The 444,815-nt window shown below is 68.9% G+C and carries 438 protein-coding genes, 3 tRNA genes and 6 pseudogenes (2 of these 447 cut by a window edge); 245 read left to right on the top strand and 202 right to left on the bottom strand.

Annotated elements, in window-relative coordinates; genetic code table 11:
* Positions 1-677 carry the 5' portion of a DUF475 domain-containing protein gene (locus tag CK951_RS11970; protein ID WP_096787247.1) on the bottom strand. 412 nt of this gene lie to the left of the window's left edge, so only the first 677 of its 1,089 coding nucleotides appear in the window; it begins with the start codon at positions 675-677; its stop codon lies beyond the left edge, outside the window.
* A 282-nt stretch (positions 678-959) separates the two neighbouring features.
* Between CK951_RS11970 and CK951_RS11965 the strand changes: the two genes are divergently transcribed.
* Both CK951_RS11965 and CK951_RS11960 read left to right on the top strand, forming a co-directional pair.
* Complete coding sequence (locus CK951_RS11965) at positions 960-1,376, top strand: MbcA/ParS/Xre antitoxin family protein (protein ID WP_096786364.1); 417 nt, start codon at positions 960-962, stop codon at positions 1,374-1,376.
* 1 nt (position 1,377) lies between these two features.
* Complete coding sequence (locus CK951_RS11960) at positions 1,378-2,061, top strand: RES family NAD+ phosphorylase (protein ID WP_096786363.1); 684 nt, start codon at positions 1,378-1,380, stop codon at positions 2,059-2,061.
* Here the strand turns inward: CK951_RS11960 and CK951_RS11955 are convergent.
* The gene (locus tag CK951_RS11955; protein WP_096786362.1) at positions 2,058-2,819 is read right to left on the bottom strand and encodes a DeoR/GlpR family DNA-binding transcription regulator; all 762 of its coding nucleotides are present in this window, start codon (positions 2,817-2,819) and stop codon (positions 2,058-2,060) included. The genes CK951_RS11960 and CK951_RS11955 overlap by 4 nt on opposite strands.
* Before the next feature lie 118 nt (positions 2,820-2,937).
* Between CK951_RS11955 and CK951_RS11950 the strand changes: the two genes are divergently transcribed.
* Both CK951_RS11950 and CK951_RS11945 read left to right on the top strand, forming a co-directional pair.
* On the top strand, positions 2,938-4,101 hold the full coding sequence (locus CK951_RS11950; RefSeq protein ID WP_096787246.1) for an RsmB/NOP family class I SAM-dependent RNA methyltransferase: 1,164 nt from the start codon (positions 2,938-2,940) through the stop codon (positions 4,099-4,101).
* A gap of 100 nt (positions 4,102-4,201) precedes the next feature.
* Positions 4,202-6,502: an ATP-binding protein gene (locus CK951_RS11945; RefSeq protein ID WP_096786361.1), complete on the top strand. Its 2,301-nt coding sequence runs from the start codon at positions 4,202-4,204 to the stop codon at positions 6,500-6,502.
* A 6-nt stretch (positions 6,503-6,508) separates the two neighbouring features.
* Here CK951_RS11945 and CK951_RS11940 read toward each other — a convergent pair whose 3' ends face one another.
* Positions 6,509-7,099: a hypothetical protein gene (locus CK951_RS11940; RefSeq protein WP_096786360.1), complete on the bottom strand. Its 591-nt coding sequence runs from the start codon at positions 7,097-7,099 to the stop codon at positions 6,509-6,511.
* 195 nt (positions 7,100-7,294) lie between these two features.
* Here CK951_RS11940 and recA point away from each other — a divergent pair, with 195 nt between their 5' ends.
* From recA to CK951_RS11920, 4 genes are all read left to right on the top strand, one after another.
* Positions 7,295-8,368 carry a recombinase RecA gene (gene recA / locus CK951_RS11935; RefSeq protein WP_096786359.1) on the top strand — a complete coding sequence of 358 codons (1,074 nt, stop codon included), beginning with the start codon at positions 7,295-7,297 and terminating at the stop codon, positions 8,366-8,368.
* Between the two features lie 85 nt (positions 8,369-8,453).
* Positions 8,454-11,105 carry an alanine--tRNA ligase gene (gene alaS, locus CK951_RS11930; RefSeq protein ID WP_096786358.1) on the top strand — a complete coding sequence of 884 codons (2,652 nt, stop codon included), beginning with the start codon at positions 8,454-8,456 and terminating at the stop codon, positions 11,103-11,105.
* A 1-nt stretch (position 11,106) separates the two neighbouring features.
* Complete coding sequence (locus tag CK951_RS11925; RefSeq protein ID WP_096786357.1) at positions 11,107-11,397, top strand: DUF1330 domain-containing protein; 291 nt, start codon at positions 11,107-11,109, stop codon at positions 11,395-11,397.
* Positions 11,398-11,541: 144 nt separating this feature from the next.
* Positions 11,542-12,336 carry a class II glutamine amidotransferase gene (locus CK951_RS11920; RefSeq protein WP_096786356.1) on the top strand — a complete coding sequence of 265 codons (795 nt, stop codon included), beginning with the start codon at positions 11,542-11,544 and terminating at the stop codon, positions 12,334-12,336.
* A gap of 66 nt (positions 12,337-12,402) precedes the next feature.
* Here the strand turns inward: CK951_RS11920 and typA are convergent, their stop codons facing one another.
* The 5 genes from typA to CK951_RS11895 all read right to left on the bottom strand — a co-directional run bounded on the left by typA (position 12,403) and on the right by CK951_RS11895 (position 17,517).
* On the bottom strand, positions 12,403-14,223 hold the full coding sequence (gene typA, locus CK951_RS11915; protein WP_096786355.1) for a translational GTPase TypA: 1,821 nt from the start codon (positions 14,221-14,223) through the stop codon (positions 12,403-12,405).
* 79 nt (positions 14,224-14,302) lie between these two features.
* The gene (locus tag CK951_RS11910; RefSeq protein WP_096786354.1) at positions 14,303-14,896 is read right to left on the bottom strand and encodes a YitT family protein; all 594 of its coding nucleotides are present in this window, start codon (positions 14,894-14,896) and stop codon (positions 14,303-14,305) included.
* 78 nt (positions 14,897-14,974) lie between these two features.
* Positions 14,975-16,189, bottom strand: coding sequence for an NADP-dependent isocitrate dehydrogenase (locus tag CK951_RS11905; protein WP_096786353.1), 1,215 nt, complete (start codon positions 16,187-16,189; stop codon positions 14,975-14,977).
* Between the two features lie 87 nt (positions 16,190-16,276).
* Positions 16,277-16,861 carry an HD family hydrolase gene (locus CK951_RS11900; protein ID WP_096786352.1) on the bottom strand — a complete coding sequence of 195 codons (585 nt, stop codon included), beginning with the start codon at positions 16,859-16,861 and terminating at the stop codon, positions 16,277-16,279.
* The gene (locus CK951_RS11895) at positions 16,858-17,517 is read right to left on the bottom strand and encodes an alpha/beta hydrolase (protein ID WP_096786351.1); all 660 of its coding nucleotides are present in this window, start codon (positions 17,515-17,517) and stop codon (positions 16,858-16,860) included. The genes CK951_RS11900 and CK951_RS11895 overlap by 4 nt, the downstream gene beginning before the upstream one ends.
* Before the next feature lie 150 nt (positions 17,518-17,667).
* Here CK951_RS11895 and CK951_RS11890 point away from each other — a divergent pair, with 150 nt between their 5' ends.
* The 10 genes from CK951_RS11890 to CK951_RS11845 all read left to right on the top strand — a co-directional run bounded on the left by CK951_RS11890 (position 17,668) and on the right by CK951_RS11845 (position 25,683).
* Positions 17,668-18,135 (top strand): Rrf2 family transcriptional regulator, encoded by a 468-nt coding sequence (locus tag CK951_RS11890; RefSeq protein ID WP_096786350.1) that lies wholly within the window; start codon positions 17,668-17,670, stop codon positions 18,133-18,135.
* 84 nt (positions 18,136-18,219) lie between these two features.
* A complete protein-coding gene (locus tag CK951_RS11885) occupies positions 18,220-19,266 on the top strand; it encodes a cysteine desulfurase family protein (RefSeq protein ID WP_096786349.1) in 1,047 nt (348 codons plus the stop codon).
* A gap of 43 nt (positions 19,267-19,309) precedes the next feature.
* On the top strand, positions 19,310-20,839 hold the full coding sequence (sufB, locus tag CK951_RS11880; protein WP_096786348.1) for a Fe-S cluster assembly protein SufB: 1,530 nt from the start codon (positions 19,310-19,312) through the stop codon (positions 20,837-20,839).
* A 6-nt stretch (positions 20,840-20,845) separates the two neighbouring features.
* Positions 20,846-21,025: a hypothetical protein gene (locus CK951_RS11875; RefSeq protein ID WP_096786347.1), complete on the top strand. Its 180-nt coding sequence runs from the start codon at positions 20,846-20,848 to the stop codon at positions 21,023-21,025.
* 10 nt (positions 21,026-21,035) lie between these two features.
* Positions 21,036-21,347 carry a heavy metal-binding domain-containing protein gene (locus CK951_RS11870; protein WP_096786346.1) on the top strand — a complete coding sequence of 104 codons (312 nt, stop codon included), beginning with the start codon at positions 21,036-21,038 and terminating at the stop codon, positions 21,345-21,347.
* Between the two features lie 9 nt (positions 21,348-21,356).
* Positions 21,357-22,115, top strand: coding sequence for a Fe-S cluster assembly ATPase SufC (gene sufC, locus CK951_RS11865; RefSeq protein ID WP_096786345.1), 759 nt, complete (start codon positions 21,357-21,359; stop codon positions 22,113-22,115).
* Positions 22,115-23,398: a SufD family Fe-S cluster assembly protein gene (locus CK951_RS11860; RefSeq protein ID WP_096786344.1), complete on the top strand. Its 1,284-nt coding sequence runs from the start codon at positions 22,115-22,117 to the stop codon at positions 23,396-23,398. The genes sufC and CK951_RS11860 overlap by 1 nt, the downstream gene beginning before the upstream one ends.
* A complete protein-coding gene (locus CK951_RS11855) occupies positions 23,399-23,878 on the top strand; it encodes a YIP1 family protein (protein WP_096786343.1) in 480 nt (159 codons plus the stop codon). It abuts the gene before it with no gap.
* Positions 23,875-24,453, top strand: a complete 579-nt coding sequence (locus CK951_RS11850; RefSeq protein ID WP_096786342.1) for a YIP1 family protein — start codon at positions 23,875-23,877, stop codon at positions 24,451-24,453. Before CK951_RS11855 ends, CK951_RS11850 begins: the two co-directional genes overlap by 4 nt.
* Positions 24,454-24,462: 9 nt before the next feature.
* The gene (locus tag CK951_RS11845) at positions 24,463-25,683 is read left to right on the top strand and encodes a cysteine desulfurase (protein ID WP_096786341.1); all 1,221 of its coding nucleotides are present in this window, start codon (positions 24,463-24,465) and stop codon (positions 25,681-25,683) included.
* Between the two features lie 33 nt (positions 25,684-25,716).
* Here the strand turns inward: CK951_RS11845 and cbiB are convergent, their stop codons facing one another.
* A complete protein-coding gene (cbiB, locus tag CK951_RS11840) occupies positions 25,717-26,652 on the bottom strand; it encodes an adenosylcobinamide-phosphate synthase CbiB (RefSeq protein WP_096786340.1) in 936 nt (311 codons plus the stop codon).
* Between the two features lie 183 nt (positions 26,653-26,835).
* Here cbiB and CK951_RS11835 point away from each other — a divergent pair, with 183 nt between their 5' ends.
* Positions 26,836-27,045, top strand: coding sequence for a helix-turn-helix domain-containing protein (locus CK951_RS11835; protein ID WP_096786339.1), 210 nt, complete (start codon positions 26,836-26,838; stop codon positions 27,043-27,045).
* A 4-nt stretch (positions 27,046-27,049) separates the two neighbouring features.
* On the opposite strand, the gene CK951_RS11830 is transcribed toward CK951_RS11835, so the two are convergent.
* Positions 27,050-28,909 (bottom strand): ABC transporter ATP-binding protein, encoded by a 1,860-nt coding sequence (locus CK951_RS11830; protein ID WP_096786338.1) that lies wholly within the window; start codon positions 28,907-28,909, stop codon positions 27,050-27,052.
* A 108-nt stretch (positions 28,910-29,017) separates the two neighbouring features.
* Between CK951_RS11830 and CK951_RS11825 the strand changes: the two genes are divergently transcribed.
* From CK951_RS11825 to CK951_RS11815, 3 genes are all read left to right on the top strand, one after another.
* A complete protein-coding gene (locus CK951_RS11825; RefSeq protein ID WP_096786337.1) occupies positions 29,018-30,349 on the top strand; it encodes a 4Fe-4S binding protein in 1,332 nt (443 codons plus the stop codon).
* 344 nt (positions 30,350-30,693) lie between these two features.
* Complete coding sequence (locus CK951_RS11820) at positions 30,694-31,011, top strand: hypothetical protein (protein WP_232520617.1); 318 nt, start codon at positions 30,694-30,696, stop codon at positions 31,009-31,011.
* Positions 31,012-31,086: 75 nt separating this feature from the next.
* Positions 31,087-33,585, top strand: coding sequence for a cation:proton antiporter (locus CK951_RS11815; RefSeq protein WP_096786335.1), 2,499 nt, complete (start codon positions 31,087-31,089; stop codon positions 33,583-33,585).
* A gap of 198 nt (positions 33,586-33,783) precedes the next feature.
* Here the strand turns inward: CK951_RS11815 and metG are convergent, their stop codons facing one another.
* Together metG and CK951_RS11805 are read right to left on the bottom strand one after the other, a co-directional pair.
* Positions 33,784-35,502 carry a methionine--tRNA ligase gene (metG, locus tag CK951_RS11810; RefSeq protein ID WP_096786334.1) on the bottom strand — a complete coding sequence of 573 codons (1,719 nt, stop codon included), beginning with the start codon at positions 35,500-35,502 and terminating at the stop codon, positions 33,784-33,786.
* A gap of 76 nt (positions 35,503-35,578) precedes the next feature.
* Positions 35,579-36,190 carry a hypothetical protein gene (locus CK951_RS11805; RefSeq protein WP_096786333.1) on the bottom strand — a complete coding sequence of 204 codons (612 nt, stop codon included), beginning with the start codon at positions 36,188-36,190 and terminating at the stop codon, positions 35,579-35,581.
* A 150-nt stretch (positions 36,191-36,340) separates the two neighbouring features.
* On the opposite strand from CK951_RS11805, the gene CK951_RS11800 reads away from it, so the two are divergent.
* The 3 genes from CK951_RS11800 (at position 36,341) to CK951_RS11790 (ending at position 38,567) form a co-directional block, all read left to right on the top strand.
* Entirely contained in the window at positions 36,341-37,381 is a 1,041-nt protein-coding gene (locus tag CK951_RS11800) for an aldo/keto reductase (RefSeq protein WP_096786332.1), read from the top strand.
* Positions 37,382-37,557: 176 nt separating this feature from the next.
* The gene (locus CK951_RS11795) at positions 37,558-38,076 is read left to right on the top strand and encodes a hypothetical protein (RefSeq protein ID WP_096786331.1); all 519 of its coding nucleotides are present in this window, start codon (positions 37,558-37,560) and stop codon (positions 38,074-38,076) included.
* Positions 38,064-38,567, top strand: a complete 504-nt coding sequence (locus CK951_RS11790; protein ID WP_096786330.1) for a lipocalin family protein — start codon at positions 38,064-38,066, stop codon at positions 38,565-38,567. Before CK951_RS11795 ends, CK951_RS11790 begins: the two co-directional genes overlap by 13 nt.
* A 71-nt stretch (positions 38,568-38,638) precedes the next feature.
* Here the strand turns inward: CK951_RS11790 and CK951_RS11785 are convergent, their stop codons facing one another.
* Both CK951_RS11785 and CK951_RS11780 read right to left on the bottom strand, forming a co-directional pair.
* The gene (locus CK951_RS11785) at positions 38,639-39,325 is read right to left on the bottom strand and encodes an NUDIX domain-containing protein (protein ID WP_096786329.1); all 687 of its coding nucleotides are present in this window, start codon (positions 39,323-39,325) and stop codon (positions 38,639-38,641) included.
* The gene (locus tag CK951_RS11780; RefSeq protein WP_096786328.1) at positions 39,294-39,695 is read right to left on the bottom strand and encodes a DUF983 domain-containing protein; all 402 of its coding nucleotides are present in this window, start codon (positions 39,693-39,695) and stop codon (positions 39,294-39,296) included. Before CK951_RS11780 ends, CK951_RS11785 begins: the two co-directional genes overlap by 32 nt.
* A 163-nt stretch (positions 39,696-39,858) precedes the next feature.
* Between CK951_RS11780 and CK951_RS21400 the strand changes: the two genes are divergently transcribed.
* From CK951_RS21400 to CK951_RS11760, 4 genes are all read left to right on the top strand, one after another.
* Positions 39,859-40,545 carry an EF-hand domain-containing protein gene (locus CK951_RS21400; protein WP_198402347.1) on the top strand — a complete coding sequence of 229 codons (687 nt, stop codon included), beginning with the start codon at positions 39,859-39,861 and terminating at the stop codon, positions 40,543-40,545.
* A gap of 96 nt (positions 40,546-40,641) precedes the next feature.
* Positions 40,642-41,235 carry an RNA polymerase sigma factor gene (locus CK951_RS11770; protein WP_198402346.1) on the top strand — a complete coding sequence of 198 codons (594 nt, stop codon included), beginning with the start codon at positions 40,642-40,644 and terminating at the stop codon, positions 41,233-41,235.
* Between the two features lies 1 nt (position 41,236).
* Positions 41,237-41,593 (top strand): dihydroorotate dehydrogenase, encoded by a 357-nt coding sequence (locus CK951_RS11765; protein WP_096786326.1) that lies wholly within the window; start codon positions 41,237-41,239, stop codon positions 41,591-41,593.
* Between the two features lie 3 nt (positions 41,594-41,596).
* Entirely contained in the window at positions 41,597-42,121 is a 525-nt protein-coding gene (locus tag CK951_RS11760; RefSeq protein WP_096786325.1) for a periplasmic heavy metal sensor, read from the top strand.
* Between the two features lie 84 nt (positions 42,122-42,205).
* Here CK951_RS11760 and CK951_RS11755 read toward each other — a convergent pair whose 3' ends face one another.
* Positions 42,206-43,591, bottom strand: coding sequence for a diguanylate cyclase (locus tag CK951_RS11755; protein WP_096786324.1), 1,386 nt, complete (start codon positions 43,589-43,591; stop codon positions 42,206-42,208).
* A 119-nt stretch (positions 43,592-43,710) separates the two neighbouring features.
* Here CK951_RS11755 and CK951_RS11750 point away from each other — a divergent pair, with 119 nt between their 5' ends.
* From CK951_RS11750 to CK951_RS11730, 5 genes are all read left to right on the top strand, one after another.
* Positions 43,711-43,989 carry a DUF3572 domain-containing protein gene (locus tag CK951_RS11750; protein ID WP_096786323.1) on the top strand — a complete coding sequence of 93 codons (279 nt, stop codon included), beginning with the start codon at positions 43,711-43,713 and terminating at the stop codon, positions 43,987-43,989.
* A gap of 56 nt (positions 43,990-44,045) precedes the next feature.
* Entirely contained in the window at positions 44,046-44,741 is a 696-nt protein-coding gene (locus CK951_RS11745) for an HAD family hydrolase (protein WP_096786322.1), read from the top strand.
* Between the two features lie 309 nt (positions 44,742-45,050).
* Positions 45,051-46,772, top strand: a complete 1,722-nt coding sequence (locus CK951_RS11740) for a DUF4153 domain-containing protein (RefSeq protein WP_096786321.1) — start codon at positions 45,051-45,053, stop codon at positions 46,770-46,772.
* A 63-nt stretch (positions 46,773-46,835) separates the two neighbouring features.
* The gene (locus tag CK951_RS11735; protein ID WP_096786320.1) at positions 46,836-47,423 is read left to right on the top strand and encodes a heme NO-binding domain-containing protein; all 588 of its coding nucleotides are present in this window, start codon (positions 46,836-46,838) and stop codon (positions 47,421-47,423) included.
* Positions 47,423-48,418, top strand: coding sequence for a diguanylate cyclase (locus CK951_RS11730; protein ID WP_096786319.1), 996 nt, complete (start codon positions 47,423-47,425; stop codon positions 48,416-48,418). Before CK951_RS11735 ends, CK951_RS11730 begins: the two co-directional genes overlap by 1 nt.
* A 127-nt stretch (positions 48,419-48,545) precedes the next feature.
* Here CK951_RS11730 and CK951_RS11725 read toward each other — a convergent pair whose 3' ends face one another.
* The 3 genes from CK951_RS11725 to CK951_RS11715 are packed head-to-tail and all read right to left on the bottom strand — an operon-like array spanning position 48,546 to position 50,917.
* Positions 48,546-49,394 carry a CHAD domain-containing protein gene (locus CK951_RS11725; protein WP_096786318.1) on the bottom strand — a complete coding sequence of 283 codons (849 nt, stop codon included), beginning with the start codon at positions 49,392-49,394 and terminating at the stop codon, positions 48,546-48,548.
* 34 nt (positions 49,395-49,428) lie between these two features.
* Positions 49,429-50,367, bottom strand: coding sequence for a DUF6635 family protein (locus CK951_RS11720; RefSeq protein WP_096786317.1), 939 nt, complete (start codon positions 50,365-50,367; stop codon positions 49,429-49,431).
* Positions 50,368-50,422: 55 nt separating this feature from the next.
* Positions 50,423-50,917, bottom strand: a complete 495-nt coding sequence (locus CK951_RS11715; protein ID WP_232520616.1) for a carbonic anhydrase — start codon at positions 50,915-50,917, stop codon at positions 50,423-50,425.
* 249 nt (positions 50,918-51,166) lie between these two features.
* Between CK951_RS11715 and CK951_RS11710 the strand changes: the two genes are divergently transcribed.
* The gene (locus CK951_RS11710) at positions 51,167-52,165 is read left to right on the top strand and encodes a 2-hydroxyacid dehydrogenase (RefSeq protein ID WP_096786315.1); all 999 of its coding nucleotides are present in this window, start codon (positions 51,167-51,169) and stop codon (positions 52,163-52,165) included.
* On the opposite strand, the gene CK951_RS11705 is transcribed toward CK951_RS11710, so the two are convergent.
* The 10 genes from CK951_RS11705 to CK951_RS11660 form a co-directional block, all read right to left on the bottom strand.
* Complete coding sequence (locus tag CK951_RS11705) at positions 52,162-53,157, bottom strand: biotin-dependent carboxyltransferase family protein (RefSeq protein ID WP_096786314.1); 996 nt, start codon at positions 53,155-53,157, stop codon at positions 52,162-52,164. The two genes, CK951_RS11710 and CK951_RS11705, sit on opposite strands and share 4 nt — an antisense overlap.
* Positions 53,154-53,825 carry an allophanate hydrolase subunit 1 gene (locus tag CK951_RS11700; protein ID WP_096786313.1) on the bottom strand — a complete coding sequence of 224 codons (672 nt, stop codon included), beginning with the start codon at positions 53,823-53,825 and terminating at the stop codon, positions 53,154-53,156. The genes CK951_RS11705 and CK951_RS11700 overlap by 4 nt, the downstream gene beginning before the upstream one ends.
* Entirely contained in the window at positions 53,822-54,592 is a 771-nt protein-coding gene (locus tag CK951_RS11695; protein ID WP_198402345.1) for a LamB/YcsF family protein, read from the bottom strand. The genes CK951_RS11700 and CK951_RS11695 overlap by 4 nt, the downstream gene beginning before the upstream one ends.
* A 93-nt stretch (positions 54,593-54,685) precedes the next feature.
* Positions 54,686-54,760: transfer RNA gene (locus CK951_RS11690), tRNA-Glu, on the bottom strand.
* A gap of 53 nt (positions 54,761-54,813) precedes the next feature.
* On the bottom strand, positions 54,814-55,617 hold the full coding sequence (locus CK951_RS11685) for a lytic transglycosylase domain-containing protein (protein ID WP_096786312.1): 804 nt from the start codon (positions 55,615-55,617) through the stop codon (positions 54,814-54,816).
* A gap of 122 nt (positions 55,618-55,739) precedes the next feature.
* Positions 55,740-55,814: transfer RNA gene (locus CK951_RS11680), tRNA-Glu, on the bottom strand.
* Positions 55,815-55,884: 70 nt separating this feature from the next.
* Positions 55,885-57,636: a single-stranded-DNA-specific exonuclease RecJ gene (gene recJ, locus CK951_RS11675; protein WP_096786311.1), complete on the bottom strand. Its 1,752-nt coding sequence runs from the start codon at positions 57,634-57,636 to the stop codon at positions 55,885-55,887.
* Entirely contained in the window at positions 57,633-58,598 is a 966-nt protein-coding gene (gene glpX, locus CK951_RS11670; protein ID WP_096786310.1) for a class II fructose-bisphosphatase, read from the bottom strand. The genes recJ and glpX overlap by 4 nt, the downstream gene beginning before the upstream one ends.
* A 62-nt stretch (positions 58,599-58,660) precedes the next feature.
* On the bottom strand, positions 58,661-59,947 hold the full coding sequence (locus CK951_RS11665) for a homoserine dehydrogenase (RefSeq protein ID WP_096786309.1): 1,287 nt from the start codon (positions 59,945-59,947) through the stop codon (positions 58,661-58,663).
* Positions 59,948-60,037: 90 nt separating this feature from the next.
* Positions 60,038-60,286, bottom strand: coding sequence for a hypothetical protein (locus tag CK951_RS11660; protein ID WP_096786308.1), 249 nt, complete (start codon positions 60,284-60,286; stop codon positions 60,038-60,040).
* Positions 60,287-60,381: 95 nt separating this feature from the next.
* Here CK951_RS11660 and CK951_RS11655 point away from each other — a divergent pair, with 95 nt between their 5' ends.
* Entirely contained in the window at positions 60,382-60,975 is a 594-nt protein-coding gene (locus tag CK951_RS11655; RefSeq protein ID WP_096786307.1) for a TetR/AcrR family transcriptional regulator, read from the top strand.
* 49 nt (positions 60,976-61,024) lie between these two features.
* Here the strand turns inward: CK951_RS11655 and CK951_RS11650 are convergent, their stop codons facing one another.
* Genes CK951_RS11650 through CK951_RS11640 form a run of 3 tightly spaced genes read right to left on the bottom strand, consistent with a single transcriptional unit; the run spans position 61,025 to position 63,646 of the window.
* Positions 61,025-61,639 (bottom strand): TadE/TadG family type IV pilus assembly protein, encoded by a 615-nt coding sequence (locus tag CK951_RS11650; protein ID WP_096786306.1) that lies wholly within the window; start codon positions 61,637-61,639, stop codon positions 61,025-61,027.
* A gap of 1 nt (position 61,640) precedes the next feature.
* A complete protein-coding gene (locus CK951_RS11645) occupies positions 61,641-62,162 on the bottom strand; it encodes a TadE/TadG family type IV pilus assembly protein (RefSeq protein WP_096786305.1) in 522 nt (173 codons plus the stop codon).
* On the bottom strand, positions 62,159-63,646 hold the full coding sequence (locus CK951_RS11640; RefSeq protein ID WP_096786304.1) for a pilus assembly protein TadG-related protein: 1,488 nt from the start codon (positions 63,644-63,646) through the stop codon (positions 62,159-62,161). The genes CK951_RS11645 and CK951_RS11640 overlap by 4 nt, the downstream gene beginning before the upstream one ends.
* Positions 63,647-63,957: 311 nt before the next feature.
* Between CK951_RS11640 and CK951_RS11635 the strand changes: the two genes are divergently transcribed.
* From CK951_RS11635 to CK951_RS11620, 4 genes are all read left to right on the top strand, one after another.
* A complete protein-coding gene (locus tag CK951_RS11635; RefSeq protein ID WP_096786303.1) occupies positions 63,958-65,385 on the top strand; it encodes a Glu/Leu/Phe/Val dehydrogenase in 1,428 nt (475 codons plus the stop codon).
* A 166-nt stretch (positions 65,386-65,551) separates the two neighbouring features.
* Positions 65,552-67,483 carry a DNA primase gene (gene dnaG, locus CK951_RS11630; RefSeq protein WP_096786302.1) on the top strand — a complete coding sequence of 644 codons (1,932 nt, stop codon included), beginning with the start codon at positions 65,552-65,554 and terminating at the stop codon, positions 67,481-67,483.
* A 104-nt stretch (positions 67,484-67,587) separates the two neighbouring features.
* Positions 67,588-69,600 (top strand): RNA polymerase sigma factor RpoD, encoded by a 2,013-nt coding sequence (rpoD, locus tag CK951_RS11625; protein WP_096786301.1) that lies wholly within the window; start codon positions 67,588-67,590, stop codon positions 69,598-69,600.
* A gap of 10 nt (positions 69,601-69,610) precedes the next feature.
* Positions 69,611-69,985 carry a hypothetical protein gene (locus CK951_RS11620; protein WP_096786300.1) on the top strand — a complete coding sequence of 125 codons (375 nt, stop codon included), beginning with the start codon at positions 69,611-69,613 and terminating at the stop codon, positions 69,983-69,985.
* 66 nt (positions 69,986-70,051) lie between these two features.
* Here the strand turns inward: CK951_RS11620 and yghX are convergent, their stop codons facing one another.
* Entirely contained in the window at positions 70,052-70,939 is an 888-nt protein-coding gene (gene yghX / locus CK951_RS11615; protein WP_096786299.1) for a YghX family hydrolase, read from the bottom strand.
* Positions 70,940-71,146: 207 nt separating this feature from the next.
* Here yghX and nrdR point away from each other — a divergent pair, with 207 nt between their 5' ends.
* Entirely contained in the window at positions 71,147-71,614 is a 468-nt protein-coding gene (gene nrdR / locus CK951_RS11610; RefSeq protein ID WP_096786298.1) for a transcriptional regulator NrdR, read from the top strand.
* A gap of 14 nt (positions 71,615-71,628) precedes the next feature.
* Positions 71,629-72,699, top strand: a complete 1,071-nt coding sequence (gene ribD, locus CK951_RS11605) for a bifunctional diaminohydroxyphosphoribosylaminopyrimidine deaminase/5-amino-6-(5-phosphoribosylamino)uracil reductase RibD (RefSeq protein ID WP_096786297.1) — start codon at positions 71,629-71,631, stop codon at positions 72,697-72,699.
* Here ribD and CK951_RS11600 read toward each other — a convergent pair whose 3' ends face one another.
* Positions 72,700-73,128, bottom strand: coding sequence for a VOC family protein (locus tag CK951_RS11600; RefSeq protein ID WP_096786296.1), 429 nt, complete (start codon positions 73,126-73,128; stop codon positions 72,700-72,702).
* A 166-nt stretch (positions 73,129-73,294) separates the two neighbouring features.
* Here CK951_RS11600 and CK951_RS11595 point away from each other — a divergent pair, with 166 nt between their 5' ends.
* The 4 genes from CK951_RS11595 to CK951_RS11580 all read left to right on the top strand — a co-directional run bounded on the left by CK951_RS11595 (position 73,295) and on the right by CK951_RS11580 (position 75,504).
* On the top strand, positions 73,295-74,191 hold the full coding sequence (locus tag CK951_RS11595; RefSeq protein WP_096786295.1) for a thymidylate synthase: 897 nt from the start codon (positions 73,295-73,297) through the stop codon (positions 74,189-74,191).
* Positions 74,191-74,670, top strand: a complete 480-nt coding sequence (locus tag CK951_RS11590; protein ID WP_096786294.1) for a dihydrofolate reductase — start codon at positions 74,191-74,193, stop codon at positions 74,668-74,670. The genes CK951_RS11595 and CK951_RS11590 overlap by 1 nt, the downstream gene beginning before the upstream one ends.
* 36 nt (positions 74,671-74,706) lie before the next feature.
* Complete coding sequence (locus CK951_RS11585) at positions 74,707-75,111, top strand: DUF2177 family protein (protein WP_096786293.1); 405 nt, start codon at positions 74,707-74,709, stop codon at positions 75,109-75,111.
* A 66-nt stretch (positions 75,112-75,177) separates the two neighbouring features.
* Positions 75,178-75,504: an arsenate reductase family protein gene (locus CK951_RS11580; RefSeq protein ID WP_096786292.1), complete on the top strand. Its 327-nt coding sequence runs from the start codon at positions 75,178-75,180 to the stop codon at positions 75,502-75,504.
* A gap of 52 nt (positions 75,505-75,556) precedes the next feature.
* On the opposite strand, the gene CK951_RS11575 is transcribed toward CK951_RS11580, so the two are convergent.
* On the bottom strand, positions 75,557-75,763 hold the full coding sequence (locus tag CK951_RS11575) for a cold-shock protein (RefSeq protein ID WP_002720550.1): 207 nt from the start codon (positions 75,761-75,763) through the stop codon (positions 75,557-75,559).
* Between the two features lie 501 nt (positions 75,764-76,264).
* The gene (gene thrS, locus CK951_RS11570) at positions 76,265-78,205 is read right to left on the bottom strand and encodes a threonine--tRNA ligase (protein WP_096786291.1); all 1,941 of its coding nucleotides are present in this window, start codon (positions 78,203-78,205) and stop codon (positions 76,265-76,267) included.
* A gap of 153 nt (positions 78,206-78,358) precedes the next feature.
* On the opposite strand from thrS, the gene CK951_RS11565 reads away from it, so the two are divergent.
* Positions 78,359-79,108 carry a carboxylesterase gene (locus CK951_RS11565; protein ID WP_096786290.1) on the top strand — a complete coding sequence of 250 codons (750 nt, stop codon included), beginning with the start codon at positions 78,359-78,361 and terminating at the stop codon, positions 79,106-79,108.
* Here CK951_RS11565 and phaZ read toward each other — a convergent pair.
* A complete protein-coding gene (phaZ, locus tag CK951_RS11560) occupies positions 79,096-80,436 on the bottom strand; it encodes a polyhydroxyalkanoate depolymerase (RefSeq protein WP_232520615.1) in 1,341 nt (446 codons plus the stop codon). The two genes, CK951_RS11565 and phaZ, sit on opposite strands and share 13 nt — an antisense overlap.
* Before the next feature lie 104 nt (positions 80,437-80,540).
* Here phaZ and phaC point away from each other — a divergent pair, with 104 nt between their 5' ends.
* From phaC to phaR, 3 genes are all read left to right on the top strand, one after another.
* Positions 80,541-82,346, top strand: coding sequence for a class I poly(R)-hydroxyalkanoic acid synthase (phaC, locus tag CK951_RS11555; protein ID WP_096786289.1), 1,806 nt, complete (start codon positions 80,541-80,543; stop codon positions 82,344-82,346).
* 126 nt (positions 82,347-82,472) lie between these two features.
* Entirely contained in the window at positions 82,473-82,949 is a 477-nt protein-coding gene (locus tag CK951_RS11550) for a Phasin (protein ID WP_394341568.1), read from the top strand.
* A gap of 132 nt (positions 82,950-83,081) precedes the next feature.
* On the top strand, positions 83,082-83,642 hold the full coding sequence (gene phaR / locus CK951_RS11545) for a polyhydroxyalkanoate synthesis repressor PhaR (RefSeq protein ID WP_096786287.1): 561 nt from the start codon (positions 83,082-83,084) through the stop codon (positions 83,640-83,642).
* A 66-nt stretch (positions 83,643-83,708) separates the two neighbouring features.
* On the opposite strand, the gene CK951_RS11540 is transcribed toward phaR, so the two are convergent.
* The 15 genes and pseudogenes from CK951_RS11540 to secG all read right to left on the bottom strand — a co-directional run bounded on the left by CK951_RS11540 (position 83,709) and on the right by secG (position 98,355).
* Complete coding sequence (locus CK951_RS11540) at positions 83,709-85,076, bottom strand: aminotransferase (protein WP_096786286.1); 1,368 nt, start codon at positions 85,074-85,076, stop codon at positions 83,709-83,711.
* A 155-nt stretch (positions 85,077-85,231) separates the two neighbouring features.
* Entirely contained in the window at positions 85,232-86,533 is a 1,302-nt protein-coding gene (locus tag CK951_RS11535) for an FAD-binding oxidoreductase (RefSeq protein ID WP_096786285.1), read from the bottom strand.
* A complete protein-coding gene (locus CK951_RS11530; protein ID WP_096786284.1) occupies positions 86,530-87,936 on the bottom strand; it encodes a glutamine synthetase family protein in 1,407 nt (468 codons plus the stop codon). The genes CK951_RS11535 and CK951_RS11530 overlap by 4 nt, the downstream gene beginning before the upstream one ends.
* Before the next feature lie 4 nt (positions 87,937-87,940).
* Positions 87,941-88,618: a type 1 glutamine amidotransferase gene (locus CK951_RS11525; protein WP_096786283.1), complete on the bottom strand. Its 678-nt coding sequence runs from the start codon at positions 88,616-88,618 to the stop codon at positions 87,941-87,943.
* A gap of 60 nt (positions 88,619-88,678) precedes the next feature.
* Entirely contained in the window at positions 88,679-90,016 is a 1,338-nt protein-coding gene (locus CK951_RS11520; RefSeq protein ID WP_096786282.1) for a glutamine synthetase family protein, read from the bottom strand.
* Positions 90,017-90,019: 3 nt separating this feature from the next.
* A complete protein-coding gene (locus tag CK951_RS11515) occupies positions 90,020-90,847 on the bottom strand; it encodes an ABC transporter permease (RefSeq protein WP_096786281.1) in 828 nt (275 codons plus the stop codon).
* Entirely contained in the window at positions 90,844-91,725 is an 882-nt protein-coding gene (locus tag CK951_RS11510; protein ID WP_096786280.1) for an ABC transporter permease, read from the bottom strand. Before CK951_RS11510 ends, CK951_RS11515 begins: the two co-directional genes overlap by 4 nt.
* Before the next feature lie 40 nt (positions 91,726-91,765).
* On the bottom strand, positions 91,766-92,491 hold the full coding sequence (locus CK951_RS11505) for a transporter substrate-binding domain-containing protein (RefSeq protein WP_096786279.1): 726 nt from the start codon (positions 92,489-92,491) through the stop codon (positions 91,766-91,768).
* A gap of 37 nt (positions 92,492-92,528) precedes the next feature.
* Positions 92,529-93,332 carry an ABC transporter ATP-binding protein gene (locus CK951_RS11500; protein WP_096787243.1) on the bottom strand — a complete coding sequence of 268 codons (804 nt, stop codon included), beginning with the start codon at positions 93,330-93,332 and terminating at the stop codon, positions 92,529-92,531.
* Between the two features lie 145 nt (positions 93,333-93,477).
* Positions 93,478-93,915: a TerB family tellurite resistance protein gene (locus CK951_RS11495; protein ID WP_096786278.1), complete on the bottom strand. Its 438-nt coding sequence runs from the start codon at positions 93,913-93,915 to the stop codon at positions 93,478-93,480.
* A gap of 40 nt (positions 93,916-93,955) precedes the next feature.
* Positions 93,956-94,249: a DUF1330 domain-containing protein gene (locus tag CK951_RS11490; RefSeq protein ID WP_096786277.1), complete on the bottom strand. Its 294-nt coding sequence runs from the start codon at positions 94,247-94,249 to the stop codon at positions 93,956-93,958.
* Positions 94,246-95,028 carry a 23S rRNA (adenine(2030)-N(6))-methyltransferase RlmJ gene (locus CK951_RS11485; protein ID WP_096786276.1) on the bottom strand — a complete coding sequence of 261 codons (783 nt, stop codon included), beginning with the start codon at positions 95,026-95,028 and terminating at the stop codon, positions 94,246-94,248. Before CK951_RS11485 ends, CK951_RS11490 begins: the two co-directional genes overlap by 4 nt.
* Positions 95,028-95,831, bottom strand: coding sequence for a glycosyl transferase (locus tag CK951_RS11480; protein ID WP_096786275.1), 804 nt, complete (start codon positions 95,829-95,831; stop codon positions 95,028-95,030). The genes CK951_RS11485 and CK951_RS11480 overlap by 1 nt, the downstream gene beginning before the upstream one ends.
* 110 nt (positions 95,832-95,941) lie before the next feature.
* Positions 95,942-97,585 carry a CTP synthase gene (locus CK951_RS11475; RefSeq protein WP_096786274.1) on the bottom strand — a complete coding sequence of 548 codons (1,644 nt, stop codon included), beginning with the start codon at positions 97,583-97,585 and terminating at the stop codon, positions 95,942-95,944.
* A 165-nt stretch (positions 97,586-97,750) separates the two neighbouring features.
* Positions 97,751-98,355 (bottom strand): annotated as a pseudogene (secG, locus tag CK951_RS21995) (preprotein translocase subunit SecG).
* Positions 98,356-98,589: 234 nt separating this feature from the next.
* Here secG and CK951_RS11465 point away from each other — a divergent pair.
* Positions 98,590-99,882, top strand: coding sequence for an adenylosuccinate synthase (locus tag CK951_RS11465; RefSeq protein ID WP_096786273.1), 1,293 nt, complete (start codon positions 98,590-98,592; stop codon positions 99,880-99,882).
* Positions 99,883-99,915: 33 nt separating this feature from the next.
* On the top strand, positions 99,916-100,161 hold the full coding sequence (locus CK951_RS11460) for a DUF2842 domain-containing protein (protein ID WP_096786272.1): 246 nt from the start codon (positions 99,916-99,918) through the stop codon (positions 100,159-100,161).
* A gap of 10 nt (positions 100,162-100,171) precedes the next feature.
* On the opposite strand, the gene CK951_RS11455 is transcribed toward CK951_RS11460, so the two are convergent.
* Positions 100,172-101,644 carry a hypothetical protein gene (locus CK951_RS11455; protein WP_096786271.1) on the bottom strand — a complete coding sequence of 491 codons (1,473 nt, stop codon included), beginning with the start codon at positions 101,642-101,644 and terminating at the stop codon, positions 100,172-100,174.
* A 145-nt stretch (positions 101,645-101,789) separates the two neighbouring features.
* Here CK951_RS11455 and CK951_RS11450 point away from each other — a divergent pair, with 145 nt between their 5' ends.
* Entirely contained in the window at positions 101,790-102,488 is a 699-nt protein-coding gene (locus CK951_RS11450; protein ID WP_096786270.1) for a thiamine diphosphokinase, read from the top strand.
* Here the strand turns inward: CK951_RS11450 and CK951_RS11445 are convergent.
* The 3 genes from CK951_RS11445 to CK951_RS21025 all read right to left on the bottom strand — a co-directional run bounded on the left by CK951_RS11445 (position 102,430) and on the right by CK951_RS21025 (position 105,198).
* Positions 102,430-103,353, bottom strand: coding sequence for a DMT family transporter (locus CK951_RS11445; RefSeq protein WP_096787242.1), 924 nt, complete (start codon positions 103,351-103,353; stop codon positions 102,430-102,432). The genes CK951_RS11450 and CK951_RS11445 overlap by 59 nt on opposite strands.
* Before the next feature lie 183 nt (positions 103,354-103,536).
* Positions 103,537-104,916 (bottom strand): L-serine ammonia-lyase, encoded by a 1,380-nt coding sequence (locus CK951_RS11440; protein WP_096786269.1) that lies wholly within the window; start codon positions 104,914-104,916, stop codon positions 103,537-103,539.
* A gap of 114 nt (positions 104,917-105,030) precedes the next feature.
* Positions 105,031-105,198 carry a hypothetical protein gene (locus tag CK951_RS21025; protein ID WP_157764548.1) on the bottom strand — a complete coding sequence of 56 codons (168 nt, stop codon included), beginning with the start codon at positions 105,196-105,198 and terminating at the stop codon, positions 105,031-105,033.
* 184 nt (positions 105,199-105,382) lie between these two features.
* Between CK951_RS21025 and rpiA the strand changes: the two genes are divergently transcribed.
* The 5 genes from rpiA (at position 105,383) to CK951_RS11415 (ending at position 111,376) form a co-directional block, all read left to right on the top strand.
* The gene (gene rpiA, locus CK951_RS11435; RefSeq protein ID WP_096786268.1) at positions 105,383-106,168 is read left to right on the top strand and encodes a ribose-5-phosphate isomerase RpiA; all 786 of its coding nucleotides are present in this window, start codon (positions 105,383-105,385) and stop codon (positions 106,166-106,168) included.
* 3 nt (positions 106,169-106,171) lie between these two features.
* A complete protein-coding gene (gene gor, locus CK951_RS11430) occupies positions 106,172-107,530 on the top strand; it encodes a glutathione-disulfide reductase (protein WP_096786267.1) in 1,359 nt (452 codons plus the stop codon).
* A 56-nt stretch (positions 107,531-107,586) separates the two neighbouring features.
* A complete protein-coding gene (gene hflK, locus CK951_RS11425; RefSeq protein ID WP_096786266.1) occupies positions 107,587-108,759 on the top strand; it encodes an FtsH protease activity modulator HflK in 1,173 nt (390 codons plus the stop codon).
* Positions 108,759-109,736: a protease modulator HflC gene (gene hflC / locus CK951_RS11420; RefSeq protein ID WP_096786265.1), complete on the top strand. Its 978-nt coding sequence runs from the start codon at positions 108,759-108,761 to the stop codon at positions 109,734-109,736. Before hflK ends, hflC begins: the two co-directional genes overlap by 1 nt.
* A 155-nt stretch (positions 109,737-109,891) precedes the next feature.
* Positions 109,892-111,376, top strand: coding sequence for a DegQ family serine endoprotease (locus tag CK951_RS11415; RefSeq protein ID WP_096786264.1), 1,485 nt, complete (start codon positions 109,892-109,894; stop codon positions 111,374-111,376).
* A 69-nt stretch (positions 111,377-111,445) separates the two neighbouring features.
* On the opposite strand, the gene CK951_RS11410 is transcribed toward CK951_RS11415, so the two are convergent.
* Together CK951_RS11410 and CK951_RS11405 are read right to left on the bottom strand one after the other, a co-directional pair.
* Positions 111,446-111,907 carry a peptidoglycan-binding protein gene (locus CK951_RS11410; protein ID WP_096786263.1) on the bottom strand — a complete coding sequence of 154 codons (462 nt, stop codon included), beginning with the start codon at positions 111,905-111,907 and terminating at the stop codon, positions 111,446-111,448.
* A gap of 129 nt (positions 111,908-112,036) precedes the next feature.
* Positions 112,037-112,420, bottom strand: a complete 384-nt coding sequence (locus CK951_RS11405) for an OB-fold nucleic acid binding domain-containing protein (protein WP_232520614.1) — start codon at positions 112,418-112,420, stop codon at positions 112,037-112,039.
* Between the two features lie 152 nt (positions 112,421-112,572).
* On the opposite strand from CK951_RS11405, the gene CK951_RS11400 reads away from it, so the two are divergent.
* Positions 112,573-112,896: a 2Fe-2S iron-sulfur cluster-binding protein gene (locus tag CK951_RS11400; RefSeq protein ID WP_096786261.1), complete on the top strand. Its 324-nt coding sequence runs from the start codon at positions 112,573-112,575 to the stop codon at positions 112,894-112,896.
* Positions 112,897-113,020: 124 nt separating this feature from the next.
* On the opposite strand, the gene CK951_RS11395 is transcribed toward CK951_RS11400, so the two are convergent.
* The 6 genes from CK951_RS11395 to CK951_RS11370 all read right to left on the bottom strand — a co-directional run bounded on the left by CK951_RS11395 (position 113,021) and on the right by CK951_RS11370 (position 118,646).
* Positions 113,021-114,046 carry an aldo/keto reductase gene (locus CK951_RS11395; RefSeq protein ID WP_096786260.1) on the bottom strand — a complete coding sequence of 342 codons (1,026 nt, stop codon included), beginning with the start codon at positions 114,044-114,046 and terminating at the stop codon, positions 113,021-113,023.
* A gap of 17 nt (positions 114,047-114,063) precedes the next feature.
* Positions 114,064-114,492 carry a hypothetical protein gene (locus CK951_RS11390; protein WP_096786259.1) on the bottom strand — a complete coding sequence of 143 codons (429 nt, stop codon included), beginning with the start codon at positions 114,490-114,492 and terminating at the stop codon, positions 114,064-114,066.
* A 256-nt stretch (positions 114,493-114,748) separates the two neighbouring features.
* Positions 114,749-115,807 (bottom strand): ABC transporter ATP-binding protein, encoded by a 1,059-nt coding sequence (locus CK951_RS11385; RefSeq protein ID WP_096786258.1) that lies wholly within the window; start codon positions 115,805-115,807, stop codon positions 114,749-114,751.
* Between the two features lie 16 nt (positions 115,808-115,823).
* Complete coding sequence (locus CK951_RS11380; RefSeq protein ID WP_096786257.1) at positions 115,824-116,612, bottom strand: ABC transporter permease; 789 nt, start codon at positions 116,610-116,612, stop codon at positions 115,824-115,826.
* A complete protein-coding gene (locus tag CK951_RS11375) occupies positions 116,609-117,490 on the bottom strand; it encodes an ABC transporter permease subunit (RefSeq protein WP_096786256.1) in 882 nt (293 codons plus the stop codon). The genes CK951_RS11380 and CK951_RS11375 overlap by 4 nt, the downstream gene beginning before the upstream one ends.
* A gap of 55 nt (positions 117,491-117,545) precedes the next feature.
* Positions 117,546-118,646 carry an ABC transporter substrate-binding protein gene (locus CK951_RS11370; protein ID WP_096786255.1) on the bottom strand — a complete coding sequence of 367 codons (1,101 nt, stop codon included), beginning with the start codon at positions 118,644-118,646 and terminating at the stop codon, positions 117,546-117,548.
* A 261-nt stretch (positions 118,647-118,907) separates the two neighbouring features.
* On the opposite strand from CK951_RS11370, the gene CK951_RS11365 reads away from it, so the two are divergent.
* From CK951_RS11365 to CK951_RS11325, 9 genes are all read left to right on the top strand, one after another.
* On the top strand, positions 118,908-119,912 hold the full coding sequence (locus CK951_RS11365) for a BMP family protein (protein ID WP_096786254.1): 1,005 nt from the start codon (positions 118,908-118,910) through the stop codon (positions 119,910-119,912).
* A complete protein-coding gene (locus CK951_RS11360; RefSeq protein WP_096786253.1) occupies positions 119,909-121,429 on the top strand; it encodes an ABC transporter ATP-binding protein in 1,521 nt (506 codons plus the stop codon). The genes CK951_RS11365 and CK951_RS11360 overlap by 4 nt, the downstream gene beginning before the upstream one ends.
* Complete coding sequence (locus CK951_RS11355) at positions 121,419-122,462, top strand: ABC transporter permease (RefSeq protein WP_096786252.1); 1,044 nt, start codon at positions 121,419-121,421, stop codon at positions 122,460-122,462. Before CK951_RS11360 ends, CK951_RS11355 begins: the two co-directional genes overlap by 11 nt.
* Entirely contained in the window at positions 122,459-123,406 is a 948-nt protein-coding gene (locus CK951_RS11350) for an ABC transporter permease (protein ID WP_096786251.1), read from the top strand. Before CK951_RS11355 ends, CK951_RS11350 begins: the two co-directional genes overlap by 4 nt.
* Positions 123,406-124,683 carry an amidohydrolase family protein gene (locus CK951_RS11345; RefSeq protein ID WP_096786250.1) on the top strand — a complete coding sequence of 426 codons (1,278 nt, stop codon included), beginning with the start codon at positions 123,406-123,408 and terminating at the stop codon, positions 124,681-124,683. The genes CK951_RS11350 and CK951_RS11345 overlap by 1 nt, the downstream gene beginning before the upstream one ends.
* Positions 124,684-124,877: 194 nt before the next feature.
* Complete coding sequence (locus CK951_RS11340) at positions 124,878-125,897, top strand: AI-2E family transporter (protein ID WP_096786249.1); 1,020 nt, start codon at positions 124,878-124,880, stop codon at positions 125,895-125,897.
* 103 nt (positions 125,898-126,000) lie between these two features.
* On the top strand, positions 126,001-126,570 hold the full coding sequence (locus CK951_RS11335; protein WP_096786248.1) for a class I SAM-dependent methyltransferase: 570 nt from the start codon (positions 126,001-126,003) through the stop codon (positions 126,568-126,570).
* A 76-nt stretch (positions 126,571-126,646) separates the two neighbouring features.
* Complete coding sequence (locus tag CK951_RS11330; RefSeq protein ID WP_096786247.1) at positions 126,647-127,564, top strand: diacylglycerol kinase family protein; 918 nt, start codon at positions 126,647-126,649, stop codon at positions 127,562-127,564.
* Positions 127,561-128,361: a metallophosphoesterase gene (locus CK951_RS11325; protein ID WP_096786246.1), complete on the top strand. Its 801-nt coding sequence runs from the start codon at positions 127,561-127,563 to the stop codon at positions 128,359-128,361. Before CK951_RS11330 ends, CK951_RS11325 begins: the two co-directional genes overlap by 4 nt.
* Here CK951_RS11325 and CK951_RS11320 read toward each other — a convergent pair.
* The gene (locus CK951_RS11320; RefSeq protein ID WP_096786245.1) at positions 128,293-130,725 is read right to left on the bottom strand and encodes a bifunctional diguanylate cyclase/phosphodiesterase; all 2,433 of its coding nucleotides are present in this window, start codon (positions 130,723-130,725) and stop codon (positions 128,293-128,295) included. The two genes, CK951_RS11325 and CK951_RS11320, sit on opposite strands and share 69 nt — an antisense overlap.
* A 363-nt stretch (positions 130,726-131,088) precedes the next feature.
* Here CK951_RS11320 and CK951_RS11315 point away from each other — a divergent pair, with 363 nt between their 5' ends.
* From CK951_RS11315 to CK951_RS11295, 5 genes are read left to right on the top strand one after another with little or no spacing between them, the layout of a single operon-like run.
* Positions 131,089-131,808: a hypothetical protein gene (locus CK951_RS11315; RefSeq protein WP_232520613.1), complete on the top strand. Its 720-nt coding sequence runs from the start codon at positions 131,089-131,091 to the stop codon at positions 131,806-131,808.
* 19 nt (positions 131,809-131,827) lie between these two features.
* Entirely contained in the window at positions 131,828-134,194 is a 2,367-nt protein-coding gene (gene bcsA, locus CK951_RS11310; protein ID WP_096786244.1) for a UDP-forming cellulose synthase catalytic subunit, read from the top strand.
* Positions 134,191-136,353 carry a cellulose biosynthesis cyclic di-GMP-binding regulatory protein BcsB gene (locus tag CK951_RS11305; protein ID WP_232520612.1) on the top strand — a complete coding sequence of 721 codons (2,163 nt, stop codon included), beginning with the start codon at positions 134,191-134,193 and terminating at the stop codon, positions 136,351-136,353. The genes bcsA and CK951_RS11305 overlap by 4 nt, the downstream gene beginning before the upstream one ends.
* Positions 136,350-137,432, top strand: coding sequence for a glycosyl hydrolase family 8 (locus CK951_RS11300; RefSeq protein ID WP_096786242.1), 1,083 nt, complete (start codon positions 136,350-136,352; stop codon positions 137,430-137,432). Before CK951_RS11305 ends, CK951_RS11300 begins: the two co-directional genes overlap by 4 nt.
* Positions 137,417-138,772: a hypothetical protein gene (locus CK951_RS11295; RefSeq protein WP_096786241.1), complete on the top strand. Its 1,356-nt coding sequence runs from the start codon at positions 137,417-137,419 to the stop codon at positions 138,770-138,772. Before CK951_RS11300 ends, CK951_RS11295 begins: the two co-directional genes overlap by 16 nt.
* 19 nt (positions 138,773-138,791) lie before the next feature.
* Here the strand turns inward: CK951_RS11295 and CK951_RS11290 are convergent, their stop codons facing one another.
* Together CK951_RS11290 and CK951_RS11285 are read right to left on the bottom strand one after the other, a co-directional pair.
* The gene (locus CK951_RS11290) at positions 138,792-139,805 is read right to left on the bottom strand and encodes a sensor domain-containing diguanylate cyclase (RefSeq protein WP_096786240.1); all 1,014 of its coding nucleotides are present in this window, start codon (positions 139,803-139,805) and stop codon (positions 138,792-138,794) included.
* Positions 139,806-139,934: 129 nt separating this feature from the next.
* Positions 139,935-141,128 carry an NnrS family protein gene (locus tag CK951_RS11285; protein WP_096787240.1) on the bottom strand — a complete coding sequence of 398 codons (1,194 nt, stop codon included), beginning with the start codon at positions 141,126-141,128 and terminating at the stop codon, positions 139,935-139,937.
* A gap of 206 nt (positions 141,129-141,334) precedes the next feature.
* On the opposite strand from CK951_RS11285, the gene CK951_RS11280 reads away from it, so the two are divergent.
* Positions 141,335-142,030: a Crp/Fnr family transcriptional regulator gene (locus CK951_RS11280; protein ID WP_096786239.1), complete on the top strand. Its 696-nt coding sequence runs from the start codon at positions 141,335-141,337 to the stop codon at positions 142,028-142,030.
* Positions 142,031-142,211: 181 nt separating this feature from the next.
* Here CK951_RS11280 and CK951_RS11275 read toward each other — a convergent pair whose 3' ends face one another.
* Positions 142,212-142,418 carry a DUF1858 domain-containing protein gene (locus CK951_RS11275; protein ID WP_096787239.1) on the bottom strand — a complete coding sequence of 69 codons (207 nt, stop codon included), beginning with the start codon at positions 142,416-142,418 and terminating at the stop codon, positions 142,212-142,214.
* A gap of 150 nt (positions 142,419-142,568) precedes the next feature.
* Between CK951_RS11275 and CK951_RS11270 the strand changes: the two genes are divergently transcribed.
* The 8 genes from CK951_RS11270 (at position 142,569) to hemN (ending at position 149,579) form a co-directional block, all read left to right on the top strand.
* Positions 142,569-143,018 carry a cytochrome c gene (locus CK951_RS11270; RefSeq protein WP_096786238.1) on the top strand — a complete coding sequence of 150 codons (450 nt, stop codon included), beginning with the start codon at positions 142,569-142,571 and terminating at the stop codon, positions 143,016-143,018.
* A gap of 14 nt (positions 143,019-143,032) precedes the next feature.
* Complete coding sequence (locus tag CK951_RS11265; protein WP_096786237.1) at positions 143,033-144,370, top strand: cbb3-type cytochrome c oxidase subunit I; 1,338 nt, start codon at positions 143,033-143,035, stop codon at positions 144,368-144,370.
* Entirely contained in the window at positions 144,367-145,164 is a 798-nt protein-coding gene (locus CK951_RS11260) for a CbbQ/NirQ/NorQ/GpvN family protein (RefSeq protein ID WP_096786236.1), read from the top strand. Before CK951_RS11265 ends, CK951_RS11260 begins: the two co-directional genes overlap by 4 nt.
* A 9-nt stretch (positions 145,165-145,173) precedes the next feature.
* Positions 145,174-147,063 carry a nitric oxide reductase activation protein NorD gene (locus CK951_RS11255; RefSeq protein ID WP_096786235.1) on the top strand — a complete coding sequence of 630 codons (1,890 nt, stop codon included), beginning with the start codon at positions 145,174-145,176 and terminating at the stop codon, positions 147,061-147,063.
* Between the two features lies 1 nt (position 147,064).
* Positions 147,065-147,238, top strand: a complete 174-nt coding sequence (locus CK951_RS11250) for a protein NnrT (protein ID WP_096786234.1) — start codon at positions 147,065-147,067, stop codon at positions 147,236-147,238.
* Positions 147,235-147,453 carry an NnrT protein gene (locus CK951_RS11245; protein ID WP_096786233.1) on the top strand — a complete coding sequence of 73 codons (219 nt, stop codon included), beginning with the start codon at positions 147,235-147,237 and terminating at the stop codon, positions 147,451-147,453. Before CK951_RS11250 ends, CK951_RS11245 begins: the two co-directional genes overlap by 4 nt.
* Entirely contained in the window at positions 147,450-148,145 is a 696-nt protein-coding gene (locus CK951_RS11240; RefSeq protein WP_096786232.1) for an NnrU family protein, read from the top strand. Before CK951_RS11245 ends, CK951_RS11240 begins: the two co-directional genes overlap by 4 nt.
* Before the next feature lie 75 nt (positions 148,146-148,220).
* The gene (gene hemN / locus CK951_RS11235; protein ID WP_096786231.1) at positions 148,221-149,579 is read left to right on the top strand and encodes an oxygen-independent coproporphyrinogen III oxidase; all 1,359 of its coding nucleotides are present in this window, start codon (positions 148,221-148,223) and stop codon (positions 149,577-149,579) included.
* A 49-nt stretch (positions 149,580-149,628) separates the two neighbouring features.
* Here hemN and CK951_RS11230 read toward each other — a convergent pair whose 3' ends face one another.
* The 6 genes from CK951_RS11230 to CK951_RS11200 all read right to left on the bottom strand — a co-directional run bounded on the left by CK951_RS11230 (position 149,629) and on the right by CK951_RS11200 (position 155,455).
* Complete coding sequence (locus CK951_RS11230; protein WP_096787238.1) at positions 149,629-150,372, bottom strand: LuxR C-terminal-related transcriptional regulator; 744 nt, start codon at positions 150,370-150,372, stop codon at positions 149,629-149,631.
* Between the two features lie 401 nt (positions 150,373-150,773).
* Entirely contained in the window at positions 150,774-152,153 is a 1,380-nt protein-coding gene (locus CK951_RS11225) for a PucC family protein (protein WP_096786230.1), read from the bottom strand.
* 195 nt (positions 152,154-152,348) lie between these two features.
* Positions 152,349-152,507 carry a light-harvesting protein gene (locus CK951_RS11220; protein ID WP_096786229.1) on the bottom strand — a complete coding sequence of 53 codons (159 nt, stop codon included), beginning with the start codon at positions 152,505-152,507 and terminating at the stop codon, positions 152,349-152,351.
* 15 nt (positions 152,508-152,522) lie between these two features.
* Complete coding sequence (locus CK951_RS11215) at positions 152,523-152,678, bottom strand: light-harvesting protein (RefSeq protein WP_096786228.1); 156 nt, start codon at positions 152,676-152,678, stop codon at positions 152,523-152,525.
* Between the two features lie 420 nt (positions 152,679-153,098).
* Complete coding sequence (locus tag CK951_RS11205; protein WP_096786227.1) at positions 153,099-154,409, bottom strand: aspartate aminotransferase family protein; 1,311 nt, start codon at positions 154,407-154,409, stop codon at positions 153,099-153,101.
* The gene (locus CK951_RS11200; protein ID WP_096787237.1) at positions 154,406-155,455 is read right to left on the bottom strand and encodes a phosphotransferase; all 1,050 of its coding nucleotides are present in this window, start codon (positions 155,453-155,455) and stop codon (positions 154,406-154,408) included. Before CK951_RS11200 ends, CK951_RS11205 begins: the two co-directional genes overlap by 4 nt.
* A gap of 206 nt (positions 155,456-155,661) precedes the next feature.
* Here CK951_RS11200 and CK951_RS11195 point away from each other — a divergent pair, with 206 nt between their 5' ends.
* The 5 genes from CK951_RS11195 to CK951_RS11175 are packed head-to-tail and all read left to right on the top strand — an operon-like array spanning position 155,662 to position 158,068.
* Positions 155,662-156,489: an urease accessory protein UreD gene (locus tag CK951_RS11195; RefSeq protein ID WP_096786226.1), complete on the top strand. Its 828-nt coding sequence runs from the start codon at positions 155,662-155,664 to the stop codon at positions 156,487-156,489.
* Positions 156,490-156,498: 9 nt separating this feature from the next.
* On the top strand, positions 156,499-156,801 hold the full coding sequence (locus CK951_RS11190) for an urease subunit gamma (protein ID WP_096786225.1): 303 nt from the start codon (positions 156,499-156,501) through the stop codon (positions 156,799-156,801).
* Positions 156,802-156,810: 9 nt separating this feature from the next.
* Complete coding sequence (locus CK951_RS11185) at positions 156,811-157,410, top strand: HupE/UreJ family protein (protein ID WP_096786224.1); 600 nt, start codon at positions 156,811-156,813, stop codon at positions 157,408-157,410.
* A 9-nt stretch (positions 157,411-157,419) separates the two neighbouring features.
* Entirely contained in the window at positions 157,420-157,725 is a 306-nt protein-coding gene (locus CK951_RS11180) for an urease subunit beta (RefSeq protein WP_096786223.1), read from the top strand.
* Between the two features lie 25 nt (positions 157,726-157,750).
* A complete protein-coding gene (locus tag CK951_RS11175) occupies positions 157,751-158,068 on the top strand; it encodes an antifreeze protein (RefSeq protein WP_096786222.1) in 318 nt (105 codons plus the stop codon).
* Positions 158,069-158,102: 34 nt separating this feature from the next.
* On the opposite strand, the gene CK951_RS11170 is transcribed toward CK951_RS11175, so the two are convergent.
* Positions 158,103-158,951, bottom strand: a complete 849-nt coding sequence (locus tag CK951_RS11170; RefSeq protein WP_096786221.1) for a c-type cytochrome — start codon at positions 158,949-158,951, stop codon at positions 158,103-158,105.
* Positions 158,952-159,110: 159 nt separating this feature from the next.
* On the opposite strand from CK951_RS11170, the gene ureC reads away from it, so the two are divergent.
* A complete protein-coding gene (gene ureC / locus CK951_RS11165; RefSeq protein ID WP_096786220.1) occupies positions 159,111-160,817 on the top strand; it encodes an urease subunit alpha in 1,707 nt (568 codons plus the stop codon).
* A 70-nt stretch (positions 160,818-160,887) separates the two neighbouring features.
* Here ureC and CK951_RS11160 read toward each other — a convergent pair whose 3' ends face one another.
* Positions 160,888-161,184: a hypothetical protein gene (locus CK951_RS11160; RefSeq protein WP_096786219.1), complete on the bottom strand. Its 297-nt coding sequence runs from the start codon at positions 161,182-161,184 to the stop codon at positions 160,888-160,890.
* Positions 161,185-161,271: 87 nt separating this feature from the next.
* On the opposite strand from CK951_RS11160, the gene ureE reads away from it, so the two are divergent.
* From ureE to urtE, 8 genes are all read left to right on the top strand, one after another.
* On the top strand, positions 161,272-161,829 hold the full coding sequence (gene ureE / locus CK951_RS11155) for an urease accessory protein UreE (protein WP_096786218.1): 558 nt from the start codon (positions 161,272-161,274) through the stop codon (positions 161,827-161,829).
* Complete coding sequence (locus CK951_RS11150) at positions 161,826-162,458, top strand: urease accessory protein UreF (RefSeq protein WP_096786217.1); 633 nt, start codon at positions 161,826-161,828, stop codon at positions 162,456-162,458. Before ureE ends, CK951_RS11150 begins: the two co-directional genes overlap by 4 nt.
* Positions 162,455-163,090: an urease accessory protein UreG gene (gene ureG / locus CK951_RS11145; protein ID WP_096786216.1), complete on the top strand. Its 636-nt coding sequence runs from the start codon at positions 162,455-162,457 to the stop codon at positions 163,088-163,090. The genes CK951_RS11150 and ureG overlap by 4 nt, the downstream gene beginning before the upstream one ends.
* Positions 163,091-163,385: 295 nt before the next feature.
* Positions 163,386-164,666: an urea ABC transporter substrate-binding protein gene (gene urtA / locus CK951_RS11140; protein ID WP_096786215.1), complete on the top strand. Its 1,281-nt coding sequence runs from the start codon at positions 163,386-163,388 to the stop codon at positions 164,664-164,666.
* A 116-nt stretch (positions 164,667-164,782) separates the two neighbouring features.
* On the top strand, positions 164,783-166,711 hold the full coding sequence (gene urtB / locus CK951_RS11135) for an urea ABC transporter permease subunit UrtB (RefSeq protein ID WP_096786214.1): 1,929 nt from the start codon (positions 164,783-164,785) through the stop codon (positions 166,709-166,711).
* A gap of 33 nt (positions 166,712-166,744) precedes the next feature.
* Positions 166,745-167,977, top strand: coding sequence for an urea ABC transporter permease subunit UrtC (gene urtC / locus CK951_RS11130; protein ID WP_096786213.1), 1,233 nt, complete (start codon positions 166,745-166,747; stop codon positions 167,975-167,977).
* Positions 167,974-168,717, top strand: coding sequence for an urea ABC transporter ATP-binding protein UrtD (urtD, locus tag CK951_RS11125; protein WP_096786212.1), 744 nt, complete (start codon positions 167,974-167,976; stop codon positions 168,715-168,717). The genes urtC and urtD overlap by 4 nt, the downstream gene beginning before the upstream one ends.
* Positions 168,714-169,412, top strand: a complete 699-nt coding sequence (urtE, locus tag CK951_RS11120; RefSeq protein WP_096786211.1) for an urea ABC transporter ATP-binding subunit UrtE — start codon at positions 168,714-168,716, stop codon at positions 169,410-169,412. Before urtD ends, urtE begins: the two co-directional genes overlap by 4 nt.
* Positions 169,413-169,469: 57 nt before the next feature.
* On the opposite strand, the pseudogene CK951_RS22100 reads toward urtE, so the two are convergent.
* Positions 169,470-171,023, bottom strand: a pseudogene (locus CK951_RS22100) (Tn3 family transposase); the annotation flags it as partial.
* Positions 171,024-171,217: 194 nt separating this feature from the next.
* Positions 171,218-171,878, bottom strand: a pseudogene (locus CK951_RS22095) (DUF4158 domain-containing protein).
* A gap of 444 nt (positions 171,879-172,322) precedes the next feature.
* On the opposite strand from CK951_RS22095, the gene CK951_RS11110 reads away from it, so the two are divergent.
* The 6 genes from CK951_RS11110 (at position 172,323) to CK951_RS11085 (ending at position 177,572) form a co-directional block, all read left to right on the top strand.
* Positions 172,323-172,790, top strand: a complete 468-nt coding sequence (locus CK951_RS11110; RefSeq protein ID WP_096786210.1) for a hypothetical protein — start codon at positions 172,323-172,325, stop codon at positions 172,788-172,790.
* 82 nt (positions 172,791-172,872) lie between these two features.
* Complete coding sequence (gene hdhA / locus CK951_RS11105; protein ID WP_096786209.1) at positions 172,873-173,640, top strand: 7-alpha-hydroxysteroid dehydrogenase; 768 nt, start codon at positions 172,873-172,875, stop codon at positions 173,638-173,640.
* A 15-nt stretch (positions 173,641-173,655) separates the two neighbouring features.
* The gene (locus tag CK951_RS11100) at positions 173,656-174,450 is read left to right on the top strand and encodes an SDR family oxidoreductase (RefSeq protein WP_096786208.1); all 795 of its coding nucleotides are present in this window, start codon (positions 173,656-173,658) and stop codon (positions 174,448-174,450) included.
* Positions 174,447-176,123 (top strand): alginate export family protein, encoded by a 1,677-nt coding sequence (locus CK951_RS11095; protein WP_096786207.1) that lies wholly within the window; start codon positions 174,447-174,449, stop codon positions 176,121-176,123. Before CK951_RS11100 ends, CK951_RS11095 begins: the two co-directional genes overlap by 4 nt.
* A gap of 73 nt (positions 176,124-176,196) precedes the next feature.
* Positions 176,197-176,793, top strand: a complete 597-nt coding sequence (locus CK951_RS11090; RefSeq protein ID WP_096786206.1) for a MarC family protein — start codon at positions 176,197-176,199, stop codon at positions 176,791-176,793.
* A 191-nt stretch (positions 176,794-176,984) separates the two neighbouring features.
* On the top strand, positions 176,985-177,572 hold the full coding sequence (locus tag CK951_RS11085) for a recombinase family protein (RefSeq protein WP_096786205.1): 588 nt from the start codon (positions 176,985-176,987) through the stop codon (positions 177,570-177,572).
* Positions 177,573-177,686: 114 nt separating this feature from the next.
* On the opposite strand, the gene cycA is transcribed toward CK951_RS11085, so the two are convergent.
* From cycA to bchF, 14 genes are all read right to left on the bottom strand, one after another.
* On the bottom strand, positions 177,687-178,121 hold the full coding sequence (cycA, locus tag CK951_RS11080; protein ID WP_096786204.1) for a cytochrome c2: 435 nt from the start codon (positions 178,119-178,121) through the stop codon (positions 177,687-177,689).
* 343 nt (positions 178,122-178,464) lie between these two features.
* Positions 178,465-179,340 carry a putative photosynthetic complex assembly protein PuhE gene (gene puhE / locus CK951_RS11075; RefSeq protein WP_096786203.1) on the bottom strand — a complete coding sequence of 292 codons (876 nt, stop codon included), beginning with the start codon at positions 179,338-179,340 and terminating at the stop codon, positions 178,465-178,467.
* 61 nt (positions 179,341-179,401) lie between these two features.
* Entirely contained in the window at positions 179,402-180,493 is a 1,092-nt protein-coding gene (acsF, locus tag CK951_RS11070; protein ID WP_096786202.1) for a magnesium-protoporphyrin IX monomethyl ester (oxidative) cyclase, read from the bottom strand.
* A complete protein-coding gene (locus CK951_RS11065) occupies positions 180,490-180,786 on the bottom strand; it encodes a hypothetical protein (RefSeq protein WP_096786201.1) in 297 nt (98 codons plus the stop codon). The genes acsF and CK951_RS11065 overlap by 4 nt, the downstream gene beginning before the upstream one ends.
* A gap of 22 nt (positions 180,787-180,808) precedes the next feature.
* Positions 180,809-181,270, bottom strand: a complete 462-nt coding sequence (gene puhC, locus CK951_RS11060; protein ID WP_096786200.1) for a photosynthetic complex assembly protein PuhC — start codon at positions 181,268-181,270, stop codon at positions 180,809-180,811.
* 9 nt (positions 181,271-181,279) lie between these two features.
* Entirely contained in the window at positions 181,280-181,918 is a 639-nt protein-coding gene (puhB, locus tag CK951_RS11055) for a photosynthetic complex putative assembly protein PuhB (protein ID WP_096786199.1), read from the bottom strand.
* Positions 181,919-182,040: 122 nt separating this feature from the next.
* Complete coding sequence (gene puhA / locus CK951_RS11050) at positions 182,041-182,823, bottom strand: photosynthetic reaction center subunit H (protein WP_096786198.1); 783 nt, start codon at positions 182,821-182,823, stop codon at positions 182,041-182,043.
* 17 nt (positions 182,824-182,840) lie between these two features.
* The gene (locus CK951_RS11045; RefSeq protein WP_096786197.1) at positions 182,841-184,280 is read right to left on the bottom strand and encodes a PucC family protein; all 1,440 of its coding nucleotides are present in this window, start codon (positions 184,278-184,280) and stop codon (positions 182,841-182,843) included.
* A complete protein-coding gene (gene bchM, locus CK951_RS11040; RefSeq protein WP_096786196.1) occupies positions 184,277-184,945 on the bottom strand; it encodes a magnesium protoporphyrin IX methyltransferase in 669 nt (222 codons plus the stop codon). Before bchM ends, CK951_RS11045 begins: the two co-directional genes overlap by 4 nt.
* Positions 184,946-184,991: 46 nt before the next feature.
* The gene (gene bchL, locus CK951_RS11035) at positions 184,992-185,885 is read right to left on the bottom strand and encodes a ferredoxin:protochlorophyllide reductase (ATP-dependent) iron-sulfur ATP-binding protein (protein ID WP_096786195.1); all 894 of its coding nucleotides are present in this window, start codon (positions 185,883-185,885) and stop codon (positions 184,992-184,994) included.
* Between the two features lie 65 nt (positions 185,886-185,950).
* Positions 185,951-189,532 (bottom strand): magnesium chelatase subunit H, encoded by a 3,582-nt coding sequence (locus CK951_RS11030; protein WP_096786194.1) that lies wholly within the window; start codon positions 189,530-189,532, stop codon positions 185,951-185,953.
* On the bottom strand, positions 189,522-191,090 hold the full coding sequence (gene bchB / locus CK951_RS11025) for a ferredoxin:protochlorophyllide reductase (ATP-dependent) subunit B (RefSeq protein WP_096786193.1): 1,569 nt from the start codon (positions 191,088-191,090) through the stop codon (positions 189,522-189,524). The genes CK951_RS11030 and bchB overlap by 11 nt, the downstream gene beginning before the upstream one ends.
* Positions 191,091-191,160: 70 nt before the next feature.
* Complete coding sequence (locus CK951_RS11020; RefSeq protein ID WP_096786192.1) at positions 191,161-192,447, bottom strand: ferredoxin:protochlorophyllide reductase (ATP-dependent) subunit N; 1,287 nt, start codon at positions 192,445-192,447, stop codon at positions 191,161-191,163.
* Entirely contained in the window at positions 192,444-192,926 is a 483-nt protein-coding gene (bchF, locus tag CK951_RS11015; RefSeq protein ID WP_096786191.1) for a 2-vinyl bacteriochlorophyllide hydratase, read from the bottom strand. The genes CK951_RS11020 and bchF overlap by 4 nt, the downstream gene beginning before the upstream one ends.
* 430 nt (positions 192,927-193,356) lie before the next feature.
* On the opposite strand from bchF, the gene CK951_RS11010 reads away from it, so the two are divergent.
* The 8 genes from CK951_RS11010 (at position 193,357) to idi (ending at position 202,152) form a co-directional block, all read left to right on the top strand.
* Positions 193,357-194,109: a B12-binding domain-containing protein gene (locus CK951_RS11010; protein ID WP_269770431.1), complete on the top strand. Its 753-nt coding sequence runs from the start codon at positions 193,357-193,359 to the stop codon at positions 194,107-194,109.
* Between the two features lie 50 nt (positions 194,110-194,159).
* A complete protein-coding gene (gene ppsR / locus CK951_RS11005; protein WP_096786190.1) occupies positions 194,160-195,554 on the top strand; it encodes a transcriptional regulator PpsR in 1,395 nt (464 codons plus the stop codon).
* A gap of 152 nt (positions 195,555-195,706) precedes the next feature.
* Positions 195,707-197,539, top strand: a complete 1,833-nt coding sequence (bchE, locus tag CK951_RS11000) for a magnesium-protoporphyrin IX monomethyl ester anaerobic oxidative cyclase (protein ID WP_096786189.1) — start codon at positions 195,707-195,709, stop codon at positions 197,537-197,539.
* Positions 197,540-197,545: 6 nt separating this feature from the next.
* Entirely contained in the window at positions 197,546-198,166 is a 621-nt protein-coding gene (gene bchJ / locus CK951_RS10995) for a bacteriochlorophyll 4-vinyl reductase (protein ID WP_096786188.1), read from the top strand.
* Between the two features lie 74 nt (positions 198,167-198,240).
* Positions 198,241-199,149, top strand: a complete 909-nt coding sequence (chlG, locus tag CK951_RS10990) for a chlorophyll synthase ChlG (RefSeq protein WP_096786187.1) — start codon at positions 198,241-198,243, stop codon at positions 199,147-199,149.
* The gene (locus tag CK951_RS10985) at positions 199,146-200,429 is read left to right on the top strand and encodes a BCD family MFS transporter (protein WP_096786186.1); all 1,284 of its coding nucleotides are present in this window, start codon (positions 199,146-199,148) and stop codon (positions 200,427-200,429) included. The genes chlG and CK951_RS10985 overlap by 4 nt, the downstream gene beginning before the upstream one ends.
* Before the next feature lie 2 nt (positions 200,430-200,431).
* Positions 200,432-201,616: a geranylgeranyl diphosphate reductase gene (locus CK951_RS10980; RefSeq protein ID WP_096786185.1), complete on the top strand. Its 1,185-nt coding sequence runs from the start codon at positions 200,432-200,434 to the stop codon at positions 201,614-201,616.
* 2 nt (positions 201,617-201,618) lie between these two features.
* Positions 201,619-202,152, top strand: coding sequence for an isopentenyl-diphosphate Delta-isomerase (idi, locus tag CK951_RS10975; protein ID WP_096787235.1), 534 nt, complete (start codon positions 201,619-201,621; stop codon positions 202,150-202,152).
* Positions 202,153-202,257: 105 nt separating this feature from the next.
* On the opposite strand, the gene bchO is transcribed toward idi, so the two are convergent.
* From bchO to crtA, 4 genes are read right to left on the bottom strand one after another with little or no spacing between them, the layout of a single operon-like run.
* The gene (gene bchO, locus CK951_RS10970) at positions 202,258-203,130 is read right to left on the bottom strand and encodes an alpha/beta fold hydrolase BchO (RefSeq protein WP_096786184.1); all 873 of its coding nucleotides are present in this window, start codon (positions 203,128-203,130) and stop codon (positions 202,258-202,260) included.
* A 2-nt stretch (positions 203,131-203,132) separates the two neighbouring features.
* Positions 203,133-204,773 carry a magnesium chelatase subunit D gene (locus tag CK951_RS10965; RefSeq protein ID WP_232520610.1) on the bottom strand — a complete coding sequence of 547 codons (1,641 nt, stop codon included), beginning with the start codon at positions 204,771-204,773 and terminating at the stop codon, positions 203,133-203,135.
* Positions 204,774-204,826: 53 nt separating this feature from the next.
* Positions 204,827-205,831, bottom strand: a complete 1,005-nt coding sequence (bchI, locus tag CK951_RS10960; protein ID WP_096786183.1) for a magnesium chelatase ATPase subunit I — start codon at positions 205,829-205,831, stop codon at positions 204,827-204,829.
* Positions 205,832-205,835: 4 nt separating this feature from the next.
* Positions 205,836-206,777, bottom strand: coding sequence for a spheroidene monooxygenase (crtA, locus tag CK951_RS10955; RefSeq protein WP_096786182.1), 942 nt, complete (start codon positions 206,775-206,777; stop codon positions 205,836-205,838).
* A gap of 158 nt (positions 206,778-206,935) precedes the next feature.
* On the opposite strand from crtA, the gene CK951_RS10950 reads away from it, so the two are divergent.
* Genes CK951_RS10950 through CK951_RS10940 form a run of 3 tightly spaced genes read left to right on the top strand, consistent with a single transcriptional unit; the run spans position 206,936 to position 210,062 of the window.
* Positions 206,936-208,492 (top strand): phytoene desaturase, encoded by a 1,557-nt coding sequence (locus CK951_RS10950; protein WP_096786181.1) that lies wholly within the window; start codon positions 206,936-206,938, stop codon positions 208,490-208,492.
* A complete protein-coding gene (gene crtB / locus CK951_RS10945; protein WP_096786180.1) occupies positions 208,489-209,553 on the top strand; it encodes a 15-cis-phytoene synthase in 1,065 nt (354 codons plus the stop codon). Before CK951_RS10950 ends, crtB begins: the two co-directional genes overlap by 4 nt.
* Before the next feature lie 32 nt (positions 209,554-209,585).
* Positions 209,586-210,062 carry a TspO/MBR family protein gene (locus CK951_RS10940; protein ID WP_232520730.1) on the top strand — a complete coding sequence of 159 codons (477 nt, stop codon included), beginning with the start codon at positions 209,586-209,588 and terminating at the stop codon, positions 210,060-210,062.
* 104 nt (positions 210,063-210,166) lie between these two features.
* Here the strand turns inward: CK951_RS10940 and crtC are convergent, their stop codons facing one another.
* Both crtC and crtD read right to left on the bottom strand, forming a co-directional pair.
* Positions 210,167-211,039 (bottom strand): carotenoid 1,2-hydratase, encoded by an 873-nt coding sequence (crtC, locus tag CK951_RS10935; RefSeq protein ID WP_096786178.1) that lies wholly within the window; start codon positions 211,037-211,039, stop codon positions 210,167-210,169.
* 41 nt (positions 211,040-211,080) lie between these two features.
* Entirely contained in the window at positions 211,081-212,562 is a 1,482-nt protein-coding gene (gene crtD / locus CK951_RS10930) for a 1-hydroxycarotenoid 3,4-desaturase CrtD (protein WP_096786177.1), read from the bottom strand.
* 147 nt (positions 212,563-212,709) lie between these two features.
* Here crtD and CK951_RS10925 point away from each other — a divergent pair, with 147 nt between their 5' ends.
* The 16 genes from CK951_RS10925 to CK951_RS10845 all read left to right on the top strand — a co-directional run bounded on the left by CK951_RS10925 (position 212,710) and on the right by CK951_RS10845 (position 227,915).
* A complete protein-coding gene (locus CK951_RS10925) occupies positions 212,710-213,576 on the top strand; it encodes a polyprenyl synthetase family protein (RefSeq protein WP_198402344.1) in 867 nt (288 codons plus the stop codon).
* 17 nt (positions 213,577-213,593) lie between these two features.
* Positions 213,594-214,733 carry a methyltransferase gene (locus CK951_RS10920; protein ID WP_096786175.1) on the top strand — a complete coding sequence of 380 codons (1,140 nt, stop codon included), beginning with the start codon at positions 213,594-213,596 and terminating at the stop codon, positions 214,731-214,733.
* A gap of 153 nt (positions 214,734-214,886) precedes the next feature.
* Positions 214,887-215,843, top strand: a complete 957-nt coding sequence (gene bchC, locus CK951_RS10915) for a chlorophyll synthesis pathway protein BchC (protein ID WP_096786174.1) — start codon at positions 214,887-214,889, stop codon at positions 215,841-215,843.
* Positions 215,840-216,841, top strand: a complete 1,002-nt coding sequence (locus CK951_RS10910; RefSeq protein ID WP_096786173.1) for a chlorophyllide a reductase iron protein subunit X — start codon at positions 215,840-215,842, stop codon at positions 216,839-216,841. Before bchC ends, CK951_RS10910 begins: the two co-directional genes overlap by 4 nt.
* 75 nt (positions 216,842-216,916) lie before the next feature.
* Complete coding sequence (bchY, locus tag CK951_RS10905; protein ID WP_096786172.1) at positions 216,917-218,428, top strand: chlorophyllide a reductase subunit Y; 1,512 nt, start codon at positions 216,917-216,919, stop codon at positions 218,426-218,428.
* Positions 218,428-219,897, top strand: a complete 1,470-nt coding sequence (bchZ, locus tag CK951_RS10900) for a chlorophyllide a reductase subunit Z (protein WP_096786171.1) — start codon at positions 218,428-218,430, stop codon at positions 219,895-219,897. Before bchY ends, bchZ begins: the two co-directional genes overlap by 1 nt.
* A gap of 3 nt (positions 219,898-219,900) precedes the next feature.
* Positions 219,901-220,134 (top strand): cytochrome PufQ, encoded by a 234-nt coding sequence (pufQ, locus tag CK951_RS10895; protein WP_096786170.1) that lies wholly within the window; start codon positions 219,901-219,903, stop codon positions 220,132-220,134.
* Positions 220,135-220,258: 124 nt separating this feature from the next.
* Entirely contained in the window at positions 220,259-220,408 is a 150-nt protein-coding gene (pufB, locus tag CK951_RS10885) for a light-harvesting antenna LH1, beta subunit (protein ID WP_002720423.1), read from the top strand.
* A 13-nt stretch (positions 220,409-220,421) separates the two neighbouring features.
* Entirely contained in the window at positions 220,422-220,601 is a 180-nt protein-coding gene (gene pufA / locus CK951_RS10880) for a light-harvesting antenna LH1, alpha subunit (RefSeq protein WP_096786169.1), read from the top strand.
* A gap of 125 nt (positions 220,602-220,726) precedes the next feature.
* Positions 220,727-221,575, top strand: a complete 849-nt coding sequence (gene pufL / locus CK951_RS10875) for a photosynthetic reaction center subunit L (RefSeq protein WP_096786168.1) — start codon at positions 220,727-220,729, stop codon at positions 221,573-221,575.
* Positions 221,568-222,494, top strand: a complete 927-nt coding sequence (gene pufM, locus CK951_RS10870; protein WP_096786167.1) for a photosynthetic reaction center subunit M — start codon at positions 221,568-221,570, stop codon at positions 222,492-222,494. The genes pufL and pufM overlap by 8 nt, the downstream gene beginning before the upstream one ends.
* Positions 222,495-222,506: 12 nt before the next feature.
* Positions 222,507-222,755 carry an RC-LH1 core complex protein PufX gene (pufX, locus tag CK951_RS10865; RefSeq protein WP_096786166.1) on the top strand — a complete coding sequence of 83 codons (249 nt, stop codon included), beginning with the start codon at positions 222,507-222,509 and terminating at the stop codon, positions 222,753-222,755.
* Positions 222,756-222,925: 170 nt separating this feature from the next.
* Positions 222,926-224,851, top strand: a complete 1,926-nt coding sequence (gene dxs, locus CK951_RS10860) for a 1-deoxy-D-xylulose-5-phosphate synthase (RefSeq protein WP_096786165.1) — start codon at positions 222,926-222,928, stop codon at positions 224,849-224,851.
* A gap of 276 nt (positions 224,852-225,127) precedes the next feature.
* Entirely contained in the window at positions 225,128-225,781 is a 654-nt protein-coding gene (locus tag CK951_RS10855) for a protein-L-isoaspartate O-methyltransferase (protein WP_096786164.1), read from the top strand.
* 45 nt (positions 225,782-225,826) lie between these two features.
* Positions 225,827-227,221, top strand: a complete 1,395-nt coding sequence (locus CK951_RS10850; RefSeq protein WP_096786163.1) for a TolC family outer membrane protein — start codon at positions 225,827-225,829, stop codon at positions 227,219-227,221.
* Positions 227,222-227,294: 73 nt separating this feature from the next.
* The gene (locus tag CK951_RS10845; RefSeq protein WP_232520609.1) at positions 227,295-227,915 is read left to right on the top strand and encodes a hypothetical protein; all 621 of its coding nucleotides are present in this window, start codon (positions 227,295-227,297) and stop codon (positions 227,913-227,915) included.
* Positions 227,916-228,006: 91 nt separating this feature from the next.
* On the opposite strand, the gene CK951_RS10840 is transcribed toward CK951_RS10845, so the two are convergent.
* Positions 228,007-228,333: a DUF6280 family protein gene (locus CK951_RS10840; protein WP_011909033.1), complete on the bottom strand. Its 327-nt coding sequence runs from the start codon at positions 228,331-228,333 to the stop codon at positions 228,007-228,009.
* Between the two features lie 209 nt (positions 228,334-228,542).
* Here CK951_RS10840 and efp point away from each other — a divergent pair, with 209 nt between their 5' ends.
* Entirely contained in the window at positions 228,543-229,106 is a 564-nt protein-coding gene (gene efp / locus CK951_RS10835; RefSeq protein WP_096786161.1) for an elongation factor P, read from the top strand.
* Between the two features lie 56 nt (positions 229,107-229,162).
* On the opposite strand, the gene CK951_RS10830 is transcribed toward efp, so the two are convergent.
* A complete protein-coding gene (locus CK951_RS10830) occupies positions 229,163-229,921 on the bottom strand; it encodes a folate-binding protein YgfZ (RefSeq protein WP_096786160.1) in 759 nt (252 codons plus the stop codon).
* Complete coding sequence (locus CK951_RS10825) at positions 229,911-231,683, bottom strand: ABC transporter ATP-binding protein (protein WP_096786159.1); 1,773 nt, start codon at positions 231,681-231,683, stop codon at positions 229,911-229,913. Before CK951_RS10825 ends, CK951_RS10830 begins: the two co-directional genes overlap by 11 nt.
* A gap of 124 nt (positions 231,684-231,807) precedes the next feature.
* On the opposite strand from CK951_RS10825, the gene CK951_RS10820 reads away from it, so the two are divergent.
* On the top strand, positions 231,808-233,010 hold the full coding sequence (locus CK951_RS10820) for an alanine--glyoxylate aminotransferase family protein (RefSeq protein ID WP_096786158.1): 1,203 nt from the start codon (positions 231,808-231,810) through the stop codon (positions 233,008-233,010).
* Between the two features lie 63 nt (positions 233,011-233,073).
* Here the strand turns inward: CK951_RS10820 and CK951_RS10815 are convergent, their stop codons facing one another.
* A complete protein-coding gene (locus tag CK951_RS10815; protein ID WP_096786157.1) occupies positions 233,074-233,415 on the bottom strand; it encodes a DUF305 domain-containing protein in 342 nt (113 codons plus the stop codon).
* 215 nt (positions 233,416-233,630) lie between these two features.
* Here CK951_RS10815 and CK951_RS10810 point away from each other — a divergent pair, with 215 nt between their 5' ends.
* The 6 genes and pseudogenes from CK951_RS10810 to CK951_RS10790 all read left to right on the top strand — a co-directional run bounded on the left by CK951_RS10810 (position 233,631) and on the right by CK951_RS10790 (position 238,681).
* Entirely contained in the window at positions 233,631-234,446 is an 816-nt protein-coding gene (locus tag CK951_RS10810) for a gamma-glutamyl-gamma-aminobutyrate hydrolase family protein (protein ID WP_233839497.1), read from the top strand.
* Positions 234,447-234,851: 405 nt separating this feature from the next.
* On the top strand, positions 234,852-235,499 hold the full coding sequence (locus CK951_RS21020) for a hypothetical protein (protein ID WP_157764547.1): 648 nt from the start codon (positions 234,852-234,854) through the stop codon (positions 235,497-235,499).
* Between the two features lie 95 nt (positions 235,500-235,594).
* Positions 235,595-236,892 (top strand): annotated as a pseudogene (locus tag CK951_RS10805) (IS256 family transposase).
* A 197-nt stretch (positions 236,893-237,089) separates the two neighbouring features.
* A complete protein-coding gene (locus CK951_RS10800) occupies positions 237,090-237,404 on the top strand; it encodes a hypothetical protein (RefSeq protein WP_096786156.1) in 315 nt (104 codons plus the stop codon).
* Between the two features lie 174 nt (positions 237,405-237,578).
* On the top strand, positions 237,579-238,172 hold the full coding sequence (locus CK951_RS10795) for a hypothetical protein (RefSeq protein WP_096786155.1): 594 nt from the start codon (positions 237,579-237,581) through the stop codon (positions 238,170-238,172).
* Positions 238,173-238,456: 284 nt separating this feature from the next.
* Positions 238,457-238,681 carry a hypothetical protein gene (locus CK951_RS10790; RefSeq protein WP_198402343.1) on the top strand — a complete coding sequence of 75 codons (225 nt, stop codon included), beginning with the start codon at positions 238,457-238,459 and terminating at the stop codon, positions 238,679-238,681.
* Between the two features lie 75 nt (positions 238,682-238,756).
* Here CK951_RS10790 and CK951_RS10785 read toward each other — a convergent pair whose 3' ends face one another.
* Both CK951_RS10785 and kynU read right to left on the bottom strand, forming a co-directional pair.
* Positions 238,757-239,815 (bottom strand): L,D-transpeptidase, encoded by a 1,059-nt coding sequence (locus CK951_RS10785; protein ID WP_096786153.1) that lies wholly within the window; start codon positions 239,813-239,815, stop codon positions 238,757-238,759.
* Positions 239,816-240,079: 264 nt separating this feature from the next.
* A complete protein-coding gene (gene kynU / locus CK951_RS10780; protein WP_096786152.1) occupies positions 240,080-241,270 on the bottom strand; it encodes a kynureninase in 1,191 nt (396 codons plus the stop codon).
* 119 nt (positions 241,271-241,389) lie between these two features.
* On the opposite strand from kynU, the gene CK951_RS10775 reads away from it, so the two are divergent.
* The 6 genes from CK951_RS10775 (at position 241,390) to CK951_RS10750 (ending at position 249,057) form a co-directional block, all read left to right on the top strand.
* The gene (locus CK951_RS10775) at positions 241,390-241,833 is read left to right on the top strand and encodes an isoprenylcysteine carboxylmethyltransferase family protein (protein WP_096786151.1); all 444 of its coding nucleotides are present in this window, start codon (positions 241,390-241,392) and stop codon (positions 241,831-241,833) included.
* A gap of 136 nt (positions 241,834-241,969) precedes the next feature.
* Positions 241,970-243,541 carry a Re/Si-specific NAD(P)(+) transhydrogenase subunit alpha gene (locus CK951_RS10770; protein ID WP_096786150.1) on the top strand — a complete coding sequence of 524 codons (1,572 nt, stop codon included), beginning with the start codon at positions 241,970-241,972 and terminating at the stop codon, positions 243,539-243,541.
* Positions 243,542-243,551: 10 nt separating this feature from the next.
* Complete coding sequence (locus tag CK951_RS10765) at positions 243,552-245,000, top strand: NAD(P)(+) transhydrogenase (Re/Si-specific) subunit beta (protein WP_096786149.1); 1,449 nt, start codon at positions 243,552-243,554, stop codon at positions 244,998-245,000.
* A 155-nt stretch (positions 245,001-245,155) separates the two neighbouring features.
* Positions 245,156-246,439, top strand: a complete 1,284-nt coding sequence (locus tag CK951_RS10760; protein ID WP_096786148.1) for a DUF3422 family protein — start codon at positions 245,156-245,158, stop codon at positions 246,437-246,439.
* Between the two features lie 111 nt (positions 246,440-246,550).
* Positions 246,551-247,714, top strand: a complete 1,164-nt coding sequence (gene argE, locus CK951_RS10755; protein ID WP_096786147.1) for an acetylornithine deacetylase — start codon at positions 246,551-246,553, stop codon at positions 247,712-247,714.
* The gene (locus CK951_RS10750; protein ID WP_096787231.1) at positions 247,714-249,057 is read left to right on the top strand and encodes an FAD-binding oxidoreductase; all 1,344 of its coding nucleotides are present in this window, start codon (positions 247,714-247,716) and stop codon (positions 249,055-249,057) included. Before argE ends, CK951_RS10750 begins: the two co-directional genes overlap by 1 nt.
* On the opposite strand, the gene moaA is transcribed toward CK951_RS10750, so the two are convergent.
* Complete coding sequence (gene moaA / locus CK951_RS10745) at positions 249,058-250,062, bottom strand: GTP 3',8-cyclase MoaA (RefSeq protein WP_096786146.1); 1,005 nt, start codon at positions 250,060-250,062, stop codon at positions 249,058-249,060.
* Between the two features lie 86 nt (positions 250,063-250,148).
* On the opposite strand from moaA, the gene CK951_RS10740 reads away from it, so the two are divergent.
* Positions 250,149-250,568, top strand: coding sequence for a hypothetical protein (locus CK951_RS10740; RefSeq protein ID WP_096786145.1), 420 nt, complete (start codon positions 250,149-250,151; stop codon positions 250,566-250,568).
* Positions 250,569-250,574: 6 nt separating this feature from the next.
* Here CK951_RS10740 and CK951_RS10735 read toward each other — a convergent pair whose 3' ends face one another.
* Genes CK951_RS10735 through glmU form a run of 3 tightly spaced genes read right to left on the bottom strand, consistent with a single transcriptional unit; the run spans position 250,575 to position 254,424 of the window.
* Positions 250,575-251,255 (bottom strand): DNA alkylation repair protein, encoded by a 681-nt coding sequence (locus CK951_RS10735; RefSeq protein ID WP_096786144.1) that lies wholly within the window; start codon positions 251,253-251,255, stop codon positions 250,575-250,577.
* Positions 251,252-253,063 (bottom strand): glutamine--fructose-6-phosphate transaminase (isomerizing), encoded by a 1,812-nt coding sequence (gene glmS / locus CK951_RS10730; protein WP_096786143.1) that lies wholly within the window; start codon positions 253,061-253,063, stop codon positions 251,252-251,254. Before glmS ends, CK951_RS10735 begins: the two co-directional genes overlap by 4 nt.
* On the bottom strand, positions 253,063-254,424 hold the full coding sequence (gene glmU / locus CK951_RS10725; protein ID WP_096786142.1) for a bifunctional UDP-N-acetylglucosamine diphosphorylase/glucosamine-1-phosphate N-acetyltransferase GlmU: 1,362 nt from the start codon (positions 254,422-254,424) through the stop codon (positions 253,063-253,065). The genes glmS and glmU overlap by 1 nt, the downstream gene beginning before the upstream one ends.
* Before the next feature lie 100 nt (positions 254,425-254,524).
* Here glmU and CK951_RS10720 point away from each other — a divergent pair, with 100 nt between their 5' ends.
* On the top strand, positions 254,525-255,190 hold the full coding sequence (locus tag CK951_RS10720; RefSeq protein ID WP_096786141.1) for an HAD-IA family hydrolase: 666 nt from the start codon (positions 254,525-254,527) through the stop codon (positions 255,188-255,190).
* 5 nt (positions 255,191-255,195) lie between these two features.
* On the opposite strand, the gene CK951_RS10715 is transcribed toward CK951_RS10720, so the two are convergent.
* A complete protein-coding gene (locus tag CK951_RS10715; RefSeq protein WP_096786140.1) occupies positions 255,196-255,645 on the bottom strand; it encodes a CreA family protein in 450 nt (149 codons plus the stop codon).
* Between the two features lie 128 nt (positions 255,646-255,773).
* Between CK951_RS10715 and CK951_RS10710 the strand changes: the two genes are divergently transcribed.
* A complete protein-coding gene (locus tag CK951_RS10710; protein WP_096786139.1) occupies positions 255,774-256,934 on the top strand; it encodes an isovaleryl-CoA dehydrogenase in 1,161 nt (386 codons plus the stop codon).
* A gap of 86 nt (positions 256,935-257,020) precedes the next feature.
* On the opposite strand, the gene CK951_RS10705 is transcribed toward CK951_RS10710, so the two are convergent.
* Complete coding sequence (locus CK951_RS10705) at positions 257,021-257,626, bottom strand: OmpW family protein (protein ID WP_096787230.1); 606 nt, start codon at positions 257,624-257,626, stop codon at positions 257,021-257,023.
* A 140-nt stretch (positions 257,627-257,766) separates the two neighbouring features.
* Here CK951_RS10705 and CK951_RS10700 point away from each other — a divergent pair, with 140 nt between their 5' ends.
* From CK951_RS10700 to CK951_RS10580, 25 genes are all read left to right on the top strand, one after another.
* The gene (locus CK951_RS10700; protein WP_096786138.1) at positions 257,767-259,371 is read left to right on the top strand and encodes a carboxyl transferase domain-containing protein; all 1,605 of its coding nucleotides are present in this window, start codon (positions 257,767-257,769) and stop codon (positions 259,369-259,371) included.
* A 7-nt stretch (positions 259,372-259,378) separates the two neighbouring features.
* Positions 259,379-261,319, top strand: coding sequence for a biotin carboxylase N-terminal domain-containing protein (locus tag CK951_RS10695; RefSeq protein WP_096786137.1), 1,941 nt, complete (start codon positions 259,379-259,381; stop codon positions 261,317-261,319).
* A complete protein-coding gene (locus CK951_RS10690) occupies positions 261,312-262,166 on the top strand; it encodes a hydroxymethylglutaryl-CoA lyase (protein ID WP_096786136.1) in 855 nt (284 codons plus the stop codon). The genes CK951_RS10695 and CK951_RS10690 overlap by 8 nt, the downstream gene beginning before the upstream one ends.
* Before the next feature lie 51 nt (positions 262,167-262,217).
* The gene (locus CK951_RS10685; RefSeq protein WP_096786135.1) at positions 262,218-263,006 is read left to right on the top strand and encodes a crotonase/enoyl-CoA hydratase family protein; all 789 of its coding nucleotides are present in this window, start codon (positions 262,218-262,220) and stop codon (positions 263,004-263,006) included.
* Between the two features lie 221 nt (positions 263,007-263,227).
* Positions 263,228-263,593 (top strand): NADH-quinone oxidoreductase subunit A, encoded by a 366-nt coding sequence (locus CK951_RS10680; RefSeq protein WP_096786134.1) that lies wholly within the window; start codon positions 263,228-263,230, stop codon positions 263,591-263,593.
* Positions 263,590-264,114 carry an NADH-quinone oxidoreductase subunit B family protein gene (locus CK951_RS10675; protein WP_198402450.1) on the top strand — a complete coding sequence of 175 codons (525 nt, stop codon included), beginning with the start codon at positions 263,590-263,592 and terminating at the stop codon, positions 264,112-264,114. The genes CK951_RS10680 and CK951_RS10675 overlap by 4 nt, the downstream gene beginning before the upstream one ends.
* Positions 264,115-264,124: 10 nt before the next feature.
* Positions 264,125-264,727 (top strand): NADH-quinone oxidoreductase subunit C, encoded by a 603-nt coding sequence (locus CK951_RS10670; protein WP_096786132.1) that lies wholly within the window; start codon positions 264,125-264,127, stop codon positions 264,725-264,727.
* Between the two features lie 13 nt (positions 264,728-264,740).
* Positions 264,741-265,949: an NADH-quinone oxidoreductase subunit D gene (locus tag CK951_RS10665; RefSeq protein WP_198402449.1), complete on the top strand. Its 1,209-nt coding sequence runs from the start codon at positions 264,741-264,743 to the stop codon at positions 265,947-265,949.
* A complete protein-coding gene (nuoE, locus tag CK951_RS10660; RefSeq protein WP_096786130.1) occupies positions 265,949-266,860 on the top strand; it encodes an NADH-quinone oxidoreductase subunit NuoE in 912 nt (303 codons plus the stop codon). The genes CK951_RS10665 and nuoE overlap by 1 nt, the downstream gene beginning before the upstream one ends.
* The gene (locus tag CK951_RS10655; RefSeq protein ID WP_096786129.1) at positions 266,860-267,072 is read left to right on the top strand and encodes a DUF5337 domain-containing protein; all 213 of its coding nucleotides are present in this window, start codon (positions 266,860-266,862) and stop codon (positions 267,070-267,072) included. The genes nuoE and CK951_RS10655 overlap by 1 nt, the downstream gene beginning before the upstream one ends.
* A gap of 10 nt (positions 267,073-267,082) precedes the next feature.
* On the top strand, positions 267,083-268,378 hold the full coding sequence (gene nuoF, locus CK951_RS10650; protein ID WP_096786128.1) for an NADH-quinone oxidoreductase subunit NuoF: 1,296 nt from the start codon (positions 267,083-267,085) through the stop codon (positions 268,376-268,378).
* 4 nt (positions 268,379-268,382) lie between these two features.
* Positions 268,383-268,742: a hypothetical protein gene (locus CK951_RS10645; RefSeq protein WP_096786127.1), complete on the top strand. Its 360-nt coding sequence runs from the start codon at positions 268,383-268,385 to the stop codon at positions 268,740-268,742.
* A 57-nt stretch (positions 268,743-268,799) separates the two neighbouring features.
* Entirely contained in the window at positions 268,800-270,821 is a 2,022-nt protein-coding gene (nuoG, locus tag CK951_RS10640) for an NADH-quinone oxidoreductase subunit NuoG (RefSeq protein WP_096786126.1), read from the top strand.
* A 4-nt stretch (positions 270,822-270,825) separates the two neighbouring features.
* Entirely contained in the window at positions 270,826-271,236 is a 411-nt protein-coding gene (locus CK951_RS10635; RefSeq protein WP_096786125.1) for a hypothetical protein, read from the top strand.
* A 27-nt stretch (positions 271,237-271,263) separates the two neighbouring features.
* A complete protein-coding gene (nuoH, locus tag CK951_RS10630; protein ID WP_096786124.1) occupies positions 271,264-272,301 on the top strand; it encodes an NADH-quinone oxidoreductase subunit NuoH in 1,038 nt (345 codons plus the stop codon).
* Between the two features lies 1 nt (position 272,302).
* The gene (gene nuoI, locus CK951_RS10625; protein WP_096786123.1) at positions 272,303-272,806 is read left to right on the top strand and encodes an NADH-quinone oxidoreductase subunit NuoI; all 504 of its coding nucleotides are present in this window, start codon (positions 272,303-272,305) and stop codon (positions 272,804-272,806) included.
* On the top strand, positions 272,803-273,213 hold the full coding sequence (locus tag CK951_RS10620; protein WP_096786122.1) for a carboxymuconolactone decarboxylase family protein: 411 nt from the start codon (positions 272,803-272,805) through the stop codon (positions 273,211-273,213). Before nuoI ends, CK951_RS10620 begins: the two co-directional genes overlap by 4 nt.
* Entirely contained in the window at positions 273,210-273,824 is a 615-nt protein-coding gene (locus tag CK951_RS10615; protein ID WP_096786121.1) for an NADH-quinone oxidoreductase subunit J, read from the top strand. Before CK951_RS10620 ends, CK951_RS10615 begins: the two co-directional genes overlap by 4 nt.
* 55 nt (positions 273,825-273,879) lie before the next feature.
* Positions 273,880-274,185, top strand: a complete 306-nt coding sequence (gene nuoK, locus CK951_RS10610) for an NADH-quinone oxidoreductase subunit NuoK (protein ID WP_096786120.1) — start codon at positions 273,880-273,882, stop codon at positions 274,183-274,185.
* 4 nt (positions 274,186-274,189) lie between these two features.
* The gene (gene nuoL, locus CK951_RS10605) at positions 274,190-276,337 is read left to right on the top strand and encodes an NADH-quinone oxidoreductase subunit L (RefSeq protein ID WP_096786119.1); all 2,148 of its coding nucleotides are present in this window, start codon (positions 274,190-274,192) and stop codon (positions 276,335-276,337) included.
* Positions 276,337-277,878, top strand: coding sequence for an NADH-quinone oxidoreductase subunit M (locus tag CK951_RS10600; protein WP_096786118.1), 1,542 nt, complete (start codon positions 276,337-276,339; stop codon positions 277,876-277,878). Before nuoL ends, CK951_RS10600 begins: the two co-directional genes overlap by 1 nt.
* A gap of 10 nt (positions 277,879-277,888) precedes the next feature.
* Positions 277,889-279,325, top strand: coding sequence for an NADH-quinone oxidoreductase subunit NuoN (gene nuoN, locus CK951_RS10595; RefSeq protein ID WP_096786117.1), 1,437 nt, complete (start codon positions 277,889-277,891; stop codon positions 279,323-279,325).
* Positions 279,315-280,070, top strand: a complete 756-nt coding sequence (locus CK951_RS10590; RefSeq protein WP_096786116.1) for a biotin--[acetyl-CoA-carboxylase] ligase — start codon at positions 279,315-279,317, stop codon at positions 280,068-280,070. The genes nuoN and CK951_RS10590 overlap by 11 nt, the downstream gene beginning before the upstream one ends.
* A gap of 10 nt (positions 280,071-280,080) precedes the next feature.
* Positions 280,081-280,854, top strand: coding sequence for a type III pantothenate kinase (locus CK951_RS10585; RefSeq protein WP_096786115.1), 774 nt, complete (start codon positions 280,081-280,083; stop codon positions 280,852-280,854).
* Entirely contained in the window at positions 280,851-282,524 is a 1,674-nt protein-coding gene (locus CK951_RS10580; protein WP_096786114.1) for a ribonuclease J, read from the top strand. The genes CK951_RS10585 and CK951_RS10580 overlap by 4 nt, the downstream gene beginning before the upstream one ends.
* On the opposite strand, the gene CK951_RS10575 is transcribed toward CK951_RS10580, so the two are convergent.
* From CK951_RS10575 to CK951_RS10555, 5 genes are all read right to left on the bottom strand, one after another.
* The gene (locus CK951_RS10575; RefSeq protein ID WP_096786113.1) at positions 282,521-282,685 is read right to left on the bottom strand and encodes a hypothetical protein; all 165 of its coding nucleotides are present in this window, start codon (positions 282,683-282,685) and stop codon (positions 282,521-282,523) included. The genes CK951_RS10580 and CK951_RS10575 overlap by 4 nt on opposite strands.
* A 62-nt stretch (positions 282,686-282,747) precedes the next feature.
* A complete protein-coding gene (locus tag CK951_RS10570; RefSeq protein ID WP_198402342.1) occupies positions 282,748-284,265 on the bottom strand; it encodes a DEAD/DEAH box helicase in 1,518 nt (505 codons plus the stop codon).
* Between the two features lie 99 nt (positions 284,266-284,364).
* Positions 284,365-285,120, bottom strand: coding sequence for a hypothetical protein (locus CK951_RS10565; RefSeq protein WP_096786111.1), 756 nt, complete (start codon positions 285,118-285,120; stop codon positions 284,365-284,367).
* Between the two features lie 35 nt (positions 285,121-285,155).
* Positions 285,156-286,760 (bottom strand): peptide chain release factor 3, encoded by a 1,605-nt coding sequence (locus CK951_RS10560; RefSeq protein ID WP_096786110.1) that lies wholly within the window; start codon positions 286,758-286,760, stop codon positions 285,156-285,158.
* A gap of 44 nt (positions 286,761-286,804) precedes the next feature.
* Positions 286,805-287,818 carry a Hint domain-containing protein gene (locus CK951_RS10555; protein WP_096786109.1) on the bottom strand — a complete coding sequence of 338 codons (1,014 nt, stop codon included), beginning with the start codon at positions 287,816-287,818 and terminating at the stop codon, positions 286,805-286,807.
* Between the two features lie 193 nt (positions 287,819-288,011).
* On the opposite strand from CK951_RS10555, the gene CK951_RS10550 reads away from it, so the two are divergent.
* The 6 genes from CK951_RS10550 (at position 288,012) to CK951_RS10525 (ending at position 292,463) form a co-directional block, all read left to right on the top strand.
* Positions 288,012-288,791, top strand: coding sequence for an SDR family oxidoreductase (locus tag CK951_RS10550; RefSeq protein ID WP_096786108.1), 780 nt, complete (start codon positions 288,012-288,014; stop codon positions 288,789-288,791).
* Between the two features lie 79 nt (positions 288,792-288,870).
* Positions 288,871-289,968, top strand: coding sequence for an ABC transporter ATP-binding protein (locus CK951_RS10545; protein ID WP_096787229.1), 1,098 nt, complete (start codon positions 288,871-288,873; stop codon positions 289,966-289,968).
* A gap of 162 nt (positions 289,969-290,130) precedes the next feature.
* On the top strand, positions 290,131-290,343 hold the full coding sequence (gene tatA, locus CK951_RS10540) for a twin-arginine translocase TatA/TatE family subunit (RefSeq protein ID WP_096786107.1): 213 nt from the start codon (positions 290,131-290,133) through the stop codon (positions 290,341-290,343).
* A gap of 10 nt (positions 290,344-290,353) precedes the next feature.
* A complete protein-coding gene (tatB, locus tag CK951_RS10535; protein ID WP_096786106.1) occupies positions 290,354-290,770 on the top strand; it encodes a Sec-independent protein translocase protein TatB in 417 nt (138 codons plus the stop codon).
* Positions 290,767-291,630, top strand: a complete 864-nt coding sequence (tatC, locus tag CK951_RS10530; protein ID WP_096786105.1) for a twin-arginine translocase subunit TatC — start codon at positions 290,767-290,769, stop codon at positions 291,628-291,630. Before tatB ends, tatC begins: the two co-directional genes overlap by 4 nt.
* Positions 291,627-292,463 carry an ATP-binding protein gene (locus tag CK951_RS10525; protein ID WP_096786104.1) on the top strand — a complete coding sequence of 279 codons (837 nt, stop codon included), beginning with the start codon at positions 291,627-291,629 and terminating at the stop codon, positions 292,461-292,463. The genes tatC and CK951_RS10525 overlap by 4 nt, the downstream gene beginning before the upstream one ends.
* A 50-nt stretch (positions 292,464-292,513) precedes the next feature.
* On the opposite strand, the pseudogene CK951_RS10520 reads toward CK951_RS10525, so the two are convergent.
* The 3 genes and pseudogenes from CK951_RS10520 to surE all read right to left on the bottom strand — a co-directional run bounded on the left by CK951_RS10520 (position 292,514) and on the right by surE (position 295,230).
* Positions 292,514-293,741, bottom strand: a pseudogene (locus CK951_RS10520) (peptidoglycan DD-metalloendopeptidase family protein).
* A gap of 47 nt (positions 293,742-293,788) precedes the next feature.
* Positions 293,789-294,448, bottom strand: coding sequence for a protein-L-isoaspartate(D-aspartate) O-methyltransferase (locus CK951_RS10515; RefSeq protein ID WP_096786103.1), 660 nt, complete (start codon positions 294,446-294,448; stop codon positions 293,789-293,791).
* Positions 294,445-295,230, bottom strand: coding sequence for a 5'/3'-nucleotidase SurE (gene surE / locus CK951_RS10510; RefSeq protein ID WP_096786102.1), 786 nt, complete (start codon positions 295,228-295,230; stop codon positions 294,445-294,447). Before surE ends, CK951_RS10515 begins: the two co-directional genes overlap by 4 nt.
* Positions 295,231-296,012: 782 nt before the next feature.
* Here surE and CK951_RS10505 point away from each other — a divergent pair.
* Positions 296,013-296,726, top strand: a complete 714-nt coding sequence (locus CK951_RS10505) for a sugar transferase (protein WP_096786101.1) — start codon at positions 296,013-296,015, stop codon at positions 296,724-296,726.
* Between the two features lie 76 nt (positions 296,727-296,802).
* Entirely contained in the window at positions 296,803-298,035 is a 1,233-nt protein-coding gene (locus CK951_RS10500; RefSeq protein ID WP_096786100.1) for a polysaccharide biosynthesis/export family protein, read from the top strand.
* Positions 298,036-298,094: 59 nt separating this feature from the next.
* On the opposite strand, the gene CK951_RS10495 is transcribed toward CK951_RS10500, so the two are convergent.
* Both CK951_RS10495 and CK951_RS10490 read right to left on the bottom strand, forming a co-directional pair.
* Entirely contained in the window at positions 298,095-299,375 is a 1,281-nt protein-coding gene (locus tag CK951_RS10495) for an O-antigen ligase (protein ID WP_096786099.1), read from the bottom strand.
* Positions 299,376-299,391: 16 nt separating this feature from the next.
* Positions 299,392-300,168 (bottom strand): family 16 glycosylhydrolase, encoded by a 777-nt coding sequence (locus CK951_RS10490; RefSeq protein ID WP_096786098.1) that lies wholly within the window; start codon positions 300,166-300,168, stop codon positions 299,392-299,394.
* A 213-nt stretch (positions 300,169-300,381) separates the two neighbouring features.
* On the opposite strand from CK951_RS10490, the gene CK951_RS10485 reads away from it, so the two are divergent.
* Entirely contained in the window at positions 300,382-301,626 is a 1,245-nt protein-coding gene (locus CK951_RS10485; protein ID WP_096786097.1) for a glycosyltransferase, read from the top strand.
* Positions 301,627-301,630: 4 nt separating this feature from the next.
* Here CK951_RS10485 and CK951_RS10480 read toward each other — a convergent pair whose 3' ends face one another.
* Both CK951_RS10480 and CK951_RS10475 read right to left on the bottom strand, forming a co-directional pair.
* A complete protein-coding gene (locus CK951_RS10480) occupies positions 301,631-302,599 on the bottom strand; it encodes a glycosyltransferase family 2 protein (RefSeq protein ID WP_096786096.1) in 969 nt (322 codons plus the stop codon).
* Positions 302,596-303,732: a nucleotidyltransferase family protein gene (locus CK951_RS10475; protein WP_096786095.1), complete on the bottom strand. Its 1,137-nt coding sequence runs from the start codon at positions 303,730-303,732 to the stop codon at positions 302,596-302,598. The genes CK951_RS10480 and CK951_RS10475 overlap by 4 nt, the downstream gene beginning before the upstream one ends.
* 338 nt (positions 303,733-304,070) lie before the next feature.
* Between CK951_RS10475 and CK951_RS21395 the strand changes: the two genes are divergently transcribed.
* The 6 genes from CK951_RS21395 (at position 304,071) to CK951_RS10445 (ending at position 309,704) form a co-directional block, all read left to right on the top strand.
* Complete coding sequence (locus tag CK951_RS21395) at positions 304,071-304,223, top strand: hypothetical protein (protein WP_198402341.1); 153 nt, start codon at positions 304,071-304,073, stop codon at positions 304,221-304,223.
* 84 nt (positions 304,224-304,307) lie between these two features.
* Positions 304,308-304,568 (top strand): PqqD family protein, encoded by a 261-nt coding sequence (locus tag CK951_RS10465; protein WP_096786093.1) that lies wholly within the window; start codon positions 304,308-304,310, stop codon positions 304,566-304,568.
* Between the two features lie 12 nt (positions 304,569-304,580).
* Complete coding sequence (locus tag CK951_RS10460; protein WP_096786092.1) at positions 304,581-305,054, top strand: lasso peptide biosynthesis B2 protein; 474 nt, start codon at positions 304,581-304,583, stop codon at positions 305,052-305,054.
* The gene (locus CK951_RS10455; RefSeq protein WP_096786091.1) at positions 305,051-306,925 is read left to right on the top strand and encodes an asparagine synthase-related protein; all 1,875 of its coding nucleotides are present in this window, start codon (positions 305,051-305,053) and stop codon (positions 306,923-306,925) included. The genes CK951_RS10460 and CK951_RS10455 overlap by 4 nt, the downstream gene beginning before the upstream one ends.
* Positions 306,922-307,857, top strand: coding sequence for a serine kinase (locus CK951_RS10450; protein WP_096786090.1), 936 nt, complete (start codon positions 306,922-306,924; stop codon positions 307,855-307,857). Before CK951_RS10455 ends, CK951_RS10450 begins: the two co-directional genes overlap by 4 nt.
* Positions 307,854-309,704 (top strand): ABC transporter ATP-binding protein, encoded by a 1,851-nt coding sequence (locus tag CK951_RS10445; RefSeq protein WP_096786089.1) that lies wholly within the window; start codon positions 307,854-307,856, stop codon positions 309,702-309,704. The genes CK951_RS10450 and CK951_RS10445 overlap by 4 nt, the downstream gene beginning before the upstream one ends.
* 2 nt (positions 309,705-309,706) lie before the next feature.
* On the opposite strand, the gene CK951_RS10440 is transcribed toward CK951_RS10445, so the two are convergent.
* From CK951_RS10440 to CK951_RS10400, 9 genes are all read right to left on the bottom strand, one after another.
* Positions 309,707-309,964, bottom strand: coding sequence for a hypothetical protein (locus CK951_RS10440; RefSeq protein ID WP_096786088.1), 258 nt, complete (start codon positions 309,962-309,964; stop codon positions 309,707-309,709).
* 126 nt (positions 309,965-310,090) lie between these two features.
* A complete protein-coding gene (locus CK951_RS10435; RefSeq protein WP_096786087.1) occupies positions 310,091-312,454 on the bottom strand; it encodes a GNVR domain-containing protein in 2,364 nt (787 codons plus the stop codon).
* The gene (locus CK951_RS10430; RefSeq protein ID WP_096786086.1) at positions 312,451-313,431 is read right to left on the bottom strand and encodes a glycosyltransferase family 2 protein; all 981 of its coding nucleotides are present in this window, start codon (positions 313,429-313,431) and stop codon (positions 312,451-312,453) included. The genes CK951_RS10435 and CK951_RS10430 overlap by 4 nt, the downstream gene beginning before the upstream one ends.
* Positions 313,428-314,423, bottom strand: coding sequence for a glycosyltransferase family 2 protein (locus CK951_RS10425; RefSeq protein WP_096786085.1), 996 nt, complete (start codon positions 314,421-314,423; stop codon positions 313,428-313,430). The genes CK951_RS10430 and CK951_RS10425 overlap by 4 nt, the downstream gene beginning before the upstream one ends.
* Entirely contained in the window at positions 314,420-315,589 is a 1,170-nt protein-coding gene (locus CK951_RS10420; protein ID WP_096786084.1) for a glycosyltransferase, read from the bottom strand. Before CK951_RS10420 ends, CK951_RS10425 begins: the two co-directional genes overlap by 4 nt.
* A gap of 28 nt (positions 315,590-315,617) precedes the next feature.
* Positions 315,618-316,556 (bottom strand): UTP--glucose-1-phosphate uridylyltransferase, encoded by a 939-nt coding sequence (locus tag CK951_RS10415; RefSeq protein ID WP_096786083.1) that lies wholly within the window; start codon positions 316,554-316,556, stop codon positions 315,618-315,620.
* Between the two features lie 361 nt (positions 316,557-316,917).
* Positions 316,918-317,733 (bottom strand): NAD(P)-dependent oxidoreductase, encoded by an 816-nt coding sequence (locus CK951_RS10410; protein WP_096786082.1) that lies wholly within the window; start codon positions 317,731-317,733, stop codon positions 316,918-316,920.
* Positions 317,718-318,554: a glycosyltransferase gene (locus CK951_RS10405; RefSeq protein ID WP_096786081.1), complete on the bottom strand. Its 837-nt coding sequence runs from the start codon at positions 318,552-318,554 to the stop codon at positions 317,718-317,720. Before CK951_RS10405 ends, CK951_RS10410 begins: the two co-directional genes overlap by 16 nt.
* Positions 318,555-319,769, bottom strand: coding sequence for an NAD-dependent epimerase/dehydratase family protein (locus CK951_RS10400; protein ID WP_096786080.1), 1,215 nt, complete (start codon positions 319,767-319,769; stop codon positions 318,555-318,557).
* Positions 319,770-320,355: 586 nt separating this feature from the next.
* On the opposite strand from CK951_RS10400, the gene CK951_RS10395 reads away from it, so the two are divergent.
* The 4 genes from CK951_RS10395 (at position 320,356) to CK951_RS10380 (ending at position 323,750) form a co-directional block, all read left to right on the top strand.
* Complete coding sequence (locus CK951_RS10395; protein WP_096786079.1) at positions 320,356-320,538, top strand: hypothetical protein; 183 nt, start codon at positions 320,356-320,358, stop codon at positions 320,536-320,538.
* Between the two features lie 345 nt (positions 320,539-320,883).
* Positions 320,884-321,915, top strand: coding sequence for an LLM class flavin-dependent oxidoreductase (locus CK951_RS10390; RefSeq protein WP_096786078.1), 1,032 nt, complete (start codon positions 320,884-320,886; stop codon positions 321,913-321,915).
* Positions 321,916-322,051: 136 nt separating this feature from the next.
* On the top strand, positions 322,052-322,825 hold the full coding sequence (locus CK951_RS10385) for a Crp/Fnr family transcriptional regulator (protein ID WP_096786077.1): 774 nt from the start codon (positions 322,052-322,054) through the stop codon (positions 322,823-322,825).
* A 175-nt stretch (positions 322,826-323,000) separates the two neighbouring features.
* Positions 323,001-323,750 carry a helix-turn-helix domain-containing protein gene (locus CK951_RS10380; RefSeq protein ID WP_096786076.1) on the top strand — a complete coding sequence of 250 codons (750 nt, stop codon included), beginning with the start codon at positions 323,001-323,003 and terminating at the stop codon, positions 323,748-323,750.
* A gap of 57 nt (positions 323,751-323,807) precedes the next feature.
* Here CK951_RS10380 and CK951_RS10375 read toward each other — a convergent pair whose 3' ends face one another.
* The gene (locus CK951_RS10375) at positions 323,808-324,299 is read right to left on the bottom strand and encodes a DUF3280 domain-containing protein (protein ID WP_096786075.1); all 492 of its coding nucleotides are present in this window, start codon (positions 324,297-324,299) and stop codon (positions 323,808-323,810) included.
* A 145-nt stretch (positions 324,300-324,444) separates the two neighbouring features.
* On the opposite strand from CK951_RS10375, the gene gfa reads away from it, so the two are divergent.
* The 14 genes from gfa (at position 324,445) to CK951_RS10305 (ending at position 335,945) form a co-directional block, all read left to right on the top strand.
* On the top strand, positions 324,445-325,038 hold the full coding sequence (gene gfa / locus CK951_RS10370; protein WP_096787228.1) for an S-(hydroxymethyl)glutathione synthase: 594 nt from the start codon (positions 324,445-324,447) through the stop codon (positions 325,036-325,038).
* A 180-nt stretch (positions 325,039-325,218) separates the two neighbouring features.
* Positions 325,219-326,349, top strand: a complete 1,131-nt coding sequence (locus tag CK951_RS10365; RefSeq protein ID WP_096786074.1) for an S-(hydroxymethyl)glutathione dehydrogenase/class III alcohol dehydrogenase — start codon at positions 325,219-325,221, stop codon at positions 326,347-326,349.
* A gap of 131 nt (positions 326,350-326,480) precedes the next feature.
* Positions 326,481-326,900, top strand: a complete 420-nt coding sequence (locus CK951_RS10360; protein WP_096786073.1) for a cytochrome c family protein — start codon at positions 326,481-326,483, stop codon at positions 326,898-326,900.
* A gap of 208 nt (positions 326,901-327,108) precedes the next feature.
* Positions 327,109-328,911 carry a methanol/ethanol family PQQ-dependent dehydrogenase gene (locus CK951_RS10355; protein ID WP_096786072.1) on the top strand — a complete coding sequence of 601 codons (1,803 nt, stop codon included), beginning with the start codon at positions 327,109-327,111 and terminating at the stop codon, positions 328,909-328,911.
* An 87-nt stretch (positions 328,912-328,998) separates the two neighbouring features.
* Positions 328,999-329,529 carry a c-type cytochrome, methanol metabolism-related gene (locus CK951_RS10350; RefSeq protein WP_096786071.1) on the top strand — a complete coding sequence of 177 codons (531 nt, stop codon included), beginning with the start codon at positions 328,999-329,001 and terminating at the stop codon, positions 329,527-329,529.
* Complete coding sequence (locus CK951_RS10345) at positions 329,526-330,338, top strand: substrate-binding domain-containing protein (RefSeq protein ID WP_198402340.1); 813 nt, start codon at positions 329,526-329,528, stop codon at positions 330,336-330,338. The genes CK951_RS10350 and CK951_RS10345 overlap by 4 nt, the downstream gene beginning before the upstream one ends.
* Positions 330,335-330,868: a PQQ-dependent catabolism-associated CXXCW motif protein gene (locus CK951_RS10340; RefSeq protein WP_096786069.1), complete on the top strand. Its 534-nt coding sequence runs from the start codon at positions 330,335-330,337 to the stop codon at positions 330,866-330,868. The genes CK951_RS10345 and CK951_RS10340 overlap by 4 nt, the downstream gene beginning before the upstream one ends.
* A gap of 96 nt (positions 330,869-330,964) precedes the next feature.
* Entirely contained in the window at positions 330,965-332,089 is a 1,125-nt protein-coding gene (locus CK951_RS10335; protein ID WP_198402447.1) for an ABC transporter substrate-binding protein, read from the top strand.
* A 9-nt stretch (positions 332,090-332,098) separates the two neighbouring features.
* Positions 332,099-333,058, top strand: coding sequence for a YVTN family beta-propeller repeat protein (locus CK951_RS10330; protein WP_096786067.1), 960 nt, complete (start codon positions 332,099-332,101; stop codon positions 333,056-333,058).
* Between the two features lie 14 nt (positions 333,059-333,072).
* Complete coding sequence (locus CK951_RS10325) at positions 333,073-333,504, top strand: hypothetical protein (RefSeq protein ID WP_096786066.1); 432 nt, start codon at positions 333,073-333,075, stop codon at positions 333,502-333,504.
* A gap of 13 nt (positions 333,505-333,517) precedes the next feature.
* Complete coding sequence (locus CK951_RS10320) at positions 333,518-333,760, top strand: PepSY domain-containing protein (protein WP_096786065.1); 243 nt, start codon at positions 333,518-333,520, stop codon at positions 333,758-333,760.
* Complete coding sequence (locus CK951_RS10315; protein ID WP_096786064.1) at positions 333,757-334,485, top strand: ATP-binding cassette domain-containing protein; 729 nt, start codon at positions 333,757-333,759, stop codon at positions 334,483-334,485. The genes CK951_RS10320 and CK951_RS10315 overlap by 4 nt, the downstream gene beginning before the upstream one ends.
* On the top strand, positions 334,482-335,342 hold the full coding sequence (locus CK951_RS10310; RefSeq protein ID WP_096786063.1) for an ABC transporter permease: 861 nt from the start codon (positions 334,482-334,484) through the stop codon (positions 335,340-335,342). The genes CK951_RS10315 and CK951_RS10310 overlap by 4 nt, the downstream gene beginning before the upstream one ends.
* A 9-nt stretch (positions 335,343-335,351) precedes the next feature.
* Positions 335,352-335,945 (top strand): hypothetical protein, encoded by a 594-nt coding sequence (locus CK951_RS10305; protein WP_096786062.1) that lies wholly within the window; start codon positions 335,352-335,354, stop codon positions 335,943-335,945.
* A gap of 12 nt (positions 335,946-335,957) precedes the next feature.
* Here CK951_RS10305 and CK951_RS10300 read toward each other — a convergent pair whose 3' ends face one another.
* A complete protein-coding gene (locus CK951_RS10300; RefSeq protein ID WP_096786061.1) occupies positions 335,958-337,001 on the bottom strand; it encodes a quinoprotein relay system zinc metallohydrolase 2 in 1,044 nt (347 codons plus the stop codon).
* 107 nt (positions 337,002-337,108) lie between these two features.
* Between CK951_RS10300 and CK951_RS10295 the strand changes: the two genes are divergently transcribed.
* The 6 genes from CK951_RS10295 (at position 337,109) to CK951_RS10270 (ending at position 342,506) form a co-directional block, all read left to right on the top strand.
* Complete coding sequence (locus CK951_RS10295; protein ID WP_096786060.1) at positions 337,109-337,918, top strand: quinoprotein dehydrogenase-associated SoxYZ-like carrier; 810 nt, start codon at positions 337,109-337,111, stop codon at positions 337,916-337,918.
* A 205-nt stretch (positions 337,919-338,123) separates the two neighbouring features.
* Positions 338,124-338,834, top strand: a complete 711-nt coding sequence (locus CK951_RS10290; RefSeq protein WP_096786059.1) for a response regulator transcription factor — start codon at positions 338,124-338,126, stop codon at positions 338,832-338,834.
* Positions 338,835-338,875: 41 nt separating this feature from the next.
* On the top strand, positions 338,876-340,036 hold the full coding sequence (locus CK951_RS10285) for an FIST N-terminal domain-containing protein (RefSeq protein WP_096786058.1): 1,161 nt from the start codon (positions 338,876-338,878) through the stop codon (positions 340,034-340,036).
* A complete protein-coding gene (locus CK951_RS10280; protein ID WP_096786057.1) occupies positions 340,026-341,456 on the top strand; it encodes a hybrid sensor histidine kinase/response regulator in 1,431 nt (476 codons plus the stop codon). The genes CK951_RS10285 and CK951_RS10280 overlap by 11 nt, the downstream gene beginning before the upstream one ends.
* A 10-nt stretch (positions 341,457-341,466) precedes the next feature.
* Entirely contained in the window at positions 341,467-342,075 is a 609-nt protein-coding gene (locus CK951_RS10275) for a hypothetical protein (protein WP_096786056.1), read from the top strand.
* The gene (locus CK951_RS10270) at positions 342,072-342,506 is read left to right on the top strand and encodes a hypothetical protein (RefSeq protein ID WP_096786055.1); all 435 of its coding nucleotides are present in this window, start codon (positions 342,072-342,074) and stop codon (positions 342,504-342,506) included. Before CK951_RS10275 ends, CK951_RS10270 begins: the two co-directional genes overlap by 4 nt.
* Positions 342,507-342,532: 26 nt before the next feature.
* Here CK951_RS10270 and CK951_RS10265 read toward each other — a convergent pair whose 3' ends face one another.
* From CK951_RS10265 to CK951_RS10210, 12 genes are all read right to left on the bottom strand, one after another.
* Positions 342,533-343,327: an ABC transporter ATP-binding protein gene (locus CK951_RS10265; RefSeq protein WP_096786054.1), complete on the bottom strand. Its 795-nt coding sequence runs from the start codon at positions 343,325-343,327 to the stop codon at positions 342,533-342,535.
* Entirely contained in the window at positions 343,324-344,310 is a 987-nt protein-coding gene (locus CK951_RS10260) for an ABC transporter substrate-binding protein (RefSeq protein WP_096786053.1), read from the bottom strand. The genes CK951_RS10265 and CK951_RS10260 overlap by 4 nt, the downstream gene beginning before the upstream one ends.
* A gap of 19 nt (positions 344,311-344,329) precedes the next feature.
* Positions 344,330-345,118 (bottom strand): ABC transporter permease, encoded by a 789-nt coding sequence (locus tag CK951_RS10255; RefSeq protein WP_232520608.1) that lies wholly within the window; start codon positions 345,116-345,118, stop codon positions 344,330-344,332.
* A 115-nt stretch (positions 345,119-345,233) separates the two neighbouring features.
* Positions 345,234-345,926 carry a phosphate regulon transcriptional regulator PhoB gene (gene phoB / locus CK951_RS10250; RefSeq protein ID WP_096786051.1) on the bottom strand — a complete coding sequence of 231 codons (693 nt, stop codon included), beginning with the start codon at positions 345,924-345,926 and terminating at the stop codon, positions 345,234-345,236.
* Positions 345,926-346,648 (bottom strand): phosphate signaling complex protein PhoU, encoded by a 723-nt coding sequence (phoU, locus tag CK951_RS10245; RefSeq protein WP_096786050.1) that lies wholly within the window; start codon positions 346,646-346,648, stop codon positions 345,926-345,928. Before phoU ends, phoB begins: the two co-directional genes overlap by 1 nt.
* Before the next feature lie 10 nt (positions 346,649-346,658).
* A complete protein-coding gene (gene pstB, locus CK951_RS10240; RefSeq protein WP_096786049.1) occupies positions 346,659-347,456 on the bottom strand; it encodes a phosphate ABC transporter ATP-binding protein PstB in 798 nt (265 codons plus the stop codon).
* 10 nt (positions 347,457-347,466) lie between these two features.
* A complete protein-coding gene (pstA, locus tag CK951_RS10235) occupies positions 347,467-348,816 on the bottom strand; it encodes a phosphate ABC transporter permease PstA (RefSeq protein ID WP_096786048.1) in 1,350 nt (449 codons plus the stop codon).
* Positions 348,813-350,255 (bottom strand): phosphate ABC transporter permease subunit PstC, encoded by a 1,443-nt coding sequence (gene pstC, locus CK951_RS10230; RefSeq protein ID WP_096786047.1) that lies wholly within the window; start codon positions 350,253-350,255, stop codon positions 348,813-348,815. Before pstC ends, pstA begins: the two co-directional genes overlap by 4 nt.
* A gap of 58 nt (positions 350,256-350,313) precedes the next feature.
* The gene (locus CK951_RS10225) at positions 350,314-351,357 is read right to left on the bottom strand and encodes a substrate-binding domain-containing protein (RefSeq protein WP_096786046.1); all 1,044 of its coding nucleotides are present in this window, start codon (positions 351,355-351,357) and stop codon (positions 350,314-350,316) included.
* A 236-nt stretch (positions 351,358-351,593) separates the two neighbouring features.
* Positions 351,594-352,286 (bottom strand): SOS response-associated peptidase, encoded by a 693-nt coding sequence (locus CK951_RS10220; RefSeq protein WP_096786045.1) that lies wholly within the window; start codon positions 352,284-352,286, stop codon positions 351,594-351,596.
* A gap of 9 nt (positions 352,287-352,295) precedes the next feature.
* Positions 352,296-352,643, bottom strand: a complete 348-nt coding sequence (locus CK951_RS10215) for a helix-turn-helix transcriptional regulator (RefSeq protein WP_096786044.1) — start codon at positions 352,641-352,643, stop codon at positions 352,296-352,298.
* Positions 352,644-352,712: 69 nt separating this feature from the next.
* Positions 352,713-353,213 carry a flavin reductase family protein gene (locus tag CK951_RS10210; RefSeq protein WP_096786043.1) on the bottom strand — a complete coding sequence of 167 codons (501 nt, stop codon included), beginning with the start codon at positions 353,211-353,213 and terminating at the stop codon, positions 352,713-352,715.
* Positions 353,214-353,433: 220 nt separating this feature from the next.
* Between CK951_RS10210 and CK951_RS10205 the strand changes: the two genes are divergently transcribed.
* Positions 353,434-354,423 (top strand): magnesium transporter CorA family protein, encoded by a 990-nt coding sequence (locus CK951_RS10205; RefSeq protein WP_096787227.1) that lies wholly within the window; start codon positions 353,434-353,436, stop codon positions 354,421-354,423.
* Positions 354,424-354,737: 314 nt separating this feature from the next.
* Here CK951_RS10205 and CK951_RS10200 read toward each other — a convergent pair whose 3' ends face one another.
* The 8 genes from CK951_RS10200 to CK951_RS10165 all read right to left on the bottom strand — a co-directional run bounded on the left by CK951_RS10200 (position 354,738) and on the right by CK951_RS10165 (position 360,644).
* Positions 354,738-355,814 (bottom strand): 2'-deoxycytidine 5'-triphosphate deaminase, encoded by a 1,077-nt coding sequence (locus tag CK951_RS10200; RefSeq protein WP_096786042.1) that lies wholly within the window; start codon positions 355,812-355,814, stop codon positions 354,738-354,740.
* Positions 355,815-355,902: 88 nt separating this feature from the next.
* Positions 355,903-355,980: transfer RNA gene (locus tag CK951_RS10195), tRNA-Pro, on the bottom strand.
* Positions 355,981-356,043: 63 nt separating this feature from the next.
* Positions 356,044-357,042 (bottom strand): MerR family transcriptional regulator, encoded by a 999-nt coding sequence (locus CK951_RS10190; RefSeq protein ID WP_232520607.1) that lies wholly within the window; start codon positions 357,040-357,042, stop codon positions 356,044-356,046.
* Between the two features lie 13 nt (positions 357,043-357,055).
* Entirely contained in the window at positions 357,056-357,358 is a 303-nt protein-coding gene (gene ihfA, locus CK951_RS10185; RefSeq protein ID WP_096786041.1) for an integration host factor subunit alpha, read from the bottom strand.
* Positions 357,359-357,448: 90 nt separating this feature from the next.
* A complete protein-coding gene (locus tag CK951_RS10180) occupies positions 357,449-358,420 on the bottom strand; it encodes a beta-ketoacyl-ACP synthase III (RefSeq protein ID WP_096786040.1) in 972 nt (323 codons plus the stop codon).
* Between the two features lie 6 nt (positions 358,421-358,426).
* On the bottom strand, positions 358,427-359,542 hold the full coding sequence (gene plsX / locus CK951_RS10175) for a phosphate acyltransferase PlsX (protein WP_096786039.1): 1,116 nt from the start codon (positions 359,540-359,542) through the stop codon (positions 358,427-358,429).
* A 25-nt stretch (positions 359,543-359,567) separates the two neighbouring features.
* A complete protein-coding gene (gene rpmF / locus CK951_RS10170) occupies positions 359,568-359,774 on the bottom strand; it encodes a 50S ribosomal protein L32 (protein ID WP_096786038.1) in 207 nt (68 codons plus the stop codon).
* A gap of 273 nt (positions 359,775-360,047) precedes the next feature.
* Positions 360,048-360,644, bottom strand: a complete 597-nt coding sequence (locus tag CK951_RS10165) for a DUF177 domain-containing protein (RefSeq protein WP_096786037.1) — start codon at positions 360,642-360,644, stop codon at positions 360,048-360,050.
* A gap of 220 nt (positions 360,645-360,864) precedes the next feature.
* On the opposite strand from CK951_RS10165, the gene CK951_RS10160 reads away from it, so the two are divergent.
* Positions 360,865-361,341, top strand: a complete 477-nt coding sequence (locus tag CK951_RS10160) for an outer membrane protein assembly factor BamE (RefSeq protein ID WP_096786036.1) — start codon at positions 360,865-360,867, stop codon at positions 361,339-361,341.
* Between the two features lie 60 nt (positions 361,342-361,401).
* Here CK951_RS10160 and msrB read toward each other — a convergent pair whose 3' ends face one another.
* Positions 361,402-361,806 carry a peptide-methionine (R)-S-oxide reductase MsrB gene (gene msrB, locus CK951_RS10155; protein ID WP_096786035.1) on the bottom strand — a complete coding sequence of 135 codons (405 nt, stop codon included), beginning with the start codon at positions 361,804-361,806 and terminating at the stop codon, positions 361,402-361,404.
* Positions 361,807-361,909: 103 nt separating this feature from the next.
* Here msrB and CK951_RS10150 point away from each other — a divergent pair, with 103 nt between their 5' ends.
* On the top strand, positions 361,910-362,659 hold the full coding sequence (locus tag CK951_RS10150) for a GNAT family N-acetyltransferase (RefSeq protein WP_096787225.1): 750 nt from the start codon (positions 361,910-361,912) through the stop codon (positions 362,657-362,659).
* Here the strand turns inward: CK951_RS10150 and mnmA are convergent.
* On the bottom strand, positions 362,656-363,792 hold the full coding sequence (gene mnmA, locus CK951_RS10145) for a tRNA 2-thiouridine(34) synthase MnmA (RefSeq protein WP_096786034.1): 1,137 nt from the start codon (positions 363,790-363,792) through the stop codon (positions 362,656-362,658). The genes CK951_RS10150 and mnmA overlap by 4 nt on opposite strands.
* A gap of 119 nt (positions 363,793-363,911) precedes the next feature.
* Between mnmA and CK951_RS10140 the strand changes: the two genes are divergently transcribed.
* The 5 genes from CK951_RS10140 to CK951_RS21910 all read left to right on the top strand — a co-directional run bounded on the left by CK951_RS10140 (position 363,912) and on the right by CK951_RS21910 (position 369,792).
* Entirely contained in the window at positions 363,912-364,190 is a 279-nt protein-coding gene (locus CK951_RS10140; protein WP_096786033.1) for a DUF1153 domain-containing protein, read from the top strand.
* Positions 364,191-364,285: 95 nt separating this feature from the next.
* A complete protein-coding gene (ctrA, locus tag CK951_RS10135; protein WP_096786032.1) occupies positions 364,286-364,999 on the top strand; it encodes a response regulator transcription factor CtrA in 714 nt (237 codons plus the stop codon).
* Positions 365,000-365,359: 360 nt separating this feature from the next.
* Positions 365,360-367,474, top strand: a complete 2,115-nt coding sequence (ligA, locus tag CK951_RS10130; RefSeq protein ID WP_096786031.1) for an NAD-dependent DNA ligase LigA — start codon at positions 365,360-365,362, stop codon at positions 367,472-367,474.
* Complete coding sequence (recG, locus tag CK951_RS10125; RefSeq protein ID WP_096786030.1) at positions 367,471-369,558, top strand: ATP-dependent DNA helicase RecG; 2,088 nt, start codon at positions 367,471-367,473, stop codon at positions 369,556-369,558. Before ligA ends, recG begins: the two co-directional genes overlap by 4 nt.
* Positions 369,559-369,669: 111 nt before the next feature.
* Positions 369,670-369,792 carry a hypothetical protein gene (locus CK951_RS21910; protein ID WP_096786029.1) on the top strand — a complete coding sequence of 41 codons (123 nt, stop codon included), beginning with the start codon at positions 369,670-369,672 and terminating at the stop codon, positions 369,790-369,792.
* Between the two features lie 109 nt (positions 369,793-369,901).
* On the opposite strand, the gene CK951_RS10115 is transcribed toward CK951_RS21910, so the two are convergent.
* A complete protein-coding gene (locus CK951_RS10115) occupies positions 369,902-370,345 on the bottom strand; it encodes an iron-sulfur cluster assembly scaffold protein (RefSeq protein ID WP_096786028.1) in 444 nt (147 codons plus the stop codon).
* A gap of 64 nt (positions 370,346-370,409) precedes the next feature.
* Here CK951_RS10115 and hisI point away from each other — a divergent pair, with 64 nt between their 5' ends.
* Entirely contained in the window at positions 370,410-370,769 is a 360-nt protein-coding gene (gene hisI / locus CK951_RS10110; protein ID WP_096786027.1) for a phosphoribosyl-AMP cyclohydrolase, read from the top strand.
* Positions 370,770-370,773: 4 nt separating this feature from the next.
* Here hisI and gluQRS read toward each other — a convergent pair whose 3' ends face one another.
* From gluQRS to gyrA, 3 genes are read right to left on the bottom strand one after another with little or no spacing between them, the layout of a single operon-like run.
* A complete protein-coding gene (gene gluQRS / locus CK951_RS10105; protein ID WP_096786026.1) occupies positions 370,774-371,604 on the bottom strand; it encodes a tRNA glutamyl-Q(34) synthetase GluQRS in 831 nt (276 codons plus the stop codon).
* Entirely contained in the window at positions 371,589-372,923 is a 1,335-nt protein-coding gene (gene trmFO, locus CK951_RS10100; protein ID WP_096786025.1) for a methylenetetrahydrofolate--tRNA-(uracil(54)-C(5))-methyltransferase (FADH(2)-oxidizing) TrmFO, read from the bottom strand. Before trmFO ends, gluQRS begins: the two co-directional genes overlap by 16 nt.
* A gap of 5 nt (positions 372,924-372,928) precedes the next feature.
* Positions 372,929-375,649, bottom strand: a complete 2,721-nt coding sequence (gene gyrA / locus CK951_RS10095; RefSeq protein WP_198402339.1) for a DNA gyrase subunit A — start codon at positions 375,647-375,649, stop codon at positions 372,929-372,931.
* Between the two features lie 202 nt (positions 375,650-375,851).
* Between gyrA and CK951_RS10090 the strand changes: the two genes are divergently transcribed.
* Positions 375,852-376,115 carry an usg protein gene (locus tag CK951_RS10090; RefSeq protein ID WP_096787223.1) on the top strand — a complete coding sequence of 88 codons (264 nt, stop codon included), beginning with the start codon at positions 375,852-375,854 and terminating at the stop codon, positions 376,113-376,115.
* Positions 376,116-376,118: 3 nt separating this feature from the next.
* Here CK951_RS10090 and rocF read toward each other — a convergent pair whose 3' ends face one another.
* The gene (rocF, locus tag CK951_RS10085; protein WP_096786024.1) at positions 376,119-377,045 is read right to left on the bottom strand and encodes an arginase; all 927 of its coding nucleotides are present in this window, start codon (positions 377,043-377,045) and stop codon (positions 376,119-376,121) included.
* A gap of 153 nt (positions 377,046-377,198) precedes the next feature.
* Between rocF and CK951_RS10080 the strand changes: the two genes are divergently transcribed.
* From CK951_RS10080 to CK951_RS10070, 3 genes are all read left to right on the top strand, one after another.
* On the top strand, positions 377,199-379,169 hold the full coding sequence (locus CK951_RS10080) for a heme lyase CcmF/NrfE family subunit (RefSeq protein WP_096786023.1): 1,971 nt from the start codon (positions 377,199-377,201) through the stop codon (positions 379,167-379,169).
* The gene (locus CK951_RS10075; protein ID WP_096786022.1) at positions 379,166-379,621 is read left to right on the top strand and encodes a cytochrome c-type biogenesis protein; all 456 of its coding nucleotides are present in this window, start codon (positions 379,166-379,168) and stop codon (positions 379,619-379,621) included. The genes CK951_RS10080 and CK951_RS10075 overlap by 4 nt, the downstream gene beginning before the upstream one ends.
* Positions 379,622-379,684: 63 nt before the next feature.
* On the top strand, positions 379,685-380,461 hold the full coding sequence (locus CK951_RS10070; protein WP_096786021.1) for an enoyl-CoA hydratase-related protein: 777 nt from the start codon (positions 379,685-379,687) through the stop codon (positions 380,459-380,461).
* 123 nt (positions 380,462-380,584) lie between these two features.
* Here the strand turns inward: CK951_RS10070 and ilvN are convergent, their stop codons facing one another.
* The 6 genes from ilvN to CK951_RS10040 all read right to left on the bottom strand — a co-directional run bounded on the left by ilvN (position 380,585) and on the right by CK951_RS10040 (position 386,018).
* A complete protein-coding gene (ilvN, locus tag CK951_RS10065) occupies positions 380,585-381,145 on the bottom strand; it encodes an acetolactate synthase small subunit (RefSeq protein ID WP_096786020.1) in 561 nt (186 codons plus the stop codon).
* 59 nt (positions 381,146-381,204) lie between these two features.
* Positions 381,205-382,959, bottom strand: coding sequence for an acetolactate synthase 3 large subunit (locus CK951_RS10060; RefSeq protein ID WP_232520606.1), 1,755 nt, complete (start codon positions 382,957-382,959; stop codon positions 381,205-381,207).
* A 452-nt stretch (positions 382,960-383,411) separates the two neighbouring features.
* Positions 383,412-384,254, bottom strand: coding sequence for an arginyltransferase (locus tag CK951_RS10055; protein ID WP_096786018.1), 843 nt, complete (start codon positions 384,252-384,254; stop codon positions 383,412-383,414).
* A gap of 103 nt (positions 384,255-384,357) precedes the next feature.
* Positions 384,358-384,810: an RDD family protein gene (locus CK951_RS10050; RefSeq protein ID WP_096787222.1), complete on the bottom strand. Its 453-nt coding sequence runs from the start codon at positions 384,808-384,810 to the stop codon at positions 384,358-384,360.
* Between the two features lie 58 nt (positions 384,811-384,868).
* The gene (locus CK951_RS10045) at positions 384,869-385,279 is read right to left on the bottom strand and encodes a DUF2852 domain-containing protein (protein WP_096786017.1); all 411 of its coding nucleotides are present in this window, start codon (positions 385,277-385,279) and stop codon (positions 384,869-384,871) included.
* A 268-nt stretch (positions 385,280-385,547) separates the two neighbouring features.
* Positions 385,548-386,018, bottom strand: coding sequence for a YbaK/EbsC family protein (locus tag CK951_RS10040; RefSeq protein WP_096786016.1), 471 nt, complete (start codon positions 386,016-386,018; stop codon positions 385,548-385,550).
* 99 nt (positions 386,019-386,117) lie between these two features.
* Here CK951_RS10040 and CK951_RS10035 point away from each other — a divergent pair, with 99 nt between their 5' ends.
* Positions 386,118-388,931, top strand: a complete 2,814-nt coding sequence (locus CK951_RS10035) for a glutamine-synthetase adenylyltransferase (RefSeq protein ID WP_096786015.1) — start codon at positions 386,118-386,120, stop codon at positions 388,929-388,931.
* Entirely contained in the window at positions 388,918-389,187 is a 270-nt protein-coding gene (locus CK951_RS10030; RefSeq protein ID WP_096787221.1) for a hypothetical protein, read from the top strand. Before CK951_RS10035 ends, CK951_RS10030 begins: the two co-directional genes overlap by 14 nt.
* A 16-nt stretch (positions 389,188-389,203) precedes the next feature.
* Here CK951_RS10030 and eda read toward each other — a convergent pair whose 3' ends face one another.
* Both eda and edd read right to left on the bottom strand, forming a co-directional pair.
* Positions 389,204-389,842: a bifunctional 4-hydroxy-2-oxoglutarate aldolase/2-dehydro-3-deoxy-phosphogluconate aldolase gene (eda, locus tag CK951_RS10025; RefSeq protein WP_096786014.1), complete on the bottom strand. Its 639-nt coding sequence runs from the start codon at positions 389,840-389,842 to the stop codon at positions 389,204-389,206.
* A gap of 43 nt (positions 389,843-389,885) precedes the next feature.
* Positions 389,886-391,691, bottom strand: coding sequence for a phosphogluconate dehydratase (gene edd / locus CK951_RS10020; RefSeq protein WP_096786013.1), 1,806 nt, complete (start codon positions 391,689-391,691; stop codon positions 389,886-389,888).
* A 290-nt stretch (positions 391,692-391,981) separates the two neighbouring features.
* On the opposite strand from edd, the gene CK951_RS21390 reads away from it, so the two are divergent.
* The 3 genes from CK951_RS21390 to CK951_RS10005 all read left to right on the top strand — a co-directional run bounded on the left by CK951_RS21390 (position 391,982) and on the right by CK951_RS10005 (position 393,981).
* Positions 391,982-392,146: an RSP_7527 family protein gene (locus tag CK951_RS21390; RefSeq protein ID WP_096786012.1), complete on the top strand. Its 165-nt coding sequence runs from the start codon at positions 391,982-391,984 to the stop codon at positions 392,144-392,146.
* A gap of 105 nt (positions 392,147-392,251) precedes the next feature.
* Positions 392,252-393,442: an RSP_2647 family RNA methyltransferase gene (locus CK951_RS10010; protein ID WP_096786011.1), complete on the top strand. Its 1,191-nt coding sequence runs from the start codon at positions 392,252-392,254 to the stop codon at positions 393,440-393,442.
* Positions 393,439-393,981, top strand: a complete 543-nt coding sequence (locus CK951_RS10005) for an RSP_2648 family PIN domain-containing protein (protein ID WP_096786010.1) — start codon at positions 393,439-393,441, stop codon at positions 393,979-393,981. Before CK951_RS10010 ends, CK951_RS10005 begins: the two co-directional genes overlap by 4 nt.
* Here the strand turns inward: CK951_RS10005 and CK951_RS10000 are convergent.
* From CK951_RS10000 to CK951_RS09970, 7 genes and pseudogenes are all read right to left on the bottom strand, one after another.
* The gene (locus tag CK951_RS10000; RefSeq protein ID WP_096786009.1) at positions 393,972-394,658 is read right to left on the bottom strand and encodes a M48 family metallopeptidase; all 687 of its coding nucleotides are present in this window, start codon (positions 394,656-394,658) and stop codon (positions 393,972-393,974) included. The genes CK951_RS10005 and CK951_RS10000 overlap by 10 nt on opposite strands.
* Positions 394,659-394,742: 84 nt before the next feature.
* Positions 394,743-395,147, bottom strand: coding sequence for a cytochrome c (locus CK951_RS09995; RefSeq protein WP_198402338.1), 405 nt, complete (start codon positions 395,145-395,147; stop codon positions 394,743-394,745).
* A 186-nt stretch (positions 395,148-395,333) separates the two neighbouring features.
* The gene (locus CK951_RS09990; protein ID WP_096786008.1) at positions 395,334-396,518 is read right to left on the bottom strand and encodes a VWA domain-containing protein; all 1,185 of its coding nucleotides are present in this window, start codon (positions 396,516-396,518) and stop codon (positions 395,334-395,336) included.
* Positions 396,518-396,682, bottom strand: a complete 165-nt coding sequence (locus tag CK951_RS09985) for a hypothetical protein (RefSeq protein WP_096786007.1) — start codon at positions 396,680-396,682, stop codon at positions 396,518-396,520. The genes CK951_RS09990 and CK951_RS09985 overlap by 1 nt, the downstream gene beginning before the upstream one ends.
* Positions 396,683-397,374: 692 nt before the next feature.
* Positions 397,375-397,872 (bottom strand): annotated as a pseudogene (locus tag CK951_RS22090) (DUF2927 domain-containing protein); the annotation flags it as partial.
* 200 nt (positions 397,873-398,072) lie between these two features.
* Positions 398,073-398,525, bottom strand: a complete 453-nt coding sequence (locus CK951_RS09975) for a GNAT family N-acetyltransferase (RefSeq protein WP_096786005.1) — start codon at positions 398,523-398,525, stop codon at positions 398,073-398,075.
* Positions 398,526-398,603: 78 nt separating this feature from the next.
* A complete protein-coding gene (locus CK951_RS09970) occupies positions 398,604-399,443 on the bottom strand; it encodes a MoxR family ATPase (protein WP_096786004.1) in 840 nt (279 codons plus the stop codon).
* Positions 399,444-399,629: 186 nt separating this feature from the next.
* On the opposite strand from CK951_RS09970, the gene dksA reads away from it, so the two are divergent.
* Both dksA and CK951_RS09960 read left to right on the top strand, forming a co-directional pair.
* Positions 399,630-400,052 (top strand): RNA polymerase-binding protein DksA, encoded by a 423-nt coding sequence (dksA, locus tag CK951_RS09965; protein WP_096786003.1) that lies wholly within the window; start codon positions 399,630-399,632, stop codon positions 400,050-400,052.
* Between the two features lie 120 nt (positions 400,053-400,172).
* Positions 400,173-401,345, top strand: a complete 1,173-nt coding sequence (locus CK951_RS09960; RefSeq protein ID WP_096786002.1) for an FAD-dependent monooxygenase — start codon at positions 400,173-400,175, stop codon at positions 401,343-401,345.
* Here the strand turns inward: CK951_RS09960 and CK951_RS09955 are convergent.
* The 3 genes from CK951_RS09955 to erpA form a co-directional block, all read right to left on the bottom strand.
* Positions 401,324-401,728, bottom strand: a complete 405-nt coding sequence (locus tag CK951_RS09955; protein ID WP_198402445.1) for a PaaI family thioesterase — start codon at positions 401,726-401,728, stop codon at positions 401,324-401,326. The genes CK951_RS09960 and CK951_RS09955 overlap by 22 nt on opposite strands.
* A gap of 122 nt (positions 401,729-401,850) precedes the next feature.
* On the bottom strand, positions 401,851-402,630 hold the full coding sequence (gene xth / locus CK951_RS09950) for an exodeoxyribonuclease III (protein WP_096786000.1): 780 nt from the start codon (positions 402,628-402,630) through the stop codon (positions 401,851-401,853).
* 57 nt (positions 402,631-402,687) lie between these two features.
* Positions 402,688-403,014 carry an iron-sulfur cluster insertion protein ErpA gene (gene erpA, locus CK951_RS09945; protein WP_096785999.1) on the bottom strand — a complete coding sequence of 109 codons (327 nt, stop codon included), beginning with the start codon at positions 403,012-403,014 and terminating at the stop codon, positions 402,688-402,690.
* Between the two features lie 75 nt (positions 403,015-403,089).
* On the opposite strand from erpA, the gene CK951_RS09940 reads away from it, so the two are divergent.
* Both CK951_RS09940 and CK951_RS09935 read left to right on the top strand, forming a co-directional pair.
* Positions 403,090-404,226 (top strand): deoxyguanosinetriphosphate triphosphohydrolase, encoded by a 1,137-nt coding sequence (locus CK951_RS09940; protein WP_096785998.1) that lies wholly within the window; start codon positions 403,090-403,092, stop codon positions 404,224-404,226.
* A gap of 275 nt (positions 404,227-404,501) precedes the next feature.
* On the top strand, positions 404,502-405,470 hold the full coding sequence (locus CK951_RS09935; protein ID WP_096785997.1) for a YihY/virulence factor BrkB family protein: 969 nt from the start codon (positions 404,502-404,504) through the stop codon (positions 405,468-405,470).
* 54 nt (positions 405,471-405,524) lie between these two features.
* Here the strand turns inward: CK951_RS09935 and CK951_RS09930 are convergent, their stop codons facing one another.
* The 10 genes from CK951_RS09930 to CK951_RS09885 all read right to left on the bottom strand — a co-directional run bounded on the left by CK951_RS09930 (position 405,525) and on the right by CK951_RS09885 (position 416,296).
* Complete coding sequence (locus tag CK951_RS09930; RefSeq protein WP_096785996.1) at positions 405,525-406,667, bottom strand: iron-containing alcohol dehydrogenase; 1,143 nt, start codon at positions 406,665-406,667, stop codon at positions 405,525-405,527.
* Positions 406,664-408,148 (bottom strand): glycerol kinase GlpK, encoded by a 1,485-nt coding sequence (gene glpK, locus CK951_RS09925; protein WP_096785995.1) that lies wholly within the window; start codon positions 408,146-408,148, stop codon positions 406,664-406,666. Before glpK ends, CK951_RS09930 begins: the two co-directional genes overlap by 4 nt.
* Before the next feature lie 140 nt (positions 408,149-408,288).
* Positions 408,289-410,013 (bottom strand): ABC transporter substrate-binding protein, encoded by a 1,725-nt coding sequence (locus tag CK951_RS09920; protein WP_096785994.1) that lies wholly within the window; start codon positions 410,011-410,013, stop codon positions 408,289-408,291.
* Positions 410,014-410,058: 45 nt separating this feature from the next.
* Positions 410,059-410,331: a DUF2160 domain-containing protein gene (locus CK951_RS09915; RefSeq protein WP_096785993.1), complete on the bottom strand. Its 273-nt coding sequence runs from the start codon at positions 410,329-410,331 to the stop codon at positions 410,059-410,061.
* Between the two features lies 1 nt (position 410,332).
* On the bottom strand, positions 410,333-411,136 hold the full coding sequence (locus CK951_RS09910) for a carbohydrate ABC transporter permease (RefSeq protein ID WP_096785992.1): 804 nt from the start codon (positions 411,134-411,136) through the stop codon (positions 410,333-410,335).
* Between the two features lie 25 nt (positions 411,137-411,161).
* Positions 411,162-412,031 (bottom strand): carbohydrate ABC transporter permease, encoded by an 870-nt coding sequence (locus tag CK951_RS09905; protein ID WP_096785991.1) that lies wholly within the window; start codon positions 412,029-412,031, stop codon positions 411,162-411,164.
* Positions 412,031-413,116, bottom strand: a complete 1,086-nt coding sequence (locus CK951_RS09900; protein WP_096785990.1) for an ABC transporter ATP-binding protein — start codon at positions 413,114-413,116, stop codon at positions 412,031-412,033. The genes CK951_RS09905 and CK951_RS09900 overlap by 1 nt, the downstream gene beginning before the upstream one ends.
* A gap of 9 nt (positions 413,117-413,125) precedes the next feature.
* A complete protein-coding gene (locus CK951_RS09895) occupies positions 413,126-414,214 on the bottom strand; it encodes an ABC transporter ATP-binding protein (protein ID WP_096785989.1) in 1,089 nt (362 codons plus the stop codon).
* A complete protein-coding gene (glpD, locus tag CK951_RS09890; protein ID WP_096787219.1) occupies positions 414,211-415,827 on the bottom strand; it encodes a glycerol-3-phosphate dehydrogenase in 1,617 nt (538 codons plus the stop codon). Before glpD ends, CK951_RS09895 begins: the two co-directional genes overlap by 4 nt.
* A 163-nt stretch (positions 415,828-415,990) precedes the next feature.
* Complete coding sequence (locus CK951_RS09885) at positions 415,991-416,296, bottom strand: hypothetical protein (protein ID WP_096785988.1); 306 nt, start codon at positions 416,294-416,296, stop codon at positions 415,991-415,993.
* A 138-nt stretch (positions 416,297-416,434) separates the two neighbouring features.
* Between CK951_RS09885 and CK951_RS09880 the strand changes: the two genes are divergently transcribed.
* Positions 416,435-416,758 carry a hypothetical protein gene (locus CK951_RS09880; RefSeq protein WP_096785987.1) on the top strand — a complete coding sequence of 108 codons (324 nt, stop codon included), beginning with the start codon at positions 416,435-416,437 and terminating at the stop codon, positions 416,756-416,758.
* A gap of 16 nt (positions 416,759-416,774) precedes the next feature.
* Here the strand turns inward: CK951_RS09880 and CK951_RS09875 are convergent, their stop codons facing one another.
* The 4 genes from CK951_RS09875 to CK951_RS09860 form a co-directional block, all read right to left on the bottom strand.
* A complete protein-coding gene (locus CK951_RS09875; protein WP_096785986.1) occupies positions 416,775-419,105 on the bottom strand; it encodes a glucose/quinate/shikimate family membrane-bound PQQ-dependent dehydrogenase in 2,331 nt (776 codons plus the stop codon).
* Positions 419,106-419,255: 150 nt separating this feature from the next.
* Complete coding sequence (locus tag CK951_RS09870; RefSeq protein WP_096785985.1) at positions 419,256-419,825, bottom strand: PRC-barrel domain-containing protein; 570 nt, start codon at positions 419,823-419,825, stop codon at positions 419,256-419,258.
* Positions 419,826-420,244: 419 nt separating this feature from the next.
* The gene (locus CK951_RS09865; RefSeq protein ID WP_096785984.1) at positions 420,245-420,997 is read right to left on the bottom strand and encodes a hypothetical protein; all 753 of its coding nucleotides are present in this window, start codon (positions 420,995-420,997) and stop codon (positions 420,245-420,247) included.
* Between the two features lie 87 nt (positions 420,998-421,084).
* Positions 421,085-422,242, bottom strand: a complete 1,158-nt coding sequence (locus CK951_RS09860; protein WP_096785983.1) for a BON domain-containing protein — start codon at positions 422,240-422,242, stop codon at positions 421,085-421,087.
* Positions 422,243-423,211: 969 nt separating this feature from the next.
* On the opposite strand from CK951_RS09860, the gene CK951_RS09855 reads away from it, so the two are divergent.
* Positions 423,212-424,132 (top strand): alpha/beta fold hydrolase, encoded by a 921-nt coding sequence (locus CK951_RS09855; RefSeq protein ID WP_157764545.1) that lies wholly within the window; start codon positions 423,212-423,214, stop codon positions 424,130-424,132.
* Between the two features lie 16 nt (positions 424,133-424,148).
* On the opposite strand, the gene CK951_RS09850 is transcribed toward CK951_RS09855, so the two are convergent.
* On the bottom strand, positions 424,149-424,532 hold the full coding sequence (locus CK951_RS09850; RefSeq protein ID WP_096785981.1) for a response regulator: 384 nt from the start codon (positions 424,530-424,532) through the stop codon (positions 424,149-424,151).
* Between the two features lie 155 nt (positions 424,533-424,687).
* Between CK951_RS09850 and CK951_RS09845 the strand changes: the two genes are divergently transcribed.
* On the top strand, positions 424,688-425,443 hold the full coding sequence (locus tag CK951_RS09845) for an MgtC/SapB family protein (RefSeq protein WP_232520605.1): 756 nt from the start codon (positions 424,688-424,690) through the stop codon (positions 425,441-425,443).
* Between the two features lie 246 nt (positions 425,444-425,689).
* Here the strand turns inward: CK951_RS09845 and CK951_RS09840 are convergent, their stop codons facing one another.
* Together CK951_RS09840 and ligD are read right to left on the bottom strand one after the other, a co-directional pair.
* Positions 425,690-425,932 (bottom strand): hypothetical protein, encoded by a 243-nt coding sequence (locus tag CK951_RS09840; protein WP_096785980.1) that lies wholly within the window; start codon positions 425,930-425,932, stop codon positions 425,690-425,692.
* The gene (ligD, locus tag CK951_RS09835) at positions 425,929-428,412 is read right to left on the bottom strand and encodes a DNA ligase D (protein ID WP_096785979.1); all 2,484 of its coding nucleotides are present in this window, start codon (positions 428,410-428,412) and stop codon (positions 425,929-425,931) included. The genes CK951_RS09840 and ligD overlap by 4 nt, the downstream gene beginning before the upstream one ends.
* Here ligD and CK951_RS21015 point away from each other — a divergent pair.
* Both CK951_RS21015 and CK951_RS21010 read left to right on the top strand, forming a co-directional pair.
* Positions 428,411-428,581: a hypothetical protein gene (locus CK951_RS21015; RefSeq protein ID WP_157764544.1), complete on the top strand. Its 171-nt coding sequence runs from the start codon at positions 428,411-428,413 to the stop codon at positions 428,579-428,581. The genes ligD and CK951_RS21015 overlap by 2 nt on opposite strands.
* A gap of 87 nt (positions 428,582-428,668) precedes the next feature.
* On the top strand, positions 428,669-428,986 hold the full coding sequence (locus CK951_RS21010) for a hypothetical protein (RefSeq protein WP_157764543.1): 318 nt from the start codon (positions 428,669-428,671) through the stop codon (positions 428,984-428,986).
* A gap of 160 nt (positions 428,987-429,146) precedes the next feature.
* Here the strand turns inward: CK951_RS21010 and CK951_RS09830 are convergent, their stop codons facing one another.
* Positions 429,147-429,362, bottom strand: coding sequence for a hypothetical protein (locus CK951_RS09830; RefSeq protein WP_096785978.1), 216 nt, complete (start codon positions 429,360-429,362; stop codon positions 429,147-429,149).
* Positions 429,363-429,489: 127 nt separating this feature from the next.
* On the opposite strand from CK951_RS09830, the gene CK951_RS09825 reads away from it, so the two are divergent.
* Complete coding sequence (locus tag CK951_RS09825) at positions 429,490-429,993, top strand: sigma-70 family RNA polymerase sigma factor (protein WP_198402336.1); 504 nt, start codon at positions 429,490-429,492, stop codon at positions 429,991-429,993.
* 55 nt (positions 429,994-430,048) lie between these two features.
* On the opposite strand, the gene CK951_RS09820 is transcribed toward CK951_RS09825, so the two are convergent.
* Complete coding sequence (locus tag CK951_RS09820) at positions 430,049-431,623, bottom strand: capsule biosynthesis protein (protein WP_096785976.1); 1,575 nt, start codon at positions 431,621-431,623, stop codon at positions 430,049-430,051.
* Complete coding sequence (locus CK951_RS09815; protein ID WP_096785975.1) at positions 431,601-432,260, bottom strand: ABC transporter ATP-binding protein; 660 nt, start codon at positions 432,258-432,260, stop codon at positions 431,601-431,603. Before CK951_RS09815 ends, CK951_RS09820 begins: the two co-directional genes overlap by 23 nt.
* Before the next feature lie 476 nt (positions 432,261-432,736).
* Here CK951_RS09815 and fabD point away from each other — a divergent pair, with 476 nt between their 5' ends.
* The gene (gene fabD, locus CK951_RS09810) at positions 432,737-433,669 is read left to right on the top strand and encodes an ACP S-malonyltransferase (RefSeq protein WP_096785974.1); all 933 of its coding nucleotides are present in this window, start codon (positions 432,737-432,739) and stop codon (positions 433,667-433,669) included.
* A 174-nt stretch (positions 433,670-433,843) separates the two neighbouring features.
* Here fabD and CK951_RS09805 read toward each other — a convergent pair whose 3' ends face one another.
* From CK951_RS09805 to ccmI, 4 genes are all read right to left on the bottom strand, one after another.
* Positions 433,844-435,022 carry an ammonium transporter gene (locus CK951_RS09805; RefSeq protein ID WP_096785973.1) on the bottom strand — a complete coding sequence of 393 codons (1,179 nt, stop codon included), beginning with the start codon at positions 435,020-435,022 and terminating at the stop codon, positions 433,844-433,846.
* Positions 435,023-435,476: 454 nt separating this feature from the next.
* The gene (locus CK951_RS09800) at positions 435,477-435,707 is read right to left on the bottom strand and encodes a DUF1289 domain-containing protein (protein WP_096785972.1); all 231 of its coding nucleotides are present in this window, start codon (positions 435,705-435,707) and stop codon (positions 435,477-435,479) included.
* Complete coding sequence (gene ruvX / locus CK951_RS09795) at positions 435,704-436,186, bottom strand: Holliday junction resolvase RuvX (RefSeq protein ID WP_096785971.1); 483 nt, start codon at positions 436,184-436,186, stop codon at positions 435,704-435,706. The genes CK951_RS09800 and ruvX overlap by 4 nt, the downstream gene beginning before the upstream one ends.
* Complete coding sequence (gene ccmI / locus CK951_RS09790) at positions 436,183-437,430, bottom strand: c-type cytochrome biogenesis protein CcmI (protein WP_096785970.1); 1,248 nt, start codon at positions 437,428-437,430, stop codon at positions 436,183-436,185. The genes ruvX and ccmI overlap by 4 nt, the downstream gene beginning before the upstream one ends.
* Before the next feature lie 198 nt (positions 437,431-437,628).
* Between ccmI and CK951_RS09785 the strand changes: the two genes are divergently transcribed.
* From CK951_RS09785 to CK951_RS09760, 6 genes are all read left to right on the top strand, one after another.
* Positions 437,629-438,876, top strand: a complete 1,248-nt coding sequence (locus CK951_RS09785; protein WP_096785969.1) for a sarcosine oxidase subunit beta family protein — start codon at positions 437,629-437,631, stop codon at positions 438,874-438,876.
* Positions 438,877-438,955: 79 nt separating this feature from the next.
* Positions 438,956-439,330, top strand: a complete 375-nt coding sequence (locus CK951_RS09780; protein WP_096785968.1) for an MFS transporter — start codon at positions 438,956-438,958, stop codon at positions 439,328-439,330.
* A gap of 39 nt (positions 439,331-439,369) precedes the next feature.
* The gene (locus tag CK951_RS09775; protein ID WP_096785967.1) at positions 439,370-439,693 is read left to right on the top strand and encodes a sarcosine oxidase subunit delta; all 324 of its coding nucleotides are present in this window, start codon (positions 439,370-439,372) and stop codon (positions 439,691-439,693) included.
* On the top strand, positions 439,690-442,671 hold the full coding sequence (locus tag CK951_RS09770; RefSeq protein ID WP_096785966.1) for a sarcosine oxidase subunit alpha family protein: 2,982 nt from the start codon (positions 439,690-439,692) through the stop codon (positions 442,669-442,671). Before CK951_RS09775 ends, CK951_RS09770 begins: the two co-directional genes overlap by 4 nt.
* Positions 442,664-443,221: a sarcosine oxidase subunit gamma gene (locus tag CK951_RS09765; protein ID WP_096785965.1), complete on the top strand. Its 558-nt coding sequence runs from the start codon at positions 442,664-442,666 to the stop codon at positions 443,219-443,221. The genes CK951_RS09770 and CK951_RS09765 overlap by 8 nt, the downstream gene beginning before the upstream one ends.
* Positions 443,222-443,520: 299 nt before the next feature.
* Positions 443,521-444,120, top strand: a complete 600-nt coding sequence (locus CK951_RS09760) for a superoxide dismutase (protein WP_096785964.1) — start codon at positions 443,521-443,523, stop codon at positions 444,118-444,120.
* 225 nt (positions 444,121-444,345) lie between these two features.
* On the opposite strand, the gene CK951_RS09755 is transcribed toward CK951_RS09760, so the two are convergent.
* Positions 444,346-444,815, bottom strand: partial view of a DedA family protein gene (locus tag CK951_RS09755; RefSeq protein ID WP_096785963.1) — the 3' portion only. Its footprint extends 145 nt past the window's final position; 470 of the gene's 615 nt are visible here — the last part of the coding sequence; the start codon falls outside the window, past its right edge — the gene reads right to left on this strand; its stop codon occupies positions 444,346-444,348.

Below are 444,815 nucleotides of genomic sequence, written 5' to 3'. Positions count from 1 at the left end.
CGGTGGTCGAGGAAGCCGCCTACCACCTCGACCAGAAGGAAGGTCAGAAGGCCGTAGATTGCCGAGGTCAGGAACGCCTGCTGATCGGCCCCCTCCAGAAGCTGCGAGAAGCCCAGCATCACGACCAGCACGAAGGCCACCTCGATGCCCCGGATCGAGGAATACTTGCTGGCCTGCTCCTCGATCCAGTGCACCCAGTGCACATCCTTTTCCTGGTCGAAGAAGTAGGTCAGGCCGACCATCATCAGGAAGGTGCCGCCGAAGGCCGCGATGGGCAGATGCGCCTCATGCATGATGCGGGAATATTCCGCGGGCTCGGTCGCCGCCAGCACCATCGCCTGCCACGGCCCCAGGTTGGCCGCTACCACCACGATGAGCAGCGGGAAGACGATCCGCATGCCGAAGACCGCGATCAGGATGCCCCAGGTCAGGAAGCGGCGCTGCCAGACCGGCGTCATCGACTTCAGCTTGTTCGCGTTGACGATGGCGTTGTCGAAGGACAGCGAGATCTCCAGCACCGCAAGGACGCAGCAGATGAAGAAGATCGTCGCGGTGCCCTCGATCGTGCCGGTGCTCTGCCAGCCGAGGAAGCCGCCAAGTGCCAGGCCGACGACGGTCGCTGCAAAGGCCCATGTCAGGTAGGAGAGGGTGCTTTTCTGTGCGGGGGCCGTGGTCATGCGCATGCCTCCGGCGTCCATGCGGACCAGAGGTCATCACCCGCGGGCGAGAGGTTCGGTTGTTCGAGCATGATGGAAAAATGCGTCCTGGCGGCAAATGACGCTTTCGGTGCCGACATCGCGAGAACGCCGCATTCTCTCGCCAGAGGGGCCCGGACACCACCGATCTCGCTGATATGTCGCTTCGGAACCAAGGTTCAAGGTCCCGCGAGCAGGTAAAGCGATCAATGTGTCTTGCCGATTGGCAATCGGGATGCTATTTCCTGCCAAAAGGACACTGCCATGCTCGCGCTTCGCCCGATCGGGAAGACCCCCGCCGACCCTGACGACCCGCGCATCACCGATGCCGAGGCGGCCGCGATGGCGCGCGCGGTGGTCAACCTGTTCCGTCTCTGGGAGGTGGCTGACCGCGAGGCGGCGATCCTTCTGGGCGAACTCTCGCCGCGGACCTGGGCGCGCTGGAAGGCCGGCGCGCCGGGCCGGATCTCGCGGGACCAGAAGACGCGGCTGTCGCTTCTGATGGGCATCCACAAGGCGCTCCGCCTCATCTTCCGCGAGCCGGAGCGGGGCTACGGCTGGATCCGCCGGCCGAATGTCGACTTTGGCGGTGCCCCGGCGCTGGAGGTCATGCTCGGCGGCGAGATCACCGACCTTCTCCGGGTGCGCAACTACCTCGACGCCGAGCGCGGAGGCTGGTGACATGGTGCGCCGTCGCGTGGTCTGGGACCGGACGCACCGGATCATCCGCTCGCGCTTTCCCCCCATCGACCTCTTCGAGGATATCGCCGATCCCGCCGACTGGGAGGCCATCGCCTCGGCCGAGGCCAAGACCAACCCGCGGTTGCGCGACAGCCTCGGCCGGCTCGACCTCGTGCCGCCGGAGCGGCGCGTCTCGGGTCCGGGCGCGTCCTTCGCCATGGCCTGCTTCACCCATGTCTCTCCCGATCGGCCCAGCAGGTTCTCCGACGGCAGCTTCGGGGTCTATTACGCCGCCGAGAGCCTGGACGTGGCGCTGGTCGAGGTTGCCCATCACCATGGCCGCTTCATGGCGGCGACCGCCGAAACCGCCGGCTGGACCTCGGAGTTCCGCCAACTCGTCGGGCGGCTCGATGCGGAGCTGGAGGTGGTGGCTCCCGACCGCGCCGATCTCCTCGATCCGCACGACTACCGCGCCGCGCAGGACTTCGGCGCGCTGCTGCGTGAAGGGGGCGCCGACGGCATTCTCTATCCCAGCGCCCGGGCGGCCTCGGGGTTCTGCGTGGCGCTGTTCTGGCCCGATGTGGCGGGCCCCCCCGCGCAGGGCGACCATTTCGCCTTCGAATGGGACGGCAGCCGGGTCTCGCGCATCCGCAACCTTGTTACGGGCGAATTGCTCGCGCTCTAGTCCGCGACCGTCACGGTCGTGCTCCAGCTTTCGCAGCGGCGCGTCAGGTCCTCGGGCAGGGCGTGGTCGGTGAAGACGGCATCCAGCTCCTCCAGCGAGGCGAGCCGGACCGGGGCCTTGCGATCGAGCTTCGATGCGTCGGTAACCAGGAACCGCTGGCGGGACTGGCGCAGGATCGCCTTCGATACCCGCACCTCGGCGAGGTCGAAATCGAGCAGGTCGCCGTCACGGTCCAGCGCCGAGGTGCCTATGATGGCGAAATCCACCTTGAACTGCTCGATGAACTGCACGGTCAGATCGCCCATCAGCCCGCCGTCCGCCCGGCGGAGCTGACCGCCGGCCACCATCACCTCGCAGGACGGGTTGGCGGCCAGGATGTTCGCCACGTTCATGTTGTTCGTCACCACCGTGATGTTGCGGTGGTTCAGGAGTTCGCGCGCCACCGCCTCGGTGGTGGTGCCGATGTTGATGATCATCGAGGAATTGTCCGGGATGGCGCGGGCGCAGGCGCGGCCGATGGCGGCCTTCGCGGCCTCGTTCATCCGGCGCCGCTCCTCGTAGCCGATGTTCGACACGCCGGTGCGCAGCACCGCGCCGCCATGCACCCGGTCGAGAAGGCCGGCATCGGCCAGTTCGGTCAGGTCGCGGCGGATGGTCTGCAGCGTCACCGCGAAGCGCTCGGCGAGTTGTTCGACGATGACCCGACCCTCGCTGCGGGCAATCTCCAGGATCTCCGTCTGCCGGAAGTTCAGCGCCATGTCGTCCTCTTTCCTGCCCCAGATCATGTTTGCCATGCCCGCCGGCCCATGTCATGCCTCGCTCTGCCGGAACCGGGAAGCGCCCGGCTTTCAGATGCTTGAGGAACCCACCGGGGCCATGACTCCCGCCGCCAGACTCTCCGCCGCCATCGGCATCCTCGACCGGGTGCTCGCCGGCGCGCCCGCCGAGCAGGTGCTCACCAACTGGGGCCGCGCGAGCCGCTATGCCGGTTCGGCCGACCGCGCGGCCGTGCGGGATCTGGTGTTCGAGGCGCTGCGGTGCCGCCGCTCCTTCGCACGGCTGGGCGGCGTCGAGAGCGGTCGCGGCCTGATCCTCGGGGGCCTGCGCGCCGCGGGCACCGAGGTCGCGACGCTCTTCACCGGCGAAGGCCATGCCCCCGCGCCGCCCGAGGGGCCGGAGTGCCAGCCGCAGACGCCCGCCGGGCTGGAGGCGCTTGACTGTCCCGACTGGCTGGCCCCGCGGCTGAAGGAGAGCCTGGGCGGCGATTTCGACGCGGTGATGGAGGCGCTGCGCCACCGCGCGCCGGTCTTCCTGCGCGTCAACAGCGCCCGGCTCACCCGCGACAAGGCGATGGACCGGCTGGCGGCCGAGGGGATCGCGACCCGCCCGCACCCCCTCGCCCCTTCGGCGCTTGAGGTGACGGCCAACGCCCGCCGGGTGGAGGGTTCCGCCGCCTATCGCGAGGGGCTGGTCGAGCTTCAGGATGCGGCATCGCAGGCGGTGGTCGAGGCGCTGCCGCTTGCGCCAGGCGACCGCGTTCTCGATTTCTGCGCGGGCGGGGGCGGCAAGAGCCTCGCGATGGCCGCCCGGACGCGGCTGTCGCTGCATGCCCATGACGCCGATCCGGGGCGGATGCGCGACCTGCCCGAGCGGGCGAGGCGGGCGGGCGTGGCGATCCGCGTCCTTTCTCCGGAACAGCTGTCGCGGCAGGCGCCCTTCGATCTGGTCCTTGCCGACGTGCCCTGTTCCGGCTCCGGCAGCTGGCGCCGGGCACCCGAGGGCAAGTGGGCCCTCACCGAAGAGCGCCTTCAGCTGCTTCTGCTCACGCAGTCGGCCATACTCGACAGGGTGGCGCCGATGGTCCGGCCGGGCGGTCACCTCGCCTATGCCACCTGCTCGCTCCTGCGATGCGAGAACTCCGACCAGACGGCGGCCTTTCTCGCCCGCACGCCGGGCTGGGAACAGGCGGGGACCCTGCGCCTGACCCCGAGGGACGGCGGCGACGGGTTCTTTCTCGGCCTGTTGCGGAGAATTGGCTGAACTTCCTGTCATCGCGGGGCCGTTTCGCGATCGCGATTAAACTGTGGTTAACGATTTCGTCGCCGAATGTCCGTGGACGAATCCGGCGCGGGGGGCGCGAGTGCACAGGCAGGCGACTGATCTCTTGGGGGCGGCCGAGGGCCTTGGCTCTCGGCTCTGGCTCCTGCTCGCCGTCGCGGGCGGGGCGTTTGTGACTGCGGTTCTGGCGCCCGACCTGAACATGCAGCTCGGGGCGGCCATGGTGGCGCTGACCTTCGTGGCCGTGGTGCTGGTGGCGCGGGGGTTCATGGTGTGGGACCGGCTGCGTGGGCGCGGGCTCGACCTGCGCCTCGGCCGGCTCGTCGGCGAGGATGCCGCCCCCTGCTTCACGACCGATGCGGTGGGCCAGATCGGCTACCAGAACCGCGCCGCCGCATCCCGGTTCGGCGATCGCAGCGGCGGAACGCTTGTCGCGGCGCTGGGCGACCATTTCGCCAGTCCCGCCTCGGTGCTGTTCCGCCTGCAGGCGCGGGCGGCGAACCTCGGCTCCTCGCGCGAGGATGTGGTCACGCGGCGGGGTCACACCCGGCTCTCGGTCCATCGGATCGGCGGCGACCGGTTCCTCTGGCGGCTGGAAGAGTTCCAGGACCGCACCGCGGCGACCGGACGGGGCGCCGAGGGGCTGAGCCTGCCGATGCTGGTGGCGAACAAGTCGGGGGTCGTGCTCTTCGCGAACGACGCCATGCGCCGCCTGCTCGGCCAGCGGCCAAAGCGCCTGGACCGGGTCTTCACCGACATCGCTCCCCGGTCCGGAGAAGAGGTCGAGGTGGCCTCCGCCGACGGGCCGGTTCGCGCGATCCTGGCCGAGGTCGAAGGGGTGGGAGAGCGGCGCGAGATCTACCTCATGCCGGTTCCCGGCCCGGCGGGGCGCGAGACGGCGCTCGCGGATTTCGAGCATCTGCCGGTGGCGCTGATCAAGTTCGGCTGCGACGGGATGTTGCGCATGGCCAACCGGTCGGCACGGGACCTGCTGTCGATCGATACCGACGCGCGGCCGACCTTCTCGGACCTCTTCGAGGGTCTTGGCCGGTCCGTGAGTGACTGGCTCGCCGATGTCGCGGCCGAGCGGATGCCGGGCGGGGCCGAAGTCCTGCGGCTCCGCCGCTCGGAGGAGGATGTCTTCCTGCAGATCGCCTTGCGCCGTATCGTGGAGCAGGGCCGGCCGTCGATCCTTGCGGTGCTGAACGATGCCACCGCGCTGAAGACCCTCGAGGCACAGTTCGTCCAGAGCCAGAAGATGCAGGCCATCGGCCAGCTTGCGGGAGGCATCGCCCACGACTTCAACAACCTGCTGACGGCCATTTCGGGCCACTGCGACCTGCTGCTCCTGCGCCATGATCGCGAGGATCCCGAGTTTGCCGACCTCGTGCAGATCCATCAGAACGCCAACCGCGCGGCAAGCCTCGTGGGGCAGCTCCTCGCCTTCTCGCGCAAGCAGACGCTGAAGCCGGAACGGATCGAGCTGCAGGAGGTGCTGTCGGATCTCACCCATCTGCTGAACCGGCTGGTGGGAGAGCGCGTCACCCTGAGATTGTCGCATGCCGCGGACCTGGGTCCGATCCGGGCCGACAAGCGCCAGCTCGAACAGGTCTTGATGAACCTCGTGGTGAACGCGCGCGACGCGATGCCCGAGGGGGGCGTGATCCGGATCGAGACCGAGGCCCTGACCCTGACGGAGGAACTGCGCCGGGACCGCGCCGTCGTCCCGCCCGGCCGCTATGCCGTGATCCGGGTGCGGGACGACGGGATCGGCATCCCGCCGGAACGTCTGCAGAAGATCTTCGAGCCCTTCTTCACCACGAAGCGCATGGGCGAGGGCACCGGCCTCGGCCTGTCGACGGTCTATGGCATCGTCAAGCAGTCGGGCGGGTTCATCTTCGTTGACAGCGAGCCAGGCCAGGGTAGCGTCTTCCACCTCTACTTCCCGATCAACGAGGAACCGCTTCCCGCGGATGTTGCGCCGCCCGCCCGCGCAGAGCCCGCGGCACTGCGTCGGGGCGAGGGCGTGGTGCTTCTCGTCGAGGACGAGGCCCCGGTCCGCGCCTTTGCCTCCCGCGCGCTCCGCCTGCGCGGCTACACGGTGATCGAGGCCGAGAATGCCGAGGACGCCCTGAAGGCGCTGGAGGATCCGAAGCTTGATGTCGACGTCTTCGTCACCGATGTCGTCATGCCCGGAATGGACGGCCCGACCTGGGTCCGCCGCGCGCTCGAGGACCGCCCGAATGTTCGGGTGATCTTCGTCTCCGGCTATGCCGAGGAGTGTCTGGCAGAGTCCCAGTCGCGCATCCCGAATTCGGTGTTCCTGCCCAAGCCCTTCTCGCTCAACGACCTCACCGCGACGGTGCAGGGGCAGGCGCACTGACGAGGATCAGGCCAGGGTGTCGTAGATCTCGTAGTCCTTCTGCAGGGCCCGGCGCAGCAGGGCCTCGGTGTCGGGCGTCAGTTCCAGCGAGGCGGAGGGCGAGACATTCAGGCGAGGCAGGATGATCTCGCAGCCCAGCCGCTCCTCGAGAAAGTCGATGAAGCTGTCGATGTCCTCATAGCGGAAGAGCCGGTCGACACCCGCGCCGCCCTTGCTGTCCAGGAACCTGGCCTGTGACCCGACGGCCGCAAAGTCGGGCTGCGGATCCGAGGCATAGGCCCTGACGAACTCGTCGAAGCTCAGGCCGGCCGTGCTCTTTGCCGGATCCAGAAGATCCTCGCGCTGGCGGTAGCGATACCAGCTTCCCAGCCAGGCGCGCGGCTCGCGCATCAGCGCCACCACGGTGAACGTGCTGCCCGACGCGGCTTCGAGATAGGGGCCGATGAAGCGCCGGTATCGCTGCAGTGTCGTGTGCTTCAGAAGCGGCGGCCGCTGGATCGAAACCGCGGCGAGTGATTCGAGAGCCGCCTCGATGGCGGTCGTTCCCGTCTTCGGCGTGGCAAGGAAGGCCAGCCGTTGTTCCCAGAATACGAGCATCCTGTCCCTTTTTGTTGCCGAACCTCTGCGGGTCCTGACGTCGTAAACTAGTCTTTAACCGCGTTTGCCGGAAGCTGCATCTGCCGGAGAATCCGGTTGATGAGTTCGCTGTTTGGTCCCATAGTGGCGCGGAACATAGAGCGAACACGGGAAGCGATTGCTGCTCTGGCGCGGCTGTGGAATAAGGAACAGGACATGGCGACGGCGAACCTGCTCGACTTGAACGGAAGGCGCGAGATGGACAAGGCGAAGGCGCTGGAAAGCGCGCTGGCACAGATCGAACGGCAGTTCGGCAAGGGTTCGATCATGAAGCTGGGCGCGAACAGCCCGGTGATGGAGATCGAGGCGACCTCGACAGGATCGCTGGGCCTCGACATCGCGCTCGGGATCGGCGGCCTGCCCAAGGGGCGCATTATCGAGATCTACGGGCCGGAAAGCTCGGGCAAGACGACGCTCACCCTGCATGTCGTGGCCGAAGAGCAGAAGAAGGGCGGCGTCTGCGCCTTTGTCGATGCGGAACACGCGCTCGACCCGCAATACGCCAAGAAGCTCGGCGTCAACCTTGACGAACTGCTCATCTCGCAGCCCGACACGGGCGAGCAGGCGCTGGAGATCGTCGATACGCTGGTTCGCTCCGGCGCGGTCAGCCTGATCGTTGTCGACTCGGTGGCGGCTCTGACGCCCAAGTCCGAGATCGAGGGCGACATGGGCGACATGCAGATGGGCTCGCAGGCCCGCCTGATGAGCCAGGCGATGCGCAAGCTGACGGCGAGCATCGGCCGGTCGAACTGCATGGTGATCTTCATCAACCAGATCCGCATGAAGATCGGCGTGATGTTTGGCAGCCCCGAGACCACGACGGGCGGCAACGCGCTGAAGTTCTATGCCAGCGTCCGTCTCGACATCCGCCGGACCGGCTCGATCAAGGACCGCGACAACGTCATCGGCAACACCACCAAGGTGAAGGTGGTGAAGAACAAGGTGGCCCCGCCGTTCCGCGAGGTCGAGTTCGACATCATGTATGGCGAGGGGATCTCGAAGACCGGCGAACTGGTCGATCTTGGCGTGAAGGCGGGCGTGGTCGAGAAATCCGGCTCCTGGTATTCCTACGGCGACGAGCGGATCGGCCAGGGTCGCGAGAACGCCAAGGCGTTCCTTCGCTCCAATCCTTCGGTGGCAACCGAGATCGAGGACAGGATCCGTGCCTCGCACGGCCTCGATTTCTCCGCGGCCGAGGATGGCAAGGGCGACGATCTCGTGGACATGTGAGGCGGCTCGCGTCGAGGTGGACAGCCCCGGCGCGGGGGGCTAAACGAAACGGCGAACATCAGATCCGCCTGACAGGGGCTCCCTCATGCCGTCGTTGAACGATATCCGGTCCACCTTCCTCGACTACTTCCGACGCAACGGCCACCGGGTCGTCGAATCGAGCCCGCTTGTGCCGCGCAACGATCCGACGCTGATGTTCACCAACTCGGGCATGGTGCAGTTCAAGAACTGCTTCACCGGGCTCGAGCGCCGCGACTACACCCGCGCGACCACGGCGCAGAAATGCGTCCGCGCGGGCGGCAAGCACAACGACCTCGACAACGTGGGTTACACCGCCCGGCACCACACGTTCTTCGAGATGCTGGGGAACTTCTCCTTCGGCGACTATTTCAAGTCCGACGCCATCCCCTTCGCGTGGGAGCTTCTGACGAAGGACTTCGACATCCCGAAGGACAAGCTTCTGGTCACGGTCTATCACACCGACGACGAGGCGGCGGAGATCTGGAAGAAGGTGGCGGGCCTGCCGGACGAGCGGATCATCCGTATCCCGACCAACGACAACTTCTGGATGATGGGCCCGACCGGCCCCTGCGGCCCCTGCACCGAGATCTTCTATGACCACGGCCCCTCGATCTGGGGCGGCCCTCCGGGCTCGGCCGAAGAGGACGGCGACCGCTTCATCGAGATCTGGAACCTCGTCTTCATGCAGAACGAGCAGCATCCGGACGGCTCGATGACGCCCTTGCCGATGCAGTCGATCGACACCGGCATGGGGCTGGAACGGATCGGTGCGCTGCTGCAGGGCAAGCACGACAACTACGACACCGACCTGATGCGGAGCCTGATCGAGGCCTCGGCCAACGCAACCTCGAGCGATCCGGACGGCCCGGGCAAGACGCACCACCGGGTGATCGCCGACCACCTGCGCTCGACCAGCTTCCTGATCGCTGACGGCGTGATGCCCTCGAACGAGGGGCGCGGCTATGTGCTGCGCCGGATCATGCGGCGGGCGATGCGGCACGCGCATCTTCTGGGCGCGGACGAACCGGTGATGCACCGCCTTGTGCCGGCGCTGGTGCGCCAGATGGGTGCGGCCTATCCGGAACTCGTGCGCGGGCAGGCGCTGATCGAGGAGACGCTGAAGCTGGAGGAAAGCCGCTTCCGCCAGACCCTCGACCGCGGGCTCCGGCTGCTGGAGGACGAGTTGGAGCGGCTGCCCGAGGGCGCGGCGCTGCCGGGCGAAGCGGCCTTCAAGCTTTACGACACCTACGGCTTCCCGCTGGACCTGACGCAGGATGCGCTGCGCGAGAAGGGCCGCAAGGTCGATACCGACGGTTTCGAGGCCGCGATGGCCGAGCAGAAGGCCAAGGCGCGCGCCAGCTGGTCCGGCTCGGGCGAGACCAAGGACGCGGCGATCTGGTTCGATCTGGCCGAGAAGCATGGCGCGACCGAATTCCTCGGCTATGACACCGAGGCCGCCGAGGGCCAGGTTCTGGCTCTGGTCGCCGGCGGCGCGGCGGTGCCGGCAGCGCAGGCCGGCCAGACCGTGCAGATCGTGCTGAACCAGACGCCATTCTATGCCGAGTCCGGCGGTCAGGTCGGCGACACCGGAGAGATCCGCACCGACTCGGGCCGGGCGCGCGTCACGGATGTGAAGAAGGGGCAGGGGCTGTTCCTGCACTTTGCGGAAGTAACCGAGGGCGAGATCCGGCAGGGTCAGGGCGCGCAGCTTGAAGTGGACCATGCGCGGCGCTCGGCGATCCGCGCGAACCATTCGGCCACGCACCTGCTGCACGAGGCGCTGCGGCGCGCGCTCGGCGATCACGTCGCGCAGCGCGGCAGCCTCAACGCGCCGGACCGGCTGCGCTTCGATTTCAGCCATTCCAAGGCGCTGAGCGGCGAAGAACTGGCAATGGTCGAGGCCGAGGTGAACACCTATATCCGCTCGAATGGTGCGGTCGAGACGCGAATCATGTCGCCCGACGATGCCCGCGCCCTCGGGGCACAGGCGCTTTTCGGCGAGAAATACGGCGACGAGGTGCGGGTGGTCTCGATGGGGACGCTCGACGGTTCGGGCAAGGGCGCGGACGGTCGGACCTATTCGCTGGAGCTGTGCGGCGGCACCCATGTGGCGCGGCTGGGTGACATCGGCCTCTGCGTGATCCTCGGCGACAGCGCCTCTTCGGCCGGCGTGCGGCGGATCGAGGCGCTGACCGGCGAGGGGGCGCTGGCCTACCTCAACGAGCAGATGAAGCGGCTGTCGGAAGTGGCGACCGTTCTGAAGGCGGCGCCCGCCGATCTGGTCGAACGCGTGAAGGCGCTGGTGGACGAGCGCCGCCAGCTGCAGAACGAGCTTGCCCAGCTTCGTCGCGAGGCGGCGATGGGCGGCGGTGCCTCGGCCGAGGCGCGCGAGATCGGCGGGGTGAAGTTCCTCGCCCAGATCGTGCAGGGCGTTCCGGGCAAGGACATGCCGGGCCTGATCGACGAGATGAAGGCGCGTGTGGGCTCGGGCGCGGTGCTGCTGATCTCGGACACCGGCGGCAAGGCCGCGTTGGCGGCGGGCGTGACGACCGACCTGACGGATCGGCTGTCGGCGGTTTCGCTGGTGAAGGCCGCGGCCGAGGCGCTGGGCGGTCGGGGCGGCGGCGGCCGGCCCGACATGGCGCAGGCCGGTGCGGCGGATGCCTCGCAAGCCGAGGCGGCGATCCGCGCCGCGGAAGCCGTAATCGGGGGCTGAGATGGCAACCGCGCTCTGGATCGCCAATGTCGAGGTGACGGACCCGGAGGCCTATGGCCGCTACGCCAAGGCCGCCGGTCCCGCCATCGCCGCGCATGGCGGGGTGTTCCTCGCCCGCGGCGGTCGCTTCGTGCAGCTCGAGGGGCGGGAACGCTCGCGCAATGTCGTGGCGCGCTTCCCGTCGGTCGAAGCCGCGGTGGCCTGCTACAACTCGGACGAGTATCAGGCGGCGCTGGACCATGCGCGCGGCGCCTCGGTCCGGGATCTCGTGGTCGTCGAGGAGGTTGAGTGACCGCGGCGATTCGCCGGTGCGACGGATTCGTGACAAAATCGTGATGCGGCACTGCGGCGATCCTGATAGGATGGCCGCAAATCAAGCGCCGGAGCAGTCATGAAGGTGCCGTCGTTCAGTCGCGCCCGGGGGGCGGTCTGAGTCATGTGTCGTTGGGCCGCCTACATCGGGGCGCCGATCTTCCTCGAGGAGGTCGTCAGCCGCCCTGGCCATTCCCTGATCCACCAGAGCCACTGCGCCACCGAATGCGGAACCGCGATCAACGCGGACGGCTTCGGCATCGCCTGGTATGGCGAGCGGCCGGAGCCGGGGCTCTACCGCGACGTCTATCCGGCCTGGAGCGATCCGAACCTGCGCAGCCTGACCGCGCAGGTGAAGTCGGGCCTGTTTCTGGCTCATGTCCGCGCCTCGACCGGCACGGCAACCAGCCGCAACAACTGCCACCCCTTCTCGGTCGGGCGGTGGAGCTTCATGCACAACGGGCAGGTCGGCGGATACGAGGCGTTCCGCCGCGATGCGGACATGCTGATCCCCGAGCAGCTCTACGCCTATCGCAAGGGCGCCACCGACAGCGAGGTGCTGTTCCTCGTCGCGCTGGCCGAGGGGCTGGAGAGCGATCCGAAGGGCGCACTGGAACGTGCCGTGCTGCGGCTGGAGCGGCTGAGCCGCGAGAAGGGCAGCATCCCACACCTGCGGCTGACCGCGGCCCTGTCGGACGGCGAGCGGCTCTATGCAGTGCGCTACGCCTCGGACGATCAGGCGCCGACACTCTACCACCGCTGGAGCCTGCGGCGGGGCGGCCGGGCCGTGGTGTCCGAGCCGCTGGAGCAGGACGAGGGCGACTGGCTCACCGTGGCGCCGGGCTCGTTCTGCACCTTCGAGGGCGAGCATGTCCACGTTGAGCCCTTCGCGCCCGGCGCGCTGGCCGAGGCCGCGTGAGGGCCTAGGCGCCGCTGTGACCCTCCGACGAAAACGGGCGCCGGCCAGAGGCGGCGCCCGCGAGGCTTACTCGGCCGCCTTGGCAGCGCGCTTGCGCTCGTGCGGGTCGAGGTGGCGCTTGCGCATCCGCACGACCTTGGGCGTCACTTCCACCAGTTCGTCGTCGTCGATATAGGCAATCGCCTGCTCCAGCGACAGCCGGACCGGCGGCGTCAGCCGCACCGCCTCGTCGGTGCCGGAGGCGCGGACGTTGGTCAGCTTCTTGCCCTTCAGCGGGTTCACTTCCAGATCGTTCTCGCGTGAATGCTCGCCGATGATCATCCCCTCATAGACCGCTTCCTGAGCGCCGATGAACAGGTGCCCGCGCTCTTCGAGGTTCCAGAGCGCGTAGGGCACGGAAGAGCCGTTTTCCATCGAGACCAGCACGCCGACGCGGCGGCCCTCGATCGGGCCCTTGTGCGGCGCCCATTCGTGGAAGACGCGGTTCAGGACGCCGGTGCCGCGGGTGTCGGTCAGGAACTGGCCATGATAGCCGATCAGCCCGCGCGAGGGCACATGCGCGATGATCCGGGTCTTGCCGGCGCCGGCGGGCTTCATCTCGACCAGGTCGCCCTTGCGCGGGCCGGTCAGCTTCTCGATCACCGCGCCGGTATATTCGTCGTCCACGTCGATGGTGACTTCCTCGATCGGCTCGCAGCGGACGCCGTCGACCTCGCGGAACAGCACGCGGGGGCGCGAGATCGACAGCTCGAAGCCTTCGCGGCGCATGTTCTCGATCAGCACGCCCATCTGAAGCTCGCCCCGTCCGGCGACCTCGAAGGCTTCGCCGCCGGGCGTGTCGGTGACCTTGATCGCCACGTTGATCTCGGCCTCGCGCATCAGCCGCTCGCGGATGACGCGGGACTGGACCTTGTTGCCGTCCTTGCCGGCTAGCGGCGAGTCGTTGATGCCGAAGGTGACCGAGATGGTCGGCGGGTCGATCGGCTGCGCGGGCAGCGGCACGTCGACCTCGGGCGCGCAGAGCGTGTCGGCGACGGTGGCTTTCGACATGCCGGCGAGGGTCACGATGTCGCCCGCCTCGCCCAGATCGATCGGGGTCTGCGACAGGCCGCGGAAGGCGAGCACCTTCGAGACGCGGAACTGCTCGATCCGTTCGCCGGTGCGCGACAGCGCCTTGAGCGTATCGCCGGCCTTGACGGTTCCCGCCTCGATGCGGCCGGTCAGGATGCGGCCGATGAACGGGTCGGCCGAGAGGGTGGTGGCCAGCATCCGGAACGGCTGGTCGCGGTCGGCCAGCTGCTTCGGCGCGGGGACATGGCGCAGCACGAGTTCATAGAGCGCCGAGAGGTCCTTGCGCGGGCCGTCCAGCTGCTCGTCCGCCCAGCCCGAGCGACCCGAGGCGTAGAGCACCGGGAAATCCAGCTGGTCGTCGTCGGCGCCGAGGTTTGCGAACAGGTCGAACACCTCGTTCAGCGCGCGGTCGGGCTCGGCGTCGGGCTTGTCCACCTTGTTCAGCACCACGATGGGCCGCAGCCCCAGCGCCAGCGCCTTCGAGGTGACGAACTTGGTCTGCGGCATCGGCCCTTCGGCGGCGTCGACCAGCAGCACCACCCCGTCGACCATGTTCAGGATCCGCTCGACCTCGCCGCCGAAGTCGGCGTGGCCGGGGGTGTCGACGATGTTGATGCGCTTGCCCGCCCATTCGAGCGAGGTGCATTTGGCAAGGATGGTGATCCCGCGCTCGCGTTCGATGTCGTTGCTGTCCATGGCGCGTTCGGCCACGGCCTGGTTGTCGCGGAAGGCGCCGGACTGCTTGAGGAGCTCGTCCACCAGGGTCGTCTTGCCATGGTCGACGTGCGCGATGATGGCGATGTTGCGAAGCTCCATCGGGGGACACTCTCGGTTCTGTTCAGGGGTTGCCCGCGGCGTTACATGAGGCGGCGCCGAAAAGCCAGAGCCTTTCGGCTCAGGTCGCGATGTAGCGGTCGCGCCGGTGGTTGATCGCAATCACGAGGTTCACCACCAGCGCCCCGAGGAAGGACCAGGCGACGGTCTGCCACTCGCGCAAGGCAAGTGCCACCGCGAACAGCGCCGCGTCGAAGACGAGCTGTGTCCAGCCGGCGCGGAAGCCGGTCTTCTCCTGCAGGTAGAGCGCGAGGATGCCGATGCCGCCAAGGCTCGCGCCGTGCCTGAAGAGCGCCAGCAGCGCCGAGCCCGAGACCATGCCGAACAGCACCGCGCCAAACGCGGGATCGAGATGGGCGAAGTCGATCCAGGCGGGCATGACCTGCACCAGCGCCGACATGGCCGCGACCGAAAGGAAGGTCTTGACCGTGAAGGCGAGACCCATCCGCCGGTATCCCAGCCAGTAGAAGGGCAGGTTGATGGTGAAGAAGACCGGCGCGAAGCCCCAGCCGGTCGCATAGGATATCAGGACGGCGAGGCCCGCAGTCTGCCCGGTCACAAGCCCGAGGTGGGTCAGGATGGTGATCCCGAAGGCCGCCATGGTGGTTCCGTAGACCAGCGCCTGTGCGTCGTCGAGCTTGGTATGAACGGCCATGTGACGTCTCGAAGAAAAAGGAACCGGGGGCGGATGCCCCCGGTGCTTTAGTGGAAGGTGATGCCGGCGGGAAGGCCGTCAGGCGCCGAGGGCGCGGTCGAGGTATTCGTCGACCTTTTCCAGATAACCCATGGTCGTCAGCCACTTCTGGTCGGGACCGACCAGCAGCGCGAGGTCCTTGGTCATGTGGCCGTCCTCGACCGCCTGCACCGTCACGCGCTCCAGCGTCTCGGCGAAGCGCAGAAGCTCGGCGTTGTCGTCGAGCTTGGCGCGGTGCTTGAGGCCGCCCGTCCAGGCGAAGATCGAGGCGATCGAGTTGGTCGAGGTCTCCTTGCCCGCCTGGTGCTGGCGGTAGTGCCGCGTCACCGTGCCATGCGCGGCCTCGGCCTCGACCGTCTTGCCGTCCGGCGTCATCAGGACGCTCGTCATCAGCCCGAGCGAGCCGAAGCCCTGCGCCACCGTGTCGGACTGCACGTCGCCGTCGTAGTTCTTGCAGGCCCAGACATAGCCGCCCGACCATTTCAGCGCCGAGGCCACCATGTCGTCGATCAGCCGATGCTCGTAATGGATGCCCTTGGCCTTGAACTTGTCGGCGAATTCCTCGTCGTAGACCTTCTGGAACAGGTCCTTGAAGCGCCCGTCATAGGCCTTGAGGATGGTGTTCTTGGTGGACAGATAGACCGGCCAGCCGAGGTTGAGCCCGTAGTTCATCGAGGCCCGCGCGAAGTCGAGGATCGACTCGTCGAGGTTGTACATCGCCATGGTCACGCCCGCGCCGGGCGCGTCGAAGACCTCGCGCTCGATCACCGTGCCGTCCTCGCCCACGAACTTGAGCGTGAGCTTGCCCTTGCCGGGGAAACGGAAGTCGGTCGCGCGGTACTGGTCGCCGAAGGCGTGGCGGCCGACGACGATCGGCTTCGTCCAGCCCGGCACGAGGCGCGGCACGTTCCGGCAGATGATCGGCTGGCGGAAGATCACGCCGCCCAGGATGTTGCGGATCGTGCCGTTGGGCGACTTCCACATCTGCTTCAGGCCGAATTCCTCGACCCGGGCCTCGTCGGGGGTGATGGTCGCGCATTTCACGCCGACGCCGTACTGCTTGATCGCATTGGCCGCGTCGATGGTGATCTGATCCTCGGTGCGGTCGCGCTCCTCGATGCCGAGGTCGTAGTAATGCAGGTCGATGTCGAGATAGGGCAGGATCAGCTTCTGCTTGATGAAGTCCCAGATGATGCGGGTCATCTCGTCGCCGTCGAGTTCGACGACGGGGTTCGCGACCTTGATCTTCGACATGGAAGAGCCTCCCGGTGTTGGATGAGTCCCGCCCGGCTTAGCCGAAAAGCCGGCAGAGGGAAAGGGCGGTATGCGGCGGTATACAGATCAGGACGGCAGCGCGTCGAAATAGCGCCGGGTGAGGGCGCGGACATGCGCCCAGAGCCGCGGCGCGCCCCGCGCGATCTTGCTGCCGACACGGGCGTCGAGCTGGTCCGAGGTGACGGCGAAGTCGCGCCATGTGCCGCCGCCGGAGTGCAGGTTCTGCATCACCGGCTGCACCCGGTCGATCGAGCGGGCGAAGATGGCGTCCGGGCTTTCGCCGGCCTCGAATTCTTCCCAGAGCGCGCGAAGCTCAGCGCCCTGATCGGCGGGCAGAAGGCCGAAGATCCGGTCGGCGGCCTCGGCTTCGAGGGCGGCGATGGCGGCCGGGTCGTGGCTGCCGTGGATCGGCGTGTCGCCCGTGTCGATCTCGACCAGGTCGTGCAGCAGCAACATCCGGATCACCCGGTCGATCCGCACCTCGGGCCCGGCTTCTTCGGCCAGCACCAGCGCATAAAGCGCGATGTGCCAGGAATGCTCCCCCGAATTCTCGCGGCGCGACCCGTCGCAGAGCGGGTTGGCGCGCAGGACGGATTTCAGCCGGTCGGCCTCGGCAAGGAAGGCAAGCTGCCGGCCGAGGCGGTCGATCACCGCGAGGCCTCGGTCAGGCGGCGCTTCACGTAGTCCGAGACCGTGGCGATCATCGGGGCCATGTGCGCTTCCTCGTCCTTGAAGAAGTGGTCGGCGCCCTCGATCTGCTCGTGGGTGATGGTGATGCCCTTCTGCTCGTGCAGCTTGTTCACCAGCGCCACCGTATCCTTGGGTTGCGCCACCCGGTCGGCGGTGCCGTTGATGATCAGGCCCGACGAGGGGCAGGGTGCGAGGAAGGAAAAGTCATACATGTTGGCCGGCGGCGCGACCGAGACGAAGCCGGTGATCTCGGGCCGGCGCATCAGAAGCTGCATGCCGATCCAGGCGCCGAAGGAGAAGCCCGCGACCCAGCAGTGCTTCGCGTTCTGGTTCATCGATTGCAGGTAGTCGAGCGCGGCGGCGGCGTCCGACAGCTCGCCGATCCCCTGGTCATATTCGCCCTGCGACCGGCCGACGCCCCGGAAATTGAACCTCAGGACTGTGAATCCCAGCCGATAGAAGGCATAGTGAAGGTTGTAGACCACCTTGTTGTTCATCGAGCCGCCAAACTGCGGATGCGGATGCAGCACGATGGCGATGGGGGCGTCACGATCCTTCTGGGGGTGGTAGCGGCCTTCGAGCCGGCCCTCGGGGCCTGCGAAAATGACTTCGGGCATCGCCTCGCCTTGCCTGTTGCTCCGGGGCGTATTGTTGACAAAAACGCTCGGACAAATTAGAACCATTCCATGCGGGCGGCAGGCCGCCCCGGAACCGTAACGAGTTAAGCGGCCTGCCGCTTGGCGTCAATGGATTTGGCGGACGTCGATATGAAACTCTCGACCAAGGGTCGGTATGCAATGGTGGCGCTGGCGGATCTTGCGCTGGCGCAGAAGGCGGGGGAGGAGCTGGTCTCGCTCGCCGAGGTGTCGAAACGGCAGGACATCTCGCTGCCCTATCTGGAGCAGCTTTTCGTCAAGCTGCGCCGCGCGGGACTGGTCGAGGCCGTGCGGGGACCCGGCGGCGGCTATCGTCTTGCGCGCACGACGGATTCGATCCGCGTCAGCGAGATCATGGAGGCGGTCGAGGAAACGGTGAACGCGATGCATACCGGCGCTGGCGCACATGGAGGCGTTTCGGGCTCGCGTGCACAATCCTTGACCAACCGGCTGTGGGAGGGTCTCTCTGCTCATGTCTATGTCTTCCTCCACCAGACCCGGTTGTCGGACATCGTGAAGAACGAGATGCGCCCATGTCCGGCGGTGCCGGCGCTGTTTCGGGTGGTTGACGAGGACTGAAGGCGGAGGCTCCTGCGGCCGGCCGCCGGGGGCGGTTGTCCCCGGGCCTGCGCAGTGAACATTCGCCCGGAGGAAGGGTAAAGGGTGGGCTCTCGCGTCTATCTGGACTGGAATGCGACGACGCCGCTGCGCCCCGAGGCGCGGGCGGCGATGGGGGCCGCCATGGATCTGGTCGGCAACCCTTCGTCGGTGCATGCCGAAGGGCGTGCCGCTAAGGCGCTGATCGAGAAGGCGCGCGCGCAGGTCGCGGCGGCCCTGGGGGCCGGGGGCGCCGATGTGGTCTTCGTCTCCGGCTCGACCGAGGCTGCGGCGCTGGCCTGCGCGGGGCGCGGGCTGGTCTGCGCCGGCGTGGAGCATGAGGCGGTGTCGGCGTGGTGCGATCCGGTCCTGCCGGTAGATGCGCAGGGGCGCGTGGCGGTGGCCGATCCGGCGCGCTCGGCGCTTCAGCTGGCCAATTCCGAGACCGGGATCGTGCAGGACCTGCCGCAGGGCCTTGCGGTCTCGGACCTGACGCAGGCCTTCGGCAAGCTGCCCTTCGCGTTCAACTGGCTGGGCTGCGACGCGGGCTTCGTCTCGGCGCACAAGCTGGGCGGGCCCAAGGGCATTGGCGCCCTGGTGCTGCGGCCGGGCCTCGACCTTCCGGCGCAGCTGCGCGGCGGCGGGCAGGAGATGGGCCGCCGGGCCGGGACGGAGAACCTGACCGGCATCGCGGGCTTCGGGGCCGCTGCGGAGGCCGCCGCCCGGGATCTGGCCGAAGGCGCCTGGGATCGGGTCGCCCAACTTAGAAATATTCTAGAATCGGCGTTGTGTGACGACGGAAAAGGGACTATTTCTGTCGGGAAAGGCGGGACGCGCCTGCCGAACACGCTTTGCCTTGTCACACCCGGCTGGAAGGGTGAGACGCAGGTGATGCAGATGGACCTGGCGGGATTCGCGGTCTCTGCCGGTTCGGCCTGCTCGTCAGGCAAGGTGAGGGCGAGTCGCGTCCTGCGGGCGATGGGGCTCGACGAGGTGGCGGCGGCATCCGCGCTGCGCGTGTCGCTTGGGCCCACGGTGACGGAGGCCGAGGCGATGCGCTTCGCGGAAGCCTGGACACGCGCGCGCGACCGGCACCGCGCGCGGGCCGCTTGAGGATGACGGGCGCCGGCGCGCCCCAGAACGGAGACTGAGACCGATGGCAGCACTGGAAGAGACTGCGGTTCCCGAAGTCCGCGACGGTGTCGATCGCGAGACGATCGAGACGGTCCAGGCGATGGCCGGCAAATACAAGTATGGCTGGGAAACCGACATCGAGATGGACTTCGCGCCCAAGGGCGTCAGCGAGGACATCGTCCGCCTGATTTCCGCGAAGAACTCCGAGCCGGAGTGGATGACGGAATGGCGTCTGCAGGCCTACCGGCGCTGGGTCCAGATGGAGGAGCCGCGCTGGGCGATGCTCCATTACCCCGAGATCGACTATCAGGACATCTATTACTACGCCAAGCCCAAGAGCATGGAGGTGAAGCCGAAGTCGCTCGACGACGTCGATCCCAAGCTGCTCGCGACCTACGAGAAGCTCGGCATCCCGCTGAAGGAGCAGATGGTGCTCGCCGGCATCGACGGCGCCGAAATGCCGGACGCGCCGCGTCAGGTCGCGGTCGATGCCGTGTTCGACTCGGTGTCGCTCGGCACCACGTTCCAGAAGGAACTGGCCAAGGCCGGGGTGATCTTCTGCTCGATCTCGGAAGCGATCCGCGAGCATCCGGAACTGGTCAAGAAATACCTCGGCTCGGTGGTGCCGCAGTCGGACAACTTCTTCGCCACGCTGAACTCGGCGGTCTTCTCGGACGGCTCGTTTGTCTACATCCCGCCGGGGACGCGCTGCCCGATGGAGCTGTCGACCTATTTCCGCATCAACGCCGAGAACACCGGCCAGTTCGAGCGCACCCTGATCATCTGCGACAAGGGCTCCTACGTCAGCTACCTTGAGGGCTGCACCGCGCCGAAGCGCGACACCAACCAGCTTCACGCCGCGGTGGTCGAGATCGTGGTGCTGGAAGATGCCGAGGTGAAGTATTCCACCGTGCAGAACTGGTATCCGGGCGACGAGGAAGGCCGGGGTGGCATCTACAACTTCGTGACCAAGCGGGCCGACTGCCGCGGCGCACGGGCGAAGGTGATGTGGACCCAGGTCGAGACCGGCTCGGCGATCACCTGGAAATACCCGTCCTGCATCCTGCGCGGCGACGACAGCCAGGGCGAGTTCTACTCGATCGCCATCGCCAACAACGCCCAGCAGGCCGATACCGGGACCAAGATGATCCATCTTGGCAAGAACACCCGCTCGCGCATTGTCTCGAAGGGGATTTCGGCGGGCCGGGCGCAGAACACCTATCGTGGTCTGGTGTCGATGCACCCGAAGGCCACGAACAGCCGCAACTACACCCAGTGCGACAGCCTGCTGATCGGCGACAAGTGCGGGGCGCATACCGTGCCCTACATCGAGGTCAAGAACAACTCGTCCCGCGTCGAGCACGAGGCCACCACCTCGAAGGTGGATGACGACCAGCTGTTCTACTGCCGCTCGCGCGGCATGGACGAGGAGGAGGCGGTGGCGCTCGTCGTCAACGGCTTCTGCAAGGAGGTGCTTCAGGCGCTGCCGATGGAATTCGCGATGGAGGCGCAGGCGCTGGTCGCGATCAGCCTCGAGGGGAGCGTCGGGTGATCGCGGATGTCGCCCTTCGCGATACAGGCGCTGATCATCGGCGTGGGCGTCAGCATCGGCCTCTGGCTGCTCTGGTGGCGCACGGGACAGATGCGGGGACCGAGGCGGCTGGCGCTGGCGCTGGCGGGTGGCGGCTTCTCGGCCGTGGCCTCGCTGATCATCTCGCGCACCATCGCCTCGGTCTGAGGAGGGCCGCATGATCGTCACCACGACCCCCAGCGTCGAGGGCTACCAGATCGCCACCTACCACGGCATCGTGGCGGGCGAGGCGATCCTTGGCGCCAACATCGTCCGCGACCTGTTCGCGGGGATCACCGACATCCTCGGCGGGCGGTCGGGCGCCTACGAGAAGGAACTGGCCAAGGCGCGCGAGACCGCGCTGGCCGAAATGGAAGAGCGGGCGCGCGACAAGGGCGCCAATGCCGTCGTCGGCGTCGATCTCGACTACGAGGTCATCAACAACATGCTGATGGTGTCGGCCTCCGGCACCGCCGTCACCATTGCCTGAGGAAGAAACATGCTCGAGATCAAGAACCTGCACGTGAAGCTTGAAGAAGAGGACAAGGTCATCCTCAAGGGCGTGGACCTGAAGGTCGAGGCCGGCACCGTCCATGCCATCATGGGGCCGAACGGCTCGGGCAAGTCGACGCTGTCCTACGTGCTGTCAGGTCGTGGCGGCTATGTGGTGACCGATGGCTCGGCCACGCTCGAAGGCCGCGAGCTTCTGGAGATGGAGCCGGAAGAGCGCGCCGCGGCGGGCCTCTTCCTCGCCTTCCAGTATCCGGTCGAGATCCCGGGCGTCGGCAACATGACCTTCCTGCGCACCGCGCTGAACGCGCAGCGCAAGTCCCGCGGCGAGGAGGAGATCAGCGCCGGCGACTTCCTGAAACTCGTGCGCGAGAAGGCCAAGGCGCTGAAGATCGACGCCGACATGATGAAGCGCCCGGTCAACGTGGGCTTCTCGGGCGGCGAGAAGAAGCGCAACGAGATCCTGCAGATGGCGGTGCTGGAGCCCAGGATGTGCATCCTCGACGAGACCGACTCGGGCCTCGATGTCGATGCGCTGAAGCTGGTGTCGGACGGGGTGAACGCGCTGCGCGACGCGGGCCGGGCCTTCCTTGTCATCACGCACTACCAGCGGCTTCTGGACCACATCACGCCCGACGTGGTGCACATCATGGCGAACGGCCGGATCGTGAAATCGGGCGGGCCGGAACTGGCGCTCGAGGTCGAGAAGAACGGCTACGCCGACCTGCTGGCGGCGGAGGAGGCGTGATGGCGGACGCTCTGCCGAAGGAAGGGCCGCTCGCCGCGCGGATAGCGGGCCTCGGATTTGCCAACGAGGGCTGGCAGGCGCCGGCCCGTTTCGACGCCCTGTCCCGGCTCTCGGCGATGGGCCTGCCCGGACGGCGCGACGAATACTGGCGCTACACCGATCCGGCGAGCTTCAACGCGCCCGATCCGCTGCCGGCCACCACGGCGGGTGAAGACGAGGACGTGCTGCCCTTCGAGGCCATCGACCGGCTGAGGATCGTGTTCGTCGACGGCGTGTTCGACGCCGAGGCCTCGGACCCGCTGGCGCTCGACCATGTCGAGATCGGCCTGCTCGGCCGGGCGCACAGCGACATCCACTGGGCGCGCGATCTGTATGGCGTGCTCGAGGCGCGCGGGCAGGTGCCGGTCAAGCGGCCCTTCGCGGCGCTGAACACGGCCTTTGCCTCGGAAGGCGTGCTGATCCGCGCGACCGGCACCGCGCCGAAGCCCGTTGCGCTGGTCTACATCCACCGCTCCGAGACCTCGGACGCGATGCTGCACCACTGCATCCGGGTCGAGGCGGGGGCCGAGCTGACGCTGCTGGAAAGCGGGCCGGCCGCGGCACGCTTCACCAAGGTGATGGAAGTGGACGTGGCCGAGGGCGGCCGCTTCCACCACATCCGCGCCCAAGGGCCCGACCATGACCGCCGCGCCGCGACGCACCTTTTCGCGCGCGTGGCGTCGAAGGCGCTGTTCAAGTCGTTCACGCTGACCGCCAATGGCGTGATGACCCGCAACGAGGCGGTGCTGGAACTGGTCGGCGACGACGCGGTGGCCCATGTCGCGGGCGCCGCGGTGGGGGATGGCAAGTTCCATCACGACGACACGGTGTTCATCACCCACGAGGGCCAGTGCTGCGAAAGCCGCCAGGTCTTCAAGAAGGTGCTCAAGAATGGCGCCACCGGCGTCTTCCAGGGCAAGATCCTGGTGAAGCCCGGCGCGCAGAAGACCGATGGCTACCAGATCAGCCAGTCGCTGCTGCTGGACGAGGATTCGGTGTTCCTCGCGAAGCCCGAACTCGAGATCTATGCCGACGACGTGAAATGCTCGCACGGCTCGACCTCGGGGGCGATCGACGAGACGGGGCTGTTCTACCTGCGCTCGCGCGGGGTGCCGCTGAAGGCCGCACAGGCGCTTCTGGTGCTTGCCTTCCTCGCCGAAGCCATTCAGGAAATCGAGAACGAGGAAATCGCCGAGGATATCCGGCTGCGGCTGGAGAGCTGGCTGGCGCGTCACGAGCATTGAATGGCTGTAACCACCGACATCGTAGAAAGTTATCGTCATCCCCGCGCGGTCATCCGACGCTATCTCGATGCCGGTGAGAACGAGCCGCGGGCGCTCGCCATCCTGATGGGCGCCTGCCTGCTGATCTTCGTCTCGCAATGGCCGATGCTGGCGCGGGCGGCGTATCTCGATCCGTCCCAGCCGCTCGAGGCGCGGATGAGCGGGGCGCTGATGGGCACCGTCTTCCTGCTGCCGCCGATCTGCTACGTGCTGGCGGCCATCAGCCATCTGGTCGCGCGACTGTTCGGCGGCAGGGGCAGCTACTTCGGCGCGCGGCTGGCGCTGTTTCTTGCGTTGCTGGCCACCTCGCCGCTGATGCTGCTGAACGGCCTTGTCGGCGGCTTCATCGGCGAGGGGCCGGGCGTGCTGATCGTGGGCTTCCTCGTGCTGGGCGGGTTCCTCGCGATCTGGGGTCTCATGCTGACCGAGGCCGAACGATGAGCCTCGGGTTCGCCGATATCCTGCGCCTTGCGCGCTACACGGTGTCCAACCCGCGCGAGGGGGCGAGGGCGGTCCTCGAGATGGACCTGCCGATGGAGGCGCGCTGGGTCGCGCTGGTGCTGACCGCGGTAGCGGCGGCGCTGGTCACCTTCGTGGGCGTCGCGGCGCTGCCGGCCGAGGTGCGGGCGCTCCTGGGCGACGACCTGCCGAGCCCGCTGTTCAGCGCGGCGCTGCAGACCGGGCTTCTGGTGCTGGCGGCCGGGCTGATCCACCGCATCGGTGCGTGGCGCGGCGGCACGGGCACTTTCGCGGATGCGCTGCTGCTGGTGGCATGGCTGCAGTTCATCCTGCTCTGCCTCGAGGTGCTGCAACTGGCGGCGCAACTTCTCCTGCCGCCGCTGGCCGATGTGCTGGGCGTGGTGGGGATCGTCCTGTTCTTCTGGCTGCTCACACATTTCATCGCCGAACTGCACGGGTTCAGGTCCACCGTCGCCGTGCTGGGCGGCATCCTGCTGGCGCTGGTAGGCATCGCCTTCGCGCTGGCTGCCATCATGATGCCCTTCATGGGCCCCTGAGGTTTCGCCATGTTCGACGTCGCCACCATCCGCCGGGACTTTCCCATCCTCTCGCGCGAGGTGAACGGGAAGCCGCTCGTCTATCTCGACAATGGCGCCTCGGCCCAGAAGCCGAGCGTGGTGATCGAGGCGATGAACCTCGCCTACAGCCACGAATACGCGAACGTGCACCGCGGGCTGCACTACCTGTCGAACCTCGCCACCGACAAGTATGAAGCCGTGCGCGCGACCATTGCCCGCTTCCTGAACGCGCCCTCGCCCGAGGAGATCGTCTTCACCACCGGCACGACCGAGGGGATCAACCTGATTTCCTACGGCTGGGCCGCACCCCGGCTTCAGGCCGGCGACGAGATCGTGCTGTCGATCATGGAGCATCACGCCAACATCGTGCCCTGGCACTTCCTGCGCGAGCGTCAGGGCGTGGTGCTGAAATGGGTCGAGGTGGATGCCAATGGCGATCTCGATCCGCAGGCGGTGATCGATGCGATCGGGCCGAAGACGAAGCTCGTGGCCGTCACCCACATGTCGAACGTGCTGGGCACGGTGGTCGACGTGGCCGCGATCTGCGCCGGCGCGCGCGAAAAGGGCGTGCCCGTGCTGGTCGACGGCTCGCAGGCCGCGGTGCACATGCCGGTCGACGTGGCGGCCATCGGCTGCGACTTCTACGCCATCACGGGCCACAAGCTCTACGGGCCGTCCGGCTCGGGCGCGATCTACATCCGGTCCGAGCGGATGGAGGAGATGCGCCCCTTCCTCGGCGGCGGCGACATGATCCACGAGGTCAGCCGCGATGCCGTCTCCTATGCCAAGCCGCCGATGCGGTTCGAGGCCGGCACCCCCGGCATCGTGCAGCAGATCGGCCTCGGCGTGGCGCTGCACTACATGATGAACCTCGGGATGTCCGAGATCGCGGCACATGAGCGGACCCTGCGCGATTATGCGCGCGACCGGCTCTCGGGGCTGAACTGGCTGAACGTGCAGGGCAAGTCGGCGGGGAAGGGGGCGATCTTCTCCTTCACCATCGAGGGCGGCGCCCATGCGCATGACATCTCGACCGTTCTGGACCGCAAGGGCGTGGCGGTGCGGGCCGGCACCCATTGCGCCATGCCGCTGATGACGCATTACGGGGTGGGGGCCACCTGCCGCGCCTCCTTCGCGCTCTACAACACGACGGATGAGGTCGACCGCCTCGTCGAGGCGCTGGAACTCTGTCACGAACTGTTCGGCTGAAGCGCCCCGACCTGTCTGCTCGATGCGCGCGGCTCAGATCATCATGATCAGCGCCAGCCCCGCCGCCAGCAGCGCCATCGCGCGGCGGTAAAGCCCGAGGCCGCGCCGCAGGTCAGCCGGCGAGGGATCCGGCGCTCCCGCGTTGAGCCAGGGCTCGGCCGAGACGCGGTCGCCATAGATCCGCGGCCCGGACAGCCGCACCCCAAGGGCACCGGCCAGCGCGGCCTCGGGCCAGCCCGCGTTGGGCGAGCGGTGGGCGCGGGCATCGCGCCGCATGACCGACAGCGCCTCGCGCGGGCGGCCCGAGACCAGCGCGAAGAGCCCGCCGGTCAGCCGCGCCGGGATCAGGTTCACCACGTCATCCGTCAGCGCCGAGGCGCGGCCGAAGTCCTCGTGCCGCGGCGTGCGGTGGCCGATCATCGAATCGAGCGTGTTGATCGCCTTGTAGGCGGCAATCCCCGGCAGGCCGAACAGCGCGCCCCAGAACAGTGGTGCGACGATCCCGTCCGAACTGTTCTCGGCAAGGCTCTCCAGCGCCGCCCGCGTCACGCCGGCGGTGTCCAGTTGCGAGGGATCGCGTCCGACGATCATCGACACCGCGCGGCGCGCCGCAGGAAGATCGCTCGCCGCCAGCGGGGCCTCGACGGCGGCGACATGCTCGTGCATCGAGCGCATCGCGACCAGTGGCCAGGCGAGGAGGCCGGTCAGCACCGCCCCGACAAGCCCACCGGGCAGCATCGACTGGAGCAGCGCCGCGGGGAGCGCCGCGGCCAGCACCACCACGAAGGCACAGGCCAGCCCCGCGCTGCGGCGCTGCTCGGGTGTGCCTTGGTTCCAGCGCCGGTCCAGCGCCGCGATCAGCCGCCCGATCCATGTCACCGGATGGCCGATCCGTGCATGGATCCGGTCGGGCCAGCCCCAGGCGGCATCTGCGCCCATTGCCACCAGCATCGCGCCTGCATGGATCATGTCGACTCCCTCCGTCCGGCCCGGGTGTCAGGCAAAAGCCGGCATCCTGCAAGGGGCACGCCGACGCGGCGCGGCAGGCGCTTGTCGGTTTGGGCAACTTCGCATGCTCCACCGTCGATTGTATGAAGGGCCATCACCCTTCGACCAGTCATTCCTGTCGATACGTCATTTCGGAGAAAGTCCATGCCGCAAGCCCGTCAGCGCGAGACTGCCCGCCTTCTTCGGCACGGTCGCTGGGTGCTTGGCCTGTCGCAGGAGGATTTCGCCGCCCGCCTCGGTCTCGACGTCACCGAAGTCCGTGCACTCGAATCCGGTGCGCGGCCGGACGGGGTCGGATCGGGTCATGCGCTGGCCGCGCTCGCCTCGCCCACGGCGCCGATGGCGCGCGCGTGACGCCTCAGCGGTAGCCGGCGGCCTGCAGTTCGAACAGCTCCGCATAGCGACCGGGCCGCGCGATCAGTTCGTCATGCGTGCCGGTTGCCTCGACCCGGCCACCCGCCAGCACGAGGATACGATCGGCCATCCGCACCGACGAGAAGCGGTGCGAGATCAGCACCGCCGTCCGCCCGGCCGAGAGATCCTTGAATCGCTGGAACACCTCGAACTCGGACCGGGCATCGAGCGCCGCCGTCGGCTCGTCGAGGATCAGCACCTCCACCTCGCGCATGTAGGCCCGGGCGATGGCCAGCTTCTGCCATTCGCCGCCGGACAGCTCCACCCCGTCGCGGAAGCGCTTTCCGAGCATCTGGGCATAGCCCTCGGGCAGCCGCTCCACGATCCGGTCGGCACCGCTGCGCGCCGCGGCCCCGGCGATGCGCAGGGCATCCTCGCGCGCCTCGATCCGGCCCACGGCGATGTTGTCGCCGGCGCTGAAGGAATAGCGCACGAAGTCCTGGAAGATCACGCCCATCGCGCCGCGCAGCGCGGCAGGGTCGAACTCGCGCAGGTCGTGGCCGTCGAGCATGATCCGCCCCTCGTCCGGATCGTAGAGGCGCGCGAGCAGCTTCACGAGCGTCGTCTTGCCCGCACCGTTCTCGCCCACGAGCGCCAGCGTCTCACCCGCCTTCAGCGTGAAGGAAAGATCGCGCACCGCCCAGCCGCCTGCGCCGGGATAGCGGAAGCCCACCCCCTCGAAGCGGAACCCCTCGCGGATCGGCCGGGGCACCGGCAGCGGCCGGGCCGGCGGAAGGATGGACGGCTCGACCCGGAAGAAGCCGAACAGGTCCTCGAGATACAGCGCCTGCGAGGCGGTCACGGAGAAGCCGGTCAGCAGCCCCTCGACCAGCCCGCGCAGCCGGAGGAACGAGCCGGCAAGGAAGGTCAGGTCGCCGATCGTGAGCCGCCCGGTTAGCGTCGCCCCGATCATCCAGAGATAGGCGAGGTAATAGCCCGCCGTTCCCAGCGCGCTGAAGATCGTGCCCCACAGGGCCCGCGCCAGCGCGATGCGGCGCCGCGCGCGGTAGAAGCTTTCCGACAGCATCCGGTAGCGCTCGATCAGGAAGGGCGCGAGGCCGAAGATCTTGATCTCCTTGGCGGTATCGACGCTCGCCGCCGTCACGCGGAGGTAGTCCAGCTCGCGCCGTTCCGGTGTGCGGCGGAAGTCGAGGCTATAGGTCTGCGCGTTGAAATGCGCCTCGCCCAGGAAGGCGGGAACAAGGGCCGCCACCAGCAGCACGATAAGCCACGGGTTGTAGACCAGAAGCCCGCTGGCCAGCGAGGCGACGGTGACGGCATCCTGCATCAGCGTCAGGATCTGCCCGGTCAGCGTCATCCGCCCGCCGGACTGGCGCCGGGCCCGTTCCAGCCGGTCCTGGAAACCCGCATCCTCGAAGGCGGCAAGGTCCAGCCCTGCGGCGTGATCCATCAGCCGGACCGAGGAGGACATCGTCAGCCGCTCGGTCAGAAGCGTGTCGATCAGCCCACCCGCTCGGCCCAGCAGGTCAGACAGGATCGCGAGCGCGAATTCCGCGCCGATGAACAGCATCAGCGGCCCGGTTTCGGGCGTGCCGATCCAGGCCCAGGCGCCGCCCCCGGGCGGGGGCAGGGCCGAGATCCGCACCACCTCGTCGATGATCAGCTTGCCGAACCACAGTGCGGTGACGGGAATCAGCGCGCGCGCCAGCCGCAGCAACAGGCTGAGGATCAGGAAGCCGGGGCTGGCCCGCCAGACCATGCGCAGGAAGGGCGGCACGTTGCGCAGCGCGGCCCAGCGGGCGCGGAAGCCTGGCGGCGGTTCGGGTGCGGGGTGTCGGCTCATCGGCGGACCTTTGTGCGCTTTGGCGGCGAAGTCAAATCCGGCGCTGCGGCCCTGTGACGCAAGGCGTCGGCCCTTCCGGCAGCGGGCCGTGCCGGCCTAGAACGCGCCATGCATGAGGCTCCTCCCCAGTTCGCGGGCGCCCGTCCCGCGCCCGCCGTTGCCGCCGCGCCGGACCGGCTCGAACGCTTCGGCCTGTGGTTGCGCGATCATCAGCGCGAGGTGCGGGCGCTGCAATGGGCTATGGTCGCGCTCTACCTGCCGCTGCTGATCCTTCCCGCGCTGCTGCCGCTGCCGGATGCCACGGCGCGAATCTGGTCGAACCTCACGCTTTTCGCGCAGTTCCTGTTCTGGGGCATCTGGTGGCCGGGGGTGCTGGTCTCGGTGCTGCTGTTCGGCCGGCTCTGGTGCGGCCTGCTCTGTCCCGAGGGCGCGCTGTCGGCCGCCGCCTCGCGGCGCGGCAAGGGGCGGGCGATCCCGCGCTGGATGAAGTGGCCCGGCTGGCCCTTCGCGCTGTTCGCCGGCGTCACGATCTATGGCCAGATGATCTCGATCTATGACGATCCGCGCGCCGCCCTGCTGATCCTTGGGCTGTCGAGCGGATCGGCCGTGCTGGTCGGCTGGCTTTATGGCCGCGAGAAGCGGGTCTGGTGCCGGTTCCTCTGCCCGGTGAACGGGGTGTTCGGGCTGCTCGCGAAGCTTGCGCCGATGCACTACCGGGTCGATGCCCGGGCCTGGGACGCCTGTCCGCCGTCCCGCGCGCGCGAGATGCGCTTCAACTGCGAGCCGATGGTGCCGGTGCGCACGATGGACAGCGCCTCGCCCTGCCACATGTGCGGCCGCTGCGCCGGCTTCCGCGATGCGGTGTGCCTCGAGCCGCGGGCGCCAGGGTCCGAGGTGCTGCGCAGCGCCGGATCGGCCGCCGACAGCCTGATGGTGATCGCCGGGCTGATCGGCCTCGGCTCGGCCGCGTTCTGGTGGGAGGCCGCGCCGTGGCTCGGCCCGCTGTCGCGCGCACTTGGTGCCGCGGTCGAGGCGCCGTGGGTGCTGTTCGGCCGGGGCATGACGCTGGGCGAGGGCGCGGCGCTTCTGCTGACCTTCGGCCTGATCGCCCTGTCGCTGTCGGCGGCGGTGGCGCTGTCGCTGGCCCTTGCCGCGCGGCTGGACGGGCGCAGCGGGATGTTCCATCGCCTCGCACTTGCGCTGCTTCCGCTGTCGGCCGCGGGGCTGATCGTCGGGCTGTCGCAGCAGACCGTGGCCCGGCTTGCGGCGAGCGGCCTGCCGCTGGATGCCCGCTGGGTCTGGACCGCGCTTCTGCTGCTCGGCGCGGGCTGGTCGCTGCGGCTTGCCGCAGCGATGGTGCGCCGGCGGCCGGCCCTCGGGGCGGTGGTTCCTGCAATCGGCGTGCCACTGGCGGTCTGGGCTGCCGTGATCTGGGCCTGAGCCTGCCCGCGGCACCTTCCCCGACCCGCGCGCGCCCGCCGGAGGGCGCGCGATCCCTGCGCGGACGTGCCACGGTCCTGAATCTCGGCGCGGGCTATATGTCTGACGCCGAAGGCTTTCAACGTGAAAGCCTGTCAGCCTGAGATAGCCATTCGGCCCTTGGCGGGTGCCAGATGCCTCGGACTTAGGCACAAGTTGTCTCTTTGGTGCGAGTGGCGCGTCATTTTGTCGCTTCCCATCGGATCGGTATCGTCGGCTAATGTCCGGGAAGGATGGCCGATTTGTTTTGTAAAAGAATGCAGTTAGGGGGCGTGACGGTGGACGGGAGCAAGATGGATGAGCGCATGACCGCGTCTCGGCGGTTTCAGAGCGTCGCACAGCTCAGGGAACTTCTTCTGGGGCTCGAGCACGACCTTGGCATAGCCGATCTCTCTCGGAATGAGCTTGATGTCCTCTATGCGGTGAAGCTTCTCGGCGAATCCGAGGATTCGATCGTCCGGTCGGACGCGATCCGCCGCCACACGCTTTGCGCCGCGATCGCCACGCCGACCTTCCACCGCGCGCTGCGTTCGCTGGTGGAAAAGGGCTTCGTCGACCACGCGCCCATGACCAAGGCCCGGGCCTACAAGCTGGGCAAGCGTGCGGGCCAGCTCGCCCATTAAGGCGCTTCCGCACGGTCAACAGGAAGTGCACGGCGACGGGTTTTCCCGCCGCCGCGAAGCGCCTATCAGGTGCGCATGACCATCATCCTGCTCGTCGCCGCGCTTGCGGTCCTGTTCATTGTCATCGCCGCCTGCGAGCCGATCGCCCACCGCCTGCGCCTTCCGTTCTCGGTGGTGCTGGCCGTGGTGGGGGCGGCGCTCGGCACAGTCGCGCTGCTGCTTCGGCGCAGCGAGGTGGCCGCGGGATTCCCGCCCGAGCTGACCGAGCTTCTGGCGCTGCCGATCCGGTCCAGCGTCTTTCTCTACATGTTCCTGCCGACGCTGCTGTTCCAGGTCTCGCTGAGCCTGAACATCCGGCGCATGATCGACGACTGGGTGCCGATCCTCGTCATGGCGGTGGTGGCGGTTCTGGTCTCGACGCTCGCCATCGGCTTTGCGCTGCAGCCCTTCAGCTCGATGTCGCTGGTGGCCTGCCTGCTGCTCGGGGCCATCGTCTCGACCACCGACCCTTCGGCCGTGGTCGGCATCTTCCGCTCCATCGCGGCGCCGCAGCGGCTGACGCGGATCGTCGAGGGCGAGAGCCTGCTGAACGACGCCGCAGCCATCGCGCTGTTCGGCTTCTTCCTGACCTTCGTCATGGCGGGCGTGCCCGACCCCACGCTGCGCGATGCGCTGGTGGACTTTCCGCTGCTGATCCTCGGCGGGGTGGCCACCGGCTACGTCATGGCCCGGATCGCCCTGTGGCTGATGACCGCGATGGCCGCGCATCCCACGGCGCAGCTGTCGCTCAGCCTCGCGCTGCCCTACCTGACCTATGTGCTGGCCGAGCAGGGGCTGCATGCCTCGGGCGTGATCGCGGTGGTCACGGCCGGCATCGCGATGAACCTTGCCGGTCCCGGCCGCCTCAGCCCCGCGACCTGGAGCCAGCTTTCCGACACCTGGGAGATGCTGGCGCATTGGGCGGGATCGCTGATCTTCATTCTCGCCGCGCTGCTGATCCCGCGGCTGATCGGGCGGGCGACGAACTGGGATCTGGTGCTGATCGGCATCGTGGTGCTGGCCGCCGTTCTGGCGCGGGCGGTGATGCTGTCGGGGCTTCTGCCGCTGCTGACCCGGCTGAACCTGTCGCCGAAGGTCGAGCGGCCGTATCGCGTGGCGATCCTCTGGGGTGGCTTGCGCGGCGCGGTGACGCTCGCGCTGGCGCTGGCGGTGACAGAGAACCCGCTGGTGCCGCCGCATGTCAAGCGCGAGGTCGGCATCCTTGCCACCGGCTTCGTGCTGTTCACGCTTCTGGCGCAGGGGACGACGTTGCGCTGGGTGATCCGGCGCCTCGGCCTCGCGCGGCTGACGCCGCTGGATCTGGCGCTGTCGAACCAGGTCATCGCCGTGGCGCTGCAGAACGTGCGCGAGGAGGTGGCCCGTACCGTGCGCGAGCGCGAGCTGGACCCGCAGATCGTGCGCGCCGAGGCCAAGCGCTTCGGCCAGCGGCTGGAGCGGGCGGTGGAACTGGCTGATGACAGTGCCGACGACATCCCCGACCGCGACCGGATCACGCTGGGCCTGCTGGCGCTGGCGGGGCGCGAGCGGGATGCGATCCTCGCCTCGTTCCGTCAGCAGCTGATCTCGCCCCGGCTGGCCGAGACCATGCTGGTCGACGCCGACCGGCTGATCGAGCGCACGCGGCTGCAGGGCCGCGACGGCTATCGCTCCGCCGGCCGCATGGCGCTGGGCTATGGCCGCCGCCACCGGCTGGCGGTGCTGGCGCACAATCGGTTGAAGATCTCGCGCTGGCTGAGCCAGCTTACTGCCGACCGGTTCGAGATGCTGCTGAGCCAGCGGCTGATCCTGGGCGACCTGCACGGGCTGATCGACGGCAAGATCCGCCGCATCCACGGCCGCCGCGTGGCCGAGATCCTGCACGAGATGCTGAAGCGGCGCGAGGAGGAGACGGCCCAGGCGCTCGAGGCGCTGCGGCTGCAGTATCCCGGCTATTCCGACGAGATGGTGCGCAGCTTCATCCGCCGCACCGCGCTGCGGCTGGAAGAGCGCGAATACGAGACCCTGCGCGACGACGGGCTGATCGGGCAGGAGCTGTTCATGACGCTGCGCCAGCGCATCGCCATCGCCCGCGGCCGCAAGGAGCGGCGGCCGCCGCTTGACCTCGCTGTGCAGAAGTCCGAACTCGTGCGCCAGTTCCCGCTGTTCGCCGAGATGGACGAGGACCAGCTTCGCGCGCTCGAGCGGCTGCTGCAGACTGTCTATGTCCGGCCGGGCGAGGTGCTGCTGCGTCGGGGCGACGTGCCGCGCAAGGTGTTCTTCATCGCCTCGGGCGCCGTCGAATCGGACGTGGCGGGGCAGAAGGTGCGTCTGGGCCGCGGCGAGATGTTCGGCCAGCTGGCGATCCTGACGCGCAAGCCGCGCCGGGCGCAGGTCACGGCGATCAGCCACGGCACGCTGCTCAGCCTCGAGGAGACGCGGTTTCTGGAACTTCTGCGCCGCAACAAGGCGCTGCAGGACGCCGCGGTGGAAAGCGCCGCCCGCCGGAACGTGACGATTGATCTGGCCTCGCTCTAGCGAGCCCCGCCCGTCCGCCCTGCCGTCCCCGCGCACGCGGCCGGTCGCACGCAGCGCCCGCTCATTGTCCGTGAGCCTTGAGGCAGGTGGGACCTGCCGTCCCCGCGCACGCGGGCCATGTTCTGTCCGGGACTGCCCGGTCCGGCTGCGGAGCCTGCGCCGGCGACGTGAGGGCAGGGAAGGCCGCCGGCGTGATGCTCAGGTGCGGACGCCGGCGAAGCGGGTCTGCCATTCGACCCGCTCCTCGTCGGTGATCTTGCGGAAGAGCACGTCGGGCGTGGTGAACGCATGGCCCGGCGGCAGCACCGTCAGCGCCTGCGCCACATCCGTGGGCCAGCTCCAGTCCTCGCACTGGAGCGAGGCCATCGTGGACGCCGCCGCATCCGGGATGAACGGCCGCGAGAGCACCGCATAGAGCCGGATCAGGTTCAGCGCGAGGCGGATCATCGCCTGTGCCCGCTCGGGGTCGGTCTTGACCACCGTCCAGGGCGCGGCGGATTGCAGGTATTCGTTGCCGGCGACCCACAGCGCGCGAAGCTCGGTGGCGGCCTTGCGGACCTCCATCGCCTCCATGCAGGCCTCGTAGGCGGCAAGGCGCTCCTGCAGTTCCGCAATCAGCTGCTGCTCGCGCTCGCCGATCTCGCCCGCTTCCGGCACCGTCTCGCCGAACTTCGAGCGGCAGAACTTGGTGACGCGGCTGACGAGGTTGCCCAGCACGTCGGCGAGGTCCTTGTTCACCGAGGCCTGGAAGTTCTCCCAGGTGAATTCGCTGTCGCTGTTCTCCGGCGCGTGGCTCAGCAGCCACCACCGCCAGTAGTCGGCGGGCAGGATCGAGAGCGCCTGGTCCATGAACACGCCGCGGCCCTGGCTGGTCGAGAACTGGCCGCCGTCATAGTTCAGGTAGTTGAAGGACTTGATGTAATCGACGAGCTTCCACGGCTCGCGCGAGCCCATGATGGTCGCGGGGAAGGAAAGCGTGTGGAAGGGCACGTTGTCCTTGCCCATGAACTGCACGTAGCGCACGTCCTCGGCGCCCTTGTCGGTGCGCCACCAGCGTTCCCAGTCGGCATCAAGCTTGCCGTTCGCGTCGGCCCATTCCGCCGTGCCCGCGATGTATTCGATCGGCGCGTCGAACCAGACGTAGAAGACCTTGCCCTCCATCCCTGGCCACGGCGCGTCGCCCTTCCTCACCGGAACGCCCCAGTGCAGGTCGCGGGTGATGCCGCGGTCCTGCAATCCGTCGCCGTCATGCAGCCATTTCTTCGCGATCGAGGTGGTCAGCACCGGCCAGTCGGTCTTGCTGTCGATCCAGGCCTCGATCTCGTCCTTCAGCGCGCGCTGCTTCAGGTAGAGGTGCTTGGTCTCGCGCACCTCCAGATCGGTCGAGCCGGAGATGGCCGAGCGCGGGTTGATCAGGTCGGTCGGGTCGAGTTGCTTGGTGCAGTTCTCGCACTGGTCGCCGCGGGCCTTCTCGTAGCCGCAGTTCGGGCAGGTGCCCTCGATGTAGCGGTCGGGAAGGAAGCGGTTGTCGGCGACCGAGAAGACCTGCTTCTCGCTGACTTCCTCGATGAAGCCGTTCTCGGCGAGCTTGCCGGCGAAATGCTGGGTGAGCTTGTGGTTCCGCTGGCTCGACGACCGGCCGAAGTGATCGAACGACAGGCGGAAGCCCGCGGCGATCTCCTTCTGGATCTCGTGCATCTCGGCGCAATAGACTTCGACCGGCTTGCCGGCCTTGGCGGCGGCAAGCTCGGCCGGCGTGCCGTGCTCGTCGGTGGCGCAGATGAACATCACCTCGTGGCCGCGGGCGCGGGCATACCGGGCGTAAAGGTCGGCCGGAAGCTGGCTGCCGACGAGGTTGCCCAGATGCTTGATCCCGTTGATGTAGGGGATCGCCGAAGTGATCAGTATCCGCGCCATGCCCAGAATGCCCCCAGAAGTCCCTTGGTCCCGACCGCGCGCTGTTTAGCGCCGGACGGGGGCGAGGGCCAGAGGATCATTGCGCGGTATGGCGGCCCTCGATCTCGACGCCCGATCTGCTCCTGCGCAGGATCCAGCCGGCGGGAGGTTCCATCCGGGCGCGCAGCCGGTCGAGCCGCCAGCGCCCTTCCGGCCAGGGCCGGCAATGCCAGCGCGTCTCGATCCCGGCGGCCCCGCCGGTTTCGGGCGTCAGGATCACCCCGAGTGGCGGCTCGGCCCCCAGCGCCGCCGCCGTCTCGGCGCCGGCCTCGGCGGCCAGGTGCAGCCGGCGAACCGGGGTGAGGGGGGGCGGCTCGGGCAGTTCGGCCACCACCAGCGGGGCGGCCCCCGAGCGCAAGGCTTCCTCCATCGACCACAGCAGGTCCTCGGGCCGCCTTGCCCGGACGAGGATCAGCCGGCCCGGCTCGGCAAAGTCGCGCATCCCGTCGGGATAAAGCCGCTCGGGCCGCCAGCCGGGATGGATCCAGACCACCGGACCCTGGCCGGCCGCCATCAGCAGCACCGCCAGCAGGCGCCGTGCCGGGCCGCAGAATTCATGCACCCGCATGCGGGACAGCGTAAGGTCGCCCACCAGCCGCTGCATCGGCCGGACGCGGGTTCCATGGCGGTCGAGAAGCTGAGTCGTCATGGCACCAGCCTGCCATGTTCACCATAGGTTCTCAATCCTCCGGGGCCTTCGCAGGGTGGGATCAGTCCCCGCCGCCACGTCACTCCCGGCCGGGCCGCTTGCCATCCCGGCGCGGTGGGATAGGCTTCTCCCCCAAAGCAGGAGTTCGCGATGAGACTGATCCCTCTCGGCCGCACCGGCCTCACCGTGTCCGAATTCTGCCTCGGCACGATGACCTGGGGCAGCCAGAACACCGAGGCCGAGGCCCATGCCCAGATCGACCTCGCCCTCGATCATGGCGTGACCTTCATCGACACCGCCGAGATGTATCCGACGAACCCCGTGGCGGCCGGAACCGTCGGCACCACCGAGACGATCATCGGCCGCTGGCTGGCCGCGCGCGGCGGACGCGAGCGCATCGTGCTGGCGAGCAAGATCACCGGCGAAGGCAGCCGCGCGGTCCGCGGCGGAGAGCCGGTCACGCCCGACAGCCTGCGCCGCGCGCTCGAGGGGTCGCTCTCGCGCCTCGGGACCGACTACCTCGATCTCTACCAGATCCACTGGCCGAACCGCGGCTCGTATCACTTCCGCAAGATGTGGGACTACGTGCCGCCGCGCGGCGGGAATGCAGTGCGCGAGGAGATGCTGGCGCTGCTCGACGCCGCGCAGGCGCTGGTGGCCGAGGGCAAGGTGCGCCACTTCGGCCTGTCGAACGAGACGGTCTGGGGCGCCTCGCAATGGCTCTCGCTCGCCGACCGGCACGGGCTGCCGCGGATGGCCTCGATCCAGAACGAATATTCGCTGCTCTGCCGGCAGTTCGATACCGACTGGGCGGAACTCTCGGCGCTCGAGGACATGCCGCTGCTGGCCTATTCTCCGCTCGCCGCGGGTCTGCTGTCGGGGAAGTATGCCGGCGACGTGACGCCCGACGGCTCGCGGCGCGAGCGCAACCCGACGTTGGGCGGACGCATCACGCCCACGGTCTTCGAGACGGTGGCGGGCTATCTGGGCATTGCCGCGCGCCACGGGCTTGATCCCTGCCAGATGGCGCTGGCCTTCTGCCGGACGCGCCCCTTCCCGGTGATCCCGATCCTCGGCGCCACCAGCCTCGACCAGCTGCGCACCAACCTGGGCGCGGCGCAGGTCACCCTTGCGCCCGAGGTGCTGGCCGAAATCGCCCTCGCACACCGCGCCTGGCCCGCGCCGTTCTGACGCCGCCTCGGCGGCGCGCGCCCGGGCTGGAACGGATGCGACGGCTGCAAGCGGCAGCACGGCGCGTTCCCGCCAAGGGCCCCTCACAGGGCGTGTCGCGGCCGCGCCAGCCCGAAATTCCTTGCGCAAAGCAGGCGCTTTGCGCCATCTGGCGGCGGATCAGCGGGGACAGGACGATGCGCCGACCGTTTCTTCTTCTACTTGTTGCGTTCCTCGCGCTTGGCGCCTGCCGGATCGGACTGGGCGGCGACGAGGCGACCGAGGCCGCGCCCTCGGCCATGGCGACCGATGCGATCGAGGTGACGCCGCTGGATGGCCCTGCAGCGGTTCCCGCGGCAGATCCGGCAGCGGCCATGGCCCCGGATGCCGGCGCGCCGCCGCTTCCGCCGTCGCCCGACCCGGCGGCGGGTGCCGAAATCCCTGCCGCAATTCCTGCCGCCGCCGAGCCGCCTCCGGTCGTCAAGTCGCCCAGCCAGATCGCCTGCGAGAAGCGCAAGGGCAGCTATGTGAAGGTCAAGTCGCTCTTCACCTGCGTGAAGACCCCGCGCGACGCGGGTAAGCGCTGCAGCCGCGACTCCGACTGTTCGGGGCATTGCCTCGCCCGCTCGCAGACCTGTGCGCCGTTCGACCCTCTGATCGGCTGCAACGACATCCTGGATGACGAGGGACGAAGGATCACGCTGTGTCTCGACTGAGCTTCCTGTCGCTTCTGCTGCTGGCCGCCTGCGCGGCCAAGGCCCCGCCGCCGCCGTCCGTCGCGTTCCGCGACACGGGAACGCCGATCTGGTCGAATGCGACGCTCGAGCCGGCGCGGCTGGCGGGCGAATGGCGCGAGGTGGCGGCCTTCGCCGCGCCCGGTGCCTGCCGCCCGGGGGGCGCGACCATCACGACCTCGGGGAACGGGCTTGCGATCAGCGGCCGGGTCTGCCTCGGCGGACGCGAGACCGCGCTCGGCGGTCCGCTGGCGGTCACCGGCCCCGGCAGGCTTCTGCCCGCAGGCGGGACCGAGCCGTGGTGGGTGCTCTGGGCGGACACCGACTACCGGACGCTTGCGATCGGCACGCCCTCCGGCCGGTTCGGCTTCATCCTGAACCGGGGCGGACCGCTGCCGCCCGATCGGCTCACCGCCGCGCGGGAGATCCTCGACTGGAACGGCTACGATCTGGCACGGCTGACCCTGTTCTGATCCGGGAAGGGGCGCGCGTCCTTCGCTCCTGACCGCGCGGGGATACCGCGCCGGGACGACGTCCTGCCGGGTCAGGTGAGGCGGCGGAAGGTGGGCACCGGTCCCGAGTTATCGAAGAACGGCACGCCTGCCGCATCGTCCGCCCCGCTCGCCAGCGCCGCCACCTCGGCCAGAACCACTTCGGTGATGAAGGGCAGGTCGAGCCGTCGCGCCTCGGCCAAGGGCAGCCAGTGCAGGTGGGAAAGCTCGTCGCAGGCGCGCGAGAAGTCCTCGGGGTCGCCCGAGATCCGCGCGGCATCGGCAAGGAAGAACCGCGCATCGAAGCGGCGCGGGCGGCCGGGCGGCGTGATCGCGCGGAAGATGAAGCGCAGGGCCGCCCCGTCGGGCAGAAGGCCGCGCGCGGCAAAGTCCCTCCAGCCCTCGGGCGCGTCCCAGTCACCCGGCACACCCAGCGGAAGGCCGGTCTCCTCCCACAATTCGCGGATCGCCGCCGCGGCGAGCGCATGGGCGCCGGGATCGGCGAGATCAAGCCGCCGGCAACACTCCGGTGCCGGCAGGCGTGCCAGCGGGACACGTGCATCCTCGCTGTCCACCGCGCCGCCCGGAAAGACGAATTTCGACGGCATGAACGCGGCCCCCGCGCCGCGCATTCCCATCAGGACCTCGGGACCCGAGGCCCCCTGCCGCAGCAGGATCACCGTGGCGGCCGGGCGGACCCGGGTCTTGTCATCCGCTGCGTGCTCGGCCGCCAAACCCATGCATCCTCTTCGCCCATTGCAGCCCCACCATCGCGCCTTTGAGGCGGGGCAGCAAGAAGAGCGAGAGGCTGACTGTGCCGATTCCGAAGACGGTGGCAAGCACGGCCGGCTCGGGTCGGAACTCGACGAAGCTCCACAGGATGATCGGCGCCATCAGATGCCCGACGATCAGGATGGTAAGATAAGCCGGGCCATCGTCCGCCCGGTGGTGGTGCAGGCTCTCGCCGCAGACGGGGCAGGCGTCGCGCACGGTCAGGTAGCCGCGCAGCATCGGCCCGGTCCCGCAGCGCGGGCAGACACGCCGCCACCCCCGCCAGAGCGCGGGGCCGAGCGGGCGCTCCTCCTCGGTCTCGATCGTTCCGTCAGCCATGCGGGCCTCCGATGCTGGCCCCGGTCAACGCCCCGCGCTGCGGTCTGTTCCGGGGGCCGCTGCTTCCGGAATCCGCGCGGCGCGGCGACGGAAGCGGCGACATGGGGCGTTTCAGGACCGGAAGCAGGCAGCAGGGGCTGCCGCGAAACCGGAGACACGCACCATGAAACGCCTCACGATGCTGAAGGCCGCCGCCCTGACCACGCTGACGCTGGCGGCGGCAACCACCGCGCTTGCCCAGCAGGGCCCGGGACAGGGCCAGCGTCCCTGCATGCAGGGCGCGGCCGACTGCCCGGCCGGAGGAATGGGGCCCGGTGCGGGCATGGGCCCGGGCGCGGGGATGGGTCCCGGCGCGGGCATGGGGCCAGGCGCGGGCATGGGGCCAGGTGCTGGCATGGGACCCGGTGCTGGCATGGGTCCGGGCGCCGGGATGGGACCGGGCATGATGGGTCCGTTCTTCGACTTCGATGCTCTGGACACCAATGGCGACGGCAAGGTGACGAAGCAGGAACTCGACGCGCGCCGTGCGGCGCGGGTGGAGAGCGCCGATGCCAACGGCGACGGCCTGCTCTCGGCCGAGGAACTGACGGCGCTTCACGTGGCGCGCATGATGCCGAGGGTCGAGGCTCACACCCGGCAGATGATCGATCGCTTCGACGCCAACGGCGACGGGCAGCTTTCGGTGACCGAATTCGCCGCGGGGCCGAACCCGCAGCGGATGTTCGACCGGCTCGACGCGAATGACGACGGCGCGGTCTCGCAGGAAGAGGCCGACCAGATGATGCAGCAGGGCCGCGGGCGCGGGCATGGCCGGGGTCACGGTCACCACGGCTGGTTCTGGGACCGCTGACGCGGCAGCGATCCTTCCGGGGCCGGGATCGCGCCTGCCGCGGTCCCGGTTGCGGAAATTGCAGCCGTGGCGCATCCGCGCTAATCCGGGGACAGGATGGAAATGCCGTTCGACGCCCTTTCAGACGTCTCGGAGGAGGCGCTTCTCGTGCTCTACGCCAACGGCGATCCGTTGGCGGCGCGTGCGCTGACGCTGCGCCTGTCGCCGCGGGTGCTGGCGGTGGCCTCGCGGATGCTTTCGGACCGCGCCGAGGCCGAGGACGTCACGCAGGAGGCGATGCTGCGCCTGTGGCGCGTCGCGCCGGAATGGCGGCAGGGCGAGGCGAAGGTCTCGACCTGGCTCTACCGGGTGGTCTGCAACCTCTGCACCGATCGGCTTCGCGGCCGGCGCCGGCAGGCCTCGACCGCGCTCGACGACGCGCCCGAGGTGGCCGACGCCGCCCCCGGCGTCGAGGCGGCGCTGATCGAGGGCGACCGGATGCGGGCGCTCGATGCGGCGCTGGCCGCTCTGCCCGAGCGGCAGCGGCAGGCGGTGGTGCTGCGGCATCTCGAGGGACTGTCGAACCCCGAGATCGCCGAGGTGATGCAGATCGGCGTCGAAGCGGTGGAGAGCCTGACCGCGCGGGGAAAACGGGCCTTGGCGGCGCTGCTCTCGGGGCAGCGCGCCGAGCTGGGATATGGGGAAGTCTGAGATGCGCGACACCGATCTGGACGATCTGTTTGCCGAGGCGAGGCGGGAGGCGCCCGTGCCGTCGGAGGATCTGATGGCGCGGATCCGTGCCGATGCCGCGGCCGCGCAGCCCGATCCGCACAGGCCGCGCCCCGCGCCGCGGCGGCGCGCGAAGCGAACGCTGGCGCTGTTCGGCGGTGGGGGGCTGTTCGCGGGCCTGGCCACGGCCACCATCGCGGGCGTCTGGATCGGCGTGGCGCAGCCCGCCCCGGTCGCCGAGGCGCTGTGGCGCGGTGCTGCGGCCGAGCCGCTTGACAGCGTGGAACTGGTGCCGGGCTACGAGCTCTTCGCGAGCCTCGATGCGCCGGTGGGAGGCTGACCGATGACCGACACTCCGACCCCCGCTTCCGCCCCGCGCGCGCCGCTCTGGATGAAGATCGCGCTGGCGGTCTCGGTGGCGCTGAACCTGGCCGTGGTGGGCATGGCGGGCGGCGCCGCCTGGCGCTTCCACTCGGACGGCAGCCCGCGCGGGCCGGTGCGCGATCTGGGCTTCGGCCCGTTCTCCGAGGCGCTGGCACCGGCCGACCGCGCGGCCATGCGCCAGAAGTTCTTCGACAGCCGCGGCGACTTCCGCGAGGCGCGGCGCGAGATGCGCGCCGACTTCGCCGCGATGCTGGCCGCGCTGCGGGCCGAGCCGTTCGATGCCGCGGCGCTGCAGGCCGTGCTTGACCGGCAGCGCGTGCGGGGGGCGGAGATGGCCGAGGTCGGCTCGCGCCTGCTGGGCGAGCGCATCGCGGGGATGACGCCCGAGGAGCGCCGCGCCTTCGCCGACCGGCTGGAAAACAACCTGACCCGCCGCGGCCATCACGGCGACCGTCGCGACCGCCACGGCGGGCCGCACGAATAGGTTTTTCATGGTGGAACCCTGAGGTGCCCCGGGTCGGGCGCCCGGGGACGGGCAGCCGCAGCGTCGGATGCCCCTGCGGCACGCTCAGGCCGCGGCGGTCCGGCCGATGGTCACCTGGTTCCGCCCGCCCGACTTCGCCACCAGCAGGGCGCTGTCGGCGCGGTTGATCACGTCGGCCACCGGCTCCAGCCGCCGCGAGTCACCGTCGCTCGAGAAGGCAAGGCCGATCGACACCGTCACCTGCAGCGACCCCCCGCCGGGCAGTTGGACGGGCAGTTCCTCCACCGCTTCCCGGATGCGTTCCGCCACGGCCCGCGCCTCGTCCTGCCAGCGGATGTCGGGAAGGGCCACCAGGAACTCCTCGCCGCCGATCCGGGCCAGCAGGTCGCCGGGCCGCAGGTTGGCATGAAGCCGCCGCGCCACCTCGACCAGCACCGCATCGCCCGCGCCGTGGCCCCAGCGGTCGTTGACCGCCTTGAACCGGTCGAGGTCGATCACCATCACCGCGAAGCGCTCGCCCAGCGTCTGCGCGCGCTCGGCCACCGCGGCCAGATGGGCGCCGGCGTAGCGGCGATTGTAGAGGCCGGTCAGCGGATCGACCACGGCAAGGCGCAGCCCGTTCTGCAGCGTCGCCCGCTGCCGGTCGGCCCGGCGCTTGCGACGCAGCACGTTGCGCAAGCGGATGCGCGCCTCGCGCGGGTCGAAGCCTGCGGGGAGCAGGTCGTTCGCGCCGAGGTCGTAAGCCATCGCCGCGCCCTCGCCCTGCACCTCGCTGCGCACGATGCAGACGGCGGCGTGGCGGGTTCCGGCGCGGCTGCGCAACTCCGACATCAGGCGCAGCCCGCCGCCCGGACCCTCGAGATCGGCGTCGATGATGAAGAGGTCGGGCGGCGCGCCCGTGTCGGCCAGCGCCTCCTCGCGGCTTTGCACCAGAAGGCGGTCCGGCATCAGCGCCTGCAGGTCCTTGCGCCAGCGGATCGCGACCTCGGGTCGGGCGGCGACCAGCGCGATGCAGGCGGGGCCCTCGAATTCCTCGGGTTCCTCGGCCAGTCCCAGCGCCCGCAGCGCCGCGCCGCGGATCGCGACCTCGCCCGTCGCATCGCGCAGGCGCAGCAGGCTGCGCAGGCGCGCCATCAGCACCAGGTCATCCACGGGTTTGGCCAGGTAATCATCGGCCCCCGCGGACAGCGCCTCCAGCCGGACCGCGGCATCGCGCGAGGCCGAGATCATCACGACCGGGATCTCGCGGGTGAGCGGATCGGCGCGCAGGCGCCGAAGCACCTCGATCCCCGACATGTCCGGCAGCATGAGGTCGAGCAGGATCAGGTCCGGCGCCTCGGCCCGGGCCACCGCAAGGCAGGTCGCGGCATCCGCCGCCAGAAGCGGCCGGTAGCAGGCCGCGCCCAGCTTGACCTTGAGGACGATGCGGTTCGTCGCAACATTGTCCGCTATGAGAACCGTGCCGCCCATGCCCTGACTGTCTTCCTGTCTCGCCCGTTCCCCACTCTGCTGCGGAACTGGTTAAAACTTCCTTTCGCAAATGACGCGGATGCGATCTAACCGGAGGGCCGCACCGACAGGGGGAAGGGATGGAACGACAGTCGGCCGAGACGCTGGCGCTGCAGGCGCTGGGCTGGATCGCCTCGCAGGAGGGGTTGTTCGACGCCTTCCTGCACGTCACCGGCGCCACGGTCGAGGATGTGCGCCGCAACGCCGACCGGCCGGCGTTCCTTGTCGGGGTGCTGGACTTCCTGATGGCCGAGGACGCCCGCGTCATGAGCTTCTGCGACGACAACGGGCTTGATTACCGGGCACCCATGCAGGCGCGCATGGCGATGCCGGGCGGAGAGCCCGTGCACTGGACATGATCCCGTTGCAAACCGCCGCCACGATGGCCACTCTTGGCGCCCAGGGAGGACGCACCATGATCCACGGCATCATCTTCGACAAGGACGGAACGCTGTTCGACTTCCGCCGGAGCTGGGGCGAGTGGTCGGCGCATCTGCTGCGCGAGATCGCCTCGGACGAGGCGCAGGCGCGGCAGCTGGGCGAGGCGATCGGCTACGACATCGGCACGGGCAGCTTCGCGCCCTCGAGCCCGGTGATCGCAAGCACGGCGGACGAGATTGCCGACCGGCTGCTGCCGCTGCTGCCGGGCCGGGACAAGCGCGACCTGGTGGCGCAGATGAACCGGCTGGCGGCCGATGCCGAGATGGCCGAGGCGGTGCCGCTCGCGCCGCTGCTTGGCGGGCTGAGGGCGCGGGGGCTGAAGATCGGGCTGGCGACCAACGATTCCGAGGTTCCGGCGCGGGCGCATCTGGGCCGGCACGGGCTGACGGAGCTGTTCGACTTCATCGCCGGTGCGGATTCGGGCCATGGCGGCAAGCCGGAGCCGGGAATGCTGCTCGCCTTTGCCGACCGGGTCGGACTGGAGCCCGCCAATGTGGTGATGGTGGGCGACTCGGCGCACGACCTCATCGCGGGCCGGGCGGCGGGGATGCGGACGGTCGCGGTCCTGACCGGCATCGCGCTCGCCGAGGAGCTTGCCGGCTTTGCCGACGTGATCCTTCCCGACATCGGCGGGCTTGCCGACTGGATCGACGGGATGGCTGCCGCCTGACCCCGACCTGCAGGCCGGGGGGAGGGTGCCGGCCGAGGGGGCATCGAACCCCCTCGGCCGGCGCTGCCGCGGAAGACGGGACCGGAGCGCGGGACCGGAATCGTCCGGCGACATGTCGCGGAATGCTTGAGGTCGGGCCGATGGCCGGCACTTCCAATGCGCCGGTCATGGGCCGGATCGTGCCGGATCATGGCTCGAGATCCGGCGTCGGCATGCGGCGTCTGGCAGGCCGCGGCCATTCGCGCTAGCGTCGCGCCCGCGCGGCAGGGCGGCGACGCGGCCGAGGCGGCAGCAGGGACGGGCAGGGCGATGGAACGGAACATGCGGCAGCGGCTGGCGATGGCCGGGATCGGCGGACTGGCCGGGTTCAGCCTCCATCTGCTTCTCGAGGTGGCAAGCCACGATCTTCTGCCCGAGCGCGCGGCCCTCGCCGCCACCGGCTTCGCGGCGGTGTTCTTCGGCGGCTGGCTCGGGCTGATCGGTCCGCTGCCGATCCTGCGAGCGGCGCTGGGTGCGGCGGGCGTGGCGTTGTTCGCCACGCTGTTCCTGCTCCTCGCCAGCCTCCGCTTCGACCGGATCGAGAGCATGTTCGACGTCGCGGGCAGCCTGATCTCGATGCTGATCCTCGCGACGGTGCCGCTGCCCTTCCTCGTGGCGCGGGCGCAGGGCAACTGGCGCGACTACCCGGTGCTGTTCACCGCGGCCTGGAGCCTCGTCGTGCGCATGGCGGCGGCCTGGCTCTTCACCGGGCTGGCCTGGGGGTTGATCCTGCTGTCCGATGCCCTGCTGTCGCTGGTGGGAGTGCCCATGCTCGGGCGGATCATCGAGAGCGATGTCGGACCCTGGCTGATTACCGGCCTTGCGCTGGGCATCGCGCTGGCGGTGGTGATGGAATATTCGGAGCTCGTCTCGCCCTATCTGGTGCTGAAGCTGCTTCGGCTTCTGTTGCCGCCGATCCTGCTGGTGATGACGCTGTTCATCGTGGCGCTGCCGCTCGGCGGCTTCGCCGTGATGTTCGGCGGCGTGTCGGTCGCGCAGACGCTGATCGTGATGGCGGCCATCGCGGCGATGCTCGTGACCACGGCGATCGACCAGACCGATGCCGAGGCGGTGCAGGGCGCACCGATGCGCCGCGCCACCCAGGCCCTTGCGCTGATCCTTCCCGCGCCGGGGGCGCTTGCGGCCTGGGCGCTGTGGGAGCGCGTGGCCCAGTATGGCTGGACGCCCGACCGGCTGGTGGGCGTCATCGCGGCGGCCCTCGCGCTCGGCTACGGGGTGATCTATGCGGGCTCGGTTCTGGCGGGGCGGGGCTGGATGGCGCGCATCCGGCAGGGCAACATGGCGATGGCGCTGGTGTTGCTGGCCCTGGCGATGCTCTGGCTGTCGCCGGTGCTCGATGCCACGCGGATCTCGGCCCGCGACCAGGTGGCACGCTATGTCGCGGGACGGACGGCGCCCGCGGATCTGGACCTCTATTCCATCGGCCGCTGGGGCCGCGAGGGCGAGGCGGCGCTGGCCGAGTTCACCCGCCTCTCGCACGAGCCCGGGCATGAGGCGCTGGCGGCGCGGCTGACGCGGCCGGGGCTTCAGGCGCCCGAACATTCCACCCGGGATGCCGCGGTCGAGATTGCCGGGCTGATGCAGGTGCGCCCGGCAGGGCAGGAGGCGGTGCGCGAGGCCATCGTCGCGCGGCTGTCGCCGGCCGAGCGCCGCCTGTGGAAGACGGGGTGCCGGACCCGGCTGCCGGACGGTCGCCCGGGCTGCGTCATGGTGGTGGGTGACTTCCTGCCCGAGCGGGCGGGCGACGAGGCGCTGGTGCTGACGCTGCGGCGGCGCGGCGGGCTTGACCTTGCGGGCTATGCGCTGGGCGAGGGGCGGCTGGATACGCTCGCCGTGCGCAGTCTGGGAATGGGCGACTGGGACGACCCGGCGGCCGTCGTGGCCGAGATCCTGGACGGGCCGCCGGATCTGGGGCCGGCGCCGGTCAACCGTCTGAGGATGGGCGGCGACTCGGTCGTCCTGATGCCCTGACGCCTTCGGCATTTGTTAACGGCCGTTCGCTAGGCTCCTGCGGGAATCGGAGGGGTCCGGGGCATGCATGGCTTGGTGAACAGGGCGATCGAGTGCTTTCTGCGCGACACCTACAGCCCCGCCCTCTGGGCGGAGGTCGCGCGTGACGCGCGACTGGGCTTCGGCAGTTTCGAGCCGATGCTGATCTATGACATCGCCCAGACCGAGGCGGTGATCTCGGCGGCGGCGCGGCGGCTGGCCCGGCCGCGCGAGGCCCTGCTCGAGGACGTCGGGACCTATCTCGTCTCGCACCGCACCACCGAGCCGCTGCGGCGCCTGCTGCGCTTCGGCGGCGTGACCTTCACCGACTTCCTGCATTCGCTGGACGACCTGCCTGACCGGGCACGCCTTGCGGTGCCTGAGCTCGAGTTGCCCTGCCTGCGCCTGATCGGCCTCGGCCCGCACCGGTTCCGGCTGTTCTGTGCCTCTCCCATCGCGGGGATGGGGCATGTCGTCGTGGGGCTGCTGCGGGCGATGGCCGACGACTACGGCGTTCTGGTCCTGCTCGAACATCGCGGCCAGACCGCGCAGGGTGAGGTCGTCTCGATCGCGCTTCTGGATGCGGCCTTCGCCGCGGGCCGGCCCTTCGACCTCGCGGAGCGGCTGACCTGATGGGCAATGTCGCCAAGCCGGTCAGCATCGGGGCAGGGGGGCTCGACCTCCTGATGCCGATGCATCTGCGGCTGGACGCGCAGGGTGCCGTCGCAGGCTGCGGGCCGACGCTGCGCAAGCTGTTTCCCGACTCGCCGCTGCGTCGTGGCTTCTTCGACCTGTTCGAGGTGCGCCGCCCGGCCGGGGTCGCTACGCTGGCCGCACTGGCCGCGCGCACCGGCACCCGGCTGCATCTGGCCACGCGCGACGGCGTGAATGTCAGCCTCCGCGGCATCGCCACCCCGATGCACGAGGGGCGCGGACTGCTGCTGAACCTGTCCTTCGGGATCTCGGTGCTGGACGCGGTGCGGCGCCATGGGCTGACCGATGGCGATTTCGCCGCCACCGACCTGACGGTGGAGCTCCTCTACCTCGTCGAGGCGAAGACCGCGGTCACCGAGGAACTGCACCGCCTGAACCGGCGGCTGGAGGAGGCGCGCCGCGCCGCCGAGGAGGAGGCCCTGACCGACACGCTGACCGGGCTGCGCAACCGCCGCGCGCTGGATCAGGCGCTGGATGCGGCCATATCCGCCCGGCAGCCTTTCGGGCTGATGCATCTGGATCTCGACTTCTTCAAGCAGGTCAACGACACCTTGGGGCACCCGGCCGGCGATCACGTGCTGCGCACGGTGGCCCACATCCTGACGCAGGAGACGCGGTCGGGCGATACCGTGGCCCGCATCGGCGGCGACGAGTTCATGATGATCTTCCCGGGGGTCGCTGATGCGGCGCGGCTGCAGAAGGTCGCGCAGCGCATGATCGCCGGCGTGGCGAAGCCGATCCCCTTCGAGGGGCGGCCATGCCGGGTCTCGGCCAGCATCGGCATGACGCTCTCGGAACTCTACGACAGGCCCGAGCGCGAGCGGATGCTGGCGGATTCGGATGCCGCACTCTATTCCGCCAAGCGCGCCGGGCGCGGCGTGGCCGTCATGCGCCAGCCGCGCGGCCAGTCCTGACCCGCGACGGGCGCGACCCAGCCGCGGCCCTCTGGCAGGGCAACCTGACGGCGCCGGCCGCCCCCTCTGGCTGGACAACCTGACCGCCCGCCGTCCGGCCCCGACCGGCTGCCCGCCCGCCCGAGCTTCAGGCGCTGGCCGGGCGACCCTCGCCCTCGTGCCACCAGACCGGCCCGAGCGCGAGGCCCTGCCACAGGGCCGAGGCGTTCCGCAGGGCCTCATCGGCCTCCGCCGCACGGCCGCCCTCGTCCGCGCCCTCGCGGCGGAGCAGGGCGAGGTCGTTCAGGTGGCCCAGTTCGTCCTGTAGGTCCTTCATCCGCGACAGGAAGCGTTCCTGCTCCGCCCCCGGCCAGAGCGGGCCGAAGAACTCGACCGTGTAGCGCAGGGTCTTCAGATCCTTGCGCATCTCGTGCCGCTCGGTGTCGGACATCCGGCCAAGGTCGCTGCCGTGCGAGAGGCAGGTGGCCCAGCAATCGCCAATCGCCCGCCCGCCGACCAGCGCCGCCGGACCCTCGGCCAGCGCCCGGGCGCGACGTCCGCCGCGGCGCCACCCCTTGCCGCCCAACGCCTTGACCAGCCTGGCAGAGAAGCGGGCTGCCTTGCCGTGGCGCAGCCGCGCGCGCACCCGGGTGCGGATGCGCTCCGCCTTCCGCGCGGCGGCGGCGGCCCGGGGACCCTTCGACTGGTGACCGGCAAGGACATCGGCGTCGCGCAGGTCGCCGAGGATCCGGAACAGGTGCCGCGCCCGCCGCCCGACCTTCCGGCTGAAGTCCGGGTCGAGCAGCGCCTCGAAGGCAACGAGGGCCGAGCGCAGGCGCCTGAGGGCCACTCGCGCCTTGTGGGGCCCCTCGGGATCGTCCGAGCCCATCAGCCGCTCGAGATTGCGGTCATAGGCGTCCAGGCATTCCGACAGGATGCGCCGGAAGGCCGCCTCCGCCGTCTCGTCGGCCGCCTCCGGTGTCAGATCGCGGGCCATGCCGGCTCCTCCCTGCTGCACCCATCGCGTAACCTCAACCCCTGAACATCCGCAGCGTCGCCACGCCCGCATCGGCAAGGTCGAGCATGCGGGCAAGGTAGTGCTCGCGCGCCACGAAGCCACGCCGGCCCGTCCCGGTGAATTCATCCTCCAGCGCGTCGATCAGCCGGTGCAGCCGCCGCTCGTGGATGCCCAGCCGGGTCTGGATCGGATCGGCCAGAACCCCCGCAAAGGCCGCGAAGACCGAGCCGGCGAGCATCAGGCCGAGGATCACCGCCCCCGAGAGGAGCGGCGAGGCCGCTGCCGGGAACAGCCCCAGCCAGACCGAGCCCAGCGCCCCGCCAAGCGGAAAGGCAGCCAGCGCCGCCTGATGGGCGACGATCGCCGACAGCGCCGGGGCGAGCGAGAGCACGCCGGGCGTGAGCGCGTTGAAGGCCAGCGCCCCCGCACCGAGGGTGCCCACAGCGGTGGTCATCTCCGCCACGGCCGAGCGCGTGCCGGAATAGTCGCCCAGCCTCGCCGCCACCCGGCCCTCGACGCCGGCCTCGACGCGCCGGCGGATCAGCCCGCGCAGCGCCGGTTCGGCCAGCATCGCCTCGGCCAGCGCGTCGCGGTCGGACCGGCCGCGCCCGTCCGACCATGGCAGCTCGAGAAGATCGACGACGATCAGCCGCTCGGTCTCCCGGGCGACCGAGGTGGGCAGCAGGATGCGGCGGGAGCGCAGCCAGTGCGCCACGCCGGGCGCCCGTGCCGCATCGGCCAGCACGGCGCCGAGCCGTATCGCCACGAAGACCGGCGAAAGCGCCACATTCAGCGGCGCCTTCACGATATCCCACCCCAGCGCGTGCCGGTGAAGCCTCAGCGTGCCGCCGAGGCCGAAGTTGCGCCGGGCGAAGTCCTGAACCTTGGCCCGGCGCCGGGCGAAGTAGCCTCGCCCAGCCGAGATCAGCGCCGCATCGGTTTCGCCGTCCATCTGGATCTCCCGTCAGAGAGCCAGAGATGGGAAGCCTCCGTGAGGGCCGCAAGCGTCAGGAGAGCGGCACTTCCTCGGTCGAGCCGTCCAGCGCCATGAGCCAGCCGCGGACCGCAAGCGTGGGGTGCTTCTCCCTCACCGCGGCCGCGAAGGCGCGCATGGTTTCGCTGTGCACCTGCATTTCCTTTTCCGGCGTGTCCCCCGCCTCGGCGCCAAGGGCAAGCTTGTAGGCGCCGCAGTCGCGGTGGTCGAGGACGATGACCTCCTCGACCTGGTGCAGCTGGATGGCCACGTCGAGATGGGCCCAGAAGGTGCCGTGCCACGCCGCGAACCGGTCGCTGATCGCGCCGAGCGAGGCGCCGGCCAGCACCACGTGGTCATAGGCGTCGTGGAGGTCGTGCGCGTCCATGAAGCGCACGAAGTCGTCGACCAGCCGGTAGTCCATGCAGGACAGCATCAGCGCCTTGGCCTTGCCGCTGGCCCGCGCCGCGCCGGGCGCCGCCGACGCCGCGGCGAGGCCCGCGCCGACCCCGACGGCTGCCAGCTTCATGAACTGGCGCCGACCGACCGCGCCTTGTTCTTCACCGGATGAACAATTCCTGCACATGATGTCTCTCCCTGCGCCGCCTGGCGATCCAGTTGGCTTGTCGGACGGTGCGCAGAGTCGCTCAATCCTATCTTTGGGATGCATATTCGGAGAATTTGAGCGACCGGCGTCGGGCCGGGCGGCGCCAGCAGGGTTGACGCCGCCCCGCGGCACCGCGATAGCCTGATCGAAATGAGAAGGAAGGAGCCTGCCTTGGACGTCGCGATCTTCAGCGCCAAGCCCCACGACCGCCTGTTCCTCGCCGCGGCCAACGAGGGGCGGCACGAGCTGGCCTTCATCGAGGCGCGCCTGTCCGAGGAGACGGTGCGCTTCGCCGGCGGCGCGACCTGCATCTGCGCCTTCGTCAACGATCAGGTGACGGCCCCGGTGATCGGGGACCTGGCGGCGGCCGGCACGAAGCTGATCGCGCTGCGCTCGGCTGGCTTCAACCACGTGGATCTGGCGGCCGCCGCGGCCGCGGGCCTCACCGTGGGCAGGGTGCCGGCCTATTCGCCCCATGCGGTGGCCGAACATGCGGTCGCGCTGATCCTGACGCTGAACCGCAACACCCATCGCGCCTTCAACCGGGTGCGCGAGGGCAATTTCGCGCTCGAGGGCCTGCTGGGCTTCGATCTCTGCGGCAAGACCGTGGGCGTGGTGGGAACCGGGCTGATCGGGCGCACCTTCGCCGGCATCATGCTCGGCTTCGGCTGCCGGGTGATCGCCTCGGATCCGTTCCCCTCCGAGGAGTGCACGGCGATGGGCGTGACCTATGTCCCGTTCGACCGGCTTCTTGCCGAGGCCGACATCATCAGCCTGCAGTGCCCGCTCACCCCCGAGACGCATCACCTGATCGACGACGACGCCATCGCCAGGATGAAACGCGGGGCGATGATCGTGAACACCAGCCGCGGCGCCGTGGTGGATGCAAGCGCGGTGATCCGCGGCCTGAAGTCCGGCATGATCGGCGCGCTCGGCCTCGACGTCTACGAGGAGGAGGCCAACCTGTTCTTCGAGGACCTGTCGCAGAAGCCGATCCAGGATGACGTCTTCGCGCGGCTGCTGACCTTCCCGAACGTCGTGATCACCGGCCACCAGGCCTTCTTCACCCGCGAGGCGCTGACGGGGATCGCGCGGACCACGATCGACAACATCACCGCCTTCGAGGACACCGGCCGCGTGCTGCATCCGGTCCTGCCGCCCGTCGCCTAGCGGCGGGCATCCACCACGCCGCCGATGAGGTTAGCCTCGGCGAGCAGCCGAGAGAGATCCCTTGGTGCGGCTGCGGCGGCGAGCCGTGTCATTCGCGCTTCGTGAGCGGCGCGCGCGATCCCGACCGCCTCCGCGGGCGTGACGGCGACAAAGCGCACGGCCTCGCCCGCGCGCATCTGTGCCAGCGCGTCAAGGTCCGGCCCGATCACCGTGGCGATCTTCGGATAGCCGCCGGTGGTCTGATGATCGGCCATCAGCACGGTCGCCACCCCGTCGCCCGCGACCTGCACGGCGCCGCGCAGCACCGGCTCGGACGGCATGTCGAGCGCCGCCACCGGCAGCGGGTCCCCCTCCAGGCGCTGCCCCATCCGGTCGCGCGCGGCCGAAAGCCGGAAGCTGCGACCCAGCAGCGCCTCGACCGCGCCGGGCAGAAAGAAGCGCTCCTGCGGGCCGAGCGTCACCCGCAGCAGCCCGGACGGGCGGGGAAGGGCGGGCAGCGATCCGTGCCGCTCGGGGCGCAGCGCGGCATCCTCCACCACCAGATCGAGGCCCGGGCGCAGCAGCCCGCCGCCCAGACCCGCGATCGCATGGGTGGCCGCGCTTCCCAGCCAGACCGGCGCCGCGATCCGGCCCGCCACCGCCAGCACCGTCCAGCTTCCCCAGTCGCCCGGGCGAAGGGCCAGGCGATCACCCGCCCGCAGCGCGAAGACGCTTCCGCCCTCGCGCAGCGTCCCGGCCGCCTGCGCCCGGAAGCCGCCGCCGGCGAGGGCCACTGACACGGAACCCTCGACGCAGTCCAGAACCAACCCGCCGAGTGAGATTTCGAGACAGGCCGCCCCCTCGGGATTGCCGAGCGCGGCATTGGCAAGGGCAAATGCCTCGCGGTCCATCGGTCCGGATTGCGGCACGCCGAAGCGCATCAGCCCCGGGCGGCCGGCGTCCTGCACCGTGCAGAGCGGCCCGACCTCGACGACCCGAAGCCGCGCCCTCATGCCGGAAGCTCCGCGGCGGCGATGCGGCGGAAGCGTACCCGGTCGCCGGGGTCGAACAGGAAGGGCCGCCGGGGATCGCCCGTCAGGATGCGGGCGGGCGAGCGGCCGATGATCCACCAGCCGGTCGGCATGGTCAGCGTCGAGACGAGGCACTGCGGCCCGGCGATCAGCACGCTGCCGGCGGGGACATCGCGCAGCGCCGCGGGCTTGCGCGGCAGGTGCAGCGCCTCGGGCACGCCGGCCAGATAGGCATATCCCGGCGCGAACCCATACATCACAACACGGTAGCTGGCGGCGAGATGAAGGCTGACGACCGTCTCCGGCGCAAGGCCGGTCCGTGCCGCGACCTCCGCCAGATCCGGGGCGACGGCGGCATCGTAGCAGACCGGCACCTCGCGCTCGGGGCCCTCCGGCCGCCCCTCCGCCGACTTGACGAGATGGTCGCGCACCGCGGCCTCGGCCGCGGCATGGTCGGTCACCAGCGGATCGAAGCCGACCAGCAGGCTGACATAGGCCGGCACCGCCTCGGTGAAGCCGGGAAAGGGCGCGGCGGCCAGCGCCGCGTCGAGGCGGGCGACCCGGTCGCCGGCCGTCTCGTCCGGTCGGTCGGCGAATTCCACGAGGATCGCGCGCTCGGCCAGCGCGCGGATTCGGGGGAAGCCGGTCATGCGGCGAAGGGCGCGAGCCTGACGCCGGCGTCCTCGAGCGCCGCCCGCAGCCGCGCGGCCATGGCCACCGCCCCCGGGCTGTCGCCGTGAACACAGACCGACCGCGCCGCGAGCGGGATCGCCCCGCCGCCCAGTACCGGCATCTGCCCGGTCTCGAGGAACCGCAACAGCCGGGCGGTCGCCGCCTCGGCATCCTCGATCACCGCGCCGGGCTGTGACCGAGGGACAAGCCTGCCATCCGGCAGATAGGCGCGGTCGGCGAAGATCTCGGGGAAGACGGCAAGGCCCGCGGCCTCGGCCGCCGGTTCCAGCGCCGTGCCCGAGATGGCGAGCACCGCCAGATCGGGCGAGACCGCCCGCACGGCCCGCGCGATGGCCTCCGCCACGCCGCGGTCCTCGGCCGCGAGGTTGGCCAGCGCGCCATGCGGCTTCACATAGGCCACCCGCACCCCCGCCAGGGCGGCAGCACCCATCAGCGTGCCGATCTGGCAGGCCACCATGCGCGCGATCGCCTCGGTCGTCATCGGGATGACCCTGCGGCCAAACCCCTCGCGGTCGGCATAGCCGGGGTGGGCGCCGATCGTCACGCCGCGCACCTTCGCAAGGGCGAGGGTCGCGGCCATGGTGTCGGCATCCCCGGCGTGGCCGCCGCAGGCCACGTTGGCGCTGGTCACGACGTCCAGCATGGCCGCGTCGTCCCCCATCGTCCAGGGGCCGTAGCTTTCGCCGAGGTCGGCGTTCAGGTCGATGACAGGGATTCCGTTCATGGCCGTCATCATGCCCCACCGCAGGGGGATGGTGAAGCCACCCGCAGGCGGTGGCGAGGCCCCGCGACGTCTGGCGAAAGGTTCGGAAGGAAGTGGCAGCCCGTAGGGGAGTCGAACCCCTCTTCCCAGGTTGAAAACCTGGTGTCCTAACCGATAGACGAACGGGCCATCCGGACGAGGCGCTGTCTAGGCGACTCGGCCGGCGGGCGCAAGAGGCAAAATCAGCCGTCGATGCGCCGACCCATCAGCGCAATGGCCTGCTGGTAGACGGTGGCGGCGTTCCATTCGCGGATCACCGCGAAGTTCGGCTCGCCCTCCTGGTAGCCCAGCCCCGGCTGCCAGCCCTTGGCGGCCAGGAAGTTCGCGGTCGAGGCCAGCGCGTCGGTCACGTTGGTCAGGTCCACCCTCCCGTCGCCGTTGCCGTCCACGCCATAGGCAAGGGCGTTCCCGGGCAGGAACTGGGTGTGGCCCAACTCGCCATGCTTCGCCCCGACCGAGGCCGTGCTGATCGACCCGCGATCCACGAGGACCAGCGCCGCGATCAGGTGCGGCGTGAAGAAATCCGACCGGCGGCAGTCATAGGCGAGCGTGGCGATGGCCGAGACGACGTTGGTGTCGCCCATGAAATTGCCGAAGCCCGTCTCCATCCCGTGGATCGCAAGCAGCACCCCCGCCGGCACGCCGTAGCGGCGTTCCAGTGCGGCGTAGAAGTCGGGAGTCTTCGCCTTGCGTGCGCGGCCCTGCTTGATGATGGTCTCCGCCCCGCGGACCTGCAGGAACTTGTCGAGGCTGTACTTGAAGCTCTTCTGGTTCCGGTCGGCCGAGATCGTGCGCGAGGAATAGGAGGTTCCCATCAGCGCGTTGATCCCCCGCTGACCGACGCCCGCCGCCGCCGCCTCCTGCGCCATGACCGGCTTCCAGCTTTCATAGTCGGCGCCGGTATTGCTGCAGGGGGCCGCTATGGCCGGCGCTGCCAGAAGGCAGGCAGCCAGGGTGACAGCGGCAGTGAGACGGCGTGAATTCATCTTTCAATCCCGAGCTGGAGAATGGCACGACTGTAGGGCCGCCTGTGCGCCGCGCAAGGGGCGCGTACGCCTTCCGCACAGGGAGTTGTCCCCATGCCATAGGTCGCGCATCGCTAGGGAAGTGGCAGCCCGTAGGGGAGTCGAACCCCTCTTCCCAGGTTGAAAACCTGGTGTCCTAACCGATAGACGAACGGGCCACGCTGGACAGGCGGGGGTTTATGTCGCCGCGCGGGACAGCGCAAGAGGGAAATTCGCGCCGCATGAAAATCATGCCCGCGCCGCGTCCTCGAGGCGAAGCTGCACGCGGGCGCTGCCGCCCCAGGTGTCGATTTCCAGCCGCCCCGCGAGGTGGAAGCGCTGCGCGCCGCAGTTCTCGATCAGGGGTCCGAGCGGGCCGTCGAAGCAGCCGAAGGCGGTCGCCTCCAGCCGGCCCTCGGCGCCGCCGATGGTCAGGCGCAGGTGCTTCTCGCCGATCCGCCGGGCCACCACGCGCTGGTCGGCGAAGGCGAAGCGGGGCGCGGCCGCGCCGGCGCCGTAGGGGCCGGCCTGCTCGATCCGCTCCACGAACTCGTGCGTGGCGGCGGCAGGCATCAGAAGACCGTCGAGGCGCAGGTCCGCCGGCCCGGCCGAGGCCGCGCCCTGCCGGGCCAGAAGCTCGCCCAGTCGGCTCATCGCGGCTTCCATGCGGCCCTCCTCCACAGTCAGGCCCGCGGCCATCCGGTGCCCGCCGCCCTTCAGCAGCAGCCCCTCCTGCGCGACCCGATGCACCGAGGCGCCGAGGTCCACGCCCGAGATCGAACGGCCCGAGCCCTTGCCGATGCCGCCTTCCAGACCGATCACCACGGCGGGGCGGTTGGTCGCCTCCTTCAGGCGCGCCGCGACGATGCCGACGACGCCGGGGTGCCAGCCCTCGCCCGCAGCCCAGACCAGCGGGCCGTCGATGCCGCGCGCCTCGGCCTGCGCCAGCGCCTCCTCGCGCACCCGCGCCTCGATCTCGCGCCGCTCGGTGTTGAGCGCATCCAGCCGTTCGGCAAGCGCCTTCGCCTCGCGCGGGTCGTCGGTTGCCAGCAGCCGGGCGCCGAGGTCGGCCTGCCCGATGCGGCCGCCCGCATTGACCCGCGGGCCGAGCAGGAAGCCCAGCGCGTAGCAGTTCGGCGCGCTGTTCATCCGCGCCACATCGGCCAGCGCGACAAGGCCCGGCCGCTCGCGCCGCGCCATGACCTTCAGGCCCTGCCGCACCAGCGCGCGGTTGACACCTGTCAACGGCGCCACATCGGCCACCGTCGCCAGCGCCACGAGGTCGAGCATCGCCATCAGGTCGGGACCCGGGACGCCCTCCGCACGCAGCCGGCGGTTCGCCTCGACCAGCAGCAGGAACACGACCGAGGCGGCGCAGAGATGGCCGAGGCTGCCATCCTCGTCCTGCCGGTTGGGGTTCACCACGGCCAGCGCCGGGGGCAGGGTTTCCGCGCCGAGGTGATGGTCGAGCACCACCACATCGGCCCCCGTCGCGGCCGCGATCGGCTCGTGCGAGAGCGTGCCGCAATCGACGCAGAGGATCAGGTCATGCGCCGCCGCCAGCGCCTGCATGGCGGGGACATTCGGCCCGTAGCCCTCGTCGATGCGGTCGGGAATGTAGAGCGTGGCCTCGCGCCCCAGCGCGCGCAGCCAGCAGATCAGCAGCGCAGCGGAGGAGCCGCCGTCCACATCGTAATCGGCAAAGATCGCGATCCGCTCGCGCCGGCTCACCGCGGACAACAGGCGCGCGGCGGCCGGACCCATGTCCTTCAGCGAAAGAGGATCGGGCAGCAGGTCGCGCAGCGCCGGGGCAAGGAACAACTCGGCGTCACCGGCCGCCACGCCCCGCCGCACCAGCGTGCGGCAGAGCGCCAGCGGAAGGCGCGTCGTCTGCGCCATCGCCTCGGCAAGGCGGTCCTCCTCGGGGGAGGGGCCGACCCAGCGGCGCCCGGTCGCGGAGGCCTCGACCCCCAGAAACGCGCGCGCCGCCGGACCCGTCATTTCACCGGGTTGCGATAGGACATCCGCCGGACCGAGCCGGTCTTGGAGCGCATCAGGATCGTCTCGGTGGTGACCCAGCCCGGCTCGCGCTTGATGCCGGCGAGGATCGAGCCGTTCGTCACGCCGGTCGCGGCGAAGATCACGTCGGCGGTCACCAGTTCGTCGCGGGTGTAGATCCGGTCGAGGTCGGTGATGCCGGCGCGGCGCGCGCGCGCCCGCTCGTCGTCGTTGCGGAACAGCAGCTGGCCGTACATCTGCCCGCCCATGCATTTCAGCGCGGCAGCCGCCAGAACGCCCTCGGGCGCACCGCCCGAACCCATGTACATGTCGATCCCGGTCAGGTGCGCCTCGGCGCAGTGGATCACGCCGGCCACGTCACCGTCGGTGATCAGGCGGATCGCCGCGCCGGTAGAGCGGACCTCGGCGATCAGCTCCTCATGCCGCGGGCGTTCGAGGATGCAGACGGTGATGTCGCCCGCCGTGCCGCCCTTGGCCTTGGCCAGCGCATGGACGCGCTCGGCCGGACTCATCTTCAGCGTCACCGTGTCGGTGGGGTAGCCCGGGCCGATGGCGAGCTTTTCCATGTAGACATCCGGCGCGTGCAGCATCGTGTTCCGCGGGGCCATCGCGATCACGGTCAGCGCATTCGGCATGTCCTTGGCGGTCAGCGTGGTGCCTTCCAGCGGGTCGAGCGCAATGTCCACCGCCGGGCCGTTGCCGGTGCCGACCTCCTCGCCGATGAACAGCATCGGCGCCTCGTCACGCTCGCCCTCGCCGATCACAACGACGCCCGCGATGTCGAGCAGGTTCAGCTGGTCGCGCATCGCATTGACCGCGGCCTGGTCGGCGGCCTTCTCGTCGCCGCGGCCGATCAGGCGGGCCGAGGCGAGGGCCGCCGCCTCGGACACGCGGGCCAGGCCCAGGGAAAGCATTCGGTCATGAAACTGGTTGGCATCTGCCATGGTCACTGTCCTCGAGGGTGCAAGTTCTCCGCCCTCTTCCCTATCGGAACGGAAAGGGGGGATCAAACCTCTTCGATGCGGATGGCTACCGGTTCGCCAACCAGGACTCCGGTCGCGCCAAAGCGTCCCATGGCATGGGAAATGTCGTCGCGCGTGGCCTTGTGGGTGACGATCAGAACCGGCGCGTGGCCCCCCGCGTGGCCATACTGCCGCATCCGGTCGATCGAGATCCCGGCATCGCCGAGGGCGGTCGCGATCTTGGCCAGCGCGCCCGGCTTGTCCAGCAGCACCATGCGCAGATACCACGGCGCAGGCGCCGCGACCTTTGCGGGCACCGGGGCGACGAGGCCCGTCGCGGGCTGGCCGAAGGTCGACATGCGGCAGCCGCGGGCGAGGTCGATCACGTCGGCCATGACCGCGCTGGCGGTCGGGCCTTCGCCGGCGCCCGGGCCGCGCAGCACGATCTGCCCGACCGAGTCGCCTTCCAGCACCACCATGTTGGTGCCGCCCTGCAACTGGCCGAGCGGGCTGTCGGCGGGCACGAGGCAGGGCGTCATCCGCTGCTCGAGCCCGCGGCCAGAAACCTGTGCCACGCCCAGCAGCTTGATGCGGAAGCCGAGGTCCCGCGCGTGGCGGATGTCGTCGATCGAGATCTGGCCGATCCCTTCCAGCTCCACCGCGTCGAAGCTGACGCGGGTGCCGAAGGCGATCGAGGCCAGCAGCGACAGCTTGTGGCCCGCGTCGATGCCGCCGACGTCGAGGTTCGGGTCGGCCTCGAGATAGCCGAGCTGGCGGGCCTCCTCGAAGACGTGGTCATAGGGCAGGCCCGCGCTTTCCATCCGGGTCAGGATGTAGTTGCAGGTGCCGTTCATGACGCCCATCACGCGGCGCATCTGGTTGCCCGCCAGCCCCTCGGTCAGGGCCTTGATGACCGGGATGCCGCCCGCAACCGCCGCCTCGAACCGGATGACGAGGCCTGCGGCCTCGGCAGCCTCGGCCAGCGCCTGCCCGTGATGGGCCAGCAGCGCCTTGTTGGCGGTGACCACATCCTTGCCGGCGGCGAGCGCCGCCTCGGTAGAGGCGCGGGCCGCGCCTTCCGAGCCGCCCATCACCTCGACGAACACGTCCACGTCCTCGCGCCGGGCCAGCGCCACGGCGTCGGTCTCCCATGCATAGGCGGAGAGGTCTGCGTCGCGGTTTTTCGTGCGGTCGCGCGCGCAGACGGCGGTGATGATCACGGGGCGTCCGCTGCGGGCCTCGATCAGCGCCGCATGGCGCTGGATGATCTTGACCACCCCCATGCCGACGGTGCCGAGACCGGCAATACCAAGACGCAGGGGGCGAGTCATGAAACCTCCGAAGACTTGTGGACCGGCATCGGGCGCCGGGCTTGCGTGCGCAGGTCTGTTAGCCGGTTGCGGCCGAAAGGGCAACGCGGCTCAGGGCGCGTCCGGGCCGGTCCGAAGGGCGGCCGCCCGGCTGCGCAGCGCCGCCGCCCGCGCCTCGATCGAGGCCGTGGTCTCGGGCGTGACCTGCGCCGTCCCGGCCTGCGCCAGCACCTCGTCCAGCGGCAGCAGGGGTGGCGGCGGGGCCGCCGCCGCCGAGGCGCGCTCGGCCGCGATCACCTCGGGGTAGTCGGCACAGCCCGCAAGGGCGGCGAGGGCGGCGAGGATCAGGGCAGGGCGCATCGGTCGGACCATCTGGGACGCGCGGAGACTAGCCCCGCATCCCGACGCCCGGCAAGGGCGCTTGAATTGAACTGCCGTTCAGATAAACCGGACCCATGGCACGCAAGGCAGGATCGCATGCAGAGACCACCGGCCCGCGAGTGCGCGAGGCGGCGCAGCGGCTGATCGCGCGCCACGGCTATGCCGCGGTCTCGATGCGGCAGATCGCGGCCGAGGTCGGGATGCAGGCGGGGGCGCTCTATCTCTACACGCCTGACAAGCAGACGCTGCTTTACGACCTGATGCGGCTGCACATGGAGGAGCTTCTGGCCGCGGTCGAGGCGCTGCCCGTGGCCGACGATCCCCGCGCGGCGCTCGATCAGTTCGCGCGCTTCCACATCTGCTATCACATCGACCGGCCCGAGGCCGTCTTCATCGCCTACATGGAACTGCGCAACCTGACGCCCGCGAACTTCGCGGCGGTCGAGGCGCTGCGCCGCAGATACGAGCAGCGGCTCGCCACGATCCTGAGCGAGGGCGAGCGGCAGGGCTGCTTCTCGCTGCCCGAGCCGCGGCTTGCCACGCGGGCGATCATCGCCATGCTGACCGGCGTCACCCACTGGTTCCGCGACCTCGGGCCGCTCAGCCGGGACGAGGTTGCAGCCTGCTACGCGCAGATGGCGCTGAAGGCGGCCGGCGCCGGCGGCTGAGGCGCGGGGCGACCCGCCGGCCGGGCCACCTGCGGCAGAGGCGTCGTCTTCAGCTTGCCACCGCCCCGCAGTCGATGCCGTCGAAGCAGACCTTCACCACGAAACGCGGCCGGGTGACGACCAGTTCGGAGAAGGTCCTGTCGTTCAGGCCGATCTCCAGCGACCCGATCGTGATGAGAGCGAAGGGGGGGCTGTAGTCCACGTTCGTCTCGACGACCACGATCGTCTCCAGATCCGTGAGGATCGGCAGTCGCGCGCGGATCTGGTCGATGGTCCCGGTATTCAGCGCGGTCATGGCTCCGTCCGGCGAATAGGACCACATCACCCGATAGTCGTTCTCGGTCGGGTTCCAGCCGATGCTGGTGATCCGGGTCCGGCGCTCCCGGTTGCCGCCGATCAGGTGGCCCATCAGGTCGTCGATCCCTTCGAGATAGGCGCCATCGACCACGCCGCTGGAGCGCGACAGGGCATCGGACACGGTGAAGGCCGCCTTCTGCACCCGGTTCATCGTCGCATAGGCGTCCCAGAACGTGTACATGCCGAGCCAGGCCCAGAGCAGGATCGGCAGGACGATCACGAATTCGCTCAGCGCGGTTCCGCTTCGGTCGTCGGCGAAGCTGCGGAGAAGGGCGCAAAGGCGGCGGAGGGGGCGGGGACGGGGCATGTCAGGGCTCGTTCACGAAGCCGGAGCTGGAGACGATGAAGTAGCCGCCATTTCCGTCCTTCGTCATGTTCGCGGCAATGCCGGTCGTGGGGAAGATCGCATCCATGGTGGCGCAGGCGCGCACGAGCATGATCTCGTTGGGTGCGCCGAGGTCGGGTTCGATCACCGGGGCCATCGGCCTGCTGCGGTCGATGCAGGTGACGGGATCGGTGGGAAAGTCCCAGCTGTCCGTGTCGATCGAGACCAGTTCGATGTGCAGCGACGTGGCGCAGTCCTCGACGAGGATCGCGTTGTTGCAGATCGCATCCTTCAGCTTGGCGGCGTCGGGATCCGCGATCAGGCCCAGCCGAAGATCCCGCATCGCCATGTCGACCGCGCGGTCGAACAGGACGTAGCGGGTCATGTAGAGCCCGGATTCCATCGCGGCGAAGAAGATCCAGATGATGACCGGGAAGACCAGAACGAATTCGACCGTGGCATTGCCGCCGTCGTCGCGCCAGCGGGGATGCAGCCTTGGGCTCATTGCGTCAGCCGGAGCTGCCGGATGTTGCGGGCGATGACGGCAAAGGCCGCGCTGATCTCCCGATCCCTGACCTCGAAGAAGTACGAGGGTTTCGAGGCGCAATACTTCATCGGCGCCGCGGCCGTGGAGTCCGTGTTGAAGGCGATGGTGTAGACGATGACGCCCTTCGCCTTGGCGAGATCGCACTGCGCCTTGAACCGCGTGATGTTGGTTGCGGCACTCGACAGGTTCGACGTGGGCCGGTTGTCCGCGGGCTGCTTGTCCAATTCGACCGTGGCGTTCCACAGGTCATGGTTGATCCCGTCGACCTTGTCGGGGTCCTCGATGCCGTTGACCTTCTCGTTGTCCTTGGAGTCGGTGTCGATGTCGCGCAGGCCGGTGTAGCGGGGGCGCGCCTGTTCGGTGATCACGCCGTCGGTCATGACGATCAGGTATTTCTGCACGCTTGTGCCCGCGGTGGTCGACCAGTCCATCGGACGCCCGTCGAACGCCTCCGGAATCTTGCCCTTGTCGACGAGGCCCTCGAAGATGCTGCGCATGTCGGGGTTGAGCAGCGTCAGGCCGTACTTGATGCCGGACTGCGTGCCGGTGCCGTCGTGCAGGCGGATGTTGTCGATGTAGGTGTTCAGGGCCGCCTGGTCGTTCTGCGCGAGCTTCACCGCCGCGCTGGCCCCCGGGCACCACCCCCAGTCCATCGTCGCGCTGTCGATGGCCCACTTCATGTAATGCGGCACCGGAGGCAGGCCCGAGGCCGGCTTCCCGGCGGTCGTGTAGTCGGAGGCGCCAAGCTCGAGGCAGTGGGATTCGCCGTGCAGCCGCGCCGCGCCCTTGAAGGCCGAGTAGAGGTCCGGTCCCAGATTCACGTGTCCGGCGTAGGGGACGATGTTGATCGAGGTGAAGTCCTTGGCGTCGCCGGCGAGCACCGTGGCGAAGAACTCCTTGGCCGCGGTGCGGAGCTTGGTGATCTGCATGCCGTTGCGCATGGAGCCGGAGATGTCGAGCACGAGCGAGATCTCGATGTTGCTCACCGCCTCTTCCGCGCCGGCCGCGGCCGGCGAAGCCAGCATGTCCACGTTCATGAGGCTCATGAAGAGCGTCGGCACGTCCACCCTGCCGTCGGCCGTGACCTGCTTGGCGTTCAGCGTGGGCCGGTCCCAGTTCGTGTCCACCAGACGGTCCGACATGCCCGCCTTGGCGAAGTAGTCCTCGACCACCTCGTTGGGCTCGCGCACCTGCTTCAGGCTCGCCGCCGCGAGAACCGCCCGGTCCAGGGTCTGCTGCGTACCCGAGCGGGCGTATTCGAAGCGCATCACGTCGATGGCCATGCCGCCGATCAGCAGCATCAGGATGAAGAGGATGAGGCCGAACACCAGCACCGAGCCGTCCTCTGCGCCTGCGAAGCGGCCAAGCCGCCCCCGGAGTCCAGGGCGCAGCGCCATCGCGGTGTGGCCATCGGAGGGAACGGAAAAACCGGACTGGACCATGAATGCATTCCTCGAAACGGGCCGTCCCGCGGGAAGCACAGGTCTTCGGCGGCGGGCGGCAGAGTCGTGCCTATCAGGCCGGTTGGACGAAAATGTGGCGTGCCTCAAGGAATTGATGGAAATGGGCCTCGCTTCGGAAACTGTAGCTGCCTTGTCGGGCGGACTGTCGAAGGCGTGGCAAGGACGGGGCCGCCGGCGGCGCGGACCGCGGCCTGCCGGCGAATCGCTAACGCCGCGACATGAGGTGACGGACGCTGGCGCGCAGGCTAGCCTCGGATCGGCGCAGCCCGCGCCGAGGAGGAGGTCATCCCATGCATGTCGCAGAGCCGAGTTTCCGCGAATCCGTCGATCTGATGTTCAATCGCGCGGTGGCGCTGATGGACCTTTCGCCCGGTCTCGAGGAGAAGATCCGGGTCTGCAACTCGACCTATACCGTCCGCTTCGGCGTCCGCCTGCGCGGCAAGATCGAGACCTTCGTCGGCTACCGCTCGGTGCATTCCGAGCACATGGAGCCGGTCAAGGGCGGCATCCGCTATGCGCTGTCGGTCAACCAGGACGAGGTCGAGGCGCTGGCCGCGCTGATGACCTACAAATGCGCGCTGGTCGAGACGCCGTTCGGCGGCTCGAAGGGGGGCCTGTGCATCGATCCGCGTGAATGGGACGAGCACGAGCTGGAGCAGATCACCCGCCGCTTCGCCTATGAGCTGGCCAAGCGCGACCTGATCAACCCGGCGCAGAACGTGCCCGCCCCGGACATGGGCACGGGCGAGCGCGAGATGGCCTGGATCGCCGACCAGTATGCCCGGATGAACACCACCGACATCAACGCCCGCGCCTGCGTGACCGGCAAGCCGATCAACGCGGGCGGCATCCACGGCCGGGTCGAGGCCACGGGGCGCGGCGTGCAGTTCGGCCTGCGCGAGTTCTTCCGCCATCCCGAGGACAAGGCGAAGGCGCATCTGTCGGGTGACCTCGACGGCAAGCGGATCATCGTGCAGGGGCTGGGCAACGTCGGCTATCACGCGGCCAAGTTCCTCTCCGAGGAGGATGGCGCGAAGATCGTGGCGGTGATCGAGCGCGACGGGGCGCTGGTGAACCCGGCCGGCATCGCCATCGAGGACCTGCGGCACTGGATGACCAAGACCGGGTCGATCCGCGGCTATACCCATGCCGACTTCACCGAGGAGGGCGCCGCGGTGCTGGAGGAGGACTGCGACATCCTCATGCCCGCGGCGATGGAAGGGGTGATCACCCGCGAGAACGCCGCCCGGATCAAGGCGCCGCTGATCATCGAGGCGGCGAACGGCCCCGTGACCTTCGGCGCCGACGAGATCCTTCGCCAGAAGGGAACGGTGATCGTCCCGGACCTCTATGCCAATGCCGGGGGCGTCACGGTCTCGTATTTCGAATGGGTGAAGAACCTGTCCCACATCCGCTTCGGCCGGATGCAGCGCCGCGCCGAGGAAGCCCGATCGCGCGCCCTGGTCGAGGAGCTGGAGCGGCTGTCTTCGGATCAGGGTCTCGGCTGGCAGCTTGCGCCCGACTTCAAGCAGAAGTTCATGCAGGGCTCGGACGAGCTGGCGCTGGTGCGTTCGGGGCTCGATGACTCGATGCGCATCGCCTACCAGTCGATGCGCGAGGTCTGGCATGGCCGCGAGGGCGTCGAGGATCTGCGCGTGGCAGCCTATATCGTGGCGATCCAGCGGGTTGCCGCGACCTACCGCTCCAAGGGTCTCTGACGGCCCGGGGTCTGGCCCGCGCGGGTCGCCTGCACCGTCGAAGGCGGTCAGGTGGCTTGCGCCCTGCGCCGCCGCCGATCCCGAGGCGGCGCCGGGATCGGGCGGCGGTCGGTGCTGCTTTCGCCGCCGCTGGACTCGGGCGGCCCGCGCCGTGATATACGGGGGCATGAGCCTGCCACCCGGATTCCTCGACGAGCTGCGCACCCGCGTCCCGCTGTCCCAGGTGGTGGGGCGGAAGGTGACGTGGGACCTGCGCAAGTCCAATCAGGGCAAGGGCGACTTCTGGGCGCCGTGCCCCTTCCATCAGGAAAAGTCGGCCAGCTTTCACGTCGATGACCGCAAGGGCTTCTACTACTGCTTCGGCTGCCACGCGAAGGGCGACGCCATCGGCTTCGTGAAGGAGACCGAGAACGTGGGCTTCATGGAGGCCGTCGAGATCCTTGCACGCGAAGCCGGGATGCCGATGCCGGCGCGGGACCCTGCGGCCGCGCAGAAGGCGGACCGGCGCAGCCTGCTGGCCGAGGCGATGGAGGAGGCGGTGAAGTTCTACCGCCTGCAGCTGCGCACCGGCGCGGCTGCGGCGGTGCGCGACTACCTCGCCCGGCGCAGGCTCTCGCCCGAGGGGCAGGAGCGGTTCGGCATCGGCTTCGCGCCCGACAGCCGGCAGGCCCTGTTCCACGCGCTGACGGGCAAGGGCATCGCCGCCGACCTGCTGGTCGAGGCGGGGCTTTGCGCGCGCCCCGAGGATGGCGGCGCGCCCTATGACCGGTTCCGCGGCCGGATCATCTTCCCGATCCGCGATGCGCGGGGCCGCGCGATCAGCCTCGGCGGGCGTGCGATGGATCCGGGCGCGCGGGCCAAATACCTCAACGGCCCCGAGACGCCGCTGTTCGACAAGGGCCGCAACCTCTACAACGTCGGCCCCGCGCGCGAGGCGGCGGGCAAGGGCCAGCCGCTGATCGTGGCCGAAGGCTACATGGACGTGATCGCGCTCTCCGAGGCCGGGTTCCGCGCGACCGTCGCGCCGCTCGGCACGGCCGTGACCGAGGACCAGCTTCGCCTGATGTGGCGCATCCACCCCGAGCCGGTGATCGCGCTCGACGGCGACGCCGCCGGTATCCGCGCGGCGCTGCGGGTGGTCGATCTGGCGCTGCCGCTGCTGGAAGCCGGGCAGGGGCTGCGCTTCGCCGTCCTGCCGCCGGGCCTCGATCCGGACGATCTGATCCGCAGCGAGGGCGCGGCGGCGATGAGCCGGGTTCTGGACGCGGCGCAGCCGATGGTCAGCCTGCTGTGGCGGCGCGAGACCGAGGGGCAGGTGTTCGACAGCCCTGAGCGGCGGGCGGCGCTGGACAAGCGGCTGCGGGCCGCGGTGACGCGGATTGCCGATCAGACCATCCGGCGCCACTACGGCGACGAGCTGAACCGGCTGCGCCTCGATCTGTTCGGCACCGCGGCGCCCCGGCGCGCCTTCCACCGTGGCGGGCGGCGCGAGGCGCCTCCGCAGGCGCCGCTGCCCACGACGCGGGCCTCGCTGCTCGCCACATCGGCCAGCGAGCGGGCAGAGGACGAGATCCGCCTTGCGGTGATCCTTGCGACGCTGGCGACGCATCCCGTCCTGATCCACGAGTTCGAGAGCGCGCTCGAGGTGCTGGACCTTCTGCAGCCCGACCACCAGCGGCTCAGGGCGGCGCTGCTGGCCGAGGCGGAGACGGCGGACCCGGCCGCGGCGCGGGCCAATCTGCATGCGGCGGAGGGCGCGGCCCTTGAAAGGCTCTTCGCGCTCAACCATGTCCGCATCTCTCCGTCCGTCCGCTTCCCCGAGGATACGGAAAAGGCGCGCATGTGCGTGGCCGAGGAACTCGCCAAGCTCGAGGCGCGCCGCGGCGCCCGGCAGGAGATCGAGGAAGCGGTGGAGGATCTGCAGGGTCTGGCCGACGAGGGGCTGACGTGGCGGCTGTCGCAGGCCGCCGAGGCGCGGCATCGTGCCGAGCGCGCCCGCCTTGACGACTCGTCCGACCTCGGGGAAGACCGTGCCGCCCTGTCGAACCATCTGAAGGACCTGATCGAGCGCCAGATCTGGATAAAGAAAAGGGGCTGACGCGCTTCCCCCTCCTGTGATTCGGACTATTGATTCGCTATATGGTCCCGACGATTCGATTCCATCCCGCCCGACCCCCCTCTCCGCGCCGCTGAGGAGCATCCATGGCAGTCAAAGATACTGACGACGGCAAACCCGAGGATCAGGACGCCGAAACCTCGCTGGACATGAGCCAGGCCGCCGTCAAACGGATGATCGCCGATGCCCGCGAGCGCGGCTACATCACCTATGACCAGCTGAACGCGGTCCTTCCGCCCGAGCAGGCGTCCTCGGAACAGATCGAGGACGTGATGTCGATGCTGTCGGAGATGGGCATCAACGTCATCGAGAACGAGGAAGCCGAAGAGGGCGAGCCCGGCGGCGAACTGGTCGATCAGGGCTCCGGCTCGCGCGAGCTGGCGGTCGCGGGCGCGCAGGGCGAGACGCTCGACCGCACCGACGACCCGGTGCGGATGTATCTGCGCGAGATGGGCTCGGTCGAGCTTCTGAGCCGCGAGGGCGAGATCGCCATCGCCAAGCGCATCGAGGCCGGCCGCAACACGATGATCGCGGGCCTCTGCGAGAGCCCGCTGACCTTCCAGGCCATCACGATCTGGCGCGACGAACTTCTGAGCGAAGACATCCTGCTGCGCGACGTGATCGACCTCGAGGCGACCTTCGGCCGCTCGCTCGATGGCGACGGCGACGAGGACATGGAAGGCCCCGGCCTCGAGGACGTGGATGTGGATGTGGCCGCGCAGGCCCCCGCGCCGCGCCGCGCCCCGGCCTCGTCCGAGCCGGAACTGGATGCCGACGGCAACCCGATCAGCCGCGCCGAGGAGGAGGACGAGGACGACGAGGCCTCCGCCATGTCGCTCGCCGCGATGGAGGCCGCGCTGAAGCCGCGCGTGCTGGAGACGCTGGAGCTGATCGCGCGCGACTATGCCAAGCTCGCCGAGATGCAGAACAAGCGCATGTCGGCCACGCTGAGCGACGCGCTGCGCTTCACGACCGAGGACGAGGCTGCCTATCAGAAGCTGCGCTCCGAGATCGTGTTGCTGGTGAACGAGCTTCACCTGCACAACAACCGGATCGAGGCGCTGATCGACCAGCTTTACGGCATCAACCGCAAGATCATGTCGATCAACTCGTCGATGGTGAAGCTGGCCGATGCCGCCCGCATCAACCGCCGCGAGTTCATCGACGAATATCAGGGCTACGAGCTGGATCCGACATGGGCCGACCGGATGGCGGCGAAGTCGGGCCGCGGCTGGCAGACCCTGATGGAGAAGAGCCGCGACAAGGTCGAGGACCTCAGGAACGACATGGCCGCCGTCGGCCAGTATGTCGGCGTGGACATCTCCGAGTTCCGCCGCATCGTGAACCAGGTCCAGAAGGGCGAGAAGGAGGCCCGGCAGGCCAAGAAGGAGATGGTCGAGGCCAACCTGCGCCTCGTGATCTCGATCGCCAAGAAATACACCAACCGCGGGCTGCAGTTCCTTGATCTCATTCAGGAAGGCAACATCGGCCTGATGAAGGCGGTGGACAAGTTCGAATACCGCCGCGGCTACAAGTTCTCGACCTACGCGACGTGGTGGATCCGGCAGGCGATCACCCGCTCGATCGCCGACCAGGCGCGCACCATCCGCATCCCGGTCCACATGATCGAGACGATCAACAAGCTGGTGCGCACCGGCCGCCAGATGCTGCACGAGATCGGCCGCGAGCCCACGCCCGAGGAACTGGCCGAAAAGCTCCAGATGCCGCTCGAGAAGGTCCGCAAGGTGATGAAGATCGCCAAGGAGCCGATCTCCCTAGAAACCCCGATCGGCGACGAGGAAGACAGCCAGCTCGGCGATTTCATCGAGGACAAGAACGCTATCCTGCCGCTCGACAGCGCCATTCAGGAGAACCTGAAGGAGACGACGACGCGGGTTCTGGCGAGCCTTACCCCGCGGGAGGAGCGGGTTCTGCGGATGCGCTTCGGCATCGGCATGAACACCGACCACACGCTGGAAGAGGTCGGCCAGCAGTTCAGCGTCACGCGCGAGCGCATCCGCCAGATCGAGGCGAAGGCGCTGCGCAAGCTGAAGCACCCCAGCCGCAGCCGCAAGCTGCGGAGCTTCCTCGACCAGTAAGGGCCTGAGCATGATCCGCACCCTGTCCCTCGCCGCGGTCCTTGCCGCCCTTTCCGCCGTTCCCGCGGCGGCCTTTCTGGCGGACAACGGGTTGCAGGTCCGGGCGATGTCCGATGGCACGATCCACGTGATGCCATCGCCCGGACAGGGGCCGGCCGAAAGCTGGTGCGCGGTCGGCGACTACGTGATCTCGCGCGGGTTGCCGACCAACACGCGGATCTGGCGACTGAGCGAGCCGCCGCGCCGGCAGGGCGAGGGCGTGCGGTTCGGCCTGTCGCCGGAAGGCGCGGCCAGCAGGACCGGGCTGTTCATCCTCGGCAGCAAGGATGCCTCGCTGAGCGCGATCCACGCCCGCACGCTCTGCCGCCCCCGTCTGCCGTTCTAGCAGCGCCGGAGGCGACCGGGCGGAGTTCGCCCGGTCGATGCGACGGCGCCGCCCGCCGGCCGTCGCTTACCCGAGGTTGCTGCGGAAGAACTCCACCGTCCGCTGCCACGCAAGCTCCGCCGCCTCGCGGTCGTAGCGCGGTGTCGAGTCGTTGTGGAAGCCGTGGTTCACGCCCGGGTAGATGTAGGCCTCGTAGCGCACGCCGGCCTCCTTCAGCGCCGCCTCATAGGCGGGCCAGCCGGCATTGATGCGCTCGTCCAACTCGGCGTAGTGGATCAGCAGCGGGCAGCGGATCTTCGCCACGTCCGCCGCTTCGGGCTGGCGGCCGTAGAACGACACCGCTCCGCCCAGGTCGGAGAAGGCCACGGCCGCCGCATTGGCCACGCCGCCGCCATAGCAGAAGCCGGTGATGCCGACGCGACCGCTCGAGCCCTCGGCGGTCTTCATGTAGTCCACCGCGGCGAAGAAGTCGTTCATCAGCTTCTCGGGGTCCACCTGCTGCTGCAGCTCGCGCCCCTTGTCGTCATTGCCGGGATAACCCCCCACCGAGGTCAGCCCGTCCGGCGCCAGCGCAAGGAAGCCTTCCTTGGCCAGCCGGCGCGCCACATCCTCGATGTAGGGATTGAGGCCGCGGTTTTCGTGCACCACCACCACGGCGGGCCAGGGTCCCTCGCCCTCGGCCGGCCGCACGAGGTAGCCCTTCACCTCGCCATGCCCCTCGGGCGAGGGATAGGTGATGTAGTCGCCGCGGATGCCGGGATCGCTGGCCGGCACCTGCTGGGCCAGCGCGTAGTTGGGGCTCATCAGGTCGAGGATTGCCGCCGCCGTCAGCCCGCCCACCGCATAGGACGCCGCCCGGTCGAGGAACTCGCGCTTCGTGATCCGCCCGTGGGCGTAGTAGTCGTAAAGCTCCAGCAGCCTGGGGTGAAAGTCCTTGGCGGTCATCCGGGTCATGGCGTCCTCCCTGTGCTTGTGCCGGAAAGCTTAGCCGCGCATGCGTCGTTTTCCGCTTCACGGATGCGTCATGAGTCCGCAAGGACACAGCGGCAACCCCTCATCTGGGGCCGGGCGATTTCCGCTGTGCAACCCCTCGGGCTCTGGCTATGGTCTTGTGGATAACGAGAGGGCGACCCCCCGGATCGAGGCTTGAGGGAGAGACGGATGCGCTGTCCGTTCTGCGGAAACATCGACACGCAAGTGAAGGATAGCCGTCCCGCCGAGGATCACGTCTCGATCCGCCGGCGCCGGTTCTGCCCGGCCTGCGGCGGCCGCTTCACCACCTACGAGCGGGTGCAGCTGCGCGACCTCGTGGTGATCAAGTCCTCGGGCAAGCGCGAGGATTTCGACCGCACGAAGCTCGAACGCTCGATCCGGATCGCCATGCAGAAGCGCCCGATCGAGCCCGAGCGCATCGACCAGATGATCTCGGGGATCGTGCGGCGGCTGGAAAGCCTTGGCGATACCGACATCCCCTCGAAGGTGATCGGCGAGATCGTGATGGAGAGCCTCGCGCGGATCGACACCGTGGCCTACGTCCGGTTCGCGAGCGTCTACAAGAACTTCCAGGCGGCGGACGACTTCGACAAGTTCGTGTCCGAGCTGCGCCCCGCCCACGCCCCGGAAGAGTGACCGACAGCGTCCACATGGCCCATGCGCTGGCGCTGGGCGCGCGCGGGCTGGGGCGGACCTGGCCGAACCCGGCCGTGGGCTGCGTGATCGTTAAGGGCGGACGGATCGTCGGCCGCGGTTGGACCCAGCCGGGCGGGCGCCCGCATGCCGAGACGGTGGCGCTGGCGCAGGCCGGCGCGGCGGCACTGGGCGCCACGGCCTATGTCACGCTGGAACCCTGCGCCCATCACGGCCGCACGCCGCCCTGCGCCGAGGCGCTGATCGCCGCGGGCGTGGCGCGCGTGGTCACTGCCACCGGCGATCCCGACTCCCGCGTGGCGGGGCAGGGCCACGCCATGCTGCGCGCCGCGGGCATTCCGGTGACCGAGCGCGTGATGGAGGCCGAAGCGCGCCGCCTGAACGCGGGTTTCCTGAAGCGCGTGACCGAGGGGCTTCCGTTCCTGACGCTGAAGCTGGCCGCGACCGCGGATGGCCGCATCGCCACCGCCTCGGGCGAGAGCCGCTGGATCACCGGTGCCGTCGCGCGTCGTGCGGTTCATGCGATGCGGATGCGGCACGATGCGGTGCTGGTCGGCTCCGGCACGGCGCTGGCCGACGATCCTGATCTTTCGGTGCGCGAGATGGGCTCGGCGCACCAGCCGGTGCGGATCGTGATCGACAGCCGGCTTCGCCACACCCCGGAAAGCCGTCTGGGCCGCACGGCGCGGCATGTGCCGGTCTGGCTCTGCCATGGGCCGGACGCGCCGCCGGAGGCGCGGGAGGCGTGGCAGGCCGCCGGCGCACTGCTTCTTGAGTGCGAGGCGGGGCCTCAGGGCCTCGACCTGCGCTCGGTGCTGCGGCGGCTGGCGGCCGAGGGGCTGACGCGGGTGTTCTGCGAGGGCGGCGCCACGCTCGCCGCCGGTCTGGTGCGCGCCGGTCTCTGCGACGAACTGGTGAGCTTCATGGCCGGCAAGCTGATCGGCGCCGAGGGGCGCGCGGCGATGGGGCCGCTGCACCTTCTGCACCTGGCCGAAGCGCCAGCCTTTGAGCTGGCGTCGGTCGAGGCGGTGGGCGTGGATGTCCTGGCCCGCTGGCGGCCGCTCTGACTACCAGTGACCGGTGTTGGGCATCGAGCTCCAGGGCTCGGCCGGGGGCAGGGCATCGCCGATCTGCAGAAGCTCGACCGAGACATTGTCGGGGCTGCGCACGAAGGCCATGCGCCCGTCGCGCGGCGGTCGGTTGATCGTCACGCCGTTCGCCTGCAGATGGGCGCACATCGTGTAGATGTCCTCGACCCCGTAGGCGAGGTGGCCGAAGTGCCGGCTGTCCGAGGGCAGGCCCTCGTCGCCGTCCCAGTTGTAGGTCAGCTCCACCGGACAGTCCGGCTGTCCCGGCGGCGCCATGAAGACGAGGGTGAAGCGGCCCTGTTCGCTCTCTGTCCTCCGCGTCTCCTCGAGGCCGAGGAGGCGGAAGAAGGCGATGGTCTTGTCCAGGTCCAGAACCCGGACCATGGTGTGAAGGTATCTGATCTGCATGACGGCCCTCCTGTTGCGAGCGGGAAGCTAGCATGGCGAGGCGGAAAGGAAACCGCCGCCTGATGCACGCGCGCTGCCGGGGCCGGTTCCGGCAGTCCTTGACCTGCACGCGCATGTCCGTCATTCCCGGCGGGACGGGGCACCTCGCGGCGGCAGGACAACGGGCATGACACATCCCGAACAGCAGTATCTCGACCTGCTCTCGCATGTGCTGGAGCGGGGCGACCGGCGGATCGACCGGACGGGGGTGGGGACGCTTTCGGTCTTCGGCGCCATGCTGCGGTTCGACCTGTCCGAGGGTCGCGCGCCGATCCTGACCACCAAGAAGGTCTGGTGGAAGACCGCGGTGAAGGAGATGCTCTGGTTCCTGACCGGCGGCACCAACCTCCGGCCGCTGCTGCAGCAGAATGTGCGGATCTGGACCGATTGGCCGCTGGCCAGCTATCGGCGCGAAACGGGCGAGAACATCTCTCAGGCCGAGTTCGAGCGGCGCATCGTCGAGGACGAGGCCTTTGCGGCGCGCTGGGGCGAGCTGGGCCCCGTCTACGGCAAGCAGTGGCGGCGGTGGCTTGGACCCGACGGGCAGGAGCATGACCAGATCGCGGGACTGATCGATACGCTGCGCCAGAACCCCTCGAGCCGGCGGATGCTGTTCCACGCCTGGAACGTGGCCGAGGTCGGCGCCATGGCGCTGCCGCCCTGCCACATGGTCTATCAGTATCACGTGACCTCGGACGGGCGTTTGAACGGGCTGCTCTACCAGCGCTCGGTGGACCTGCTGCTCGGCGCGCCGTTCAACTTCGTCGGCGCGGCCGCGCTGCTTCTGATGCTTGCCGATCAGGCGGGCCTGCGGCCGGGCGAGCTGGTCTGGGTGGGGGGCGATACCCATCTCTACCTGAACCACCTCGATCAGGCGCGCGAGCAGATCTCGCGCAAGCCCCGCGACTGGCCCAGCATGCGGCTGGTGCGCCGCGCCGCGAGCATTGACGATTACCGGATCGAGGATTTCGCCGTGGAAAGCTATGACCCGCATCCCCCCATTGCCGCGGAGGTCGCCGTCTGATGCTGACGCTTGTGGTTGCCCGCGCGAGGGGAGGCGCGATCGGCAAGGATGGCACGATCCCGTGGCACGCGCCCGAGGACCTGGCCTTCTTCCAGCGCGAGACACTGGGCGGCGCGGTGATCATGGGCCGACGCACCTGGGAAAGCCTGCCGAAGCGCCCGCTGCCGCGGCGGATGAACATCGTCGTGACCTCCGGGCGGGGCGAGGGCGAGGCGCTGTTCACCTCGTTCGAGGCGGCCATCCCGGCGGCGCGCGCGGCGGGGCATGCGCGGATCTACTCGATCGGCGGGGCGCGCATCTTCGCCGGGCACCTGCCTCTGGCCGACCGGCTGCTGGTGACCGAGGTCGATCTGGAGGTCGAGGGCGCCGACACCTTCTTCCCCGACTTCGACGCGGACGAGTGGCACTGTGCCGCGCGAATGGAGTTGCGCCGCGACGCGCCCGGATGCGAGCTTTACGAATACCTGCGGCGGCGCTGATACTGGCCCGACGGCACATCAGGGAGCATCGCGCGCATGAGTCTGGCCATCCTCTACATCGTCACCGCCCTCGTCTTCCTCGGACTCGACGCCCTGATGCTGTCGCGCGTGATGAAGCCGCTGTTTCAGGCGCATATCGGGCCACTGATGCTCGACAGCCCGCGGATGTTGCCGGCGGCGCTGTTCTACCTCGGCTATGTCGCGGGGGTGGTCTGGCTGGTCTCCTGGCCCGCCCTGCGCGAGGGCACTGTGCTGCAGGCGCTGGCGGGCGGGGCGGTGCTGGGTGCCGTGGCCTACGGCACCTACGAACTGACCAGCTACACCATCATGCGCGATTGGCACCCGGCCATGGTGGCGGTCGACCTGACCTGGGGTGCGGTGCTGACCGCGGTCTCGGCCGCCGTGGGCGTCGCGGTCACACGTCTCGTTGTCCCTGCCTGAGGTGGCTTGCGCCGCCGCGCGGATGTGGCATGACTCGGCGGACCCACGACCACGGACGGCGCGACCATGATCCTCTACGGCATTTCCACCTGCGACACCTGCAAGAAGGCGATCAAGGCGCTGGAGGCGGCAGGCCGCAGCGTGGAGTTCCGCGACGTGCGGGCGAAGCCGCTGTCGGAAACCGAGATCGCCGAGCTTGTGGCGGAGTTCGGCGATGCGCTGGTGAACCGGCAGTCGACCACCTGGCGAGGCCTTTCGGACTGGCTGAAGGCCTCCGAGCCCGAGGCGCAGATCGCGGCGCAGCCGACGCTGATGAAGCGGCCGGTGATCCGGGATGGCGACATGCTCTTGCTGGGATGGGATGCGGGCGTGCAGCGCCGCCTTCTCGGGTGAGAACAGCCCGCGGATTGGCAGGCTGCCTCGGAATCACTTGTGCTGCGCCGCGTTACAGCAGCCTCAGGTCCCCCGCCGAGGACCGGCCGTCGCGACCGGACTGCAGTTCGTAACCGATTTTCTGATTGTCGCTGAGCCCTTTGAGGCCTGCGCGTTCGACCGCCGAGATGTGGACGAACACGTCCTTGCCGCCATCATCCGGAGCGATGAAGCCAAAGCCCTTCGTACTATTGAACCATTTTACGGTGCCCGTCGGCATTCCGTCTCTCCCTTCGTCAGCCTTCACCCGCGGCGACATTGCCGCGAGCCGTGCATCCAGGTTCTCCGCGTATGCCCTGGAAACAGGAAAGCGTCAGAACGTCTGTTGTCACGTGCGAAAGGATGCCAAAGCGCCGCCGAAAATCAAGCGGCAAAGAAAAGTCACGTAGAACAAGCATTTGTTCGACGCGCGGGCAAAAGTTCAATGCGAGCAGGTTGGGGACATCGGACCTGCAGCTTCTCTCATTTACCTAGCCTCTGCGCGCCGGCTGCGCAGTAGACGAATTGCCGCGGCATCTACGACCAAAGTCTTGCCAAGGGGTTGATAAGGCTCTGCGATTGCGGGAAACCGCAGGTTCGCCGGGATGGGCCGCCGGCCGATGGCCTGTTCGCGTGCCAGCGAAGGACGCGAAAGCATGCACTTAACGCGCGCGGCCCGGGGTGGGTCCCCGATCGGGGGCACTCCGGGCCGCGATGAGCAGGTTCTTGCCGATCGGGCGACTCAGCCCGGAATGCGGGCATCCGCGGCCAGCGTCTCGACCACCTGATCAAGTGGCAGCGACTCTGTCCGGGTCTCGCCCAGCCGCCGGACCGACACGCTGCGGGCCTCGACCTCCTGCATGCCGATGGCCAGGATCACCGGCACCTTGCCGACCGAATGCTCGCGGACCTTGTAGTTGATCTTCTCGTTCCGCGTATCCGCCTCGGCGCGCACACCGCGGGCCCGCAGCGCCGCCACGACCTCGGCCACATAGGCATCGGCGTCCGAGACGATCGAGGCCACCACCACCTGCCGCGGTGCGAGCCAGAACGGCAGCTTGCCGGCGTAGTTCTCGATCAGGATGCCGATGAACCGCTCGAAGCTGCCGAGGATCGCGCGGTGCAGCATGTAGGGCCGATGCTTCGCACCGTCCTCGCCGATGTATTCCGCGCCGAGGCGGGTGGGCAGGTTCGGGTCGACCTGGAAGGTCCCGCACTGCCACTTGCGCCCGATGGCGTCGGTCAGCTTGAAGTCGAGCTTCGGCCCGTAGAAGGCGCCCTCGCCGGGGTCGATCTCGTAGGCGCAGCCGACCTTCTTGATCGCGTTCTCAAGGGCGGTCTCGACCTTGTCCCAGGCTTCGTCCGAGCCGATGCGGACCTCGGGGCGGGTGGACAGCTTGATCTCGAAGCTGTCGAAGCCGAGGTCCTTGTAGACGCTGGATAGGAGTTCGATGAACGCGGCGCATTCGCTCTCGATCTGGTCCTCGGTGCAGAAGATGTGGGCATCGTCCTGCGTGAAGCCGCGGACGCGCATCAGCCCGTGCATGCTCCCTGACGATTCGTAGCGGTGGCACGAGCCGAACTCGGCCAGCCGCAGTGGCAGGTCGCGGTAGGACTTCAGGCCCTGGTTGTAGACCTGTACGTGGCAGGGGCAGTTCATCGGCTTCAGCGCGTTGATGCGCTTTTCCTTGGCATGCTCCTCCTCGACCTCGACGATGAACATGTTCTCCTTGTAGGCCTCCCAGTGGCCCGAGGCTTCCCAGAGCTTCCGGTCCACCACCTGCGGGGTGCGGATCTCCTTGTAGCCCGCCTTGCGCAGGCGGCCGCGCATGTAGTCTTCCAGCGTGCGGTAGATCTGCCAGCCGTTCGGGTGCCAGAACACCATGCCGGGGGCTTCTTCCTGCAGGTGGAACAGCTCCATCTCGCGGCCGAGCTTGCGGTGGTCGCGCTTGGCGGCCTCTTCCAGCATGTGGAGATAGGCCTTCAGCTCGTCGCGGGTCTTGAAGGCCACGCCGTAGATGCGCTGAAGCTGCTTGTTGTTGCTGTCGCCGCGCCAGTAGGCGCCCGCCACCGACATCAGCTTGAAGGCATCGGCCGGAACCTGCCCCGTGTGCTGCAGGTGCGGGCCGCGGCAGAGGTCCTGCCAGTTCCCGTGCCAATACATGCGGATCTGCTGGTCGGCGGGGATCGCCTGAACCAGCTCGACCTTGAAGTTCTCGCCGCGGCCTTCGTAATGGGCGATGGCGCGGTCGCGGTCCCATGTCTCGGTCTTCACCGCGTCGCGGGCGTTGATGATCTCCTTCATCCGCTTCTCGATCGCGCCGAGATCCTCGGGCGTGAAGTGCTCCTCGCGGTCGAAGTCGTAATACCAGCCGTTCGCAACGACCGGGCCGATGGTGACCTTCACGTCGGGCCACAGCTCCTGCACGGCGCGGGCCATGATATGGGCGAGGTCGTGGCGGATCAGTTCCAGCGCCTGCGCCTCGTCGGCCATCGTGTGGATCGCGATCTTCGCGTCCGCCTCGATCGGCCACTGCAGGTCGTAGTGCTTGCCGTCCACGCTGGCCGAGATCGCCTTTTTCCCGAGCGAGGTCGAGATCGAGGCCGCCACGTCGGCAGGGGTGCTGCCCGCGGGAAACTCGCGGACGTTGCCATCGGGAAATGTGAGGGAAATCTGGGCCATGGCTGGCTCTCCTCGTCGGTTTGGCGCCTACGAATGCGCCCGGTTGCGGGTTCAAGTGCCGGCCGCTTCTGCGCCGCCGAGGGCGGGAAGTCAACGCTCGGGTGGCCGCGGCATGGCGGCTTTGCTATGCGGGAGAAGCAAAGGGAGATGACCATGACCGAGCCGAGCTTTCTCGTCACGCCGCAGGGGCGGCGCATCGCGTATCGCCTGACCGATGGCACGGGCCCCTGCGTGGTGTTCTGCGGCGGCTTCAGGTCCGACATGGAGGGCACGAAGGCGCTCCATCTGCAGCGCTGGGCCGAGACGACGGGCCGCGCCTTCCTGCGCTTCGACTATTCCGGCCATGGCTCGTCGGGCGGCGATTTCCTCGAGGGCGCCATCGGCGACTGGTTCGAGGATGCCCGCGCGGTGATCGGCCTCGTCGCGGGGCCGATCCTGCTGGTCGGCTCGTCGATGGGCGGCTGGATCTCGCTGCTGCTGGCCCGGGAGATGCCCGACCGCATCGCGGGCCTCGTCGGCATCGCCGCGGCGCCCGACTTCACCGAGGACAGCATGTGGCAGGGCTTCACGCCCGACCAGCGCGCGGAACTGGAGCGCGAGCGCAGGGTGGCGCTGCCCTCGGATTACTCGGACGAGCCCTACATCATCACCCGCCGGCTGATCGAGGAGGGCCGCACCCGCCTCGTGCTGCGGGAACGGCTTGACCTGCCGTTTCCGGTGCGGCTGCTGCAGGGCACGGCGGATACCGACGTGCCGCAGGAGGTCGCGCTGCGCCTGCTCGGCCATGCCGAGGGGCCCGACATCAGGCTGCTGCTGGTGAAGGGGGCGGACCACCGCTTCTCGACGCCCGAATGTCTCGGGCTGATCGAGCAAGCGGTGGAGGACCTGCTTCAGCCGGCCTGAGCGGCGCCGGCCGCACCGTCGACCGGCACGGTGGCCGCTACCAGCGTGGGGGCCGCCGTTGCCGGTGCCGTCGACGGCACGATCTTGGGCTTCGGTTTCGGCGCGTTCGCGTCGATGAAGTTCAAGACCAGCGGGCGGATGTTCAGGCGCCAGCTCTTGCCCGCGAAGATGCCGTAGTGGCCCGCATCGGGTTCGAGGTGGCGGGCCTTCTTGCTGTCGGGCAGGCCGGTCAGAAGGTCCAGAGCGGCGACGCACTGGCCGGGGGCCGAGATGTCGTCCTTCTCGCCCTCGACGGTCTTTACGGCCACGTCGGTGATCGCGCCGATATCCACCTTCTTGCCGGCGACGACGAACTGGTTGCGGGCGATCTCTCGGTTCTTGAACACCCGCTCGACGGTGGACAGGTAGAACTCGGCCGTCATGTCCATGACGGCGAGGTATTCGTCGTAGAAGCGGTTGTGCGCGTCGTGATCCGAGGCCTGGCCCCGGGCGATGCGGACGATCTGCTCCTGGAACGCCTTGGAGTGGCGCTCCATGTTCATCGAGATGAAGCTCTGCAGCTGCAGGAGGCCCGGATAGACCAGCCGGCCGGCGCCCTTGTACTTGAAGCCGACGCGCTGGATCGCAAGCTGTTCGAGCTGACCCATGGTGACGCGACGGCCGAAGTCGGTCACCTCGGTCGCGGCGGCATCCGGATCGATCGGGCCGCCGATCAGCGTCAGCGTGCGGGGCTGCGCCGCCGGATCCTCGCCCGCCAGATAGGCGGTGGCCGCCAGCACCAGCGGCGCGGGCTGGCACACCGCGATCACGTTGGTCTCGGGGCCAAGCTCGCGCATGAAGTCGACGATGTAGAGCGTGTAGTCCTCGACGTCGAACTTGCCCGCGGACACGGGAATGTCACGTGCATTGTGCCAGTCCGTGATATAGACGTCACAATCGGGCAGCAGACTGAGCACGGTGGAGCGCAGGAGCGTCGCGTAGTGGCCCGACATCGGCGCGACCAGCAGCACCTTGCGCGCCATCGGCGGTCGCCGGCGCACGAAGAACTGGATCAGGTTGCCGAAGGGCTTTTCCACGATGGTCTTGACGTCCACCAGGTGATCCTGGCCGTCCTCGCCCACGATGGAGCGGATGCCCCAGTCCGGTTTCGCCACCATTCGGGCGAAACTCCGCTCGGTCACGTCGCCCCAGGCGGCCGTCAGCGCGAGCATCGGGTTCATGGACAGTGCGAACACGGGGTAGGAAGCCATGGCCCGCGCCGTCGCCCCCAACCACTCGTTGGTGTTGCGCGCACTCTCCATGACGTCATAGGTTGTCATATATTTCATGGGTCATCCCTGCCCGGTGGAGGCTCTGTGTTCCTGCAGACCACTCCCCCCGGAGGCAGGCACACAATGCTGCATAGCAGCATAATGGGGAGGGAAAAGTCAATATGGCAACCGAAGACCAGCCGCCGGGTTCCGTCCGCGACGCCCAGTTCGAGCGTCTGAACGCCAACCTGGTGCGCATCGACGAGTTGTCGAAGCGCCTGACGGCCGCCTTGAGCAAGCGGAAGATCTCCGATCCCTCGCTGCATGGCCCGTCGGGCGACGTGTTCCTGAAGGCGATGACCGCCTACATGACCGAGATGATGCAGAATCCGGCGAAGATTCTCGAGCATCAGATCAACTTCTGGGGCAAGAGCCTGAAGCACTATGTCGAGGCGCAGCAGCAGCTGGTGAAGGGCGAGCTGAAGCCGCCGCCGGACGCAACGCCGAGGGATCGCCGCTTCTCGAACCCGCTCTGGCAGACGCATCCGTTCTTCAACTACCTCAAGCAGCAATACCTGATGAACGCCGAAGCCGTGCATCAGGCGGTCGAGGGGCTGCAGAACATCGATCCGGCCGACAAGAAGCGCGTGGAGTATTTCTCGCGCCAGATCGTCGACCTGTTCTCGCCCACCAACTTCTTCGGCACCAACCCCGACGCGCTGGAACGCGCCATCGCGACCGATGGCGAGAGCCTCGTGCAGGGGCTGGAGAACCTCGTGCGCGACATCGAGGCGAACAACGGCGACCTGCTGGTGACGCTGGCCGACCGCGATGCCTTCCAGGTGGGCCACAACCTTGCGACGACCGAGGGCGCGGTGGTCTACCGCAACCGCATGTTCGAGCTGATCCAGTATCGTCCCACGACCGAGACGGTCCACGAGACGCCGCTGCTGATCTTCCCGCCCTGGATCAACAAGTTCTACATCCTGGACCTCAAGCCGCAGAACTCGCTGCTGAAGTGGCTCGTGGACCAGGGCTTCACGGTGTTCGTCGTCTCCTGGGTGAACCCGGATTCGCACTATGCCGGCATCGGCATGGACGACTACATCCGCGAAGGCTACATGCGCGCCATCGCCGAGGTGCGCTCGATCACGAAGCAGAAGCAGATCAACGCGGTGGGCTACTGCATCGCCGGCACGACGTTGACGCTGACGCTCGCGCATCTCGAGAAGGCGGGCGACCCTTCCGTGCGCTCGGCCACCTTCTTCACCACGCTCACCGATTTCGCGGACCCGGGCGAGGTGGGCGTGTTCCTGAACGACGACTTCGTCGACGGGATCGAGCGGCAGGTCGCGGTGGACGGCATCCTCGACCGGACCTTCATGTCGCGGACCTTCAGCTACCTGCGCTCGAACGACCTGATCTACCAGCCCGCCATCAAGAGCTACATGATGGGTGAGGCGCCGCCCGCCTTCGACCTGCTCTACTGGAACGGCGACGGCACGAACCTGCCGGCGCAGATGGCGGTGGAATACCTGCGCGGCCTCTGCCAGCAGAACAAGCTGGCCGGTGGCACCTTCCCCGTGCTGGGCTCGCCCGTCGGGCTGAAGGACGTGAAGCTGCCGATCTGCGCCATCGCCTGCGAGACCGACCACATCGCGCCCTGGAAAAGCAGCTTCAACGGGTTCCGGCAGTTCGGCTCGCGGGACAAGACCTTCATCCTGTCCGAATCCGGCCATGTCGCGGGCATCGTGAACCCGCCCAGCCGGAACAAGTATGGCCACTACGTCAATCCGGCCGATGCGGCGACGCCGGACGAGTTCCGCGCGGGTGCCGAGTTCCACACGGGATCGTGGTGGCCGCGGTGGGGCGAGTGGCTCGCGGCCCGTTCGGGCGAGCGCATCAAGGCCCGCCAGCCGGGCGATTCGAAGCATCCCGAGCTGGCGCCGGCGCCGGGCACCTACGTCGTCGTCACCCCGGCCGCCTGAACCGGCCGGCAACGGGCGGCCGCGGCAGCCCTTTCGCGCTACGCCGGAAGAATGATGCTGCGGTGCAGAAAACTGCTTGCTTTTCTGCACCGCAGCATTTATATCTTGTCTCAGGAAAACCCGGGCATGCGCCCGCTCGCAGGAGACAAGGCAATGACCAAGACCCCCGATTTCACCAAAGTCATGCAGGACATGATGTCGGCCTTCCCGGTTGACGCGTCCGCCATGCAGAACGCCTTCAAGACCCAGGCCGCGATGGCCGAGAAGATGTCGAAAGTGGCCCTCGAAGCCGCTGAGAAGTCGACCGAGATCACCGCCAAGTGGGCCAAGGACACCATCGCGAAGTTCGGCGACATGGCGAAAGCCAAGTCGGAACCGACCGAATACACCAAGGCCGCGACCGATTTCGCCTCGGCTGCTGCCGAGATGGCTGCCGAGAACCTCGCCGCCTTCGCCGAAGTGGCGAAGAAGGTGCAGATGGAAACCGTCGAGCTGATGCTGGCCGCCGGCAAGGACATGTCGGAAGACGCGACCGCCGCCGTGAAAAAGGCGACCGCCGACGTGACCACGGCCGCCAAGAAGGCCACCGCTCCGGCGAAGTGATCGGAACGAGCGCGCTTCCACCCATTCCTCCCAAGGCGGAAGCGCGGAGGGCGGGCCTTGTGCCCGCCCTTTCTTTTTGCCCGGCCGTGTCCTAAGCTTCTCTGCAACTGCAGAAAAACCGATGGGGTGGGTATGGCCGAGACCGAAAAGCCGTTGCTGATCAAGCGCTATGCCAGCCGGCGTCTCTACAACACCGAGACGAGCGACTACGTCACGCTCGAGGATATCGCGGGCTTCATCCGCGCCGGCCGCGAGGTGCAGATCATCGACCTGAAGTCGGGCGACGATCTCACGCGGCAGTATCTGCTTCAGATCATCGCCGAACATGAATCGAAGGGCGACAACGTCCTGCCGCTGGCCGTGCTGACCGACCTTGTCCGCAGCTACACCACCGAGGTGCAGTCGGTCGTTCCGCAGTTCCTGGCCGCCTCGTTCGAGATGCTGCGCACCGGGCAGACCAAGATGATGGAGAACCTCAGCCAGATGCCGAACCCGATGGTGGGGATGCCCGGCTTCGAGGTGATGCGCAAGCAGCAGGAGGCGTTCCTCAAGACCATGATGGGCCTGCAGGCCTGGAACACCCCGTCCTCGGACAAGGAGGAGCCGCCGGCAGCGGCGCCCGGCAGCGCGGACGAGCTGGCGCAGATCCGCAAGCAGCTGGCCGAGTTGCAGAAGAAGCTGTCGAAACTCTGAGCCTCGGGGCCCGGAAATGGAACGCCCCGCGGCTGTGCCGCGGGGCGTCCTTCATTGGCCAGTCGCTCAGGCGACTTCCGCGAAGACCTTCTTCAGCGCGGCGCCCAGCTTGTCGAACATCTCGTCCATCTGCGCTTCCGTCATGATGAAGGGCGGGCAGAGCACGATGGACTGGCCGAGCGGGCGGCAGATCAGGCCCACGTCGGTGCAGCTGTTGGCGATCCGTTCCGAAACGGAGAGCGTGCCGGGGAAGGGGGTCTTGGTGGCCTTGTCCTTCACCGCCTCCAGAGCCCCCATCAGCCCCTTGCCGCGCCACTCGCCAATGTTGGGGATCTCGGCGAGATAAGCCAGCCCCGCCTCGAACTTCGGGGTCAGCCGCTTCACGTTCTCGGCCAGCCCCTCGTTCATCACCACGTCGATGGCCTTCAGCGCGATGGCGCAGCCGACCGGGTGACCGCTCGCGGTGAAGCCGTGCGGGAATTCCTCGACCGCTTCGGCGGCCGCCTGCACGCGGTCCGACAACTCCGGCCCAAGGATGACGGCGCCCATCGGGAAGAAGCCCGCGGTGAGGTTCTTCGAGCTGATGATCGCATCCGGCATGAAGTCGTAGGTCTGGCAGCCCCAGGTGTTCCCGGTGCGCCCGAAGCCGCAGATCACCTCGTCCGCGATCAGCGGGATGCCGTAGCGCTTCAGCACCGGCTGGATCGCCTGGAAATAGCCCTTGGAGGGCGGGATCACTCCACCTGCGCCCATGACAGGCTCGGCGAAGAAGCCGGCGATCGTGTCGGGGCCCTCCTTGATGATCGTGGCTTCGAGTTCCTTCGCGAGGCGGGCGGTGAACTGCTCCTCGGTCTCGCCGGCCTCGCCGAAGCGCCAGTAATGCGGGCAGCCGACGTGGATGAAGCCGGGCAGCGGCAGGCCGAAGAGGGAGTTGTAGGGCTTGCCGGTCATCGAGGCGGATACGGCGGTCACGCCGTGGTAGCTGTTCACCCGGGTGATGATCTTGCGGCGCTGCGGATTGCCCTCGGCGATCCCGAGGAACCACAGGATCTTCACCATCGTGTCGTTCGCCTCGGAGCCGGAGTTGGTGTAGAACACCCGGCCGCGGTCGAAGGGCGAGACCTCGACCAGCTTCTCCGACAGCATCACCGTCTGGTCGGACATCCGGCCGAAGAAGGCGTGGTAACCCGGGAAGCGGGCATACTGCGCCTGTGCGGCCTCGATCAGGCCGGGGTGGTCGAAGCCCGCAACCATGTTCCAGAGGCCCGAGTTCGCATCCAGGTAGGCGCGGCCGTGCACGTCGTAGACATAGGGGCCCTTGCCGTGGGTCAGCACCACCGCGCCGCGCCGGTGCACCGACGGCAGGTCGGTGAAACCGTAGAGCGAGAAGGAGTCGGCCCGCGACTCCCACGAATTCGGTGCATCGTCACGCATGATCAGGGTCCTCACATGATCGGGTGCCGTCACGCTATCCGCGGCGGCGGCGGGGTTCAACACCCCGCCAGACGGGCGGCGGATGACATGGCGTGAGTTCGAAGGATCTTGCACCGAAGGTCGGCAACGGCGTCATTCCTTCGGGTGACGGCGCCTCAGATCCCGAGACGGTCGCGCATCGAATACCACGTCATCGCCAGCACCAGCATCGGCCAGCGCAGCGCGGCCCCGCCCGGAAAACGCGGCTGCGGCAGGCTCGCCATCAGGTCGAAGCGCTCGGCCTGACCGGCCACCGCCTCGGCGAGGATGCGCCCCGCGAGCGTGGCCAGCGCCACGCCATGCCCGGAATAGCCCGAAGCCGACAGCACGTTCGGGCCGATCCGCGTGAAGCAGGGCAGGCGGTTCATGGTGATCGCCAGCGTCCCGCCCCAGGCGTGGTCGATGCGGACGTCGCGGAGTTGCGGATAGACATCGAGCATCGGCTTCGTCACCGTTTTCACGATGTCGGGGAAGCGGTAGCCATAGCTTTCCCCGCCGCCGAACAGGAGCCGTCCGTCCTCGGACAGCCGCCAGTAGTTCACCACGAAGCGGGTGTCGGCCACGGCGACCGGCTCGGACAGCACCTCGGCGGCGCGCGGGCCGAGCGGCTCTGTGGCGACTATGAAGTTGTTGATCGGCATGACGCGCGCCGCCACCTCTGGCATGAGGTTGCCGAGATAGCCGTTGGCCGCGAGGATCAATTGTCCGGCCCGGACGGACCCTTCGGCGGTCCGCACCACCGGGCGCGCGCCGCGCTCGATGCCCACCACCGCGCTCATCTCGTGCAGCCGCACGCCGGCGGCTGCGCAGGCGCGGGCGAGGCCGATGGCGAAGTTCAGCGGATGCAGATGCCCGGCGCCGCGGTCGATGTCGCCGCCGACATAGGTGTCCGAGCCGATCAGCCCCCGGATCCCCTCGCGGTCGAGCGGCTGGATCTGGTCATAGCCGTAGTCGCGCGCCAGCTTCTCGGCATTGGCATGGGCGTGGGCGACCTCGGAAGGTTTCCGGCAGGCATGGGCCACGCCGGGATGGAAGGTGACCGGCATGGCGTGGGTGTCGATCAGGCCGCGGACCAGTCCCTTGGATTCCTCGGAGAGATCCCAGAGCCGGCGCGCGTCCTCGCGACCGACCATGTGCTCCAGCTCGTCCTGCTCCAGCCGCTGGCCCGAGCCGACCTGACCGCCGTTCCGCCCCGAGGCGCCGAAGCCCACGCGATGCGCTTCCAGAAGGACGACCGAAAAGCCGCGCTGCGCCAGATGCAGCGCCGCCGAAAGCCCGGTGTAGCCCGCGCCCACGACGCAGACGTCGGCCTGCGTCTCGCCCTGAAGTGCTGGGAAGGGGGCAAGGTCCGCCGCCGTGGCGGCATACCACGACCGGGGATATTCCCCCGGCCGGTCGTTGGCATAGAGCAGGTTCATACGTTCAACAGCAGATGCTCACGCTCCCACGGGCTGATGACCTGCAGGAACTCCTTGTACTCGTTGCGCTTCACCGAATCGTAGACGCCGCAGAACTCGGGCCCCAGCACGTCGCGCAGGGCCGCGTTCTCTTCCAGCAGGTCGAGCGCGTCGCCGAGGTTGTAGGGCAGGTCGGTCTCGGACATGTAGGCGTCGCCGGTGCATTCGGGTCGCGGCATCTTCCCTTCCTTCAGCCCGAGGAAGCCGCAGGCGAGCGAGGCCGCCAGCCCGAGGTAGGGGTTGCAGTCCATCCCCGCCAGCCGGTTCTCCAGCCGCCGCGCCTCCGGGCCGGAGATCGGCACGCGCAGCCCCGTCGTGCGGTTGTCGCGGCCCCATTCGAGGTTGATCGGAGCCGCGAAGTCCGGGACGTAGCGGCGGTAGCTGTTGACGTAGGGCGCCAGCAGCGCCACCGCGCCGGGCAGGTGGGTCTGCATCCCGGCGATGAAATGCAGGAAAGCCTCGGTCTCGCCGCCCGCCGCATCCGAGAAGATGTTGAGGCCGGTCGCGGTCTCCACCACCGAGTGGTGGATGTGCATGGCCGAACCGGGCTCGCCCTCGATCGGTTTGGCCATGAAGGTGGCGAAGCAGTCGTGGCGCAGTGCCGCCTCGCGGATCAGCCGCTTGAAGTAGAAGATCTGGTCGGCCAGCGCCACCGGGTCGCCATGGGCGAGGTTGATCTCGACCTGGCCCGCGCCGCCTTCCTGCAGGATGCCGTCGATCTCGAAGCCCTGCGCCTCGGCGAAATCGTAGATGTCGTCGATCACCTTGCCGTATTCGTCCACGGCGGACATGGAGTAGGCCTGTTTCGCAGCCGCGCGCCGGCCGCTGCGGCCCATCGGCGGGATGATCGGCATGTTGGGGTCGATGTTGCGCGCGACGAGGAAGAATTCCATCTCGGGCGCGACGATCGGGGTCCAGCCCTCGGCGTTGTAAAGCTCGACGATGCGCTTCAGCACATTGCGCGGCGAGACTGGCACCGCGCGGCCCTGCTGGTCCACTGCGTCGTGGATCACCTGCAAGGTCACGTCCGCCGTCCAGGGCGCGGCCGTGGCGGTGGAGTAGTCGGGAATGAGGATCATGTCGGGCTCGGTGAAGGCGCCCGAGGGATTGTCGGCCCATTCGCCGGTAATGGTCTGCAGGAAGATCGAGTTGGGCAGGAAGAAGCTGGTCTGCTTGCCGAACTTGGCGGCGGGCATGGCCTTGCCGCGGGCCACGCCGGCAATGTCGCAGACGATGCATTCCACCTCGTCCACGCGGCGGTTGCCGATATAGGCGCGGGCCGCTTCGGGAAGGCGGTCGGTCCAGTCGCCGCTGCCGGCAAGGCCCGGGGCGGCAGGGGGAAGGCGGTCGGTCCAGTCGGACATGGGACTATCTTGCTTGCTTGAAAAATTCGGCGATGCGATGCGCCATGCGCGCCGCATCGTTGGGTTGGCCGAGCTTCTCCTGTGCGGCCTCCATCCGGTCATCGGGCACGAGGCCCTTGCCGCGGGTCCGCATCAGCCCGTCGATGAACTCGTCGCGAAACTCGGGATGTGCCTGCAGGGTGAAGGCGCGGGTGTCGTAGAGCAGCGCCGCGTTCTCGCAGAACTCGTTCGAGGCCACGACCTCGGCCGTCTCGGGCGCGGCGGTCACCTGGTCGCGGTGCCAGGCGTTCAGCGTGATCGGCTCGCCGTTGAAATCGTAGCTGGTCGGGCCGACCGCCCAGCCCTTGTCGAACCGTTCCACCTTGCCGCCCATCGCCTGGGCGACGATCTGGTGGCCGAAGCAGATGCCCACCACGGGCACATGCTCGGCATAGGCCTTGCGGATGAACTCCTCGAGCGGGCGGATGAAGGGGTGGTCCTCGTAGACGCCATGGCGCGAGCCGGTGATGAGCCAGCCATCGCAGTCATGCACCGAAGCCGGGAACTCCATGTCCACCACGCGGAAGGTGCGGAACTCGAAGCCCTGGCCGTCGAGAAGCCGCTGGAACATGTCGGGATAGTCCCCCATCTCAGCGGAGAGGACGTCGGGCGCTTCGCCCGTCTGCAGGATGCCGATCAGCATGAATTGTCCGAAATTGTCAGGGGCGGAGAGTAACCCCGCCCCGGGAAGGCGGCAAGGGGGTCACACGGTGTCGAGGTAAAGCTCGACCTGTTCCTCGGGCGAAAGCTCGGCCAGGTAATGCAGTTCCTGCCGCTTGGTGAGCACGTAGTTCCGGATCAGTTCCCGCGGCAGGATGCGGGGCATCACGGCCGAATTTTCGAAAGCCTCGATCGCCGCTTCCCAGGTTCCGGGGATCTGGGCCAGATCCTCCAGCGCATAGGCGTTGCCCATGACGGCCGGCGGCGGCTCTTCCTGATCCTCGATGCCGGTCAGGGCGGAGCCGAGGATCACGGCGAGCAGCAGGTAGGGGTTCACGTCGCCGCCCGCCACGCGGTGCTCGATCCGCCGCGCGGCCGGGTTGCCGGCGGGGATGCGGACGGCGGTGGTGCGGTTCTCGTAGCCCCACGAGATCGCGGTGGGCGCATGCATTCCCGGCACCAGCCGCTCGTAGCTGTTGGCATGCGGCGCGAAGACCAGCGTCGAGTCGTGCATCGCGTTGAGACACCCCGCCACCGCATGCCGCATCATCGCGGTGCCTTTGGGCCCTCCGCTGTCGAAGACGTTCCGTCCCTGCGCGTCCAGCACCGAGAAATGCACGTGCAGGCCGGAGCCGGAGTATTCCGGGTAGGGCTTGGCCATGAAGCTCGCGGCGAACCCGTGTCGGCGCGCAAGACCCTTGACCAGCAGCTTGAAGAGCCACGCGTCGTCGGCTGCGCGCAGCGCGTCGTCGCAATGCATCAGGTTCACCTCGAACTGGCCAAGGCCGGTTTCCGAGGTCGACGTGTCCGCGGGTATGTCCATCTCTTCACAGGCGTCGTAGAGATCGGTGAAGAAGGTGTCGAAGGCGTCGAGCGCGCGGATCGAAAGTGTCTCGGCCGCCTTGCGCCGCTTGCCGGACCGCGGCGAGGGCGGCACCTGAAGCGTCTTGCCGCTGTCGTCGATCAGGAAGAACTCAAGCTCCACCGCGCAGACCGGGGTCAGCCCGCGGGCCTTGTAGCGGTCCACCACGGCGCGCAGCGCGTGGCGGGGGTCGCCCTCGTAGGGGCGGCCATCCTCGCGGAACATCCAGATCGGCAGCAGCGCGGTCGGCGCCTCGAGCCAGGGCATCGGCATGAAGCCACGCTCGGTTGGGCGCAGGATGCCGTCGGCATCGCCCTGCTCGAAGACCAGCGGGCTGTCGTCGATGTCCTCGCCCCAGATGTCGAGGTTCAGCACCGAGAAGGGAAAGCGTGTCCCGTCCTTCACGACCTTGTCGGCGAAGCGCGCCGGGATGCGCTTGCCGCGCGCCTGCCCGTTCAGGTCCGCGGCCGCGACACGGATCGTGCGGACCTGCGGGTGCTTTCTCAGCCAGTCTTTCATCACTCACCTGATGAGTTGTGGCCTGACCCTGATCCGCACCCGCCGATGGGCGGGAAGGTGGCGGTTCAGCCTTTGGTTCATCAGCCCGAAAAGCCAGATCACGGTCAGCGTGAGGCAGATGAAATAGAAGGCCACGATGGGGTAAGGCACGAAGGGATTGAACGTCTTGTCGGCGAAATAATTGGCGTAGTAGAGCGCGTCGCCGCGCTGCTGGAAGGCGGGGAAGCCCGAGAAGAACACCAGCGTCGTGGCGTGGAACAGGAAGATCGCCTCGTTGGTATAGGCGGGCCATGCGAGGCGGAGCATCGTGGGCCACTGGATGCGGCGGAACTTCTTCCAGCCGGAAAAGCCGTAGGCATCCGCGGCCTCGAGGTCGCCCTTGGGGATCGCCATCAGCGCGCCGTGGAAGATCTCGGCCGAATAGGCGGCGGTGTTCAGGAACAGCACGATCAGCGCGCCGGCCCAGGCGCGGGTCAGCCAGCCGGTCTCGATCGTCAGCCCGAGCACGTCGATCCCGGCGCGCGGCAGCATCACCAGCGCCTCGTAGGCCAGGAAGAACTGGATGAAGAGCGGCGAGCCGCGGAAGACGAAGATGAACCAGTCGGCCGGCTTGCGCAGCAGGGGCGAGCGCGCGGCGCGCGCGACCGCCAGCGCATTGGCAAGGAAGAAGCCCGCAGCCAGCGCGAGGACGCCGAAGTAGATGTTCCAGATCATCCCCGAGCCGATCAGCGTGAATTGCTGGCAGAGCGTGAAGTCGCTGCGCGGCAGAAGCCGCTCGCCGATGCCGATCGAGCGCAGGCCGTAATCCGCGATGGTGTCCCAGCAGCTCATGCGGCGGCCTTCCGTTGCGCTTCGCCGGCCGCGGTGGCCTGGCCGAAGTTGAGCCGGCGGGTCAGGCGGCCCAGCAGGACCTCGGAGGCGCGCGTCATGGCAAGGTAGAAGACCAGCAGGGCGAGGAAGTAGTAGAGCCGCCAGTCCGGGTGCGGATAGGCGAACAGCGAGGTCTTGGTGCCCCCCAGCTCGCGCGCCCAGTAGACGATGTCCTGCACGCCCAGCAGGAACAGAAGCGGCGTGGCCTTGATCAGGATCATCCACAGGTTCGAGAGGCCGGGCAACGCATAGACCCACATCTGCGGCACGAGGATGCGGCGGAACACCTGGCCTTGCGTCATGCCGTAGCTTTCGGCGGTTTCAAGCTGCGCGCGCGGCACGGCGTTCATCGCGCCGGTCAGCACGTTCGACACGAAGGCGCCGAACACCAGCGCGAAGGTCACGACCGCCAGGCAGAAGCCGTAGATCTGGTGCCAGATCTGCGGGGCATTGCCCGGGGGCACCTTGGCCTCGGGGCAGACGCGGAACTCCATCCCCTGCCGCACCGGCTCGGTCCAGTCCGGGCAGCGGACCTGATGGGTCAGCCATTCGACGCCCTGGTCCAGCGCAATCACGAAGAACAGGAAGAAGACGATGTCGGGCACGCCGCGCACCATCGCCGTATAGGCCCGGCCGAGAAGCGACAGCGGCCAGAGATGCGAGCGTGCCGCCACCGCGCCGAGGAAGCCGAAGGCCAGCGCGGCCGGTGCCGTGACCGCCAGCAGGACGAGCACGGTGACGAACGACCAGTAGAAGGCGATGTGCGACCCCGATGTGAGGTAGCACAGGAGCCAGCTCAGGCCCTCGAGACTTTGGGGATCGGCGCAGCTTGCGAACATGGGCGGGCGGAGGGCCCTCGCGGGGCCCCCCTCCTTTCGATCAGAAGGTCTGGATCTTTTCGCCGAACCACTTCCTGATCAGCGCGTTGATCGTGCCGTCGTCCTTCATCGACTGGATGGCCGCGTTGAACTTCTCCTTCAGCTCGGTGTCAGACTTGCGCAGGCCCATGCCCACGCCGCCGCCCAGCGGCACGTCCTCGCCGACGAAGGTGAACTCGCCGTTCGACTCGGTCACGAAGGGCACGAGGAAGTCCTTGTCGGCGAAGACCGCATCGGCCTCGCCGTTGCGGACGGCCGCCACGGTCTCCTCGCCAGTGGCGAATTCCAGCAGCGTCGCGCCGCTTTCGGCCACATGGCCGGCCTGGATCGTGCCGGTCTGCGCCGCCACCACGCCGCCCTTGATGTCGGCATCGGGCGAGGTCGAGGCATAGGCCGAGGCCAGCGGCGGGATGTAGTTCTGCGTGAAGTCGATGACTTCCTCGCGCTCCTCGGTGATGCTCATGCCGGCCATGATCGTGTCATAGTTGCCGGACTGAAGGTTCGGGATGATGCTGTCCCAGTCGTTCTTCACCCAGGTGCAGGTGAGGCTGGCGCGCTTGCACAGCTCGTCGCCCAGTTCGCGCTCGTAGCCGTCGACCTCGCCCTTGTCGTTGATGAAGTTGTAGGGAGGGTAGGCGCCCTCGGTCCCCATGCGCACGGTCTGCTGGGCCGAGGCCGCCCCTGCGGCCAGCGCCAGAAGCGCGGTGGTCAGGATCAGCTTGTTCATCGATATCTCCCGGTCAGTTTGTTGGTTATCTGGTTTTTCAGGCGGTGGCCGACAGGAACTGGCGCAGACGGTCGGTCTGCGGCGCACCGAAGAGCCGGTCGGGCGGCCCCTCCTCCTCGATCCTGCCCTTGTGAAGGAAGATCACGTGGTCGGACACGTCCGCCGCCATCCGCATGTCGTGGGTGACGAGCAGCATGGTCCGGCCCTCTTCGGCGAGGGCCTTGATGACGCGCACGACCTCCTGTTCCAGCTCGGGATCGAGCGCCGAGGTCGGCTCGTCGAACAGAAGTGCCCGCGGCTCCATGCAGAGCGCGCGGGCGATGGCGGCGCGCTGCTGCTGGCCGCCGGAAAGCTGGGCGGGGTAGGCGTCACACTTGTCGCCGATGCCCACCTTGGCAAGATAGCCGCGCGCCGCCTGTTCCACCTCGGCCTTCGGGCGGCCGAGGACAGTGACCGGTGCCTCCATCACGTTCTGCAGGATCGTCAGGTGGGACCAGAGGTTGAACTGCTGGAACACCATCGACAGATTCGTGCGGATGCGGATGACCTGCGCCTTGTCGGCGGGATGGCGCGCCAGCCCCGTGCCGCGCCAGCGCACGGCTTCGCCCTCGAACAGGATCTCGCCCTCCTGGCTGTCCTCGAGCAGGTTGCAACAGCGCAAGAGCGTGGACTTGCCCGACCCCGACGAGCCGATGAGCGAGACGACATGGCCCTTGGGCGCCACCATGTCGACGCCCTTCAGAACCTCGAGGCTGCCATAGCTCTTGTGGAGGTTGCGGATCTCGATGACGGGCGTGGCGCCTGCAGGGGCCTGGCCTTGATCTCGGTTCGGGGCGTTCACGACGGCTCGCAAATTGTCACGGTCGCCCGAGTAGGGCGCAAATCCGGGGCGGTGGCAAGGCGCATTCGCTGCGGCGTCGCGGCGCTTGGCCCAAATGCCAGGCAACCCCGCCCTTGCTGCGCAAGCGACGGGCGCTGCGCCCGGCTCAGCCGCGTTCGGCGCGCTGGCGGGCCAGTGCCGAGTCCTGATCCGTCAGGCCGAGAAGATTGGCCACCAGCCGCAGCACCTGATCCTCGTCGTCGTCGCGCGACCCGTCGGCCAGCGCCACGGCCCAGAGCGCCTGCATCAGGGCGAAGCGATCCTCGACGGGAACGGCCTCCTTCAGCGCGCGGGTGAAGCGGACCGTGTCCGGCGCTTCGGCCTCGAAGGCCTCGGCCTCGCGGCGCAGCCTAGCGGCATCCCCCGCCGGAACCCCGCGCCGGCCGGCCAGCACCTTGTCGATGCGGGCGATCTCGGCCTCGTCATAGCGTCCATCGGCCCGCGCCACGCGGACCAGCAGCGCCGAAAGCGCAAGGTCCGCATCGGGATCGGGCAGTCGGTCGGGTGCGGGCGCCGTGAGGCGGCGGAGGAGGCTGTCGAACATGACCCGGATATAGGGCAGGCGCGCCCGCTTGCCAACGGTCTCAGTCTTCCAGCCCCCGAACGATCACGAGATCGGCCGTCGAAACCGGCAGACGCAAAGCCCGCGCCCGCTGGTATTCCGGGCTGTCGTAGCAGGCCCGGGCCGCCTCCGGAGTGGGGAACTCGATCACCAGGGTGCGGCGCCGCAACGCGCCCTCGACCACCGCCTGCTCGCCGCCGCGGACCAGGAACCGCCCGCCATACTTGCCAAACGCCTCGGCATTGGCGGCGCGATAGGCCTCGTAGGCGGCCGGATCCGCAACGTCGATGTGCCCGACCCAGTAGCCCTTGCTCATGCGGACAGGCCCTTGAACAGCGCGGTCAGGCGCGCGGCCTCGTCCTCGGTGCCCCAGGGCGGGTTCACGATGAACATGCCGGAGCCGACCAGCCCGTGCCCCTCGCGCGCGGGGGGGAAGCGCACCTCGTGGCAGAGCGCGTCCGGAAACTGCCGCCGAAGCTCCTCGATCATCGGCCTGTGCAGGCCCGAGGTCAGCAGCGGATACCAGAGCGCGATGGTGCCCACGTTCCACTTGCGGGCGATCGCCGCCATGTGCTTCGGGATCGCGGCATAGTCCGCCTTCACCTCGAAGCTCGGGTCGATCAGCATCAGTCCGCGGCGCGGGGTGGGCGGTGCCAGCGCGAGCGCGGCCCTGAACCCGTCCTCGGCCCGCAGATGGGCGCCCCAGGGCTCCATGACCTTCGCCAGCGCCCGATGCTCCTGCGGGTGAAGCTCGGCCAGATGCATCACGTCGCCGTCGCGCAGGAAACCCGCGGCGAAGAGCGGCGAGCCGGGATAGGACTGCGGGCCGAACAGCGCCCGCTCCTCCCGCAGGCGGCGGCGGTAGGGATGGTCCTCGGGCAACTTCGCCTCGAGCACCTCGACCCCCTGCGCGGCCTCGCCGGTCTTCACCGCCTCGGGCGAGGCCAGGTCATAGAGCCCGCGCCCGGCATGGGTCTCGATATAGGTGAGGGGCTTCTCCTTGCGCGTCATGTAGTCGAGCATCGCGCAAAGCAGCGCGTGCTTGTGCACGTCGGCAAGGTTTCCCGCGTGATAGATGTGCTGGTAGGAAAGCATCAGGGCTGCCAGTGCTCGGCGACCCAGGGCACCGGCTGCATGAAGTGGCGCAGGTAGCGCCAGCGCGAGCCGTCGGCTTGCGGCTCGGCCAGCCCCTTCAGGTGCTGCGAGAGCGTCCAGCCCTCGCGGCCCGCCCAGCCACCGCGGATCGCATGTTCCGGCAGAACGCCGCCCGGGAAGATCACGATCCGCGCGTCCTTCGGCAGCCGCGCGGGCTGCACGAGGTTCAGCGGGAAGGTCGGCAGGCAGTCGTAGCGGAAGTGCCGCACCCAGGGCCGCGGAAAGAGGTCGATCCCGCCCGGCGCGTTGCGCGTCACGAAGCGCTGCTCGTAGCGGTATTCGTCAGCGACGCCCTGCGGATCGGCAAGGAAGCGGCGCTGCAGGTCCACCAGCTTGCCGACCGGGAAGCGGAAGACCGAGGTCTGTCCCAGCCGCTCGAAGGGTTTCGCAGGATTGCGCGACAGGATCACCTTGTCGGGATCGCCATAGGTGAAGAAGTCGTCGAGGCTGCCGGTGATGACAAGGTCGAGGTCCATGAACAGGACCGGCCCCTTCAGATCCCCCAGCCGCTCGCCCCAGAGCCGGGCCTTCGGCCACTTGCCCTTGGTGTTCTTCGGCATCTCGAAGTCCAGCTCGGGCAGGGGCTGGCAATCGACCTCGGGCCGGACGCCCTCGGCGGAATCGGTGAAGCAGGTGAAGGAGAACGGCGGCGTGATGTTCCGCGCCACCATGCCGTAGAGCCGGTTGATGAACCGCGCCCCGTAGCGCGTGCCCCAGTTGATGCAGATGACCTGCTTGATCATGTCATGGCCCTCCGGTGGCCGAGGGGTAGCACGGGGGACCGAAAGGGGGAAGGGTAGCGCCGACCCGGCGCCGTCCGCTTCCGCCCCGGACCAGGCGCGGGGCGCTAATCTCAGACCAGCCGCGACACCTCGACAGCCGCCCGGACGAAGTCGGCGAACAGCGGGTGGGGGGCGAAGGGCTTCGACTTCAGCTCCGGGTGGAACTGCACGCCGATGAACCACGGGTGGTCCTTGATCTCGACGATCTCGGGCAGGCGGCCATCCGGGCTCATGCCCGAGAAGGTCAGCCCGCAGCCCTCCAGCGCCTCGCGGTAGCGCACGTCCACCTCGTAGCGGTGGCGGTGGCGCTCCTCGATCTCGGTCGAGCCGTAGATCGTGGCCACGCGCGAGCCGGGCGTCAGCGCGGCCGTATAGGCGCCAAGCCGCATCGTGCCTCCCTTGTCGTCGTCGTGCTTGCGCTCGACGAGGTGGTTGCCCTGGATCCATTCCTTCAGGTGATAGACCACGGGGGTGAAGCGTTTCTTGCCGACCTCGTGGTCGAACTCCTCGGAGCCCGCGTCCTTAACATGGGCAAGGTTCCGCGCCGCCTCGATCACCGCCATCTGCATGCCGAGGCAGATGCCGAGATAGGGGATGCCCTTCTCGCGGGCGTATTGCGCCGCACGGATCTTGCCTTCGGTGCCGCGCTCGCCGAAGCCGCCGGGCACGAGGATGGCGTGGAAGCCTTCGAGGAAGGCACTGGGGTCCTCGCTTTCGAAGATCTCGGCATTGATCCATTCCGCCTTTACGCGGGTCCGGTTCGCCATCCCGCCATGGGTCAGCGCCTCGGCGATGGATTTGTAGGCGTCTTCCAGCTGGGTATACTTGCCGACGATGGCGACGCGCACCTCGCCTTCGGCATGTTCCAGCCGGTCCATCACGTCGGTCCAGCGGTCGAGGTTCGGCTTGGGCGCGGGCGAGATCCCGAAGGCGTCGAGCACCGCCTGATCGAAGCCCTCGCGGTGATAGGCCAGCGGCGCCTCGTAGATGGTCTTGAGGTCATAGGCCGCGATCACCGCCTCTTTCCGCACGTTGCAGAACAGCGCGATCTTCTCGCGCTCCTTCTGCGGGATCGGATGTTCCGAGCGCAGCAGCAGCACATCGGGCGCAATGCCGATCGAGCGCAGCTCCTTCACCGAATGCTGCGTGGGCTTGGTCTTCAGCTCGTGCGAGGCCGAGACATAGGGCAAGAGCGTCAGGTGGACGAAGATGCACTGGCCGCGCGGCTTGTCCTGCGCGAACTGGCGGATCGCCTCGAAGAAGGGCAGACCCTCGATGTCGCCCACCGTGCCGCCGATCTCGCACAGCATGAAGTCGACCTCGTCCTCGCCGATCCTCAGGAAGTCCTTGATCTCGTTGGTGACATGCGGGATCACCTGGATGGTCTTGCCGAGGTAGTCGCCGCGGCGTTCCTTCTCGAGCACGTTGGAATAGATCCGGCCCGACGAGACCGAGTCGGTCTTGCGCGCCGACACGCCCGTGAAGCGCTCGTAATGGCCGAGGTCGAGATCGGTTTCGGCGCCATCATCGGTGACGAAGACCTCGCCATGCTCGAAGGGCGACATCGTGCCCGGATCGACGTTCAGGTAGGGATCGAGCTTGCGCAACCGCACCGAGAAGCCGCGTGCCTGCAGCAGCGCACCGAGCGCGGCCGAGGCGAGGCCTTTCCCCAGCGAAGAGACCACCCCGCCGGTGATGAAGACATAGCGTGCCATTCGGTGGGATCTCCCGTGAGTGTCAGTTGAACAGGGGCGCGATCCACCATCCCGAATCTCGCCATCACGGGAGTCGAGGTATAGCCGATCGGCAAAAGCTTCGCAACCGGGCGACAGCTAGATGCTGTCGTCACGATCTGCGTGGGCTCAAAAGGTTGTGGAGGCTCAGTTCGGCGTCGCGGGAGTGGCCGGGGCAGGCGCCGGGGCCTCGCCCGAGGCGGGGGCCTCGCCCGCCGCGGGCGCCGGGGGCTCGACGGCCGGAGCCTGCACCGGCGCTTCCGCCGGGGCCTCGGCCTCGGGGCCGGGGGCACGGCCGGCGCGGTTTCCGATGCCGGAGCCGGGCCTGCGTCCGCATCGCCTTCCGGTGCCGCGGCGGGGGCCGGTTCCTGCGCCGGCGCTTCGGTCGCGGCCGGCTCGTCGGCACGCGGCGGCGTCAGCGGTGCATTGGCCGGCGCGGGCGGCAGCAGGTCGCCGCCCAGCGGGGCCTCCGGCGTGGCCGGGGCCTCCTCGCGGACGGTGCCGCCGAACTGGTCGATCACCGAGGAGCTGTGCGAGTTCTGCGCGGCAAAGATCGTCAGCGCGATCGAGGTGCCGATGAAGGCGATGGCGAAGATCCAGGTCAGCCGCGTCATGGCATTGGCCGCCTGCCGGCCGGTCATCGCGCCGCCGCCGCCCATCCCGAGCCCGCCGCCCTCCGACCGCTGCAGCAGCACCACGCCGATGAGCAGCAGGGCAAGGATCAGGTGGACGATGAGGACGACGTTTTGCATTCGGAGGGGGCCTTCAGATGCTGACGCGCCTATCTAGGCCCATGCGCCGGTCGCCGCAAGCCCTTCGGCGCCGCACGCAGGTGCCCTGAACGGGGGCCAGGCCGCCTCCGCTGGCCCACCCCGCGGACGGCAGGCCAGACGGGCCGCGTCCGGGGCGCCGCGAATTTGCGGTTCCGTCCCGCACGGCAGGGGGATATAGAGCCCGGGGTCTATTTTCATCAGCAAGGAACGGACATGGCCAACGTCGTCGTCGTGGGCGCCCAGTGGGGCGACGAAGGAAAGGGCAAGATCGTCGACTGGCTCTCCGAGCGGGCCGACGTGATCGCGCGCTTCCAGGGCGGGCACAATGCCGGCCACACGCTGGTGATCGACGGCAAGGTCTACAAGCTGTCGCTGCTGCCCTCGGGGATCGTGCGGCCCGGCAAGCTTTCGGTGATTGGCAATGGCGTGGTGCTCGACCCGTGGCACCTCGTGGAAGAGATCGCCAAGCTGCGTGCCGATGGCGTGGAGATCGGCCCCGAGAACCTGATGGTGGCCGAGAACGCCGTGCTGATCCTGCCGCTCCACGGTGAACTCGACCGCGCGCGCGAATCCGTGAACTCGGTCGCGAAGATCGGCACCACGGGGCGCGGCATCGGTCCTGCCTACGAGGACAAGGTTGGCCGCCGCGCGATCCGCGTGGCCGACCTTGCCGACGAGGCAACGCTGGAACTGCGCGTCGACCGGCTGATGATGCACCACGACGCGCTGCGCCGCGGCCTCGGGATCGACCCGATCAACCGCGAGGCGCTGCTGGCGCAACTGCGCGAGATCGCGCCCAAGGTGCTGCCCTACGCCAAGCCGGTCTGGAAGGTGATGAACGAGATGCGCAAGGCCGGGAAGCGCATCCTGTTCGAGGGGGCGCAGGGCGCGCTGCTGGACATCGACTTCGGCACCTATCCGTTCGTGACCTCCTCCAACGTGATCGCCGGGCAGGCGGCGACCGGCACCGGCATCGGGCCGGGCGCCATCGGCTTCGTGCTGGGGATCGTCAAGGCCTACACCACCCGCGTCGGGGAAGGTCCGTTCCCGGCGGAACTGAAGGACGCCGACGGCGAGCGTCTGGGCGAGCGCGGCCGCGAGTTCGGCACCGTCACGGGGCGCAAGCGCCGCTGCGGCTGGTTCGACGCGGTGCTGGTGCGCCAGACCTGTGCCACCTCCGGCGTCTCGGGCATCGCGCTGACCAAGCTCGACGTGCTGGACGGCTTCGAGACGCTGAAGATCTGCGTGGGCTATGACCTCGACGGCGAGCGGCTGGACCATCTGCCCTTCGCGGCCGACCAGCAGGCGCGCTGCACCCCGATCTACGAGGAAATGGCGGGCTGGTCCGAAAGCACCGCCGGAGCGCGCAGCTGGGCCGACCTGCCGGGCGCGGCGGTGAAATACGTCCGCCGGATCGAGGAACTGATCCAGTGCCCGGTGGCGCTGCTCTCGACCTCGCCCGAGCGCGACGACACCATCCTCGTCACCGACCCGTTCGAGGACTGACGGCCACCCGGCCTTTGCACAGAAGGAGGCATCATGGCCCTGAGCTACAAGACCCGTCGCCGGTTGTCGCTGCTGGTGCTTGTCGTGGGGATGCCGCTTTACGTGGTGGCGGCAGTGACGGTGGTCGGCCTCTTCGATCGGCCGCCGTTCTGGCTGGAACTGGTGATCTATGTCGGGCTCGGCTTCCTGTGGATCCTGCCACTGAAGCCGGTGTTCATCGGCGTCGGCCGTGCCGATCCCGATGCGGACAAGCCCGAGGAAAAGGACGACCCGCGCTGACCCCGGCGCCTCAGCGCCCCAGCCGGCGCGCGGCGGTGCGGAAGGGCGAGCGGTCCGTGAGCGCGAACTGGCCGCGGCGCACCTTCTCGATCATGCCCTGACGCAGCAGGGTGCCGAAGCTGCGCAGCGCCTCCTCGCGCCCCGGCCCGCCGCCGGCCCCGACACCCGCGATGCAGCGCAGCAGGTGGGGGCGGCTGACGTGCGGCCGCTTCTCGACGACCTCGGCATAGGCGGCGGCGGCCTGGATCAGGTCGCCGAGTTCGCTGGCCCCGACCCGCCGCGCGAAATCGGCAAAATCCGCAGGATCGGGGACAAGAGTGCCCGCGTCGTCATCCTCGTCCTCGTCGTCGCCCGGCAGACCCTCGTCCCGCGCTTCCATGACCTGTGTCTGGTCCTGCTGCGGGTCGATGCGCTGTTCGGAGATGAGGACGAGCGGCGGCGGGCGCTCGCCGGCCCCGGACCCGGCAGGGCGGACGACGCGCGCGAGATCGTCCCGATAGGCGCCAAGCCGGTCGGACTCGTCATCGGCCGACCGGCCGCCCGACAGGCGTTCCGCCACGGTGGCCGCCACCGCGGCCTTGAGATGGGACAGCGCCGAGATCCGGCGCCGGCTTTCTGGCGCGCTCATCTCGGTCGTGGTCTTGTCGAGGATCCGCTCCACCGCATCCTCGCCGGTCGCATCGGCAAGCTGGCGCCCGGCATCCGCGCGCGGCGCGTCGGGGGCCAGTTCGTGTTCCATCCGCGCCAGTTCCTGCAACAGGTGCGGGTCGGCCTCGGTCCGGATCCGGACGACGCGGGCGCGCGCACGATCGAGCTTTCCGGCCAGTTCCTCGGCCGCCTCGCGATCCTGTTCGGCCTTGGCCTCCGCGATCAGGCTGCGCAGGGCTGCGTCATCGTCCACCTGCGGCGCGGCGGGCCGCGCATCCTCAGGCAAGAGGACCAGCGGCGCGGCTGCCGCTGCAAGCGGGCCGCCGGGGGGAAGCTCGTCCTCGGCGATCAGGGCGGCGCCGACGGCGATCGGGTCGATCACTGCCAGCCGCGTCATCGCGGGCGCGCCCGCATCATCCGCGCGATCTCCTGCCGGACCTTCCGGCGCCGCCACCCGGTCGCCGCCCGACGGGGCTTCGGGGGCAGGGCGCCCCGACGGCTTCAGTAGCGCGGCATCGACCATTGCCGAGCGCAGCCGCGTCAGCCGCTCGGCGATGCGGTCGGGGCTGGCGCCGGCGGCCTGTGTCGCGCGCAGCGTCACGCCATGCGCCCCGACCTGCGCCTCGACCCGGCCGCGCGCCTCGCGTTCCACGATGCGATGGAGCACGGCCGCATCGGGATCGGGCGGGCCGGCCCCGAAGCCGCGATCCTGCGCGGCAAGCTCGCTGAAATAGTCGGCGATGGCCTTCATCATGGTGAAGGGGTCCTCGAATCCCTCGAGGGTGCAGGAGAACGCTCCGTAGCTGACGGTGAGGATCTTCGTTCCCCCGCTCATCGGACGCATCCTCCTTCCGGACCTTCCATTCTCGGACCTGCCCCCGCCTCCCCCTGCATCTGGATGGACAGAGTTGGGTGATTTGAAGGATTGATTATGGCCCTTGGCAGGCATAACTCAATAAAGCTTAATATATAGTATCTGCATGACCCAGCCCATAATCGAGTGTTCCGAGGGCGTCACATTGGTGGCGGGCGGCCCGGTCACGCGGCGCGACCTGAGCCTTGCGGTGGCGCGCGCGCCGCGGCTGGTGGCGGCGGATGGTGGCGCGGACAGCGCGCTGCGGCTGGGCTTTCCGCCCGAGGCGGTGATCGGCGACATGGACTCGCTGTCCGATGCGGGCCGGCAGGCTCTGGCTGGCCGGGTGCACCATCTGGCCGAGCAGGAGACCACCGACTTCGACAAGTGCCTGAGGAACATCCACGCGCCCTTCGTGCTGGCGCTGGGGGTGGCGGGGGCGCGGATCGACCACGGGCTTGCGGTGATGAACGTTCTCGTGCGGCGGACCGAACGGCCCTGCCTGCTGCTCGGGCCGCAGGACGTGGTGTTCCACGCGCCCGCCGAGATCTCGCTGCGGATGTCGGCGGGCGAGCGGCTGTCGCTGTTCCCGCTCGGCCCCGTCACGGGCCAGAGCGAGGGGCTGCGCTGGCCCATCGACGGCATCGGCTTCGCGCCCGATGGCCGCATCGGCACCTCGAACGAGGTCTCGGCGCCCGAGGTGCGGCTGGCCTTCGACGGTCCCGGCATGCTGGTCATCCTGCCGCGCAACCGGCTTGACGCGGCGCTCAGGGCGCTGGTGCCGGGCTGGGGCGGCCGCGGGCCGAGATCCGCTCGCGGTAGATGATGTAGAGGCCCGAGGCCACGATGGTCGCGATCCCGGCCCAGGTCATCGGGTTCGGGAAGTCGCCGAACACGAGGTAGCCAAGGATCACCGCCGCCACGATCTCGAGGTAGTGCAACGGCGCGAGCGTGGCGGAGGGCGCGAACTTCAGCGCATAGGTCATGCAGATGTGGCTGGCCGAGGCCCAGAACCCCACGCCGAAGAGCAGAAGCCACGCGCGGCCCTCGGGCATGACCGGATCGAGCGAAGGGATCGCCAGCGCCTCGCCCGCAGCCAGCACCGGCAGCATGACCAGCACGCCAGCAAGGGCCGTGTGCAGTTGCATCGTCACCGGATGCATGCCGCGCGACATCTGCCGCGTCACCAGCATGTAGAAGGCGAAGAAGAACGCGGTGCCGAGCGGCCAGAGCGCCACCAGACCGAAGGCGGCAAGCGAGGGCTGGATCACCATCAGCGCGCCGCCGAAGCCCACGATGCTGGCGCCTATCCGGCGCGGGCCGACCTCGTCGCCGAACAGGACCCGGCCGAGGATCAGCAGGATGAACGGCTCGACGAAGGCGATGGCCAGCGCGTCGGCGATCGGCATGACGGTGACGGCCGCCACGAAGCTGTAGGTGGACAGGATCAGGAACACCGCGCGCAGCAGCACCAGCCCCGCCATGCTGCGCGACATCCGCCAGTCGGTCCCCATCACCGCCACCACCGGCAGCATGAGCGCCGCCTGCACGAGGAAGCGCGCGCCGGTGATCTGGCCGACCGGGATCGTCGCGGTCGCGAGTTTCGCGCAGACGTCGAGCAGCGGCGCGAGGACGCAAAAGGCGATCATCAGCGCCACGCCGGGCAGGATGCGGTCGGAGGAGGGGCTCATGCGGTTCGGGTAACCTGCGGCAAGGGCCGCGTCCAGAGGAAGGGTATCGGTCGTGGCCGTCATGCCCACGGGAGGCGCCGCGTCCAGAGCGGTGGGGTGAAGGGCTATGCCGGCGGTCGGTGGGCCATTAGGGACGCGGAACGGCCGCCTGCGCGGTGCCGGGTTGGCGCCCGCAGCGGACCGTCAGCAGTTCGGCACGTTGACGGCGAGACCGCCGAGCGAGGTCTCCTTGTATTTCTCGTTCATGTCCCGCCCGGTCTGGCGCATGGTCTCGATGCAGACGTCGAGGCTCACAAGATGCTCGCCGTCGCCCCGCATCGCGAGGCTGGCGGCCGAGACCGCCTTGATCGCGCCGAGGCCGTTCCGTTCGATGCAGGGCACCTGCACGAGGCCGCGCACCGGGTCGCAGGTCATGCCGAGGTGATGCTCCAGCGCGATCTCGGCCGCGTTCTCGACCTGTGCGGGCGTGCCGCCCAGCACCGCGGCAAGGCCGGCTGCGGCCATGGCGGCGGCCGAGCCGACCTCGGCCTGACAGCCGCATTCGGCGCCCGAGATCGAGGCGTTGTGCTTGACGAGGCCGCCGATGGCCGCGGCGGTCAGCAGGAACTCTCCCAGCCGGGCGGGCGAGGCGCCCGGAACATGGTCGAGCCAGTAGCGGATGACGGCGGGAACCACGCCCGCGGCGCCGTTGGTCGGCGCGGTGACCACCTGCCCGCCGGCGGCGTTCTCCTCGTTCACCGCCATGGCATAGACGCTCATCCAGTCGTTGATCGTATGCGGCGCGGTCAGGTTCAGCCCGCGTTCGGCCAGCAGCGCCTCATGGATGCCCTTGGCGCGGCGGCGGACGTGGAGGCCGCCCGGCAGGGTGCCGCCGGTCTCCATCCCGCGCCCGATGCAGTCGTTCATCACCTGCCAGATCCGGGCGATCCCGCGATCCACCTCGGCCGCGGGGCGGATCGCCAGCTCGTTCGCGCGCTTCATCTGCGCGATGGACAGGCCCGACGCCTCGGCCATGCCCAGCATCTGATGCGCGGTCTCGAAGGGGAAGGGCACGGTCGGGCCGGACCGGGGCCGGTCCGAGCGCGTCTCGAGAAGCTCGGCCTCGGTCAGCACGAAGCCGCCGCCCACCGAATAGTAGGTCTCGCTCAGCAGGATGTCGCCCTGCGGGTCGGTGGCGTGCAGCCGCATGCCATTGGCATGGCCGGGCAGCGGCGGGCCGTAGTCGAAGACCAGATCCCGTTCCGGATCGAAGCGCAGCGGCCCGAGGCCGGGCGCCTCGATCACCTTGTGCTCGCGGATCGCGGCCAGCACCTCCTCGGCGCGGGCGGCGTCATAGCTCGCCGGCTCGAACCCGGCCAGGCCGAGGATCGTGGCGCGGTCGGTCGCGTGGCCCACGCCGGTGAAGGCGAGGCTGCCATGCAGCGAGGCGCGCAACCCGTGGGCGTGGAACGGGCTGTTCCGCAGCCGGTCGAGGAAGCGCCCGGCGGCCACCATCGGCCCCATCGTGTGCGACGACGACGGGCCGACGCCGATCTTGAAGATGTCGAAGACGGACAGGAACATGCGGACCTCGGGGCGGCTGTCGTTCCTAGATAGGTGCGTCAGCCTGCCGCGGACATGGCCGAAAGCGACCTCAGGCCGCCATTTCCGCCAGCGGGGCCGCCATCCGCGGTCGCGTCACAGCCGCCGGTTGTCCCGACAGGGGGCGGCCAGCGCGCCCTCGCCGTAGAGTGCATCCACTATGGCCTGGCAGGCGGCCTCGCAGAGGATTGCGTCGGAGAACTCGGGTCCGTTGCGCCGGTCGGGGCGAAGATGCGCGCGACCGAGGGAGCTGAAGACAGACATGGCCGTCATCCTGTGAAAATTGAATGTTAAAAACGAAACGCGAAAAAGTGCATAAAGGATGCACCAAAGCGCGAATTTTTTCAAGTGCCGTTGCGGCAGGGACACAGGGGATTGCCGGTGCTTTCCGCTCGCGCCCTCGCGGCTCCTTGCCTATAACCGGAGGCGCCAGACCGGAGACGAGGACATGCCCGCAGAACTTTCCCCCATCGACACGGCGAAATTCGTGGCCGCGCGGCGCGCGGTGGACTTCGTGCAGGACGGCATGAAGCTTGGCCTCGGCACCGGATCGACGGCGGCCTGGATGGTGCGCTGCCTGGCCGAGCGCGTCCGGGACGAGGGGCTGCGCGTCACATGCGTTCCGACCTCGACCCGCACGGCCGAGCTTGCGCGCCAGCTTGGCCTGACGGTGGTCAGCCTCCACGATGCGAAGTGGCTCGACCTGACCATCGACGGGGCGGACGAGTTCGACGCCGACTTCAACCTGATCAAGGGCGGCGGCGCGGCGCTTCTGCAGGAGAAGATCGTGGCCTCGGCCTCGGACCAGATGATCGTGATCGCGGATGCGGCGAAGGAGGTGGCGCAGCTTGGCGCCTTCCCGCTGCCGGTCGAGGTCATCCCCTTCGGCTGGCAGACCACGCGGCGGCTGATCGAGGAGACGCTGGACGGCATGGACGTGCTGAACCGCGAGGTCACGCTGCGCATGAGCGGCGACGCGCCGCTTCTGACCGACGAGAAGAACCACATCCTCGACCTGCACCTGAAGCGCATCGGCAATCCGCGCCAGCTGGCGCTGGTGCTGAACCAGATCCCCGGCGTGGTCGAGAACGGCCTGTTCATCGACATCTGCGACGTGGTGGTGGTGGGCCACGGCGACGGGCGGGTGATCGTGCGCGACCTTCAGGCCGGCGCGCAGGAGGGTCGCGTGGACCTGCAGGAGGCGCGCAACATCTTCTCGGATCTGGGAGACTGAGCCTTGAGCTTCGACTACGACCTTTTCGTCATCGGCGGCGGTTCGGGGGGCGTGCGGGCCGCGCGCATCGCGGCCTCGGAAGGCGGCGCCCGCGTGGCGCTGGCCGAGGAAAGCCGGATGGGCGGGACCTGCGTCATCCGCGGCTGCGTGCCGAAGAAGCTGATGGTCTTCGCCTCGGCCTATCCCGATGCGGTGACGGATGCCCGCGCCTATGGCTGGGATGCGACGGTGGGCGGCTTCGACTGGCCGCATTTCCGCGCCAGCCTGGACCGTGAACTGGACCGGCTCGAGGCCGCCTATCGCAGCGGCCTGACCGGCGCGGGCGTCGCGATCTTCGACGCGAGGGCCACGCTTGCCGATGCGCACACCGTCCGGCTCGCCTCGGGCGAAACGGTGACGGCCAAGCACATCCTGATCGCCACCGGCGGCCGGCCCTTCGTGCCGGACTTCCCCGGCTGCGAACTGGCTATGACCTCGGACGACGTGTTCCGGATGGAGAGCCTGCCGGCGCGGATGCTGGTGGTCGGCGGCGGCTACATCGCGTCGGAGTTCGCCTGCATCCTGCACGGGCTGGGCGTCGAGGTCTGCCAGTTCTACCGCGGCGCGCAGATCCTGCGCGGCTTCGACGACGAGGCGCGGGGGCACGTCGCCTCGGCCATGCAGGACCGCGGCATCACGATCAAGTGCGGGACCGACGTGATCCGGCTGGAGAAGACCGAAGGCGGCATACGGGTGATCTCGACCGACGGTTCCGACCGCGAGTTCGACGCGGTGCTTTACGCCACGGGCCGCCGACCGAACACCGCAGGCCTCGGTCTCGAGGCGCTGGGGATCGAGCTCGGCCGCAACGGCCAGATCCCGGTTGACGACTGGAGCCAGACCGCCGTGCCCTCGATCTATGCCGTGGGCGACGTGACCGACCGGATCAACCTGACGCCCGTGGCGATCCGCGAGGGCCATGCCTTCGCCGACACGGTGTTCCGGGGCGAGGCGCGCAAGGCCGACCACGAGCTTGTAGCCTCGGCCGTATTCACCCAGCCGGAGCTGGGCAGCGTCGGCCTGACCGAGGAAGCCGCGCGCGAGCAGGAGCCGATCGAGGTCTATGCCGCGGCGTTCCGGCCGATGCAGTCGATGTTCGCCGGACGGCCCGACCGCGTGCTGATGAAGCTGATCGTCAGCGCCAACACGCGGAAGGTGCTGGGATGCCATATCGTGGCACCCAACGCCGGCGAGATGATCCAGCTTGCCGCCATCGCGGTGAAGATGGGGGCGACCAAGGAGGATTTCGACCGCACGGTCGCGGTGCATCCGACCATGGCGGAGGAACTCGTGACCCTGCGCAAACCGGTCCGCACCGCTTGATATTCTTGTGCGGATGACCAGTTAGTGCGGCAGGCAAGGAAAAGGGAAAGGGTTATATGTCCAGCGGAGGACCTTGGGGCGGAGGCGGCGGAGACCGCGGTGACAGGGACGGGCGTGACGGCCGCGGCGGGCGGCGTCCCGGCGGCGGCGACGGATCGCAGATCCCCGAGATCGACGAGATCGTGAAGAAGGGGCAGGAACAGCTGCGCGTCCTGATGGGCGGCCGGGGCCGCCCCACGGGCGGACGCGGCGGCGGAGGCGGCGGCAATCCGATGAAGCCGCTGTTCACCCGGCAGGGCATCGCGCTTGGTGCGCTGGCGCTGGCCGGTCTCTGGGCCTTCATGTCGTTCTACACGGTGCGCCCCGAGGAACGCTCGGTCGAACTCTTCCTGGGCGAGTTCAGCGCGATCGGCAATCCGGGCCTGAACTTCGCGCCCTGGCCACTGGTGACGGCCGAGGTCGTGCAGGTGACCGGCGAACGGACGACCGACATCGGCACCGGCCGCGGTGGCGACGCCGACAGCGGCCTGATGCTGACGCGCGACCAGAACATCGTGGACATCGAGTTCCAGGTGGTCTGGAACATCTCGGACCCGGCGCAATTCCTGTTCAACCTCGCCGATCCCGCCGACACGATCCGTGCGGTCTCGGAATCGGCGATGCGCGACATCATCGCGCGCTCGGAACTCTCGCCGATCCTGAACCGCGACCGCGGCATCATCGCCTCGGATCTGGTGGCGGCGGTGCAGACCACGCTCGACAGCTATCAGGCCGGCATCAACATCGTGCGGGTGAACTTCGACAAGGCCGACCCGCCGCAGGAGGTCATCGACAGCTTCCGCGAAGTGCAGGCGGCGCAGCAGGAGCGTGACCGCCTTGAGAAGGAGGCCGATGCCTATGCCAACCGCGTGACCGCCGCCGCCCGAGGCGAGGCCGCACGGCTGACCGAACAGGCCGAAGGCTATCGCGCCGAGGTCGTGAACAACGCGCAGGGCGAGGCGAGCCGCTTCGTGTCGGTTTACGACGAATATGTGAAGTCGCCCGACGTGACGCGTCGCCGGATGTATCTTGAGACGATGGAGAAGGTGCTCGGCTCGATGGACAAGGTGATCCTGGACGGCGTCCAGGGCGAGGGCGGCTCGGGCGTGGTGCCCTACCTGCCGCTGAACGAGCTTGGCCGCAGCCCGGCCCCCGCCCGCACGGGCGTGATCGGTGGGGAGGCCAACTGATGAACCGCAGTTCCCTCATCCTGCCGATCCTCGCCATCCTCGTGGCGCTGGGCTTCTCGTCGGTCTTCATCGTGGACGAGCGCGAGAAGGCGCTGGTCCTGCAGTTCGGCCAGGTCAAGGCGGTCAAGGAAGAGCCGGGCATCGGCTTCAAGATCCCGCTGATCCAGGAGGTCGTGCGCTACGACGGCCGGATCCTCGGGCTGCCCACCCAGCCGATCGAGGTGACGCCGCTCGACGACCGTCGCCTCGTCGTGGACGCCTTCGCGCGCTGGCGTATCGTCGATCTCGTGGAGTTCCGCGAGGCGGTGGGCGCGGGCGGCATCGACGCGGCCCAGACGCGCCTGCAGCGCATCATGAGCCCGGCGATCCGCGAGGTGCTGGGTGGCGTGCCCTCGATCCGCGTGCTGTCCGAGGACCGGACCGTGCTGATGAACCAGATCCGCGACCTCGCCCGCCGCCAGGCGCTGGCGCTGGGCGTGGACGTGATCGACGTGCGCCTGACCCGGACCGACCTGCCCGAGCAGAACCTCTCGGCCACCTATGGCCGGATGCGGGCCGAGCGCGAGCGCGAAGCGGCCGACGAGATCGCGCGCGGCAACGAGGCGGCACAGCGCGTCCGCGCCGCGGCCGACCGGACAGTGGTCGAGGTCACCTCCGAGGCGCGCAAGCAGGCCGAGGTGATCCGCGGCGAGGCCGACGCGCTGCGGAACTCGATCTATGCCGAAGCCTTCGGCCGCGACCCCGAGTTCTTCGCCTTCACCCGCTCGCTCACGTCCTACGAGCGCGCGCTGCAGACCGGCAATTCCTCTATCGTGATGCAACCGGACAGCGAGTTCTTCCAGTATCTGCGCAGCGATCAGGCGCCGGAGAACGGCGCCGCGCCGGCCCCCGCCGCGGCGGAAACGCCCGCTGCCGAGGCACCCGCAACGGGCGCCGCGGCAGAGCCGGCGGAACCCGCGGCACCGGCGATCCAGTGACGGCCATGCCTGCCGGCGGCGGTCCGCCATCGGCAGGCATCACATGAGCTTGACGGGCCAAGACGCCGTTTGCATTGCGCCGCGTCTTGCCCGACTGTCATCTCTGGGCTTCGGTGCTGGCACCGGCAGCCCGTGATTTTCGAAAGGAGTCGGGTGTGCAGTCTCACGCCATTACCATCGCCCGCCGGGTCGAGCCCGTGCCTGCCGCCGCGCTGCGCCTGTTCCTCGCGCTGATGCTCGGCCTCGGGCTCGCGCTTGCACAGGCCGTCACAGCCCACGCCCAGGGCGCTCCGGCGAGCTTTGCGAGCCTGGCCGAGAAGATCAGCCCGGCGGTGGTGAACATCACGACCGCGACGGTGGTCGCGGCGCCCGCGCAGAACTCGCCGATGGTGCCGGAGGGCTCGCCCTTCGAGGACTTCTTCCGCGACTTCATGGACCCCGAGAACCGCGACCAGGGCCCGCGCCGCTCCGAGGCGCTGGGGTCGGGCTTCGTGATCTCGGAAGACGGCTACATCGTCACGAACAACCACGTGATCGAGGGCGCCGACGACATCCAGATCGAATTCTTCTCGGGCAAGAAGCTCGAGGCGAAGCTGGTCGGCACCGATCCCAAGACCGACATCGCGCTGCTGAAGGTGGAAAGCGACACGCCGCTGCCCTTCGTGAGCTTCGGCAATTCGGACCTTGCGCGCGTGGGCGACTGGGTGGTGGCGATGGGCAACCCGCTGGGGCAGGGCTTCTCGGTCTCGGCCGGCATCGTCTCGGCGCGGAACCGCGCGCTTTCCGGCACCTATGACGATTACATCCAGACCGACGCCGCCATCAACCGCGGCAACTCGGGCGGGCCGCTCTTCAACATGGACGGGCAGGTGATCGGCGTGAACACCGCGATCCTGTCGCCCAACGGCGGCTCGATCGGGATCGGCTTCTCGATGGCTTCGAACGTGGTGACGAAGGTCGTTGCGCAGTTGCGCCAGTTCGGCGAGACGCGGCGCGGCTGGCTGGGCGTGCGCATCCAGGATGTGACGCCGGACGTGGCCGAGGCGATGGGCCTGAAGGAATCCAAGGGCGCGCTGGTGACCGATGTCCCCGAGGGTCCGGCAAAAGAGTCCGGCATGCAGGCGGGCGACGTGATCGTGACCTTCGACGGCTCGCCCGTCGCCGATACCCGCGATCTCGTCCGCCGCGTGGCCGATGCCCCGATCGGCGAGGCCGTCCGCGTGGTGGTGATGCGCGAAGGCAAGACGCGGACCCTGTCGATCGTGCTTGGCCGCCGCGAGGAGGCCGAGAACGAGGGTCCGACGGCGCCCGGCGGTCCGGAAAAGCCGGCCGAGCCGTCCTCGGCCGAGGTGCTGGGCCTGACGGTCGCGCCACTGACCGCGGAGCAGGCGGGCGAGATGGGCCTGCCCGGCGGGACCGAGGGGCTTGCGGTGACGGATGTCGATCCGGCCTCGGAAGCCTATGCCAAGGGGCTGCGCGAAGGGGACGTGATCACCGAGGCCGGCCAGCAGAAGGTGACCGGGATCAAGGACCTGCAGGACCGGATCGAGGAAGCCCGCGAGGCGGGGCGCAAGTCGCTGCTGCTGCTGATCCGTCGCGGCGGAGACCCGCGCTTCGTGGCGCTCTCGCTGCCGGAATGACGACCTACGCCCCGGCCCTTGGCCGGGGCGTCCGCATTGCAGCGCCGCCGATACCTGCGCGGCGCTGCGTCAGAGCGTGTCGGGATCGGCCGGTGCCGGCGGCGATGACGTCGGTGGGTCGGGTTCTTTGGAACGCGCTCCCCAAAGCGCGTCGAGATCGACCGGCAGAATCCCCAGATACCGCGCGGCCGCAAGGGACAGCTGCTCGCTGTCGAGGCCGAGCGGCTCCTGCAGGCGCCGCACCGCTTGGCGCGTCGCCGGGTCCATCTCGCCGGTGATCTCCTCGTCGTAAAGCTCGCGCACCTCCAGCGCGCGTTGCAGCGAGGCCAGCACCTCGGGCGTCAGCGCCTCGGGGCAGGGGGCGCGGAACCACGCCCCGTCCTTGCCTGCCCAGCAGATACCCTCCTCCGGCTCGGGCTTCTCGGGACGGAGTTCGAGGGAGAGATCGGGGCGGCGTGGCGCCTCGGGCATGGGTGGGCCCTGACAGGCGGTCAGGGCGAGAAGGCCGGCCAGAAGGAAGATGCGCGTCATGTGAGTCCGGTCCCGGTTCGGCGGCGGAGGATGCCGCAAAGCGCCGGCCGAGGAAAGGGCCGGCGGGTCGCAGCAGACAGGGGCGCGCCGCGCCGAATGGCAGCGCAAGTCCGTCCGGGCCTCCGCCGCTCAGGGCTGGTCGCCGGCGCGGGTGCCGTCGGGGCGGAAGTCCTCGGCCAGCAACCGGTCGAGGAGCGGCGAGAGATCCTCGATCCCCTCGGCCACCACATGCGTCACGCCGGCCTCGCGCTGGAGCCGGCCCGTGACCTTCAGCAGCCGGCCCGCGATCACCGCCCGCCGGAAGCGTTCGTAGATCTTCGCCCAGATCACCACGTTGGCAACGCCGGTCTCGTCCTCGAGCGTCAGGAAGATCACGCCCTTGGCCGTCCCCGGTCGCTGCCGGACCAGCACCAGCCCGGCCACCGCCACCCGCGCGCCGGAAGGCGGCTCGTCCAGCCGGCCGGCCGGGATCGCCTTGGGCGGGCGCGGCCAGCTGCCCGGAACCGGGGTCATGCGCAGCCAGTCGGAAGGGGGATCGGGTAGAAACATACTATGAACATAGACCGCTCCGGTGCCGCCGGCAAGCCTTGGGCCCTCTGGCCAAGCGCGCGGGATTGTCCTAAAGCCTCGGCGAGGGACCGCGACGCGGGAAGAGCGAGGCGAAGATGGCGAAAATCACCTATGTCGAATTCAATGGCACCGAGCATGTGATCGACGTGGCCAACGGCCTGACCGTGATGGAGGGTGCCCGCGACAACGGCGTTCCCGGCATCGAGGCCGACTGCGGTGGCGCCTGCGCCTGCTCCACCTGCCATGTCTATGTCGCGCCCGAATGGGTGGAGCGGCTGCCGAAGAAGGAGGCGATGGAGGAGGACATGCTCGATTTCGCCTGGCAGCCCGATGCCGCCCGCTCGCGCCTGACCTGCCAGCTCAAGGTGTCGGATGCGCTGGACGGCCTCAAGGTCTTCATCCCGGAAAAGCAGATCTGACGCCCTGCGACGCGGCACTGGCGCCCTGCCGCCGGATGCCGCGCGGGCAGCATCTTCCGTAGCCGGCTGACTGGCAGGCCGGAACCTGCCTTTGGTCGATCGGCAGCGGAGGCGGAGGGACGCCTCAGACGGGGGCGTCCTCGCGCATCAGGCCGGCCTCCTTCAGATCGGCCCAGAGCCCCCCGGGCATTTCGGCGCCGGCAGCGATGAAGCTCTCCATCACTTCCGTGACCGACTGGATGCCGGGCACGACCGAGACCACCGCGGGATGGCACAGCGGAAAGCGAAGCGCGGCCTCGAACATCCGCACGCCCCAGCGCTCGCAGATCGCGTGGATCTGCGCGACGCGGTCCAGCACCGGCGGCGGTGCGGGACGATAGTCGTAATGCGCGCCCGGCCTCGGCCCGGTTGCAAGGATCCCCGAGTTGTAGGGGCCGCCGATCACGATGCCGATCCCCTTCTCTTCGGCGAGCGGCAGGAAGCTGTCCAGCGCCTCCTGCTCCAGCAGCGTATAGCGGCCGGCGAGCAGGAAGAGGTCGAAGTCGCCCCGCTCGGCCAGCCACTGGCAGGGCTGCCATTCGTTCACTCCCGCGCCGAAGGCCGAGATCACCCCCTGCTCGCGCAGGCTGACAAGGGCGCGGTAGCCGCCGCGCATGAACTCTTCGAGCCGGGCCTGAAGCGCCTCGGGCGAACCGTGCGTGAAGAGGTCGAGGTCATGGGCGAAGAGCACGTCCACCCGGTCAAGGCCCAGCCGCTTCAGCGAGGCTTCAAGCGAGCGCATGACCCCGTCGTGGCCATAGTCGAAGACCTCCTTGCGCTCGGGCACCTCGAAGAACTTGCCCAGACCGTCGCGGGTCTCGCCGGGTTCCACCGGCCGCAGCAGCCGGCCCACCTTGGTCGAGATCACGTAATCCTCGCGCACCCGCCCCGCGAGAAAGCGGCCAAGGCGCGTCTCGGCCAGACCATAGCCGTAGAGCGGGGCGGTGTCGAAGTAGCGGATGCCGCCCTCCCACGCGCGACCAAGGATGGCCTCGGCCTCGGCATCGGGAATGGCGCGGTAGAGATTGCCCAGCGGTGCCGAGCCGAAGCCCAGTTCGGTGAAGCGCAGCCGGCGCCCCGTCCGGTTGAAGTCCCGCGTCGTCAGTTGCATGAAAGACCTCCCTTCCGTCACGCCGCCAGCGTCACCCCGAGGAAGGCGCAGCGGACCAGCGCCTGCCGCACCTCCTCCTCATGGTCGTCGGCATGGCGGACGAGGCAGTCCTGCGCCGCGGCCAGCCGTTCGAGCGGCGTGCCCTCGTCGTCGAGCCGGTCCACCAGACGCTCCAGCACGTAGCGGCCAAGCCGGCCCGCCACGCAGGCCGCATACATGCCGCCCGCGTTCAGCACGATCCCCGCTTCGCTGAGCCTCGGCTGCGCGCTGAACTCCTGCCGCAGGTTCAGCAGCCGGAACCCGGCGGGCGAGGCGGGATCGGCTTCCTCGAACTCGGTCACCACGGTCAGGCGCTCGTCCTCGTCGCTCAGCTCGCCCCAGATTCCGCCCCTGAGCGACAGCCGGTCGTATTCGATCAGCCCGTCGAAGATGATCCTGCGCTCCATCGCATCCTCCCCTCACCTGAGGAAGGTCAAGGCGGCGGGTGGCGGGCCGGTTCCCCGGAGGTCCCGTCGAGAACGACGGGCGAGAGGGGTCGGATCACGGGCGCGAGGTCCAGCGTCCTGCCCAGGTCCCAGGCGGGCCGGTGCCTGACGCCTCACCCGCGGGAGACCGGCATCGGAGCCTGCGGTGTTGAACCCCCGGCGCGGCAGCGGAGTCCTGTCGGCCTTGCCGCCTGCGCGGTCGCGGCTTCCGCCGCTCCTAGTGCTCCAGCACGATCACGTCCCGCGCGGAAAAGCTGACCTGTGTCTGCGCGCCCACCTGCGGCGGCGGCACGTCGGACCGGTTGAAGGTGTCGAGCGCCACGCTGGTGCCGGCGGTCTGGACCTGCAGGCGGATCACGCTGCCGAGGAAATGCACGTTCGCGATGGTGGCGGGCAGGATCACCTCGCGCCCCGCCACCGTGCCGAGGCGCAGCGCCTCGGGGCGCAGGGCAAGGCCGATGCGCCCGCCGCGCGGCGCCGGGACCGGAGCGGGCAACTGGATGACCTGGCCGGCGACGCGGACGGTGCCGGCGGCGGGGTCCTCGACCTCGGCGGTCAGCGTGTTCAGCGTGCCCACGAAATTGGCCACGAACTTCGTCGTCGGGTGGTTGTAGATCTCGAACGGCGTGCCGACCTGTTCCGCCACGCCGCCGTTCATCACCACGATGCGGTCGGACATCGACAGCGCCTCTTCCTGATCGTGGGTCACGAAGATCGTCGTGATGCCCAGCCGCTGCTGGATGGCGCGGATCTCGTTGCGCAAGGATACGCGGATCTGCGCATCCAGCGCTGAAAGCGGCTCGTCCAGCAGCAGCACCCGCGGCCGCACCGCGAGCGCCCTCGCCAGCGCCACGCGCTGCTGCTGCCCGCCCGACAGCTGGAACGGGTAGCGTCCGCCCAGATCGGGCAGGCCGATCAGCGCCAGCATCTCGGCCACGCGCGCATCGGCTTCGCGCCGGGGCACGCCCGCGACCTTCAGCCCGAAGCCCACGTTCTGCGCCACGGTCAGGTTCGGGAAGAGGGCATAGGCCTGGAACACCATGCCGATCTTGCGGGCGTTCGGGCGCTGGCGCACCACGTCCTTGCCCTCGATCAGGATGGCGCCCTGATCCGCCGACTCGAAGCCGGCGACCATGCGCAGCACCGTGGTCTTGCCGCAGCCCGATGGGCCGAGCAGCGAGACGAACTCTCCCTTCTCGACCGACAGGTTGAAGTTGCGCACGACGTGCAGGGGGCCGAAGGATTTCTCCAGCCGGGCGATCTCGAGGAAGGCCATCAGGCGAAGTTCCTTCTCATCTCTGGGCTCTGGTATGTTTCGACAGCCGGGTGACCAGCTGGATCAGGGCCATGCAGGCCCAGGTGACGACGAAGGCGATCACGGCCAGCGCCGCCGGTTCATAGGCCTTGTTCGAGCCCATCCAGACCATGTAGGGCCCGAAGGCCGGGCGGTTCAGCAGAGCGGCAAGGACGAACTCGCCGATCACGATGGCGAAGGTCAGGAAGGCCCCCGACAGGACCGCCACCAGCACGTTGGGCAGGATCAGCCGCGCGAGGATGGTGACCCAGCCCGCGCCGAGGCTTTGCGCCGCTTCCGTCAGGGTCTGCACGTCGATGGTGCGAAGACCGGTATCCACGGCGCGATACATGTAGGGCAGCGCCAGCATCGTGTAGCCGAACATCAGGAGAAGGTTCGTCCCCATCGCCGTGCCGGTCAGCGGCAGCCAGCTCGATGTGTTGTAGAGCCGGATGTAGCCGAAGACGATGACGATGGGCGGGATCACCAGCGGCAGAAGCGTGATGAACTCGATCACCGGCCGCCAGCGAGGCAGCTTCAGGCGCACCCAGAACACCGTGGGCACCACGAGCAGGATGCCGAAGGCGATGGTGAAGAGTGCCATCAGCACCGAATAGCCGAAGGTCGCGCGGAAGGCCGGGTCGCCCAGCACGCTCGCATAGGCGTCGAAGCTGTATTCGCCCCGCCGCGCCCGCAGCGAGAACTCGAACATCCCGATCAGCGGCAGGAAGAAGTAGAGCATGCCCGCCGCAAGCGCGAGCCAGGACCAGAGCTTGGCCGATCTCATTTCACCCACCTCTCGGCGCGGGTGCGCAGCACGATGTAGATCACGTTCGCCAGCCCCGTCAGCACGATCATTCCGAAGGCGATGGCATAGCCCAGGTGCGGGTCCTGCAGCACGTCGCCGCGGATCTGCGCGAAAAGGATGATCGGCACGATGGAGAGCTGCGAGCCGGTCAGCGCCATGGCGGTCGCCACCGCTCCGAAGGAATTGGCGAAGAGCAGCGCGAAGGTGCCGAGGAACGACGGCCAGAGCACCGGCAGCGCCACCATCCGCCAGTATTGCGCGCCGGACGCGCCCAGCGTCTCGGCCGCCTCGCGCCATTCACGCTTCAGCCCGTCGAGCGCGGGCGTGATGATCAGGATCATCAGCGGGATCTGGAAATAGAGGTAGGTGAGCGTCAGCCCGAGGAAGCTGATCAGGTTGAAGCCGGTGCCATAGAGGTTCAGCCCGAACCACTCGCGCAGGATCACCGTCAGGAAGCCGAGCCGCCCGAGCGTGGCGATGAAGGCGAAGGCCAGCGGCACGCCGGCGAAGTTCGACGCCACGCCGGAAAAGGTCAGCAGCGCGCCGCGCAAAGGCCCCGGCAGCCCGCCGCGCGTCACGGCGGCAGCGATCAGGAAGCCCGCGAGGCAGCCGAGCGCCGCGGTCAGCAGGCTGATCCGGATCGAGATCCAGAAGGCGCCGAGGATCGAGGGCGTGAAGAGGCCCCGGATATTGGCCAGCGTGAAGTCGCCCGCCGGGTTGCGGAAGGCGCCCAGCACGATATGCGCCGTGGGCAGGATCAGGAACAGCAGCGCGAACAGCAGGAACGGCGCGACACCGAACCAGTTCAGCGGCAGCGAGACGAAGGCCTTGGCGCTCTTCGGAGGCAGGTCAGTCATGCAGGGTCCACCGAAAAGGGCCTCCGCCGGCGTGGCGGAGGCCCGGAAGGTCAGGTCACTGGACGTTGGCGCCCACGACCTTGTCCCAGCCCGCGGTCACCGCGGCCTTGTTCGCCTCCTGCTGTTCGACGGTCGGGAAGACGGCGCGGGCGTAGCCCTCGGCCGGGGGCAACGCGTCGAGCAGGTCCTGCGGCACCTTGCCGGCCTCGACCATGGCGTTGAAGCGGGCGGGGTGGCAGTAGCCCTTCAGCCAGCCCAGCTGGCCCTCGTCCGAGTAAAGGTATTCCATCCACAGCTTCGCCGCGTTCGGATGCGGCGCATAGGCCGAGATCGCCTGCACATAGACGCCGGCGAGGCTCGGGCCCTCGGGGATGATGACCTCCATCGGCGGGTTGCCCTTCAGCTCGTCGCGCCAGGACAGCAGGTTGTAGTCCCAGGCCGCGACGATGGGGGTCTGGCCCTGGGCGATGGTGCCGGCCTTGCCGATCACCGGGACGAAACCGCCCACCTTGTTCAGCTCGGCAAAGAACTCGAGTCCCTTCTCGCCGGAGGCCTGCCCCGGCTCGGCGCCGCCCGCGACGCCCGCCGACATGACGGCGAGGATCGCCTGGTTCGAGGCGCGCGGATCGCCCGCCAGCGCGAAGGCGTTGGCATACTGGCTGTCGAGCAGCGCCGTCCAGCTTTTCGGCACCTCGGACACGAGGTCGGTGTTCACCCCGAAGGACATCACGCCGTAATAGTCGCCATACCAGTAGCCGTCGGCGTCCTTGATCTCGGCCGGGATCTCGTCCCAGGTCGCGACCTTGTAGGGCACGATCAGTCCTTCGGCCTTGGCCTGCGGACCGAAGGCCAGGCCCACGTCGATCACGTCGGGCGCCTGCGGGCCGGTGTTGTCCTTGTTCGCCCGGATCGCCTCGAGCTCGTCGGCCGAGCCCGCGTCGGGGTTCAGCTCGTTCACGGTGATCTCGGGATATTTCGCCTTGAAGCCCGCGATCACGTCGCCATAGCCGCACCAGTTGTGCGGCAGCGCGATGGTCGTCAGCATGCCTTCGGCCTTGGCGGCGGCGACCAGTTCGTCGCTCTGGGCCAGCGCGCCCGAGGCCGCGCCAAGCGCCGCAAGGCTGACCGAGGCGGCCAGTGCAAGTTTCATCGTCATCGGAACTCTCCCGTTGTTGTCGTTTCGAATGCCGTTCTTTCGGCGGGAGGGACCCACCACAGCGGCTATTAGTGTCAGCTAAAGGCCGAAAACGGATTCTTGCAAGTTCCCTAACCGCGGCAGGTAACAAATTTTTCGCAGGCATTTCGGGCTGTAAGGAATTCGACGGCAGTGCCGACTTTCGGGCAGGGGCCGCGGTCTTGCCCCTCGGACGCCCGCGTCTTACCGTCCGGTCAAACATCCAGCAGGGCGAGGACGGACATGACGGGATTCGCAACGACGCGGCGAGGAGTTCTGATGGCCGGAGGTGCGGCGCTGGCGCTGGGCGCCCTGCCGCGGACGCTTCGGGCGCAGGAGACGCTGAAGGTCGCCGGCATCTACACCGTGCCGGTCGAGCAGCAGTGGGTCAGCCGCATCCACAAGGCCGCCGAGGCCGCGAAGGCCGCGGGTCGCGTGGACTACAGCTTCACCGAGAACGTCGCGAACACCGACTATCCCCGCGTCATGCGCGAATATGCCGAGAGCGGCGTGAAGCTGATCGTGGGCGAGATCTTCGGCGTCGAGCAGGAGGCCCGCGAGGTCGCGGCCGACTATCCCGACGTGGCCTTCCTGATGGGGTCGAGCTTCCCGCCGGACGAGGCGGTGCCGAACCTCGCCGTCTTCGACAACTACATCCAGGACGCGGCCTATCTTACGGGACTCATTGCCGGCGCGATGAGCAAGGGCAACATCGGCATGGTCGGCGGCTTCCCGATCCCCGAGGTCAACCGGCTGATGAACGCCTTCATCGCGGGTGCTCGCGAGGTGAAGCCCGAGACGAAGTTCCAGGTCAGCTTCATCGGCTCGTGGTTCGATCCGCCGAAGGCGAAGGAAACCGCCTTCGCCATGATCGAGAATGGCGCCGACCTGCTTTACGCCGAACGCTTCGGCGTCTCGGATGCCGCCAAGGAGCGCGGCGTGCTGGCGATCGGCAACGTGATCGACACGCAGGCCGACTATCCCGATACGGTGGTGGCCTCCGCGCTCTGGCATTTCGAGCCGACCTTCGAGAAGGCGGTGGCCGAGGTTCAGGCCGGCACCTTCAAGGCCGCCGACTACGGGGTCTATTCCTTCATGAAGGAAGGCGGCTGCTCGCTCGCCCCGCTCGGCACCTTCGAGGGCAAGGTGCCTGCCGAGACGATGGCGCTGGTGGCGGAACGCGAGGCCGCGATCAAGGCCGGAACCTTCACCGTGGCCATTGACGACAGCGAGCCGAAATCCTCGTGAGCGAACCGGTCGTCCTGCGCCTCTCCGGGATCACCAAGCGGTTCGGAGCGCTTCTCGCCAATGCCGGCATCAGCCTCTCCCTGCGACAGGGAGAGGTCGTGGCGCTTCTGGGCGAGAACGGGGCCGGCAAGACCACGCTGATGAACATCCTCTTCGGCCATTATGTGGCCGACGAGGGCACGGTGGAGGTCTTCGGCAAGCCGCTGCCGCCGGGCCATCCGCGCGCGGCGCTGGCCGCGGGCGTCGGCATGGTGCACCAGCACTTCACGCTGGCCGACAACCTGACGGTGCTGGAGAACATCCTGATCGGCACCGCGCCGCTCTGGCGCCTGTCGCTCGGGCAGCGCGCGGCGCGGGCGCGGGTCGAGGCGCTGAGCCGCGACTTCGGCCTGTCGGTTCACCCCGATGCCAAGGTCGGCACCCTGTCGGTGGGCGAGCGGCAGCGGGTCGAGATCCTCAAGGCGCTCTACCGCGACGCGCGCATCCTGATCCTGGACGAGCCCACCGCCGTCCTGACCCCGCAGGAGACCGAGGCGCTGTTCCGCACCCTGCGTCTGGCCGTGGCCAGGGGGCTCTCGATCATCTTCATCTCGCACAAGCTGCATGAGGTGGTCGAAGTGGCCGACCGCTGCGTCGTTCTGCGCCACGGCCGCGTGGTGGGCGAGGTCGCGACCGCCGAGACCGACCGCCACGCGCTGGCCGCGATGATGGTCGGCGAGGAGGTGGTGCCGCCCGAGGTCGCCCCGCCGCGTCCCGGCGCGGTGCTGATGCGGCTTCAGGCGGTCTTTACCCCGCACCGGGGGGCGATTCCCGGGCTGCGCGCGGTGACGCTCGACCTTCGCGCCGGCACGATTACCGGCCTTGCCGGCGTGTCCGGCAACGGCCAGGCGGCGCTGGCCGATCTGGTGTCGGGGCTGATCCGGCCGGACGCGGGCGCGCTCATGGTCGCCGGGGCCGAGGTCCATGACTGGACGCCGCGGGCGGCGGTGGGCGCGGGCATCGCGCGCATCCCCGAGGATCGCCACGCCACCGGCACCATCGCGGACTTCACCCTGACCGAGAACGCGATCCTCGAAGGCTACCGCTCGCGCTTCGCGAAAGGCGGCTGGATGGACTGGCGCGCGGCGCGGGCCTTCACCGAGGTGATCATCCGCACCTATGACGTGCGCTGCCCGGGGCCCGAGACGCGCATCCGCCTGCTGTCGGGCGGCAACATGCAGAAGCTGATCCTTGGCCGGGTGCTGGAGCCGGGGCCGCGGATCATCCTCGCGAACCAGCCGGTGCGCGGGCTGGACATCGGCGCGATCACCTATGTCCATTCGCGGCTCCTCAAGGCGCGCGACGAGGGGGCAGCGGTTCTGCTGATATCGGAAGATCTGGATGAAATCATGGCCTTGTCCGACACCATTCATGTAATGTCCGAAGGCCGCCTGTCGCCCGGCTTCCCGCGCGGCACGAAATCGCAGGCCGAACTCGGCCTCTGGATGGCCGGGCACGGGTTCGCCGATGCGGCTTGAGCCGGTTGCCAACCCGTCGGCGCTGCGCCGGATCGGACTGCCCGCCGCCGCACTGCTCGCGACGCTCGTCGTGGCCTCAAGCCTTGCCGCGGTGGCGGGGGCCGACCCGCTGGCCACGCTCGGCCTGATCGTGAAGGGCGCGGTGGGGTCGAAGTTCGCGGCGCTCGAGACGCTGAACCGCGCGACGCCGCTGATCTTCACCGGGCTCGCGGTGGCGGTGGCCTTCCGCGCGCGGCTGTGGAACATCGGCGCCGAGGCGCAGCTTTACGCCGGGGCCATCATCACCGTCCTGCTGGGCAGCGGCGCGGTCGGCGGGCCGCTGGTGCTGCCGCTGATGGCGCTGGCCGCGATGGCCGCGGGCGCGCTGGTCCTGCTTGGACCCGTCGCGCTCAAGACCCGCTTTGGCGTGGACGAGGTCGTGACCACGCTGCTCTTCAACTTCATCATGCTGCTCTTCGTCAGCTACCTGCTGGAAGGACCGCTGAAGGACCCGATGGGCATGGGCTGGCCCAAGTCCGCGCCTCTGCTCAAGGAGGCGCGGCTGCCGCGGCTGGTCGAGGGGCTGCGCCTGCACTGGGGCTTCGGCCTCGCGCTGATCGCCGCCCTCGCGGTCTGGGTGATCGAGCGGCGCACCGCGCTTGGCTACGAGATGCGTGCCGTGGGGCTGAACGCCCGGGCCGCGCGCTTTGCCGGCATCCCGGTGGACGGGGTGCTGGTGAAGACCGCGCTGCTGTCGGGGGGCCTTGCAGCACTCGCGGGCTTTTCCGAGGTGGCGGGGTTGAAGGGGCACCTGACGCTCGATCTCAGCCCCGGCTTCGGCTACACTGGCATCATCGTGGCGATGCTCGCGCTGCTCAACCCGCTCGCCGTGGTGCCGGCGGCGCTGTTCGTCGCGGGCGTCTTCGTCGGCGCCGACAGCATGAGCCGCGCGGCCCATGTGCCGACCTATATCGCCGACATGCTGCTGGCCACGTCGCTGCTGTTCATGGTGCTGGCGATCCTCCTGATCCGGTTCCGGGTGGTGCGCGGATGAGCGAGCTTCTGGACATCCTGCTCTCGGTCAGCTTCTGGGCGGCCGCGGTGCGCATCGCCTCGCCGCTGATCTTCGCCACGATGGGGGAACTGATCTGCGAGCGCGCGGGCGTTCTGAACCTCGGGATCGAGGGGATCATGGTGGTCGGCGCCTTCTCCGGCTGGATCACGGTCTGGGCCGGCGCGGGGCTGTGGGAGGGCGCGGCGGTCGCCATGCTGGCCGGGATGCTGTTCGGCCTGCTCCACGCGGTGCTGGTCGTGCCCTTCGGCCTGTCGCAGCATGTCGTAGGGCTGGGGATCACGCTGCTTGCCACCTCGACCAGCTACTTCGCCTATCGCCTGATCCTGCCCGAGGTCTCCAGCCCGCCGAAGATCGAGCCCTTTGCCGTCTGGCCGGTGCCGGGTCTGTCGCAGATCCCGCTGGTCGGTCCGGCACTCTTCCAACAGACGCCGCTGACCTATGCGGCCTTCGTGGTGGCCGCGCTCGTCGCGCTGGTGCTGTGGCGCACGCCGCTGGGCCTTGCCGTGCGGGCGGCGGGAGAGAGCCCGTCCGCCGTCGATGCGCAGGGGCTGTCCGTTGTGGGCCTCAGGATCGGCGCGGTGGTCGTCGGCTCGGGGCTGATGGCGGTGGGCGGGGCGTTCCTGACGCTCTCCGCCTTCTCCAGCTTCTTCTTCGAGATGGTGAACGGCCGCGGCTGGATCTGCATCGCGCTCGTGATCTTCGGGGCGTGGAAGCCCGGCAAGGCAGTGCTCGGCGCGCTGCTCTTCGCCGCCTTCGATGCGCTGCAGGTGCGGCTGCAGCAGACGCCGCTGGGGCAGCTCGTGCCTTACCAGCTGTTCCTGATGGCGCCCTATGCGCTGTCGATCCTGGCCCTTGTCCTCATGTCGCGCCGCGCCGAGGTTCCGGCGGCGCTGATGCAGCCCTTCAACCGCGGGGAACGCTGATGTTCGATCTCATCGTCAGGGGCGGCACGCTGCCCGATGGCCGGGTGGCCGACGTGGGCATCCGCGGCGACCGGATCGCCGCCATCGGCCGGCTGGAAGCCGAGGCGGGCCGCGTGATCGATGCCACCGGCGACCTCGTCAGCCCGCCCTTCGTCGATCCGCATTTCCACATGGACGCGACGCTCTCCTACGGCCTGCCGAGGGTGAACGCGTCGGGCACGCTGCTGGAGGGGATCGCGCTCTGGGGCGAGCTGAAGCGCATCGTCACGGTCGAGGAGATGATCGCGCGCGCGCTCGCCTATTGCGACTGGGCGGCGAGCATGGGGTTGCTTGCCATCCGCTCTCACGTCGATGTCTGCGATGACCGGCTGCTCGGCGTGCAGGCGCTGCTGGAGGTGCGCGAGCAGGTGAAGGGCTGGATGGACCTCCAGCTTGTCGCCTTCCCGCAGGACGGGCTCTACCGCGATCCGACGGCGCGGGCGAACCTGCTGCGCGCGCTCGACATGGGCGTGGACGTGGTGGGCGGCATCCCGCATTTCGAACGCACGATGGCCGAGGGAGCGGCCTCGGTGCGCGACCTCTGCGAGATCGCCGCCGACCGCGGGCTGATGCTGGACCTGCATTGCGACGAGACCGACGACCCGCTGAGCCGCCACATCGAGACGCTGGCCGCCGAGGTGATCCGAACCGGGTTGCAGGGCAGGGCGGCGGGCAGCCACCTGACCTCGATGCATTCGATGGACAACTACTACGTCTCGAAGCTGCTGCCGCTGATGGCCGAGGCGCGGGTGGCCGCGATCCCGAACCCGCTGATCAACATCGTGCTGCAGGGCCGGCACGACACCTATCCCAAGCGGCGCGGCCTGACGCGGGTGAAGGAGATGCAGGCGCAAGGCATCTCCGTCGGCTGGGGGCAGGATTGCGTTCTCGACCCGTGGTATTCGCTGGGCACCGCGGACATGCTCGACGTGGCCTTCATGGGGCTGCATGTCGCGCAGATGACCCATCCGGCCGAGATGCGGCGCTGCTTCGACATGGTGACGGCCGAGAACGCGAGGATCATGGGGCTCGACTACGGCCTGCATGAAGGCGCGCCAGCCTCGCTCGTGGTGCTCGATGCCGGCGATGCGGTCGAGGCGGTGCGGCTGCGGCCCGACCGGCTCTGCGTCATCGCGCAAGGTCGGGTGATCTCGGAGAAGGTCCGCAACGACGCCCGGCTGTCGCTGCCGGGCCGCCCGGAAAGCGTCCGGCGCCGCCACAAGGCCCCCTCCGCCTAGGCTCGTCCGCGCGGGAAGGCGACGACAGGGCCGCATCCCGCCGGGCAGGAGAGCCGGGCGCCACGGCCGGTCGGGGCCGCAGCCGCCCGCTCGGCTATCGCCCCTGCGGCCCGTGCGACTGGTGCGCCGACCGGCAGGCGGCGGGGAACAGGCGCCGGACCAGGACGTTGGCCCCAGACTGATGCGGAGGAACGATGCGCCGGCGGACGGTTTCCCTCTTGGTGCTGGCGCTCGTGCTGGCGGTGCTGGTCGTGATCGCCCCGGACGTGCTGCTGGTGATCTTTGCCGCCATCCTGTTCGGCGTCTTCCTGTCGGCGGGCGGCGAGATCGTCTCGGGCCTGACCGGCCTGCCGCGGGGCGGCGGCATCGCGGTCTTCATCCTCCTTTGCCTCGCCGCGCTGGCCGGAGCGTTCCTGTCCTTCGCCGCCGACATGTTCGACCAGATCGAGGAACTGACGCGCCAGCTTCCCCCGGCCTTCGAGGGCCTGCGCGAGCGCATCGCGCAATATTCCTGGGGCTCGACCCTGCTGTCGCGCCTCGCGCCGTCCCGGCTGATGTCGGGCGAGGGCGGCTTTGCCTCGACCGCGGTCAGCGCCACCTTCGGCGCGCTGGGCAACCTCGTCATCATCCTGTTCATCGGCCTTTACACCGCGATCGATCCCGGCCTTTACCGGCGCGGGCTGCGCGCGCTGCTGGCGCCGCCGGTCCGGCCGCGCGGCGACGAGATCATGGACATCGCGAACCGCACCCTGCGCGGCTGGCTGGGCGGGCAGCTCATCTCGATGACGGTGGTCGGCGTGCTCACCTGGCTGGGGCTTTGGCTGATCGGCGTGCCCCTGGCCTTCATCCTGGGGCTGATCGCGGCGCTGCTTGCCTTCATCCCGAACATCGGCCCGGTCATCGCGGCGCTGCCCGCGCTGCTGCTTGCCCTGCCCGAGGGCTGGGGCCTCGTCGGGCTGGTGGTCGCGGTCTATCTCGGGGTGCAGACGCTCGAGAGCTACCTGATCACTCCGCTCGTGCAGAAGGAACAGGTGGATCTGCCGCCCGCACTGATCATCTCGGCCCAGTTGCTGCTCGGCGTCCTGTTCGGCCTGATGGGGCTCTTGCTGGCCACGCCGCTGGCGGCCCTTGGCCTTGCGCTGATCCGCGAACTCTATGTCTTCGACTATCTGGAGCGGGACAAGCCGCCGATTGCGACTTTCGGGCAACAGTGACACGTCTTTTGTCGGATCGTCCGGAACGGACCCCGGCGGCCCGGCTTGGTGTCGCGCACCGTCCACGGACGGCGGCTGCCAACTTGAAGCGCGGAGAAAGCACATGCACCTGACCCTGGCCCAGACCCTGGACCGCTGCCTCGATATCGCGGGGCACCCCAGCCTTGCGTTCGGCCTGTCCGAGCGTCGGATGCAAACCCAGGCGCTCGCTTTCCTGCCGCGGCAGCACTACCGCAGCGTCCTGGAGCTTGGCTGCGGGGCGGGGGCGCTGGGCCGCCGCCTGTCTGGCCGGGCGGATGCCTACCTGGGGCTGGACGGGGATGCCGATGCGATCGAGGCCGCCGGTGCCGAGCCGTCGCCGATGGCCGCGATGGAATTCCGCCAAGCCCTGCTGCCCTCCGACATCCCGGATCGCGAGTTCGACCTGGTGGTGCTGAGCGACATCCTGCACGAGCTGCGCCCCGACCAGATCCGGCACCTCGCGCGGCGGATCGGCGAGGTTGCGCCGGCTGCGGACCTTCTCTGCCTGCGGCGCATGGCCTTCGAGGAACCGGGAGAGGCCTTCCGGCCGCAGGCGCTGCTGGCGGCCTCGCTCGGCTGGCCGCTGACCGCCAGCTATCTTGGCACCGGGTTCCGCATCGACGTGTTCGAACACGAGCTGGTCGAGGCCTGAGCGGAACCGGCCCGCCGAAGGGGCGTTTGGCCGGGCGGCTGCGATGGTGCCGTGAGGCACGAGAGCGGAGAGAAGCATGGCCCAGCCCGACATCTGTGTGGTGATGAATGCCGGCTCCGGCAAGGGCGAGGAGGCGGATCGCGTCCGCGACGCCTTCCGGGCGCAGGGTGTCGAGGTGCACGTCGATCTGGTCGAGGATGGCAGCCAGATCGAGGCCGTTGCGCGCGAGGCAGTCGAGCGCGGCTTCGGCACCATCGTGGCCGCGGGGGGCGACGGCACGATCTGCGCCGTCGCCGCCGCCCTGTCGCAGAGCGGGCGGCGGATGGGCATCCTGCCGCTGGGCACATTCAACTATTTCGCGCGCTCGCTGGCGCTGCCGGACGATCTTGACGAGTCGGTGGCGGTGATCTGCGCCGGCCGCACGGCGCCCATCCGCGTCGCCACCGTGAACGGGCAGGTCTTCCTGAACAACGCGAGCCTTGGCGTGTATCCGGCGATCCTGAAGGTGCGCGAGGAGATCTATGGCCGCTGGGGCCGCAGCCGCTTCCTTGCCTACTGGTCGGTGCTGAAGGTGCTGGCAAGGATGGGCAGGCCGCTGCGCCTGCACGTCCGGGCCGGCGGCGAGGAACGGATCGTGCGCTCGCCGCTGATCTTCGTGGTAAACAACGCCTTCCAGCTGGAACAGATGAAGCTTGAAGGCTCGGACCGGGTGGCGGCAGGGGATCTCGTGGTCTTCATCGCGCCCGACACCGGGCGGCTCGGCATGTTCCGCAACGCGGCGGCACTCGCGCTGGGCTATGCCAGCGTCGACCAGAACTACGCGATGATGAGCGGCCCGCATGTCGAGATCGACCTGCCCGCCGGCCGCAGCCGGCGCTGGCACGTCGCCCTTGACGGCGAGCGCGAGCGGATGGTGCCACCGTTCGACCTGCGCGCCATCGAGGGCGCGCTGGAGGTCACCGTGCCCGGGCACTGGGATCGCGACGTGCGATGAGGCGGGTTCTCCATCTGTCTGACCTCCATTTCGGCCGCGACCGACCGGAGCTCATGCGGCCGCTGATCGAGACGGTGAACAGCCTAGAGCCGGATCTGGTGGCGATCTCGGGCGACCTGACGCAGCGGGCGACCGAGGCGCAGTTCCGCGCGGCGGCGACCTTCGTCGCGGCGCTGAAGCCGCCGGTCCTGGTGGTGCCGGGCAACCATGACGTGCCGCTGCACAATCTTGCGGTGCGGCTGGTGAAGCCGTGGCAACGCTACCGCCGCTGGTTCGGCCGCGACCTGGAACCCTGCTGGATCGACGACGAGATGATCGTGGTCGGCGCCAATACGGTGAATCCGCTGGCCTGGCAGCGCGGCTGGTTCCGGTCGCGCTCGCTGGCCCGCATCCGCCGCAGTTTCGCGGGCGAGACGGAACGGGTCCGCATCGTCGTGGTGCATCACCCGATGGAGCACACGCCCGAGGACGACAAGGAACTGATGCACGGGGCGGGACGCGCCATCGAGGATCTGGCCGGCTGCGGCGCCGACGTGGTCCTTTCGGGCCATCTGCACACCTGGCGCGTCGGTCCCTTCGCCGAGGCCGCGGGCCGCGGGGTGGTGCTGCAGGTCCATGCCGGCACCGGCCTCTCGACCCGGGTGCGCGGAGAGCCCAACGACTTCAACCTGCTCGAGGTCTCGTCCGCCCGGATCCGCGTGCAGCGCTACGTCGCCTGCGAGGATGCCTCAGGCTTCCGGATCACCGACAGCCGCGCCTTCCACGGCGGCGGCGGGCGCTGGAGCGTCGAGCCCTGACACCGCCGGATCCGCCGCCGGGGCGGGCGATCCGGGCGCCTCGATCCCCGGCGGAAGCTCCAGCTGAGGCTCGGGCGAGGGGCGGCCGAACAGGTAGCCCTGGAAGGTCCGGCAGCCCTTGTCGCGAAGCCAGGCGAGCTGTGACGGCGTCTCGACCCCTTCGGCCACCATCTCGACGCCCAGACCGCGGGCGAGGCCGATGATGCCCTCGAGGATGGTCATGTTGGTCTTCGGCCCGGACAGGCCACCAAGGAAGCTGCGATCGATCTTCAGCACGTCCACCGGCAGGTCGCGCAGGTAGCTGAGCGACGAGAAGCCGGTGCCGAAATCGTCGAGCGCGATGGTCAGGCCGAGCGAGCGCAGGTCCATCATGGTCGCCCGCGCCGCGCCGAGGTTGGACAGCAGCGTGCCCTCGGTGACCTCCAGCTCGATCCGGGAGGGGTCGGCCCCGGTCTCGGCCAGAACCTCGCGCAGGGTCGGCCCGAACTCCTCCGACAGGAACTGCGCCGAGCTGATGTTGACCGACATCCGCAGGTGCCGCCGCGCCGGATCCTGCGCCCAGCCGGCGAGCACCTCCGCGGCCGCCCGCAGCACCCAGAGATCGATGTCGCGGATGAAGCCGGTCTCTTCCGCGAAGGGGATGAAGGCGAGCGGTGCAAGCAGGCCGCGCTGCGGGTGCTGCCAGCGGATCAGCGCCTCCTGGCCCACGATCTCGAGGCCGTTGGCGCCCAGCCGCACCAGCGGTTCGAAGAAGATGCGGAACTCGTTGCGGCGCACCGCCTCGCGCAGTTCCTGCGCGAGGGCGACGCGGCCGACCATGTCCTGCTCCATGTCGGCGCGATAGGCGCGGGCGCGGTCGCCGCCCTCGGCCTTGGCGGCCATCACCGCGAGGTCCACGCCCTTCAGCAGGCCGTCGACGGTGTTTCCCGCCGAGATCGCCGCAAGGCCGATGCTTGCGGTGATCTCCAGCGACAGGCCGTCCACCTGGAAGGGCGCGCGCAGCGTGGCGAGGATCTGCCCGGCCCGCGCTTCCGCCGCGGCCACCGCCGCCGAGGGATCGGCGTGAAGCTCGCCGCAGGTCATGACGAACTCGTCCGCCGAGATGCGCCCGAGATCGCCGCCCTCGGGCCGCAGGCCGTCCAGCCGCGCCGCCACCGCCTGAAGCAGCCGGTCGCCCAGCCACTGGCCGCGCGTGCCGTTGACCTGCCGCATGCCGTCCACGTCGATGTAGAGCAGCGCAAGGTGGCCGTTCTCGCGCACGCAGGTCTGCAGGCAGTCGCGCAGCACCTCGACAAGGCCGCGGCGGTTGTAGTGCCCGGTCAGCGGATCGAAGAAGGCCAGCTGATGCGCCTCGGCCAGCGCCGTGCGCAACGCGGTATCCGCCGAAACCTGCCCCGTGACGTCATCGACGGTCAGCACGACCCGCACCCCCGAGGCGCCGGTCGGTGCCACCGGAGCCGCGTTGACCGACAGCACCCGCTGCCGCCCGTCCGCGCCCAGCAGCACATGGTGAAGGTCGCGCAGCGCCTGCCCCTCGGCCAGGGCGCGCGCGACCGGCATGGCGGTCGCCGGCAGCGGCTCGCCCTCGCGCGAGAGCAGGCGGCAGCCGATGGCCTCCAGCGTCCGGCCGGGCAGGGCCCCGGGCTCCGCGCCCAGAAGCGCCGCCGCCTCGCCATTTGCGAAGACGATCCGGCCGGCGCCGTCGAAGGCGAGGATGGCGGACGTGCTGGTCTGCAGGATGGATTCGAGCAGCAGCCGGTCCTCGCGCAGCGCCTGCGCCGCCTCGGCCGCCTGCCGCTCGCTTTCGCGGCGCTGGGCGGCGGTCAGCATGACCTCGGCGAGCGATTGCAGGATCGTGACATCCTCGGGTGCGAGCTCGGTCCGGCACTGCCCCCAAGCCAGCATGACGCAGCCGGCAAGTCGGCCGTCGCGCAGCATCGGCACCGCCACCATCGAGCGCAGCCCCTCGGCCTCGAGCCGTTCGCGCTCCGGCCCCTGCGGCAGTGCCGCGCTGTCGGGGATCACCGTCGGGGTGCGGCCCTGCAGGCCGGCGCACCAGCCGTCGCAGAACTCCATCCGGTGCCGGCGCGCCCGCGTCCGCCCCGAGCGGGTCCAGTCATGGGTCGCGCGCAGCCTGCCGTCGGGCATCACGCGGCAGACCTGCGCCTGGTCCGCGCCGCAGGCCGAGGCGACCCGCGCAAGCGCCGCGCGGATCGCGCGCTCGATCGACGCCTGCGGGGCGCGCAGCAGCCCGCTGATGATTTCGAGGATTTCCGCGGGCGTCGGGATGGCATGAAACTTGCCGGCATCAGCCGATGCCCCGACCGAACGCACCCATGATCCGCGCTGTCCCTTGCCCGTCATCCGATCGGCTTCGTGTCCTGTTCCAGTGGGTGCGGCCCGACCGTGCATTCAACCTAGAGCACAGTCGAACGGACTGTCAAACCGTTAGGGGAGAACGCGTCCCGGGCCAAGCCCCGCCGATCATGCTGAGAAGCGCGAGGGAGGCTTCCGTAGCGTCACCCGGGCGTCGGCAGGCCCGCTTCCGGGGCTTCGCAGGCGGCGGATCTGCCCGAGGCGAAGGATGTGCGACGTGACTCGCCTCAAGGATGCACGGCTGCAACAGTCGCCCGGCCCTAAAAAGTGTAGCATTGAGAAAAACTGTCGGCATTTCCCGACCTGTGCGATAGAAGGCGGCCTCAGCCGGGCTGGCCGGGGACGGGCAGGATGCGGCAGCAGGTTGCAGGGCAGGACATGACCGCAGGATCGACATCGCCGCTCGGGTTTCGTGCGGGCCTCTGGCTTGCCGCCGGCGCGGCCCTACTCGTCGCGGGATGCGAGGCGACCTCGGTGCCCGGTCGCCCCGCGCTCTCGATCCGGGAAGAGACCGCGCAATTCCGCAGCGTGCCCGACAGCCGCCGCTGGATCCCGGTGGCCGGTGCCCTGCTGACGCAGGAGCGGGACCTTGGCGGCGATGTCGAGCAGCGCATCGCCCTGCCGAACGCGACGACGATCGAGGGCGACAACATGATGGTGCTGCGCGCCCGTGCCGCCCGAGGAACGGCGCTGCCGCGCCTCGGGCTGTCGGCCTTCGCCGATGCCGAGGGCCGGCTGCCACAGCCCTTCGCCACGCTGGCCACCAGCGACCTGCGCTCGGGCGAGGATGCGCTGGGCAGCGTCGTTCATGCCGAGCGGCGCTTCGGCGTGGATACCGTCTGCGTGCTGGCGCTGCGGCGGATGCCGCCGACGGCGCGGCCGCTTCCCGCGCAGGCCGAGGTTCTGGACGTGATGCTGCGCAACTGCGTCCGCGGCCGGCCCGAGGACGCGCTTCGCCCGATCTCGGCCCCAAGCCTCGGCTTCCCCGGCGTGGCGCCCGCCGGCGGCGAGGTCCTCGCGCAGGGCGCGGCCGGGCGCACGCGCTCGCCTCTCGCCGCCCCGTTGCCCTGATTCCCCCGGAGACCCGCCCATGACCGCCCATGTCCCGGCCCGCGAGCCCCGCCGGATCGTCGCCGTCCTGCTGATCGCGGCGTGGCTGCTGCTGCTGCTGCCCTTCGGGATGCTGGCGGCCGCCCCTGTCGCGCCTTCGACGCAGGGGCTGATCGCGCTTGTGGCGGTGGTGCTCGTGGCGGCGCTCAAGCCCTTGGCCGAAAGCATGGCGGCGCGCTTCCTGCTGATGTCGGCGGCCAGCATCGTGGTGCTGCGCTACTGGTTCTGGCGGCTCTTCGAGACGCTGCCGCCGCCGGCACCCGAGGCCTCCTTCATCTGCGCGGCCCTTCTCTTCGCGGTCGAGACCTTCTCGATCGGCATCTTCTTCCTCAACGGCTTCCTCAGCGCGGATCCGACCGACCCGCCGTTCCCGCCGCAGGTCAAGCCCGAGGATCTGCCGACGGTGGACATCCTCGTGCCCTCCTACAACGAGCCGGCCGACATGCTGAGCGTCACGCTCGCCGCGGCCAAGAACATGATCTATCCCGCCCGGCTTCGCACGGTGGTGCTGTGCGACGACGGCGGCACCGACGAGCGCTGCCTGTCCGCCGATCCCGAGCTTGCCCACCGGTCGCAGGAGCGGCGGCGCGAACTGCAGCAGCTTTGCCGCGACCTCGGCGTGGTCTATGCCACGCGGGAGCGCAACGAGCATGCCAAGGCCGGCAACATGTCCGCCGCGCTCGAGCGGCTGAAGGGCGACCTCGTGGTGGTCTTCGATGCCGACCACGTGCCGAGCCGCGACTTCCTTGCCCGGACGGTCGGCTATTTCGTCGCCGACCCCCGGCTGTTCCTGGTCCAGACCCCGCATTTCTTCATCAATCCCGACCCGATCCAGCGCAACCTCGGCCTCGGCGACCGCTGTCCGCCCGAGAACGAGATGTTCTACGGACGCATCCACCGCGGCCTCGACCGCTGGGGCGGGGCGTTCTTCTGCGGCTCGGCCGCCGTCCTGCGGCGCAGCGCGCTGGACGAGGTGGGCGGCTTTGCCGGCGAGACCATCACCGAGGATGCCGAGACCGCGCTGGAGATCCATTCCCGCGGTTGGAAGAGCCTTTATCTCGACCGCGCGATGATCGCGGGCCTGCAGCCCGAGACCTTCGCCTCGTTCATCCAGCAGCGCGGCCGCTGGGCCACCGGCATGATGCAGATGCTGATGCTGAAGAACCCGCTGTTCCGCCGCGGGCTGAGCCTGTCGCAGCGGCTTTGCTATCTCAACTCGATGAGTTTCTGGTTCTTCCCGCTGGTGCGGATGATCTTCCTGATCGCGCCGATGATCTACCTGTTCTTCGGGGTCGAGATCTTCGTGGCGACCTTCGAGGAGGTTCTGGCCTACATGCCGGGCTATCTGGCGGTCAGCTTCCTTGTCCAGAACGCGCTGTTCTCGCGGCAGCGATGGCCGCTGGTCTCGGAGGTCTACGAGATCGCGCAGGCGCCTTACCTGACGCGCGCGATCCTTGGCACGCTGCTCCGCCCGCGCAGCGCGCGCTTTGCCGTCACCGCCAAGGACGAGACGCTGAGCGAGAACTACATCTCGCCGATCTACAAGCCGCTGCTTGCCACCTTCCTGCTCTGCCTTGCCGGCGTGGCGGCCGCGGCGGCGCGCTGGCTGGCCTTCCCCGGCGACCGCTCGGTGCTGCTCGTCGTGGGGGGGTGGGCGGTGTTCAACCTGCTTCTCGTCGGACTCGCGCTGCGCTCCGTCGCCGAGAAGCAGCAACGCCGTGCCGCGCCCCGCGTCCAGATGGAGGTTCCCGCCGAGGCGCTGCTGCCGGCCTTCGGCAACCGGCCGATGGCGGCCACCGTGCTCGACGCCTCGACCAGCGGCGTGCGGCTCCTGCTGCGCCTGCCGGGCACCGGCGATCCGCGCCCGGCGATCGAGCCGGGAACGCAGATCCAGTTCCAGCCGCGCTTTCCGGATGCACCGCAGCTTGAGCGGATGGTGAAGGGCCGCGTGCGGTCCGCCCGGCGCGACGGCGGGACGGTGATGGTCGGCCTCGTGTTCGATGCGGGCCAGCCCATCGCGGTGCGCGAGACGGTGGCCTATCTGATCTTCGGCGAAAGCGCGCACTGGCAGGCGATGCGCGCCGCTACGAGCCGACCGAAGGGGTTGCTCGCCGGCATGGCGCAGGTGCTTTGGCTGGCGGTGTCGACCCTTCCGCGCACGCTGGGCGACTTCCTGGCCGAGCCGGGCCGCCGCCGCCGCCGCCGCGCTGCGCCTCCCGACCGGCCGGCGCATCTGATGGCCTTCGGATCCGATTTCAGCGGCCGGACCGACTGGGCGGACGAGCTGCTCGATCCCACGTGGCAGGTGCCGTCGCGGCCCGCGCCTCTTGCCTGGGGGGCGGAATGATGCGCCTTCCGATCCTGCCGATGGTCCTTCTCGCCTGGGGCACCGCCGCCCTGGCTGACGAGGCGCCGATGATCGTGATCGAGGGCGTGACGCCGCCGGACACCGCAGCCCCCGCCACCCCGGCCGAGGCGCCGCCCGAGGTCGCCCCCTGGCTGATCCCGCTGCGCCCGGTGCAGGAGGGGGCCGACGCCAGCGGCCTGTTCCGCCTGCAGGGCCAGCATGTGCGGGCCGCGTTCCGGCTGTTCCTGCCGCCCGCGGGCGAGCTTGGCACCCTGACGCTGGCCTACCGCAGCAGCATCAACGTCCTGCCAGAACGCTCCTCGGTGGTGGTGCGGGTGAACGGCGAGGTGATCGGCCGGTTCGAGCCGCGCCAGTTCGGCCCGCTTGCCGCGGTGACGCTGCCGCTGGGCACCTCGGCGCGGGTGGGCGAGAACACGGTCACCATCGAGACCGAGCACCGCCACCGGATCTACTGCGGCGCCGAGGCCGAATTCGCGGTCTGGACCGAGTTCGACCTGCGCCAGAGCGGCCTCGTCCTGCCGGCGGAGGCGCTCGACACCAGCCCCGAGACCTTCCTGGCCGCCGTGACCGCGCAGGCGGCCTCGGGCAGGCCGCTCGAGATCCGGGCGGCCGAGGTGCCGGACGAGGCGGCCCTGCGCGATCTGGCCGTGGCGCTGGGTCGCCCGCTGCCGGGAGAGGCCCTGCCGATCGCCTTGGGGCAGCCCTGGGCACGGACGCCGAGCCCGAGCTTTGCCCGCGTGTCGGTGCTGCCGTCGGACGCCGACCGGGTGTCGATCCGCCGTGGCGGCGACGAGGCGCTGGTGCTGGTGCTGGAACATCCTGCGGGCCGGCCACCGAAGACCGAGCTGGTGGCCGGGCTCTTCGGCCGGGCCGCAAGCGGGCCGCCTTCCGCGCTTCCGCTGCTCGAGCCGGGGGCCGCGGTGCCGCTGTCGACGCTGGGCCTCTCCACGCTCGTGACCGACGACCGCTACTACCGCCGCGACCTCGACTTCCGCCTGCCGGAGGACTGGCTGCTGCTGGCCACGCAGAAGGCGTGGTTCGGGCTCGACTACGGCTTCGCCGAGGGCCTGCCCGAGGGCGCCGTGCTGCTCGTGAAGGTGAACGGCACCACCGTGCGGATGCTGCCGCTCGACCGCGAGGCGGGGCCGGTGAAGCCGCGGCTCGACATCCGCTTCCCGGCGCGGCTGCTGCGGCCGGGGCCGAACCGGCTGACCTTCGAATCGATCATCCCCGGCGATCCGGCCGACGAACCCTGTCCGGCCGGGGCCGGCGACCTGCTGGCGGTGCTCGATTCCTCGGAGCTGACGGTGCCGCCGGCGCCGCGGATGGAGATGGACGACATGGCGCGCGATCTGGCGGGCCTGCGGGCCGAGGGCATCCACCCGGCGACGCCCGAGGGCCTCGCGCGGGCGCTGCCCTTCATGGCGGCCTTCGGAACCGGCTCGGCCGAGGGCGAGGTCTCGCTGACGGTGGCTGGCCTGCACGATCTCGGGCGCGTGCCAATGGCCGAGGCCGGCCTCACCCCGCGGCTTCTGGCGCTGGCGCTGCTGCCGCCCACCGTCTCGCGCCTTGTGGAGCGGCCGGAGGAGCCGGCGACCGGGGCCGCGCCGGTGCCGCTGGGCCTTGGCCCGGCAGAGGGCGGATCGCCGCCGCTGGTTGGCACGCACTGGCTCGGGCGCGCGAAGGCGCTTGTGGCGGCGACACTGGAACCGGCGGTGGTGGGCGCGCGACGGCTGCTTCAGCCGGGGGACGGCGCGCTTGCGGACTGGCTTTCCGTCCGGAAGGGTGTGGCGGTGGTCCTTGCGCCAGCGCCGGGCCGGCTCTGGGTCGTGCTCGGCCCCGATGCCGAGCCTGCGGCGGTGGCGGCCGCGCTGGCGCGTGCGCCGCATTCCCCGCTGGGCCCGCAGGGGCAACTGGCCGTTCTGGGGACGGACGGGCGCTGGTCGAGCTGGACCGCCCCCGGTATCCTTCCGCGGCTGAAGGAACCGCTGAGCCCGGGCAACCTCCGGCAGGTGGTGGGCAACGTCGCCTCGGCGCGCCCGCCGATGCTGCTGGGGGGGATGCTGGGCCTTGCGTGGATCAGCGCCGCCGTGGCGCTGGCCTTCGTGGTGAGGACGAGGGGGAGAGGCAGGAAATGATGCGCCGCACGCTGCTACGCTCGGCCGCCGCGGCGGCGCTGTGCTGGCCGGCCTTGCGGATCGCCGGGCAGGCGGCGACCGAGGATGGCGGGGGCCTGCCGCCCGACCATCCGCTGCAGGCGGCCTGGAGCGACTGGAAGGCCGCCTTCCTGCTCCCTGCGGGCCGCATCGTGGATGGCCCGCAGCAGAATGCCAGCCATTCGGAAGGGCAGGGCTACGGGGCAGCCCTCGCCGCCATCTTCGGCGACGAGGAGGCGCTGCGCAGGATCGCCGACTGGACCGAGGCCAACCTCGCCCGCCGCGACGACGGTCTTCTTGCCTGGCGCTGGCTGCCCGGCGTGACGCTGGCGGTGCCCGACCGCAACAACGCGACCGATGGCGACCTGTTCTATGCCTGGGCGCTGGCGCTCGGCTCGCGCCGCTTCGGCGACGCGGATCTGGCCGCCCGGTCGACCGAGCTTGCGCGCGCCATCGCGCTGCATTGCATCCGGCCGCATCCCGACGGCTCCGAAAAGCTCGTGCTGCTGCCGGGCGCCGAGGGTTTCGAGACGACCGAGGGCGTCGTGCTCAACCCCTCCTACTACATGCCGCGGGCGATGATGGAACTTGGTGCCTTCAGCGGACAGGACCGGCTGCGCCGCTGTGCCCGCGATGGCGCGGCCTGGATCGCGGGCCTCGGCCTTGCACCGGACTGGGCGCTGGTCACGCCCGAGGGCGATCGGCCCGCACCGGGCCTGTCCGGCAATTCGGGCTATGATGCGATGCGCGTGCCGCTGTTCCTGCTGTGGTCGGGCCTGACCGCCAACCCCGCTCTGCGCCGCTTCGCCGAGGCGCAGCGTGCAGCCCCGGCCGAGGCCGGCGCCCCCGTCGTCTTCGAGCGGGCTACCGGGAAGGTGCTGGAGCGTTCCGCCGACCCCGGCTTCCGCGCGATCCCGGCGCTGGGGGAATGCGCGCTGGCCGGCCAGCCCGGAGCGGCGATTCCGCCTTTCGAAGCGCGCCAGCCCTATTATCCCGCGACGCTGCACCTGATGGCGCTCGTCGCCCAAGTGGAAGGGTTTTCCGCATGCGCGCCGATCTGACCCTGCTGCGCCGGGCGGCGCTGGTTCTGGCCCTTGCGGGGCCCGCCTTCGGACAGGGCGCGGCGCCGCTGCCACAGGATCTCGAGGCGCTGAACTACTACGTCTCGAGCGGCGACACCGCCGCGGCCGAGGCCGAGCTGCGCCGCTTGCGCGCGCAGTTCCCGGAGTGGGAGGTGCCCTCGGACCTTACCACTCTGGGACAGCGCTCTCCGGCCGAGGAGATCGACCGGATCTACCGCCTGATCGCCGACGGTGAACTGGCCGAGGCGCGGCGGACGATGGAAGAGACGACGCGCATCTTTCCCGGCTGGGTCCCGCCCGCCGAGATGGTGCAGCTTCTGGACACGGCCGAGGCGCAGGCCGCCTTCGACAGCGCCGCGGCCTCGGGCGATGCCGCACTGGCGGTCGAGATCGCCCGGCGCAGCCCGCAGATCCTGCGCTGCGACCGGGTGAACAACGCCTGGCGGCTGGCCGAGATGCAGGTCGCACTGGGCCAGACTGCCGCCGCCGTGCAGAGCTATCGCGGCGTGATCACCTCGTGCACCGGCCTGCCGGAGATCTCCGCTACGCTGGAAAAGGCCGATGCGGTGGCCAGCGATGCCGAACTGGCCGATCTCTTCCGCCTTGCGAGCGGCCAGCTGCCCGGGGCGGGGCCGGCGCTCAAGGCGCTGGAGACCCGGCTGAGGTCCGGCCGTGGCGCGGCGCCGGCGGTGGCGACGGACCTTCCCGCGGCGGGCAGGCCGCGCACCGCAGGGGCGGCCGTTGCAGCCGCGTCCCCGCGGGTCGGCGGCGGCAGCGGTTCCTCCGCGGTCCGGGCGGCTGCAGCCCGGGGGGACTGGACCCGCTGCGCCGCGCTGACGGCCGGCGCGACCTCGGCCGAGGTGCTCTACGAGCGGGCGTGGTGCGTCTACAACCTCAACCGCCCGCTCGAGGCGCTCTGGGCCTTCGAACCCGCGGCGTCGGGCCGGCTGGGGGGACAGGTGGCGCGGGATGCGCGCTTCGGCAAGGCGCTCGCGTTCCTCGCGCTTCAGATGACGGAGGAGGCCGCGCGCATCGCAGCCGCAACCGACCTGACCGACCAGCAACGCGTCGAGGTCGAGGCCATCATCCTCGACCAGCGCGGCGTCCGGTCCTACCGGCTGAAGGAATATCGCCGGGCGATCGCCTATTTCGACGCCTACGAGGACCTGACCGGCGGCCTTCGCCGGGATCTGGCACTTCTGCGCGCCTATGCCTGGCTCAACATCGGCAAGCGGGCAGAGGCGAAAAGGCTTTTCACCGAGTTGAACGACCAGCTTGCCACCCCGGAAACCCGGGCCGGACTCGCCGCGAGCCGCTGACCTGCGGCTGCGGCGCGGGCTAGTGGATGCGCTCGGTTGGCCGGAAGGCGATGACCTTGTGCGCGCCGTCGGGGGCGACGCACCGGTTGCGCCCGGCCACCTTGGCGATCTTGAGCAGCCTGTCGGCCGCCGCGACCCAGGCCTCGGCGCTGCTGTGCTGCGCCGAGACGGGGGCAACGCCGAAGCTGGCCGTCACGCGGACCTCGGGATGGCCGGGAAAGCGCGAGTCCTCGATCGCGAGCCTCAGGCGCTCGGCGGCCTGAACCGCCGCCTCGAGGCTCGCGCCTTCGAGGAAGACGCCGAAGGCCTCTCCGCCGAGCCGCCCGAGATGGTCGCCGCGGCGGATCGCGCCGCGGATCGTGCGCGCCACCGTGGACAGCACCACGTCCCCGAAGTCATGGCCATGCGTCTCGTTGATGTCCCGGAACCGGTCCAGGTTGAACGTGACGAGGCTCGAGACCTGTCCGCCGCTGCGTGCCCGTTCCATCGCGCGGCGCAGGATCGACAGAAAGGCGCGCCGGGTGGCCGCGGTCGTCTGCGGATCCTCCGTGGCCATCAGCCGCAGCTCGAGCTGGGCGACCGTGAGCCGGGCAAGGTTCACCAGAACATCGCGGTCCACCTGGGTGTAGTCGCGCGGGATGGTGTCCATCACGCAGATGCTGCCGATGTTGTAGCCGTCGGGCGTGGTCAGAGGCGCGCCGAGATAGCTGCGGATGTGCGGGGGGCCGACCACGTAGGGATTGTCGCGGAAACGCCGGTCGGTCGAGGCATCGACGACCTGCAGCACCTGGTTGCTCTGGATCGTGCAGTTGCAGAAGGCGTCATGGCGGGGCGTGACGTTGGATTCGATCCCCGGGTGGGATTTCAGCCACTGCCGGTCCGCATCGATCAGCGTCATGGCCGCCATGGGCGCCGCGTAGATCGAGCGCAACAGCTCGGTAATCAGGTCGAATTCCGGCTCGGACTGGGTGTCGAGAATTTCGTATCTCTGCAGCGCCGCCAGTCGCCCGGCTTCGACATCGGTCTTGCACATGCTCCGTTGAAGCTCCTGCTGAGGCGGGACCGGGCGGCGGCCCACGGCGCCCGGGAATGGGCTGACCGTAATGAGAATTAATCGCGCCGCGCCCCGGATTGTCAAGCACTTGCCCGCCGCAGGGACGGATCAGCCGTTCGCCTGCCGCCGTGCCGGATTGGGCGAAAGAAGGAACGGGCCGATCCGGCCGATGAAGGTGGCAAAGCCCGTCGTCCAGAGCAGCGCGGCGAGCGTGTAGCCGTCGAAGCCCGCCAGTTCCGCATCGGCCAGCAGCGCCCGGGCAAGGGCCGCGGCCACGATGCAGGCGAAGCCCGCGGTCAGCAGCGGCCCGGCTTCCAGCGCGCGGCCGGTGTGCCCCAGCGAGGCGCGCATCATCACCGCAAGGGTCATGCCGCCGATCGCGCCGATGCCCAGCAGGTGCATGCCCGGAGGCTGGCCGATCCAGCCCGCGGCGGCCAGCGCCACGGCGAGGAAGCCGAGCGGCAGGAACGCATAGGCCACGTGCAGCATCAGCAGGATCGGCGAGCGCCAGACCGCATGGCCCTGCCAGCGCGACAGGCGCGCGACATGCAGGCCCGCGGCCGCCGTCAGCGCAAGCGCCGTGGGCCAGCCCTCGGGCCGAGCGATCCAGAGCACGAGGGCAAGGGCCGCCGCGATCAGGCAGGCGGCGTCGAAGCGGTTGAAGGGGGTGGGCATCACGGCGCCGGGGCGCTTCGCCAGCCAGTTGCGGGTGAAGCTCGGGATGATGCGCCCACCGATCAGCATGATCAGGAACACCACCGTGGCAAAACCCATCCGCCGACCATAGTCGCTCTCGCCCGCCTGCATCGCCTCGACGTGGAAGACCACATTGGCCACCAGGTAGAGCATCACCGGAACCACCACCTTGAGGTTGTTCCAGTTCCGCCCGGCGGCGATCTCGGTCACCGCCATGGCGGCCACGGCGACAAGGAAGCCCGCGTCGATCGCGAGGACGAGCAGGGGCAGGTCGCCAAAGGCCCCGGCGACAGCGAAGCGCCCCGCGATCCACAGCGCCGCGAGCAGCGCCAGCGGCCGTCCCTGCCGCGGCATCCGCCCGGTCCAGTTCGGGATGGCCGTGAACAGGAAGCCCGCGATCACCGCCGAGGTATAGCCGAACAGCATCTCGTGGATGTGCCAGTCGATGGGCGAGAACGACGAGGGCAGGGTGACATGGCCGCTCCATGCCGCCATCCAGGCCGGGATGATCGTGGCCGCGAACAGCGCGGCCATCAGGAAGAACGGGCGAAAGCCGTAGCTGAGGATTGCCGGTCCGTCGTAGGATCTTGGTGTATCGCTGGCCATCGCCGTCTCCTCGTGCAAAAAGGGGGCGGCGGCTGGTGCCGCCGCCCTCAGGATGCCGACCATCCGGGACGCTGGTGGCCGGTCTCCTGCCGGTTGACGGTGGCGGAGCCCTTGCAGGTCGGCCCTCGCGTTTTGTTCCGTCCCGAGTGAATATGTGTCAGTCCCGGCAGGCCTTCGTTGTCCTGCCGCAAACTCGGATCAGGCTCTTGAACAAGCTCGACGAAAGCCTTCTTGCCAAGCTTCCGCCCTTCAGCCGGCTCGACCGCGCGCAGATCCGGGCGATCCTCGACCAGGCGTCGCCGAAACGCTACGACGAAGGGGTGACCGTCTTCGGCGAGGGCATGCCGGCCGACCGCTTCTACCTGCTGCTGGACGGCACGATCCGGGTGATCCGCACCACGCCGACCGGCGAGCAGATCATTGCGCTGCACATCGGGCCGGGCCAGCTCTTCGGGATCGCCCCGGCACTGGCGCGGGACACCTATCCGGCCACCGCGGTCGCGGCGGGGGAGTGCCTTGCGCTGTCGTGGCCAGTGCGACTGTGGCCTGAGTTCACCCAGAGCTACGAGGGGTTCGCGACCGAAAGCTACCGCACGCTGGGCGAGCGGCTGGGCGAGATGCAGAACCGCATCACCGAACTGGCCACCCAGCAGGTCGAGCAGCGGGTGGCCGCCTGCCTGCTGCGGATGGTGACCCAGTCGGGGCGCAAGGTCGAGAACGGCCTCGAGATCTCGTTCCCGATCACCCGCCAGAACATCTCGGAGATGACGGGCACGACCCTGCACACGGTCTCTCGGTTGCTGTCGGCCTGGGAGCGCGAGGGGATCGTGGAGAGCGCCCGCCGTCGCATCGTGGTGACCGCCCCGCACCGGCTGGTCATCCTGAGCGGCGCGGCCGGCTAGTCCGCGCGGCAGCCCTTTTAGAAGTGGCGGGCCTTGACGCCCGGAAGCCTTTTCCGAACTGACACGGCGGGCCAGCCCGCGCGGAGAGCCCTTTCCGAAGCGGAAGGGCGGTCCCAACCCTATGGAGCCCTCTGCGGGGCACGAAACCCGCCCGAACATGACCGGGCGGCGCGGGCGCGGCTCAGGGCATCGCCGCGCGATGCAGGGCCAGACGGAAGTCCGCCTCGTCCAGTCCGTATTCGGCGCAGGCGTCGATGACCGTGTGGAACGGCGCGATCGGGCAGCCAAGGCACAGCATCCGCCGCGACAGGAAGACGTCGGCCGTGGCGGGCCAGCGGTCGAAGATCCGCGCGAGCGGCAGGTCGGGGTCGTCGAGGTTCGGTCGCATGATCGGGTTCCCGGCGGAGGGCGCATGCCGCCCGTCCGATGCACCCACCATGCGCCAGCCAATCGCGGGCTTCTTTGTGATCCCGCAACTTCCGCCGGGGCGGCCTCCGCTAGGACATCCTCACCCGAAACCATTCGCCAGGACCGTCCCATGTCGGAACTCCTTACGAAATCGCGGGCCCGGAACGTGTTCTATGGGGGATCGCTCTTCTTCATAGCCATTTTCGTGGGTCTGACGGTTCAGAGCCACAACTACGTGGTCACCTCAACCGCCGCCGTGCCGCTGACCGAGGAGGTCAGGCTGGGCAAGGAAGTGTGGGAGAAGAACAGCTGCATCAACTGCCACACGCTGCACGGCGAGGGCGCCTATTTCGCCCCCGAGGTCGGCAACGTGATGACGCGCTGGGGCGTGCTGGACGATCCCGACGCCGCTGCCGAGATGCTGGGCGGCTGGATCGACGCGCAGCCCTCGGGCGTCGAGGGCCGCCGCCAGATGCCGCACTTCACCCTCACCGACGAGGAGAAGCGCGGCCTGTCCGAGTTCCTGCGCTGGGCGGACAAGATGAACACGCAATCCTGGCCGCCGAACGACGCCGGCTGAGGGGGGGACGCAACATGAAATACCAATCGCAAAAGGTGGCGCTGGCCTATTTCAGCGTGGCGATGGCGCTCTTTGCCATCCAGGTGCTGGGCGGGCTGCTCGCGGGCTGGATCTACGTCTCGCCCAACACGCTTTCGGAAATCCTGCCGTTCAACGTGGTGCGGATGATCCACACCAACGCGCTGATCGTCTGGCTGCTGCTCGGCTTCTTCGGCGCGGCCTATTTCCTTGTCCCCGAGGAAGCCGAGCGTGAACTCTTCTCGGTCAAGCTCGCCTATCTGCAGCTGGGCATCCTCGTCGTCGGCACGCTGGGCGCCGTCGTCAGCTACCTGGTCGGCATCCACGGCGGGCGCGAGTTCCTGGAACAGCCCCTCTGGGTCAAGGGCGGCATCCTCGTCGCCGCGCTGATCTTCCTGTTCAACATCTCGATGACGGCGCTTGCGGGCCGCAAGACCGCGATCACCAACATCCTGCTGACGGGTCTGTGGCTTCTGTGCCTGCTCTGGCTCTTTGCCTTCATCAACCCCGACAACCTCGGCCTCGACAAGATGTACTGGTGGTACATCGTGCACCTCTGGGTCGAAGGCACCTGGGAACTGGTGATGGCGGCCATCCTCGGCTACCTGATGCTGAAGCTGACGGGCGTCGACCGCGAGGTGATCGAGAAGTGGCTCTACGTCATCGTCGCCACCGCGCTCTTCTCGGGCATCCTCGGCACCGGGCACCACTTCTACTGGATCGGCACTCCCGGCTACTGGCAGTGGATCGGCTCGATCTTCTCGACAATGGAAGTCGCGCCCTTCTTCGCGATGATGTCCTTCGCCTTCGTGATGGTCTGGAAGGGCCGCCGCAACCACCCGAACAAGGCCGCGCTGCTGTGGTCGCTCGGTTCCTCCACGGTCGCCTTCTTCGGCGCGGGCGTCTGGGGCTTCCTGCACACCTTGCATGGCGTGAACTACTTCACCCACGGCACGCAGATCACCGCGGCCCACGGCCACCTCGCGTTCTACGGCGCCTATGTGGCCCTGAACCTCGCGATGTTCACCTATGCGATGCCGATGCTGCGTGAGCGGGCTCCCTACAGCCAGTGGATGAACATGGCGGCCTTCTGGCTGATGACCGGCGGCATGGCGTTCATGACCTTCACGCTGACCTTCGCGGGCACCATCCAGGTCCACCTGCAGCGCGTGATGGGCGAGTATTACATGGACGTGCAGGACCAGCTGGCGATGTTCTACGTGATCCGCTTCGGCTCGGGTGCGGCGGTGGTCCTCGGTGCGCTCCTGTTCATCTACAGCCTCGCCGTGGTTCGCCGGGCCCCCGTGGCCAATGCGGTGGGAGAGGCGGCATGAACGCCCTCGTCCGCGACGTCACGGTGCCCTTCTACAAGCCCGTCGGCAACGAGTGCAGCCTGTTCGAGGCGGCCAGCAACAAAGGTCTTCCCCTTCTTCTGAAGGGGCCGACCGGCTGCGGCAAGACGCGGTTCGTCGAGCACATGGCGGCGCGGATGGGGCGCAAGCTATATACCGTCGCCTGCCATGACGACCTGTCGGCGGCGGATCTCATCGGGCGCTTCCTCCTGAAGGGGGGAGCCACCGAATGGGTGGACGGGCCCTTGACCCGCGCCGTCCGCGAAGGCGCGATCTGCTATCTCGACGAGGTGGTCGAGGCCCGCAAGGACGTGACGGTGGTGCTTCACCCGCTGACCGACAACCGCCGCACGCTGATGATCGACCGGACGGGCGAGGAACTGGTGGCGCCTCCGGGCTTCATGCTGGTCGCCTCCTACAACCCCGGCTACCAGAACATCCTGAAGCGGCTGAAGCCCTCGACCCGGCAGCGCTTCCTGTCGATCAGCTTCACCTTCCCCGACCCGGTGACCGAGACGGCCGTGGTGGCGCGCGAGAGCGGGCTGTCCGAGGCCAGGGTCGCGCCGCTCGTGCGGCTCGCCGGACACGTCCGCGCCCTCTCGGGCATGGACCTGGAGGAAGGCGTCTCAACCCGGCTTCTCGTCTACGCGGCCTCGCTGATGGCGGGCGGCATGACGGTGGAGCAGGCGCTGGAAGCCGCGGTGATCGAGCCGCTGACCGACGAACCCGACGTGGCGCAAGCGCTGCGCGACCTCGTCGCAACCGTCTACGGCTGAGGTAGACCCATGAGCTTCCACGTGTTCGACCTGATGGAGCCGGAGGAAACCGTCGGCAACCTCTGGCACGACTACGCCAGCCGCTTCGCCGCGACCCGCGGCCACGAGGGCGCCGCCGTTACGCTGGAAGCCATGCGCCCGAGCGTGGCGGTCCTCTTCCGCGCGCTCGGCGGCCCTGCGGGCGTCGAGATCGGCGAGAGCCCGGCGACCGCCGCCCGGCACCGGCGCGGCCTCGGCTCGAAGCTGGGCGAGACGCGGATCCTTGAACATGTGGCTGGCTTCGACGGGGAGCGGCTGCGGCTGCCTCCCGTCCTCGACTGTTTCCCTTCGGCCGACCTGAACCGGGCGGCCTATCTCTGGCTCGCGGCCCTTGCGGCGCAGGTGGACCTGCCAGAGCCTGCCGGGCCGCTGGCCTTCGATCTGGCGCAGATCGCGGCGATGGAGGCGGCGACCGCCCGCGTCCTGTCGCTGGCGCCGGGGCTGGCCGACGTCTATCGCACGCTCTCGGCCCATGTCCGCCTGTCGCGCGAGACCCATGCCGCCTTCGGCACCGAAACCGCGGTGGAGGAGCGTGTGCGCGCGGCCCTTGGCGGCACAATGACCGCCCGGGCGCACGACCTGACCGGCGGGCACGAACCCTCGGGCTACGCCCCCTTCGCGCCGGTTCCGCTTTGGCTGCGGCTGTCGCGCGGGGCAGGGGGCAAGGCTGCTTCGAACCCCGATGAGACAAACGCGCCGGCGAGCCTTCCCACCACCACGCGCAAGGTGGGCCAGCGGCGCGACCTCGACCAGGCGAACCGCAAGGACGGCTTCATCGTCCACCGCTTCGAAGCGATCCTGAGCTGGGTCGAGGCGCTGAACATCAACCGCGCCACCGACGACGACGATCAGGAGAACGCGCAGAAGGCGGCCGAGGATCAGGACCACATCACCCTGACCCAGCATTTCAAGCGCGCGGCCAGCCGGTTGCGCCTGCACCTCGACCTCGCCCCGCAGGATGCCGACCACGAGCGCCTGTCGGACCGCTTCACCTATCCCGAATGGAACCACCGCTCGAAGAGCCTGATGCCCGATCACTGCCGCGTGCTCGAGGCCGAGGCCGAGGCCGAGGCGGGTCCAGGCTTCGCTCCCGACCCCCGGCTGATGACCCGTGTGCGGCGGCAGTTCGAGACGCTCCACCCGCGCCGCATCCTCTGCAAGCGGCAGGTAGAGGGCGCGGAGCTGGACCTCGACGCGCTGATCGAGGCTCAGGTGGCGCTGCGCACCACGGGCCGCGGCTCCGACCGGATCTACCTCAACTCGCGCGCCATCGAGCGTGACCTGTCGGTCGCGATCCTGATGGACTGCTCGCGCTCGACGGAGGCCGTCGTCGGCGACCGCTCGGTGATCGACACCGCGCGCGAGGCGCTGGCGGCGCTGGCGGGCGGCATCGACGTGGCGGGCGACCGGCTGGCGATCTGGGGCTTCTCCTCGCTGCGCCGCGACCGGGTGTTCCTCAAGAAATGCAAGGGCTTCGACGAGCCGATGGGCGAGGCGGTGACGGGGCGCATCGGCGGCCTGCGTCCCGGCCACTACACCCGCCTCGGCACCGCGATCCGCCATGCCTCGGCGATGCTGGCCGAGGAAGCCGCCAGCCGGAAGCTGCTGCTGGTGCTGACCGACGGCAAGCCCAACGACCTTGACCACTACGAGGGCATCCACGGCATCGAGGACAGCCGCATGGCGGTGCGCGAGGCCCGCGCGTTGGCGCAGTCCGTCCATGGCGTGATCGTGGATGCGGACGGACAGGACTGGTTCGCCCGGATCTTCGGCCGCGTCGGTTTCACGCTGCTTCCCGACCCTGCGCGGCTGTCCCGCGCGCTGCCCGACATCTACCGTTCCCTCACCCAGGAGATCTGACATGCGAATCCTGCTTCCCCTGCTGATCCTCATCCCCGGCGCGGTCGCGGCGGCCACCTTCGAACGGCCCGTCCCGCAGGCCCAGACCGACGTGGCCGAGTTCTGGTTCGCCATGGCCTCGCTCGGCTTCGTGCTGGCGCTGGCCGCGGTGCAATGGATGGTGCAGCGCAGATGACCCGCCGCACCCGCGTCACCCTCTGGCTCTATCCGTTCGGTGCCGGGGCTGCGGGGGTGAACCTTTTCTTCGCCTCGTTGATCCTTTCATGGGTCGACGTGCCGCTCATTCCGCCGATATGGTCGTTTCTGGGCGGGATGATCATCGGGATACCCGCCACGCACCTATTTGCCGGGCACATCGTCCGGCTGATGGAGCAGGCGGAGCGCGCTTGACGGACTGGATCGAATTCGCGGCGGCGCTGTCCGTCTTCTTTGCCTCGCATCTGCTGCCCGCGCGGCCGGGCGTGCGCGAGCCTCTGATCGGACTGCTGGGGCGGCGCGCCTATTTCGCCGCCTATGGCGTGGTGTCGCTTCTCGTGCTGGCCTGGCTGATCGCAGCGGCCGCCCGGGCGCCCTTCGTGGAACTCTGGCCGCAGACGCCGGCGGTGCGCTGGGTGCCGAACTGCACCGCGCCGGTGGTCTGGATGCTGGTGGCGCAGGGCTTCGGCCTGCCCTGGCCCTGGACCCTTGGCGGGAAGCGCCGCATGCCCTTCGATCCCGAGCGTCCGGGCCTCGCCGCGCTGTCGCGTCATCCGCTGCTGATCGCGCTCATGCTCTGGTCGGCGGCGCATACGCTGACGAACGGCGATCTGGCGCATGTCATCATGTTCGGCTCGTTCTTCGGCCTGTCCGTCGCGGCCATCCCGATGTTCGATCGCCGCGCCCGCCGCGCCCTGCCACCGGCGGAGCGTGACGCCGCGTTCCGGGCTGCGCCGCTCTTCTCGTTGCGGCCGCTGGTCGATCCGCACTGGCTGAAGCAGAACGAGGAGCACATCCTGCCGCGGCTTCTGGCGGCGGCGGCGATCTGGGCGCTGGCGCTGGCGCTGCATCAGACGGTTGTCGGCGTCTCGCCGCTGCCGATGTAGGGGCTGCGACACCCTGTCCGGGGCGTTTGATCTTGCGCAAAGTGTCCTGCGACCGGAACCGTTAAGAGGTTCCCCATGACAAACATCGCCCTCCTCCAGAGTCTCGGACTCTTCGATGCGCGCGTGCCGCGCTACACGAGTTACCCGGCGGCGCCCGTCTTCTCGGGCGCCGTGGGATCCGAATTCCAGGCCGCGGCCATCGAGGCGCTCGATCCGGCCGTGCCGATCTCGGTCTATGTCCACATCCCGTTCTGCGAGCGGCTCTGCTGGTTCTGCGCCTGCCGGACCCAGGGCACCCAGACGCTGGCGCCGGTCGAGGCCTATGTCGGAACGCTCCTGCAGGAGCTGGAGCTGGTGAAGAAGCACCTGCCCGCCGGCGTGAAGGCGGGACGGCTGCACTGGGGCGGTGGCACGCCCACGATCCTGTCGCCCGAGCTGATCCACAAGCTTGCCCAAGCGATCAAGGCGGTGATCCCCTTCGCGGACGACTACGAGTTCTCGGTCGAGATCGACCCGATGATGGTGGACGAGCCGAAGATCCGCGCGCTGAGCGAGGAGGGCATGAACCGCGCCTCGATCGGCATCCAGGACTTCACCGACATCGTCCAGAATGCCATCGGCCGCGAGCAGCCGTTCGAGAACACCCTGGCCTGCGTCGAGACGCTGCGCCGCTACGGGGTGAACTCGCTGAACACCGACCTCGTCTACGGCCTGCCGCACCAGAACCGCGACAGCCTGGCCGCGACGATCGACAAGGTGCTGCAGCTGCGGCCCGACCGGGTGGCGATCTTCGGCTATGCCCACGTGCCGTGGATGGCCAAGCGCCAGAAGCTGATCGACGAGACCGTGCTGCCCCCCGACATCGAGCGGCACGAACTGGCGAACCTCGCCGCGAAGCTGTTCACGGAAGGCGGGTTCGAGCGCATCGGCATCGACCACTTCGCCCGCCCCGAGGACAGCATGGCAGTCGCCGCCCGCACCGGCAAGCTGCGCCGCAACTTCCAGGGCTATACCGACGACACCTGCCCGACGCTGCTTGGCATCGGCGCCTCGTCGATCTCGAAGTTCAGCGAAGGCTACCTGCAGAACACCGCAGCCACGGCCGCCTACATCAAGAAGGTCGAGGACGGCGAGCTTCCCGGCTATCGCGGCCACCGCATGACCGAGGACGACTATCTCCACGCGCGCGCAATCGAGATGATCATGTGCGACTTCCACTTCGACATGCCGGCACTGAAGGCCGCCTTCGGCGACGCCGCCGACGAGCTGGCCGGGCGGGTGGCCGAGGCGGAGGCGAAGTTCGCGCCCTTCGTGAAGACGGATGCCACGGGGTCGTTCACCATCGCACCCGAGGGCCGGGCGCTGGCGCGGATGATCGCGCGGGTGTTCGATGCCTATGAGACGCCGGAAGCGCGCTACTCGCAGGCTTCCTGAGATTTGCGCCCCGGCCGCGACGACGGCCGGGGCGACGGCCTCTCCTGCGTCAGGAGAGGCGGCCTTCTCCCGCGAACATGCTGGAATTCAGCTTGAAGGCAGCCTCGGTGCGGTTCTTCGCGCCCAGCTTCTTCATGATGTTGCGGATGTGGACCTTCACGGTGCTCTCGCAAAGCTTGAGCTCTCCCGCGATGATCTTGTTCGACTTGCCACGCCGGAGGGCGTCGCAAACCGCGCGCTGACGCTCGGTCAGATGCTCGTCGACCGCGATGCGCGGCTCCTCCCGCTCGGGAATGGCCCCCCGCAGCGCGGCGAGGCTGGCCCGGGCCAGGAAGATCCCGTCGAAGGACGCAAGACGGCTGGCCTCGACGATGTCGTCGATCCCGACCGAAGAGGGCAGGTAGCTGCGCGCCCCGCAGTCGAAGGCGGTGATCATCTCGCGAAGGTCGTTCGCGGCGCCTATGACCACCACCGGGGACGCCCCGGCATCGGCCACCACCGCAGCGATCTCGTGCGATACCTCGACCACCGGGCGGTTGCCGGTGCTGTAGAGGATGACCTTCTGGTCATTGCGATCCCGTCTGGCCCGCCATTCCTCGATCGAGCCGAAACCGGAAATCTCGATGTCGGGATGGGCAAGGGCCACGCATCGAACCAGACACTCGCGCTCCAGCGTCCGGGGGTCGATCATTACAAGAGAACGGCGGTCAACCAGCTGTGAACTGGTCGCAGCGGGCAGATCGCCGCCGATGGTATTCAAGGTTCTGGAAAAAGAGTCTGGCGAATGATTCATCATAATCTGTCCACTCTGTCTGATGGGACTTGTCCCCCCGGTTAATTCGACCTCACAAAGTTTTGCCCATTTCTATACTTTAGCATGCATGGGAGAGAGCGCAAAGTGCTGTTCTCGCACGGAAAACGTCGTTCAGTCGTCGGGGCATGCCGAAAAGGACAGGTTGGGGATAACTGGGTGCCCGGAAGACATTGTTTCCGCTGTGTTAACCATCTTTAATGCCGCAAGCCCTCTTATCCGTCCTTCGGCGAAATCTCGCCTTGAGAGTTGTGGTGGTGCAACCATGCGGTGTAAGGGGCTACCGGTTGCCTTACCTCAGGATGCGGCAACGGGATGAGGAACGCCGGCCCGGACGCATGTCCGGAACCGGCGTGGGGGGCGGTCGTTCGAAGGTGATTCGGTCAGACCCGCTGCGCCGCGAGGGCCGCGCGCAGCAGGGGAAGGATCACCACGAGGGTGATCGCGAGGAACGCGGTCTCGACCGCGAAGACCGCGAGGTAGGGCGTGGCAGGACCCTGGGCTTGCAGGTCGGGCATCGCCTTCAGCACGTCGCGCAGCACGCCTGCGCCGGCCACCGCGACCCCGGCGCAAGTGGCCTGCACCGCACCCCAGGCGCCGAGCGCCAGCCCCACCTGCTCGCGGGGGGCAAGGCGCATGGTGGCGGTCAGCGTACCATGGCTGAACAGGCCGCCGCCGAAGCCCACGACCAGCGTGCCGAGCACGAAGATCCACGGGTTCGTGGCCGAGGTCGCGGCCATGATGGCGAAGAAGCCCGGGATCCCCGCCGCCGCGCCAAGGAAGGCCATGCGCAACGGGTCGAAGCCGCGGCCCAGCACCCAGGACGCCAGCCAGAAGCCGGCAAGGCCGCCGCCGGCGAAGGTCGCCGTCAGCCGGGTGGTCTCCGACACCGTCAGTGCCAGCACCTGACCGCCATAGGGTTCGAGGATCACGTCCGCCATCCCGAAGCCGAGCGTGCCGAGGCCGATGACGATCAGGCCGTGCAGCGCGTTCTTGCGATTGATGAACTCGCGCCAGTGCTCGGAGAACTCGGGGTCCTTCTCGGGCTTCACGGTATAGGCGCGGTTGCGCGGCTCCATCTTCCAGAGCGCGACCATGTTCAGCACGAAGACCGCCACCGCCACGCCCGAGATCACCTTGATCAGCTGCGCGTCATAATAGGGATCGAGCAGCCAGCCGAAGCCGATCGACGAGAAGATCATGCTGACCAGCAGCACGACATACATCAGCCCCACCACCTTCGGCTGATCCTCGCGCGGGGCGAGGTCGGTGGCGAGTGCGAGGCCCACCGTCTGGATGATGTGGACGCCGGCGCCGACCATCAGGAAGGCAAGCCCGGCCGAGGAGACGCCCAGCCAGAACGGCTGACCCTCGGCATAGCCCTTGCCGCCCAGGACGATGAGGGCGAAGGGCATGATGGCAAAGCCGCCCCAGAGCGCCAGCGTCCCCTTGTAGATCCAGGGCACCCGCCGCCAGCCGAGCGCCGAGATATGGGTGTCGGACTTGAATCCGATCAGCGCGCGGAACGGCGCGAACAGCAGCGGCAGCGAGATCATGATGCCCACGACCGAGGCGGGCACCTCCAGCTCGACGATCATCACCCGGTTCAGCGTGCCGACCAGCAGCACGATCGCCATGCCCACCGCGACCTGGAACAGCGACAGACGGAGCAGCTTCTTCAGCGGCAACTGGTCCGAGGCGGCATCGGCGAAGGGCAGGAAACGGGGTCCGATCCGGACGAGGTGTTCGGCAAAGCGGCTCATGCGTGAGAAATCCCGGGGAAGGCGCAAGCGCGCACTGAGGAAACGTATCGGGCTTCAGGCACGCTGCCCGAACAGGAACGGCGACGGCACACGTCGCTTGTGCGACGAGCAGGCCGGAACCCTTCGATCCCGGCCTGCTCGGAGATTAGCTACTGCATGGCGCGGGCCCCTGAAGGGCCCCCGCCCTTGGCAGCATTACTCGGCTTTCGCCGAGCCCGCGTAGTAGTCGGGCAGCCAGGTCGTGTTGGTCACGATGGCGAGGTGCACGAGGAACGACGAGATCGCGACGGCGCTGAGGAACAGCGGGATGCCAGTCGTCGGTTTCACCACGAGCCAGATTTTGCCGTTGGTCATTGTTCTATTCTCCTATTAGCCGAGCCACGGGGTCGCAGCGGCGGCCAGGAAGTGCGCGATGAGCGCCATGCCACCGAAGACGCGGGTGCCGAGGATGAGTTGCTTTTGAACTTCTTCGGCTTCGGCAACGGTCAGGCCGCTCGGCCAGACTTTGTTCAGATCGTCAGTCACTGTGTCGTCTCCCAACTGGTAATCGACGTTTTGCGTGTAGGGCCTGCACGCTGGCTTCGACGAGACCGGAGGTTCCTTGTCCACCTTGTCGGTGATCTTGGATCCGCCCCGGCTCACATTATGGGTGTCACATCTGGCTGACAGATTCAATGTCAACGTAGGCTGACAAGGCCGTTTTGGGTGCGACTTATTGGCCGCCAAATCAGCGGCAGTCGTCCGGTAAGGGCTTGAAAAGGGACAATTTTGCCGCAGGGACGTGGAAAATTGCCGCTATGCGGCGGCCTTCGCCAAGGCCGCGGCGCGGGCAGAAACGGGCGTCTCGCGGGCCTTTACATGCCCGCCTCGGACCCCTATCTCGCAGGATTTTTCCGATGAAACCCGAAGGTTGGCCCTGACCGGCCGGGCGCCGGGCGGCGGGACTCACTCCGCCGTTGCCAGCACCGATTCCAGCCGGTCAAGGAAGAAGGCCGCGTTCTCGTCGGAAAACACCAGGGGCGGGCGGATCTTCAGCACATGCCCCTGCGGACCGGTGGCACTGATCAGCACCTGCGCCTCGCGCAGCCGGTTCACGATCCTGGCGGCCATCGCGCCATCGGCCAGGCCCGAGTCGGGCCGGATCACCTCCACGCCGATGAAGAATCCGGCCCCGCGCACCGCGCCAAGGCAGGGAAACCGGGTGGCCAGTGCCGAAAGCCCTTGCCGGAATCGGCCGCCGACCGTCAGCGCGTTGCGCTGCAGGTCCTCGGTCGCGATCACCTCCAGCACGGCAAGCGCGGCGGCGGCGGCGACGGCATTGCCGCCGAACGTGTTGAAATAGCGCGCCTGCGCGCCGAACCCGGCCACAAGCTCGGGGCGCAGCGCCAGTGCGGCGACCGGATAGCCGTTCCCCATCGGCTTGCCCATCGAAACCATGTCCGGCACCACGCCGTGCCGGGCAAATCCCCACATGGCCTCGCCGGTGCGGCCGAATCCGGGCTGAACCTCGTCGGCGATGAAGAGCCCGCCCGCGGCGCGGATTGCCTCCGCCGCGGGCGCGAGGGTTCCGACGGGTTCGGTGAACACGCCATCGCTGGAGAATACCGTGTCGAGGATCAGCGCCGCCGGGCGGATGCCGTGGCGAAGGAGATCCGCACAGGCCGCGGCGACGGCCGGACCGAATCCCCCGTCGTCCCCGGTCGCGGGATCCGGAGGCGGCACGGTTCGCACATGCGCGCCAAGCGGCACGCCGGGACCCAGCGAGGGCGAGATCTGCGCCACCGCCTGCGTCACGCCATGATAGGCGTTCGCGGTCACGATCAGCCCGGTCCCTCCCGTCGCGGCAAAGGCGAGCCGCAGCGCCAGATCGTTCGCCTCCGACCCCGTGCAGGTGAACATCACATGCCCGATCGGCGCCGGCAGCGTCGCCAGCAGCCGCTCGGCCAGGTCCAGCACTCCGTCGTGCAGGTATCGGGTATGCGTGGCCAGCGTCGCCGCCTGCCGCGCCACCGCCTCGACCACCCGGGGGTGGCAATGCCCGACCGAGGCCACGTTGTTGTAGGCATCCAGATAGGCGCGGCCCTCGGCGTCGTAGAGCCATACGCCCTCGCCACGCACGAGGTGCAGCGGGCGGTCGTAGAACAGCCGGTAGGCGGGGCCCAGCAGCGCCTGCCGCCGCTCGATCATCGCAAGCTCCCGCGCGGGCAGGTCGGTGGCGCCGGGGCGGTAGGCATTGGGCATGGCCTCGGTCGTCATCGGGCCTGCTCCCCTTGCCCGCACGCGCGCGCAAGCGCTGCGGCGAGGTCATCCGGTCGATGTGCCGTCAGCGCCGCGAGGCCCGCGGCCGAGGCCGGCAGGTTGCGCAGGATGTAGGCCGCGTTCTCCGGGTGAGTCGCAGCGCGCGACGAGGCGATGGTGATGGTGGTCACCATCCGCGCCGCCACGAGGTCGGGAAGCACCGACAGCTCCTCGGGCAGGATCGCGTTCGCGGCGTGGTAGCCCGCCACGAATTCGGACAGCGAGCCCGCCGGATCGCCGGGATCGACCTGATAGGACCCCGCTACGCCAAGGTCGCAGACTCGCGCCGTCCGCAGCATGTCGCCGAAGTCGATGATGCCGCTCACTCGCGCGGGTGTCTGCGGGTCCACCATGACGTTGTGCGGGTTCAGGTCGTTGTGCACCACCTGCCAGGGAAGTGCTGCCAGCCGCGGCGCCACCTCGGCCTCGAACCGGTCGAGAACCCGCGCCGCAAGCGCTGCCGTTCGCGCATCGGGAATGGCGGGTAGCAGCGGGCGCAGCCGCGGCGCGTGGCGGATGTCCCAGAGCAGGTCGTAGTCGGCGGCGGGATGCCCGAAATCCGCAATCGCCCGGGCGATCCCGCCAAGGCACATGCCTACGGCCCGCCGCTGGGCCGCACCCTCGCGCCTGCGCCAGAGCGGCTCGCCCTCCAGCCAGCTCAGCACCCGCAGGAGGTTGCCGCCGGGCAGGGCGACCCAGGGTGCGCCGTCCCGCGTCCGCCTCACCCGCGGCACCGGCAGGCCGGGCGCCTTCGCCTCGAGGTGCAGGAGCGCGAGGGTCTGGAACTCGGTCACGCCGCGCGGTTCGGCGGCATTGGCGATCTTCAGGACGAAGTCGCCCTGTCCGGTGCAGAGACGGAAGTTCTGGTCACGCTCCGACGTCAGGGCCGAAGCCCGGCCGTCGAGACCGTAATGGACACCTGCCAGGGCTTCCGCCTCGGCCGCGGTGAACGCGGGCGGCGGTGCGCTCAGAAGATCTCCGATCGGCGGGACGGGTTGGGGCAAGGCGGCTTCCTCGGGCGCGCGAATGCGAAGGATCATCGGGGATCGTGCAAAGGAAGGAAAGCGAAAGCCCGCATTCGCATTCCGCTCAAGGCGTAGGCAAGGCGCCCAATCCGGCGGCACCGGCGCTTGCGGACCGGACGTGGCGGCCGGGGCGGAGGAGGGGCGAGATTGCGGCGCCGGCGGGGGAGTGGTCGGATACAGGCAAGATGAACGCCTGTGCCCCCCCTCCCGTGCGGCTGGAACGCAGCCAAGGCGATGCGCATGTCGCGCTTGCCCTCGCCCGCGGGGCGGTCAGGCTGGCGGATCTGGCGCAGCGCGGCTCGGCCAAGGCCTTCCTGCCGCGCATCGCCGGGCCGGTGCCCGAGGTGGTCTTCCTCAATACCTCGGGCGGGCTGACCGGCGGCGACCGGCTCGACTACCGCCTGACGCTGGGCGAGGGGTGCCGCGCGGTCGCCACGACCCAGACGGCCGAGCGTGCCTATGCGGCGGGCGAAGGCGCGGCGCGCGTGGGCGTTGTCCATGAGGTCGGACGCGGCGGCTGGCTCGACTGGCTGCCGCAGGAGACGATCCTTTACGAGGGGGCCGCGCTCGATCGGCGGACGGAGGTCGACCTTGCCCCGGAAGCGGGCTGCCTGATTGTCGAATCGGTCGTGCTGGGCCGCGCCGCGATGGGCGAGACCGTGCGGCGGCTTGCCTTCCGCGACCGGCGCAGCATCCGGCGCGCCGGGCGGCCGGTGCTGGTCGATCCGCTGTGCTTCGACGATGCGGCGCTTGCGGCGGGTCGGGGGCCGGCGGTGCTGGGCGGCGCTCGGGCCTTCGCCACGCTGGCGCTGGTCGGGCAGGGTGCCGAGGATGCGCTTGGCGCCGCACGCGCGGTGTTGGATGAGCCGGGGGTGGAGGCCGCGGCCTCGGCCTTCGACGGGAAACTCGTGCTGCGGATGCTCGCACCCGACGGCTGGCCGCTGCGCCGGCAGGTCGCGCGGGTTCTGGCGGCATTGCGCGGCCGCGATTTGCCGCGCGTCTGGCAGGTTTGAGGGGGACGAATGAACCTGACACCACGGGAGAAGGAAAAGCTCCTCATCAGTCTGGCGGCCATGGTGGCGCGCGGGCGGTTGCAGCGCGGAGTGAAGCTGAACCACCCGGAGGCGGTGGCGCTGATCTCGGACTTCGTGGTCGAGGGCGCGCGCGAGGGACGCACCGTGGCCGACCTGATGCAGGCCGGCGCCCATGTGGTGACCGCCGAGCAATGCATGGAGGGCGTGCCCGAGATGCTGCATTCCGTTCAGGTCGAGGCGACCTTCCCCGACGGCACCAAGCTCGTCACCGTCCATCATCCGATCCGCTGAGAGGTTTCCATGCGCTTCCGAATCTCTGCCCCGATCTGCCGCCCAGCCGCCGGCCTTGCCGTGGGGTTCGCGCTGCTGCCGGCGGTCGCCTCGGCCCATCCGGGTCATGCCGAGGGGGCGGCGCTGGTCGCGGGCCTTTCCCATCCGCTGGGCGGCACGGACCACCTGCTCGCCATGGTGGCGGTCGGTCTCTGGGCGGCGGTCACCGGTGGGCGTGCAGTCTGGGCGATGCCTCTGGCCTTCCTTGTCGCGATGCTGGGCGGCGGGCTTGCCGGGGCGGCGGGCCTCGCAGTCGCGGCGGTCGAGCCGATGATCCTCGCCTCCACGATCCTGTTCGGGGCTGCCGCGGCGCTTGCGCTGCGCCCGGCGCTGCCGCTCGCGCTGGCCGCCGTCGCGGTCTTCGGCGCCGCGCATGGTCTGGCGCACGGGACCGAGGGGCCGCAGGCGGGCTTTGCCCCCTATGCCGCCGGCTTCATCGTCGCGACCGCCGCGCTGCACCTGACGGGCCTGCTTGCCGGGCGCGGCCTTGCACGGCTGGCCGGGGCGGGTGCCGCCCGATCGCTGGGCGCGGGCGCGGCCCTCGCCGGCCTCGCGCTGGCCTTCGCCTGAGGTGCCGCGATGATTCCCGGAGAGATCTTTCCCGCAGATGGGGAAATCGTGCTGAACGCGGAACGCGCGCAGATCACGCTCATTGTCTCCAATGCCGGCGACAGGCCGGTGCAGGTTGGATCGCACTACCACTTCGCGGAAACGAATCCCGCGTTGACCTTTGATCGTGATGCCGCGCGGGGTATGCGGCTCGACATCCCGGCCGGGACGGCCGTGCGATTCGAGCCGGGCCAGACTCGCGAAGTGCGACTTGTGTCGTATGCCGGCAGCCGTGAAGTCTATGGCTTCAACGGGCATATCATGGGCAAGGTGTAGCGGCCTCGAACCTTAGGAGAACCGGATGACCCTTGCCTTGCCGATCGCCGAAATGATGAAGCTCTCCTGGCAGATGGGGCTGATGGTGGCCGAAGCGCAGACAGTGATGACGCTGCGGACGCTCGGCATGATGGGGGTGCTCACGCCGCACCCGATGGAGAACCAGCGCATGGTGGCCGAGAAGGGCCGCGCCTTCGCCCAGGCCGCGCAGGCCGCCACCGCCGCCGCGATGCAGGGCAAGCGGCCGGATGAGGTTGCCGCCGCGGCCCTGAAGCCGATCCGCCGCCGCACCCGCGCCAATGCCGCGCGGCTGACCCGCGCGGCGAAGACGCCCAGGGTGTGACGTGACGGGCCTGCCTTCTGTCTGCGATCGGCCCCTAGGGGGCGTCAGGCAGCGGCGGCAGGCTCCGCAGATAGAGGATCACCGCCTTCAGGTCGTCCTCGGTGAAGCGCGCGAAATGGCCGTAGGGCATCGGCGGCAGCATCGGCTTGCCGTCGGCGTGCACGCCCTGCGTGATCATCCGGGCGACCTGCTCGTCGGAATAGCTGGCCAGCCCGTCGGGGTGGCTGGTCAGGTTGGCCGAAACCGAGACGCCCCATGGCCCGTGGAACTCGAAGCCGCCGCGACCGAGGTCGGTCTCGAGCATGGAGCCCTGTGGACCCATGGGCGTGTGGCACTCGATGCAGTGGGCCACGGGGCCCGCAAGGTAGGCGCCGTAGTCCACCGTCACGGCCCGCTCGGGCGCGGTGACCGTCTCGACGGGCGGCCCATAGGCAGCTGGCAGCGGGATCCGGTAGGTCGAGGCGGGCAGGTCGCTCTCCACCGGCGCGAGGGTGCGCAGGAACATCACGATCGAGGCCACGTCCTCGTCCGAGAGGCCGCGATACATCTCGATGGGCATCGGCGGGCCGATCAGCGTCCCGTCGGGGCGCCGGCCCTCGCGGATCGCGCGGGCAACTTCGGCATCGCTCCACTGCGCGATGCGCCCGGCCGGGGTGAGGTTGGCAGCGATTGCCGTGAACTCGGGGATGTCGAGCACCACGCTGCCGGCGAGCTCCCTGTCCGGCAACGCGCCCTCCGGCCCCTTCGGCGTGTGGCAGTTGCCGCAGCCGGCAGGTCCTCGGACCAGGTATTCGCCCCGTTCCACCGAGGGGCCCGCGGTTGCCGCACCGGCAAGACAAATAACGACGGGGACAAGCCCGCGCACCATGGCGTGCAGTCTCATCTGACTATTCCTTGCTCAAAATCCGTCCGGGACGGGCGTGGACGGGAAAATGCTCCGCCGCGCATCCGGGACGCGGCTGTATCGCGCCGCGACCGCTCCCGTGTCAATTTGTCGCATCGGGTGGGTCTCGCCCGGCCGCGCTACCGCTAAGGAGGGTTCATGCCTGTTTCCATCCCCCGCTCGACATATGCCGCCATGTTCGGCCCCACCACCGGCGACAGGCTGCGTCTGGGCGACACCGACCTGATCATCGAGGTCGAGCGTGACCTGACCACCTATGGCGAGGAGGTGAAGTTCGGCGGCGGCAAGGTGATCCGCGACGGCATGGGGCAAAGCCAGCGCACGCGGGCGGAAGGCGCCTTCGATACGGTGATCACCAACGCGCTGATCGTGGACTGGACCGGGATCTACAAGGCCGACGTGGGCCTCCGCGACGGGCTGATCGCGAAGATCGGCAAGGCGGGCAACCCTGACACCCAGCCTGGGGTGGACATCGTGATCGGCCCCGGCACCGAGGTGATCGCGGCCGAGGGGCGGATCCTGACCGCGGGGGGCATGGACGCCCACATCCACTTCATCTGCCCGCAGCAGATCGAGGATTCGCTGCATTCCGGCATCACCTGCATGCTGGGCGGCGGGACCGGACCCGCGCATGGCACGCTCGCCACCACCTGCACACCGGGGCCGTGGCACATCGGGCGGATGCTGCAGGCGGCCGACGCCTTCCCGATCAACCTCGCCTTCGCGGGCAAGGGCAATGCCTCGTTGCCGGGGGGGCTCGAGGAGCAGGTCCGCGCCGGCGCCTCCTGCCTCAAGCTGCACGAGGACTGGGGCACCACCCCCGCCGCCATCGATTGCTGCCTGACCGTCGCCGACCGGATGGACGTGCAGGTGATGATCCACACCGACACGCTGAACGAGAGCGGATTCGTCGAGAACACGCTCGCGGCCATCGGCGGGCGCACCATCCACGCCTTCCATACCGAGGGCGCGGGCGGCGGCCATGCGCCCGACATCATCAAGGTCGTGGGCTCGGCGAACGTGATTCCCTCGTCCACCAACCCAACGATGCCCTACACCGCCAACACGGTGGAGGAGCATCTCGACATGCTGATGGTCTGCCACCACCTCGACCGCTCGATCCCCGAGGACGTGGCCTTCGCCGAAAGCCGCATCCGCAAGGAGACCATCGCCGCGGAGGACATCCTGCACGACATGGGCGCCTTCTCGGTGATCTCGTCGGACAGTCAGGCGATGGGGCGGGTGGGCGAGGTCATCACCCGGACGTGGCAGACCGCGCACAAGATGAAGGTGCAGCGCGGACGGCTGGCCGAGGAGACGGGAGCGAACGACAACCTCCGCGTCCGGCGCTATATCGCGAAATACACCATCAACCCGGCGATCACGCACGGTGTCTCGCGACACATCGGCAGCGTGGAAGAGGGCAAGCGCGCCGATCTCGTGCTGTGGAGCCCGGCCTTCTTCGGCGCGAAGCCCGACATGGTTCTGCTGGGCGGCATGATCGTCTGCGCGCAGATGGGTGATCCGAACGGCTCGATCCCGGCGCAGCCGTTCTACACCCGGCCGATGTTCGGCGCCTTCGGTGGCGCGCTTCATGCCAGCGCCGTCACCTTCGTTTCGCAGGCCGCGCAGGCCGATGGCGTGGCGGAGCGGCTGCGGCTGCAGAAGGGGACGCTCGCGGTCGAGGGCACACGCGGCATCGGCAAGGCCGACATGAAGCTGAACGCCCACCGCCCGCAGATCGAGGTGAACCCCGAAACCTACGAGGTCCGCGCGGATGGAGAGCTTCTGACCTGCCAGCCGCTGGCCGAACTGCCGCTGGCGCAGCGGTATTTCCTCTACTAGTGCGGGCGGTGCAGTGGGCCGGGGCCTTGGTCAGGAGCGTGAGAGGTTCGGAAGGATCGGGGCCGGACGCCTAGTGCAGCGGGCGCAGGAAGGCCGGCAGGGTCGGATCGGCAGTCGGAAGGCAGCGCACCTCCTGCGTCACGCTTTCCGACCAGTAGCGCGGATCGGCCAGCACCGTTTCCGGCAACCGGGCCGCATCGAACAGCCGGAACCGGCGCTCGGCGATCTCCGCGCGGAAGTGGCGTCCTTCCACGGTTTCCTCGGGCGCGGCAAGGATGGTCGCGCAGAGCCGCGCCTCCCTCAGCCGCAGTCGCGTGATGGCCGCCCGCACCTCGGCCAGTTCGTCCGCCGGGTTCGCCTTGTGCATTCCTGCCCCCGTTGCCAATCTGTTCTCGACACATAGCCGCCGCTCCGTTAACGAATCGCTGATGCCGGACACAGAAAGGACTTCCCCATGACCGAGCTTCCCCATGCCCGCCGCCTGCTTCGACCGGGCGAATGGACGGGTGCGGCCGCGGGTCTCGTGCGGCTCGGCTATGATGAACGCTTCCTGCGCCGCAAGCGGCTGGAGACCGAGGCGGGCGAGAGCTTCCTTGTCGATCTGGCCGAGACGGCGGATCTGGAGGAGGGGTCCGCCTTCGAACTCCCCGACGGCCGCCTGATCGAGGTGCGCGCAGCCGAGGAGGAGGTGCTTGTGGTGACCGGCCCGCTGGTCCGCGCTGCCTGGCACATCGGCAACCGCCACACGCCCTGCCAGATCGAGGCCGACCGGCTGGTGATCCGCCGCGACCACGTGCTCGAGCAGATGCTGCGCGGGCTCGGGGCGTCGGTGGCCGAGGCGGTCCAGCCCTTCCGGCCGGAGCGCGGCGCCTACGGCCACGGCCGCACGCTGGGGCACGATCACGGACCCGAAGAGGCGGGGCACGAGCATGGCCATGCCCATCCGCATGTCCACCTGCATGTCTCGCGCCCGCCGGATGAGGATGACGCGCCCGACGCCGACCCGGCATGAGCCAGGCACTCCTCAGCCTCGTGCAATGGCTGTCCCCGGCCTTTCCGACCGGGGCCTTCGCCTATTCCCACGGGCTGGAATGGGCGATCTCGGAGGGCGAGGTGCGGAATGCGGACACTGCGCGCGGCTGGATCGCCGATGTGCTGCGCTTCGGGGCGGGGCGGACGGATGCCATCCTGCTGGCGCATGCCCTGAAGGGCCACGACCTTGACGCGCTGACGGATCTGGCCCGCGCCCTCGCGCCTTCCGCCGAACGCCTGCGCGAGACCGAGGATCAGGGCGCGGCCTTCGCCGCCGCGACCGCGGCGCTGACCGGGCAGCCGCTGCCCGCGCGGCCGCTGCCGGTGGCGGTGGGGCAGGCCGCGGCGTCGCTCGGCCTGCCTGTCGCGCAGGTGGTGGCGCTCGCCCTGCATGCCTTCGCCGCGAATCTCGTTTCGGTCGCTGTGCGCTTCGTGCCGCTCGGCCAGACCGAGGGGCAGGCGATCCTTGCTGCACTTCATCCGCTGATCGAGGACTTGGCCGCCACGGCCGCCGAGGCGCCGCTGGAGGCGATCGGCAGCGCCGCCTTCCGCGCCGATCTGGCGGCGATGCGGCACGAGACGATGGACGTGAGGATCTTCAGGACATGACCGACCAAAGGGCCCACGGGCCGCTCCGGGTGGGGATCGGCGGCCCGGTGGGCGCCGGCAAGACGACGCTGACCGAGAAACTCTGCGCCGCCCTCGCACGGCGCTGCTCGATGGCCGTCATCACCAACGACATCTACACGCGCGAGGATGCCGAGGCGCTGATGCGGGCGCAGGTCCTGCCCGCGGAACGGATCCGCGGGGTCGAGACCGGTGGCTGCCCGCATACCGCGATCCGCGAGGATGCCTCGATCAACCTGGCCGCGGTCGCCGATCTGCGCCGGGCCTTCCCCGACCTCGACCTGATCCTGATCGAGTCGGGCGGGGACAATCTTGCCGCGACCTTCTCGCCGGAACTGGCCGACCTCACGATCTATGTCATCGACACGGCCGCGGGGCAGGACATCCCGAGGAAGCGCGGGCCCGGCGTGGCGCGGTCGGACCTGCTGGTGGTCAACAAGACCGACCTCGCGCCGCATGTGGGCGTCGACCTTGCACTGCTGGAAGAGGACACCCGCCGCGCCCGTGGCCGCCGTCCCTACGTCATGGCCAGGGTGCGCGCGGGCGAGGGCGTGGCCGAGATCGTCTCCTTCCTCGAACGCGAAGGCGGGCTGCAACTCTTGCCCGCCGAATGAGCAGGCTGCCCGTTCTGCATCCCTCCGGCCCGACATCTGCCCGTTTCGCGGCTGCGGCCGCGGGTTCCGCACAAATTTCGGGCGAACGCCGGCGGGGGCGGCTGGCGGTTTTCCCGTAGTATTGCCGCACCCTCAGCCCCGCCGTCATCTAGGCGTCGCGAGGATCGAGCCAGTCCGATCCGGCGCCCGCGGTCCCGGACTGCGGCGATTCAACAGGGGAATGCCACGCTTGACAGTCTGTGAACCGGCCCATCGGGACCGGCCCGGCGGAGCTTGGCCAGAAAAGGACGAGAACATGAACGGCTTCAGGGGACTACTGATCGGCACGGCGCTGGGTTTGTCGCTCGCCGGTGCCGGATGGGCGCAGGAGGACACGATCAAGATCGGCGTCCTGCATTCGCTGTCCGGCACGATGGCGATTTCCGAGACGACGCTGAAGGACACCGTGCTGATGCTCGTTGACCAGCAGAACGCCAAGGGCGGCGTGCTGGGCAAGAAGCTGGAAGCGGTGGTGGTCGATCCGGCCTCGGACTGGCCGCTGTTTGCCGAAAAGGCGCGCGAACTGCTGACCGTCAACGACGTCGACGTGATCTTCGGCTGCTGGACCTCCGTCAGCCGCAAGTCGGTCCTGCCGGTGATCGAGGAACTGAACGGCCTGCTGTTCTATCCGGTGCAGTATGAGGGCGAGGAATCGTCGAAGAACGTGTTCTACACCGGCGCCGCGCCGAACCAGCAGGCGATCCCGGCGGTGGACTACTTCCTCGAGGAACTCGGCGTCGAGAAATTCGCGCTGCTCGGCACTGACTATGTCTATCCGCGCACCACGAACAACATCCTCGAAAGCTACCTGCAGCAGAAGGGCATCGCCAAGGGCGACATCTTCGTGAACTACACGCCCTTCGGCCATTCCGACTGGTCGAAGATCGTGGCCGACGTGAAGGCACTGGGCGCCGACGGCAAGAAGGTCGGCGTGATCTCGACCATCAACGGCGATGCCAACATCGGCTTCTACAAGGAACTGGCCGCGGCGGGCATCTCGGCCGATGACATCCCCGTTGTGGCCTTCTCGGTCGGCGAGGAGGAGCTTTCCGGCCTCGACACCACGAACCTCGTCGGCCATCTCGCCGCCTGGAACTACTTCCAGTCCGCCGAAAGCCCGGCGAACGAGGCGTTCATCACCGAGTGGAAGGCCCGGATGGGCGAGAAGCGGGTGACGAACGACCCGATGGAAGCGACCTACATCGGCTTCAACATGTGGGTGAACGCGGTCACCGAGGCCGGCACCACGGAAGTGGACAAGGTCGCCGATGCGATGATCGGGCAGAAGTTCCCGAACCTCACCGGCACGGAGGCCGAGATGCTGCCGAACCACCACCTGACCAAGCCCGTGCTGATCGGCGAGATCAAGGACGATGGCCAGTTCGACATCGTCTCGCAGACCGAGCCGGTGCCGGGCGATGCCTGGACCGACTTCCTGCCGGAATCTGCCGTGCTCGAGTCGGACTGGAAGACGCTGGATTGCGGCATGTACAACACCGAGACCAAGAACTGCGTCCAGATCAAGTCGAACTACTGACCGGCCGGGGGCGGCGCCGCGCCGTCCCCCTTGCCGCGGAGGCCCTGCTTCCGCGGCTGCCATGCCTTCAGCGGGGGCGCCGCACCGTCGCCCCCGACCGTGAGACCGAGGTTTGAATGCGGTTTGTCCTGATTCTTCTGGCGGTGCTGCTGGCCCCGCTCTCCGTCCTTGCGCAGGGCACACCCGCCGCGCAGATCCTGTCCGAGAACCGGGCGCTGGTCGAGAAGGCCTCGCGCCAGACCATCGGGCCGGTGATCGAGTCGCTGGCCGCCTCCGGCGACCCGGCTGCCGCCGTCATCCTCGAGGCCTGGGCCAACCGCGGGCTGGGCCTGCGCGAGGCGGATGGAACCTTCTTCCTGATCGCGCCGGCCGAGAGCGGCTGGGCATTGACCGACCTGTCCGGCGCCCCCGCCGGCACCGCCGCCAAGGCCGAGATCGACCAGTTGCGCCCGAACAGCGGCGTCCGCGGGCTGATCGCCACCGCGCTGGTGCGGTTCCAGCTGGCCGACCCCGATCCGGCGCGCCGCTCGGCCGCGCTGAACTCGATCGCGCGCGATCCCGCGCCCGAGCATCTGGAGCCGCTGCGCGCCGCACTGTCGCAGTCGCCTGATCCGGCGCTGGCCCGGCTGGAGCGGCTGCTGACACTGCGCTTCGGCGCCACCCCGGACGAGCGCGTGGCCGCCATCGAGAGCTTCGGCGCCGACCTCGGCCTCGACCTGCGCGCGGCGCTCAACCCGCTGGTGGTCACCCGGCGGGTCGCGGTGACCGGACAGCCCGATAACCTGAACATCGCCAATGAGTTGTCGCCCGGTCGTGATATCTCGCGTGAAGAGGCCTACGACCTCCTCGTAGCCCAGGGAGAGGCGCCCGCGCGCCTGACGCGTCAGGCGCAACGCGAGACGCTGGTGGCGCAGATCAGGAACGGCCAGGTGGCCGGCATCCCGGTCGCCGCGCTGAACAGCCAGGCAGCGCGGGACGAGGCCTATACCGCGCTCGAGGCGCAGGGAGCCGTGCCCCCCGCCGCGACCGAGGACGAGGTGACGGCGGCGCTCGAGGCGCACCGCTTCGTCGAGGTCTATGCCGAGCCCGATCCCGAAGTGGCCGCCGCCGCATCCGCAGCCCTGACCCGGATCGGCCGCACCGTCGGCCTGATGCAGGCGGCGGACCTCGCACTGGATGCGGCCTCGCTCGCCTCGATCTATTTCCTCGCCGCCATCGGCCTCGCCATCACCTTCGGCGTCATGCGGGTGATCAACATGGCGCATGGCGAGTTCATCATGATGGGCGCCTATACTGGCTACGTCACCCAACTCTGGATCGCGGACTACACGATCTCGATCCTCGTGGCGCTGCCCCTGGCCTTCGCCGTCACCTTCGCCGCTGGTGTAGCGATGGAGCGGCTGGTGATCCGCCACCTCTACAAGCGGCCGCTCGAGACGCTCCTCGCCACCTTCGGCATCTCGATCGCGCTGCAGCAGCTGGCCAAGAACATCTTCGGCACCCAGGCGCGGCCGCTGACCGCCCCCGGCTGGCTCGACGGGGCGCTGACTGTCAATGACGTGGTGTCGATCAGCTATATCCGGATCGCGATCTTCGTGCTGGCGCTCATCTTCCTCGGGGTGTTCCTGTTCATCATGCGCCGCACCCGGCTGGGGCTGGAGGTGCGGGCGGTGACGCAGAACCCCTCGATGGCCGCCTCTATGGGGATCAACCCCGACCGGATCAACATGCTGACCTTCGGCCTCGGCTCGGGCATCGCGGGGATCGCGGGCGTGGCCATCGGCCTCTTCGCCAAGGTCACGTCCGAGCTTGGCCAGGACTACATCGTGCAGAGCTTCATGACGGTCGTCGTGGGCGGCGTCGGCAACATCTGGGGCACCCTCGCGGGCGCCGCGATGATCGGCGGCGTGCAGAAGGGCATCGAGTGGCTGAACCCCTCGAACACCCTCGCGGCGCAGACCTACATGATCCTCTTCATCATCATCTTCATCCAGTTCCGGCCGCGGGGGATCATCGCCCTCAAGGGCCGCGCCGCAGGAGACTGACATGCGCCCGACCATATCCCGGGGCCGCCTGACATGAGACAGGGCTTCCTTTCCCGCAACCCCTCGGTGCTGGTGTTCCTGCTGGTCCTCGCGCTCTTCACGCTGGGCGTCACGCTTCTGTCGCATGCCTATGGCACCGGCTTCGTCTCGACCTCCTTCGTCAAGACGCTGGGCAAGACGCTGTGCCTCTGCCTCGTCGCCATCGCGATGGATCTGGTCTGGGGCTATGCAGGCATCCTCAGCCTCGGCCACATGGCCTTCTTTGCGCTGGGGGGCTACATGATCGGCATGTGGCTGATGTATGCCCGCACCGAGGAGATCGTGGTGCAGGCGCTGGCCAAGGCACCGCTGCCCGCTACCCCGCAGGAGATCGCGGACGGCGTGGCCACGCAGATCTTCGGCGTGGTCGGCGGGGCCGAGCTTCCCGCGGTCTGGACCTTCGCGCACAGCCTGCCGGCGCAGCTCGCACTGGTCGTGCTGGTGCCGGGGCTGCTGGCGCTGGCCTTCGGCTGGCTTGCTTTCCGCAGCCGGGTGACGGGGGTCTATCTCTCGATCCTGACGCAGGCGATGACGCTGGCGCTGGCGCTCTACCTCTTCCAGAACGACTCGGGGCTCCGCGGCAACAACGGGCTTTCGGGCCTGCAGAACATCCCCGGGCTGGGGGGCGTGCCGCAGGATGCGCTGTCGGTCTGGTTCCTGTGGGCCTCGGCGGCGGCGCTGGCGCTTGGCTATCTGCTCGCAGCCTGGGTCGTCTCGGGCAAGTTCGGATCGGTCATGCGGGCGATCCGCGACGACGAGCAGCGGGTGCGCTTCCTCGGCTACTCGGTCGAGGGTTACAAGCTGTTCGTCTTCACCGTGACCGCCGTGATTGCGGCCATCGCGGGCGCGCTCTACTACCCGCAGGCCGGGATCATCAACCCGGCAGAGCTTGCGCCTATCGCCTCGATCTACCTCGCGGTCTGGGTGGCGATCGGCGGCCGGGGTCGGCTTTACGGCGCGGTGATCGGGGCCGCCTTCGTCTCGCTGCTCTCGACCTGGTTCACCGGGGGGCGTGCGCCGGATGTTTCCCTCGGCTTCTACACGATCCAGTGGGTGGACTGGTGGCAGATCCTTCTTGGCCTCGCCTTCGTGATGGTGACGCTGTTCGCGCCGCAGGGCATCGGCGGGCTGTTCGACTGGGCCGCGGGCCTGCGCCATCCGAACCGGCGCGGTGCGCCGCTCGGCCCGAACGACGGCGCCTTGCAGGAGAGGGAGGCTGTGGAATGAGTGCGCTTCTGGAAGTGCAGGGCGTCTCGGTCACCTTCGACGGGTTCCGGGCGATCAACAACCTCTCGTTCAACATCGGCGCGCAGGAGTTGCGCGCCATCATCGGGCCGAACGGCGCCGGCAAGACCACCTTCATGGACATCGTCACTGGCAAGACGCGGCCCGACGAAGGTGCGGTGACCTTCGGCGAACGCTCGGTCTCGCTTCTGTCGCTGTCCGAGGCGCAGATCGCGCAGGCGGGCATCGGCCGCAAGTTCCAGCGCCCCACGGTGTTCGAGGATCAGTCGGTGTTCGACAACCTGATGATGGCGCTGAAGAAGCCGCGCTCGCCGGTCGCGGTGCTGCTGTTCCGGCCCTCGGCGCCGGATGCCGAGCGGGTGCGCGAACTCGCCGAAGAGGTCGGCCTGGGCGATCAGCTCGACCGCAAGTCGGGCGAACTTTCCCACGGGCAGAAGCAGTGGCTGGAGATCGGCATGCTGCTGGCGCAGGAGCCGCGCCTGCTGCTGGTGGACGAGCCCGCGGCCGGAATGACGCTGGCCGAGCGCGAGCACACCACGGCGCTTCTGGTCGAGATGGCGAAGACCCGCGCGGTGGTGGTGGTCGAACATGACATGGAATTCGTGCGCCGCCTGAACTGCAAGGTGACGGTGCTGCACGAAGGCTCGGTTCTGGCCGAGGGCAGCCTCGACCACGTCACGAAGAACCCGGCCGTGATCGAAGTCTATCTGGGGCGCGGATGATGCTGAAGACCGAAGGGCTGACCCTGCATTACGGTGGCAGCCAGATCCTCTACGGGATCGACATGGAGGCCCGCGCGGGCGAGGTGACCTGCATCATGGGCACCAACGGCGTGGGCAAGACCTCGCTTCTGAAGGCGATCGCCGGGGCGCATCCGCGTTCGGGCGGGCGCATCGTGCTGGACGGCGAGGATCTGCCGAAGCTTCCGCCGCAGGGCATGGCGCGGCGTGGTCTGGGCTTCGTGCCGCAGGGGCGGATGATCTTTCCGCTGCTGACGGTGACCGAGAACCTGCAGACCGGCTTCGCCACCCTGCCGAAGTCCGAACACCGCATCCCGGACGAGATCTACGACCTCTTTCCGGTGCTGAAGGACATGGCGCACAGGCGGGGGGGCGACCTCTCGGGCGGGCAGCAGCAGCAGCTGGCCATCGCGCGGGCGATGATCATGAAGCCGAAGCTTCTGCTGCTGGACGAGCCGACCGAAGGCATCCAGCCCAACATCATCCAGCAGATCGGGCGGGTGATCTCCTACCTGCGCGGGAAGGGCGACATGGCGATCATCCTGGTCGAGCAGTATTTCGACTTCGCCTATGGCCTTGCCGACCGCTTCTACGTCCTGAAGCGCGGCGCGGTGGACGTGGCGGGCACCAAGGCGGAACTCGGGCGCGAGCGAGTGCGTCAGGCGGTTTCCGTCTGACGGGTCAGGAGGGGGTCTGCTGCCGGCGGGGGCAGAATAGTACGTTAAGAGCGAGAGCTACTGTTTCGTCCACCTGTACTCGCCGGTCAGCAGGATGTGCGCCCAGCCAAGGGGCGAAGTGTGGGCCAGGAATTCGGGCGGGCAGACCAGCCCGGCGGTCTCGCGCTCGCCGACGGCGCGGCCCAAGTGCGCTGTGTTCCAGTAGATGATGATCGCGGCGAGCAGGTAGAGGCCGGCCATCCGGTAGTGCTGGCCTTCGGCGTCCGATCGCGGATCTCGCCCTGGCGGCCGATGCGCAGGGCGCTCTTCAGGGCGTGGTGTGCCTCGCCCTTGTTGAGCCCGATCTGCGCGCGCCGCTGGAGGTCGGCATCCAGCAGCCAGTCGATGATGAAGAGCGTCCGCTCGACCCGTCCGATTTCCCGCAGCGCCACGGCAAGGTCGTGCTGGCGCGGATAGGCGGCAAACTTCCGCAAGAGCTGGCTCGGCGGCAGGATGCCCGCCACCATGGTGGCCGCGCTACGAAGGATGTCGTGCCAGTTGCTGGTGATGGTGCCCTCGCGGACCTTGCCGCCGATCAGGCCCCTCAGCTCCTTCGGGACGCTCGCCGGGTCGAAGACGTAAAGCCGCTTCGACGGCAGGTCGCGGATCCGCGGCACGAACCGGAAGCCCAAAGCCGCCGTGATGGCAAAGACATGATCCGTAAAACCGCCCGTATCGGCGAAGCTTTCGCGGATCCGGCGGCCCTGCTCGTTCATCAGCAGGCCGTCCAGAATGTAGGGCGCCTCGTTCACTGTCGCCGGAATGGTCTGGGTGGCGAAGGGGCCGAACTGGTCCGAGACATGGGTGTAGGCCTTCACCCCCGGTTCATTGCCGTATTTCGCGTTCACGAGGTTCATCGCCTCGCCCCGCCGGGCCGCCGGGAAGAACTGGCCGTCGCTGGAGGCGGTGAGACCGGCACCCCAGACCCGCGCCATCGGCAGCGCGGCCTGCGCCTCGATCACCGTGGCGAGCGCCCGGTTCATCGCCGCGCTCTCGACGTGCCAGCGCGACAGGCGCGAGAGCTGGAAGTAGTCGTGGCTGTCGGTGGCCTCGGCCATCTTGCTCAGGCCGAGGTTCAGGCCTTCGGCGATCGCCGGCCTCCTGCCGCTGGAGATGGCGGTGCCAGCGTGACGAGCGGCGCAGGAAGGTGGTCGGTCGGGGACCTGCCGGAGCATCCTGGGCGATCATCTTCGCGGCCGCGAGCAGCGGCTCGGCCACCTGTGCCGCCCGGATGTCGAGCGCGCGGATCATGCGCGGCGCGTAGCGCCGGAAACGCGGATAGCCCTGGACGACATGGGCCAACGGGTCCGCCGCCATCGTGTCGGTGAGCGAGCTGGCGGCCGCGACCAGACCCTGCAGCTTCTGCCAGCCGCAGGAGGATGCGACGGCCCCATCGAGCGGGGCGCCATCGCCGTGCGCCTCCAGCAGGGCGGCCCCCAGATCCGAGAAGGACCGCAGCGTTTCCTGCAATGCCGCCTGGGCATCGGCGATGCGGACATCGCAGCGCGCCTTCGCATCGCGCCACGTCCGTCCGACGATCCGGTCGTGCGTCTCGACGATCGCATCGGCAAGGCCGGCCTGCCACTCCACCGCGCAGGTGGCCAGGATCGCCAGCCGCCGATCGCCCGAAACATCGCGCAGATCGTCGGTGAAATAGCGCTCCCCGAGCCTGCGCAGCCGGGCGATCCGGTGCGGCGGCACCTCCTTCAGGACATCGGCGGAGAGCCCTAGCCCCTGCAGGAACTCCAGCCGGTCGAGCAGGCGGTTCATGTCGGCCGAGTTCTTCCCCACCTCGAACTGCCCAGCCAGACGAAGCGGCTGACGCGCTCGACCTCCTTGAGCAGCGCCTCGAGCCGCTCGCGCATCCGGGCATCGAGACGGGCAGCGATGCACGCGTCGATCCGGCGCTCGGCGGCGACCAAGGCGTCGGCACAGAGCCGCTCGATCACGGTCAGCCCCGGCAGGATGGTCTGGGTGCGCCGGCATTCCTCGACGAAGCGCCGCACGAGGTCTTCGTTCGTCCGCGCCAGTTCGGCTTGGTCGTCGAGCCAGACCTTCAGATCCCGCGCGCCGCGGCCCGAAAACATCCGGTAGCCATAGATCTCGCGCAACTCGCCGAGATGCGCGCCGCGTCCCTGCCCGGATGGCATAGCCGATCAGGGCGTCAGGGCTGAGGCCGAGCTGCGCCCCGAGGAAACGGAAAATCGCTTCGGGAATGACCTCGCCCGGCGCCAGAAGCCGCCCGGGGAACCGGAGAGCGCAGAGCTTGAGGGCGAAGCCGAAGCGGTTGTGCGCCCGGCGGCGGGCACGGATGTGGTCGAGATCGTCGTCCGCCAGCGTGTAATGCCGCAGCAGGGTCGGCTCGTCCGTCAGTAGCGCCCAGATGGAGGAGCGCTGGCGATCGGTGAGAACGGAACGTCTGGCCATGGGACTCTTGCATCGTTGATCTCGCGTGACGCTTTGGCAGGTATCATGTGGCTGGACGACAAGGTCATGGACAGGAGCGCGTGGCACCGTGAGCGAGCAGTCACGCTCTCCGGAGCCTGATGTCTGTTTCGGGATCGAGTCCTCGCACCACGGCAGTATTCTCCCGACGTCTGCTCCTGGAGAGCCGCGAGCCTTTCCGGCCGCGTTCGGATGCTCGTCAGATCCGGTGCGCCAAACGGATCGGCAAAGTCAGGCCCTGCAGGGATCTCGCTCGAGCTGAGCCGCGGGGAGGCCGGTCCTGCGGATCATCGCACTCAGTGGAAGCCTTGATCGGCGCCTGCGAGCCCTGGCACAATCTGCCTTGGGCGGAGTCTTGACAGGCAGCGGCAAGCGCCGCTGCAGTTCACGGGCCGATCCGACTGCCGGCCAGAGGAGTGTCTTGCGATGACCCGTGTCGAACGCAGAGAACAGGTGCGTTCCGCCTTTGCCGCCGACTACCTGACGTTCCAGTATCAATTCGTCGAGTTCTTCGCCGAGCACCTGTCGGACCTGAGCCGCGTGTTTAAGGGCGACCTGCAGCAGATGATCGTGCTGGCGCTGCTCGGGCAGGTCCGGATGCGCGCCATGCGGGACGCTGCCGCCGACGGCCTCGATCCCTGGACGCTGCCCGAGGATCGTGGCTCCACTTCGGCCTCACGGCTTGCGGACGTCACGGGCATCCCCCGCGAGACGGTGCGCCGCAAGCTCGCCCTGCTGGAAGCAAAGGGCTGGGCGACGCGCGGCCCGCAAGGGCGCTGGTCCCTGGCGGTCGAGGACCGGCAGGCCGTCGCGCGCCTGGGTCTTGAGGCGCTGGACGCCCGCGCCATCGACCGCGTGGCGCGGCTGGTCACGGACCTCGAGCGGATGCTCTGATACTGCCCATTTTGGGCAGGTACCCCGTTTCGCGTGCGCGGGCTTCGCCCTTAGCCTTCGGCTGACAAACGGGGGACAAGCCATGCTGGACATGAACAGGTTCCGCCTCGACCGGCGGACGGCCATCGTCACGGGTGGAGGGGCCGGGATCGGGCGCGGCATCGCCCGGCTTTTTGCCGAAGCCGGGGCGTCGGTCGTGGTCTCGGACCTGAAGGCGGAAGCGGCGGAGGCCGTTGCGGAAACCATCTCGGAGGCCGGCGGCCGTGCCGTGGGGGTGGCCTGCGACGTGACGGATCCGGCGCAGCTCGAGGCCCTGGTGGCCGAGGCGCTCGACGCCTTCGGGCGGATCGACATCCTGGTGAACAACGCTGGCGGCGGGGGTCCCAAGCCCTTCGACATGCCGATGGACACGTTCCGCTGGGCCTACGAGTTGAACGTCTTCTCGCTCTTCCGGCTGACGCAGCTCTGCGCGCCGCACATGGAGGCAGCCGGGGGTGGTGCCGTGCTCAACATCTCGTCGATGGCGGGCGAGAACCGCAACCGGATGATGGCCTCCTACGCCTCGTCGAAGGCCGCAGTGAACCACCTGACGCGCAACGTGGCTTTCGACCTCGGGCCGAAGGGCATCCGTGTGAATGCGATCGCGCCGGGAGCCATCAAGACCGACGCGCTGGCCTCGGTGCTGACCCCCGAGATCGAGACGGCGATGCTGAAGCACACGCCGCTCGGGCGCCTGGGCGAGCCCGAGGACATCGCGCATGCGGCGCTGTTCCTCTGCGCCCCGGCCTCGAGCTGGATCAGCGGGCAAGTGCTGACCGTCTCGGGCGGCGGCGTGCAGGAACTGGACTGACGAGGGGAGAAGGGCATGGGCTACGATGCACTCGCGGATTTCCGCATGGACGGTCATCAGGCCGTCATCACCGGAGGCGCGCAGAACATCGGCGCGGGTATCGCCAGGGCGCTGAGCGGCGCCGGAGCGAAGGTGATGATCGCGGATCTGAACGGCGATCTTGCGGCTGAAACCGCCGCGGCCATCGCGGCCGAAACGGGCAACGACTGCCGCGGCATGGCCTGCGACGTGACCGACAAGGCGGCGATCGACGCCGTTGTGGCGGCCACCGTGACAGCCTTCGGAGGCATCTCGACGCTCGTCAACAACGTGGGCTGGGGTGGCCGGCACGAAGACCCGACCGCGATCCCGGAAGAGGACTTCATCGCCTCCTACAAGCTCAACACGATCAGCGCCTACCGGATGAGCATGGCCTGCCTGCCGCACCTCATGAAGGCGGAGAATCCCACGATCACCAATTCGGGGTCCTTCTCGTCGGCGGTGCCGGCCTACGACATCCTCGCCTACGGCACCGCCAAGGCCGCGCTGAACCAGATGATGGTGTCGATCGCCCACATGCTGGCGCAGAAGGTGCGGGTGAACTCGGTCCTGATCGGAACGGTGATGACGGCGGGCTACGGCGCGGCCGGCATCGATCCGGCCATGCAGGAGCGGCTGATGCATCCCGACAACCTGACCGGCCGGCCGGGCCGCGCCGAGGACGTGGCCAACGCCATGCTCTGGCTCTGCTCGCCCGCCAGTGGCTGGGTCAGCGGGCAGACCATCAACGTCCACGGCGGCGGCGGCGTCGTGCGCCTCTTCGGGAAATGAGGCGGGCCCTCCTGCTGGCGCTCGCGCTGGCGCATCCGGCGACGGCACAGGAGGGGGCGGGCCTGGGCGGTCCCGGCGCGCTTGTCCTAGCCCCGGAGACGCTGGCACTCGAGAGGGTCGAGGTGCAGGCCTCCGGCGTCGATCCCGCGCTGGCGGCCCGCGCGCAGGAGGTGCTGGGGCTGTCGCCCGGGGATCGGCCGACCCAGACGGTCCTGGATGCGGCACTCTCCCGGGTCCAGGCTCTGCCGGGCGTGGGGTCGGCGGATCTGGACCTGCGGCCGTCCGGCGCCGGCCGCAGCGCGGCCGTGCTGCGACTGCGCGCGGATCCGGCCAAGCCGCCCGCCTTCCCGATCCTCTGGCGCGGCGACGCAGGCATGGCGCGGGTGATCCTGAACGGCGGCATCGGCGCCTTCTCGGACGGCAACCCCTGGTTCGGAAATCCCGCGAATTTCACCTTGGGCAATCCGCTGGTCGAGGAACCGGCCGTAGGCGCCGGAACCGGCCGCCGCGCCACCTGGGCCGAGGCCTGGGTCGAAACCGGCATCGCCGGCGTCACCCGGCTGGGCGACAGCAACTTCGCGCTCTATGGCGCTGCGACCGTAATGGCGCCTCTTTCGACGGGACGCGACATCTTCCGCGCCGACACGCGCGCGACGCTGGACGTGGAGAAAGCCTATGCAGGTCTTCTCTGGGGGACCGACGACCGCGCCCGCAGCATCAACCTCTCGTTCGGGCGGCAGAACTTCACCTTGAACGACGGCTTCCTGATCTCGCAGTTCGGCTCGCAGTGGAATGCAGGGCCGCGACCGGGGGTCTATCTTGCTCCGCGGACCACGCACGACTTCGCGGGGCTGGGCACACTCAAGTGGGACGGCTGGACGGCGAGCGCCTTCTACCTCGACCCGAACGAATACGAGCCGCTCGAAAGCGGCACGATCCTCGCGGGCGTCAACCTCAGGCGCAACGTCACCGACCGCTTCTACGGCGACTTGAGCTACATCCGCGGCCTCGACTCCCGCACCGCCTATCGCACGCCCGACGGAGTGATCGGCACGCGCGAGGGGCTTTCGACCGCTGCGGCCCATCTGCGGTGGGCCGATCCCGCGGTGGCGCCGGGGCTTTGGCTGGAGGGCGAGATCGCCCATCAGCGCCACGACGACTTCGACATGAGCGCCTGGGCGGGCTATGGTACGTTGGGCTACCTCGCCGCGGACCTGCCCTGGCGGCCGAGCCTGTCCTGGCGCACCTCGGCCTTCTCGGGCGACGATCCTTCGACGGCGCGCTACGAGAGGTTCGACGCGCTCTGGTCGGGCGGGCTGTCGGAATGGCTTCAGGGGATCTCGCTCGGCAAGGTGCTGCGGCCCGAGAACCGACTGAGCCACCGCATCCGGCTGAACCTCGAGCCGACGGAGCGGCTCGACCTGACATTCGACGTCTTCCTGCACCGCGCGGACGAATTGAACAACATCGGCGCCAACCCGGCGCTCGGACAGCTGACCTGGGACGAGCTTGGGCGCGAGGTCCAGTTCACCACCCGCTGGGCGGTGTCGGACAACCTCTACTTCCTCGGCGTGGCCTCGGTCGCGTTTCCCGGAGAGGCCATTCGCGACGCGACGGACGGCGAGGCCGAACGCTGGACCACGCTACAGGCACAACTCTTCTGGACCTTCTAGCGATGATGCGAGGCCGAGGCCGAAGAGCGCCGTCGAGGCAGGGCCTCATCACCTACAAGGGAGAGACATCCTGATGACCAGCATGCCCTGGGGCAGCCTCTTCGGGCTGCTGTTCATGACGATGGGACCGATCCGCGCGATCGCCGTCTTCGCGCGTGTCGGCCCGAGCGACGATGCGCCCGAGGTCCGAGCCCTCGCCACGCGCGCGTCGCTGCTCGTGGCGGCGGCCTTCCTGATGACGGTGCTTGTCGGCAATGCCGTTCTCGCCAACTGGGGGGTGTCGTTCCCGGCGCTGATCGCGGCGGGGGGCGCCGCGCTTTTCGCACTGTCGTTGCAGGCGCTTCTGCAGCCCACTTCTGCGCCTCCGGCTGATGCCGCTGCGCCGTCAGCCGCCGCCATAGCCTTTCCCGGTCTCTTCCCGCCGATCGCGGTATCCATCCCGCTGATCTTCAGCGTACCCTTCCCAGGGCGGGAGACCAAGGCGGGCCTGGTGGCCATGGGTCTCTCTCTGGTGCTGGTGAACTGGCTCCTGATGCGGCGTTCGAAAGCGATCCTGCGCAGGGTTGGACCCGTCCCGCTTCAGCTGTTCGGAGCCGTGTTCGGCGTGCTCCAGTTCGCGCTTGCCCTCCAGTTCCTGATCAACGCGACGCAGATGATCGGGGCGCAGTAAGACTCATGAGGGCGCTGGCCTCCCTCCTGCCCTCCTCGGGGCGCAAGACGGAAAACCTGTCCGCAAGAGGAACCCTCTGCGGACGCTGTGGCCGAACCCTTCGGCTTCTGGAAGATGCTCGGCAAAGTCGTCTCATATGACTGGTACGGAACAATTTGCGCAAGCGGGTCCCTATCCGTACGCTCGGCTGCATGACCCGGACCCTCATCGGCTATGCCCGCTGCTCGACCGACAAGCAGGATCTCGAAGCGCAGAAGCAGGCGCTGGCGGCCCTGGGTGTTGCCGAAGATCGCATCTACACCGACCACGGCATGACCGGGACGAGTCGCGCCCGGCCAGGTCTCGATCAGGCGCTCGCCGCCGTCCGGGAGAGCGACACGCTCGTGGTCTCCAAGCTCGACCGCCTGGCGCGGTCGGTTCCCGATGCCCGCGCCATCGCCGACCAGTTCGCCGCCAAGGGCGTGCGGCTTGCGCTGGGTGCGGTGGTTCACCATCCCCCGGATCCGATGGGCAAGATGTTCTTCAATGTCCTCGCCACCTTCGCGGAGTTCGAGGCCGACCTCATCCGCGCGCGGACGCGCGAGGGAATGGCGATCGCCAGAGCGCGGGGCAAGCTGCGCGGCAAGCAGCCCAAGCTGTCGGAAAGGCAGCAGAAAGAGCTGAGGCGTATGCATGGCTCAGGCGACTACTCGATCAGCGACCTGGCCGAACTCTTCTCCGTCTCCAGGCCGACCGTCTACCGAACCCTGAACCGCGTCAGCCGACCAGTCGGACCTTAGCGTACTTTTCTGCGCCCTCCGGCAGCAGACCCCAGGAGCTTCCGGTATCAGGTCGCCAAAGGGAAAGGCCGGCGGATCGCTCCGCCGGCCTTCCTCATGCGGTGCCGGGTGGCCTTACTTCGGCGAAACCGAAACCAGGTAGGCCCAGATGTTGTGGGCGTCTTCTTCCTTCTTGAGCTTGAAGGTCATCTTGCCCTTGGCCTTCGCGTCGCCGGTGTAATCCTTCAGGAACTTGGTCGGGTCCTGGACGTAGGTGACGAAGTGCTCTTCATCCCAGGCGAGGCCCTTCGCGCCGGCTTCCTTCATGCCTTCGCCATAGCCCTTGAAATCCTCGCGGGTGCCGGCGGTGCGGCCGACCACGCCATAGAGGTTCGGGCCGGTCTTGGCGTTGCGGCCGGCGATGACGGTGCCCGCGTCGTCCACGATCACGTGGCAGGTCTGGCACTGGTTGAACGCCTTGGCGCCGGCCTCGGCGTCGCCTTCCTGCGCGAAGGCGGGAACAGCCGCGAAAGCGGCGATCGCCGCAAGAGCTTTCACGTCGAACTTCATGAGGATCCTCCCTGTATGGGTAGATGATGGGTAAGAGTTGGATGCCGCCGGCACCGGAATACTGGATACGTTCACCGCGAGTTGCGGAACAAGTCATGCCACCGCAGCAGCCAACACGCAACAGTCTCGGAGCAAAGGCGAAAAGGGTGACGGGCGGGCTTGCCGCACGGCGCCGGGAGAAGACGACCCGAAGGCCCGCAAGGGACTGAAGGCAAAGGGGCGGCTGAACATCTTGCTTCCTGCCGGAGCTATTCGGACGGCGCCGACTATGACGCCGGGGACCCACCTTCTTGATATGACGGATTGCCGCAGAACCAGCCCTTGCGCAAAGGCCCTCCGCTTCCTAGGGCAGCCCGTTCGCCTTTTCCTTGAGCAGCCCGCTCGCGGGCTCGGGCAGCGGCCGGTGGGGCTGCGGCGGGGACGCATGACGCGGGCCGACGGGGATGCGCGGCTCGGGCATCATCCATTTCCACAGGCGCTTGTCCTGCAGGTTCACCACCATGAACCAGTGTTCCAGCACCGCCAGGGCGGTCAGCGCGGCCAGCAGCCAGAACCCCACGGCGCGATGCGCCGATCCCCCGGCCGACAGCGCGCGCTCGACCCAGCAGCCGGTGGCGAAGGTGAGAAGCGTCACCGACAGCGGGAAGAAGTTGTTCATCCGCGTGCGGCGGAAGTAGCTCGGCAGATGCGAAAGCGTCGTCGGCAGGAACTCGACGTTGATGTAGGGCACGCCCATGTAGAGGTTCAGCTTTGCCGAGACCCGGGCGATGAACAGGATCATGAAGGTCCAGAGCCCGAAGTGGTTGGGCGTGCCGACCGCATGCATCGACATCGCGACCAGCACCGTCACCAGAACGATCTCGTGCCAGAGCACGGTGCCCACGGCGCGCAGGAAGCGTTCGGCCGGGCGGGCGTAGAGTGGGCAGGGCTCGGTGTTCGGGCCGGTGATGACGCCCGAAAGGAAGGCCAGCTCGATCCAGCCCCAGATCGCGAGCGCCGAGAGGAAGGCGATGTAGACGCCCTGCACCGACAGGTCGGCAAGCGTCTGGGAATACCCCCAGACGCCCGCGAACAGCAGCGGCAGTCCGATGATGACCGAGGTCATGTGAGACTCGGGGCCGCGGTTGTCGGCATGGCGCACCCGCCACAGCAGGATGCCGGTGGAGAACCACCAGACGAAGATGGCCGACAGGGCGACGACCCAGGGACTCGTGAACATCAGCGGTCACTCCGCCTTACGCAGGAAGCGGGCGAGGCCCGCCCCCTTGTGTCTTGAACAGTCAATAGCTCGGCTCCAGGCGGACGTTTTCCGGCAGGTAATGTTCCTTGACCGGGATGGTGTAGAGCGAGACGAAGGCGGCCGCCGCCCGCGCCATGCCAAGCGCCTGCTTCAGCCGGCCGCCAAGCCCGCCCTGCCGGCTGCCTGCGTCCATCGCAAGGAAGCCTGCGTTCATGCGGTTCAGCGCCGGTTTCCAGCGCGGATGGTCGATGTCGATCTCGACCGGAAAGATCTGCCGCGCGATCTCGGAGGTCTTGCGGAACACCTCCTGGTCATACCAGTCGATGTCCACGCCAAGCGCCTTGTGGAACTCGGGCCGGGCGTGATCGCGCACCCACATCGTGGAATAGACCGCGGTCAGGAAGAACCGGATCCACAGCTTGTTGACCGTCGAGGTGGTCAGCTTCGGATCGGTCTTCATCAGCAGGGCGAAGGCCTCGCCGTGACGGAACTCGTCGTTGCACCACTCCCTGAACCACTTGAAGATCGGGTGGAACCGATGCTCGGGGTTCGCCTCGAGGTGGCGGTAGATCGTGATGTAGCGCGCGTAGCCGATCTTTTCCGACAGGTAAGTGGCGTAGTAGATGAACTTCGGCCGGAAGTAGGTGTATTTCTTCGCCTTGGTCAGGAAGCCCAGGTTCACCGCCACGCCCGCCTCGCGCAGCGCGTCGTTGATGAAGCCCGCATGCCGGGCCTCGTCGCGCGCCATGTAGTTGAACAGCTCGCAGATGTCGGGGTTCGAACCGCGCCGCTTCATCTCCTTGTAGAGCACGCAGCCCGAGAACTCGGCGGTGCAGGAGGACACGAGGAAATCGATGAACTCGACCTTCAGGGCGGGGTCCATTGCCTCCCAGTCCACATGGTCCCAGTCATCCGTCTTGCGGAAATGCGCCTTGTTCGGGTCGGCCTTCATCTCGGCGATCAGCTGGTCCCAGTCCTTGCGCACCGGCGTCACGTCGATCCGGTCCAGCTCGTCGAAATCGGTGGTGTAGAAGCGCGGGTTGAGGATGTGGGTTTCCGTCGCCATTGCCGTGGTATCGGCGACGGCCTGCGGGGTGAGGATCGGGGAGAGATCTCCGGGCGCCGCGTTCACAGCGTCACCTGTTCGGAGAACGAGAATTCGCACAACTCCATCGCGCCCAGATCGCCCGTGGCGCGGGTCCAGAGCCGCTCCAGCAGGCTGGCGCGGGTGATGGTGGCGGTGCGCTCCTCGACCACCACCTCGCCGAAGGCGGCCAGCACCGGCGCGCCGTGAACCAGAACCTCATCGCCCGGATGGACGATGGCACCATTGTCAAAGCGCACATGCGCGTGCAGGGACTCGAACCGATGACTCACTTCGACGGTGCAGGGCACCTCTTCGGCTTCTCTCGTGAACAGACCCATGGGGGTTCCCTTCTGGTTGGCGTCATTCGGAGAGCAGCCGTTCGAAACTGGCCCTGTTGTCGACTCCGAATGCCTGGAGTTCGGTGCTCCAGCCGGTTGCGTCATCTTGCAGGGAAAGTCTGCCGTTCTCGTACTTCACCAACCGCACGGGGGGATTGCCTTCAACCCGATGCACGGTGCGGGCGCGCTTCAGGCCGATCTGGATCACGGTGACGAAGCCGCCGTTCTCGGCTTCGAACAGGGTTTCGCCTTCGGGCGTGCGGACCGCCACCGCCTGCTCGCCAAGGCCGACCAGCACCAGCGGGCGCTCGGCCACGATGGGCGCGGGCTCGGGCTGGCCCGAGGGTTCGCGCCCCGACCAGACCGCAAGGCTCACCATGATGAGCGAACCGAGGGCGAGCGCGAACATGCTCTTCAGGACGAAGGGCGGGATCAGCTCCTTCTCGGCGTCGGTCTTCTTCGGGCGGGGAGGTTGTCCGGTCATGGTCTTTCCTCAGGCGGCCGGCATGGCGCCGGCAGGGGCCGCGTCTTCCGCGCGGCTGACGGTGGGTATCGACAGCCGCGCCTCGGCGGCGTCCGACAGGATGCGCGCCACGCGGGCGGCATCGGGGATGCAGCGCAGGGCAGGCTCGCCGCGCCATTTCCACGGGCGGATGTGCGGCCAGCACACCAGCTTCGAGATCCGGTTCGGCTTGGCGATCTGCATGGCGATCGTGCCGGTGCCCGAGCGGCGCTGGTCGAGCGAGGCGCTTTCGATCTGCTTGAACGGCAGGTTCAGCGTGACCGACAGCGCGGCCCCGATCCGCATCACCACGCGGGCGGTGGTGATCGTATAGACCGTGGCGCGCGACTGCCAGAAGGCACCCAGCAGCAGCAGCAGATAGGTTGCAAGCCCCAGGCCGGCATAGGGGATGCCGTAGGCCAGCGCCATCGGCAGCCCGCCCTCGGACCAGCCCGTGCCGCCGCGCCACAGCACGACGAGCGCGAAATAGCCGGCGATCCAGTTCACCTTGTAGGCCTCGCGCGCGAGGGCAAAGGTGGCCGGCCGTCCCTGCCACAGCAGGGTCTCGCCCTTCGGCGGGTGGGCGGGCAGACCAGGGATCGGTTCGAAGGCGAAATCGTCATGGTCCATGGTGGTCTCCCGTGGTTCGGCTGCGGCGCGGATCGGATGCGGATCGGATCCCCAGGGATCGGACGCGGATCGGATCGGGCCGGGATGCGGCGCGGCCCCGCGAAGGGCCGCGCCGTAGGGCCTCAGGCGTATTCCGCCAGCATGGCGGCGACAACCGACTTGCGCTTCGGCGCGGCGTACATCAGGCCGCCCGCGACGTAGCCGCAGATCTTGTCTTCTTCCAGGCAGGTCACTTCGGTCGGGTTCTTGATCGTCGGGATGCCGGCGAACAGGTCCGACGACAGCGCGTTGATGTCGACGCGGTTGTGCTTGACCTTGACCATCTGCATCGGCAGCAGCCGGGTCGAGCCGTCCTTCAGCTGGACTTCCAGATAGCGGATCATCTGCTCGGGCACGTCGACCCAGAGATCCACGACCTTGCCGCCAACCTCGAGGTCGCAGCCGCGGACGGGCAGGCCGATCGGGTTCTTGCCGGCCGAGACGTAGAAGCCGGCAGCGGCCTTCATCGGCTTGATCTTGTTGTGGCCGTGGCCGTCGAGTTCCGGCAGGTCACGACGCGCAACCCAGGAAGCCGGGCCCACGCCGTCCTTCATCGGGTCGCCGGTGGGCGCATGCGGGAAGCCTTCCGACACGGCCGTGCGGGCCAGCGGGATCGGACGGTCTTCGCTTTCCGGGCCGGGAACGGTCAGGGTGCCGCGGCCGTTGGGCAGGATGAAGGTCTTCGGCTTCGGCAGCGGGAACGGGCCCTGGTTCGCGGCCGGCGTCCCGTCCTCGTTCTCGAGCGGATAGCCCTCGCGCATGTTCTCGGTCTGGAGGTAGTAGATCAGGCCCGCGAGGAAGATCCAGAAGCTATAGATCGCCAGCGACGCCAGATCGAAGTTTCCAAAAGCAGTCACACCAACCATTTAAGGGTCCTCCGGTGTCAGGTGGGGAAGTCGGCGAGGCCCACGCGGGACCCGCCGACCGGTCGTTCGGATGAGAGGATCGTGGTCCGGACCAAGGGGCCCAGCACGATCAGGGTGGCGAACAGCAGCCCGATCTCGAGGATGTAGACGAAGCTGTAGCCGAAGGCCGCGTCCTGCAGCGCAGCACCGAGATGCCCCGCCTTGGCCCAATGGCCGATGAGGTCGCGCAGCGCGCCGCCCATGAAGATGGCGACGCCTGCCGCCGTGGCCTGCGCAGCCCCCCACGCGCCGAGGGCGAGGCCCCGCCCGGCGAGGCCGGTCACGGGGATCTCCATCGCCATCGTGAGGGTGGCGACGGAGAAGAGACCGCCGCCCATCCCGATCAGCGCCGCGCCGGCGAAGAACATCGCCGAGGACTCCGCGGGCCACGCGAAGAGCACGAGCGAGAAGGCCGCAAGCCCGATCAGGATTCCCCGTCCCGCCATGCGGGCCGGGTCGAGACCGCGCGCCAGCCAGCGCGCGGCAAGGGTGAAGCCGAGGAGCGCGCCCACCGACCACATCGCAGTCAGAAGGGTCGTCGCCGCCACCGGCAGATGGATGATCTCGCCGCCATAGGGCTCCAGCAGGACGTCCTGCATGTTGAAGGCGAGGGTGCCGAAGGCCACCGCGGCCAGAAGCCGGGCGGCGGTGCCATCGTGGTTCAACTCGGCCCAGGCGTCGCGGAAGCGGGGACGGGGTGCCGCGCGCTCCTCCTTCGACATCGGGCGGAAGGCTTCCTGCTTCCACAGCGCGATCAGGTTCAGCACCATGGTCAGGAAGGCGCAGCCCTGCACGACGCGGATCAGGCGCAGCTCGGAGAAGTCCGAGAGCAGCCAGCCGACGATCACCGAGGAAATCGCCATGCCGAGCAGGAACATGACGTAGAGGAGTGCCACGACGCGCGGCCGCGTCTCGTCCGAGGCGCGGTCCGAGGCGAGCGCGAGGCCCGCCGTCTGCGTCATGTGCATGCCGAGGCCGGCCATCAGGAAGGCGAGCGCCGCCAGAACCTCGCCGGCCCAGGTGGGGCCGTGGATCTGGTCGCCCGACAGCACGATCAGCGCGAAGGGCATGATCGCAAGCCCGCCCATCTGCCAGAGCGAGCCGAACCACAGGTAGGGGATGCGCTTCCAGCCCAGCGACGAGCGGTAGTTGTCGCTCCGGTGCCCCAGCAGCGCGCGGAACGGGGCGGACAGCACCGGCAGGGCGATCATCAGCGCCACGACCGTGGCCGGCACCGACAGTTCGACGATCATCACGCGGTTCAGCGTGCCCAGAAGCAGCACCGAACACATCCCGACCGAGACCTGGAACAGCGACAGGCGCAGCAGCTGGCCCAGAGGCAGCCCTTCCGAGGCCGCATCCGCGAAGGGAAGCGCGCCGATCGTCAGTCTCTTCAGCTGCTTCCGCCCCAGGATCACGGCCGGAACTCCAGACACTCGGAGATGTAGAAGCCGCGCGACACGCGCCCGACCTTCACCAGCCTACCCCCCGTCGCCTCGTTCAAAGGCTTGAACGGGTGCGGGATCATGACCGGCGAACGGTCGGAACGCGGAAACAGCTTCCCCATCCACCAAAACGCCATCAGGAAAGGCGTTCGCGGCGCCACGGTAAAGACGACCGAATGCCGCGTTCTCGCGCCGAGCTTGTCCAGCGCCTTCGCGATGTCCGCGTCGGTGTAATAGATCAGGCTGTCCATCGCGACGACGTAGTCGAATTCGCCCAGTTCGTCAGACAGCATGTCGCCGCTGGTGAAATGGACGCGGTCCTGATGCTCGGGCGGCAGCCGCTTCCGCGCGATCTCGACCAGTTGCGGCGAGATGTCCACCGCAGTGACCTGCGCCCCACGCGCGGCAAGCTCGGCCGTCATCTGGCCCGCACCGCAACCGGCATCGAGCACGCGCAGGCCGGTCAGATCCTTCGGCAGCCGCCAGAGCATCCTGGCCCGCATCGTGTCGCGGCCCTCGCGGACGGTCTGGCGGATGCGGCTCACCGGCGCGGAGGAGGTCAGACGCTCCCAGGTATGGGTGGCGGTGCGGTCGAAGTAGTGTTCGACACGGTCGCGGGTGGTCGAATAGTCGTTCATGGGTTCTTCCTGAATGGCCGGGCCTCCTGGCCCGGCAGGGGTCGGATCAATCGAAACCCAGCAACTCGAAAATCTCGCGGTCCGGCAGCGAATGCGGATCAAGCGCCGGGAGACCGTCCCAGAGGCTCTGCGCGAGCCGCAGGTATTCCGTCCGTGCCGCCAGAACGTCCTGATCCTCGTCCATCTCGAACAGCGTCTTCTTCTTCAGGCGCGACCGCCGGATCGCGTCGAGGTCCGGCATGTGCGCCAGCCGCCGGAAGTCCGAGGCCTTGCAGAAGCGGTCGACCTCGTCCGTCGCGCGCGAGCGATTGGCGACGCAGCCGGCAAGGCGCACCTTGTAGTTCTTCGACTTGGCCTGCACCGCGGCGATGATGCGGTTCATGGCGTAGATCGAGTCGAAGTCGTTCGCCGTCACCACCACAGCCTGGTCGGCATGCTGGAGAGGGGCCGCGAAGCCGCCGCAGACCACGTCGCCCAGCACGTCGAAGATCACCACGTCGGTGTCGTCGAGCAGGTGGTGCTGCTTCAGCAGCTTCACGGTCTGGCCCACGACATAGCCGCCGCAGCCGGTGCCGGCCGGAGGGCCGCCCGCCTCGACGCACATCACGCCGTTGAAGCCCTCGAAGACGAAATCCTCGGGGCGCAATTCCTCGGGGTGGAAGTCCACGTCCTTCAGCACGTCGATGACCGTGGGCACGAGGCTTCCGGTCAGCGTGAAAGTCGAGTCATGCTTGGGGTCGCAGCCGATCTGCAGCACGCGCTTGCCGAGGATCGAGAAGGCGGCCGACAGGTTCGACGAGGTCGTCGACTTGCCGATCCCGCCCTTGCCGTAGACGGCAAAGACCTTGGCGCCGGTGATGCGATCGCTTTCGTCCAGGCGAACCTGAACCGAGCCTTCGCCGTCCTCTCCGTTCAGCATCGGTACGTCTTTCGGGCTCATCGGGGGCCCCCTTCATCCTGTTTGAACCATCCCCGCCGCGGCGGGGCTTTCCAGCCGGGACCGCCTTACTCGGCGGCGATCCCCTCGAGCCGGTCTTCCAACTCGTCCGCCGCCCCCTGAAGCGCGGCCAGAGTCTCCGCGTCGGGCTGCCAATAGTTACGGGCACTCGCTTCCAGAAGGCGCTCGGCCATGCGGACGCTCGCTTCCGGGTTCAGTTCGGCCAGACGGCGGCGCATCGCCTCGTCGAGCACGAAGGTCTCGGAGAGGCGCTGATAGACCCAGGGCTCGACCTGCTGGGTCGTCGCCGACCAGCCGAGCGTGTTGGTCACCTGCGCCTCGATCTGGCGCACGCCTTCGGCGCCGTGGCGCAGGAGCCCCTCGTAGTATTTCGGGTTCAGGCTGCGGGCGCGGGTTTCCAGCGCGATCTGGTCCTTCAGCGTGCGGACGGTACCGCCGCCGCGGGTCTGGTCGCCGATGTAGACCGCCGCTTCCTCGCCCTTGGCCCGCTTCACCGCGCGTGCAATGCCGCCCAGCGTGTCGAAGTAATGGTCGACGGTTGTGACGCCCAGTTCCACGGATTCGAGGTTCTGGTAGGCCACGTCCACGGTCTTGAGCGACTTCTGCAAGAGCGCCGCGTTCTGCACGGGCTTGCCCGACCGGCCATAGGCGAAGGACTTGCGCGCTTCGTAGGCGTCGGCCAGCTCGTCCTCCTCGCCGAAGGCCGAGGAGCCGACGAGCACGTTCACGTTCGAGCCATAGGCGCCTTCCGCGTTCGAGAAGACGCGGAGCGAGGCGGTCTCCATGTCCACGCCCATCTCCTGCGCATAGGCCAGCGCATGGGCGCGGATGAAGTTCTGCGACAGGGGCTCGCCCTCGGCATTGGCGGCCTTCCAGGCGGCCTCGGCCAGCATCCGGGTCTGCAAGGGCAGCAGGTCGCGGAAGATGCCCGAGAGGGTCATGATCACGTCGATCCGCGGACGGCCCAGTTCCGAGAGCGGGATGAGGTCGGCGCCCGCCAGACGGCCGTAGTGGTCGAAGCGGGGCCGCGCGCCCATCAGCGCCAGCGCCTGCGCGATCGGCCCGCCGTCCGACTTGATGTTGTCCGAGCCCCACAGCACCAGCGCCACCGTCTCGGGCAGCTTGGGATGGGCGTCGAGCAGCCGCTGCGCCTGCGCGGCACCGTCCTGCAGCGCGAAGGCGGTGGGCATGCGGAACGGGTCGAAGGCGTGGATGTTGCGGCCCGTGGGCAGGATCTCGGGTGCGCGGATCAGGTCGCCGCCCGGCACCGGCTCCATGAAATGGCCGCCGAGGGCGCGGAGGACGCCGGGGATCTCGGTCTCCTGGCGCAGGAGGTTCTCGACCTCGGCACGGCGCTCGGCGTCCATCTCGGGCATCAGCGCGATGTTGGCCGCGATCTGCTCCTCGTCCATGGGTTTGCCCACGACGTGCAGGCCGTCGGTGATCAGCGAGCCCTCGGTTTCGAGAAGCTTCAGCCACATCGTCTCGACCGGGTGCATGTCGAGGTTGACGGCGCGGGCCTGCTCCTGGATCAGCAGGGAAAGCTCTTCGCGTTCAGGAGCTTCCGGGGCGAGTTGACGGTAGCGCGTGAGGCTGTCCTTCAGGTCCTGCAGGCCGCGGTAGAGGCCGGCCTGCGTCAGCGGCGGCGTGAGGTGCGAAACGGTGATCGCGTTGGTCCGGCGCTTGGCCAGCGACGCCTCGGACGGGTTGTTGGCGGCGTAGAGATAGACGTTCGGCAGGGCGCCGATCAGGCGATCCGGCCAGCAGGCGCCCGACATGCCCGCCTGTTTGCCCGGCATGAACTCCAACGCGCCGTGCATCCCGAAGTGCAGGAGCACGTCGGCGTGGTATTCCTCGCGCAGCCAGCGGTAGAAGACGCTGAAGGCATGGGTGGGGGCGAAGCCCTTTTCGAAGAGCAGCCGCATCGGGTCGCCCTCGTAGCCGAAGACCGGCTGGACCCCCACGAAGACATTGCCGAAGTTGTGGCCGAGGATGTAGACACCGCGGCCGTCGGACTGGATGCGGCCGGGGGCGGCGCCCCAGGCCTTCTCGATGTCGGCCAGCCACGGTGTGCCCGACACGATCTTCTCGGCCGGGACATGCGCGGCGATGTTGGCGGGCTGGCCATACTGGCTGGCCGTGCCGCCCAGCACGGCATCGCGCAGCGCCTGCACCGACTCCGGCACCTCGAGCTGATAGCCCTCGCGCTTCATCGCGTTCAGCACGTTGAAGAGGCTTTCGAACACGCCGAGATAAGCCGCGGTGCCAACCGCGCCCGCGTTCGGCGGGAAGCCGTAGAGCACCACGCCAACCTTGCGCTCGGCCACCTTCGAGCGGCGGAGCAGGGCCAGCCGCAGCGCCTTTTCGGCGAGCGTCTGGATGCGCTCGTGGCAGGGGGCCATGGCGCGGGTCTCGGCGCCTTCCTGCGTGGCGCGGCAGCCGCCGGGGCAGCCATCGCAGCCGGCAAGGTCGTGGCGGCCGGCGAAGACGGTCGGGTTGGTGGCGCCGTCGATCTCGGGAAGGGCGACGAGCATGGTGGTTTCCACCGGGCCGAGGCCGCCGCCGGCCTGCGCCCACTGGCCGAGCGTCTGGAATTCCAGCGGATGCGCGGCGATGTAGGGCACGTCGAGGCCCTTCAGCGACTCGATGGCCGCGTTGCTGTCGTTGTAGGCCGGCCCGCCAACGAGGCTGAAGCCGGTGAGCGAGACCATCGCGTCGATGGTGGTGCCCAGCTTGTCATGGAAATAGGCGTCGATCGCGGGGCGCCCGTCGAGGCCACCCGCGAAGGCGGGAAGGACGGCAATGCCCTTCTGCTCGAACGCCTCGATCACCGCGTCATAATGCGCGGTGTCGGAGGCGAGGATGTAGGAGCGCAGCATCAGGAGGCCGACGGTCGCCTTGGCGTTCGCCGGGCGGGGCAGGTCGTTCGGGTCGGTGGTGATGCGGTCGGGCAGGCGCGGGTGGTAGAGGCCGACCTCGGGATATTCGATCGGGGCCTTGGCATGGACCTTGTGCCAGGCCCGGTTCGCGGAATAGCGCGAGACGAGGTAGCGGACCATCTGCTCGAGGTTGTCGTCCGAGCCGCCCAGCCAGTATTGCATCGACAGGAACCAGGCGCGCAGGTCCTGCGCCTTGCCCGGAACGAACTTCAGCATCTTCGGGATGGTGCGGAGCATCCGCATCTGGCTTTCGCCCGAATTGCCCGATTCCTTCGACGAGCCGCGCAGCTTCTTCAAGAGCGCCATCGGACCCGAGGCGGGCTTCTGCATGTCGAGATCGCCCATCTTCGTGAGTTTCACGATCTGGGGATCGGCGATCATGCCGACGAAGGCATCGACCCGCTCGCGCGCGGCCTGAAGTTCGGGGAGCACGGCGTTGATGTGCTCCTCGATGAAGAGGAGGTTCGCGATGAGGATGTCGGCCTTGCCGATCGCCTCCTTCGCGGCGGCGAGGGCTGCGGGCTTCTCGGCCCATTCCGCGGCGGCGTGGATGCTGACGCTGAGGCCCGGGAAGTCCTGCCGCAGCCGCGGCACGATGCGCGCGGCGGGCCCGGCCGCATGGGCGTCGAGCGTGACGATGACGATGTTGTAGCCGGTCTGGCCGGTCGAACTCAGGACTTCACCGCGCATAATGAGCCTTCGCCTCGTACAGGGTCTCGATGCTGATCCGGGTCAGGCCCTTTTCAGCCGCGAATTTCTCGGTGTTCCGCCGCGCCTTGCCGCGCACGAAGAACGGGATCTTCTTCAGTTCCTTCTCGGCGTCCGACAGCCAGACGATCTCGCCCGTGGTTGCCTCGGCCACGACGGGGGGGACGGCCTCCTCGGGGATTGACCCCTCGTCGGCCGTGGCCTCGGCGCGGGGCGCCGATGCCGGCACCGCCTTGCCGCCGTGGTGCGAGGCGCCGGCCTCGTCGTGGAACTCGAAATCCTCGCGGAACATGGTGAGGAGGTGCTCCTCGAGCCCCATGACCAGCGGATGGATCCAGGTGTCGAAGATGACGTTCGCGCCTTCGAACCCCATCTGCGGCGAATAGCGGGCCGGGAAGTCCTGGACGTGGACCGGAGCCGAGATCACGGCGCAGGGGATGCCGAGGCGCTTGGCGATGTGACGCTCCATCTGCGTGCCGAGGATCAGCTCGGGCGCGAGGTTCTGGATCGCCTCCTCGACCTCGAGATAGTCGTCGGTGACCAGCGCCTCGAGGCCGTAGTCCTTCGCGGCGGCCCGCATCGGGCGGGCGTATTCGCGGTTGTAGCAGCCCATGCCGACGACTTCGAAGCCGACCTCGTCGCGGGCGATGCGGGCGGCGGCGATCACATGGGTCGCGTCGCCGAACAGGAACACCCGCTTGCCGGTGAGGTAGGTCGAGTCGACCGAGGCCGACCACCACGGCTGGCGCAGGCGGCTCTCGTCTGCCTTCGGCTCCACGCCGGCGAGCTTCGCCACTTCCGCAATGAAGTCGCGGGTGGCGCCGACGCCGATGGGCACGACCCTGGTGTAGGGCTGCTTCAGCGCCTTCTCGGCCCAGCGGGCGGCGGATTCGGCTGTTTCGGCGTAGAGGAGGACGTTGAAATGCGCCGCTCCCAGCCGGGCGATGTCGGCAGGGCTCGACCCCATCGGCGCCACCACGTTCACCGCGATCCCCATGCCTTGCAGAAGCTGGGTGATCTCGGTCACGTCGTCCCGGTGCCGGAAGCCGAGCGCCGTCGGACCGAGGATGTTGCAGGACACCTGCGCGGTGCGCTCCATCGGCTTGGCGAGCTTGCGGCAGATCTGCAGGAAGCTCTCGTCCGCGCCGAAGTTCTCCTTGCGCTGGTAGGAGGGCAGTTCCAGGTGAACGACCGGAACCGGCAGGTTCAGCGCGTCGGCGAGGCCGCCGGTGTCGTCCTGGATCAACTCGGCCGTGCAAGACGAGCCCACCATGATCGCCTGCGGCTGGAACCGCTCATAGGCGTCGCGGCAGGCCGACTGGAACACCTCGGCGGTATCCGAGCCGAGGTCGCGGGCCTGGAAGGTGGTGTAGCTGACCGGCGGGCGCTTGCCGCGCCGCTCGATCATGGTGAAGAGCAGGTCCGCATAGGTATCCCCCTGCGGGGCGTGCAGCACGTAATGCAGGCCGGTCATGCCGGTCGCGACGCGCATCGCGCCCACGTGGGGCGGGCCTTCATATGTCCAGAGCGTCAGTTTCATGTCCGGTTCCCGGGGCCGTGAGCCGCCCCTTGGCGTTGGGATAGCCGAGAATTGGGATGGTGGGGATGCGTCATTCCGCGGCCTCGCGCCGCAGGATCGCCCGCCGCCGCACCGGCCGCGAGAAAAGACCTGCAAGATCGCCGGCTTGCTCGTAGAAGTGGACCGGCGTGAACACGAGCTCGATGGCCCATTTCGTGGTGAAGCCCTCGGCCTCGAGCGGATTGGCAAGGCCGAGGCCGCAGACCGTGAGGTCCGGGCGGGTCTCGCGCACGCGGTCGATCTGGCGCTCGACGTCCTGGCCTTCCGAGATCACCGGCCCCTCGGCCAGCAGGTCGAGATCCGGGCCGAGGATGCCGCGGTGCAGGAAGGGCGTGCCGACCTCGATGGCGGTCATGCCGCATTCGCGGGTCAGGAACCGCGCGAGCGAGGGTTCAAGCTGGCTGTCGGGGAAGAAGAACAGCGACTTGCCCTTCAGCACCTCGGCCGCGGCGGCCACGGCCTTGCGGGCGCGGGCGCGGGGCGCGGCGGTCACCTCGTCGAACTTCGCCGCCGACACGCCGAACTCGTCCGCGATGGCCTTGAGCCAGAGCGTCGTGCCTTCCTCGCCGAAGGGGAAGGGGGCCGCGATGTGACGTGCCCCGCGGCGGACCAGCGCGCCGTGGGTCTCGCCGAGGAAGGGCTGGACGAGGGCGAAGACGGTGTTCGGGCCGACGCCGGGGGCCTCCGCCGCGTGATGGGCGGGAAGGACGCGCACCGTGCCGATGCCGAGCGCCGAGAGCAGCGACAGCGCCTGATCCTCGACCACATCGGGCAGGGCGCCGACCAGCAGCAGCTCGCGCTTGTCGGTGGCGGGCAGGGTGGGGACGATCGAGGCGAGGCAGGCATCCTCGCCCTGCGTGAAGGTCGTCTCGATCCCCGAGCCGGTGAAGTTGTAGACCCGGACGTCCGGCGCATGGCGGGCCGAGAGCCGCTCGGCCGCTCGGTGCAGGTCGAGCTTGATCACCTCGGACGGGCAGGAGCCGACGAGGAACAGCTGCTTGATGTCCGGCCGGCGCGAGATCAGCCGCTCGACCTCGCGGTCAAGCTCGGCGTTGGCATCGGCGAGGCCGGCGAGGTCCTTCTCTTCCAGGATCGCCGTGCCGAAGCGCGGCTCGGCGAAGATCATCACGCCCGCCGCCGATTGCAGCAGGTGCGCGCAGGTGCGCGAGCCCACCACGAGGAAGAAGGCGTCCTGCATCTTGCGGTGCAGCCAGATGATGCCGGTGAGGCCGCAGAACACCTCGCGCTGGCCGCGTTCCTTCAGGACATCGGCGTTGCGGCAGCCACGGGCGGGCGGGGGCGGTAGATCGAGGCTCACGAGGCGGCTTCCATGTCGAGGCGGGCCATCCGCAGCTTCCACAGGAACTGGCCGGCGTTGATGACGTAGGTGGCATAGGCCGCGAGCGCGATGAACATCTGCAGCGTCTCGGGCTGGCCGGTGAAGAGCGCCCAGAGATAGGCGGTGTGAAGCGCGATCACCCCGAAGGAGAACACGTCCTCCCAGAAGAAGGCGGGGGCGAAGAGATACTGGCCGAAGACCACCTTCTCCCAGATCGCGCCGGTGACCATGATCGTGTAGAGGATGAAGGTCTTCAGCAGGATCGACGCGGTGGCCGCCGTGTAGCCCTCGCCGGTCGCGAGATACCACAGGACGAGTCCCAGCGAGACGGCGAAGACCGCGAACTGCAACGGCGCGAGGATGCCCTGGACGAGCGTCCAGCGCGTGGCGTCCCGCCGCGCGCGCTGTTCCTCGGTGTAGAGCCGCTTGCGCGGGGCCTTGGGAGAATTGGGCTGCATCTTGAGGTTCGCCTTCCGAGGAGGGCCCGCAAAAGGGGCTGCCTTTGGGGGAGATTATCGTTCCGATTCCGAAAGTGTCAATTCTGACTTACATCTTTTGCAGCCGCAGGGGGGTGCGGCAAACCGGCAGACCGACGCCCGGAAGCTGCGACAATACGCCGTGATTGAAAAGGGAAAACAAGCTGATACGCCGCCGCATCCACAGCCTCGCGGAGCAAGGTGTCAATTTTCTTTGACATCTTTCCGCGCTTGGTGAACAGTCTGCCCACGAGCGTCCGGCCGATGCCGCATGCGCCGGTCCTGCGCTCCCCTGCATTCGAACAAGGAGTCCCGCGGCCCGGCTCGCGGGAGGGTGGACCGGTGCCCGGTGGAGCTGGTGATGCATGACGGCTTGCACAGAGAGAGGGTTGGGCTCGCCGGCGACGGGCCGGTGGCCGTCTCCCGCTTCGCGGCCGAGATCGTCGCCAGACTGTCCGCCCGCGACGGCGCCACGAACGCGCCCATGCGCGAGGATCTGGTCCGCCGCCTGCTCGATGCCGTGCGCAGCACGGGACGAGCGCCCTTCGAGGCGCTCAAGCCCGAGCTTCGCCGCGCCCGCGTGAGCCGCGTGGCGCTGGCCGAACTCTACATCCCCGAGGTCGCGCGCCGGCTGGGGCAGGGCTGGCACGAGGATACCTGCACCTTCGCCGAGGTGACGATCGGGACCGCCCGACTGCAGGCGATCCTGCGCGACATCGCCACCTCGTGGTCGGCCGACGAGAGCGGGATGCGCGACGGCCCAACGGTCCTCGTGCTGCTGCCGCAGGGCGAGCAGCACACGCTGGGCGCCATGGTCGCGGTGGCGAAGCTGCGGCGGCTGGGCATCTCGGTCTGCCTCAGGATCGGCACCGGGCCGGCGGAACTGCGGGAACTTTTCGTGCGGCGGGGATTTGACGCCGTGCTCATTTCGATCGCACATGCGGAGATGCTTGAAGTCTGCCGCAATCTGGTGAAGACGCTGAAGGACATGACCGGCAACACGGTGCCGGTCGCCGTCGGCGGGGCCCTCTTCCTCGACGGAACCGAAACCGCGTCACTGCCGGGGGCCGACATCGTGACGAACGACATCGAAACGGCATTGCAGGCCTGCGGTCTTGGCGGAAGCCTGCCCCGACCGCAACAGGGCCGTGCACGTGAAGCTTAGGGCCGCGCCGGCGGCCATTCGGTAGGACATTGAGCTCGGACGGAAGACATATGCTCGCCGGTGGGAAGTTCCCGCCACTCGCGCCGGAACTGGTGAGCGATGTCATCTCCACTGCGGCGGACATCTCGCTTCTCGTCGGCGCCGACGCCCGCATCCGGGCGGTCATGGTCAATCCGCACCATCCCTCGTTCGGGCAGCTCTCCGCCTGGGAGGGCCAGCGGATCGAGGATGTCCTGACCCCCGAGAGCGTGGCGAAATACCGTGCCCGGACCGAGGCGCTGGAACCCGGCCGAGGGTCCGTCGCGGTCGAGCTGAATCACTCCGACCAGCGCAACTTCGAATTTCCGGTGCGCTACGTGCTGCACCGCATCGCCGAGGACCGCTCGATCCTCATGCTCGGGCGCGACCTGCGTCCCATCGCGGAGGTGCAGCAGCAACTCGTTGCCGCGCAACTGGCGATGGAGCGCGACTACGAGACCCAGCGCGAGATGGAAACGCGCTACCGCGTGATCCTGGACGCCTCGCGCGATCCGATGGTGCTGGTCTCGATGTCGACGGGACGGATCATCGACGTGAACGCCGCCGCCGCCATGCTGCTCGGCGGCGTGCGGCAGGACCTTCTGGGCGCAGCCATCGCGCAGGAGTTCGAGGGCCGCCGCCGCGGCGAGTTCATGGAGACCATGGCCAATCTCGCCGTGGCCGACACGGTGACGCCGACCGAGCTGACCGCCCGCCGCTCGCAGAAGCGGGTGCTCGTGACGCCCAAGGTGTTCCGCGCCGCGGGCGAGCGGCTGCTGCTCTGCCAGCTCGACGCGGCCGAGGCCGCCCAGCCGCCCAGCGACGAACTGACCGGAAACCTGACGCGACTCTATCACGAGGGCGTGGACGGGATCGTCTTCACCGACGCCGAAGGCACGATCCGCGGCGCGAACGAAGCCTTCCTGAACATGACCGACTCGTCCAGCCTCGCCGCGATCCGCGGCCGCTCGCTGGCCGACTTTCTCGCCCGCGGCACGGTGGACCTGCGCGTCCTGCTTGACAGTGTCAGGCGCACTGGACAGCTCCGGCTCTACTCGACCCGGCTGACCACGGATTTTGCGGGGCAGATTGCCGCAGAGCTTTCGGCCACCTGGCTCGACGACCGCGAGCAGCCGCTGCTCGTCCTTGTCGTCCGCGATGCGAGCCGCGCCGACACCCTGCGCCGTCCCGCCCCGCAGCCGGGCGTCATCGACGAGCCGGTGCGCAATGTCATGGAACTGGTCGGCAATTCGACGCTCAAGGACATCGTCGCGGAAACCACTGATGTCGTTGAGAAAATGTGCATCGAGACCGCGCTCGAGCTGACCCGGAACAACCGCGTCGCAGCGGCGGAGATGCTCAGTCTCTCGCGCCAGTCGCTCTACGTGAAGTTGCGCAAGTTCGGCCTGCTCAACAAGGACGAGTGACGCGACCCGCCTTGTCGGCCCGGCGGAGCAGCCCTCCGCCCGGCCGCGGCGTCCTCCGGTGTCCCGTCGGGTACGAATGGTCGCTTTGACATGCATCAAATTGCCCGCCAGAGAAGTATGTCAACTGAAATGGACACAGCGGGAGTCCACCAATGCGTATCGTATTCGTTCACCCGAACTATCACTCCGGCGGCGCCGAGATCGCCGGCAGCTGGCCGCCGGCGTGGGTCGCCTACCTCTGCGGCGCGCTGAAGAAGGCCGGGTACACCGACTACCATTTCATCGACGCGATGACCGACTGGGTCTCGCATGAACAGCTTGCCGAAAAGCTCAAGGCGCTTCAGCCCGACGTCGTCGCGACCACGGCCATCACCCCCTCGATCTACGAGGCCGAGGAGACGCTGAAGATCGCGATGAACGTGGTGCCGAACGCCCTGCGCGTGCTGGGCGGCATCCACGCCACCTTCATGTTCCGTCAGGTTCTGGAAGAGGCGCCGCACATCGACGTCATCGTCCGCGGCGAGGGCGAGGAAGTGCTCGTCAACCTGCTCCGCGCCTACGAGGGCGACAACTTCGCCGAGGCGCGCCATCAGGTGAAAGGTCTCGCCTTCCTCGAGGGCGACGAGATCATCTCGACCGCGGCCGCGCCGACGATCAAGGACGTCGATTCGATCGACCCCGACTGGGGCATCATCAACTGGAAGAATTACATCTACGAGCCGCTGGGCGTGCGCGTCGCGATCCCGAACATGGCCCGTGGCTGCCCCTTCACCTGCTCGTTCTGCTCGCAGTGGAAGTTCTGGCGCGACTACCGCGTGCGCGACCCGAAGAAGGTCGTGGACGAGATCGAGAAGCTCGTGAACGAGCATCAGGTGGGCTTCTTCATCCTCGCCGACGAGGAACCGACCATCAACCGCAAGAAGTTCATCGAATTCTGCGAGGAGATGATCGCCCGCGGCCTGCCCGACAAGGTGAAGTGGGGCATCAACACCCGCGTGACCGACGTCAAGCGTGACAAGGAACTGCTGAAGTTCTACCGCAAGGCCGGTCTCGTGCACATCTCGCTCGGCACCGAGGCCGCGGCGCAGCTGAAGCTTGACGTCTTCAACAAGGAAACCACCGTCGCCGAGAACAAGGAGGCGATCCGCCTTCTGCGCGAGGCCGACATCTTCACCGAAGCCCAGTTCATCGTCGGCCTCGACAACGAGACCAAGGAGACGCTGGAAGAAACCTACAAGATGGCGTGGGACTGGCAGCCCGACCTCGCCAACTGGTCGATGTACACGCCCTGGCCCTTCACGCCGCTCTTCCAGGAGATGCGCGACCAGGTCGAGGTGTTCGACTATTCCAAGTACAACTTCGTGACGCCGATCATGAAGCCGAAGGCGCTGACCCGCGGCGAACTGCTCGACGGCGTGATGAACAACTACCGCCGCTTCTACATGAAGAAGGCGCTGTTCCACTATCCGTGGCGCGGGACGGGCTTCCGTCGCCGGTATCTGCTCGGCTGCCTCAAGGCGTTCCTGAAGGCCGGGGTGGGGCGAACCTTCTACGACCTCGGCAAGGCCGGCTACTGGGGCCCGCAGTCCAAGGACAAGGTGGACTTCCACTTCGACGAGACCCGGAAGATCGGCAACGCCCAGATGGCGGACTGGGAGGCCTCGGCCGACCGCGCCGCGAAGGCCGCCGAGCGGCGCGAGGCGCTGCGCGAGCAGGGCAAGGCCCGCGCCGCCGAGCGCAGCGCGGCCAAGGCTGCCGAGGCCGTGCCGGTCCTGGGTGCGGCCGGTGGCTGCGGCGGGCATTCGGACGGGTCGGACTGCGGCTGCGGCGGCAAGAAGCAGCAGCAGGTGGACGAGTTCATGGTCCCGATGGCCTGCGGCGGCGGCAAGGAGCAGATGGCCGAGGACGACTTCGCCATGCCGATGGCCTGCGGTGGCGGCAAGCAGCAGATGGAGGAGGACCAGCTGGTCCGTCCGGCGGAGTAACCGCCCATGACCGCGCATGACCAGCGGATCGAGGCCGATCCGGCCAACGTCCACCGGATCGGGCCGAACGCGATCCTCCAGCTCATTCCGGTGCTGGACGGCGCCTTCGGTGCCGGCGCCGCCGACCGGTCCCTCGCCTCGGCGGGGGTGCCCCGGCCGGGGCCCGACTCGGGCATGCTTCCCGAGGTGCAGGTCTCGACGCTGCACCGCTGGCTGCGCGAAACGCATCCGCAGGAGGCCCCCCGCCTCCTGCGCGAGGCGGGACTGGCGACCGGGGACTACATTCTCGCCAACCGCATTCCCGCGCTGGCGCAGAAAGTCATCCGTGCGCTTCCCGCCTTCCTCGGCGCGCGGCTTCTCGCCGCCGCCATCGCCAAGCATTCCTGGACCTTCGCCGGCTCCGGCAAGTTCAGCATCGTCTCGAAACGCCCGCTGTCATTCGAGATTGCGCGGAACCCCGTTGTCGTCGGAGAAAGCTCGGACACCCCGCTGTGCCACTGGCATGCGGCGGTGTTCGAGCGCCTCTTCTCGCGTCTCGTCTGGCCGAACGTGGCCGTGCGCGAGACCCATTGCTGCGCCCAGGGCGCACCCGCCTGCCGGTTCGAACTCCTGCCACGGGGGAACTGATGCGCGATCCTGTCACTGGAGGCCGCGGGCAATCCGCTTGCCCGACTCCCCATCGTCATGATTAGGTGACACACATGAGTGTCAATCTATCCTTACACCCCCGCTCCTATCCCCAGCCGAGCGCCCTGCTCGAGCTGATCCAGCCCATCACCTGGTTCCCGCCGATCTGGGCCTATCTCTGCGGCACCATCTCGGTCGGCATCTGGCCGGGCGAGAAGTGGCCGCTGGTCCTTCTGGGCATGTTCCTCGCCGGGCCGCTGGTCTGCGGCATGAGCCAGGCGGCGAACAACTGGTGCGACCGGCATGTCGATGCCGTGAACGAGCCCGACCGGCCGATCCCCTCGGGCCGCATCCCCGGCCGCTGGGGCCTGTGGATCGCTCTGATCATGTCGGCGGCCTCGCTGGGCGTGGGCTGGGTGCTCGGCCCCTGGGGCTTCGGCGCCACCGTCTTCGGTGTGCTCGCGGCCTGGGCCTATTCGGTCGAGCCGATCCGCCTGAAGCGGTCGGGCTGGTGGGGGCCGGGACTCGTCGCGCTCTGCTACGAGGGCCTGCCCTGGTTCACCGGCGCCGCGGTGCTGTCGGCCGGGGCGCCCAACTTCTTCATCGTGACGTTGGCGCTGCTTTATGCCTTCGGCGCGCATGGCATCATGACGCTCAACGACTTCAAGGCGCTGGAGGGTGACCGCCAGCATGGCGTGCGCTCGCTGCCCGTGGTTCTCGGGCCGGACGTGGCCGCGAAGCTCGCCTGCACCGTCATGGCGCTGGCGCAGATGCTGGTGATCGCGCTTCTGGTGATCTGGGGCAAGCCGATCCACGCTGCCGTCATCGGCGCTCTGCTCATCGCGCAGTTCTTCGCGATGCGCGTGCTGCTGAAGGACCCGAAGGGCAAGGCGCCCTGGTACAACGGCGCGGGCGTCACGCTCTACGTCTCGGGCATGATGGTCTCGGCCTTCGCCATCCGCTCGCTGGAGGTCATGCCGTGACGCTGGGCTGGTTCGGCATCTTCCGGCTCGGCCTCGTGCAGATGAGCCTGGGCGGGATGGTGGTCCTGACCACCTCGACGCTGAACCGGCTCATGGTGGTCGAGCTGGCACTGCCGGCCGTCCTGGCCGGGGTGCTGGTCGCGCTGCATTACGCGGTGCAGATCACCCGGCCGTCCTGGGGCTACCGCTCCGACACCTGCGGAAACCGCACGCGCTGGATCGTGGGCGGCATGGCCGCGCTGGCGCTCGGCGCCTTCTCGGCCGCGGTCGGCGTGGTGACGATGGAAAGCGCGTTCTGGCCCGGCCTCGTGCTGTCCTTCCTGGCCTATCTGCTGATCGGCTTGGGCGCCGGGGCAGGGGGCACGTCGCTGCTGGCGCTTATGGCGACCTGCACGCGGCCCGAGCGGCGCGCGGCGGCCGCCACCATCACCTGGCTGATGATGATCTTCGGCATCGCGGCCACGGCCGGCACGGTGGGCGCACTGCTGGAACCTTATTCGCCTCGCCTCCTGCTGGAAATCGTGGGCGCGGTTTGCCTCGGCGGCTTGGCGCTGACGGTGCTGGCGACTTGGCGGATCGAGCGCGGCCTCGTGGCCGAGGCCGAGCCCGATGCGGCGCCCTTGCTCGAGGGCCTGCGCGAGATCTGGTCCGAGCCGCGCGCCCGCAGCTTCACCTTCTTCGTCTTCCTGTCGATGACCGCCTATTTCATGCAGGAACTGATCCTCGAACCCTACGCCGGCTTCGTCTTCGGCCTGACGCCGGGCCAGTCGACCTCGCTGTCGGGTGCGCAGAACGGCGGCGTGTTCCTGGGGATGCTGGCGGTCGGCATCGGCTCGACCGGGCTCCGGATCGGCAGCCTGCGCTCCTGGGTCGTGGCGGGCTGCCTCGGCTCGGCGCTGTCGCTTGCCGCGATCTCGTTGATCGGGCAGATGAACCTGCCGCTGATCGTGCCGGCCGTCGTGATGATGGGCGTGTTCAACGGCATGTTCGCCGTCTCGGCCATCGGCTCGATGATGCAGCTGGCCGGCGAGGGCCGCCACGCGCGCGAGGGAACCCGCATGGGTCTCTGGGGCGCGGCGCAGGCGGTGGCGGCGGGCTTCGGCGGGCTCGCCGGTGCGGGCGCGGCCGACCTCCTGCGGCTCTGGACAGACATTCCGACTGCCTTCGGCCTCGTCTTCTTCTTCGAGGCCGCCCTGTTCGTCATTTCGGCGCTTATGGCGCTTCGTATCCTGGAAGGCGGGCGTGCGGCGCCTGCCGGACGGCTTGTGCCTGGAGAGTGATCATGGCCTATGATGTCTTCGTTGTGGGTGGCGGCCCGTCGGGCGCCACGGCGGCCGATGAGCTGGCGCGGGCCGGCAAGCGGGTGGCGCTTCTCGACCGTGACGGGCGGATCAAGCCCTGCGGCGGCGCGATCCCGCCGCGGCTGATCGAGGATTTCGATATCCCCGACAGCCAGATCGTGGCGCGCATCCGCACGGCGCGGATGATCTCGCCCACCGGCCGCAAGGTCGACATCCCGATCGAGGGCGGCTTCGTCGGCATGGTGGACCGCGAGCATTTCGACGAATGGCTGCGCCGCCGCGCCGCCAAGTCGGGCGCCGAGCGGCTGACCGGCACCTTCCTTCGCATCGAGCGCGACAGCTTCCACACCTATGTCGTCTGGCGCGAGAAGCTGACGGGCGAGGAGAAGCGGTCCGAGACCAAGCTGGTGATCGGCGCCGATGGCGCGAAGTCCGACGTGGCTCGCGCCGAGGTTCCCGGCGGCGACAAGATTCCGATGGTCATCGCCTATCACGAGATCATCACCCCGCCGAGCGATCCGGGCATCGACTACGATCCCACGCGCTGCGACGTGATCTATGACGGCCGCGTGAGCCCGGACTTCTACGGCTGGATCTTCCCGCACGGCAAGACCGCCTCGGTGGGCATGGGCACCGGCATCCACGGCTTCGACCTGAAGGAGGCGACCGCGCTCCTGCGCAAGCAGGCGGGCCTCGACCAGTGCGAGACCCTCCGCAAGGAAGGCGCGCCGATCCCGCTGCAACCGCTCGACAAGTGGGACAACGGCAAGGATGTGGTGCTGGCCGGCGACGCCGCGGGCGTCGTGGCGCCGTCCTCGGGCGAGGGGATCTATTACGCCTTCGTCGGTGGCCAGGTTGCGGCCAAGGCCGCGCTCGCCTGCCTGAAGTCGGGCCGCGCCAGCGACCTTCAGCTCGCGCGCAAGATGTTCATGGCCGACCACAAGACCGTGTTCAAGGTTCTCCGCTCGATGCAGGATGCCTATTATCGCGACGACGAGCGGCGCGAGCGGTTCGTGAGCCTCTGCCACGACACCGACGTGCAGCGCCTGACCTTCGAGTCCTACATGAACAAGAAACTGACGAGCAAACAGCCCTGGGCCCATATCAAGATCGGGTTCAAGAACGTGATGCACCTGACGCGGCTCGTGTCGCCGCAGTGGACGTGACCATGACCGAAATGGTTCCCGCCTGGGTCGAGGGCCGGCTGATGCCGGTGGAGAAGCTCGAGGCGCACCAGCGCGGGCTTCGTCACATGGCCATATCCGTCTTCGTCATGGCCGGCAATGCGGTGCTGATCCAGCGCCGCGCCGCCGGCAAGTATCACACGCCCGGCCTCTGGGCGAACACCTGCTGCACCCATCCGCGCTGGGGCGAGGAGGCGGCCGATTGTGCCGTCCGTCGCCTGCGCGAGGAACTTGGGATCACCGGTCTCGTCACGGTCTTTGCCGATCGTGTCGAGTATCGCGCCGATGTCGGAGGCGGGCTGATCGAACACGAGGTGGTGGACATCTTCGTGGCCGAGGCACCGGCCGACCTGCATGTCGCGCCCGACCCCGAGGAAGTGTGGGAGACTCGCTGGGTCGATCTGAACGATCTCGCCCGCGAGGTCGAGGAGCATCCCGAGCGCTTCACGCCGTGGCTTCGCATCTATCTGGCCGAGCACATGGAGCGCATCTTCGGCAAGCTCCGCGTGGTGCAATAGGCGGGCGGACGGCCCAGACACCCGAAGGGCGGCCCCGGATGGGCCGCCCTTTTCATTTCACGCTTCGCGAATGGCGCAAGGGGTAGCGGCGTGGTGGACGCCGTCTCAGCCGGACGGGTGAAGCGTCCGATCAAGCCAGGGCAGCAGGATCCCCGCCACCCCTGCCGCATCCTCCTCATGCGCGAGATGGCCGAGCCTGGGCAGTTCGACATACTCGCCGAACGGCATCCGCGCCGCGGCCTCGCGCGAGATGCGGGCCGGCACCGTGCCGTCGCCCGCGGCCGCGATCAGCAGGGTCGGCACGTCGATGGCGGGCAGCTGGCGCTGCAGCTCGTCCAGTCGCCACTGCGCCATCATCGACAGGGTTCCGTCGACATGGACATGGTCGCCGATCAGCGTCGTGTACTGGCGAAGGCCGGCCTCGTCGAGGTCCGAGCCGGTGGAGCCGATCAGCGTCCGCACGCGGCCCTCCACTCCGAAGAGCCGCGCTGCGATCGGCGGCACGAAGGGATTGAGCGCCAGCATCTTGGCGATGATCGGAAACAGCCAGCCCGCCGTGCCCTCGAAATTGCCGAGGGCCGCGTTCAGCCCGACCACCGCGCGGGGCGGCACGGGCAGGATCTGCGCAAGCCGCAGCGCCAGCGCCGCACCGGCCGAGTGGCCGAGGATCACGGTCGGGAACCATTCCTCGGCGGCCGACAGGCGGGCCAGATCCTCCGCCATGGCGTCGAGCGAGAACCGCCGCTGTCCCGCCTTGGTGAAGCCCTGACCCGGCAGGTCGGGGGCGAGGATGCGAAACTTCGGCGTCAGCAGCGGCGCGAGGTTGCGCCACGAGTGGCTCGCCCCGCCAGCGCCGTGCAGCAGCAGAAGGGCAGGGCCGGAGCCCTGGTCGAGGACACACCACTGGTGCGGGGGGCAGTCGATCCGGCGCATCGAACCTCGGCCGGGCCAGTCGGGAGGCATCCGGTCGAGGTCCATGGTCAGTCTCCCATCGCCGCGCCCAGCACCGACGACAGCCGGTGCGCGTCGGCCCTTGGCAGCGCGATGTAGGGAGCGTCGAGCGCCTTCGCGAGGGTCTGGAGCGACGGCTGGGGCCGGTTTGCGGTGTCGATCACGATCGACGGCAGGCCCGAGGCGCGGATCGTGGTGGCGAGCTTCAGCGCATCCTCCTCGGCCTGCGCGCGGTTGGCGCTGCCATCGAGGGCAATGTTGCCGCGGCCATCGGTCAGCAGAGCGATCGTGGGGGTCATCCCGCGCGAGCGTGCCTGCGCCCCCACCGCCAGCGCCAGCCGCAGGCCGTGCGCCAGCGGCGTGCCGCCTCCGCCGGGCAGCCCGGCCAGCCGGCGCTTCGTCTGCACGAGGCTGCGCGTCGGCGGCAGCATCAGTTCCGCGTCGCGGCCCCGGAAGGCCACCAGCGAAACATGGTCCCGCCTCGCATAGGCCTGTCCCAGCAGGAGTTCCACCGCGCCCTTGGCTTCCGAAAGCCGTGCCATGGCCGACGAACCCGAGGCGTCCACCGCAAAGATCAGCACGCGGTCCGAGGTCTCCTTGAACCGCTTGATGCGGATGTCGGAGGAGCGGACCAGCAGGACGGCATCCGACTTCTGCTGCCGGCGGCGCAGCGGCTGCCAGGGGGCGGCCGCGCGCAGGGTGCCGACCAGGTCGATCCGGGCCCCGGTGCCCAGCCGTCCCTGCCGCGAGGGCAGGGGCCGGCCGCGCCGGTTGCCGGTCTTGGCCGAGCCGGTCCCCGAGGCACCGCGCGCCATGCGGGCGGCGCGGCCGGCGGCCAGCTGCTCGAGCAGGTCCGAGGGCAGGGCGGCACGCACGGCCTCGACCAGCATCTCCTCGGGGAACAGCTCTTCGCCCTGCTGCTGCTCCTGCTCGGGCGGCGGCGGCGTGTCGTCCTCGGGCTCGTCCTGCGGAGGCTCGGGCTCGGGTGGGGCTTCCTCGGTCGCGGGCAGGGCGCGATGGGCGAAGACGAGGTCGGCGCCGCGGCGCAGGTCGTCCTCGGTCACCGTCGGATGCCCTTCCCACGCCGCCTGCGCGCGGGCCGCGGCCAGCGCCAGAAGCGGCGCGCGAAGGCTTGCGATCCCGAGTTGCGCGGCAACGCGGGCCAGCGTCTCGCCCGCCTTTGCCGGCGTCGTCACCGTGGCGAGGCGCGCTCGGGCGGCCGCAAGACGCTCGGGGTCGAGGTGGATCTCGCGCGTGTCACCCCAGGGCAGCCCGTCGAGGTCGAGGAACAGTCCCAGACGATCCACGAGGCCCGAGGGCAGCAGTTCGTCGCGTTCGGCGCCCTCGTCCAGCGCGATCAGGCAGTGGCGCGGCACGTCCAGAGCTGTGCCGAGGCGGGCGGCGAGGCCGGGCAGCGCGCGTTCGGCCATGGCGAGAACCAGCGCGGCCGGCTCGTCCAGCACACCCTTCTGGATCACCGGCGCGCCGGAGGCGAGCGTTGCCGCCAGATCCAGCCCGCCGAACAGGGCATCGTCGCCGATCGTGGGATGGATGCGCCGCACGGGCAGCGGCAGCGCGTGAAGCGCCGCCGTGATCCGATCGCGCAGGCCGCTTGCGCGCGCCCGAAGCCAGAGGCCCTTGAGACCCACCGGATCGACCGCGAGAAGCATGAGAGCCGCCTCGACCCGTTCCCAGGGCGTCAGCGGCTCGGGGGCTGACTGTGTCAGGGCAGGACCTCCGCCACGCAGCGCTCGACCCGGGTGACCGAGCCCGCCTCGTCCAGCGGATCGCGCCGCAGACGGTGCGAGAGCGCCATGGTTGCGACCGACCGCAGGTGTTCGCGGCTTACGGTCTCCTTGCCGTCGAAAGCGGCCTGGGCACGTGCGGCGCGCAGCAGCGTCAGTTCGCCCCGCAGGCCGTCCGACCCCAGCGCGATGCAGAGCGCGGCGCAGTCGTGCAGCACCGTGTTCGGCGTCTTGAGGGTCGGCAGCGCCGCCCGAGCGCCCAGGATGCGGCCGCGAAGCTGCATGTCCTCGGCGCCCCACTTCGCCATGAAGGCGTCGTGATCGGCGTCATAGGCGTCGCGGCGGGTGATGACCTCGACGCGGGTGTCGACGTCGCGCGGGCTGCGAACCTCGACCGACAGGCCGAAGCGGTCCAGAAGCTGCGGACGCAGTTCGCCTTCCTCGGGGTTGCCCGAGCCCACCAGCACGAAGCGGGCGGGGTGGCGGATCGACAGGCCCTCGCGCTCGACCACGTTCTCGCCGGACTGCGCCACGTCGAGCAACAGGTCCACGATGTGGTCCTCGAGCAGGTTGACCTCGTCGATATACAGATAGCCACGGTTGGCGCGGGCGAGCAGGCCGGGTTCGAACGCCTTTTCGCCGCGGGTGAGGGCGCGCTCGATGTCGAGCGCGCCCACCACACGGTCCTCCGTCACGCCGAGCGGCAGGTCGACGACGGGCGTCGGCCGTTCGATCAGCGTGGTGGAGGCCACTTGCGCCCATTCCGGGCAATCCTCCGGCCGGGCCGAGTTCACAGGGCAGCCCTCGACCGCCTTGATCATCGGCAACAGGGCCGCGAGCGCACGGACGGCGGTGGACTTGCCGGTGCCGCGATCGCCGAACACCAGCACGCCGCCGATGCCCGGGTCGATCGCAGTGAGCACCATGGCCTGCTTCATCTGCTCCTGACCGACGATGGCCGAGAAGGGGAAGGGTTTTCTCATGTCCTCAAGCGTTCTCTTTGCGGCCGCCCTTGCCGGGCTTGCCCTTGTAGGAGTTGTGCTGCACGGGCTTGGACGCCACGGGCGCCGGCGCGGGTTTCGGAGCCTCGGCCGCCGGCGCGGCGGTGGCCATTGCCGGAGCAGGTTTCGGAGCCTCGACGGCCGGAGCGGGTTTGGGCGCCACGGCAGCCGGAGCCGGCTTCGGAGCCTCGGCACGCTTGAACTGCTTCAGCGCGTCGCCGACAGGATCCTTGCCTTCCCACTTACCAATCGTTCCGGCAATTTTGAAGCGCGCAAAGAGGGCTTCCTTGAACCAGCCTTCCTCGTAGCCCTTCTTGATCGCCTCGGCATGCGCGCCCGACCCGTAAGCGAACTTCACCATCGACTCCGAGTCCGGCCAGACGGAGAAGGTCATCTGCTGCGAGAAGGGGATCTCGCCCATGCCGATCTTGAAGACCACGTTGGCATCTTTGCCAATCATGTGGCTGATCGGGGGTTCGTAGCTCCAGAAGCGCTCGATCTTCCAGAAATTGAGCGTGGCGCGCGTGAGGGCGGCGATAGGCCGCACGTCGTCCGGGTCGACCTCGCCGGGTTGGCCGGGCTTCGTGACGTCGAAGGGCATCGAGTTGTCCCACTTGCCGCGCCCGTTGATCGGGTTCAGCAGGACCGTGTAGCTCTCGTCCGCGATCTCGGCCCACTTCTTGTAGATCGGCGATTCGGCCACTTCCCGACGAGCGGTCTCCTCGTCCTCCCAGACGCCGATCATGCCCCAGACGTTCCAGTTCGGCTTCGGCGTGAAGCCTTCGCCGGTGCCCGAACCAAGCATCTTCCAGAACTTGGCCTTCGGCATGTAGTGCATGCCAAGCTTGTTGGCGACCATCTGGGAGAAAACCCAGAGGCGCTTTTCGGGGGTCGTGAACCGGAAGATACTGAGCGTAACTGTCTGCATGTTCTGTCCTCCTGCAGATGGGGTGGGTGCGATCAAACATCGAACCGTGACGGGCGGACATTAGTCGCGAAGTCGCACCGCCCTCAAGGATCATTGTAAACCTGACTAGACAGTCTATTGTAGGCGGCATGTTGACAGAGCCGTTCAGGAGCCCCGCCATGCCCCCCGTTTCCCCTGCTTCCCATGCCGACCATGCCATCGTGATCGGGTCGGGGCTGGGCGGGCTCTCGGCCGCGATGCGCCTCGGCGCAAAGGGTTGGCGCGTCACGGTGATCGACAAGCTCGACGTCCCCGGCGGGCGCGGTTCGTCCATCACGAAGGACGGCCACCGCTTCGACCTGGGGCCGACCATCGTCACCGTTCCGCAGTCGCTGCGCGATCTCTGGGCCACCTGCGGGCGCGATTTCGACGCCGACGTGACTCTCAAGCCGATAGATCCCTTCTATGAAGTGCGCTGGCCCGACGGGTCGAACTTCACGGTCCGGCAATCGACCGAGGCGATGAAGGCCGAGGTTGCGCGGCTCTCGCCCGGCGACGTGGCGGGCTACGAGAAGTTCCTGAAGGACAGCGAGAAGCGCTACTGGTTCGGCTACGAGAACCTCGGCCGCCGGTCGATGCACGAGCTGTGGGAACTGATCAAGGTGCTGCCCACCTTCGGCTGGCTGCGCGCCGACAAGTCGGTCTACCAGCACGCCGCGATGCGCGTGAAGGACGAACGCCTGCGCATGGCGCTGTCGTTCCACCCGCTGTTCATCGGCGGCGACCCCTTCAACGTCACCTCGATGTACATCCTCGTGAGCCAGCTCGAGAAGGAATACGGGGTCCACTACGCCATCGGCGGCGTGGCGGCCATTGCCGCGGCCATGGCGAAGGTGATCGAGGGGCAGGGCGGCAGCTTCCGCATGAACACGGAAGTGGACGAGATCGTGGTCGAGAACGGCACCGCCACCGGCGTGCGCCTCGCCTCCGGCGAGGTGCTGAAGGCGGGGCTCGTGGTGTCGAACGCGGATGCCGGCCACACCTACATGCGGCTCCTCAGGAACCACAAGCGCAAGCGCTGGACCGATGCGCATGTGAAGAGCCGGCGCTGGTCGATGGGCCTTTTCGTCTGGTACTTCGGTACCAAGGGCACCAAGGGCATGTGGTCGGACGTCGGCCACCACACGATCGTCAACGCCCCGCGCTACAAGGGGCTGGTCGAGGACATCTTCATCAAGGGCAAGCTGGCGAAGGACATGAGCCTTTACATCCACCGGCCCTCGATCACCGATCCGACCGTGGCGCCCGAGGGCGACGATACCTTCTATGCCCTCTCGCCGGTGCCGCATCTGAAGTCGGACAAGCCGGTGGACTGGAAGGCGATGGAGGAGCCCTACCGCAAAAGCGTGCTCGAGGTGCTGGAGCAGTCGATGCCCGGCATCGGCGAGCGCATCACCGCCTCGCTGGTGTTCACGCCCGAAACCTTCCGCGACCGCTACCTCAGCCCATGGGGCGCCGGCTTCTCGATCGAGCCGCGGATCCTGCAATCGGCGTGGTTCCGGCCGCACAACATCTCGGAAGAGGTGAAGAACCTGTTCCTCGTGGGTGCCGGGACGCATCCGGGCGCGGGCGTGCCGGGTGTCATCGGCTCGGCCGAGGTGATGGCAAAACTCGCCCCCGATGCGCCGCGGGCGCGCCGGACGGCCGAACCCGCTGAGAGGCTCGCTGCAGAATGATCGCAACCGCGGACATGGACGCCTGCCGGGAGCTGATCCGGACCGGCTCCTATTCCTTCCACGCCGCCTCCCGGCTGCTGCCCGAGGCGGTGCGTGCGCCGTCGCTGGCGCTTTACGCCTTCTGCCGGGTGGCGGATGACGAGGTGGACGAAGCGGTGAACGAGGGCCAGCAGGAGGATGCCGAGGCCAAGCGCCGCGCCGTCCTGAACCTGCGGGACCGGCTGGATCTGGTCTATGCCGGCCGGCCGAAGAACGCGCCCGCCGACCGCGCCTTCGCCGCGGTGGTCGAGGAATTCGAGATGCCGCGGGCGCTGCCCGAGGCGCTGCTCGAGGGCCTGGCCTGGGATGCGGTCGGGCGAACCTACGACACCTTCTCGGGCGTGCTCGACTATTCGGCGCGGGTGGCGGCCGCGGTGGGGGCGATGATGTGCGTGCTGATGCGCGTGCGCGACCCCGACGTGCTGGCGCGGGCCTGCGATCTGGGTCTTGCGATGCAGCTGACCAACATCGCCCGCGACGTGGGCACCGACGCGCGTTCCGGCCGGATCTACCTGCCGCGCGACTGGATGGAGGAGGCGGGGCTGCCGTTCGAGGAGTTCCTTGCCAATCCCGTGCCCGACGACCGCATCCGGGGCGTGACGAAGCGGCTGCTGCGGGCGGCCGACCGACTTTACTACCGGTCGGAATCCGGCGTCTGTGGCCTGCCGCTGGCCTGCCGGCCCGGCATCTATGCCGCGCGCCACATCTATGCCGCCATCGGGGCCGAGATCGCCCGGAACGGCTATGACAGCGTGACCCGCCGCGCCTATACCAACAAGCGGCAGAAGTTGATCTGGCTTGCGCTGTCGGCGACCCGTGCGGCCCTGTCGCCCGTGGGTCCCGGCTGCGCCACCCTTCACGCCGCCCCCGAGCCCGAGGTCGCCTTCCTCGTCAACGCCGCGGCGCGGGCGAAGCCGCAGCGCGGGCGCTCCGACGCGCTGATCGCGGTTCTTGCGCAACTCGAGGCGCAGGACCGTCTGGTCGCGCGGCAAAGAATGGGGAACCGGGCCAACCCGATCTAGGTTCTCGTGCAGGTAGATCCGGAGTAACGATGATGAACATGGACTGGGCTCTTTTCCTCACCTTCCTCGCCGCCTGCGGCGCGCCCGCGACGACGGGGGCGCTGATGAAGCCCGACGAATGGTATGACAACCTGAACAAGCCATGGTGGAACCCGCCCCGCTGGGTTTTTCCGCTGGCCTGGACGTCGCTCTATTTCCTGATGAGCCTTGCCGCGATGCGCGTGGCGCAGATCGACGGTTCGGGACAGGCGCTGGCCTTCTATGCCGCGCAACTCGCCTTCAACACGCTCTGGACGCCGGTCTTCTTCGGGCTGAAGCGCATGGCGACGGCGCTGGCTGTCGTGGCGATCATGTGGTTCTTCGTGGCCGCGACGATGTGGAGCTTCTTCCAGCTCGATACCTGGGCCGGGGTGCTGTTCATCCCCTATCTGATCTGGGCGACCGCGGCGACCGGCCTGAACCTCGAGGCGGTGCGCCTGAACTGGGCCCGGCCCGAAGCGCGGGCCTGACCAACCCCTCTTGTGACCCAGTGGCGGCGCCTTCGGGCGCCGTCCGCATTTTTCAGATCCCGAAGGCTCTGCCCGGCCCCTCAGCCGGGCAGTAGGTCAGGGCCTCAGTTGCCGAAACGCCACTTCGCCCGGCGCGGCACCCGCACCGCCAGCATCGGCATGAGCAGCGGCCACGAGAACCGCCGAAGGTCCAGCGCCTCGTGCACACCCACCGTCTTCTGGCCGAACACCGTGGTCTCGACCATCGAACGCGAGTAGAACGGCGCATCCAGCATCGACATCACCTGTCGCGGCTTCGTGCCCGGGTCGGCCGGCGTGTGACGCTCGACGAACCAGCCCGAGCGGGCGAAGCGGGCAGGGGGCGGCGGCTCGATCATCCGCGCTCGACCGTCCGAGGTGACATGCAGCCCGATCTCGAGCCGTGAGCCGTCCTTGCGGATGGCGTCGTAGAAACAGGCCGCGCCGTCGGCGACCGGATAGCGGCCCCATGTCCAGAACCGGAAATCGGCCTCCAGCGCCGCGGTGCCGAAATTCGCGTCGAAATAGCCATGGCCTTGCCAGCGGTGGCCCTGGGTCAGGTCCACATCGATCCGGGCGGTGGGCGAGAAGGGGCGCCAGATGTGCGAGCCCTCCTCGGTCAGCGCGACCTCGACGTCGGTCATTCCGGCGGGCGTCAGCACGATCCGCCCCTTGACCGGCGACACCACCGGCGGTGCCGAGACCTCGTTCACCTCGACGATAAGCTGCGTCCCCGTCCAGTGGATCCGGCTGGGCCCGACCGTCAGCGTGTCATTCGACTGCCGGAGCGCCGAGCGGCCGCGGTCGGTCATGGTGAAGCGGCCGCCGGGTCCGTAGGTCGCGACGTTGATGCAGCAGTGGTTCTGCGGCTCGCGTCGGCCCGACCAGCGATACCACGGCGAGAAGACCGAGCCGATGAAACCGATGACCGACAGTGCCTTGGTGCCATCGTCCGACACGCCGTCGAGATACCACCAGGCATAGCCGTAGGGATCGACCTTCAGCGAGAAGCAAGGTCCTTCAGAATCGCCTCGGCCGCGTGCCGGCCGGAGAGGGCCGCCATCGGCACTCCCGCCCCCGGATGCGCCCCGCCCCCCGCGAGCCACAGCCCCGGCAGCGCCGTCCGGGCCGTGGGCCGTTTCATCGAGGCCAGCGCCCCGTGCGGGCTCAGCCCGTAGATCGAGCCCTGCGAGCCCGGGAAGAGCTTCGCGAAGCCCGAGGGCTGCGTCAGGCCCTCCTCGCCCGGCACCGGGTCGAAGGTCAGGCCGAACTGTCTCAATCGGTCGAAGGTTCGGCTGCGGCATTGGGCGTAATCCTCGGGTTGCCAGGGCCGGCCGGGCGGCCCGTTCATGATGATCTCGAACCGCTCGGGGCCGTCGGGCACCTGCCCGGCCGAGCGGTCCTCGGCACAGATGTAGAGCGTCGCGTCCTCGGGCATCTCGCCGGCGGCGATCGGCCCGAACTCGCGCGCCGGATCGTCGGCGAAGAACACGTTGTGATGGACCAGCGGCTGGCCGGTGGCGCGGGCGGCATAGGACCAGACCCAGGCCGAGAGGCTGCGGGGATGAACCGAGGCCTCGGGCACGACTTCCTTGGGCCCGTCGCCGAGGTAACCCGCCAGAAGCGCCGCCGGATCCCCGTTGAAGACGATATGATCGGCGGCAAGCGAATGCCCGTCGGCCAGCTGTACGCCCGTCGCGCGCCCGCCCTGCCGCAGGATGCGCGTGACCGGGCTGTTGAGGCGCAGGGTCACGCCCTGCCGCTCCGCCAGGGCGGCGAGCGCCGCGGCCAGCCGGTGCATGCCGCCTTCCACGGCCCAGACGCCCTGCGCCTCGGCGGCCCAGATCAGCGCGAGCACGCCGGGCGAGCGGTCGGGCGTCCCGCCGACATAGGTGGCATAGCGGCCGAACAGTTGGCGCAGACGCCGGTCGCGGAAATGCAGCGCCAGCAGCCGCTGGAGCGTCATGCCGGGCAACAGGGCCGGCCAGATCCTCGGATCCTTCCCGGCGGCCAGCGCGATGGCCCGGCGGTCCGGTCGAGCGGCCCGCATCATCGGCAGGTCGAAAGCGTCATAAAGCCGCGCCGAGAGGTCATGGAACCGCCGGAAGGCCGCGGCCTCGCGTGCGCCGGCGAAGCTCGCGACCGCCTCGACGTTGCTTTCGAGGTCGGTGGTCAGGTCCAGCGTGCTGCCGTCGGACCACCAGTGCCGGGCCAGAAGCGGCTGCGGAACCAGGTTCAGGTGATGATCGACCTTCTCGCCGCAAGTCTCGAAAAGATCATCGAAAACACTGCGCAGCGTCAGGACCGTCGGGCCGGCGTCCACCGGCCCCGCAACGCTCGGGATGGTCCGCATCCGGCCGCCCGGGGCATCCCGCGCCTCCAGCAGCGTCACGTCGAGCCCCGCCCTCGCGAGCCGGATGGCGGAGGCGAGCCCACCCATGCCGGCACCCACAACAATGACCTTGGCAACCTTTTGTCTCATGTCCGGAATTGTTGACACCTCGGTGCAGGCTGTCCAGTATGAATGACATGAAGGTGTAAGAAAAAATTGACACCTGTGGAGTCGGCGGCACGGTGGCCGCCCGGCGCGCGCGGGAAGCGCGCGCACGCGACCGCTGAGAGGCATATCATGGCGTTTGACAAGCGGATAGAGGCGGCTATGGCGGCGGCCATCGCGCGGGGACAGGGCTCGGAGGCTCCCTCGCGTCTGGCGAGCGCGCTCGAATATGCAGTGACCCCGGGCGGCGCGCGCATCCGGCCGACGCTGCTGCTGAGCGTCGCCACCGCCTGCGGCGACGACCGTCCGGAACTCTCGGATGCGGCTGCCGTGGCGCTGGAGCTGATGCATTGCGCCAGCCTCGTCCACGACGACCTTCCCTGCTTCGACGATGCCGAGATCCGCCGCGGCAAGCCGACGATCCACCGCGCCTACAACGAGCCGCTGGCGATCCTGACCGGCGACAGCCTGATCATCATGGCCTTCGAGGTGCTCTCGCGCGCCGCGGGCTCTGATCCGAAGCGCGCGGTGCAACTGATCACGGCGCTTGCCGTCCGCAGCGGGATGCCGATGGGCATCTGCGCCGGGCAGGGCTGGGAGAGCGAGAGCCAGATCAACCTCTCGGCCTATCATCGGGCCAAGACGGGCGCGCTCTTCATCGCGGCGACCCAGATGGGCGCCGCCGCGGCGGGCTACGAGCCCGAGCCGTGGGAGGAACTCGGCTCGCGCATCGGCGAGGCCTTCCAGGTGGCCGACGACCTGCGCGACGCGCTCTGCGACGCCGAGACGCTGGGCAAGCCGGCAGGGCAGGACGAGATCCACCACCGGCCGAACGCGGTGCGCGAATATGGCGTCGACGGCGCGATGAAGCGGCTGAAGGACATCCTCGGCGGCGCGATCGCCTCGATCCCGTCCTGCCCGGGCGAGGCGATGCTGGCCGAGATGGTCCGCCGCTACGCCGAGAAGATCATCCCGGCTCAGGCCGCGAGCCGCGTCTGAAAGGACGGACCCCTGACATGAGCGCTCTCAGACCTCCCGCCCGCGGGGGGCTTGGCCTCTCCCGACTCGGGCTCCGGCTTGCCGGCTCGCGCCGCTTCCAGATCATTGCCGAACGCATCCCGCTGCTGCGCCGCATCGGCCGCCGCGAGGGCGACGCGCTGTTCGACATCGTGGCGGGCTTCGTGCATTCGCAGGTGCTCTATGCGCTGGTCGAGTTGCGCGTGCTGCACATGGTGCACGACGGGCCGCAGACCGTGCAGGCGCTGGCGGCCCGGACCGGCCTCAGCCCCGAGCGGATGCAGTTGCTGCTGCAAGGCGGGGCGGCGCTGAAGCTTCTGAAGCGCTGCCGCGACGGGCGCTTCGATCTGGCGGTGCGCGGCGCGGCCTTCCTTGCTGTTCCGGGGCTCGAGGCGATGGTCGGGCATCACCATGTGCTCTACCGCGACCTTGCCGATCCGGTGGCCTTCCTGAAGGGCGAGACCGATCCGGAACTCGCCCGCTTCTGGCCCTATGTCTTCGGCGCGGCAGGGGCCGTCGATGCGGAGGTGACGGCGAAATACTCGCTGCTGATGACGGAAAGCCAGGGTCTGGTGGCCGAGGACACGCTGCGCCTCGTGGATCTGATGGGCGTCAAGCGGCTGATGGACGTGGGCGGCGGCACCGGGGCATTCCTTGCCGCCGTGGGCCGTGCCTATCCGCTGATGGAACTGATGCTGTTCGATCTGCCGATCGTCGTGGCCGCCGCACCCGAGAGGCTGGCCGCGGCCGGGCTGGGTGGCCGCTTCACCGTGCACGGCGGCAGTTTCCGCGACGATCCGCTGCCGCTCGGTGCCGATGCGATCAGCCTTGTCCGCGTCCTGTTCGACCATTCCGACGAGACGGTGAAGCTGCTGCTGTCCAGGGTTTTCGCGGCGCTGCCTCCGGACGGGCGGGTCATCATCGCCGAGCCGATGTCGGGGGGCGCGGTCCCGCACCGCGAGACCGACACCTACATGGCCTTCTACACCGCCGCGATGAAGACCGGCCGCACGCGTTCGGCGGCGGAGATTGGCGAACTTCTCTCGGCGCAAGGTTTCACCGGGATCAAGGTCTTCCCCGGCTTCCGGCCCTATGTCGCAAGCGCCGTCACCGCGGTCCGCCCCTCTGTGCCGGGCTGACCCACCCGCGAGGTGCAATTCGGACGCAGGGGATGAGTGTCCAATTAAGTTGACACCCATTGATGTCCCATTAAAGTTACACCTGAAGCGTCGATATAGGCTGTCCGAGTCCCCGACGGGCGGGGCCGCCTGAAGAGCGCGGGGGAAAACGCTGTGAGAACGACCGCCGTCATCCTGTCGGGTCCAAGGGATCTTGGCCTGCAATCCGTCCAGCTGAACGAGCCCGCACCGGGCGACATCGTTGTCGAGATTACCCATTCGGGAATTTCGACCGGCACGGAAAAGCTGTTCTACACCGGGCAGATGCCGCCCTTCCCGGGCATGGGCTATCCGCTGGTTCCGGGCTACGAGGCCGCGGGCGAAGTGGTCGAGGCCGCCCCCGACACCGGCTTCCGCCCCGGCGACCGGGTCTTCGTGCCGGGCTCGAACTGCTTCGCGCCCACCGAGGCGGGCCCGATCCGCGGCCTGTTCGGTGCCGCGACCAAGCGGCTGGTCACGCCCGCGCACCGCGCCGTGCGCATCGATCCCGCGCTGGAGGCCGAGGGCGCGCTGCTCGCCCTGGCGGCCACGGCGCGCCATGCACTTGCCGGGCTGAACAACGTGCTGCCCGACCTGATCGTGGGTCACGGCACGCTGGGGCGCCTCCTCGCGCGGCTGACCATCGCCGCCGGGGGCGAGCCGCCGGTGGTCTGGGAGACGAAGGCCGAACGGCGCAAGCATGCCATCGGTTATGAGGTGATCGACCCCGCGACCGACCAGCGCCGCGACTACCGCTCGATCTACGATGCCTCGGGCGATCCGAAGCTCATCGACACGCTGGTGATGCGGCTGGCCAAGGGCGGCGAGATCGTGCTGGCCGGCTTCTACACCGAACCCGTCGCCTTCACCTTCGTGCCCGCCTTCATGAAGGAGGCGCGCATCCGTATCGCTGCCGAATGGCAGCCCGAGGACATGGTGGCCACCCGCGCGCTGATCGAGAGCGGGGCGCTTTCGCTTGCCAACCTGATCACCCACACCCGACCCGCGTCGGAGGCGCCGGAGGCCTATGCGACGGCCTTCAACGACCCCGACTGCCTGAAGATGATCCTGGACTGGAGGGCCACCGCATGACGGACGCACCCAACCTGAAGGCGTTCGACCAGCGCCTCCGCGACGAGGCGGCGGAAGAGCCGACGCTGGAAATCCCGCAGGGCGAGCCGAAGAAGAAGACGCAGGTCATCGCGATCTACGGCAAGGGCGGCATCGGCAAGTCCTTCACGCTTGCGAACCTCAGCTACATGATGGCCCAGCTGGGCAAGCGCGTGCTGCTGATCGGCTGCGACCCGAAGTCGGACACCACCTCGCTGCTGTTCGGCGGCAAGGCCTGCCCGACGATCATCGAGACCTCGGCCAAGAAGAAGCTGGCCGGGGAAGAGGTGAAGATCGGCGACGTCTGCTTCAAGCGTGGCGGCGTCTTCGCGATGGAACTGGGCGGGCCGGAAGTGGGCCGCGGCTGCGGCGGGCGCGGCATCATCCACGGCTTCGAGCTGCTGGAGAAACTCGGCTTCCATGACTGGGACTTCGACTACGTGCTGCTCGATTTCCTCGGCGACGTGGTCTGCGGCGGCTTCGGCCTGCCGATCGCCCGCGACATGGCGCAGAAGGTGATCCTCGTGGGGTCGAACGACCTCCAGTCGCTTTACGTGACCAACAACGTCTGCTCGGCGGTGGAATATTTCCGCAAGATGGGCGGCAACGTGGGCGTCGCGGGCCTTGTCATCAACAAGGACGACGGCACGGGCGAGGCGCAAGCCTTCGCCAAGGCGGTCGACATCCCGATCCTCGCCACCATCCCGGCGGATGAGGAACTGCGGCGGAAGTCGGCGAACTACCAGATCGTGGCGATCCCGGACACCAAGTGGGGTCCGCTGTTCGAGGGGCTGGCCAATGCCGTGGGCGAGGCGCCGCCGATCCGACCGAAGCCGCTGACGCAGGACGGGCTGCTCGACCTCTTCACGCCCGAGGCGGTCGGCGCCGACTTCGTGCTTGATCCCGCGACCGACGAGGACATGCGCGGCAAGAACTTCGTGCCGAAGAAGTCGCTGGAAGTGGTCTACGACGATGCTTGACCTGGCCGCACTCGCCCGCCTCGACGAGGCGCTCCAGCAATTCGCGAAGCGCGAAAAACGCGCGACGAGGACGAAATGACGGACTCCGCCGAAGGGGGCGCCGCCGCGGCGCCCGAAGCGATGGGCTGCCATTCGGCGGCCGGGATGGCGGCCGCCGCAAGCGCCGCAGGAAATGCCGATCTGATGGAGCGCTTCAGGGCCGACTATCCTGTCGGTCCGCACGACAAGCCGCAAAGCATGTGCCCGGCCTTCGGCTCGCTCCGCACCGGGCTTCGGATGCGGCGGGTGGGCACGATCATCTCGGGTTCGGCCTGCTGCACCTACGGCCTTTCCTTCGTGTCGCACTTCTACGGCGCGCGGCGCTCGATCGGCTACGTGCCGTTCAACTCCGAGTCGCTGGTGACCGGCAAGCTCTTCGAGGACATCCGCGAGGCCGTCCACGAGATGGCCGACCCCGAGCGCTATGACGCGATCGTGGTGACGAACCTCTGCGTGCCGACCGCCTCCGGGGTGCCGCTGCGGCTGTTGCCCAGCGAGATCAACGGGGTGCGGATCGTGGGCATCGACGTGCCGGGCTTTGGCGTGCCGACTCATGCTGAGGCGAAGGATGTCCTCGCCGGCGCCATGCTCAAATATGCCCGCGCCGAGGCCGAGGCCGGCCCGGTGCAGGCGCCCGTCTCGGGCCGGTCCGACCGGCCGACCGTGGCGCTGCTGGGCGAGATGTTCCCGGCCGACCCGGTGATGATCGGCGCGCTTCTGGCGCCGCTGGGTCTGGCTGCCGGTCCCGTGGTGCCCTGCCGCGACTGGCGCGAGCTTTACGCCGCGCTCGACAGCGGCGTGGCCGCGGCGATCCACCCGTTCTACACCGCCTCGGTGCGCGAGTTCGAGGCCGCCGGCCGCGCCATCGTGGGCTCTGCCCCGGTCGGGCATGACGGCACCGCCGACTGGCTGGCCAACATCGGCCGGGCCTATGGCATCGCGCCCGAACGGGTGGCTGCCGCGCAGAACGCCTTCCTGCCCGCGATCCGGGGCGCGCTGGCCGGCGCGCCGATCAAGGGGCGGATCACGCTGTCGGGCTACGAGGGCTCGGAGCTGATCGTCGCGCGCCTGCTGATCGAAAGCGGCGCCGAGGTTCCCTACGTCGGCACTGCCGCGGGCAAGACCCCGTGGTCGGCGGCCGACCGGGAATGGCTGGAGTCGAAGGGGGTCGTGGTGAAATACCGCGCCTCGCTCGAGGATGACCTTGCCGCCATGGAGGGCTTCGAGCCCGACCTCGCCGTCGGCACGACCCCGGTGGTGCAGAAGGCCAAGTCGCTGGGCATCCCCTCGCTCTATTTCACCAACCTGATCTCGGCGCGGCCGCTGATGGGGCCGGCAGGGGCGGGCAGTCTTGCACAGGTGATCAACGCCGCCATCGGCAACCGCGCGCGCATGGCGAAGATGAAGGCCTTCTTCGCCGGCGTGGGCGAGGGCGACACCGCAGGCATCTGGGAGGGCTCTCCCAACCTGCGGCCGGACTTCCGCGCCGCCCACCAGAAGAAGCTCGAGAAGGCCGCCAGGGCCGCCAAGTCCGAGGAGATGATCTGATGCTCGTGCAGGATCATGACAGGGCAGGGGGCTACTGGGGCGCCGTCTATGCCTTCTGTGCGGTGAAGGGGCTTCAGGTGGTGATCGACGGCCCGGTGGGCTGCGAGAACCTGCCGGTGACCTCGGTGCTGCACTACACCGACGCGCTGCCGCCGCACGAGCTGCCCATCGTGGTGACCGGTCTCGGCGAGACCGAGATGAGCGAGGGCACCGAGGCCTCGATGAGTCGCGCCTGGAAGGTGCTCGACCCGGCGCTTCCGGCGGTGGTGGTCACGGGCTCGATCGCCGAGATGATCGGCGGCGGCGTGACGCCGCAGGGCACGAACATCCAGCGCTTCCTGCCGCGGACCATCGACGAGGATCAGTGGGAATGCGCCGACCGCGCGATGACCTGGATCTTCACCGAGTTCGGGATGACCAAGGGCCGCATGCCGCCCGAGGCCAAGCGCCCCGAGGGGGCGAAGCCGCGGGTGAACATCCTCGGGCCGATGTATGGCGTCTTCAACATGGCGTCCGACCTGCACGAGATTCGCCGGCTGGTCGAGGGGATCGGTGCCGAAGTGAACATGGTGATGCCGCTGGGAGCGCATCTGGCCGAGATGCGACACTTGGTCAATGCCGACGCCAACATCGTCATGTATCGCGAATTCGGCCGCGGTCTGGCCGAGGTGCTGGGCAAACCCTACCTCCAGGCCCCCATCGGGGTGGAGAGCACGACCGCCTTCCTGCGGTCGCTGGGCGAGATTCTCGGCCTTGATCCCGAACCCTTCATCGAGCGCGAGAAGCACTCGACCCTGAAGCCGGTCTGGGATCTGTGGCGGAGTGTCACGCAGGATTTCTTCGGGACGGCCAACTTCGGCATCGTGGCGACCGAAACTTATGCACGAGGGGTAAGAAACTACCTCGAAGGCGATCTCGGGCTGCCCTGTGCCTTTGCCGTGGCGCGCAAGAGGGGCACGAAAACGGACAATGACTCCGTTCGTGCGCTGATCCGCCAGCATCGGCCGCTCGTGATGATGGGCTCGATCAACGAGAAGATCTACCTGGCCGAGCTGAAGGCCGGGCACGGCCCGCAACCCTCTTTCATTGCAGCCTCTTTCCCGGGTGCGGCGATCCGGCGCGCTACCGGAACGCCCGTTATGGGATATGCAGGTGCTACGTGGTTACTGCAGGAAGTTTGTAACGCCCTGTTCGACGCCCTGTTCCACATCCTGCCCCTCGGGACGGAGCTGGACAGTGCGGCTGCCACACCGACAACACTGCGCCGCGACTTCCCTTGGGATGCCGATGCGCAAGCGGCCCTGGACCGCATCGTAGAGGAGCATCCGGTTCTGACCCGGATCAGCGCCGCGCGGGCTTTGCGCGACGCCGCCGAAAAGGCTGCCCTCGATGCCGGAGCGGAACGGGTCGTGAGAGAGACGGTCGAAGCCCTGCGTGGGCCGGGCTTCGGGACGAAGAAGGGGGAATGAAGAATGAGCGACCATGCCGCCAACACGCCGGTCCATGCCGCCAAGGCTCACGGACAGCGCGCTCCGCGAGCCGAGTTCTACGCCTACTTCGCCGTGATCCTGCTGGGTGCTCTGCCGCTCGCCCTGGTGGCCTGGGTCGTGTCCGCGATCCGTCACCGGAGGCTGCCGAAGCGCGGGCCCTTCGCGTCCGCCTGGTTTGACGCCAAGGCGATCACGCCGCTGATTTTCCGCGCCTGAAAGGGATGCGGTTTCGCCATTCGCCACTCCCCCGAGGGATGGCGGATTAATCGGGAGGGCATGGTGCCTTACCGTAACCAACGCCACCGACATGTGGCGTCAGTCCTACGATCCGGAGGATAGCATGGCTGATAAATCCGACCTGGGCTACACAGGTCTTACGGACGAGCAGGCGCAGGAACTGCACTCCGTCTACATGAGCGGTCTCTGGCTGTTCAGCGCGGTGGCGATCGTCGCCCACCTCGCCGTCTACATCTGGCGTCCGTGGTTCTGAGGAGAACAAGATCATGGCTAAGTTCTACAAGATTTGGATGATCTTCGACCCCCGCCGCGTGTTCGTGGCTCAGGGCGTGTTCCTGTTCCTGCTCGCGGTGATGATCCACCTCATCCTGCTCAGCACCCCCAGCTACAACTGGCTGGACATCGCCGCCGCGAAATACGAGCGCGTGCCGGCGGCTGCCGAGTAATCGGACCGACCCTCCGTCGCGGGCGGCACCCACCGCCCGCGACGATTCAAAGGTTCAGCCATTGAGACGGCTCCACTGGGCGCAACACCGCGCCGGTTGGGCCGACTGCAAGCGGAGAGGGAAGCATGGCACTGCTCAGCTTCGAGCGAAAATATCGCGTGCCGGGGGGCACGCTGGTCGGCGGAAACCTGTTCGACTTCTGGGTCGGCCCTTTCTACGTCGGCTTCTTCGGGGTCTCGACGGTTTTCTTCGCGGCCCTGGGCACAATCCTGATTGCCTGGAGCGCCGTTCTTCAGGGTACCTGGAACCCCCAACTCATCTCTGTCTACCCGCCGGCCCTCAAGTACGGTCTGGGAGGTGCACCCCTCGCAGAAGGCGGGCTTTGGCAGATCATCACGATCTGCGCCACTGGTGCCTTCGTCAGCTGGGCGCTGCGCGAAGTCGAAATCTGCCGTAAGCTGGGCATCGGGTATCACATCCCGTTCGCCTTCTCGTTCGCCATCCTGGCCTACCTCACCCTGGTGCTGTTCCGCCCGGTGATGATGGGGGCCTGGGGCTATGCGTTCCCCTACGGGATCTGGACGCACCTCGACTGGGTGTCGAACACCGGCTACACCTACGGCAACTTCCACTACAACCCTGCCCACATGATCGCCATCTCGTTCTTCTTCACGAACGCGCTGGCTCTGGCGCTGCATGGCGCCCTGGTCCTGTCCGCCGCCAACCCCGAGAAGGGCAAGGAAATGCGGACCCCGGACCATGAGGACACGTTCTTCCGCGATCTCGTCGGTTACTCGATCGGGACCCTCGGGATCCACCGGCTCGGCCTTCTGCTGTCGCTCAGTGCGGTCTTCTTCAGTGCCCTCTGCATGATCGTCACCGGGACCATCTGGTTCGCCGAATGGGCCACCTGGTGGCAATGGTGGGTGGATCTGCCCTGGTGGGCCAACATCCCGGGAGGCATCAATGGCTGATTATCAGAACATCTTCACCCAGGTTCAGGTCCGCGGACCTGCCGACCTGGGGATGACGGAAGACGTCAACCTTGCCAACCGGTCCGGTGTCGGTCCGTTCTCGACCCTCCTCGGCTGGTTCGGCAACGCCCAGCTTGGCCCGATCTACCTGGGCTCGCTCGGTGTCCTGTCGCTCTTCTCGGGCCTGATGTGGTTCTTTACGATCGGCATCTGGTTCTGGTATCAGGCGGGATGGAACCCGGCCGTGTTCATGCGCGACCTGTTCTACTTCTCGCTCGAGCCGCCGGCACCGGAATACGGCCTGTCCTTCTCGGCTCCGCTGAAGGAAGGCGGGCTGTGGATGATCGCCTCGTTCTTCATGTTCGTGTCGGTCTGGTCCTGGTGGGGCCGCGTCTATCTCCGCGCCCAGGCGCTCGGGATGGGCAAGCACACCGCCTGGGCGTTCCTCTCGGCCATCTGGCTGTGGATGGTGCTGGGCTTCATCCGTCCGATCCTGATGGGGTCGTGGTCGGAAGCGGTGCCCTACGGCATCTTCTCGCACCTGGACTGGACGAACAACTTCTCGCTCGTCCACGGCAACCTGTTCTACAACCCCTTCCACGGTCTCTCGATCGCCACGCTCTACGGTTCGGCCCTGCTCTTCGCGATGCACGGTGCGACCATCCTCGCGGTCTCCCGCTTCGGCGGCGAGCGTGAGCTGGAGCAGATCGCTGACCGCGGGACGGCTGCGGAACGTGCTGCCCTCTTCTGGCGCTGGACCATGGGCTTCAACGCCACGATGGAAGGCATCCACCGCTGGGCCATCTGGATGGCGGTCCTCGTGACCCTCACCGGCGGCATCGGCATCCTTCTGTCGGGTACGGTCGTGGACAACTGGTACGTCTGGGGCCAGAACCACGGCATGGCGCCGATGAACTGAGGAGCGATCAAAATGGCTGACAAGACCATCTTCAACGATCACCTCAACACCAACGCGAAGACCTCGCTCCGTCTCTGGGTCGCTTTCCAGATGATGAAGGGCGCGGGCTGGGCCGGCGGGATCTTCTTTGCGATCCTCATCGGCATCGGCATCTTCCGCGTCATCGGCCGCATGCTGCCGATCGAGGAAAACCCGGCTCCGGCTCCGAACATGACCGGCGCCCTGGAAACCGGCCTCGACCTGATCCAGCGTCTGGTCTGAGCATCGCTGCAGGGCAGGGCGGTTCGAAACCGCCCGCCCGTGAAATCCGGGCCAGATCGCCGGCCCGGTTCCGGGGCGAAACCACAGCCCGGTTCCCTTCCTGTTGGCGACAGGGACCTGGTGCCGTGTGGAAGACCACGCGGCACCCTTTTGACATTCGGGAGGCTTATATGACCAATCCCACCCCGCGACCCGAGACGCCGCTTTTGGATCGCGTGTGCTGCCCGGCCGACATGAAGGCGTTCAGTGACGCCGATCTGCAGCGGCTGGCCGACGAAGTGCGTTCCGAGGTGATTTCGGTCGTTGCCGAGACGGGAGGACATCTTGGGTCCTCGCTGGGGGTGGTCGAGCTGACCGTGGCGTTGCACGCCGTCTTCAACACGCCCACCGACAAGCTGATCTGGGACGTGGGCCACCAGTGCTATCCGCACAAGATCCTGACCGGCCGGCGCGAGAAGATGCGGACGCTGCGCCAGAAGGACGGGCTTTCGGGCTTCACCAAGCGATCCGAGTCGGACTACGACCCGTTCGGTGCCGCCCATTCCTCGACCTCGATCTCGGCCGCGCTCGGCTTCGCCATGGGGCGAGAGCTGGGGCAGCCGGTCGGAGACACCATCGCCGTGATCGGCGACGGCTCGATCACCGCCGGCATGGCCTATGAGGCGCTGAACCACGCCGGCCACCTGAACAAGCGGCTGTTCGTGATCCTGAACGACAATGACATGAGCATCGCTCCGCCAGTCGGCGCGCTCGCGCGCTACCTGCTGAACCTCTCGTCGTCGGCTCCCTTCGCGACGATCGAGGCCTCGCTGCCCGGACCGCTGCGCGATGGCGCGCGACGGGCGCGGCAGCTGGTGACGGGCACCTCGGGCGGCGCGACGCTCTTCGAGGAGCTGGGCTTCACCTATGTCGGCCCCGTCGACGGCCATGACATGCCCTCGCTGCTGCAGACGCTGCGCGCGACGCGCGCCCGGACGACGGGGCCGGTGCTGATCCATGTCATCACGCAGAAGGGCAAGGGCTATGCGCCGGCCGAGAACGCGCCCGACAAGTATCACGGCGTCAACAAGTTCGACCCCGTCACCGGCGAGCAGAAGAAATCGGTCGCGAATGCCCCGAACTACACCAAGGTGTTCGGCACGACCCTGACCGACGAGGCCGCCCGCGACCCGCGCATCTGTGCCATCACCGCCGCCATGCCCTCGGGCACCGGCGTGGACATCATGCAGAAGCGCTTCCCGAACCGTGTGTTCGACGTGGGCATCGCCGAGCAGCATGCCGTGACCTTCGCGGCGGGCCTTGCCGGGGCGGGGATGAAGCCGTTCTGCGCGATCTATTCCTCGTTCCTGCAGCGCGGCTACGACCAGATCGCGCATGACGTGGCGCTGCAGAACCTGCCGGTGCGCTTCGTGATCGACCGGGCGGGCCTCGTGGGCGCGGATGGCGCGACCCATGCCGGCGCCTTCGACGTGGGCTTCCTCACCACGCTGCCGAACATGACCGTCATGGCGGCCGCGGACGAGGCGGAACTGGTGCACATGATCGCAACGGCCGTGGCCTTCGACGAGGGGCCCATCGCCTTCCGCTTCCCGCGCGGCGAGGGCGTGGGGGTCGAGATGCCCGAGCGCGGGTCCATCCTGGAGCCGGGAAAGGGCCGCGTGATCCGCGAGGGCACCGATGTCGCCATCCTGTCCTTCGGCGCCCATCTGCACGAGGCGCTGCAGGCGGCGAAGTTGCTCGAGGCCGAGGGGATCAGCGTCACGGTGGCGGATGCCCGCTTCTCGCGGCCGCTCGATACCGGGCTGATCGACCAGCTGGTGCATCACCACTCAGCCCTGGTGACGGTCGAGCAGGGGGCGATGGGCGGCTTTGGCGCGCATGTCATGCATTACCTCGCCAACTCGGGCGGCTTCGACGGCGGCCTTGCGATGCGGGTGATGACGCTTCCCGACCGGTTCATCGAGCAGGCCAGCCCCGAGCAGATGTATGCCGACGCCGGGCTGCGGGCCGAGGACATCGCAGCCACGGCGAAGGGCGCCCTTGCCCGGGGGCGCGTGATGCCGCTCCGGACGCCGGTGAAGCCGCGGGCGGTCTAGGGCGGCACCGGACCCCCGACGGGGAGGCGAGGACAGGCCTCCCCGGCTGCCCTGCCGCCCGAAGCGAGCCCGGGCAGACGTGGCGCGGGATCCTTCCGCTGCAAGCGCCGTCCGATCGGGCTCCCTGCGGGCAGTCGGGGCGGATGCCGACCCGCCCGCGCCACTTCGGCGTGTGCTTGCGGACACGCGACGGAAAAGCCATTTCGCGCTCTGTTGCCGCGCTTGCACATCTGTGGCAAGAGAGAAAGGACTGTGGCAGACGGAAGAGCTTGGGAAATGACGGATTTCGCGACGCGGCGCGTGATGATGGTGGACACTCAGATCCGCCCCTCGGACGTGACGAAGTTCCCGATCATCGACGCGATGCTTGCCGTGCCACGCGAGGCTTATGTTCCCCGTGCCATGCGCGAGATGGCCTACATGAGCGAGAACGTCGCCATCTCGCCGAACCGCGTCGTGCTCGAGCCGCGGACGCTGGCCAAGCTGCTCGACACGCTGAACATCCAGCCGACGGAATCGGTTCTCGATGTGGGTTGCGGGCTGGGATATTCCTGCGCGGTGATCGCCCGCCTTGCCGAAGCCGTCGTGGGCCTCGAGGAGGACGAGGCGCTTGCCTCCGAGGCGCAACGCACCCTGTCGACCGAAGGCGTGGACAATGCCGCGGTGATCGTCGGCGCCCTGACCGGCGGTGCGGCCAAGCACGGCCCCTATGACGTGATCACCGTCCAGGGTGGCGTCGAGACGGTGCCGCAGGCGCTGCTGGACCAGCTCAAGGAAGGCGGCCGGATCGGCTGCCTCTTCATGGAAGGGCCGCTCGGCGTGGCGCGGATCGGCTACAAGGTGGATGGCGCCTTGACCTGGCGCCCGGCTTTCAACGCATCTGCCCCGGTCCTGCCGGGGTTCGAGACGAAGCGCGATTTTGCGCTTTAGGACAAGTCTTTCAGGATCAGACCTTTGATTGAAGTGGAGACGGGAATGCGCAAGTTCAGACTGCTGGCGGGGGCGACCTGTTCGGCGCTGGCCATCTTGGCCTCAACGGCCGGACAGGCAGAAACGCTGGCCGATGCCCTGATCTCCGCCTACCGCAGCAGCAACCTTCTGGATCAGAACCGGGCCCTGCTGCGGGCGACAGACGAGGATGTGGCCATCGCGGTGGCGGCGCTGCGCCCCGTGGTGCAGTTCGTGGCCGACTCGAGGTATGACTTTCAGCGCGTGCACGGAAGCTTCGCCGAACCGCTCGCGCGCTTCAACGAAGAGACCCTGACCTCGACGCTGGGCATCACGGCCTCCATGACGCTCTACGACTTCGGCCGGAACGCGCTGGCGGTCGAGGCCGCCAAGGAGAACGTGCTGGCCACGCGAGAGGCGCTGGTGAGTGTCGAGCAGGACGTTCTGCTGGATGCCGTGGATGCCTATGTGCGGGTGCAGCTCGCGCAGGCCATCGTCGACCTGCGGAACAACAACCTCGGCCTGATCGAGCAGGAACTGCAGGCGGCGCAGGACCGCTTCGACGTGGGCGAGGTGACGCGCACCGACGTGGCGCAGGCGCAGGCCGCCCTCGCCGCCTCGCAGTCGGACCTGACGGCCGCCGAGGGCGATCTCGTGGTGGCCCGCGAGGCCTACAAGGCGGCCATCGGGCATTATCCGGAGAATCTCGCGCCGCTGCCGGCCGCGCCGAAGACCGCGCCCAGCGTGGAGGCCGCGCGTCAGGTGGCGCTGCGCACCCATCCGCAGGTGCGGCAGGCCCAGCGTCAGGTCGCTGCCGCCGACCTGAACGTCGCCCGCGCCAAGGCGTCGATGAAGCCGACCCTTTCGGGCGATGCCAGCGCCGGACTGGACAATGAGGGGCAGGAATCGGCCAGCGTCGGGCTGTCGCTGCGGCACACTCTCTATGCCGGCGGCGAGCTGTCGGCGCTCTATCGCCAGTCGCTCGCCAACCGCGATGCGCAGAAGGCGAACCTTCTGCAGACCGGCGTTCTGGTGGCCGAGAACGTCGGCAACGCCTGGTCGACCGTCGATGTGGCAACCGCGGCAATCGCGGCCGGCGACGAGGAGGTCCGGGCCGCCCGCACGGCCTTCGAAGGCGTGCGGGAAGAGGCGACGCTGGGCGCGCGCACCACGCTCGACGTGCTGAACGCCGAGCAGGACCTGCTGGATGCGCAGGCGGACCGGCTGACCTTCGAGGCGCAGCGCTACCTCGGCATCTATCAGGTTCTGGCCTCCATGGGCCTGCTGACGGTCGAGCATCTGAACCTCGGCATCCCGACCTACGACCCGGCGGCCTATTACAACGCAGTCAAGCACGCTCCTGCGACCAGCGCCCAGGGCAGGAAGCTCGACCGGGTCATGCAGTCGATCGGACGGAACTGAGGCGAAGCTGCTGAAACGTCTGCGAAGGGGTCGGCGCCGCCGGCCCCTTTCGTCTTTCGGACAGGGAACTTGTATGACCGCAGCGACCGGCCTAAAGTGGTGCGGCTACCTGCGACCGGAGGGCGGGATGTCGGAACGCATGACCAATGTGGAGTATGGGGATGTCTTGTCCTCGATCCGCCGGCTGGTGGAGGAGGAGGCTGCTGCCCACCCGATGGAGGCTGCTTACGACGCGGCTCCGGGCGCGAGCGATCCGCTGGTGCTGACGCCGGCGCTGCGCGTGGTGACACGGGCGCAGGAACCCGACGCCGCGGCGCCCTTCATCGAGGTGACCGAGGATTGGTTGGCCGACGAGGCCCCGGCAGGACCCGGGATGCTGCACTCGGCCTCGGTCCTGTCGTTCAGCGCCCGTGCGGGCGAGGGGCCGCGCAACGACGATGCGGTGAGCGACGCGGCCGCGGCCGTCGAGGAGATTTCCGACGGCACCGTGGAAGCGGCGCCTGCCGTGGCATCGCCGGACCGGCTGCCGGAAGCCCCGGGGATGATCATCGACGAGGATCGTCTGCGCGAGATCGTGCGGGAGATCCTTCGCGAGGAGCTTCAGGGCGCGATGGGCGAGCGCATCACCCGCAACATCCGCAAGCTGGTCCGCGCCGAGATCCACCGCGACGCCCTGACCCGCGCCCTCGACTGAGCCGGCGCGGCCCGCGATTCGCCATCAAGGTCCCGGAAATGGAAAACGCGCCCCGAGGGGCGCGCGATCCTTGCAGGTCGGGAGGCTGGCCTCAGGCGGCTTCTGCCTGATCCAGCTCGAGCGCGTGGCGCCGCTCGCTCTCCTCGCGCGACAGCGCGACCGAGGTGCGGATGCCCTTGCTCACGAATTCCATCAGACCCTTCACCACCCGCTCGTTCGGGTCGATGCCGGCACAGGAAAGCACCTCGCGCCCGTCGCGCGACCGTGCCCAGCGGGCGATCTGCTCCGGCCCGTTCCCGTATTTCTTGTCGTCTGCGATGGCGTCGTCCAGCGCGGCCAGCACCACGGCAGCGAACAATTTCCGGGCACGTTGCCCCTGTTCGAAGTTGAAAGCGGTGCTGTCAATGAAATCGGCCATGAGGTTGTCCTGTTCTTGCTCTTTTCTCTTGTGGCGTCCGGCGAATATGCATGTCGCAAGGCGATTCGGCATTTCCTGTTTGGAATGACCGCCATGCGCCATGCTCAACACTCACCCCCTCCACGCCACAGGATCTGGGGGCATTGCCGGCTACTCCGGCGGCATATATAGCCTGTTGCCACAGCCGATCAAGCTTGCCGGGGTGCAGCATGCCGAAAGTTAACGGAAACGAGATCAAGCCGGGATTCATCCTTGAGCATGAGGGCGGCCTCTGGGCTGCGGTCAAGGTCAACCACGTGAAGCCCGGCAAGGGTGGCGCTTTTGCGCAGGTCGAGCTGAAGAACCTCCGCGACGGGCGCAAGCTGAACGAGCGCTTCCGCTCGGAGGACCGGGTCGAGCGGGTGGATCTGGAGAACAAGGACCAGCAGTTCCTGTATGAAAGCGACGGCAAGCTGATCTTCATGGATGCCGAGACCTTCGAGCAGGTCGAGATCGACGCCGAGCTGCTGGGAGAGCGGCGGCCGTTCCTGCAGGACGGGATGACGGCCACGGTGAACTACTACGGCGACGAGGCGCTGAACGTCACGCTGCCGGCGAAGGTCCGCTGCCGGATAGCCGAGACCGAGCCGGTGGTGAAGGGGCAGACCGCCGCCAACAGCTACAAGCCGGCGATCCTCGACAATGGAATGCGCATCATGGTGCCGCCCTTCATCGGGACCGACGAGGAGATCCTCGTCCACACCGAGTTCATGGAATATTCCGAGCGCGTCTGACGCCGGAGACCAGACAACCCGGTCCGCAAGGACCGGGCGGCACGTTCAGGCGCAGATCAGGTCGCGAGGCGCAGCACCGCCTCGCCCGCCCGCATCTCGCCCTCGGCACGGTCGAAGCGCAGGTGGGCCAGCGCAAGCCCGCCCGACCGGGTGAAGAGGGTGCCCGCCGGCTTGCCGTCGGCGGTGATTTCGGCCCCCACGGGCGCCTCGCCCTCGATCCGCACCTTCACGAGGCCCTTGCGCAGCTCGGTCTTGTGCTTCATCCGCGCGGTGACTTCCTGCCCGACGTAGCAGCCCTTGCGGAAGTCCACGCCGTGCAGGCGTTCGAACCCGGCCTCGAGGATGTAGCTGTCGTCCGGCACGAGCTCGACCCCGCTTTCGGGAATGACGTGTTCGACCCGGATCGCGTCCCAGTCCACGCTCGGGGCGCCACCGTCCATGCCGTAGCCGCGCCAGCCGAGCGCGGGATGGCGCGGGTCGGGCAGGGCCCCCGCCGGCGCCTCGCCAAGCCCCCGCACCACCGTCAGCGCGCAGGGCGCGATCTGCACGTCCGCCCTCAGGCGATACATGGTGAGCCGGCGCAGCGTCGCCTCGGCCAGACCTTCTGCAATGTCGATCAGCAGCCGCCCCCCGGTCCGGACGATGAAGAAATCGGCCAGATACTTGCCCTGCGCCGACAGGAGCGCCGTCCACAGGATGCCGTCGTCCTTCTCCAGCGGGCGGACGTCGTTGCTGACCAGCCCCTGCAGGAAGTGCAGCGCATCCTTGCCGGTCAGCTCCCACAGCCTGCGGTCCGTCGCGATCTCACCCGGCATCCGTGTCTCCGTCCTTGAACTGCAGCCGGTGCAGGTCGGCGTAAAGTCCGCCCCGCGCCAGCAATTCCTCGTGCGTGCCCTGGTCCACGACGCGGCCGGCGTCCATCACGATGATCCGGTCGGCCTGCCGCACGGTGGACAGCCGATGCGCGATGACCAATGTGGTGCGCCCTTCGCCCAGACGCGAGAGGGCATCGGCCACCAGCGCCTCCGAAGCCGCATCAAGGGCCGAGGTCGCCTCGTCCAGCAGCAGAACCGGCGCGTCCGAGACCAGCGCGCGGGCGATCGCGACACGCTGGCGCTGCCCCCCGGAGAGGCGGGAGCCGCGCGGACCCGCGGGCGTCAGATCGCGCTCGGGCAGGGCATCGACGAAATCCGCGACATGGGCGGCCTGAAGCGCCATGCGCAGCCGGTCCTCGGGGACGGTCCGGCCCAGCGTCACGTTCTCGCGGATGGTTTCGTCGAACAGGCCGGCCTCCTGCGAGACCACGGCGAACTGGGCGCGCAGGTCGTCTAGCCCGAGGTCAGCAGTGTCGACGCCGTTCAGAAGGATCAGGCCCGAATCCGGTTCCAGAAGGCCGGTCAGCAGGTGGAAGACCGTGCTCTTGCCGGCGCCCGAGGCGCCCACCAGCGCCGTCATCCGGCCGGCCCGCGCGGTGAACGACAGGCCGCGCAGCACGGGATGGCCCTCGTAGCCGAAGTGGACGTCATCCAGCACGATCTCGGGCACGCCCGGGAGAGGCCTGGCCGTGGCGGGCCGGCGCGTCACCTGCGGCTCGGTATCGAACAGGCGGTAGATCCGCTCGAGGCTCGCGGCTGCGATCTGCCAGAAGCCCGACAGGTCGCCGAGGCGGCGGAGCGGCTGGAACGTCAACGCCATGGCGGTGAAGAAGGACATGAACTCGCCCGTGGTGCGCTCGCCCGCGGCGATCTCGCGCCCGCCGAGCAGCAGGACGGCGAAGAAGCCGATGCCGGTGATCACGTCGATCAGCGCGGGCATGGTGGCGCGGCCCACGGCCATCTTCATCTGGCCGCGGACGATCCGGTCCACGATGCGGCGGAAGCGGTCGAGCTGGTAGCCCTCCATCCGGTTCAGCTTGATCGGCTGGATGCCGTGGAAGATCTCGTCAAGCCGGGTCGAGCGCTCGCCGGCCTGCACCCGCATCTGCCGGGTCTTCTTGCGGATATAGCGCTGCACCGCGACGGCCGGCAGGATCAGCGCCGGCGCCCCGACCAGAGCGGCCACCGTCCAGCTGACATCGATCGAGAGCGCCACGGCGAACAGGCCGATCAGCGAGACCACGTCGCGCCCCATCCCGAGGATGACGCTGGACCACACGCCCTGCACCGCGTTGGTGTCGCCCTGCACCCGTTCCATCAGGGCGCCGGGAGGGTTTGTCTGGAAGAAGCCGTGGTCGAGCGTCAGGATGTGGCGCAGAAGGTCCACCTGCATCGCGGTGGAGCTTTTCTGCGATACCCGCGTCAGCAGCGCCTTCGAGGCGACCGAGGTGACCGCGCGCAGCACGAACAGCCCGAGGATCGCGAGGCCCAGCCACGGCAGGAGGCCGCTGCCGCCCGGCGCGAAGACGCGGTCGAACAGCGGCTGGATCAGCCAGGACAGCGCGCCCAGCGTGCTGCCCTCGACCACGTTCAGCAGGAAGGCCAGCGCCATCGTGCCGGTGTGCTGCCGCAGGTATCCGCGCCAGAGACGGCCGAACAGGCGGCCGGAGGTATAGCGCGGGTCGGCGGGCTTGCGGGACAAGGGCGGCCTCGGGGCAGGGTTGCGCGGGTCTATCGCGAAAGCCCGGCGGCTTGCAAGCCAAGGGCCCGATTGACCTTCCCCGACCCCGGGCGTAGCCATGGCCCCGAACCCCCGGAGATCCCCGATGTCGCTTGCCCACGGCCGCCCCTATCTTGCCATTCCCGGTCCCTCGGCGATGCCGGACCGGGTGCTGAACGCCATGCACCGGCCGGCCCCGAACATCTACGAGGGCGATCTTCACGTGCTGGTCGCGGGGCTCTGGCCCGACCTGAAGGCGGTGGCGGGGACGGCGGATCACGTGGCGCTCTACATCGCGAACGGTCATGGCGCGTGGGAGGCGGCGAACGCCAACCTGTTCAGCCGCGGCGACAGGGCGCTGGTGCTTGCCACCGGCCGCTTCGGCCATGGCTGGGCGGAAAGCGCGCGGGCGATGGGGGTCGATGTCGAGCTGATCGACTTCGGAAAGGCCGCGCCCGCCGATCCGGCCCGGCTCGAACAGGCGCTGCGGGCCGATGCGGCCCACAGGATCAAGGCGGTGCTGGTGACCCATGTCGATACGGCGACCTCGATCCGCAACGACGTGGCCGCGCTCCGGGCGGCCATGGATGCGGCGGGGCACCCTGCGCTGCTGGCGGTGGACTGCATCGCCTCGCTCGCCTGCGACGAATACCGGATGGACGCGTGGGGCGCGGATGTCACCGTGTCGGCCAGCCAGAAGGGGCTGATGACGCCGCCGGGCCTCGGCTTCGTGTGGTATTCCGAGCGCGCGCGCGAGCTTTGCCGCCGGGCGGACCTGCGCACGCCCTACTGGGACTGGACGCCTCGCAGCTTCGGGACGGAGTTCTGGCAGCATTTCTGCGGCACCGCGCCGACGCACCACCTGTTCGGCCTGCGCGCCGCGCTGGACATGATCCTCGAGGAAGGGCTGCCGAACGTCTGGGCCCGGCACGAGGCCCTCGCGCGGGCGGTCTGGACCGCCTTCGACCACTGGGGCGCCGGCAACCCCGAGATCGCGCTGAACGTGGCCGATCCGGCGCATCGCGGCCGCTCGGTCACCGCCGCGCGGCTTGGCGCGCCGCATGCCACGCGCCTGCGCGAATGGACCGAGGCCAAGGCGGGGGTGACGCTGGGGATCGGGCTCGGCATGGCGCTGCCCTCCGACCCGGCCTATCACGGCTTCCTGCGCGTCGCCCACATGGGGCATGTGAACGCGCACATGACGCTGGGCGCGCTCGCCGTGATGGAGGCCGGCCTCTCGGCGCTGGACATTCCGCACGGCAAGGGCGCGCTGGCGGCCGCCGCGGCGTCGCTGGGCGCGGCCGCCTGAGTTGCTGCCCGGGCCGGCGCCGCGCGGATGCGGCGCCGTCGGCCGGTCGCGCCCGGGGTGGCCTCAGTGGCCGTGGCGCGCGAGCCAGTCCTTCATGAAGGCGATCTCGGCCTCCTGAGCGGCAATCACGTCCTCGGCCAGCTTGCGCACCTCGGGATCCTTGCCGTGCTCCAGCACCACGCGCGCCATCGCGACGGCGCCTTCGTGGTGCGGGATCATCGCGCGCATGAAATCGACATCGGCATCGCCGGTCGAAGGCATCGCCATCGCCTCGTGCATCGTCCGGTTGGCGTCCTGATAGGCTGTGGCGGCGGGCGCCTCCGCGGGTGCGGCATGGCCCGAATGGTCCGTCTGGGCAAGGGCCGGCGCGGCGGCGAGCAGGGCAGGCAGGATCAGAAGGCGCATGGGGGTCTCCTCGGCTGGGTCGTTCGGAAGGAAAGCAGGATTCCCCCGCCGGGAAGGCAAGTCACGTCGGCGTGAGGCGAACGCCTGCGGTGCCGCCCCGTTGCCGGGCGGAAGGTCATGGTGCTGCACAAGACCGCGCCGTTCTGTGCGCCCGCGCGGGGCCTGCGCCGGTTCCGCCTCTTCACCGACGCGTCGCAAAGGCTTATCTTTCGACGATGCGTTCCCAGACCGCCGGCTCCGCCATGTCCCGATCCGCCTGCCGCCGCCCGGTCGTCGGCATCATCGGCAACTCGTCGCTGCTGAACGAAAGCTATCCCGTTCACGCCGGCGGGACGATGAACAGCGAGGCGGTCGCGCTGGTCGCGGGCTGCCTGCCGCTGATCATCCCCACCGATCCGAACTTCGTCTCAGTCGAGGAACTGCTGGACCTCTGTGACGGCTTCCTGCTGACCGGCGCCCGGCCGAACGTGCACCCCTCGGAATACGGCGAGGACGAGACCCCCGCCCATGGCCTGTTCGAGCGCACGCGCGATGCGGTGACGCTGCCGCTGATCCGCGCTTGCGTTGAGCGCGGGCAGCCGTTCTTCGGCATCTGCCGCGGCTTTCAGGAGGTGAACGTGGCGATGGGCGGCACGCTCTATCCCGAGATCCGCGACCTGCCGGGCCGGATGAACCACCGCATGCCGCCCGACGGCACGATCGAGGAGAAGTTCGCGCTGCGCCATCCGGTGCGCTTCACGCCGGGGGGCATCTTCCACCGCCTGATGGGGGCGGAGGAAGTGATGACGAACACGCTGCACGGGCAGGGCATCAAGCGGCCGGGCTGCCGGATCGTGATCGACGGGACCGCGCCCGACGGCACGCCCGAGGCGATCTATGTCGAGGGCGCGCCGGGTTTCACGCTCTCGGTGCAGTGGCATCCGGAGTGGAACGCGGTGAACGATCCCGTCTCGCGCCCGCTGTTCACCGCCTTCGGTGATGCGGTCCGCGCCTGGGCGCAGCGTCGCGAGCCGACGCGGCTGAGCGCCTGACGGATTCGGGCCAGCCCGGCCGACACGCAGGCGCGCCGGTTCATGAAGAAGGGCGGCTCCCGAAGGTTACGCATTCCGCGCGGTGGGACACGAGCGAACAGAGCCTGCCGCGTGCGTAGCGGCAGGCTTTTGATTTGCGGGCACATTCTGGCGAGGTTGGGAACGAACCGCGTGAAGGGCCCGTAGAAAAAATTACGGGAAGTGCGCCAGCCTTCCGTAAGGTCAGGCGCCGCATTTTCCTTCCACATCCGAGCCTACGGCCAATACAGGCTCTGCGCAAGCTTGACCTTCCCACAACGGGAAAGCCGGATTTTCCCGATCCACTTCAGTCGAGGCGAGGAGTCTGGTCTACCGTGACACGGTAGATAGAGAAGCTCCGCGTCAAGTGGGGCCGATGTGGGCGAGTTGGCGACCTTCAATCTTTCGCTGGAGCAGCTTTATCCGGCATACGATCGTTTTCACCTGAACACCTGCGGCAATGCTGACTGCGCGAACTTCGGTCAGACCCTGAAGGTCTGGCCGTTCCGCCTCCGGGGCCTCAAACCGACATCGGAACCGCGATGCCCCACGGCCGAGGCGCTGGATGACTGGATGCGCCATGGTCGTGGCGCCTACAAGCTGAGCGGCGCGGATGTGCGAGATCGGCGCACCTCGAAGGCTTTTGCCTTCGAGCGTGACCCCCACACCTGGGCCGATCAGCGCACCATCAAATGCCAGGCACGGCTTCGGAGTGGGACAATCTGCGGGACCGGATTCTCGATATTGTCCGGGAGCCATCTGGGCGAAGAGATCGCTCGTCTCCGGAACTTCAACGGGGTGCTGGATGGCCCGCGCTGCGAGGCCTGCGGCACAAGATATCTCGCCGCTCCCGAGGAGTTCTCGCTGAATGGCGTCCATCAGCGGACCAAGGACAGGAATGGAAACAGGATCGCCGCTGGTGGCACCCCGAAGTCCATCCGTGTGCTCCATCGGCCGTGTAGGGGCAAGCGAGGCGCGCGCATCACGATATCAATCGCGCATGTCCGGCAGTTAGCGTGCGAGGAGCTGATGTAATTTCGTCGCCAGCGGCGGTGTGATCCGAGCTTCTGGCCAAGCACGATCAGGGCGACTTCCTGCGCTCCATAGCCGAGGCTGTCCTGCAGCTGATCATGGACTTCGAGCGTAAAGCGATCGATCCAGTGGATCGATCGTAGCGAAGAAGGATGTGGAAGGCCTGATCGGTGCCGGCCGGCATGAACGCAGCGGTGATCGCACGACCTGGCGCAACGGGTATCGGAGAGCGCGCTCTCGATACCCGTCTGGGCACGCTGAACCTGCGGGTGCCGAAGCTCCGGCAGGGCAGCTACTTCCCAGGCTTCCCCGAGGCCCGGAAGACCTTCGAACAAGCGCCGGTGGCGGTCATCCAGGAGGCGTGGATCAGCGGCGTGTCGACCCGACGGGTGGACGAACTGGTGCAGGCCATGGGGCTGAACGGAATCTCGAAGAGCACGGTGTCCAAGCTTTGCAAGGAATGAGCCGGGCCAGAAAACGATCCGGGGGATCGTTTTCCCGGCGAATGACGAACGCGTGGGCGAGTTCCTGAACCGCCCGCTGACCGGCGAGTGGCCCTATGTCTGGCTGGACGCGACCTACCTCAAGGTGCGCCTGGGCGGTCGCATCGTGCCGGTCGCGGCGATAATCGCCGTGGCCGCAATACCGAGGGGCGCCGGGAGATCATCGGCCTTGGCATCGGCCCGTCCGAAGCGTTCGGGCGATGGCCCTCACCCTTCTGGACCGAGTTCCTGCGATCCCTGCGCGCCCGCGGCCTCGGCGGGATCAGGCTGGTGATCAGCCCTCGGCGGCGAAACGGTCTCCCGGACCGTTTCGTGCCCCGCCTCGACCCATACCGGCCTCAAGGCCGCCATCGCCCGGGTGTTCGAGGCGACCTGGCAGCGCTGCCGCGTTCCCTGGATCAGGAACGCGCTGGCACATGTCTCGCGCGGCCAGCATACCGTCGTCGCCGCCGCGATCCGGCAGGCCTTCGATCAGCCCGACCGCGCCCATGCCGGCGAGACCTGGCGCAAGGTCTCTGAGCAGTTGCGCCCGCGCTGGCCCAAGCTCGCCGACCTCATGGATGCCAGCGAGCACGACGTGCTGGCCTACATGTCCTTCCCGCGCCAGCACCGGACCAAGTTGCACAGCACGAATCCGATCGAGCGACTGAACAAGGAGGTGAAGCGGCGCGCCGACGTGGTCGGCGTTGGTCGGGAAATCCTTCCACTGGAAGGATTTCTGATCCTCCCAGCTCCCCAACGACGCCTCCATCCTGCGCCTGATCGGCGCGGTGCTGTTCGAGCAGAATGACGAGTGGCAGACCTCGAGCCGCTGCATGATGGTCGAGGCCTTCGCCCGCATCGACACCGAGGAGATCGACCCCATTCTCAGCATGACCACGAAAGCCGCCTGATCATGACCTCAGGCCATCCGGGAATTTACACCAGATTGACGGACGTGACCTGTCCGGCAGAAGGAGACGAAGGACAATCTCCGCATTCTCCACGCGCTGATCAACAGCGCCGGCATTCTGGATGTCCAGCTGATGCTGGGCCGGCAGCCAATGGTCGAAAGATCGGGGGCGGCCGCATCTATGATCGGATATTCTGGTTGGAGGGCGTGCTGCTTGCCTACGAGCAGGAGATGCTGCGGCGCTGGGGAGAGGAACAGGAACGGTTGGCGCCCTTCCGTCGCCAGGATCATCGCCTCAGCCACGACGATATGGTGCTGACGGTCAACTGGGAAACCGCCCTTAATCGAAAGAGCACGCTCCTGAACTGCTCGGTCACGGCCGATGCCGACAGCGGCTTCGTCTATCGCCTGGATGTCGATTTCGACCCCCGCATCGCACCGCTGGACACATTCCGAAACGCCTATTTGGATGAATCCGGCGCGCCGGCAAACCTGACGACGACCTACACATAGAAGTCCGGCAAATCGTTTGACGCTCCCAAGTTCAACTGGGAGCGGCCGACGGGGCGACTGCACGAGGAGCAGTTCTTCGCATCTTGCGTCAACGAGTTGCGAGTCTTCTCGCACAAGATGCGGAGAGGGCTCGGGTCAGATGACGCTCTCCAAGACTCGACTGTTGCTGGTGCTTTGGACCGCGCGAGCCACGATCGCAGGCAGGTCAGGAAGATCGCGGAGGACTGGTTCGGCTTCAAGGCGGACACCGGACAGAGCCGAGGGTCATTCCGCGGCGCCACGACCAAGGACATCTACACGAAAGCGGCGCATTTCGCCTTGCTCCGCGAGATGCTGCCGCCGGGCCACGTCACGATCACTACCGAACAGGAAGCCACCTTCGCAACGCTTCTCCCGCACATCTTCGAGCAGGAGATCCGCCGCGGCGCGTTCACCTGGCTGATGATGTCGTTCAACAAGGAGGCGACCAAGCCGGAGATCCTCCAGAAAGTGAGGGAGTCCAAAAAGCGTCGTTGGGAGTTCTACAACGCCGCAATGTATGATGGGTTTCTCACGCCGGACAGCGAGGCCAGCGAGGTGACGCGCGCCTTCATTGCCAAGGCAATGAGCGTGGCAACGGGCCCGAAAGGTCAGTCGCTCTCGATCTCCAACTACCAGGGCGCAGCCTTCCCTCGGCTCTGGGTTCGGTCACCGGCGCAGCCCAGTGGGGAACTCGACAAGGTCGTGGCATTCCCCCTCGTACCAAGGGGTCTCCGGCAAACATTGTAGGAACTTCCACGCAAGAACCCCACCTTGGATGACGAGTTGCGCCAGGACTTGTCGCGCCTCGTCTGGGACGCCACGCTTCAGCCTGTCAGCACCTTCTTCAGCTCGATCCGGTCGCGGTTCAGTTCCGCAACTCGCGCCCGGGCAGGCGGGGCCGGGTGGGTGGTTCGTATGTTCAGGGCGCGGTCTTTCATCCGCGCGTCCTGATCGCGCTGCTCAACATCTACCGAGTCAACGACAACTTCTTCGAACCGCGGTCCTATGTGGCCAACCGGAGCGAAGACGAGGTGAAGGCGCGGAAGAAATCGAAGCGGAAGCTGCGCCATCCGGGCACCGAGGAGATCTACGAGATTGCCGTGGGCCAAAAGAAGGCGCCGATCCTCAAGACCCCGGCCCAGCGGCACGGCATCGTCGGCTCCGAAACGCCCAACCTCTACCGGATCATCTATCGGCCTTGGATGTTCATGGGCACCGTGGTCGGCGCCCGACTCGAAAAAAACAGGGCCGGCTGAGCCGGCCCTGCCTTGTGTCCCACGGGGCGGAATGCGTCATCCCGAAGGGCCGCCCTCTTGTTTTCCGCAAGGACGTCAGAGCGAGTCCGACATGGCCTCGTCCGCCGGTGCGGGTGCTGCGGCCTCGCCAGCGCCAGCGCCAGCCGCAGGCGGCAGCACCACCGGCGCGTCCGGGGCCGGCAGCACCTCAGGCGCGGGAACGGCCGCAGGCTCGTCCGCGATGGGGCCAGGGGTTGCAGGCGCCGGATCCGGCGGCGTGTCGAGTGCCGGGGTGTCCGGCGTGGCCGCGGAGGGCGTGGTTGCAGCCGGGGCGGCGGGGGTCGGGGCGCCATAGGGCGACAGCATCGGCAGGTTGTTCAGCCCTGTCGGCACGACGACCGGCTTTGGCGTCGCCGGCGCGGCCGCCACCTGCACGGGCTTGGACTTCTTCGGCGGAGGCGGCGGCAGGGTAAGGCCGGTCGGCATCTTGCCGTCCCGCGTCATCACGATGACCTTCGCGCCGTCGGGCACCCGCTGGTAGAGGTCTATCACGTCCTGGTTGATCATGCGGATGCAGCCCGACGAGGCGCTGTGCCCGATCGACTGCCATTCCGGCGTGCCGTGGATGCGATAGCCGTAGTCGCGGCCGTTGGTCTCGAGATAAAGCGCGCGCGCGCCGAGCGGGTTCGTCGGGCCGCCCGGTTGGCCGTCGGCCCATTTCGCCAGCTCCGGCTTGCGGTCGATCATCTCGGGCGGCGGGGTCCAGCGCGGCCAGGGCCTCCGGTTGGCGACCACGGCCTGCCCGGACCATTCGAAGCCCGCCTTGCCCACCGCGATGCCGTAGCGGATCGCGGTGTCCTTGCCGGTGATGAAGTAGAGCACCCGGGCCTGCGGGTTGATGATGATCGTTCCCGGCGCCTCGTTGCTGGTATAGGCCACGTTCTGGCGCTGGAACTCGACCGGCACCTTCTCGACCGGCACGGCCGGCACCGTAAAGGATCCGTCGGCCTTGGCCGCATAGACGCCCTCGTGCAGCTTCGGCGCCGGTGGCGGCTCCTCGACCTTCGCGTTCACCGTCGATGCATCGGGAACGCACCCTCCAAGCATCCCGGCCGCGAGCACCGCGACCACAAGCTTCCGTCCGATCAGATCCATCCTGCCCGTCCTGCCCCGCGCCGGCCCTTCCGGCCAGCTGTCTGACCACGCAGACTAAACGACTTGATCCGGATGGTCAAAGCCGGACAAGCCGTCGCAGCGGGCGGGGGATCCCGGGGCGGAATCTGCCTTCCGGACAAGCGGAGCCTCCGCCCGAGAGCGCTCCGCAGGCAGGACGCGAAGGGGTTCGCGCCTCCGGGCCGGCCGGTCCGCGGCAGCGCCGTCGGCGGGGGGCTCGATGCCCCCCGGCGGCCACACCTCCGCTCAGGTCACGGCCGCCCGCCGGCGATACTCCTCGCGGTCCCACAGGCGACCGGCCATCACCTCCGACAGCACCTCCGCCGCCCGGATCACCTCGGCCTTGCCGATGTAGAGCGGGGTGAAGCCGAAGCGCAGGATGTCCGGCGCGCGGAAGTCGCCGATCACGCCCCGGGCGATCAGCGCCTGCATGATCGGATAGCCCTCCGGGTGGCGGAAGCTCACCTGCGAGCCGCGGCGGGCGTGCTCGCGCGGGGTGGCGAGCACGAGGTCCGGGCAGCGCGCCTCGACCTCGGCGATGAACAGGTCGGTCAGCGCCAGCGACCGCGCCCGCAGATCCTCCATCGCGACCCCGTCCCAGACGTCGAGCGCGGCATCCAGCGCCGCCATCTGCAGCACGGGCGGCGTGCCGACCCGCATCCGTTCGACCCCGCGCCCCGGACGGTAGGACAGGTCGAAGGCAAAGGGCGCCTCGTGGCCCAGCCAGCCCGACAGCGCCGGGACCGCCTGCTCGCCGTGGCGCGGCGCCACATAGATGAAGGCCGGGCCGCCCGGCCCCGAATTGAGATACTTGTAGGTGCAGCCCACGGCGAAATCCGCGCCTTCCTCGGCCAGGCGGACGGGCAGGGCGCCGGCGGAATGCGCCAGATCCCAGATCGCCAGCGCGCCCGCGGCATGGGCCTTCGCGGTGATCGCCGCCATGTCGTGCCGCCGCCCGGTGCGGTAGTCGACTTCCGTCACCATCACCGCGGCCACGGTTTCGTCGATGGCGCCCTCGACCTCCTCGGGGGCGACGGTGCGCAGCTCGCGGTCGCCCAGCATCCGGCAGAGCCCCTCGGCCATGTAGAGGTCCGAGGGGAAGTTGCCCCGGTCGGACAGGATCACCCGGCGGCCGGGCCGCATCTCGCAGGCCGCGGCCAGCGCCTGGAAGACCTTGATCGACAGGGTGTCGCCCAGCACGACCGAGCCCGGCTCGGCGCCCACCAGCCGGCCGATCCGGTCGCCGATCCGGCGCGGCATCTCCATCCAGCCGGCGCGGTTCCAGCCGGTGATGAGCATTTCGCCCCACTCCTTGCGGATGCAGGACGCCACGCGATCGGCCGCCGCGCGCGGCAGCGGCCCGAGCGAATTGCCGTCCAGATAGATCACGCCCTCGGGCAGGTCGAACATCGCCCGCGTCGCCTGGAAATCCGTCATGCCGCAGCCCTCCCTCGGATGCCGGGAGGTAGCGGCAAAAGGCGCAGGGCCGCAAGCCGCCTCGGGGCTTTGCGGCGCCGGCGGGGCATGGCATGAGGGGCGCAACCCGAGGGACACGCATGAAGCATCTCGACCTGCCGCCGATCTGGCTCCTTCTCTTCGTGATCGTCGCCGTGGCGCTGGGCCGGCTGGTGCCCTTCGGCCTGTTCGGCCTGCCGGGCGACGTGGCCGGGGTGGCGCTGGGGTTGGCGGGGCTGGTGATCTCGGCCCTCGCCGCGCGGCGGATGCGGGCGCGGGCGACCACCGTCATGCCGCATCGCGTGCCGGCGGCGCTGGTCACCGACGGCGTCTTCCGCTTCAGCCGCAACCCGATCTATCTGGCGGATGTGCTGATCCTGCTGGGGGTGCTCCTGTGGATCGACGCGCCGCTCGCGCTGCCGCTGGTGCCGGCCTATGCCTGGGTACTGACCCGCCGCTTCATCGAACCCGAGGAGGCGCGGCTGAAGCAGGCCTTCGGACCCGCCTTCGACGACTGGGCCAGCCGCACCCGCCGCTGGCTCTGACGGCGCGGCAACGCGCCATCTGGATCAAACAGGCAATTTGCTGCATGGCAGCAACCGCCTTGTGCAATTTTATTGCGCAGTGCTAAACATGCGGGCCGGCGAACGCCCGCCGGAGCCGCGAAAGGGGGAGAGACTGGTGAAGATCGGAGCACCCAGGGAGATATTCGAGGGCGAGGCCCGCGTCGCCATGACGCCGGATTCGGCCCTCCAGCTGCAGAAGCTTGGGCATCATTGCGTGATCGAGACTGGCGCGGGCATGAAGGCGGGCTTCTCCGACGAAGCCTATGCCGCCGCCGGCGTCGAGGTTCTGCCCTCGGCCAAGGCCGTGTTCGACACCGCCGACGTGGTGGTGAAGGTCCGCGGCCCCGAGCCCGCCGAGGCCCAGATGCTGCGCTCTGGCCAGACGCTGATCTCCTTCTTCTGGCCGGCGCAGAACGCCGAGCTGCTGGAGCTCTGCAAGGCGAAGGGCGCGACCGTCGTCGCCATGGACATGGTGCCGCGGATTTCCCGCGCGCAGAAGATGGACGCCCTGTCCTCGATGGCCAACATCGCGGGCTATCGCGCGGTGATCGAGGCGGGCAACAACTTCGGCCGCTTCTTCACCGGTCAGGTGACGGCAGCGGGCAAGGTGCCGCCGGCGAAGGTGCTGGTCGTGGGCGCGGGCGTCGCGGGCCTTGCCGCCATCGGCACGGCCGTCAGCCTTGGCGCCATCACCTACGCCTTCGACGTGCGCCCCGAAGTGGCCGAGCAGATCGAATCCATGGGTGCCGAGTTCGTCTTCCTCGAATTCGAGGAAGCGCAGGACGGCGCGGCGACCGGCGGCTACGCGGCACCCTCCTCCCCGGAGTTCCGCGAGAAGCAGCTGGCGAAGTTCCGCGAACTCGCGCCCGAGATGGACATCGTCATCACCACGGCGCTGATTCCGGGCCGCCCGGCGCCGAAGCTCTGGACCGAGGACATGGTCTCGTCGATGAAGCGCGGCTCGGTGATCGTCGACCTCGCGGCCGAGCGTGGCGGCAACTGCGACCTGACGGTGCCGGACCAGAAAGTGGTCAGCCCGAACGGCGTGACGATCATCGGCTATACCGACTTCCCCAGCCGGATGGCCGCGCAGGCCTCGACGCTCTATTCCACCAACATCCGCCACATGCTGACGGATCTCACGCCGAAGAAGGACGGCGTCATCGACCACAACATGGACGATGACGTGATCCGCGGCGCGACCGTGACGCACGCGGGCGCGATCACCTTCCCGCCGCCGCCGCCGAAGGTCCAGGCCATCGCTGCCGCCAAGCCGCGCGAGAAGGTGAAGGAACTGACCCCCGAGGAGAAGCGCGCGGCCGAGCACAAGGCGTTCCGCAAGCAGACCATCAGCCAGGTCACCATGCTGGCCGTGGGCACGGCGCTGCTGCTGTTCGTGGGCAACTATGCGCCGCCCTCGTTCATGGCGCATTTCATCGTCTTCGCACTGGCCTGCTTCGTGGGCTTCCAGGTGATCTGGAACGTCTCGCACAGCCTGCACACGCCGCTGATGGCGGTCACGAACGCCATTTCCGGCATCGTGATCCTGGGCGCGCTGCTGCAGATCGGCTCGGGCAACTGGCTGGTGGTGATGCTCGCCGCCGTGTCGGTGCTGATCGCCACCATCAACATCGTCGGCGGCTTCCTGGTCACGCGCCGGATGCTCGCCATGTTCCAGAAGTCGTAAGGAGGCCCCGATGAGCATCGGACTGACATCCGCCGCCTACATCGCCGCGGCCATCCTCTTCATCCTGTCGCTCGGCGGCCTCTCGGGGCAGGAGAGCGCGAAGCGCGCCGTCTGGTATGGCATCGTCGGCATGGCGCTCGCCGTGGGCGCCACGGTCTTCGGGCCGGGCGTCGGCCACTATGTCGTCATCGGCGTCATGGTGATCGCGGGCGCCATTGCGGGCGCCTACGTCGCCAAGAAGGTCGAGATGACCGAGATGCCGCAGCTTGTCGCGGCGCTCCACTCCTTCGTCGGCCTTGCCGCGGTCTTCATCGGCCTCAATGCCCAGTTCGAGCTGGCCTCGGTCGTGAACATGCAGCAGGCGGGCGCCGACATGTCGGTTCTCGCGGGCTTCGCCGAGGTTCTGGCCCACAAGACCCCGGTCGAGATCCTGATCCTGAAGGTCGAGGTCTTCCTTGGCATCTTCATCGGCGCCGTGACCTTCACCGGCTCGGTCGTGGCCTTTGGCAAGCTGGCGGGCAAGATCGACGGCAAGCCGGCGAAGCTGCCGGGCGGGCACGTGATCAACGCCGCGACCATCGTCGCCTCGGTGGCACTGCTGGTGGTCTATTTCAACGCGCCGGCCGGGACCGCCGTCTGGACGCTGCTGCTGATGACGCTGATCGCGGGCTTCCTTGGCTGGCACCTGATCATGGGCATCGGCGGCGCCGACATGCCCGTGGTCGTGTCGATGCTGAACAGCTACTCGGGCTGGGCCGCGGCCGCGATCGGCTTCACGCTGGGGAACGACCTGCTGATCGTCACCGGCGCGCTTGTGGGCTCCTCGGGTGCGATCCTGTCCTACATCATGTGCAAGGCGATGAACCGCTCGTTCATCTCGGTGATCCTCGGCGGCTTCGGCGGCACGGCCGGCCCCGCGCAGGAGATCGCGGGCGAGATGGTCGCCATCGACGCCGACGGCGTGGCCGCGGCGCTGAACGATGCCGACAGCGTGATCATCGTGCCGGGCTACGGCATGGCGGTGGCGCAGGCGCAGGGCTCGGTTTCCGAACTGACGCGCAAGCTGCGCGCGGCGGGCAAGTCGGTGCGCTTCGCGATCCACCCGGTCGCAGGCCGTCTGCCCGGGCACATGAACGTGCTGCTGGCCGAGGCCAAGGTGCCCTACGACATCGTGCTCGAGATGGACGAGATCAACGAGGACTTCCCCTCGACCGACGTCGCCATCGTCATCGGCTCGAACGACATCGTGAACCCTGCCGCGCAGGAAGACCCGACGTCGCCCATCGCCGGGATGCCCGTGCTCGAGGTCTGGAAGGCCAAGCAGGTGTTCGTCTCGAAGCGCGGGCAGGGCACCGGCTATTCCGGCATCGAGAACCCGCTGTTCTACAAGGAGAACACGCGGATGTTCTACGGCGACGCCAAGAAGAGCCTCGACGCGCTGCTGCCGCACATTGAATGAACCGACCGACGCCCCGCCCCGTGCGGGGCGTCGCCTTTCCGGGGCGGTGCAACCTCACGGCATCTTTCCGCAAAATCGCCATCCCGTGACCACGGCGCCCCTTCCGCACGGGCCTCCGCGCGCCTACCTTCGCGCCTGACCAGCCGGAGCCCGTCATGCCCCCCGTCGCCGACCACCCCATGCGCTACGCGCTCGCCAACGAGCTGCATGCCCGCCCGTTCCCCGCGCTCGAGGCGCCCTGCCATGTCGTCTTCATGGCCTTCAAGGAACCGGTCGATGCCGCCAACCGTGACCGCGCCCGCGACCGCGCCCACCTGCTCGAGATCCTCGACCGCAACGGCGCGGCCCATCCGCCGCCGGAGGCCACCCAGTTCAGCGCGCCGATCGGCCGGGCCGAGCTGCGCTGGGAAAGTCATACCGAATTCGTGACCTATGCCGCCTTCGTCCCCGGCCTCTACGAGCGGCCGTTCGACCCTGCCAAGGCCGAGGTCTTCCCCGACGACTGGATCGAGGACGCTCCGGGCCGGCGGCTGGTCTCGCTCCTGATCCGCATCGAGGAGATGCCCGAGGACGAGGCCGAGGCGCTGGATCGGCTGGAGTCGTGGTTCGTGCCCGAGAGCCTTGCCGTGTCGCGTATCGTGGATGGCGCGGCGGTGGTGGCGGGCGATTTCCGCATCGACCCGGCCGGGCACATGCGCTTTGCGATCTTCGTCAAGCCCGGCACCGGCGCCCGCCGCATCGGCCGCATCGTCACGCGCCTCTGCGAGATCGAGACCTACCGGGCGACCTCGATGCTCGGCCTCATGCGGGCGCGCACGCTGACGGTGCACCTGAACCGCCTCGACCCCAAGCTTTCGGCGCTGGTCTCGGGGCTGGACGAGATCGAGCATTCGCCGGACGAGGCGCTGCACGAGTTGCTGAAGATCAACGCCGAGTTGGAAAGCCTCGCGGTGCAGTTCACCTTCCGCTTTGGCGCGACATGGGCCTATGAGGCCATCGTGAACGACCGGATCTCCGCCCTGCGCGAGGAGCGGATCAGCGGCCGCCAGACCTTCGCCGAATTCATGGCGCGCCGCTATGATCCGGCCATGCGCACGGTGAAATCCGCCGAGGCGCGCCTGCGCTCGATGGCCGAACGCGCGCAGAGGGCGGCGGAGCTTCTGCGCACCCGGGTGGACGTGGAGCGTTCGGCCCAGAACCAGAAGCTGCTGGAAAGCATGGACCGCCGCGCAGACCTGCAGCTGCGCCTGCAGCGCACGGTCGAGGGGCTGTCGGTGGTCGCCATCAGCTATTATGCGGTGAGCCTGCTGTCCTATGCGGTCTATCCCCTGGCGGACCTGCTGGGCATCTCGAAGGGCCTTGCCACCGCGCTGCTGACGCCGGTCACGGTGTTGCTGGTCTGGCTGGCGCTGCGCCGCATCCAGCGCAAGATGCACTGATCCGCCCCATGCCCTGATCCGCCCCGCGTCGGCCGCGCGCTGCATCGGGCGGCGGGGCTTGACCTTGTCCCGTCGCGGCCCCACGCTCTGCTGCCCCAGCAGGAGAAGAAAATGCCCAGCCCGCTCACGCCGCGCCAGATCCTCGAGCGTCTGGTGGCCTTCCCGACCGTGAGCCGCGAGACGAACCTGCCGCTGGTCGACTGGGTCGAGGAGTTCCTGAACGACTGCGGCATCACCGCCCACCGGGTCTGGAACGAGGAGCGCACCAAGGCTTCGCTCTATGCCCATGTGGGTCCGGAGACGCCGGGCGGCGTGGTGCTCTCGGGGCACACCGATGTCGTGCCGGTGGAGGGGCAGGACTGGACCTCAGACCCCTGGACGGTGACCGAGCGCGACGGCCGGCTCTATGGCCGCGGCACCTGCGACATGAAGGGGTTCGACGCGCTCGCGCTGGCCGCCATGGCGCTGGCGCAGGAGCAGGGGGTGAAACGCCCGCTTCAGCTTGCACTGTCCTATGACGAGGAGGTCGGCTGCCTCGGCGCGCCGGCGATGATCGAGGAGATGGCGCGCCGCCTGCCCAAGGCCGCGGCCGTGATCGTGGGCGAGCCTTCGCGGATGCGGGTGGTCACGGGCCACAAGGGCGGCGGCGGCTATCTCTGCCGGGTGAAGGGCGTCGAGGTGCATTCCTCGATCCTGCACCGCGGGGTCAATGCGGTCATGGCGGCGGCGCGGCTGATCGACTGGGCGAACCGGAAGAATGCCGAAAGCGCGGCGGCCACACCCACGCCGCTGGCGGCACTGTTCGATCCGCCCTGGACCTCGGTTCATGTCGGCACGATCTCGGGCGGGACAGCAGGCAACATCACCGCAGGCTCCTGCCGTTTCGACGTGGGCTTCCGCGCGGTGCCCGGCGAGACGGTCGAGGACTGGGCGGCGGCCTTCGAGGCCGAGGCCCGCGCGTTGGAAGTGGAACTGAAGGCGATCCGGCCCGAGGCGGCAATCGAACTCGGCCGGCTCTTCGCCTATCCGCCGCTGCGACCCGAGCCGCAGGGCGCCGCCGAGGCCCTGGCGCGCCGGTTGACAGGTGACAACGGCGAGGCGGTGGTCAGCTACGGCACCGAGGCCGGCCAGTTCCAGGCGGCGGGCTACTCGGCCGTGGTCTGCGGGCCGGGCGACATCGCCCAGGCGCATCAGCCCGACGAATATCTGGAGGTCTCGGAATTCGAGGCCGGCTGGTCGTTCATGCAGCGCCTCGTCCGGGATCTGGCGGCATGATGCATTTCCCCATCTCGATGGCGGTGCCGGCGCGCTTCATCGGGCCGCGGCCCGCCACCTGCGACGTGGTGGTGATCGGCGGCGGCGTGATCGGCGTGATGAGCGCCTGGTATCTGGCCGAGCGGGGCCTCAGCGTCACGCTCTGCGAGAAGGGCCGGATCGCGGGCGAGCAATCCAGCCGCAACTGGGGCTGGATCCGCCAGCAGGGCCGCGATCCGGCGGAACTGCCGATCATGGTGGAAAGCCTGCGCCTCTGGCGCGGCCTGTCCCAAAGCCTGCGCAACCCCTTCGGCTTCCGGCAGGCCGGCGTGCTTTATCTTGCGAACCGCGAGGAGTCGCTGGCCGCCTATGACGCGTGGCTTCCCCACGCGCAGGAGCACGGCCTCGACACGCGGCTGCTCGGGCGGCGGGATCTGGGAGACAAGCTGGGCGCAGCCGCGGATCACTGGCTCGGCGGGCTCTTCACGCCGTCGGACGGGCAGGCCGAGCCCTGGCTCGCGGTGCCTGCGCTGTCGCTGGCGGCGGCCGAGCGCGGCGTGACGCTGGTCGAGGATTGCGCGGTCCGGGCCCTCGACATCGCCGCCGGCCGCGTCGCGGGCGTGGTGACCGAGCGCGGCCGGATCGCCTGTTCCGATGTGGTGCTGGCCGGCGGGGCCTGGTCCTCGCTCTTTGCCCGCGCCTATGGGGTGAACCTGCCGCAGCTCTCGGTGCTGGCCTCGGTCGCCCGGACCGAGCCGATGCCCGAGATCTTTCCCGGCGCCGCAGCCGACGACGACTTTGCGATCCGACGCAACGACAGTGGCGGCTATACCATCGCCGGCGGATCAGAGCATGATTTCTTCATCGGCCCCGACGCCTTCCGCCACGCGCTGAAGTATCGCCGGGCGGTGAAGAAGGATTTCCTGAATACCCATTACCATTGGGCCGCGCCACGCGACTATCCGGATGCGTGGAACACGCCGCGCACCTGGTCCGCCTCCATGCCGACCCCGTTTGAAAGGGTCCGCATGCTGAACCCGCAGCCGAACCTCGCCACGCTGGCCCGTGCGCAGACGGCTTTCGCCCGCGCCTTCCCCGATCTCGGCCGGCCGAAGGTTCAGGCCACCTGGGCCGGGATGATCGACACCATGCCGGATGTGGTGCCGGTGATCGACCGCGCGCCGTCGATCCCGGGCCTGACGATCGCGACGGGGATGAGCGGCCACGGCTTCGGCATCGGCCCCGGTGTCGGGCGGGTGGTGGCGGATCTGGTGACGGGAGGCACGATCGGCCACGACCTGACGCGCTTCCGGCTCTCGCGCTTCACGGACGGGTCCGAGATCATCCTCGGACCCTCGCTCTGATCAGCCGCCGGTGTGGCTCATGTGCCTCGGCATCTGCCCGGCGACGGTCTGGCGCGAGTAGTCGAAGTCGTGGCCCTTGGGCTTGCGGGTGATCGCCTCGCGGATCGCCACCTCGAGCTGCGCGTCATCGGCCGAAGTGCGCAGCGGCTTGCGCAGGTCGGCGCGGTCCTCCTGCCCGAGGCACATGTAAAGCTCTCCGGTGCAGGTCAGCCGCACGCGGTTGCAGCTTTCGCAGAAATTGTGGGTGAGGGGGGTGATGAAGCCGATGCGCTGGCCGGTCTCGGCCAGCCGGACATAGCGCGCGGGCCCGCCCGTCCGGTCGGTCAGGTCGATCAGGGTGAAGCGCTCTGCCAGACGCGCGCGCAGGTCCTTCAGCGGCCAGTACTGGTCGATCCGGTAGTCGTTGCCCATGTCGCCCATCGGCATGACCTCGATGAAGGTCAGGTCCTGCTCCTCGGCGGCGCACCAGTCTGCCAGCCGGAACAGTTCGTCCTCGTTGAAGCCCTTCAGCGCGACGGCGTTGATCTTGACCTTCAGCCCCGCGGCCTTCGCCGCCCGGATCCCCTCCATCACCTGCGGCAGCCGGCCCCAGCGCGTCACCTCGGCGAACTTCGCCGGGTCGAGCGTGTCGAGCGAGACATTCACCCGCCGCACGCCGCAATCTGCCAGCTCTCCGGCATATTTCGCCAATTGCGAGCCGTTGGTGGTCAGCGTCAACTCCTTCAGCGCGCCGCTCTGCAGGTGGCGCGACATGGCGCGGAAGAAGGTCATGATCCCGCGCCGCACCAGCGGCTCGCCGCCCGTCACGCGCAGCTTCTCGACCCCCAGACGGATGAAGGCCGAGCAGAGCCTGTCCAGTTCCTCCAGCGTCAGAAGCTCGGCCTTCGGCAGGAAGGTCATGTGCTCTGACATGCAATAGGTGCAGCGGAAGTCGCATCGGTCGGTGACCGACACGCGCAGGTAGGAAATCGCGCGGGCGAAGGGATCGATGAGGGGCGCCGTCATGTGTTCAAGGTAAGCCTGCGACAACCTGTCCACAAGCGCCAGATCGGGCAGTTGACCTGATCTCGATCCCGACTATCGTCGTAGGCATGAAAGCGCCCGCCTGTCTTGCCCTTGTTGCCCTGCTGGCCGCGGCCTGCAATCCCGCGCGCGAGCCCGTGGCCGCGCCTCCGCCGGCCCGGCCGATGCCGGGGGCGCAGGGGCTTGATCCCGGCCAACTGGACCGGACCACACCGGGCGAGCGCCAGGCCGCGCTGGCCCCGGCACCGGCGGGCGCGATGCTCGGGCGGGTGACGGCGGCGCTCGGCGCGCCGGCCGAGCCCGGCTTCTGGCTGCGGTCGTCGCTGGTGCGGTCCGAGCAGCCGGGGCGGGTCGAGGCGGCGGGCGGCAGATCGGTCGCCGTGACGCTGAAGCCGGGCGAGGGTGCGGCTCAACTCTCGTTGCCGGCCTTCCGCGCGCTCGGCTTCGCACTGACCGACCTGCCCGAGGTGACCGTCTACGGCGGCTGATCCGCGTCAGGCCAGGTGCCGGGCCGCCTCGCGCCGGGCAAAGGGCTTCATCCGGTCGCCATGCGCGGCCAGAAACGCGCGCGTGCGGTCGGGGTCATGCTTCGACAGGTCGCGCAACCACCAGCCGACGGCCTTCTGGATGAACCAGTCGGGATCGCCGAGATAGCGCTCGGCCCAGGCCAGCACGCGCTCGCGCGCCGCGATCTCGTCGGGCTTCGGATGGGTGAGCCGGGTCAGGTGCAGCGTCGCCACCAGCGCCGCCCGGCGCGCCCACATCAGCGGGCTCTGCGTCCAGCCCTCGACCTGATCCAGCCGGGCAGGATCGGCCGCAAGCCGCTTCTGCGCGGCGATGCAGGCATGATCGGCGATGGCCCAGGCGTCGAAGTCCGGCACCCAGCCCTGGATCAGCTGCCACGCGGGCTCGTCATCCGGGCGGATGCGCGCCTGCGTCAGCAGCTTGGCGGCGGCAATCCGCGCCTCGTGGATGTTGGTGCCCCACAGGCCAGAGGCGAGCGTCAGGCGAGCGTCGAGCGGCAGCGTCTGCCGCCACTCGCGCGCCATCAGGTCGATGTCGGGATTTGCCACGCCCAGATAGGGCCGGTCGACCTTGTGATAGGCCCGCATCTCGTCGGCCTTGCCCGGCACCGCGGCCGCGCGAAGCGCCTCGAGCGCCGCTTCGGGTGTCATTCCACCGTCACCGACTTGGCGAGGTTGCGCGGCTGGTCCACGTCGGTGCCCTTGGCGATGGCGGTGTGATAGGCCAGCAGCTGCGCCGGCACCGCATAGAGGATGGGCGCGAGGAAATCGGCCACATGCGGCAGGGCGAGCGTCCTCCAGCAGCCGGCGCCGGCCTCCTCGATGCCCTGCGCGTCCGAGATCAGCAGGACCTTGCCCTGCCGCGCCATCACCTCCTGCATGTTGGACACGGTCTTGTCGAAAAGCGCGTCGCGCGGCGCCATCACGATCACCGGCACCCGGTTGTCGATCAGCGCGATGGGCCCGTGCTTCAGTTCGCCCGATGCGTAACCTTCCGCGTGGATGTAGCTGATTTCCTTGAGCTTCAGCGCGCCTTCGAGGGCCAGCGGATACATCGGCCCACGCCCCAGGAACAGGATGTCCTGCGCCTCGGCCAGTTCTCCCGCAAGGGCATGGATCTCGTCCGCGAGGCCGAGGGCATGGTTCATCAGTCCCGGCAGGGTCGCAAGCGCATCCAGACGCTGCGCCAGCCCCTCGGCATCCAGCCGCCCGCGATCCATCGCGGCCTTCAGCGCCAGCAGGACCAGCACGGTCAGCTGGCAGGTGAAGGCCTTGGTCGAGGCGACGCCGACCTCGACCCCCGCAAGGATCGGCAGCGCGAGGTTCGACTCGCGCGCGATGGAGGAGGTGGGCACGTTCACCACCGCAACCGTCCGCGCCACATGGTCGGCGACATGGCGCAGCGCGGCCAGCGTGTCGGCGGTTTCACCCGACTGGCTGACGAAGATCGACCACGACCGGGGCGACAGCACCGGCTCGCGATAGCGGAACTCGGACGCGATATCGACGTCGGCGGGCAGGCCCGCGATCTGCTCGAACCAGTATTTCGCGACATGGCAGGCATAGGAGGCCGTGCCGCAGGCCACCAGCGTCACCCGGTCCACCGCCGAGAAATCCACGCCCGGAAGGTTGATCCGGCCGTCCTGCACATAGTGGCGCAGGGCATCGGCCAGCACGACCGGCTGCTCGGCGATTTCCTTGGCCATGAAGTGCTTGTAGCCGGCCTTCTCGATGCGCGTGGCGCTGATCTGGATCCGCGCGGTGGCGCGGTTCACCCGGCGGCCGTGGCTGTCGAAGATCTCGGCGCCGTCACGGGTGACCACCGCCCAGTCGCCTTCCTCGAGATAGGTGATCGCATCGGTCATCGGCGCCAGCGCGATCGCGTCCGAGCCCACGAACATCTCGCCGTCGCCATGCCCGATGGCCAGCGGCGATCCGCGGCGGGCGGCGATCAGCAGGTCATCCTCGCCCTCGAACAGGAAGCAGAGCGCGAAGGCGCCCTTGAGCCGGGCCAGCGTCTCGGCCGCCGCCTCGCGCGGGCTGAGGCCGCGGCTCATGTGCATCCGGGTCAGCAGCGCCACGGTTTCCGTGTCGGTCTGCGTCTCGGGCGCAAATCCCGCTTCGGCAAGTTCGGCGCGAAGTTCGCGGAAGTTCTCGATGATGCCGTTGTGGACCACGGCGACCGGACCGGCGAGGTGGGGATGCGCGTTCGTGATCGTCGCCGCCCCGTGGGTGGCCCACCGGGTGTGGCCGATGCCGATCTTGCCCGGCAGCGGATCGTGCACCAGCAGGTCCGAGAGGTTCGCGAGCTTGCCCACCGCGCGGCGCCGGTCGAGCTTTCCGTTGTTCACGGTGGCGATGCCCGCCGAGTCGTAGCCGCGGTATTCCAGCCGCTTCAGCGCCTCGACAAGGATGGGGCCGACCTCATGGTTGCCAAGAACTCCGACGATGCCGCACATCAGTTCGTTCCCTTCTTCGCGGCCTTTGCGGCGCGGAACATGTCCATCATCCGGGCGGCGAGGCCCGGCTTGTTCACCTGCCGGGCACGGCCCACCGCCAGCGCCTCGGCCGGCACGTCCTCGGTGATGACCGAGCCTGAGGCGGTCATGGCGTTGGCGCCGACCGTCACCGGCGCGACCAGCATGGTGTCCGAGCCGATGAAGGCGCGCGGCCCGATCTCGGTCCGGTGCTTCGAGACGCCGTCGTAGTTGCAGGTGACGGTGCCGGCGCCGATGTTCGTATGCTCGCCGACGTGGGCATCGCCGAGATAGGTGAGGTGGCCGACCTTGACGCCCTCATCCAGAACCGAGTTCTTGATCTCGACGAAGTTGCCGACATGGACATCCTCGGCCAGTTCCGCGCCGGGGCGCAGGCGGGCGAAGGGCCCGACCGTCGCCCCGCGCGAGATGTGGCAGCCTTCGAGATGGCAGAAGGCGCGGATCTCGGCGCCGGATTCCACCGTGACACCGGGCCCGAAGACCACGTTCGGCCCGACGATCGTGTCGCGCCCGATGAAGGTGTCGAGCGCGAAGAACACCGTCTCAGGCGCGGTCAGGGTGACCCCGTCGGCAAGCGCGGCGGCGCGGGCGCGGCGCTGGAATTCCGCCTCGGCATCAGCCAGTTGCGCGCGGGTATTCACGCCCAGCGTTTCGGCCTCGTCGCAGATCACCACGCCGGCGGACAGTCCCCGCTCGCGCGCCAGCGCCACCACGTCGGTCAGGTAGTATTCGCCCGAGGCATTCTCGTTCCCGACTTCGGCCACCAGCCCGAACAGAAGCGCGGTCTCCGCGCAGATCACGCCTGAATTGCAAAGAGTTATGGCGCGCTCCTGATCTGTCGCATCCTTCCATTCCACGATGCGTTCCAGCTCGTCGCCGCGCGTGACAAGGCGCCCGTAGCGGCCGGGATCCTTCGCCTCGAAGCCAAGGATCACCACCTCGTGGCTTTCGCGGGCGGCCAGCATCCGCTGGAGCGTCTCGGGGCGGATGAAGGGCGTGTCGCCGTAAAGCACCACGGCCTCGCCGGGCTCATCCGCCAGCAGCGGCGCGGCCTGCGCGACCGCATGGGCGGTGCCCAGTTGCTCGGCCTGCACCACCACATCCACCGTCTCGTCGAAGGCGCGGGCGGCCCTCGCCACCGCCTCGGCGCCGTGGCCGGCGACGACCACCACACGCTCGGGCTCCAGCGACTGGCCCGCGCGCAGCGCGTGGTGAAGCATGGGCGCGGCGCCCAGCGGATGCAGCACCTTCGGCAGGTCGGAGTTCATCCGCGTGCCTTGCCCGGCGGCCAGCACGATCAGCGAAACGGACACTTGGCTCATGCGCACCCTTTCCTTTGCGGTGCGCCCGTTTTAACGGGGTTCAGCCATACCGCAAGGCTTGCGGTCTCACACTGTCTTACCGGCTGTTACAGGGGGCGCGATGCGCACGGTGGTCTTCGATCTGGACGGCACGCTGGCGGATACGAGCGCCGACCTGATCGCCTCGGCGAATGCCTGCTTCCGGGCGCTGGGACAGGGCGAGCCGCTCGATCCGCTGAAGGATGCGCTGACCGCCTTTCACGGCGGGCGCGCGATGCTGCGGCTTGGGTTCGAGAGGCTGGGGAACGGCTGGTCCGAGGCCGACATCGACCTGCACTATCCCGTCCTGCTGGACAACTATCGCAGTGCGATCCACGTCCACACGACGCTCTATCCCGGCGCACGCGAGGCGGTGGAGCGGTTGCGCGCCGAAGGCTATGCCACGGCGATCTGCACCAACAAGCCCGAGGGGCTGGCCGAGACGCTGCTGGGCCTGATGGAGATCCGGCACCTGTTCGACGCGATGATCGGCGCCGATACGCTGCCGGTCAGGAAGCCCGATCCCGCGCCCTATCGTGCCTCGGTCGAGCGGGCGGGCGGCAGCCTTGCCCGCTCGATGCTGGTAGGTGACACCGCGACGGACCGCGAGACCGCGCGGGCCGCGGGCGTGCCGGTGGCCCTCGTGACCTTCGGGCCCGAGGGGCGCGGGGTGGCGCGCCTTTCCCCCGAGGCGCTGCTGGATCATTTCGATCACCTGCCCGAGCTTGCCGCCCGCCTGATCGGCTGAGCCGCCTATTTCCGCGCCTGCCAGAGCGGCACGGTCGACAGCGACATCTTGGCGGAACCTTCGCTCAGTTCGCGGGCATGGGCGAGGTAGATCAGCGTGTCGTTCGCCTCGTCGTAGATCCGGGTGACGCGCAGCGATTTCAGCACCAGCGAGCGGCTGGCCTTGAAGATCTCCTCGCCCTCCTCGCTGCGGTCGATGTCGCCGACGGTCACGGGACCGGTCTGCCGGCAGGCGATCGAGGCGTTCGACGGGTCCTCGAACCAGTTGCCCTGCTGCAACCGGTCGATGATCGAGCGGTCGAAATAGGCGATGTGACAGGTGACGCCCTGCACCTCGGGATCGGGGATCGCCTCGATCAGGATGTCGTTGCCGACCCAGTCGACGCCCACCTGTCCCACCACCTCCGCCGATGCCGGCGCCGCCGCAAGGGCCAGCGCGAACCAGACTGCCTTCATGCGCACCTCCTGTTTTCCCCCAGCATGGCGCAGATCCGCCCGCCGCGACAGGTCGCCTCACGCCGCACTTGACGCGACTCGGGCCATTCGGCAAGAAATGAACAAACGTTCAATAAAGGGCTCGCCGCATGTTCCACGCCTCGATGACCTTCGACCTCGGCGACGAGATCGCCGCGCTTCGCGAGACCGTCCACGCCTGGGCGCAGGAGCGGGTGAAGCCGCTGGCCGCCCGCATCGACCGCGAGAATGTCTTTCCGGCCGAGCTGTGGCGCGAGATGGGCGAGCTTGGCCTGCTGGGCATCACCGTGCCCGAGGAGTTCGGCGGCTCGGACATGGGCTATCTGGCCCACACCATCGCGGTCGAGGAGATCGCCCGGGCCTCTGCCTCGGTCTCGCTGTCCTATGGTGCCCATTCGAACCTGTGCGTGAACCAGATCCGGCTGAACGGCAGCGCCGCGCAGAAGGCGCGCTACCTGCCGAAGCTGGTCTCGGGCGAGCATGTGGGCGCGCTTGCGATGTCCGAGGCGGGGGCGGGCTCGGACGTGGTGTCGATGAAGCTGAAGGCCGAGAGGCGGAACGACCATTACCTGCTCAACGGCACGAAATACTGGATCACCAACGCCCCGGATGCGGACGTGCTGGTGGTCTATGCCAAGACCGACCCCGAAGCGGGCGCCAAGGGCATCACCGCCTTCCTGATCGAGCGCGGGATGGCGGGCTTCTCGACCAGCCCGCATTTCGACAAGGTCGGCATGCGCGGCTCGAACACCGGCGAGCTGATCTTCGACAACTGCGAGGTCCCGTTCGAGAACGTGCTGGGCGAGGAGGGGCGCGGGGTGCGCGTGCTGATGTCCGGCCTCGATTACGAGCGCGTGGTGCTGTCGGGGATCGGCACCGGCATCATGGCGGCCTGCCTAGACGAGGTGCTGCCCTATTGCCAGAGCCGCCAGCAGTTCGGCCAGCCGATCGGGAACTTCCAGCTGATGCAGGGCAAGATCGCCGACATGTATGTCGCGCTGAACACCTCGCGCGCCTATGTCTACGAGGTGGCCAAGGCCTGCGACCGGGGCCGTGTGACGCGGGCGGATGCGGCGGGCTGCGTGCTCTACGCGTCAGAGCAGGCGATGGTGCAGGCGCATCAGGCGGTGCAGGCGCTGGGGGGCGCGGGCTACCTGAACGATTCTGTGGTGAGTCGGCTGTTCCGTGACGCGAAGCTGATGGAGATCGGCGCGGGAACGTCCGAGATCCGGCGGATGCTGATCGGACGCGAACTGATGGCGGCCGGCTGATGCCGGTGCCGGGGCTTGATCCCGCGGGCAGGATGGCTGCCGCCCGCGGGACGGGCCGGCCCGGAGGACTCGGGCCGGCCGGAGGGTCAGAATTTCCAGATGTAGGAGACGCCCACCACCAGCGGGTCGATCTCGGCGGTGCCGATGTCCACGCCGTCCAGCGTCACGTCGCTGTCGACGTCCATCCAGCGGATGTCGGTCCGGATCGCGCCGGTCTCGCTGACCGCGTAGTCGAAGCCCGCATGGACCGACACGCCCCAGCTGTCGTCCAGCTCGATGTCGCCGAGGTCGGATTCCTCGCTGAAGAAGGTGACATAGGTGATGCCGGCGCCGAGGAACGGCTGGAAGGCGCTGCCGGTCGGGAAGTGATACTGCAGCGACAGCGTCGGCGGCAGGTGCTCGACGCTGGCCACTTCGCCCAGACCGTCGAGGCTCACGTCATGCTTGAACGGCGTCGCCGCGAGGATCTCGATCCCCAGATTGTCGCGGATGAAATACTCGAAGGTGATCGTCGGGCGGATGTCGTCATCCACCTCGGCGTCCAGACCGGCCAGCGTGCCGTTGTCGGACTTCGGCATCACGCTGCCGATGCCGAGGCCGAAGGTCATGTCCCCGGCCGACTGGGCAGCCACCGGCGCGGCGACGAGGAGGGCGAGGCTTGCGGCGAAGGCCGCGGGAATCATCGTGTGCATCTGCATACCTTGGAGTTACCGTGGCCGACCCTTGAGCCAAGGCGGGACGTTTTCCTTGACCTGCATCAATATGATCTCCGGCTGTGCGCGCCGCAGGCGCGCAGGCCACACATCCGCAACCTTTGCCTGACGGATCCGGCATGAAACTCGCGTCACACGTCCTTCCCTCGTCCGAGAGCTTCCGCCGGAACCGCGAGCGTCACCTCGGCCTGATCGCCGAGATGGCCGAGGCCGCAGCCCTTGCCGCGGCGGGCGGCGGCGCCGCGGCGCAGGCCCGCCATGCGGCCCGCGGCAAGCTGCCCCCGCGCGAGCGGGTGGCGGGGCTTCTGGATCCCGGCTCTCCCTTCCTTGAGATCGGCGCCTTCGCGGCGCATGGCATGTATGACGGCGCGGCGCCGGCCGCGGGCGTGATCGCCGGTATCGGCCGGGTGCACGGGCAGGAGGTGATGGTCGTCTGCAACGACGCCACCGTGAAGGGCGGCACCTACTATCCGATGACGGTGAAGAAGCACCTGCGCGCGCAGGAAATCGCCGCCGAATGCCGCCTGCCTTGCGTCTATCTGGTCGATTCCGGCGGCGCGAACCTGCCGAACCAGGACGAGGTCTTTCCCGACCGCGACCATTTCGGCCGCATCTTCTACAATCAGGCGCAGATGAGCGCGGCGGGCATTCCGCAGATCGCGGTGGTGATGGGTTCCTGCACCGCCGGGGGCGCCTATGTGCCCGCCATGTCCGACGTCACGATCATCGTGCGGAATCAGGGCACGATCTTCCTCGCCGGTCCGCCCCTCGTGAAGGCTGCCACCGGAGAGGTCGTCTCGGCCGAGGATCTGGGCGGCGGCGACGTCCACACCCGCCTCTCGGGCGTGGCGGACTATCTGGCGGAGGATGACGCCCATGCCCTTGCGCTGGCCCGCCGCGCGCTGGGCCAGCTGAACCGCCAGCGTCCGCAGACCGTCGCCTGGGCCGTGCCCGAGGATCCGGCGCATGACCCCGAGGAGATCCTCGGGCTGGTGCCTGCCGACCTGCGCACCCCCTGGGACATCCGCGAGCTGATCGCGCGGCTGGTCGACGGCTCGCGCTTCGACGAGTTCAAGCCGCGCTTCGGCGAGACGCTGGTCACGGGGTTCGCCCATCTGATGGGCTGCCCGGTCGGCATCGTCGCGAACAACGGCGTGCTGTTCTCGGAAGCCGCGATCAAGGGCGCGCATTTCATCGAGCTATGTTCGCAGCGGTCGATCCCGCTCGTGTTCCTGCAGAACATCACCGGTTTCATGGTGGGGAGGAAATACGAGAACGAGGGCATCGCCCGCCACGGCGCCAAGATGGTGACGGCAGTGGCCACGACCTCGGTCCCCAAGATCACCATGCTGGTCGGCGGCAGCTTCGGCGCCGGCAACTACGGCATGGCGGGGCGGGCCTACAGCCCCCGCTTCCTCTGGACCTGGCCCAATTCCCGCATCTCGGTGATGGGCGGCGAGCAGGCGGCAGGCGTGCTGGCCACCGTCCGCCGCGACGCGATCGAGCGCGCGGGTAACAGCTGGTCGGCCGAGGACGAGGCCGCCTTCAAGCGCCCGACCATCGAGATGTTCGACCGGCAGAGCCACCCGCTCTATGCCTCGGCCCGGCTCTGGGACGATGGCATCGTCGACCCCCGCAAAAGCCGCGAGGTCCTGGCGCTGTCGCTGTCGGCCGCGCTGAACGCCCCTATCGAGCCGACGCGCTTCGGCCTTTTCCGGATGTGAGGTCGCGATGTTCCGCAAGATCCTGATCGCCAACCGCGGCGAGATCGCCTGCCGCGTCATCGCCACCGCGCGAAGGCTGGGCGTCGCCACCGTGGCCGTGTTCTCGGATGCCGACGAGGGCGCGCTGCACGTGGCGCTTGCCGACGAGGCGCGCCGCATCGGCGGCCCGCAGCCCGCCGACAGCTACCTGCGCGGCGACCGCCTTATCGAGGCGGCGCTGGCCACCGGCGCCGAGGCCATCCATCCGGGCTACGGATTCCTCTCCGAGAACCCCGATTTCGTCGAGGCGGTCGAGGCCGCGGGCCTCACCTTCATCGGTCCCTCGGCGGCGGCAATCCGTGCCATGGGCCTCAAGGATGCCGCCAAGGCGCTCATGGCCAAGGCGGGCGTTCCCGTGGTTCCCGGCTATCATGGCGAGGATCAGGAACCCGAGCATCTGGCCGTCATGGCCGCCGAGGCGGGCTATCCGGTGCTCATCAAGGCCGTCGCCGGGGGCGGCGGGAAGGGCATGCGGCGCGTCGACGGCCCGGCGGATTTCGATGCCGCCCTGGCCTCGGCGCGGGCCGAGGCGCGGACCGCTTTCGGTAACGACGCCGTCCTGATCGAGAAATACGTCGAGGCGCCCCGCCACATCGAGGTGCAGGTCTTCGGCGACGGCCGGGATGCCGTCCATCTCTATGAACGCGACTGCTCGCTGCAGCGCCGGCACCAGAAGGTGATCGAGGAGGCGCCGGCGCCCGGCATGACCCCCGAGATGCGCGCTGCCATGGGCGAGGCGGCGGTGCGGGCCGCCCGCGCCATCGGCTACCGGGGCGCGGGAACGGTCGAATTTATCGTGGACGGATCGGAGGGGCTGCGGCCCGACCGCTTCTGGTTCATGGAGATGAACACCCGCCTGCAGGTCGAGCATCCCGTGACCGAGGCGATCACCGGCATCGACCTTGTGGAATGGCAGCTTCGCGTCGCCTCGGGCGAGCCGCTGCCGCTGGCGCAGGATAAGATCCCGCTGCGCGGTCATGCCTTCGAGGCGCGGCTTTACGCCGAGGACGTGCCCGCGGGCTTCCTTCCCGCGACCGGGCGGCTCGACCATCTGCGCTTCGCGGATGGCATCCGCGCCGATACCGGCGTGCGCACCGGCGACCGGATCAGCCCTTGGTACGACCCGATGATCGCGAAGCTCGTGGCCTACGGGCCGTCGCGGGCCAGCGCGCTGAACCAGCTTGCCCGGGCGCTCGAGGAGACCGAGGTGGCGGGGACGGTGACGAACCTCGCGTTCCTCGGCCGCCTCGCGCGGCATCCGGGCTTCGCGGCGGGCGAGGTGGATACTGGTCTCATCGGCCGCGACATCGCCCTGCTCACCGACCCTCCGCCGGTCTCGCCCGCCATCACGGCCGCGGCGCTGCTGACGGCGACGCTGGGCTGCGAGGCCACGCCGCTCCAGGGCTTCGCGCTCTGGGCGCCGCTGCGGCGGCACGCCCGGCTGCGGCTGGGGGCCGAGGAGATCGCGGCGGTGATCGCGGTGGAGCGGCCCGGCGTCGCGCGGGTGGAACTCGGGGGCGCCACGCTCGCCGCCCGGCTGAAACCGGAAGGCTGGGAGGTCGATGGCACGCACCCGGGCCGCGTCCTGCGGCTGGGCGAGGCGGTGCATGTCTTCGCCCGCACGGGCACCGTCAGCTTTTCCATTCCCGATCCCTTCGACCGGGGCGGCGAAGAGGGCGGGCAGGGCGGCCTCACGCTCTCGCCGATGCCGGGCCTTGTGCGCGAGGTGGCGGTGCGGGCCGGGGAACGGGTGGAGAAGGGCGACCGCCTCGCCGTGATCGAGGCGATGAAGATGGAGCACGTCCTGAGCGCCACCCGTGACGGCATCGTGGCTGAAGTGCTCGTCGAGGCCGGCGCGCAGGTCGAGGCCGGCGCCGCTCTGGTGCGGCTGGAGGAGGCCGATGGCTGAGTTCGTCGAGATCTTCGAGGTCGGCCCTCGCGACGGCCTGCAGAACGAGCCGCGCCCGATCCCCACGGCGGCGAAGATCGCGCTGGTCGACCTGCTGTCGCAGACCGGGTTCCGCCGCATCGAGGTCGCGAGCTTCGTCAGCCCGAAATGGGTTCCGCAGATGTCCGACGGCGCCGAGGTGCTGGCCGGGATCACCCGGCGGCCCGGTGTCTCCTATGCGGCCCTCGCCCCGAACCTGAAGGGCTACCGGGCCGCCGTAGCCGCCGGGGCCGATGAGGTGGCCGTGTTCGTCTCGGCCTCGGAAGGCTTCTCGAAGGCGAACCTCAACTGCTCGGTGGCCGCGAGCCTCGAGCGGCTCGCCCCCATCGCCGAGGCCGCCCGGCAGGACGGCACGCGATTGCGCGGCTATGTCTCGATGGTGGTGGAATGCCCCTTCGACGGGCCGACGCCGCCCGCTTCCGTCGCAGGGGTCGCGGCGGCGCTGCGGGATCTGGGCTGCGCCGAGATCTCGCTGGGCGACACGGTGGGGCGGGCGACGGCGGAGGGCTTCGACGCCATGCTGGCCGCCGTGCTGGACGAACTGCCCGCGGACCGGCTGGCCGCCCATTGCCACGATACCGCCGGCCGGGCGCTGGAGGTGATCGACGCGGCGCTGGCGCGCGGGCTTCGGGTGGTGGATGCGGCGGTGGGCGGGCTGGGCGGCTGCCCCTATGCGCCGGGCGCCGCGGGTAACGTCGCCACCGAGAAGGTGGCCGCCCATCTCGCGGCCAAGGGGTTCGAGACCGGACTTGATCCCGACAGGCTGGCCGAGGCCGCGGCGCTTGCCCGCCGGCTTCGCGCCGGCTGACGCGATTTTCGCGGGCGCCGGCGCCGGCAGCCCGCTGCAGGAGGGGAACGGATGTTCGAGACAATCGGGATCGGGATGGACGCGCGCGGCGTCGCGCGGCTGACGCTGAACCGTGCGGAAAAGCACAACGCCATGTCGGCCCGGATGATCGAGGAGCTGAGGGCGGCCGCGGCCCGGCTGGGGGCCGATCCCGCCGTGCGCGTGGTCGTGCTGGCCGCCGAAGGCGAGAGCTTCTGCGCCGGTGGCGACCTTGGCTGGATGCGCGAGCAGATGGCTGCGGACGGGGCGACCCGCGCGAGGGAGGCGCGCAAGCTCGCCCACATGCTTCGCGCGCTGAACGAGCTGCCCAAGCCGCTGATCGGTCGGGTGCAGGGGCAGGCCTTCGGCGGCGGCATGGGGCTGATCTCGGTCTGCGACACCGCCATCGCCGCGGCCGGCGCGCGCTTCGGGCTGACCGAGACCCGCCTCGGCCTGATCCCCGCGACCATTGGCCCCTATGTCGCCGCCCGCGTGGGCGAGGCCATGGCGCGGCGGGTGTTCTTCTCGGCGCGGCTGTTCGGCGCCGCCGAGGCGCTGCGCCTGGGCTTCCTTGCCGAGGTGGTGGCGCCCGAGGATCTCGACGCCGCCGTCGAGGCCGAAGTCGCGCCCTATCTCGCCTGCGCGCCCGGTGCCGTGGCCGAGGCGAAGGCCCTGCTGCGCCGCTTCGGCCCGGCCATCGACGACGGGGTGATCGAGGCCAGCATCGCGGCCCTCGTCCGCCGCTGGGAAAGCGAGGAGGCCCGCGCGGGAGTGGAGGCCTTTTTCGCCCGCCGCCCCGCCGCCTGGGCCCGGCCCGACTGAGTCGGCCCCGGCCGCCGGGCTGGTCCGGGTATGCGACGCATTGTTGCATAAGAAAAATTTCGGTTCACCATTGCATACCAATGGGATAAGGCACATCGGGGTCGCGGTGTTTTGTCGCGACCCTCGGTTGACCCGGACCGGGGTGCAGAGTAAACGAAGCGTCAGCACGTGACTGCTAGCACCCCCGATCCAGGGGAAGCCGCCAGCCGAAGGAGCCGCCCATGGATGATCTTCTCCGAGAGTTTCTTCCCATTGTCATCCTGACGGTGCTGGCGGGGGCCCTCGGGCTTCTGCTGATGCTGTCGGCGGTGATCGTGGCGGTGCGCCGGCCCGACCCCGAGAAGGTCTCGGCCTATGAATGCGGCTTCAACGCCTTCGACGACGCCCGGATGAAGTTCGAGGTGCGGTTCTACCTCGTCTCGATCCTGTTCATCATCTTCGACCTCGAGGTGGCCTTCCTCTTCCCCTGGGCGGTGGCGTTCGGCGAGATCTCGATGACCGCCTTCTGGTCGATGATGCTGTTCCTCGCCGTGCTGACGGTGGGCTTTGCCTATGAATGGAAGAAGGGGGCGCTCGAATGGCAATGACCGGGGCGAACACCGCGGGCGTGGATCGCGACTACGACACGCAGAACCTCAACCGCGAGCTTCAGGACAAGGGCTTCCTGCTCACCACGACCGAGGACCTGATCAACTGGGCCCGCACCGGCTCGCTGCACTGGATGACCTTCGGGCTTGCCTGCTGCGCGGTCGAGATGATGCACACCTCGATGCCGCGCTATGACGTGGAACGCTTCGGCGTGGCGCCGCGCGCAAGCCCGCGCCAGTCGGACGTGATGATCGTGGCGGGCACGCTGACCAACAAGATGGCGCCCGCGCTGCGCAAGGTCTACGACCAGATGCCCGAGCCGCGCTACGTGATCTCGATGGGCTCCTGCGCCAATGGCGGCGGCTACTACCACTACAGCTACTCGGTGGTGCGCGGCTGCGACCGGATCGTGCCGGTGGACATCTATGTGCCGGGTTGCCCGCCCACGGCCGAGGCGCTGCTCTACGGCATCCTGCAGTTGCAGCGGAAGATCCGCCGCACCGGCACCATCACGCGCTGAGGAGAGCCCCATGTCGGAAGCCCTTCAGGAACTGGCCGCGCATGTCGAGATGCGCCAGCCCGATGCCGTGCTCGGCAGCCGGATCGCCTTCGGCGAACTGACGCTCGACGTGGTGCCGAACCGCATCGTCGGCCTCGTGGAATGGCTGCGCTCGGACAGCTCCTGCCGCTTTTCCACCCTCGTCGACATCACCGCGGTCGACCACCCCGAGCGCCCGGCGCGCTTCGACGTGGTCTACCACTTCCTGTCGATGTACCAGAACCAGCGCATCCGCCTGAAGATGCAGGTGCGTGAGGACGAGACCCTGGCCTCGATCCATACCGTCCACCCTTCGGCCAACTGGTTCGAGCGCGAGGTGTTCGACATGTTCGGCATCCTCTTCACCGGCCATCCCGACCTGCGCCGCATCCTGACCGACTACGGCTTCCGCGGCCATCCGATGCGCAAGGACTTCCCGACGACCGGCTACACCGAGGTCCGCTATGACGAGGTGCAGAAGCGCGTCATCTACGAACCGGTGAAGCTGGTGCAGGAATACCGGCAGTTCGATTTCCTCTCGCCGTGGGAGGGTGCGGACTACATTCTTCCGGGTGACGACAAGGCACGGACGTGACGGGGACACGATGATGGACACCAGATACGACGACGTGCTGACCGGCGAACAGAAGATCCGCAACTTCAACATCAACTTCGGCCCGCAACACCCTGCCGCGCATGGTGTTCTTCGGCTGGTGCTGGAGCTGGACGGCGAGGTCGTGGAACGCTGCGACCCGCATATCGGCCTGCTGCACCGCGGGACCGAGAAGCTGATGGAAAGCCGGACCTACCTGCAGAACCTGCCGTATTTCGACCGCCTCGACTATGTGGCGCCGATGAACCAGGAACATGCCTGGTGCCTCGCGATCGAGAAGCTGACCGGGGTGCAGGTCCCACGGCGGGCGAGCCTCATCCGGGTGCTCTACTCCGAGATCGGCCGGGTGCTGAACCACCTGCTCAACGTCACCACGCAGGCGATGGACGTGGGCGCGCTGACCCCGCCCCTCTGGGGCTTCGAGGAACGCGAGAAGCTGATGGTGTTCTACGAGCGCGCCTCGGGGGCGCGGCTCCACGCCGCCTACTTCCGGCCGGGCGGCGTGCACCAGGACCTGACGCCGCGGCTTATCGACGACATCGAGGAATGGGCCGACCATTTCCCGAAGGTGCTCGACGACATCGACGGGCTCTTGACCGAGAACCGCATCTTCAAGCAGCGCAACGCCGACATCGGCGTGGTGTCCGAGCAGGACATCCTCGACTGGGGCTTCTCGGGCGTGATGGTGCGCGGCTCGGGCCTCGCCTGGGACCTGCGGCGCTCGCAGCCCTACGAGTGCTATGACGAGTTCGACTTCCAGATCCCGGTGGGCAAGAACGGCGACTGCTTCGACCGCTACCTCTGCCGGATGGAGGAGATGCGGCAGTCCACCAAGATCATCCGCCAGTGCATCGAGAAGCTCCGGGTGGAGAAGGGCGACATCCTCGCCCGCGGCAAGATCACGCCGCCGCCGCGCGCCGAGATGAAGACCTCGATGGAGGCGCTGATCCATCACTTCAAGCTCTATACCGAGGGCTTCCACGTGCCGGCCGGCGAGGTCTATGCCGCCGTCGAGGCGCCCAAGGGCGAGTTCGGCGTCTATCTCGTCGCCGACGGCACCAACCGGCCCTATCGCGCCAAGATCCGCGCGCCGGGGTTCCTTCACCTGCAAGCCATGGACTACCTCGCCAAGGGCCACCTGCTGGCGGATGTGTCCGCCATCATCGGAACGCTCGACGTCGTGTTCGGGGAGATCGACCGCTAATGCTTCGCCGCCTGCATCACGACCAGCCTGCCAGCTTCGCCTTCACGCCGGCGAACCTCGAATGGGCGCGGGCCCAGATCACCAAGTACCCCGAGGGCCGGCAGGCTTCCGCGATCATCCCGCTGCTGTGGCGCGCGCAGGAGCAGGAGGGCTGGCTGACCAAGCCGGCGATCGAATACGTGGCCGACATGCTGGGCATGGCCCACATCCGCGCGCTGGAAGTGGCGACCTTCTACTTCATGTTCCAGCTGCAACCTGTCGGCTCGGTGGCGAACATCCAGATCTGCGGCACGACCTCGTGCCTGATCTGCGGCGCCGAGGACCTGATCCGGGTCTGCAAGGAGAAGATCTCTCCGCGCCCGCACACCCTGTCGGCGGACGGCAAGTTCTCGTGGGAGGAGGTCGAGTGCCTCGGCGCCTGCGCGAACGCCCCGATGGCCCAGATCGGCAAGGACTATTACGAGGACCTCACCGTCGAAACGCTTTCGGCGCTGATCGACCGCTTCTCGTCCGGCGAGGTGCCGCGGCCGGGCTCGCAGATCGGGCGGTTCTCTTCCGAGCCGCGGACGGGGCTGACCAGCCTCACCGAGGGCGGCGAGGCGACCGAGCGGCTCAACGCCTCAGTGCAGCTGGCGGTGGACATCGGCGAGACGGTGAAGCGGATCGACGGCACCGAGGTGCCGATCCTGACGCCGTGGCTCGGCCGTCCGGCGGCGGTGGCCGAGGCCACGGGTTCGGCGAAGGAGCCGACGCCGGGGGCTGGCCATCCGGTCGACAAGACCGGCGTCAGCATTCAGGAGTCCACGGCCGACACGGCAGGGCGGCCTGAGAAGGCAGGCACCGCTCCCGGCGGCACGGCGGTGGCCGAGCCGGGGGCGCAGGTCTCCGATCCGTCGAAGCCGGAAGGCTGATGGCGAGCCGCCCCGACGATGCAAGGGCTGCCCGACAGGCCGCCCTTGTGCTGGCGGGAACGGGGCTCCTCTGGATCGGGGCGCAGATCCTGGGAGGGCGGCTCGGGTGGGACACCCGCATCGCCATCCTCTTTGACCTGGCGGCGCTCGCCGGGTTCACTTGGGCGCTGGTGACAACCTGGCGGATCTGGCGAAGGCGCCAGGGGAAATGAGGACGACGCGATGCTGAAGGACCAGGACCGGATCTTCACCAACCTCTACGGGATGCACGACCGCAGCCTGAAGGGCGCGATGGCCCGCGGGCAGTGGGACGGGACGGCCAACCTTCTGGCCCTCGGGCGCGACCGGATCATCGACATCGTCAAGACCTCCGGTCTGCGCGGGCGGGGCGGCGCTGGCTTCCCCACGGGCCTCAAGTGGTCCTTCATGCCCAAGCAGTCGGACGGCCGCCCGTCCTACCTCGTCATCAACGCCGACGAATCCGAGCCCGCGACCTGCAAGGACCGCGAGATCATGCGCCACGACCCGCACACGCTGGTCGAGGGCGCGCTGCTGTCGGGCTTCGCGATGGGCGCGGCCGCCGCCTACATCTACATCCGCGGCGAATACATCCGCGAGAAGGAAGCCCTGCAGGCCGCCATCGACGAGGCCTATGACGCAGGCCTGATCGGCAAGAACGCCTGCAAGTCGGGCTATGATTTCGACGTCTACCTGCACCACGGGGCGGGCGCCTACATCTGCGGCGAGGAAACCGCGCTGCTCGAAAGCCTTGAGGGCAAGAAGGGGATGCCGCGGATGAAGCCGCCGTTCCCGGCCGGATCGGGGCTCTACGGTTGCCCGACCACGGTGAACAACGTCGAGTCGATCGCGGTGATCCCGTCGATCCTGCGGCGGGGCGGCGAATGGTTCGCTTCGTTCGGGCGGCCGAACAACACCGGGGTCAAGCTGTTTGCCATGTCGGGGCATGTGAACACGCCCTGCGTGGTGGAAGAGTCGATGTCGATCTCGATGAAGGAGCTGATCGAGAAGCACGGCGGCGGCGTCCGTGGCGGCTGGAAGAACCTCAAGGCGGTGATCCCCGGCGGGGCGTCCTGCCCGATCATCCCGGCGAACCAGTGCGAGGACGCCGTGATGGACTATGACGGCATGCGCGACCTGAAGTCGAGCTTCGGGACCGCCTGCATGATCGTGATGGACCAGCAGACCGATGTCATCAAAGCGGTCTGGCGGCTGGCCAAGTTCTTCAAGCACGAAAGCTGCGGCCAGTGCACGCCCTGCCGCGAAGGCACCGGCTGGATGATGCGCGTGATGGAGCGGCTGGTGCGCGGCGAGGCCGAGGTCGAGGAGATCGACATGCTGCTCTCGGTGACGAAGCAGGTCGAGGGCCACACCATCTGCGCGCTTGGCGACGCGGCGGCCTGGCCGATCCAGGGCCTGATCCGGCACTACCGCGAAGAGATCGAGGACCGCATCAAGGCGAAGAAGACGGGGCGCATGGGCGCCATGGCAGCGGAGTGAACCCTTGCGCGCCAGTGGGGTCATCATGGTGATGGGGGCGCTGTCGGCCTGCGCCTCGCAGGCGCCGGTCGCCGGTCGCGCGATCCCCGGTGCGTCGGAAGTGACGGTCGAGGGTCAGCGCTTCCTGACCGAGTTGCGCGCGGGCCCCACGGGTGAGCGCCTCACGGCGGATGGTGCGCAGCCGGTGGCGGGCCTTTCGGTCGATGTGCGGCGGCTCGATCCGCCGCTGCACTACAGCGACGGGGCGGCGGCGAAGCGGGCGGCTGAGGCCGCCTGTGCGGGACAGGGCGGGCGGTTCGATCCGACCGCGGTGGGCCGGGTGAGCGCGCCGAACCTCTGGCGCTTCGCGGGGGCCTGCGCATGACGGAACGGAACAACGCGTGGGGCAACGGCCCCGCGCTCATCGCGGCGGAGTAGGCGGATGAGCAACCTCAAGAAGATCATCATCGACGGTATCGAGGTCGAGGTCGACGGCGCCATGACGCTGCTGCAGGCGGCCGAGGAGGTCGGGATCGAGATTCCGCGCTTCTGCTATCACGAGCGCCTGTCGATCGCTGGCAACTGCCGCATGTGCCTCGTGGAAGTCGTCGGCGGCCCGCCGAAGCCCACCGCCTCCTGCGCCATGCAGGTGCGCGACCTGCGGCCCGGGCCGAACGGCGAGCCGCCGGTGGTCAAGACCAACTCGCCGATGGTCAAGAAGGCCCGCGAAGGGGTGATGGAGTTCCTGCTCATCAACCACCCGCTCGATTGCCCGATCTGCGACCAGGGCGGCGAATGCGACCTGCAGGACCAGGCCATGGCCTATGGCGTCGATTTCAGCCGCTACCGCGAGCCGAAGCGGGCGTCCGAGAACCTGAACCTCGGCCCGCTGGTCGCGACGCAGATGACGCGCTGCATCTCGTGCACCCGCTGCGTCCGCTTCACGACCGAGGTCGCGGGCATCAGCCAGATGGGCCAGACCGGCCGCGGCGAGGACTCGGAGATCACGAGCTACCTCAACCAGACGCTCGACTCGAACCTGCAGGGCAACATCATCGACCTCTGCCCGGTCGGCGCGCTGACCTCGAAGCCCTATGCCTTCACCGCGCGCCCCTGGGAGTTGAGCAAGACCGAGTCGATCGACGTGATGGATGCGCTCGGGTCGAACATCCGCGTGGACACCAAGGGCCGCGAAGTCATGCGCATCCTGCCGCGCAACCATGACGGCGTGAACGAGGAGTGGATCAGCGACAAGACCCGCTTTGTCTGGGACGGCCTGCGCCGCCAGCGCCTCGACTCGCCCTACGTGCGCGAGAACGGTAAGCTGCGGAAGGCGACCTGGGGCGAGGCGCTTCAGACCGTCGCCGCCGCGCTCAAGGGCCGCAAGGTCGCGGGTCTTGTGGGCGATCTGGTGCCGGTCGAGGCCGCCTTCTCGCTGAAGGTGCTGGTCGAGGGGCTTGGCGGCAAGGTGGAATGCCGGACCGACGGCGCGCGGCTACCCGCGGGCAACCGTTCGGCCTATGTCGGCACCGCCGCCATCGAGGACATCGACAGCGCGAAGGCGATCCTGCTGGTCGGCTGCAACCCGCGCGACGAGGCGCCGGTGCTGAACGCCCGCATCCGCAAGGCGTGGCTGCAGGGCGCGCAGGTGGCCGTGGTCGGTCCGGCGGTCGATCTGACCTATGACTACGCCCATATCGGCACCGACCGGGCCGCGCTCCTGTCGCTGGTGGCCGAGGCGGAACGGAACGGGCCGGACGGCAAGCCGGGCATCGTGATCGTCGGGCAGGGCGCGCTGCGCGAGGCCGATGGCGAGGCGGTGCTGGCGCAGGCGATGAAGCTGGTGGAGACGCTGGGTGTGAAGCTGCTGGTGCTGCACACCGCCGCCGCCCGCGTGGGCGCGATGGATGTAGGCGCGGTGACCGAGGGCGGCCTTCCCGCGGCCATCGAGGGGGCCGAGGTGATCTTCAACCTCGGCGCCGATGAGGTCGAGATCGGCGCCGGTCCCATCGTGATCTATCAGGGCAGCCACGGCGACCGTGGCGCGCACCGCGCCGACGTGATCCTGCCCGCCGCCGCCTATACCGAGGAGAACGGCCTGTTCGTGAACACCGAAGGCCGGCCGCAGCTTGCCTTCCGCGCGGGCTTCCCGCCGGGCGAGGCCAAGGAGAACTGGGCGATCCTGCGCGCGCTCTCGGCCGAAGTCGGCCAGACGCTGCCCTGGGATACGATGGCGGCTCTGCGCCGCAAGCTGGTCGAGGCGGTGCCGCATCTGGGCCGCGTCGATCAGGTGGCGCAAAACGCATGGCAGCCGCTTCCGCTGCGCGATCCGGCCAGGGCCGACTTCCGCCTCGCCGTGCGGGATTTCTACCTGACCAACCCGATCGCGCGCGCCTCGGCCCTGATGGCCGAGCTTTCGGCCCTGGCCTCGCGGCGGGGCCAGCCCTCGCTTGCGGCGGAGTAGGGGCGTGCGGCCGGCCGTCCTCTTTCCGATGGGGCTCGCTCTGGCGGGCCTCGCCTCGTGCGGCCAGCCGGCCGCACCCGAGGCCGCTTTGGCGGAAGAGGAGTTCACGCCGGTCTACAACGGCATCGAGACCCGGCTTCTGGACGACGACCTCGTGAACTTCCTCGTCGAGATGGAAGGCGCGCGGGGCATACCGGATGTCGAGGACTATGCCCGCTGCGCGGCCGCGCAATACGCGCTGATCCGCGGCTATGGCTTTGCCCGCCATCTGCGTACAAATGTCGCAGAGAGGGGTGGCATTTGGCGGGGCGATGCGATTTACACCATTTCGGCCACGCTGCCCCGCGGCGTGCAGACGATCGACGCCGAGGTGACGGCGCGCGATTGCCGGGAACAGGGAATACCGACGATATGACGATCGGCATGAGGGATGCGAGGCGCCATGGGTGACTTTCTGAACACGGGAACGGGGATCGTGCTCCTGATGGCGGCGCAGGGCCTGCTGGTCATCGGCTTCGTGATGATCTCGCTCCTGTTCCTCGTCTATGGCGACCGCAAGATCTGGGCGGCGGTGCAGATGCGGCGCGGCCCGAACGTTGTCGGACCCTTCGGCCTGCTGCAGACCGTGGCGGATGCCGCGAAGTACATCTTCAAGGAAGTGGTGGTGCCCGCGGGCGTCGACCGCCCGGTGTTCTTCCTCGCGCCGCTGATCTCCTTCGTGCTGGCGGTGCTGGCCTGGGCGGTGATCCCGTTCAACCCGGGCTGGGTGCTCTCGGACATCAACGTGGCGATCCTGTTCGTCTTCGCCGCCTCCTCGCTCGAGGTCTATGGCGTGATCATGGGCGGCTGGGCGTCGAACTCGAAATATCCCTTCCTCGGCTCGCTGCGCTCGGCGGCGCAGATGATCTCGTACGAGGTGTCGCTCGGCCTGATCATCATCGGGATCATCATCTCGACCGGCTCGATGAACCTCACGCACATCGTCGAGGCGCAGGACGGCAGCTTCGGCCTCTTCAACTGGTACTGGCTGCCGCACCTGCCGATGGTCGCGCTGTTCTTCATCTCGGCTCTGGCCGAGACCAACCGCCCGCCCTTCGACCTGCCGGAGGCGGAATCCGAACTCGTGGCGGGCTTCCAGGTCGAATACAGCTCGACCCCGTTCCTGCTGTTCATGGCCGGCGAATACATCGCGATCTTCCTGATGTGCGCGCTCCTGAGCCTGCTCTTCTTCGGCGGCTGGCTCTCGCCCATCCCGGGGCTGCCTGACGGCGCGTTCTGGATGGTCCTGAAGATGGCGTTCTTCTTCTTCCTCTTCGCCATGGTGAAGGCGATCGTGCCGCGCTACCGCTATGACCAGCTCATGCGGATCGGCTGGAAGGTGTTCCTGCCGCTCAGCCTCGCCTGGGTCGTGGTCGTGGCGTTCCTTGCGAAATTCGAAGTGTTCGGCGGCCTCTGGGCGCGCTGGACGGTGGGAGGCTGAAATGGGTGAGAACCGCGCAATCGACTACGGCCGGGCAGCCAAGTACTTCCTGCTGTTCGACTTCATCAAGGGTTTCGGGCTGGGCATGAAGTACTTCTTCGCGCCCAAGTCCACGCTGAACTACCCGCACGAGAAGGGACCGTTGTCGCCCCGCTTTCGCGGCGAGCACGCCCTGCGCCGCTATCCCAACGGCGAGGAACGCTGCATCGCTTGCAAGCTTTGCGAGGCGGTCTGCCCGGCACAGGCCATCACCATCGACGCCGAGCCGCGCGAGGACGGCAGCCGCCGCACCACGCGCTACGACATCGACATGACCAAGTGCATCTACTGCGGCTTCTGCCAGGAAGCCTGCCCGGTGGATGCCATCGTGGAAGGCCCGAACTTCGAGTTCTCGACCGAGACGCGCGAGGAGCTGTTCTACACCAAGGAGAAACTCCTGCAGAACGGTGACCGCTGGGAGGCCGAGATCGCCCGCAACCTCGAACTGGATGCGCCCTACCGATGAATGACGATCTGGCGAAGATGTTCAAGGCGATGATCGAGCAGGGCCACGAGATGGCCCGCGCGTTCAACCCCGCGCTTGAGCATTTCCAGGTGAAGGACTTCGAGAAGCTCATCCCCACCATGCCCAAGGACATGCTGGAGATGTGGTTCGGCAAGACCTTCAACCGCGAAGGTCTGGACGCCAAGACCCGGCTTCTGGTCACGCTGGCCGCGCTGACCGTGCTCGGCGCCCATGCCGAGCCGCAGATCCGGATGACCATCCGCCACGCGCTGACGGCCGGGGCAACCAAGCGCGAGATCGCCGAGGTGATCTGGCAGATGAGCATGTTCGGCGGTGTGCCCGCCATGCAGAAGGCGCTGGACATCGCCCAGGGCGTCTTTGCCGAGTTCGAGGAGACGGACGAATGAGTATCGCGGATCTCGCCTTCTACTGCTTCGCGGTGCCCGCGGTTTTCGCGGCCCTGATGGTCGTGACCTCGCGCAACATGGTCCATGCCGTGCTGTGGCTGATCCTCGTCTTCCTCAGCTCGGCCGGCATGTTCGTGCTGCTGGGCGCGGAATTCGTCGCGATGCTCTTGATCATCGTCTATGTCGGCGCGGTGGCGGTGCTGTTCCTGTTCGTCGTGATGATGCTCGACGTGGACTTCGCGGCGCTGAAGGGCGAGATGGCGCGCTACATGCCGGTCGCGGCGCTGATCGGGATCGTGATCCTGCTGCAGCTCAGCATGGGCATCGGCGCCTGGGTGCAGGCAGAGGGTGCGCCGGGCCTCCGGCAGGCGGTAACGCCGAACGCGGCCGAGATCGAGAACACCCGCGCGCTGGGGCTGCTGATCTACGACAAGTATCTCTACCTGTTCCAGGCGGCGGGGCTGATCCTGCTGGTCGCGATGATCGGCGCGATCCTGCTCACCCTGCGCGAGCGGAAGGACGTCAAGCGCCAGAACGTGCTGCACCAGATGTGGCGCGACCCGGCCAAGGCCATGGAACTGAAGGACGTGAAGCCGGGGCAGGGCCTGTAAAAGGCCCCGACCACGGAACAAGGACAGGCGGGCGCCCGGCGCCGGAGGGACGAGAATGGTGGGACTTGAGCATTATCTGACGGTTGCGGCGGCGCTGCTGGTGATCGGCATCTTCGGCATCTTCCTGAACCGGAAGAACGTGATCGTGATCCTGATGTCGATCGAGCTGATGCTGCTCGCCGTGAACATCAACCTCGTGGCGTTCTCGAGCTTCCTCGGCGACCTGACGGGCCAGGTCTTCACCATGTTCGTGCTGACCGTGGCCGCGGCCGAGGCCGCCATCGGGCTTGCGATCCTCGTCACCTTCTTCCGGACCCGCGGCACCATCAGCGTCGAAGACGTCAACGTGATGAAGGGCTGAGCCTATGACCACGATCATCCTCTTGGCCCCCCTCATCGGGTCCCTGATCTGCGGCTTCGGCTGGCGCCTGATCGGCGAGCGCGCCGCGCAGATCATCACGACCTCCGCCATCTTCCTTGCTGCGCTGCTGTCGTGGATCGTCTTCCTGACCCATGACGGCGAGATGTATCAGGTCGTCCTGATGCGCTGGATCGAGAGCGGCTCGCTTTCGACCGAATGGGCGATCCGCGTGGACCGGCTGACCGCGATCATGCTGGTGGTGGTCAACACCGTCTCGGCGCTCGTGCACCTGTATTCTTTCGGCTACATGGCGCATGACGACAACTGGAACCACCACGAGCACTACAAGGCGCGCTTCTTCGCCTATCTCTCGTTCTTCACCTTCGCGATGCTCATGCTGGTGACCTCGGACAACCTCGTGCAGATGTTCTTCGGCTGGGAAGGCGTGGGCGTCGCCTCGTATCTGCTGATCGGCTTCTATTACCGCAAGCCTTCGGCCAACGCCGCCGCGATCAAGGCCTTCGTGGTGAACCGTGTCGGCGACTTCGGCTTCGCGCTCGGCATCATGGCGCTGTTCTTCCTCGTCGACTCGATCCGGCTGGACGACGTGTTCGCGGCCGCACCGCAGCTGGCGCAGACGAACGTCACCTTCCTCTGGACCGAGTGGAACGCGGCGAACCTGATCGGCGTGCTGCTCTTCATCGGCGCGATGGGCAAGTCGGCGCAGCTGGGCCTGCACACCTGGCTTCCGGACGCGATGGAGGGCCCGACGCCGGTCTCGGCCCTCATCCACGCCGCGACCATGGTGACCGCGGGGGTGTTCCTCGTCTGCCGCATGTCGCCGCTTTACGAATTCGCGCCGGACGCCAAGACGATGATCGTGGTCGTCGGCGCCACTACCGCCTTCTTCGCGGCGACCGTCGGCCTCGTGCAGAACGACATCAAGCGCGTGATCGCCTATTCGACCTGCTCGCAGCTCGGCTACATGTTCGTGGCGGCGGGTGTGGGCGTCTATTCGGCCGCGATGTTCCACCTGTTCACGCACGCCTTCTTCAAGGCGATGCTGTTCCTCGGCGCGGGCTCGGTGATCCATGCCATGCACCACGAGCAGGACATGCGGAACTACGGCGGCCTGCGCTCGAAGATCCCGCTGACCTTCTGGGCCATGATGATCGGCACCTTCGCCATCACCGGCGTCGGCATCCCGCTGACCCACATCGGCTTCGCTGGGTTCCTGTCCAAGGACGCGATCATCGAGAGCGCCTGGGTCGGCTCCTCCTATGCCTTCTGGCTTCTGGTCGTCGCCGCCTGCTTCACCAGCTTCTACTCGTGGCGGCTGATCTTCCTGACCTTCTTCGGCGCTCCGCGCGGCGACCACCATGCGCATGACCATGCGCATGAAAGCCCGAACTCCATGCTGATCCCGCTTGGGGTGCTCGCGCTTGGCGCGGCCTTCTCGGGGATGATCTGGTACAACGTGTTCTTCGGCGACCACACCCGGGTGGCGAGCTGGTTCGGCATGCCGCACCATGCCGAGGCCTCGGAAGAGGGCGAGGCGCATGCCGGGGCCGCGGCCGAACATGGCGACGAAACCCACGCCGCGGACGAGGCCCTGCCCGAGGGCGGCACCCATGCCGGCGCAGCCGAGGCCCCCGCACCCGCCGGCGAGGTTGCCCAGGGCGAAGTTGCGGCGCTGGGTCCGATCGGGGCGATCTACATGGGACCCGAGAACCACGTGATGGACGAGGCGCACCACGCCCCGGTCTGGGTCAAGGTCTCGCCCTTCGTCGCGATGGTGCTGGGCTTCGCCGTGGCCTTCCTGTTCTACATCGCGCAGCCGTCGCTCCCAGGCCGCCTCGCCCGCGCGCAGCGCCCGCTCTACCTGTTCCTGCTGAACAAGTGGTATTTCGACGAACTCTATGACGCGATCTTCGTCCGTCCGGCGCGGTTCCTCGGTGCCTTCCTCTGGAAGCGCGGCGACGGGGCGGTGATCGACGGGGCGATCAACGGGCTGGCGATGGGGATCATCCCCGCGCTGACCCGCCTCGCGGGCCGCGCCCAGTCCGGCTACATCTTCCACTACGCCTTCGCCATGTTCCTCGGCATCGCGATCCTCATTACCTGGATGACGCTCACGGGGGGCGCGCACTGATGGAAAACCTGCTGTCGATCATCACCTTCATCCCGCTGGTGGCGGCGCTGATCATGGCGCTGTTCCTGCGGGGCGAGGACGCGGCCGCGCAGCGGAACGCGAAGTGGCTGGCGCTGCTCGCCACCTCGGCGACCTTCCTCGTGTCGCTCTTCCTGCTGGCCGGGTTCGATCCGCAGAACACCGACTTCCAGTTCGTCGAGACCTACGACTGGATCGCGGGCCTGAAATACAAGATGGGCGTGGACGGGATCTCGATCCTGTTCGTGATGCTGACCACGTTCCTGATGCCGCTCACCATCGCCTCGGCCTGGGAGGTCGAGACGCGGGTGAAGGAATACATGATCGCCTTCCTCGTCCTCGAGACGCTGATGCTGGGCGTGTTCTGCGCGCTCGACCTCGTGCTCTTCTACCTGTTCTTCGAAGCGGGTCTGATCCCGATGTTCCTGATCATCGGCATCTGGGGCGGGAAGGAGCGGATCTACGCGGCGTTCAAGTTCTTCCTCTACACCTTCCTCGGCTCGGTGCTGATGCTGATCGCGATGATCGCGATGTACTGGGACGCGGGCACGACCGACATCCCGACGCTGCTGCAGCACGAGTTCGCCTCGGACTCGCTGGGCATCGCGGGCTTCCAGATCGTCGGCGGCCTGCAGACGCTGCTGTTCCTGGCCTTCTTCGCGAGCTTTGCCGTGAAGATGCCGATGTGGCCGGTGCACACCTGGCTGCCGGACGCTCACGTGCAGGCGCCGACCGCAGGGTCCGTGGTGCTGGCGGCGATCCTGCTGAAGATGGGCGGCTACGGCTTCCTGCGCTTCAGCCTGCCGATGTTCCCTGTCGGCTCCGAGATCCTCGCGCCCCTGGTGTTCTGGATGTCGGCCATCGCCATCGTCTACACCTCGCTCGTGGCGCTGGCGCAGCACGACATGAAGAAGCTGATCGCCTATTCGTCGGTCGCGCACATGGGTTACGTCACCATGGGGATCTTCGCGGCGAACCAGCAGGGCGTGGACGGGGCGATCTTCCAGATGATCAGCCACGGCTTCATCTCGGGCGCGCTTTTCCTTTGCGTCGGCGTGATCTACGACCGGATGCACACGCGCGAGATCGACGCCTATGGCGGCCTCGTGAACCGGATGCCGGCCTATGCGCTGATCTTCATGTTCTTCACCATGGCGAACGTGGGCCTGCCGGGCACCTCGGGCTTCATCGGCGAGTTCCTGACCCTCGTCGGCATCTTCCAGGTCAACACGTGGATTGCCGCCATCGCGACGACCGGCGTGATCCTCTCGGCGGCCTATGCGCTCTGGCTCTACCGCCGGGTGGTGTTCGGCGAGCTGGTGAAGGAAAGCCTGCGCACGATCCGCGACATGGACCGGCGCGAGAAGGCGATCTTCGCCCCGCTGGTCGCGATGACGCTGCTGCTGGGCGTGTATCCCAGCCTTGTCACCGACATCATCGGGCCGTCGGTGGCCCGCCTGACAAGCGACTACCAGTCCGCGACCGCCGCCCTCGAGGCCGGCACCCGGCTGGCCATGGAATGAGGGACGAGTGATGACCTCCGCAGACTTTTCCACTGTCCTTCCCGAGGTGATCCTGGCGACTGCCGCCATGGTGGCGCTGATGGCCGGCGTCTACACCGGCAAGGACCGGACGACGCCGCTCCTGACCTGGATCATGGCCGGGCTCATGCTGCTCCTCGCCGTCTGGATCGGCTTCGGCGGCAGCGGCTCGCGCGCGGCCTTCGGCGGCATGTTCATCGAGGACCCGTTCTCGCGCTTCGCCAAGGTCGTGATCCTCTGCTCGGCCGCCGTGGTGCTGCTGATGGGGCAGGACTACATGCAGCGCCGCGACCTCGGCCGGTTCGAGTTCCCGATCCTCGTCGTCCTCTCGGTCACAGGCATGATGATGATGGTCTCGGCGGGGGACCTGATCGCGCTCTACATGGGTCTCGAGCTGCAGAGCCTCTCGCTCTATGTCGTGGCCTCGCTGCGGCGGGATTCGGTGAAGTCGACCGAGGCGGGCCTGAAATACTTCGTCCTCGGCGCCTTGTCCTCGGGCCTGCTGCTCTATGGCGCCTCGCTGGTCTATGGCTATGCCGGCACGACGCTGTTCTCGGGCATCATGCAGACGCTGCAGCAGGAGGTGCCGCTGGGACTGCTGTTCGGCCTCGTCTTCATGCTCTCGGGGCTCGCGTTCAAGGTCTCGGCAGCGCCCTTCCACATGTGGACGCCCGACGTCTACGAGGGCTCGCCCACGCCGGTGACGGCCTTCTTCTCGACCGCGCCGAAGGTCGCCGCCATGGCGCTGATTGCGCGCACCGTGCATGACGCCTTCGGCGGCATCCCGGGCGACTGGCGGCAGGTGCTGGCGGCGCTCGCCGTGGTGTCGATGTTCCTCGGCTCGGTGGCGGCGATCGGGCAGCGCGACATCAAGCGTCTGATGGCCTATTCCTCGATCGGCCACATGGGCTATGCGCTGGTGGGTCTGGCCGCGGGCACGGCCGCAGGCGTGCAGGCGATGCTGCTCTACATGGCGATCTATACCACCATGAACATCGGCACCTTCGCCTTCATCCTGTCGATGGAGAAGGACGGCCGCCCCGTCACCAGCATCGACAGCCTGAACATGTTCGCCAAGCGCGAGCCGCTGAAGGCGCTGGCCGTGCTGATCCTGATGTTCAGCCTTGCCGGCGTGCCGCCCTTCATCGGCTTCTTCGCCAAGTTCTACGTGCTGATGGCGGCGGTGAAGGCAGGAATGGCATGGCTCGCGATCCTGACCGTGCTGGCCGCGGTCATCGGCGCCTACTATTACATGCGCATCGTCTACTACATGTATTTCGGCAAGGAGACCGACCCGATCGACAGCCGCATGGACGGCGTTCAGTGGGCGATGCTCATGGGGGCGGCGGCGGTCAACCTGCTCGGCGTGATCAACATGTTCGGGCTGGAGCCGCTGGCCGCGGTCGCGGCGGAAACGCTTGTCCGCTGATCCCTGGCCGGAGGGCGTGGCGCGCCACGCCCTCGAGACGGTCGACAGCACCAACGCGATGGCGGCCCGCCTCGCGCCGCAGCTCTCGGGACCTGCCTGGATCATGGCGGGCGAGCAGACGGCGGGGCGCGGGCGGCGCGGCCGCTTCTGGGCCTCTCCGCGCGGAAACTTCTACGCGACCTACGTCATGCACCCGACCGAACCGCCCGAGGTCGTGGCGCTTCGGTCGTTCGTCGCGGCACTCGCGCTGCGGGACGCCTGCGCGGCGTTGACGGGGTTGCCCGGCGCCTTCTCTCTCAAGTGGCCGAATGACGTGCTGCTGAACGGCGGCAAGCTGGCCGGCATCCTGCTGGAGAGCCTCGGGCAGGGCGGGCGTGTCCAGCATCTGGCCATCGGCATCGGGGTGAACCTGATCGGCGCGCCCGAGCCCGCGCAGGTCGAGCCGGGCGCCGTCCTGCCGGTCAGCCTGCTGGGCGAGACGGGCCTGCGCATCGCGCCCACGACATTTCTCGACGCGCTGGCCCCGGCCTATGCCCGCCGCGAGGAGAGCTTTGCCCGCTACGGCTTCGGCCCCACGCGCGAGGCATGGCTTGCCCATGCGGCGCGGCTGGGCGAGCCCATCCGGGCACGCACCGGCAGCCAAGTTCGCGAGGGCATCTTCGAGACGGTGGACCCGTCCGGCGCTTTGGTGTTGAAGACACGGGACGGCCGCGCGGCGATCCCCGCGGCCGAGGTGTTCTTCTGAAGGTGTGACGATGCTCCTCGCGATCGACTGCGGCAATACCAATACCGTCTTCTCCATCTGGGACGGCACGCAGTTCCTCGCGACATGGCGGATCGCCACCGATCACAAGCGGACGGCGGACGAATACTACGTCTGGCTCTCGACGCTGCTGAGCCTGACGCGGATCGAGGCGAGCATCTCCGAGGCGATCATTTCCTCGACCGTGCCGCGCGTCGTCTTCAACCTGCGCGTCCTCTGCAACCGCTACTACGATTGCCGTCCGCTGGTAGTTGGCAAGCCGGAATGCCGCCTGCCGGTCGCGCCGCGCGTCGATCACGGCACCACCGTGGGCCCGGACCGGCTGGTGAACACGGTCGCGGGCTTCCACTTCCACGGCGGCAACCTGATCGTCGTGGATTTCGGCACCGCCACCACCTTCGACGTGGTGGACAAGGATGGCGCCTATATTGGCGGGGTGATCGCGCCCGGCGTCAATCTCAGCCTCGAGGCGCTGCACATGGCGGCGGCGGCGCTGCCTCATGTGGACGTGACGAAGCCGCAGGCCGCCATCGGGACGAATACGGTGGCCTGCATCCAGTCCGGCGTGTATTGGGGCTATATCGGCCTCGTCGAGGGCATCGTTCGCCAGATCCGGCTCGAGCGGGACGCCCCGATGAAGGTCATCGCAACAGGGGGCCTGGCACCCTTATTCGACCAGGGATTCGATCTGTTCGACAAGGTGGAGGACGATCTGACCATGCACGGTCTCGTCCTGATCCACCAATACAACAAGGACACGGAATGAGTGCGAACCGACTGATCTACCTTCCGCTCGGCGGGGCGGGCGAGATCGGAATGAACTGCTATGTCTATGGCTACGGACCCGAGGGACGCGAACGGCTGATCGTCGTCGATCTGGGCGTGACCTTCCCCGACATGGACACGACGCCCGGCGTCGACCTCATCATGCCCGACATCTCGTGGCTGGAAGAGCGCAAGGACCGTATCGAGGCGATCTTCATCACCCACGCGCACGAGGACCATATCGGCGCGCTCGGCCATCTCTGGCCGCGGCTCAAGGCGCCGGTCTTCGCCCGCCGCTTCACCGCCACCATCGGCCGGCTGAAGTTCGAGGAATACGGCCTGCCGACCGAGGCCATCACCACGGTCGAGGCGCGGCCCATGGTGGTCGAGGCCGGGCCGTTCGAGGTTCAGTTCGTCCCCGTCTCGCACTCGATCCCGGAAAGCTCGGCCCTGGTGATCGACACGCCGGCGGGGCGGATCGTGCACTCGGGCGATTTCAAGCTGGACCGCTCGCCGGTGGTGGGCGAGGCCTGGTCCGACGAGACCTTCCGCGCCATCGCCGCCGAGCGTCCTGTGAAGGCGCTGATGTGCGATTCGACCAACGTCTTCTCGCTGCATCCCGGCCGGTCCGAGATCACGCTGGGCGAACCGCTGCGCGAACTGATCGCGGGCGCGCGCGGCATGGTGGTGGCCACGACCTTCGCCTCGAACGTCGCGCGCCTGAAGACGCTGGCCGAGGCTGCCGTGGCCGCCGACCGTTCGGTCTGCCTGCTGGGCCGCGCGATGCGCCGCATGGTGCAGGCGGCGCAGGAGAGCGGGGTGCTGACCAGTTTCCCCAACGTGGTCAGTCCCGAGGAAGCTGTGGAGATCCCGCGCGGCAATCTCATGCTGATCGTGACCGGAAGCCAGGGCGAGCGCCGGGCAGCCTCGGCGCAGCTTGCGCGCGGCAAGTATCTCGGGCTGGAGATGAAGGAGGGCGACCTGTTCCTGTTCTCCTCCAAGACCATCCCGGGCAACGAGCGTGGCGTGATCCGCATCGTCAACTCGTTCTCCGAGATGGGCGTTGACGTGGTGGACGACTCGGGCGGGCTCTACCACGTTTCGGGTCACGCCAACCGGCCGGATCTGGAGCAGGTGCACACCCTGCTCTGGCCGCAGGTCCTGGTCCCGATGCACGGCGAGCACCGCCACCTGCGCGAGCACGCCCGCATTGGGGCGGCGAAGGGGCTGACGTCGGACGTGATCACCAACGGCATGATGGTCGACCTGACGCGAGGTCTGGAGGTTGCGGAATACATCGACACCGGGCGCAGCTACCTCGACGGCAGCGTGCTGATCGGCGCGCGCGACGGGGTGGTGCGCGACCGCATCCGCATGGCGCTGAACGGCCACGTGCTGACGACGGTGATCCTCGACGAGGAGCACGAGACCCTCGGCGACGCCTGGGTGGAGCTGATGGGCCTGCCGGAGCGCGGACGCACCGGCAAGCCCCTGGCCGACACGATGGAAGAGGAACTGTCCGACCTTCTTGGCCGGGCCGGGGCCAAGGTCATGCGGGACGACGACAAGCTGGACGAGGCGATCCGCCGCCTCGTGCGTCAGGTGGCGATGGAAGAGATCGGCAAGAAGCCCGAGGTCACCGTCGTCGTCAGCCGCCTGCTGGAAGGCTAGTCGATCAGCGTGCCCGCCGCGCCGCCCACGAGGGCGCCCGGCGGGCCGGCGACGACCGCACCACCGACCGCGCCGGTGGCGGCGCGCTCGGTGTCGTTGTCGCCGCAAGCGGCAGTCAGCAGCAGCCCCGCAAGGGGCAGGATCACGGAAAATCGAGGCATGGCAGCACCTTTCGCGGCATGAGGATGACCCTCAACGCCGCGGAGGCGCTTTTGTTTCGGGCCTAGAGTTCGCCCTCGCCGGCCACCATCTCGACGCTTTCCTCGGCCGGGGCGTCGTCGTCCTCGACCAGCGACAGGCTCGGGATGCGGAAGCTGCGCATCAGGAAATCCGGCACATGGTCGCCCATGCCGACGACACGGTCGTCGCGGCGATCCCGGTCGCGGTCGCGATCCCGGCCCCGACGCTCGTCGCGACGCTCTTCCCGGCGCGGCGCGCGCTCTTCCCGCACCTCGACTGCCACCGGCTCGGGCGCCTCGATGCGCGGCTCCTCGCGGCGCTCGCCGCGGTCCCGCTCGCGGCCACGACGGTTGCGAGCCGGACGCTCGGCCCGCGGCTGGTCGGGACGATCGGGGCGATCCTCGAGGCTGAAGCCCTCGGGCAGGGTGCCGCGCGGGATCGGCTGCTTCACCAGGCTTTCGATCGCCGTCACGTGCTTTTCGTCATGCGGCACGGCGATGGTGAAGGCCTTGCCCTTGCGGCCGGCGCGGCCCGTCCGGCCGATGCGGTGGACGTAGTCCTCGGGGTGGGTCGGCACGTCAAAGTTGAAGACATGGCTTACTGCCGGGATGTCGAGCCCGCGCGCCGCCACGTCGGAGGCGACCAGCAGGTGCAGCGAGCCGTCGCGGAAGCCGTCGAGCGTCTTCGTGCGCTGCGACTGGTCGAGGTCACCATGGATCGGCGCGGCGTTGAAGCCGTGCTGCTTCAGCGACTTGGCCACCACGTCCACGTCCATCTTGCGGTTGCAGAAGATGATCGCGTTGGTGCAGGCCTCGCCCTCGGCGCGGATCAGCGCGCGCAGGACGGCGCGCTTGTCGGCAAAGCTGCGCTCCTTGCGGGTCGGGGTGACCTCGATCAGCGCCTGTTCGATGGTCTCGGAGGTCGTCGCCTGCCGCGCCACCTCGATCTTCACGGCGCCGGTCAGGAAGGTGTTGGTGATCCGCTCGATCTCGGGCGCCATGGTGGCCGAGTAGAACAGCGTCTGCCGCGTGAAGGGCGTCAGGCTGAAGATCCGCTCGATGTCCGGGATGAAGCCCATGTCGAGCATCCGGTCGGCTTCGTCCACCACCATGATCTGCACGCCGTTCAGCAGCAGCTTGCCACGCTCGAAGTGGTCGAGCAGGCGGCCCGGCGTCGCGATCAGCACGTCCACGCCGCGGTCGATCAGCTTGTCCTGCTCCGAGAAGCTGACGCCGCCGATCAGCAGCGCCTTCGACAGCTTCGAGTGCTTGGCGTAGATGTCGAAGTTCTCGGCCACCTGCGCGGCGAGTTCCCGGGTGGGGCAGAGGACGAGGCTTCTCGGCATGCGCGCACGGGCGCGACCCTTGCCGAGGATGGTGATCATCGGCAGCGTGAAGCTCGCGGTCTTGCCGGTGCCGGTCTGCGCGATGCCGAGAACGTCCTTCCCTTCAAGCGCATGCGGGATGGCCTGCGCCTGGATCGGGGTGGGCGTTTCGTAGCCGGCTTCCTGAACGGCTTTAAGCACGCGGGGGTCCAGCGCGAGGTCGGAAAACTTGGTCATTAGCATCCTGTGAATGCGGTATCGGACCGCATGTAACTCAAGGGGACGCTGATGGTCCGGGCGTCCCGGCGTCTTCGGCCCTGATGGCCTCGGGGCGCCTTAGCTCAATTTCCCCGCAGGGTCAAGGTTGGCGCGCGGAATCGCGGCCCCGGACGCGTCCTTTGGCGGCGCGGCCTGCCGTTCGCGCATGCGGGCGATGCGGCGGAAGATGGTTCCCGCGTCGGCGTTCAGCCGGTCGAGCAGGACGAGCGCGATCGGCCCGGCCATTGGCACGGCCTGTGCCTCGGCCCAGAGCGGCGCCAGCAGGTTGACATCCAGCCCGCCCTTCGCCAGCGAGAAGCCCGGCAGGCCGAGCGGAAGCGGCGCCTTCGCCCGACGCCCCAGCCGAAACGGTTCGTCCGGCGCGAGGCCCGAGAACAGCCGTTCCGCCTCGTAAAGCTTGATCAGTCCGAACAGCACGCCCATCTGCGCGCCGAGGCGACGCTCGGCTTCCGTGGCGCCGTGGTCGCCGAAGGTGATCAGCGAGGAGACCAGCCAGCGCGCCGGAAGCTCTGCCAGCAGCGCCTCGGCCTGTTCCAGCCAGATCCGGCGGAACAGCGCGACCGTGCCGTCCGGGAAGTGACGCTTGCGCAGATGCGCGATGCAGAGCGCGTTGAGCAGCGCAAGCTCGCTCTGCCCGGCCATGTCGCGCGCGATCTCGTGCCGCTTCCGGGCATGGGAGGAGGCTCCGGCGCCCGGTGGGCCGGCATCCTGCAGCGGGGTCCGGGCGAGGGCGGCCAGATCCGCGTCGAAGGGAAGGGCCTCGCCCGGGGCGAATTCCAGTGCGACCCGGCGGCGGCGCCAGCGGACGATCACCTCCTCGGCGCCGCCCTGCCAGGTGAGGCGCTCCGTCAGACCATCATCTCCTTCGTCGCGGTCAGCTTCACCTCGGGGTGGTCGCGGCTGACGCGGTCGATGTCCCATTGCAGGCGGGTGAGATAGACGAGGTCCCCATCACTGTCATGGGCGATGTGGCCCTTGTTGACGTTGACGAAGGCTTCGACCGCGGCCTTGGGCCCGGTCACCCAGCGGGCCGAGGTGAAGGCCGAGCCCTCGAACCGCACGGGCAGCGAATATTCCAGCTCGATCCGGCTGGCCAGCACGTCGAACTGCAGCGCGCCCACGACGCCCACGATGAAGCCCGAGCCGATCATCGGCTTGAACACCTTGGCCGCGCCTTCCTCGGCGAACTGCATCAGCGCCTTTTCCAGATGCTTGGCCTTCATCGGGTCGCCCGCCCGCACGCCCTGCAGCAGTTCCGGCGCGAAGGAGGGGATGCCGGTGAAGCGCAGCGACTCGCCCTCGGTCAGCGCGTCGCCGATGCGAAGCTGGCCGTGGTTCGGAATGCCGATGATGTCGCCGGCCCAGGCCTCCTCGGCCAGCTCCCGGTCGGCGGCCAGGAACAGCACCGGGTTCGTCACCGCCATCGGCTTCTTCGAGCGGACATGAAGCAGCTTCATCCCCCGCTCGAAATGTCCCGAGGCGAGGCGGACGAAGGCCACGCGGTCGCGGTGCTTGGGGTCCATGTTGGCCTGCACCTTGAAGACGAAGCCGGTGACGGGGCCTTCCTCGGGCGCGATCCCGCGCTCGGCCGCCTTCTGGACCTGCGGCTCGGGGCCATATTCGCCCATGCCGGTCATCAGTTCCTTCACGCCGAACGAGTTGATCGCCGAGCCGAACCAGATCGGCGTCAGGTGCCCTTCAAGGAAGCTCTGCCGGTCGAAGCGGGGCAGAAGCTCGGCCACCATCTCCAGATCCTCGCGCAGCTTCGCCAGCAGGTCGGCGGGGATGTGCTCGGCGAGCTTCGGATCCGAGAGGCCGTCGATCTTGATCGACTCGGCCACGCGGTTGCGGTCGGCACGATCCATCAGTTCCAGCCGGTCGTGCAGGATGTCGTAGCAGCCGAGGAACTCGCGACCCATGCCGATCGGCCAGGAGGCCGGCGCCACGTCGATGGCCAGGTTCTGCTGGATCTCGTCGATGATCTCGAACGTGTCGCGGCTTTCGCGGTCCATCTTGTTGCAGAAGGTCAGGATCGGCAGGTCGCGCAGGCGGCAGACCTCGAAGAGCTTCCGCGTCTGGCTTTCCACGCCCTTCGCCCCGTCGATCACCATGATCGCGGCATCCACCGCCGTCAGAGTGCGATAGGTGTCCTCGGAGAAGTCGGAGTGGCCGGGCGTGTCGACGAGGTTGAAGCGCCACTGGCCGAAGTCGAAGCTCATGGCCGAGGCCGAGACCGAGATCCCGCGCTCCTTCTCGAGCTGCATGAAGTCCGACCGCGTGCGCCGCGCCTCGCCCTTGGCGCGGACCTGTCCGGCCATCTGGATCGCGCCGCCGAACAGCAGGAACTTCTCGGTCAGCGTCGTCTTCCCGGCGTCCGGATGCGAGATGATCGCAAAGGTCCGGCGGCGGGCGATTTCGGCAGGAAGGGCGGGGCGGTTCGACTGGTCCAGCATGGGGCGCGATATAGCTCTTGCCCCGCCGCTTGGGAAGCGCGTCGTCAGCGCGCGGCGGTGCGCCCCGCGCCGGGCGGTCCGATGCGGTCGATCAGCTGCCGGCTGGCCTCGGTGCCGACATGCTGGCGCTGCGAGAGGCCGGGAAAGCGGGTGCGCACCTCTTCGGCCAGTTCAGCCGGAAGGCGGGCGACCGTCGCCTCGTTCACCATCAGGCTCTCGGCCGGGATGCCCTCGGCATAGACGATCTCGTGCCGGTCGAAGACGAGGCTGAAGAAGTCGATGAACCCACCCTCGCGCAGGTAGACGTTGTCGCCGTTAACCAGATGGCGGGCCTGCACCAGCACCTCCGACGTGGGCAGATCCCCGTTCCTCTGCCGGTAGTAGAGGAAGATCCGGTGATGCTGGCTGACCACCAGATCGCCGATGTTGCCCAGCGTGCCCTGCGTGATGACGACCGGCGCAAAGGCCCCCACCGCGCGCAGCGTGGCATTTCCGATCCAGCGGATCGGCTGGGGGCCGTGGTCGCGGGTCAGCACCCTGTCGCCCGCCCGCAGGCTTTCGATCGGTCGCTGGCTGCCGTCGGCCATCGAGATCATCGTGCCATGCGCGAAGGAGACGCAGAGCAGATCGGCCAGCGCCACATTCTGCGGCGCATCCTCGATCTTGAGCAGCATGTATTCGATCCGCGCCCCGAGCGGCGACATGGGCAGCACATAGAGCCCGCCGGCCGCCCCCTCGACCCGGACAAGGAGAAGCTCGACCGAATCCCCGTCGGAGGTCATCAGCCGGTAGCGGCAGGCGAGCCGCACCGTGTCGCCCGGCCGGCCCACATCCGACCCTTCGGCCACGCGCAGCCCGGCCCCTGCGCCGGGCACCATCAGCAGCCGCAGCGGAGAGGCCGCGGGATCGAGCTGGTAGCTGTCGCCAAGGCAGACCTGATCCGGTTCGGCCAGACCGTCGTGCAGGTTGGCGCCGGAGCTGACGAAGATGTCGTCCGCCCGGAAAAGCTGGCAGGCGTGCCCGGGAAGTGCCTCGATGGCTGTTTCTGTCGAACCCATGTGGTGCCGGCCGATCTCCGAAACGGAAGTGGCAGCCCGGTGGCCGCTGCCCCCAGTCAAGCAGGAAGGCGGTTATCAAATCGAAAACGATCGGTCAAACTTTCAGCGCGGACCGACGTTCGCGACACGGCGTGGCCAATGGGCCGCGCGAAGGCTGTGCAGGCCGCGGCAAGGGCCGCAGGGGAGGAACACGATGGATCTGGGTATCCGGGGGCGGCGGGCGCTGGTCTGCGCCTCGTCGAAGGGGCTGGGGCTTGGCTGCGCGACGGCGCTGGCCGAGGCGGGCGTGGATCTGGTGATGAACGCCCGCGGCGCCGAGGCGCTGGAGGCCGCCGCAGCCGATCTCCGCGGCCGCTTCGGGGTCTCGGTTACGGCGGTGGCAGCCGACATCGTTTCCGACGAGGGGCGCGCCCGGGTGCTGGAGGCGGCAGGACCGGTGGACATCCTCGTGACCAACGCGGGCGGGCCGCCGCCGGGCCTCTGGTCGGACTGGACGCGCGAGGATTTCATCCGGGCGCTCGATGCCAACATGCTCACCCCCATCGCGCTGATGACGGCGCTGCTGCCGGGAATGATCGAGCGCGGCTGGGGTCGGGTGGTCAACATCACCTCGCAGTCGGTGCGCTCTCCCATCCCGGTGCTCGGCCTGTCGAACTCGGCGCGGGCCGGGCTGACCGGTTATGTCGCCGGCACCGCGCGGCAGGTGGCGCAGCACGGCGTCTGCATCAACAACCTGCTGCCGGGGATCCATGACACCGACCGGGCCGCGGCACTCGATGCCGGGGTGATGAAGGCGCAGGGCCTGACGCTGGCCGAGGCACGGGCGCAGCGCGCGGCGACCATCCCGACGCGCAGCTACGGATCGGCGGCCGATTTCGGCGCGGCCTGCGCCTTCCTCTGCTCGGAGCAGGCAAAGTTCATCGTCGGGCAGAACCTGCTGCTGGACGGGGGCGCCACGAACCTCACGATATGACGCAACAGGGCCGCGCAAGGGTTGAACGGCCGGACGAAAGCGGTCAGAAGGGAACCCGATCAAAACAGTCGGATTGCCCGTGCCCCAGTCTTCCGCCAACCCCGCACCGCGTCTGAAGGTCGAGCATCTGACGCGCGCGTTCGGCGGCAACCCCGTGGTGAACGACGTCTCGCTCGAGGTCGCGGCGGGCGAGGTGATGTGCCTGCTCGGCCCCTCGGGCTGCGGCAAGTCTACGACACTGCGCATGATCGCGGGGGTCGAGCGCCCCGATGCCGGGCGGATCGAGATCGACGGCCGCCCGGTCTCGGACGCGGGGCTGTTCCTGCCGCCCGAGGCGCGCTCGGTCGGGCTGATGTTTCAGGACTTCGCGCTGTTTCCGCACCTGACGGTGGCGCAGAACGTGGCCTTCGGCCTGCGCGACGGCCGCGAGGCGAAGGAACGGCGCGTCGACGAACTGCTCGAGCGGGTGAACCTGACGGGCTACGGCCGCAAGCACCCGCACCAGCTGTCGGGGGGCGAGCAGCAGCGCGTGGCGCTGGCCCGCGCACTGGCGCCGCGTCCGCGGGTCATGCTGATGGACGAGCCGTTCTCGGGCCTCGACAACCGGCTGCGCGACGGCATCCGCGACACGACGCTGGAAATCCTGAAGGAGGAGGGGGCGGCGGTCCTGCTCGTCACCCACGAACCCGACGAGGCGCTGCGCATGGGCGACGAGATAGCCCTGATGCGGGCCGGCCGGATCGTGCAGCGCGGCTCGCCCTACAACGTCTACAACGCGCCGGTGGACCGGGCGGCGGCGGCGTTCTTCTCGGACATCAACGTGATCCGCGGCACCTCGCGCGGGGCGCTGACCGAAACGCCCTTCGGCGAGTTCCTGACCCCCGGCCATGCCGACGGCGCCGAGGTCGAGATCGTGATCCGCCCGCAGCACCTGAAGATCGACTTTGATCGCGGCGGGCGCGGACCGCATCCGACCCCGGCCGACGGGACGGCCGCCCGCGGCACCGTGCTGCGCGCGCGCTTCCTCGGGCGCGAGAGCCTCGTGGAATTCGTGATGGATTTCGACGGGTCGCGCCTGACTGCCTCGGTGCCCAATGTCTTCCTGCCTAAGCCGGGCACCGCCCTGTGGCTGATGATCCGCCGCGACCGCTGCTTCGTCTTCCCGGCGCGGCACTGACCCAGCCCGACGGATCCTTGCAGGCGGGCAGAAGTTTGCCGTGGCGCAAGCTCGGAACAAAAAACGCGGAGCCGCTGCGAAAGGGACTTTGATCCGGGGCGGCGAACCAATAAATGAGGGCATGACGAAGCGAGGCCGCATGTCGGCCGCAGGAGACGCGAGATGCTCAACAATATCGGTTTGCCCGGCCTGCTACTGATCGCCGTGGTCGTTCTGGTCCTGTTCGGACGCGGCAAGGTCAGCTCGCTGATGGGCGAGGTCGGCAAGGGGATCAATGCCTTCAAGAAAGGCATCAAGGAAGAGACCGCCGAGATCGAGAACCGCCCCGAGACGACGCGCGACGTGACGCCCGCCGCCGATCGCGACAAGGTCTGATCGGCACCCGATGTTCGACATCGGCTGGAGCGAACTGCTGGTCATCGGCGTCGTGGCGCTGATCGTGGTGGGTCCCAAGGATCTGCCCGACATGTTCCGCACGCTTGGTCGGGTGACTGCGAAGGCGCGCAACATGGCGCGCGAATTCCAGCGCGCGATGGAGGCCGCCGCCGACGAGACCGGCGTGAAGGACGTCGCCAAGGACCTGAAGAACACCACCTCCCCGCGCAGCATGGGCCTCGATGCGGTGAAGCAGGCGGCCGAGCGGTTCGAGAAGTGGGACCCGATGAAGCCCGCGCGGCCGGTCGTCCCGTCCGAGCCCGCCGCAGGCCCGATTTCCCAGGCGCAGGCGCAGCAGGGACCGGGAGCGGCCGCCGCGTCGGCCCCGCCGCCCGCCGCGCCGGCCGATGGCAAGAGTGACGCATGAGCGCCGAGCGCAACGACGACATCGACAGTTCCAGCGCCCCGCTCATCGAGCACCTGGCCGAGCTTCGCAACCGCATCCTGGTCTCGCTTGCCGCCTTCCTCGTGGGGATGGCGATCGCCTTCACGGTGTGGAACCCGATCTTCAACTTCCTCACCCACCCGATCTGCGACGCGCTGAACGCGCGCGGGCAGGATTGTGGCCTCGTGCTGATCAAGCTGCAGGAAGGCTTCTTCGTCGCGATCCGGATCTCGGTGATGGGCGGGATCGTGCTGTCCTTCCCCGTGATCGCCTCGCAGATGTGGCGGTTCGTGGCGCCCGGCCTCTACCGCAGCGAGAAGGCGGCCTTCCTGCCGTTCCTGATCGCCTCGCCGGTCATGTTCATCCTGGGCGGGCTGTTCTCGTTTTACGTCGTCCTGCCGATCGCCTTTGACTTCTTCCTCGGCTTCCAGCAGTTCATGACCGAGCAGCCGGGGGCGGTGGGAGCCGACGGCAGCCTGCCGCTGGCCGGCGTGGTGTTCCAGGGCTCGATGGAGCAGTATCTGGCGCTGACCACCAACTTCATCCTGGCCTTCGGCCTCTGCTTCCAGTTGCCGGTGCTTCTTACGCTGATGGGCAAGGCGGGGCTTGTGACGTCGCGCGGGCTGGCAGGCATGCGCAAATACGCGATCGTCCTGATCCTGATCGTGGCGGCCGTGGTCACGCCGCCCGACATGATGTCCCAGTTGATCCTGTTCGCCGCGATCTACCCGCTTTACGAGGCGTCGATCTTCCTGATCCGCCGCATCGAGAAGAAGCGCGAGGCCGAGCTGCGGGCGCAGGGCCTGTGGTTCGACGACGAGGAAGAGGACGGCACGGCATGAGCGATCCGCTGTCGCGGATCGCGGCGGCGCTGGAGCGGATGAGCCCGCCGCCGCTGGACGCGCCCGACTTCAACGCCACCGAGGCCTTCGCCTGGCACACCGCGCCCGACCGGCTGGAGCCGGTGGCGAAGGTCTCGCGGGTGGACCTGTCGCTTCTGGTGGGGGTGAACCGGGCGCGGGACATCCTGCTGGACAATACCGAGCATTTCGCCCGCGGCCTGCCGGCGAACAACGCGCTCCTGTGGGGCGCGCGCGGCATGGGCAAGTCGAGCCTCGTGAAGGCGGTTCATGCCGTGGTCGTCGCCAAGGGGCTGCCGCTGAAGATCGTGGAACTCAGCCGCGAGGATCTGCCTTCCGTTCACCGGCTGCTGAAGCACCTGCGCGGGGCGTCGCAGCGGTTCATCCTGTTCTGCGACGACCTGTCGTTCAGCCACGACGACCAGCACTACAAGTCGTTGAAGGCGGTCCTAGACGGCGGGATCGAGGGGCGGCCCGAGAATGTGGTGCTCTATGCCACCTCGAACCGGCGCCACCTGATGCCGCGCGACATGATCGAGAACGAGCGCTCCACCGCGATCAGCCCCTCCGAGGCGGTGGAGGAGAAGGTGTCGCTGTCGGACCGCTTCGGGCTCTGGCTCGGGTTCCATCCCTGCTCGCAGGACGAGTATCTGGAGATGATCCGCGGTTACTGCGCGGCCTACGCCCTTGTCATCGACGAGGCGACGCTTCGCGCCGAGGCGATCGAGTGGCAGGCGACGCGGGGCGCGCGCTCGGGCCGGGTGGCGTGGCAGTTCTTCACCGATCTCGCGGCGCGTCACGGCATCGCGCTCTGACTTCGCACAGTAAATGAAGAAGCCCGGACAAGTGCCGGGCTTTTCTGTTGTTATTGCAGGTAGGGCATCGGGTCCACGCTTTCGAAGCCCTTGCGGACCTCGAAGTGGACAAAGGCCGGGTCGGCTGCGCGCACGGTGGCGATGGTCTGGCCGCGCTTGACCGAGGCCCCCTTGGCGACCTTGATGCCGTCGATGTTGGCATAGACCGTCAGCAGATTGTCGGGGTGGCGGATCACCAGGATTGGCACCTGATCGGTGTCCTGCGTGATGGCGGCCACCGTGCCATCGGCTGCCGCTGCAACCGGCGTGCCGGCGCTGGCGGCGATGTCGATGCCGTCGTTCTTCTTCTGGACGTAGCCCCGGATGATTGTGCCCTGCACCGGGAAGCCGAGCCGCGATGCCGAGGCCGCCGTCCGCTGCGCGCCGAGGTCGGGTGAGGCCGGCTGACCGGGCGGCTTGGCCGCGGCGGGGGCGGGCTTCTCGTCCGGCAGGGGCTTGGCAGCCGAAGGCGGCGTGGGCGTGGGAGAGCCCACGCCCGGCACCGTGACGGCCGTCCGCGTGGGAGCAGGGGCCGGCGGCGGCTCGGCCGCCGTGGGGATGATCAGATACTGGCCCTCGCGGATCGCAAGGTCGGGGCCGAGGCCGTTCCAGTCCGCCAGCGCCTTGGCCGAGACGTTGTAGCTGCGCGCGATGGAATAGGCGGTCTCGCCACGGGCCACGCGATGGCGCGCGGGCTCGTCCGCCGTGCGCGCGGGGGCGGGAGCGGCTGCCGGGGCGGCCGCGACGGGCGCCGGGGGCCGCCGCCGGTGGCGGAGCGGCGCTGCCGGCACGGTCGAGCGCCGTGGTCGCGATCGTGGTGACGTCGATGCCCTGCGCGGGTGCGGTGGGCGCCGGTGCGGCCATTACCGGGGCGGGCGCCATGGCCGGCGCCGCGGCGACCCGCTGCGGCAGCACGACGATCTCGCCGGCCCTGAGCGGGTTCTGCGGCGTCAGCGCGTTGTAGCGGGCGACCTGCACCGGATCGAGCCCCACCCGCGAGGACAGCGATGCCACGGTGTCGCCCTGCTGCGCCACCGCGACCTGATAGTTGGGATAGGAGATGATGCCGCGCGCGTCGGGACGCGGCCGGGGCGCTGCCGAGCGCGCCGCATCCGAGGTGTTCAGCGCACCGGGCCTGCTCCGCAGATCCCAGTCAAGCTCCGAACTGCTGCAGGCTGCGAGGATCGCCAGCGTCGCGGTCATGCACAGCGCACGCGCGAGCGGGGGACGGTGGAACATGCTCTGCCTCTCGTCTTGCGGTCCGGGTTGGTCCCGGAGCTTCTGTCTCAGTCGGACCCGATCCCCTCGACCAGCGGGACGAAGCGCACGGGGCGGAGTTCTTCGTAGTCGTAGCCCTGCTCCAGCCGGGTGACCTTGATCAGGTTCTGCACCGCATCCGTCTGACCGACCGGCACCACCATGATACCGCCGATCTTGAGTTGTGCCAACAGGGGGCCGGGCGGGTCCTCCGCCGCGGCGGTGACAAGGATCCGGTCGAAGGGTGCCTGTTCCGGCAGGCCGAAGCTGCCGTCGGCGACCAGCGCCGTGATGTTGCTCAGGCCCAGCTGGTGGAAGATCTCGGTCGCCTCGCGCACGAGGCGGCGGTGGCGGTCCACGGTATAGACGCGCCGGGCAAGCTGGCTCAGCACCGCGGCCTGATAACCCGAGCCGGTGCCGACCTCGAGCACCTTGTCGCGCGGGTTCACGTTCAGCGCCTGCGTCATCAGGCCGACGACCGAGGGCTGGCTGATGGTCTGGCCGCAGGCGATGGGCAGCGGCATGTCCTCGTAGGCGCGTTCGGCGAACAGGCCCTTGACGAAGACGCCGCGGTCGATCCGCTCCATCGCGTTCAGCACGCGGGCATCGGTGACGCCGCGGGTCCGCACGGCGAACAGGAACCGCATCTTGCGCTCGGCCGGGTCCTCCTCGTCGTCCGCGCCGCTCATCCGATCTGCGCCTCCAGTTCGGCAAGGCGGTCGTGGGCCGTCAGGTCCGCGCGCATCGGCGTGATCGAGACGAAGCCGTCGAGGTTCACCGCCGCGTCGGTGCCGGGCAGGGTGGGGCTGTGCTGCGCGCCGCCGCGGATCCACAGGAACTTGCGCCCCGAGGGCGACATGTGCGGCTCGACCCCGAAGGAGGTGTCGCGCCGGAAGCCCTGCGCCGCCACCCGATGGCCCTTGACGCCCGAGGCGGGGATGGGCGGGAAGTTGATGTTGTAGAACAGCCGGTAGTCGCCGCCATCCCAGAGCCCGCGCTCGAGCAGCAGCCGGATCACCCGGGCGCCGTGGCTGCGGGCGCAGTCGAACGGATCGGCCAGCCCTTCGGTCTCGGGCCCGAGGAACTGTGACAGCGCGATCGCCGGAAGGCCCTGCAGCGCCGCCTCCATCGCACCGCCCACTGTGCCGGAGTAAAGCACGTTCTCGGCCGAGTTGTTGCCGCGGTTCACCCCCGAAAGGACGAGGTCGGGACGAGCCCCCTGCAGCACGTCATAGAGTGCGGCAAGCACGCAGTCGGCCGGGCTGCCCTCCGCCGCGTAGCGGCGCGGCCCGAGCTTGGCGATCATCATCGGATGGGTATAGCTGATCGCATGGGCGACGCCGGACTGCTCGAAGGCCGGCGCCACGGTCCAGACCTCGCCGTCCGGACCGGCAAGCTCCTGCGCGATCCGTGCCAGCACTTCGAGGCCGGGGGCGTTGATGCCGTCGTCGTTGGTGATCAGGATGCGCATGGGGCTCTCTCTTTTCCGATCATCTGCTTAGACGAGCCCGCGGCGCGGGTAAAGCTGCCGGGCGGCGGCCGGCTCCGTCGCCCCGCGGCTGTGTCTTCGCTGTGTCGGCGAGGCTGTCGGAACAGATCGGCCGAAGCTGCGTTGGTGCCCGGTCGCCGCCTGGGTGCGGAGGGGCAGGGTGCTCTTCCTGCCCATCTCTTCATCAGGAGGCAGGCGGCCGGACGCATGCTGCACTGCCGCAAGGACCGGATGCAGCTGCGGCAGGGTGGCGCCGGCCCCGGCCGGAATGTACGGGTCCGCTGCCGGAGGATGTAGTCGGCCGGCAAGGTGATGCTCCCGCCGAGGGACGCTCCGGGCGACCGGCCGGCGGGTTCGCCCCACGGAAGGGGATTGCTGTTACGTCTTTGGGTTGCAAATAATTACACGATCTGCACGGGTCCTGACGACCAATCAGCATCTTGCAGTTTGCGGGAAATCGTCGAGGATTGACTGGATACACCAGCGACGGAGAGAATCACTTTTCACAAGCCGGTCGTTCCCGTGGCGCCGTCCTGCCGTCGGTTTCCAGTCCTTCGCGGTTGCAGCAAGTTTCCGCGCAGGCGAGCATGCACAACCAGCCCGGTATTTGGGCATGGCTTGACACTGTGGCTAAATCGAGGAAAGTTCTCGTCCTGTTTTGGACATTAATCGGATCGGAAGACTTGGCACGACACGACTCCGCATTTTCTGGGTTAAAGTCGTTCCGTGCCTGAGTGGCGACGCTCAAAACCAACAGGTGTTTCATGGAATTCAATCCTCAATCTTCATTGACGCCGGAACATGTCAGTCCGGACCACATTTACCTCTCGTCGCTGCCGCGCAGGTCCGACCCCCTCTTTCGACCCGTCGGCGGGCACTTCAAGCGACTGATCGACATCTTCATCGCGGTGACGGCGCTGGTCGCCTTGGCGCCGCTGATGATCGGTGTCGCCCTGATCATCTGGCTCGGCAGCAACGGCCCGATCCTCTACGGCCACCAGCGCGTCGGCTTCGGCGGCCGGACCTTCCGGTGCTGGAAGTTCCGCTCGATGGTGGTGGATGGCGATGTGGTGCTGGAGCGCTACCTGCGCGCCAACCCCGACGCGCAGCGCGAGTGGGAGCGGGATCGCAAGCTGCGCAGGGACCCGCGCGTCACGCCGATCGGCGCGGTGATCCGGATGCTGTCGATCGACGAGCTGCCGCAGCTGTTCAACATCCTCGCCGGCGAGATGAGCGTCGTGGGGCCGCGCCCCGTGGTGGCGGCGGAACTGCGTCGCTACCGCGGCTCGGCCGGCCACTACCTGCGCACGCGTCCCGGGCTGACCGGAATGTGGCAGGTCAGCGGCCGCAGCGACCTGAGCTACCGGCAGCGCGTCCTGCTCGACCGCTACTATGTCATGCGGTGGACCGTGATGGCGGACATCGCGATCATCCTGCGCACCATTCCGGCAGTCCTGCGGTCCCGCGGCTCCTGCTGACCCGGTCGCATCCCGCAAGTCCAGCAGCCGCGGCGGATCCTTCCGCCGCGACTTGACGTTTCAGAGAGGTACAGGAATGGCGGCCCTCCGCAGCCACATCTTCGCCGTTCTCGCGCTCGGGCTGGTGCCCGCGACCGCGTCGGCCGAAAGCTACACCATCAGCCCGAGCGACCTGTTGCGCCTGCGCGTGCTGGACTGGCAGCCCGTCGACGGCACGATGACCGAATGGGAGGCGATGACCGGAGAGTATCGCGTGAACGCGGACGGCACGATCTCGGTGCCGTTCCTTGGCGCGGTGGAGGCGGCCGGGCACACGCCGGCGCAGCTCGGCACGCTGATTTCGGACGGGTTGATGGAGCGTCTGGCGCTGCCGGACATGCCGGACGCCACGGTGGAGATTGCCGAATACCGCCCGGTCATCGTCGCGGGCCATGTCCGCGAGCCCGGCGAGGTGGTGTTCCGTCCCGGCCTCACGGCGCGGCAGGCCATCGCCATGGCCGGCGGCCCCAGCGACGAGATCCGCAGCAGCCCGGCGACGGTGCGCGAGCTGATCTCGGGCGAGGGGGAACTGCGGATCCTGCTCGACAGCCGCGACGGCATGCTGGCCCGCCGCGCGCGCCTGATCGCCGAGCGGAGCGGCGAGCCCGACCTTGCGCCCCCGCCGGAACTGGACACCGCGCGGGGCCGGACGCTGATCGCCGAGGAGCGCGCCTTCATGGAGCTGCGCCGCGACCAGCTTTCCCGCAACCTCGCCGCCATCGACGCCCAGAGCGAACTGCTGAAGGCCGAGATCGAGGCGCTGAAGGCAAAGACCGTCCAGCTCGAGACGCAACGCGAGCTGGCCGAGAAGGAGATGTCGAACGCCAAGAACCTGTCGGAGCGCGGCCTTGTCGCCAGCGGCCGGCTGTTCGAGACGCAGCGCACGCTGGCCACCATCGAGAGCCAGCTTCTGGACACCTCGACCGCCATCCTGCGCGCCCGGCAGGGCATCACCACCGGCGAGCGCGACCGCATCGAGCTGCAGGACGGCCGGTCATCCGAGATCGTGTCGCAGTTGCAGGAGGTCGAGGCGCAGATCCTCGAGATGGACCGCAAGATCGACACTCAGCGCAACCTGTCGGTGTCGCTGCTCAGCCAGGCCGGAGGGCAGGATCTTCCGACCAGCCCCGAGTCGCTGGCGGCGATGACCGAGGTCGTGGTCCTGCGCAACGAAGGCGAGGAGATGCGCCAGATCGCCGATGCAATGGATGCGCTGCTGGAACCCGGCGACATGGTGCAGATGACGCTGCGGCCGCCCTCGACAAACTGAACCGAACGCCGTCGGGGCGCCGGCATCCCGGGCCGGTGCCCCGGACGGCTGGGGTGCCGTCAGGCCGGTTCGGCCGGGGATGCCGCAGGGGCAGTCGCCGGTGCCTGTCGCCAGACCGCGGGCTTCCGGCGTTCGCGCAGGCTGCGGATCCCGAACACCAGCGCCGCGACCAGCAGGACGGTCGCCAGGTCGAACTGGGTGTAGCCCACCACCTCGGACATGCTCAGCACGATGCTGCGCATCATCAGGGCCGTCAGGAAGACCGTCTCGGCCCGCGGTTCCCGGAAGGCCCAGGCCACGACCAGACCCATGGCGCCGAAGATCGCCGCGGCCTGGATGGCCACGCCGATCAGCCCGATCTCCACCGCATTCGAGATGAAGGTGTTGTGGAAGTGGAACCCGCGTTTGTTGCTGATGCCGAACTCTTCCCAGATCGCCTCGGCGCCGGGGTTGCCGGGCACCCAGTAGGCCTGGAAGCCGACCCCGTTCAGCGGTTGCCGGGCGATCTCCTGAAAGGCGATCTTCCAGATCTCGGTCCGACCGGTCAGGGTCGCGTCCTTCCCAGTGGTCTCGAGGATCAGCGTCATGATCTGGTCCTGCAGCGCGATGACCAGCATCGCCGCGATGATGCCGAGCGCCAGCGTGACCCCGGCCAGCAGGAACCGCTGCATCAGCGTCAGCCAGCGGCCCAGGAAGAAGGGCAGCGCGAAGGCCAGCGCCGCCCCGGTGGCCAGCATCTGGCCCGCGGATTGCGCCTGGATCAGCATGAAGCTTCCCAGCGCGAAGCCGGCCAGTCCCGCGACCCGCCACGAGCGCGGCTGGCCGCGGTCCAGCATGATAGCGAAGGCGCACAGCATCAGCGTCGACATCGGCAGCGAGAAGGCGTTCTTTGATCCGAAGATGCCAAGCCAGCCCAGGCCGTCCTCGCGCACCCGCCCGAAGACCAGGCTGAGCAGGGCCGCGAGGAGGTGGGCGCTGAACAGCACTCGCAGGACCGTCGCCGGCGACAGCCGGTTCGCGATCGCCACCGCGATGGCGAAGGTCACGGCCAGCTGGATGCCATAGCGCAGGCTGACCCCGGGATACTGCGACCACAGCACCGACAGCAGGCACCAGCCCGCGACGGCGAAGACCATCCAGTAGCGCCGAAGCTCCACCAGCACCATCTGCGGCCGCCGGACTACCAGCAGGCAGCCGGAGGCGAGGAAGCCCGCCGCCGCGATGGCGCCGATCCACTGCACCAGCAGCAGGCACATCACCGTCAGGAAGGCCAGAACGGTGGTCGGGCAGACGTCGATGATCAGGGCATTGGCCGGGCGACTGCGCGGAAGGACGGTCATCTCGGGCGGCGTCTCCTTACTCTTCTGCCCCGCATAGCACGGATTCCGGGAACTGGCACGTCTCTCCCGGGCGCGTCCATGCCACCCAGTCCACCTCGAGCGCCACCGGTTCCGAGGGGGGCTCGAACCTGCCCATCCAGTCGGTCAGCACGTCCGTGCTCCAGTGGCTGAGGAAGATCTTCTGGTCCGCGGTGGGCAGCGTCTCGGTCGCCTCGTGCACCAGCTTGCCGTCGATGAACCAGCGGATGCGCTCGGGTTCCCACTGGATCGAGAACACGTGCCAGCCCTCGTGCGACGGCGGATCGAGCGGCACCCGGGTGCCGTTCTTCGGCTCGCCCGCCACATAGGTGTTCAGGTCCACAGAAGCCGTGTCGCGGGTCAGGATCTCGAAGTCGATCTCGTCGTGCGGCTGCTTGTGGACCGGGCCGATGTAGGTGAAGAAGGCCGCGTTGATGCCCGACGAGCGGTGATTGGTGCGGACCTTCGCCTCGAACGTGCCGTGCAGGAAACGCTCGTCGGACTGGATCTCGGCGCAGCGATGCTGGCCGGCGCCGGAGGTGTCGGGGACATACATCAGCTTCAGGATGCCATCCTCCACCCGAACCGCCCGGGAGGACCAGGTGCAGTTCTGGTGCTCGCCGTTGGTCCAGCCGTCCGAGATGTACCACCGCTTGCCGTCGATCCGGTCGAAGGTCTCGATGAAGGACGCGGGCTCTCCGGCAGCGGCCGGGACGGCGGCCAGCAGGGGCAGAAGCGCCGGCAGCAGCCGGCGCAGGGTCGGACGGGGATGCATGGGCAGGACTCCGTTCTTGTTCCGGCCAGAGCTTAGGTCGCTCTGGCGACAATTTCGATCATTCAACGTTCACAATGGCAACAGCTTGCCGCACTGCCGCAAAAACCGGCATTCGTGCCCCGTCCGCTGGCGGCGGGGTGGGATCCCGGGCTGTCCGTCGCGCGCCGGGACGGCTACACAGAAGCGACTCGGCGGCGCGAAGGGACGAAACAGATGCGGATTTCGGTGCTCATGGCGAACTGGCGCGGCGCGGCCTTCCTGCCCGAGGCGATCGCCTCGGTGCTGCGCCAGAGCCATGCGGATCTGGAACTGATCGTGGTCGACGACGCCTCGGGCGACGACAGCGTCGCGATCCTGCGCGAGGCCGCAGCCGCCGATCCCCGGGTGCGCCTGATCGAGATGGAGCGGAACGCCGGCCCCTCGGCCGCGCGCAACCGTGCGCTCGACGCGGCGACGGGCGACTGGCTGGCCATCATGGATTCCGACGATGTGCTGCATCCCGACCGGCTGGCGCGGCTTCTGTCGGCGGCCAAGGCGCTCGGCGTGGAGGCCGTGGCCGACGACATGCTGTTCTTCGGCGAGACGCCCGACGCGAGCGGGCGGACGCTGCTTCAGGTGCTTCACCTGACCGGGCCGATGCAGGTGGACGCGACGACCTTCGTCGAGGCGAACGGCGGAACGGGCGACCTGCCGCCCCTGGGCTATCTCAAACCGCTGGTGCGCCGCGACGCGTGGGACGGGCTGCGCTATGACGAGACCCTGCGCGTGGGCGAGGATTACGACCTCTACCTGCGGCTGCTGCTGTCGGGGGCGCGGCTCGTGCTGCTGCCCGAGGCGCTCTATCTCTACCGCCGGCACTCCGGCTCGATCTCGCACCGCCTGTCGGTGGCCGCGCTCGAGCCGCTCATTGCCGCCCATGACCGCTCGGCCGAGGGACAGACCGAGCCGGTGCTGGTCGAGGCGCTGCGCCGCCGTCGCGCGGGGCTCGAGGCGATGCTGGCCTTCGAGCATCTGGTGGCCGCGATCAAGGGCCGCCGGCCGGCCGAGGCACTGTCGCGGCTGGCGCGCCGGCCCCTGCTGGCCAGGGAGCTTCTGCGCAGCCTGGGCGAGCGGCGGAACCGGCGCGCGGCCGAGATCGAGGAGCGCCATCCGCTGTCGATCGTGCTGACCGCCGATCCCCGGCCGGTGTCCGAGACCGAGCGGCTGGTGGCCGTGCCGCCGCTGCAGGCGCCCGAGGCCATCCATCCCTGGCCGCCCGCGCAGCAGGCGGCGCTGCTGTCGGGCCTTGCCGCCCGGCACGAGCTGGAGATCTGCGCCGAGGGCCGCGAGGGACTGTTCTGGCTCTGGCTGGTGCCGCGCTGGCGGCGCGCCGAGGTCGTGCTGCCGTCCCATCATTCCGTCGCCCTTCCGCCCGGGGCGGAACGGGTTTCGCATCCCTCGCTGATGGTCGAGGACTGAACCGTCACGAGGGCTGCTCGACCGGCAGCAGCAGGCGTTCGCGCTGCGGCGGGCGCGGAGGGCGCAGCGCCGAGATCTTGTCGCGCGCGATGCCGCGGGCAATGGGCAGGAAGCGCGAGGGCGGGGCCAGCGCGAAGCCGAGCGCCGCGCCCAGCCCGGCCTCGGCCTTGCGGTCGAGGAACCGGCGCAGCAGCACCTTGGCCCGGACCTGATCCAGATGACGCCGCAGTGCGGCCTTCGTGCCGTCCGGCGCAGGCAGGTCGAGATGGGCGCGGCAGGCGGCCTCGAGCGCGGCAAGATCGGCGGTGCGGTGCCGGCCGCTCAGCGAGGTGCTTCGCTCGATGGCCACATAGCCCACCGCGCGGATGAGGCCGAAGCGCGCGCCGCGCAGCAGCATGCGCATGTAGAGGTCGAAATCCTCGCCAAGCCACAGGCCCTCGTCATAGCGCAGCCCGTGCCGGTCGAGGAAGGCGCGCGACATCACCGGCTTGAGAAAGCCCAGTTCGCCCCGCCGCACACCCTGCGCGAGATTGCCGAGGGCGAACCGCTCGGCATCCAGCATCTCGACCGATCCGGGGGCGGCGGGCAGCGCGTCGGGCACCAGTGCCGCGGCATGGTCGGGCGTGATGAAGACGATGTTGTCGGCCGCAAGGTCAAGACCCGGATCAAGCCGGGCGAAGCGGCCGGGCAGCAGGAAGTCGTCGGCGTCAAGAATGGCGATGCGCGGGGCGCGCGAGACCGCGATGGCGCGGTTGCGGGCCGCCGAGGGTCCCGCGTTCCGTGCCAGCCGCTCGACCGTCAGCCGGCCCGTGCCGTCGTCGGCGGCGCGCGCGGCCTCGGCGGTGGCATCGCCCGAGGCATCGTCGATCACCACCACCTCGGCCACCTCGGGCTGGACCAGCGCCGAGCGCACCGCCTGCGCGACGGTGGCAGAGGCGTCATGGGCGGCGATGATCACGCAGATGTCTGTCATGCGGCTTTTCCTTGCGGTCGGGCGATCAGGCCGAGGCGCAGGAGCGCCTCGAGCCAGTGGCGGTAGAGTTCCGAGGACTTGGCGGCGGCCGCCTCGCGCAGGAAGCGCAGCGGCCGCCGACCGGAGAGCGCCCAGAGGATGCGGCTGCGGCGCGGCCAGTCAAGGCCCGCCTCCCACGGCGTGACGAGGAGCCTGCGCAGCTGCGCCGCATCGAGGCCGGGCAGGGGGTTCGGGCCAAGCGCGTAGGGCCGCGGGGCGAACCCCTCGAACAGCGCGTCGACGCCGTGGCTGGCAAGGGCCAGCGTCTCCGACAGCCCCTGCTCCGCGGCGATTCCGGGCAGGGCCTCCGCTTCCTCGCGCGTCAGCCGGTCGAGCGACGCGCGCAGGTCGCATAGATGCCCGGCACAGGGCTCGTGCGCGACCAGCGCCTTCACCACGCCGATCGCGGCCACGAGGCAGCGGTCGGGCGGCGCGATCACGGGGATGGCCTCGTCCTCGAACGGCATCGGGGTGGCGCGCGCGAGGATGTCCCCCGTCCGCCGCGGGCGCGGTGCGCCGGGCTGCTGAAGCCGGTGATGCAGGTCAATGACCGGCCCGCCTTCCGGCCGGCGAAAGTGCTGCTCTCCCAGATGCACCGTCCACCAGCCGGCCAGTTCCGCCTCGACCGGTTCATAGCCCGCCCCGCGCAGGACCGCCCCCGCCACGGCGAGATCCGCCTCGGCCACCAGCAGGTCCACGTCGCCGGTCGGCTTCCAGCAGGGCCCGCCATACAGCGCGATCTGTTGCAGCGGACCCTTGAACTGGACATGGGCGATGCCGGCGAGGCGCATCAGCCGGGCGATCTCGACGCTGGCGCGCAGGCTGTGCCCGTTCCGCGCGGCGGACTGGAGCCGCATGGTCTCGATCCTGGGGGCGATGGCGGCCCAGGCTGGCGGCAGGTCCGTCGGGCGCGGCGCGAGGAAGAGGCCGACCTTGTTGAGCCGGGCGATCTCGAACAGAACCTGTGGCTTGAGGTCGGTCGGCCGACACGTCCCGTCGCCGAACACGCGGGCAAGTGCGGCGCGCAGCGCCTCGGTCTCGGCGCGGCAGTCGTGCTGCCGCACCGTCGCGAACTGCTGCGACGTGAAGGTCATGGGCGATGTCCCAGACCGCGCCGCGACGGGGCGAATCGGGTGCCGAAGGGCGCACGATGCGGCGCGATGCCGCGCTGCATTCGGATCATAGCTAGGTCCCTCTTGCCTCTCGCGGCGAATTTGATGAAATAATGTGCAGAAGGTCACCCCGCGGATCGACTTTAGGGTCAAATTGGTCAACCTTGGATTGTAAATGCGCTCTGTATCGGCAAAATAGGACGTCAGGCAAATATACGCTCCCCGGTGGTGGGCGCCCAGGTTGACTTGACGCCCGTCCGCACACAGGCTGACGTTTGGCCCAGTGCCATCCCCGCTACCTTATGCTGAGGATATTTGACGTGGCAAACAACATCCAAAACCCTGTTTACGAGACCCCGGTGCTGCGCGTTCACGGAACGCTGGAAATGATGACTCACGGTGCGAGCACGGGCAGCGTCCTTGACGCAAGCTTCCCGCGCGGCACCCCGGTGGAAGACATCACCTTCTCCTGATCCTTCGCGTCGGGACGTCACAGCAGGGGTCGAGGCGGTTGCAAGGCCGCCTCGGCCATTGCCTGTTCTTCAAGGATATTCACATTGACCATCAGGGCAGCATCCGGCTGCATTCCCTGCGCATTCGGCGACGGGATCGCCATTTTCGACACCAACAGCAATTCCTACTACAGCATGAACTCCGTGGGCGAATTCGTCTGGTCCATGCTGGATCGGCCGGTGACCCTGGCCGAGATCGTCGATCGCGTCGCGGAACGCTACCGGATCGACCACGAGCGGTGCGAGGGCGACATCCGCCGGCTGGTCGATGACCTTGCCGCAAATCGTCTGGTCACGCTTACCTGAAGGGCAAGCCTCATGCGGCGTCTCCGGCGCATCCTGACCCTGAAGCCGCGCGAGGTCGTCGCGCTGGCCGATGCCCTGCAGACGGTGCTGCGGATCCGCCTTGCGATCGCGCGGCGCCGCACCGACGCCGTGCGGGCCGCGACGGCCGCCCTTGGTGCCGAGGCCGAGGCACCCGCGGCCGAGTTGCGCCGGGTGGCGTGGTCGGTCTCGGCGGCATCCCGGCTGGTTCCCGGGGCGACCTGTCTCACGCAGGCGCTGGCGGGCCAGCGGCTTCTGGCGCGTCGTGGCTATGTCTCGACGGTCAGGATCTCGTTGCCGGGTGGGGGCGAGGCCGACTTCCGTCCGCATGCCTGGCTGCTGTCGGGCAATGTCATCGCGCTGGGCGGAAGCGCCGCCGACTATGGCATCCATCGCCCGCTGCTCGACTACGACAGCGCCGGGCGGGCCGATGCGGCGCACGACGTCTCGGCAGGAACCGGCCCATGAGCGGTTTCGCGGCTTTCATGGCGCTGGGGGGCGACCCGGCGGATGCGAAGGCCCGCACGCAGGCCATGCTGGCAGCCATGCAGCAGCGCGGCGCGCATGGGCGGACCGTCCTCGCCGCCGGCGGCGTTGCGCTCGGCCAGACCGCGCAGGACGATGCCGGCAGCGGCGGGCCATGGCAGCGCCGGGCGGGCGGCCCGATCCTCTCGGGCACGGTGCGGCTCGACAATGCCGCCGACCTGCGGGCGCGCCTCGGGCTCTCCGACGTGCCGGACGGGGTGGTGGTGCTTGCCGCCTACGACCGCTGGGGCCTCGACCTGCCGCAGCACCTCGACGGGGATTTCGCGCTGGTGCTGTGGGACCCCGCCGCCGGGCGGCTGCTGGGCCTGCGCGACCGTTTCGGCGTGCGCCCGTTCCTTTTCCGGGCGACGCCGCAGGTGGTGGCGGCCGCTTCGGATGCCGGGGCGCTGCTGGCGGCGTTCCCGGCCAGCACGCCCCCCCTTGACGAAATCTGGATCGCCGAATTCCTGTCGGGCCAGCCGACCAGCGCGAGCCGGACCATCCACCGCGGGGTCAGCCGCCTTGAACCGGCGCACATGCTGCTGGTCGAGAACGGCCGGATCGAGACCCGGCGCTACTGGGAGTTGAACCCGGAGCCGAAGTCGATGGCCGACCCGCCCGAGGCGCTGCTCGAGGAACTCGACCAGGCAGTGCTTGTCCGCATGCGAAACGGCCCGGTGGGCGCGATGCTCAGCGGCGGGCTCGATTCCAGCACGCTCTCGGTGCTCGCCTCGCGCCATTCCGCTGCGCCGCTGCCGACGATCTCGATGAAGTTCGACCGCTATCCCGAGATCGACGAATGCGAATGGATCGCGAAGGTGCATGCTGCCGGCCGCTTCCGCCCGATCTGGATCGACGTCGACACGCTGGACGGCGGGATCGACGAGCTTCTGGCCGAGCAGGGAACGCCGTTCTTCGCGCCCAACCTTCCGACCTCGCGTTCGCTCTATCGGGCGGCGGCCGAGGCCGGGCTGCGCGGGCTGATCGACGGCCATGGCGGGGACGAGGTGATCTCGTTCGGGCTGTCGCGTCTGGCGGAACTGGCGGGCGAGGGGCAGTGGCGGGCGCTGTGGTCGGCGACGCGGGCCGCCTCCGCGCTGGGCGGCGATCCGAGGCGCGACATCTTCCTGCGCTCGGTGGTGCAGGGTGCCCGCTCGCGTTGGTTGCGCGCCGCGGCCCGCCGCCTGAGCCGTGCAGAGATCGACCGCACCGCATGGCGGCGCGCGGTGCATGCGGATCTGGTGGCGCGGACCGACCTTGTCGACCGCGTCCGCAAGGCCGCGGCCACCCCGCCGCCGGGTGCGACCGTCGACATGCGACAGCACATCGGCCTGCTGACCGCCCCCCGCTTTGCCACCGCGCTCGAGATCCTCGACCGCGCCGCGGCCTGTCGGAATGTCGTGCCGCTCTATCCCTTCCTCGACCGGCGGGTGGTGGAACATTGCGTGGCGCAGCCATGCTCGGCAAAGTTCCACGACGGGATGGCGAGGGCGCTGCTGCGCGACGCGACCCGCGGTGTCCTGCCCGAGGCGGTCCGCCTGCGCATCGGGAAGAGCGATTTCACCGCCCATGTCCGCGCCCGCCTGCTGGCAGGGCGGGACGGAGATCTGGCGCGGCTGCTTGGCGCCGATCCCGGCCCGGTGGCGGAATATGCCGACCTCGGCACCATCCGCGAGGGAGCCGGCCGCCTGCGGACCGGCGAGGTGGATGCCGGGGCGCTGCAGGAGATCATCCGCGTTCTTGTGCTGGACCGGTGGCTGCGCCGCACGACAAGCCCGGCCGACGCGCGTCTGGACCAGAGGACACCCGCATGACGGCCGAACAGCCGCGCGCCTTCCGCCCCGCCGTCGCCGGGCTTCGGACCGCCTATGGCCTTGCCGTGCGATCTGACGTGGATCTGCCGGAACTTGAACCGCTCGACGGCGATCACCCCGCCGACCTGACGGTGTCGCGCGCCGCGCTGGAGGACCTGCCGGGCGAGGGCGCCTTCCGCACCCGCTTCGCGCCGGATCTGGCCGAGCTCTGGTGGCAGACGGTCGGCGGCTTCCGGATCGAGCCGGGGCGCATCACCGCAAGCCCGCATCCGGGGGTGTCGGAGGATCTCATCGCCTATCCGCTGCTCGGCTCCGTCCTTGCGCTGGCGCTGGAGCAGATGGGTCTGTTCACGCTGCACGCCAGCGCCGTGTCGGTGGCCGGCCGTGGCGTGGTGATGATGGGCGACAAGGGGGCCGGCAAGTCCACCACAGCGACGGCCCTGATCCGCGCGGGGCATCCGCTGGTCGCCGATGACATCGTCGCGGTAGATGCCGATCTTGCGCTGCGGCCCGGCTTCCCGCAGGTGAAGCTGTCCGCGGCCGCCGCGGCAAGCCTCGACGTGCCCGATGCCGTGCATCGCCCGCCGGTGCCCGAGGTGCCGGAAAAGGGGCGCGTCCTGCTGCCGCGACGGTTCGAGCGGGGGCGGCCGCCCCTGGCCCGCATCTACCTGCTCGAACGCGGGCCGGCAGGGGCAGATCCGGCCGTCATCCCCATTCCGCTGCCCGATGCGCTGCCGCTGGCGCTGCGCTTCGCCTATGTCACGCGCTTCGGCAGCGGAGTGCTGAACGGGACCGCGGGCGGTCGTCACCTGCGGCAGGCCGCGGCGCTGGCCGCAAGCGGCGTGCTGCACCGGCTGATCGTGCCGGGAAGCCTCGAGCGGCTGCCGGACGTGGTGGCGCTGATCGAGGCCGACGCCGGGGCGGGCCGATGACCGACGATCCGACCGCCGCCACGCCCGCCGAGGGCCTGCGCAGCACGCTCGCGCTTCTGCGGGCGATGACGCGGTTCGGCCGCCGGCGGCTGGGGATCGCGCTGACGTTCCTTGTCCTCGGCAACCTCACCGAGGGCATCTCGATCCTGCTGCTGCTGCCGGTCCTAGGCCTCGCCAGCAGGGGAGGACCCGACTACGCCATCGATCTCGGGGGCCGGTCGCTGCTCGGCTGGCAGCTGCCCGACGTGACCATCGGCCTTGCGGTCCTGCTGTCGGCCATCGTGGGGCTTGTCGCGCTACAGGCGGTGTTCAATCGGGTGAAGGCCGTCTATCTGTCGGATCTCCTGAACGATTTCGCCAATTCGACCCGGGCGGACCTGTTCTCGGCCGTGGCCTCGGCCCGGTGGGAGACCGTGGTGCGGATGCGCCGCGCCGATCTGGAGCACGCCCTGACCGGCGAGATCGACCGCATCAACTTCTGCGGCTTCGTCGCGCTGAACCTGATGCAGATCCTCGTCGGGCTGGTGATCTACTTCCTGCTGTGCCTTGCGGTCTCGGTGCCGATGACGCTGTTCGCCTTCTGCTTCGGGCTGACGGCGCTGCTGCTGCTGAAACCCTACCGGCGCCTCGCGCAGCGCTACGGCCAGCGCATCCAGGCGGCGCGCACCGTGCAGGCGCGGCTGGTGTCCGAATTCATCTCGGGGCTGAAGACCGCGCGCAGCATGAACCAGGAGCCGCACCACGTCGCGCAGTTCGAGCGCACGCTGGACACAACCAAGGCCGATGCGCGCGACTATGTGCGCAGGAATGCGCTTGGCAACGGGCTGTTCCAGGTTGCGCTGGCGGTGGGGGCGGCGGGCTTCGTGCTGCTGTCGCTGCGCGTCGCCGGGCTGGAAATGGCGCAGATGATCGTGCTGCTGGTGATCCTGATGCGGGTCACGCCGCGCTTCCAGGGACTTCAGGGGCAGGTGCAGGCGCTGCTGGTGGACCTGTCGGCCTGGTGGCGCGTCGTCGACCTGCAGTCCCGGCTCGAGGCGAACCGCGAGGGCGGCACCGGCTTCGCCTCGGTTCCCGTGCCCGCGCCGCAGGGCGAGATCCTGCTGGACCGCGTGACCTACCGGCACCGCGAGGGCAGCGACGAGGCAGCCCTGACCGATTGCACGATTCGCCTGCGGATCGGCGAGGCCACCGCGCTGATCGGCCCGTCCGGCGCCGGCAAGAGTACGGTGGCGGATATCGTCATGGGCCTGATCCGGCCCGAGTCCGGCCGCTTCCTCGTCGACGGGCGCGAACTCACCGAGGCCGAGCGGCGCGGCTGGCGCGAGCATCTGGCCTATGTCCCGCAGGAGACCTTTCTGCTGCACGACACGATCCGCGCCAACCTGAAGATCGTGGCCCCTTCCGCGACCGACGAGGACCTTCGCCTTGCGCTTGCCGATGCGGCGGCCGACCGCTTCGTCGCGGCGCTGCCCGCGGGGCTGGACACCCGGGTCGGCGACCGCGGCACGCTGCTTTCGGGCGGCGAGCGCCAGCGGATCGCGCTGGCCCGCGCCTTCCTTCGCAAGCCCTCGGTGCTGATCCTCGACGAGGCGACCAGCGCGCTCGACTGGGAAAGCCAGAAGATCGTGGCCGATGCGCTGATGCGGCGGGCGGGTCGCATGACGGTGCTGACGATCGCGCACCGCCCCTCGATGGTGGCCTTCGCCGACCGGGTCTATACGCTCGACGGCGGGCGCGTGGTGGAAGAGGGCCGCATGGCGGACCTCATGCGCAGCGGCGGCCATCTGGCGCGGATGTTCGCCCATGAAGGGGCGGACCTTCGCCCCCGTGCCCTGCAGGGCGGCTGATCTCAGACATTCGGCTGGTGCGGTTCGCGGATCTGAAGGATCGTCTCGGCCGGGGCCTTGGCGGGATCCGCGGGCTGGCGGCGGTCGCTCTCTTCCCGGATCATCAGCAGGATCAGGGCGAGATAGAGCACCTGGGCCAGCACCATCGTCGCGGCAACAAGCCCTGCCACGGCCCAGCCCGAAAACCCGGACCACAGCGCCAGGACGCCAACCCCTGCCGCCGAACCCACCATGCCGATCGAAAAGGCTGCAACGCGCATCTGCCCACTCCGAGCGGCGCAACCGTTAGTTGCGCCTGTCTCTCCTAGATAGGCAGGAACCTGCCGAATTCAAATGGGACAGCTCAACGCAGCCCCATGAATCCCCGCAGGCGGGTGCCGGCCCCCTCAGGCAGGGTTGGAACGGCCCGAGAAATAATCGCCGTATTCCTCGTAGTAATGCTCGCCCCCGGTCTCGGACACGTAGTCGCGCAGCGTGGTCATGTCGACCTTGTTCAGCACGACGCCAAGGGTCTTCTCCATCAGCGCCGGCTCGTTCATCAGCGTCTCGCGCACCAGCGCCTTCGGCGTCTTGCCCCATTCCGCGACCATGACGATCTGGTCGACCAGCGGCACCACCACACGCGCATCGACCACCGGCCCCAGCGGCGCAAGGTCGAGGATCACGTGGCTGTAGCGGGCGCGGGCCGCGGCCAGAAGCTGCCGCATGCCCTTGGAGCCGAGCATCTCGCTCGAATGGGTCATCATGCCCGGCGTGACGCAGGGCAGCAGGTGCACGCCGCTGTCGCCGATCACCCGCAGCGCCTTGGTCCAGTCGGCGCGGCCCAGCGCCGCCTCGACCAGGCCCACGCCGCGCGTCAGGCCCAGCCTGCGGCTGAGGCCGGGGTTGCGCGGGTCGGTGTCGATCAGCAGCACCGAATTGCCCGACGCCGCCATCACCGCGGCAAGGTTCAGCGCGACCGAGGACTTGCCCTCGCCCGGGCGGATCGAGGTGATGCCCAGCACGATCTGCGACTTGCCGGCAAGGCTCACCTCCGAGGAGAAGCGGATGTTGCGCAGCGTCTCGGCATAATGCGAGCGCGGGTGCTGCAGCGCATGGATCGGCTTGCGCACCACCGGCATGCCGGGCACCGGCTCGCTCAGCTTCAGCGGAGCGTTGCGCGCCTGCCGCGAGAGTTGCGGCGCGCCGTTGGCGGCATCGAAATGCGGCAGGTAGCCCAGGAACCGCTGGCCGAGGTCGTTCTGCACGTCCTCGCCGGTGCGCAGGAACCGGTCACGCCATTCCCGGAAGGCCGCGATCGCCGCGCCTGCCATCAGGCCAAGCACGATCATCGCCGCCAGCACCCGCATCGTGCTGGGTGCCGCGGGGGTCAGGGGAATGTCGGCCTTGGCAAGGATGCGGACGTTCGAGATCGGGAAGCTCTTCTGCTGGTCGATCTCCTGGAAGCGGGTCAGGAAGGTCTGATACAGCGTCTGCAGCGTCTCGGCGCGCTGTTCGAGCGACTTGAGCTGCACCTGCTTGCGGCCCGCCTCGGAGTTCACGTCCACCGCGAGGCCCAGGCTTTCGCGCAGGGCCTGCACCTGCGCATTCGCGACGTTGTAGGAGCCGCGCGCCTCCTCGTGCAGGCGGCGGACCTCGCCGAACAGGACGTTGGTCTGGGCCGAGACCTGCTCGCGCAGGCGCACGGCCTGCGGATGGTCGTTGCCGAAGTCGCGCTCGATCCGGTCAAGCCGTGCCGACAGCGCGGACAGCTGGTCCTGCATCTCGATCAGCCGTTCGTTGCCCTGCAGCGCAAAGCCCGATGAGCGGTCGGACAGGAAGGCCTCGGGGCCGCGGTTGAGGATGCTCTCGTAGGTCTTCATCAGTGCCTGGGCCCGCGCGGCCTCGGTCACCGAGACGGCCAGATCCTCGTTCAGCGTCGAGACGTTCTCCTCGGTGATCAGCGCGCCGCGCGTGGACACGAGGCCGTTCTCGGACCGGAAGACCTCCGCCTCGACCGCCGCTTCGCGGGCCGAGGCCTGAAGCGCCTCGAGCCGGTCGCGCAGCCACGCCGTGGTGCGCTCTGTGGCGTCGTAGTTCGCGTTCAGCAGGTCCGAGACATAGGCCTCGGCATAGGCATTGGCCACCTTCGACGCGAGGACGGGATCATGCGAGGCATAGCCGATCGCGAACACGCTCGACCGTCCGACGCGCTGGACCTCGATGGTGCGCGAGAGGGCGGTGGCGATCAGCTGGCGCTTGCGCTCGGCGATCTGCTCGGGCGTGGGCGGCGGGCCCGGCTCGACCGAGGGCGGCGACGGGCTGATCATGCGGATCGGCGCCCGGACGATTTCCTTGCCGCCGTCGACCACCGTTTCGAGCAGGGACACCGGCTGGTTCAGGAACGACTCGTTTTCCGTCAGGTTCAGCATGTCCACCACGGCCAGTGCCACCGGCTGCGAGCGGATCACCTCCTGCGCGCTTTCCAGCGCGTTCTCGGAGGCGCTTGAATCGATGGACGAGACCTCCTCGATCGAGCGGCTGACCTTGCCCGCCAGAAGCACCGTCGAGCCGGCGACGAAAATCTTGGGCGTGGTGGCCAGATAGACGAGGCCGAGGCACAGGCTGACCGCGGTTGACAGCATCACCACGCGCCGCTGCCGGCGCGCCGCACTGAACAGGCGCGACAGGTCGATCGTTTCCGCGGGAACCGCCGCGGGCGGTTCGATGCGCGGATCGCTGTCGGCGATGCGGAATCCGAACTGCTTCAAGTTCTGCTCCTCGGAACGAAATAAGTATCGGTTTTGGTCTCAATGGATCGAGGCGCAGGCATGATGTCGCCGTATATGGAAATCGGTCTGGCTCCGAAAAGTGCCGACAGTGTGCCCACATGCAGCGCCCCGCGCAACAGCGCACTGTTGCGGCGCAGCGGATCGTGAACTGTCGCCAGCGCCATCCCGCCACAGGCCGCGATCTTCGCCAGCGCCGCGGCACCCTGTCCAGCACGCCGCAGCGCGCCGGGCCGGGCGATCAGGCTGGCATGCGTCTGGCCCATCCGGAAGCGGCGGCGCAGCAGCCAGCCGAGTCGCGCCCGCTCGGGCGGAACCGTCTCACGCGCCAGCGCCCCCGCGGCGAAGGCGATGCGGCCCCCGGCCCGCAGCATGGCATCGAAGAAGGCGGTGTCCTCGCCGCCCGAGCGTCCGCGGGCGGGATCGAAGCGCAGCCCCTCGACCGCGGGCGCGGCCAGATCGATCAGGACGTTGCAGGTGTAGCCGGATTTTATCACCCCGTCGGCAAGGAAGGTCGGGCGCGTGTCGTGCGCGGCGCCCTCGCGCATCCAGGACGGGGCGTCGGGGCCATGCTCGCCCTGCACCGGACCCAGCACCGCCTCGGCACCGCTTTCGCCCTGAACGCGCAGCAGTTCGGCGATCCAGTCGGCCTCCACCATCTCGTCGTCGTCGAGAAAGGCCAGCAGGTCGATCCGCCGGGCCAGCGCAGCCTCGATCACCGCGTTCCGCGCGATCGAGATGTTGCGCGCCGGGGCGTGGATGTAGGTCAACGGGATCGGCAGACCGCGGGCCGCGGCCTCGACCGTTGTGCGGGCCGAGGGCACCTCGTCGTTGTCGGCCACGATCACCACGCCCGTCGTGCCCTTCGGCCAGCGAAGCGCCCCGATCGAGGCCAGCGTCGCGGCCACGCCGGGGCGGCGGAAGGTGCAGAGACCGATCGCGACCTGACGGTCCGTCATGCCGGGGCCCCCGCACGGCCGATGTCGCGCAGGCCGCCGAGGTGACGAAACAGATGCGCCCAGAACCCCGCGGACCAGGCGACATGCATCGCACCCGCCGCAAAGCCCGACAGGATGCCGCCGGCCGAGCCGATCTCGCGCGCGATCATCACGCCGCCGACCAGGCAGCCGGCGATCCAGAGCGCGAAGGGCACCGCGAACAGCCAGTGGATCGGTACCAGCACCGCCATGGCAAGCGCGGGCATCAGCGCCACCAGCACCGCCTGACGCAGGCCCGGCAGCGACCGGTGCTTCAGGTTGTTGCGCGCCCGGCCCATGCCGAATGCGAAATACTGCTTCACCAGCGCGCGGATGCTGTGCCGCGGGAAATAGTCCACCCGCGTGCGCGGCGTCAGCCAGATCCGGAAGCCCTCGCGCCGCAGCCGAAGGTCAAGCTCGGCATCCTCGTTGTGGCTGAAGGTCTCGTCATAGCCGCCCACCTGCCGGAAGGCATCGATCCGCATCAGCGCGTGGTGGCCGTGATCGACGAAGCGCCCGACCGGCGCCACGCGATGCGCCGAGCCGCCGTTGCCGACGCGCGAATTCTGCGCCGCCGCGATCAGGCTCTGCCAGAAGCCCGAGCCGACCGCCTTCATCCCCACCACGACCGCATCGGCGCCGGTGGCGCGGGCCTCCTGCAGCAGCACGTCGCAGTAATCCTCGGGATAGGCGCTGTGGGCGTCGATGCGGATCAGGAACTCGGTCCCGGCGCCACAGGCCTCGACCGCGAGGTTGACCGCCGCGCTCTGCAACCGGTTCGGGTTCTCGATCAGGGTGATCTCGGCCTCGGGCCGGCGGGCGACGCGCTCGCGCGTGCCGTCGGTCGAGCCGCCGTCGGCCACGACGATCCGCGCCGGATGCCGGCGCACGAACGGCATCAGCCCATCGAGGACACGGTCGATGTGGCTTGCCTCGTTGAGGGTCGGGATGACGATGAGCACGCGTGCCGTCATGTCGTGAACCAGCCTTTCCGCCGCATTGCCGCCTGTCTCCTACGGCCGCGGGCGGCCGCCACCTGGCCCATCAGGCCGATGATGTCCTGTGTTTCCTCGGGTCCGGTCGTCCAGACCGATCCGGGCACCGCCGCCACGGCCTCCCTGAGCCGCTCCACCCCGGCGGGGTCGAGCCTGTCCAGCAGGCGCGCGACCTCGTCGGTCGTCGCATCCGGCACCGTCAGGCCGATGGCGAGATCGGCCAGGAAGTTGGCCGCCTCGGTGCCGGCCAGCGCGACGGGAACCGCGTGGTGTCTGCACCCCTCGTAAAGCCGGTTGGGCAGCAACCAGTCCGAGTTTTTTCCGGCGTCGAAGCGATCGATCAGCCAGGAAAGGTGCACCTCGCCATAGATCGCCTCCAGATCCTCGGGGTTGCGGTAGGCGCCGCCGAAATGCAGGTCGGGGTTGTCCGCGACCCTGTCGTGGAAGTCCGGCATCTGGTCCAGCGCGGGCTTGCCGCGCAGGATGACGCGGTAGCGGCCCGGCTGCTGCCGGGTGATCCGGTCGAGGCAGTCGAGCGACCAGGCGCAGCGCAGGATGCCGAACCAGCCGATGGTGATCGGCGCCGTGACCGCGCGGCGCAAGGGCGCCGGGGGCATCGCGCCCTGCGGATAGAAGCACTTGTTCTCGACCAGCCGGATCGGCGCGCGCGTCTGCTGGAAGGGCTGGAAATACTCGTTGATGAAGCCCGGCGACGAGGTGAGCACCAGCCCGGCCCGCCGCAGCAGCCGGCGTTCGATCGCGCGCATCGCCCGCGCGCGCAGACTGTCGCCGAGCATCAGGCGATGGATGTCCAGCACCTCGTAGACGACGAGGCATCCGGGCCAGAGGGCCTTCGCCCGCACGGCGAGGGCCAGCATCTCGAGGTTGCGGGCGAGGATCACGTCCGGCCGCGCCGCCTCGGCCAGCGACCGCCCGAGGCCGGCTGCCGCCTTCACCACCGAGGCCGCGCGCTGGGTCATCCGGGCATCGGCGGTGCGCCCGAGCAGGATCGCCTCCTCGGGCAGGGGGCCCGCGCGCCGGCGGAACCCGGCAAGCTGGACCGTGGCGCCGCCGGCGCGAAGCATCGCCGCGCGGCGCCAGATCGCGCTGTCATCGAGATCGTGGGCTAGATAGAGAATGCGCAATCTGCCGCCTTTCCCTGTCGTGTCGGGGTCAGCCGGCAGCGGCGACGCTGCGCAGCGTCGCCGCGCGCTGCGCACCGAGGCCGCGATGCGGCGCGATCGCTTCGAGGAACTCGGCGAATTCGTCGCGCAGGTCCTCGCGTTGGAGCGCCAGCGCCACGGTCGCCTGCAGGAAGCCCGCCTTCGAGCCACAGTCGAACCGCTCGCCCTGGAAGCGGAACCCGTGGACCGAGCCGGGATTGTCCGCAAGTTCATGCGCGATGGCGTCCGTCAGCTGGATCTCGCCGCCGGCCCCCACCTTCTTGCGGTTCAGGTGATGCATGATCGCGGGCGCAAGGATGTAGCGCCCGATCACCGCGAAGTTCGACGGCGCGGTGCCGGCCTTCGGCTTCTCGACGATGCCGCGCGGTCGGATCAGCGCGCCGCGGGTCTCCTCGACATCGAGGATGCCATAAGACGAGGCCTTCTCGGGCGGCACTTCCATGGTGGCGACGATGGTGCCGCCGACCTCCTCGTGCGCCTCGATCATCTGGCTCAGGCAGGGACGGTCGGCCACCACCATGTCGTCGGGCAGGATCACCGCGAAGGGCTTCTTGCCCACAAGCCGGTGCGCGCACCACACCGCATGGCCAAGGCCCAGCGCCTCGTGCTGGCGGACATAGGCGACATGGCCGCTGTCGAGGTTCGTCGCCTCGAGCGCCGCCAGAAGCTCGGTCTTGCCGGCCTTGCGCAAGGCGCGCTCAAGCGAGTGGTTGACGTCGAAAAAGTCCTCCAGCGCGCCCTTGCCGCGCGACGTCACGAAGATGAAGTCGTGGATGCCGGCCTCGCGCGCCTCCTCGACCGCATACTGGATCAGGGGCTTGTCGACGAGGGTCAGGATCTCCTTCGGAATCGACTTGGTGGCGGGAAGAAATCTGGTCCCGAGCCCCGCGATCGGAAATATGGCGGTGGTGACCTTCTGCGAAGACATTCAAGACCTCATGTTTTCGATCAGCGGAATGGGAAGGGATCAATGGACCCGGTCAATCTTTCACAAAATGCTGCACCTGCAAAGGGCGCTTGGGTCGAATGGTCCACATATGGCAAAAGCCCGTGGTGAAAATCGGATTCAGCGCGAGGAGCATGCCTGTTGCCTGTCGTTTGGCCAAGGCGGAATCGGCCGGAAGCCCCGCCTTAACCCAAAAAAGCGCCGCAGGTTCCCGGGCGGGGCGGCTGAAAGCGCCTTTCGGTTGAGTGGGATCGCCTTTCGGCAGCCCGGCTGCCCCTGATTCGGCCTCGGTCGCGGCGGCGGTGGCAAGTCTTCGCGGCAACCTGCGGCGAAAACTCGCCTGTCAGATCATCGATCCAAGCGAGGATCGCAGGAGATCCCAACCGCCGGGCCGCCAGCCCAATGCTGCAAGGCGGCGGCATTCGAGCCGGCTGACCCGCGCGGCATCGGCCCGCGCCGGCGGGGCACGGTCCGACCCTGTCAGCCGCGCGACTTCGGCCAGCAGGTCGTGCCGGTCCAGCAGCAGGTCAGAGGCGTGGAATGCGCCCGCCTCGGGCCGCTCCACAAGCAGCAGGGCTGCGGCCGCCAGATCCGCGCCATGCACCTCGGTCGCGACGCGCGGCGCGATCGGCCGGCCGGCAAGGAAGTCACCGAACAGGTCGCGCCACTTGTGCTGCGGCCCCGGCCCGTAGACGCCGGTGGCGCGCAGGCTGGCCCCCTGCAGGGCCGCGAGCGCCGTCTCGGCCGCGACCTTCACCTCGCCGTAAAGCCCGTCGGGCCGGGGGGCGAGCGTCTCGGGCAGCAGGGTGCCGGCAGGATAGCCGTCGAAGACGGCGCGCGAGGACAGGAACACGATCCGCCGCCCGCCCATCGCATCGAAGAGCCGCAAGCTGCCGTCGAGGTTCGCCCGGCGAAACGTGTCCGGGTCCTCGCCTTCGCCGCCGCGATAGCGGCCGGGAACATGCAGGAAGGCGCAATGAACAAGCGCATCCACGTCGCCCAGCGGCGGCGGCGGTGCGAGCAGGTCGAACGCCCGGTGCTCGCCCGGCAGCCCGGTCGGACGGCGCGACAGCAGGACAAGCTCGTGGCCGGCGGCCCGGGCCGCCTCGGCGATGAATCGGCCGACGAAGCCGCCGGCACCGGTCAGGGCAAGCCGCATGGGCCGGCCAGCGTGGCCGGATCGGGCACGGGACCCTCGCCGGCATAGGCGCGCCACAGCTCGATCAGCGGGCGCAGGCGATCGGCCTTGTCGTGGTCCTGCCAAGGCTTCTCATACTGGAAATGCAGGATGCGGATCTGCGGCCAGCTCCACAGCTCGGGCATGGCGAACCAGACATACTGCAGCATGTTGAAGAACACCGGCAGCCCGTGCCAGTCCGGGAAGAACTCCTGCAGGAAGCTCTGGTCGGTCCGCCGCCAGAAGGCGCCCGGCACGTCGAGCCTTGCCAGCATCGCCTGGAACGTCGCCTCCGACGGCCGGGCGGTGAACACGCCCGAGTTCATCCGGTGGAAGTCGCCGAGGCTTTCATAGACGTTCGGCGCGGCGCAGAACTCGGGATAGTCGAACAGCCTGTCCACGTTGCGCAGCACCAGCGCGTCGGCGTCGATGAACACCACCGCGCGATAGTCGGTCAGTTGCCACAGCCGGAGCTTGGCGAAATTGTCGAGCGGGGTGTGGAACGGTGGCTTGCCGCCCTTGGTGAAGGCCGCCCGCGCATGCAGCGCATCGCGGGCATGGGCCTCGTTGAACGCCTGCGAGGTCGGCAGGAGCGCGACGCGCACCAGCCGCGCCCCCAGCGCGCGAAGCGGCGCAAGCGCCGCCTCGGCCACGTCGGTATGCAGCACCACGAGATCGGCCGTCGTGCCGCTCAGCACCAGCGAGCGCAGCAGCGCCTTCGCCCCGAGCGCATAGTCCGCGTTCGTGACCAGCGTGACATAGGCGCGGTCGGCCCGCGCCGGGCCCTCGGGCAAAAAATCCAACTACGACACCGAGCGCAGCCGCCGCCCCTCGGGATCGCGTTCGACGCGCTGGGCAATGTCCTTCGTCCAGGCCGAGACGCAGGGCACGCGGCTGCGGTCGATCCGGTGCGCGAACTTCTTCGCCACGTCCACCACCTCGGCCAGCAGCCCCTCGGCCAGGGTGATCGGCTTCAGCCCCAGCTCGAGGAACTGGTCGTTCTTCACCAGCAGCTCGTTCTCGTCGGCTTCCTTGCGCGGGTTGGGCAGGAACGCGACCTTGGCGCCCGTCATCCGGGCCACCAGCTCGGCCAGGTCGCGGACGCGGTGCGTCTCGGTCATCTGGTTGAAGATCCTGACGCGGTCGCCCGCCTTCGGCGCGTCCGACAGCGCAAGCTCGACGCAGCGCACCGAATCCTGCAGGTGGATGAAGGCGCGGGTCTGCCCGCCGGTGCCGTGGACGGTAAGCGGATAGCCGATCGCCGCCTGGATCAGGAAGCGGTTCAGCACCGTGCCATAGTCGCCGTCATAGTCGAAGCGGTTGATCAGCTGCGGATGCCGGCGCGTCTGGTCGGTATGGGTGCCCCAGACGATGCCCTGATGCAGGTCGGTGATCCTGAGCCCGTCGTTCTGGGCATAGAACTGGAAAAGGATCTGATCGAGGCTCTTGGTCATGTGGTAGATCGAGCCGGGGCGCGTCGGATAGAGGATCTCCAGTTCGCGCGGGCCGGTGGGTGTCTCGACCGAGACATCGAGGTAGCCCTCGGGGATCGGGGCGCCGACGGTTGAATAGCCATAGACCCCCATTGTGCCCAGATGGACGAGATGGGCATCCACCCCCGTCTCGACCATGGCCGCCAGCAGGTTGTGCGTGGCATTGACGTTGTTGTTGACGGTATAGACCTTGTGCCGGTCCGATTTCATCGAATAGGGCGCGGCGCGCTGCTCGGCGAAATGGATGATCGCCTCGGGGCGGAACTCGTCCAGCCAGGCCCGGATCCGGTCGTATTCGCGCAGGTCGAGGAAGTGGAAATGCAGCCGCTGCCCGGTCTCCTGATGCCAGATCCGGCAGCGTTCCTGGATCGAGTCCATCGGCGTGAGAGACTGGACCCCCAGTTCGGTATCGATCCAGCGCCGGGAGAGGTTGTCGACGATGTGGATCTCGTGACCGAGAGCCGAGAGATGAAGCGCCGTCGGCCAGCCGACGAACCCGTCTCCACCGAGAACTGCAATGCGCATGAAGCCTCCTTGGTGAATCTCGTGCGCCGCCTGCGGCCGCGCACGTCCTCGTGACCATGTTGGTCCGTAACCGCTTCATGTCCAAGCGTCGAATGAAGTTTTCACGACGCTCGGCAAGCCGCTGCCGATCCCGAAGCGCCGAGAACCACGCCGAGGCACGAGCCCGTGCGGGCGTCCCGCGCGCAGGGGCGGTGGTCGCCGCAGGGTCCTTGGTGGCGAGCCGTCCGGAGGGGAATGCCGGATGGCAGCGGCGCCGCCCGGATGCCGCGGCGTCCGTTCCGGCGAATCGACTGCAGGGATGGTCTGAGGGCCGAGGGCAGCGGAGAGGGCGGAGTCTGCCGTGAATAGTGCGCCATCCGGGCTTCGCTGCCCATGGCGGCCCCGACGGCATCATCGCTTAATGTGCTCATACTGAGAAAATGCAATCGGGGCGGGGGCTTCCGGGGGCTGCGTGAGGCGGCAGGACGGGCGTCGAGAGAATCCAGGGAAAAAAGGTCATTTGACATCGCTCAAATACAGTCGGCACCGGGGCGGGGCATGGTCTGCCGATGGCCGCGTGAAGGGCGCGGCCGGCAGGAGGAACCGGATGAACAAGGACCGCTGGATGATCGCCACCCTGATCATGATGATCGAATACGCCGAGGAACAGGCGATGGATGGGGTGGCCGGGGCGCTGATCGAGGCGGCCGAGCGGGTGTCTCCGCTGGTCGCCTGCCGCACGGCGCCCGAGGCGGTCAGCCCGCGCGCCCCGATGCTGCGCGTCGTCTGAGGCGGGGCGTTCGCGACCTCCGTCCTGCGTCAGGTCACGCGCCCGGCGAAGCGGCCGCGACGCCGAACCCGGGACCTCCGGCAGGTCATGCGCTGCGGAAGCGGTGTTGTGCGCGTCTGACCCTGCCCCCATCCCGGGACTCTGCGGAAGCGGCTGAGGCGCGCCGGTTCTTGCGGGCGGGTCACACAGGTCCCCAGCGGGCCGGCTCCTACCCCGCACTCGCAAGACCGAGCCGCGGGGCTCGGCGACTGTGCAGGGGGGCAGGGCGGCTGTGCCCCGCGGCCGGAGGCGCCGAGGCGCCGGCCGTGCTAGACAGGCGCCAAGATCCACGCAGGATGACGCAACATGACCCTTGAATTCGGCCTCGATACCTTCGGCGACGTCACATGGGATGCGGACCACCGGCTGCTGTCCCAGCGTGAGGTGCTGCGCAACGTGGTGGAGGAGGCGGTGCTGGCCGATGAGGTGGGAGTCGATGCCATCGGGCTGGGCGAACATCATCGCGACGATTTCGCGATCTCGGCGCCCGAGATCCTGCTTGCGGCGATCGGTGCCCGGACGCGGCGGATCCGGCTGGGCACCGCGGTCACCGTGCTGGGCTCGGACGATCCGGTGCGGCTGTTCCAGCGCTTCTCCACGCTCGACGCGATCACCGACGGGCGGGCGGAGGTCACGCTCGGCCGGGGATCCTTCACCGAATCCTTCCCGCTGTTCGGCCACGACCTCTCGGACTATGCCACCCTGTTCGAGGAGAAGCTGGATCTCTTCTCGCGTCTGCTGCGCGAGCCGGAGGTCAGCTGGTCCGGCACCATGCGCCCGGCGCTGGTGCGGCAGCGGGTGTGGCCGCCGCTCGGCCCGGATGGCCTGCGGGCCTGGATCGGCGTGGGCGGCAGCCCCGAATCCGTGGTGCGGGCGGTGCGGTTCCGCATGCCGATGATCCTCGCCATCATCGGCGGGGCGCCAGGTCGCTTCCTGCCCTTCGCCGATCTCTACCGCCGCGCCTCCGCGCAGGCGGGGCTCGAGCCGATGCCGCTGGGCGTGCATTCCCCCGGCCACATCGCGCCCACCGACGCGCAGGCGCGCGAGGAAGCCTTTCCCGCCTACAAGGCGCTGCACGACCGGCTGGGCGCGGAGCGCGGCTGGCCCCGCCTTGGCCGGGACGATTTCCTGCGCGAGGTCGAGCACGGCTCGATGTATGTCGGTTCGCCCGCGACCGTGGCGCGCAAGATCGCGCAGACGGTCAAGACGCTGGATCTGGCCCGGTTCCAGCTGAAATACTCGATGGGGCCGCTTGCCCATGGGGCGCTGATGCGCTCGGTGGAGCTTTTCGGCCGCGAAGTGATCCCGATGGTGCGCGACATCCTTGGCCGCGGCTGACCGCCGCTGCCGATTTGCCACAAGGCCGGCCGCCCGGTGGCCGGCCATCGGGGGATCTGCTATCCTTGGTTGCGGTGACGGATGCCGGCGTTAATGATCGGCAGGTCTTTGATGTTCAAGGTTCGGGGCGGTAGCGATGGAGCGTCCTACGGCGCGCAGTGAAGTCACGCGGCTTGGTCTGGATGCCAAGTTCAACCATGCCGGGCTGCGCCAGGGCCTGACTCCGGCCACGCTGCGCAAGCTGGACGCGATCTCGCGCCTGCGCGTGTTTCCGCGCGACGCGGTGGTGGTGCCGCAGGGCGGGGCGCTGGAATATGTCGGAAATGTCGTGCGGGGGGTGCTGCGGATGGAGCGGCTTCTCTCGGACGGGCGGTCGCAGATCGTGGGCCTTCTGGTGCCGAGCGACATGTTCGGCCGCGTCTTCTCGGAACGCTCCGACTATTCCATCGAGGCCGCGACCGAGGTCACGCTCTGCTGCTTCGAGCGGCACGCCTTCGAAAGCCTCGTGCGGACCTGTCCCGATCTGGAACATGCGGTGCTGCTGGCCGTGCTGGACGAACTGGATGCCGCGCGCGAATGGATCACGCTGCGCGCGGGGGCGACCGTGGCCGCGCGGCTGGCCACCTATCTGCTGATGCTGTGCCGCCGCTGGCCGCACCAGACCAGCGAACTGACCGGCGACCGGCAACGAATCGTCGTCAATGTTCCCATCGCGCGCAATGATCTTGCTCATTATTTGGGCACCACCGTCGAATCCATTTCGCGCACCGTCCAGGCTTTCTCGAGGGACGGACTCATATCGATTCTCACCCCCCTGCGCTTCGAAATCCTCGATCTTCCGGCCCTTATCGTCTTGTCGGACAATGATGAATTCGACGCGGACGCCCTGATCGCCGGTCTGCGCGCCTGACCGGGTGAGGCATCATGAGGCGGCGGGCGTATTGACGCAGGTCAAAGAGTCGAAGCTTCGAACTCCCTAGTCAGGGTCCGTGCTCCCGCCATCGGCGGACGGACTTACCCAGTGAAAAGGTTGTCGGACTGAAACCCTTGCCCATGAAGGCGAGCTTTCCGGGAGGACTGACGACATGACGTGCCGAGCGACCCTTCATTGCGAGAATTGCGTCCAGCGCCACAGCGCCCTGTGTTCCGCCATCCGTGCCCGTGCGGTATCGGTCTGCCCGCTTCTGCCGGAATTCGACGGGCTGCTGCCCGGATCGGAGCCCGTCGATGTCAGCCTCAAGGGGGGGCGCTTCGGCATCCTGCATTCCGGCCTGCTGCTGCGCTGCGGGGCAGAGACCGGAATGGACATCGTCTCGATCGGCGAGCCGCTGGGCGAGGCGTTCCGCGGGCATCGCGAGATGCGCGTCACCGCCGTCGTGCCGTCGGAGATCTGCTGGTATGACGTGCATGAGGTGGAAGCGGCGGCGCTGCGCGATCCGCGGCTCTACAGTGCGCTTGCCTCGGCGTCCTCGCAGGCCTCGGGGCTGCGGCGGATCTTTACCCGGATGCGCTCGACCCTCGCTCCGGTCGAGCGGCTGGCGGGCTGCCTTGCGATCTGCGCGCATCGGCTGGCCGACCGCGACCGCCTCGGCGCGCTTCGCCTGACGCTGCAGTGCCGGCACGAGGACCTCGCCACGCTGCTGGCGCTGTCCGGAGCGCAGCTTGACGAGGCCCGCAACGAGCTCGTGCGGCGCGGTCTGATCGTGTTGCACGCGGATGGCGGGATCGAGATCCCTCAGCTTGCCCTGCTCGAGGATCTGGCAGGGCTGGACCTGCCGCTCGCGGCGCCGGTCGTTCCTGCGGAACGGCTGGTGAACCGGCTGCGGCGCATCTGAGGCGCGGCGGGGGCGTCCGCTCCGGCGCCCCTGCCGTTCGCGCTTCGTGAACGGACCTCACCGGAAGACGTTGCGCTCCAGGATGTAGCGCATGCCGCGCTGCCAGCTTTCATCGGTGTTGCCGCGGATATCGACCGCCTGCCCGCGGATCTGGGCGCCGGTCGCCACCTCCTTCACATAGAGGTTCATCGCAAGGATGAGGTTCGAGACCTTCTGCACTTCGGCCACGATGGCATAGTCGGCGCCGAGCCGGCGTGCCATGCGCAGCTCGCAGCCGTTGCATTTCGCCGGATTGCGGATGCGCCCCAGATCCTCGGCCACCGGGCCAAGATCGAGCAGCGTCACCCCCCGGGCGCGGAAGGCCTCGGCCGCCTGCCGCTCCACCAGTTCCACCCGGGCGGCCTCGTCGGCACGCGCGCCGTTCAGGTCGCCCTCGGTCGAGGTGTCGAGGAAGCTTACGCCGAAGAAGGCGGCGCTGCGACCCTGCCAGGGATCGTCGGCCGCTGCGGGCGCTGCCATCAGCAGCAGAAGCAGGATGAGGCGGGTCATGCCGCAACTGTGGCGCGCGGCCGGGGGGGCGGGCAAGTCGGACGAAGGTTGCAGGCCGCGGGTCGGCGGATCCCTCCGCCCAATGGCTGACTCGAAGGACTCGGCGGTGCTTGCGACAATCGGCGCGCATTTCAGGGAGGATGCAATGGCCGACATGACACAGGGAAGCGACGTGAAGATCCATCCTTCGGTCGATAACGGCGTGAAGCCGGGCCGCGAGGACTTCCAGGGCGGCACGCTGCGCTGCAAGTGCACGGACCGCCCGGTCGAAGTGCGCATCAACGCGCAATCGGCGCACAACCACGTCTGCGGCTGCACCAAGTGCTGGAAGCCCGACGGGGCGATCTTCAGCATGGTGGCCGTGGTGCCCCGCGGTGCGGTCGAGGTCGTGGCCAACGGCGACAAGCTGAAGGTTGTCGATCCGAACATGGCGATTCAGCGTTATGCCTGCACGGGCTGCGGCACGCACATGTATGGGCGGATCGAGAACAAGGACCATCCGTTCTACGGGCTCGACTTCATTCATACCGAACTGTCGTCCGAGGATGGCTGGGCCGCTCCGGGCTTCGCGGCCTTCGTCTCCTCGGTGATCGAGAGCGGCGTCTCGCCCGACCGGATGGACGGCATCCGGGCGCGGCTGCGCGAACTGGGGCTCGAGCCCTATGACGCGCTGTCGCCGCCGCTGATGGACGCGATCGCCACCCATCTCGCCAAGCGGTCGGGCAAGCTCGCCGCCTGACGCAGCCCCTCGCTGCGGCTCCGCGCTCTCCGGCCAGCCGGCCGGAGGGCGCTTTCCGCTTATCGAAGCCCTTGTCGCCTCATCCTTTTTTCCGATCTGCCGCGTCGGTTTTTTCCCCTTAAGGTCAGGTCAGGACAAAGGCTCGCGGCGCTGACGCGGGTTCAAGGGAGGAACAGTATCATGCGCACGCGTGCCGCCGTGGCCGTTGCCGCGGGAAAACCGCTGGAGATCATGGAGGTGAACCTCGAAGGGCCGAAGGCCGGCGAGGTGATGGTCGAGATCAAGGCCACCGGCATCTGCCACACCGACGAGTTCACGCTCTCGGGCGCCGACCCGGAGGGGATGTTCCCGGCGATCCTCGGGCACGAGGGCGCGGGCGTGGTGGTCGAGGTCGGCCCCGGCGTGACGAGCGTGAAGCCGGGCGACCACGTCATCCCGCTCTACACCCCCGAATGCCGGCAGTGCCCGTCCTGCCTTTCCCAGAAGACGAACCTCTGCACCTCGATCCGCGCGACGCAAGGCCAGGGACTGATGCCCGACGGCACGAGCCGCTTCTCGATGCTCGATGGCACGCCGATCCTGCACTACATGGGCTGCTCGACCTTCTCGAACTACACGGTGCTGCCCGAGATCGCGGTGGCCAAGGTCCGCGAGGACGCGCCCTTCGACAAGATCTGCTACATCGGCTGCGGGGTCACCACCGGCATCGGCGCGGTGATCAACACGGCGAAGGTCGAGATCGGCGCCAAGGCGGTGGTGTTCGGGCTGGGGGGCATCGGCCTCAACGTGATCCAGGGCCTGCGCCTTGCCGGCGCCGACATGATCATCGGCGTGGACCTCAACAACGCGAAGAAGGACTGGGGCGAGCGGTTCGGCATGACGCATTTCGTCAATCCGACCGAGATCGAGGGCGACATCGTGGCCCATCTGGTCAATATGACCAAGACGCCCTTCGACCAGATCGGCGGGGCCGATTACACCTTCGACTGCACGGGCAATGTGAAGGTGATGCGCCAGGCGCTCGAGGCGTGCCACCGCGGCTGGGGCCAGTCCATCGTGATCGGCGTGGCGCCGGCGGGGGCCGAGATCCAGACCCGGCCGTTCCAGCTGGTGACGGGGCGGGTCTGGAAGGGCTCGGCCTTCGGCGGCGCGCGGGGCCGGACCGATGTGCCCAAGATCGTCGACTGGTACATGGAAGGAAAGATCCAGATCGACCCGATGATCACGCATATCCTCAAGCTCGAGGATATCAACAAGGGGTTCGACCTGATGAAATCGGGCGAGAGCATCCGTTCGGTCGTGGTCTTCTGACCGCGGCCCCGCCCGCCGAAGCGTGACGATTTTCCCGAGTGTCGGTGCCAGTGAGCCCCGTCGGCCCCCGCCGGCGGGACGGCGGCCTGCCCGAGGCAGCGCCCGCCAGCGATCCGCAAAGGGAGAAGACGATGAGACTGATGACGTTCCTGACCGGCGCTGCCATGGTGGCCGCGCCGGAAGCCTTTGCCGAGGGCGATCCCGCCGCAGGCGAGAAGTCCTTTCGCAAGTGCATGGTCTGCCACCAGATCGGCCCCGAGGCCGAGAACAAGACCGGCCCCGTCCTGACCGGCGTCGTCGGCCGGCCTGCAGGCAGCGTCGACGGCTTCGCCTATTCCAAGGCCATGACCGAGGCCGCCGCGGGCGGTCTGGTCTGGACCGAGGAGAGCCTTGCCGGCTTCCTCGAGAATCCGCGCAAGGCGATGCCCGGCACCAAGATGTCGTTCCCCGGCATCCGCAAGCCCGAGGAGATCGCAGACCTCATCGCCTATCTCGGCACCTTCGCGCCGGCGGCCGGCGGCGAAGCCGCGACCCCGGCCGCGGGGGGCTGAAAAATGTCGCCGGTGCAGGCGTTTCGCGCATCCACGCGCCCCTCGCCAGCCGGTCATACTTTGGGCTTACTGGGGTGCCGGCAGCGTTGACGCTTCAATTCGCCGCGCCTTAGCATGTCCCGACGGGAGGGTTGAGGGATCCGGAGGAGGGGGCCGCAACCGGCGATTTTCACGATCAATTCCAAGAAATCAACATCGGGAGGAGCCAATGAAGATTCTCAATACGGGTCTGTGTGCCGCGCTGATGCTGTCGGCCGCACCGGTCCTGGCGAATGACTCGGTCATCAAGGCGACCGACGACGCGAAGCAGTGGGCGATCCAGACCGGGGACTACGCCAACACGCGCTATTCCGAGCTTGACCAGATCACCCGCGAGAACGTGGGCAAGCTGCAGGTCGCGTGGACCTTCTCGACCGGCGTGCTGCGCGGCCACGAGGGCTCGCCGCTCGTGGTGGATGGCGTCATGTATGTCCACACGCCGTTCCCGAACAACGTCTACGCCCTCGACCTGAACAACGACGGCAAGATCCTGTGGCGCTACGAGCCGAAGCAGAACCCCGACGTGATCGGCGTGATGTGCTGCGACACCGTCAACCGCGGCGTGGCCTATGCCGACGGCATGATCTTCCTGCACCAGGCCGATACGACGGTGGTCGCGCTCGACGCCAAAACCGGCGAGGTCAAGTGGACCGTCCAGAACGGCGATCCCACCAAGGGCCAGACCAACACGGCGACCGTGATGCCGGTCAAGGACAAGATCCTCGTCGGCATCTCGGGTGGCGAGTTCGGCGTGCGCGGCCATGTGACGGCCTACGACATGAAGACCGGCAAGCAGGTGTGGCGCGCCTTCTCGACCGGCCCGGACGCCGAGATGCTCGTCGATCCCGAGAAGACCATGGTGCTCGGCAAGCCTGTGGGCGCCGACAGCTCGATCAAGAGCTGGGAAGGCGACCAGTGGCAGATCGGCGGCGGCACGACCTGGGGCTGGTATTCCTACGACCCCGACCTGAACCTGATCTACTATGGCACCGGCAACCCGTCGACCTGGAACCCCTCGCAGCGTCCGGGCGACAACAAGTGGTCGATGACCATCATGGCCCGCGACGCCGACACCGGCGTGGCCAAGTGGATGTACCAGAAGACCCCGCATGACGAGTGGGACTATGACGGCGTGAACGAGAACATCCTCGTCGATCAGGAGATCGACGGGCAGATGCGCAAGCTGCTGGTGAACTTCGACCGGAACGGCTTTGCCTACACGCTGGATCGCGAGACAGGCGAACTTCTCGTCGCGAAGAAGTATGACCCGGCGGTGAACTGGGCGACGGAAGTCGTGATGGACAAGGAGTCCGACCAGTACGGCCGTCCGCAGGTGGTGGCGCAATACTCGACCGCGCAGAACGGCGAGGACACCAACACCGCGGGCGTCTGCCCGGCGGCGCTGGGCACCAAGGACCAGCAGCCTGCAGCCTTCTCGCCGAAGACCGGCCTGTTCTACGTGCCGACGAACCACGTCTGCATGGATTACGAGCCCTACCGGGTGAGCTATGCCGCCGGCCAGCCCTATGTCGGCGCCACGCTCTCGATGTATCCAGCGCCGGACAGCCATGGCGGCATGGGCAACTTCATCGCCTGGGACGCGACGAAGGGCGAGATCAAGTGGTCGCTGCCCGAGCAGTTCTCGGTCTGGTCGGGTGCTCTCGCGACGGCGGGTGACGTGGTGTTCTATGGCACGCTGGAGGGCTACCTGAAGGCGGTCGATGCCGAGACGGGCAAGGAACTCTACAAGTTCAAGACGCCCTCGGGGATCATCGGCAACGTGATGACCTACGAGCACGAGGGCAAGCAGTATGTCGGCGTGCTCTCGGGCGTCGGCGGCTGGGCGGGCATCGGCCTTGCCGCGGGCCTCACCAACCCGAACGAGGGCCTCGGCGCCGTCGGCGGCTATGCGGCCCTGTCCGACTACACCGAGCTTGGCGGTCAGCTGACCGTCTTCGCCGTGCCGGAGTGACCTCGCGGGGGCCTTGGGTCCCCTGATGACGAAGCCGCCCCTGCGGGCCACCGGAGGGGCGGTTTTCTACCGGGAGGAGAAAACCGAATGAAGACCGCTATGTCCCTGGGCGCGATGGCAGCCCTCGCCCTGATGGCCGGCGCCTCGTCGCTGGCTTCGGCCGAGGCTGCGGCGCAGGGCGCGGATGTGGCCGTCGCCTCGACGGATGGCATCCGGTCCTACAACGCCGAGGAGGTGCCGACCTTCAACATCGCCGAGGACGGGACGGTGGACTGGCCCACATTCTCGGGCTACCGGCGCTACCAGTCGGAATGTCACGTCTGCCACGGGCCGGACGGCATGGGCTCGACCTATGCCCCCCCCCTGAAGGACAGCGTGATGCGGCTGGACTACTACGATTTCCTCGCCACGATCGCGAACGGCAAGCAGGAGGTGGGCAAGGCGACCACGCTGGTGATGCCGGCCTTCGGGACCAACCCGAACGTGATGTGCTATGTCGACGACATCTGGACCTATCTGCGCGCCCGCGGGTCGGGGGCGCTGGATCGGGGCCGGCCGGCGAAGCGCGCCGACAAGACGCCCGAATATGCCGAGGTGGAAAAGACGTGCATGGAATGATGCGGGGCGTGCTGCTTGCCGCGGCGCTGGCCGCGCAGCCGGCCGCGGCGCAGGTGGCCGATCTGGTCTCGGATGCGGCGTTCCGCGTCTGCGCCGATCCGGCGCTGGTGCCGATGTCCAGCCGGGACGGCTCGGGCTTCGAGAACCGCATTGCGGAGCATCTGGCATCGGCCCTCGGCAAGCCGCTTGAATACACCTGGTTTCCGATGGCGACCGGCTTCGTGCGGAACACGCTGTTCGCCGGCAAGTGCGACGTGGTGATCGGCTACGCGCAGGGCGACGAGCTGGTGCTGAACACCAACCACTACTACACCTCGACGCATGTGCTGGTGGTGCGCGCCGACGGGCCGCTCGCAGGCATCGAGCGGCTGGCCGATCCCGCGCTGAAGGGCCACCGGATCGGCGTGGTCGCAGGCTCGCCCCCGGCCTCGCATCTGGCGCGCAACGGGCTGATGGCGAAGGCCAGACCCTACAGCCTCATGGTGGACCGGCGGGTCGAGGATCCGGCCGGCGACATGCTGGCGGCCGTCGAGTCGGGCGAGATCGACGCAGCCGTGCTGTGGGGGCCGGTCGGCGGGCCGCTGGTGAAGGCGCATCCGGCGCTCAAGGCCATTCCGCTGGTGAAGGAGGAGGGGGCGCCGAAGCTCTTTTATCGCATCACGATGGGCGTCAGGCAGGGCGAGGATGTCTGGAAGCGCGAGCTGAACTCCCTGATCCGGCGCGAGCAGGGGGCGCTCGACGCGATCCTGAGGGACGCAGGCGTGCCGCTGCTGGACGATTACGGCCGCGGGCTGAAGGAGGCCGGATGAGGGCTGCGGCCGCCCTGCTTCTGTCGCTGGCGCTGGCCGGGCCGGCCACGGCCGAGGTGCCGGAGCCGGAGGGCTTCCGCGGCCCGCCCTACCGAGAGGCGGTCCCCGCGACGGTGCTGGGTCGCGCCGGCATCGCGGCGGAAGAGGCCCGGGCGCTGCATGATCGCGGCGTGCCCTTCGTCGACGTGCTGCCGCGCGAGGCGAAACCCGAGGGGCTGCCCGAAGGCACGGTCTGGCGCGAGAAGCCGCACCAGAGCATCCCCGGCGCGATCTGGCTGCCCAACACCGGCTACGAGGCGCTGGCCCCGGCGGAAGAGGCCTACCTGCGCAAGGGGCTGGAGCGGGTGACGCGGGGGCAGCCGCTTGCCGAGGTGGTGATCTTCTGCAAGCGCGACTGCTGGATGTCGTGGAACGCGGCGAAACGCGCGATCGGCTGGGGCTTTACGGGGGTTCACTGGTTCCCCGGCGGCGTGGAGGCATGGCAGGATCTCGGCGGGGATCTGGAGGAAGTGGCGCCGGCGCCGGGTTGACGCCCCGGCCTGCCGGCGGGTTGACGATCGGGAGGAGACGCCTTGCACAGGATCCGAGCCGCGCTGGTCGCGGCCCTGCTTCTGCCGGGAACGGCGATGGCGCAGATCGACATCCGGGCGGCGGTGCTGCGCGTGGACGTGGCTGGCCGACCGCCCGTGTCCCGGCTCGACCTGCCGCCCGAGGATCTGGGTTTCGCCGGGGCAAGGCTCGGCACGGCTGACAACGCCACCACCGGCCGGTTCATGGGACAGAACTTCGTCACCGAGGAGGTGACGGCGACGCCCGAGACCGCGCTGGAGGCGATGCAGAAGATCGTGGCTTCCGGCGCGAAGCTGGTCGTGACGCTGGCGGACGACGAGACGACCGTGGCGTTGGCCGATGCGGCGGGCGAGGGGGTGATGGTCTTCAACGCCCGTGCCCGCGGCGATGCCCTGCGGGGCGAGCAGTGCCGTGCGAACCTGTTCCACACCGCGCCCAGCCGCGCGATGCTGGCCGACGCGCTGGCGCAGTTCCTCGTCTGGAAGAAATGGGGCGAGTGGTTCCTGATCGAGGGCAGCCACCCGGGCGACAAGGCCATGGCCGGGGCCTACCGCCGCGCCGCAACCAAGTTCGGCGCGGAGATCGTCGAGGAGCGCGTGTTCGAGGATACCGGCGGCGCCCGCGCCACCGACAGCGGCCTCGTGCAGATCCAGGCGCAGATCCCTTCGTTCACCCAGCGGGCCGAGGATCACGACGTGGTGGTGGCGGCCGACGAGACCGGTCTGTTCGCCGCCTATCTGCCCTATCACACCTGGGAGCCGCGCCCGGTTGCGGGTTCCGCCGGCCTGCGGCCGATGAGCTGGCACCCCGCGATGGAGATGTGGGGCGGCACCCAGTTCCAGAGCCGGTTCGAGAAGCTGGCGAACCGCCCCGCGCGCGAGGAGGATTATCAGGTCTGGCTTGCGTTGCGCGCGGTGGGCGAGGCCGCGACGCGCACCGGTTCCGCCGAGATGGCCGTGCTCAGGGATTACATGCTGTCCGACCAGTTCCAGCTTGGCGCCTTCAAGGGCCAGCCACTGACCTGGCGCGACTGGGATGGCCAGTTGCGCCAGCCGATCCTGCTCGGCTCGGGCCCGATCGTGGCCACGGTCTCGCCGCAGGCCGAATATCTGCATCAGGTCTCCCAGCTCGACACGCTCGGCATCGACCGCCCGGAAACCACCTGCAAGATCGAGCGATAGGGAGGAAGAATGATACGACTGACCGGCCTCGTGGCCTGCCTCTGCGCCGCGAGCCCTGCGTTCGCCGGCAAGATCTTCGTCAGCAACGAGAAGGGCAATGACATCACGGTGCTCGACAGCGAGAGCTTCGAGGTGCTGACCACCTTCCCCGGCGGCCAGCGCCCGCGCGGCATCACCGCCTCGCCGGATGGCAAGCGGCTCTATGTCTGTGCCTCGGATGACAACCTCGTCCGGGTGTTCGATACCGAGACCTACGAGGAACTGCCCACGCTGCCCTCGGGGCCGGACCCGGAGCTGTTCATCCTGCATCCCTCGGGCAACCCGCTCTATATCGCCAACGAGGACGACAACATCGTGACCGTGGTGGATGTCGAGACGCGCACCGTTCTGGCCGAGGTGCCGGTGGGCGTCGAGCCGGAGGGGATGGGGATTTCTCCCGACGGGAAGTTCGTGGTCAATACCTCCGAGACCACGAACATGGCGCACTTCATCGATACCGAGAGCTTCGAGATCGTGCAGAACGTGCTTGTGGACCAGCGCCCGCGCTTCGCGCAGTTCACGGCGGACGGCAGCCGGCTTCTGGTGTCGTCCGAGATCGGCGGCACGGTGTCGGTGATTGACCCGGCGAATGGCCAGATCGAGAAGAAGATCACCTTCGAGGTGCCGGGCGTCCTGCCCGAGGCGCTGCAGCCCGTGGGCGTGCGGGTGACGAAGGACGGCTCGAAGGCCTATGTGGCGCTGGGGCCAGCCAACCGCGTCGCGGTGGTGGACGGCACGAGCTGGGAGGTGACGGATTACCTTCTGGTCGGCCAGCGGGTCTGGCAGCTCGCCTTCTCGCCGGATGAGAAATACCTTTTCACGACGAACGGGAATTCGAACGACATCTCGGTGATCGATGTTGCCGCGGACGAGGTGATCCAGTCGGTGCAGGTGGGCGAGCAGCCCTGGGGCGTCGTGGTGGTGGATTGAAACGGAGGACAGGGATGATCGGACGGATATTCGCCCTCGGGCTGGCAGCACTGGTCGCGGCCCCGGCCGGCGCGCATGATTTCGGCTTTGCCGGGCTGATGTCGGCCAGCAACCGCGAGGATCTGGCGGATCTGACGCTGGCCTCGGGCAAGCCGGTGGCGGCGACACCCTACGAGCTGAAGTCGGGCGGCTTCTACCGCATCAAGCTCGTGGCCGACGGCTCGGCCGAGCTTGCGCTGTCGGGCGGGGATTTCTTCCGCGCGATCTGGATCAACGAGATCGTCATCAACGGCATCGAGATCCGCCCGATGGGCGTGCATTCGATCGAGTTCGACGAGGCGGGCGAGGCGCTGATCTCCTTTGTGGCCGTGGTCCCGGGCAGCTTCACGCTGAGCATTCCCGGCTCGTCCGGCGAAAGCCAGCGCGCGACGTTCACCATCCGCTGACAGGGAGAGAGGAATGAAGAAGATCGTGACGCTGGGCCTTCTGCTCGCCGCCGCACCGGCCATGGCGCAGGAGGCCGACCCGGCCACCGTCGAGAAGGTGACGGCGCTGCTTGCCGCGATGCAATGCGAGGTCGATCCTGCCAACATCGAGGCCGAGGGGGACGGATGGGAACTGGATGACGTGTTCTGCGCCGACGGGCAGTATGACATCAAGCTCGACGCGAATTTCGCCGTGACGGAGAAGCGCAAGGAATGATGCAGGCCCCGCCGCCCGCGCTGGAGATCACCGGGCTGAGCCATTCCTTCGGCTCGGTCCATGCCCTGCGCGATGTGAGCTTCACTGTCCCGCGCGGTGCCTTTGTGGCGCTTCTGGGCGTGAACGGGGCGGGCAAGACCACGCTCTTCTCGCTCATCACGCGGCTTTACGATTCGACCAGCGGGACGATCCGCGTGGCGGGCTTCGATGCGCGGCGCCAGCCCGGCGAGGCGCTGGCCCGGCTTGGCATCGTGTTCCAGAGCCGGGCGCTGGATGCCGACCTGACCCTCGTGCAGAACCTGCGCTATCACGCGGCGCTGCACGGGATCGGCCGGCGCGAGGCGGCGCTGCGGATCGACGAGGTTCTGGCGCTGGTCAGCCTGACCGACAAGGCGGGGGCGCGGGTCGCCACGCTCTCGGGCGGGCAGCAGCGTCGCGCCGAGATCGCGCGGGCCCTGCTGCACCGGCCCGAGCTTCTGCTGCTCGACGAGGCGACGGCGGGCCTTGACCTGCGCTCGCGCGACGAGGTGCAGACGGTCGTGCGCTCCCTGATCGCGGCCGAGGGGGTCTCGGCGCTCTGGGCCACGCACATGATGGAAGAAATTGCGCCCGTGGATCGCGTGGTGGTGCTGCACCGGGGCGAGGTGCGCCTGGCCGGGCGCGCTGCGGATCTGGGGGGTAGCCTCGCGCAGGGGTTCCTCGCGCTGACCGGAGAGGACGCATGACCGCGCCCCACCGTCCGCCTGCCGTGGCGACTCCGCGGCCACCGCTGGGACATGGGCGATCCCTGCGCGGCTACCTCATCGCGTTTTCCGGCATTGCCGGGCGCGAGGTGCTGCGCTTCACCCGCCAGCGCGAGCGTTTCCTGTCGGCGCTGGTGCGTCCGCTGGTCTGGCTGTTCATCTTCGCCGCGGGGTTCCGCGCGGTGCTCGGGCTGTCGATCACGCCGCCCTACCAGACCTACGTGCTCTACGAAGTCTACGTCACGCCCGGCCTTTGCGCGATGATCCAGCTGTTCAACGGCATGCAGTCCTCGCTCTCGATGGTCTATGACCGCGAGACGGGGGCGATGCGGACGCTGCTGGTCAGCCCCTACCCGCGCTGGTTCCTGCTCGGCTCGAAGCTGGTGGCGGGGGTGCTGGTCTCGATCCTGCAGGTCTATGCCTTCCTGCTGATCGCCTGGGCTTGGGGGATCGAGCCGCCGCCGCTCGGCTATCTGGCCGTGCTGCCGGCGCTGTTCCTGTCGGGCATCATGCTGGGGGCGCTGGGCCTTTTCATCTCGTCGGCGATCCGGCAGCTGGAGAATTTCGCGGGGGTGATGAACTTCGTGATCTTCCCGATGTTCTTCGCCTCGACCGCGCTTTATCCGCTGTGGCGGCTGCGCGATTCAAGCCCGCTGCTGGCCGACATCGCCTTCGCCAATCCCTTCACCCATGCCGTGGAGCTGATCCGTTTCGCGCTCTACCTGCAGTTCGAGCCGCTGGCCTTCGCGATCGTCCTCGGCTGTGCGGCGGCGTTCTTCGGGGCGGCGGTCTTCATGTATGACCCGTCCAAGGGTCTTTGGTCGCTGCGCAAGCGCTAGGAGGTTTCGATGCTCAGATGGGTCCTTCCGGCGATCCTCGCGGCCGGCACGGCCGGGGCGGCGGAAACCTCCGATCCCGACTGGCCCTGCGTGCAGCGCAAGCAGCCCCATCTGTCGCTGGGGCAGGTCTGGGGCGGGCCGGTGCCCGATGCGCGGGCCGAGGAGCTGGCCGCCTCGCCCGAGATCGAGGCGCTGGCCCGAACCCTGGAGCAGCGCCGCCTGCCGGTCGAGGAGGCCGAAACCATGATCGCCGAGTTCGCGAACGGGCACGAGCCCGCGGAACTCGTGGCGCTGTTCCTTGCGACCTTCCAGCGGATCGAGGCAGTGCGGACCCGCGTCATGGCCGGTATCGCGCGCTATGCCCATAGCCAGGCGGCACTCGACCGGCGAATTGACGGGACCCGGGCCGAGATGGCCACGCTGATGGCGGCCGAGCCGAAGGATTTCGACCGCATCGACGCGCTGGAGGAGCGGCTGGACTGGGACACCCGGATCTTCCGCGACCGCCAGCAGGCGCTGACCTATGTCTGCGAGACGCCGGTGATCCTCGAGCGCCGGGCCTTCGCGCTGGGACGGGCAGTGGTCCGGCACCTGCCGAAGTAGCGCCCCGGCGCGTCATTCCCATTCCAGTTCCGCATAGGCCGCCGAGGCGTTGCGCGGGTGGCTGACATCGTAGCCCTGCCAGCGCGCGGCGTCCTGCGGATGGCTCTGGCGGATCGCCTCGCTCATCGGCTGGCCGGCGGCAATGGCGGCGCGGATGTCAGTCCGCAGCCGGTCCAGATAGCCCCGGGTGGCCGCGGCGCCCGCGGGCCAGGGCAGCGGAGCGGGACCGTGTCCCGCCACGATCCGGCGCACCTCGGGGCGGCTCTCGCCCAGCCAGCCGAGCCAGCCGGTCAGCGAGCCGTCCAGCGTGGGCAGAAGCCCGTTGAACACCAGATCGCCCGTGAAGAGCGTGCCCGACTCCGCGTGGAGCACGGTCAGGTCATTGTCGGTATGGGCGGTGGCCGCGGCGCGCAGGTGCAGCGTCGCACCGCCAAGGTCGATCCGCTCCTCGGCGACGCCGCGGTCTGGGGGAATGGGCCGGGTGCCCAGCAGGGCCTTTGTCCCGACCTGCGGCGGATAGCTCTGCAGCCATGCGGCGGCGCGGGACTCGATGCCGGCGGCAAGCTTCGGCGCGCCGAGAACCTCGGCCCCGGCCTCGCGGAACAGGTCCGCGCCGAAACTGTGGTCGGGGTGCATGTGGGTCACGATCAGCGCGCGGATCGGCAGCGGGCTGTGAAGGCGGATGGCCGCGAACAGGGCCTCGGCCTCGGCCCGACTGGATCCGGCGTCGATCACGGCGATCGCATCCGTCCCGATCACCACCCCGAGATTGGCGATCGCGCCGCGGTTCGCGCGGTCGGGCAGGGCGGGGGTGCCCTCGTGCACCAGAACGCCCGGCACGACCTCGGACAGGGTCAGGGCCGGCAGCGAGTCGGTAGCGGCGCAGCGCGTGCCGCGTCCCGCAAGATCCGGATGCGTCGCCAGCCAGCTTGCGGCCCGTGCCTCTGCCCCCGTCTCGCATTCCTCGCGTGTGAGAGGGGACGGCGCCGGCAGCAGCCGCTCGGCGCAGGTGGCGGGCTCGGCCGCAAGGCAGGCGGTGAGCAGCAGATGAAACATTCCCCCTGCCTAGCGGCTTTCCGCCCATCCGCGGACTCAGCCGAAAGTCTGATAGGCGGGCCTGTCGTCGCGTGGTTTGATGTCGCACGACAGCACAGGAGATCGCCATGCGCATCGTCCGGCCGACAATCATTTGTGCAGTTCTGATCGCGACACCGCTCTGGGCCGAGGAGCCGAAGCCGAGCCCGCTGCAGCCCGGCGAGGCGTGGGAGAGCCTCCGCCTCGATGTGTTCGGAGCGGATGCCATTTCCGAAACCCCCGCGGCGTTGGCCCTCGACGCGCCGTTCCGCGCGCATGACCCGGCGCTGGTGCCCGTCCACGTGACCCAGCCGGCCGACGCGCCGCGCCTGACCGAGATGACGCTGATGATCGACGAGAATCCCTCGCCGGTCGCCGCCACCTTCACGCTGGGCGAGGCGATGCATCCGCTCGATCTCGAGGTCCGCGTCCGGGTGAACGCCTATTCGAACGTGCGGGCCGTGGGGCGGACGGACGAGGGCGACTGGACCATGGCGGGGCGCTTCGTTCGCGCCAGCGGTGGCTGCGCCGCGCCGTCAAGCAAGAATGCCGAAGCCGCTCTTGCGCATCTGGGCGAGATGCGGTTCCAGCCGCTCGCCGCGGCCGAGGATGCCGGCGGCCTGCGGCGCGAGGCGAAGCTGATGATCCGGCATCCGAACTATTCGGGGCTCCAGCGCGATCAGGTCACGCTGATGACCATTCCCGCCCGCTTCATCGACCTGCTCGAGGTGCGGCAGGGCGAGGATCTGCTGTTCACGATGACCGGCGGGATCTCGATCTCGGAAGACCCGGTCTTCACCTTCCGCTACCGTGACAACGGAGCGGGTGCGATTCAGGTGCGCGCCGTGGATACCGACGGCGCGGAGTTTGGCGGCACCTTCCCGGTTCCGGCCGGCTGAGGCGCCGGATTTCGCAGTTCGCCGGAACCGCAGGGTGACCTTGCGCGTTTCTTCCGGCACGATTTTGCCGCGGACCGGGTCTGCCGGGACGGTCAGGGTCCGAGGTCGGACGGGAGTCCGGGAACACGGGGGACGCAGGGGTCGGGCCTGACAGGAGGGGTGCCGCGCAGGGAGGAGGAAGCCCGCGCGGAAACGGGAGGAAGACATGGGACATGTTCCTGGGTGGAGCATCGGTTGCGCGGGAGCGCAAAAGGTGCCCGCGCGCGGGATCAGCGACGTGATGATCGTCGATGATCATCCGCTGATGTGCGATGCTCTGGCGATGACGCTCACGCATGCCTTCGGGCTGAAGCGCGTGCGCAGCGCGGCAAGCCTCGCCGCCGCCGAGAAGCTGCTGCACGAGGGGGCGCTGCCGGATGCCATCGTGCTTGACCTGAACCTGCCGGACGTGCGCGGGATCGAGGGCGTGATGACGCTGAAGCGGCTGGCCCGCAACGTGCCGCTGACGGTGATCTCGGCCGAGGTCGATTCCGACATGGTGATGGCGGTCATGGCGGCCGGCGCGCTGGGCTACGTCTCGAAGAGCCTGCCGCGTCCGCAGATGATCGACGCCTTCGAGCGGATGTGGGCGGGAGAGCCGGTGACGCCCGAGGAATACGACGCCGAGGGTGCCGCCGAGGACGGGGGCGAGCAGATGCGCGAACTCGCCCGCAGTTTCGCCACGCTGACACCGCAGCAGATGAACATCCTGCGGCTGATCTGCCAGGGCCGGCCGAACAAGCTGATCTCTTACGAGCTTTCGATCGCCGAGGCGACGGTGAAGACCCACATCGCGGCCATCATGTCGAAGATCAACGTGAGGAACCGCACGCAGGCCGCCCTTCTGGCGAGCAAGGCGCGGATCTTCGCGCGCTAGGGGTCGGGATTGACCAGGGGACGTCCGCAGGAGGAGTGCGAGTGATCGAGGGACTTGCCGTCGGCGAGACGCTCCCGGATCTCGCGGCGGGGGCGCCGGTGGTGCTGTCCCATCCGGCGGCGGCGCCTGACCTCGCCGCCCGGCTGCTGGACGGCCTTGCACCCGCGGCGCCGGCCGCCGTGCTGCTGTTCGCCTCGCCCGGCACAGATCTGCCCAGCCTTGCCGCGACGCTCCGCACGGGGCTGGGGGCGCGGGTCATCGGCTGTTCCTCGGCGGGGGAATTCGCCTGCGGCGGCTATGGCAACGGCAACGTCGTGGCGGTGGGCCTGCCCGCGCGCCGCTTCCGCGCCGATGCGGTCTGGCTGCGCAACCTCTCGGGCCTTGGTGTGTCGGAATGGATGACCGGCCTGCGCGGATTGCTCACGCGGTTCGACGCGCAGCCGCGGCGGCAGCGCTTCGGCCTGCTGCTGATCGACGGGCTGAGCCGGCAGGAGGAACTGGTGGCAGCCACGGTCGATGCGGTCGCCCATCGTCTGCCGGTGCTGGGTGGCTCTGCCGGCGACGGGCTGCGCTTCGAGGAGACCTGCCTTGTCCTCGATGGCGAGACCCACCGAGACAGCGCGATCTTCGCCCTGTTCGAGACCGACTTCGCGCTGGAGCAGGTGATCTTCGACCACTTCTCGCCCGAGGGCGGCCGGATGGTGGTGACAGCCGCAATCCCGGAGGAGCGGCTGATCCTCGAGATCAACGCCGAGCCCGCGGCCGAGGAATATGCCCGGCTGATCGGCCTCGATCCCGAGGCGCTGAACCCGCGCGTCTTCGCCGAAAATCCGTTGCTGGTGCGCATGGGCGGGCAATACCATGTCCGCGCGATCCGCGAGGTGACGCCCGAGGGCGGCCTGACGCTGATGTCCTCGATCGAGACCGGGGTGCTTCTGGCGCTGGGCAGGGCGGATGACCTGACCCACGGGCTCGAGGCGCGACTTCGCGACCTCGGCGGCCGGCCGGCGCTGATCCTGGCCTTCGACTGCATCCTGCGCCGGCTGGCGCTGGAACAGGCGGGGCTGGAGCCTGCGGTGGCAAGGCTCTTCGCCGACTGGCGCATCGCGGGCTTCAACACCTACGGCGAGCAGCATGGCGGCGTGCATGTGAACCAGACCTTCGTCGGTCTCGCACTGATGGAGCCCGACCATGCTGCGTGACGGGGACAGTCCGGAACGCCAGATCGAGAAGCTGAAGCGCATCAATGCCGCGCTGATCGACCGGCTGGACCGGGCCGATGCCTCGCGCGGATCGCACTGGATGCTGTTCCAGACCGCCGCCGTGCTGGAACAGGAACTTCTCGCCCGCAACCGCGATCTGGAACAGGCGCTGTCGCATCTGGAACTGACCAACCGCGAACTGGCGCTGGCGCGCGAGACGGCGGACGAGGCCAACCGTTCGAAGTCGCGCTTCCTGCGCGCGGCGAGCCACGACCTGCTGCAACCCCTGAGCGCGGCCAAGCTGTTCCTGTCGCACCTGTCCGAGACGCTGTCGGATCCGCTGCAGTCTGACCTCGTGGCGCGGATCGGCACGGCCTTCGACTCGACCGAGGAGTTGATCCGCGCGCTGCTGGAAATCTCGCGGCTGGATTCCGTCCGGCTCGACGTCAGCTGCGAGCGCGTGTCGCTCGGCCGGCTGTTCCAGCGGCTGGCCGTCGACTTTCAGGGCGCGGCCGAGGCGCGGGGCCTCGACCTGCGCTTCGTGATCTCGTCGGCCACGGTGATGTCGAACCCGGTCTTCCTGCGCCGCATCGCGCAGAACCTGGTGTCCAATGCGATCAAGTATACCGCCTCGGGCCGCGTGCTGGTCGGCGCCAGGCGGCAGGGCGCGGATGTCTGGCTGGAGGTCCACGACACCGGACCCGGCATCGCGGTGGAGGATCGCGAGCGCATCTTCAACGAATTCGAGCGGCTGGCGCCGGATGGCGAGGAGCCGGGCACCGGCCTTGGCCTGTCCATCGTGCGGCGGGCCTGTCTCAGGCTTGGCCATGACATCGACCTGCGGAGCGAGCCGGGGCGGGGGTCGGTGTTCCGCATCCGTCTGCCCCGCGCGCTGGAGGCACCCGGGGCGCTGGCAGCGGGGCCGGATCCCGCCTCGGCCACCGGGGCGGTGCAGCGACTTGCCGGCAGCGGGGCCGAGCCGGTGATGCTGGCCGAGCCCACGGCCTCGGCGCCGCCCGTGCAACTGGCGGGACGGCGCGTGCTGGTGGTCGAGAACGATGCCGCGATGCGCGAGGCCTATGCCCTGCTGTTGCGGCGCTGGGGGGTGGAGGTTGCCACCGCCGACGGAACCGGCACGGCGCTGGCCGCGCTGGAGCGGCTTCCGCCCGAGGCGGTGGTGACGGATTACCGGCTGGAGCGCGGCGAGACAGGCTTGCAGACCATCGCGGCGCTGCGCCGACGGCTTGGCCAGCGGCTGCCGGCGCTGGTGGTCACGGCGGAACCCGATCCGCAGCTTCAGGCGCGGGTGGACCGGCTGGGTGCTGCGCTGCTGCGCAAGCCGGTGACCGAGGCGGAATTGCGCCGGACGCTTTCGGCGCTTCTGGAAGGCCGGCGGCGGGGGGCCGCCGCCGCGGAATGAGAGGGAAGGCATGCATCATATCCGAGCGATCCTGATCGGGGCGGCGGTCCTTGCCGCGCCGGGGGCCTGGGCCGGTCAGTTGGCCGAGGTGATCTTCCGCCCCGGTGCCTTCGCGGCGACCGAGGGCGTCACCCGCTACGCACACGAGCGCGCAGGACCGGACACCGAGGGCTTCCGCCGGGTCGCCGCGGGCGAGCTGATCGTGACGCCCGGCAAGGGAGAGCGCGGCCCGCTCCTGACCCTGACCCATCGCGTCGATGGGCAGGACCAGCCCGTCGCGGATTTCCCGGCCTCGGGCGGCGATCCGGTGCTGCTGTGGTTCCTCGAGAATACCGTGCGCAGCATGGCGATACTGACCGAGGGCAGCCCGTTCTACATCCGCAACCGGATGCGCGAGGCGCTGGGTGCTGCCGGTCTGGACGAAGCCGAAGGGCCGGTCACCGCCGAGCTTCGCCCCTTCGCGACCGACGCCCGGCGCGCCGAGATGGGTCCCTTTGCCGACATGGTGCTGCGGATCACGGTCGATCCGTCCCGGGATGTGCCGCTGCGCCAGCTGTCGGCCGACACGACCGGGGCGGGCGGCAGCTATCGCGAGACGCTGACGCTGGAGGCGCCATGACCCTGCGCCTCCTGCTCGCGACCCTCGCCCTTCTGCCGGTCACCGCGCTGGCGCAGAGCCCGGCGCCCGATCCCGCCGCTCCGCCGGCGGTGATGCGGCCGGGGGGACCCGACGCGGGAGCCGTCCCTGCCGTGCCGTCCTCGACCATGGACGAGACGCTGAACGACTATCCCACGCTGGCGCGCGCCGACTACATCTTCGGCTGCCTCGCGACGAACGGGCAGGATCGCGACACGATGCGGCGCTGCGCCTGTTCGATCGACGTCATCGCCTCGATCCTGCCCTATGAGGCCTACGAGCGGGCGGAGACCGTGCTGTCGATGCGGCTTGCCACCGGCGAGCGGTCGTCGCTGTTCCGCATACCGGCAACCGAGACCGGGGTGGCGGACCTGCGCCGCGCGCAGGCCGAGGCCGAGATCGTCTGCTTCTGACCGGAGGCGCGGGCGACCCGCCCCCGTCACCGCCGGCCGTGGAAGTCCGAGTCTGGATCGTTCAGGACCATGTCGCGCAGCCGCTCCCAAAGGTGGCGGCGCAGGCGGACGTAGTCGGGCAGGGCGCGGGCGTCATGCTCCCAGCGCGGGCGCGGGAAGGGAACCGCGATCTCCTCGACGATCCGGCCGGGGCGGGGGGACATCAGCACGATCCGGTCGGCCAGCATCAGCGCCTCATCGACGGAATGGGTGACGAACAGCACGGTTGCCGGCCGCTCGGCCATCAGCCGCATCAGCTCGACCTGCATCAGCTCGCGCGACTGCGCGTCAAGGCTGGCGAAGGGCTCGTCCATCAAGAGGATCTGCGGCTCGGCCGCCAGCGCCCGGGCCAGCGCCAGCCGCTGCCGCATCCCGCCCGAAAGCTGCGCCGGCCAGCGTTTCGCGAAGCGCGAAAGACCGACCAGCGCGAGGTAACGGTCCGCCCGCGCGAGGGCCTCGGCGCGGGGCAGGCCGGGAAGCGCGAAGGCGATGTTCTCGCGCGCCGTCTTCCACGGGATCAGCCGGAACGACTGGAACACCATCGCCGCCTCGCGGCCCGGCTCGGGCGGGCGGCCGTCCACCGTCACCCGGCCCGCATCCGGCGCGATCAGCCCCGCGACGAGGCGCAGAAGCGTGGTCTTGCCGCAGCCCGAGGGGCCGAGCAGCACCACGACCTCCTGCCGCGCGACCGACAGCGAGACCGCCTCCAGCGCCTGCGTCCGGCCATCCCCGTCGCCAAAGCCGCGCGAGACGCCCTCCAGCCGGACGTGGGGCGCTGTCACCCCGCCGCCGGACCCAGTTTCTGCAGCACCGCCTCGAGCGGGCCGAAATCGGTCCATTCCTCGAGGCTGACCGGGCGGAGCCCCTGGAAATCCTCCGTGCCGTACATCCATTCCGTCGTCACCTTCAGCTCCTCGCGGTTCAGCCCGCCGTCCACGCTCCAGCTTTGCCGGTAGGCTTCGGCCAGCGTTTCCAGATCGGCGCGCGGCACGTCGGGACGCGCCACCACCATCCGCTCCACCCACGTCGCCGGGTCCTGGAAGTCGCGCGAGGCGAGAACCAGCGCCTCGATCACCGCCTCGACCTCGGCGCGGCGGGTTTCCAGCGTCTCGGTCGTGACGATGTTGACCTTCGTGGTCACCGGCGCGGCGGCGAAATAGTCGTCCATGCCGATCAGGATGTTCACGCTGTCCCGCTCGGGCATCGCGGTCCAGGTGCCGATCGACATGGTGGTGGCATCGACCTGGCCCGCCAGCAGCGCCTGCGCCCGAACGGCGGGCTGGCCCAGTGGCACGAGGTCCAGCTTCGCCACGTCCACCCCCTTCGACGCCAGCACCTTGCCGCTGAGGGAATGGTCGAGCGAGCCCACGCGGCCGATGCCGAAGCTGCGGCCTTCCAGCTGCGCAGGCTCGGTGATCTCGGGCTTCGAGGCGATCAGGAAGGGCAGGGACTTGTTCGGCGACATCACCGCCCGCAGGTCGGAGGTGCCGCGCGCCACCAGCTGCAGCAGCGCATCGGTCGAGACATTGGCCATCTCGCCCTCGCCGGCCTGCAGCGCGGCCATCGCCATCGGCGTCTGCTGAACGCGGACCAGTTCGACCTCGACGCCCGCGCGCTCGAAGTAGCCGTTCGAAAGCGCCAGATCCATCACCGAGTTCGGCACCAGCGGAGTTTCCAGATCGCTGACGATCAGGCGGAACGGCTCGGCCATCGCGGGCGGGGCGAGGGCGAGCGCAAGGGCGAGCAGGGCGAACAGTCGGGTCATGGATCCTCCGGGTTACAGGTTACGGCCGGTCCGCGATCCGCCAGCGCGACAGGCGGGTCTCGGCCAGGCGAAGGCTCTCGGTCACGATCACGCCGATCGTGGCGAGGGCCAGCACGATCACGAAATACTCCGCCATGCGGAAGGTGTTGCCATAGAGGGCGAGGAGCCCCCCCAGCCCGGTCACGGCGGTATAGAGTTCTGCCACCACCGTGTTGATCAGGCCGATGGTGGCGCCGAGGCGCAGCCCCACCACCAGGAAGGGCAGCGCGCCGGGCAGCACGATATGGCCGTAGATCCGCGCGGGCGAGGCCCCGGTCGAGCGCGCCATCTCGATCAGCTCCTCGTCGCGGGCAAGGACGCCCGCGTAGGTGTTGAGGATGATCGGCATGACGGCGCCGAGGAAGACGATCACCGCCTTGGCCTCGATCCCGAGGCCGAGAAGGACGATGATCAGCGGGATGAAGGCCACACGCGGCGTGGCGGCCAGCGCGAAGACGAAGATGTCCACCGTGCGGCCGAACAGCCGGATCCCGCCCATCAGCGCGCCGACCGGGATGCCGACCAGCACGGCAGCGGCGAGGCCCGTGCCATAGACGACAAGGCTCTGGCCCAGGGCCGCCTGCAGCCGGCCTTCGGACCAGAGCCTTGCGGCTGCCTCGGCGGTGGCGGCGGGCGAGGGGATCAGCCCCCGCGGCACCGTGGCCGAGGCGAGCCACCAGAGCAGGAGGAGAAAGGCCAGGAAGCCGAGGCGCAGCAGCAGAAGCGTCCCGGCACCCGTCGGGCGCCGGCCGGAGCCGACCGCTGTCATTCCTGCCGCCATCCGACCCCTCCCCTGGCCGTCGAGACCCAAGGGTTGCAGGAACGCGGCAGGGTGGGCAATCCAACTTTAGGGGGAGGCCCGGCGGGGAAGCTGCTGCGACCGGTCAGCCCAGGGCGTAGCCGGCACCCCGGACGGTGCGCAGCGGATCTTCGCCGCCGAAGGCGCAGAGCGCCTTGCGCAGCCGCCCGACATGGACATCGACCGTCCGGCTGTCGACATAGATGTCGCGTCCCCACACCCGGTCCAGCAGCTGCTCGCGGCTCCAGACCCGGCCGGGCTTCTCCATGAAGGTCGAGAGCAGGCGGAATTCGGTCGGCCCGAGTTTCAGCAGATGGGCGCCGCGGTGGACCTTGTGGGTCTCGGGATCGAGCCGGATGTCGTCGAATTCCAGCGACAGCCCGACGCTGGAGGGTCGCGCCCGGCGAAGCTGGCTGCGCACGCGCGCCATCAGCTCGACCACGGAATAGGGCTTGACCACATAGTCGTCGGCGCCGGTCTCAAGGCCCCGCACCCGGTCCACCTCCTCGGATCGCGCCGACAGCATGATGATCGGCACCGACCGCGTCGCGGGGCGGGACTTGAGCTGCCGGCACACCTCGATCCCCGAGACGCTGGGCAGCATCCAGTCCAGCACGATGACGTCGGGACCGGCCTCGTCGACCAGCACCAGCGCCTCGTCGCCGGTGGCCGCCTGCACGACGCGGAAGCCCTCGGCCTCGAGGTTGTAGGACAGCACCTCGCGCTGGGCGGGCTCGTCCTCGACCAGCAGCACCACGGGCTGATCGGCCGCCGCCATCAGCAATCTCCGCCACTGGCCGCGGCGCTGGCCGTCAGGTCTTCCTTCGGCCGCTCGTCGCCCGGCATCGCGCCTGTCGCGAGATAGATCACCTGCTCGGCGATCGAGGTGGCATGGTCGCCCATCCGCTCGATGTTCTTGGCGATGAAATGCAGGTGCATGCAGGCGGTGATGTTGCGCGGGTCCTCCATCATGTGGGTCAGGAACTCCCGGAACAGCGCATTGTACATCTGGTCGATCTCGCGGTCGCGCTGGCGCACGTCATGGGCCAGCGCCACGTCGCGCTGGATATAGCTGTCGAGCGCGTCCTTGAGCAGCAACTCCACCGCCTTTGCCATGCGCCGGATGGCGCCCGCGGCATCGCCCACCGGCTCCATCCGGCTCAGCACCATCGACCGCTTGGCGAGGTTCTTGGCGTAGTCGCCGCACCGCTCCAGCGCCGCCGCGATCTTCATCACCGTCAGCACGGTGCGCAGGTCGGTGGCCGTGGGCGAGCGCAGCGCGATGAGCCGCGCGGCCTCGGTATGGATGCGCTCCTCGAGGGCGTCGATCGCCGCGTCGTTGCGGCGGACCTCGTCGGCCAGCTCCGCATCGCGGGTTTCCAGCGCCTGAGCCGCGTCGAGGATCGCCGCCTCGACCATGCCGCCCATCTTCATGATCAGCGCCTGAACGGCCTCGAGATCGCGGTCGAACGCCTGGAAGATGTGGGGTTCGGTGATCATGCTGTCCTCCTCAGCCGATCCGGCCGGAAATGTAGCTTTCCGTGCGGGGATCCTTCGGGTTTGTGAAGATCTGTCCGGTCTCGCCGAATTCCACCAGCCGGCCGAGATGGAAGAAGGCGGTGCGCTGGCTGACGCGGGCGGCCTGCTGCATCGAATGGGTGACGATGACCACCGAGAACTGCTCGCGCAGCTCGTCGATCAGCTCCTCGATCTGGGCAGTGGCGATCGGGTCGAGCGCCGAGCAGGGCTCGTCCATCAGCAGGACCTCGGGCGAGGTCGCGATGGCGCGCGCGATGCAGAGGCGCTGCTGCTGGCCGCCCGACAGGCCGGTGCCGGGCGAGGCGAGGCGGTCCTTGGCCTCGTCCCAGAGCGCCGCGCGGCGCAGCGCGCTTTCCACGATCCCGTCAAGCTCCGCCTTGCCGCGGGCGAGGCCGTGGATGCGGGGCCCGTAGGCCACGTTGTCGTAGATCGACTTCGGGAACGGGTTCGGCTTCTGAAACACCATGCCGACCTTGGCGCGCAGCTGCACCGGATCGACGCGCGGATCGTAGATGTCCTCGCCGTCGAGCGTGATCTTCCCCTCGACGCGGCAGCCGGGGATGGTGTCGTTCATGCGGTTCAGGCAGCGAAGGAAGGTGGACTTGCCGCAGCCCGACGGCCCGATGAAGGCGGTCACGGTCTTGCCGAGGATGTCCACGTCGACGTCCTTCAGGGCGTGGTTCGTGCCGTAGTAGACTTGGGCCTTGCGGGCGGTGATCTTGACGTCGGCGGTGCTCACGACGCGTTCTGCATATCGGATGTCATCCATGGAAGGCTCCTTACCAGCGACGCTCGAAGCGGCGGCGAAGAATGATGGCGGCGGCGTTCATGCAGATCAGGAACACGAGCAGCACGATGATGGCGCCCGAGGCCCGCTCGACGAAGGCGGGGTCGGCGCGCTGGGTGAAGTTGTAGACCTGCACCGGCAAGGCCGAGGCGGGGTCGAAGAAGCCCTCGGGCGGGGCGGCGGGAAACTCGCGAACGAAGGCCACCATGCCGATCAGCAGAAGCGGCGCTGTCTCGCCCAGCGCGCGGGCCATGCCGATGATCGTGCCGGTCAGGATGCCGGGCAGCGCCAGCGGCAGGACATGGTGGAACACCGACTGCATCTTCGACGCGCCGACCCCCAGCGCCGCGTCGCGGATCGAGGGCGGAACGGCGGCAAGGCTCACGCGCGTCGCGATGATGATGGTGGGCAGCGTCATCAGCGTCAGGATCAGCCCCCCCACGATGGGCGCCGACTGTGGCAGCCCCATGAAGTTGATGAAGATCGCAAGGCCGAGGATGCCGAACACGATCGAGGGCACCGCGGCGAGGTTGGCGATGTTGACTTCGATCAGGTCGGTCCAGCGGTTCTTCGGCGCGAATTCCTCGAGGTAGATCGAGGCCGCGACGCCGATCGGCAGCGCCAGCACCAGCACGATGATCATCATGTAGGCGGAGCCAAGGATCGCGACGCCCAGCCCGGCGGCCTCGGGGCGGACCTCGGAGGCGTCGGCGCCCAGCAGGAACTGCGGGTTGAAGGCGATGGTGATCAGGCCCGCGGCGCGCATCCGCTCGGCCAGGTCCAGCTGTTCCGGCGTCACGTTGCTGTCGAGCTTCGCGCTCTCCATCGACACGCGGCCCTTGAAGTAGCCGTCCACCCGGCCGTTGGCGAGCGCGCGGAAGGTGATCGTGCTGCCGATCAGCTCCGGGTTGGCCAGCACCCTGTCGCGCAGGCCGGCGGCGGCCTCCTTCGACAGGAGCCCCGCGATGTCCTTCCTGCTGATCCCTTCGGATTGCAGGCCCGCCGCGGCGACGGCCGCGACCATCGAGGCTTCAAGCTGCTTGCCGTAGCCGATGGTCGTCACCTTCTTCATCTCGTCGAGATTGCGGTTGCCCTTCGGGTCCACGATCGTCGCGTCCAGCGTCACCGGGATCTCGATGAAGGTCTGCCGGAAGGCGCCGGCACCGTTGCCCAGGACCGAGACCAGCAGGATCACCAGCGCCGCGATCGAAAGGCCCACGGCCGTCAGGCCATAGGCGCGGAACCGGCGCTCGGCCGCGTTGCGGCGGCGGGTGCGGATGTCGGCGGCGAAGAGCGAGCCGGAGCGGTGCATCGGGCGGTCGGGAGCGGCTGCGTCGGTCATTCGTACTGTTCCCGGTATTTGCGGACGATGTAGAGCGCGAGGACATTGAGCATCAGCGTGATCACGAAGAGCGTGAGGCCGAGCGCGAAAGCCACCAGCGTCTCGGGCGAGGCGAATTCGGTGTCGCCGGTCAGCTGGCTTACGATCTTCACCGTGACGGTGGTCATCGCCTCGAACGGATTCAGCGACATCTTCGCGGCCGCACCGGCCCCCAGCACCACGATCATCGTCTCGCCGATGGCGCGGCTGGCGGCCAGAAGGATGGCGCCGACGATGCCGGGCAGGGCGGCGGGCAGCACCACCTGCTTCACCGTCTCGGAGGGCGTGGCGCCAAGCCCGTAGGAGCCGTCGCGCAGGCTTTGCGGCACCGCGTTGATGATGTCGTCAGAGAGCGACGACACGAAGGGGATCAGCATGATCCCCATGACGAGGCCGGCCGTCATCACCGAGGACGAACTCGCGCCCAGGCCCAGCGGCTGGGCGAACCAGTCACGCAGCGCCGGGCCTACGGTGATCAGCGCGAAGAGGCCGTAGACGATGGTGGGGATGCCCGCGAGGATCTCGATGGCGGGCTTGGCAAGGCCCCGCATCCGGCGGCTCGCGTATTCCGACAGGTAGATCGCCGTCAGCAGGCCGATCGGCACCGCGACGACCAGCGCGATGACCGAGATATACATCGTGCCCCAGAGCAGCGGCCAGATCCCGAGGTCCGACCCGCCGCGGAACTGCGGGTTCCATGTCAGGCTGAGGAAGAACTCCTCGATCGGATAGATCTGGAAGAAATGCACCGTCTCGAACACCAGCGACAGCACGATGCCGGCCGTCGTCGCGACCGCCACCAGCGAGGCCGCGACCAGCAGCCACATCACGAAGCGTTCCGAGACGTTGCGGGCGCGGAAGTCCGGGTGGATGCGCAACAGCGCAAGCAGGAAGCCCGCCACGGCCACGACCGCGACAACCACGGCCATCCAGCGGTGCAGGTCCTGCTGCAGGATGCGGTGCGCCTTCGCGGCCGCCAGCGTCCCGGCGTCGAGGCTGGTCGCAGCCGCGCCCACCGCGCGCAGGCGCGGCCCGAGGTCGTCTGCCACCAGCGCCTCGATTGCGGGCTCGGACAGCCCGTCGGCCACGGCGATGAGGCGAAGGCCCTCGGAAATGCGCCGGACATCCGCCATCAGCAGGCCCGTTTCGGCCGCGCCGCCCGCGGGCAGCAGGGCCGAGATCCGGCTGTCGAGCACGACCGGCTGCACGACCAGCCAGACCGCGAGTACCGCGAGCGCCGGCACCGCCGCGAACAGCGCGGCGAACTGGCCATAATGTCCGGGCAGCGAATGCAACCGGCGCGGGTCGCCGCCCGCCGTGGATAACGCGCGTCGCCGCCCGAGCAGGAAGCCCGCGGCGGCGAGGATCAGGACGGCGAGAACGAGAATGCCGGTGCTCATGAAAATTCCGAAGAAGGGGAAGGGGCGGCGCGACCTGTCCCGCGCCGCCCGGATGGCGTCAGTTGCTCAGCGGGCCCATCGGCACGCGGTTCGCGATCATCTCCTGGGTCTTGGCCAGTTCCGGATCCGAGACGAGGCCATAGGCGGCCAGCGGACCCTCGGGGCCGGCGATGTCGTCGGAGACGAAGAACTCGATGTATTCCTGCAGGCCCGGGATCACGTCGAGATGCGCCATCTTCACGTAGAAGTACAGCGGCCGCGACACCGGATAGTCGCCCGAGGCGATGGTCTCGACCGAGGGGACGACGCCCGACATCGGCGCCACCTTCAGCTTGTCGGTGTTGTTCTGGTAGAACGACAGGCCGAACACGCCGATCGCGTCCTTGTTGGCCTCGATGCGCGAGAGCGTCTCGGTGTAGTCGCCGTCGATGTCCACCGACGCGCCGTCGGTGCGCAGCGTGGTGCACATCTCCTCGGCCTTGTCCTCGTCGCCGCCCGCCGCGGACTTGAACGCTTCCAGCGCGCCCGAGGCCTCGCAGCCGTCAAGGATCACCTTCTCGTCGAAGACCTCGCGCGTGCCGTGCTTGGTGCCGGGGATGAAGGCCAGGATCGGCTGGTCGGGCAGTTCGGCGTTCACCTGTTTCCACGACTTGTTCGGGTTGGCCACGACCTTGCCGTCCACCACGACCTGCGCTGCCAGCGCATTGAACCAGTCCGCCGGGGTGAAGGCATGATCCGGGCCGTCGATGGCCGAGGCGAAGACGATGCCGTCATAGCCGATGCGGACTTCCATGATGTCGTTCACGCCGTTCGCCTTGCACAGGTCGATGTCCGACTGCTTGATGCGCGAGGACGAGTTCGCGATGTCGATGGTGTTCTCGCCCACGCCCTCGCACAGCTTCTTGCGGCCCGCGCCCGAGCCGCCCGATTCGACGACCGGCGTCGGGAAGTCGAAGTTCTCGCCGAAGGCCTCGGCCACGATGGTGGCATAGGGCAGCACCGTCGAGGAGCCGGCGGTCTGGATGTTGTCGCGCGCGGCGGCGGCACCGGCCGAGACGGCAGCAACGGCCAGCGTCGAGACCGTGAGCTTCAGAAGGGACATTGGGACACTCCTTGTCGTTTGCGGTCGCGGCGGGCGACCTTGGCGCTGTCCTAGACTCGTCGGGAGTCGGGTTTATTGCAGTTCGATGACAGTTTTGTAACACGCCCCCGGCGGACCGATCCCCGGCGAGGCTTCCCGGTTTCGCAGCGCCATCCGCTCCGGCCCCCGCGACGGGCTTGCCGAAGACGGCCCGCACGGCGATGGGTCGACCGCCCCCTTGCAGTCCCGGCAGACGGTCAGCGCGAGAACAGGTCCGGCACCACGGGATCAAGCGGCTCGATCAGCTCCGGCCCCTCGTGGCGGACAGACCCGACGGCCCGTCCGACCTCGTGCCAGCGCAGCGCCCCGACCGGCAGTCGGGGCAGCGCCTCGACGGGGCCGCCGCCCAGCCAGTCGTCGACGGCCTCGAGCCCCATCATCACCGGCATCCGGTCATGGATGCCGTCGAGGCCGGGCCGCGCCGGTTCGGTCAGCACGGCGCAGGTCAGCCCTTCGTAATCCGGCAGTCGCACCGCGCTTGCGAGGCCCGCCATGATCAGGGCCGGCGCGTTGCCGGCGGGGGAGATGAAATGGGGATGCTTCACGCCATCCCGCACCTGCCATTCGTAGTAGCCCGAGGCGAGCACGAGGCAGCGGCCGTGGCGATAGGCGGTGCGGAAGCTGGGCGCGCTGGCCACGCTTTCCACGCGCGCGTTGATCGTGGTGGCCTTCCAGTCCTTCAGGCTGCCCTTGTGGAAGGGCGGGATCAGGCCCCAGCGCGCGAGGTCGCCGCAGAGGCTGCCGTCCGGCAGGCGCCGCACGATGGGAAGCATCGCCGTGGGCGGCACGTTGTAGCGCGTCTCGATCACGCCGGCGCCGGGGGCAAGGCCGCGCATCCATTCGGCGAGTTCCGCCCAGGTCAGCTCCTTGTGCGCCATGCGTCCGCACATGGCAGGGCCTCAGGGCCGGCAGAACATGTCGTAGAGCATGGCGACGGTCCGCCTCACCTTGGGATCGGCGATGGAATACCAGATCGTCTTGCCCTCTCGCCGCGCCGAGACCAGCCCCTCCTGCCGCAGCCGGGCGAGCTGCTGGCTGACCGCGGCCTGCCGGCTGGCCAGCAGCGTCTCGAGTTCCGTCACCGACCGCTCGCCGTTGGACAGGTGGCACAGGATCATCAGCCGGCCCTCGTGCGACAGCGCCTTGAGGAAGGCGGCGGCTGCCTGCGCCTGGGTCACCATCCGCTCGGGCGGAACCTGCGTTTCGGAACGGGCGCCGGGGGCGGAATCGGCCGAGTCGAGTGACATGGTCTTGAAACTCCTCAATCGGAGTAGGTCTAGCACAACGGACAGTGGGTGGCGAGATGTCGCATGCCGTCACGGAGCGGTGTGGAACCGGCCGAATCTGCCCTGCGAGAACAGCAGCGGCTCGCCGGGGCGCATCGAGGCGCGCAGCACCCGGCCCACCACGATGGCGTGGTCGCCCCCGTCATGGATCGCCGCGCGGCGGCAGTCGAACCGCGCCAGCGGCAGGGGCAGCAGCGGCACCCCCTCGTGGCCGGAGCGGTAGGACAGGCCATCAAAGCCGCCGCCGCCGCGGGTGAAGCGGCCGGCCAGTTCCGCCTGCTCGGCAGCCAGCACATGGATGGCGAAATGCTCGGCCCCGGCGAACAGGTCGAACCGGCTCGAGGCGCGCGCCGGCGACCACAGCACCAGCGGCGGATCCAGCGAGACCGAGGCGAAGCTGTTCGCCGTCATGCCCATCGGACCGGATTCGGCGAGGATGGTGACCACCGTCACCCCGGTCGCAAACCGGCCAAGCGCGTCGCGGAAGGCGCGCGCGTCGGCATCGGGGGCAAAGACGGCCTCCTGCGTCATCTCGGGCTCTCCTGTCGTCCGTCCGGGCCGCGCCTGCGTCCCGCGCCGCGCCGGGCGGTTCCACGTCTCACGATCCGGCCGGATGCGCAATGCGTCGCATCGGCGTCGGGCCGGGCAGGGGGCGCGCAAGGTGTTGCGGAGACCGGGGCCCGGGCGCGCCCCGGGGCTTGCACCACCGCCCGGGCGCGTTACTGAAGGTGCATCCAGCCGGAGTCGCATGATGCTCTTCGCCTACCAGAGAGACGGCGCGAAGCTTCAGCGCCTGCCGCCGCCCACCGGCCCGGACCCGGACGCCTGGCTGGGCACCGCGATCTGGATCGACCTCTACAAGCCGCTGCCTACCCAGACCGCAGCCGTGCAACGCCTCGGGATCGAGGTGCCCTCGCTGGCCGACATGGAGGAGATCGAGGTCTCCAGCCGGCTCTACCGCGAGGACGGCATCGACTACATGACCGTGGTGCTGCCCGGCCAGACCGAAATGGAGGAGCAGATCTCGGCGCCGGTCTGTTTCGTCCTGACGCGCAAGCGGCTGGTCACCGTGCGCCACCACGCGCCCCGCCCGTTCGAGACCTATCCCGAGCGGGCTGACAAGGTGGGCACCGGCTGCGCCACGCCCGAGCAGATCTTCCTCGGGCTGATCGAGGAGATCGTCGGGCGGCTGGCCGACCTGTTGGAAGCCTCGGGGCGTAGCCTCGACACCGTCGCGCGCGCGATCTTCCAGCCGTCGGACCGGCCGCGCGGGACGCCCCCGGCGGCCCAGCTTCAGGGCTTTCTGGAGCAGATCGGCCGAGAGGGCGAGCGGATCGGCCACATCCGCCTTGCGCTGCTGACGCTGGAGCGGGCGCTGGGCTTCTTCGCCCAGACCCTGCCCGACCGCGTGGAGCGGGAGGGGCTGAAGCCGGTCGTGAAGACCCTGCAGCGCGACATGACGGCGATGGAGGTCCATGCCGACTTCCTGTCGCAACGCGTGGCGCTGGCGACGGATGCGACGCTGGGGATGATCAACCTTGCGCAGAACGCGACGGTGCGGATCGTCTCGGTGGTGGCGGTGCTGTTCCTGCCGCCGACGCTGGTGGCCAGCATCTACGGCATGAACTTCGCCCGCATGCCGGAGCTTGCGCAGCCCTGGGGTTATCCGCTGGCGCTGGCGCTGATGCTCGCCTCGGCCGGCGGGGCCTGGGCGTTCTTCCGCTGGAAGAACTGGCTTTAGCGGCGCAAGCCCCGCGCTTGGGGCGACGGGCAGCACAGGGCCGCGCCGCGGGCATGGCGTGACCGCGAGCCCCCGGGCGTGCGGCAACCGGGCCGGGAACATTCCTCTCGGGCAGCGTCTCGACCCGCGGGCCCCGCGCCTGCGGCATCCGGAGAATACAGGGCCGCGGCGCGGGCCTGGTGCGTTCGCGAGCCCCCGTGTGCGGCAACCGGGCCGGCAGGCCGGGGCTGGCGGTCTCGCGCAAAGCCCGGCAAGCCGACGCCCCGGCTTCGGCGGTTCGCATGCGTCGGGACGAGGGGCGTGAGCCCGAGCCGCTAGCCCATGCGGAAGTGCTTGGCGAGCTTCAGGCCCTGGCCCTGGTAGTTCGAGGCGATGCCGGCGCCGTAGAGCATGTCCGGCCGTTCTTCCATCCGCTCATAGACGAGCCGGCCCACCACCTGGCCATGCTCCAGCACGAAGGGCGCCTCGTGGCAGCGCACCTCGAGCACCCCGCGCGAGCCGACGCCGCCCGCCTGCGCATGGCCGAAGCCGGGATCGAAGAAGCCGGCGTAATGAACGCGAAACTCTCCCACCATGGCAAGGTAGGGCGCCATCTCGGCGGCATGGTCGGGCGGAATGGTGACCGCCTCGCGGCTGACGAGGATGTAGAAGGCGCCGGGGTCGAGGATGATCCGGCCATCGCGCGAGCGGACCTCCTCCCAGTAGTCCGAGGCAGGATAGTGCCCGATGCGGTCGAGATCGATCAGGCCGGTATGGGGCTTCGCGCAGTAGCCCACGAGGTCGCCGCGCTCGGGCCGCAGGTCGACCGAGAAGCCCAGCCCTTCGGAGATGACGGCCTGACCGCTGACCAGCGGCTCGCGGGCGTGGAGAGCAGCCAGTTCCTCGTCCGACAGCACCGCCTGGCCCGCGCGGAAGCGGATCTGGTTCAGCCGCATGCCGGGACGGACCAGCACCGAGAAGCTCCTCGGGCAGACCTCGGCATAGAGCGGGCCTTCGTAGCCGTCGCGGATGCGGTCGAATTCGGTGCCGCCGTCGGCGATCGTCCGGGTCAGCAGGTCGAGACGCCCGGTGGAGCTTTTCGCATTGGCAACGGCCGTGATGCCGGCAGGCAGGCGAAGCCGCTCCATCAGCGGGACGAGGTAGACGCAGCCCTTCTCCAGCACCGCGCCGCCGGTGAGGTCCATGCGGTGCATCTCGAATTCGGCAAGGCGTTCGGCGACGGTGCGGCCCCCGCCCGCAAGGAAGGAGGCCCTCACGCGGTAGGCGACGGTTCCGAGGCGCAGGTCGAGGCTCGCAGGCTGGATCTGTTCGGGGACGATGGCAGGCTCGGCTCCGATCGCGCCCGATGCGATCAGCGCCCGTATCCTCTGCGACGCCAGAACGCCCGTCATGCCCTCGCCCTCCCTCGACCGGCAGACCGTGCGTCAGCCCTTCTGAATGCGGAAAGGCCCGCCCCTTGCGGAGGCGGGCCTTTTCGGATGGTCGGGCCGGCGAGATTCGAACTCGCGACCTTCCGCCCCCCAGACGGACGCGCTAACCAGGCTGCGCCACGGCCCGACAGGCGGGATACATAACGAGATTCGCCGCGGGAGCAAGCGGGAAAGCGCAGCTTGCCTGCGGTCACCCGCGCGGCTCCTCGCCCTCGGCCCGCAACCGCTGCTGCAGATCGAGAAGACGCGCCCGAAGCCGGGCCACCTCCTCGCGCCGATGCGCCAGCGCACGCGGCGGAAGGGCACGCAGCAGGGCAGGCCGCCACGAGATCGCGCCTTCCGGGTCCGATTCGGCCTCGGGCGCGGGCGGGGTGTGTTCTGCCGCTCCGGAAGACGCGGCCATCGCGCCCGGCTCCACGGGCTCGGGCGCTGGCGGCAGCGCGCCACGCTCGGGGCCGCGGCCCGCGGTCGCGCCGGTCGCCTCGCGCGGAACGAGGGGCGCCGGAGGAGACCATACCGGAACCTCCCCGTCACTCGCAGGCTCCTGCCGGACCGGCGGAAGGACCGCCTCCGCCGCGGGTTCGATTTCTGCGGCTGGCGACTCGACGCCGCGATCGGCCCGGGCGGCCGACACAACGGGCTCGGGGGGTGCAGGCGGGGCATCCTCCGCCCCGGCGATCCGACCAGGAGCGTCTGCGGTCGCGGTCGCCGCTGGGCCGGCGACCGCGGTGCCTGCGGGCTGGCGGTCGCCGACAGGGGAGGGCGGCCGGGGCAGGGCCTCGGCACGAAGCGACGGCACGCGCGGGGCCTCGCGCGCGAAGGGCACGACCTCGCCCCGCGGTTCCTCAGTCTCTTCGAAGGCGAACCCGGCCTGCGCTTCGGCGGCCTCGGCCTCCTCGACCGGTGCCGGTCCCGGATCGTGTCCGCCCAGCCCGGCCACATGACGCACGCCCTGCTCGCGCAGGATCTTCTGCACGCCGCGAATCGTCATGCCCTCGTCGTGCAGCAGGCGCCGGATGCCGGCGAGCAGCGCCACGTCGGCCGGGCGGTAATAGCGCCGCCCGCCGGCGCGCTTCACCGGCCGGATCTGCGGAAACCGGCTTTCCCAGAAGCGCAGGACATGCGCCGGCGTATCCAGAATCTCGGCGACTTCGCTGATCGTGCGGAAGGCCTCGGCCGATTTCTCCATCCGCATCTCCCGCTCAGCGCTTGCCGCCGGCGGCGACACGCTCCTTCATCAGATGCGAGGGACGGAAGGTCAGGACGCGACGCGGCGAGATCGGCACCTCGTCCCCGGTCTTCGGGTTCCGGCCGATCCGGGCCGACTTGTCGCGCACCGTGAAGGTGCCGAAGGAAGAGATCTTCACCGTCTCGCCCGAGGCCAGCGCGTCCGAGACGTGCTGAAGCACCGATTCCACCAGCTGGGCGGATTCGTTGCGCGACAGGCCGACCTCGCGGAACACGGCTTCGCTCAAGTCCATGCGAGTCAAGGTATTGTCGCCCATGTCATTCCCCACCCATGCTGCCGGCACAGGATGAGGTATCAGGGATTCCGAGTCAATATCAACGGCTTGGAGCAGCGCCTTGATACGCGCTTACCAGCGCAGCACCACCGAGCCCCAGGCGAGCCCGCCGCCGATCGCCTCGGTGACGACCAGATCGCCCGTCTTGATCTGCCCGCGGCTCTTTCCGACCGAAAGCGCCAGCGGGATCGAGGCGGCCGAGGTGTTGCCGTGGTCCTGCACCGTCAGCACGACCCGCTCCATCGGCACCTGCATCCGCTGTGCGGTGGCCGTGATGATGCGCAGGTTGGCCTGGTGCGGCACGATCCAGTCCACGTCGGACGAGGTCAGGCCGGCCTTGTCCAGCGCGGCATGGGCGGTTTCGGCGAGCTTCTCGACGGCATGGCGGAAGACCTCGCGCCCCTGCATCCGCAGGTGGCCGGTGGTTCCGGTCGAGGCGCCGCCATCGACATACAGGAGGTCGCGGAAGCGACCGTCGGAATGAAGATCGGTCGAAAGGATGCCACGATCGGACGGCGCGCCCGTGCCCTCGGCGGCCTCCAGCACCACGGCGCCCGCGCCGTCGCCGAAGAGGACGCAGGTCGAGCGGTCGGTCCAGTCCATCAGGCGGCTGAAGATCTCGGCGCCGATCACCAGCACCCGCTGGGCCTGACCGGCACGGATCAGCGCATCGGCATTGGCAAGGGCATAGACGAAGCCCGCACAGACCGCCTGCACGTCGAAGGCAAAGCCGCGGGTCATGCCGAGACCCGCCTGAACCATGGTCGCGGCGGAGGGGAAGGTCAGGTCGGCCGTGGAGGTGGCGACGATCACCGCATCGATGTCGTCCGGCTCGAACCCGGCATCCTCGAGGGCCGCCCGCGCAGCGCGAATGGCGAGGTCCGAGGTGGTCTGGCCCTCGGCTGCAAAATGGCGTCTCTCGATGCCGGAGCGGGTGCGGATCCACTCGTCGGAGGTGTCGACCTTCGTCTCGAGTTCGGAGTTCGGGACCACGCGGTCGGGCAGGTAGTGCCCGACGCCCCGCACCACGGCGCGTATTGTCATTCAGTTCTACCGTTTCTCAGATCTGCCCGGGGTGGCCACCTCGTCCTGCGGGGCATCCTGCCCCGCGCGTCCGGCGGATGCAAGCCGCGCCGCCAGCCGCTCGTGGAAGCCCGATCGGGCGAGGCGCACCGCAAGGCCGATGGCCGCGGCAACCCCGGTCGCATCGGCCGAGCCGTGCGACTTCACCACCGTGCCGTTCAGACCGAGGAACACGCCGCCGTTCACGCGACGCGGATCGATCCGCTTCTGCAACCGCTTGAGCGAGCCGAGCGCCAGCACCGCGGCCATCTTCGACAGGATGTTGGCGCCGAAGGCTTCCCTCAGGAAGTCCGAGATCAGCTTGGCCGTGCCTTCGCCAGTCTTCAGCGCCACGTTGCCGGTGAAGCCGTCGGTCACGATCACATCGCACCGCTTGCCGGGGATGTCGCCGCCCTCGATGAAGCCCACGAAGTCATAGGACCCGGCCTCCGCATTCGCGGCGATCAGTTCCTGCGCGGCCTTGAGTTCCGCGCGGCCCTTGTGCTCCTCGGTGCCGACGTTCAGCAGGCCGACGCGGGGCCGTTCGAGGCTGAGGCCGTTGCGCGCATACGAGGCGCCCATCATCGCGTATTGCAGCAGATCCTCGGCGTCGGCCTTGATGTCGGCGCCCACGTCCAGCATCACGTTGAACCCGCCGGCATTGCGCGAGGGCCAGAGGCAGGCGATGGCCGGCCGGTTGACGCCCGGCAACTTGCGCAGGCGGATCATCGACACGGCCATCAGCGCGCCGGTGTTGCCGCAGGAGACGGCCACGGTCGCCTCGCCCGCGCGGACGCTCTCGATGCAGGACCACATCGAGGTGCCCTCGCCGTTGCGCATGACCTGGCTCGGCTTGTCGTTCATGGTGACGACGCGCGGCGCGTGGCGGATCTCGCAACGGCTGGCGAGGTCCTTGCGCCTGGCGATCATCGGCCCGATCTGGGCCTCGTCCCCGTGGACGATGAAATGGGCGCCCGGATTGGCTGCAGCCGACTGCACGATGCCGGCCACGACTGCGGCCGGACCGCGGTCGCCGCCCATCGCATCGACGGAAATGACGATTCGCCCTGCGCCCGTCGCCGGCAGTGCGGTGTCCCTTGCCATGGCGGTCGGGGCGATGGGGCGCGGCTTACGCCGCGTCCTCGTCCAGGTCGGTCTCGGCCGAGGTCGCCACGACCTCGCGCGAATCGTAGTGGCCGCAGGCGCCGCAAACGTGGTGCGGGCGCTTCAGCTCGCCGCAGTTCGGGCATTCGGCCGGGTTGGCGGCGACGAGAGCGTCATGCGAGCGACGCATGTTGCGGCGGGAGCGGGTGACTCGGTTCTGAGGGACAGCCATGTCTCAACCTCGTGTTACGGAGGGGCCAGGCCCCTGTTTTTCCTGCGGGATCCGGCCTCTGGCCCATGGGGCGCCCATGCCTGATCCACTTGTCGAACGAGGCGCGGAACATAGTGGGATTCTGGCCCGGCGCAAGCCCCTTTGTGTGCCCCGGCGCGGGGCCCGCGACAGGCCGTCCCAGTCGGCGCGGGGGAATGCCGGGCCCGCCCGGGCCCGGGTGCCGCAGCCTCGGTCGCGCGGGGCGCGGGGCGCGGGCGGGCCTTCGCGGGGGCCTCAGGCGTCGCCCTGCGGGTCGTCGCCGCCGTGCGGGTCGCCCCCCATCCGGCGCCGCAGGTCGGCGAGGCCGGCGAAGGGCTTCACGTCGGCATCCCCGAGCGGCGCTGCGCCGGGCGGGCCGAAGGCGGCCTCGGTCAGTTCCGCCCCGGCGGCGCGGGGATAGAGCGGCAGGGCAAGCGCCAGCGCCTCGACCGCGACGGCGCCCGCGTCGATGACCTCGGGCAGCGGTTCGCTGTCGTCCTCGGGAACCTCGACCTCCTCGCCCTCGGGCATCGCATAATCCGCGAGGTAGCGCCGCGTCACCGTCTCCTCGATGCGGGTCGTCACCGGGGTCAGCGTGATCGAACAGGGCTGCACGACGGTCGCCGCAAGGCGGCCCTCCAGTTCGAAGTCGCGCTTGCCGAGCGGGCGGATCTCGCCGCGGAAGGCCATGCCCCGAACCGCGCTGATGCCGAGAAGCGCGGCCACCAGGGCCTGCGTCTCGGCATCCGGCTCGACCGAGAAGGACGTCGGCCGATGCGCCGAAAGGGTGGCGACGCGAAAGGGAACGGTAAGGGGAAGGTCGGCGTTCGAGGCGTTCACGGGTTCCGACATGACGCGGTTTCTTTCCGGTTTTCGGGCGGTTGCGGGCAAGGCCGCGCCGGGGGGCTACCGCCGGTGGTGTCGCTCGGCTGCCGGGCGACCGGGGCAGGGCGCGGCCTCGTTCCTTTCTTGAACAGAGGCCGGACCTTCTGTAAGCCGGTGGCGGAGCCGCAGACGGTCCATCGTCGGGTTTCGGGATACGGGGCTTCGGTCCCCAAGGCAAGGGGTCGTCATGGCGCGGGAAGTCAGGTTGGGATCGGCAGGACTCGGATGGCGCAGGGCGGCGCTGGCCCTGTCGCTTTCCGTGGCGGTCGCCGCCTGCCAGCCGATCTACCGCAACCACGGCTACATCCCCACCGACACCGATCTGGAACAGGTGCAGGTCGGCCGCGACACGCGCGAGACTGTGGCCGAGACGGTCGGGCGCCCCTCGGCCTCGGGCCTGCTGAACGATACCGGCTGGTATTACGTCCAGAGCCGCTACCGCCACTACGGCGCCCGCCAGCCGCAGGAGGTCGATCGCGAAGTGTTGGCGATCAGCTTCACCGAGGCGGGCGTGGTGCAGAACGTCGAACGCTTCGGGCTGGAACAGGGGCGGATCGTCCCGCTGTCGCGCCGTGTGACGGAATCGAACATCCAGGGCACCAGCTTCCTGCGCCAGCTGTTCGGCAACATCGGCCGCCTGCGCGCCGAGGACGTCATCGAGTGACCCCCGCCCGGCGCCCCGCCGCAAGGGCGGAGAGCGCCGACGGGCGAGGGTTCGCCCGCCTCAGTCCTTGGGCTGGAAGGTCATCGCCACGCCGTTCATGCAGTAGCGCAGGCCCGTAGGCTGGGGCCCGTCGGGAAAGACATGGCCCAGATGCGCCTCGCACCGCGCGCAATGCACCTCGGTCCGGCGCATGAAGAAGCTGCGGTCCGTGCTCGTCTCCACCGCCTCGGGTTCGATGGGCGCCCAGAAGCTGGGCCAGCCGGTGCCGCTTTCGTATTTCTGCGCCTGGTCGAACAGCGGCGCGCCGCAGCAGACGCAGTGGAAGACCCCCGGCACCTTCGGAAAGTCGTCATGCGTTCCGGCCCGCTCGGTCCCGTGCTTGCGGGTGACCTTGTAGGTCAGATCGGACAGCTGTGCCCTCCATTCCGCATCCGTCTTCACCAGCTTTTCCCCGCTGTCCGTCATCGTCGCTCCCCTGATCCGCGGCTGCTTGACCGCTTGCTTCGCCCCGCGGCGCGCCTCATATCTAGGGCGCCTTTCCGCACCGCCAAGACACGAGGAGATGTCGATGCTCGCGCTCAGCAAGGGCCGCTATGTCGCGCGCCTGGCTGCCGGCGCCGAGGATGTCCGCCGCGCCCAGGCGCTGCGCTGGCTGGCCTTCCGCGGCGGTCATGCGGAGGAGGGGGCGGGTCTCGATGCCGATGACTTCGACCGGATCTGCACCCATGTGCTGGTGGAGGATGCGGCCTCGGGCGAGCTGGTCTGCTGCTTCCGGTTCCTGCCCCTGACCCACGGCGGCGAGATCGGCCGCAGCTATTCGGCGCAGTTTTACGAGCTGTCGGCGCTGGAAAGCTTCGACGGTCCGATGGTCGAGATGGGGCGGTTCTGCATCCATCCCGACCGGCGCGATCCCGACATCCTGCGCGTCGCCTGGGGGGCGATGACGCGGCATGTGGACGAGGCCGGGGTGGAGATGCTGTTCGGCTGCTCGTCCTTCCACGGCACCGAGGCCGAGGCCTATCACGACGCCTTCGCCATGCTGAAGGATCGTCACCTTGCCCCCAAGCGCTGGCTGCCGCGGGTCAAGGCGCCCAACGTCTTCCGCTTCGCGCAGAAGCTCGCGCTGCGCAAGCCCGATGCCAAGCGCGCGCTGCTGCTGATGCCGCCCTTGCTGCGGACCTACCTGATGATGGGGGGATGGGTGTCGGATCACGCCGTGGTTGACCGCGACCTGAACACGCTCCACGTCTTTACCGGGCTCGAGATCCGGGCGATTCCGCCGGCCCGCGCCCGCGCCCTGCGCGCGGTCGCGGGCTAGCGGCCGCGCCAGATCCAGCCGCCGCCGAGGATGCGGCTGCCTTCGGCCGCATGGAACACGCAGGCCTGCCCGGGAGAGACTCCGTCTTCCGGCGCGATCAGTTCCACCTCGGCCTCGGTGTCCGATACCGGCCGGATCACCGCCTCGCGCGGCGCGCGGGTGGAGCGGACCTTGGCCAGCACCGGCCATTCCGCGCGGCTCATCAGCGGCGCATCGCCCAGCCAGTTGATCTCGCGCACCGGCACGATCCGGGTGGACAGCGCCTCCTTCGGCCCCACCACCACCTGCCGCGTCGCAGGATCGAGGCGCACGACATAAAGCGGATCGCCGAGGCCCCCGATGCCGAGGCCGCGGCGCTGGCCGATCGTGTAGTGGATCACGCCACGGTGGGTGCCCAGCACGTTGCCCGCGAGGTCCACGATCTCGCCCGGATCGGCGGCGCCGGGGCGCAGCTTCTCGATCACCGCTGCGTAATTGCCGTTCGGCACGAAGCAGATGTCCTGGCTGTCGGGCTTGTCGGCCACGGGCAGGCCATGCCTCGCCGCGAGCGCCCGCGTCTCGGCCTTCGAGGCGAGATGCCCGAGCGGAAAGCGCAGGTAGTCCAGTTGCTCGCGCGTGGTGGAGAACAGGAAGTAGCTCTGGTCGCGCGCCGGATCGGCCGCCGAATGCAGTTCCGGCCCTGCGGCGCCCATCTTGCGCTGGATGTAGTGCCCGGTCGCCATGCAGTCGGCGTCCAGCTCCTTCGCGGTCTGCAGCAGGTCCTTGAACTTCACCCGCTCGTTGCAGCGGATGCAGGGCACCGGCGTCGCCCCGGCAAGGTAGGCATCGGCGAATTCGTCGATCACCGCCTCGCGGAAGGTGTTTTCGTAGTCGAGGACGTAATGCGGAAAGCCCATCGTCTCGGCCACGCGGCGGGCGTCATGGATGTCGCGGCCCGCGCAGCAGGCGCCCTTCTTTGCCAGCGCCGCCCCGTGGTCGTAAAGCTGCAGCGTCACGCCCACCACGTCATAGCCTTCGGCCGCAAGCTCGGCCGCCACGACCGAGCTGTCCACGCCGCCCGACATGGCCACCACGACGCGCGTGGCGGAGGGCGGCTTGGCGAAGCCGAGCGAATTGAGCGGATGGTCGAGCATGGCAGGGCCTTGAGAGGTGAAGCGCGCAATATAGGAAAATGCTGCGCAGTCTCAACCCCACGTTTCACCGATGCTTAAGCCTGCTGGGTCAGCCTGCGGCTCGTTGGAGGGATGTGGTGATGTATCTCAAGCGAGTCGACGGTCCCCGGCAGGTCACGCTGCCGGACGGCACGGTTCTCAGCCGCGCCGATCTTCCGCCCCCGGACACCCGGCGCTGGGTGGCGAGTCGCAAGGCCGCGGTGGTCAAGGCCGTGGTCCACGGCCTTCTGACCGAAAAGGAGGCACTCGACCGGTATGCCCTTTCCGAAGAGGAATTCGCGCTCTGGCGGTCCGCCGTCATGTCGCACGGCGAGAAAGCCCTGAAGGTCACGATGATCCAGAAGTTTCGGCAACTTTAGATTGTTTTCCGCTCTGCTTCTGCAAGAGTAACTTGTGATTAACCATTGGCGGCCATTGTAGTTAATACCCATGGTGGCGATGCGGAGCGTAAACGATGAGAATACTGCTGGTTGAGGATGATCCGACGACGTCCCGAAGCATCGAGCTGATGCTGACCCACGCGAACCTGAACGTCTATTGCACCGATCTGGGCGAGGACGGGATCGATCTCGCGAAACTCTACGATTACGATCTCATCCTGCTGGATCTGAATCTTCCGGACATGAGCGGGCACGAGGTGCTTCGTCAGCTTCGCCTCGCGCGGGTGGACACTCCGATCCTGATCCTCTCGGGCGCGGACGATACCGAGAACAAGATCAAGGGCTTCGGCTTCGGCGCCGACGACTACATGACCAAGCCGTTTCACCGCGAGGAACTGGTCGCGCGGATCCACGCCATCATCCGCCGGTCCAAGGGACACGCCCAGTCGGTGATCCGCACCGGCAAGATCGTGGTCAATCTCGATGCCAAGACCGTCGAGGTGGAAAGCAAGCCCGTGCATCTGACCGGCAAGGAATACCAGATGCTGGAACTGCTCTCGCTGCGGAAGGGCACCACCCTGACGAAGGAGATGTTCCTGAATCACCTTTACGGCGGCATGGACGAGCCGGAGCTGAAGATCATCGACGTCTTCATCTGCAAGCTGCGCAAGAAGCTGGCCGAGGCGACGGGTGGCGAAAGCTACATCGAGACGGTCTGGGGCCGGGGCTATGTGCTGCGGGATCCGGTGCCGTCCGAATCCGACCGCCGCTTCGCCGTCGGGGCCTGAGCCGGCCCGCCTTCCAGGCCACGCCCGGGGTCGGCCCGGTCCTCAAGCTTCTCGGGCAGAGTCGTCCCAGGCCCGCCCGTCCTGCTGTGCTGCGGACGATCCTCAAGCTGCCCCCGAGCCGGTCTTCCGCCGTGGCGGCTGGGCGTCCGCCGAAGTGCTGCCGCTTGAGTGGACGCGCGCTTACGGCGGCGCGCGGTGCGATGGCCAGTGCCTCCCGTCCCGCGTCAGGCTCCGCCCTGCGCCGGCGGGGTCTTCACGATTCGGCCGCCCGGCCGGTCCGTCCTCGTCCGCGCTTGCCCCGGACTGGACGAGACCCCGGCCGTTGCCTAAACCAGCGGGAGGCGGAAGCGGGGGAGCCTCATGCAGGACGGACGGCCGGTGGATCAGCTGACCGAGGCGGAGGCCGCGGAGGAACTGGCGCGGCTGGCCGAGGCGATCGCCGCGGCCGACACTGCCTATCATACCCACGACGCCCCGCAGATCAGCGACGCCGACTATGACGCGCTGAAGCGGCGCAACCGCGCCATCGAGGAGCGCTTCCCTGCGCTGCGCCGCGAGGACAGCCCGAGCGGCCGGGTCGGCGGGGCGCTCGCCGAAGGATTCGCAAAGGTCCGCCACGAGGTGCGGATGCTGTCGCTGGAAAACGCCTTCGAGCGGTCCGAGGTCGACGACTGGACCGACCGGATCCGGCGCTACCTCGGCCATGTCGGCGATCTGCCCTTCACCGCCGAACCGAAGATCGACGGGCTCTCGCTGTCGATCCGCTACGAGAAGGGCTGCCTCGTGCAGGCCGCCACGCGCGGCGACGGCGAAACCGGGGAGAACGTCACCGAGAACGCCCGGACCATCGCCGACCTGCCGCAGCGGCTGGAGGGCGCGCCCGAGGTGCTCGAGGTGCGGGGCGAGGTCTATATGACCCATGCCGACTTCGCCGCGCTGAACGAACGGCAGGCGGCCGCCGGGCAGCGTCTGTTCGCCAATCCGCGCAATGCCGCGGCGGGCTCGCTGCGCCAGCTTGATCCTGCCGTCACCGCGTCGCGGCCGCTGCATTTCTTCGCCTATGCCTGGGGCGCCCATTCCGAGCCCCTGGCCGCTACGCAGCACGACGCCATCGGCCGCCTCGCGGCCATGGGCTTCCGGACTAACCCGCTGACGCGGCTCTGCACCGGGCCAGAGGAACTGCTGGCCCATTACGCCCTGATCGAGCAGCAGCGCGCGACGCTCGGCTATGACATCGACGGCGTCGTCTACAAGGTCGATGACCTCGCGCTGCAGCGCCGGCTTGGCTTCCGCTCTGCCACTCCGCGCTGGGCCATCGCGCACAAGTTCGCGGCGGAACTGGCCTGGACGATGCTCGAGGGCATCGACATCCAGGTCGGCCGCACCGGGGCGCTCTCGCCCGTCGCGCGGCTGAAGCCGGTGACGGTAGGGGGCGTCGTCGTCTCGAACGCCACGCTGCACAACGAGGATTACATCGCGGGGCGCGATTCGCGCGGTCAGCCGATCCGCGGCGGCAAGGATATCCGCATCGGCGACTGGGTTCAGGTCTATCGTGCGGGCGACGTGATCCCGAAGGTCGCCGATGTCGATCTCGACCGCCGCCCGGCCTCTGCCGAGCCCTACCGCTTTCCCGAGACCTGTCCCGACTGCGGCTCCGAGGCAATCCGCGAGCCAGGCGATTCGGTCCGCCGCTGCACCGGCGGCCTGATCTGTCCGGCCCAGCAGGTCGAGCGGCTGAAGCATTTCGTATCCCGCGCGGCCTTCGACATCGAGGGGCTGGGCGCCAAGCAGGTGGAAGCCCTCTGGCGCGACGGCTGGATCCGACAGCCGGCTGATATCTTCGAACTGCCCGCCCGCTACGGCACCGGCCTGCAGCGGCTGGAGAACCGCGAGGGCTGGGGCCGGAAGTCGGCCGAGAACCTGTTCGCCGCCATCGAGGCGAAGCGGCGGATCCCGCTGCACCGGCTGATCTTCGCGCTGGGCATCCGCCATGTCGGCGAGACGACGGCGAGCCTGCTGGCCACGCATTACGGATCCTGGCATGCGTTCGAGGCGGCGATGACGAAGGCTGCCGTCGGCGAGGGACCGGAGTGGCAGGATCTGCTGTCGATCGACGGCGTCGGCGCGGTGCTGGCCACCTCTCTCGTGACCGCCTTCCACCAGCAGGCCGAGCGCGCCGCCATGGATGCGCTGGTGGCGCATCTGACCGTCGAGGATGCGGCGCGCCGGGCGCCGGTGGACAGCCCCGTCGCGGGCAAGACCGTAGTCTTCACCGGAACGCTCGAGAAGATGTCGCGCTCCGAGGCGAAGGCACGGGCCGAGGCGCTGGGGGCGAAGGTTGCAGGCTCGGTCTCGGCAAGGACCGATCTGCTGGTCGCGGGGCCGGGCGCGGGATCGAAGGCGAAGCAGGCCGAGGCGCTGGGGATCGAGATGATCGACGAGGACGCCTGGCTCCGGCTGATCGGGGACGCATGAGCCGGCCCGAGATCCTGTTCCCGCTGTTCGCCGATCTGGAGACGCTGGAGGGGGTGGGGCCGAAATCGGCCAGGGCCTTCGCGGGGCTCGGGGTGACGCGGCCGAGGGATCTTCTGCTTCTCCTGCCGCATTCGGCGGTGGACCGCACCCGCCGCCGGTCGATCCGCGAGGTCGTGCCGCCCACGACGGCGACGGTCGAGGTGACGGTGGGCGCGCATCATCCGCCCCGGCGGAAGGGCGGGCCCTACCGGATCGCCGTGCGGGATGCCGAGACCGACTTCCAGCTGGTCTTCTTCCACGCCCGCGGCGACTACCTCGGCAAGCTTCTGCCGCAGGGCGAGCGCCGCCTCGTCTCGGGCCGGATCGAGGTCTTCGACGGCATGGCGCAGATGGTCCACCCGGACCACATCCTCCTGCCGGACGAAGCCGCCGAGTTGCCCTCGTTCGAGCCGGTCTATCCGCTTGCCGCCGGTCTGACGCAGAAGCTGGTGGCGAAGGCGGCTGGCGCGGCGCTGGGGCGTGCCCCGGATCTGCCCGAGTGGATCGATCCGGCGCTGCGTGCCCGCGAGGGCTGGCCGGCGTGGCAGGCGGCAGTTCGGGCCGTCCACGCGCCGCAGGGCGGGGCCGACCTCGCGCCGACGGCGGCGGCCCGCCAGCGACTGGCCTATGACGAGCTGTTCGCCCATCAGGTCACGCTGTCGCTGGCGCGCGCGCGGCGGCGGCGGGGAAAGGGCATCCCCTCGGTCGGGACGGGCAGGATGCAGCGGCTGGCGCTCGACAGCCTGCCCTATGCGCCGACCGCCGCCCAGTCGCGTGCCGTGGCCGAGATCGCCGCCGACATGGCGTCGCCTCAGCGCATGAACCGGCTTCTGCAGGGCGACGTGGGGGCGGGCAAGACGCTGGTCGCCTTCCTTGCACTCGCCATCGCGGTCGAGGCGGGCGGGCAGGGCGTGATGATGGCACCGACCGAGATCCTCGCCCGCCAGCACCTCACGTCGCTCGCCCCGCTGGCCGAGGCGGCAGGCATTCGGCTCGACCTGCTGACCGGGCGCGACAAGGGGGCGGAGCGGGCAGCGAAGCTAGCCGCGCTCGCCTCGGGCGAGATCGGTGTGCTGGTGGGCACCCATGCGGTCTTTCAGAAGGACGTGGCCTTCCGCGACCTGCGGCTGGCCGTCATCGACGAGCAGCACCGTTTCGGCGTGGCGCAGCGGATGGAACTGGGCGCGAAGGGAGAGGCGGCGGACGTGCTGGTGATGACGGCGACGCCCATCCCGCGCAGCCTTGCGCTGGCAAGCTATGGCGACATGGACGTCTCGGTGCTGGACGAGAAGCCGCCGGGGCGGACGCCGGTCAAGACCGCGCTCGTCTCCTGCGAGCGGATGGACGAGGTGGTTTCGAGCCTGCGCCACGCGGTTGCCGAGGGGCGGCAGGCCTATTGGGTCTGCCCGCTGGTCGAGGACAGCGAGGTGGTCGATTACGCCTCGGCCGAGGCGCGGTTCCAGCACCTGCGCGCCGCACTTGGCGAGGGGGTCGTGGGCCTCGTGCACGGCCAGATGCCGCCGGCCGAGAAGGATGCCGCGATGGCCCGCTTCGTGGCGGGCGAGACGCGGGTTCTGGTCGCGACCACGGTGATCGAGGTGGGCGTGAACGTGCCCAATGCCTCGATCATGGTGATCGAGCGGGCCGAGATCTTCGGCCTCGCGCAGTTGCACCAGCTGCGAGGCCGCGTCGGCCGGGGGGCCGCGCTCTCCACCTGCCTGCTGATGTATCAGCCCCCGCTGGCGGAAAGCGGCGAGCGGCGGCTGACGATCCTGCGCGAGACCGAGGACGGCTTCCGCATTTCCGAAGAGGATCTGGCGATGCGCGGCGCGGGCGACCTGATCGGCACCGCGCAATCCGGCCTGCCCAGGTTCCGCGTCGCCGATCTGGAGCGGCAGTCGGCGCTGATGGCGGTGGCGCAGTCGGATGCGCGCCGGCTGCTGGCGGACGATCCGGCGCTGACCAGCCCCCGCGGACAGGCGGTGCGCATCCTGCTCTGGCTGCTGGATCAGGACCGGGCGATCCGGCTGATCGGCGTAGGCTGAGGGCTACCACGACAGTTTCTGTCACGCTCTCCGGCTACGTTCTTAGAAAGTTCTTTACAGACATTAACGGCTGTGGGAACAATATAGGAACATTCAGGCCGGAGACACGCCATGCTGACCGAAATGAAGGAAATTCTGTCCCGCTGCTCTGCCACCCTCGTCGAGGATGCCCTTGGCGTGGCCACCGTCTTTTCCCTGCTGTTCGCGGCCCTCTACCTGCCGCACCTCGTCTGACGCCCTGCCTGCGGTCCGGTCGGTGGCAGTTGCCCCGCTGCCTGTCCCCCAGGACGCCTGACGGCCGGAAACGCTCCTTGCCGCCGCCTTCCCCAAGGCGGCGGCCTTTTCATTCGCCGCCTTCGGCTGCTGCGATCGCCTCGGCCGCGGCTTCCAGCGGCAACATGATCGAGGCGTGGCGGTTGCGGTAGTCCCGCGCCGGCATCAGCACCTCGTAGCCGTCGAAGGGCGCGGCCGGCACCGGCCCGCCCTGCGCCAGCATCGCGCGCAGCGCATCGCGGGCGGCCTCCACCTCGGCGCGGCTGCGACCGGCCAGCGCCCGCCCCATGATCGAGGCCGAGGCCTGCCCGAGGGCGCAGGCCTTCACGTCCTGCGCGAAATCCGCCACGCGCCCGTCCTTCAGCCGCAGGTCCACCGTGACGGTGGAGCCGCAGACCGGCGAGCGGCGCCGCGCGCTGCCCTGCGGATCGGGAAGCCGGCCGGTGTGCGGGATGTCCGCCGCCAGTTCGAGGATGCGCCCCGAATAGAGGCTGATCAGGTCGCTGTCGCTCATGGCTTTCCTCTTCGCGCTGAAGCCTCTAGATAAGCGGCCCTGCGCCCGTTGGAAAGGAACCCGGATGACCTTCGATCCCGCCTCGCTGAAGTTCGACGCGAACGGCCTGATCCCGGCCATCGCGCAGGATGCGGCCTCGGGCGAGGTGCTGATGCTCGCCTGGATGAACGTCGAGGCCGTGGCGCGCACGCTGGAGACGGGGCGCGTCACCTACTGGTCGCGCTCGCGCCAGAGCTTCTGGGTGAAGGGCGAGACCTCGGGCCACGTGCAGCGGCTGGTCGAGATGCGGCTGGATTGCGACCGCGACTGCCTCTTGATGCTGATCGAGCAGGAGGGTCCGGCCTGCCACACCAACCGCCGCTCCTGCTTCTACACGGCGCTGCGCGAGGGCGCGGAGGTCGAGATCCAGGTGCCAATGGGCTGAGGCGTCACAGCCCCACCATCGCCCGGATGTCGGCCGGGGCAAGCCCCTCGGCCCGATAGGTGGCCAGCGCCCGCGCATCGTCGCGCTTGGCCAGCCGCTTGCCGGCCTCGTCGCGGATCAGGCGGTGATGGTGGAAGTCCGGCACCGGCAGGTCGAGCAGGCGCTGCAGCAGGACGTGGATCGCCGTCGCCTCGAACAGGTCCTCGCCGCGCACGACCTCGGTCACGCCCTGCGCAGCGTCGTCCACCACCACCGCGAGGTGATATGAGGTGCCGAAGCCCCGCCGCGACAGCACAACGTCCCCCGCCGTCCGGTCGAGCGGCCCGACCTCGTGCCAGCCCTCGCGTGCCGGCCCCGTCTCGCGGAACCGGAGCGGCCCGGCGAGGCGCAGCGCCGCCGCCATGTCGAGGCGGATCGTGTCCTCGGGGCCGGCCTCCGCCATGCTGCGGCCGCGGCAGGTGCCGGGATAGATCAGCCCGTCCGGCCCGGTCGCGCCCTCCTGCGGGGCCGAGAGCGCCGCGCGGATGTCGGCGCGGCTGCAGCGGCAAGGGTAGGTGAGGCCCATGCCGGCAAGCCGGTCCAGCGCCGCGCGATAGGCGTCAGCGCGCTCGGACTGGCGCATGACCGGCAGCGGCCAGTCGAGTCCCAGCCAGTGCAGGTCGTCGAAGATCTGCGCCTCCCACTCGGGTCGGCAGCGGCTTCGGTCGATGTCCTCGATGCGCAGCAGCGCGGTTCCGCCCGCCGCCCGGTCCCACACTGTCAGGGCCGAGAAGGCGTGGCCGAGGTGCAGCGGCCCCGTCGGCGAGGGCGCGAAGCGGGTTACGCGGCCAGCCATTCCGTGAAGGCTGCCTTGGCCCGGTCGGTATAGGCCTTGTAGCGGTCCTTGCGCCCGCGCCGGCCCCCCTTGGCGTCGATCGGCGGGAAGAGCCCGAAGTTCACGTTCATCGGCTGGAAGGTCTTGGCCTCCGCTCCGCCGGTGATGTGGGTGATCAGCGCGCCCATCGCCGTCTCGGGCGGCGGCGGCGGCAGATCGCGGCCGAGGATCTCGGCCGCGGCCATTCGACCGGCCAGAAGTCCCATGGCCGCGCTCTCGACATATCCTTCCACGCCCGTGACTTGCCCGGCGAAGCGGATGTTCGGCCTCAACTTCAGCCGCATCTGCGCGTCGAGAAGCGTCGGCGAGTTGAGGAAGGTGTTGCGATGGATGCCGCCAAGGCGCGCGAAGCTCGCGTTCTCCAGACCGGGGATCATCCGGAATACATCGGTTTGCGCGCCGTACTTCATCTTGGTCTGGAAGCCCACGATGTTGTAGAGCGTGCCCAGCTTGTTGTCGCGGCGCAGTTGGACGACGGCGTGGGCCTTCTCGTCCGGCCGGTGCGCGTTGGTCAGGCCCACGGGCTTCATCGGCCCGTGGCGCAGCGTCTCGCGTCCGCGCTCGGCCATCACCTCGATGGGCAGGCAGCCGTCGAAGTATCCGGCCGTTTCCCCTTCGTGGAACTCGGTCTTGTCGGCGGCGAGCAGGGCGTCGATGAAGGCCTCGTACTGCTCGCGGTTCATCGGGCAGTTGATGTAGGCGGTGCGCTCCTCCTCGGTCTCGCCCTTGTCGTAGCGCGACTGGAGCCAGGCCACCGACATGTCGATGGTCTCGGCATAGACGATGGGAGCAATCGCGTCGAAGAAGGCGAGCGACTGCGCGCCCGTCGTCGCGCGGATGCTCTCGGCCAGCCGGCCCGAGGTCAGCGGGCCGGTAGCGATGATCCAGTCGCCGTCCGAGGGAAGATCGGTAACTTCCTCTTCCGAAACCGAAATCAGCGGATGCTCGCGCAGTTGGCGCGTCACGCTTTCCGCGAAGGGATCGCGGTCCACCGCCAGTGCGCCGCCGGCGGGTAGACGGTGGGCCGAGGCCATCTCCATGATCAGCCCGCCCGCCGCCCGCATTTCCCAGTGCAGGAGGCCCACGGCGTTGCGCTCGTCGTCGTCCGAGCGGAACGAGTTGGAACAGACCATCTCGGCGAAGTGGCCGGTCCGGTGGGCGAAGGTGCCGACGGTGGGGCGCATCTCGTGCAGCACGACCGGCACGCCCATCCGGGCCGCCTGCCATGCCGCCTCGGAGCCGGCCATGCCGGCGCCCACGATGTGCAGTGTGCGCGCCATGAGGCTTACGCCTCCTCCTCGTCGCCCTGCTCGGCAATGCGCGCGACCGAGACGACCTCTTCGCTGCCGCCGGTGTCGAACACCCGCACCCCGCCGGCTGAGCGCGAGCGGAAGCTGATCTGTTCGACCGGCACCCGGATCGACTGGCCGCCCGAGGTCGCCAGCATCACCTGGTCCGAGGTCTCGACCGGGAAGGAGGCCACGAGCTGGCCGCCCCGCATCGACTTCTCGAAGGCGGTGACGCCCTGGCCACCGCGGCCGCGCACCGGATAATCGTGGCTGGACGAGATCTTGCCCTGGCCGCGCGCGGTGATGGTCAGGATCAGGTCCTCGGCCGCAGACATCTCGGCATAGCGGGCCTGGGAAAGCTGCCCAGCTTCGGCCTCTTCCTCGTCCTCGTCGGCCTCCATCTCCTCGGTCACGCCGGCCACCAGCCGCCGCTGCTTCAGATAGGCCGCGCGTTCCGCCGGATCGGCCTCGAAGTGGCGGATCACGGACATCGACACCACCCGATCACCCTCGGCCAGACGGATGCCGCGCACCCCGGTCGAATCGCGGCCCGAGAACACCCGGACGTCGGTGGTCGGGAAGCGGATCGCCCGGCCCATCGCCGTGACCAGCATCACGTCGTCGTTCTCGTCGCAGATCGAGACGTTCACGAGGCTGACGCCTTCGGGCAGCTTCATCGCGATCTTGCCGTTGCGCTTCACGTTGGTGAAGTCCGACAGGCGGTTGCGGCGCACGTCGCCGTCGGAGGTGGCGAAGACCACCTGCAGGCGATTCCATTCCTCCTCGGGCTCGTCGATCTTCATCAGCGCGGCGATCGTGACGCCGGTGGCGATGGGCAGGATGTTGACGATGGCCTTGCCCTTGGCGGTGCGGCCGCCCAGCGGCAGGCGCCAGCACTTCAGGTCGTAGACCATCCCGTCGGTCGAGAAGAACAGGATCTGCGTGTGCGTGTTGGCGACGAAGAGCGTCGTCACCACGTCGTCTTCCTTGGTCGCCATCGAGGCGAGGCCCTTGCCACCGCGGTTCTGGCTGCGGAACTCGGCCAGCGGCGTGCGCTTGATGTAGCCCGCGGAGGTGATGGTCACCACCATGTCCTCGCGCTCGATCAGGTCCTCGTCCTCGAGGTCGCCCGCCCATTCCGAAATCTCGGTGCGGCGCGGGATCGCGAAGAGGGTCTTCACCTCGCGCAGCTCGTCCGAGATGATCGCCATGATCCGCTCGCGGCTGCCGAGGATGTCGAGGTAGTCGCGGATCTTGCCGGCCAGTTCGGCCAGCTCGTCCGTGACTTCCTTCACGCCCATCGCGGTCAGGCGCTGGAGCCTGAGGTCGAGGATCGCGCGGGCCTGCACCTCGGACAGGTTGTAGGTGCCGTCCTCGTTGATCTTGTGGGAGGGATCGTCGATCAGCCGGATGTAGTCGGCGATGTCGGCGGCGGGCCAGCGCCGCGTCATCAGCCGCTCGCGCGCTTCCGCCGGATCGGCCGAGGAGCGGATCGTGGCCACAACCTCGTCCACGTTCGAGACCGCGACCGCAAGGCCGCAGAGAATGTGGCTGCGCTCGCGCGCCTTGCGCAGTTCATAGGCGGTTCGACGCGCGACGACTTCCTCGCGGAAGGTCAGGAAATGGGCAAGGAAATCGCGCAGCGTCAGCTGCTCGGGCCGGCCGCCGTTCAGCGCCAGCATGTTGCAGCCGAAGGTGGTCTGCATCGGGGTGAAGCGCCAGAGCTGGTTCAGCACCACCTCGGGCGTGGCGTCGCGGCGAAGCTCGATCACCACGCGGACGCCGACGCGGTCGGATTCATCCTGAACGTGGGCGATGCCCTCGATCTTCTTGTCGCGCACCATCTCGGCGATCTTCTCGATCATGGTGGCCTTGTTGACCTGATACGGAATCTCGTCCAGCACGATGGCGAAGCGGCCGGAGCGGATCTCCTCGACGCGGGCCTTCGCCCGCATGATGACCGAGCCGCGGCCTTCGAGATAGGCCTTGCGTGCCCCGGACCGGCCGAGGATCACGCCGCCGGTGGGGAAGTCCGGGCCGGGGATGATCTCCATCAGCCGCTCGGTCGAGATGTCAGGGTTCTCGATCATCGCGAGCGTGGCGTCGATCACCTCGCCAAGGTTGTGCGGCGGAATGTTCGTCGCCATGCCGACGGCGATGCCGCCCGCGCCGTTGACCAGCATGTTCGGGAAGCGCGCCGGCAGCACCGTGGGCTCGCGGTCCTTGCCGTCATAGTTGTCCTGGAAATCGACGGTTTCCTTGTCGATGTCGGCCAGCAGGAAGGCCGCCGGCTTGTCCATGCGCACTTCGGTGTAGCGCATCGCCGCCGCGCCGTCGCCGTCCATCGAGCCGAAGTTGCCCTGACCGTCCAGCAGCTTCAGCCCCATCGAGAAGGGCTGCGCCATCCGCACCAGCGCGTCATAGATCGCCGCGTCGCCGTGCGGGTGGTATTTCCCCATCGTGTCGCCCACGGGCCGCGCCGACTTGCGATAGGGCTTGTCGTGCGTGTTGTTGGTCTCGTGCATCGCATAGAGGATGCGCCGGTGCACCGGCTTCAGCCCGTCGCGCAGGTCGGGGATCGCGCGGCTGACGATGACGCTCATCGCATAGTCGAGATAGGCGGTCTTCATCTCCTCGGCGATGGAGACCTGCGGCAGGCCATGATGAGGCCTGCCCATTTCTTCATCATCGCCGGGCTCTTCGGGACGGTCGGTCACGGGGGCGCTCTTTCTCGCGGGGAACTAGATCTCGTTGGCGCGGACTATAGACCATCGCGGATATGGGGTGCAATGCCGGGTGTCCCCCGTGCGCAGGGCGGGTGAAGCAGCCGCCGGGAAGGAGTGCCAACACGCTGTTTAGATTGAAAATTCATGATTCTGCATCATCTTTTTAAGCATCGCCAACCAGTGGAGGGCCATGATGCGCGAAACGGAACTGATGCTGAACGGCTATGGGCTGACCACGGCCGAGATCTTCTATCGGATGCCGGACCACCGGAACGTCCTGAACACCTTCGTCTGGCAGGAATACGACCTTGCCCCGGACTACCCTGCGCTTTTCCGCTTCATCGAGTTCTGGCAGGAAAAGATCGAGGGGCCGCTGCATTCGGTGCGCTTCACGCATCGCAAGCTGATCAAGCCCGGCGAATGGCGCAACGTCGTGGGCGAGTTCCGGCTGAACTGACGCTCAGCCGAAGCCGCGCGTCGGCCGGTCGAACACCTTGCGCCCCATGATCGAGGCGGCAAGCTCGACCATCAGCCGCGCCGTGCGGCCGCGCTCGTCAAGGAACGGGTTCAGCTCCACGAGATCGAGCGAGGTGACAAGGCCGCTCTCGTGCAGAAGCTCCATCACCAGATGGGCCTCGCGCACCGTGGCGCCGCCCGGAACCGTGGTTCCGACAGCCGGCGCGTGGCTCGGGTCGACGAAATCCACGTCGAGCGAGACGTGGAGCATGCCGTTCGCCGCGCGCACGCGGTCCAGAAAGCCACGCATCGGCGCGCAGATCCCGAACTCGTCGATCACGCGCATGTCGATGATCGAGACCTCGTGCAGAAGAAGGGCCGCATGTTCCTCGGGATCGACCGAGCGGATGCCGAACAGGCAGATCCGGTCGGCCGGCAGCGGCGCCGGGAAGGGCGGGAATCCGTCGAAGCCGTCGCGGCCCGCGGCATAGGCCACCGGCACGCCGTGCAGGTTGCCCGAGGTGGTCGTGAGCAGGGTGTGGAAATCGGAATGCGCATCCAGCCACAGCAGGAACAGCGGCCGCCCCTCGGCTGCGGCGTGGGCGGCGGCACCCGCCACGGTGCCGAGCGCCAGCGAATGATCGCCCCCCATCACGATGGGAAAGCCCTCGTCCAGGGCGCGGTCCACGGCTTCGGTCAGTGCCGTCGTCCAGCCGATCGTCTCGGGCAGGGCATGCAGTCCGGGACGGGCTGCGGTCACCTCGGGCAGCGGCCCGCAGGCCACGTCGCCCCGGTCCTGCACATCGAGGCCCAGATCGGTCAGCGCCTTCGCAAGGCCGGCCACGCGATAGGCCGCCGGTCCCATCAGGCAGCCGGGGCGGCGCTGGCCGGTGTCGATCGGCGCGCCGATCAGGATGCAGGTCTTGCGCATAAGTCTCTCCTTGGCGGGACCGCGCCATCATGGCGGCTGCCGGCCCTGCGGACCAGCCCGAGCGGCCCATCAAAATGACGGGAGGTGCCGGCGCGCCATGGTGCCGGCCGGGGGATTTCGCTAAAGTCGCCCGGATTTCGGAAGGAGAGGGCCATGATCGTCGAACTCGGCCATTTCGCACTCGTGCTGGCGCTGGCCGTCGCGCTGGTGCAATCGGTGGCGCCGCTGGTGGGGGCGCACCGGCGCTGGTCGGGCTGGATGGCCGTCGCGGAACCGGCCGCCATGACCCAGCTTCTGCTGATCGGCTTTTCCTTCGCGGCACTGACCTGGGCCTTCGTGACCTCGGACTTCTCGGTGCGTCTGGTGGTGCTGAACTCGCACACGCTGAAGCCCATGCTCTACAAGATCAGCGGCGTCTGGGGGAACCACGAGGGCTCGCTGCTGCTGTGGGTGCTGATCCTCGCGCTGTTCGGTGCCTGTGCGGCGGCCTTCGGGCAGAACCTGCCTGCGACGCTGAAGGCGCGGGTGCTGGCGGTGCAGGGCATGATCGGAGCGGCGTTCCTCGCCTTCCTGCTCTTCACCTCGAACCCGTTCCTGCGCGTGCCCGAGGCGCCGTTCGACGGGCGCGACCTGAACCCGCTGCTGCAGGACCCGGGTCTCGCCTTCCATCCACCCTTCCTCTACCTCGGCTATGTCGGGCTTTCGATGGCCTTCTCCTTCGCCGTGGCCGCGCTGATCGAGGGGCGCGTCGATGCCGCATGGGGCCGGTGGGTCAGGCCCTGGACGCTGGCGGCCTGGATCTTCCTCACCATCGGCATCGCGCTGGGATCGTGGTGGGCCTATTACGAGCTTGGCTGGGGCGGCTTCTGGTTCTGGGACCCGGTCGAGAACGCCTCCTTCATGCCCTGGCTGATCGCGGCGGCGCTGCTGCACTCGGCCATCGTGGTGGAAAAGCGCGAGGCGCTGAAAAGCTGGACGATCCTGCTCGCCATCCTCGCCTTCGGCTTCTCGCTGATCGGGACGTTCATCGTCCGCTCGGGCGTCATCACCAGCGTGCACGCCTTCGCCAACGACCCCGAGCGCGGGGTGTTCATCCTGCTGATCCTCGCGGCCTTCATGGGCGGGGCGCTGACGCTGTTTGCCGCCCGCGCCTCGGCGATGGAGGCGAAGGGCGTGTTCTCCATCGTCAGCCGCGAGTCGGGTCTTGTGCTGAACAACGTCCTGCTGACCGTGGCCTGCTTCGTCGTCTTCATCGGCACGATCTGGCCCCTGCTGGCCGAGCTTCTGTGGGGTCGCAAGCTGTCGGTCGGCGCGCCCTTCTTCAACGCGGCCTTCACGCCCTTCATGGTGGCGATCGCGCTTGTGCTGCCGCTCGGGGCGATGCTGCCGTGGAAGCGCGCGCAGATCGGTCGGGCGATGCGGCCGCTGTGGGGCGCGCTCGCGCTGTCGCTGGCGCTGGGCGGGCTGGTCTATGCGATGCAGACCGGGCGCTCGCTCCTCGGACCCGTGGGGCTGGCGCTGGGGACCTGGCTGGTGTTCGCCACGCTCGTAGATCTCTGGGGCCGGACCGGCCGCGGCAGCGTCGCGGGCCGCCTGTCGCGCCTTGGCCGCCTGCCGCGTGCCGACTGGGGCAAGGCCACGGCCCATGCCGGGCTGGGCGTGACGATCTTCGCCGTCGCCGCCATCACCGCCTGGCAGGTCGAGGACATCCGCGTGATGCGCGAGGGCGAAAGCTTCGCCCTCGGCCGCTACGAGATCACGCTTCAGGGCGTGGATGAGGTCGAGGGGCCGAACTATCGCTCCACCACCGCCGCGTTCCGCGTGACGCGGGACGGGCAGGAGGTGGCGGTGCTGCATCCTGAAAAGCGGGTCTATCCTGTCGCGGCCATGCCCACGACCGAGGCCGCCATCGACTACGGCCTGACCCGCGACCTCTATCTGGTGATCGGCGATGCGCAGGATGGCGGCGGCTATGCGGTGCGCAGCTACATCAAGCCCTATGCCAACTGGATCTGGGGCGGGGCGATGCTGATGGCGCTGGGCGGGTTCCTGAGCCTTTCGGACCGGCGCTACAGGATTGCCGCGGGCGCCCGGCGTGCCCCTGCCGCGGTGGCCGCGGAATGAGGCTCGCGGCACTTCTCCTCATGGGGCTGCTGGCCGGTCCCGCCCTTGCCGTCCAGCCGGACGAGGTCCTGCCCGATCCGGCGCTCGAGGCCCGGGCGCGCGACATCTCGCAAGGGCTGCGCTGCCTCGTCTGCCGCAACGAGAACATCGATGATTCGAACGCCCAGCTTGCGCGCGACCTGCGCCTTCTTGTGCGAGAGCGGCTGGTGGCGGGCGACAGCGATGCCGAGGTCATGGATTTCGTGGTGGACCGCTACGGCGAATACGTGCTGCTGAACCCGACGACCGGTGGCGCCAACCTGATCCTGTGGGTCGCGGGGCCCGCGATGCTGACCGCCGGCCTCGGCATTGCCGCGCTCTACCTGCGTCGCCGCCGCAACGCGCCCGAGCCCGAGGCCGCGCGCCTGTCGGAGGACGAGAAGGCCCGACTGGCCGAGATCCTGAAGGACTGACGCACCGTCGCGCTTTTCCGCTCCGGTCCCCGGCCTATGCTGCGGGGGAAAGGGAGGGATGGCATGACCTATCAGACGATCAGGGCCGAGGAACGGGACGGCATCGCGCTGCTGACGCTGGCCCGGCCCGAGGTGATGAACGCACTGTCGGGCCGGATGCGCGCCGAACTGCTGGAAGCGGTTGCGGCCGCCGCCTCCAGCGCCCGGGTCATCGTGCTGACGGGCGAGGGGCGGGGCTTCTGCTCGGGTCAGGATCTGGGCGATGCGGCGGGTCTTGGCGCGCCGGACCTTGGCCGCATCCTGCGCGAGGAATACGAACCCTTGCTGCGCGCCATCGCCGATTGCCCGGTGCCGACGCTGGCGGCGGTGAACGGGGTGGCTGCGGGCGCTGGGGCTAACCTCGCGCTGGCCTGCGACGTGGTGATCGCCACGGAAAGCGCCAGCTTCATCCAGGCCTTCACCCGGATCGGCCTGATCCCCGACGCCGGCGGCACATGGACCCTGCCGCGCCAGATCGGTCTCGCCCGCGCCATGGGCGCCGCGCTTTTCGCCGACAAGGTCAGCGCGCGCGAGGCCGAAGACTGGGGGATGATCTGGGAGGCGGTCCCCGACGAGGTCTTCGTCGCGCACTGGCAGGCGCGGGCCGCGCATCTGGCCGCGGGGCCCACCACCGCCTACCGGGCGCTGAAGCGGGCGCTGCGGGAAAGCTATGCCAATGGCTTCGAGGCGCAGCTTGCGCTGGAGGCGGAACTGCAGGCGGGATGCGGCGCCACGGCCGATTTCGCCGAAGGGGTGGCCGCCTTTCTGGAAAAGCGGCCCGCCCGGTTCACCGGCCGCTGAGGCGCAAGGCGCCGGGGGGCATCGCCTCAGCCAATGGCGTGCCGACGCCGCGACGACAGACGCGCCTGTAATGCAAAGGCGGCCCGGGGTGGCCGGGCCGCCGATTGTCCTTCACCGGATCGCTCAGATCCCGCGCGACAGCGCCGCAACCCCGGTCCGCGCCATCTCGCGCAGGCCCAGCGGGCGCATCAGATCGGCCAGCGCGTCGATCTTCTCCGGCGTGCCGGTGATCTCGAACACGAAGCTCTCCAGCGTCGAATCGACCACCTTGGCGCGGAAGATCTCGGCCAGACGCAGGGCCTCGATCCGCGCCTCGCCCTTGCCCGAGACCTTGAACAGCGCCAGTTCGCGCTGCACCGAGGGCCCCTCGACGGTCAGGTCGTGCACCTCGTGCACGGGGACCAGACGCGCGAGCTGCGCCTTGATCTGGTCGATGACCTGCGGCGTGCCGCGCGTCACGATGGTGATGCGGCTGCGGTGGCCGGTGTGGTCCACCTCGGCCACGGTCAGGCTGTCGATGTTGTAGCCCCGGCCCGAGAAGAGGCCGATCACACGGGCCAGAACCCCGCTCTCGTTGTCCACGACCAGCGCCAGCGTGTGCTGTTCGATGACCTCGGCGTTCGGGTCGCGGAGGTCATAGGCCGAATGCGACGTCGATCCCTGCTTGATGTTGAGCGGCGCCATGCGTCCTGCTCCCTTTCGTTGGAGTGTCATGGGGCGGGGGCTGGCCCCCGCCGCTTGGATCAGACCAGCACCGCGCCGCGGGCGCCGATGGCGCCCTCGGTCTCGGCGTCGCCCAGCAGCATCTCGTTGTGCGGCCGCCCCGAGGGGATCATCGGGAAGCAGTTCTCGTGCTTTTCCACCAGACAGTCGAACACCACCGGCCCGTCGTAGCGGATCATCTCCATGATCGCCTCGTCCAGATCCGCCGGGTCCGAGCACTGTATGCCCTTGGCGCCGAAGGCTTCGGCAAGCTTCACGAAATCCGGCAGGCTTTCCGACCAGCTTTGCGAGTAGCGCTCGCCATGCAGCAGCTGCTGCCACTGGCGCACCATGCCGAGGCGCTCGTTGTTCAGGATGAACTGCTTGACCGGCAGGCGGAACTGCATCGCGGTGCCGAGCTCCTGCATGTTCATCAGGAAGGATGCGTCGCCTGCGATGTTGATCACCAGCGCCTCGGGATGCGCCACCTGCACCCCGATCGAGGCCGGCAGGCCGTAGCCCATCGTCCCGAGGCCACCGGAGGTCATCCAGCGGTTCGGCGCCTCGAAGTTCAGGAACTGCGCGGCCCACATCTGGTGCTGGCCGACCTCGGTGGTGATGTAGCGGTCCATCCCCTTGGTCAGCGCCTCCAGCCGCTGCAGCGCGTGCTGCGGCTTGATGAGCTTGGACGAGTTCTGGAAGTCGAGGCAGCCCACCGCCTTCCACTCGGCGATCTGCTTCCACCAGGCGGCGAGCGCCTCCTTGTTGACCTTGCGGCCGCGCGACTTCCACAGCCGCAGCGCGTCCTCCAGCACGTGGCCGACGTCGCCGACGATCGGCACGTCCACCCGGATCACCTTGTTGATCGAGGATGGGTCGATGTCGATGTGGACCTTCTTCGAGGTCGGGCTGAAATCCTTGACGCGCCCGGTGATGCGGTCGTCGAAGCGGGCGCCGACGTTGATCATCAGGTCGCAGCCGTGCATGGCGAGATTGGCCTCGTAAAGCCCGTGCATCCCCAGCATCCCGAGCCAGCCCTTGCCGGAAGCCGGATAAGCGCCCAGCCCCATCAGCGTCGAGGTGATCGGGAAGCCCGTGGCATCGACCAGTTCGCGCAGCAGCTGGCTCGCCGCAGTGCCCGAGTTGATGACGCCGCCGCCGGTGTAGAAGATCGGCCGCTCGGCGGTCTCGATCATCTCGACCATGCGGGTGATCGCGTCGAGATCGCCCTTCACCTTCGGCTGGTAGTGATCGACGCGGGCCTTCTGCGGCGGCGAGTATTCGGCGGTGGCGAACTGCACGTCCTTCGGGATGTCGATCAGCACCGGGCCCGGGCGGCCGTGGGTGGCGACATGGAAGGCCTGATGCAGCGTCTCGGCCAGCTTCGCGGTGTCCTTCACCAGCCAGTTGTGCTTGGTGCAGGGGCGGGTGATGCCCACCGTATCGGCCTCCTGGAAGCCGTCGGTGCCGATCATGAAGGTCGGAACCTGACCCGAGATCACGACGAGCGGGATCGAATCCATCAGCGCATCGACGAGGCCCGTCACCGCATTGGTGGCGCCGGGACCCGAGGTGACGAGGACGACGCCGGGCTTGCCGGTCGAGCGGGCATAGCCCTCGGCCATGTGGACCGCGCCCTGTTCGTGCCGCACGAGGATGTGGCGGATGTCGTTCTGCTGGAAGATCTCGTCATAGATCGGCAGCACCGCGCCGCCGGGATAGCCGAACACGGTGTCCACGCCCTGGTCCTTCAGGGCCTGGACCACCATCCGCGCGCCGCTCATCACCTCGGTCATCTCTCTCTCCATCTCCGGCCGCGTCAGGCGGCGCGCTCCGCGCAACAAAAAGCCCCCGGGTTTTACTCGGGGGCGCATGGGATCCCATGATGGTCAACCGTCACCGGCCCATGCGCATCTTTCCACCAAGACGTACGACACCAGACATTCCGGGCCCCCCGTTGCGGTCGGGCCGGACACTAGGCGGTGCGCGCAGGGCCGTCAATGGCAAATCCGCGAAGAAAGTGTCGCAGCAGGGGCGCGTGCCGAACATATCTTTCGCAAATCGGCGGGCGGTCGAAAGAAGGCTAAATCCGAGGGGGCTCGGTGACCGCTGCAGGGGCATGATTGCGGGATCGGACAGGGCGGCCGCAGCCCGCGGCCGGACACGGCCCGGCCGAACGCAGGGTCAGTCGCGGACGCCACAGCATCGCAAGCGGAGGGCCGCCCGAGCGGCAGTCGAGGAGGATGGTTCAGTCGCGCCCGCGCTCGCCCGAGCGGGCCTCGGGCAGGCTGATGCGCGCGACCTGCTCGGCGATGGGATCCACCGACAGGGGATGAAGCTCCGCCCGGTGGTCCGAGGGCTGGCCGATGTCCTGCCAGCGGCCGCCCTTGTAGATCTCCAGCGCGGCGTAGTTCGCCTTGTAGCCCATCTTGCGGCTGCCGGGCACCCAGTAGCCGAGATAGACATAGGGCAGGCCGGCCTCGCGCGCGATCTCGACATGGTCGAGGATCACGTGGGTTCCCAGCGAGCGGCTGGTGAGGTCGGGATCGTAGAACGAATAGACCATGCTCAGCCCGTCATCGAAGATGTCGGTCAGGCAGACCGCCGCCAGCGGGCGGGCGCCGCCGTTCTCGGCCGGGCGGGAATATTCGATGACGCGCGAGCGGATCGGCGTCTCCTCGATCATCGCGGCGAATTCGAAGATGTCCATGTCGGCCATGCCGCCATCGGCATGCCGGTCGTCAAGATAGCGGCGGAACAGCGCATACTGGTCCTCGGTCGCCCAGGGGCTCGTCGCGTTGCGGCGCAGGTCGGTGTTGCGCCGCATCACCTTGCGCTGCGTCCTGTTCGGCTCGAAATCCGCCACCCGGATGCGCGCGGAAAGACAGGCCGAGCATTCCGCGCAGGACGGCCGGTAAAGCACGTTCTGCGACCGCCGGAAGCCCTGCTTCGACAGCGTGTCGTTCAGCTTCTGGGCATGTTCGCCCTGCAGCGCCGTGAACAGCTTCCGCTCCAGCCGCCCCTCGAGATAGGGGCAGGATTGCGGGGCCGTCACATAGAACTGCGGCGCGATGGGAAGCGTGTGGCGCATGGGCGGCTCTTCGCTGGACTGCCGGTTACGTTAGCAAGGCGCCGGGGCCGCGCCAAGGTCAGACTTGCGCCCCCGCATCGCCATTTGCGACGCAGGCGGAAGCTCACTCGCCAGCCGCGCGGTTGAGGGCCACCGTGCCCAGGATATGGTCGGTCAGGCCCTGCGCGCGCGCCCCCGTCAGCATCAGCACGACCGAAAGGATCTGCGGCAGCACCATGCCGATCGAGACCGTGTAGCCGAGCGTGTGCAGGAATGCCCCGGCTAGGTCGAGCGGCTCGCCGCGGCCGTTGCGGATCCGGATCGCCATCAGCCGCATGCCCGGCGTGGCGGAACTGCGCGCAAGAGTCACCGTCCGGTAGGCGAAGTCCACGCAGAGGAACAGGACCGGCAGGTAGAACAGCGCCGTGAAGGCGGTGAAGGGCACGATCAGAAGGGTGATCAGCGCGATCAGCACCATGTCCACGATCCAGGCGAGCCCGCGCTTCAGGGGCACGTCGGCGTAGAACTCGGCGTGGCTGTCGGGGTCCGGCAGGGGATCGATCCAGGCTTGGCTCATCTCGGGCTCCTCGGGCAGGGGCAGGCGGCCCCGGAAGGGGCCGCGCCGGTCGTTCGGGTCAGGCGTCCGCATCGCGCGGCGAGGCCGCGTTGCGCGCGCGATCCTGCATGAAGGCATCGAACTCCTGCTTGTCCTTGGCCTCGCGCAGCCGCTGCAGGAAGGCCTCGAAGGCGATCTGCTCCTCTTCCAGCCGGCGCAGCGTATCGGCCTTGTAGGCGTCGAACGCGGCATTGCCGCTGCTGTTCCAGGCGGAATGGCGGGGGGTCAGGGTGCGGCGGGGGCTGCAGGACCGGCTGAACATGCGTTTGCTCCAGATCATGTAGGCGAGGATGGCAAGGCCCGCGGGCCAGAAGGCGATGAAGCCTACGACCATGGCGGCGATCCAGGCCGGACGGCCGCGGTCGTCAAGCCAGGCTTCGGCGCGGGCGGGCCATGAGGCGAAGCCGGCGCGGGCGGTGGCAGGTATCATGGGCGGTCTCCCGTTGCGGTGATGTGAAGGCATTTCACATCCATCCAGATGGGGACGGCCAGGATTATCGCAAGGGGCGATGTTAAGGGAATTTACATCTGGTGGCGAAGGTTCGCCGGAAGCTCGCACCGCGTGCATCCGGGTCCCGAGGGGCGCCCTGCGCTCCCGCGCAGGCATGCCCGATGATCGGCAGAGTGTTCCTTCGGCACGGGCCGCCTGATCGCTGCCGGTGGATGCGCGGCCCCGACGCAGCCGGCAGGCCGCAATGTCAGAGGATGAAATCCTCGATCCGTGCGCCGGTCAGCCGGTGCAGCACCGTCGGCGGAACGGCGAAGATGTGGCGCGGCGTGCCGCCCGCGGCCCAGACCTCGTCGAACTCCATCAGGCGCGGGTCAAGACAGACCGGCAGCGGCGTCAGATGCCCGACCGGTGCCACGCCGCCGATCGCAAAGCCGGACTGTGCCCGCACCGTCGCGGCATCGGCGCGGCCCAGGGGTTCGCCCGCCAGCGCGCTCGCCTTTTCGGCGCAGACCTGGTTGCCGCCGGCGGTCAGGAACAGGTGCAGCCGTCCGCTCTGCTGGCCCTGGAACAGGATCGACTTCACGATCTGGTCAAGCGCGCAGCCCGCTGCCGCGGCCGCCTGCTCGGCGGTGCGGGTCTCGGCCCCCATCTCGCGCACCTCGGCCTCGATCCCCGCGGCCTCCAGGGCCGCCTTCACCCGCGCCAGGCTCTTGCTCATCCTCGTCCCCCGTTTTCCTGCCTTATCCCCGGGGCGCTGCGACCTCGCAAGCCCCGACCTGCCGTTGACCGCCCCGGGCGGCCCGGCCATTGTGGCGCCATGACCGCATTCGTCTCGCGCCTCGTGCGCTCGCCCCTTCCCATTGATCCCGAGCCCGCGGCCGAGATCGCCACCACCTTCCGCGACCTCGGCCCGGACCTGGCCGGCCTGCTCGCCGCCACCGCCGGCTGCAGCCCGTTCCTGCGCGGGCTGATGCAGCGCGAGGCCGACTGGCTGCGCCCGGCGCTGTCGCTCGCGCCCGAGACGGCGCTGGCAGCTGTGCTGGACCCGCTCGGCGCGCTGGGCGTGCCCGACCTTGCCGACGGGCTGCGGGTGGCCAAGCGCCGCGTGGCGCTGCTGACGGCGCTGGCCGACCTTGGCGGGGTCTGGTCGCTCGAGGAGGTGACGGGCGCACTGACCCGGCTGGCCGACCACGCCACCGATCTTGCGATGAAGGCCCTTGTCGCCGACGAGATCCGGCGCGGAAAGCTGCCGGGTGCGCGGCCCGAGGATGCCGAGACGGCGGCCGGCATGGTGGCGCTCGCCATGGGCAAGATGGGCGCGTTCGAGCTGAACTATTCCTCGGACATCGACCTGATCTGCCTGTTCGACGAAACCCGCTACCCGGGCGACGAGCAGGAAGCCCGCGCCGCCTTCATCCGCGTCACGCGCAGGATGACGGCGATGCTCTCGGACCTGACGGCCGAGGGCTATGTCTTCCGCACCGACCTGCGCCTGCGCCCCGATGCGGCGGTGACGCCGGTCTGCCTGTCGATGGCGGCCGCCGAAAGCTACTATGAAAGCGTCGGCCGGACGTGGGAGCGCGCGGCCTACATCAAGGCGCGCCCCTGCGCGGGCGACCTTGCGGCGGGCGAGCGGTTCCTGAAGACCCTCGTGCCCTTCGTCTGGCGCAAGCACCTCGATTTCGCGGCAATTCAGGACGCGCATGACATGCGCCTTCGCATCCGCGACCACCGGGGCCTGCACGGGCCGGTGGTGATCGAGGGCCACAACATGAAGCTCGGCGTCGGCGGCATCCGCGAGATCGAGTTCTTCACCCAGACCCGCCAGCTGATCGCGGGCGGAAGAGACCCCTCCTTGCGCGACCGCACCACCGTCGGCGGGCTGCGGGCGCTGTCCGCCGCGGGCTGGATCCCGCCCGAGGTCACCGGCGAACTGGTCGAGCACTACCGCGCCCACCGCGAGGTCGAGCACCGGCTGCAGATGGTCCACGACCAGCAGACCCAGACCATGCCCACGACGCCCGACGGTGTGGCCCGGATCGCGCATTTCTGCGGCCTTCAGCCGGACGCCTTCCGGCAGGCCCTGCGCGAGCGGCTCGAGCGGGTGGATCGGTTGACCGAGGGCTTCTTCGCCCCCGGCGCGGCCGAGGCGGGGCCAGAGCTGTCCGACCACGCCCGCGCCGTCGTCGACGGCTGGTCGAGCTATCCGGCCCTGCGCTCGCAGCGGGCGGTGACGATCTTCACCCGCCTGCGTCCGCAGATCCTGAAAAGCCTTGCGCGCGCGGGGAACGCCGACGAGGCGCTGTCGGCCTTCGACGGCTTCCTGGCCGGCCTTCCGGCGGGGGTCCAGATCTTCTCGCTGTTCGAGGCCAACCCGCCGCTGGTGGACCTGATCGTCGACATCTGCGCCACCTCGCCCAAGCTTGCACTTTATCTCTCGCGCAACTCCGGCGTGCTCGATGCGGTGATCGGCGGCGGCTTCTTCGCGCCCTGGCCGGGGACGGCGGCCCTGGTGCGGGAACTCTCGGACTGGCTGGCCGAGGTGGCGGATTACGAGCGGCGGCTGGATGCCGCCCGGCGCTGGATGAAGGAATGGCACTTCCGCGTCGGCGTCCATCACCTGCGCGGCCTGATCGACGCCTTCGAGGCGGCCAAGCAATATGCCGATCTGGCCGAGGCCGTTGTGGCCGCGCTTTGGCCGGTTGTCTGCGAGGAATTCGCCCGCAAGCACGGGCCGGCGCCGGGCCGCGGGGCGGTGGTGCTGGGGATGGGCAGCCTCGGCGCGGGGCGGCTGAACGCGGGGTCCGACCTCGACCTGATCGTGATCCACGACGCGCAGGGGCAGGAGGCGAGCGAGGGGCCGCGGCCGCTCGCTGCCCGGCCCTACTTCGCGCGCCTCACGCAGGCGCTGGTGACGGCGCTGACGGCGCCGATGGCCGAGGGCCGGCTCTACGAGGTCGACATGCGCCTGCGTCCCTCGGGCCGTCAGGGGCCTGTGGCGACGGCGCTTGCCTCCTTCGCCAGCTACCAGCGCGACGAGGCCTGGACATGGGAGCATCTGGCGCTCACCCGCGCGCGCCCGCTGGCGGGCGATCCAAGCCTTGCGGCCGAGATCGAGGAACTGCGTCGCGAGATCCTGAAGGAGAAGGCCGTCCCCGCGCGCGTGCTGCCCGACGTCGCCGACATGCGTCGCAGGCTGGCCGAGGCGAAGCCCGCGAGCGGCCTGTGGGAGGCCAAGAACGGCCCCGGCCGACTGATGGACATGGAACTGCTCGCCCAGACGGCGGCGCTTCTGGCGGGCGATCCGTCGCGCCGGGTCGAGCAGCAGCTGCGTGCCGGGGTAAGGCATGGTGTCCTGTCGGCGGCGGACGAGACGGCGCTTCTGAAGACCTACCGGCTTTGCTGGCGGCTTCAGGCGGGCTCGCGGCTGCTGTCGGAGGGGCAGGTCGATCCGAGCAGGCTGGGCGAGGGCGGCCGTGCCTTCCTGCTGCGCGAGGTCGAGGCCGCTTCGGCCGAGGCGCTCTCGGCCCGGCTGGCCGAAGCGGTTGCCGATGCCGAGATGCGGATCTCGGCGCGGCTGGGCATGATCGAAGGGGAAGAAGATGGGGGGAGCGGCCGTGCGGCTGAATGAGGCGGATCCGAAGGGGCTGGTGCGCGAGAGCTACGCGATCGAGGGCATCAGCCTGGCCGAATGCCGCTCGATCTTCGTCGACTGGGCGCTGAGCCTTCCTTCGGCCGATGTCCCGGATGCCTTGCATGCGCTGATTGCGGCCTATGCCGCCGACCGACCCGACCATCCGATGAGCGCGGTGCTGCATCAGGGACTGGAAGCGCCCGGCACGCCCCGCCGGCGCGGTGGCCGTGCCGCTCGCGTGGCCGAGGGCTGACGCCCCGATCTGCAGGTCAGCGCAGGGCGGCCGCCTCGGCGGCAAGCGCGGTAATGCCGGCCCAGTCGCCGGCCTCCATCATCGCCCTGGGCGCGACCCAGCTTCCGCCGACGCAGACGACGGTCGGCAGCGCCAGATAGTCGCGCGCGTTCTTCAGGCTGATGCCGCCGGTCGGGCAGAAGCTCACCTGCGGCAGCGGCCCGCCGATCGCCTTCAGCGCCGGCGCGCCCCCGACCGATTCGGCCGGGAAGAACTTCTGCATCGTGTAGCCGCGCTCCAGCAGCACCATCACCTCGGTCGCCGTCGCGGCCCCGGGCAGCAACGCCAGCCCCTGATCCGCGCAGGCGTCGAGCAGCCGGTCGGTCGCGCCGGGCGAGACGCCGAAGCGGGCGCCAGCAGCCTTCGCCGCCGCGACGTCCGCCGGGGTCAGCAGCGTGCCCGCCCCGACGATGCCGCCTTCGACCTCGGCCATGATGCGGATCGCCTCCAGCGCCACCGGCGTGCGCAGCGTCACCTCCAGCGCCGGCAGCCCGCCCGCCACCAGCGCCTCGGCCAGCGGCCGGGCATGGGCCAGATCCTCGATCACCAGCACCGGAACGACCGGCGCGCGGCGGCAGAGGTCGAGGGCGTGGCGGCTTTGCTCGGCTGGGGTCATCGGCAGGTCCTTCGTTGTCTGGTGTGCCGGGGCGCGCGGGCGGTCAGACGACCACCGCCGCCCCTTCGGTGGAGGGGCCGACGCTGCGGCGGAACGCCTCGAACAGTTCGCGCCCGATGCCGTGGGCCGAGGAGGAGAGATCGGCCACCATCGGCTCGCGCGCGTCGAAATCCTCGGCCAGCACGTCGAGCCGTCCGGCCTTCGCATCCACCCGCACCACGTCGCCGTCGCGCAGGCGCGCAAGCGGGCCGCCCATCGCGGCCTCGGGCGCGACATGGATCGCCGAAGGCACCTTGCCCGAGGCCCCCGACATCCGCCCGTCGGTCACCAGCGCCACGCGCAAGCCGCGGTCCTGCAACACCGACAGCACCGGGGTCAGCGAGTGCAACTCGGGCATGCCGTTGGCGCGCGGGCCCTGGAAGCGCAGCACCACAACGGTGTCCGAGGTGAACTCGCCCGCCTTGAAGGCGCGTTTCACCGACTCCTGGTCGTGGAAGATCCGCACCGGCGCCTCGACCACATGTCGGTCGGGCGATACCGCCGACACCTTCATCACGCCGCGCCCGAGGTTGCCGTTCAACTGGCGCAAGCCCCCCGAGGGCTGGAACGGGTCCGCGGCCGGGCGCAGGATGCGGTCGTTCTGCGAAACGCCCGCGCCGTCGCGCCATTCGAGCCGCCCCTCGACCAGAACCGGCTCCTGCCGGTAGTGCGAGAGACCGTCGCCCGCCACGGTCTTGACGTCCGGGTGCAGCAGGCCCGCATCGAGCAGCTCGCCGATCATGTAGGGCAGGCCGCCCGCGGCATGGAAATGGTTCACGTCCGCCATGCCGTTCGGATAGACCTTGGCCATCAGCGGCACCACCTCGGACACGTCCGCGAAATCCTGCAGGTCGAGCAGAACACCCGCCGCTCGTGCCATCGCCGGCAGGTGCAGCACGAGGTTGGTCGAGCCGCCCGTCGCCATCAGCCCGACGAGGCCGTTCACGAAGGCGCGCTCGTCGAGGATCTGCGCCACCGGCACGTATTCATTGCCGAGCGCGGTGATCGCCGCCGCCCGTTCCACCGCGGCCACGGTCAGCGCCTCGCGCAGCGGCGTGTTCGGGTTGACGAAGCTCGCACCCGGCAAGTGCAGGCCCATGAACTCCATCAGCATCTGGTTGGTGTTCGCGGTGCCGTAGAAGGTGCAGGTGCCCGGCCCGTGATACGAGGCCATCTCGGCCGCCATCAGCGCCTCGCGCCCGACCTCGCCGGTGGCGAAAAGGTTTCTCACCCGCGATTTCTCGTCGTTGGGCAGGCCGGTGGTCATCGGTCCGCCCGGCACGAAGACCGCCGGGATATGTCCGAAGGTGGCCGCCGCCATCACGAGGCCCGGCACGATCTTGTCGCAGATCCCGAGGAAGAGCGCGGCGTCATAGCAATTGTGGCTGAGCGACACTCCCGCCGCCAGCGCGATCACGTCGCGTGAAAAGAGCGAGAGTTCCATGCCCGGCTGGCCCTGGGTAACGCCGTCGCACATCGCGGGCACACCGCCCGCGACCTGCGCGGTGGCACCCACCCGGCGGGCGGCGGCGCGGATCAGCTTCGGATAGTCCTCATAGGGCTGATGCGCCGAGAGCATGTCGTTGTAGGCCGTGACGATCCCGAGGTTCGGGCTGCGCCCCTCGGCCAGTGCCGCCTTGTCCTCGGCCATGGCGGCATAGGCATGGGCCTGGTTCCCGCAGGAGAGATGCGCCCTGACCGGGCCTTCCTCTGCCGCCCGGGCCATCCGGTCCAGATAGCTGCCGCGGCTGGCGGCAGAACGGGCGCGGATGCGGTCGGTGACGCGGGCGATGGTGTCGTTCAGGGTCATGCGCGGTCTCGATGGCTGACGGATCGGGCGGCGTCGCATCGCCGCCGGCGCCGGGAAGGCTGGTGATGAGCGTCTGTTAGCGCTAACTAGCGCAAACTGTGGCCGAGGGAAAGACGTCTGCCGCGATTTCCCCGCCGCCGCAACCGGCGGTGCGGCAGCATAATGGGTCAGCCATTCTGTCGCAGTTGCAGCCCGTGCATGGCGGAACTTCTCAACTGGATGGTGTGCGCCAGGCGGCTTCCGGCTAGGGTCCCGCGCAGGGGAGGGCTGGACCACAGGAGATCGGATCCATGACCCGGATGAACGGAATGAACAGCGACGGCTACGTGATCGACCATGTCGCGGTCGAAGCCGAGGCACGCAGGATGCGCAACGACGCGATCCGCGCGGGACTTGTCGCTCTGGGCGGCGGCATTCGGCGGCGCCTGACGGGCCTCGGCCACCGCGCGGTCTGAGCCGCCGCGGTACCGGGCGGCCCGCACATCTGCCGGCACGTCTTTCCGAGGGCCCCGGAACGGGGTAGAGCAGGGGCCGACCCTGCCTCACCGGAAGATCCGCCGATGTCCTATCCCACCGTCCGCCTGCGCCCCAAGGCCGAGGCCCGCGCCATCCGGCACGGCTTCCCCTGGGTCTATGCCGACGAGCTTGTCACCGATCGCCGGACACAGGCGCTTTCTCCGGGGGCGCTTGCGGTGCTCGAGGATGCCGAGCGGCGGGCGATGGGCCTTGTCACGGTGAACCCTGCCTCGAAGATCATCGCGCGGATGCTCGACCGCGATCCGGACGCGACGATCGACGAGGGCTGGTTCGCGACCCGGCTGTCGCGGGCGCTGGCGCTGCGCGCGCGCCTGTTCGACGGCCCGTTCTACCGCCTGATCCATGCCGAGGCCGACGGCCTGCCGGGCGTGGTCATCGACCGCTTCGGCGATGCGGCGGTGATCCAGCCCAACGCGGCCTGGGCCGAGTCGCATCTGCCCGCACTCGAAGCGGCGCTGGTCTCGGTGACCGGTGTCACCACCGTCATCAAGAACGGCGCCGGCCGCGCCCGCAGCCTTGAAGGGCTGCCCGAGGAAATCGTGGTGCTGCGTGGCGGCCTGCAGGGCCCGGTGCCGGTGCCGATGAACGGCGCGACCTACATGGCGGACCTGACCGGAGGGCAGAAGACGGGCCTCTTCTACGACCAGCGGCCGAACCACGCCTTCGGCGCACGGCTGGCGCGGGGGGCGTCCGTGCTCGACGTCTTCACCCATGTCGGCGGCTTCGCGCTTGCCGCGCTGGCGGGCGGGGCCGGGCGGGCGCTGGGCGTGGATGCCTCGGGCCCCGCGCTGGCGCTGGCCGAGGCCGGCGCCGCGGCCGGCGGCATGGCCGACCGCTTCGCAACGCGGCAGGGCGACGCCTTCGAGGTGCTGGAGGCGCTGGGCGCCGAAGGCGCGCGCTTTGACCTCGTGATCTGCGATCCGCCCGCCTTCGCCCCCTCGAAGCCCGCGCTGGAGGCGGGGCTGCGCGCCTACGAGCGTCTGGCCCGGCTTGCTGCGCCGCTGGTCGCGCCCGGCGGGTTCCTCGGGCTTTGTTCCTGTTCGCATGCCGCCGACCTTTCCGCGTTCCGCAACGCCTGCGCACGCGGCATCGGACGCGGCGGCCGGCGCGGCCAGCTGATCCACACCGGCTTTGCCGGGCCCGACCACCCCGTCCTGCCGCAGCTGGCCGAAAGCGGCTATCTGAAGGCGCTGTTCTTCCGGCTCGACGGGTGAGGGTCGTCCTCGACGCCTGCGTGCTGTTTCCCACCGTCCTGCGCGAGATCCTGCTCGGCGTGGCGGCGAGGGGCCTTTACACCCCGCTCTGGTCCGAGCGCATCTTGGAGGAATGGGCGCGCGCCACCCGCCGCCTCGGCCCCGCGGCCGAGGTGCAGGCGCGGGCCGAGGTGGCGGCGGTCAAGGCAGCCTTCCCGAAGGCGATGGTCCTGCCGCAGCCGGGCCTCGAATCCCGGCTCCACCTGCCGGACGAGGCCGACATCCATGTGCTGGCGGCGGCGATCGGCAGCCATGCCGATGCGATCCTGACCTTCAACGCGGCGGACTTTCCGCGCGGAGTGCTGGCGGCCGAAGGGCTGGCGCGGCGCGACCCGGACGGGTTCCTGTGGGAACTGTGGTCCTCGCACCCCGAGACGGTGGCAACAATCGTGCGCGAGGTTCACGCCAAGGCCGAGGCGATCGCTGGCGCGCCGCTGTCGCTGCGGGCGCTGCTGAAGCGCGCAAGGCTTCCGCGGCTCGCCAAGGCGCTTCAGACCTGAAGCCAGCGCGCCTCGCGCTCCTCGATCAGCCGGATGCGTTCCTCGGTGCCGGGATGGCTCATCAGCCAGGCCGGGACCTGCGCCCCGTTCGCGCCCGACCAGCGCGCGAGCTTGCGGAACAGCGACTTCTGCGGCTCCGTCCCGATCCCCGCCTTGACCAGCAGCGCCGAGGCATAGGCGTCGGCCTCGTGCTCGTCGCGCCGCGACAGCCGCGCGGCCAGCGCCGAGGCGAGCAGGTTCGCAAGCCAGATCCCGAAGAACGGGATGAACCGGTTCAGGAGCGCGCCCAGCATCATCATCACCGCGTTCTGGCCGGTGAAGTCGATCATCCGCCGCCGCGAATGGCCAAGCGCGACATGGCCCAGCTCATGCGCGATGACCGAGGCCAGCTCCGCTGCGCTGACCTCGCCGGTCTTGAACTTGCGCAGGAAGCCCCGCGTCAGGAAGATCCGCCCGTCCGGCGCGGCAAGGCCATTGATCGGATCGACCTCGAAGACCTGCACCCGGATGTCGGGCAGATCCAGCGCCGCGGCCATCCGGCGGGCCAGCGCCACGATCTCGGGCTCGTCGAGCGGTCGCGACTGGGCGTCGAGCATCCGCTTCGTCCTCCAGACGGAGAACTGATACATGAGCAGCCCGTAGGCCACGGCCAGAAGCAGGGGGGCGAACTTCAGCATGAGGCCAATATGGTCCCGCCCCGCCGGATCGGGAAGGGCGGAACCGCATCTCCGGCGACAGGATCGCCTGCCGCGACCCGGGGACTATTCCTGAAGGGTCTGAAGATACAGCACGAGAGAGAGGATGCGGCCCCGGATCACCAGCTCGCTTCCATAGGGGCCGCGATCTTCGAAGGCCTGCGGCTTGTAGCGGTCGCCCCAGATCGGCATCGGCCCGCCATGGCCCCGGACTCCGGTCCGGCCGTCGATGATCATGAAGGTTTTCTGGAAGGGAAACTGGCCGTCGTTCCTCTTGGTCAACTGGGTAAGGTCGGGGGTCGCGATGTTCAGGACCGGCGCGAAGGGCCCCTGGCCCTTGCCGGTCTCGCCGTGGCACCCGGCGCAGGCCACCATGTATTCGGCCTTTCCGGCCTCCTCGGTCTTGTCGGCCAGGGCCGGCCCGGCCGCGAGCGCCGCCATGAACAGGACCGCCAGACTGATGCGTTTCATCTCATCTCCCTCTCGCGGCCGGACCGCCCGCGCGCAAAGCGCCGGGGCAGGCACGGGCCGCTGACGGCTGCCCCCATGCGGGACGCGCTGCCGTCGGGGCGCCGCGCTCCTCCCCCGGGGATGCGGCGAACGGCAGGGCGAGACCCGAGCGTCCCACCGGCCTGATGGCGGCGTCATTGACGTTGGTCAGCGGGAGAGTTCGCGCACGCCGCCCGCGATGCCTTCGAGGGTCATCGGCACCATGCGCCCTTCGAAGATCTCGCGGATCATGCGGATCGACTGGGTGTAGCCCCAGTGCTTCTCGGGAACCGGGTTGATCCAGAGGTTCGCCGGCCACTGCGCGCGGGCGCGGCGCAGCCAGACCTCGCCCGCCTCGGCATTCCAGTGCTCGTTCGCGCCCCCGGGGTGCAGGATCTCGTAGGGGCTCATCGAGGCATCGCCCACGAAGATGCACTTGTAGTCGGGGCCGTAGGTGCGGATCACCTGATCGGTCGGCACCTGCTCGTCCCAGCGGCGGCGGTTGTCGCGCCACACCCCTTCGTAAAGGCAGTTGTGGAAGTAGAAATGCTCGAAATGCTTGAACTCGGCGCGGGCAGCGGAAAACAGTTCCTCCACCACCCGGACATGGTCGTCCATCGAGCCGCCGATGTCGAGGAAGAGCAGCACCTTCACCGCATTGTGCCGCTCGGGCCGGGTCTTGACGTCGAGATAGCCATGCTCGGCAGTCGCCCGGATCGTGCCGTCAAGGTCGAATTCCTGCGCCGCCCCCTCGCGCGCCCAGCGGCGCAGCCGCCGCAGCGCCACCTTGATGTTGCGGGTGCCAAGCTCGACCTGATCGTCGAGGTTGCGGAACTCGCGCCGGTCCCAGACCTTGACCGCGCGGCGGTGGCGGCTTTCGTCCTGCCCGATCCGCACGCCCTCGGGGTTGTAGCCGTAGGCGCCGAAGGGTGAGGTGCCGGCGGTGCCGATCCACTTGTTGCCGCCCTGATGCCGGCCCTGCTGCTCGCGCAGGCGGTCCTTCAGCGTCTCCATCAGCTTGTCGAACCCGCCAAGCGCCTCGATCGCCGCGCGCTCCTCGGGCGTCAGGTGCTTTTCGGCCAGCTTCTCCAGCCACTCGCGCGGGATGTTCAGCGCCTCGAGCACCTGTTCGGGCGTGATGGTCTCGAGCCCGCGGAAGCTTTCGGCGAAGGCGCGGTCGAACCGGTCGAGGTGGCGTTCGTCCTTGACCATCGCAGTGCGGGCGAGGTGGTAGAAGCCCGTCACGTCGAAGGTCACGAGGCCCGCGGCCATGCCTTCGAGGAAGCTCAGGTATTCCCGCAGCGAGACGGGAACCCCGGTCCTTCGCAGCGTCTCGAAGAACGGCAGGAACATCAGGCCAGCCGCTCGATCAGGATGGCGAGGAACAGGCCCGCCAGCGCAAAGGCGATCCCGTAGCCGGCCCCGTATTGCAGCATGTCGAGGCGCTGCCCGCCGCGACGCCGTGCGGTGGTGGCGCCGATCACCATGCCCAGAAGCGCGCCTGCGAGAACGATCATCCGCTGTCTCCCTGCTCGCCGGGAACCGTCTCGGCCAGCCGGCCCGGGGTCAGCGCGGCGATCTCGCTCATCCGGGCGCGCACCTCGACCTCGTCCCCGAAGCCATAGCGCGCCCAGGCGAGGCTTTCGAGGCGCGAGGCCCGTGCCTCGGCCGCGTGCCCCTGCAGGCGCAACGCCTCGGCCCGGATCATCAGGAGCGTGGCCAGCAGCGCCGCGTTCTCGGCGCGCGTCACCACGGGAATGGAGCGGTTGCAGAGGATGATCGCCTCGGCCGCCTGCCCCGACGAAAGGGCGAAGGCCGCCATCTGCATGTCGATATGGGCCGCCTGGATCTCGCCGCCGGGCAGGCTGCGGTAGATCCGGGCCGCCTCGATGAAGGCGGCGACGGCGGTCGCGATCTCGTTGGCCATGCTCAGACGCGCCACCGCAAACAGGCTGAAGGCCATCCGTGCATCCTGCCAGCCCTGATCCTCGGCGATGTGCAGCGCCCGGATGGCCGCCTCGCGCCGGGTCCTGTCCGAGCCGGTGGGACCCAGCGCGCGCTCGATCGCCTCGGTCCAGGCGCGGGGCGTCGGTGCGGGCGGCGCCGCCTTGCCCGGCCTGCCTTGCGGGTCGAGCCGCGCCAGCAGGCCCGGCAGTGCCTTCGCCGCCTCGGCCCGCGTCGTCCCGGATCGCAGCTCCGGCGCATAGGTGATGCGCAGGATCAGCATGTCGAAGCCGGTCAGGACGGTGTGGAAGTTGTCGTCGTTGAACACCGAATCCGACAGGCGATACAGGTCGTTGAGCGGCCCGATGGCCTGCGCCAGTTCCTCGTGCAGGCAGTCGCGCACCTCCTGCGGGCTGGTGTCCGAGGGGATGAAGATCGACACCCGCTCGCGCTCGGCCAGCGTGGCCCAGTCCACCTGCGGGTTCCGGCGCTCGGCCCGGTATTCCGCGAAGGACGAGACGCGCGGGACGACGAAGCAGGCCGCCGTCGGCACGAGCGCCTGCATCCTCTGCCGTGTGACGAACTCGATGGAGACCGCGGCGGGCCCTCCGGTCTCGCGGATGTCGATGCCCGCTTCGGACCGCAGCCGGCCGAGCAGCCGCGCCAGATCGCCCGGCGCCGTGGCCGGGACCTCGCCGCTCATCGAGACGGTGATCGGTTCCTCGAACCGCGTCATCCGCTCCAGCGCCCGGCCGCTTTCCATGGCGAAGGTCAGGTCTAGGAAGTCCCGCGCAACCTCGGCATGGGGGCGGGCCTGCGAGCGGTGCGATGTGGTGGAAAAGCTTTTCATGTCCGGCAGCGGGTCCAGGACCAGCCAGCGAGGCCCGCTCATCGACACATCGGCGGCGGGCGGGCCGCCACAGGCACCTAGGACGAGGCCGAGGCCCAGGACCAGCGCCCGCATCACACCACCCGATTGTAGCGGATGAACGGCGACTTCCGCCCGATCCGGTCATAGAGCGCCCGGGCGCGGGCGTTGTTCTCGGCCGTCAGCCAGTAGACCGCCGGCGCGCCCGCGGCATCGGCGGCGTCATAGACCGCCGTGATCAGGCTGCGGGCGACGCCATGGCCGCGGGCCTCGGGCGCGGTGAACAGGTCCTGAAGGTAGCAGACATCCTCAATCCGCCAGCAGTGCCGGTGGAAGAGGTAATGCACCAAGCCCACCGCCGCCCCGCCCTGCCACGCAAGGATCCCGCGCGGCTCGGCCCGGTCGCCCGAGGTGAGGCGGGCGAAGGTCGAGGCGATCACCGTCTCGGGCAGGTCGGTGTCGTAGAAGCGCAGGTAGGCGCCCCACAGCGGGCGCCATGCAGCCTCGTCGGCGGTGGTGATCGGGCGGAGGCGAAGGGTGTCGGTCATGAAGGTCTCGGCGATGAAGGGCAGGGCGCCGCGACGCCCGGACGTCTTGCGAAGGCGGGGCGCAGGACCCGTGTCGGATCAGACCTGACGTCGCGCCATGAAGGCCAGCCGCTCGAACAGGTGCACGTCCTGCTCGTTCTTGAGCAGCGCGCCATGCAGCCGGGGCAGCAGCGAGCGGCCATCGCGGCGCAGATCCTCGGGCGAGAGATCCTCGGCCAGGAGCAGCTTCAGCCAGTCGAGCACCTCGGAGGTCGAGGGCTTCTTCTTCAGCCCCGGCACCTCGCGCAGTTCGTAGAACTGTGTGAGCGCGGCGGTCAGAAGCGCCTCCTTCAGGCCGGGGAAGTGGACCTCGACGATGGCGCGCATCGTCTCGATGTCGGGGAAGCGGATGTAATGGAAGAAGCATCGGCGCAGGAAGGCGTCGGGCAGTTCCTTCTCGTTGTTCGAGGTGATGATGACCACCGGTCGATGCTGCGCACGCACGGTCTCGCCCGTCTCGTAGACGTGAAATTCCATCCGGTCGAGCTCCTGCAACAGGTCATTGGGGAACTCGATGTCGGCCTTGTCGATCTCGTCGATCAGCAGGACGACCCGGCCGGGCGCCTCGAACGCCTGCCAGAGCTTGCCCTTGCGGATGTAGTTCCGCACGTCGTGGACGCGCTCGTCGCCGAGCTGGCTGTCGCGCAGGCGGCTGACGGCATCGTATTCGTAAAGCCCCTGCTGCGCGCGCGTCGTGCTTTTGACATGCCACTCGATCAGCGGCAGTCCCAGCGACTGCGACACCTGACGCGCCAGTTCCGTCTTTCCCGTTCCCGGCTCTCCCTTGACCAGAAGGGGGCGTTGCAGCGTGACCGCAGCATTGACGGCAACCGCCAGATCCTCTGTCGCTACATAGGAAGAGGTAGAGGAAAATTTCATCGACGCTACGTCACCTTGAGAGAAATTGCTGAGGCAGGATAGCACAGGTTGAATCCGCCGCAAGCGCGGCCACGCGGCTAGTGACAATCACCCGCCCATGCGCTAGATGAGCCGCATTGAAGGGAGCGCCGGATGACTGTGAACCACATTTCGGAGCCTGCCGGCCTGCAAGAGAGAGCAGAAGCCATGAAAGCAGAGATCTTTCTGCCTGACGATTATCGCCCCGCCGAGAACGAACCTTTCATGAACGAGCGGCAACTGGAGTATTTCCGCCGCAAACTTCTCAACTGGAAACAGGAACTGCTGGAACAGAGCGCAGAGACCATCGAGGGCCTGCAGGAATCCGGCCGCAACGTCCCCGACATCGCCGACCGCGCCAGCGAGGAAACCGACCGCGCGCTGGAGCTTCGCACCCGTGACCGGCAGCGCAAGCTGGTCGCCAAGATCGACGCCGCGCTGCGGCGGATCGACAACGGCGAATACGGCTACTGCGAGGTCTCGGGCGAGCCGATCTCTCTCAAGCGGCTCGACGCGCGGCCCATCGCGACCATGACGCTGGAAGCCCAGGAACGCCACGAGCGTCGGGAACGCGTGCACCGGGACGAGTGAGCCCGTCCCGCGACCAGTAAGCGCAGCAGCGCCTCGCGGCTTGCCCTCCGGCCGGTCGGGCGCAAAAAATGACGCCGGACCGTGTGTTGGGTCCGGCGTTCGCATGTGGAGGAGCCCGCGATGAGCCTGAAGGATGCCGAGGTCACCGTGCTGGGGGCCGGCGTGGCCGGCCTCGCGGTGGCCCGGGCGCTCGCGCTCCGCGGGGCCCAGGTGACGGTGCTGGAGCAGGCAGAGGCGATCCGCGAGGTGGGCGCGGGCCTGCAGATCTCGCCCAACGGCGCGGCGGTGCTGCGGGCGATCGGGCTGGGCGACGCGCTGGAAGGCGCCTCGATGCGGGCCAGGGCGGTCGAGCTGCGCAACGGCGTGGGCGGGGATCTCGTGCTGCGGCTGGATCTCGAGCGGCTCCGGCCGGGGCAGGGCTATCACCTGATGCACCGGGCGGACCTGATCGACCTGCTGGCCGCCGGGGCGCGCGATGCCGGCGTGCAGATCCGTCTGCTGCAGAAGATCGAGTCGGTCGATCTGGCCGGCCCGCGGCCGCGGCTGATCACGGCGCAGGGCGCGGAATACATGCCGAGCCTGCTGATCGGCGCCGACGGGCTGCATTCGCTGGTGCGGGCCGAGCTGAACGGTCCGGCGCAGCCCTTCTTCACCAACCAGGTCGCCTGGCGCGCGGTGATTCCGGCCACGCCCGGCGAGCCGGTGGTGGCCGAGGTCCACATGGGCGAGGGCCGGCATCTGGTCAGCTATCCGATGCGCGGCGGCACGCAGCGCAACATCGTGGCGGTCGAGGAACGCAAGCGCTGGGTGCAGGAGGGCTGGAACCTGCGCGACGATCCGGTGGACCTGCGCCTCGCCTTCGCCAGTTTCAACGGCCGGGTGCGCCACTGGCTGGAGCAGGTGCCCGATGTCTGGCTCTGGGGCCTGTTCCGCCATCCGGTCGCCCATACCTGGTATCGGGGCCATGTCGCCATCCTCGGCGACGCCGCGCATCCCACGCTGCCCTTCCTCGCGCAGGGTGCGAACATGGCGCTCGAGGACTCTTGGGTTCTCGCGGAATGCCTCAGCCGGCATTCGAACATGAAGGGCGGCCTGGCCGAGTATCAGGCCCGCCGGGTGCCGCGCGTCTGCCGCGTGGTGCAGGCCGCGAACAACAATGCCTGGGCCTATCACCTGCGCACCCCCTTGCGCGAGATCGCCCATCTGGGGCTGAAGCTCGGCTCGCGCCTGCTGCCCGGGCCCACGCTGCGCCGCTTCGACTGGCTTTACGGCTATGACGTGACCACGGCCTGAGGGCGGTCCCTTTCGCCCTTGCCGGGCATCACCATGATGGTCTGCTGCATCAGCGCGCAGAGTGTCTCGCGCCCGTCGCGCAGGGCGAAGACCTCGGCCTGCGTCACGATCAGCGTCCGGCCCGGTCGCACGACGCGGCCGCGGGCCACGATCATCTCGCCATCGGCCGGGGCGACGAGGTTCATCTTGTATTCCACCGTCAGCACGGAAGCCTCCGGCGGCACCACGGTCATCGCGGCATAGCCGGCGGCCGAGTCGGCGATCATGCCCACCACGCCACCGTGGACGAAGCCGTGCTGCTGCTCGACCCCGTGCCAGTGCGGCAGGTGGATCTCGGCCCGCCCCGGCTCGACCAGCGGCAGGCTGGCACGTATCAGCGCCATGGCGGGCTGGCGGGCGAAGCTCGCCCGCACGCGGTCGATGGCAAGGGGATCGCAGGGCCGGCTCATGGCAATGAGGCTACGAAGCCCGCGGCCGGAAGGTCAAAGGAAACGTTGCGTCGGGCTCAGGCGGCGAGGTCCACCCAGACCGGCACGTGATCCGACGGCTTGTCGCCGGCGCGCGTCTCGCGGTCGATGCGGACATCGGTCATCAGGTCCGCCGCCTGCGGCGACAGCAGCAGGTGGTCGATGCGGATGCCGTTGTTCTTCTCCCAGGCGGCGGCCTGGTAGTCCCAGAACGAGTAATGCCCCGGCCCGAAGGTCCGGGCACGGAAGGCCTCGGTATAGCCCAGGTGCAGGATGCGCCGGAAGGCGGCCCGGCTTTCGGGCAGGAACAGCGCGTCGGTAACCCAGGCTTCGGGTCGTGCCGCATCCTCGGGCTGCGGGATCACGTTGTAGTCTCCCGCCAGCACGACCGGCTCCTCGGTGGCCAGAAGCTCGGCCGCGCGCGTCTTCATCCGCGCCATCCAGCCCAGCTTGTAGTCATATTTCGGCCCCGGCGCCGGGTTGCCGTTCGGCAGGTAGAGCCCGCAGACCCGCACCGCGCGCTGCCCCATCACGGTCGCCTCGATCCAGCGCGCCTGCGCGTCCTCCTCGTCGCCGGGCAGCCCGCGCGTCACATCGTCGAGCGGCAGGCGCGACAGGATCGCCACGCCGTTGAAGCCCTTCTGGCCATGGGTCTCGACCCGCCAGCCCGCATCCTCGAACAGGCTGCGCGGAAAGCCCTCGTCGACCGACTTGATCTCCTGCAGCAGCACCACGTCCGGCTTCGCCGCCTCGAGCCAGGCGGTCAGCGCCTCGATCCGCGCCTTGATGCCGTTGATGTTGTAGGTGGCGATCTTCATGGGCGCGCCCCTCCCGGCGGCGTGAGAGGGCGCGCGGCCCGTGTCATTCGGCGAAGGTCAGATCGAGAACGAGGTGCCGCAGCCGCAGGAACTGGTCGCGTTCGGATTGTTGATCACGAAGCGCGAGCCGATCAGTTCTTCGGCATAGTCGATCTCGGCGTTCTGCAGGAAGGGCAGCGAAACCTGATCGACCAGCACCCGCTGGCCGTCCTTCTCGATCACCAGATCGTCCGCCCCCGGATCGTCCAGCTTGATCTCGTACTGGAAGCCCGAGCAGCCGCCGCCCTCGACGGCCACGCGCAGCGCGCGCGTCTCACCCGAGGCTTCGGCGATTTCGGCAAGCCGGGCAAAGGCCCTGTCAGTCACCCGCGGCGGAAGGTTCATGCGAAAACCCCGTGTCAAACCAGTCGTTCCCACATATAGGATGGCGGAAAAGCGCCCACAAGAACAGGCAGATTCATGCTGGCCCCCTATGCCTGCCAGCCCGGCGAGAGCCGCGGCCGGCTCAAGCCCGAGAGCATGTCCACCTTCCGCTCGCCGTTCCAGCGCGACCGGGACCGGATCATCCACTCCTCGGCCTTCCGCAGGCTGAAGCACAAGACGCAGGTCTTCGTGGAACACGAGGGCGACTATTACCGCACCCGTCTGACCCATTCCATCGAGGTGGCGCAGGTCGCGCGCACGATCTCGGGCGTGCTGGGTCTGAACACCGATCTCGCCGAATGCATCGCGCTGGCCCATGACCTTGGCCACACGCCCTTCGGCCATACCGGCGAGGATGCCCTGGCGAAACTGATGGAGCCGCATGGCGGGTTCGATCACAACGCGCAGGCCATGCGGATCGTGACGCGGCTCGAGCGTCACTATGCCGAATTCGACGGGCTGAACCTGACGTGGGAGTCGCTCGAAGGCATCGCCAAGCACAACGGCCCGGTCGAGGGGCCGCTGCCCTATGCCCTGGCCGAGGCGAACGCCCAGTGGGATCTGGAACTTCACACCTATGCCTCGGCCGAGGCGCAGGTCGCAGCGATTGCCGACGACGTCGCCTATTCGCACCATGACCTGCACGACGGGCTGCGATCGGGCCTGTTCACCGAGGAGGACCTGATGGCGCTGCCCGTCACTGCCCCCGCCTTCGAGGAGGTGGACCGGCTCTATCCGGGGCTCGAGCCGATGCGGCGGCGGCACGAGGCGCTGCGCCGGGTCTTCGGCCGCATGGTCGAGGATGTGATCGCCGTGGCGCAGGGCCGGCTCGAGGCGGCGCAGCCGAGATCCGCCGAGGAGATCCGCCAGATGGGTGCCACGGTGATCCGCTTCTCGAAGCCGCTCTATCAGGAACTGAAGGTGATCCGCAGCTTCCTGTTCCACCGGATGTATCGCGCCCCCTCGGTGATGAGGGAGCGCGCCAAGGTGACAGCCGTGGTGAACGACCTCTTCCCGCTGTTCATGGCGCGGCCCGAGCTTCTGCCGCAGGAATGGCGCCGCGACGTCGAGACGGCCGAGGACGAGACGGCGCTGGCGCGGCTCGTCGCGGATTACGTGGCCGGCATGACGGACCGCTTCGCCCTGCAGGAGCATGCCCGCCTCTGCGGCTGACTTGAGTGCGCCTGCGGCCGTCCCGTGACAAACGGGGTTTGCACCGAGGGCGCGTGCGGGCCGCCGGCCGTTTCGTGCGGACGGCTTGCAGCGAAGGCGCGTGTGGGGCCGCCGGCCGTTCCGGCACGGACGGTTGAAACGAGGGCGCGGGCGGGGCCTTGGGCCTCCCTGCCGCGCGGCGACATCCCCCGGTGTTGCCGGAGCATCGGCCGCCGTCTTCGTCTTCCGCCGGAACCCTTGGCGCCTGCTCCGGTTGAGCGCCAAAGGAGACCGCCATGCCTGAAGCCACACCCATGGACGCCGGACGCGGACGCGAAGCCCGCTCTCCCCGCGAGATCCCCCGGAAGGGATGGAAAGACATCGCCATGCGGGTCTGGCAGTCGATCGGTGAGGATCGCGTGATGCTGGTCGCCGCGGGCGTGACCTTCTACCTGCTGCTCGCGCTGTTTCCGGCGCTGGCGGCCTTCGTGTCGCTCTACGGCCTCGTCGCCGATCCGGCCACCGTCATCGATCAGGCCGAGGCGCTGCGCGGGGTCCTGCCGGCCGAGGGCCTCGCGATGCTCACCGACCAGTTGCGCACCCTTTCGGCCGGGGCGCAGTCCTCGCTAACGGTGGGTTTCGTCGTCTCGTTCCTCATCGCCTTCTGGAGCGCGAACTCGGGGATGAAGGCGCTGATCGAGGCGGTGAACATTGCCCATCAGGAGCGCGAGAAGCGCTCGTTCCTGAAGCTGACGCTGTTGTCCTTCGCCCTGACGCTGGGCGCCATGGCGCTGGCAGTGGCCATGTTCGCCGCCGTCGCCATCGTTCCCGCGATCCTTGCGGTGTTCGACCTCGGCTCGGCTGCGACCGTGGCGATCTGGCTGGTGCGCTGGCCGTTGCTGCTGCTTGCCGTGGCGCTGGCGCTGGCCGGGCTTTACCGCTGGGCACCCTCGCGCGAGGCGCCGGAATGGCGCTGGGTCACCTGGGGAAGTGCCATCGCGACGGTGGTCTGGCTGATAGCCTCGATCGCCTTCACGATCTATCTGGAGAATTTCGCGAACTATTCGGCGACCTACGGATCGCTGGGCGCGCTGGTGGGCCTGCTGCTCTGGATCTGGATCGCGGTGATGATCCTGATCGTCGGGGCCGAGATCAATTCCGAGATGGAACACCAGACCGCGCGCGACACCACGACGGGGGCCGAGCTGCCGATGGGCAGCCGCGGTGCGGTGATGGCCGACACTCTCGGCCGCCGTGCGGACTGAGCCGACGCCGCGCCACCGGGATGAACCCGCGCGCCACGCCGGCTGCGCGACGGGTCAGGCCTGCCGCATCGCCTCGACCAAAGCCGAGACGGACAGGCCGACCGGGTTGCCCTTCATCGACGACGAGGCGAGCGAGGCCTCTGCCACCGGCAGATGATCGCCGGGCCCGAGGCCCATGTCCGCGAGCCGCGGCAGGCCCATCCGGCCGGCCCAGTCGGAAAGCGCCTCTGGCGCTTCGGCGGCGGGGACGGCCAGCGCGCCGGCCAAGATCGCGCAGACCTCGGTCAGCCGCGCGCGGGCGGCGCTTCCGGGTGCGGCGGCCTGAAGGTTCGCGCGCAGGACCGGGCCGAGCAGGGTGCCGCAGATCGCACCATGCGCCCCGCCCGTCACCCCGCCGATCACCCCGGCAAGGTCGTGCACCGCGCCGAGCCCGCCATTGGCCAGCGCAAGCCCGCCGCACAGACTGACCCAGGCGATCTCGTCCCGGGCCGCGGCATCCTCGGCCCGCATAAGCCGGATCAGGGCGGCAAGGCCGCTGCCGATCGCGGGCCGGGTCAGGGCATCCGTGAAGGGCGTCGCGCGGGACGAGACGAACGGCTCGATCACCTGCGTGACGGCATCCAGACCCGAGGCGAGCGTGACTCCGCGCGGGCAGCCGTCCGTCAGCGCGGGATCGACGATCGCCACGCGGGCAAGCATGCGCTCGTCACGCAGGCTGACCTTTCGCCGGTGTTCCGGCACGCCGATCACCGCGTTGCGCGTGGCTTCCGTGCCGGTGCCGGCAGTGGTCGGCAGCGCCACGAAGGGCAGGGGCGCCGCAACCAGCGGCCGACCCCGGCCAACGACCTCGAGATGCTCCATCGGCCCGTCGGGCGCCGGCACCAGCGCCGCGAGGGCCTTGGCGAGATCGAGCGCTGCGCCGCCGCCGATCCCCGCCACGACGCCGGGCCGGAAGGGCCGGGCCTCGGCCAGGGCATCCTCGAGCGTCGCAAGGTCGGGCTCGCCCGCACAGCCGAGCGACAGCACCTCGGCCCCGGCCTCGGTCAGCGCCTCGACCAGCCAGGCCGCGCGCGCCGAGGTCGCGCCGTGGACCAGAAGCACCCGGTCGTCCAGTGCGGCGATCAGGCCCGCCGCGCGGGCGGCCTCGCCCCGTCCGAACAGGATGCGGCCCGGGGCGGTGATGCCGAACGGCGTCATACCGACATCACCGCACGCACCGCACGGCCCCAGCGGGCATAGCGGAGGCTGCGGGTCTCCTCGTCCATCTCGGGCTCGAAGCGGCGGTCCAGCGCCCAGCTTGCCGCGAAGCCCTCGGGGCCCGGACAGATCCCGGCCTGCATCCCGGCCAGCCAGGCCGCCCCCAGCGCCGTCGTCTCGCGCACCACCGGCCGGTCGACGGGCGCGCCGATGATGTCGGCCAGGAACTGCATCGTCCAGTCCGAGGCGGTCATGCCGCCATCCACCCGCAGCACGCCCTCGGCGCCTGCGGTCCAGTCCGCCCGCATCGCCTCCAGCAGGTCGCGGGTCTGGAAGCCCACGCTTTCCAGCGCGGCGCGGGCGAATTCCTGCGGCCCGGAGTTGCGCGTCAGGCCGAAGATCCCTCCGCGGCTCTCGGGCTTCCACCAGGGTGCGCCGAGGCCGGTGAAGGCGGGCACGATCACCAGATCCTGCGCCGGATCGGCCGCCCGTGCGAGGCCATGCGTCTCGCCGGCCTCGCGGATCAGCTTCAGCCCGTCGCGCAGCCACTGCACCACGGCGCCCGCGATGAAGATCGAGCCCTCCAGCGCATAGGTCCGCTGGCCGTTCAGCTGGTAGGCGATGGTGGTGAGCAGCCGGTTGCGACTGGCCACCTGTTCGGTGCCGGTGTTGAGCAGCGCGAAGCAGCCGGTGCCGTAGGTCGATTTCATCATGCCGGGGCGGAAGCATGCCTGCCCGCAGGTCGCGGCCTGCTGGTCGCCCGCCACGCCGAGGATCGGGATCTCGCGCCCGAAGAGGTCGGCGCGCGTCATGCCGAAGGGCGCGGCGCAGTCCTTCACCTCGGGCAGCATCGCGATCGGAACGTCGAGCAGCCGGCAGATCTCCTCGTCCCAGGTGCCACGGCCGATGTCGAACAGCATCGTGCGGGCGGCGTTGGTGGCGTCGGTGACGTGTGCCCGCCCGCCGGTCAGCTTCCAGATCAGGTAGCTGTCGACCGTGCCGAACAGCAGCTCGCCCGCACGGGCCTTCGCGCGGGCGCCCTCGACATGGTCGAGCAGCCACTTGACCTTGGTGGCCGAGAAATAGGGATCGAGCAGCAGCCCCGTCCGCGCCGTGATCATCGGCTCGTGGCCCTGCGCCACGAGGTCGTGGCAAAGATCCGCCGTCCGGCGGTCCTGCCAGACGATCGCGTTGTGGATCGGCTGGCCGGTGGCACGGTCCCAGATCACCACCGTCTCGCGCTGGTTGGTGATGCCGATGGCGGCGATGTCGCGCGCGTCGATCTCGGCCCGCTCCACCGCGGCGCGCGCGGTGGCCGCCACCGAGGACCAGAGGTCGGAGGGGTCATGCTCGACCCAGCCCGAGGCGGGGTATATCTGCGGGAACTCCTCCTGGGCCGTCGCCACCACCTTCAGCGCAGCGTCGAACAGGATCGCGCGCGACGAGGTTGTGCCCTGATCGATGGCGAGGATGTAACTCATGGATCACCGTGCGGATGCTTCACCTTGGTCGAGATACCCGACCGGGGCAGCTCGACAAAGAGGAAGGCTTGTTCCCGCGCTTGCCCTGCGGGCGCCGGCATCCCGAAGGCAGGGCGGGCCCGGAGGCCCGCCCCCTTGGATCAGTTCTGCCAGGACTTGATCAGCTCGTCATAGCTGACGGTTTCCGGCTTCGGATCCTCGTTCTCGAGCTTTGCCACCGGCGAGCCGGGCTGGTCCAGCCAGTATTGCGCGTCCTGCTCCTCGTTCATCTTCGGGCCGAGGTCGCCCTGCACGCCGGCGCGCTCCAGACGCTCCAGCACACGCTCCTGCTGTTCGCAGAGCGAGTCGAGCGCCTCCTGCGGGGTCTTGGCGCCCGAGGAGGCGTCGCCGATGTTCTGCCACCAGAGCTGCGCGAGCTTCGGATAGTCCGGCACGTTGGTCCCGGTGGGCGACCACTGCACGCGGGCGGGCGAGCGGTAGAACTCGACGAGGCCACCGAGCTTTGGCGCGCGGTCGGTGAAGCTCTGGTGCTGGATGGTGGATTCGCGGATGAAGGTGAGGCCCGTGTGGCTCTTCTTCACGTCCACCGTCTTCGAGGTCACGAACTGCGCGTAAAGCCAGGCGGCCTTGGCGCGGTCCACGGGGGTGGATTCCATCAGCGTCCACGAGCCCGCGTCCTGATAGCCGACCTTCATCCCCTCCTGCCAGTAGGCGCCGTGCGGCGAGGGCGCCATGCGCCACTTGGGCGTGCCGTCCTCGTTCAGCACGGCCTTGGCGCCGTCGCCCACCATGTCGGCGGTGAAGGCGGTGTACCAGAACATCTGCTGGGCGATGTTGCCCTGCGCCGGCACCGGACCCGCTTCCGAGAAGGTCATGCCCGCCGCGGCCGGGGGCGTGTATTTCTGCAGCCACTCGATGTATTTGGTGATCGCATAGACCGCCGCGGCATCATTGGTGGCCCCGCCGCGCGTCACGCAGGAGCCCACCGGCTGCGAGTTCTCGTTGACGCGGATGCCCCATTCGTCGACCGGCAGGCCGTTGGGTTCCCCCTTGTCGCCCATGCCGGCCATCGACATCCAGGCATCGGTGAAGCGCCAGCCGAGCGAGGGGTCCTTCTTGCCGTAGTCCATGTTGCCGTAGGTCTCGGTCGGCCCGCCCATGTAGCTCATGTCGCGGCCGGTGAAGAACTCGGCGATGTCCTCATAGGCCGACCAGTTCAGCGGAACGCCCAGGTCGTAGCCGTATTTCTCCTTGAAATCGGCCTTGGTCTTCTCGTCGTTGAACCAGTCGTAGCGGAACCAGTAGAGGTTCGCGAACTGCTGGTCGGGCAACTGGTAGACCTTGCCGTCCGGGCCGGTGGTGAACTTCAGCCCGATGAAGTCCTGCAGGTCGAGGTTCGGGTTGGTGACGTCCTTGCCGTCGCCCTCCATCCAGTCGGTAAGGCTCCGCGCCTGCTTGTAGCGCCAGTGCGTGCCGATCAGGTCGCTGTCGTTGATGTAGGCGTCATAGATGTTCTCGCCCGACTGCATCTGCGTCTGGAGCTTCTCCACCACGTCGCCCTCGCCGATCAGGTCGTGGGTGACCTTGATCCCGGTGATGGCGGTGAAGGCCGGGGCGAGAACCTTGGCCTCGTATTCATGGGTGGTGATGGTCTCCGAGACGACCTTGATCTCCATGCCTGCCATCGGCGCCGCGGCGTCGATGAACCACTGCATCTCGGCCTCCTGCTCGGCACGCGAGAGCGACGACAGGTCGCCGATCTCGGCATCGAGGAACTGCTTGGCGGCCTCGATGTCGGCGAAGGCCGGCGCGCCGAGCGCCATCAGCGCGAGCGCCATGGCGGTCGAGGTTGTGCTTAGTCTCATTGTCGTCTCCTCCCAAAGACTGTTGGACCGTGTGATTGTCCCGATCTAGACCCAGCGGAACACCGCCGCGGCATAGATCAGGCTTGCGACCAGCGCCCCCCAAAGGGGCGCGCCGAAGAAGAAGAGCCAGCCAAGGCAGATGAAGGCCGAACCCAGAAGCGAGATGAAAAGCCGGTCGCCGCGCGTCGTCTCGATGGTGAGAATGCCGCGCCGGGGCGTCTCGGGGCGCAGGACGGCGAGCAGCGTCATCAGCAGCAGAAGCGCGGCGATGGTGCCGAAGAAGGCGGCGGTGGGCCAGGTCCATGCCATCCAGGCCATGTCACACCCTCCCCAGGGCGAAGCCCTTGGCGATGTAGTTGCGGACGAACCAGATCACGAGCCCGCCCGGGATCAGCGTCAGCACCCCCGCTGCCGCCAGCACCCCCCAGTCCAGCCCCGAGGCCGAAACGGTGCGGGTCATCGTGGCCGCGATGGGCTTCGCATTCACCGAGGTCAGCGTGCGGCTCAGCAGCAGTTCCACCCATGAGAACATGAAGCAGAAGAAGGCCGCGACCCCGATCCCGCTCGCGATCAGCGGCATGAAGATCCGCACGAAGAAGCGCGGGAAGGAATAGCCGTCGATATAGGCGGTCTCGTCGATCTCCTTCGGCACGCCCGACATGAACCCTTCGAGGATCCAGACCGCCAAAGGCACGTTGAACAGGCAATGCGCCAGCGCCACCGCGATGTGGGTGTCGAAGAGGCCGACCGAGGAATAGAGCTGGAAGAACGGCAACGCGAAGACCGCGGGCGGCGCCATGCGGTTCGTCAGCAGCCAGAAGAACAGGTGCTTGTCGCCGAGGAAGCGGTAGCGCGAGAAAGCATAGGCCGCAGGCAGCGCGACGGTGATCGAGATCACCGTGTTCATCGCCACGTAGGTCAGCGAGTTCACATAGCCCATGTACCACGAGGGATCGGTCAGGATCGTTTCGTAATTGCGGAAGGTGAGGTTCTGCGGCCAGAGCGTGAAGGTCCGCGTGATCTCGGCATTGGTCTTCAGGCTCATGTTCACCAGCCAGTAGACCGGCACCATGAGGAACAGAAGGTACAGCGTCATCACGACGGCAGAGCCGGGGCGCTTCATGTCGGGGTCTCCCACGGGTTGCCCATCAGTTCCCCTCCCGGTCGAGATTGGTCATCACGGTGTAGAACACCCAGGAAATCAGCAGGATGACGAGGAAGTAGATGATCGAGAAGGCGGCGGCGGGGCCGAGGTCGAACTGGCCGATCGCCATCTTCACGAGGTCGATGGACAGGAAGGTCGTGGCGTTGCCCGGCCCCCCCCCGGTGACCACGAAGGGTTCGGTGTAGATCATGAAGCTGTCCATGAAGCGCAGCAGCACCGCGATCAGCAGCACCCCGCGCATCTTCGGCAGCTCGATGTAGCGGAACACCTTCCAGCGGCTCGCCTGGTCGATCTTGGCGGCCTGATAATAGGCCTCGGGGATCGATTGCAGGCCCGCGTAGCACAGCAGCGCCACCAGCGAGGTCCAGTGCCAGACGTCCATCACGATCACCGTGGCCCAGGCGTCCAGCCAGTCGTTGGTGTAGTTGTAGTCGAAGCCGAGCGCGGTCAGCGTCCGCCCCAGAAGGCCGATGTCCACCCGGCCGAAGATCTGCCAGATCGTGCCCACCACGTTGAACGGGATGAGCAGCGGCATCGCCATCAGGATCAGGCAGAGGCTGGCCCAGAAGCCCTTCTTCGGCATGTGGAGCGCGACGAAGATCCCCAGCGGCACCTCGATGGCGAGGATGATCGACGTGAAGAGGATCTGCCGGCCGAGCGCGGCATGGATGCGGTCGGAGGTGATGATCTCCTCGAACCACTCGAGCCCGGCCCAGAAGAACTCGTTGTTCCCGAACGTGTCCTGAACCGAGTAGTTGACAACCGTCATCAGCGGGATCACCGCCGAGAAGGCCACCAGCACCAGCACCGGCAGGACGAGGAACCACGCCCGGTTGTTCTGGGTCTTGTCCATCAGGCGGCCCTCCGGGTGCCGAGGGGCGCGACGCGCCAGTCATCGGCATAGACGTTGATCTTTTCCGGCGCGAGGTGCAGCCGCGCCTCGCCGGTGGCCACCACGCCGCCCTCGGGCATCAGAAGGTTCACCGGGCGTCCGAAAGCCTCGCCGCGCAGGATGCGGTGCCGGCCGACATCCTCGACGCGCCGGATCGTCACCGGCAGCCCCTCGTAGCCCAGCGAGACGAACTCGGGTCGGATGCCGATCTGCACGCGGCCGCGCAGTGCCGGGTAGGTGGCGGCAAGCGGCACCTCGATCCCGCCGACGCGGGCCGTGCTGCCCTCGACCTCGGCGTCGAAGAGGTTCATGCCGGGCGAGCCGATGAAGTAGCCGACGAAGGTGTGCTCGGGCGTCTCGAACAACTCCTCCGGTGTGCCGGTCTGCACCACGCGGCCCTCGTGCATCACCACCACCTTGTCGGCGAAAGTCAGCGCCTCGGTCTGGTCATGCGTCACGTAGATCATCGTGTGGCCGAACTCGCGGTGCAGCTGCTTCAGCTGGGTCCGCAGCTCCCACTTCATGTGCGGGTCGATCACCGTCAGCGGCTCGTCGAAGAGGATCGCGTTCACGTCCTCGCGCACCATGCCGCGCCCAAGGCTGATCTTCTGCTTGGCATCTGCGGTGAGGCCCTTCGCCCGGCGGTCGAGCGTCGCCTCCATCCCGATCATCTTCGCGATCTGGCCCACGCGGGACGCGATATAGGCCGCATCCTTGCCGCGGTTCCGCAGCGGGAAGGCGAGGTTCTCGCGAACCGTCATCGTGTCATAGACGACGGGAAACTGGAACACCTGCGCGATGTTGCGCTCGGCGGTCGGTGCGCGCGTCACGTCGCGCTCGCCGAACAGCACGCGCCCCTGCGAGGGATGCACGAGGCCCGAGATGATGTTCAGAAGCGTGGTCTTGCCGCAGCCCGAGGCGCCCAGCAGCGCATAGGCGCCGCCGTCGTGCCAGACGTGATCCATCTCCTTCAGCGCATAATCCGCCGGACCCCGCGGCTTCGAGAAGTAGCTGTGCGCGAGCTTCGAGAGGGTGATCTGTGCCATGTCCCCTCCTCAGGCGGCGAGTGCATAGGCGGCCGGCGCCACCAGCGCCCCCGCCTCGTCGAACAGGTAGACATGCGCCGGATCGAGCCAGACCGAGACCTCGGACCCCGGCGCGATGTCGTGCACGCCCGAGACAAGGCCGACCCAGGCGTCGCCGCCGTGCGCAAGGTGCAGGAAGGTCTCGGAGCCGGTGATCTCGGTGGCCGTCAGGCGACAGGCGAACTCGACCGCCTGACCCGAATGGCGGTGCAGCGCCAGGTGGTTGGCCCGAAAGCCGGCAAGGTAGTGCCCGTCGGCCAGAGCGGCCAGCCGCCCCTCGGCCGGCGCAGCCGCGAGACGCCCGAAGGTCAGGCGGCGGCCGACCTTCGTTACCGGCACGAAGTTCATCGGCGGGTCCGAGAACACCCGTGCCGTGGTCGCATCCACCGGCTGGCGATAGACCTGCGGCGTCGGGCCGAACTGGGTGATCCGTCCTTCCCAGAGGGTAGCCGTGTTGCCACCCAGCAGCAGCGCCTCCTCGGGCTCGGTGGTGGCATAGACGAAGATCGCGCCGGAAGCTTCGAAGATCCGGGGGATCTCCAGCCTGAGTTCCTCTCGCAGCTTGTAGTCGAGGTTGGCCAGCGGCTCGTCGAGCAGCACGAGGCCCGCGCCCTTGACCAGCGCGCGGGCGAGCGCGCAGCGCTGCTGCTGGCCGCCCGACAGCTCCAGCGGTTTCCGCCCGAGCATCGGCGTCAGCTTCAGCATCTCGGCCACGGCCTTGACCTCGCGGTCGACCTCGGCCCTCGACCGTCCCTGAAGCCGCAGCGGCGAGGCGATGTTGTCGTAGACGCTCATCGACGGGTAGTTGATGAACTGCTGGTAGACCATGGCCACCTTGCGGTCCTGCACCCGCTGGCCGGTGACGTCCGCGCCGTTCCAGAAGATCCGGCCGGCGGAGGGCGCATCGAGCCCCGCCATCACCCGCATCAGGCTGGTCTTGCCGGCCAGCGTGGGGCCGAGCAGCACGTTCATCGTGCCGCCCTCCAGCACCAGATCGGTCGGGTGAAGATGCACCCGCCCCGCGACCGAGCGCGAGACCCCCTTGAGTTCCAGCGTCATTCTCCCCCCTTCGCCGCCCGGCTTTGTGCCGGGTCTCGCTTTTCGGTCCGTGCTGCGGCCATCCAGTCGTCGAGCGCCGCGATCTCCTCGGGCGTCATCCGCAGGCCGAGCTTGCTCCGCCGCCAGACCACGTCTTCCGCCCGCTGCGCATGTTCCCGCGCCATCAGCCACCGAACCTCGGCCTCGGTGAGGGTAGCACCGAACTCCCGGCCCAGATCAAGCGTCTTGCGAGCCTCGCCGAGAATCTTTCGCGCCTCCGTCCCGTAGGCCCGGACGAGGCGCATCGCCCAGCGTTCGGACAGGAAGGGATGGTCGCGGCGCAGGTCGGCGGCAAGCCGCGCCGCGCCGTCCCAGGGGAAGTCGCCGCCGGGCAGCGGCGCGCCCGCGGTCCAGGGGCCGCCCGCCCGCGGGAAGAACGGTGCCAGCCGCGCCAGCGCGCTTTCCGCCAGCCTGCGGTAGGTGGTGATCTTGCCGCCGAAGACATTGAGCAGCGGCGGCCCGTTCCGGTCGAGCGACAGCACGTAGTCGCGCGTCGCCGCCGTCGCCGACTTGGCCCCGTCGTTGTAGAGCGGCCGAACCCCCGAGTAGGTCCAGACGATGTCGTCCCGCGTGACGGGGCGTTCGAAATACTGCGAGGCGAAGGCGCAGAGGTAATCCTGCTCGGCCTCGGTGCAGCGGGCGGTCTCGGGCGGGCCGTCGTGGTCCTGGTCGGTGGTGCCGATCAGGGTGAAATCGGTCTCGTAGGGGATGGAGAAGATGATCCGGCCGTCCGTGCCCTGGAAGAAGTAGCAGCGGTCGTGGTCATAGAGCCGGCGGGTCACGATATGGCTGCCGCGCACGAGGCGCACGTCCTCGGTCGTGGGCAGGTGCAGGGTCTGGCGGACGATCTGCCCGACCCAGGGGCCACCCGCGTTCACCAGCGCGCGGGCCTGGTGCTCGCGCACGCCCTCCGGGCTCTCGGTCGTCACGTGCCAGAGTTCGCCCTGCCGCTCGGCGCCGGTGACCCTTGTCCGGGTCAGCACGGTCGCGCCTCGCGCCTCGGCGTCGCGGGCGTTCAGCACCACGAGGCGGGAGTCCTCGACCCAGCAGTCGGAATATTCCCAGCCCTTGGTGAAGCGGCGTTGCAGCGGCTTGCCGGCCTCGTCCCGCGTCAGGTCCACGGCGCGGGCCGGCGGCAGGATCCTGCGCCCGCCCAGCCGGTCATAGGTCTCGAGCGCCAGCCGGATCAGCCAGGCCGGGCGCCGGCCCTTCATCCACGGCATCAGCCGCCCGAGGATGCGCGAGGTCGGCGTGTCGCTCTCGAACCGCATCTCGGGCTGCCAGGGCAGCACGAAGCGCATGGGCCAGGAGATGTGCGGCATGGCGGCCAGCAGGGTCTCGCGTTCCTCGAGCGCCTCGCGCACCAGACGGAACTCGAAATATTCGAGGTAGCGCAGCCCGCCGTGAAAGAGCTTCGTCGAGGCCGAGGAGGTCGCCTGCGCCAGATCGCCCATCTCGGCCAGCGTCACGCTCAGACCGCGCCCGGCGGCGTCGCGGGCAATGCCGCAGCCGTTGATGCCGCCCCCGATGATGAAGAGATCGACCGGAGCAACTCCGGTTCCTTGCACTGCCACGGTCACGCCTCCTCCCAGCGTATGCCAAGAGGAGCCGGACCTGCGGCGTTTTGTCAACGGATATTTTCGCAAATGCGCGAATGCAGGATCAAACGAACATTCCCGCATTCGCGCCGCTGTCCCTCGCGCTGCGCGAGGGACGATCCGGCGACAGCCTTGGGCGTCAGTTGGCCGGGGCGGGGGTGGCCGGGGCGGTCGCGGGCGGTGCGGTGGCGGGCGGTGCGGGCGAATTGGCGGCGCCGGCCGGGCTTGTGCCCTCGACGCTGCCGCTCTGCGACCGGTCCTCGACTTCGCCGGTGCGGCCGTCGACCTGCGCGTCGCTGCCGCGCGGCGCCTCGCCCTCGGCCACCTCGTAGGTCACCCACCAGAGCAGCAGCCCCAGTGCGAAGACCACCACGACGATGATCCCGATCAGCGGGCCGCGATGGCGGCGCTTCTGCTTCTCGAGGTTGTTTTCGGATGCGGACATGCGCGGCTCCTCTGCTTGCGGCCGGGCGGCATGCCGGCGCCTCAAGGGGAGTCAACCGGGGGCGCGCCGCAAGGTTCCCCCGGGAACAAGGCCGGCTGCGCCCCGTTGGCACCCATTAGTGGTGAAGGAGACGGCGACATGCCCGAGGACAACCGCAACACCAGTGCCCGGCTGAGGCACGACATCGACCGGGGCCGTGCGGGCGACAAGGTGCCCTTCATGGACCCCGCCGCGGCGCCGCTGGGCACCGATGACGAGGCGGCAGGCACCCCGCCGACGCCCCAGCAGATCGCGATGGCGCGCGAGCACGAGTCCCGCATCCCCGCGGCCACCACCAACGCACCCGCCCGACCGACCACCGTGGGCGAACTGGCCGGGAACGAGGAGCGCCGCGGGCTGGGGCCGATCATTGCCCTCGTGGTGGTGGTGGTGCTGATCGTGCTTGTGGCCCTCACCCTGTGACCGGGGCCGGGCGCGATCATTCGGGCAGGGCGTAGGCGATCACGTAGTCGCCCGGATCCGTGCCGACCGAGCCGTGCCCGCCCGCCACCATGACCACGAACTGCCGCCCGTCGAGCATGTAGGTCATGGGCGTCGACTGCCCACCCGCCGGCAGCCGCTGCTGCCAGAGCTGCTCGCCCGTCGTCAGGTCATAGGCGCGCAGCTCGTTGTCGACGGTAGCGGCGAGGAATGCCACACCGCCCTTCGTCACGATCGGTCCGCCAATGCCCGGAACGCCGACCTTGAAGGGCAGGGGCAGCGGGGTCATGTCGCGCACCGTGCCGTTGCGGTGCATCCAGGCGATCTTGCCCGTGCGCAGGTCGGCGCCCGCGACATAGCCCCAGGGCGGGGCCGAACACGGAACCTGCAGTGGCCCGAGGAACGGTCCCATCATCACGCCGTAGGGCGCGCCTTCGTTGCGGTTCAGGCCCTGCTCGCTGGCCCTGGTGTCCGCCCCCGGGGGCGGGATCTCGGAGCGCGGCACCAGGCGAACCTCGAACGGCAGATAGGTCGGCATGCCGAACATCACCTGCCGCTCGGGATCGACAGCCACCGAGCCCCAGTTGAAGGTGCCGAAATTGCCCGGATGCACGATGGAGCCGCCCACCGACGGGGGCGTGTAGCGCCCGTCGTAGGACAGGCGGTGGAACTGGATGCGGCAGACCAGTTGGTCGAAGATCGTCAGGCCCCACATGTCGCGCTCGCGCAGCGCGGCCGGCTTGAAGCTCAGCGCCGAGGTGGGCTGCGTTGCCGCTAGGGTCTCCTCGGGCAGGCCGCCTTCCTGCGGCGCGGGTTCCTCGGTCACCGGCAGCAGTGGCTCTCCGGTCTCGCGGTTCAGCACATAGATGTCGCCCTGCTTGGTGGGCTGCACCAGCGCCGGCACGCTCTCGCCCCCGATGGTCAGGTCGAGCAGCACGGGCTGTGCGGGCACGTCCATGTCCCACAGGTCGTGGTGAACCGTCTGGAACACCCATCGCTTCGCGCCCGTCACGACATCGAGCGCCACGACCGAGGAGGAATGCGCCTCCACCGCCGCCGAGCGTCCCATGCCAAGCTGATCCGGCACCTGGTTGCCGAGCGGGATGAAGACAAGGCCGCGCTCCTCGTCCACGGAGAACACCGACCACGAATTCGGCGAGTTCGCGGTGTAGGTCTCGCCGTTCATCCAGTCGATAGGGGCGGTGGTGTCGGGATTGCCGCTGTCCCAGTTCCAGAGCAGTGCGCCGCTGTTGGCGTCGAACGCACGGATCACGCCGGATTGCGACCGGATCGAGAAGTTGTCATTCACCGCCCCGCCGATGATCACCCGCCCGCCGACCGCCACGGGGGGCGAGGTCGAGTAGTAGAAGCCGGCCGGCGTGTAGGGCATGCCGTGTTCGAGATGCAGTGTCCCGTTCTCGGCGAAGAAGGTGCAGACCTCGCCAGTGGCGGCGTCCAGAGCGATCAGCCGGGCGTCGGCAGTGGGCAGATAGACCCGCTCGGCACAGCTCGCGCCCACCTCGCGCGCTGGATCGCGCCAGTAGGTCACGCCGCGGCAGGTCTGGTGCTGCCGGTCGGGATTCAGCCCCGAATTTGCATCGAAGCGCCAGTGCTCGGCCCCGGTGGCGGCGTCCAGCGCAATGGCAAGGTTGTGCGGCGTGCAGATGAACAGCCGGTCGCCGACCTTCAGCGGCGTGACCTGATAGGTCGTCTCGGTCACGTCCTGCGGCAGCTTCACGTCGCCGGTGCGATACTGCCAGACCTCGACCAGTTCGCCCACGTTCCGCATGGTGATCTGGTCGAGGGGCGAGTAGCGCTGGCCATACTGGGTCCGGCCATACTGGTGCCAGTCCTCCGGCCCTGATGTGGGGCCAAGGTCGGGCTGGGGATTGACCACCTCGGTCGGCAGTCGTCCGCGATGGCCGGCTTCGTCCGCGGTCCAGGACCAGAGCGCTGTGCCGACGGCGGCCAGCAGGGGCAGGGCGAGCGGCAGCCCCGGCGCGACCCCGCCGCTGGAGGTCACGAGCCGGCGCCGCATGAGCGGCAGATAGAGCCAGAGCCCGAGCAGCACGAACACGCCGCCCCGCGGGATCAGCTGCCACCAGTCGAAGCCGACCTCGCGCACGGCCCAGACCAGCGCCCCGAGGATCACCAGCCCATACAGCCAGACGGCGGCGGCCGAGCGACGGAGGATCAGCACCGCCGTCAGCAGGATCGCCGCGCCGGCGAGGAGGTGGAACCAGCTGCCGCCCAGAAGGAGGAGCCACGCCCCCGGAATCAGAAGGCCGAAACCGACGAGGGCGAAGACGAGGGCGGTGATGGCGGTCAAGGCGAACTCCTGCTCCGGAACGTCTCGCCAACGGGACGGGCCGGAAAAGGTTCCTGTGCGGGCGCCGCTGCTCTGCGACCAGTGACAACGGAAACGGCGCGCGGGTTTCCCCGCGCGCCGGTCTGCATCGGAACCCGATGCGGTCTGCGATCACTCGACGGCAGTATATTCCGGCAGCGCCTCCAGTTCGTCGCGCGACATCGGAACATAGACGCGAACGTCGCTCTGATCCTGGTTGGTGTAGATCTTCAGATCCTCGAACGGCACGGCCACGTTGCGCGCGCCGATGCCGAGGAAGCCGCCAACGTCGAAGATCACCTGTTCGATCTTGCCATCCTCGGCCACCACGAAGTCCGAGATGTTGCTGACCGATTCATCGTTCATCGAGAATACGTCGGCGTCCTGAAGGTCTTCGGCCGTCATCGGCTCGCCCGCATAGAGCGAGAAGCCCTCGGGTACCTGCATGCCCTCGCCGCCGACTGCGGTATCCGTGCCGGTCATGCCGGTCCCGGTGGTGGCAGGGGGCGTGGTCGTCGCGGCATCGTCGCCGGTCATGGTGCCGGGCGTCGTGGCATCCGGTGCGGGCGTCGTCGTGGTGCCCGTATCGGTGCCGGTGGCCGGCGCCGTCGGTGTCGTCCCGGGCGTCGTGGCATCCTGGGCCAGCGCGGCAAAAGCCGTGGTCGAAGCCAGAAGGGCCGAGAGGGCAATCATTTTCTTCATCTTGCGATCCTTTCGCCTGAAGCAATTGGACAGGGCCAAATGGCCTGCTGCAGGTGCCAACGGATCGCAGCGGACGAGGTTTCGCCCGGCCTCGGGGTGTATGGGGTGGTGGTGTTCGTCGGCCAAAGTCCGCCCAAATCCGGGTAGAACGTCGGCAAAAAACAGCCAATACGTCCCCGATCGCGGCGACGTGAGGGAACAATTCTTGGGCCTCGCGTGGGAACTTCGGGGCCTCCGGCCTGTTGGAATGCCATCGGCGGCGGCGTTCCCACATCCGCCATGTCGCCGAGGTCCTTCGAACGACTCAACTCCCGCCTGGTCCCCCGGCGGGAGTTTTTTCATATCGGGCGGCCTATGCCAAAAGAAACGGCAGGCCGTCCGGCCTGCCGCTGGAGATCTGCGCGGGCGGGTTGCAGGTGTCAGAGCTTCTCGACCATCTGGCAGATCTGCGTCCACGAGGTCAGCGAGACCGAGGCGGAATCGAAGCGGCGTTCGCCCTGGTTGGCGCCCGTGGCCCCGGCCGCCGAGGTCGAGGTGCCCTGATAGGTGCCCTCGCCGCTGCCGGTGGTGGCCATGCCGGCATCGGGATTGGTCGTGGCCCCGGTGCCTTCCGCGTCCGGGCCGCCGGCCTGCGCCTGCTCGGCCGCCGTCACGCGCTCATCCGAGGTGCCCGGCCCGGCCGAGGTGCCCATGTCGGCCGTGGTGGCGTCGCTCTCGCCCACGTTGCTCACCTTCGTGTCGGGATCGCCCGTCGTGTCATCCGCCGCATGCGCCGCGCTGTCGCCGGTGGGCTGCCCCGTCGGACTTGCGGCACCGCCGGTATCGGTCGCCTCCGGCACGCCGGGAGAGGGCGAGGCTCCGCCGGACGAGCCGGTGGATGTCGCGCCGCCCGCGCCCGAGGGCGCCGCTGCCGCGCCGTCCGCGGTGCCGAAGGAGGCGCAGTCGTCGCGCACCTTCTGCTTCTGCGCCTCGCCCAGCGAGGCCCAGCTTTCACGGATCTCGGCCTCGGTGCGCAGGGTCAACGAGCCGCCGGGATTGAAGAAGGTGTCGACCACCGGCGCCTCCCAGTCCTGTCCCATCGTCGTGCCTTGGGAGGTGGTGGTCTGGGCCGATGAAACGGTGGCCAGCAGGGCGGAGACGCCCGCCATCAGTCCTGTTCTGAATGTCGTCATGGTTCGTCCTCTCTTGCTGATGCTGAAGGGCCGAATGGAAAGCGGCCCGGCCGATCTGGCCGGGCCGCATCCGCCTGCCCGGTCGGGTCAGGCCTGCGTGTCGCGCGATCCGGTGCCCGAGGTTCCGCTGCCGGACAGGCCCGATCCCGTGGCCGACGATCCCGTGCCGCCCGTCGCGGAGCCGGAGGCCGTCTGGCCCATGCCGGACGCCTGGCGCGTTCCCGCACCCGTCCCCGTCACGCCCGAGGCCGAGCTGCCTGACACGGGGCTGCCGAAGGCGGACTCACCGGTCTGGCCCGAGGCGGACCGGCTGGCGGGGTCGCGCACACGCAGGTTGTTCTGCACATGCCGCACACCCGAGACGGAATCCGCGCAATCCTCGGCGCGACGCTTCTCCATCTTCGAGGCGACCTCGCCGCTCAGCGTGATCTCGCCGTTCGAGATCGACACCTCGATGTCCGAGGCATCGACCCGCCAGTCATCGCTGAGGCGGTCGTTCACCTCGTCGCGGATGCGCTCGTCCGAGCGCTGGTAGCCGCGCGGACCCTTGCCCCGGTGATCGGCCTCGCGCCGGCGCGAGGCATCCTCGTCACCCATCCACGACATCACCTCGTCGGCGGCCCGCTCCATGAAGCCGCGCTCGCCGCCATAGTCGCCGCTGCCGCGCCGCTCGCCGTAGCCTTGGCCGTAACCTCGGTTGCCCTGGCCATAGCCCTGGCCGAAGCGATCCCTGTCCGAGCCGAACCGGGATCCTTCGCTCCACGAGCGTCCGGCATCGCCGCCATAGTCGCCGCCGCGGGTGAAGCCGGCGTCCGGGCCCTGGTCGCGGCCTCCTCCGGCCGACCAGTTCTCGCTCCGGCCGAACCCCGATCCGTACTCGCCACGGCCATAGCCCGAGCCGTAATCGCTGCGGGAGCGGTCCTGACGCTGGTCCTGGCCGCCGAAACCGTAGCCGCCGGAGCCCTCCATGCCGTAGCCGCCGCGCTGGCCGCCGCGGCCCTCCTGCCAGCGGTCGTAATCCGAGCCGAGCGCGCCGTAATCGTCGGGGCCGCGATCCTGATAACGGGACTCGGAGCGGTCGCGGTAGCGATCCCGATCATCCCGCCCGCCATAGCGTTGCGACTGGCGGCTCTCGTCGCGGGACCGATAGCCCTCGTCGCGCTCCTCGCGGAACCTGTCGCCCGCATAGCCGCGGTCTTCGTCGTTCCAGCCGCGCTGGCGGCCTTCGAACCTCGATTGTGCCATGTGTCTCCTCCATCGAGCGTCAGGGAAACCAGTCGGCTTCCCGTCCTCAGACGGCCCATTGAACGGGCGCTCGCGGTGAATGTTCCAGCAAGTTGACGCGGGGTGAGGCCGCCCGGGACCGGTGCGCGCCGGGCATCGCGGCATCCGGCTACGGGGGGCCGTTCGGCCGGCGCGGCGCCGGGGTCCGGTGGCAAAGGGAACCAGCCGTGGAGGCTCCGCATTGTCGGACCGAGGGGGAAGGCGGCCCCGTCGCCCCCGCCAGCCGCAGAGGATATCGCATGACGTCACCTGTTTCCCGGCCCGTGCCGGGCCAGACTCCCCTGCCCGCGGAAGGGCCGGCCCCGGACGTGACGCCGGGTCCGCTGCCCGCACCGGGCGAGAGTCCGGACATGCCGCCGGGCGGAACCGATCTTCCCGGCGACGGTCCCGGCATCCCGCCGACCATTCCCGTCTGACAGTGCCCCGCAGCAGAGCAACAAGGAGCGACCAGTGAACAGCATCATCTACATCGTGGGCCTCGTGGTCATCGTGATCGCGATCCTTTCTTTCCTCGGCCTGCGCTGAGGCGAAGTTCCGGTAACGGGCGACCCTCGCCCGGGTGCGAGTGACCGGCCCTGCGGACCCTCCGCAGGGCCATCGTGCAACTGCCGGCGCCGTGCCTGCATGACCCGGGCAAGGTCCGGATTGCCCTGGACCAGCCGCCCGTCCATTCGCGCCCCCCGCAGAGGAGCCCCGCGATGCAGCCCGCAAGGGTCGCCAGACCGCCCCGCCTGTCCCGCCCGGGACGGCACCGATCCGGCGGAAGCGGACGGCGTGCCGTTGCCACGATTCCCGAAAGCTCCGCAGTCGGCGGCTCCGGCCGTTCGGAAGGTCCCGACGCCGGCAGGGTCCCCCTGCAGCGCTTGGAGCCCGGGTCGGCACGGTCTCGGCCGCAGGCGCGGCATGCTGCGACGCCAGGGGAGGGTGACCGTGCGCCCTGACCCGACTCCTGACCGCAAGCTCCGGATCGGCAGGGCGCTTCGGCTGCGCGGCCGCTTCGTGCACTTGCACTCGATCGGCGAGGGGCGCCCGGTTCTGCTGCTGCACGGCTGCGGCAGTCTGGGCGAGGAGATCCTCGGCTCGCTGCCGCCGGTCGAGGGCATCCGCTGGATCGCCCCCGACCGCCCGGGCTATGGCTACACGGAGCCCATCCCGGACGCCGGCCCACGCGCCGCGGCTGACTGGCTGGCGGACCTGATCGATGTCCTCGGGCTGGCGCCGGTCCAGGTCGTCGCGCATTCCCTGGCGGCGGGGCAGGCGCTCTGGCTGGCGGCCACCCATCCCGGCAAGGTCCGCGCGGTGACGCTGCTTGCGCCGCTCTGCCGTGCGCCGCGCGGGCCTGTCCCGGTGCTCGGGCTGCTGGCGATGCCAGGGATCGGGCCGCTCCTGCGCCGGCGGCTGCTGCCGCATCTCATGCCGCTGCCGGGTGCGCAGGCGCTGGCCTCGCTGATCGCGCCGGACGCGCCGCCGCCGCTTCTGCGGGACGGGCCATTGCAGCATCTGCTTCGGGATCAGGCGCTGGCCGCGACGCGGGCGGAGTTGCGCTCGCTCGATACCGCGATGCAGCGACTGCCGCAGGTGGGCTGCCCGGTCCTGGCGGTTACGGGCGGCTCGGACCGCATCGCGCCACACGGCGCGCTTCTGCCGTGGCTGAAGGCCGTCGTGCCCGACCTCGACCTGCTCGAGATCGCGGACTCGGGCCATGACCTGCACCGCTCGGCGCCGCTGCGGGTTCTGGCGGCGGTGCTGAGCCAGGGCGAGGCGTCGAGGCCACGCCCGCCGCATCCTGCGCGCCGTCCCGAGCCGACGGAGCCCCGCGCGGGCTGGCAGGACGAGGATCGCGCGCAGTGAGCGCCTCGGGCGGGCCTCAGCCCTGCATCAGTTTTTCAAGCGCCGTCGCGAGCAGCAGCGGGCTGACCGGCTTCTCCAGCAGCATCGCCGTCTCGAACTCGGGCGGCAGCGACGACGGCGGATTGCCGGACACGAAGGCGAAGGGCACCGACTGAGCCTGAAGCGCCCGGGCAACGGGAAAAGAGGTCTCGCCCCGCAGGTCGATGTCGAGGAGCGCTGCCTGCGGACGCTGGTGCGCAAGAAGGCGGATGGCCTCGGCCACGCTGCGGGCAGGACCCGCGACGGCAAAGCCCGCCTCCTCGAGATCGTCCACCAGCGTCATGCCGAGGATCAGGTCGTCCTCCACCACCAGCACAAGCGGTCGTTCGTCAGCGGGCGGGGCGGGATCGGCGGGGGTCATGCGGACTCTCCTTCCGGGGTTGGCGCGGCAATGTCCGAAGCCGGCCATTGTTCCCAGGGCATCGCGTCCCGCCGCGAAGCCGGCTTGCGCCGGACATCGCGGAACGATCCGGCCGGGGCCTGCGTTGGCAGTCGACCTGCTCGGCGTCGAGGATCATGACCGGCCTTTTCCACGGATTTCTGGCCCAGGACATCGCGCTGCCGATGCTGAGCAGCCTCGTGACCGGCCTTCTGATCGGCCTGGACCGCGAGGTGCGCGGCAAGCCCGCCGGACTGCGCACCCATGCGCTCGTGTGCTTCGGCGCCACGATCCTGACGCTTGCCGCGGCACGGCAGGGGGAATGGACGGTCAACTTCCTGCCCGAGACGCAGATCGTCGCCGACCCGTCGCGGATGGCCCATGGCATCCTGACCGGGATCGGCTTCCTCGGCGCCGGGGTCATCTTCCGCGAGGGCGCCTCGGTCCACGGGCTGACCACCGCCGCCTCGCTCTGGATCGTCTCGGCGCTGGGCATCGTCTATGGGATCGGCATGTATTGGCTGGCGGTCGCCGGCACCGCCGCCACGCTGATCGTGCTGGTCGCGCTGCGGCTGATCTTCGCGCTGCTTCCGATCCGCACCGAGATCCGCCTGCGCGTCACGGTCAGGGACGGCTCGGGCTTCGGCGCGGCCGCGCTCTGCCACCTGCTGCGCCGCGAGGGGCTGAGCGTGCGCGCCGTCAGCCGCAGCCTGAGCCGACCCTCCGGCACGCTGGTCCTGTCCACCGCGATCTTCACCCACGGCATGGAAAAGCTGGACCGCCTGTCGGACGCGCTGGCGGCCGAGGAGAGCGTCCTGGGCTTCGTCATCGTCCCGGTCGAGGACCCGAGCGGCCTGCGGCTGCAGGACGGCGAGGGGGCCGGCACGTCCTGACCCCGTGCGCGTGTCGCGGCCTCACCGCCGCCGCCACCCGCCCTGCGCCGACGACCTGACCCCGCGCGCGTGTCGCGGCCGGCAGGCCGGAACTCGCACCGACCTTCATCACCCGCCTGATCCCGCGTGACCTGCGGCCCGAAGGCTGCTGCGACGGGAACTGATCCCGCGCGTGTCGAGGCCGGGCCGCGCCATGGTCGCCGACATGTCCAGACCGCCGACCTCGCCTGCGTTCGCAACCGGAAGTCACCCGGGGCGGTGCCGCTCGGCCTCGTCGCGGATGTGGCGGATCTCCTCGGCGATGGCGACCTCGATGCCGACGCCGGGCGAAGGCACCGCGCCGGGGTCCTCCTGCTGGTCCTGCATCACGCTGCGTTCCTCCAGCCAGGCGCGCAGCGCCTCGTCGCCGGCCAGCGCCACCAGCCGCGCGATGACCTTGCGCTGGGCGATCAGCCGCCCCTCCAGGGTCTCGTCCTCCACATCCCTCATCCTTCCTCCTTTCCGGCGGCCGCCACATGCCGCTCGAGCCGGCGAAGCACCGCCGGGCCCAGCGTGACCGCCTTCCGTCCCCCCTCGGCCAGCGGACAGGGCAGGGTCAGCCGGTCGCGCACCGACCGGATGTCCCAGTCCCCGGCCGAACGTGCCTGGCCGAGTTCCTCCCATGTCAGCGGCACGGCCACCGTCGCCCCGGGCCGCGCACGCAGGCCATAAGGCGCCACGGCGGTCGCGCCGCGGTCGTTGCGCAGCCAGTCGATGAAGATCCGCCCCTTGCGCTCGGCCTTCGACATGGTCGCGGTGTAGCGTTCCGGCGCCTCGTCTGCGAGGATGGTGGCCAGCGCCCGCGAGAAGAGCTTCACGCTGTCCCAGGCGGCCTTCGGCTTCAGCGGCACGATGACGTGGATACCCTTGCCGCCCGAGAGCATCGGGACGGAGGGCAGGCCAAGCGCCTCCAGCCGCTCGCGCAGCTCCTCGGCCGCGGCGCGCACGCGGTCGAAGCCCAGCCCCTCGTCCGGGTCGAGGTCGAAGACCATGCGGTCGGGCCGGTCGAGCGCGCGATTGCGCGAGCCCCAGATGTGGAACTCGATCGCGCCCATCTGCGCCGCGGCCACCAGGGCCGCTGCATCGGGCAGGGTCACGAACTCCTCCGGGCCGTCCTTCGTATCGACCGTGACGGTGCGGATGGCTTCGGGCATGCCCTTGGTGCGGTGCTTCTGGAAGAAGCACTCGCCGCCCGCACCGTCCGGGCAGCGCAGCAGCGACACCGGCCGATCCTTCAGGAAGGGCAGGATGCGCGGGGCCAAGGCCTCGTAATGCTGCGCCACCTCGAGCTTGGTGACAGGCGGGCGGTCGAAGATCCGCCGCTCCGGATGGCTGATCCGCACGCCCGCCACGCGGACCTCGTCGCTCGGCTGCGCCATGGTCTCCTCCGTCTCCGGCCGTTCCAGATGTACCTCGGGCGCGGGCTTGTCCTCGCGCAGGCCGACGAAGACGCCGTGCCGGATCCGGCCATCCGCGGTCAGTTCCGCCAGTTTCACCTCGGCCACCAGATCGGGCCGCACCCAGCGCGCGCCCTTCGCCTCGGCCGGGACCGGACGGAACGGGCTTGCGCGCTGCGCCCGCGCCTTCAGAAGCGGCATCAGCCGACGGAAGACTTCCGCGCCGAAGCCGGTGCCCACGTTGCCGCGATGCACGAGGCGGCCAGCCTCGAAGCTGCCCATCACCAGCGAGGCAAAGGGACGGCCGGGCTTGGTCGAGGGGGTCCAGCCACAGATCACGAATTCCTGCCTGAGGCCGCACTTGACCTTCAGCCAGTCGCCGTTGCGGCTGCCCGAGTAGGGCGAGGAGGCGCGCTTCGAGACGATGCCCTCCTGCGCGGCCTCGCACATGCGGCGGTGAACCTCCTCACCGTGGCCGAGAATGTGGGTCGAGAAGCGGATCGCGCCAACGCCCGCGCCGATCAGCCGTTCCAGCCGCTCCTTGCGCTCAAGAAGCGGCCGTGGCGCGAGGTCGGCTCCGTCCAGTTCCAGCAGGTCGAAGGCAATGAATGCCAGCGGAAGCCCCGTCTTCAGCCGCGCCTGAAGATCCGAAAAGCCGCCCGAGGCCACGCCCGGCGCGATCACCTCGCCGTCGATCAGCGCCGACCGCAGCTTCAGTCGGCCGAAGTCGGGCACGAGGCTGCCGAAGCGGTCGGTCCAGTCCAGCCCCGTCCGCGTGTAAAGCCGCACAGCGCCCTGTCCAAGCGCGGCAAGGCAGCGATAGCCGTCGAACTTGGTCTCGTGCAGCCACTCGTCCCCCTCGGGCGCCGCCGGCACCAGCCGCGCCAGCTGGAGCGGCCTGAAAGCCGGCGGGTCGGCCCGGGGCGAGCGATGCTTGCGCGACTTCGCCCCGCTGGCGATTTGCTCCATGCTGCGCCCCGTGGTGACCGAGGTCAGGTGGCTGCGCACGAGCTCCTCGGTCTCGTCGCTTTCGTGGTCGTCATGTTCCTTGATCAGCAGCCACGACTCCGACCGCTCGCCCTTGCGCGGCTTCATGCGGACGAGCATCCACGCGCCGCGCATCCGCTCGCCCTGCAGCACGAACTTCAGCCGCCCCTCGCGCAGGCCTTCGGCGACATCGCCAAGAGGGGACCACGTGCCGCGGTCCCACAGCATCACCGTGCCGCCGCCATATTCGCCCTTGGGGATCGTGCCCTCGAAGCCGGCGTAATCGAGAGGATGATCCTCGGTCCGCACCGCCAGGCGCCGGGCCGAAGGATCCGCCGAGGGGCCCCGCGTGACAGCCCAGCTGAGCAGGACGCCCTGCCATTCCAGCCGGAAGTCCCAGTGCAGCCGGGTTGCCGCGTGCTTCTGCACCACGAAGCCGTGTCCGCCTGTCCCGGCGCGAACCTGTCCCGCGGGCTCCGCCGTGCGGCGGAAATCCCGTTTCGCGTTGTAGGCTCCGAGATCGGGGCGGGAGACGATGCCGGACATGGAACCCTCGCTGCGGCAGCAGTCCCCTGCCAACGTCGGGCCCGAAGCGAGGTTCCGGCTGTGCGGCATTCCGGCACGGCGCGCCAGAAAACGCATCACGCAGGGGAACCTCCTGCCCGATTGCGAGTTGCTGCGCGAACAAGGGGCAAAACCGGGACAGATGCAATGACTTTTCGCAACGGCGAATATCGGCGTGCCGGGCCCATCGGGGGCGGGCCGGCGGGACAGCGGGCTTCGGCAGCAGGAGGAACCCGCCGTGCGCAAGCCTGAACATCCGCTGGAGCCCGAAACCGCCCTGCAATCCGCGGTCCCCGCGTCCGGCGACGACCGGCGGCAGCGGGACGGAACAATTCGCACCCCCGGGTCTTGTGAGCCGAGAGACTCAAGAAACGGACCCGAGGCAATGTTTTCCTACATGCAGGATGACCAGGGCGAGGCCCTGGTGAACAGACACGTCGAGGACAATCTGCGCCGCGCCTATGATCTGGCGCTGCCTGAAGCGATGGACGACCGCTTCGCGGTGCTGCTGGGGCGGATCGCCAGCAAGCAGGCGCGGCAGCGATCCTGCAGTTGATCGCCCGCGCCCGGGCGCCCGCCCGCTGCCTGCATCCCGGCTTGCGCGAAAGACGGCTCCCTTCGGGAGCCGCTTTTCTTTTGTCGCGGACACCTGCGGGGCGCTACTGTGATGCGCCTGTCGCCGAAGGGCATGCCTGTCCTTCGGGACCTGCGGATGTTCAGGAGTCGTTGCGCTCGCCGGCGACGTGCGGGGGGTGGCCCGCCGGCTCGGCCCCGCTCCTCACGCCGAGCGCATGGGCAAGGCGCCGTGCAAGCTCGAGGATCGGTTCCGGCACCGGCTCTGCCTCGATGGCCCGCAGGAGTTCCTCGCCGAGGTCGCGCAACTCGTCCTGCCCGACCGGCTGACCCGTGCCCTGATCGCGTTTTCCCGTCATGTTCCTACCTGCCCCGGCTTCTGTTTTGCGACGGCCGCGCGGGAAGCGCAACGGCTAAGGCGGAACCGCCCCAGCGAACCGACGTTGAATTCCCAAGGTGAGAGCCGAGAAGAGCCAGGAGCCGCCCGTGACGGACCAGACCCCTCCCCGATCGATCATTCCCGATGTCGTCGATCTGATCCCGGCCCTGCGCGCCTACGCCCGCTCGCTCAGCCGCAACCAGGCGGATGCCGACGACCTCGTGCAGGAGACGCTGCTGAAGGCGCTGGCCAATGTCGACAAGTTCCAGGCGGGAACGCGGCTTCGGGCATGGCTCTTCACCATCCTGCGCAACACCTTCTATACCCGGATCCGCATCAGCGCGCGCGAGCGCACGGGCGCGGCCGACTGCGTCTCGGGCGAGATGTCGGTGCAGCCCTCGCAGGAATGGGCGGTGCGGGGGCAGGAACTGATGGCGGCGATCGACCGCCTGCCGACGCATTACCGCGAGATCCTGATCCTCGTCGTCATGCTGGGCGAAAGCTACGAGGAGGCCGCGCGGATCTGCGACTGCGCGGTCGGAACGGTGAAGAGCCGCGTCAGCAGGGCGCGCCAGCTGGTGATGAACGAGCTGGAGGGCGGTGGCCCCTGAGGGGTCGCCTTCGGTCGGCAGGCACGGGGCGACCGGACGGGCCATCGGGGTTGGGTCAGGCCGAGACCTGCTCGCGCAGGATGGCCACCGTCATCGACACCATCAGGTAGATCCCCGCGAAGATCAGGAAGACCACCAGCGTGTTCTCGAAGGCGCGGGGATAGGCTGCCTCGTCCGGCTCGATGGGCCGCACCGACAGCGACAGATAGCGCGTCTGCCGGTTGGCCTCGACCCGCGCGGCCTCGAGCGCCTCGAGCGACTGGGCAAGCAGCAGCTGCCGCGTGGCCACGTCGGACTGTGCGACTGTCAGCTCGCTCTGCACCTTCGCGAGCGACAGCCCGTCCTTTCCGTCCTCGGTCAGCCGTCCGCGGGCCGCCGCGATCTCGGCCTCCAGCGTCGCGATGCGGCGGCGGATCGGCTCCATCCGGGCAAGGTTGGGCCGGGGGTTCGATTCCATCTGCTGCAGCGACAGGCGTTCCGTGGTCAGCTGCGATTCCAGCTGCGACAGCTGCCCGGTGATCAGCGTCACCTCGACATCGGACGAGAGCACCTTGAACTTTTCCTGCAGGTTCACCACCCGCTGCTGGGCGGCCAGCATCTTCGCCTCGGCCTCCTCATAGCTCTTGCGCGCGCCCGACATCTGGTCCTCGCGCATTCGCTGGGTCAGCTGGTCCACCTGTTCCTCGGCATAGGAGATCAGCGCCGTCGAATAGGCGACCGAGGTCTTCGGGTCGGTGGCGAGCGCCTCCATCTTGATGATGCCCTCGGTCGGGTCATAGGCGATCTTCACGGTATCGGAGTAAAGCCGATAGACGCTTTCGTCCGTGGCCTTGGGGTCGAGGCGCTGGATGGGATCGATCCCGGGCCGGTCGAAATGCGACCGGAACCCGATGTCGCTGTCCAGACGCTGCATCGCCTCGCGCGATTGCAGGTAGCCTTGCACCGCCATGCTGTCCTGCGCGGTCGCGAAGGGGGTCGTGGAGAGAAGGCCGCCCATCCCGCCCGCCGCGATCGGGCTTTCCGCCTGCTGGATCACGAATTCGCTCTTCGTGGCATAGAGCGGGGTGGCCACGCGGAAATAGTAGTAGCCCGCAAGAAGCGTCGGCAGCAGGACGAAGAAGGCCAGCCGCGCGCCGAGCATTGCCAGCCTGCGCCGGCGCCGGCGGGCGATGTCCTGCTGGATCCGCATGATCTCGGCCGCGTGGCCGAATTCCGCGCGGACCTCGGGCGTGGGCAGTTCGAGCGGCACGGTCCCGGGCAGGGACGGCGGCTCTGCCAGGGCTATGACGCGCGAGGACGGCTCGGCAGGGGCCGGGTCCTGCGCGCCGACCAGTTCCAGAAGCGGCGTGCGCTGGAAGGGATCGATCCCCTCGTGCCGCAGCAGGCGGACGGCGTCGAAGTCCGAGGTGGCGGGCAGCCCGTGCTTCTGCGCCATGCGGCGCGCCATGCGCAGCTGGCGGCCGGTCAGCCCCTCCCTGCGGATCGCCTCGATCTCGCAGGCCGCATCGTCGGGACCCGCTCCGCGGCCGCGGACCGCGACACCGGTTCCGGCGGCGGGGGGCGCCGGCTCGACCGGCGGCTGGTCGTCGGCCCGGATGCGGAACCGCCTAGCCTTGAGCTTCATAGTCATAAAGCCGCTTCGCTTCCTCGAGGGTGTCGAACATGTAGAGCCTGCCGTTCCGCAGCACGGCGGCGGACCGGCAGAATTTCTCGAGCGTGGAGGGCTGGTGCGAGACCATCACCAGCGTCGAACGGCGCAACCGGTCGCGCAGCAGGCTTCCGGCCTTGCGGTTGAACTCCACATCCGTGGTCGAGGGCATGCCCTCGTCGATCAGGTAGATGTCGAACTCGATCGCCAGCATCAGCGCGAAGGCGAATCTGGCCTTCATCCCCGAGGAATAGGTCCCCACCGGCATGTCGAAATACTCGCCGATGCCGCAGATCCAGCGGCAGTAGCTTTCGACATAGTCGGGATCGAGCCCGTAGAGCCGCGAGATGTAGCGGGCATTCTCGGTCGCGGTGTGGCGCTGCACGAGGCCGCCCATGAAGCCGAGCGGGAAGGAGATCCGCGATCGGCGGAGGATCCGCCCCTCGTCCGGTTTCTCGAGGCCGGCCATCATGTTGATGATCGTGGTCTTTCCGGTCCCGTTCGGGGCGAGGATGCCGAGCGCGCTGCCCAGCTCGACCCGGAACGAGGCGCGGTCGAGGATCACCTTGCGCTGCTGCCCGGTCCAGAAGGACTTGCTGACGTTCTCGAACTCGATCATCCGCCGCCCCGGCTGCCGCTGTCCCTGCGCATGGCTACCGCAGAAAGGTTAACCAGCCTGCTTCTACGCAGCCATCTGGGCAGCATTATGTCCGATGCATTTCGGCGCGTAAGGGGGAGCCTGCCACGACTTCGGTCCGGAACGGGACGGGCGCAGTCGGCCGACCCTCGTGTCGGCAGCAGAGTCACGGGTTGCGGCCTGAACCCCTCGAACCCTGGCGGTTGGGCCAGCCGGACACCGCGTCGGGGCGGATGCCCGATCCGGGCCACGCCCGAGCGTGGCAAACCCGGGGCCCGCGCCGTGCAGGACCGAAGCCGCGGGGGAGCGGCGCGCCCGGCACATGGGCGACGGGCGGGTGGTCCGCCATCTGCGACGGCGGGCCGATTGGGGCCGAAGCGCGCAGGAGGAGGGGCGGCGATTGCGCGCCTGCGGTTGGCGGGGTATGGCCGGGTCGAGGAGAGAAGGAGACCAGATCCATGAGCCGCGCATTCGTGTTTCCGGGGCAGGGTGCCCAGACGATCGGCATGGGCCGCGCGCTTGCCGAGACCTATCCGGCAGCCCGCGCGGTCTTCGAGGAGGTGGACGAGGCGCTGGGCGAGAAGCTCTCGGCGCTGATCTGGGACGGCTCGATCGAAGAGCTGACGCTGACGCAGAACGCCCAGCCGGCGCTGATGGCGACCTCGATGGCGGCGCTGGCGGCGCTGGAGGTCGAGGGGCTGGGGATCGCCACGGCCTCGTTCGTGGCCGGGCATTCGCTGGGCGAGTATTCCGCGCTCTGCGCGGCGAAGTCGCTGAAGCTGTCGGACACGGCACGGCTGCTGCGCATCCGCGGCCAGGCGATGCAGGAGGCGGTGCCGGTGGGCATCGGCGCGATGGCGGCGCTGCTGGGGCTGGACTACGAGGCGGCGGTCGAGGTCGCCCACGAGGCTGCGCAGGGCGAGGTGTGCCAGGCGGCGAACGACAATGATCCGGCGCAGGTGGTGGTGTCGGGCCACAAGGCGGCGGTGGAGCGGGCGGTGGAACTGGCCAAGGCGCGCGGGGCCAAGCGGGCGATCATGCTGCCGGTCAGCGCACCCTTCCATTGCTCGCTGATGCAGCACGCGGCTTCGGTGATGTCCGAGGCGCTGGCCGCGGTGGTGATCGAGGCGCCGGTCTGCCCGGTGGTGGTGAACGTGCGCGCTGAGGCGGTTTCGGAACCCGACCGGATCCGCGCCCTGCTGGTGTCGCAGGTCACCGGTGCCGTGCGCTGGCGCGAGAGCGTGATGTGGATGGAGAACGCGGGCGTGACCGAGTTCTGGGAAATCGGGGCCGGCAAGGCGCTGTCGGGCATGATCAAGCGGATCGCCAAGGGTGCCGCGACGCGGGCCATCGGCACGCCGGAGGATGTGACGGCGGCCGCCACCGCCTGAGCCGACGCCCCGCCCGGCCGGCAGCGACGGACCGGGCGGGAGGAGCCGCGCGCGGGGGCATCGAGCCCCCGCGCGCGGCGCTACCGCGGACGGCCGAACCCGCGGCGCGGAACCGGCTGAAGGCGGACCGGGGGGAGGGCGGAGGGTTTCCCCGCCCCGGCGCGCCAGCCTGGCTCAGGAGGTCATCTCGTAGGCCCGCTCGCCATGTGTCGAGAGGTCGAGCCCGTTGGTTTCCGCCTCGCGGTCGACCCGCATCGGGAAGGCCAGCGCGACGATCCGCGCGATGCCGTAGCTGACCGCCAGCGTGTAGATCCCGACCAGCACCAGCGCCCCCAGCTGCGCCTGGAACGTGCCGTAGCCGAAGACCGCGACCATGATGGTGCCGAAGATGCCGCCAACCCCATGGACCGCGAAGACGTCGAGCGTATCGTCGATGCCCATGCGCTCGCGCACGAGCAGCACCGCCTCGTGGCACAGGATGCCGGCGACGAGGCCGATGGCCAGCCCCTCCAGCGGCGAGACGTAGCCCGAGGCCGGCGTGACGGAGGCAAGGCCGGCGATGGTTCCGGTCACCAGACCGATCAGCGAGGACCGGCCGTACTTCAGCCGCTCCCACAGCGCCCAGCTGAGCGAGGCGCCGGCGGCCGACAGGTGGGTCGCGGTCAGCGCCATGGCGGCGGTGCCGTTGGCGGCGAGCGCCGAGCCGCCGTTGAAGCCGAACCAGCCCACCCACAGCAGCCCCGCGCCCATCGCCACCATGCCGGGATTGTGCGGCGGCGTGGTCCGGTGCCGGCGCGGGCCGATCATCACCGCCAGAAGCAGCGCGGCCAGCGCCGCGGTCTCGTGCACCACGATGCCGCCGGCGAAGTCCCGCGTCCCCGTCGCGCCGAACAGGCCGCCATCGGACATGAAGCCGCCGCCCCAGATCCAGTGCGCCACGGGCGCATAGACCAGCAGCATCCACAGCCCGGTGAAGGCCAGCACGAAGGCGAAGTTCACGCGCTCGACGAAGGCCCCGACGATCAGGGCAGGCGTGATGACGGCGAAGGTCATCTGGAAGGCGAAGAACAGCACCTCGGGAATGCTGCCCGTCAGCGCATCGGGCCCGATGCCCAGCAGGCCGAGCTTTGCCATGCCTCCCCAGAAGCTGCCCGGGCCGCCGAAGGCAATGGTATAGCCCAGCAGCAGCCACAGAACGCTCATCAGGGCCGCGATGGAGAAGCAGTGCATGAAGAGCGACAGCACGTTCCGCGCCCTGACGAGGCCGCCATAGAACAGTGCCAGCCCCGGCAAGGTCATCATCAGCACCAGCGCCGTGGCGACGAGCACCCACGCCGTATCCGCTCCGTTCATTCCCGTTTCCTCCTCAGACGGACCCGGGCGCGGGCAGATCACCGGACTGCCCGCCTGAGAAGCGCCTTGTGCCACCCGGGGCGCCCGGGAAGCGGGCAATCCTGAAACTGCCCGGCGGGTAGGCGGAAACCGCGTACGTCTGCCTTCATGGCGGCGAGGTGAAAACAATCCTGTCCCTGAGGATGCGAGAATCCCTGCGCCGCAGGCTCGATCCCGTGTTGCCGCGCATGCGGACCGCCCAGAGGCGCGGCAAGACGGCACGTCAGAGTCCGGGCACGTGCCGCAAGCCGAGCCGATGGCGCGGGGCCGGACCATCCGCAGCCCTGCCGAAGGGGACGCAGCGGAACGCCCCGTGGGGTGGGTGCCATCACCGAAGCCTGGCGGAGCGGGCCATCGATCCTGAAACCGCGCGCCCTGTCAGGGCCGGCCGTGCGGTGGCGCAGTCAATCTGCGGTCAGCCGCCCAGCCGGCCGGAATGGCCGCCGCGGCGGCGGGCGAGGCGGGGGGCGCGGGAGGGCAGCTGCGCCATGACTTCGCGGCGGGCCTCCGGCGTCAGGCGGGACCAGACGGCGATCTCGTCGATGGTGCGGTGGCAGCCCACGCAGATCCCTTCTTCCGGGTGGATCATGCAGAGCTTCACGCAGGGACTCTCGATCTCGTCGCGCTTCCAGATGTCGTCCTTCACGCGTCCCTCTCCCGGTTCAGCCAGTCCAGCCGGTCCAGCACTCCCTGAAGGATATAGCCGGCGGCGACATGGTCGATCACCTCGGCGCGACGTTTTCGCGACGTATCCGCCTCGATCAGCGCCCGTTCGGCGGCCACGGTGGACAACCGCTCGTCCCAGTAGCCGATCGGAAGCGGCAGGCGCTGTGAAAGGTTCCGGGCGAAGGCGCGGGTTGCCTGGGCGCGCGGCCCTTCGGATCCGTCCATGTTGCGCGGCAGGCCCAGGACCAGCCCGGCCAGCCCGCGCGAGGACGCAAGCTCCTGCAGCTTCACCGCATCCTCGGTAAACTTCGTCCGGCGGATCGTCAGCAGCGGGGTCGCGATCCGGCGCAGCCCGTCGGAGACGGCCACCCCGATGGTCTTCGTGCCGAGGTCGAGCCCGGCGAGCGCGCCGGTCCGGGGCAGGGCGGCCAGGAACTCCTCGATCGTGTCGTGGATCACGGCGCCACCCCGGCCTTTTCACCCGCGGCGCGGATCGCCGCAAGATCGGCATCGCGGCCGGCAAAGCGCCCGAGGGCCTCGTCATAGATCGCGCGGGCGCGATCCGCCTCGCCCAGCACGGCCAGAGCCCCGATCAGCCGCGCCCATTCGTCGGCGCTGCCTCCCTCGGTCGCGAGGCGCTGGTTCAGACCCTCGACCATCGAGCGGATCATCGCCTGCCGATCCTCCGGGCTCATCTCCTGCGCGGCCTCCATGTCGCCCTGCGTCGGACCCGGGGCAGGTGCGGCGTCGGGCGCGGGCGGCACCTCGTATTCCACGCCCGCGAGCCAGGCCAGCTGCCCGATCTGGGCGCGCAGCGGCGGCACCCAGGGCGCATCCGGCGCCGAGCCCTCGAGCAGCGCGCGCCACAGCCGGAAGGCCATGTCGGGCCGGCCGGTCTGCGCGAGCAGCAGGCCGGAGTAGTAGCGCGCGGTGCCGTTCTGCGGGTCAAGGCGCAGCGCCTCGGTCAGCCGGGCCTCGGCCTCGGGCGAGACGATGCCGCCGGCGGCCATGATCATCAGCTCGGCGAGCCCCGCGTGATCCTCGGCGCCGGCCTTCGGCTGAAGAAGCGCGATCACCTTCTCCTGCGCCTTCGCGGCGGCGGCATAATTGCCGAGCGCGGCCTCGTTGCGGACCAGAAGCTCCTGTCCGCGGATGTCGTCGGGGTTGCGGGCGACGGCGGTGCGCAGCTTCTCCATCAGGTCCAGGAACTGCTGGTCGGGCTGCGGCAGCCCGGAGCGCGGCACGCCCGCCATCGCGGCCTCGGCCTCGGCCTGCGAGGGGCGGTTGCGATAGGCGTCCTCGGCCTGGGCCAGCCGAGCCGCCATCGGCTGGTCCGGCTGCCCGGGGGTGCCGAGGCCGAGATAGGCGGCCACCGCGCCCCCCACCAGCAGAAGCACCGCCCCCGCCGCGGCGAGGGTCGCCATGCGGGGCGCGCGAGTGGCCGCCGCCTCGGCCTTCAGCGCGCGGTCGGCGTCGAGCAGCCGGCGCGAGACCTCGGCGCGCAGCCGCTCGGCCTCGTCCGGGCCGATGGTGCCCCGGCCCTGGTCGCGGTCGATCTCGCGCAGCTGGTCGCGGTAGACGCGCAGGTCGCAGGCGGCGGCGGGCTCGGCCCCGGTCCCGCCCCGCAGCAGCGCAAGCACGAGGATCCCCCCGACGCCGAGCGCGATCACCCCGGCAAGGATCCAGAACAGCGTCATCTCCATGCGGGCCCCCGTGCTGACTGGCCCCCATGTAAGGCGTCGGCGCGATGCGCAAAAGGGTCAAATCGCCTGTCGGCGGGCCCCCGTCCGGTGCCGGTTGCGTGATGTCGCATTTGTCCGGATTGTGCCGCTTGCACGCGGGGCTATAACTCTGCCCCGTTCCAGAAGGCTGGGACAGGGCCCGCAACGGGGAGTCGGCACATGAAACGGTATTCGGTCTTCGCCATTGCCCGCGAGGCGATGCGCAACCACTCCGGATGGGAGCGCGCCTGGTCCTCTCCGCTGCCGAAGGCTTCCTATGACGTGATCGTCGTGGGCGCGGGCGGGCACGGGCTGGCCACGGCCTATTACCTCGGCAAGAACTTCGGCATCACCAATGTCGCGGTGATCGAGAAGGGCTGGCTGGGCGGCGGCAACACCGGCCGCAACACCACGATCATCCGCTCGAACTACCTGCAGGACCCCTCGGCCGCGATCTACGAAAAGGCGCGCAGCCTGTACGAGGGGCTGAGCCAGGACCTGAACTACAACGTGATGTTCAGCCCGCGCGGCCTTCTGATGCTGGCCCAGACCCATCACGAGGTTCGCGGCTACATGCGCACCGTGCATGCGAACCTGCTGCAGGGGGTCGAGACCGAGTGGATCTCGCCCGAGCAGGTGAAGCGGCTGGTGCCGATCATGAACATCGACGGACCGCGCTATCCGGTGCTGGGCGCGCTCTTGCAGAAGCGCGGCGGCACGGCGCGGCATGACGCGGTGGCCTGGGGCTATGCGCGGGCCTGCTCGGCCATGGGGATGGACATCATCCAGCAATGCGAGGTCACGGGCGTCCGCCAGCAGGCCGGCATGGTGACCGGCGTCGAGACGACCAAGGGGTTCATCGGAACGAAGAAGCTTGCCATCGTGGTCGCGGGCCATTCGGGGCAGGTGGCCGAGATGGCCGGCTTCCGCCTGCCGGTCGAGGCGGTGGCGCTGCAGGCGCTGGTGTCCGAGCCGATCAAGCCCTGCATCGACGTCGTCGTGATGGCCAACACCGTCCACGGCTACATGAGCCAGTCCGACAAGGGCGAGCTGGTGATCGGCGGCGGCACCGACAGCTTCAACAACTTCACCCAGCGCGGCAGCTTCCACCACATCGAGGAAACCCTGCGCGCGCTGATCGAGACCTTCCCCATCATCAGCCGCCTCAAGATGCTGCGGCAGTGGGGCGGGATCGTGGACATGACCGGCGACCGCTCGCCGATCATCTCGAAGACGCCGCTGGGTAACTGCTTCATCAACTGCGGATGGGGCACCGGCGGTTTCAAGGCCATTCCCGGCTCTGGCTGGGCGATGGCCGAACTCGTCGCGAAGGGAGAGCCCGGGCCGCTTGCCGCAGATTTCGGCATGGAGCGGTTCCGTGAGGGCCGATTCATCGACGAATCGGTCGCGGCAGGGGTGGCGCACTGATGCACCCGCGTTACCGTGTCGCTTTGACGCCGACGCTTCATGCGGTATCTCCTGAGCACAATTCTCTGGAGAAGCCGACATGTTCTCATTCATCGACGACATCCCGACGCTCGAGCAGATCAAGGCTCGGGTCCGGGACGACATCAAGAAATACAAGTACGACGAATACTGGAACAACTCCCGTATCGTGCAGAAGGGCCGGGAGCTTCTCAACGACGAGGAGCTCAAGATCGACCCCGCGACCTGGATCTGGAAGCGCATGCCCTCGAAGGAGGAGCTTGCCGCCCGTCGCGACAAGGACATCGCGACCATCTGGAAATACCGCGTGCAGATCGGCGGCTTCCTGTCGGGTGCCCTGCTGGTCATGGTCCTTGGCGCCTTCGCCACGTCCGGCAACTTTGGCGGAGCCTCGGACGCGAACAACCGCCCCAGCGTCGTCTATCCCATCGAATGAACCGGGCGCCTGCGCCCGGCCTGACCGGAGCGCAAGCGCATGCTGATCCTCGAATGTCCCTATTGCGGCGTCAAGGCCGAGGAGACCGAACTGAGTCCGGGTTACGAGGCGCATCTCAAGCGCTTCGGTCCCGGCTCGTCCGACGAGGAGTTCGAATCCTACATGTTCGCCCGGAAGAACCCCAAGGGGGTTCATTTCGAGCGCTGGCGCCACAGCTACGGCTGCGGCAAGTGGTTCCTTGCCGCGCGCTGCACCGCGACGCTTGAGGTCTTCGGGACCTATCCGGCCCAGACTTCGGAACCGCCGCCCGACATCATCGCGAAGATCAAGGCCCGCCGGCCGGAATGGGAGGGCACGAAGTGAGCACGCGTCTGGCACGGGGCGGGCGGCTGATCGACCGCGCGACCGCCCTCGACTTCACCTTCAACGGCAAGCGGATGCGCGGCCTTGCCGGCGACACGCTCGCTTCGGCGCTGCTGGCCAACGACCAGATGCTGGTCGGCCGCAGCTTCAAGTACCACCGCCCGCGCGGCATCGTGGCCTCGGGCGCGGAAGAGCCCAACGCGCTCGTGAACCTTGGCCAGGACGACCGGCTGGAGCCGAACCAGCGCACCACGACGACCGAGTTGTTCGCGAGCCTCGCGGCGGCCAGCCAGAACCACTGGCCGAGCCTCGAGTTCGACGTGGGCGTGGTGAACAACGCCGTGGCGCGCTTCCTGCCGGCGGGCTTCTACTACAAGACCTTCCTGCAGCCGCGCGCCGCGTGGAAGCATCTGTTCGAGCCGGTGATCCGCCGCTCGGCCGGTCTCGGCAAAGCGCCCGAGAAGCCCGACCCGGACCGTTACGAACAGGCCTATGCCCATTGCGACGTACTCGTCGCGGGCGGCGGGATCGCGGGCCTTCAGGCGGCGTTGGCCGCCGCGGCCACCGGCGCGCGCGTGCTGGTGCTGGAGCAGACTGCGCATTGGGGCGGGCGCGCCCCGGTCGATGACGTGCTGATCGGCGGCAAACCGGCCGAGGACTGGGTGAAGGCCACGGTCCGCGCGCTGGACGCGATGCCGAACGTCACGCTGCGCACCCGCTGCATGGCGGCCGGGGTCTATGACCACGGCTATGTCCTGGCCGAGGAGCGCGTGGCCGACCACACGCCCGGCGACGGGCGGCCGAAGAAGCGGCTCTGGCGGATCCGCGCCGGCCGGATCATCGCCGCCACCGGCGCGATCGAGCGGCCGCTGCCGTTCGCGGGCAACGACATCCCCGGCGTGATGCTCGCCTCGGCGGTGCGCGACTACATCGTGAACTGGGCCGTCTCGCCCGGCGACCGCGTGGTGATCGCGACGAACAACGACGACGCCTATCGGACCGCCATCGCCGTCCACCGCGCGGGTCTCACGGTGCCGGCGATCCTCGACGCGCGGATGCAGGCCGACGGGGACCTGCCGAACGAGGCCCGCTCGCTGGGCATCCCGGTGCTGGTCAATCGCGGCATCTCGAAGGTGAAGGGCGGCAAGCGCGTCACCGGAGTCGCGATCTGCGCGCAGGCCGGCGAAGGCGCGGTGCTCAACCAGATCGCCTGCGATGCGGTCGCCATGTCGGGCGGCTGGTCGCCGGTCGTCCACCTCTGGAGCCATTGCGGCGGCAAGCTGATCTGGGACGAGGCGCAGGCCGCGTTCCGCCCCGACCCGAAGCGGCCGCCGATCAGCCACGATGGCTCGGCCATGGTCGTCGCCGCCGGATCGGCCAATGGCGAGTTGCATGCCTCGGCCGTGCTGGCCGATGCCATCCGGGCGGCGGGCGGCGGAGGGGCGGCACTGCCGGTCCATGCCGCGGCCGAAGCGCCGATGGAGCCGGTCTGGATGATGCCGCAGGGCGCCAAGCCCGCGCTGCGCGCGAAGATGTGGCTCGACTACCAGAACGACGTGAAGGTGTCCGACGTGCAGCTTGCCGCCCGCGAGGGCTATGAATCGGTCGAGCACACCAAGCGCTACACCACGCTCGGGATGGCGACCGATCAGGGCAAGTTGAGCAACATCAACGGTCTGGCGGTGCTGGCCGGATCGCTCAACGCGCCCATCCCGGCGGTGGGCACCACCACCTTCCGCCCGCCCTACACGCCCGTCACCATCGGCGCGCTGGCCGGCGAGGCGCGGGGCGACATCTTCCAGCCGCTGCGCCGCACGCCGATGCACGGCTGGCACGAGGCGCACGGCGCCTATTGGGAGCCGGTGGGCTACTGGCGGCGTCCCTATTGCTATCCGAAGGCGGGCGAATCTCACGCCGATGCGGTCAAGCGCGAGGTGACGAACACCCGCAACCACGTGGGCCTGCTCGACGCCTCGACGCTTGGCAAGATCCTCGTGAAGGGGCCGGATGCCGGGCGCTTCCTCGACATGATGTATACCAATGTCATGTCGAACCTCGGGGTCGGCCGCTGCCGCTATGGCCTGATGTGCAACGAGAACGGCTTCCTCTCCGATGACGGTGTCGTCGCGCGCATTTCCGAGGACACCTGGCTCTGCCACACCACCTCGGGCGGGGCGGACCGGATCCATGCGCATATGGAGGACTGGCTCCAGTGCGAGTGGTGGGACTGGCAGGTCTTTACCGCCAACCTCACCGAGCAATATGCGCAGGTCGCGGTGGTCGGCCCCTCGGCGCGGAAGCTGCTGGAGAAGCTGGGCGGGATGGACGTCTCGAAGGAGGCGCTGCCCTTCATGCACTGGAAGGAGGGCACGATCGCCGGCATCCCGGCCCGCGCCTACCGGATCAGCTTCTCGGGCGAGCTGTCCTACGAGATCGCGATCCCGGCGAGCCACGGCCTAGCCTTCTGGGAAGCCTGCGTGGCGGCGGGACGCGAGTTCGGCCTGATGCCCTATGGCACCGAGGCGCTGCACGTCATGCGGGCCGAGAAGGGCTTCATCATGATCGGCGACGAGACCGACGGCACGGTGATCCCGCAGGACCTGAACCTCGACTGGGCGATCTCGAAGAAGAAGGCCGACTTCATCGGCAAGCGCGGGCAGGAGCGGACGTTCCTCGCCAACCCCGAGCGCTGGAAGCTGGTGGGTCTCGAGACGCTGGACGGCTCGGTGCTGCCGGATGGGGCTATTGCCCCGGCCGCGGGCAGCAATGCCAACGGCCAGCGCAACACGCAGGGGCGCGTCACCTCGACCTACTACTCGCCGACGCTGAAGAAGGGCATCGCCATGGGCCTCGTCCACCGCGGTCCGCAGCGGATGGGCGAGGTGCTGGAGTTCCCGAAGATGTGGGGCGGCGTGGTGAAGGCGCGGATCGTCGATCCGGTGTTCTACGACAAGGCGGGAGAGAAGCAGGATGTCTGAGCCGGTGAGCGCGCTGGGGAATGCCAGCTTCGAGGGCTTCGCCACCATCCGCGAGATCGGGCCGATGGGCATGATCACGCTCAGGGCGAAGCATGACCTGCCGGGGCTGCCCGCCGCGCTGAAGGCCGTGCTGGGCCTCGGCCTGCCCGAGCGCCGGCAGATCCTGTCCGTTGGCGAAACCCGCGTGGGCTGGATGTCGCCGGACGAGTTGCTGATCCTGCTGCCTTATGGCGAGGTGGCGGCCACGGTGACGGCGCTGACCAACGCCCTGACCGGGGCGCATGTCATGGTGGTGGACGTGTCGGATGCGCGCTGCCTGTTCCGGATCGAGGGCGAGAAGGCGGCGCAGGTGCTGATGAAGCTCTGCCCGGTGGATTTCGCGACGCTTGAGCCGGGCGAGCTTCGCCGGACGAGGGTGGCGCAGGTCGCCGGGGCCTTCTGGGCGGAAGAGGGTGGCTATACGCTGGTCGCCTTCCGGTCGGTCGCGGCCTACGTCATGGGGCTGCTGACCCACTCGGCGCAGCCCGGAAGCGAGCTCTTCGCCGGCTGATCGGACGGGGTGTCGGACAGCGCCGGTCGGAACACGAGGTCCCGCCGGCGCGGTATCGCGTCCGGTCGCGGTGCCCTGCCGGCGCGGTTCCGCTAGGGCGGCCGACAGTCCCCACGGGCCGGTTCGAGGGCGATCCCGCTCCGGCGCCGTGGATGCGCCTGCCGTGGCGCTGCGGATGGCGCGGTGTGCGTCCGCGGCGACGGATGCGACATCGGGTCGCCGCGGCCTCTTGACCTCACCCACCGCCGCGCTCTTATTGAGCCCAACCTCACGAGGTTGCGAAAGCACAGGAGAGACAGATGGCCTTCACCCTTCCCGACCTTCCCTATGCCCATGACGCGCTGGCGGCGCTCGGCATGTCGAAGGAGACGATGGAGTATCACCACGACATTCACCACAAGGCCTATGTGGACAATGGCAACAAGCTGGTTGCCGGGACCGAGTGGGAAGGCAAGTCGCTGGAGGAGATCGTCCGGGGCACCTACCAGCCCGGCGCCGTGGCGCAGAACGGCATCTTCAACAACGCCAGCCAGCACTGGAACCACTGCCAGTTCTGGGAGATGATGGGCTCCGGCGACAAGAAGATGCCGGGCGAGCTTGAGCGGGCGCTGGTCGAAAGCTTCGGGTCCGTGGACAAGTTCAAGGAAGACTTCTCGGCCGCCGGTGCGGGCCAGTTCGGCTCGGGCTGGTGCTGGCTGGTGAAGGACGCCGACGGCAGCCTGAAGGTCACCAAGACCGAGAACGGCGTGAACCCGCTGTGCTTCGGCCAGACGGCGCTGCTGGGCTGCGACGTGTGGGAGCACAGCTACTACATCGACTTCCGCAACAAGCGCCCGGCATATCTCACGAACTTCCTCGACAAGCTGGTGAACTGGGAGAACGTCGCCTCGCGCATGTGAGGCGGCCGGCATCCGACTGACGTGAGGGCCGCCCATGGGCGGCCCTTCTGCATCCCCGGGACGATTGCCGCGCAGGCAGCCCGCGATGCCCGTGCCGGCCACGGAGGGGACGGTTGCCGCGATCAGCAGCCATTGAAGGCGGCGAGTTGCCCGCCAGGCAGCCCTGAACGGACCGTGCGCCGGCGGCAACCGGCCGCCATGGTCGCGTAGCCGGCACGGCCTGCCTCACTCCTGCGGCAGCGGCACCCGCCGGCGATAGGTCGCCACGCGCCAGACATACCAACCCAGCAGACCCACGACGATCGCCGTGGCGACCGGATCGACCCAGGCCGAGACCATCTCGTAGCGGCGCTGCAGCAGGTAGCCGGCGCTTGCGAGCAGCGAGACCCAGACGACGCTGCCGGCCGTCGTGTAGGCGAGGAACCGGCCCAGCGGCATCCGCGCCACACCTGCCGGGACCGAGATGAAGGTCCGCACCGTCGGCACCATCCGCCCGAACAGCACGGCCGCCGGGCCGTGGCGCTCGAACCAGTCCCGGGCCTTGTCGATGTCTTCGGGATAGACTGCAAGCCAGCGTCCGTGGCGGCAGGCCAGTCGGTGCATCCTGTCGCGGCCGACCTTTCGGCCCACCCAGTACCAGAACCACGCACCCGCGACCGAACCGGCCGTGCCGGCAAGGATCATCAGGACCAGGC

It is taken from the genome of Rhodobacter sp. CZR27 (assembly GCF_002407205.1).
Classification (GTDB): domain Bacteria; phylum Pseudomonadota; class Alphaproteobacteria; order Rhodobacterales; family Rhodobacteraceae; genus Cereibacter_A.
This window is presented reverse-complemented; position numbering and strand designations above follow the sequence as displayed.

Bases quoted from the DNA above. Each gene is read 5' to 3' on its own strand.
- CK951_RS11965 (WP_096786364.1), top strand. From the start codon at position 960: ATGCTCGCGCTTCGCCCGATCGGGAAGACCCCCGCCGACCCTGACGAC.
- CK951_RS11960 (WP_096786363.1), top strand. From the start codon at position 1,378: ATGGTGCGCCGTCGCGTGGTCTGGGACCGGACGCACCGGATCATCCGC.
- CK951_RS11955 (WP_096786362.1), bottom strand. From the start codon at position 2,819: ATGGCGCTGAACTTCCGGCAGACGGAGATCCTGGAGATTGCCCGCAGC.
- CK951_RS11950 (WP_096787246.1), top strand. From the start codon at position 2,938: ATGACTCCCGCCGCCAGACTCTCCGCCGCCATCGGCATCCTCGACCGG.
- CK951_RS11940 (WP_096786360.1), bottom strand. From the start codon at position 7,099: ATGCTCGTATTCTGGGAACAACGGCTGGCCTTCCTTGCCACGCCGAAG.
- recA (WP_096786359.1), top strand. From the start codon at position 7,295: ATGGCGACGGCGAACCTGCTCGACTTGAACGGAAGGCGCGAGATGGAC.
- alaS (WP_096786358.1), top strand. From the start codon at position 8,454: ATGCCGTCGTTGAACGATATCCGGTCCACCTTCCTCGACTACTTCCGA.
- CK951_RS11925 (WP_096786357.1), top strand. From the start codon at position 11,107: ATGGCAACCGCGCTCTGGATCGCCAATGTCGAGGTGACGGACCCGGAG.
- CK951_RS11920 (WP_096786356.1), top strand. From the start codon at position 11,542: ATGTGTCGTTGGGCCGCCTACATCGGGGCGCCGATCTTCCTCGAGGAG.
- typA (WP_096786355.1), bottom strand. From the start codon at position 14,223: ATGGAGCTTCGCAACATCGCCATCATCGCGCACGTCGACCATGGCAAG.
- CK951_RS11910 (WP_096786354.1), bottom strand. From the start codon at position 14,896: ATGGCCGTTCATACCAAGCTCGACGACGCACAGGCGCTGGTCTACGGA.
- CK951_RS11905 (WP_096786353.1), bottom strand. From the start codon at position 16,189: ATGTCGAAGATCAAGGTCGCGAACCCCGTCGTCGAACTCGACGGCGAC.
- CK951_RS11895 (WP_096786351.1), bottom strand. From the start codon at position 17,517: ATGCCCGAAGTCATTTTCGCAGGCCCCGAGGGCCGGCTCGAAGGCCGC.
- CK951_RS11890 (WP_096786350.1), top strand. From the start codon at position 17,668: ATGAAACTCTCGACCAAGGGTCGGTATGCAATGGTGGCGCTGGCGGAT.
- sufB (WP_096786348.1), top strand. From the start codon at position 19,310: ATGGCAGCACTGGAAGAGACTGCGGTTCCCGAAGTCCGCGACGGTGTC.
- CK951_RS11875 (WP_096786347.1), top strand. From the start codon at position 20,846: ATGTCGCCCTTCGCGATACAGGCGCTGATCATCGGCGTGGGCGTCAGC.
- CK951_RS11870 (WP_096786346.1), top strand. From the start codon at position 21,036: ATGATCGTCACCACGACCCCCAGCGTCGAGGGCTACCAGATCGCCACC.
- sufC (WP_096786345.1), top strand. From the start codon at position 21,357: ATGCTCGAGATCAAGAACCTGCACGTGAAGCTTGAAGAAGAGGACAAG.
- CK951_RS11860 (WP_096786344.1), top strand. From the start codon at position 22,115: ATGGCGGACGCTCTGCCGAAGGAAGGGCCGCTCGCCGCGCGGATAGCG.
- CK951_RS11855 (WP_096786343.1), top strand. From the start codon at position 23,399: ATGGCTGTAACCACCGACATCGTAGAAAGTTATCGTCATCCCCGCGCG.
- CK951_RS11850 (WP_096786342.1), top strand. From the start codon at position 23,875: ATGAGCCTCGGGTTCGCCGATATCCTGCGCCTTGCGCGCTACACGGTG.
- CK951_RS11845 (WP_096786341.1), top strand. From the start codon at position 24,463: ATGTTCGACGTCGCCACCATCCGCCGGGACTTTCCCATCCTCTCGCGC.
- cbiB (WP_096786340.1), bottom strand. From the start codon at position 26,652: ATGATCCATGCAGGCGCGATGCTGGTGGCAATGGGCGCAGATGCCGCC.
- CK951_RS11835 (WP_096786339.1), top strand. From the start codon at position 26,836: ATGCCGCAAGCCCGTCAGCGCGAGACTGCCCGCCTTCTTCGGCACGGT.
- CK951_RS11830 (WP_096786338.1), bottom strand. From the start codon at position 28,909: ATGAGCCGACACCCCGCACCCGAACCGCCGCCAGGCTTCCGCGCCCGC.
- CK951_RS11825 (WP_096786337.1), top strand. From the start codon at position 29,018: ATGCATGAGGCTCCTCCCCAGTTCGCGGGCGCCCGTCCCGCGCCCGCC.
- CK951_RS11820 (WP_232520617.1), top strand. From the start codon at position 30,694: ATGACCGCGTCTCGGCGGTTTCAGAGCGTCGCACAGCTCAGGGAACTT.
- CK951_RS11815 (WP_096786335.1), top strand. From the start codon at position 31,087: ATGACCATCATCCTGCTCGTCGCCGCGCTTGCGGTCCTGTTCATTGTC.
- metG (WP_096786334.1), bottom strand. From the start codon at position 35,502: ATGGCGCGGATACTGATCACTTCGGCGATCCCCTACATCAACGGGATC.
- CK951_RS11805 (WP_096786333.1), bottom strand. From the start codon at position 36,190: ATGACGACTCAGCTTCTCGACCGCCATGGAACCCGCGTCCGGCCGATG.
- CK951_RS11800 (WP_096786332.1), top strand. From the start codon at position 36,341: ATGAGACTGATCCCTCTCGGCCGCACCGGCCTCACCGTGTCCGAATTC.
- CK951_RS11795 (WP_096786331.1), top strand. From the start codon at position 37,558: ATGCGCCGACCGTTTCTTCTTCTACTTGTTGCGTTCCTCGCGCTTGGC.
- CK951_RS11785 (WP_096786329.1), bottom strand. From the start codon at position 39,325: ATGGGTTTGGCGGCCGAGCACGCAGCGGATGACAAGACCCGGGTCCGC.
- CK951_RS11780 (WP_096786328.1), bottom strand. From the start codon at position 39,695: ATGGCTGACGGAACGATCGAGACCGAGGAGGAGCGCCCGCTCGGCCCC.
- CK951_RS21400 (WP_198402347.1), top strand. From the start codon at position 39,859: ATGAAACGCCTCACGATGCTGAAGGCCGCCGCCCTGACCACGCTGACG.
- CK951_RS11770 (WP_198402346.1), top strand. From the start codon at position 40,642: ATGGAAATGCCGTTCGACGCCCTTTCAGACGTCTCGGAGGAGGCGCTT.
- CK951_RS11765 (WP_096786326.1), top strand. From the start codon at position 41,237: ATGCGCGACACCGATCTGGACGATCTGTTTGCCGAGGCGAGGCGGGAG.
- CK951_RS11760 (WP_096786325.1), top strand. From the start codon at position 41,597: ATGACCGACACTCCGACCCCCGCTTCCGCCCCGCGCGCGCCGCTCTGG.
- CK951_RS11755 (WP_096786324.1), bottom strand. From the start codon at position 43,591: ATGGGCGGCACGGTTCTCATAGCGGACAATGTTGCGACGAACCGCATC.
- CK951_RS11750 (WP_096786323.1), top strand. From the start codon at position 43,711: ATGGAACGACAGTCGGCCGAGACGCTGGCGCTGCAGGCGCTGGGCTGG.
- CK951_RS11745 (WP_096786322.1), top strand. From the start codon at position 44,046: ATGATCCACGGCATCATCTTCGACAAGGACGGAACGCTGTTCGACTTC.
- CK951_RS11740 (WP_096786321.1), top strand. From the start codon at position 45,051: ATGGAACGGAACATGCGGCAGCGGCTGGCGATGGCCGGGATCGGCGGA.
- CK951_RS11735 (WP_096786320.1), top strand. From the start codon at position 46,836: ATGCATGGCTTGGTGAACAGGGCGATCGAGTGCTTTCTGCGCGACACC.
- CK951_RS11730 (WP_096786319.1), top strand. From the start codon at position 47,423: ATGGGCAATGTCGCCAAGCCGGTCAGCATCGGGGCAGGGGGGCTCGAC.
- CK951_RS11725 (WP_096786318.1), bottom strand. From the start codon at position 49,394: ATGGCCCGCGATCTGACACCGGAGGCGGCCGACGAGACGGCGGAGGCG.
- CK951_RS11720 (WP_096786317.1), bottom strand. From the start codon at position 50,367: ATGGACGGCGAAACCGATGCGGCGCTGATCTCGGCTGGGCGAGGCTAC.
- CK951_RS11715 (WP_232520616.1), bottom strand. From the start codon at position 50,917: ATGAAGCTGGCAGCCGTCGGGGTCGGCGCGGGCCTCGCCGCGGCGTCG.
- CK951_RS11705 (WP_096786314.1), bottom strand. From the start codon at position 53,157: ATGAGGGCGCGGCTTCGGGTCGTCGAGGTCGGGCCGCTCTGCACGGTG.
- CK951_RS11700 (WP_096786313.1), bottom strand. From the start codon at position 53,825: ATGACCGGCTTCCCCCGAATCCGCGCGCTGGCCGAGCGCGCGATCCTC.
- CK951_RS11695 (WP_198402345.1), bottom strand. From the start codon at position 54,592: ATGAACGGAATCCCTGTCATCGACCTGAACGCCGACCTCGGCGAAAGC.
- CK951_RS11685 (WP_096786312.1), bottom strand. From the start codon at position 55,617: ATGAATTCACGCCGTCTCACTGCCGCTGTCACCCTGGCTGCCTGCCTT.
- recJ (WP_096786311.1), bottom strand. From the start codon at position 57,636: ATGACGGGTCCGGCGGCGCGCGCGTTTCTGGGGGTCGAGGCCTCCGCG.
- glpX (WP_096786310.1), bottom strand. From the start codon at position 58,598: ATGGCAGATGCCAACCAGTTTCATGACCGAATGCTTTCCCTGGGCCTG.
- CK951_RS11665 (WP_096786309.1), bottom strand. From the start codon at position 59,947: ATGACTCGCCCCCTGCGTCTTGGTATTGCCGGTCTCGGCACCGTCGGC.
- CK951_RS11660 (WP_096786308.1), bottom strand. From the start codon at position 60,286: ATGCGCCCTGCCCTGATCCTCGCCGCCCTCGCCGCCCTTGCGGGCTGT.
- CK951_RS11655 (WP_096786307.1), top strand. From the start codon at position 60,382: ATGGCACGCAAGGCAGGATCGCATGCAGAGACCACCGGCCCGCGAGTG.
- CK951_RS11650 (WP_096786306.1), bottom strand. From the start codon at position 61,639: ATGCCCCGTCCCCGCCCCCTCCGCCGCCTTTGCGCCCTTCTCCGCAGC.
- CK951_RS11645 (WP_096786305.1), bottom strand. From the start codon at position 62,162: ATGAGCCCAAGGCTGCATCCCCGCTGGCGCGACGACGGCGGCAATGCC.
- CK951_RS11640 (WP_096786304.1), bottom strand. From the start codon at position 63,646: ATGGTCCAGTCCGGTTTTTCCGTTCCCTCCGATGGCCACACCGCGATG.
- CK951_RS11635 (WP_096786303.1), top strand. From the start codon at position 63,958: ATGCATGTCGCAGAGCCGAGTTTCCGCGAATCCGTCGATCTGATGTTC.
- dnaG (WP_096786302.1), top strand. From the start codon at position 65,552: ATGAGCCTGCCACCCGGATTCCTCGACGAGCTGCGCACCCGCGTCCCG.
- rpoD (WP_096786301.1), top strand. From the start codon at position 67,588: ATGGCAGTCAAAGATACTGACGACGGCAAACCCGAGGATCAGGACGCC.
- CK951_RS11620 (WP_096786300.1), top strand. From the start codon at position 69,611: ATGATCCGCACCCTGTCCCTCGCCGCGGTCCTTGCCGCCCTTTCCGCC.
- yghX (WP_096786299.1), bottom strand. From the start codon at position 70,939: ATGACCCGGATGACCGCCAAGGACTTTCACCCCAGGCTGCTGGAGCTT.
- nrdR (WP_096786298.1), top strand. From the start codon at position 71,147: ATGCGCTGTCCGTTCTGCGGAAACATCGACACGCAAGTGAAGGATAGC.
- ribD (WP_096786297.1), top strand. From the start codon at position 71,629: ATGGCCCATGCGCTGGCGCTGGGCGCGCGCGGGCTGGGGCGGACCTGG.
- CK951_RS11600 (WP_096786296.1), bottom strand. From the start codon at position 73,128: ATGCAGATCAGATACCTTCACACCATGGTCCGGGTTCTGGACCTGGAC.
- CK951_RS11595 (WP_096786295.1), top strand. From the start codon at position 73,295: ATGACACATCCCGAACAGCAGTATCTCGACCTGCTCTCGCATGTGCTG.
- CK951_RS11590 (WP_096786294.1), top strand. From the start codon at position 74,191: ATGCTGACGCTTGTGGTTGCCCGCGCGAGGGGAGGCGCGATCGGCAAG.
- CK951_RS11585 (WP_096786293.1), top strand. From the start codon at position 74,707: ATGAGTCTGGCCATCCTCTACATCGTCACCGCCCTCGTCTTCCTCGGA.
- CK951_RS11580 (WP_096786292.1), top strand. From the start codon at position 75,178: ATGATCCTCTACGGCATTTCCACCTGCGACACCTGCAAGAAGGCGATC.
- CK951_RS11575 (WP_002720550.1), bottom strand. From the start codon at position 75,763: ATGCCGACGGGCACCGTAAAATGGTTCAATAGTACGAAGGGCTTTGGC.
- thrS (WP_096786291.1), bottom strand. From the start codon at position 78,205: ATGGCCCAGATTTCCCTCACATTTCCCGATGGCAACGTCCGCGAGTTT.
- CK951_RS11565 (WP_096786290.1), top strand. From the start codon at position 78,359: ATGACCGAGCCGAGCTTTCTCGTCACGCCGCAGGGGCGGCGCATCGCG.
- phaZ (WP_232520615.1), bottom strand. From the start codon at position 80,436: ATGAAATATATGACAACCTATGACGTCATGGAGAGTGCGCGCAACACC.
- phaC (WP_096786289.1), top strand. From the start codon at position 80,541: ATGGCAACCGAAGACCAGCCGCCGGGTTCCGTCCGCGACGCCCAGTTC.
- CK951_RS11550 (WP_394341568.1), top strand. From the start codon at position 82,473: ATGCGCCCGCTCGCAGGAGACAAGGCAATGACCAAGACCCCCGATTTC.
- phaR (WP_096786287.1), top strand. From the start codon at position 83,082: ATGGCCGAGACCGAAAAGCCGTTGCTGATCAAGCGCTATGCCAGCCGG.
- CK951_RS11540 (WP_096786286.1), bottom strand. From the start codon at position 85,076: ATGCGTGACGATGCACCGAATTCGTGGGAGTCGCGGGCCGACTCCTTC.
- CK951_RS11535 (WP_096786285.1), bottom strand. From the start codon at position 86,533: ATGAACCTGCTCTATGCCAACGACCGGCCGGGGGAATATCCCCGGTCG.
- CK951_RS11530 (WP_096786284.1), bottom strand. From the start codon at position 87,936: ATGTCCGACTGGACCGACCGCCTTCCCCCTGCCGCCCCGGGCCTTGCC.
- CK951_RS11525 (WP_096786283.1), bottom strand. From the start codon at position 88,618: ATGCTGATCGGCATCCTGCAGACGGGCGAAGCGCCCGACGTCCTCTCC.
- CK951_RS11520 (WP_096786282.1), bottom strand. From the start codon at position 90,016: ATGAAAGACTGGCTGAGAAAGCACCCGCAGGTCCGCACGATCCGTGTC.
- CK951_RS11515 (WP_096786281.1), bottom strand. From the start codon at position 90,847: ATGAGCTGCTGGGACACCATCGCGGATTACGGCCTGCGCTCGATCGGC.
- CK951_RS11510 (WP_096786280.1), bottom strand. From the start codon at position 91,725: ATGTTCGCAAGCTGCGCCGATCCCCAAAGTCTCGAGGGCCTGAGCTGG.
- CK951_RS11505 (WP_096786279.1), bottom strand. From the start codon at position 92,491: ATGAACAAGCTGATCCTGACCACCGCGCTTCTGGCGCTGGCCGCAGGG.
- CK951_RS11495 (WP_096786278.1), bottom strand. From the start codon at position 93,915: ATGTTCGACAGCCTCCTCCGCCGCCTCACGGCGCCCGCACCCGACCGA.
- CK951_RS11490 (WP_096786277.1), bottom strand. From the start codon at position 94,249: ATGAGCAAGGGCTACTGGGTCGGGCACATCGACGTTGCGGATCCGGCC.
- CK951_RS11485 (WP_096786276.1), bottom strand. From the start codon at position 95,028: ATGCTTTCCTACCAGCACATCTATCACGCGGGAAACCTTGCCGACGTG.
- CK951_RS11480 (WP_096786275.1), bottom strand. From the start codon at position 95,831: ATGATCAAGCAGGTCATCTGCATCAACTGGGGCACGCGCTACGGGGCG.
- CK951_RS11475 (WP_096786274.1), bottom strand. From the start codon at position 97,585: ATGGCACGCTATGTCTTCATCACCGGCGGGGTGGTCTCTTCGCTGGGG.
- CK951_RS11465 (WP_096786273.1), top strand. From the start codon at position 98,590: ATGGCCAACGTCGTCGTCGTGGGCGCCCAGTGGGGCGACGAAGGAAAG.
- CK951_RS11460 (WP_096786272.1), top strand. From the start codon at position 99,916: ATGGCCCTGAGCTACAAGACCCGTCGCCGGTTGTCGCTGCTGGTGCTT.
- CK951_RS11455 (WP_096786271.1), bottom strand. From the start codon at position 101,644: ATGAGCGGGGGAACGAAGATCCTCACCGTCAGCTACGGAGCGTTCTCC.
- CK951_RS11450 (WP_096786270.1), top strand. From the start codon at position 101,790: ATGACCCAGCCCATAATCGAGTGTTCCGAGGGCGTCACATTGGTGGCG.
- CK951_RS11445 (WP_096787242.1), bottom strand. From the start codon at position 103,353: ATGAGCCCCTCCTCCGACCGCATCCTGCCCGGCGTGGCGCTGATGATC.
- CK951_RS11440 (WP_096786269.1), bottom strand. From the start codon at position 104,916: ATGTTCCTGTCCGTCTTCGACATCTTCAAGATCGGCGTCGGCCCGTCG.
- CK951_RS21025 (WP_157764548.1), bottom strand. From the start codon at position 105,198: ATGTCTGTCTTCAGCTCCCTCGGTCGCGCGCATCTTCGCCCCGACCGG.
- rpiA (WP_096786268.1), top strand. From the start codon at position 105,383: ATGCCCGCAGAACTTTCCCCCATCGACACGGCGAAATTCGTGGCCGCG.
- hflK (WP_096786266.1), top strand. From the start codon at position 107,587: ATGTCCAGCGGAGGACCTTGGGGCGGAGGCGGCGGAGACCGCGGTGAC.
- hflC (WP_096786265.1), top strand. From the start codon at position 108,759: ATGAACCGCAGTTCCCTCATCCTGCCGATCCTCGCCATCCTCGTGGCG.
- CK951_RS11410 (WP_096786263.1), bottom strand. From the start codon at position 111,907: ATGACGCGCATCTTCCTTCTGGCCGGCCTTCTCGCCCTGACCGCCTGT.
- CK951_RS11405 (WP_232520614.1), bottom strand. From the start codon at position 112,420: ATGACCCCGGTTCCGGGCAGCTGGCCGCGCCCGCCCAAGGCGATCCCG.
- CK951_RS11400 (WP_096786261.1), top strand. From the start codon at position 112,573: ATGGCGAAAATCACCTATGTCGAATTCAATGGCACCGAGCATGTGATC.
- CK951_RS11395 (WP_096786260.1), bottom strand. From the start codon at position 114,046: ATGCAACTGACGACGCGGGACTTCAACCGGACGGGGCGCCGGCTGCGC.
- CK951_RS11390 (WP_096786259.1), bottom strand. From the start codon at position 114,492: ATGGAGCGCAGGATCATCTTCGACGGGCTGATCGAATACGACCGGCTG.
- CK951_RS11385 (WP_096786258.1), bottom strand. From the start codon at position 115,807: ATGGCCTTCCTCGAGATCGCCCGGCTGGAGAAATCCTTCGGCCCCCTG.
- CK951_RS11380 (WP_096786257.1), bottom strand. From the start codon at position 116,612: ATGAGATCGGCCAAGCTCTGGTCCTGGCTCGCGCTTGCGGCGGGCATG.
- CK951_RS11375 (WP_096786256.1), bottom strand. From the start codon at position 117,490: ATGACTGACCTGCCTCCGAAGAGCGCCAAGGCCTTCGTCTCGCTGCCG.
- CK951_RS11370 (WP_096786255.1), bottom strand. From the start codon at position 118,646: ATGACGATGAAACTTGCACTGGCCGCCTCGGTCAGCCTTGCGGCGCTT.
- CK951_RS11365 (WP_096786254.1), top strand. From the start codon at position 118,908: ATGACGGGATTCGCAACGACGCGGCGAGGAGTTCTGATGGCCGGAGGT.
- CK951_RS11355 (WP_096786252.1), top strand. From the start codon at position 121,419: ATGCGGCTTGAGCCGGTTGCCAACCCGTCGGCGCTGCGCCGGATCGGA.
- CK951_RS11350 (WP_096786251.1), top strand. From the start codon at position 122,459: ATGAGCGAGCTTCTGGACATCCTGCTCTCGGTCAGCTTCTGGGCGGCC.
- CK951_RS11345 (WP_096786250.1), top strand. From the start codon at position 123,406: ATGTTCGATCTCATCGTCAGGGGCGGCACGCTGCCCGATGGCCGGGTG.
- CK951_RS11340 (WP_096786249.1), top strand. From the start codon at position 124,878: ATGCGCCGGCGGACGGTTTCCCTCTTGGTGCTGGCGCTCGTGCTGGCG.
- CK951_RS11335 (WP_096786248.1), top strand. From the start codon at position 126,001: ATGCACCTGACCCTGGCCCAGACCCTGGACCGCTGCCTCGATATCGCG.
- CK951_RS11330 (WP_096786247.1), top strand. From the start codon at position 126,647: ATGGCCCAGCCCGACATCTGTGTGGTGATGAATGCCGGCTCCGGCAAG.
- CK951_RS11325 (WP_096786246.1), top strand. From the start codon at position 127,561: ATGAGGCGGGTTCTCCATCTGTCTGACCTCCATTTCGGCCGCGACCGA.
- CK951_RS11320 (WP_096786245.1), bottom strand. From the start codon at position 130,725: ATGACGGGCAAGGGACAGCGCGGATCATGGGTGCGTTCGGTCGGGGCA.
- CK951_RS11315 (WP_232520613.1), top strand. From the start codon at position 131,089: ATGCGGCAGCAGGTTGCAGGGCAGGACATGACCGCAGGATCGACATCG.
- bcsA (WP_096786244.1), top strand. From the start codon at position 131,828: ATGACCGCCCATGTCCCGGCCCGCGAGCCCCGCCGGATCGTCGCCGTC.
- CK951_RS11305 (WP_232520612.1), top strand. From the start codon at position 134,191: ATGATGCGCCTTCCGATCCTGCCGATGGTCCTTCTCGCCTGGGGCACC.
- CK951_RS11300 (WP_096786242.1), top strand. From the start codon at position 136,350: ATGATGCGCCGCACGCTGCTACGCTCGGCCGCCGCGGCGGCGCTGTGC.
- CK951_RS11295 (WP_096786241.1), top strand. From the start codon at position 137,417: ATGCGCGCCGATCTGACCCTGCTGCGCCGGGCGGCGCTGGTTCTGGCC.
- CK951_RS11290 (WP_096786240.1), bottom strand. From the start codon at position 139,805: ATGTGCAAGACCGATGTCGAAGCCGGGCGACTGGCGGCGCTGCAGAGA.
- CK951_RS11285 (WP_096787240.1), bottom strand. From the start codon at position 141,128: ATGGCCAGCGATACACCAAGATCCTACGACGGACCGGCAATCCTCAGC.
- CK951_RS11275 (WP_096787239.1), bottom strand. From the start codon at position 142,418: ATGCGACCGAACCTCGACGACCCCGACCTGCCGCTCGCGCGGATCTTC.
- CK951_RS11270 (WP_096786238.1), top strand. From the start codon at position 142,569: ATGTCGGAACTCCTTACGAAATCGCGGGCCCGGAACGTGTTCTATGGG.
- CK951_RS11265 (WP_096786237.1), top strand. From the start codon at position 143,033: ATGAAATACCAATCGCAAAAGGTGGCGCTGGCCTATTTCAGCGTGGCG.
- CK951_RS11260 (WP_096786236.1), top strand. From the start codon at position 144,367: ATGAACGCCCTCGTCCGCGACGTCACGGTGCCCTTCTACAAGCCCGTC.
- CK951_RS11255 (WP_096786235.1), top strand. From the start codon at position 145,174: ATGAGCTTCCACGTGTTCGACCTGATGGAGCCGGAGGAAACCGTCGGC.
- CK951_RS11250 (WP_096786234.1), top strand. From the start codon at position 147,065: ATGCGAATCCTGCTTCCCCTGCTGATCCTCATCCCCGGCGCGGTCGCG.
- CK951_RS11245 (WP_096786233.1), top strand. From the start codon at position 147,235: ATGACCCGCCGCACCCGCGTCACCCTCTGGCTCTATCCGTTCGGTGCC.
- hemN (WP_096786231.1), top strand. From the start codon at position 148,221: ATGACAAACATCGCCCTCCTCCAGAGTCTCGGACTCTTCGATGCGCGC.
- CK951_RS11230 (WP_096787238.1), bottom strand. From the start codon at position 150,372: ATGAATCATTCGCCAGACTCTTTTTCCAGAACCTTGAATACCATCGGC.
- CK951_RS11225 (WP_096786230.1), bottom strand. From the start codon at position 152,153: ATGAGCCGCTTTGCCGAACACCTCGTCCGGATCGGACCCCGTTTCCTG.
- CK951_RS11220 (WP_096786229.1), bottom strand. From the start codon at position 152,507: ATGACCAACGGCAAAATCTGGCTCGTGGTGAAACCGACGACTGGCATC.
- CK951_RS11205 (WP_096786227.1), bottom strand. From the start codon at position 154,409: ATGACGACCGAGGCCATGCCCAATGCCTACCGCCCCGGCGCCACCGAC.
- CK951_RS11195 (WP_096786226.1), top strand. From the start codon at position 155,662: ATGAACGCCTGTGCCCCCCCTCCCGTGCGGCTGGAACGCAGCCAAGGC.
- CK951_RS11190 (WP_096786225.1), top strand. From the start codon at position 156,499: ATGAACCTGACACCACGGGAGAAGGAAAAGCTCCTCATCAGTCTGGCG.
- CK951_RS11185 (WP_096786224.1), top strand. From the start codon at position 156,811: ATGCGCTTCCGAATCTCTGCCCCGATCTGCCGCCCAGCCGCCGGCCTT.
- CK951_RS11180 (WP_096786223.1), top strand. From the start codon at position 157,420: ATGATTCCCGGAGAGATCTTTCCCGCAGATGGGGAAATCGTGCTGAAC.
- CK951_RS11175 (WP_096786222.1), top strand. From the start codon at position 157,751: ATGACCCTTGCCTTGCCGATCGCCGAAATGATGAAGCTCTCCTGGCAG.
- CK951_RS11170 (WP_096786221.1), bottom strand. From the start codon at position 158,951: ATGAGACTGCACGCCATGGTGCGCGGGCTTGTCCCCGTCGTTATTTGT.
- ureC (WP_096786220.1), top strand. From the start codon at position 159,111: ATGCCTGTTTCCATCCCCCGCTCGACATATGCCGCCATGTTCGGCCCC.
- CK951_RS11160 (WP_096786219.1), bottom strand. From the start codon at position 161,184: ATGCACAAGGCGAACCCGGCGGACGAACTGGCCGAGGTGCGGGCGGCC.
- ureE (WP_096786218.1), top strand. From the start codon at position 161,272: ATGACCGAGCTTCCCCATGCCCGCCGCCTGCTTCGACCGGGCGAATGG.
- CK951_RS11150 (WP_096786217.1), top strand. From the start codon at position 161,826: ATGAGCCAGGCACTCCTCAGCCTCGTGCAATGGCTGTCCCCGGCCTTT.
- ureG (WP_096786216.1), top strand. From the start codon at position 162,455: ATGACCGACCAAAGGGCCCACGGGCCGCTCCGGGTGGGGATCGGCGGC.
- urtA (WP_096786215.1), top strand. From the start codon at position 163,386: ATGAACGGCTTCAGGGGACTACTGATCGGCACGGCGCTGGGTTTGTCG.
- urtB (WP_096786214.1), top strand. From the start codon at position 164,783: ATGCGGTTTGTCCTGATTCTTCTGGCGGTGCTGCTGGCCCCGCTCTCC.
- urtC (WP_096786213.1), top strand. From the start codon at position 166,745: ATGAGACAGGGCTTCCTTTCCCGCAACCCCTCGGTGCTGGTGTTCCTG.
- urtD (WP_096786212.1), top strand. From the start codon at position 167,974: ATGAGTGCGCTTCTGGAAGTGCAGGGCGTCTCGGTCACCTTCGACGGG.
- urtE (WP_096786211.1), top strand. From the start codon at position 168,714: ATGATGCTGAAGACCGAAGGGCTGACCCTGCATTACGGTGGCAGCCAG.
- CK951_RS11110 (WP_096786210.1), top strand. From the start codon at position 172,323: ATGACCCGTGTCGAACGCAGAGAACAGGTGCGTTCCGCCTTTGCCGCC.
- hdhA (WP_096786209.1), top strand. From the start codon at position 172,873: ATGCTGGACATGAACAGGTTCCGCCTCGACCGGCGGACGGCCATCGTC.
- CK951_RS11100 (WP_096786208.1), top strand. From the start codon at position 173,656: ATGGGCTACGATGCACTCGCGGATTTCCGCATGGACGGTCATCAGGCC.
- CK951_RS11095 (WP_096786207.1), top strand. From the start codon at position 174,447: ATGAGGCGGGCCCTCCTGCTGGCGCTCGCGCTGGCGCATCCGGCGACG.
- CK951_RS11090 (WP_096786206.1), top strand. From the start codon at position 176,197: ATGACCAGCATGCCCTGGGGCAGCCTCTTCGGGCTGCTGTTCATGACG.
- CK951_RS11085 (WP_096786205.1), top strand. From the start codon at position 176,985: ATGACCCGGACCCTCATCGGCTATGCCCGCTGCTCGACCGACAAGCAG.
- cycA (WP_096786204.1), bottom strand. From the start codon at position 178,121: ATGAAGTTCGACGTGAAAGCTCTTGCGGCGATCGCCGCTTTCGCGGCT.
- puhE (WP_096786203.1), bottom strand. From the start codon at position 179,340: ATGTTCACGAGTCCCTGGGTCGTCGCCCTGTCGGCCATCTTCGTCTGG.
- CK951_RS11065 (WP_096786201.1), bottom strand. From the start codon at position 180,786: ATGGGTCTGTTCACGAGAGAAGCCGAAGAGGTGCCCTGCACCGTCGAA.
- puhC (WP_096786200.1), bottom strand. From the start codon at position 181,270: ATGACCGGACAACCTCCCCGCCCGAAGAAGACCGACGCCGAGAAGGAG.
- puhB (WP_096786199.1), bottom strand. From the start codon at position 181,918: ATGGACCATGACGATTTCGCCTTCGAACCGATCCCTGGTCTGCCCGCC.
- puhA (WP_096786198.1), bottom strand. From the start codon at position 182,823: ATGGTTGGTGTGACTGCTTTTGGAAACTTCGATCTGGCGTCGCTGGCG.
- bchM (WP_096786196.1), bottom strand. From the start codon at position 184,945: ATGAACGACTATTCGACCACCCGCGACCGTGTCGAACACTACTTCGAC.
- bchL (WP_096786195.1), bottom strand. From the start codon at position 185,885: ATGAGCCCGAAAGACGTACCGATGCTGAACGGAGAGGACGGCGAAGGC.
- CK951_RS11030 (WP_096786194.1), bottom strand. From the start codon at position 189,532: ATGCGCGGTGAAGTCCTGAGTTCGACCGGCCAGACCGGCTACAACATC.
- bchB (WP_096786193.1), bottom strand. From the start codon at position 191,090: ATGAAACTGACGCTCTGGACATATGAAGGCCCGCCCCACGTGGGCGCG.
- bchF (WP_096786191.1), bottom strand. From the start codon at position 192,926: ATGCAGCCCAATTCTCCCAAGGCCCCGCGCAAGCGGCTCTACACCGAG.
- ppsR (WP_096786190.1), top strand. From the start codon at position 194,160: ATGCTCGCCGGTGGGAAGTTCCCGCCACTCGCGCCGGAACTGGTGAGC.
- bchE (WP_096786189.1), top strand. From the start codon at position 195,707: ATGCGTATCGTATTCGTTCACCCGAACTATCACTCCGGCGGCGCCGAG.
- bchJ (WP_096786188.1), top strand. From the start codon at position 197,546: ATGACCGCGCATGACCAGCGGATCGAGGCCGATCCGGCCAACGTCCAC.
- chlG (WP_096786187.1), top strand. From the start codon at position 198,241: ATGAGTGTCAATCTATCCTTACACCCCCGCTCCTATCCCCAGCCGAGC.
- CK951_RS10980 (WP_096786185.1), top strand. From the start codon at position 200,432: ATGGCCTATGATGTCTTCGTTGTGGGTGGCGGCCCGTCGGGCGCCACG.
- idi (WP_096787235.1), top strand. From the start codon at position 201,619: ATGACCGAAATGGTTCCCGCCTGGGTCGAGGGCCGGCTGATGCCGGTG.
- bchO (WP_096786184.1), bottom strand. From the start codon at position 203,130: ATGGACCTCGACCGGATGCCTCCCGACTGGCCCGGCCGAGGTTCGATG.
- CK951_RS10965 (WP_232520610.1), bottom strand. From the start codon at position 204,773: ATGCTTCTCGCGGTCGATCCGGTGGGTCTCAAGGGCCTCTGGCTTCGG.
- bchI (WP_096786183.1), bottom strand. From the start codon at position 205,831: ATGAGAAAACCCTTCCCCTTCTCGGCCATCGTCGGTCAGGAGCAGATG.
- crtA (WP_096786182.1), bottom strand. From the start codon at position 206,777: ATGCAGACAGTTACGCTCAGTATCTTCCGGTTCACGACCCCCGAAAAG.
- CK951_RS10950 (WP_096786181.1), top strand. From the start codon at position 206,936: ATGCCCCCCGTTTCCCCTGCTTCCCATGCCGACCATGCCATCGTGATC.
- crtB (WP_096786180.1), top strand. From the start codon at position 208,489: ATGATCGCAACCGCGGACATGGACGCCTGCCGGGAGCTGATCCGGACC.
- CK951_RS10940 (WP_232520730.1), top strand. From the start codon at position 209,586: ATGAACATGGACTGGGCTCTTTTCCTCACCTTCCTCGCCGCCTGCGGC.
- crtD (WP_096786177.1), bottom strand. From the start codon at position 212,562: ATGAGACAAAAGGTTGCCAAGGTCATTGTTGTGGGTGCCGGCATGGGT.
- CK951_RS10925 (WP_198402344.1), top strand. From the start codon at position 212,710: ATGGCGTTTGACAAGCGGATAGAGGCGGCTATGGCGGCGGCCATCGCG.
- CK951_RS10920 (WP_096786175.1), top strand. From the start codon at position 213,594: ATGAGCGCTCTCAGACCTCCCGCCCGCGGGGGGCTTGGCCTCTCCCGA.
- CK951_RS10910 (WP_096786173.1), top strand. From the start codon at position 215,840: ATGACGGACGCACCCAACCTGAAGGCGTTCGACCAGCGCCTCCGCGAC.
- bchY (WP_096786172.1), top strand. From the start codon at position 216,917: ATGACGGACTCCGCCGAAGGGGGCGCCGCCGCGGCGCCCGAAGCGATG.
- bchZ (WP_096786171.1), top strand. From the start codon at position 218,428: ATGCTCGTGCAGGATCATGACAGGGCAGGGGGCTACTGGGGCGCCGTC.
- pufQ (WP_096786170.1), top strand. From the start codon at position 219,901: ATGAGCGACCATGCCGCCAACACGCCGGTCCATGCCGCCAAGGCTCAC.
- pufB (WP_002720423.1), top strand. From the start codon at position 220,259: ATGGCTGATAAATCCGACCTGGGCTACACAGGTCTTACGGACGAGCAG.
- pufA (WP_096786169.1), top strand. From the start codon at position 220,422: ATGGCTAAGTTCTACAAGATTTGGATGATCTTCGACCCCCGCCGCGTG.
- pufL (WP_096786168.1), top strand. From the start codon at position 220,727: ATGGCACTGCTCAGCTTCGAGCGAAAATATCGCGTGCCGGGGGGCACG.
- pufM (WP_096786167.1), top strand. From the start codon at position 221,568: ATGGCTGATTATCAGAACATCTTCACCCAGGTTCAGGTCCGCGGACCT.
- pufX (WP_096786166.1), top strand. From the start codon at position 222,507: ATGGCTGACAAGACCATCTTCAACGATCACCTCAACACCAACGCGAAG.
- dxs (WP_096786165.1), top strand. From the start codon at position 222,926: ATGACCAATCCCACCCCGCGACCCGAGACGCCGCTTTTGGATCGCGTG.
- CK951_RS10855 (WP_096786164.1), top strand. From the start codon at position 225,128: ATGACGGATTTCGCGACGCGGCGCGTGATGATGGTGGACACTCAGATC.
- CK951_RS10850 (WP_096786163.1), top strand. From the start codon at position 225,827: ATGCGCAAGTTCAGACTGCTGGCGGGGGCGACCTGTTCGGCGCTGGCC.
- CK951_RS10845 (WP_232520609.1), top strand. From the start codon at position 227,295: ATGACCGCAGCGACCGGCCTAAAGTGGTGCGGCTACCTGCGACCGGAG.
- CK951_RS10840 (WP_011909033.1), bottom strand. From the start codon at position 228,333: ATGGCCGATTTCATTGACAGCACCGCTTTCAACTTCGAACAGGGGCAA.
- efp (WP_096786161.1), top strand. From the start codon at position 228,543: ATGCCGAAAGTTAACGGAAACGAGATCAAGCCGGGATTCATCCTTGAG.
- CK951_RS10830 (WP_096786160.1), bottom strand. From the start codon at position 229,921: ATGCCGGGTGAGATCGCGACGGACCGCAGGCTGTGGGAGCTGACCGGC.
- CK951_RS10820 (WP_096786158.1), top strand. From the start codon at position 231,808: ATGTCGCTTGCCCACGGCCGCCCCTATCTTGCCATTCCCGGTCCCTCG.
- CK951_RS10815 (WP_096786157.1), bottom strand. From the start codon at position 233,415: ATGCGCCTTCTGATCCTGCCTGCCCTGCTCGCCGCCGCGCCGGCCCTT.
- CK951_RS10810 (WP_233839497.1), top strand. From the start codon at position 233,631: ATGCGTTCCCAGACCGCCGGCTCCGCCATGTCCCGATCCGCCTGCCGC.
- CK951_RS10785 (WP_096786153.1), bottom strand. From the start codon at position 239,815: ATGGATCTGATCGGACGGAAGCTTGTGGTCGCGGTGCTCGCGGCCGGG.
- kynU (WP_096786152.1), bottom strand. From the start codon at position 241,270: ATGACGGATTTCCAGGCGACGCGGGCGATGTTCGACCTGCCCGAGGGC.
- CK951_RS10775 (WP_096786151.1), top strand. From the start codon at position 241,390: ATGAAGCATCTCGACCTGCCGCCGATCTGGCTCCTTCTCTTCGTGATC.
- CK951_RS10765 (WP_096786149.1), top strand. From the start codon at position 243,552: ATGAGCATCGGACTGACATCCGCCGCCTACATCGCCGCGGCCATCCTC.
- CK951_RS10760 (WP_096786148.1), top strand. From the start codon at position 245,156: ATGCCCCCCGTCGCCGACCACCCCATGCGCTACGCGCTCGCCAACGAG.
- argE (WP_096786147.1), top strand. From the start codon at position 246,551: ATGCCCAGCCCGCTCACGCCGCGCCAGATCCTCGAGCGTCTGGTGGCC.
- CK951_RS10750 (WP_096787231.1), top strand. From the start codon at position 247,714: ATGCATTTCCCCATCTCGATGGCGGTGCCGGCGCGCTTCATCGGGCCG.
- moaA (WP_096786146.1), bottom strand. From the start codon at position 250,062: ATGACGGCGCCCCTCATCGATCCCTTCGCCCGCGCGATTTCCTACCTG.
- CK951_RS10740 (WP_096786145.1), top strand. From the start codon at position 250,149: ATGAAAGCGCCCGCCTGTCTTGCCCTTGTTGCCCTGCTGGCCGCGGCC.
- CK951_RS10735 (WP_096786144.1), bottom strand. From the start codon at position 251,255: ATGACACCCGAAGCGGCGCTCGAGGCGCTTCGCGCGGCCGCGGTGCCG.
- glmS (WP_096786143.1), bottom strand. From the start codon at position 253,063: ATGTGCGGCATCGTCGGAGTTCTTGGCAACCATGAGGTCGGCCCCATC.
- glmU (WP_096786142.1), bottom strand. From the start codon at position 254,424: ATGAGCCAAGTGTCCGTTTCGCTGATCGTGCTGGCCGCCGGGCAAGGC.
- CK951_RS10720 (WP_096786141.1), top strand. From the start codon at position 254,525: ATGCGCACGGTGGTCTTCGATCTGGACGGCACGCTGGCGGATACGAGC.
- CK951_RS10715 (WP_096786140.1), bottom strand. From the start codon at position 255,645: ATGAAGGCAGTCTGGTTCGCGCTGGCCCTTGCGGCGGCGCCGGCATCG.
- CK951_RS10710 (WP_096786139.1), top strand. From the start codon at position 255,774: ATGTTCCACGCCTCGATGACCTTCGACCTCGGCGACGAGATCGCCGCG.
- CK951_RS10705 (WP_096787230.1), bottom strand. From the start codon at position 257,626: ATGCACACGATGATTCCCGCGGCCTTCGCCGCAAGCCTCGCCCTCCTC.
- CK951_RS10700 (WP_096786138.1), top strand. From the start codon at position 257,767: ATGAAACTCGCGTCACACGTCCTTCCCTCGTCCGAGAGCTTCCGCCGG.
- CK951_RS10695 (WP_096786137.1), top strand. From the start codon at position 259,379: ATGTTCCGCAAGATCCTGATCGCCAACCGCGGCGAGATCGCCTGCCGC.
- CK951_RS10690 (WP_096786136.1), top strand. From the start codon at position 261,312: ATGGCTGAGTTCGTCGAGATCTTCGAGGTCGGCCCTCGCGACGGCCTG.
- CK951_RS10685 (WP_096786135.1), top strand. From the start codon at position 262,218: ATGTTCGAGACAATCGGGATCGGGATGGACGCGCGCGGCGTCGCGCGG.
- CK951_RS10680 (WP_096786134.1), top strand. From the start codon at position 263,228: ATGGATGATCTTCTCCGAGAGTTTCTTCCCATTGTCATCCTGACGGTG.
- CK951_RS10675 (WP_198402450.1), top strand. From the start codon at position 263,590: ATGACCGGGGCGAACACCGCGGGCGTGGATCGCGACTACGACACGCAG.
- CK951_RS10670 (WP_096786132.1), top strand. From the start codon at position 264,125: ATGTCGGAAGCCCTTCAGGAACTGGCCGCGCATGTCGAGATGCGCCAG.
- CK951_RS10665 (WP_198402449.1), top strand. From the start codon at position 264,741: ATGGACACCAGATACGACGACGTGCTGACCGGCGAACAGAAGATCCGC.
- nuoE (WP_096786130.1), top strand. From the start codon at position 265,949: ATGCTTCGCCGCCTGCATCACGACCAGCCTGCCAGCTTCGCCTTCACG.
- CK951_RS10655 (WP_096786129.1), top strand. From the start codon at position 266,860: ATGGCGAGCCGCCCCGACGATGCAAGGGCTGCCCGACAGGCCGCCCTT.
- nuoF (WP_096786128.1), top strand. From the start codon at position 267,083: ATGCTGAAGGACCAGGACCGGATCTTCACCAACCTCTACGGGATGCAC.
- nuoG (WP_096786126.1), top strand. From the start codon at position 268,800: ATGAGCAACCTCAAGAAGATCATCATCGACGGTATCGAGGTCGAGGTC.
- nuoH (WP_096786124.1), top strand. From the start codon at position 271,264: ATGGGTGACTTTCTGAACACGGGAACGGGGATCGTGCTCCTGATGGCG.
- nuoI (WP_096786123.1), top strand. From the start codon at position 272,303: ATGGGTGAGAACCGCGCAATCGACTACGGCCGGGCAGCCAAGTACTTC.
- CK951_RS10620 (WP_096786122.1), top strand. From the start codon at position 272,803: ATGAATGACGATCTGGCGAAGATGTTCAAGGCGATGATCGAGCAGGGC.
- CK951_RS10615 (WP_096786121.1), top strand. From the start codon at position 273,210: ATGAGTATCGCGGATCTCGCCTTCTACTGCTTCGCGGTGCCCGCGGTT.
- nuoK (WP_096786120.1), top strand. From the start codon at position 273,880: ATGGTGGGACTTGAGCATTATCTGACGGTTGCGGCGGCGCTGCTGGTG.
- nuoL (WP_096786119.1), top strand. From the start codon at position 274,190: ATGACCACGATCATCCTCTTGGCCCCCCTCATCGGGTCCCTGATCTGC.
- CK951_RS10600 (WP_096786118.1), top strand. From the start codon at position 276,337: ATGGAAAACCTGCTGTCGATCATCACCTTCATCCCGCTGGTGGCGGCG.
- nuoN (WP_096786117.1), top strand. From the start codon at position 277,889: ATGACCTCCGCAGACTTTTCCACTGTCCTTCCCGAGGTGATCCTGGCG.
- CK951_RS10585 (WP_096786115.1), top strand. From the start codon at position 280,081: ATGCTCCTCGCGATCGACTGCGGCAATACCAATACCGTCTTCTCCATC.
- CK951_RS10580 (WP_096786114.1), top strand. From the start codon at position 280,851: ATGAGTGCGAACCGACTGATCTACCTTCCGCTCGGCGGGGCGGGCGAG.
- CK951_RS10575 (WP_096786113.1), bottom strand. From the start codon at position 282,685: ATGCCTCGATTTTCCGTGATCCTGCCCCTTGCGGGGCTGCTGCTGACT.
- CK951_RS10570 (WP_198402342.1), bottom strand. From the start codon at position 284,265: ATGACCAAGTTTTCCGACCTCGCGCTGGACCCCCGCGTGCTTAAAGCC.
- CK951_RS10560 (WP_096786110.1), bottom strand. From the start codon at position 286,760: ATGCTGGACCAGTCGAACCGCCCCGCCCTTCCTGCCGAAATCGCCCGC.
- CK951_RS10555 (WP_096786109.1), bottom strand. From the start codon at position 287,818: ATGGGTTCGACAGAAACAGCCATCGAGGCACTTCCCGGGCACGCCTGC.
- CK951_RS10550 (WP_096786108.1), top strand. From the start codon at position 288,012: ATGGATCTGGGTATCCGGGGGCGGCGGGCGCTGGTCTGCGCCTCGTCG.
- tatA (WP_096786107.1), top strand. From the start codon at position 290,131: ATGCTCAACAATATCGGTTTGCCCGGCCTGCTACTGATCGCCGTGGTC.
- tatB (WP_096786106.1), top strand. From the start codon at position 290,354: ATGTTCGACATCGGCTGGAGCGAACTGCTGGTCATCGGCGTCGTGGCG.
- tatC (WP_096786105.1), top strand. From the start codon at position 290,767: ATGAGCGCCGAGCGCAACGACGACATCGACAGTTCCAGCGCCCCGCTC.
- CK951_RS10525 (WP_096786104.1), top strand. From the start codon at position 291,627: ATGAGCGATCCGCTGTCGCGGATCGCGGCGGCGCTGGAGCGGATGAGC.
- CK951_RS10515 (WP_096786103.1), bottom strand. From the start codon at position 294,448: ATGAGCGGCGCGGACGACGAGGAGGACCCGGCCGAGCGCAAGATGCGG.
- surE (WP_096786102.1), bottom strand. From the start codon at position 295,230: ATGCGCATCCTGATCACCAACGACGACGGCATCAACGCCCCCGGCCTC.
- CK951_RS10505 (WP_096786101.1), top strand. From the start codon at position 296,013: ATGGAATTCAATCCTCAATCTTCATTGACGCCGGAACATGTCAGTCCG.
- CK951_RS10500 (WP_096786100.1), top strand. From the start codon at position 296,803: ATGGCGGCCCTCCGCAGCCACATCTTCGCCGTTCTCGCGCTCGGGCTG.
- CK951_RS10495 (WP_096786099.1), bottom strand. From the start codon at position 299,375: ATGACCGTCCTTCCGCGCAGTCGCCCGGCCAATGCCCTGATCATCGAC.
- CK951_RS10490 (WP_096786098.1), bottom strand. From the start codon at position 300,168: ATGCATCCCCGTCCGACCCTGCGCCGGCTGCTGCCGGCGCTTCTGCCC.
- CK951_RS10485 (WP_096786097.1), top strand. From the start codon at position 300,382: ATGCGGATTTCGGTGCTCATGGCGAACTGGCGCGGCGCGGCCTTCCTG.
- CK951_RS10480 (WP_096786096.1), bottom strand. From the start codon at position 302,599: ATGACAGACATCTGCGTGATCATCGCCGCCCATGACGCCTCTGCCACC.
- CK951_RS10475 (WP_096786095.1), bottom strand. From the start codon at position 303,732: ATGACCTTCACGTCGCAGCAGTTCGCGACGGTGCGGCAGCACGACTGC.
- CK951_RS10460 (WP_096786092.1), top strand. From the start codon at position 304,581: ATGCGGCGTCTCCGGCGCATCCTGACCCTGAAGCCGCGCGAGGTCGTC.
- CK951_RS10455 (WP_096786091.1), top strand. From the start codon at position 305,051: ATGAGCGGTTTCGCGGCTTTCATGGCGCTGGGGGGCGACCCGGCGGAT.
- CK951_RS10450 (WP_096786090.1), top strand. From the start codon at position 306,922: ATGACGGCCGAACAGCCGCGCGCCTTCCGCCCCGCCGTCGCCGGGCTT.
- CK951_RS10445 (WP_096786089.1), top strand. From the start codon at position 307,854: ATGACCGACGATCCGACCGCCGCCACGCCCGCCGAGGGCCTGCGCAGC.
- CK951_RS10440 (WP_096786088.1), bottom strand. From the start codon at position 309,964: ATGCGCGTTGCAGCCTTTTCGATCGGCATGGTGGGTTCGGCGGCAGGG.
- CK951_RS10430 (WP_096786086.1), bottom strand. From the start codon at position 313,431: ATGACGGACCGTCAGGTCGCGATCGGTCTCTGCACCTTCCGCCGCCCC.
- CK951_RS10425 (WP_096786085.1), bottom strand. From the start codon at position 314,423: ATGACGGCACGCGTGCTCATCGTCATCCCGACCCTCAACGAGGCAAGC.
- CK951_RS10415 (WP_096786083.1), bottom strand. From the start codon at position 316,556: ATGTCTTCGCAGAAGGTCACCACCGCCATATTTCCGATCGCGGGGCTC.
- CK951_RS10410 (WP_096786082.1), bottom strand. From the start codon at position 317,733: ATGCGGCTTGCCCTGACCGGTGCCGGCGGCTTCGTCGGCCGATTCATC.
- CK951_RS10400 (WP_096786080.1), bottom strand. From the start codon at position 319,769: ATGCGCATTGCAGTTCTCGGTGGAGACGGGTTCGTCGGCTGGCCGACG.
- CK951_RS10395 (WP_096786079.1), top strand. From the start codon at position 320,356: ATGAACAAGGACCGCTGGATGATCGCCACCCTGATCATGATGATCGAA.
- CK951_RS10390 (WP_096786078.1), top strand. From the start codon at position 320,884: ATGACCCTTGAATTCGGCCTCGATACCTTCGGCGACGTCACATGGGAT.
- CK951_RS10385 (WP_096786077.1), top strand. From the start codon at position 322,052: ATGGAGCGTCCTACGGCGCGCAGTGAAGTCACGCGGCTTGGTCTGGAT.
- CK951_RS10380 (WP_096786076.1), top strand. From the start codon at position 323,001: ATGACGTGCCGAGCGACCCTTCATTGCGAGAATTGCGTCCAGCGCCAC.
- CK951_RS10375 (WP_096786075.1), bottom strand. From the start codon at position 324,299: ATGACCCGCCTCATCCTGCTTCTGCTGCTGATGGCAGCGCCCGCAGCG.
- gfa (WP_096787228.1), top strand. From the start codon at position 324,445: ATGGCCGACATGACACAGGGAAGCGACGTGAAGATCCATCCTTCGGTC.
- CK951_RS10365 (WP_096786074.1), top strand. From the start codon at position 325,219: ATGCGCACGCGTGCCGCCGTGGCCGTTGCCGCGGGAAAACCGCTGGAG.
- CK951_RS10360 (WP_096786073.1), top strand. From the start codon at position 326,481: ATGAGACTGATGACGTTCCTGACCGGCGCTGCCATGGTGGCCGCGCCG.
- CK951_RS10355 (WP_096786072.1), top strand. From the start codon at position 327,109: ATGAAGATTCTCAATACGGGTCTGTGTGCCGCGCTGATGCTGTCGGCC.
- CK951_RS10350 (WP_096786071.1), top strand. From the start codon at position 328,999: ATGAAGACCGCTATGTCCCTGGGCGCGATGGCAGCCCTCGCCCTGATG.
- CK951_RS10345 (WP_198402340.1), top strand. From the start codon at position 329,526: ATGATGCGGGGCGTGCTGCTTGCCGCGGCGCTGGCCGCGCAGCCGGCC.
- CK951_RS10340 (WP_096786069.1), top strand. From the start codon at position 330,335: ATGAGGGCTGCGGCCGCCCTGCTTCTGTCGCTGGCGCTGGCCGGGCCG.
- CK951_RS10335 (WP_198402447.1), top strand. From the start codon at position 330,965: ATGGCGCAGATCGACATCCGGGCGGCGGTGCTGCGCGTGGACGTGGCT.
- CK951_RS10330 (WP_096786067.1), top strand. From the start codon at position 332,099: ATGATACGACTGACCGGCCTCGTGGCCTGCCTCTGCGCCGCGAGCCCT.
- CK951_RS10325 (WP_096786066.1), top strand. From the start codon at position 333,073: ATGATCGGACGGATATTCGCCCTCGGGCTGGCAGCACTGGTCGCGGCC.
- CK951_RS10320 (WP_096786065.1), top strand. From the start codon at position 333,518: ATGAAGAAGATCGTGACGCTGGGCCTTCTGCTCGCCGCCGCACCGGCC.
- CK951_RS10315 (WP_096786064.1), top strand. From the start codon at position 333,757: ATGATGCAGGCCCCGCCGCCCGCGCTGGAGATCACCGGGCTGAGCCAT.
- CK951_RS10310 (WP_096786063.1), top strand. From the start codon at position 334,482: ATGACCGCGCCCCACCGTCCGCCTGCCGTGGCGACTCCGCGGCCACCG.
- CK951_RS10305 (WP_096786062.1), top strand. From the start codon at position 335,352: ATGCTCAGATGGGTCCTTCCGGCGATCCTCGCGGCCGGCACGGCCGGG.
- CK951_RS10300 (WP_096786061.1), bottom strand. From the start codon at position 337,001: ATGTTTCATCTGCTGCTCACCGCCTGCCTTGCGGCCGAGCCCGCCACC.
- CK951_RS10295 (WP_096786060.1), top strand. From the start codon at position 337,109: ATGCGCATCGTCCGGCCGACAATCATTTGTGCAGTTCTGATCGCGACA.
- CK951_RS10290 (WP_096786059.1), top strand. From the start codon at position 338,124: ATGGGACATGTTCCTGGGTGGAGCATCGGTTGCGCGGGAGCGCAAAAG.
- CK951_RS10280 (WP_096786057.1), top strand. From the start codon at position 340,026: ATGCTGCGTGACGGGGACAGTCCGGAACGCCAGATCGAGAAGCTGAAG.
- CK951_RS10275 (WP_096786056.1), top strand. From the start codon at position 341,467: ATGCATCATATCCGAGCGATCCTGATCGGGGCGGCGGTCCTTGCCGCG.
- CK951_RS10270 (WP_096786055.1), top strand. From the start codon at position 342,072: ATGACCCTGCGCCTCCTGCTCGCGACCCTCGCCCTTCTGCCGGTCACC.
- CK951_RS10260 (WP_096786053.1), bottom strand. From the start codon at position 344,310: ATGACCCGACTGTTCGCCCTGCTCGCCCTTGCGCTCGCCCTCGCCCCG.
- CK951_RS10255 (WP_232520608.1), bottom strand. From the start codon at position 345,118: ATGACAGCGGTCGGCTCCGGCCGGCGCCCGACGGGTGCCGGGACGCTT.
- phoB (WP_096786051.1), bottom strand. From the start codon at position 345,926: ATGGCGGCGGCCGATCAGCCCGTGGTGCTGCTGGTCGAGGACGAGCCC.
- phoU (WP_096786050.1), bottom strand. From the start codon at position 346,648: ATGATCACCGAACCCCACATCTTCCAGGCGTTCGACCGCGATCTCGAG.
- pstB (WP_096786049.1), bottom strand. From the start codon at position 347,456: ATGGATGACATCCGATATGCAGAACGCGTCGTGAGCACCGCCGACGTC.
- pstA (WP_096786048.1), bottom strand. From the start codon at position 348,816: ATGACCGACGCAGCCGCTCCCGACCGCCCGATGCACCGCTCCGGCTCG.
- pstC (WP_096786047.1), bottom strand. From the start codon at position 350,255: ATGAGCACCGGCATTCTCGTTCTCGCCGTCCTGATCCTCGCCGCCGCG.
- CK951_RS10225 (WP_096786046.1), bottom strand. From the start codon at position 351,357: ATGTCCCTTCTGAAGCTCACGGTCTCGACGCTGGCCGTTGCTGCCGTC.
- CK951_RS10220 (WP_096786045.1), bottom strand. From the start codon at position 352,286: ATGTGCGGACGCATGGCGCACAAGGAGCTGACCTGGGCGGAACTCGCC.
- CK951_RS10215 (WP_096786044.1), bottom strand. From the start codon at position 352,643: ATGTCACTCGACTCGGCCGATTCCGCCCCCGGCGCCCGTTCCGAAACG.
- CK951_RS10210 (WP_096786043.1), bottom strand. From the start codon at position 353,213: ATGACGCAGGAGGCCGTCTTTGCCCCCGATGCCGACGCGCGCGCCTTC.
- CK951_RS10205 (WP_096787227.1), top strand. From the start codon at position 353,434: ATGCTCTTCGCCTACCAGAGAGACGGCGCGAAGCTTCAGCGCCTGCCG.
- CK951_RS10200 (WP_096786042.1), bottom strand. From the start codon at position 355,814: ATGACGGGCGTTCTGGCGTCGCAGAGGATACGGGCGCTGATCGCATCG.
- CK951_RS10190 (WP_232520607.1), bottom strand. From the start codon at position 357,042: ATGGAGAAATCGGCCGAGGCCTTCCGCACGATCAGCGAAGTCGCCGAG.
- ihfA (WP_096786041.1), bottom strand. From the start codon at position 357,358: ATGGGCGACAATACCTTGACTCGCATGGACTTGAGCGAAGCCGTGTTC.
- CK951_RS10180 (WP_096786040.1), bottom strand. From the start codon at position 358,420: ATGACAATACGCGCCGTGGTGCGGGGCGTCGGGCACTACCTGCCCGAC.
- plsX (WP_096786039.1), bottom strand. From the start codon at position 359,542: ATGGCAAGGGACACCGCACTGCCGGCGACGGGCGCAGGGCGAATCGTC.
- rpmF (WP_096786038.1), bottom strand. From the start codon at position 359,774: ATGGCTGTCCCTCAGAACCGAGTCACCCGCTCCCGCCGCAACATGCGT.
- CK951_RS10165 (WP_096786037.1), bottom strand. From the start codon at position 360,644: ATGTCGGAACCCGTGAACGCCTCGAACGCCGACCTTCCCCTTACCGTT.
- CK951_RS10160 (WP_096786036.1), top strand. From the start codon at position 360,865: ATGGCGCGGGAAGTCAGGTTGGGATCGGCAGGACTCGGATGGCGCAGG.
- msrB (WP_096786035.1), bottom strand. From the start codon at position 361,806: ATGACGGACAGCGGGGAAAAGCTGGTGAAGACGGATGCGGAATGGAGG.
- CK951_RS10150 (WP_096787225.1), top strand. From the start codon at position 361,910: ATGCTCGCGCTCAGCAAGGGCCGCTATGTCGCGCGCCTGGCTGCCGGC.
- mnmA (WP_096786034.1), bottom strand. From the start codon at position 363,792: ATGCTCGACCATCCGCTCAATTCGCTCGGCTTCGCCAAGCCGCCCTCC.
- CK951_RS10140 (WP_096786033.1), top strand. From the start codon at position 363,912: ATGTATCTCAAGCGAGTCGACGGTCCCCGGCAGGTCACGCTGCCGGAC.
- ctrA (WP_096786032.1), top strand. From the start codon at position 364,286: ATGAGAATACTGCTGGTTGAGGATGATCCGACGACGTCCCGAAGCATC.
- ligA (WP_096786031.1), top strand. From the start codon at position 365,360: ATGCAGGACGGACGGCCGGTGGATCAGCTGACCGAGGCGGAGGCCGCG.
- recG (WP_096786030.1), top strand. From the start codon at position 367,471: ATGAGCCGGCCCGAGATCCTGTTCCCGCTGTTCGCCGATCTGGAGACG.
- CK951_RS21910 (WP_096786029.1), top strand. From the start codon at position 369,670: ATGCTGACCGAAATGAAGGAAATTCTGTCCCGCTGCTCTGCCACCCTC.
- CK951_RS10115 (WP_096786028.1), bottom strand. From the start codon at position 370,345: ATGAGCGACAGCGACCTGATCAGCCTCTATTCGGGGCGCATCCTCGAA.
- hisI (WP_096786027.1), top strand. From the start codon at position 370,410: ATGACCTTCGATCCCGCCTCGCTGAAGTTCGACGCGAACGGCCTGATC.
- gluQRS (WP_096786026.1), bottom strand. From the start codon at position 371,604: ATGGCTGGCCGCGTAACCCGCTTCGCGCCCTCGCCGACGGGGCCGCTG.
- trmFO (WP_096786025.1), bottom strand. From the start codon at position 372,923: ATGGCGCGCACACTGCACATCGTGGGCGCCGGCATGGCCGGCTCCGAG.
- CK951_RS10090 (WP_096787223.1), top strand. From the start codon at position 375,852: ATGCGCGAAACGGAACTGATGCTGAACGGCTATGGGCTGACCACGGCC.
- rocF (WP_096786024.1), bottom strand. From the start codon at position 377,045: ATGCGCAAGACCTGCATCCTGATCGGCGCGCCGATCGACACCGGCCAG.
- CK951_RS10080 (WP_096786023.1), top strand. From the start codon at position 377,199: ATGATCGTCGAACTCGGCCATTTCGCACTCGTGCTGGCGCTGGCCGTC.
- CK951_RS10075 (WP_096786022.1), top strand. From the start codon at position 379,166: ATGAGGCTCGCGGCACTTCTCCTCATGGGGCTGCTGGCCGGTCCCGCC.
- CK951_RS10070 (WP_096786021.1), top strand. From the start codon at position 379,685: ATGACCTATCAGACGATCAGGGCCGAGGAACGGGACGGCATCGCGCTG.
- ilvN (WP_096786020.1), bottom strand. From the start codon at position 381,145: ATGGCGCCGCTCAACATCAAGCAGGGATCGACGTCGCATTCGGCCTAT.
- CK951_RS10060 (WP_232520606.1), bottom strand. From the start codon at position 382,959: ATGACCGAGGTGATGAGCGGCGCGCGGATGGTGGTCCAGGCCCTGAAG.
- CK951_RS10055 (WP_096786018.1), bottom strand. From the start codon at position 384,254: ATGCGCCACACGCTTCCCATCGCGCCGCAGTTCTATGTGACGGCCCCG.
- CK951_RS10050 (WP_096787222.1), bottom strand. From the start codon at position 384,810: ATGAGCCAAGCCTGGATCGATCCCCTGCCGGACCCCGACAGCCACGCC.
- CK951_RS10045 (WP_096786017.1), bottom strand. From the start codon at position 385,279: ATGATACCTGCCACCGCCCGCGCCGGCTTCGCCTCATGGCCCGCCCGC.
- CK951_RS10040 (WP_096786016.1), bottom strand. From the start codon at position 386,018: ATGAGCAAGAGCCTGGCGCGGGTGAAGGCGGCCCTGGAGGCCGCGGGG.
- CK951_RS10035 (WP_096786015.1), top strand. From the start codon at position 386,118: ATGACCGCATTCGTCTCGCGCCTCGTGCGCTCGCCCCTTCCCATTGAT.
- eda (WP_096786014.1), bottom strand. From the start codon at position 389,842: ATGACCCCAGCCGAGCAAAGCCGCCACGCCCTCGACCTCTGCCGCCGC.
- edd (WP_096786013.1), bottom strand. From the start codon at position 391,691: ATGACCCTGAACGACACCATCGCCCGCGTCACCGACCGCATCCGCGCC.
- CK951_RS21390 (WP_096786012.1), top strand. From the start codon at position 391,982: ATGACCCGGATGAACGGAATGAACAGCGACGGCTACGTGATCGACCAT.
- CK951_RS10010 (WP_096786011.1), top strand. From the start codon at position 392,252: ATGTCCTATCCCACCGTCCGCCTGCGCCCCAAGGCCGAGGCCCGCGCC.
- CK951_RS10000 (WP_096786009.1), bottom strand. From the start codon at position 394,658: ATGCTGAAGTTCGCCCCCCTGCTTCTGGCCGTGGCCTACGGGCTGCTC.
- CK951_RS09995 (WP_198402338.1), bottom strand. From the start codon at position 395,147: ATGAAACGCATCAGTCTGGCGGTCCTGTTCATGGCGGCGCTCGCGGCC.
- CK951_RS09990 (WP_096786008.1), bottom strand. From the start codon at position 396,518: ATGTTCCTGCCGTTCTTCGAGACGCTGCGAAGGACCGGGGTTCCCGTC.
- CK951_RS09985 (WP_096786007.1), bottom strand. From the start codon at position 396,682: ATGATCGTTCTCGCAGGCGCGCTTCTGGGCATGGTGATCGGCGCCACC.
- CK951_RS09975 (WP_096786005.1), bottom strand. From the start codon at position 398,525: ATGACCGACACCCTTCGCCTCCGCCCGATCACCACCGCCGACGAGGCT.
- CK951_RS09970 (WP_096786004.1), bottom strand. From the start codon at position 399,443: ATGAAATTTTCCTCTACCTCTTCCTATGTAGCGACAGAGGATCTGGCG.
- dksA (WP_096786003.1), top strand. From the start codon at position 399,630: ATGAAAGCAGAGATCTTTCTGCCTGACGATTATCGCCCCGCCGAGAAC.
- CK951_RS09960 (WP_096786002.1), top strand. From the start codon at position 400,173: ATGAGCCTGAAGGATGCCGAGGTCACCGTGCTGGGGGCCGGCGTGGCC.
- CK951_RS09955 (WP_198402445.1), bottom strand. From the start codon at position 401,728: ATGGCGCTGATACGTGCCAGCCTGCCGCTGGTCGAGCCGGGGCGGGCC.
- xth (WP_096786000.1), bottom strand. From the start codon at position 402,630: ATGAAGATCGCCACCTACAACATCAACGGCATCAAGGCGCGGATCGAG.
- erpA (WP_096785999.1), bottom strand. From the start codon at position 403,014: ATGAACCTTCCGCCGCGGGTGACTGACAGGGCCTTTGCCCGGCTTGCC.
- CK951_RS09940 (WP_096785998.1), top strand. From the start codon at position 403,090: ATGCTGGCCCCCTATGCCTGCCAGCCCGGCGAGAGCCGCGGCCGGCTC.
- CK951_RS09935 (WP_096785997.1), top strand. From the start codon at position 404,502: ATGCCTGAAGCCACACCCATGGACGCCGGACGCGGACGCGAAGCCCGC.
- CK951_RS09930 (WP_096785996.1), bottom strand. From the start codon at position 406,667: ATGACGCCGTTCGGCATCACCGCCCCGGGCCGCATCCTGTTCGGACGG.
- glpK (WP_096785995.1), bottom strand. From the start codon at position 408,148: ATGAGTTACATCCTCGCCATCGATCAGGGCACAACCTCGTCGCGCGCG.
- CK951_RS09920 (WP_096785994.1), bottom strand. From the start codon at position 410,013: ATGAGACTAAGCACAACCTCGACCGCCATGGCGCTCGCGCTGATGGCG.
- CK951_RS09915 (WP_096785993.1), bottom strand. From the start codon at position 410,331: ATGGCCTGGATGGCATGGACCTGGCCCACCGCCGCCTTCTTCGGCACC.
- CK951_RS09910 (WP_096785992.1), bottom strand. From the start codon at position 411,136: ATGAAGCGCCCCGGCTCTGCCGTCGTGATGACGCTGTACCTTCTGTTC.
- CK951_RS09905 (WP_096785991.1), bottom strand. From the start codon at position 412,031: ATGGACAAGACCCAGAACAACCGGGCGTGGTTCCTCGTCCTGCCGGTG.
- CK951_RS09900 (WP_096785990.1), bottom strand. From the start codon at position 413,116: ATGGCACAGATCACCCTCTCGAAGCTCGCGCACAGCTACTTCTCGAAG.
- CK951_RS09895 (WP_096785989.1), bottom strand. From the start codon at position 414,214: ATGACGCTGGAACTCAAGGGGGTCTCGCGCTCGGTCGCGGGGCGGGTG.
- CK951_RS09885 (WP_096785988.1), bottom strand. From the start codon at position 416,296: ATGTCCGCATCCGAAAACAACCTCGAGAAGCAGAAGCGCCGCCATCGC.
- CK951_RS09880 (WP_096785987.1), top strand. From the start codon at position 416,435: ATGCCCGAGGACAACCGCAACACCAGTGCCCGGCTGAGGCACGACATC.
- CK951_RS09870 (WP_096785985.1), bottom strand. From the start codon at position 419,825: ATGAAGAAAATGATTGCCCTCTCGGCCCTTCTGGCTTCGACCACGGCT.
- CK951_RS09865 (WP_096785984.1), bottom strand. From the start codon at position 420,997: ATGACGACATTCAGAACAGGACTGATGGCGGGCGTCTCCGCCCTGCTG.
- CK951_RS09860 (WP_096785983.1), bottom strand. From the start codon at position 422,242: ATGGCACAATCGAGGTTCGAAGGCCGCCAGCGCGGCTGGAACGACGAA.
- CK951_RS09850 (WP_096785981.1), bottom strand. From the start codon at position 424,532: ATGACCCCCGCCGATCCCGCCCCGCCCGCTGACGAACGACCGCTTGTG.
- CK951_RS09845 (WP_232520605.1), top strand. From the start codon at position 424,688: ATGACCGGCCTTTTCCACGGATTTCTGGCCCAGGACATCGCGCTGCCG.
- CK951_RS09840 (WP_096785980.1), bottom strand. From the start codon at position 425,932: ATGAGGGATGTGGAGGACGAGACCCTGGAGGGGCGGCTGATCGCCCAG.
- CK951_RS21015 (WP_157764544.1), top strand. From the start codon at position 428,411: ATGGAACCCTCGCTGCGGCAGCAGTCCCCTGCCAACGTCGGGCCCGAA.
- ligD (WP_096785979.1), bottom strand. From the start codon at position 428,412: ATGTCCGGCATCGTCTCCCGCCCCGATCTCGGAGCCTACAACGCGAAA.
- CK951_RS09830 (WP_096785978.1), bottom strand. From the start codon at position 429,362: ATGACGGGAAAACGCGATCAGGGCACGGGTCAGCCGGTCGGGCAGGAC.
- CK951_RS09820 (WP_096785976.1), bottom strand. From the start codon at position 431,623: ATGACTATGAAGCTCAAGGCTAGGCGGTTCCGCATCCGGGCCGACGAC.
- CK951_RS09815 (WP_096785975.1), bottom strand. From the start codon at position 432,260: ATGATCGAGTTCGAGAACGTCAGCAAGTCCTTCTGGACCGGGCAGCAG.
- fabD (WP_096785974.1), top strand. From the start codon at position 432,737: ATGAGCCGCGCATTCGTGTTTCCGGGGCAGGGTGCCCAGACGATCGGC.
- CK951_RS09805 (WP_096785973.1), bottom strand. From the start codon at position 435,022: ATGAACGGAGCGGATACGGCGTGGGTGCTCGTCGCCACGGCGCTGGTG.
- ccmI (WP_096785970.1), bottom strand. From the start codon at position 437,430: ATGGAGATGACGCTGTTCTGGATCCTTGCCGGGGTGATCGCGCTCGGC.
- CK951_RS09785 (WP_096785969.1), top strand. From the start codon at position 437,629: ATGAAACGGTATTCGGTCTTCGCCATTGCCCGCGAGGCGATGCGCAAC.
- CK951_RS09780 (WP_096785968.1), top strand. From the start codon at position 438,956: ATGTTCTCATTCATCGACGACATCCCGACGCTCGAGCAGATCAAGGCT.
- CK951_RS09775 (WP_096785967.1), top strand. From the start codon at position 439,370: ATGCTGATCCTCGAATGTCCCTATTGCGGCGTCAAGGCCGAGGAGACC.
- CK951_RS09765 (WP_096785965.1), top strand. From the start codon at position 442,664: ATGTCTGAGCCGGTGAGCGCGCTGGGGAATGCCAGCTTCGAGGGCTTC.
- CK951_RS09760 (WP_096785964.1), top strand. From the start codon at position 443,521: ATGGCCTTCACCCTTCCCGACCTTCCCTATGCCCATGACGCGCTGGCG.